Origin of the sequence: Pedobacter faecalis (assembly GCF_030182585.1) — a bacterium.
GTDB lineage: Bacteria > Bacteroidota > Bacteroidia > Sphingobacteriales > Sphingobacteriaceae > Pedobacter > Pedobacter faecalis.
Genome location: NZ_JARXOW010000001.1, coordinates 2,015,660 through 2,477,032, shown reverse-complemented (window position 1 = coordinate 2,477,032; position 461,373 = coordinate 2,015,660). Strand labels below are relative to the sequence as shown.

Genomic DNA, 461,373 nt, shown 5'->3' with positions numbered 1-461,373 from the left:
CCACGTTGTTTATGTAAGAGGCTCCGGTGTTAAAGAAATCTTTAACATTATTAGGATATGCCTTAAGTGTAACCTGCCGGCCAAGAAAATCCGTAAACTGCTGGCCTTGAACATCAGAAATTTTTGGTCCCCAACCGTTAGAGTATCTCAAGTCATAGATGTACGCGTCCTCGGTCTCATCATAAATGCCCTGTGCATATTCGTTCTGAAAATCCGGCAATATCAAAGGACTTTCAAAACGTACAGATGAATTAACACTAACCGATGTCTTAGACCCCTTTGCACCTCTCTTTGTAGTGATAATAATAGCACCGTCTTTAGCTCTAGAACCATAAAGCGCGGTAGCAGCAGCTCCCTTCAGCACGGTCATAGATTCTATGTCGTCGGAACTTAAGTCACCGATACGGTTTCCATAGTCAACATTATTGGCCGTGGTACCTCCAGTAGATGTCCCGTCAGTAACAGGTACGCCATCAATGACAAAAAGAGGATTATTTACTCCCAACGAATTGACTCCACGGATGACAATCTTTGCTGAACCTCCAAGCGTTCCGGAGGTTGAATTGATCCGCACCCCGGGAGCCTTTCCGGCAAGAGAATTCAATACGTTTGTTGAACGTGCTTCAGTGAGCTGTTCGCTTTTGATTACCGAAGCGCTATAGCCAAGCGACTTTGATTCCCTCGATATTCCCAGTGCAGTAACAACCACTTCTGAGAGAGCTTGTGAATCTGATGCCAGAGCAACATCGACAACATTGCCTGAAGGTAGTGTGACAGTTTGCGATACATAACCGAGATAAGAGAAAACAAGTTCTGTAGAGCCTGCCGGAACTGTAACCGCGTAACGGCCTTCAGAACTCGTCTGAGTACCAACTTTTGTACCCTTTACTAAAATAGAAACGCCCGGAAGCGGAAGACCATCGTCTTGTCCGGTAACTGTACCAGTAATTGTTCGGTCTTGCGCCATAGCCGTGGATGCCATGCACAAGATTATGAACAAACTTTGTAGAAGTTTTTTCATAAAATTAAAAATTTAGGTTAGTTAATAATTGCGCTAAATATAGGGATTTTAGTATGCATGCATAGTTATTTCATCGCAAAGCAGCTTTTAATGACAAAGCAATGACAGACTACAGGAATCCAAAAAACCGACTAACAAATGCGCAGGTAAAATTTTATTTTATTCAATTTGAATCAAAAGAATTTTGTTCTGTTTGGGAATTTCTCTCGTCGAACAAACAGAATGATTAACAAATTTTAACGTTTTAAGGAATTTGCCCTCCTTTCTTTCTAATACAGCCCTGTTGCTGCTAATTAACTAGAAAAACAGCGTTGGCGAAGATTTGTTTGCCGGATTCCCAGAAAGAACGAAATAAAATATTGTTTCCTAGATATATAACCGTTCCCGAGCCGATCTTTTCTACACCAAACAGCATTCCGCTATCTAGCTTTTGGCGGGCTGCTTTACTGGCTATACCGGACACGTAACTTCCTGGATGAAATGACCCCACGTTTTTTCCTTTTTCAAGAGCTTCGTAAACTTTGTCATCCGTTTTGAGCGTGAAATAACATTTTTCAATTCCCGCTGAAAGCGGGTGGGCAGCATCCATCTGAAGCTTGAAAATTGCCCCAGGCAAACTATTCTCTTTACCTGCTTCACGTATGCGGATCTGAAAGGGCTTCCAATCTGCAACCGCATCCGCTGCGCGGTCTATCAAAATCAATTTACCCCCCGCCTTAATCCAGTCCTGCAAATGTTCGCTTATTCCTGCGTCGTATAGGCCATCTGGAACAATCAATACGTTAAAATTCCGTATGTCAATCAGGTCGAGCGACTCGATATTCACAGTGGCAATATGACAGCTAAGCTCACGCTCCAGAAAATGCCAGATCTCCCCCACGTTTTGGGCTGTGCTACCTGAGCCAGCCAACAAGGCAATTTTAGGGGCTCTTAGAACCGGGTAGGCAGACGAACCCAAGTCCTTTCCTTTTTCGGCGTAACCGCTCGCTATAGGCTGCAACACAATGGTATGCTTACGCTGCAAAGCTTCAATCTTCGCGACCAAACCAGGGATGTTCTTTTCATTCTCCGCCCGGTATACCAGCAAGGCACCTACGGCAAACTGCTTCCCGGCAATGGTGAACGGCTCTTCAGCTACGCGCACTTTAATTCCCGCGGCCTGTAAATCCATCAGTAGCCGGGCATGTGTAAGCGAATTCCATTCGACCACCCAGGCGTACGACCGTACGGCGGGCGGCTCGACTGTTTTCTGCGTTGCTGTATCCGGGGATGGATAGAGTCCTTTCACAGACTCCTTTACTGCATATGCTGGTAAGCCATAAACATAAGGGAGCGACCAGGCCGTTATGTCGTACGTGTTGGAGTCGCGCACTTCTGTGCGCGGCTCAAACAGCACGTTCGCCAGCATAGCTGCAGGCTGGTGCAGGTTCACAATAAGATCGTTCCGCCCCGGCTGGAACTGCTCTGTTTTTCCGGTTTCATAGTTCAGCCCCCTCAATGCAGTGTTCTGACCATATGCATAGCTTATCCCGTTCCGGTCGAGCAGTTCGGCCAGTTTTTGGAGTCTGCCCCCATTTACCCCACGCACTACGTATGTCTTATACATCCCCGGGGGAGCGATCAAGGCCTTCTCAAAATAGCTTTTAAATTCCTGGACCAGTTTGTCGGCATGCCGCGAAACGGTTTCCAGCGTAGCCAGTCCGGTGGTGTAGTGATGTGCGATGCGATCTTTTAAGGTAAGGGTATCCCCCTGCAGGGTGATTACGGCAAGACCGGCATCTATACCTCCCTGTTCGTAGGTCATGCCCACGCCGCCATTATATAAGGCATAGGTATCGCCATACGAAGGATAGAGCAGGTCGAAACGTTCCTTGGTGAAATACTGCCAGCCATACTCATCAAAATATTTTGCATTGTTCTTTCCAGCAATGGTTTGGAACTCCCGCTGCCATGGCGTTACATCGACATGAATAGGCTCCGCGGCCGGGGCGAAATAGTAGGGTTCATTATAATTCTGTTCATGGAAGTCGACCATCACCTGAGGCATCCACTGCCTGTATAGCTTAAGGCGGTGACGCGTCTCCTGCTGCGTTTGCCAGGCCCAGTCCCGGTTCAGGTCGAAGTAATAGTGATTGCTCCTACCGCCCGGCCAGGGTTCGTTATGCTCTCTGGCCAGCGGACTAAGGTTAGGCGCAGCACCGCTCACTTCATTAAAATAGTTCAGGTAGCGTGTCCGGCCGTCGGGGTTCAGACAGGGATCTATGATGACCACTGTGTTGCTCAACCAGCGCTCAACCACATTCGTCCTGCCCCCGGTGAGCGCGTACAGGGTTTTTGCAGCCGTTTCTGACGTGCTAGCTTCGTTACCGTGAACATTATAACTCATCCACATAATGGCTGGTTGTCCCTTCAAGGCTTTACCTGCAAAACTTCCTTTACTTAGACGAAGGTTCTGCTGCCTGATCTCTTCGAGCCTGCTCATATTTTCCGTGGAGGATATTATCACAGCGATCAGTTCGCGCCCTTCATAGGAGGTGCCGTAGCTGATTAACTTTATATGCTCTTTATCGGCCGCCACTACGTGTTTGAAATAAGCGATCAGTTGGTCGTGACTTGTAAATCTGCTTCCCAACTCATAACCCAGGTAGTCGTCGGGCGTTCTTACCTGGGCTACAAGTACACCGCTGCCCAGGAGGAGGGACGCAAAAAAAAGCAGAATACTTTTGGCCATAAAATTTGTTGTACAATTACTAAAGATAAATTTTTTGTTTATTGTTCATCGTGTATTTTTATCGCGCATTAACTATCTGTTATGACCGGCACCGAATTGCTTTACCAACACTATCTGAAAAACCCACTGATCTGTACCGATACCCGCAGGATAACGCCTGGCTGTTTATTTTTCGCCCTCAGGGGAGATAAATTTGACGCGAACACCTTTGCAGAACAAGCCTTAACGATGGGAGCTGCCTATGCGGTAGTCGACAATATCAAATACAAAACGAGCGATCGCTGCATTTTGGTACCCGACGTGCTCAGCGCTTTGCAGGACCTGGCCCGGCATCATCGCAGCAAGCTCAATATACCTGTTGTGGGGCTGACCGGCACGAATGGTAAGACGACCACAAAAGAACTTATCAATGCTGCTTTGTTGCCTAAATACCGCACTTTCGCTACCCAGGGCAACCTGAACAACCATATAGGCGTGCCGCTTTCCATCCTGTCTATACCAAGCGGCACGGAAATCGCCGTCATTGAGATGGGCGCCAACCACCAGAAGGAGATTGAATTTCTTTGCGGTATTGCCGACCCGACCCACGGCATGATCACCAATGTGGGCATGGCCCATCTGGAAGGCTTTGGCGGATTCGAGGGCGTTAAAAAAGGTAAAGGTGAGTTGTACACCTACCTGGCAAACCACGGCAGGGAAGCTTTCGTTAACCAGGACAATGCCCACCTGCAGGAAATGGGCCGCATCGCCGGTCTGCAGCAGATCATCAGTTACGGCAAAGATCCGGGAAACGATGTATGGGGCGAATTGCTTACGGCCGATCCGCTGATCAGCCTCTCTTGGTCTGACACCACCGGCACCTACAACGCCAGCGTGAATTTAACCGGAGCATACAATTTTGAGAACATTCTCGCTGCCATCTGCATTGCCAGTTATTTTGGTGTAAGTGCGGGCCAGATAGCTGAGGGACTGGCGGGCTATCACCCCAACAATAACCGTTCACAGTTGACCGAAACGTCTTACAATAAAGTCATATGCGATTTTTATAATGCCAACCCCAGCAGCATGTCGGCCGCCCTGGGCAACCTAGGCCGATTGACCGCCAACCGCAAGGTGATTATTATTGGCGATATGTTTGAATTGGGTGATGAATCGGAAACTCAGCATGCTAACATTGCCGGTGAAGCTGCCGCTGTGGGCGCCGACGAGCTTTATTTTGTAGGCGAGGCATTTAGCCGGCTGCGCGACAAGCAGCCCGGCAGGTATTTCGCTACCCCGGCCGAGGCATTAGATTATTTCCAGGAGCACCCGGTCCGAAACAGCCTCGTGTTACTAAAAGGATCGCGCGGAATGGCTCTGGAGCAGTTACTGCCCCTGCTGTGATACTTTAATCCCAACATCGCTGATTTCCTTCAGAGGATTGTCGCGCATGTTTTGCTCAATCTCAATGGCATATTTACCAGGCTTGGTAAACCAGTAGTTAGTAAGCAAGGGAAAAGTATAGGTATACAGATTTCCAGATCCGGAACCCAGCCATCTGCCATCGGGCTCGGCCAGGCGGTATTCGTACCGGCGTGTATGCTTTTTAATTCCAGCACCACCCATATGCATCAGTATAAAGATGTTTGAATACCTGTAATCGGAAGTATGACGGAGCTTGAAATAAATATTATAGGCCTTGCTGATGTCCTGGATGTCGACCACCGTACGTGCCTTATTTACATAGGTCCAGTTGCGAGCGGGTACCGACACATTGGTATCTGCAATTGTGCCGGGTTCGCAGCCATAAAAAAACAGGCAAAGAAGGGCTGCAACAACAAGAAGCCCTGGTCTACTCATCTTTAGGCTTGTCCTTTTGTTTATTTCTCCGGTTGCGGTTACGGTTACGATTCCTGTTTGCCGCCGGTTGTCCTTCGCCTCCTTCAACTCCCGTTACGGCCTGTGCCTGTGGCTTTGGCTGTGCTGGTTTGGCCTGTGGCTGTCCTTGTGGCTTCGGCTGTTGTGCCTGCTTCGCTTGCGCAGCGGGCTGGCCTTGTCCGGCTTGCTTTGTCTGCCCAGCACCACCGCCCTGTTTTGCTTGTGAAGGCTTCTGCTGACGTTGATTTCTATCTTGCCGGTTGTTCCTGTCGCCGCCCTGCTTATTCTTGTTTTTGTTCCCGCGTCCTCTCGATTTATCGTCCAAGCGGGTCAGGCTATCCTGCCCCACCACATTTTCGTAATCGTGTGTTTTCTCGGCAACGACGACCGGAGCAAGGTTTATGGCTTCCTCCTTCAGATTAACCGGCTTCTGACCACGCTTGTTCATCGCCATGATTTCCTTCACGCGATCAACCTTAAGCGGAATCCAGTCCTCCGTGTTCGGGTAACTGAACCACATCACCTTTTTGAAAATATCCGTCTTCTGGTGACGGGCCACACCAATTTCGGTATGCAGACTGTCCACACGGTCGGGAATATCTTTCAATGCATCCAGATAGGTGTCCAGTTCGTAATTGAGGCAGCATTTCAGCTTGCCGCACTGTCCGGCCAATTTAAGCGTGTTAAGTGAAAGGTTCTGATACCGCGCAGCAGCGGTAGATACCGTTTTAAAATTGGTAAGCCAGGTAGAACAGCACAATTCCCGTCCGCATGAGCCTATACCGCCAAGTCGCCCGGCCTCCTGGCGCATACCGATCTGACGCATCTCTATACGCACCCTAAAGGTCTCCGCCATCTTCTTGATCAGTTCCCTGAAATCTACACGTCCCTCGGCTGTATAAAAGAAAGTCGCCTTGGTCTTATCGCCCTGATAATCCACATCACTGATTTTCATCGATAAGCGGAGATCGAGCGCAAGCGTCCGGGCCTTATGCATGGTTTCCCATTCTAGATCCTTTGCGATCTTCCATTTTTGCACATCGGCTTCCGTAGCCTTACGGTACACCTTGCGGGTTACCTGATCAGCATGCGTTTTACGCCGTTTCATCTGCATGCGTACCAGTTCGCCTGTAAGAGAAACGTGCCCGATATCATAACCCCCGGTAGCCCCTTCAACGGCTACCAGCTCACCTATTTCCAGATAAATGTTCTCTGCATTCACAAAAAACTCTTTCCTGGCCCCTTTAAATTTAACCTCTATAATGGGGAAAGGCTTATAATTGGTTGGCATATCCAGGTTGGACAGCCAGTCGTAAACATCCATTTTACCGCAGCCATTTGTAAGGCAAGAGCCATTACTTTTGCAGCCCGCGGGTGCGCAACCACCTCCTGTAGAGCAACTTCCACATCCCATATCAGTTGTATATATGTTGAGTCCCCGAAGGGAACGTTTTAAATTTGATTATTTTAACCAGCTGTAAAGATACATCTAAAAACAGAATTTTAGGATTCGCATTTCGCTCCACATGATAGTGCGCTTTCTCGAGCTCCTCTACCACCGCTTCGGCCATGGCCAGACTAAGCACGTTGGCCGACAGTTTCTTTGCGGTATCTAATGCATTCGCGGGCAGTTTAACCAGGTCTTCTGCACCGCTGAGCAGCAGACTGCACTCCCGCATAAAGCTGATGCCATATTTCAGAAAGTTCTTTTGATTTTCCCGGCCCCAGCCCGCGATCTGATCCACAAAGCCGATCAGGTCTGCCACCCTGTTGCCATAGCCCATCCTCAACCAACCGGAAAACAGGTCGGCATTCTCATTGTGCGTATTCACTATCAGCCGCTTCGCCTCAATCAGATTTCCGTCTGCCAGAAAACTGTACTCCCGCGCCTGGTTTTCGGACAGTCCAAAGCTTTCCAGCAGGTTTTCCTCAATAACCTCATCATCCAGTTTAGGTATTTTAACAATTTGCGTACGAGACAGCAAAGTGGGTAGGATTTGGTCCTGATTATGCGCTACCAATATAAATAACGTGTTCTGCGGCGGCTCTTCAATGATCTTAAGGAGACTGTTTCCTTCTTTATCGAGATACTCGGGCAGCCACATAATAAGCACCTTAGTAGGCGCCTCAAAGGCTTTGTAGCTCAACTTTTTGATGATATCGTGGCACTCGGCGATATTAATATTGGCCTGCTTGTTTTCCGCGTTCAGCCTGGAGCGCCAGGTATCCATATCGAAATAGATATCTTCCTGCAGCATATTTCTCCATTCTTCGAGCACATCTACCGCCGTTCGTATATCTTTGGAAGCAAAGAAGGGGTAAGAGAAATGCAGATCCGGATGGATGTACCGCTCATACTTTCGGCATGAAGCACAATTGCCACAGCTATCACCCTCCTGCCGGTCGCCACAGTTAAGATACTGTGCATAGGCTATGGCCAGAGGAAACGCCCCGCTACCATCGCACGACAAAAACAGCTGGGCATGACTTACCCGGTTGTCGTTTACCGACTGGATCAACTGCGCCTTCACAGCGTCCTGACCAATGATTTTCCTGAACTGCATGGCATGCAAAATAGTAAAAATAACGTAGAGAATGAACTCGGGGATACTGCCCGAGCAACAACAATATCCGAACGTGGTTACTTAATAATTGGTTATCTTTGGACCCATGCCCCGTATTATGGCCTTCGACTATGGAACAAAGCGTGTTGGTATTGCGGTTACCGACCCGATGCAGATCATTGCCACTGGTTTGGACACCGTGCATCCGAAGGATTTAGTGCAATATCTGAAAAATTATGTGGCTCGGGAAACTGTGGAGGCTTTTGTATTTGGCGACCCGAAACAAATGGATGGTACCCCTTCGGACTCCGCGCAGCATGTGAAGGGTTTTGCGCGTACCCTGAAAAAGACTTTCCCGGATATTCCACAGTATTGGGTCGACGAGCGATTCACTTCCAAACTGGCACATGAGACGGTGTTGCAGAGCGGGATCAGGAAGCAGGACCGGCAAAACAAGGAGCGTATTGATACCATTTCGGCTACGATCATTTTACAATATTTTATGGAGCAACCTCGTTTATAACAGCACAATATGAGCCTGATCAATGATGATATGCAGCAACTGCTGCTTCAATACTGTGAACCGGAAAGCGAGCTACTGAAGCACATAGACCGGCAAACCAATCTGAAGGTTTTGATGCCTCGAATGCTTTCGGGGCATTACCAGGGCCGCGTGCTGAGCATGGTGAGCAAGATGATTTCTCCAAAAAGGATACTGGAAGTAGGTACCTTTACGGGTTATGCCACACTATGCCTGGCCGAAGGTCTGCAGCATGATGGCATGCTGTATACGCTCGACATCAACGAAGAACTGGAAGACATGGTGCGTGAGAGCTTCGCGGCATCCCCTTTCAAGGATCAGATCAGGTATATTATCGGCGATGCGACAAGCACGCTTCAGGAGATTGACGAGGTGTTTGACCTGGTGTTTATTGATGCCGACAAGAAAAACAATGGGACATATTATGACATGGTGTTCGACCAGGTGCGGAGCGGAGGACTGATTATTGTGGATAATGTGCTCTGGAGCGGCAAAGTGCTGCAGGAAAAACAGGATAAGGACACAAAAAACATTACAGGTTTTAACGACAAGATCGCTGCCGATGACCGTGTAGAGAAGCTGATCCTTCCGGTTAGGGACGGTCTGTTTATCATTAGAAAAAAATAATTAACACTGAAAACGAGCGTTTTAATGAAATATAAACTGCTGGGCATTGCTGCAATTATCCTGTTTTTCTCGTCTTGTAAGACGAGACAATACAGCCGTAACAATAAAAAAATTGAAAAGGAAGCCACAAAAGCTAATCCTGAATACAAATCGCGGACAACCTTGTCTTATATAGAGGAGTTCAAGTCGGTAGCCATTGAAGAGATGAACAAGTACGGGATCCCAGCCAGTATCACGCTTGCGCAGGGCATCCTCGAGTCGGCCAGCGGCAACAGCAGTCTGGCGCGCTTTGCTAATAACCACTTCGGCATAAAATGTACGTCCGACTGGAAGGGAAAGGGGTATTATAAAGATGATGACCAGAAGGATGATTGTTTCCGGGTCTATAAGGACGCGCGTGAGTCGTACCGCGACCATTCGGAATTTTTAAAGCGCAAACGCTACAGTGCTTTATTCGAGCTCGACAAAAACGATTACCGCAATTGGGCTATGGGATTGAAAGCGGCGGGCTATGCGACCAACCCTAAATACCCGGAACTGCTGATCAACCTGATCGACAAGTATCAGTTATACCGCTACGATCAGCCTGAAACGGAAACGGAAAAATTGAAGCGGGAGGACAGGGTGTTTACAGAGATCAATGCCAACATTCCTAAAGAAGACAAGAAGTTTAAGCCCGTGGAGACGCCTCCGTCTAAACAGGTGCTTAAAGTGCCGGACACATTGAAAATCTCCGCTCCGCCGATAAACAACGACATCCCGCCTGCGCCGGTATACCGCCCATATAAGCAACGCGACAAAAAGCCTGTTGTGCTATCGCCCGCAACTCCGGAACCAACGTCCGCACCTGATCCGGCTGCTGTTCCAGCTGAAAAGAATTATGTCGTAAAACAGGGCGACACCCTCTTCAGTATCTCTAAACGTTTTAATATTTCGGTGGAGGACTTGAAAACGCTGAACGGTCTGACTGACTCCGGAATTAAAATTGGGCAGAAACTGATTGTAGTTAAATAATGTTAATATTTTACGGCTCATGATGTTATCTTGTAGCTTTGACTTTTCTAATGAAGATTTTAGGTCTGCTTATTCTTTTTTGCTCATGCGCTACAGGGGCCTTTGCTCAGACGGGCAACCTGCGGGGCTTTGTAATTGATACAGACACTAAACAACGTTTGGCAAAAGTCTATATTTATAACAGCAGTCGCGATGAGGGCATTTACAACAACACCAAGGGTGAGTTTGCCATCACCGCCGCGTCGGGCGACACGGTCTTTGCGATTCTGGAGGGATATTCGATAGATACGATAGTGTTTAACGGCCAGTCGTCGGTACTGTTTCAACTCAAATCGCGCGGAATTACGCTTAAAGAAGTGTCTATTATGGGCAGGAAGCTGACGCCTCAGGAACAATACGAGTTGACGCAGCGCGAATATAAATATGCCCTTGAAAGGGGTAAATCTAAAGACCTGCTCAATTTGGGTATGGGCGGCGTTGGATTGGGGATAGATGCAATTTATAACCTGCTAAGCCGGCAGGGAAAAAATGCGCGGCATTTGCAAAAAATCCTGGAGCGCGACTACCGGGAGTCGATCATTGATTACAGGTTCAGGCCGGAACACGTGAAGCAGGTACTGAATATCGGCGACCATGAAGCGCAGGATTTTATGCAGCAATACCGGCCTACGTACGAATTTGTGCTTAGTGCGTCTGACTATGCTTTTGTGGTGTATCTGAGGAACAGTTATGCAAGTTATAAGCGTAATCCAGCCGCTTTTCGCCTGCCTCCTTTGCCTAAGGTAAAAATGGAAGAGTTCTGATTAGAAAACTTTTATGCCCGTAATTAGTTTAGCATTAAACTTTTAATAAGTCACTTTTTTGCTTTACTTTGTATAAAATGAAGCCTTTTAAGATCTGTCTTTTTTTATTGCTCGGCGCAGTATCTCCTCTGTTTGCACAGGAGATAGATACGCTTCCTATTGAAACTAAAGGACTTGAAATTAAGTTAAAGCGGAGTCCTATCCCGGTGCGTATAACGCCCATGGTATTCAAACCTGTACAGATATTGCCGGTTGTGGTGGATGAAAAAGTAAACTACTGGAAGACGACCACGCAGATTGGCGTAGATGTAAATCAGGGCTCGTTTTCGAAGAACTGGAAAGCCGGTGGTGTAAACTCATTTGCCGTGGGTGGCATGTTGAATTACAGGACAGCCTACAGCAAGGAGGGCTACAGCTATACCAGCGAGGTAAGGCTGGAATACGGTAAGATCAAAAATAAGGACCAATTGCAGAAAAAAACGAAAGACCGTATCTTCTGGGATAACAAAGCGGGTTTGCAGCTGTCGAAGAGTTGGTTCTTCTTTGGATCGGTAACCCTTGAGACGCAGTTTGATGCGGGTTATGCCTATTACAGGGAAGAAGGGGAAGAGAAGTCGTCCTTGATTTCCAAGTTCATGTCTCCGGGATACCTTACGGAGTCTATCGGTTTTGAGTACAAACCTGTTCCTTATTTTTCAACAAGGATCGGTACGGGTACGGCAAAACAAACGTTTATGCTGGATACAACGGTAATAAACACCCGGTTTAACAACGGAAATTACGGCTTAAGAAAGCGTGAAGGTGCAAGGCCTCCTCAAACGTTCAGAAATGAGCTCGCCTTTCAGGTAACCAGCGAACTCCGCGATAAGGAAATCTTTAAGAATGTATTCCTCTATGCCCGTTATAACATGTTTATCCCTTACGACAGGCAGCTTGAGCATATTGACCACCGCTTGGATGTTACCTTGAAGTCTCAGATCAACAAGTTTATGCGGGTGCAGATCAACGGCGTAGGTCTGTTTGATAAAGATGCTGACCGCGAAATACAGGCCAGTCAAAACCTTTCCTTAGGTTTTGGGTTCACTTTCCCGAGATAAGTAAACAGGTACAAGCCTTATGTGGGGTCAAAAAATTCACTAACTTTGGAGCGAGTATAATCACCATAAATACAGGATTAAGAGATGTTTGAAAATTTACAGGATAAGCTGGACCGTGCGTTTAAAGTTTTAAAGGGTCAGGGTAGCATTACAGAGATCAACGTGGCCGAGACCATGAAGGAGATCCGTAAGGCGCTTTTGGATGCCGACGTAAATTATAAGACAGCGAAAACCTTTACGGATGAGGTGAAGCAGAAGGCGCTTGGTCAGAACGTTCTTACGTCTATCTCGCCCGGACAGTTGCTCACCAAGGTCATGAACGATGAGCTGACCTCCCTGATGGGTGGTGAGGTTACGGAGCTTGACCTTAAGAACAATCCTACGATTATCCTGATTGCGGGTTTGAACGGTGCGGGTAAAACGACCTTTACCGGTAAACTGGCAAACTTCCTTAAAGCTAAAGGTAAGAAGCCTCTTTTGGTGGCGGGCGACGTATATCGTCCTGCAGCGATTGATCAGTTGGAGGTTCTGGGCGGACAGGTCGGTGTGCCGGTGTATGTGAACCGCGACTCGAAAGACCCGGTAGGTATTGCCATGGAAGGTATTGCCGAGGGTAAAAAACAGAATAACAACGTTATTATCATAGATACAGCAGGCCGGTTGGCGGTAGATGAGCAGATGATGGATGAGATTGCCGCTGTTAAAGCCAATACTAAACCGCATGAAATCCTGTTCGTTGTTGATGCCATGACCGGACAGGATGCGGTTAACACTGCCAAGGCTTTTAACGACCGCCTTGATTTCACCGGGGTGGTTTTAACGAAACTTGATGGTGATACCCGAGGTGGTGCTGCGCTTTCTATCAAATCGGTGGTAAACAAGCCCATTAAATTTATTGGTACGGGTGAGAAAATGGAGGCGCTGGATGTATTCTATCCGGACCGTATGGCTTCCCGTATTCTGGGTATGGGTGACGTGGTTTCCCTTGTAGAGCGCGCGCAGCAGCAGTTTGACGAGAAAGAGGCTGCGGAACTTCAAAAGAAAATCCGTAAGAATAAGTTCGACTTCAACGACTTTTATAATCAGATCCAGCAAATTAAAAAGATGGGCAACATGAAGGATCTGATGGGGATGATCCCAGGCGTTGGCAAAATGATGAAGAACATCGAGATCGAAGATGATGCGTTTAAAGGTATTGAAGCGATCATCCAGTCTATGACGCCGTTTGAGAAGGAAAACCCGGATAGCATTCAGCAAAGCAGAAGGCTTAGGATCGCTAAAGGCTCGGGCCGACCTGTTGAGGAGGTTACTAAACTGATCAAGCAGTTTGAGGACATGCGTAAGGTGATGAAGCAATTCTCAAATCCGGCCGCTGCGGCAAAGATGATGAGAAACATGCCGAAAATGCCTCAGGGAAGAATGTAGTCTTCTGCCTAAAAAAATAAATTTCTTTTACGGCAACCGTCGTGGCGGTAAATCAGCTTAATTTAGACAAGGGCAACGAGCCCCTCGTAAAAGCTATGCTGGTAAAAACATATGGAGGCGCCGTATTTGGTGTCAATGCGCTTACGATAACGCTTGAGGTGAGCATTGGTGGTGGCAATAGGTATCATATCGTTGGCTTGCCCGACAATGCGATCAAGGAAAGTCTGCGCAGAGTAGAAAACGCGATCCAGTCGGCCGGCCTCAAAATGCCCAGACAGAAAATTGTGATTAACCTGGCGCCTGCCGACATCAGGAAGGAAGGTTCTGCATACGATTTACCTATTGCTATTGGCATCCTGGCAGCTTCAGGTCAGATTGAAGCGGACGACATAGGCAATTACTTTATTATGGGCGAGCTCTCGCTCGACGGGACACTCCAGCCGTTTAAAGGTGCTTTGCCAATCGCAATACAAGCAAGACAGGCTGGCTTCGGTGGCTTTATTCTGCCGGACGCAAATGCTGGGGAAGCAGCTATTGTAAGCGATATTTCGGTATATGGCATGCGCACGCTGCCCGAAGTGGTTAGCTTTTTTACCGGAGGCCAGAGACCTGAACCGGTGGAGGTAAATACCCGCGCTGACTTTTTCAGGAGTATAAACCGGTATCCTCACGACTTTGCTGATGTTAAGGGCCAGGAAAACATCAAACGCGCGATGGAGATTGCAGCTGCTGGCGGGCATAACCTGATTCTGATTGGTCCACCGGGCGCGGGAAAAACGATGCTGGCCAAGCGGTTGCCAACGATCCTTCCTCCCCTTAGTCTGCATGAAGCGCTGGAGACCACGAAAATTCATTCTGTCGCGGGTAAGTTAAGTGCCGCAAATGCCTTGATGACCGAACGCCCTTACCGCAGTCCGCATCACACAATCTCGGATATGGCATTGGTTGGCGGTGGAGCTAATCCGCAGCCTGGGGAGATCTCCCTTGCGCATAACGGCGTACTATTTCTGGATGAACTTCCGGAGTTTAAAAGAAGCGTACTGGAAGTGATGCGTCAGCCGCTGGAAGACAGGAATGTGGTGATATCAAGAGCAAAGATGTGTGTGGATTACCCCGCCAGCTTCATGCTTATCGCCTCTATGAATCCGTGCCCATGTGGTTTCTTTAACCACCCCGAGCGCGAATGTACCTGTAGTCCGGGCGAGGTTCAGCGCTATCTTGGAAAGATTTCAGGACCCTTGCTGGACCGGATTGACCTGCACGTGGAAGTAACCCCTGTTGACTTTAATGCCTTGACATCTGCTGCGGAGGCTGAGCCGAGCAGTGCGATTCGCGAAAGGGTGATCGCTGCCAGGGCAGTGCAAACGGAAAGATTCAGGCAGCAGGAATCGCTGCACTACAACGCGCAAATGAGCCCCAATATGGTCCGCGCAGTTTGTAAAATTAATCCTGACGGACAGCAGTTAATTAAGCGTGCCATGGAAAAACTTGGGCTTTCGGCCAGGGCGTATGACCGTATACTGAAGGTTTCGCGCACCATTGCGGATCTGACGGGGACACCGGAAATCCGCCTGGAGCATTTGGCGGAGGCAATCCATTACCGCAGCCTGGACAGAAGCAGCTGGAACCGGTAGATTAATCTTCGTCCTCGTCTTCGTCCAGTTCATCACCTTCTGCAGGAGGCACATAGGCAACGATTTCACGGCCGATTTGATTGATCTCTTCGTCGGCCTCAAAGTCAGGTGTACCGGTCTCAGCATCCAACTTGATCCACTGGGTATCGGTATCTCTTTGAATAAGAGCGTATTCTTTTCCGTCCTTATATATGGCGTAGGTATCATTTCCTTCAGGAAATACCGCATAGTTCACATCGCCGAGTATGATATCAAATGGTTGCTGCATGGCTACTGTTTTATTCTGGTGTAAAGATAATCAGAATTACGGAGCTGTTTCAGCACTTAGAAGTCGAATTTCAATCGGAGACCGGTACCCATGAAGCGCAGGTTTTCTTTGGAAATTTCCTTCATCGGCACCTTCATAAAGGGTTCTATGGAAATTGCCTTGTCGCCCGCTATTTTCTGCCTGAATCCAAAAGAAAAATTATAGAAGCCAAGGTAGTTCTGCTGGTTGACCTCAGACCGCGGAGCCTCCTCTCTGGCTTTCTCGGCAACAATGACGGTTTTAAAGCTGTCTTCCTCACCGGCCAGGGTCGGGGCGTTCTGCACCAGGCGCTCCTGTATATAGGTGTTGTTCTGGCGCTGATTGATGACCGCGAAAGCCGAGACGCCTACGTTTGCATATACCTTTTCGCTGAAGCGGTATTTTACTTCCAGCGGGATGTCTATTCCTACTACCCTGGCATCCACAGACTCCAGGCTTTTCGATTCGCTGGCGATGGCAGTCTTCGCAGGCGATTCCATCAGCCGGTTGTCCTCAGTACCTTTAGATGCCGCCATTTCATTATAAGAGAGCCCTGAGCTTAACGATACTTTATCGGAAAGCGCGTAGGCCATACTTAAGCCGTAACCCATATTCAATTTGCCTGCATTGCCTACAGAGGGCGCCAGCATAACGCCGACTTCCCACTTGTCGGCCGCGGACGAAGCATCTTTTTTAGGCTGAGCCTGGTTCCTCGCCGACTCGAGCGCCAGGAACGTTTCGATATCGTTCCTTCTGGCTGTCACCGGCGTAGTTGTTGTTTCTTCCTGAGGACGGGCTACTCTCTCTGAGGCCGACTGTTCCAGCTTAGGTACAACATTGGCTATGTTATATGCCGGGTTCTTAGCGATTGCCTGTACCGGACTAGCTTCAGGGTCCTGCGCAACGGCATATCCCTGCGTTTCAGTGCCCGGAGTTACCGCAGGATAAACAATGATCTGCTCCCGTTTTGAAATATGCGTTTCAGATGCCGTTGTTTCGGGGGCCTTCTGAATACCCGTATCTTCAATCTTTGTAAGTCCTGGCTGTTCCTGAGCCGGAATCAATGAATCTGGTGTTTGCGTCTGGTTAAAGAAGAACAATTTGGCTACGATGAGTCCCACTGCAGCAGCAGAGCCTATTGCGCCGAGCCATAATATAAGCGGCTTGCGTCCTGGCTGCTTCTTCGTACTAAATTCTTCCCATGCGCCCGGGCGATAAGGCTCCTCATGCCCGATCAAACCCTCCCGAATACGGGCAATCAGCTCGTCCTCTCCTGGCTCTCTATGATCAGTTGGTCGCATAAACATGACTTAAATTTTTAACATATAAATCCCTCAGCCTTGTCTTGGCTCTGGTAAGATAAACCCTGCTCGAGCTTTCAGAGATACTCAGTGCCCTGGAAATCTCATCGTGCGAGAAGCCTTCGATTTCATACATATTGAAAATAAGGCGCTGGGTTTCCGGGAGGGCATTGAGCAGGCTCATGATGTCCCGCACGTTAAGTTGAGTGATGGCGTTTAGATGGGTAACTGGCTGGTCGCCCTCTGCAATATCGTCTATTGAGGTAAACTCTTTTCTGGCTCTGAGAAAATCGATCGCAGTTCGGGATGATATTCTGGCAATCCATCCCTTGAAAGCCTTCTGAAGCTGGTCGTCCTCTTTAGGAAAACTGAATTGTGCGATGTTTTTAAATATCTTAATAAAACTGTCGTTGACAAGTTCCTCCGCGTCATCGCGGTTGTTTACATAGCGTAAAATAACCCCAATAATGTATCCGTAAAATGATTTGTAGACCATTTCTTTGCATTTGGTGTCGTTATTTAAGCAACCTTTGATTGCTTGATGCAAATGGAGCATTCCTATTTGGGAATTCGTTTTATATCAGTCAGTTGACCCGCAAATATCCTGGATATTTTTTAATTAATGAAGCCGGAACCAACATAAGTCCCGGCTGTCGGTTTGCCTGGCACAGGGCCTAGTGAGCAAAAACGTTTACGGCCAGCTTCAACTGATCATCATCAGATTCTGCAAGGCCTTTTACCCAAATGGTATAGATCTTATTTGCTTCAATCTTTACGTTGGCGACGGTAGCTACCACGGCGCCGGTTTCTTTATCCTCCGCATTGAACGTAATATTCTGTGCCGGATCTATGTTTACAAATTCCGTGTATTGCTTAAACGTTTTGTTTGTAAATAAGTCGGTGTCTTTACCCGCTATAGCCAAATTTAGGGCCGGAGCATCCGGACTCATATGCACAAACCGCACTTTCGCCTTACCACTCTGCGGGTACGACAGATCATCTTTAATCATGACATACTTCAACTGGTCAAATTTATCGGCAACAAACAAGGTATACCCTTTTTGAACCTCAAAGTCAAAGCCTTCCGAAAGCAGGTTCGCGGTTGTTCCTCTTTTCTTTACAATAATGGTCCTATTTCCAGTGATCAGATTCAAATAACCGATCTTACCTCCAAAACTGAAGGCGGTATTGTTGGGCACTAAGGTGTTTTCGACATAAACATCAAGCTTCTCTGCTGTGGGAGAGGCATGCACAACGTTTAGTCCGGCGATTTCAGGAGGCGTAAAATCGTCATCATCTTTTGAACACGCGGATAAAACGATTGCACCAAAGGCCAGTGCTGCGAAAGTTCTTGAGATGGTTTTAATATTTGTTAAAATCTTCATAGTGTTTGTCTCTTTAAATTTGTTTCAATCTTGTTATGGCCGCTAACAGTTTGATACTAAAACGGGCAAAGCTGACAAAACGCTACATCGAATTAAAAAACATAAAAAAAGCCGGCTGATTGCTCAGCCAGCTCATGATCTGTTAAGGATCGCTTAATTAAATGAGTTCTACGCTTCTGCTGACAAATGCCGTTAGTTCGGCTCCCGTTAGCATGCCTTGCGCAAGTAATGCTAAGTCCATCGCCTGCTTGGCAAGCATAGTTTTGGTCTCTTCGTCTGTTGCAGCCGCTATTTTTCCGATGAGCTTGTGGTTGCCATTTACTGCTACTTTATAACTATCAGGCATACTGCCGTAGAAACCCATGCCTCCGCCCATTGCGGCCATGTCTTTCATTCTTCGCATAAACTCGTCCATAGTGACGGTCACGGGCAGCTCTTCAGGATTGAGTCCTACGATCTCAACGGTGTAGCCCGGCTTCGAAATAGCTTTCTCGAAGATTTCTTTAACCTGCTGTGATTGCTCCTCGGTAAGTACAGATTCGATCTGCTCGTCTTTTTCGATAAGCTTGCTGGCAACGCTTGAATCGACACGCTTCAGCGAAGTTTTCTCAAGCTTTTGTTCGAGATGGCTCACGAAATGGTTGTCGATCGGAGAATTCATGACCAATACATCGTAGTCCTTTTTGCCTGCCGACTGGATAAAGCTGTCCTGCTTAGCCGGGTCATTAGCGTAAATGTAAACAACCTGGCCGTTTTTATCGGTTTGTATGTCCTTCACCTTTTCGCGATATTCCTCCAGGGTATAGTGCTCCTCTTTGGTGTTTGTAAGCAGCGCAAAGTCTTTGGCCTTTTCGTAAAATTTCTCTTCGCTTACCATACCGTATTTAACAAAAAGGCCAATATCTGTCCATTTTTCTTCAAACGCCCTACGGTCTTTATTAAACAACTCCTGAAGCTTGTCGGCTACTTTACGTGTAATATAGTTGTTGATCTTCTTAACGTTGCTGTCGGCCTGAAGGAAGCTTCGTGATACGTTTAGCGGAATGTCCGGAGAATCTATTACACCGTGTAAAAGCATTAAAAACTCTGGAACAATGTCTTTAACCTCGTCGGTAATAAATACCTGGCGGGAGAACAACTTGATTTTGTTACGCTGAAACTCGTAGTCGTTCTTCAGTTTAGGGAAATATAGTACCCCGGTCAGGTTAAATGGATAGTCTACATTAAGATGTATCCAGAAAAGCGGATCCTCGGAGAATGGATACAACTGTTTATAAAAGTCGAGATAATCCTGATCTGACAAATCTGCAGGCGCTTTGGTCCAGATCGGATTCGTGGTGTTGATGATATTATCAACTTCCACGCTTTTGTATTTTGGCTTTCCTTCTTCATCTTCTCCGTCCGGCTCCTGCTCGGTTTTGGTGCCGAACTTAATGGGAACAGGAAGAAACTTTCCATACTTGTCGAGGATTCCTTCTAACTTAAACTTGTCCAGAAACTCTTCAGACTCTGCGTTGATATGAAGAATAATGTCTGTTCCCCGAGTAGTGCGGCTACCTGCAGTAATTTCGTAGGTAGTGCTTCCGTCGCACACCCAACGAGCAGCTTCCGCTCCCTCCTGGTAAGACAGGGTCTGAATCTCGACTAAGTCGGCCACCATAAAGGCAGAATAAAATCCAAGCCCGAATTTGCCAATGATCTCGTTGGCATCTTTTGCGTCCTTGAACTTCTCTACGAATTCGCTTGCGCCCGAGAAAGCCACTTGGTTAATATATTTCTTTATCTCTTCGGCACTCATCCCCAGTCCGTTGTCGGATATGGTTATGGTCTTCTTCTCCTTATCGAGTGCCACCTCTACCAGCGGCGCTCCTAGCTCTCCGTTATACTGGCCCAGCGATGAAAGTCGTCTAATTTTCTGCACCGCATCAACGGCATTGGAAACGAGTTCTCTCAAGAAAATCTCGTTGTCGGAATAAAGAAATTTCTTGATAATAGGAAAAATGTTCTCCGTGTGGATGGATATGGTTCCTTTTTCTTCTACGCTCATATTTTTAACTTTTAAAAGTACATGTGCTGCATATCAAGGCCTATTCCAAAAATAATTTTGTTGTCAAATTGACAGTCGGCTTTAATCAAACCGCAGCAGTCAATTTACTTTGTGTACCTTTGTGCGGAATGGAATATAATGTTCACACGTTGCCTAATGGCATACGCTTGCTCCACGTCCCCTCAGCTTCTCCGATTTCACATGCCTGCATTGTTATCAATAGCGGCTCCAGAGATGAAGCCGATGATAAAAGTGGCCTTGCGCATTTTATAGAACATCTGATCTTTAAGCGCACCGAGAAGCGAACGACAAACCAGATCCTAAACAGGCTTGAGAGCGTGGGAGCCGATTTAAACGCTTATACTACAAAGGAATACACCTGTATTCATGCTTCATTTCTCAACCCCTATCTGGATCGTACCCTAGAACTCTTTAACGACATCGTTTTTCATTCTACATTTCCTGAGGATGAGATGGAGAAGGAGAAAAGTGTGATCCTGGATGAAATAGCGTCATATCTCGATCAGCCGGAAGAAGCCATATATGATGATTTTGAAGATCTGATATTTGCGGGAAATGCGCTTGGCCGAAATATACTTGGTTCCTCAGAAAGCGTTATGTCGATCACTCGAGCTGATATATTCAAGTTTCTTGCCTTTAAATACCGGACAAGCGAGATTGTGGTTGCCGTTTTGGGTAATTATAGTTTTAACAGAGCCAAGGCTGTGTTTACAAAGCACTATGCTGACATTGCTGAAAACACGCCCTCGCTAACGCGCACGCCTCCTAAAAAGGTTCGTCCGCGAGCTATTGTTGAACAGAAGCCGATTCAGCAGGTTCACGCAGTATTAGGCGCTCAGGCGTACTCGCTGCACCATGAGTATAAAACCGGTTTACTCTTGCTCAACAACTTCCTTGGGGGTAATGGGATGAGTTCCGTCTTAAACCTGCAGATCAGGGAAAAGCATGGCATTGCCTACACGATCGAGTCGAGCTACAGCCCGCTAAGCGATACTGGCCTTTTCACCATATATTTCGGAACGGACAAGGAGAAGGTTGACAAGGCATGGATGCTGATTAACAGAGAACTGAAAAAAATAAAGGACAAGCCTTTATCACCCATACAGCTTCAAAAAGCAAAGCAGAAACTTATCGGTCAGATTGCATTGGGTGAAGAGAACCGTATCGGTCTGATCATTTCGATGGCAAAGAGCCTGCTCGACTATGGGTTTGTGGATAGTTTGCAGACGGTTTTCAATAAAATAGAAGCGGTATCTTCTGACGCGCTTGCTGACATTGCTAATGAGGTGCTCGACGAAGAAAACCTGAGTTCCCTGAGCTTTTTTCCTATAAGCTAATTTACTACTTTTGCCAAATGAAGTTACCGATTGTAGCCTACGGAGATCCTGTCTTAAAAAAGGTCTGTACACCAATTGATGCATTTTATCCTGACCTGGATAAGTTGATAAGCAATATGTTTGAAACCATGTATAATGCAAGCGGTGTAGGACTTGCTGCTCCACAGGTTGGCCTGGCCATAAGGTTGTTTATTGTTGACACGAGCGGCGGGGACGACAAGGATAAGGATCGTTACAAGAAGGTTTTTATCAACGCTGAGATCATTGAAGAAAGCGGCGAACCCTGGGCTTTTAACGAAGGCTGCCTCAGTATTCCAGATATTCGTGAGGACGTGATGCGAAAGCCGAACGTGCGCATCAGATATTATGATGAGAACTGGGTGCTGCAGGAAGAGGAGGTTACAGGTATGCCTGCGCGCGTCATACAGCATGAATATGATCATATTCAGGGAACGCTCTTCACAGATAAGCTTGGCTTACTCAGAAAACGTATGTTGAAGAGCAGGCTGGACGCCATTTCAAAAGGCAACGTAAAGGCGGAATATAAAATGCGCTTCCCTAACCAATCCAAGAGGCGTTAGTTATCTGAACTTCTGCTTTTATCACCGCTGAAGATCGATTGCATGAGTTTTCCCCATGCAAATGGATTCAGCAAAGGGTTTGTCTGAACCATGTTCTTATTCAACGCCCTGTCGTGATTGAGGCGGTAGTTGATACTGGATATCTCTCCGGCATCCCGTGGTAGATTCTGGATCATCCCATTAAGGTTTTCCCGTGACAGGTTCTTATTTGCAATGACATAGTCATCATCTGCAACTTTCATCGTCATAAACTGACGCGTAAACTCTTCAACGGTAGCCCAGGGAAAGACCCGGACGGTAGGCAGGTTTATGATCTCGGCTTTCATTTTTACCATTGCCGTATATTTGGTGTCGTCGATCTTTCCGGGGATGACTAACATCTGTTCACGATACCCCACGGCAGAATAAAGTATAGTATCACCAGGATGGGCAATAAACGAAAAAAAGCCCTTGTAGTTTGCCGCGTACCTCTGGTCTTTGTTGGTAAGGTTAGTTACCGTAACATAAGGCACCGCGGTATTGCTGTCGAGGTCCGTAATGATCCCGGAAAACTGGATCAGTTTCTTGCTGACAGGAGTCTGCTGCGCAAACAGCGGGGCCGCAAGGAAGAAGGACAAGACAATTAACAAATACCTCATATATACAAAGATAGCTACTGTATAAACAACGCTTCCGTTAAATAGTGTTAAAAGATCATACGGGCTCGGTCAGGTTGATCGCTTCAACCCCGGTGATTTCTGGTACAGCTTTAATGATGGCTTGCTCTATGCCTGCTTTCATCGTCATAAAACTCATCTTGCAAGAGCCGCAATTACCCAATAATCGTAATTTAACTACTTTTTCCGGCGTAATCTCTTCAATCGCTACGTCACCCCCATCTGCCACCAGATATGGTCTGATGGTTTCTAATGCCTGCTCAACTTGTTCTGTTAAATTCATTGGATCTTTATTAAAATATAAAAATAGTAAATTTTTATGAATTAACCTTTTGCGCATTGTTTATAGCAACCTGCTGGGCTACTTTCCCTGCAATGACAGAGAATGTTTTCGCAAGCAGATCCTCGTTGTTCAGCGCTATCGGCTTTCCCTGGTCACCTGCTTCGGATACGCTTTGAAGGATAGGGATTTCACCCAGGAACGGCACACGGAAAGACTCAGCGAGTGTCTTGCCTCCGTCTTTACCGAAAAGGTAATACTTGTTTTCCGGTAGTTCGGCCGGAGTAAAATATGACATGTTTTCAATAACCCCAAGCACCGGGATATTGATTCCCTGCATCATAAACATGGCTAGTCCTTTCCGGGTATCTGCCAGAGCTACCTGCTGAGGGGTGGTGACTATTACTGCTCCAGCTATCGGGAAACTTTGTGCAATGGTGATATGGATGTCTCCGGTTCCAGGAGGCAGATCTACAACCAGGTAGTCAAGTTGGCCCCAGTCGGCCTCACTAAATAACTGCTTCACGGCATTTGAAGCCATGGGCCCGCGCCACGGAACTGGTTGATCAGGATCTGCAAAAAACCCCAGGGACAACAGTTTGATGCCATATTTTTCAACCGGGGTAATAAGCGCCTTTCCGCCGGTTGTTTCGGTGGCTCCGGGTTTAATCCCTGTAACTCCAAACATTGTCGGTATGGAGGGTCCGTATATATCCGCATCGATAAGACCTACCTTCGCTCCTGTTGCAGCAAGCGCAACTGCCAAATTGCTCGACACGGTCGACTTACCTACGCCTCCTTTGCCAGATGAGACAAGCACAATGTTTTTGATGTCTTTCAACTGCGAGCTGTCAAGAGGCCTGGTTACCCGGGAAGTGACCTCTATAGAAACCTGGGCCTGGTTGTTCACTAAATGTTTGATGGCATTTGTGCAGGCATTGGTCAGCATATCTTTCATCGGACACGCTGGCGTTGTCAATTCTAATGTGAACGAGACATGAGGACCATCTATCTTCAGATTCTTGATCATGTTCAGGGATACAAGATCTCTTTTAAGGTCGGGATCCTCGACATGACTTAGTGCTGTTAGAACTTGTTCTGGGGTAATTATCATTGCTCAAATTTAAACAAAACAGGCCTACAAATCGTTGACATTAGGGTTTTTAGTGTAATTTTAACACGAAAAAAACATTTATCCACTACATTTGATCAACTCTGTACCACAGCATGCTTCCTAAAAAATTGAACATTCCTGCGAAATATTTGAAAATGGGCGCCTGGATTATTGGGGTTATTTTGCTGTTGTTATTGGTTTTTGGCACTGTGGCCTATACGAAGCGCGAGTCATTGCTAAAAAAGGTTATGGCAAAAGCGGTAAACAAAGCGGATTCAGACTACGATCTTCTGGTTAAGATTGGTTCAGCAGATTTTAGCGGGTTGAGTACCGTGCGTATGAAAAGTGTAACCGTGGTGCCGAAAGAGCGGGACACGCTGCTGACGATTTCGGACATGACTGTTGGTGTTAAACTGTTCCCTTTGCTCTTCGGAGATGTTAAGCTTTCGGAGGTTAACCTGACTGATGGAAAAGTACAGGCCGTTTTTAGAGATTCTGTAAGCAATCTAGATTTTATTCTTAAGAGAAAAAAACGCGAAAATGCGGAATCCCAGGGGGAGCTTAATCTGGCAGATGTAGCCCATAATATCGTGAACCAACTGCTATATAAGATTCCGGATCAGATGGCCGTGAAAAATTTTGTGCTTGATGTGAATGACAACGATACCGCTAAGCTCTCCTTCAGAGTTACTGAGGCGAATATCGACGACGGAGACTTCTCCTCTACGGTGTTGGTAAACTCGGGTGAAGCGACCTGGCACCTCTCAGGTTTGCTGAAGCCTGGAAAAAAGCAGCTTGACGTTAAGCTATATGCCGAAAAAGGAAGCGTAGAACTGCCTTATTTGAACAATAAGCTACATGCACGCATTCGGTTCGACACGGTCAGAACTCAGATGACAAATGCGCACAATTCGGGTGAAGGATATAGGATCGAGGGATCATGGGCTGTTCATAACTTGCTCTTCAATCATTCCAAAATCGCCTCAAATGACATCGTGATCAGGGATGCCAAGATAGACGCGGATATGCTTGTTGGAAAAAATTACGTTGCCCTGGATAGTTCTTCCTCCATTTTCCTTCGGGATGTTGAACTTAGGCCTTACCTGAAGTATACGCTTAAACCGAACAAGATATACGAACTGAAACTGAGGATTCCTGAACAGGACGCTCAACAGCTATTTAATTCGCTGCCTGCTGGCCTGTTTGAATCGCTGGAGGGCATCAAGGTCGCCGGAAAAGTTCGTTACGACCTCTATTTTCATTTAGACAGCAGCATACCCGACAGTGTTAAATTTTCTTCGGGGCTAACACCCAATGGCTTTAAGATACTTCAATGGGGTAAAACAAATCTTCAGAAAATCAATAAAGACTTCATCTACACGCCTTATGAATATGGAAAACCCATGCGTGATATCCTGATTGGCCCGGCAAATGCTAACTTCACGCCGCTGAACGAGGTGTCCAGCAACTTCAAAAACGCCATACTCACCTCAGAAGACCCGTCGTTCTTTTCCCATAAAGGTTTCGTTCAGGAATCGATCAGGAAATCATTTGCGGTGAATTTTAAAGAGAAACGCTTCGTTCGTGGCGGAAGTACGATCTCCATGCAGCTCGTTAAAAACGTTTTTCTTAGCCGACAAAAAACATTGGCCAGAAAGGCGGAAGAGATATTGATCGTATGGCTGATTGAAAATAACCGGCTTATAAGCAAAAACAGAATGCTTGAGGTGTATTTCAACATCATTGAGATGGGACAGAACATCTATGGGATCGGCGAAGCGTCACGGCATTATTTTGGAAAGCATCCTTCGGAACTTAACATTGGCGAGGGTATATTTCTTGCGAACATTGTGCCGAGGCCGAAAATAGCTATGTATAAATTTGGCAGTGATGGCGGCCTGAAGGGGTATATGTATAATTACTTTCGTTATATCGGGAATATCATGGCCCGCAGGGGCCTGACGCCGCCCGACACCAATGGCTACGGTTTTTACACCGTCAGGCTACGAGAAGGATTGAGGCAATACCTTTTGCCAGATTCAGCGACAATTGATACGAATGCGGTAGAATTAGACGATCAGCTACCCCCTATCGAAACCCAGGACGATTCCAAGTCCCTTTTTGACCGTCTTTTCGGTGGATCAAAACGTGACACCGTATCAAAGACGGCTCCTTCGGACACCGTCGAAAAGTCGAGACGGGAATTACGGAGAGAACGCCGGGAACAAAGAAGAAGAGAGAACAACACTGAACAGCCTTAACCATCGCCATGAACACCATTCAAGTAGCGGATAAATATTTTGAAATCCTGATTGAAAACGATCAGATTAAAAAAAGAACCCGTTTAATTGGGATCCAACTGAACGTTGATTATGAGACAAGGTGTCCGATTTTCATTGGGGTGCTAAACGGTGGGTTTATGTTCATGGCAGACCTCCTCAAAGAGATCAGCGGCTCCTGTGAGGTCAGCTTCATAAAGGTCTCCTCGTATCAGGGCCAGGAAACCAGCGGAGAAATTAAAGAAATCTTTGGCCTTCCGAAGAACCTACATAACCGCGATGTTATTATTGTGGAAGATATTATTGATACGGGTTTAACGCTACGATATATTCTTGATCGCATTCAGGAGCAGAACCCTGCTTCAGTGGCCATATGTACTTTATTATCTAAGCCGGCTGCTTTGCGTACCGAGATTAACGAACAACAATATATCGGTTTTGAAATAGCCAATAACTTCGTTGTTGGCTACGGATTAGACTATGATGGGCTCGGAAGAAACCTAAAGGACATTTATAGCGCCAAATCAGTTTGATCCGGTTGCGTCGAATGCGATATTTTTTTCCGAATTTTGTGCTTAGCATTAATTAATACCATGACCATACACAAGGAAGGATACACCACGATTGCTTTGTCACTGCTTTTTATTTTTGTTTTAAATGCAGTTGTAGATTATAAATATGCTGACGTAGCAGGGTTGCGGTGGATCACCTATATCTTTTCGCTTGCTTTATTCCTTATCGTTCTGCAGTTTTTCAGAAATCCGAAAAGACTATTTACATCGGGGGAAAACCTTGTGATATGCCCGGCAGACGGAAAAGTCGTTGTTATCGAAGAAACTGAAGAAGGCGAATATTTTCAGGACAGGCGTCTTCAGGTCTCTATATTTATGTCGCCCGTAAATGTTCATATTAATCGGAACCCCATTTCGGGTATGGTAAAATACTTTAAGTATCATCCCGGAAAATATCTTGCAGCCTGGAATCCAAAATCTTCCACCGAAAATGAGCGCACAACAGTAGTAGTAGAACATAAAAATGGCAGTGCAGTGCTTTTTCGTCAAATTGCGGGTGCACTTGCCCGAAGAATTGTGTGGTATGTGAAAGAGGGAGACCAGGTGGAACAAGGCAAGGAGTTTGGCTTTATAAAATTCGGATCCCGCGTAGACGTATTTCTTCCACTTGGGACTAAAGTAGACCTCCAGCTTGGGCAAATGGTAAAGGGCGGCGTGACCGTGCTCGGAGAGCTTAAATAGCCTTTATACCGCCCTTCATTACAACAATTGCTTCAATGCGATCTCGAAAGCAGTTTTGGAAAGCCCCGTTTTAGACCTTGACTGAACAAAGATGGCCTGCATCGCTTCATATATCACGTTGGATGCATCCGTAAATATTGCATCATCGCTCATCTCTACATTGCGTTGCATCAGGTAGGCAAATACGCGTGCCATTCCGCAGTTAGATATGAAATCCGGAATCAAGGCTATGTGGTTGTCAACCTGTTCCATGATGTTACCAAAGAAAATCTCCTTATCAGCGAAGGGAACATTCGCCCCGCATGCAACCACTTCAAGGCCATTGTTAATAAGTTGATTTACCTCGCTTAACGTGACCAGCCTTGACGCTGCAGCAGGCACAAAAATCTCTGCCCCTGTTTGCCATATCTGCGCATATACATCATCAAAAGACATTAAATCCGGAGCAACCAGGGTATTATTGAGTCTATTGTTAAAAAGCTGCGCGACCTCATCGGGACCGAGCCCTTCGTTTTTAATAACCCCGCCTACCCGGTCAATAATACCAACGATTTTTACGCCGTTCTGCGATAAATAATATCCAGCAGCGGCGGCTACATTGCCCCAGCCCTGGATAATCGCCCGCTTACCTTCTAGCTGGCCTCCCCAGATATTATAATAGTGGCGTATAGACTCTGCTACCCCATAACCTGTAATCATGTCGGCAACCTTATATTTGCGCTTGATGTCGGGCGTGTACGCAGGATCCTCGAGTACTTTAGACACTCCATAGCGAAGCTGACCGATCTGATGTATGCGTTCATTTTCCCGAGCCTGGTAATGCCCGTTAATTACACCTTCCTGAGGGTGCCACAAGCCATAATCTTCCGTGATCGGGATAACTTCGTGAATCTCATCGACATTAAGATCTCCGCCGGTGCCGTAATAGCTCTTTAAAATGGGCATCACAGCTTTATACCATCTTTCTAAGACCTCCTTTTTCCTCGGATCTGCAGGATCGAAGTTAATGCCAGACTTTGCACCACCTATGGGTGGGCCGGATACCGTAAATTTAACCTCCATGGTTTTGGCGAGGGATTCTACTTCACGTTTGTCGAGCCCCTTCCGCATCCGGGTTCCTCCTCCTGCCGCACCACCCCGCAGAGAGTTTATCACTACCCATCCCTCTGCTTCCGACTCCCGGTCCTTCCATTCAAAAACAATTTCAGGCTTCTTTTCTTCGAATTTTTTTAAAAGTTCTTTCATGATGTGTCAGACAACCAAACTTTTTGGCTATCTCATAAGTTAGTTGACCGCAAACTTAGATAAAAAAAAAGCCCCCAGAAAACCTGGAGGCGATATTTTTAAGGAATATGGAACTATACTCTTTTTGACTTGATGCGGGCAGCTTTACCGGTAAGTTCACGCAAATAGAATAGTTTTGCACGACGAACTTTACCATAGCTATTCACTTCAATTTTAGCGATATTTGGTGAGTTGATCGGGAATATACGTTCAACACCCACACCATTGGACATTTTACGAACGGTGAAGGTCTCATTAGCACCTACGCTATTACGTTGTAATACAACACCCTGGTAAATCTGAACCCGTTCTTTATTACCCTCGCGAATCTTATAGTGAACGCTCACTGTATCTCCTGATTTGAATGCAGGAACCTCATTTTTTGCGACTACCTGTTCTTCAACAAATTTTACTAAATCCATGATTTTAAGCTATTAAGCCGACTTTTGTTCTCTAAAAATCGGATTGCAATATTATGAATATTATTTGATAAAAAAAAGCATAATTTATTTTTTTCCACAATGCTTTTGATTTCAACAACCATTAATCTTTTAGCAGGTCGGGACGCCTGTCTTTCGTTCGCGCCAGGGCTTGCTCGTACCGCCATTCACTGATTTTAGCTTCATGTCCGCTGAGCAGGACATCCGGCACCCTGTGCCCGTTCCAGTCAGCCGGCCTAGTGTAAACAGGGGCGTCCAGAAGATCGCCCTGAAAGCTGTCTGAAAGCGCAGAAGTTTCGTCATTGAGTACGCCGGGTATCAAGCGAACGACCGCATCAACTAATACAGCGGCAGGAAGTTCCCCTCCTGACAAAACATAGTCCCCAATGGATATTTCCCGCGTAACATACAAATCCCTGATGCGTTGGTCTATTCCTTTGTAATGCCCGCATAGTATAATCAGATTTTGGTTAACCGAAAGTTCGTTGGCTACTGACTGATTAAACGTCTTCCCATCTGGCGTCATGAAAATAACATCGTCATACATACGCTCCTGCCTTAGTGCTTCTATACATTTTGCAAAAGGCTCTATAGACATTACCATCCCGCTCCCACCTCCGTACGGGTAGTCGTCAACACTTTTCTGCTTGTTAGACGCGTAGTCCCGCAGATTGTGTACGACGATTTCCGCCAGTCCCTTCTTTTGACTGCGCTGCAAAATTGAGTGGGCAAAGGGGCTTTCCAGCAAGCCTGGCAGAACGGTTATAATATCGAAACGCATGTGCAAATCTACAATTTATAGGTAAACGTCGAGCAAGCCTTCCGGTAATTGAACAAGCAGGCGTTTTTCCTCATCGTCGACCTCCTGAATAAACTCATCTGTAAGCGGGAACATTATTTCCTTTTCCTGATACTTCACTGTGGCTACAAACTGTTGCGGATATTCATGCACCTGTATCACTTTGCCCAGTGCTCCAAGTTTTTCGTCGGTTACGAAAAACCCTACAAGGTCTTCATAATAAAACTCATCTGGCGTCCGCTCCGGCTTCTTAGAGAAAGGTAGATATATTCGCTTTTTTAATAGGATCTGCGCTTTGTCTATGTGATCCAGATCATCAAAGGTAAAGTAGCCGGTATTATTCGTATGCAATTTGTAAGATGCCGTAAAGAAGGGTACCATCTTGCCTTGAATATCAGCAAATAGCACGCTTAAATCCAGCTCTGAGGGACTGTCATATTCAAAGAAAATTTGGACTTCTCCCTTCAGTCCGCGGGTCTTTGTGATATATCCGATATAAAACGCCTCTTCCTGTGTCATGAGTATTATAAATAGAGTCAAAAAAAAAGCGAAGGATTTTTCCAGTCAGAAAATCCTTCGCCATCATTGAGTACTGAGAAAATTATGCTTGTTCTTCGCTGCTTGCCTCAGCTGCAGGAGCCTCTTCCGTGACTTCGGCAGATACTTCTTCAGTATCCACAGCCTCTTCAGCTGGCTCTTCTACAGGTGCATTTTTAGCGGCAAGTGCTTCTGCCCGCTCAGCCTTCTTTTTAGACTCTGCGGCTAATGCTGCCTGCTTCAGCTCTTCTTTAGATTTTGTAAGGCTCTCTTTCTTGCCTTCAATTTTGTTGTCTTTAGCGCTGAGCCACTCCGCAAACTTAGCTTCTGCCTGCTCTTGAGTTAACGCCCCTTTCTTTACGCCGCCTTCAAGGTGTTTTTTGTATAGCACGCCCTTGTAAGACAGGATAGCACGACAAGTATCTGTTGGCTGAGCTCCTTTGTTAACCCAATCTAAGGTCTTGTCAAAATTAAGCTCTATGGTAGCCGGATTGGTGTTTGGATTGTATGATCCCAAACGCTCAATAAATTTACCATCTCTTGGTGAACGGGAATCCGCTACCACTACGTGGAAAAAAGGCTTACCTTTCTTTCCGAATCTTTGCAATCTGATTTTAGTTGCCATTTCTTTTTGTTTATGTATTCAACATAGTTCCCGGAGCTCCGTGCTTGCGGGGTGGCAAATTTAAGTAAAATACTAATGATAAGCAACATGCAATAATTTTTAAATTCACGTACACGGTTTAAAACCAGAATACCCATATTTGGTTACAAACAACTGCGTAATGAGAATAGCTATTGACATGGACGAGGTCCTGGCAGACCCGATAAAGAAGTTTATAAAATTATATAACAGAGATTACGGGGTACCTCTCGACACGGTTCTTATCCCTGGCAACGAAATATATCAGCATGTTCCGGAGGAAGTAAAAGACAAATGGTTTGACTATATTAACGAACCTGGATTTTTCAGGGACCTGGAACCTTTGGAAGGAAGCGTTAGCGCAGTACGAGCCCTTCATGAAAAATACGAGGTGTATATCGTCTCTGCCGCAATGGAGTTCCGGAACTCACTGATCGATAAGTACGACTGGTTAAATGAACACTTCCCTTTTATAGGATGGAAGAATATTATTTTTTGTGGGAACAAGATCGTTGATGTAGACGTAATGATTGACGATAGAGCCAAAAATTTCGTAGGGTTTAGAGGCAGGAAATTACTGTTTACCTCTCCTCATAATCTGTTGCTGACCGAATATGAGCGCGTAAACAACTGGCGGGAAGTATTGGAAAAACTTTTGTAACATTTCTTTAGGATTTTAGTCGAATACAAAAAAGACCACAGTATGTTAGTTACAACAACAAATACAGTAGAAGGCAAAAAAATCGTGAAGTACATCGGGCTGGTTACTGGCGAAACCATCATCGGTGCAAATATTTTTAAAGACTTGTTTGCCGGCATCCGAGATATCGTAGGAGGCAGGTCCGGTTCGTATGAACAGGTTTTACGCGAAGGAAAAAACACCGCCATTAATGAAATGCAGCAATATGCTGCCTCAATGGGCGCTAATGCGATCATTGGTGTAGATTTAGACTACGAAACTGTAGGCAATGGAGGGAGCATGCTTATGGTTGCCGCCACGGGGACAGCCGTTATCATTGAATAATAAAGGCCCCTCCGGGGCCTTTTGTTATAAAGATAGTATTTCAACCAATTTGAGCCAGGCCGGACTAATTTCCTTTGCATCAATATGCTTAATAGCATGATCAAAAGGCGTAAAGATGACTTCCCTGTTTTTTAATCCAACCATAGCGCCCGACTGACCGCTAAGCAGGCCCTCAACAGCTGCTACACCTAACCTGCTCGCTAACACACGATCCATGCAACTTGGTTTTCCACCGCGCTGTATGTGCCCCAGCACCGATACGCGTATATCATATGCTGGAAACTTTTTCTTAAGAACTTCCCCAACATTAAAAGCTCCACCAATCTCATCGCCTTCGGCCACAATAATGATTTTTGAGGCCTTGTCTTTACGCCCGTTCTCAAGCCTTGTAACAAGACCTTCAACACCCATGTTTGCCTCAGGAATCATAATTGCCTCCGCGCCAACACCTATTCCGCTTCTTAGCGCAATTAAGCCGGAGTCCCTGCCCATCACCTCAACGATAAACAGTCTGTCATGCGACTCAGCGGTATCCCTGATTTTATCAACGGCATTAATTACCGTGTTGATTGCGGTATCATATCCTATGGTAAAATCCGTCCCTTCCAAGTCATTGTCGATAGTGCCGGGCAACCCTACCACAGGGATATCGTATTCCTGAGAAAATATGTTTGCCCCGGTGAATGTTCCGTCGCCACCAACAACGATCAATGCATCTATTTGCTTCTCCTTAATTTGCTTAAAAGCTTCAGCTCGCCCTTCCTTGGTGCGGAAAGAATCGCTCCTGGCCGTCTTCAAAATCGTTCCGCCACGCTGAATGATATTAGCTACCGATTTACGGTCCATTTCAATAAAGTCACCGTTAATCAAGCCCTCATATCCCCTGAGTACCCCGGTAACGGATAAGTCGTAGTAAATACCCGCCCGCACTACAGCCCGAATCGCTGCATTCATGCCCGGAGCATCACCCCCGGAAGTTAATACACCTATATTTTTAATCTTATTCATTTGGTTGCTCATTGAAAATATCGTTTGTTATATTTTCAATATGGCCGTGAAATTACTTAATATTTTTCATTTAGCTCCCGCATCTCTGCCTAGTCATGGTAAAAATTCTATTTCTTTAACCCGATATTCGTAATCTTTACCCTCTCGTTTTACGAACATAACGCCACGTTCATCCACCCTGGTTATCTGCCCTTCAAACGCACCCGTTTTATCTTCGTATTGCGCCGTTATACCACGGCGGTAAAGAATAGACAAATACCTTTCATGCAGATCTTGCTGTCTGCCTGCCTTCAATTTCAGATATTCGGCTTCAATGCCACCACATATCTGCCTTAAAAGATCTTGCAAATCAACATGCTGTTGTAAAATTTTACCTATTGAACCTGCCTTTGCAAGACCTGGACCATCAAAGTTCTGCTGGTTGACATTTATTCCTATTCCGACAATGCTGTAACTTATTATTCTTTCAGAGACGCCATTTTCGATGAGAACGCCGCCAACCTTTCGATCCTGGTAATACACATCGTTCGGCCATTTGACCGAAAAGCCAGAAGGAGTGAGCTTGCATAAAACCTCATTTATGCCCACGCAAACTGCCATATTCAATAAGAACTGCTTTTCGAGCGGGAGGAAACCCGGCTTTAAGAAGATACTGAACGTCAAGTTTGAGCCAGGCTCAGACTGCCACGAACTGCTGTATTGCCCTCGCCCCGCAAATTGGTTATCTGCCATAATTACAGTGCCTTCCAACAGTGGCTCGGAATTTGACAACATCATTTTCAGAAAGTCATTTGTAGAACCCACCGAAGATAATCTGATCAGATTGTGACCAACAAATAATGTTGGAAAAGTGTTATTTTGCAAGTGTTGATCGTATATTTGTTAATCAAACTTAAGTTATTTAATGGTAAAAAAGAAAATAGGAAACCTTTCTACATACCTCTCAGAAGTTGCCGTTCAAGGCATTCAGGAAAAAAAAGGAAATGATATCGTGCGTTTGGATTTGAGAAACCTTAATAGTTCCGTTTCCGATTATTTCATCATATGCAGTGCCAATTCGTCTACTCAGGTTAAAGCCATTGCCGACAGCGTAGAAGAAGAAATTTTTAAAGCCACACAAACAGATCCCTGGCGTAAAGAGGGACACGATGTTGCGGACTGGATTATCCTGGATTACCTTGACATCGTAGTACATATTTTTAAAACGGAAAAGCGCGAATTCTATGGCATTGAAGATTTGTGGGGAGATGCCCAGGCAACGTCATATAAAAGCGCCTAAACAATAATATCCAAGACAAATGAAAGAAGACCAAAATACAAAACCGAAACTTATTAAAAGGATCCCCAATATTCCAAAAAAGCCACAGAAGGGGCCTAAATTCAATATCTTCTGGGTCTATGCAGCGCTTATACTTGGGTTGATCTTTTTGAACTTCTTTTTCAATTCCGACACGGCGACGAAAATAGACTATCGTGAATTTGAGAAACAAATGCTCCTGCCTGGCGATGTGCAGAAGCTGGTTGCGTATAAACATGAAGACTTGGTAAAAGTCGAAGTCTATATCAAAAAAGATCGGCTAAGCGATCCTAAGTATAAAAAATATCAGCCGAAAGGAAATTTTAGCTCAGGCGGCCCGGCAGTATACTATACTGCTGGATCTATGGACGCGGTGGACGAGCAACTGAAGGAATCTCAGGCGTCACTTCCTCCTGATCAGCGTATTTTGGCTGAAAAGGAAACCCGGCAAAGTTCATTTAATTCCTGGTTTTTCACCGTAATTATTCCCGTGTTGCTGTTTATAGGGTTTTGGATGTTCATTATGCGCCGTATGGGTGGTGGCGCAGGGGGAGCAGGCGGACAAATCTTCAATATTGGAAAATCCAAGGCTACCCTATTTGATAAAGAAAGCCAGGTAAGCGTCACTTTCAACGATGTCGCGGGTCTGGAAGAAGCAAAGCAGGAGGTGATGGAGATCGTTGATTTTCTTAAGAACCCTAAAAAATACACAAACCTTGGTGGTAAAATTCCAAAAGGCGCATTGCTTGTAGGTTCTCCGGGCACGGGTAAAACCTTACTTGCGAAAGCCGTAGCGGGAGAAGCGCAGGTTCCATTTTTCTCTCTTTCCGGCTCAGATTTCGTCGAAATGTTTGTGGGCGTTGGAGCTTCCCGCGTGAGAGATCTGTTCAAACAGGCTAAAGATAAGGCACCGTGTATCATATTCATTGATGAGGTTGACGCTATAGGACGTGCACGTGGTAAGAACAGCATGATGGGCGGAAATGATGAGCGCGAAAACACGCTGAACCAGTTATTAGTAGAAATGGATGGTTTCGGAACCGACTCTGGGATTATTATACTTGCTGCTACGAACCGTCCGGACGTGCTGGACTCTGCCTTATTGAGGCCCGGAAGGTTTGACAGGCAAATTTCCATAGACAAGCCAGATTTGGTTGGTCGCGAGCAGATTTTCAAAGTCCATCTTAAACCGATAAAAACGGCCCCAGAGGTTGATGCAAAGAAACTGTCGGCCCAAACCCCGGGCTTTGCCGGTGCGGAAATAGCGAACGTATGTAATGAGGCTGCGCTTATTGCCGCCAGACGAAATAAGGAAACGGTAGATATGCAGGATTTTCAGGATGCGGTCGACCGGGTAATCGGCGGACTGGAGAAAAAGAACAAGATCATATCTCCTGAAGAAAAGAGGATTGTAGCATATCACGAAGCTGGCCACGCAATCGCCGGATGGTTTTTGGAACACGCAGACCCACTGGTTAAGGTCTCTATTGTTCCGCGTGGCGTTGCGGCATTAGGATATGCCCAATATCTGCCTAAAGAACAGTTTTTATATACAACCGAACAGTTAACGGACGGCATGTGTATGACCATGGGTGGCCGGGTTGCAGAAGATATCGTATTTGGTAAAATCTCTACCGGAGCACAAAATGACCTGGAGCGCATCACTAAGCTAGCCTATGCTATGGTGACTATTTATGGAATGAATGATTCGGTCGGCAATGTGTCTTTTCACGATCCTCAGAACGAATACAACTTTAGTAAACCATATTCTGAAAAAACTGCTGAATTGATTGACGGCGAAGTCCGCGGCATGATCGCTAAAGTCTACGATCGTACCAAACAATTGCTGACTGAGAAGCGCGACGGACTGGAAAAACTTGCTCAGAAACTGATCGAGAAGGAAATTCTGTTTCAAACAGATCTCGAGGAGATCTTAGGAAAGAGGCCTTTTGACAACCGGACAACTTACGACGAGTTTGTTAACGGCACAGGCGACCAAAAACCGGCAGCCGAAGGGCTTTTGCACGATGGCGTCACTGAAACGAACGATTCTCCGGTGACCGTCAATCTGCCAAACACCCCGTCGGAATAATTCCTTTGGCGATGCACGAAAACATCACACCAAAAGAACTCATGCTAAAAAGGATAAGGAAAGCCCTCCTTGAGAAGAGGGATAATCCTTATCCTAATATAGAAGATACTCCCATATACAAAGAGGCAACAGAGATTCCTGAGGTCTTATTTGCAGAGCAGCTTACTGCTGTGTCTGGTCACTTCATCTATTGCGAAAACGGGCTGGAATTCATGGAAAATATCCTTCAGCTTGCAGACCAGTTTAAATGGAGGAAAATATACTGCTGGGAGCCGGAACTTCAAGCTCTACTCACACAGTACGAATTCCCCTTTTATAAGACAGATAAGGACTTTGAATTTGCCGAGGTTGGAATAACCCTCTGTGAAGCACTTATTGCGCGAAACGGCTCTGTAATGCTTTCTAATAACAATGCTGCCGGACGGAGGCTCAGTATATTTCCGCATCATCATATCGTTGTAGCACGAACTGGCCAGCTTGTTATGGACATTAAAGACGCCTTCACTCAAATGCGCAATAAGTACGGAAATCAGTTGCCCTCAATGATCAGTACAGTAACCGGCCCTAGCCGCACCGCTGATATTGAAAAGACACTCGTACTAGGCGCCCACGGACCAAAGGAACTGTTTGTCTTTATGGTCGATGATTTTCATTAAAGTAATTTGTAACTGACTCCAGTCAATTTAAATTAACCGGTTATACTTGGGCAAATTATTTTCAACGACATATTTTTGTAGCCTAACGTTTTGATAAAAAATAAAAGGCTCACATGTATAAGTATAAAATTATCGAATTGCTGGAAAGCTTGCAACAGAAAGATCATAGAAATTTAGCTCCCATAATCCATGAATTGTTAGACGTCTCAGTTAATACTTTCATAAACTACGGTAAAATTCCTCTCACTAGCAATAAGGATATCCCTTATACGAAGGTCAGAAAACTGGAGATAATATTTGGAATTATGCCGGGAGAGCTAATCAATGCGGAGATCCAGGCCCCATTTTACAAGAATCTACCGGAACGGAAAACACAGGGCAGAGGGCGATCTAAAGGTAAAGAGTAGACTGGGTGCAATACAACTACACCAACGTGTTAATCCGGGTGAGTTGCCAATACTGGGAGTCAACGGGTACAATTACGGTCTCATAAACCCCGAAATAAACTCCACTTTCGCCACTTCGAAGAAATGTGAAAAACTCAGGTTGATAACCCTGCTCGATCAAATCAGCGATCAGGACGCGCTTTGAACCTGATGGGTTTACTTTAAGAAGGATATCTCTGTTTCTACGTAGTGCCCTCGCCACCCGCCTTCCCGCTTCTGTACTCTTGTTATCCGTCCGGTTCTTTGCGCTTCTGCATTGATCATCACAGCTTTGCTTGTCAGATCGACCCTTAAGCACGGCACCGCAATACACACACGTTTTCTTACTCATCACAAATATTTTATACAAACGTAATATAAAATCACATAACAGCCAAACTACATCAAAATAAAATCAAATTTTTCTAAAAACTATTTATTTTATCGACTATAAATTCTACAGCACAAAAAAAGCCGCCCTATCGGGCGGCCCCAATAATAATTTAAAACGCTGTTACGCCTCCTCCATCACTTCCTGAGTTAAGGCCTCGTCTACCAAAATACGACCGCAGTGTTCACATACTATGATCTTTTTGCGTTGACGTATATCTAATTGCCTTTGCGGAGGTATTTGATTGAAACAACCAGAACATGAATCCCTGTCGATTGTCACAACCGCCAAACCATTATTAGCATTTCCTCTAAGTCTATTATATGCAGTAAGCAGACGCTCTTCGATCTGAGTTGAAGCTTCCTCCGACCGCTTTGTCAGGGTATCTTCTTCCTTCTCGGTCTCTGCGGTGATTGTCTGAAGCTCTGATTTTTTCACTTCAAGATCTTTCTTCCTCAGCTCCAAATCCTCAAGTGCCTTTTCGTAAACCTCATTCTTCTGGGTGATTTCAAATCCGTATTCTCTGATTTTCTTCTCACATACCTGAATCTCAAGATTCTGAATTTCTACCTCCTTGGTTAAAGCATCGTATTCCCGGTTGTTTTTAACCTCTTTAAGTTGGGTCTCGTATTTTTTGATCAGGTTTTGTGCTTCCTTGATCATGTTCTTGCGGGTTACAATGGCATCTTCTGTATCATCCAGTTCGGCTTTGAACTTTTGAATGCGGGTCTCCAGACCAGCAACCTCATCTTCAAGATCAGCCACCTCCATAGGAAGTTCACCGCGGATCTGACGTATCTTATCAATTTTGGTGTGTAAGGTTTGTAATTCGTACAAAGCTTTTAGCTTTTGTTCTACAGTTTGTTCCATTAAACAAAATAATTTATCGGGTTTGTATTACGCTCCGTTAAGCGGACTGCAAAGTTAGGAAATTTTTCTTGAATAATGTCTATCAACAGGTCGCATGTAAATTGTTCACTTTCAAAGTGTCCGATGTCCATCAGCACTATTTTTCCGTCCGCATCAAAAAACTCATGATATTTCAAATCAGATGTAATAAAAACGTCGGCATGCTGCGCTATTGCGTCCTTGATCAGAAAACTTCCCGAACCACCGCAAACGGCAACCCGTCTTATTTTCTTTGGAAGCAATGTGGTGTGCCGGATAAGGTTTGTGTCCATTCTGTCTTTTAAGAAGTTCATAAACTGAAGGCAGTCCGTCTCCTGCTCAAGCCATCCTATCATACCCGAACCAACAGTATCCAAGCCGTTTGCGAGTGGAATAATATCGTATGCCACCTCCTCGTAAGGGTGCGACTCAAGCAGGGCGAGCAAGATCTTACGCTGGTCTTTAGCGAGGAAAACGGTCTCTATACGGAGCTCCGACTCCTCATGAAGAATATCCCGTTCCCCAACATAGGGTTCGGTTCCTTCCCCTGCTTTGAAAGTACCAAAGCCCGGACTGTTAAAGCTACACTCGGAATACTGACCAATGTGTCCCGCACCCGCCGAAAACAGCGCTTCCCTAACTTCATCCGCGTGAGCCATCGGGCAAAAAGTAACCAACTTTCTCAACAAATCGCCCTTAGGCCTAAGTACACGGGTGTTTCTGAGCCCAAGGCGCTTACAAATCATTCCATTCACACCGTGCTTCACACTATCCAGGTTGGTATGTATTGCGTAAATAGCTATATCATTTTTGAGTGCCTTTTGAACTACACGTTCCGTGTACGTAGACCCCGTAATTCGTTTCAATCCCTTAAAAATGATAGGATGATGTGTAATCACCAGGTTGCAGCTATTTGCTATGGCTTCCCCTATAATGTCTTCCGTACAATCAAGCGCCACCAAAGCGCCGAATATTTCCTGATCCGGATTACCCACAAGGAGTCCGGAATTATCGTAATCCTCCTGATATTGCAGCGGAGCAAAAGATTCAAGGTGCTTAATTAGAATACCTAACTTCATGCACTAAATATACATATCGTCAATGTATATTACCCATCTTCACCATTTGCAGGCTCTCAAATACCATACGCTGGTTATATTCAAATGCAAGGTTTTTATGATTTACCAGGTCTATGATCGTTCCAATAAAGCACAATCCAAGCGTGAAAAAATAGAGGACACCCATCCCAATTTGGTTAACAAGAAATCTCGGTAAGCCCGGAACGAAAAAACCAAGGATCGCGTACAGAACCATATCGTCAGGATTTCTTCGTTTACTGCCATATATCATCAAAAATCCCCTCAACTGCTGGTCACTGAACCCCGTAGTCGCTGTTTGTAAATAGGAATACTCTTGAGGTGTAATCCCGGGCAATGTCATAAATGGTGAATCATACATTTTTTTTTCCTCCTGATATAATATTTAAATGGTTTCCTCTAAATCCGCTAAGATCAACAATCCGGCATGCGATGACCAGTAGTGCAGGAATGGCCAGTTTGTGATGATTCCAGCTCTCCGTTATATTACCATGCAGCACTTGAGTGATTCCTCTCCCGATCCCACAACCCGGACACCAGTCCAGACCAAGCAACGCCACCGGACATAATGTCAAATGATTTGCGTCGTGGTGGGTTACCGGTTCTGCAGTCGCCAGAAGCACAATCGCCATCACCCAGAAAGTAAGCTCCAAAGGCATCTGGCTAAACCACTTCATGATGCAATTTATTACTAAGATTGATTAATAGGACCATTGTTACAGCTAAAATACTCATAAGTCTTACATTTGTAGTGTGAATATCCGCGACCTCATTAACAGATACAAGACGGACAGCAGGGTAGAGGCCCTTGCGAAGTCGTTGAATACAGGCAAGGGAACAAAGGTTCAAATGCGTGGTTTGGTCGGGTCATCAGACGTCGTTGTTGCTGTCGCCAGCTATTTCATGCTGCATAAACCCATGCTCTTTGTTTTGCCCGACAGGGAAGAGGCAGCCTACTTCCAATCTGATCTGGAGAGTATACTCGACAACGAAGTGCTGTTGTTTCCATCCTCATTTCGTAAAGCATTTGAATTCACCCAGGTTGATACGGCAAACGTGCTGGCGCGGGCAGAAGTGCTCAACGAGCTCAACCATCATTCCGAATACGGACGCATGGTGGTCACCTACCCCGAAGCATTGGCGGAAAAGGTTATAAATCGGTCAGTACTTGAAAAAAACACACTTGAGATTAGCCTTGGCGCCAAACTCGGCATAGACTTCATAAATGAATTTCTGATAGATTACGATTTTGAAAGAACCGATTTCGTCTATGAACCCGGACAATTTTCTATACGAGGAGGTATTGTAGACATATTTTCTTTCTCCCATGATCTTCCCTATCGCGTCGAATTTTTCGGCGATGAAGTGGAAAGCATAAGAACATTCGACATAGAGAGCCAATTGTCTGTGGAGGAGGTTAATCTGCTTACGATCATTCCAAACGTCCAGTCCAAATATCTTACCGAGAACAACATCAGTCTGCTGGATTATATCGATTCCGACACGCAACTGTGGTTCAAAGACGTGGAATTTACGCTCGACATCACGAAGTCCGGATACAAGAAAGCTGTAGAGCTTTGGAAAGCACTTCCCAGTAAAGAAAAACAGGAAAACGCCGACTGGATTGATCCGAAATTCGCTTTTTCAGACGAAAAGATGCTGGCTGACACGCTGCAGGATTTCACATTGATCGAGTTTGGAAAACAGTTCTTTTATAAAACTGAACACCTCCTCAACTTCGAAACAAGACCTCAACCATCTTTCAACAAAGATTTCTCACTGCTTATTCACAACCTGAAAGCAAACGAAAAAGAAGGCGTTCACAATTTCATATTCAGCGCTTCATCCAAACAAACAGAGCGATTATATGCCATTCTGGATGATATCGACAAAACAGCACGGTTTACGCCGGTAAATATCTCTTTGAGGGAGGGCTTTATCGATGCTGGTCAACATGTTGCGTTTTATACCGATCATCAGATTTTCGACCGCTTTTATAAATATAAGCTAAAGAGAGGCTACCATCGAAGTCAGGCGATCACCTTGAAAGAGCTGCGCGATCTCAAACCTGGCGACTATGTCACCCATATCGATCACGGAATAGGAAAATACGCTGGGCTGGAAAAAGTAGATGTAAACGGAAAGACACAGGAAATGATCCGGCTTGTTTATGCCGATAATGATCTTTTGTATGTGAATATCAATTCCCTCAACCGTATTGCCAAATACACCGGCAAAGACGGCACGGCTCCCAAAATGAATAAGCTTGGGACGGAAGCCTGGGACAAGCTGAAGAAAACAACAAAAAAAAAAGTTAAAGACATTGCGCGCGACCTGATCAAGCTCTATGCCATGCGCAAAGCTCAGGTCGGTACCGCTTTCGCTCCCGATGGCTTTTTGGAGACAGAGCTTGAGGCCTCGTTTATTTATGAGGATACCCCCGACCAGGTAAAGGCCACGAGCGACGTCAAAAGGGATATGGAAGCCCCGCATCCTATGGACCGGTTGGTATGTGGCGATGTAGGTTTCGGCAAAACCGAAATAGCCATTCGTGCGGCTTTCAAAGCCGTCGCAAACGGCAAGCAGGCAGCAGTACTTGTCCCCACCACAATTCTGGCACTACAGCACTTCAAAACGTTTTCAAGCCGCTTAAAAGACTTCCCTTGTAAAGTGGACTATATAAATCGCTTCAAAACCAGCAAACAGATTAAAGACACGCTGAAGGAAGTTTCAGAAGGAAAGGTTGATATTATCATTGGCACGCACCGACTATTAAGTAAGGATGTGAAATTTAAGGACCTTGGCATTATGATTATCGATGAGGAACAGAAATTCGGTGTCTCCTCAAAGGAAAAACTGAGGGCGTTACGAGTCAATGTAGACACACTTACGCTTACTGCTACGCCCATTCCCCGTACGCTTCACTTCTCCCTGATGGGCGCCAGGGATCTTTCCATTATGAGTACGCCTCCGCCAAACCGGCAGGCGGTAAATACTGAACTGCACGTATTCAATGATAAACTGATCCAGGAGGCGGTCCAGTACGAGCTTGACCGTGGTGGACAGGTATTTTTCATCCACAACCGGGTAAACGACCTGCCCCAGCTTGGCGGGTTAATACAGCGACTGGTGCCCAAGGCACGCATAGGTATTGCTCATGGTCAGCTTGATGGCGACCAGCTTGAAGATGTTATGCTCGACTTCATAAACGGAGAAAAAGATGTACTTGTAGCAACTACAATCATCGAAGCAGGCCTCGATATTCCCAACGCGAACACCATCATCATTAATCATGCACATATGTTTGGGTTAAGCGATCTGCACCAGATGCGTGGTCGTGTAGGCCGTTCCAATAAGAAAGCGTTCTGCTACCTGCTTAGTCCTCCGCTCAGCACACTAACCTCTGAAGCACGAAAACGCCTCAGCGCCATTGAAGAGTTTTCCGATCTGGGCAGTGGTTTCAATATTGCTATGCGCGATCTGGATATCCGCGGCAGCGGTAACCTCCTGGGAGCAGAACAAAGTGGTTTTATTGCCGAAATCGGATTTGAGATGTATCACAAAATACTCGACGAAGCCATACAGGAATTAAAGGACGATGAATTTAAAGACCTGTTCAAAGATCAGCCGGAAAAACCGTTTGTAACCTTCACTCAAATAGATACTGATCTGGAGTTATACATTCCGGACAACTATGTAACCAACATCACCGAGCGGTATAATCTGTATACAGAACTATCGAAGATAGAGGATAACACACAGCTGGAAGCCTTTGAAAAATCCCTGCGCGACAGATTTGGTCCGGTTCCTAAGCAGGTACAAACCATGCTTAGCGTATTACGTTTACAATGGGTGGCTAAAAAACTTGCCTTTGAAAAAATAACGTTCAAAAAAGGAATATTACGTGGTTACTTTGTGTCAGATAAGCAATCACCTTTTTTTGATTCCAATACATTCAATAAGATTCTGCACTTTGCGCAGATGCATCCCAGACTATGCAATCTTAAAGAAGTTAAAGACAGTTTGCGCATCGCTTTTGATAACTTAAACACAGTAGACGAAGCAGTGGAAATGCTCGAAATGGTATTGCATTAAAGAAACCTGAGACTCATGGCCAAAGCAAAAAAGAAGTATAACCCAGCAGAAGCCAAAGCGCAGGCCATGCGGCACAAGAAGCGTTTTATGGAGCGCATCGCCTACATGTGCGACATGCTTGCGGGTCCGGGCATATTTAAAAAATTCCCTCCCGCAGCACTTGAACAAATATATGAATCCAGATACCCGGCCCTCAAAGCCAAGGCCGCGCCGGGGTCAGATATGTCCAAGTCCCTCGTTATACAGTTTAACAAACTCATGAACAGGTTTATGGAAGACCAGTTCATCGGACTTACCAACGGGAACAAAGTACCGTTAAACCTGCTTTTCTCCGAAGGGCTGATTCTTATCAACTACGTATCGGTCATGTCCGACAATTACTTTGCACATGCCGATCAGGTCCGCGAATCGCTTAGTGACTATTTTCCCGAAACAGAAAGCCACGATTTGATCATGGATATGATGGCGACACTTATGCAGGATGTAACACTCTTTTTGAGCGATTATAACCGAAGTATCATTAAGGCAGACATCAATCAGACAGCGGCCTGCAATATGCTCAGCCAGCATAATGACATCATGATCCATGAGTTCAAAACAGAAAAGAGCAGTATGATCATCGACGGCGAAAAACGCGTCGTATACCGTCTCGGATGGGTCGACCCTGAACTTAAGCAGGTATGGTCAAAAATAAAGCCTTCTCAGCTAGGATTTCAATCGCGGGGCATTGACATGCCGCTCGATGTATACATCCAGCAGCACGCTTTAAACAGGCTTCAGGAACGAATTGACATCACCCCTGGTATCATGCATTCTATCGTATTTCTAACCTTTGAGCAAGATGATATCGAGTACCACCGGGAAAACTCCCGAAGCCTGGTACCATTTTACATATCAGATGAAAAAGTGGGTTACCTGCTGGTTACATTAGACGATAATCGATTTATTATCCGCACATTCCTGTTCCTGACGAATGACAACACCCCGGAAGGACGGAAACTGCAAAAGCTTATAGACCTCGAGAAGGAAGACAAAAAACATTTGATGATAGATAAACTGTCGACCTTCAACGCCTATCATATCCATCAGAACGAAAAGCTGAGCAAACTATTTACTGATGCCGGTTGCGGTTCACTGCTTAAGCTGAGCCACCTGCAGGAGTTTAGCCAGCACGAGATAAGCGACAAGGACCCTGAATCCATATTGAAATACCTGGCAGATGCCGAATATTTTACCGGACAGGCTGCACACCCGCATGAATCTAGTTTATAATCAGATACAGATAGGCATACACCACCGGTGCGGCGATTAATAACCCATCGAAACGATCAAGCACTCCACCATGACCGGGCAGTAAAGATCCCGAATCTTTTGCGTTCAGACTTCTCTTCAGCATCGACTCCACCAGATCGCCCAGCGTTCCAAAACAAACGATTAAAAAGGCCATACCCGCCCATACAAGTAAACTTATCTCGGTAAACCAAAGTGATATGCTATAGGAAACCAGCAGGCTCGTCAGCATTCCGCCGCCCAGTCCTTCCCAGGACTTCTTAGGAGAATGGCGCTCAAACAATCGCGTTTTGCCAAACTTAACACCAAACAGATAAGCGCCCGTGTCACTTGCCCACAGCATCAGTAAGAACGCAAGAGGCAGATGAAAACTGTAGGAATTCCCATTATACAAAAACCCGAGTGAGAAGAAGAAACAGAAGGGGATGGTTACATAAATAAAGCCAACAAAAGTGTAAGAGATATTCGCAAAAGGGATTTTGGACTTTTTATACAACTCCGTGATAAAAACTGAAAAAATCAGCGGTACCAGCAGGAAAAGGAATTTCGACTCAAATTTCAGGTAATGAAAGCCCGCTGTCATTAAGAAAATAAGTGCCGCTGCCACCAGTGCAACATTCCTGTGCGGCCTGATGCCAGACGTTTTTATCAGCTTAAAAAATTCCAGCAGTGCTGCCAGACTTAGTAACAAATAAAACACCGTAAACGTATAGCCACCCAGCAGGATAGAGCCCAGCATGACGATCGTAAAAAAAAATGCAGTAATTGCCCGTGTTTTCATTTGGCTTGTTTTTTAAAGTAGCGGAATGCAGCTATCGTCAGCACAAAGCTTACCACATATGCATACCAGGTAAATTGAGGAGTGCTCACTGAATCTTCCGATAATGGTATATTTTTTTGCTGCATATACCAGGCCGCCAGTACCGCGTAGGCATTATTCAAGCCGTGCGCAACAATGGCATACCACAAACTTCCGCTCCAGAAGTACAGATATCCAAAGGCTGCACCAAGCAACATACGTGGAACAAAACCATAAAACTGCACATGGATTGCACTAAACAATATTGCTGAAAGCCATATCGCCACATGTATATTGCTAAAAAATCTCCCGAAAATGCGCTGCACGGCGCCCCGGAACATCAACTCTTCCGCAAGGGCAGGCAGCAGGGCTATCATGAAAAGATTGATCAACAGATCCTTTACAGACGCCATTTTCAGCAAAATCAGCGTGGTACGCATGTTTTCGTCCTCCTTCATCCGTATCCAGCGTTCCAAATCCTGCAAGAAAGAGGGCAATACCATTTTCTGGTTTGCAATGGCTACCCATTCCATAAAGGGCATCGACACAAGTACAATTCCAAATACCATAGCAAACAGTCGCAGTTGAAGCGGCTCAAAATGATACAAAGCATAAGGCGACCGCTTCTCTGTAAACGACAAAAGGAGCGGAGGGAAAAGGAAAAGGCCCACAGAATTCGCGATAAGCAACAGCCGTAAACCAGGCAGGTATTCATTTTCTCCACTGGTCAGCAAAAGGGGGTTAGTCAGCATTTCCATGCCATACATCCCCACCAGCACGGCTATCGCAATTACCGACGAAACGACAAAGCCGATCAGCGCATAGGCAAGCAGCAGAACGATCTGAATATAGGGCGTATTCTCCGCTTTATCTTTTTGTATAAAATTCATTATGCATATTGAGTACCTTTGTACTCAAATTTGGCTTGAAGATAGAAAATGTCGGTAAAGATAGGAAATATAGATCTGGGTGAGTTCCCATTATTGCTCGCCCCGATGGAAGATGTGAGTGATCCGCCATTTCGTTTTGTCTGCAAACAAAACGGGGTAGATATGATGTATACCGAATTTATCTCGTCGGAGGGACTGATCCGGGATGCAGCGAAAAGTAAAGCTAAGCTGGACATATTTGAATACGAACGCCCTATCGGTATACAGATCTTCGGGAGTGAAATAGACCACATGCGCGAAGCTACCGAAATAGCTACCCTGGCCGGACCAGACCTGATGGATATAAACTATGGCTGCCCGGTTAAAAACGTTGCCTGTCGCGGAGCTGGTGCAAGCCTCCTTCAGGATATAGATAAAATGGTTAAGATGACCGACGCGGTAGTAAAGGCTACACATTTACCCGTTACCGTAAAGACCCGTTTGGGTTGGGATGACAACACCAAAAACGTTGAAGAAGTTGCGGAAAGACTTCAGGATATAGGCATCCAGGCGCTTACCATACATGGTAGAACCAGGGCCCAGCTCTACAAAGGGGAGGCAGACTGGACCCTTATAAGAAAGATAAAGCGGAATCCAAGAATCAAGATACCTATTTTTGGTAACGGAGATGTAGATAGCATCCAAAAGGCGGCAGACTGGCGCCTGGAATATGAAGTTGACGGAATCATGATCGGAAGAGCAGCTATCGGCTATCCCTGGATCTTCCGGGAAATACGCCATTTCTACGACACAGGTCAGGTTCTCCCTCCACCCACTATCGAAGAGCGTATTTCTGTATGCCGTACACACTTCGAAAAATCTATCGAATGGAAAGGACCGCGGGTTGGAATATTTGAGATGAGAAGGCATTACGCCAACTATTTCAAAGGGCTGCCCGACTTTAAACCCTATCGCATGCAACTCGTCAAAGAAGAAGACATCAGCACCATCCACAGCATTCTGGATGAAATCGCAGATAAATATCAGGAATCATGGTTACAGCAATAACACAAGGCGTTAAGATTTCCGTTGAAACAACTTTTCAGGACGAATATTCGAGTCCGGAAGGAGAGCACTTTATGTTTGCTTATCGTATCACTATCGAAAATCTTACCGACCAAACCATCCAGCTCAAACGCCGCCAATGGTTCATTTTCGACTCCAACGGGATGCAAAGAGAAGTAGAAGGCGAGGGGGTAGTAGGTTTACAACCCGTGCTTCAGCCAGGCAATAGCCACTCCTATGTTTCCGGATGCCATCTTACTACAGATATGGGAAGTATGAGAGGCAACTATCTGATGCATCGCTTCAGCGACGACACGGAGTTTATTGTTGAAATTCCCCAGTTCCAGCTGATCGTGCCTTACCGGCTCAACTAATCTCCCTAGTCCCTGTTGCGGCCGAATAAGATAGACAGATAATACAGCAGGTTGGCCATTGCGCCTAACGCCGCCACCACGTAAGTCATAGCCGCCCACCACAGTGCGTCCTTCGCCTGTACATGCTCCTGTGTAGTAGCTAAGACCCCACGATTCGATTTAAGCCAGTTTAGCGCCCGTCTGCTCGCATCAAATTCAACCGGCAGGGTAATTATGCTGAAGAGCGTAATCAGCGCCAGACCGGCCACACCAATAGCCAAAACAATAGGGTTAAAGGTAAAGGCTATTAAAAAGACCCCAATAATCAATACCCACTGAAGCAAATTCGACGTAATACTTACTATAGGGACCATACTGCTTCTCAAACTGAGCCACGCATAGCTTTTCGCATGCTGAACCGCGTGACCGCATTCATGCGCTGCTACTGCTGCCGCTGCAACACTTCGCCCGTAATAAACATCAGTACTTAAATTGACTGTTTTATTCTCAGGATTATAGTGATCAGACAACTGTCCGTCTGTGCTCATTACCTGTACATCAAAAATACCATGATCATGCAGCATCCGCTCCGCCACCTCTTTACCCGAAAACCCCGAATTCAATTGCATTTCCGCATACTGTGCAAACTTACTTTTAAATCGCCATTGCACGAACATGCTCAAAAGTAGAACCGGGATTATTAATATAAAATATGCTCCCATTGTCGTAGTGTATGTTTTTCAAAGAGTTACAAATCAAAAAGTATACCCGTTTCCCTGCCAAGCGGAAATTTCTTTTAAAACTAATTTGATACTGATCCAAAATTACATTAGTATTACTTAAATATTTAGCATACTCATGAACGTGATAATTGTATTGATCATAATATTAGTAGCAAGTATCGTCCTGGTGTGGCGATACCTAGTTCTGCTAAAGGAAAAAAATAAGCTTACCGATGAACTTGCGCAGCTGCGCCTCAGTCATTCTGAAAAGCATAACGAGCTTGTCAGGGCAGAGTATCAACTAGAACTTCAGAGAGAGAATCACATCCGCCAGGAAAGCTATATCAATGAACTTCAAAACCGTTTGAAAATGGAATTTGAGCATATAGCCAATAAGATACTCGACGATAAGGCATCCAGGTTCACCGAGCATAACAAATATCAGCTCGACCAGGTTCTGAATCCCCTAAAGCAGAACATCAAAGCTTTTGAAGAAAAAGTAGAAAAAGCCTACAAGAACGAATCAGATGAAAGAAACGTACTGAAAGGCGTCATTTCCCAGCTTATGCTGCAAAGCAGGCAGATCCAGGAAGATGCAGCAAATCTCACAAAGGCGTTAAAGGGCGACAGCAAGAAACAGGGCAACTGGGGCGAAGTGATACTGGAAAGGATACTGGAAAGCTCCGGACTCGTGAAAGACCGTGAATACCACATCCAGCACAGCCTGAAAACAGCAGAAGGTTCTCGCTTCTATCCCGATGTAGTCATAAACCTTCCTGATGAAAAACACATCATTATCGATGCAAAAGTATCCTTAGTGGCCTATGAGCGCCTGGTCAACGCAGATACGGATACGGAGCGGGAGATATATCTTAAACAACATCTAGCATCGATTAAAGCGCATATACAGGGACTATCAGCAAAGAATTATCAGGAACTTCAGCAAATCAATTCGCCGGATTTTGTCATGCTTTTTATTCCCATAGAGTCCTCATTCGGAATCGCTGTCCAAAAAGATGCAGAAATTTTTAACTATGCATGGGAACAAAAAGTAGTCATTGTAAGTCCTTCCACACTTCTCGCCACCCTTCGAACCATTTCAAGTATATGGAAACAGGAGCGTCAAACACGAAACGTGCTGGAAATAGCCCGCTTAAGCGGTACCATGTACGATAAATTCGTAGGCTTCCTTGCCGATATGGAAACCATCGGTAAAAACATCAGGCAAAGCCAGGATGCTTTTGATAAAGCGATGAATAAACTGTCTACCGGCAATGGAAACCTCTCGGGCACCTCCGAAAAAATCAGACTTCTAGGCGCCAGGGCTACCAAACAGATAGACAGTAAGTACCTGGATTAGAATGCCTTCCAGCCCTGTGCCTTTATATCATGCACCACGTTCGACTTCGAGATCAGCTTGCAGCCCGAGTTTTTATCTGTGATATGGCCAATGATACTGATATCTACATCGTGCTTAAGCTTTTCATAATCAGCCTGTTTAATAGTAAACAGGAGCTCATAGTCCTCACCTCCGCTTAGGGCACAAACCGTCGGATCAAGACCGAGCTCACGCGCCGTCTCATAAGTCAGCGGATCAATCGGAAATTTCTCCTCATATAAATTACACCCCTTGTCAGATTGCTGACAAATATGCAATATCTCCGAGGCCAGACCGTCAGACACATCAATCATTGCAGTAGGTTTGATGCCCATTTGTGCTAAAAGATCAACAATATCCCGGCGCCCTTCCGGTTTCAGTTGTCTTTCGATAATATAATCCTTGCCTTCCAGATCAGGCTGGATATTCGGATTTTCTAAAAATATGAGTTTTTCCCTTTCCAGGATCTGAAGGCCTACGTACGCACCACCAAGATCCCCGGAAACGCAAATAAGATCCCCTTCCTCCGCACCGTTTCTATACGTAACAGCCTCTTTTTCCGCGTAACCTATACTTGTAACACTAATCACAAGCCCTTGTTTGCTTGCCGACGTGTCCCCGCCGATAAGATCAATATTAAACTTGTTGCATGCCAGTTCTATACCCTTATAAATTTCCTCTACTGCTTCCAGCGGAAATTTACTCGATAAACCAATAGAAACAGTAACCTGGGTAGCCATACCGTTCATCGCATAAATATCGCTCAGGTTGACCTGTACAGCCTTATATCCCAAATGCATCAGTGGTACATATGCCAGATCAAAATGAATCCCTTCCAGCAGAAGATCCGTCGATATCAGCACCTCTTTATCTTTAAAGTTCAACACCGCTGCATCGTCTCCCACACCCTTAACACTCGTTTCATGCCTGATCTTAAAATTCTCCGTCAGGTGCCTGATCAATCCAAACTCACCCAAATTCGCTATATCCGTACGTTCCTTGTTTTCAAACATGATCTCTAAATTTCTTTACAATCCTAAACTTGCTGAAATCTCCAGCATTCTCTCTATGGGCTTTCTGGCCTGTACAATGATATCCGCCGGTACCGTTACCTCTGGTAAGCCATTTTTCATACACAAATACAGTTTCTCAAGCGTATTGCGCTTCATATACGGACAATCATTACAGGCACAGCTATTGTTTGGCGGAGCTGGTATAAAGGTTTTGCCAGGATTTGCCTTTTCCATCTGATGGATAATGCCGCTTTCCGTTGCTACAATGAATTCGTTAGTCTCGCTCGTCATCGTATACTTCAGCAAACCGGTTGTAGATCCTATAAAATCGGCCATCTGCAATACAGCTTCCTCACACTCCGGATGGGCCAGAAACTTCGCGTTCGGATGACGCTCTTTCAGACGCGTAATCTTCTCCCTCGAAAAGATCTCATGAACCATACAGGCACCGTTCCACAGGACCAGATCACGGCCGGTCTTCTTAGCCACCCATGCCCCAAGGTTACGGTCGGGTCCAAATATGATCTTGGTATCCTTTGGTAAACTTTCTACAATCTGCACCGCGTTGGTGGAAGTACACACAATATCACTCAAAGCCTTTAACTCAGCTGTACAGTTCACATAAGTGATCACCACATGGTCAGGATGCCGCTCCTTAAATTTCTTAAACAAATGCGGCGGACAGCTGTCTGCAAGAGAGCAGCCAGCCTTCAGATCAGGCAAAAGCACCTTCTTATCCGGGGATAGTATCTTCGCAGTTTCGGCCATAAAATGTACACCTGCAAAAACAATAACGTCGGCCTCTGTCTTTGCGGCTTCCTGAGAGAGCCCTAAACTATCACCAATATAATCTGCAATATCCTGTATATCAGGTTCCTGATAATAGTGTGCCAGTATGATGGCGTTCTTTTCCTTTTTTAACTTCTCAATCTCATCGAAAAGGTCGAGCGACGGATCAATAGTTTCGTCTACAAAACCCTTCCTGTTTAATTCTGCTGTAATATCCATATTCGTCAGACGGTATACATCTCGGCTTTTTTTTCTTCGTAAAGATACGGAGCTTTCAACGCTTCAATAAAATATAATGATTTAATATAAATAGATTTTTAAGGTTTATTAGGGTGTTGGTAATGTGAAAAAATACTTTTGTTTTAATATTGAATGTCGAGTTATTAGTAATTTACTAACATTTTAGTTGCATGTAACCGCATTTTCAAGACTGATTTACAAAGCTATACCATTACTCTTTAAAACTTATCAATACGTTTTTGTGAAGTTTTTAAGACACGCTGAAACGTTAGTAAACCATGCAAAGTTGATCAAAAATACCTTAAAATATTGCGCATAATTGTCATTTTAGCTTAGCTTTAAACAATCAAATTTTTTTGTTCAGATAATATATACAATCAACTAACAACTGTTTTATTGTTGTTAACATTGCACCGGATTTAAGATAATTTTTAATGAGAAAAGTCGATTTTTTAGTCATTGGATCAGGTATCGCAGGATTGAGTTTTGCACTCAAAGCAGCCAGACACGGCAAAGTTCTTATTGTAACCAAATCCAATGAAGATGAGTCGAATACCAAGTATGCACAGGGCGGTGTAGCTGTAGTTGTCGACAAAGATGATTCTTTTGAAAAGCATATTGAAGACACCCTGATCGCAGGTGATGGATTGTGTGATCCGAGGATTGTGGAGATCGTGGTCAAGGAAGGTCCGCAACGCATCAATGAGATCATAGAATACGGTATAAATTTCGACAAGGACGCCCTTGGCGTATATGATTTGGCCAAGGAAGGTGGTCATTCTGAGCACCGTGTGTTGCATTACAAAGACGTTACCGGGTACGAGATTGAAAGCGTGTTGCTAAGGCAGATTCACCAGAATGAGAATATAGAGATATTAACACATTACTTCTGTCTGGAGCTGATCACACAGCATCACCTCGGCGAACATGTGGATAAACGTACCGGAGATATTAACTGTTACGGCATATATGCTTTTAATACAGAACTTAACGATGTGGAAAAGATATTAGCAAACGTCACCGTAATGGCATCGGGAGGCGCGGGGCATATCTATTCAAGTACAACTAACCCGGTCATTGCCACTGGGGATGGAATGGCTATGGTATACAGAGCCAAGGGCAAGGTAAGGAATATGGAGTTTATACAGTTCCATCCTACAGCCTTATATAATCCCGGGGAGTATCCTGCTTTTCTGATCTCAGAAGCAGTACGGGGCTTTGGTGGTGTCTTGCGGCGTAAGAATGGTGAAGAGTTTATGTACGAGTATGATTCCAGGGGTTCGCTTGCACCCCGCGATATCGTTGCACGGGCTATCGACGCTGAGATGAAGAAATCCGGGGAAGATTTTGTATACCTGGACATCAGGCACAGGAGTCAGGCCGATATTCTTTCCCATTTCCCTAATATCTATGCGAAGTGCCTTTCTATTGGCATAGATATGACTAAGGACCTCATCCCGGTAACGCCGGCCGCGCATTATATGTGCGGAGGTATTTTGGTCGATGAATATGGGAGGTCGAGTATTAACAATCTTTATGCATGCGGGGAGTGTTCTTCGACCGGGCTTCATGGTGCCAACCGGTTGGCATCCAATTCCTTACTTGAAGCACCTGTGTTTGCGCACAGGATTTACGAGCATGCGGTGGCCAACTATAAGAACAACCATATTCCAGATCATATTCCAGAGTGGAACGATCAGGGCGTAGTGCAGTCAAATGAAGATATTCTTGTTACCCATAATCTTCGTGAAACCCAGAAGCTTATGAGCGATTATGTCGGTATAGTGCGGTCAGATTTCCGTCTCGACAGGGCGCTCCGGCGACTTTATCTGCTGCATCAGGAAACAGAGGATTTTTACAAGGCCAACAAAGTTTCTGTCAAGCTCTGTGAACTACGAAATGTTATCCAGGTTGCTTATATGGTCATTAAAGCCGCCATGTCCCGTAAGGAGAGCAGAGGGCTTCATTACACCACAGATTATCCTCAACACTCCGGCCAGCTTACCGATACGATTTTTTGATTATGACGATATTACCAGTTAAAGGGATCGCTCCTAAATGGGGTTCCGATTGTTTCATTGCCCCGAATGCTACTATAGTAGGAGAGGTCGTCATGGGAAACAGTTGTTCTGTTTGGTTCAATGCTGTGATTAGGGGCGATGTAAACAGTATTACCATCGGCAACGAAACCAATATACAGGATGGCGCCGTCATACACGCTACCTACCTTAAAGCCGCCACAACCATCGGAAATCGCGTGTCTGTCGGACATAACGCCATCGTCCATGGCTGCACCTTGCACGACAATATCCTGATAGGTATGGGCGCAATAGTGATGGATCATGCTGTGGTCGAACCATACACGATTATCGCAGCTGGGAGCGTAGTACTGGAAGGCACGCACTGCGAAGGAGGATACATTTATGCAGGGACCCCTGCAAAAAAAATAAAGCCCATTACCGAAGAGCAAAGGGCTTTATTGAATAGATTGCCGGACAACTATATCATGTACTCCAGTTGGTTTAGTTAATTATTCCTTCGGAATCGTTATCACTTCATTTCTTTCCCATAAAGGTCTGATTGAAAGTTCCTTAGGTTCATTCCATATTTTTTCCGGCTGACGCCTCTGCGGCACGTTCCCGGTATCCCATACACCATTTTTGTTGGTGTCATATACAATACGGATAAAGTATTTTCCACCCTTATAATTGGCATAACTTACCGAGGTATCTTGTCTTACTACCAGCGAATTGATTACCCTTTTACCTTCATCGACAATCTCCAGAATATATTGTTTGTCGGGCTCTGGTGTTTTGATCTGGACTTTTAAAGTCCCGTATTCATCCTTGCTGATCAACCGGAAACTCTTGTCAAATATCTTATTGTTGGTATTAAACAATCCTGTAAAAGCGCTGTCGGCGAAATTCAAGTCATATTGCCGCTTTTGCTTCCAGGGATATATAACATAATATGACAGGAAGTCGGCAGAATCTTTTTGTATGCTCAGTCCCGATACTTCTGTGGAATCTTCCAAAAGGGTGATCTTTGAGACATCAGCCTTTTCAATAGGAAGATTAAAAGACAGTTTCAAACGCTTATTGGGATTAAGCAAGCCGCCTTCCAGGTTGTCTGTTGTTACCAGTGTCCTGGTATACTTCTCGTTTTTACCTTTATTGAAAGTAGTTGTTTGCAGTAGCTTTCCCTGATCCTTGATGCTTATTTTTGTGGAATCAAAACTCATGTCCGTGAGCCAGATTTTTAAGGAATCTTTAGCATTATTAAAGCGGATTTTTTTGCTGACATCGAGCGCCGGGGGATCCAGCACAACGATTTCCGGTTGTTTCAATTTCTGATTGAAAATCATGGATATGCTGCCATCGTTATGTATGCGCTTGTCTACGATGCGAAATTGCGTAGCGTCCTCCCTGAACAGGTTAAGATCTATATCGGTTAGGTTGCCCTCTAATTTGATCGAATCCTTCAGAAACGCAATATCATCAACATTCTCCTGATAGATTTTGTCGCCGTTTTTCTCTTTAAGGGCGTAGATCCGGTACGTATCTTCCCTTAAATTGTTCAGGCTGTAGTTTCCGCTGCTGTCCGTATACGTATAAATAGAGGGCCTCCGCTTTCCAAGTAAGGTATCGCGGTTTATCGGCAGCAGGAATACCAGCGCATCTAGTTCGGGCAAGCCAGTCTGCGTACTGCTCACCTTTCCTTTAATGCTTAAAGAATCAAGTTTATCGCCCGTGGCAAAGACATAGGTAAGATTTTTTGCAGCGTTGCCTTCGTTCACGTCAGCGATGGCCTGACCGAAATTGAGTGTGTAGGTTGTATTTGCTTCGAGCGCTGAGTCGGCAAATACCACATGCAAAGATTTTTGTTTTCTTTTCAGGGTAGGGGCGACGTTCATTTCCGGCGATACTGAGAATTCCTTGAACTCATTTTGAATCTTAAAGTATTCATCAAATTCAATGATGACTTCCTTCGATTTGAAATTTACGGTCTTATCTTCGGGCAGCATCCTTACAACCTTAGGCGGCGTCTCATCTCTGGGGCCACCTTGGGGCTGCTGAATACTCGCGCAACTGTACATCAGTCCAACGCCCATGCATGTGATCATGGTTTTAAACAGAATCTCTGAATTTCGCATTTTAAGGCCTTATAATCAATTATATCTTCTTTATGATAAATATGTCTCCGATTTCTAAATAATGTCTTAAATCGCTTAAAAATCGTTCATTAAAATTAGCGCTGTTTGTATTATATCTAGTTGATAATCAATGCTATATGTTCTATTTTGTGATATGCACCATCAAAACAGATATATCTGAGGGCGAAACGCCTGAAATTCTTGAAGCCTGGCCCAAAGTACGGGGCTTAATCTTCAAAAGCTTTTCCCTGGCTTCTTTTGACAAGGATACGAGCTTTGTATAGTCAAAGTCGGGATTAATGTCTTTGTCTTCCATCTTCTGCATTTTATCGACTATTTCCTGCTCCTTCTGAAAGTAGCTTTCATATTTGATCTTGATCTCAGCCTGCTGAATGGTCTCTTCAGAATACTTTGATAAATATTCGTCTAACCCGGGATGTGCTTTCCTCAGTGCGTTAATGTCAAGTTGTGGCCGGGTTAGTAAGTTAAAGAGCTTAACGTTCTGTGTCAGGGGACTGGTATTCATCTGCTCCAGCAAAGCGTTTATCTCATTGCGCTCTACCGACTGCGCTTTAGTGAATGCGACAATGTCATCGGAGTCAGAAATCTTGGCATTCACGCGCTCCATGCGTTCATCATCAATTAGCCCCAGCTTATAGCCAATTGGCGACAAGCGAATATCAGCATTGTCCTGGCGTAAAAGCAAGCGGTGTTCTGCCCGTGACGTAAACATGCGGTAAGGTTCCTCCGTGCCTTTGGTAACCAGGTCGTCGATGAGTACACCTATGTAAGATTCAGAGCGCTTCATAATCAATTCATGCGCATCGTTAATTTTCAGATGTGCGTTTATTCCTGCAATGAAACCCTGGCTCGCTGCTTCTTCATAACCGGTGGTACCGTTAATCTGTCCTGCGAAAAACAGATTGCTGATCAATTTAGTCTCCAGTGTTAAATCCAATTGGGTAGGAGGGAAGTAGTCGTACTCAATCGCATAGCCTGGCCTAAACATCTTTGCATTTTCAAAACCCGGTATCTGGGTGAGCGCTTTGTACTGCACATCTTCAGGTAAGGATGTAGAAAAACCGTTGACATAAATTTCGCAGGTATTCCAGCCTTCCGGCTCAACGAAAATCTGGTGCCTGTCGCGCTCTGCAAAGCGGTTTATTTTATCTTCTATGGACGGGCAATAACGGGGACCTAATCCTTTAATCCGTCCGGTAAACATTGGGGATTTTTCAAAACCTTCTTTGAGTGTTTCGTGAACCCGGCTGTTTGTATAGGTGATCCAGCAACAGCGTTGCTCGGTCGATCGCGGTATATCGAGATATGAGAATTTTCCTGGATTTTCATCCCCCCACTGCTCCTCCATCACGGTGTAGTTTAGCGAGCGACCATCGATTCTTGGAGGTGTACCGGTCTTCATCCTGCCTGCTTCAAAGCCGAGCTCGGTGAGTTGTTCCGTAAGCCCGGTTGCGGCTTTTTCCCCTGTTCTTCCTCCGCCAAATTTCTTCTCCCCAATATGAATCTTTCCATTCAAAAAAGTACCATTTGTAAGCACCACTGCCTTTCCGTATATCTCACTTCCGATGGAAGTTTTTACGCCTATAACAGTATTGTTTTTAACGATTAGAGAGGATACCATATCTTGCCAGAAGTCGACATTTGGCGTGCGTTCCAGTGCAAGCCGCCACTCTTCAGCAAAGCGCTTACGGTCGTTCTGGCTCCTCGGACTCCACATTGCCGGACCCTTAGAAAGGTTGAGCATGCGAAACTGGAGCGTCGTTTTGTCGCTAATGATGCCAGAATAGCCTCCCATAGCATCAATCTCCCGCACAATCTGACCTTTGGCTACGCCCCCCATAGCCGGGTTGCAGCTCATTTGAGCAATGGTTTCCATATTCATGGTAATCAGCAATACAGACGAGCCCAAGTTTGCCGCTGCTGCCGCAGCTTCACAACCGGCGTGTCCGGCACCTACCACAATCACATCGTATTCTTTAAACATCCTTGTTTTATTAAGGTTCCACGTGGAACAGTCCTTTTTGTTTCACGTGGAACAACACAAAATTACATTAAATATCGGATAGTTCTATCCACCGTTCGGTAAGCGTGTCGAGCTCCTTTTTCAGGCGTTCGATGTCTTCCGATTTCTCTTTCAAGGCTATGTAATCGGATGCATCGATCTGAGCCAAAAGTTGCGTCAGAGATGCAATCTGTGCTTCCCTGTCGGCTATACTTTTCTCTATATCGTTGAGCTCTTTTTCCTCTTTGTAGGAACGTTTCTTTTGTGGTGTCTGCGTTTCTTCCTTTACTTCAGCTTTTTTTACCAGTTCAGGTTTAGCTGTCGCCGCTTCCAAACTGTTGCGGTAATCAGAGTAATTTCCATTGTACAATTTTACCTCCGCATTGCCTTCCAGGATAAACAGCTGATCGCTCATTTTATCCAGAAGATATCGGTCGTGCGACACCAGAATTAATACCCCTTGAAATGCTTCCAGAAATTCCTCTAACACATTCAGCGTATCAATGTCAAGATCGTTCGTCGGCTCATCCAGTATCAGGAAGTTTGGGTTTTGCATCAACACACGCATCAGGTGTAAGCGCTTTTTTTCACCACCACTCAGTTTCTCAACCATCCCATGCTGCTTCTTTGGGGGGAAGAGAAATAAGGTCAGCAGCTGCGATGCGGAGATCTGCTGACCGTTCGCCATCTGTATATATTCCGCTTCAGACTTCACCACGTCAATCACCCGGTCCTTATCGTTGAAGCTTAGTCCGCCTTGTTTGTAATAACCATAAACCGTAGTCTCGCCGATGCTAACCGTTCCCTGCTGCGGCTTCAGATCACCTGTAATGATATTAAGTAAGGTACTCTTGCCAGTCCCGTTTTTTCCGGCCAAACCAATCCGGTCGCCCTTCTTAAAGACATAAGAGAAGTCACGGAATATTTCCTTTCCTTCAAAGGCAATACCTACATGATCCAGCTCCAAAATCTTACCGCCCTGTCTGGCCATCTTGATATTGAGCGTAATACTTTGATTATCAGATCTTTGTTTAGTTTTAGATTCCAAATCGTAGAAAGCATCTATTCTCGCCTGAGATTTCGTGGCCCTTGCCTGAGGCATACGGCGCATCCATTCCAATTCCTTTTTCAGGAGGTTCTTATTCTTCTGGAAAGTCGCCTCGTCGGCAGCTTCACGCTCCGATTTTTTCTCTAAGAAATAAGCGTATTTACCGTTGTATACATACATCTTTCCACGGTCCAGCTCCACGATGGTGTTGCATACATTATCCAGGAAATACCTGTCGTGTGTCACAAGCAATACCGTCTTGTTGCCCGAGGTAAGCAATTTCTCCAGCCATTCAATCGTGTCTATATCCAGGTGGTTGGTCGGTTCGTCCAGCACATAGATATCCGGATCTTCGATAAGCAGTTTAGACAAAGCCAGCCTCTTTTTCTGTCCGCCCGAAAGCGTAGAAATCTTCTGCTGAAGCTGCGTAATGCCCATACGGCTCAGGATCGTTTTGATCTCATGCTCGTATTCCCAGGCGTTATGCTCACTCAACTCTCCGTACAGGCGGTTCAGTTCATTTTCATCGGGATGCTCCTGTTCAATCAGTTCCTCATATTCCCGGATCAACTGTTGCTGTTTGTTTTCCTGGGAAAATATAAAATCACTGATCGAATAACCGTCAGGGAAGGAGGGCTCCTGATCAAGAAAACCAATACGCACGCTTTTATTTTTAACGATCTTGCCCTCCAGGGGAAGAAAGCGTTCGGCAAGCAGTTTCAGCAAAGTACTTTTACCGGCACCGTTTATTCCGACCAGCGCAACGCGCTGTCCGGTTTGAATGCCCAGGGTGAGATTCTTAAAAAGCCATTCCTCATGATAAGCATGGCCAAGGTTTTCAGCTGCAATTAGTGTACTCAAAGTGTATGATTAACGTATGTAATAGTCAGAAAATTACTGCAAAAGTACGGATTATAAATCGCGCTTAACGCAGGAGGGTTAACATAGCCAGGTAATGATCCTCTCTCGCAGTCATCCTGGCTTTATCCGTCTTGCTTTTATCTTTATAGTCCAGCAGATGCAAGGTGCCATGCACCATCACGCGGCAAAGCTCTTTTAAAAAAGGCTCTTTGTACGTCGATGCATTTTCCCTGATCCGGTCAACGCTAATAAAAATGTCGCCCTGAATCGTTTTCGGCTCCTCAGACGAATCGAAAGTCACCACGTCAGTAAACGTGTCGTGCTGAAGAAAACGCTTGTTTATATCGAGTAAATATGCGTCGCTGCAAAAGATGACGTTCAATTCACTTAACACATAACCCTCTGCCTGTATCACATCAAGCAGCCAGGACCGGATAACGGTCTTATTTTTAAGCGTAAAATTCAGGTCCTCCGAAAAAAAGAAAATAGCGGGCTTAGGCATTTTTATCAATTAAGGCCTCAAATTTAGCATTTTATAATACTCCGCTAAGCTGTTTTTATAGTAGTGGTTCAATTCCGCCGGCATAATATCCAGCCATTGCGTCCCTGGTCGCCGCTCCTGTTCCATTTTCTCAAGCGTGCGGAGGTAGTGCGGAGGGAAATCCTTACCAGCCTTGCTCTGCCTGCTGCTGTCCTCTTCCTGTTCCTTTTCCGCCCTCTCCAGCTCCAGCATTTTCACCAGCAGATCACGCTGCCTGTTCATGGCTTCAAGCTCCAGGCGTTTATTCACCAGATCACTTTCCGTCTTCTTCATTTCTTCGATCAGCTTGTCCATATTGCCGCCGGCGCCTTTGGCCTTGCCCTCGTTGTTCAGCTTTTGCAAACCCTCCCTGATCATCTGCTGCTGCTGTGCCATCCGCCCAAACTCCTCACTCATCTGTCCCTTAGGTACCGATCCCTTTCCGCCGCCTTTCTGCAACTGTTCCCGGGCCTTTTGCATGTTCTCGTTCAACTGCTGCTGCATTTGTCTGAGTTGCTGCATGCTGTTTTTCTGGCCGCGACCGCTTTTAGCGTTGCTTTTCGACTGCTGCAACTGCTCCAGGGCCTCGTTCAGCATAAGCGTTAGGTTGTTGATCGCCGTCATGGCTTGCTGCTGATGTCTGCCCGCGTTAAAAAGATTACGGTCCGAAAGATACTCCAGACTTTTGTCTACGTTCTGATTTACCTTATGCATCTCCTCATTCACGGCATGTTCAATCTGCGGAACCCGCTTACTTAGCGAGAAGAGGCTGTCGCCCACCGTCTTCATATAGTCCTTAAGCACGCGTTGCTTTTGCGCCGCGGCACGCAGTCTCGGATCCGAAACATTCATTTCCTTAAGGTCGAGCATCAATTTTTCCTGTTCAAACGAAGTCTTCAGCAGGTTTTCCAGAAGCTGCCTCAAGTCGCGTGCATTCACGGATTCCGCTTCCTTTTCCGACTTCGCCTTTTCTTCTTCCATCTGCTTCGCCATTTCGTTCATCTCTTCGGCCGCTTTGCGCTGATTTTCGGCGGCCTCGCTGCGCGCTTTGCGGTCAAGCTGTTTATTCGCCTCCTCCTGCTTTTTCTGTACCGACTCCATTTTCTCCTCGGGAGCATTAAAAGAATTGGGCCTTTCCAGCATCTCATTCTTTTTTTCCAGTTCGGCAAGGTCCTTTTTAACCTTGTCGACCGCCTCATTAAGCTGTTGTTGCTTTTTCTTCAACGCGGCAGGATCAGATGCATTTTTACGCGTCTCTTCAGCAAGAGCCTGCTGTTCCTTGCCCAGTTCGCGAAGCTGATCGATTGCCCCTTCCAGTTTCTGCTCAAATTCCAGCTGTTTATACAACTCAAGAATGCGGTCGAGTTCGTTACGGAGTGCTTTGTTGTCCATCTGCATGTCCGACAGATCGCGCCGGGTTTGATCCTTGCTGCGCTGGTCCATCATGTCCTGCAACTTTTGCAGCAGCGATTTCGTTTTATCATCAAGCACCTGGTTAAACAGCTCATCGATCTGCTTTTGCTTTTCAAGCATCTCCTCTTTCAGGGCCTGGTTTTCTATCTTCTGCAAGGTGTTTTGCTCATTCTCAAGCTTCATCTTTTCTATGCTGCGCTCCAGTTCCTTCCGCTTGTTCAGCAAAGACTCAACCTGTTTACGCTCTTCATAACCCAGCTGCTTCTTATCCAGGAGCTCGCCCGCAAGCTTCTTGCTTTCCTTTTCAAGTTCGCCCGCTAGCTTAATGGCGCGTTCCATCTGTCCTTTCAAGGCCGAGCTTCCAGCTTCTATCCGGGCCGAAACCTCCGCCGCCGTAGGGTTCTCGAAAGTGCGTACATCCGTACGGGATTTCTTTCCGCCGTTCACGCCATCGTTATCCGTCACCTCAAAAAGATAAGACACCCGTTCCCCGGGCTTCAGCGCCAGATCATTGATGTTCCACAGCCAGGTGAAACTTTGTCCCGCCTGCCCCGGCTTCAAAGGCAGTCTTTTGCTGATCAGCCGCTTTTCGGAACCAGCGCCCCGTATTTCCGCTTTGAAGTGAAGAGCCGATAAGCCATAATCGTCGCTTACGCTGCCCACAAAGTACATGGCCTTCTGCGTAATCGAATCCAGTGTGCCTGACACGCTGATCGCCGGATACTGGTCTTTCATCACCAGGATCTGGTTCGACAACGAATCACGTGAAACAGTAGCCCTGTTCTTTGGAAAGATCCGGTACCGCGTGGTCTCACTCAGCGTTGCGCTGTAGCTGAACCCATCTTCCTGCGGACGCAGGCTATAAACCTTATTGCCCAGCGAGAACTCCAGTTCTTCCGCATGCACGGTCTGCATGTTCCACGTAACCTTAGTACCCTCCGGCACCGTCAAGTCGCCCGCATTATTTATCCTTTCCGTCTTCCTGTTCAGATAGGCCGGGAAATGCAACGCTGCGCTAACCCCCGTAAGCGCCGCACGCGGCCTAACCTCAATCAGGTAGCCCGCAGAACTAAAACCGCCTGCCGAAAAGAAAATCTGTTTGCTCTGCTGAATGTTCGGAAAGACGTGCGTAAAAGTCGTCTTGTCCGCCTTTATCAGTTTATACGTGTTTTTGCCATCTACGATATACACATCCTGGGGCAGCGTCTCGCCGGTCAGCCTTAGCGTTATCGTCACATCGTCGCCCTGCGTGTATTGGAGCGACCTGTTCATCACCACGAAATTAAACGGGGCTTTAGGCAGGATTTCACGGTTATACTGTATGAAGCCCGAGGTACCCTCTTTCAGTATGGCTGGAGAAACAGCGCCAATGAGTACAATCACGGCCAGCGGCAGCAGACAATATTTCAAATATTTCCTGTTGTCTTTAAACCGGATCGCACTGGAGAACGGCACCGGACGAAGTTCCATGATCTTCTGGTCGATACCCGCCAGAATTAAGGCATTCTGTGCCGGATTGGCATCTGCAAGCGCTTTCAACTGAAGCGTATTCAGTAACTTATCCCGCACATGAAAGAAATGATCGCCAATAAGCACGGCGGCTTCCTCCATACTCAGGTTGTCGCCCAACCTGAAATAATGAAGCGCAGGTTTGCCGATCCAGAACGCGATGGCTGTAAGGGAAACGCCCAGATAGGCAAAGAACAATACCGTTTTGACCAGAACCGTCGGATATGTAAAATAGATGAAGAGGAACAGGCATAAATACCCGCTCAGCATGAGTGCCGAGGTATAAATGCTTCCGCGCAACAGTTTATTCAGGTAAAACTTTTGAATAAACTCATTGATTTTAGATACCAGAAGATCGTAATTGCTCTTCATTAAGTTTGCACAATGTAAATAAAGATAAAAATAAACAGATCAAAACATTCGCTTAATAATAAACGGATAATTTTGATTAAATTATCACATATGAAAGCAACCATTATAGCCGTTACCCTGGCAGCGCTCAGCATGCAGATCAATCCAGGTACGCCAGCAGGCCGGTCATCCGGCAAGGGATCCTGGAATAAGAACCCCGTCATCGCCCATCGCGGTGCCTGGAAACAGAAAAACCTCCCTCAAAATTCCATCGCCTCCCTGCAGGAAGCCGTCAGGCTCGGTTGCCACGGGGCCGAATTCGATGTGCATATGACGTCCGACAGCGTACTGGTGGTAAACCATGATGATGTTTTTTACGGACTGTCCATCCCTCGTTCCACGTATAAAGACCTGCTTACCAAAAAGCATCCGAATGGCGAGAACATCCCCACGCTGGAAGAGTACCTTAAAGCAGGGAAAAAACAGAAGAAAACCAAGCTTATCCTGGAGCTTAAACCATCCAATATCAGCACAGAGCGCGATCTGCGCATGACGGATAAAGCTGTGGCCATGGTAGGCAAATTAAAAGCCGCGGCCTGGGTCGACTATATCAGTTTCAGTTATGACATCCTTAAGCACATTCGCCAGATACAGCCAAAGGCCAATGTAGCTTACCTGAAAGGTGATGTTTCCCTGGAGCAGCTCAAGGCCGATGGTTTTTACGGTGCCGATTACCACATGAATGTGTACAGGAAAGGGGAGTGGTTTGCCAAAGCCAAAGAACTGGGGCTAACCATCAATTCATGGACCGTTAACGAAGAGGCCGACATGAACTGGCTGCTCGATAATAAGGTTGAGTTCATCACTACCGATCAGCCGGAGCGCTTGCTCAATATTCTTGCGTCAAGAGATAGGAAATAATCCGCCCCCTAAAACAAAAAAGCATCGCAGTAACACTGCGATGCTGTACAATTTATGTCTTGAATAATCTAGATTACTTTAACATTAACCGCGTTCAAGCCTTTTTTACCGCTCTCTACTTCGTATTCAACTTTGTCGTTTTCACGAATTTCGTCGATAAGGCCTGTTGAATGTACAAAGATATCGCTATCGCCATTTGATGGGATAATAAAACCGAAACCTTTAGTTACATTAAAAAATTTTACTGTTCCTTCTTGCATTGTATTGTTTTTATAATTAAGTCTGCAATGTACATAATATTTTTTTAAAAATGCAAGCCCCTCATTTTTTGGTGGTTTTGCCCACGGCCACAATCTTCACCTCGCTCGGGTGAGGGATGCCCAGCGAAGTTCCCGGGCTTATTTTCAGCAGGTTATAAAAGTACACATCGATGATTGCCTGTATGGTTTTTCGCCTGCTGGCCATCTGTTCCGGGATCACATTGTCAATTTTCCCGAGGTGGATTTTTCCGTTCTCATCCACCACTACGGAAAACTCATAACCGAAGTCTTTGTACGCTTTGGAGATCTCGATCCGGTACCTCGGAAACATATAATCGTAGGCCGTTAAACCCATCACCGGATCGGTATTGTCTTTCTTTTCTACCTTGATCATATCGCTTACAGGCGTAAAAGCTACCGGACTCCTTGCCGCAAAGGCACTGTCGGCATTGCCTGGATTTCTCTGCGCTTTGGCTGTAAGCTCACGAATATAAGCCGAGTCTTTCGGAAGAGGCTTTCTTAGCTCTTCCAGCGTTGTCTTCAGCTTCTTGGTGATATATGCATCCGTATAGAAAGTCATGTGCACGTCCGACTCAATGCCCTTGGAGATCTCCTTACGCTTCAGGTGAAGGCGCTGAAACACCAGGCTGTCTTTAGACACATGCATGATCCTGAAATAGTTTTTCGCAAAATTATAGACCTGTCCGTGATCGTAGGTGATGTAAAAGGGGAACATCTTGTCTTCATCCGGACTGTACACTTCCACGGTATCATTGGATCGGAAGCGGATCTCCCAGGACGGTTCCTGCTGAAAGCCTGACTCGTTGAATATCAAACCCGAAGCAAACTTACGCTTAGCCTCGTAGAAAGTAATGTCCTTAATCGTATTGAAATCGTATCGCCCGTCGGGCATTTTGGTATCGGGATCATTTTTATCGCCCTCCCGGTTGCCGCATCCTGATAACACCAGGAAGGACCCCGAAAGCAGGGCAAGGAAAAGTCTGTTAATCATCTTAAGTCGCGCAGAATATGTAAGTACACATAAAACGCTAAAATTAGAGATTTATATTCTTTTCTTCAACTTTATCCGCTTCACCAGCAGTTCACCGCCACGGTTTACAGAAAAATAGAGTATGGTACCGTCGCCCGACCGCAGCAGCATGTTGAGCGCACTCAGGCTCAGGGCTTTTGAGCGGTTAAAGTTTACCGTAATCAGTTCATCGCCGGGCTTTAGTTCTGCCTCCTCTGCAGGCGATCCGGGTTCTATGCGGCCGATAAAGAAGCGGGAGCCTGAAGCGTCGGCAAACAGTTCCATGCCCGACATATCGTGCTCAAAGGCCTTGCGGTAGGTACTATTGGGCCGTAAATACATGGCATTGCCGGCATAGTCTATCACCATGTTAAACCTGCTCAGGATATCAGCTCCCAGGTTGCCGTGACGCGTTTCCAGGAAGCGAAGTCCCGCCCCGCGGTCATATTCAGGAAAGGAAGTCAGCACCCCGGTAAACACAAATCCACCCATCCTCATCTCTGGCATCCGCGCGATACGCCCGCTTATTGGTCCGCCCAAACCCACACCCAAATTGGCGGCGATCGACTGCCCCGGTACAGGGAAGGGCAGGCTGTCCAGACTTTCCAGCGATAGCGCGTGACTGGCCCCATTGTCGAGCACAACCCTGGCGGCGATCTTGCCCCGGCCTGGCACCATCAGTTCAACCACAGTATGCGGTTTATTGCCAATCAGTTCAATGTCAATCTTTTCGCCCCTGCGCTGCGGGGAATCCTTGCCAGAGCCGAAGCGCAGTTTACGCGCAGAATAATTCACATCAACCACAAAGCTGCTGAAGAAGTCGTACCCCATGAGCCCGGAAATCTTCATGCCTACGTAGGCCGATAGCCCGAAAGCATCATCTTCCAGTATTGCTGCAGGGATGCTGGAGGCCACAGCCCTGCCTAGCCGGACCTTCATGTGGTCGCAGGCCAGTGCGTTGAGCACAACATCTCCGCCCATACCCGCAATGGTAATGGGGCGCAGTTTATGCTGGTCGACCATACTCGCTATAGCCGAATCGGTAACGATCATGGGACCCACGCCGGTGTCCAGGATGAAATTATACGGGCCTTTGTCGTTCACATACATCTTCACGATCACCAGGTTGCGCACATGGTCGAACGCCACACGCTGCTGCTTGCGCTTGCCCTCCAGCCGGAAGGTCTGCGATATGACAGGCCATGCCTGCAGCAGCAGTATGGCCAGCAACAGCAATTTGGGGGTCAACCAGCGTTTCATCAAACTAATTTAATAAATTAGCCTGTACAGCATGTTTAAAATTAAGCTAAAGTACCGGTACCGCATTTCCGCAGCAGCCTTCGCCTTACTGGCGATGCCCGGCTGTTCTGTGCAGTACCGCGGACAAAAGGAGATAAGCGGCAGACTCGAGCGCTTTGAACAACTTACCGGTCACCACGCCGGCTTCGCCCTGTACGACAGCGGTAAGCAGAAGATGGTTGCGGCACATCAGGCTGATAAATACTTTACGCCGGCCTCTAACATGAAACTTCTGACCATGTATGCCGCACTCAAGCTGCTGCCCGATTCCCTGCCGGCACTCCGCTATCAGGAACGCGGCGATTCCCTGGTTTTCTGGGGCACGGGCGACCCTTCTTTTTTGCATGCCAGGCTGGAGGGCACTAAGGCTGCCAGTTTCCTGGTAAACAGTGGCCGGCAACTATTCTTTGCCCCAGGCCGGCATACCGGCGCTTTTTATGGCCGCGGCTGGCAATGGGACGATTATAATGACGATTACCAGGCAGAGATCAATGAATTTCCGGTGATGGGCAATGTGCTGAGCATAAGCGCACATAAGGGAAAGCTCCAAACTTTGCCGCGACTGTTCCAGGCCTATCTTGCCGCCGATTCTTCCGACCGCGATACATCCTTCCATATCACCAGGGCGTTTACACAGAACAGCTTTACTTACCCGCCCCTCAGCATTCCGCCGAACTATACACAGCAACTGCCGTATAAGCTTAGTCATACGCTTACACTTGCCCTCCTCAGCGATACACTGAAAAAGCGGGTAACGACCCTGAACCGTACACTTCCGGCAGATGCCAAAACCCTTTACAGTACACCCACCAAACTGGCCATTAAGGAAATGATGCTGCCGTCCGACAACTTCATTGCCGAGCAGTTGCTGCTGGTGTGTGCGGATCGATTGGGTGATACTTTATCCGGCGAAAAAACCATCAAAACCGTGCTTTCAAGGTATTTGTCGGACTTGCCCGACAAGCCGGTGTGGGTAGACGGATCGGGACTAACGCGGTACAACCTCATCACACCGCGCTCCCTTATCGAGGTACTCAAACGCATACGTTCGGAATTTAAAGAAGATAAGGCCCTTTACGACCTGCTTCCCGCCGGGGGCAACCGCGGTACATTGAAAGCGGCCTATCCGGCTACCGATAAGCCCTTTGTATTTGGCAAAACAGGAAGCTTCTCCAACAACTATAACCAGGCGGGCTATATCGTCACAAAAAAAGGCAACACCTATCTGTTTGCCTTTATGAACAACAATTTCGTGAAGCCCACCGCCCAGATCAGGGCCGCTATAGCCGATGTCGTGACCTACGTATACGAAAAGATGTAACTATTGATTGGATACCACGAGCAGTTCAATGTCCTTATACGGAATATTGAACATGCCTGCCAGATCCTTATTGGTCAGATGCCCCTGATAAATATACAGCGCCTCCCTGATGCCCGGCTTGGTCCATACCACGTTCATCAAGCCGCCCATATCACCAATATCCACCAAAATAGGGCTAAAGATGTTTGTTAAGGCATAAGAAGCAGTTCTGGGCACCCTCGAAGCAATGTTCGGCACGCAGTAATGGATCACATCATATTTCCGGAACACCGGATCTTTGTGGTTGGTTACCTCCGAGGTCTCGAAACAACCGCCCTGGTCTATACTCACGTCGATCACCACCGAATTAGGCTTCATGCGGCTCACGGTTTCTTCCGTTACAATACAAGGACTGCGGCCATTGGTAGCCCGTATCGCGCCGATGACCACATCGCAAGTCGTAATCGCCTTTTCAAGCACGATCGGCTGCATCACGGAAGTAAACACCCGGCTTCCCAGGTTATTCTGCAACCTTCTGAGCCGGTATATGGAGCTGTCGAACACCTTAACCTCCGCACCCAGCGAAAGCGCCGTACGTGCGGCATATTCGCCTACCGTGCCTGCACCCAGGATCACGATTTCCGTAGGCGGAACGCCGGTAAAACCACCCAGCATCAAACCCTTGCCGCCGGTTACGCTACTCAGGTATTCGGCTGCGATCAGGATAGAGGTGGCCCCGACAATTTCGCTCATGGCCCTCACTACGCTCAACACATTACCTTCATCGCGCAGATGCTCAAAGCATAAAGCATTGATCTTCTTAGCCAGCATGGCCTTCAGGTAACTTTCATTGATGCCGCCCATCTGCATGGCAGAGATCAGCGTTTGCCCCTTGTGCATCAGTTCAATCTCCTCCAGTGTCGGCGGAGCGATCTTAACCAGCACATCGGCAGCAAAAACATCCTTCTTATCGAAGGAAATCTGCGCGCCCTGCTCGCTGTAATCCTTGTCGGAAAAGTTAGCGCCCTGTCCCGCACCCGACTCAATGAGCACCTTATGCCCGTTGTTGACCAGCAGGGCTACCGACAAAGGCGTGAGCGGAACCCTGTTCTCCTGAAAAGAGATCTCCTTAGGGATACCGATAAAAAGACTGTTACTTTTCGGAGCTATTTCTGACATTGCCTCTTTAGGCTGCAACAAACCTTTTTGTGCAATAGCGGCCATTCCTTCGCGTAATCCTGTTGCCATCTTACTATTTTAGTTGCTGAAATTAAGCATAATAGCTGAAAAAAAGGTACTTATACTGTTAAATTTTTGCTAAGCTAAGCCTACGTTCCGTATCGCTAAGGACAATAATGCTGATTTCCACATAATGTTCAGGCAAAAGCGACTCAATTTTCTCCGGCCACTCCACAAAACATACATGTCCCGAGTAAAAATACTCCTCATAGCCGATGTCGTACGCCTCCCGGATGTCCTTGATCCGGTAAAAATCAAAATGGTAGACCGGCTCGCCCTGCGCATCGTATTCGTTTACAATAGAAAAAGTAGGGCTCGAAACGACCTCGGTCACCCCCAGCTCCCGTGCCAGTTCCTTGATCAGCGTGGTTTTTCCGCCACCCATCTCTGCCCGCAGGATAAATATGCGTTCGCCGGCGGCAAAGTCCAGGATCTGCGCTGCAGCGGAGGATAATTCATCCAATCCCCTGACCTCAATGTCAACCTTGTTCATAGCCTGCAAATCTAGCAAATAACGCGCTATCTATTGCAGGGTTACCGCGCCAAGGTACTGACTATTGCTTTGGTGCGTTTGATCGATCGTAACGAAAGCAAGATAAACGTGAAACACCCTGCCCACATCGGTTGGACTCAACTCAAAATCAAATGTGCCTTTGGCTCTCCATGCTGCGGCTGTGTCTATGTAAGCATGCCTGTTCTCGATATTGTACAACAAAATCATGGCTTTCTCCATGGCTACCTGTTCGCCTCCGCTCCAGTTTACCGTAATCGTATTAGGTTTCACACAGTCTGCCCCGGCCTGATCGGCCTGGCTCAAATGTCCGTAGCTCACCAACGCCTTGGCCGGATCAACCCATATCTCAGGGTATTCACCGCCTCTGGCGACCTTACTGTTGTACGATTTGGCGCCTAAAAAACCCTCGAATGTCTCGGCATAGTTTTTAAAGCCGATCCTGAGAAATGGCGTGATCGGCTGCAGCCAATGCTGGAGCACCTTAAACCAATCCCTGTTGGATTGCTCGGGATCTGACACCTTCCTTTTTTTGTTCACCCTTGGTCGGGAGCGCATAACGCCTTGTCCCTTCAATTCATACCCCACCGCAGTGCCAATTGTGCCACTGAACGGACCTAAAATACCTTTTTTTATTCTCGCCATATCGTTGATACTTGGTTTATACTAAGTTAAGGAATAGTGGCATGAAAACAAAATTTTAATAAATAGTTTATAGAGGATTAACCCGGATCTTACCCGAATTTGGCTGTGTTTGATCCGGGTTATGCCCCTGTTAAGCCCCTGTTATCCCCCTGTTATCTGGCATTCATGCACAGACGAAGTGGCATCTTGCCGATTAACTAACAGGCTAAATTAGGGAAGGGCTACGATTGCTTTTCCGACCGTTCTTCCGCTTTCCACCTGCCGGTGAGCCTCGGCCATTTGGCCGAATGAGAAAGTTTGAGAGACGTGTGCCTTAATCACACCCGTTTCAAGAAGATCAGCAATGTGCTTCATGTCTTCCCCGTTCGATTGCACGAGGAAGAAGTAGCCGTTCACACCTTTCGACTTTGCCTTGTCCGTCACCTGCTCATTAAGTCCGGATGGAATGCTGATCAGGGTGCCACCTTCTTTGGTTACTTCGAGCGAGTGATCGATGTTTGCGCCGCCAATGGTATCCAGTACAAAATCGTACTCACGCGGATGTGCACTCCAGTCGTAATTGGTATAATCAATATGCTCGTTGGCCCCAAGCGACAACACAAAGTCTTTGTTTTTTGCGGAGGAAGTTCCAGTGACTACCGCGCCCAGATGTTTGGCAATCTGCACGGCGATATGTCCGACGCCACCCGCCGCCGCATGAATCAGCACTTTTTGCCCTTGCTGAACCTGGGCATTCGTAACCAGCGCCTGCCATGCTGTAAGCGCCACCAGCGTAGCAGCTGCGGCCTCCCCGTGCGAAACATTTGCCGGCTTCAGCGCCAGTTGAGCAGCAGGAGCAGCCACATACTCAGCATAAACCTTGCCGTGGCCGGGGAAGTTGACCATCCCGAACACCTCATCGCCAGCCTTAAACAAGTCGCTCAGACTTTCTTCCACCACGCCCGAAACGTCCCAGCCTATAACCAGGGGCTGTTCAGCTTTGATGCGCCCATAAACACCTTTGCCAGCACGCGTTTTCACGTCGACAGGGTTAATGCTGATCGATTTTACCCTGATCAGGACCTCGCCCTGCACAATTGTGGGTACAGGCAGGTCGGTATATTCCAGTTGCCCGGCCTCGCCAGGTTCTTTAAATATAATGGCTTTCATCATTTGCGGAGTTGATTTGTACAAAAGTGGCGTTAATTTCAGTGTTTCAAAGCGTTGTTTTTGTCAAAATTTTCTAATTACATTAGTGGGACGAAAAACAGACGCTCAGGCTCTAATGAGAACATTACAAGTATTAACGCTGGTTCTGACAGTGCTGATTGGCACCAGCGTTTCCTCATGCAAGAAAGATAATCCGCAAAAATCCCAGCAAAGGATTAAATCGATTACGACTGTTGAGGCTGAGATATCCCGGAAAACGGAGTTTTATTTTGATGACAAAGGGCTGCTTAAACAAACCCGGCAGTATAAGAATGGTAGTATTGAAGTCTACACAGATTACGAGTATTCGGCCGGCAAGATAACCGCCGCCAAGACTTATGAGCAATCGACAGACGGCGCCGTAAGGTTATGTACCCAGGCGAACTTCAGCCACGAGGACGGCAGGCTCTCCCGTGTGGAGATTGCAGATCTTCCCACGAATCTAAAAAGGGTTGCTTACGTGTTTGATTACAGTGTAAGGGATATCCCGAGGGTGACACGGATGATTCCCAATAGTAGTTTGCCGGACTACTGGAGAGCACCAGGAAGCGAAGGGGACAATATAAGTGAATGGATAGCCCAGCCTCATCAGGTTACTGACATGAAGCAGGACTGTACATTCGATGACAAACAGAACCCGCTCCGCGGAATTCCATTCCTGTCCGTTACCATTGGGACGGGTGTTTTGAAGACTTCCTTTAATTTTGATGTCAGAGCCTTCTTCCTTCCGAATAATTTGACCAGCCAAAAAATGGAGTGGGGTGAATTAAGAACAAGTCAGTACAGTTACAATGCGGTCGGATTGCCGGTTAAGCGTGTGACGACTGGCAATGCGGCAACAGGGTCAGGATTCGAGGTGATGTTTGATTATGGGGAGTGAGCCATCTAAAAGAGATCGGGTGCGTGATAAAAGTAAAGTAGAAGAAGCAAATGGATTTTAAACTATTTTTCACTGGTATCGGGTTTTTATTGGCTGCCTATTTAATATATCGGAGTGTTAAAAATGATAAGCCTTCGTCGGAAAAAACAAATTGGGAAGGCCCAACACTTTCTAACTACGTTGGCTTATGGGGAAGCGTAATTCTGTGTACTATGGTTGGTATAGTGTTTATTTTGAAATCTTTGCCAGCTCAGATTTAACTGATCTCTCAGAAGCCATTCATAGGGTACTGGCAGATATCGGAGGGGTCAAATTCTCAAGGCAGGTAGGTTGCTGTTGGTAGCTTCAAGAAACAGCAATAAAAATAGTATTTCTTTATCTTTAACATTTAATTGGAATCATATCTAATATTTTAAGATGATAAAAATTTCTAGAGATAATCTATATCTATTAAGCAGAGCGTTACCTTTCGGGCTTATCTTGATTGATTCTCTTATACTTCTTATGTTAATACATGCTAATCTTCTTCCTCTGTACATAGTATACGTTGTGATTGTGTCCGGGCAGTTTTTTATCGCAAGAGCTTGGCGTCTTTTTTTATTAAAAGATGTTTATCTAACAAAAGAGAATAAGATTGTTTACATGGATGGGCAAATCAAAATTGAATTTGAACAATCGGAGATACGCGAATTAAGAACCACCTTTGGTATATCTGAAATTGAAGTGTCTAACTTAGATCGAAAATTATATTGTATAATAGGGAGTTCTGAAAACTTGAAGTATTTAGCCCCGATATCAGCATTGTGATAGCGCCTAATTGTTAATGGAAGTTCTGAAGAAGTAGAGAAGGTTGCGTTAATGCAGAATTTCGATCTCGCTGGTAGATTTTATTGTTTTCGTTTTTCTATTTACATTAGGGGCATCTAAATTAATGTATATGAAAAAGCGCGCAATTAATCTCGAGAATATTCCTTGCTTTATTAAACATCTTCATGCATGAGCACTACGATTATTGTATCCGAAGACATCATTATTAATAAAATATACCTGGTTCGGGGTCATAAAGTGATGTTGGACAGAGACCTTGCAGAAATGTATGGTGTGGAAACTCGTATGTTGAATCAGGCTATAAAACGGAATGAAAAGCGGTTTCCTGCCGACTTTATGTTCCGGATGACCAGTGAGGAATTGTCGGATTGGAAATCACAGAATGTGATATCCAATAGAGAGAAAATGGGCTTAAGGAAGCCACCAAATGTTTTTACTGAACAGGGTGTCGCTATGCTGTCAAGCGTGCTTAACAGCGAAACAGCCATCGAGGTAAATATACAGATTATCAGAACCTTTACTCGCATCAGGCGGATGCTGAGCGAACACACTGAACTTCGTCTCGAAGTAGAGAAAATCAAGAGGAAACTGGATAATCAGGACAAGAATATGGAATTGGTATTCCAATATTTAGATGAACTGCTAGACAAAAAAGACCAGCCTAAACCGGAACGTAAAAGCATCGGCTATAAAATCAGTTCCGGTAAAATTAAATAATGGGTGCCGTCCATTGGAATAAACGGGGCAAACGGAAGTTAGGCAAGTTAGAACAGCCGAACCGGAGATCTTAAAAACGAGTATGCTTTGACGGCCCGATAGCAAAATAGCATCATATTGTTAAACGATATTCAAAATGCACTTTCAGGTAATTAGCGACGATTATTATAATAGAATACTATCGAGAATTCAGAAGCATATTCCCGAGTTTCATTCGTTATTCAGCCCAGAAGATGGGGTATATCCAGTTCTTGGGGAATTAGGAAGCTTTATACTCGATAATTTCCATAATGAAGTGATTATAAGTCACTCTGCTAATTTTATCAATGAAGCGTTCCGAGACGGTAAGGGTGATACTGAAGATACAATCGTTGTTCAAGTTTATCAAAAAATGTACGAGCGAACAGACTTTACGAATTTTCGAATGCTTCTTTCAGAAAAAGCCGGGGTTATTTTCGATAAATATTTGGAACTTTATAATAATAAGGCCTGAAGAAAATGAATGCGAACCTGCATAAGACCGGATGTCTAGAACCTTAAGTATGGAAGATGTACTTACGTATGAAAATAGCCAAGTGCTATATAAGTTTTTAATTGAACGATATGGTTTTAAAAAGATAGAAGACCATTACGCCCCGCTTTCCTTTGGTAATTTTTATATAACGCTGCAACTGAATGATTTACTGGTAACTTATATAAACGATAGATCTTATATTACGGTGGAACTTTCAAACAACAATCATCCGGATAAAACTACGCCTTTAGCGGCTTTAATGCGACTTCTTAAAGTACCAATTGAATGTCAGGTTCATGATACAGATACAAATGCCGAACGGGTTAACAAGCTCAATTCGTTTCTGGAGACGAACCTGTCAATGATCGTACGATTGTATTCAAAATCAAATTACCTGATCACTGATGAAAAAATTAACGATCTTTTGAAAGAAGAATTTATCAAAAGGAACCCAGGCCTACTTTAAAACGTTGTTGAAGATTGTGTTTGAGCTTTTGGTGACGCATAATTAGGATTTTTATGAATGACGTGTTTTATGTTGGGGCATATTGGTCAAATCGGAAACAAAGTATTGACGAAATATTAAGGCCTTCGCTAAATGTCTTGGAGGGCTTCGCCGCTTTAGATTCCCAATTTCAATATTATTATGAAGCTGGCATGAGTAGAGAAGAAGCATTAGCTAAGAAAGTAACGTTAACTCAAGGTGAGTTGCGTCGCCTTTTTTTAGTTGGCGTCAAGAAAAACGACTTAGATTTTGAGGGCCACAGAAAAATTGGATATAGTTTGAGATTTTGGAACGGGCAAAGCGATCGTGAGTCGAGTTCTGTATCATTTAATCTGGGCAGCAATTCGCCAAGGATTAGTAACAATTGTTTAGTAAAAATTCCGGCCGAAGGAGCAGCGAAGGAGCGATTATTGGGCTTTTCTAAATCGCGTCAGGTAATTGATTTAATCATTGAAAATTTTGAACCGGAAATTTTAGTGCTGACTTCAAGAAAATTGCAAACAGACTTAGATGTGATAAATGAAATAGGCTGGGTGACGTACAAGAAGCAAATAATTTCAAAAAAAATAATGAGTACAAACATAATTCACGAACCTAATTATAAGAATGGACATCTTTTCTATTTAAACACCGATACTGGGCTGGTCTATAATTATGATATGATAGGTGACTTGGAATCATTAAAAGGTATTTAGTGAAGGCGATTATAGTCTATGAGCACACAGCCATGGTCTTGCATAGATTGAAGTCAGATAAAATGGATATATTTATTTTATGCTATCGCAAACCCTAAGACAATCTCAAAAATGGATGTGAAAAATAGTATTTTTGGTTGCTTTTTTAGGATAGGCTTTGACTTGGATTTAAACGAGCAGGACTTTAGCAACTTAGCGAATACGTTTAGAGCTTATATCTGGGGAGATAGAGGTATATGTGACGTACTGAATAGATTAAATCATGAAGATTATGGCAAAGACTTAAAACTGGCTTTATTCCAATTCTATGTGAACCCGCTCCCGATAGAGATGCAACTTCTAAAGCCGATCGAAAATTACCGAAAGCGAGAGAAATCAATCGGCATTCCGATAATCATAAATGCTGAAAATTTTTTCAGCAAGTCCGAGAAAGATAGATACCGATTTCTAAAGCAATCCATTTTACAGAAATTAGATTTACTGGCTGAAGTGGTGAAGCAGAAGAAGCTTGATACAAACATGGACCAGCTCAAGTTGGATTTACAAAGCATCCTGGATTAGAATACTGCTTATATAAGGCCCTATGGAATTTGAGAAATTATTTATAGAAGTTAAGGGTCAGCCAATAATGTATCAAGGCAAGGAATTGCGAATGGTTGATAGAATTAATTTGCCGTCAAGTAAGGTTGTCTTGAAGGTTAATTTTCTATCAACAAATAGTAAATGGAAACAGGGAATTGTATTTCAAACTAAAGGAGAGTTTGAAGTTAACGGTCAGAAGTTACCTACAAAAATTGTTCTTTGGGAAGATACAGCGCCTAAAGAATTACAGTTGTTGGTTAAGTCAAAAGACAAAGTGCTTGTTACTTACAATGTTTGGCAGACCGAATATGGAACGACCCACTATTGGCATAATGGCGGTGCTATGTACATAGAAGAAAAAGACGGTGTAAGAACTTACAACTGTAATGATGGATACGCTGATGATGATTTAAACGACCTTGTTTTCACGGTAGAATATCAATAATAACAAAGTGAAGATATTAAATAGGTTATTGTTAGGTGTATCGCTGGCCTTAGTTTGTGTCTGGAGAGGGCAAACTCAAGATTTGAGCGGTTTGAAAAAGGCCTTTGCCGATGTTCAAGTTGACGGGGCAGCCGAGACGAGAGTTCGGTTTTTTCGAGAATTCCCGTCTTCGTTCAATACGTTTCAACGTGTCTTTGGATTTGATGATGTTAAAGGCGAAGCCCCTTTATTTTCAACATCTGAAAAATATATTAGTGCATTTTTCGTCTCAGTTATTGCTGTACGACAAGATCAAGCTATCAATAAGCTAATATCGATATCAAAAAATGGGCATTGGGATGCGGATGCGGTAAATTACTTTCAGAAGGGGCTGAGAAAATTTTATTCTGAAAGGCCAGGGGAGTTCGTTTCAATTTTGCGGACGAAAAGTGTGGATGATATTTCCGGATTTTGGTATTTCTTTTTGGACGAGCCACATTTCAACAAAAAGCTCTATAATCAAACTGTTAAGTCCTTAGGGGATTTGACGCATCTTAAAAACATTTGAAAGAACGCTGCTGATAAGGTTATTAAAGACAGTGCCCACTAAGATGGGTATTCCGGAAAAAATGGAAACAAGGAGTTTTATACCTGTTGTTGGCTGGGGGGTGGCAGCAGGTATCGGAGTGGCCGATTATTTTTTTTGGGATTCTTACTATAATTTTATAGAAAATAGAATGAAGTAGAAGAAAAGTTATGTGGATTTATAATCACCTTTTTTTTAAAGGATATCAGTTGGCGGTAAGATCAAGAAACTTCGATAATATGCCAGTACTAGGAGCCATTGTATTTGTTGTGGTATGTGTGATGTTTAATATATTTACAGTGCTTTTGTTCTTAGAGGCGTTAGGTTGGGCAGATGTGTCTTTTAATAAAGAATATAAGCTTCCCTTTGCAATAGGATTAGTCTTAGTGATTCTTTTCTACTATTCATATAAAGGAAGGTATAAAAGAATTCTGGAGAAGCATGAAAAACAAGAGCGTGTTCGCGGTGCAGGATTGCACCCTGTGCTAGCATTCGTTGTGTATTATGGAATCAGCTTTGGTTTGATGCTTTTAGCGGGACTATATAAAAATGGAGATTTGATATTTGCTAAATAAACGTCGCTCATATCGATCCGAGGAAGTGTAATGCGAACTGTTGTCAGTTTAAATTAACACCTCTTCCAAACATCTGTTCTCCTGAATAATTCCCATCAATTATAAAACTTGCTACAATGCCGTCAAGTTATAGGTCGGCATTGTCAGTACTTGCTGATATTTTCTGATGACCGGGTACCTAGTTTCAAGACGACTATTAGCTATTTTTATGATGGTACTGGAAATAAACTACAGAAGAGCTATTTTGACGGCACAATTACTTTGACCACAGATTACACAAAAATATTCAATACTAAGCCGGCAGCTTAAATTTAACATAGACGCGGGGGTGGGTATAGTTGGAGTTATGACGTCAGCAGCCAGTTACTACACGGGGGCACAGATACCGTATGTTGGAGAAGCTGTAATGGTTTATGGAACAGGACGATTGCTGTGGGATGTTGCTTCTTCTCTCGGAGGAAGTTATGGACCCAGGAAATGGTTTGGAAGTGATGATTCAAAGTATTTTAAATAGCTAATAGATGTTGAAGTGAAAAATATTTATTATTTGATATGGGTTGATGCGATTCTGAGTTTTAAAAAACATAATCCACGGAATAAAAATTGGAACTGGACTGTGTTTTTTATCAATACGCATATGAATTCTCTTAATTTCTGGGTGGTATTTATGGCAATAAAATACCTTGCCGACGTTAGTCTTCCTTTGACTGAGCTTAATCTGTTTCCAGGACATTTGTTGGATGATTTTTTTAATTTCACAATAAGTTTTGCGTCTCCCTTTGTGGTTTTGAATTACTTTTTAATCTTTCATAACGATAGGTATGAAAAGCTAATAAAAAAATATGGAAAGCAAAATATCAAGTATGCCTTGATTTATTCAATGATCAGTGCTCTTAGCGCTCTAGCGGTGGCATTAGTACATGGAGTAGTTAACGGCATACTAATTTGACCGGTGTTGGCTGAGGGAAATATCAACTGTAGTTTCATTTGTGCAAACCAAGGGATTTCTAAGTTTGCCCCTATAGGTAGGGCTCATTTATGACCTATTAGTAAATTAAAATAAGTCATGGGGTTGTTTTATTACCTAAATTATTTCATATATCGCTTTTACGAACGCAGAGATGCTGATCCATTTATTTATTCGTTAAACGGAAGCGCTTTACTAGTCTTATTGAACTTTATGACCGGGTATTACGGCATAACGTATTTTGTTTTGCATAAGGAAGCAAGCCTGAACTTTAATGCTATTTTCATTTTGCTAAGTTTGATTGGCGCTAATTATTTTTTGCTTTACCGAGGGAAAAAGTATGAGCAAGTTTTTAAGCGTATACGAGATAATGACAATAGTGCTAAATAATTCATTTGCATTCTCTATATCATTTTTACATTTGCTGCATGTTTTTTTGTGATTTTGTTAATGAAGTATCAGAAATACGGCAGTCTATAGCTTTTGATCTGTAATGAACGTACTAAAGGTAATGTACTTCCATGTCTATAACGTTTATTATAAAGATGGTAGTTATAAAAGTGACATTCCTTATTTAACAGCATATTGTATAACGAGCACTTCTTTGGGGTGTTTAGTTCTTACAGCAGTTTCTCTTCTTAATTATAGCTTAACCGGAAATAGGCTATCGATAGAAGTTTGTTTTACGGTCTTTCTGGTATGTTTAGCGATGTTTTTTTACCTATTTGTTTATAATACGAGATACAAGGCCATATATGACCGCCTTAAAGGCTCTAAGTGGGACAATGTATCCATAAAAATAATGGTATGGATTATCATTATCTTTGGTTTTGCATCAGCAGGGCTATATTCTTATATATTTAATAGGTAGCTGGTAATTATGGACAACCTTTGCCTTCGGGAATCTGTGGGTGTTTCAGCAAAAATGGCCACCCTTTTCGCAGCAAAAGCATTATGTTTAACGCTAACTATGGAAGATATGGAAGAATATAAGATGACTTTAAAAAGTCATCTTGATAACGGATGGCTGATCTTTTTGGGTTTAATTATTGGGTTAAATGGCGGTTGGTTATACAAAAAATGGAGACCAAATTCTGATCCTGATGCAGGGTCTATAGGTGGAATCGGCGTGATAGTCATGTTTGTCTTGCCTACGGTAGTTGTTCATGTTAATTATTATTTAGTAAATCGCGGGGATATAGTCCGTTATTGGCCCTCCGAAGGAGTAATTGAGATTTACCACCGAAGAGTAACGACAACCTTTAAGATTGATGATATAGAAAAGATGGTAAGGTCAATGTCGTGTAACAAGTTCGCAAATAGGTCGGGTGTAGCGCCTTGGGAGGAATATAGCCATGTTGTTCTTTTCTTGAAGAACGGAAAGAGGTTTACAATTACCAGCCTGTTAATTAATGATCTGACTTTGCCTATTGAGGACGAAAAGGTTTTTACCAAACAGAATTTTTATCGGTTGGCTAAGAACTACTCATAATGATAGTATTCGATTACATATTTTACAGGGTTGCAAAGTTCTTTTATAAGAAAGATGGGATTGATGCTTTTCGAGCTGTTTGTACTGTAAGTATGATTCAAGGGCTCACATTTGGAGCATTTGTGTTTTCAATTTTGAGAATGATTTTTGGACTATCTGAAACAGCCAAACATGTTAACAGTAGCGGTGGGGTTGGTATAGCTATAGGTGTTATCTTATTAACGCTCAATTACCTTCGCTATAAAGGCAAATATTGGCGCTTCGCAGAACGCTGGAAGGATAGTGAAACGGAACAGCAAAGAAAGTTGCGCGGTGCTTTGGTCATTTTGGCGATAGTATTGCCTGTCTTTCTGGTTTTTTGGATGGGAACTTCCGGATATCGCGAATGAAAGGAAACTTAAAGTTTTTGGCCCTCTACTCTGTTTATGGAAGAATTGAATGAACAAATTCAGGATGGTCTTCCATAATGGCTTTAAAATCCTTCATGGGGAGCACCACAGATATTTTTTTACCTGCGTTGTCGGTTTTGTATTGTGGGCGTACTGTAAGCATATCTAATTTATTTTGCTGCAATGTCTTTCGCCTTTCCTTTTGGAACGGATGGACGCCAGGGACAAATTTGGTCAAATTGTCTATTAAATACAATATGGACAATGGTACTGGCGAAATGGTAAGCTGCGGTACACTTGGAACATGATAAGCGCGTTTCTTTCTGAAATTTTATTTACATTAGTGACGTATAACTCGCTCAATGAAACCATCTAAACGTCTCACGGTATGCTTGCTGCTATCTGCTTGCTGCGCTGCTTTTGGTCAAAAGGCCATAAAATCAAAATCATTTAAATTCGGGAACGTTGACCCCAAAGAATTTGCTACCACAGTTTCTGGTCAGGATTCGGCAGCATCGGCTGTTGTTTTGTTTGATGTGGGGAGTGGCTCTTTCGAGTTTAAGCCGAACGGTCGGCTGATGTACGTTTTCGACCGGCATACCCGGTTTAAGATTCTAAATAAGGAGGGGTATAGTTACGGAAACCTGGAGCTCCCGTTTTACCAGACCGGGGGTACTGGCACGTCTCTGCGAAATATGGAGGCGGCAACATATAACCTGGGCGAGGATGGTAAAATGGTGGTTTCAACAATTGATAAAGACGCGAAGTTTACAGAAAGGACAGATAAAAACTCGACGATAAGAAAGTTTGCCTTGCCTAATGTGAAAGAGGGCTCCATCATAGAATATAAGTACAGGATTGTTTCTGATTTCCTTTTTACGCTCAGACCCTGGTATTTTCAACGAACTATTCCGACGCTGTATTCGCAATACGATGTTACCATCCCAAAGGCTTACAGGTACAGGGTGAATGGTGGGGGGTATATTTATCTTAACCCTGCCCAGGAATATGTGTTGAAAAATTTTTATTTCGATGGCGGACAGGAGAATGTCGACTGTCTCCATATGCATTATCACGCCGACAGTGTGCCCGGACTTAAGACTGAGCCTTTTATCACGACCATAGAGGATCATGTAAGTAAAGTGGAGTTTGAACTGGCTTCTATTACGATTCCGGGGCGGGCTTACGAGGATTATTCGGGTTCCTGGCCAAAGGTTGTTAAAGTTTTGAAAGATGACGAGAATTTCGGCCGTTTTATCGATAGGCGCTCTTTCGCCAAGGCCCTGTTTAAAGAAGGACTGAAGATCAGCGGTAATAAGGACACTGCAATGGTGGAGGTTTTTAACTACGTTAAATCCAACATGAAGTGGAATGAGGAAACGCGGCTGTTTAGTTCTCAGACCAACCCTAAGGTGGTATTCGATAAAAAAACAGGGACTTCGGCCGATATTAATCTGTTATTGCTCGCACTTCTTAAAGAGGCTGGAATTGAGAGTTATCCCGTTTTGCTGAGCACACGCAGCAACGGAACGCATCCGGGACTGCCTATGCTTAGCGGTTTTGATAATGTGATTGTTGCCGCTCAAACCAATGGGAAACGTGTGTTTCTGGATGCCACCGACAGGAATCATGCGCCTGGATTGGTCTCTTTTGAGAACCTGAACCATCAGGGATTGAAAGTGGATCTCGACAATGAGACTTCTGAGTGGATTTCTGTAGATGACGAAAAAATGAGCAGGAGCAACATTACCTATAATCTTAAACTTGATGAAAGCGGGAAATTGCTAGGCGGTAAGCTCTACCTCTCGTCGAGTCAGTATGCGGGCTTGAGGCACCGAAACAGGTTTATTTCAGCGGGCAGTCAGGATGAATATCTGAAGGGATACCGGGCAGACAGGCCAGGCATGGGTATTGCAAACTATGAGATCACGAATCTGGACAAGCCGGGGGAGCCGCTTTTGGAAAGTATGGATGTCCGCATTGAAGACAATGTGGAGGAGGCTGGGGAAATAGCTTATTTTTTACCTCTGCTGTTTGAGCAAACAAAAGAAAACCCCTTTAAGCTGGAAGAGCGGAAGTTTCCGGTCGACTTTGCTTACCCTAATGAGGAAAATTACCGTATCATGGTGGAACTTCCTGAGGGCTATCAGATTCAAACGATGCCTAAGAATGAAAAGGTATCGCTTCCGGACGACGTTGCTTCATTTACATTTATGTGTGCTATGGAGGGTAAAGTGCTTACAATCTTGAGTAAGATAGCCATTAAAAAGCCCGTATTTACGCATGAAGAGTATCATGGGTTAAAGGAATTGTTTAAGAATATCGTCCGTAAGCAGGCGGAGCAGATTGTGTTAAAGAAAATATGAGAAAGTTGAGTTTGCTGTTTGCCCTGGCGTTGTGTCTTTGCAGGGCGGTCGGACAGGAGACGTATCCTGTAAGTAATATTGCGGTAGATATGCTTCGGGGAGCGTCGGTAGTGGTCCGGAATGAAGAGCTTCGCTACGAAGTCAAGAGTACTTCGAGCGCTACAATGACTTACAAAATGGTAGCAACCATTTTGAATAAGGGTGGTGAAGAGGCTGCGGTGATGTATGAGCATTATGATAAATTTTCCAATGTCTATAACCTTAAGGCGACAGTTTACGATGCTCAGGGTAAAAAGATACGGACGTATAAGGCATCCGACTTCTCGGACAGGAGCGCCGTGTCGGAGGGCACATTGTATCAGGACGATCGGGTAAAGTACGCGGACTTCAGTCACTCCGTTTATCCGTACACCGTGGAATACAGTTATGCTGTCGATTACAACGGGATCCGGACTTACCCCGCGTGGATTCCTGTAAACGCCTGGAATATGGCGGTCGAAAAGTCGAGCTTTGTATTTACGGTGCCGGGAAGCCTGAAGTTTCGTTATCAGCAGGGACAGGGTTTAAAGGCAGATTCTGTTACGCTGAAAGATAAGGTTCAATATACCTGGAGCTGCGGACAGGTGAAGGCGCTTGAGTATGAGCCGATGAGTGCAGGGCTCAATCATATTACGCCTTGGGTAAAGCCGGCGCCGAATTTGTTCGATTATGATAAGTCTAAAGCCAGCATTGAGAACTGGGAGCAATTGGGCTTATGGATGTACGGCCTGAGTAAGGATGCGCAAAAATTGCCGGATGTGGTGCGGGCGAATGTTTCGAACCTGACGAAGGATTGTAAGTCGGACCGGGAAAAAATAGCGGTGCTGTACAGGTACCTGCAACAAAATACGCGATATGTTGGCGTTCAGCTTGGTATTGGGGGATATCAGCCAATTTCTGCTGAAAAAGTGTCGGCTGTGAACTATGGCGACTGCAAGGGCCTTTCTAACTACATGAAGGCGATGCTGGAAGCTGTTGGAATCCGTTCACATCTGGTGGTCATAGGCCATGATTTGCCTTCTTTTGATTCATCATTTGCCAGTATAAGTCAGGGCAATCATATGATCTTGTGTGTTCCAATGGAAAAAGATTCGGTATGGCTGGAGTGTACCAGCAGATATCTGCCTCCAGGTTATATTGGGGAGGGAAACTCTGATAGGACGGTGTTGCTTGTGACAGAGAAAGGCGGTCAGTTGGCGCGTACGCCTGCATATCGCCCTGCGCAGAATTTTTTGAAGAGGCAGGTAGCGGTAAGGCTGAAAGGTGAAGGGGACGCAGACATCAGCATTAATACCAGATATGGCTGTGTGCAGTACGAAGACAATATGAGTATGCTGATCGTTGATCCGACGGATCGCCGCAAAAAGCTTCTTCAGGAGTTGAGCATTCCGAATATTCAGTTGGGCGATATCAGCTATGTACAGCCCGATTTGGGCGAGCCTGTGATGCAGGAAAAGCTAAGTATGAAGTCGTCGCAGTTGCTCACCAAGGGTGCGGATAAGTTGTTTCTGACGCTGAACCTGTTGCAGCAGCAACGCTCTGCTCCGGAGTTTTCGGAAGTGAGAAAGACGCCCTTCATTGTTAAATACAGTTATGACGACGATGAGGAGATCATATACACCTTGCCGGAAGGTTACAAGGTTGAGTTTGTACCAAAGGATGTGGTCATTGAGTCTGAGTTCGGAAAGTATACGGCCAGCGTAGTTGCAAAGGATAATGCCTTGGTGTATACGCGCCGTAAAACGATGACAAACCGTACTTACGCGGCAGAGAAATACAAAGATTATGTTGCGTTCTCCAAGAAGATATACCAGGCGGATAAGATGAAGGGTATCCTTGTAAAAGTGCAGTAACCTAGTAAATCCAAACTTAAAGTTGGGATTTACTAGGTTAATCGGTATCTTTGAATCATGATTAAGAGGAATCTTGAGGCGGAAATTAAAAAGAGAATAAGTCAATCCCCTGCTGTGGCGATCTTAGGTCCGCGACAGGTGGGTAAAACTACTTTGGCTAAAAACCTGGCTTCGGATGACCGGCAGTATGTTTATCTCGATATGGAGAACCCTGCGGATCAGGCCAGGCTGGCCGATGCGTATGCTTATCTGAGCCAGTATGAGGATTCGCTGGTAATTATCGACGAGATACAACTGATGCCATCTGTATTTTCCATACTTCGTCCGCTGATTGATGCCAATAGGAAACCTGGGAGGTTTGTTCTTTTGGGCTCTGCATCGCCGCTATTGGTGAGAGGAGTGTCGGAGTCGCTGGCGGGTCGTATATCGTACAGGGAGCTTACTCCGGTTGGCATTACAGAGCTAGAGAACGAGTTCAATTATAGAGCGCATTGGTTTAAAGGGGGATTTCCTGAAGCTTTGCTTGCAACTGATGACGAGAATAGTAAAGCGTGGCTGAATGACTTTATCCGGAGTTATGTGGAAAGGGATCTGGCGATGTTGTTTGGTGTGGCTTTGTCGCCCGTTACCCTGCGTAATTTTTGGAGTATGCTAGCGCACTCTAATGGAAACTTGTTAAATGCTGAGGTGTTTGCGCGTTCGTTGGGTGTAAGCGCAACCACGGTGATGAAGTATCTGGATTTTCTGGAAGGAGGTTATATGGTGAGGAGATTACAGCCTTGGTTTGTTAACGCAAAAAAGCGGCTGGTCAAATCTCCTAAAACATATATTCGTGATACGGGTATTTTGCACAGATTGCTAAATATTCCTTCTTTCGATGCGTTGCTGGGCCATCCGGTAGCGGGCAGCTCGTGGGAGGGCTATGTAGTGGAGCAAATCTATCAGACTAAGCCGGCTCACCTCGACCTGTTCTTTTACCGCACTCAGGCGGGAGCAGAATGTGATTTAGTTTTGGTTGACGGCATCAGACCGGTGGTGTGTATAGAAATTAAGCTGTCGAACGTTCCGTCTGTGTCAAGAGGCTTCTTAAGCTGTATTGATGACCTTCAGCCAGACCGGAGCTACATTGTCGTTCCTGAAGGGGAAAGCTATCCTACGGCGCATAACATTACTGTAATCGGATTAAGGGAGTTGTTGTCTACTTTAAAATAATATAACGACTGCAAGAGGGGCGATTCATTACCTCGTCGTATATGTTACAATAGGTATGATCATCTCTTCCAGGGAAATGCCTCCGTGCTGGAAGGTTTCGTTGTAATAGTTGACGAACTGGTTGTAATTGTTCTGGTACACGAAGTATTTGTCTTCTTTCGCAAAGATATAGTTGGAGCTGATGTTGATTTTGGGCAGGTGGGCTTCGTGCGGGTTTTTGATCAGGAAGACTTCTTTGGCGTTATAGTTCAGATTGCGGCCTTGCTTGTAGCGCAGGTTGGTGTTTGTGTTACGATCGCCGATCACCTTGCTTGGGTTTTTTACCCGGATGGTGCCGTGGTCGGTGGTGATGACAACCTTGACGTTTTTCTGCGACAGGCGTTTCAGCAGGTCGTACAGCGGGGAATGCTCAAACCATGAGAGGGTGAGGGAGCGGTATGCGGCGTCGTCGTTGGCCAGCTCACGGATCATCTGCATGTCGGTACGTGCATGGGAAAGCATGTCGACAAAGTTGTACACAATGGCGTTGAATTCGTTTTTAAGCAGGTTGTTCAGCTGGTCGTTAAGTGCCCGGCCATCGTCGTAGGTCAGGATTTTATGGTAGCTGAACTTGCAGTCTTTTCGCAAGCTGCGCTTGATCTGGTCGGCCAGAAATGCTTCTTCGTGCATGTTTTTGCCGCCTTCATCATCGTCGTTTTGCCAAAGCCCCGGGAAGCGTTTTTCCATCTCCAGCGGCATAAGCCCCGAAAAAATAGCGTTCCGAGCGTATTGCGTTGCCGTGGGCAGGATGCTGGAGTAAATGTCTTCTTCTTCCAGCCGGAAATATTCGGTTATGAGCGGGTTTATGATGCGCCACTGGTCATACCGAAGGTTGTCTATCAGGATAAAGAAGGTAGGTGTGGTACTGTTGATGAGCGGGAACACCTTTTTCTTGAGCAGCTCGTTGGACAGTAAAGGGGCCTGATCCTGACCGTTTACCCAGCCTAAGTAGTGGTCTTCTATGAACTTGGAAAACTGTGCATTGGCCTCCGATTTCTGCATGGTGAGGATTTCGTGCATCTGCGGATCGTCGAGCTTTTCGAGCTCAAGTTCCCAGAATACCAGTTTTTTGTACACATCAACCCATTCCTCGTAGGTAAGCTTGTCGTTTAAGGTCATGCCCAGTCGCCTGAAATCCTGCTGATAGGCCATCGAGGTGCGCTCGCTAACGAGGCGCTTATTGTCGATCAGCTTCTTGATGGTGAGCAATACTTGCTTGGGGTTTACCGGCTTGATCAGGTAATCATCAATTTTGGAGCCGATGGCATCTTCCATCAGGTTTTCTTCTTCGCTTTTGGTAATGAGGACTACCGGGATATCATTGTTCAGGTTCTTTATGGCCGTCAGCGTTTCCAGTCCGCTTAGTCCGGGCATGTTCTCATCGAGAAACACGAGGTCGAAATGTTCTTTGCCAAATGCTTCGAGGGCGTCGTTGCCGTTTGTAAAGGTGGTTACCTGATAGCCTTTCTCGTTTAAAAGAAGGATGTGCGGCTTTAACAGGTTAATTTCGTCATCGGCCCATAGAATCTTGGTCTCCTGCATGTATCGGATAGTTTGAGTTGTGAATAAAAATAGCAATTTTTGTACCGTATAAATTTATTTCACCTATTGAACAAAAAGAAAATTATAAATGATCCGGTTTACGGGTTCATTAATATACCTTCAGCTTTCGTCTTCGACCTGATCTCTCATCCTTATTTTCAGCGGCTTAGATATATTAAACAGTTGGGCATGACGCATCTGGTTTACCCTGGCGCATTGCACACACGGTTTCATCATGCCCTTGGCGCCATGCACCTGATGGGTTTGGCTATTGAGGTGCTGCGGAATAAAGGTCAGCACATCACCGCCGAGGAAGAAGAGGCCGCTACGGTGGCGATCTTGCTGCATGATATTGGTCACGGTCCTTTTTCGCATGCCCTGGAGCACTCGCTTGTACATGGTATCAGGCACGAGGCTATTTCGATGCTGGTGATGGAGCGACTGAACGAGGAGTTTGAGGGAAGGCTGACCGGCGCTATTCAGATTTTTAAGGGGCAGTACCACAAGCCTTTTCTTGCGCAGCTGGTTTCTGGTCAGCTGGATCTGGACCGGATGGACTACCTGAACAGGGACAGCTTTTTTACGGGCGTGAGCGAGGGTGTGATCAGTTCCGACCGGATCATCAAGATGTTTAATGTGCTTAATGATGAGCTGGTTATTGAGGAGAAGGGGATTTATTCCATTGAAAAGTTTCTGGTGGCGCGTCGACTGATGTACTGGCAGGTGTATCTGCATAAAACGGTCGTTTCGGGCGAGATGATGCTGGTGCAGATCTTAAAGCGGGCGAAATTGCTGGCTGTTTCAGGTGCAGAACTGTTTGCTACGCCTTCCCTGGCTTATTTCCTTACGCGGAACCTGAACAGTGCGGATTTTTTTAAGGATCAAAGTCATTTGAAGGAGTTTTTGAAGCTTGATGATCAGGATATTTTTGCTGCGGTGAAGGTTTGGAGCGGGCATGAAGACAAGGTGCTGTCGGCGTTATGCAGCATGATGATAAACCGCCATCTGTATAAGGTGGAGATTAGCAACAAGGCTCCCGATCCGCTGCGGGTGCTGAATATCCGTGATCAGGCCATGGAAAAGCTGGAATTGACGGCCGAAGAGGCGGAATATTTTGTGTTTACGGATGTCATTACGAACAGGGCGTACGATCCGGGAAGCGGAAGAATTAGTATATTAATGAAAAATAACCAAACTACTGATATTGCAAAAGCTTCCGACCTGTCGAATATCGAATCGCTCGATAAAACCGTTAGAAAGTATATTTTATGCTATCCTGCGTCGATTTAACGCGCCGTTAGTTTATTTGTTCATGTCAATTTAACATTTAACTTTGTAAAATGCAATTTACTGCCAAGCAGATTAGCGAATTTATCGACGGAACCATTGAGGGTGATGAAGATGCAAAAGTAAGTGAGCTTTCGAAGATTGAAGACGGTAAATCTGGCTCCCTTTGTTTCTTGTCTAATCCGCGCTATGAGAATTTTTTGTATAGCACAAGTGCTTCGGCAGTGATTGTGAGCAGGGACTTTGTGCCCTCACAACCTGTTAAGAGCACACTGATAAAAGTGGCGGATCCGTATAGTGCTTTTTCCATGCTCCTGGAGCGCTACAATGAGGCTGTAGACCAGTCGCGTTTGCAGAGTGGCATAGAGCAACCGTCTTTTATTCATCCAACAGCTAAGATCGGCGCCAATGTTTACGTGGCGGCATTCTCTTATATCGCAGAGAATGCGGAGATCGGCGACAATACCAAGATCAATTCGCAGGTGTATATCGGGCAGGGCACGAAGGTTGGTTCGGATTGTACATTATATGCGGGGGCTAAAATTTATCATAATTGTGTGGTCGGAAACCGTGTGCTGATTCATGCGAATGCGGTGATTGGCAGCGATGGTTTTGGCTTTGCCCCGCAGGCTGATGGTACTTATTCCAAGATTGCCCAGATTGGCAATGTGGTGGTGGAGGATGATGTGGAGATTGGTGCCAACACTACGATTGATCGTGCAACGATGGGCTCTACATTTATACGCCAGGGTGTAAAACTCGATAACCTGATCCAGGTGGCGCATAATGCAGATATCGGTGCGCATGGGGTGGTTGCCGCCCAGTCGGGAATATCCGGCAGTACCAAAATAGGTGAACGTGCGGTGATTGGCGGTCAGGTGGGCATAGCAGGGCATCTTTCGTTGGCTAAGGGTACGCAGATCGGTGCCCAGGCGGGGATCAATTTCAACATCGAAGAAGAAAACAAACAATGGCACGGTAGTCCGGCGCAGCCGCTGCGCGAATGGATGCGTGCTTCTGTCATATTCAGACAGCTTCCGTCTGTAGAAAAAAGGATTGCAGCGCTCGAGGCAAAAATTAAGGAGCTAACCGCATTAAAGAACACAAAATAGACCAAGAGAATAGCATGAATGTTAAGCAAAAGACGATAAAAACCGAGGTATCGGTAACGGGAGTAGGCTTGCATACAGGGGCAAACGTAACACTTACGTTTTGTCCGGCACCTGAAAACCACGGCTTTAAGTTTCAACGAATAGATTTGCCGGGAGAGCCGGTTATTGACGCGGATTGCGATAACGTAACGGATACCGCAAGGGGCACGACGATATCACAAAACGGGGCCAGCGTAAGCACAGTGGAGCACGTGATGGCTTCTTTAGTGGGTATGGACCTGGATAATGTGCTGATTAAGCTGGACGGGCCTGAAACGCCGATTATGGACGGCAGTGCCATACAGTTTATTGAAGCGCTTGAGGCGGCGGGATCTCAACTGCAGGCGGTAGATCGTGAGTATTTCCAGATTCCGCATAATATTACCTATACCGAGGCCGACAGGAAGGTGGAGATTGTAGCGATGCCGCTGGACGATTACCGCTTTACCTGCATGATCGATTATAATTCGCCGGTGCTTGGCAGTCAGCACGCGGGCATTACAAGCATTGCAGAGTTTAAAAAGGAGATCGCTTCCTGCCGGACTTTCTGTTTTTTGCATGAACTGGAGTATCAGTTGCAGAACAACTTAATTAAGGGGGGCGACCTGAACAATGCGATTGTGATTGTGGATAAGGAGGTGACTAAAGATGAGCTGGATCACCTGGCTACGATCTTTAACCGCACAGCCATGGAAGTAGCGCCGCAGGGTATCCTGAACAATATGGAACTGCGTTATCAGAATGAGCCGGCCCGTCATAAGCTGCTCGACATGATCGGCGATCTTGCGCTGGTAGGGGTTCACCTGAAGGGCCATATCATGGCGGCGCGCCCTGGTCACGCCGCAAACGTTGCCTTTGCCAAGAAGATTAAAGCAGCTATTAAAAAAGAAAAGAACAAGAAGGTACAGCACGTGTACGATCCAACGGTTAAGCCGCTTTACGACACCGTGCAGATCATGAATATTCTGCCGCACAGACAGCCCTTTTTGTTTATCGATAAGATCCTCGAACTCTCGAAAACACATGTGGTTGGGGTGAAGAATGTGACTATGAACGAGGAGTTTTTTAAAGGGCACTTCCCTGGCGCTCCGGTTTTTCCCGGGGTTATTCAGATTGAGGCTATGGCGCAGACCGGCGGGGTGCTGGTGCTGAGCACGGTACCTGATCCTGAAAACTACCTGACCTTGTTCTTAAAGATCGATAATGTACGTTTCAGGGCCCAGGTTTCTCCTGGAGATACGATCGTGTTCAGATGTGATTTGATGGAGCCTATCAGAAGGGGCATAGCCCAAATGAAGGGCGTGGGAATGGTAGCCGGTAAAGTTGTGGTAGAAGCAGAGATGATGGCACAGATCGTTAAAGTTAAAGACACTGAAGTTCCGTCATGATACAACCATTAGCGTATATACACCCGCAGGCTAAAATTGCTGACAACGTAGTTATCGAGCCTTTTGCAGTGATTCATAAGGATGTGGTGATCGGAGAGGGTACCTGGATAGGCTCTAATGTGGTGATCATGGACGGCGCGCGGATCGGAAAGAATTGCCGGGTGTTCCCGGGGTCGGTTATTTCCGGCGTTCCGCAGGACCTTAAATTTGCCGGAGAAGTAACAACGGCTGAGATAGGTGATAACACGACCATCAGGGAGTGTGTAACGATTAACCGCGGGACGAAGGATAAGTGGAAGACGGTGATTGGGAGCAATTGCCTGATCCAGGCTTACTCGCACATTGCGCATGATTGCGAAGTGGGCGACTACTGCATCTTTTCGAACAGCACAACGTTGGCGGGGCATATTACTATTGGTAACTATGTGGTTCTGGCCGGACTTGTGGCCATACATCAGTTTGTAAAAGTAGGTGCTCATGCTTTCGTTACAGGCGGTTCTTTGGTTCGTAAAGATGTTCCTCCTTACGTTAAGGCTGCGCGGGAGCCGCTTTCTTATGCCGGGATCAACTCTGTGGGCTTAAGAAGAAGGGGCTTTTCATCTGAGAAAATCAACGAGATTCAGGAGATTTACCGGGTGCTTTTTGTAAAGCATAACAATGTGACCAAGGCGCTGGATATGATAGAGGCAGAATTTGCGCCTACGGAGATCCGCGACGAGATCGTTGACTTTATCCGCAACTCGAACAGGGGGGTGATGAAGGGCTTCGGTTCGGGTAGCTAAACCGCATGGAGATCTTGCTTGACAAGGCGGGCAGAAGGTTTAACCAGGAATGGGTATTCCGTAATTTATCTTATCGCTTTGTGTCTGGCCAGTCTTATGCTGTTCTCGGTGCAAATGGCTCGGGTAAGTCTACGTTGTTAAGCGTGATTCTGGGCAGTTTATCTTTGTCGGAAGGCGAACTGAAATATGTGCATCAGCAAAAGGATTTGCGGATAGAGGATTTCTACCGGTACGTAAGTTTTGCAGCGCCTTACCTCGACCTTATTGAGGAGTTTACACTCGAAGAAACGGTCGAATTTCATTTTCGTTTTAAGGGTTATTATCCCGGCCTGGACCAGGCATCTGTGCTTGAGATACTGGAGCTTTCTAATGCGCGGCACAGGCCTCTTAAATACTTTTCTTCAGGTATGAAGCAACGTACAAGACTAGTGCTGGCCTTGTGTTCGGACACGCCTGTGCTTGTTCTGGACGAGCCGGCATCGAATTTAGACAAACAAGGACTGGCCTGGTATCAACAACTGATCGGCAGGTTCACTTCAGACAGGCTTGTCGTGGTTGGATCTAATCAGGAAGACGAATATTCCTTTTGTAATCATTTTGTTGAGATGGCGGATTTTAAGGGATAAGATTTATCTTTGAGAGGAGCTAAAAATAATTTTAAAATAGGTATTGTATAATTAAAAAATAGTCTGTACCTTTGCGGCACGAAAAAGGGCCGGTAGTATGGGCGCAATTTCAGGAAAATGGCAAAAGCATCAGATATAAAAAACGGCAACATCCTTCGCTTCAACGGAGAACTGGTACAGGTTGAGGAATTTATCCACCGTACACCAGGTAACCTGCGCGCTTTTTATCAGTCTAGAATGCGAAACGTGAAAACCGGTAAACTGGTTGAATACAGGTTTCGTGTTGACGAAGAAGTAGAAATTTGTCGTGTAGAAACCAATGACTATCAGTATTTATACGAAGATGGTGATGCATTGGTGGTGATGGACAACAACACGTTTGAGCAGTTCAATATCCCTAAGGTATTATTCGGTAAAAGTGTCCGCTTTTTGAAAGAAGGCATGAACGTGATCATCGCATTTGAAAGTGATGAGCCGATCATGGCGCAAACGCCTTCTCATGTGGAATTGGAAGTAACGTACTCTGAGCCTGCTGTAAAAGGAGATACTTCTACAAATGCATTGAAGTATGCGACCGTAGAGACAGGCGTAGAGATCAAAGTGCCTATGTTTATCAATCAGGGCGATAAGGTTAAGATTGATACTCGTACAGGTGATTACGTAGAAAGAGTAAAATAAGAATTTTCATAGTTTAGTTTTAGGTTTAGGTTGATTGAGGCTTCGGAGTGGTTCCCGAAGCCTTATTTTTTGGTGCCTATGGTTGTAAAATGATGTGCTCCTTCGAGGCTGGAATCTTTTGCCCGCTTCGCGGGACAAAATTTCCTAGGCCGCTCAGCAACACATCATTTTAATGCGAAAGGTTCAGTTAAAAAATGCGGTCTTCGGGATGAGGGGTGATGTTATTGCTGGGGTTGTTGATATCTTTGTTGAGAATAATGATGTTTTACATGAAGAAAGCGGAGATCAGAAAGGAGGCTATGAGGCAGCGTAAGGCGTTGTCGGAGCGACAGGTTGCCGAGTTGAGTTTGGGTTTGCTGGAACAGTTTAAAAGGCTTGATTTTACCGGGGTAAAGACGCTTCATGTTTTTCTGCCAATTGCAGAGAAGAACGAGCCGGATACTTTTTTGTTTATTGAATGGTTACAGGCGGAACATCCGGACGTAAAGATTATTGTGCCCCGGGCAGACTTTGATTCTGCCTTAATGACCAGCCACGTGTACGCTGGGCGCGAGGACTTGCAGAAAAATCTTTATAATATCCTGGAGCCGCAGAAGTCGGCCCTGCACACGGGCGATGTGGACATGGTACTGGTGCCTTTACTTGCCTTCGATCGCCGTGGCTACCGCGCGGGCTACGGTAAGGGGTTTTATGATCGTTTCCTAAGCGGCCTGAAGACCCTTAAAGTGGGGGTCTCCTTTTTTGGACCGGTTGAGGAAATTGAGGATGTGCATGAGAATGATGTCAGGCTGGATTGCTGCATTACCCCGGAGCGCATGTACTCGTTTGATTGAGCACCCCTGGATGATCAGAGAGGGCCATGGGTAGCCCCTTCGGCCTGGAGGTCCAGTTCTAACAGTACCGGGCAATGGTCGGAATGGACCGCGTCGGGCAAGATAGTTACCCGTTTCAATTTATTGAGCATCGGCTGGGAGGCCAGATGATAGTCGATGCGCCAGCCGAGGTTCTTTGCCCGTGAATTTGCCCGGAAACTCCACCAGGTATAGTGATGTGGATCTTTATTAAAATACCTGAAAGTATCTATAAAACCGTTGCAGAGAAAGGTTTCCATCCATTCCCGTTCTTCGGGCAGGAAGCCTGAGGAATTTGCGTTTGTTTTCGGGTTATGTATGTCGATGGCGGTATGACAGATATTATAATCGCCCGATATAATAAGATTTGGATGTGTCTTTCTTAGTTCGGCGATATAGCCGTCGAAAAAGCGCATGAATTCGTACTTCTTGATCTGACGTTCCTCTCCGCTGGATCCCGATGGCATATAAAGGCTCATCAGGGAAAAGTCATCGAAATCGGCCCGAATAACACGCCCTTCCCTGTCGATCCATTCCTCTCCGCAGCCTAGCTGCACGTGGTTTGGCGGAATACGGGTAAGTATGGCTACGCCACTATAGCCCTTCTTTTCGGCGGGAAACCAGAAGTGCTGATAGCCTAGTTGTTCAATCAAGGCAATGATTTCCGGAATCTGTGTGGGCAGTGCTTTTACTTCCTGGAGGCATACCATGTCGGCATCGGTAGCCTGAAGCCAGCCGAAAAAGTTTTTAGTAGAAGCGGAACGGATGCCGTTGATGTTGTATGATATGATTTTCACGGTCAGGATTTTGAAAGTTTACGTTCCAGACGGCGTGCTTCACGCTTGCTGAGCAGTTTCACTGCCATTCTCACATCGGTCAGCGGACGGTTGCGCTCGTCGGTGGCTACCGTCGCAATACTGTCGACCATAGCGAAGCCCTGAACGATTTCGCCGAAGACGGTATAGTTTTGGTCGAGATGCGGTGTACCCCCTGCGGTCTTATATATTTCCCGCTGCCATCCTGGTATTTTGAAACCCTGACGTTTACTTTCCAGTGCATCCAGCATTTCGTCTGTAAATATTTTTCCCTGAACAAGATAGAACTGGCATCCGCTGGAGGCTTTCTCCGGGTTATTGTCGCGCGCAGCAGCAAGCACGCCCTTTTTGTGAAACAGGCTGTCTCTGAACTCTGCAGGTACGGTGTAACCCACATCGCCATTGCCCAGTTCGCTGCCAGGCTGGGCTGTTTTAGAGTCCGGATCGCCCCCCTGGATCATAAATCCGTTGATAACGCGGTGAAACAGGGTGCCGTCTATAGTTTTCTTTTTGGCAAGCTTGACAAAATTATCGCGGTGTAAAGGCGTTTCATTATATAGCTTTATGACGCATTCGCCCATGCTGGTTTGAATGCGGACATATTTGTGCTTTGGCCTGGCCCCGAATACTGCGCTAAGGCTTAGGCATAAGAGTAGGGTAAGAAGTCTTTTCATAATCGGGCTGCAAGATAATGCTTTTGGTTTTGATCGGCTTAATTTTATATATTTGTACCTGAGTTGACTCGTCAACCTCCAGTGATTTATGAAGTTACAAAGAAAAATTGCTTTAGGCTTATGTGTCTTTTACCTGTTCAGCGTAATCGGCATTGCTGTCAGTATGCATTTCTGCAACGGCAGTTTTTCTTCTTTTAGTTTCACCAAGGCGGCTAAATGCGGGTCGTGCAAGGCAACAGGAACTGATGCGAAAAGCCATGACTGCTGCAAGACTACGGATGTGGATGCTAAGGTTGAAGACAGCCATGAGGCTTCTGGTAAGATCAGTATTCCCAAGATTGTTAGTCTGGAAATGCTCTTTGATGCGGTGTTGCCGTATTTCAAAGTGGGCGGGTTGGCCGTTGTTTTTAAGGATGCAGAAGGTAAGGCTCCCCCGCTCTCCTCGCTTGTGCGTTTGCATCTTTTCAACTGTGTTTTCAGGAATTAGGAGTTAAGATGGTTTTTTTCCGGCTTGCCAGGTATTGGTTGGCCGTGGCTTATACTATTTTTTAACTTCAAATGATTCTAACATGAAAACGATTCAATATTTCGCTTTAATTATATTCGTGCTGACCGCAGGAAAGGTTTCCGCTCAGCAAATTTCTTCTGCAGAACTTCAGGTTACGGGGCTTACCTGCTCGATGTGTTCTCAGGCTACCGAGAAGTCGCTCCGTACACTGGATTTTGTCAAAAATGTGGAACCCGACCTTAACCGCAATGTCTTTGTGCTGAGCTTTGATGCGGGCAAACGTGTTAATCTGGATAAGATCGCAGATAAGGTACAGGATGCGGGTTTTTCGGTGGGTAACCTGGCCGCTACATTTAATTTTAACCAGGTAAAGGTCGACCCTTCAGGCAAAGCCCTTGCTGGTTCTGAAGTGTATCATTTCGTGAACGCGAAAAATAAGGTGCTCAACGGAAAGGTGAAAGCCAGTGTAGTCGACAAAGGCTTTATTTCTAATGCTGAGTATAAGAAGAAAGCGGCAGAAGTAAAATCAGAGGCCTACAAATCGGGTTACGCCATGGTAAACGGTAAGCGTACACGTGTTTATCACCTGTCTATTTAAAGGATGAGGGGGTTGTTATATGCGCTGGTGCTGGTCTTTTTGGCCAGCACTGCGCAATCTCAGGAATTGTATGTGTTTACCGAGCCTGCCAGCAATATGCCTGCTAAGTCGGTGGGATTAAGGCTAACCAACGAGGGAGTGTTCAGCCCGGAGTTTGCTAACCGCAGTATCCCGGAACTGATGGTCGGTTTTAACAAGAGCTGGATGCTGCACGGACAGGCGTTTTTGTCGGATATGGATGGACGCTATGCATTTGAAGGTGGCAGCGTGTACACCAAATACAGGTTTTTATCTATAGACGATGTCCAATCGCATTTTCGGGCTGCAGCGTATGCACGGGTCAGCAGCAGCAGGCGGCCCACTTATACAGAAGACATTAACCTGGAGGGCGACAACAGCGGCGTGCAGGGGGGCGTAGTGTTTACGCAGTTGTTGCATAAGCTTGCGCTTTCGGCCAACTTGAACTACAGCAAGGCGTTTGTTAAAGCAGACAAGCAATTGCCTGACATGCCGGAACCGGACCAAATGATCGGATATAGTCTGTCGTCCGGTTACCTGCTTTTCCCTTTGGTGTACAGGAATTACAATCAGCCCAACTTAAACTTGTATTTTGAGGCCTTGGGCAAAACAAATCCCGCAAACGGACGTTCCTATGTTGACTTTGCTCCGGCGGTTCAAATGATTTTAAATAGTCGCACCCGAATCGATGTTGGTTATCGCTTCCAGGTGGCGGGTAATATTCCGGGGCGCTATACCCGCAATATGTATTTGGTTCGGGCGGAGTTTAATTTTTTTAATGCCATTAAATAGCCGGCGATTTCTTATCATAGATCAATGGCTTAGGTTTTGTGCGGATGTATCTTTGTATGAAAAATTAGAAACATGAAAAAGACATTTTTATTTTTTATCGCGCTGACATTCAGCGTAGCGTCGTTTGCACAAACCAAATGGACGGTGGACCCGATGCACTCCTTCGTGAACTTCTCCGTGAAGCACATGGGCATTTCCTTTGTAGACGGTAATTTCGGTAAGTTTAACGGCTCGGTTACTGCCGCCAAGGAGGACCTGTCTGATGCTAAGATCAGCTTTACGGTAGACGTTAACAGCATCAACACCAATGTAGAAATGCGCGACAAACACTTGAAGTCTGATGACTTCTTTAACGCGGAAAAGTACCCTAACATGACTTTTGAGAGTACTTCGTTTAAAAAGAAAAGCGGCAGCAATTATGTGCTTGCGGGCAAGCTGACCATTCGCGATGTGACTAAAGATGTACAATTTGATGTTGTTTTTGGTGGAACTGCTAAAGATCAGCAAGGGAATACCAAGGCTGGATTTATGGCTACAACTACCATTAACAGGCTGGACTACAACATAAAATATGATCCTTCAGGAATGGGTGTGGGAAAAGACGTTAAGATCACCCTGAACCTAGAGTTTGCTCAGGCAAAATAAACTTTAAAATATAGTTCTGAATGAAGAAGGGATTGCTCACCTGTTTGTTTTTGTTTTGTTTGCTCCATATAGCTTGGGGGCAGACGATAAAGACGGGTGTGCTGGTGCTAGGCGGTGGAAATAGCGCTGTCGCAGCGAGCCTGCAGTCGGCCATTTCAGGTGTTAAAACGCATTTGCTGCTACCGGGCAATGACCTTGGCCTTTCGATGGAAAAAGCCAGTTCAGGAACTGGCCTGGAGGCTACGCTTACTGCCTTGCTGGATAGTCTTGGCGAGCCGGGGATCAGGAAATGGGTAGACAGCACTAAAAACCTGTCGGTCGTAAGAAGTGTAAGCTGGCAAAAGCTGAAGCGGTCTGGGCAGGGCTGGGTTATGGAACTTGGCGATGGTCGCAAGGTTAGGGCCGAAGTGCTTGTTCGACCTGACTCGGCTAGTGCACCCGCGATTTGGCAGCCCTTTGATTATCAGAATAATAATTACAGAACCAGTATCGGGGCAAATTATGGTGTGGATGCACCTGAAGCCTCGATACTGAGTTTATATGCTTTGCTCGGGGCTTCGAACGAGAACGAGATCATCTTGCCTGCCACTCAGCATTCGCTGGCCTTCGGTCAGGCAGCAGGCGCTACTGCTGCTTATGCGGCTTTCTTCAAGAAGAAGACCAGCGAGGCGAGTCTAAAAGATATTCAGGGCGAACTGATCAAGTATAACCTGGCGCTAATCCCGTTTGAAGATGTTAAACCTGCAGATACCAACTGGAGGGCTATTCAGTTCGCCGGTCTGACCGGCGTCCTCAAAGCTTCCCTGACCAATGGTAAGGCGTATTTTAAGCCTGAGGAACCGGTATCCGTTTCTGAGGTAAAGGATGTGATCAAAGAATATTATTATAAGGCCCAGATATGGTTTGATGACCATAAGTCGGATAAACTGACTGCGGGCGATGCGTTAAGCCTTATTTGTTACGTGGGCGGCAAAGCCCCCGAAAGTACAGAAAAACAGGTAAGGAAGAACTGGAACACATCCTATGGTTTCAAAACGCCCTATAATCCCTCAAAGGTTGTTAGTCGCCGTGAGCTGGCGGCTTTGATGATGGACTATCTGAACCCTTTCAACGTAACCATCGATAAGACTGGCCGCGTTTTGAGGTAATAGATTTTGTCTATACTTCTATCGAGAATTGATATCGGTTTATCGATCGCTTTGCTTGCTTTTGGCGGTGGCTTGCCGTACCTTTGCACCAGTAAAATTTTAAACACGAAACATAAAATTATGGCACTAGTAGGTAGAAAATTTCCAAGCATCAGTGTTGATGCCATGTCTGAAATGGGCGACAATTTGAAGATCAACGTTTTTGAAGAGGCCGTTAGTAAAAACAGCAAGGTGTTGTTGTTTTGGTATCCAAAAGATTTCACTTTTGTTTGCCCAACAGAGCTTCATGCGTTCCAGGCAGCACTTCCTGAATTTGAAAAAAGAAATACCATTGTAATAGGTGCATCATGTGATACAAACGAGGTGCATTTTGCCTGGTTAAATACACCGAAAGATAACGGTGGTATTGAAGGTGTAACATATCCTATTCTTGCGGATACGCACAGGCACCTGGCGAACATTCTGGGTATCGTAGAACAGGAAGTTGAATATGATGAGGAAGGCAATGAGACTTTTTCGGGTTCGAATGTGACGTTCCGCGCCACTTATCTGATCGATGAGACTGGTAAGGTTTTCCATGAGAGTGTGAACGATATGCCGCTTGGAAGGAATGTAAAAGAGTATCTGCGTCTGATCGACGCATACAGCCACGTACAAACTCATGGCGAGGTTTGTCCGGCAAACTGGGAAGAGGGTAAAGAAGCGATGAGTGCGAACAGGACCAGTGTGGCAGAATACCTGAGCGCTAATGTAAGTGCGAACTAACAAAAACAAAGATGTTTGTAGAATTAACAGAAGATAACCTTCAGCAATATATTACCGGCAACGACAAGGTGATGGTGCAGTTTTCGGCCTCTTGGTGTGGTAACTGCCGGATCATGAAGCCGAAGTTCAAGAAGCTTGCTTCGGAGAACGAGGACGTGGCTTTCCTGATCGTAGACGCAGAGAAGTTCCCCGAGTCGCGTAAGCTAGCTAACGTGGACAATCTGCCAACCTTTGCGGCTTTTAGCGGCGGGTCCCTTGCGGGGCAGGTTCAGACCAATAAAGCTGAGTTGCTGACCGAGTTATTTGAAAAAGTAAAGTCATGAAAATTCCTGTAATCAGACAGTTGTATCAGAACAGCACGCCGGAAGACCTGGAGACTACGCTTACCGTTTTAGAGTCGTTTTGCGAGTTCAGGGGTGTGAGCGAGGCGGAGATTGATGTGGCAGGCGAACTGATCACGAATATCTGCGGAGCGCTTGAAGTACACGGCAGCGTGAGATCGGGAATGGCTGAGAAGGATGCATTAAATGCTTTTTCTCAGAAAGTCATGGGCTCGATCGATCGGGGATAGCCCGAAGTTGTAAAAGCAAAAAAGGGGATGCACGATGTATCCCCTTTTTTTTGCTTTGTTTATTTCTTATGCCAGGTTTCTTCCTGCATTAACGATACCATATACCGTTCTGATCGCCAGCTTTTCGTACCACTGACGCTCATCGGCAGATATATCGCCGCGAAGGCGTTCCAAAGCGAAATGCTGGATCAATACCAATGGAAGTACGATCTTTTCTCTCACGGCAATAGAGCGCTTCTCTGCCGGATAATTCTCCATCAGTGTTTCATGTCCCGACAGCTTAAGGAGCATTCGCTTAGATAGCTCAAATTCGTCGTACAGGCTCTTCCAGAACTGGCCATACTCTTCGTCGTTCCGAAAATGGGCGGTTATCGAGAAGTCTGACTTGCTCATGGACATCATACAGTTGTCGATGATGGTCTTAAAGTATCCCGACTCATTGTAGGTTTCCACGACCTTATCCCAGTTGCCCTGTTCTTCCTGGTCTTTAAGTGCCGTACCCATACCGTAAAAACCAGGGATATTCTGCTTTAACTGGCTCCAGGCGGTAACAAAACTGATCGCCCGCAGATCCTCCAGTTTCAATGATCCTCCGGAGCTGCGTTTTACCGGCCTGCTGCTGATGGTGATTTTAGAAAGCAGGGTAAGCGGCGAGAACTTCTCCAGATAGCTCAGGAAAAGGGGGTGCTTGCGGAGCGATACAAACGCGTTGAAGCTGGTCCTGGCCATGTTGTCGAGCAGGTTTTTATGCACCGGATCCAGCAGGATATTGTGCTTCTCCCGGATGCCGGCTGAAATCCCTGCGTTGATCAGCTGTTCGATATTGAATTCTGCGCTGTCGATAGACCCGAATTGTGAACTGATAGTTTGCCCCTGAATGGTCAGCTGAATATTTTTGTTGGCGATCTCTTTGCCCATCGAGGCATAAAAGCGGTGTGTTTTGCCTCCGCCGCGTGATGGCGGGCCGCCTCTGCCGTCAAAAAAGGCGAGTTGTATGTTATGCTTGTTGGCCGTGGATGTAAGCGCAACCTTGGCATTGAATATAGACCAGTTGGCCATTAGATAACCCCCGTCTTTGGTGCTGTCAGAAAACCCGAGCATGATATGCTGCTTGTTTCCGCGACTCGCTAAATGTTTTTTATAGAAGGGGTGCGCGTATAGTGTTTCCATGATATCGCCCGCTACTTCCAGATCGTGTACGGTTTCAAACAACGGTACGAAGTCGACGGTCAAGCTGTCTTCTTCCCATCCGTTCCAGAGAAACAGCTCGATAAGCTGAAGGATGTCGCTTGCCCGCTGGCAGTTGCTGATGATAAACCGGTGGCATGCTTCTTCTCCATTACTTTCCTGGATCTGCTTGATCTCCGAGATGGTCTGTAAGGTGTCGTCAATGAGCGGGTCGGGCGTAGCCGGATTCTGCAGTCGCGCGCTTTTGAATACAAGCGTGTTAATTTTTTCTTCTTCCCTCAGTTCATCGTAGTTTTCAGGGAACAGGGAAATAATGGGCTTGCTTTGACGGCAATATGCATGTACGTCTCTGAGTACCCTGCTGTCCTGCCTGATGTCAAGTGAGGCAAAGTGGCATTTGTAAAGTTCTATTTTGCGTATCAGATCCGACACAAGATCGGTAAAGAGCCCGTCGTGATCTGTATCCAGAGTATTCTTGATGTTGCTGAGATATCCGACAATGCTATCCGATATGTTTTCCATCTGAAGACTGGAATCGAAGGCGTTTGCATACAGGATGTCGTGTACTTTGGCGATGTCGTCTTCTACGCCACGGAAGGTGATGCGGCGCTTTAAGTTACGGAAGTCGCGGTAATAACAACGGAACAGTATCTGACGGAGCATTCGCGCAACTTGTATGGTCGCATCTGTATGTACGTTGGGATTGCCGTCCCTGTCTCCACCAGGCCAAAAGCCAAGTTCGAGGATCTTTTTTGGTTCGAGATTGAAGTCTGTAAGCGTGCGGTCAATCTCAGATTGTATGTTGGCCGCCGCGAAGTAAAAGACGTTTTCCAGGTACCAGGCAAGGCTCAGGGCTTCATCGACCGGGGTGGGCGACTTCTTATTAAAGAACGGCGTTTTGCCAAGCTGCTGCAGGAGCGAATGGATGGTCGACAAATCGTTTGTTTTAATGGCGGTTGTCAGATCCGTAATGATGGAGAGCACACTTCCCGGGTAGAATTGGGTGGGGTGCGCAGTAAGAACCAGACGGAGCGAAAAATCCTCCATAAGCTTCTCAATTTTTTCACTCAGAGGATTGTTGTCGACGCCCTTTTTCAGATAATCGAGCAATGCGCTGTGCTCATCTGAGGCATTGATCTTGGTAAAGCTCGCGTCTTCTATGGCATCGAACAAAACGACCTGGCGTTCGATGTATTGGATAAAGCGAAAGAGCAGGTCTATAACATCTTTGGTTCCCTCGGTCTGGGTGTATTTTTCAAAGAATGCACGAATAATGTCTGCAGGCGTTTTCCGGTTATTGACGCCGTCTTCGCAGGATTTGATAAAAAGAGGAAGCAGTGTTCCTGTGTCTTTGATCTTGTAAAACGGAAGGGTAAGGAAAAGGCTGTTATATAGTTCGAAACGAGATACAACTTCGTTGTTGAATACGGACTCTCGCTGGCCTTTTGCACGTTGTTTCTGCATCATAATTGGGGGGTTGTTTTTTGCGCGCTTAAGCTACCAAAAATGATTCAAATACCGACGGCTTATTTCGATTAAATTTATTTTGATATTTTTCTATAAATCATTAACTTAGTACCATAGAGGTTTAACAAATCCGTCTAGATTTATTTGCCTGCCGTTACAACGCAATGAGAAGCGGACAGGTAGTAATTGTTAATTTTTTGGGGTAGAACAGCCGGCAAGACAACTTGCCGGCTGTTTTGTTAATGTGCATCTGTGGGTACCGCCACGTTCTTCCTGAATTTTTGGAGGAAGACCAAAGGGATGGAAAACAACAGAATTAAACCGGCAACCCAATAGGCGTCGCTATAGGTGAGTAGGAGTGATTGTTTAATAACTGTTCCCTCAATAGCCTTTATCGCCTGATTTTTTGCGTCGAGATAGGTGTAACCGTGTGCCATAAAGTTCTTTATGAATCCGTTAAGGCGGTCGGTAAACGCGGGGTTGTACTCGTTAATATTTACGAGGAGGTTGCTGCGGTGGAATCCCTGCCTCACATGAATTAGTGTAGTTAGCGCGGCAATTCCAAACGACCCGCCTAATTGTCTCATCATGTTGTTCAAGCCTGAGCCCTGCCCGATTTCCGGACCTTTCAGGTCCTGTATGGCCAGCGTCGTAAGCGGAACAAACAGCAGAGCCATGCCAATACCGCGTACAATCAACGGAAGAAAGAAGTCGCCGGTGCCCGACTGTAGGGTCGACTTACTGAGCATGCTGCAGAATATAAAAAACAGGAGCATACCGATCGCTGCCATAATTTGAGCAGGAACGCCTTTTTTTAGCATTATGCCAATGAAAGGCATCAGGATGATGGTGCAAAGTCCGCCGGGAAACAGCAATTCCCCCGTTTGAAGCGGGGAGAAACCTAAGAGGTTCTGGCAAAAAACGGGGAAGACAAAGACGGAGCCGTATAATCCGAAACCTAGAATAAACGAGGTAAACATGCCGATGGAGAAACTTCTGTGGCGCATGATCTTGAAGTTGACTATCGGATGGTCAGTGGTGGTCTCCCGCCAGATGAACAGCAACAGCCCGATCACCGACAGGGCGGCAAGCGCTGTAATATAAGGTGTTGCGAACCAGTCCTCGCTTTCTCCTTTTTCCAGTACGGTTTGTAAACTGCCAACGGCAATGGCCAAAAGCAGAATGCCCCACCAGTCGACCGGCGCTCCTTTATCCTCTTTAGGTGTAGCGCGCACAAAGGTATACGTGCAATACGCCGCCAGGATTCCGACGGGAATATTAACATAAAAGATCATGGGCCATGTGCTGATTTCGAGCAGGTAGCCACCAATGGTAGGCCCTACCGTTGGCCCTACCACCGCGCCCAGACCAAAAAGAGCTGTGGCGATGCCAACGTCTTCCCTTGGCCAGGTTTCGATTAGAATGGCTTGTGCGGTCGATATCAGGCCGCCGCCGGCGAGTCCTTGCAGGATGCGGAAGATAATGAGCTCTTCGAGGTTTGTGGCATTCCCGCAAAGAAAGGAGGCTATGGTAAAGAGGATAATGGAGAACAGGAAATAGTTTTTACGGCCAAAGCGCCCGCCCAGCCAGCCGGACATAGGCAGTACGATGACGTTGGCTACGGCGTAGCCGGTAGAAAGCCAGGCGACGTCTTCCAGGGTGGCACCGAGGTTGCCCTGGATCTGGGGTATTGCTACATTCACGATGGTCGTATCAATAAGCTCCAGCAAGGATGCGGTAATGACTGTGAATGTGATGATCCACTTTTTTAAACCTTTTTCGGCCATGCTTAATCGTTTACGGAAACGGATACTTTAACGCTCATGCCCGGCCTGAGCGAAGGCAGGATCTCTTTAGGGGCTTTGGTAATCTTGATTTTAACTGGTACTCGCTGTACCACCTTAACGAAGTTTCCTGTGGCATTGTCGGGCGGCAAAAGGGAGCCTTTTGCTCCGGTTATAGGGGCGAAGTTGTAGACTTCCCCCTCGACTTCGGCGTCAGGATATGCGTCGACCTCTATTTTCACTTTAGAGCCGGGTTTGATTTCTTCGAGCTGCGTTTCCTTGAAATTAGCAGTGATATACAAACTGTTGTCATTTACAATAGAGAACAGGGACTGTCCTGCCTGGACCAGCTGCCCTTTCTGTACGTTCTTTTTGGAGACCAGGCCGCTTGCAGGGGCTTTAATTAAAGTGTATGAAAGCTGGAGTTTGGCAAAATCTACCTCTGCCTGTTGCTGAGTTACGCCAGAGTTGCTTACCGCCAACTGCGACTCGCTGGTGTTGACTTGCTTAACTAAGGCGATATACTGATCGTTTGCAGCGGCATACTCCGCCTCGGCCGACTCTCTTTCTGCCTTAGCCTGATCGAACTGCTGCTGTGTAACAGAGCCGTCTTTTATCAAATTGGCATAACGCTCGTAATTTTTTCGGGCCAGGGAAAGTTTCGCCTTAGCCGCGTCTATGTTCGCCTTGGCGGTACTGGTATTTGCAGAACTGGCAGAGATTTGCGCTTGCGATACATTAACGCCAGCGCTGGCGCCTTTCTGGCGGGCCTCGGCCTGTTCTAGTTTGACGCTGTAGTCGCTATCGTCTAGTTCAACCAATACATCGCCTTCGCTTACGTGGGTGTTTTCCTCGAACCGGATCTGCTTAACATATCCGCTTACCCTGGCCACAACCGGACTGATGTCTCCATCGATTTGCGCATCATCGGTGTCGACGTGATTGCTGTAATAGATGTATTCTTTAATGCCAAAACCGGCGCCTATGACGATTAATACGGCGAGTATGATGGGGATTATTTTGTTTTTCTTCTTTTCAGTTGTCATTTCAGTAGGATTATTTAGAAGTGTCGATTTTTCCGGTTGATTTTAACAAGGTGTACCAGGCGAGTCCTGCGTCCGCCTTTGCAATTTCCAGATTGATGCGGGCTTGATATAGCAATGTTTCAGCATCTATGCGGTCGGTAGCCGAGGCTACATTGTTCTGGTACTTTGAAGCAAGCAGCTTATCATTTTCTGTGGCCTGTACGATAGAGGCTTCAAGCACTTTGATACGGTTTACCGCCAGCAGATAGTCATGATAAGACTTGTTTATTTCTGTCTTAACCTGATCGGTAAGTACATCTTTCTGCAGAGTTATGCTTTTTTGCTGTATGCGCGCTTCTGCAACTTTGTGCCTAGTTGTCCAAAGGGAGCCGATGTTCCAGGACAGATTTGCGCCGAGCGTTATGGGGGAGATAAACTGGTTGACCGGTGGAATGAAGCGGCCGCTTGGGTTTATGTAATAAAGATTGGCGCCAACACCAACACTAGGTAGGGTTTCTGCTTTCACAGACTTTGTGTTTACTTCCGCAGCGTGATTTTGTAAGTCCAGCTGGCGGAGCTCCTGACGGTTTTCCATGGCCATTTCGGTAAAACTGCCCAGGTTTGGTGCCATTTGGAGGTGGGCTTCGGGATCTGAAATGTCGAGTATTGTGTTTTCATCCAGGCCGAGCATAATGTTCAGATTGTAATTGACGATTTTGCGGTTGTTCTCGATTTCCATCCCGGTAAGCGATACATTTGCCTCCTGTAACTGGAAACGGAGTACATCATTTTTGGTGACAATACCCTGGCTGAAGAATCGCTGAGCTTGCTTAAGCTGGCTGGCAATCGATTCAAGGTTCTGCTCAACCACCTTTTTACTCTGTATGATTTTGAAAAGATTATAGTAGGTAGAGATCACTGCGTAGGCGATTTCTTCTTTGCTTTTGTCGGCATCCAGTCTCGCAACTTCGGCCAAGAGTCGGGTCGACGCTTCGGCATACCTGAGTTTTCCTCCACCATACACGAGTTGCTCGACTGCGGCGGTTCCGACAAAGGCGTCTGCACGTTTCGGTAGGTGCAGCGGTGCGGACTCCCCTATGACCAGCGTGTTGCCCGGGATCTCGGCGTGGTTATATAAAAACGAAGCGTTTCCCGAAGGCAAAGCGTTGTCTTTAACTACAGCAAGGTGAGCAAGGGCTTCATCAATTTTATTTTGTGAGAGGCGTAGATTTTTGCTGTTTTCAATTCCCAGGTTGACCGCCTCACTAAGGTCCAGGTGCCTCACCTGCTGAGCGTAAGTGGTCCCGGAAAGCAGCAGGCCTGTAAGTATTAAATTTTTAAACAGATGTTTCATTTTTGGGGTGCTAGGTATATGGTGATCAAATCGCGCAGATGCGCAATCAGTCGATCGGTAAGTTGCTTGCGGTCTTCCGGCTTGCCAAGATCCTGGCTTGTTCCATGTGTGATCTTTCCGGGCGATATCGCTATCTTGCTAATGGTTCCGACTAGCGTGAGAATGGTTAGCCGGACATCGACCTGCCTGATGCTGCCTTCAGATATTCCTTCGTTGATGATGTTCTCGATAATCTGATAGTTTTCAGCCATCGCTTTTTTGATGTTGCCAAACATTTCAGGGCGTTGGGGGAGGGACAGCTCCCTATGTATCATTTTGTGGAAGCGATGATTGCTCAGGGTGCGAACCGCATACTCGTCAATAATCTTCATCAATTTTTCGATACCGGTTTCACTGCCCTTGCTGATTCGCTCCAGTTGTTCCTTTAGGTCGCTAATCCGTTTATTTATGATTTCCATGAATACGCCTTCTTTGGAACCGAAGTAGTAATTAATCATGGCCATGTTCGCACCTGATTCGCGCGCTATGAGCCGGGTAGACGAGCCTTCATACCCGAGTTCGGAAAACAGCCGCTCCGCAGCTTCCAGAATACGTGTTCTTTTATCTTTTATTTCCATATGTTGATTGGGTGCGCAAAACTAATCAATCGATTGATTAATATTGAGAAAATAAAAAAAGGTAATCTTGAAATTACCTGCGATTGACAAAATGCCGCGACTGAGCTATCCTGGAACTAAGCCAAACGTAATTGCAATACTGTCGACAGGACCACAGCGGGAACTGACAGTTCGTGCAAAAGGTAGCAAACAATAACTTAAATTTAGGAGGGGTTAGTATTCCCTGCCTTTCACGATGCCATTGAGAAATATAGCGCTGAATATAAAACCGACTATGCCTCCAAAGATTGCCCAGAAAAAATTATTTGTGATCGCTAAGGTGGTTACAATGCCGAAGAAGAGTCCTAATACGTAATATACCCAGTCAAAAGTGTTGTTATTTTTTCCTTGCTCAGTCATAGTGAATATCTTAACGGCTCAAAGATATCGATTATTTTAATTTGGGAGGTAATTTTTTGTTACTATGCCGGAGTGCCTGAGGTAGGCTCGTAGGTGATGCTGCTCTTTAATATGATGCGGAATGTGGTTCCCTTGCCGATTTCCGAATCTTTAATAAAGATTTGACCACTATGGTAATTTTCGACGATTCTCCTGGTCAATGAAAGGCCCAGTCCCCAGCCTCGCTTTCGTGTGGTATAGCCGGGCTGAAATACGGCGTCGAATTTAGAGCGGGAAATGCCCGATCCGGTGTCTGTAACGTCTATCAGAACTTCTTCCTTTGCGAGGTTCTCGGCGATGTTTATGCTGATCTTCCCTTCGTTATCTATAGCGTTTGCTGCATTTTTCAACAGGTTTTCAATTACCCAGTCGAACAACGGTACGTTCAGCATAGCGCGAACCTGCTCATCACCGGTAATCTCAAATCTGATCTTGTCAGATGTCCGTAGTTTAAAGTACTGGACAAAGTTATAGATCGCGGTATAGACCACGTGGTCCTCCAGGATGGGTTTTGAGCCGATCTTAGAAAAGCGGTCGGTGATTACTTCGAGGCGCTTGATGTCGTTCTCCATTTCCTCAATAAGCGGGTCGTCCTCGGCGTTAAACCTTGATTTTATCAGTTCTACCCAAGCCATCAGTGATGAGATAGGTGTGCCCAACTGATGTGCCGTCTCTTTTGCTAGGCCGACCCAAACCTGGTCCTGTTCGGCCTTTCTGGCCGAACTGAAGGCTACGTAAGCCGTGAGCAAAAACACGGCGATGACCGCCAGCTGGATGTAAGGGAAATAGCGGAGCTGTGTCAGGGTTGGGGAGTCGCGATAATATAAATACCATACTGTGCCGTCGAGACCGATTATCGGTGTGGGCGCATGCTGCTTTTTCATGCGAAACAGCTCTTTCTTGAAATATAACGGATCGTATGTAATGCCTTCTTTTTTCTCCAGGTTATAGTTGGTTTTAGTTGAATCAAGTCCTTGGAAACTGATGATTTCCCCCTGAGAGTCTGTAAGAATTACCGGAAGTTTTGTGTTGCTGCGTATGAGGTCGATCATACTGGTATAGCGATCGTCGTCGTACATTAAAAACGTCTGTTCGGTTACTTTAACGTACAACTGAAACTGGAGCTGCTCCTCGCGCTCCATTTTCTTAACGAACGAGTTACTGTAAAAAACGGAAGCGGTTCCGATAACGATGGCAAAGATCAAAAGAAAGAATTTCCAACGGCGCTTTTTTTCGTACGGATTCATAGAATATGAAAAAGGCAAATTACAAAAATATATCTTTGCGGATAGTATATGGAAAAGAAAGTTAGAGTACGGTTTGCTCCCAGCCCCACGGGTGGACTTCACTTAGGAGGCGTTCGGACAGCGCTGTTCAACTATTTGTTCGCAAAGCAAAATAACGGCTCATTTATCCTTCGTATCGAAGATACGGATCAGACGAGATTTGTGGAAGGCGCGGAGGAATATATTGCTGACTGTTTGGATTGGTGTGGGCTGGTGCCCGATGAAAGTCCGCAAAAGGGCGGTAACTATGGACCATACAGGCAGAGTGAGCGGAAGGCGTCTTACCGTGTATTTGCTGAACAGTTGATTCGTGAAGGACATGCATACTATGCTTTCGATACGCCGGAAGAGCTGGAGATAAAGCGAAAAGAAGTGCCTAATTTTACTTACGGGCAGGCTACGAGGGAGAGTATGAGAAATTCCCTGTCGTTAACTTCCGGAGAAGTGGAAGAACTGCTTAGTCGCAACGTTCCGCATGTGGTGCGCATCAAGATGCCGGAAAACGAAAGTGTATCATTCTATGATTTGATCAGAGGTCATGTAAGCTTTGACACCAATTTGGTTGATGACAAGGTGCTGCTTAAAGCAGATGGCATGCCAACGTATCATCTTGCCGTTGTTGCAGATGACAAGGCGATGGAGATCAGCCATGTATTTCGTGGAGAGGAATGGCTTCCATCAGCTCCCATCCATATCCTGCTATGGAAATATCTGGGCTGGGCCGACGCTATGCCACAATGGGCTCATTTTCCGTTGATTCTTAAACCTGACGGGAACGGAAAGCTGAGCAAGCGAGATGGCGACAGACTTGGGTTCCCGGTGTATGCTAAAAATTGGACTGACCCGCGTACCGGGGCAGAAACCAGGGGTTTTAAAGAGCTTGGTTTCTTGCCAGAAGCGTTTGTAAACCTTCTTGCCATGTTGGGCTGGAACGATGGTAGTGAGCAGGAGTTATTCTCGCTTTCTGAGCTAATAGCCAAGTTCTCGATAGACCGGATCAGTAAGGCTGGAGCCAAGTTCGATTTTGAAAAGGCGAAGTGGTTTAACCAGGAATGGATAAAGAAAAGCGAAGCGGAAGTGCTGATGCCGCTGGTTAGGTCCGTGTTGGGCGAGCAGGCCACGGACGTAATAACCGACAAGTATTTTCTAAATGTTGTGAGGCTGGTGAAAGACCGGTGTACATTGCTCAGCGATTTTAAACTTCAGGCAGGTTATTTCTTTAAGGCTCCGGAGGTTTTTGATGTGGATGCAGTGAAGCCAAAATGGACTGAGATTAAAGCCAATTTTTTCTCCGCATTTGCGGACACAATTACCGATGAACGCTCTGCATCTGACCTTGAGGAAAGATTTAAATTGCTGTCCGCCGAACACGGACTAAAAGCTGGTGAGGTGATGCTGCCCTTCAGGGTGATGCTTGTTGGTGGAAAATTTGGTCCGGGCGTCTTCGATATCGCCGCGATGCTGGGTGCACAGGAAACTATACAGCGCATCCGATCTGCGGTGAATATGTTTAGTGAATAAAATTCCTGCATAGCATATTATGCAATAAACCTGAAACCTTTGCTATTTTGGTATAATCCTTGTCGCAATACACGGATAAACCAAAACTCACTACAAATATGCAATGGTTCGGTAAAGGAAGCGGCAATGTGGACGATAGGAGAGGAATGGGCGGCGGCGCCATTGGAGGCGGTATCGGCGTCATCATTGTTGTTCTCGGGTTGCTTTTCGGAACTGATCTGAGTGGGTTAGTTAGTCAGCTCCCTTTGCAGCAGGGCGCTCAGGCCGAACGGGCTACTGGTAGCCCCGAAGATGCAGAAGGGAAGTTCGTTGACGGGGTGCTGGAATCGACCAATCAGGTTTGGGAGCAGCAGTTCCAGGAGATGGGACAACGCTATGAGGAGCCTACACTTGTTTTATTCACGGATATGGTGCAGTCGGCCTGTGGTAATGCCAGTGCCGCAGTAGGGCCGTTCTACTGTCCGGGCGACCAGCAGGTATATATTGACCTCTCGTTCTATAAAGACCTTAAAGATCGTTTTGGTGCGTCTGGCGACTTTGCGCAGGCCTATGTTATCGCACATGAAGTTGGCCACCATGTACAGAATCTGCTTGGTATTTCTGAAAAAGTGCAAAGGGCAAGGGCTCAGCTTAGTGAAAAAGAATATAACAGGCTCTCTGTGAAGCTGGAGCTTCAGGCAGATTTTCTGGCGGGGCTTTGGGCTCATCACGCACAGAATCTTAAGGACTTCAGGCTTGACCCTGGGGATCTGGAAGAGGCATTGAATGCAGCCAATGCTATTGGTGATGATAAACTTCAGCAGCAAACCAATGGGGAAGTGGTTCCTGATGCGTTTACGCATGGAACTTCGGCGCAGCGTGCGTTTTGGTTTAAAAAAGGATTTGAAACGGGTGATTTTAGTCAGGGCGATACATTCAGCTCGGAGGAACTCCCTTGATACTGAAAAGTAACATGTAAGTTATAACATGAATTTATCCCTGTGGTGTTATAACTTTATGACGGATATTTAAACATGATATTAATTGTAGATGATACGCCCGAAAACCTGATTTCTTTAAAAAGGGTTCTGGAGCGGCATAATTTTGAAGTAGATACGGCATCATCGGGAGAAGAGGCCTTGAAAAAGGTGCTCAAGCATGAGTATGTGCTTATCATTCTGGATGTGCAGATGCCAGGGATGGACGGCTTCGAAGTCGCAGAGGCCATTTCCGGTTACAGCCGGGCGAAGGAGACGGCGATCATATTTTTGTCTGCCGTTAACAAGGAACTGAAGTTTATTACACGCGGCTATTCTTCCGGCGGGCTCGACTATATCACCAAGCCGGTAGATATGGACATTTTACTTTTGAAAGTAAAGACTTTTTACCGGATTTATGAGCAAAGCCGTAAGCTGCGCGAAATTCAGAAGGCTTTGCTCGAGGAGATTGAATTCAGAAAACGCGCTGAGCGTAAAAAAGACGAGTTTATCAGTATTGCCAGTCACGAGCTAAAAACTCCGCTGACGAGCGTGAAAGGTTATGTACAATTGTTGGCCAGAAGCGTAGAAAAAGGCGATATAGATAAGGTTAAGAATCATCTTGCCAAGGCAGAAGTTCAGTTGGAGAAGCTCAACGAGCTCATTGCAGATCTTCTGGACATTTCTAAAATTGAAAGCGGTAAGCTCAAGTTTACCAAAAAGCATTTCGTTATGGACGAGTTGCTTGACAACGTGATAGAAATTATTCACCAGTCGAACCCAGGCTTTAACATTGTCCGGAAAGGCAAGGCACCAGGCCTTATATATGCTGACGAGATGCGTATTGAGCAGGTAATCGTCAACTTTCTTACGAATGCGATCAAATATTCTCCCGGCACGGATGAAATTCATGTATATCTGAATGTGAAGGATGATAAAGTATACCTTGGTGTGCGTGACTTCGGTATAGGGATTGCGAGGGAGCAGCAACAACATGTGTTTGATAAATTTTATCGCGTAGAAGAGACCGCGATCCATTTTCAGGGACTTGGCATTGGTCTCTATATCTCTGCCGAAATCATCAGACGGCACGGTGGCGAGGTAGGCGTTAAAAGCACCCTCGGCGAAGGTTCAGAATTTTACTTTATACTTCCCTCAGATACAGGGACCGAAAACGATCAATAAGGACTTATGGAGAAAACATCACTCAAAAACAATTTGCGTATTGGGCTTGGGCTGTCATTGCTGATCTTATTTGTGTCATCACTGGCGTCCTACAAGAGCATTACGAATTTGATTAAGAGCGCAGAACTGGTATCGCACAGCAATGCGGTCATGACCGATTTAGACGGGGTGCTTTCCGCCCTGAAGGATGCTGAAACCGGTCAGCGAGGTTACCTGCTCACAGGCGAGACGGAGTTTCTGACACCCTATAATGGAGCGCGTGGCAATGCCTTGGAACTGCTTAACAGGATAAGTCTGGCAACAGTAGATAACGGTCAGCAACAATACCATATTGAGCGCCTGCAGGACATCATTGAAAACCGGCTTAACGCTTTACAGAAAATCATTGACATCAAAGACAGCGGAGGTCAGATTACGGTTTCCGAATTGCGGGTGGGAAAGTCATACATGGACCGTGCACGGGCCTTGATCAAGAAAATGCAGGAGGAAGAGATGCGACTCCTGAATGAGCGGACGACCGAATTAAATAAGCAAGCCAGCTACACGCCGCTTGTAATTATTGCTGCGGCTGCGCTTGCCGTACTCATAACGCTTTTCTTTTACCTGCGTGTATCTAGAGATCACGACGAGCGCATGAGGCTGCAGGAAGAACTGAGGGCAAACAATGAGCAAACGGCGGCCAGAATAGCCGCAATTCAAACGGTTGCCGCGCAGATATCTAAAGGCGATTATGGTGCGCGACTCGACGAAACACAAAAAGACGGGTTAGGTAGTTTGTCTGGATCGCTCAATGCCATGGCTGAATCTCTCGAGTATTCTTTCTCTAAGCTTGCGGATAAGGAATGGCTTCAGTCGGGAATAGCCACGTTAAACGAAACCATGGTTGGGGAGAAGACCGTGGAAATGCTGGCCGCTAACATTTTAGAGCATGTTGCAGATTATACGGAAAGTGTTGTCGGCGCATTGTATCTTCTTGAGTCTGACAACAGTCTTTATCTTGCAGGCGGGTTTGCCCTTGAAGCCCAGGCGAGGCGTAACCGGATTAGCCTAGGTGACGGGCTTGCGGGCCAGGTAATAAAGTCGGGAAAGCAAATTCTGGTGAACGATATTCCGGAAGGTGAGATGACCGTGAGCTATGCTACCGGAAGTACCAGTCCCCGAAATGTGGTGGCGGCGCCAATCACACGTCATGGCGAAGTTGTCGGCGTTATGGAGTTTGGTTCGCTTTCAAGCTACAGCCCGCTTCAACTGGAGCTGTTAGGCAGTGTTGCGGATAGTATTGGTATGGCAATCCATGTGTCGCAAAACCGAAAGAAACTTCAGGAACTGCTGGAAGAAACGCAGGCACAAACCGAAGAGCTTCAGGCTCAGCACAGCGAACTGGAGGGGCTAAATGCGGAACTGGAGGCTCAGGCACAGAAAATACAAACTTCTGAAGAGGAGTTGCGTGTACAACAGGAAGAGTTGCTGCAAAGCAATCAGGAACTCGAAGAAAGAACAAGCCTGCTTGAAGAAAAGAACCAGCTGATACACGAGCGGAACCTGGATATTCAGCAAAAAGCAGAGCAACTCGAGCAGAGTACGAAGTACAAGTCTGAATTCCTTGCAAACATGTCTCACGAGCTGAGGACGCCGCTTAATTCTATTTTGCTGTTGTCTAAGCTTATGTCTGAGAATAAAGAGCTGGATAAGGAGTATATCGAATACGCAGAAGTAATACAAAGCTCGGGACAGGGCCTACTAGGCCTAATAGATGAAATTCTTGACCTGTCGAAGATCGAAGCAGGAAAGATGAAGCTGGAATTTGCGGACGTTAATATCTCCGAGGTGGCTACAGATATGAAGTCACTTTTTACCCCGCTTGCTAAAAACAAGGGGCTGGAGCTTGTTATAGATATAGCGGATGGCTTGCAGATTAACACGGACAAAATGCGTCTGGAACAAATCCTTAAAAACCTGCTTTCAAACGCCGTTAAATTTACGGAACGCGGCAAAGTAGCCCTGACGGTTAATAAGGACGATGCCGGCCGCATGCTTTTATTCAAGGTAACGGACACAGGTATCGGTATTCCTGAAGAAAAGCAGGGTTTAATCTTCGAAGCATTTCAACAGGCCGACGGGTCTACACGCAGAAGATTTGGCGGGACAGGCCTTGGCTTATCGATAAGCCGTGAACTTTCAAAACTTCTGGGAGGTGAAATAGAACTTACGAGTAAAGAAAATGTTGGAAGCGAGTTTTTACTCAGGCTGCCGGTTGACCGAAACGCTGTCACTGAGGAAGTAACGCAATCAGATTCATCCGAACCCGAAAAGCCGAAACAGGAAACACCAAAGCAAGCCAACGCTGAGAGATTTACTGTAAGTGTTATTCCGAAAGATATTGAAGACGACAGGGATGACATAGGAGCACAGGACAAAGTGATCCTGATCATTGAGGACGATACGGCATTCGCAAAGACCTTGTTGCAGTTTACCAGAAAGCGTGGATATAAGGGTATTGTGGCTGTGCGGGGCGATGCAGGTATAGAACTGGCAAACAGCTTCAGGCCGCTCGCAATTTTGCTGGACATCCAGCTTCCAGTGAAAGATGGGTGGCAGGTGATGGAAGAATTGAAGTCTAACCCCGCCACACGGCCAATCCCGGTGCATATCATGTCGTCGCTTGAAGTAAAGAAGGAAAGCCTGCTTAAAGGAGCGGTAGATTTTATCAACAAGCCTGTAGCGCTTGAACACATGAAACAAATTTTCCAGAAACTGGAGTATGCGCTTAGCAAGCATCCTAAAAAGGTGTTGATTGTGGAAGAGAATAAGCAGCACGCCGAAGCGCTGAGCTACTTTTTGAGCAATTATAATATCATGACCCAGGTTGCCAACAATGTTAACCAGAGTATCGATGCGTTGCAGAAAAAAGAAGTAGATTGTGTGATTCTGGATATGGGCATACCGGATAAGAATGCTTATGAAACGTTGGAGACCATCAAAAAAAGCGAAGGACTGGAAAACCTGCCGATCATTATCTTCACCGGGAAGAACCTTTCTAAAGGCGAGGAAAGCCGGATCAGGCAGTATGCCGATTCGATCGTAGTGAAGACCGCCCATTCGTACCAACGTATCCTTGATGAGGCAGGCCTGTTCCTCCATCTTGTTGAAGCAAACGAGAGTGATAAAAGAAACCGGCCCGTGGTCACGGAAAAACTTGCAGGCTTGTATGACGTCCTGAACAATAAGACTGTCCTGATCGCGGATGATGACGTAAGAAATATTTTTTCACTCACAAAAGCACTGGAACAGCATAAAATGAAGGTTCTCGCGGCTACTGACGGCAGGGAAGCCCTACAGATTTTAAAAGACAACCCAAAGGTAGATATTGTTCTTATGGATATGATGATGCCGGAAATGGATGGATATGAAAGCACACGGGAGATCAGGAAAATACCTGCTTTCAAACAATTGCCGGTGCTGGCTGTTACTGCCAAAGCTATGATGGGAGATCGGGAGAAATGCATTGCGGCCGGTGCTTCGGATTACATCTCAAAACCTGTAGATGTTGACCAACTCATTTCGTTGCTTAGGGTCTGGCTTTATGACAGGATATAATATGGCTAATAAGATTTTGATTGTTGACGACGATAATCGTAATATTTTCGCTTTAAAGGCAGTGCTCAAGTCGAAAGGATACACCTGTTTGTCGGCAACAAGCGCCGAAGAGGGGATACGAATGCTTAGTGCTGAGCCAGGGATTTCGGTTGTGCTTATGGACATGATGATGCCGGATATGGATGGTTATGAAGCCATGGCAAAGATCGCTGAAACCGAGCAGTTGAAGCATATACCGGTAATTGCGGTTACTGCTCAGGCGATGGTGGGCGACAGGGAAAGGTGCCTGGATGCGGGCGCAGCAGGCTATGTTTCGAAGCCCATCAATGTCGACGAATTAATTAAGCTGATAAGTCAATACGTTTGATGTGGAGGGAGCGGTAATTAGTGATGAACAGGTAGATTTATTGCTCGCAGATACTTTGGAGCAATATGGTTACGACTTTACCGGATATTCCAGAGCCTCGCTGAAGCGTAGAATTTTGAGACTCTTCACGCTCGATAAAGCACTTAGCTTTGCGGAATTCAGGTACCGGATAAACAATGACAGCTCGTATTTCAAACGGTTTGTTGAGCAAATCACTGTAAATGTGACGGAAATGTTTCGTGACCCAATGTTCTTCAAGACGCTCCGCGAGGAAGTGCTGCCGAAGCTTGGGACCTATCCCTTTATCAGAGTGTGGGTGGCAGGGTGTTCGACCGGAGAAGAGGCATATTCTATAGCTATTATCCTTAAGGAACTCAATTTGCTCGAAAAATCCCTGATATATGCAACCGATATAAATCCTGCTGTTCTTGATCGGGCCGCTCAGAGTATTTTTGCACTGAGCTACATGAAACAGTATTCTGAGAACTACATTTTATCTGGCGGCAATAAGGAGTTCTCCGGTTATTATACGGCTAATTATTCCCTGGCTAAATTCAATGATGATCTGAAGAAGAAAATTATTTTTTCAACGCACAACCTCGTGTCGGACCGGTCGTTCAATGAGTTTCAACTGATCTTGTGCCGCAATGTACTGATCTATTTCGACCGGGAATTGCAGCATAAGGTATTCGGACTTTTCGACGACAGTCTTGAGGAACTGGGTTATCTTGCATTAGGAACCAAGGAGACGATCAATTTTTCTCCATTCTTAAAGAAATACAAGCGACTCGGCACGGAGAAAATATGGCGTAAAATACAGAAATGAGGGCGTGTGAAGCATTTATAATCGGTGGCTCGGCTGGTAGCCTGGACGTACTGCTTAAGGTGCTTCCGATCGTTCGTATCCCTGTCCCGTTTCCGATCATTATTGTCATACACCGTAAGCATGGAAGCGACTCGCTGCTCCCGGATCTTTTAACTTCACGGACCGGGCTGACGGTGAAGGAAGTTGATGAAAAAGAGGTTGTTCAGCCCGGCGTTGTATACATTGCACCATCAGATTATCACCTCCTGATAGAGCGGGACAAAACGTTTTCGCTGGATTATTCGGAAAAAGTGAATTATTCGAGGCCATCAATAGATGTAACTTTCCATACCGCTGCAGAAGTATACAGAGAGGGTCTTGTATGCTTACTGCTCTCAGGGTCGAACGCCGACGGTGTGGCAGGGCTGAGGCAGGTGAAAAAATGGGGAGGGGTGGCTGCGATTCAGGATCCCGAAACAGCTCAGGTGTCTTACATGCCTGCTCAGGCAAAGCAAAATGTATCCGTAGATCATATTCTGACTATCCCACAAATAGCAGAGTTTATAAACACGTTATCTAAATACCATCATGAATAAACCCAAAAGAGTATTCGTCTTTGACGATAATGCCGATATACTCGACTTATGTACAATCATTCTGGAGGACGCCGGCTACGAGATCAAAACCTCGGTGACTTCGAATAACATTATTGATCAGGTAATGGCCTGTGTACCAGATATCATTTTCATGGACAACTGGTTGCCTGATGTTGGCGGAATTGAAGCCACCAAGGCGCTTAAGAGCCATCCGGAGCTGAAAAACATCCCGGTAATCTATTTTTCCGCGAACAATGATGTGAAATCTCTCGCAGAACAGGCTGGAGCCGATGATTATCTGTCTAAGCCATTCGATATTCAGGATCTGGAAGATATCATAAGCCGTTATATTTCGCCTTAATTACTTTACGCCCAGGACATCGACCCCCTGCTCAAATACAATGTCTACAGGAATACCTTTTTGAGTAAGGCGGTCCAGATCCTGCTTAAGTTCGGCGCCTATAACTGCATTTTCTTTCTGGGCCCGCTCCGCAGCAGCCCTGTCGCCGTCGCCCTGCAGCTGCAGAATAAGGCTGCTTAACGCGTTCATCGCAGTTTCGAATTTGCTGAAATCTACTTTGTAGGTACCGTTGGCATTGCGGACAAATGCGCCCTTGTCTTTAAAGAAGTTAAAGCACTGCATATTTGCTTTTCCGTGTGCGCTGGAGGCGCCGAAGCGAACAGACCTCAGGATACCGGCCATGTAAGTCGTATAATAGTCCTCAATCTTTCCTTTGAGTTCCCCCTTCTTTAAAAGACCGGTAACCATGTACAGCCCCAGGACATCCGCTTTTCCTTCTTCAAGCCAGGAGTATTGATCCTGAAGTGCTTCTTTGACGAAGCCTTTGCCGTTTACCGTTTTTTTGATGCCCAGTCCGTGGGCAACCTCGTGAAACATAACATTGGAGAAGAACGCGTCGAAGTTGATATAATTTAGCTGCGACTTATCAATCAGTTCGTTAGCAACAGGAATCAGGATCTTGTCGAACTTCGCTTTCATCGCATTTTTGAGCTGGGAACGTCTGGTACCTTTCTTCTGCTGTATTATTTCATCGTTGGGAAGATTTACCGCAATGGTCTTTGAGCCCGCATTGCAGTCGCCCGCATAATAGACAACGTCATAGGCGTTAAGCTCAGAGTCTGTTCCCGGTTTTTCCTGTTTGTACTTTTCAGGCACGGGAAGTCCGCGCTGCAGCTCGGGGAGCATAGCAACATATTTGGTAAGGCGCTCACTCCATACTTTGTCTTTTACGAGGACATATGCCTCGTAGGCGGCGCGGGCATTGAATAACTTATCTTCATAGTTCTCAATAGGCCCGATGATGATGTCCAGCGTATTGTCTTTCATATCCAGCCATGCGTAATCACTCGCCGTATACTTGTCTGTTACCAAAGCGTCCGCACGCAGGTTAAGGTATTTTTTGAACCCGGCGTTTTCCGTGAGTAAAGCCGCCTGCTTAAGTAACGAAGAGGCCTTTTGCAATTCTGCTGCGTAAAGTACATGATACGGTACGGATGTCATACGACCCAGAGTGTCCGCCCGTATCACAGAGTACAAGCCATATTTATCACTCACCGTTGATTTTTCGAGGGCCTCTTTGGTCATACCGGCAGGATAAAATGTGCCGGCGGCAGGTTTAGGACCAATTCCTGCGACGAATGGCTTATCGCCGTTCAAGCGGTCCCAAGGTCCGTAATTGATCCAGATAAAGGCTTTTGTTTTTTCGTCTTTTACTGCGTTCAACAGGCTGTCACGTTGCGGATAGGCCTGTTTCCAAAAGAGCTCGTCCATGATCTGGGCAGCCTGAATTAAGAGCGGCAGGATTTTCCGGTCATCAGGAGAAAGATCGTTCAGGTTGGTCGTCAGTTTGACCTGTTCGTAGATGCTGATGCGTTCGGCGACATACCGCTGCAGGCTGTCGTCTCCTGTCACGGTTGTACCAGCGCTGGTTCCGGTAGAATGTGTACATGAAATCAGCATGATACTGGTATAAATAAAGCAACAGGCAGCAATAAAGATATTTCTCATAATGGTCGTACTCTTAATTTAACGGTAAGTCGGGCTAGTAGCTCCGAAGAAATAGCGGCTAAAATAGCAAAAATTAGTAATTTCACAGCCCAATACCTATGCTATGAAAAACTCCCCCGTCAGCAAAAATGTTTTTGCCCTTATAAGTTTTGCCGTTCTGCTTAGCTCCTGCGGAGGCGGAAAATATGCAGCGACGAATAAAATCTATAAAAGTCAGGCCAGGGCCTATGCAAAGATAATTGAAGCAACGCCCCCTTTAAATCAGGGAAGTGAGACAATTCCCGCGAATCAACAGGCATGGGTTGGCTCTGTAAATTTCGGACTGAGAAAGCCGAATTTTGTTATTCTTCATCATACCGCGCAAAAATCGACCGAACAAACCATCAATACCTTTATCCTGGCAAGAACACAAGTGAGTGCTCACTACATAATTGGGCGCGACGGAAAAGTGATCCAGATGGTAAATGATTACCTCAGATCTCATCATGCCGGCGCGGGCAAATGGGGAAATGATACCGATCTTAATTCGTCGTCGATCGGCATTGAACTGGATAACACGGGAAGCGAACCCTATCCTGACGCTCAAATCAACAGTCTTCTCGAGGTACTAGCCGCGCTGAAAAAGAAGCACAACATTCCGGTAGCCAATTTTATAGGTCACTCCGATATGGCGCCCGGCCGAAAGCAGGATCCGAATATGTTTCCATGGAAAACACTTGCCGAGAAAGGTTTCGGATATTGGTATGACGCTATTCTAATAACGCCTTCTGATACCTTTGATACAAAAGCTGCGCTTCGGATTATCGGATATGACGTCAGTAATCTCCCGGCCGCAATTACCGCCTTTAAGCGGCATTTTATTCAAACAGATATTAGCCCTGCACTAACGCCCTACGATAAACAGGTGTTATTCAGTTTGTACCGCAAATATCTCTAGCCTATTTATTGGCTTTAGACCAGGCGTCCTTGAGAGAGACAGTACGGTTGAAAACGGGCTTTTCGGCAGTAGCGTCCCTGTCGAGGCAATAGTATCCCTTGCGGATGAACTGGTAGCGTACGTCGGATGAAGCCTGAGCCAGAAAAGGTTCAATGTATACGTCATGGAGTACCTCAACGCTGTTCGGGTTAAGGTAGTCCTTAAAATCTCCCGCTTCCGCGTCTGGCGACTCAACCGTGAACAAACGATCGTAGAGCCTCACTTCTGCCTTTTTTGCGTGAGAAGCGCTTACCCAGTGGATGGTGCCTTTTACGTTAATACCGCTTGTGTCAGACCCGCTTTTAGACTCCGGGATGTAAGAACAGTGGACTTCTGTAAGGTTGCCGTTGTCATCTTTTTTGAAATCCTCGCATTTCACAATATATGCATGCTTCAGCCGGACCATGGAGCCCGGGGCTAACCGGAACCATTTCTTTGCCGGGACTTCCATGAAGTCTTCACGCTCGATCCATAACGTATTACTGAATGGTATTTCCCGGGTCCCGCCTTTGTCTTCCGCCTCCGGATTGTTTTCGCCAATTAAAATCTCCTCTTTGTCTTCAGGGTAATTGGTAATAACAAGTTTAATTGGGTCCATCACGGCCATCACTCTGGTGGCGGTTTTGTTAAGATGTTCCCGGATACAGAATTCCAGGAGGCTTAACTCTATGATGTTTTCGCGTTTTGCGATCCCGATTCTTTCACAAAAATCGCGAATGCTCTCCGGGGTATATCCTCTGCGTCTCAGACCGCTTATCGTAGGCATGCGCGGATCGTCCCAGCCACTTACCACACCGTCATTTACAAGCTGCAGAAGCTTACGCTTGCTCATTACGGTATATGACAGGTTTAGTCGGGCAAACTCGTATTGTTTAGACGGGAAGATGTCCAATTGCTCAATCAGCCAGTCGTACAATTCACGGTGCGCAACATACTCGAGTGTGCAAATAGAATGGGTAATTGATTCAATGCTGTCACTTTGCCCGTGAGCGAAATCATACATAGGATAGATGCACCATTTGTTTCCTGTACGATGGTGATCCGCGTGTTTGATCCGGTATAAGATCGGATCGCGCATTAGCATATTCGGACTTGCCATGTCAATCTTTGCGCGAAGCGTGCATGCTCCGTCAGGGAATTCGCCTGCTTTCATCCGGCTGAAAAGATCAAGATTCTCTGCAATTGTTCGGGTCCTGTAAGGGCTGTCTCTCCCCGGTTCAGTCGGAGTGCCTTTCTGTTCAGCAATCTCGTCTGCCGTGCTATCGTCTACATAGGCCAGTCCTTTTTCGATGAGTTTTACTGCGAAAGCGTATAAAGTATCGAAATAGTCAGAGGTATAAAGTTCATTTTTCCACTGAAAGCCCAACCACTTTATATCGTTTTGCTGGCTGTCCACATATTCTGTCTTTTCCGTCACTGGGTTTGTGTCGTCAAATCTGAGATTGGTATAGCCTCCGTATTTCTGAGTAAGGCCGAAATTAAGACAAATGGCTTTTGCATGTCCGATGTGGAGATAACCGTTCGGTTCCGGAGGGAAGCGGGTTATTAAGGTTTCGTACCGGCCCCTCTTTAAATCGTTTTCAATGATCTCTTCAATAAAGTTCAATGATCTTTCCTCACTCATAAAAACTGTAATTTTTGCCTCAAAGTTAACATAAAACCGCTAAATTAATTACATTTACCGCATACTATTCACATTAATATGGATAACGCATTACAAAGACCGATACGTGTTCTTGTCGCGAAAGTGGGGCTTGACGGACATGACAGAGGCGCAAAAGTAATCGCTACTTCGCTCCGCGATGCCGGAATGGAAGTCATCTATACAGGGTTAAGGCAAACGCCGGAGATGGTGGTGAATACAGCATTGCAGGAAGATGTCGACGCTATCGGCATCTCAATTCTTTCCGGCGCGCATATGACCGTATTCCCTAAGATCATACGGTTGATGAATGAGAAGGGACTCAACGACGTGTTGCTTACCGGAGGTGGCATAATTCCGGCGGCAGATGCCTTAGCGCTCAAGAAAATGGGTGTAGGAGAGCTGTTTTCGCCGGGTACTACAATGGCATCCGTTGTCGATTATATAAAGAACTGGGTATCCGTAAACAGAACTTTTTAACTATGACCTATCAAAATCTTCTCGTCGAATTAAGAGACCGTATTCTTCATGTCACGATTAACAGAGCTCCGAAACTCAATGCGCTAAACACTCAGACGATCACCGAACTCAGTGATGTCATCGCTTCGGCGCAGGCAGATCCGAACATTGGAGGGATTATACTTACAGGTGCCGGTGAGAAGGCGTTTGTTGCAGGCGCCGATATCGCTGAATTCGCATCCTTTAATGTAGAACAGGGTAAGGCTTTAGCGGAGACAGGTCAACGCAGCGTTTTTAACGCCATCGAGACTTCCGTTAAGCCGGTTATCGCCGCTATCAACGGTTTTGCACTCGGAGGCGGGCTGGAACTGGCCTTGTCGTGTCATCTTCGCATAGCCGCAGATCACGCGCGGCTGGGTTTACCGGAGGTTACCTTGGGGCTTATACCTGGTTATGGCGGTACACAGCGGTTGACTCAGCTGATCGGCAAAGGTCGGGCACTTGAAATGATCGCAACGGCAGAGATGATCACCGCGTCGAATGCTCTTGAAATCGGAATAGTCAATCATATCGTTCCTTTAGGAGAACTCAAGGAAAAGTCAGAAGAGGTCATGAGAAAAATCATACAGCACGCGCCTTTGGCGATCGCCGCAGCTATCCGGGCCGTAAACGCGTCGACTGGAAATTCCGGCTTTCTGACGGAAATTAACGAGTTTGCCGCGTGCTTCGGTACACATGATTTCCAGGAGGGGGTGCAGGCCTTTATGGAAAAGCGCAAGCCGGTATTCAAGGGCATATAGCTCGGGAACACGCCTTATTTCCTTTTTTCTTCGAGGTTTATTGGGACTTTTTTAAATAAAACTGTGGAGAATATTTCCCAATAAAAAAAACATACCTATATTTATTTCGTAAATAAGGTGCCAAGTTAGCTATATGAGAAAAATATTAATAGTAGATGATGAGGTCAATATAGGTCTGCTTCTTTCGAAGTTTTTAACCAGGAATTCTTTCAGCGTGACTACCGCAACCAGCGGCGTTACTGCCATGGAACACCTGAGCCGCGAAAAGTACGATCTGGTGCTGTGCGACTATCGTTTGGAAGATACAGATGGAAAGGAAATGCTCATCAGAATTAAGGAAAGCTACCCTAAAACCGGAGTGATCATCATCACTGGTTATTCAGATATCAAGCTGGCTGTTGAACTTATTAAACTTGGGGCCTATGATTACATCACCAAGCCGCTCTATCCCGATGAAATTCTGAACACGATCAACAAAGCGATTGAGACGCAGATCGCACTGAATACGGACCAATCCGATATTTCCGCAGATGCTCCTAAGCAAAAGCCGGCAAAAGCAACCTATGTTAATACGGACAATTTTGTGGTAGGTCAGAGTCAATCTTCAAAAGATTTGCTCAAGCAGATACAGCTTGTAGCACCAACTTCCTACAGCGTCATCCTGATGGGGGAAAGTGGTACAGGGAAAGAGTCGGTTGCAAAGGCGATTCATCTCAACAGTCCCCGAAAAGATCAGCCCTTTGTTGCAATGGACTGTGGATCCTTAACCAAGGAACTTGCCGGCAGCGAGTTCTTTGGGCATGAAAAAGGCGCCTTCACAGGAGCCTTATATACGAAGATCGGTCACTTTGAAATGGCGAACGGAGGTACTTTGTTTCTTGATGAGGTAGGCAACCTATCTTACGATATTCAGGCGGCCTTGCTCCGCACGGTTCAGGAGCGAAAGATAAAGCGGATCGGTAGCACCAAAGAGATAGACCTTGATGTGCGCATTATTGTAGCGACTAACGAGAACCTGGCCAACGCTATTCAAAAAGGTAAATTCAGGGAAGATTTGTTTCACAGATTCAATGAATTTTCCATTGAACTTCCGCCTTTAAGTCAGCGAGGTCGGGATATCCTTACTTTCGCCAATAATTTTCTGGACTTCGCAAACAGGGAACTGGATAAAAACGTAAAAGGATTTTCCGCAGAGGTGGAGGAGTGCCTTCTGACCTATAACTGGCCGGGAAATGTAAGGGAGTTAAAAAACGTTGTGCGACGGGCTACGCTCCTCGCGGAAACCGACGAAATCCAATTGAAAGCCCTTCCACTCGAAATATCGACCTATGCCAAGGCTTCTGCGATAGAGAACTCGCTTTCCCGGTTTGATAAGCCCAGAGACTTGAAAAACGCAGCATTGGAGGCTGAATACGAAACCATTTTGAAGGTGCTGCGCGAGGTCAACTTCAATAAGACCAAGGCAGCCAAGATCCTTAATATCGATCGCAAAACTTTGTATAATAAAATGAAAGCGATCAATCTTGACACATAGCCGTGTTTTTCTCCATCGCAATCGGCCTGATATGCCTCATCTTGTTGTATATGAACATGAGGTTGAGCGGGGCAATCCGGCGATATACGCACAATGTAACGGAACTAGAACAAACTAATCGTGGGTTGGCCAGCAAAGGACAACTGCTGGAGCGGGCAGAGCAGATAGCCCATATCGGAACATGGCAGGTAGACACACGCTCGGGGGCGGTTGAATGGTCGGACGAGCTTTACCGCATTTATGGTTTTACTAAGACCGAGATAACACCTGATGCAGAACTAAACACCCGGGTCATCGTTCCCGAATACCGGGAGAAGGTCGCCAAGGCACTGGAATCCGCAGTAAACAATAATTCAAATTTCGCCGTTGAATACCAGATCATGCAGCCTTCAGGTCTTAGAAAGTATATTCTTGCGCAAGGACTTTACCTGTCAGATGAAAGCCGGCTTGTGGCGACCATCCAGGATATCACAGAACTGAAGGAGGCCGTGCTCAAGCTGAGAATTAACGAGACATTGCTAAGAGAGGCGGAAAAAGTTTCTCACAGCGGGAGTTGGGAGTGGATGGAAGGAAAACAGTACATCCTTTGGTCAGACGAAATGTACAATATTCACGGGTTGTTCCCTCATTCGGTGACAATGAATATCAATACTTACCAAAGTCTGATACATGAGGAGGATCTTAAGGAGGTCACGGCCGAATTTGAACGGGCTCAGATAAGGAAAACGCCATTTAAACTAAATTATCGTATTGTGCGCCCTTCGGGTCAGATCAGGCATGTACTTACTGCGGGCGAATATAAGCGTATTGGCATCAACGACAATTTTGCCTATATCGGAACAACTCAGGACGTTACGGAATTGCGTGAAGCGCAAGTACAGCTTGAAGAAAAGATATCCGCGCTTAACCGGTCAAATCAGGATTTGGAGCAGTTCGCCTATGTCGCTTCGCACGATTTGCAGGAACCGCTGCGAAAAATCCAGGCCTTTAGCAAGCGCCTTAAGGAGCAGCACAGTGGCAACCTTGATGAAGAGGCTCAAGATTATTTGTCCAGAATGGATCAGGCAGCTAACCGCATGCGGGTATTGATCAGCGACCTGCTTACATTTTCAAAAGCTACCCGTGATGGGAAGCGGTTTACGGTGGTCGACCTGGGTGATCTGATCACAAGGATAACGCACGACATGGATTATACGATCGAGCAGAAACAGGCGACGATCAGTGTAAGTGCATCGATAGGCGTTTATGGCGTTGAGACCCAGCTCTACCAGTTGTTTTTGAATCTGATAGGTAATGCGCTTAAATTTACCAAATCCGGACAGCCCCCCCACGTTAAGATCAGCGCACAGTCGGCCACAGACGATCAGTTGAACCTGGAAGGTATAGTCCCCCGGCAACAATACGCTTCAATCACCATTGAAGATAACGGAATAGGTTTTGATAGAAACGACGCAGGGCGGATATTTGATCTCTTTCACAGACAGCATATCCGTAGTGAATATGAGGGGACGGGTATTGGACTGGCCATATGCAAAAAGATAGTGTCGTACCATAATGGGCTGATATATGCAGACAGTGAGCCGGGACAAGGTTCCGTTTTCACTGTGCTGTTGCCTAAAAAGCATACTAACACGCTCAATTTAAAAAGTGATGGAAAAAATTAAAGTGCTGCTGATCGACGATGACGAAGACGACTATGTCTTGACCAAAGCGATATTTGGAGAGTTGGCCGATAAATATGAGCTTTCCTGGGTAAATAGTTATGAGAAGGGCATTTCCGCTATACGCAAAGCATTGTACGATGTTTATCTGGTCGACTACAGACTTGGAAAAAGTACGGGTATAGAGTTGCTTCAGGAAGCAAAAAATTCGGGATCCGAACAACCCGTTATCATGTTAACGGGAAAAGGTGACCGCTCAATTGATGAGCAGGCGATGCAGTATGGCGCCGCGGATTATCTTGTAAAAGATGAGATCGAAGCTGATATGCTTGACCGCTGCATCAGGTACTCATTAACGCAGGCGGGAATCTTGAAAGCGCTGAAGAGCAGCGAGCGTAAATACCGGACGATGTTCGAGCAGGCCAAAGATCCCATTTTTATATCTGACGATAAGGGCCGGATCCAGGATATGAATAGCGGAGGATTAAGGTTTTTCGGATATCAGCATGATCAGATTTCCGGCCTCGATGACCGGTCATTGTTTAGAAATCCCGTTGATGCCGAACAATTCCATCATCTTCTGGAAACAAAAGGACTACTAAGCGACTTTGAATGTGAGATGGTGTCGGGCACAGGCGATGTGTACCATTGCAGTTTGTCTTCATTTATTCAAACCGACATGATCAGTGTAACGGAAACTTACCATACCATTGTTCGCGACCTGAGCTATCGCAAGCAAATTGAAGATCAATCTGTGAATTTAGGTAAAATGGCCATTTCTGAACATATAGCGAGAGGCTTGGGTGACGAACTGAGGGATCCGTTGTCGACCATAAATCTCGCCCTTGAGGAATTGGCCAGCGAGGAAGGTTTCGCTTATAATGAATCCGTACAGCGCAATCTGGAGATCGTTCGTGCCAACTGCGACAGGCTAAATCAGCTGATCCATAATTTCATATCCAGTACGGAAACAAAGACGTTGAATTTGCAGCGGCATGACCTTAGCGAGGTTATTGACGAAGCGCTTGCCGGTATTCAGGATTTGATCGCCGGACATGGTATCCAGCTGAGCCGGGAAGTCAACTTATCCGGTGCGCAGGCCTTTGTGGATAGGCAGAAGATGGTGGAAGCCTTAAAAATAGTGCTGGTAAATGCCGTCGAAGCCATGGAAACATACCCAAAGCAAATTCACGTAAAAGCATCTATCAACGAGAAGAGTTTTGAAATTGTGGTGGAAGATAACGGCCCAGGTATACTTCCCGGCAACAGGTCTAAGATTTTTGAACCTTTCTTTACCACCAAGATAAGGGCGAACGGACTGGGACTTACCCATGCCCAAAGGCTGCTTACCACCCACCATGGCCACATCACGTACAAGGCACTTCCTTCAGGCAGCCAGTTTCTTATTCAGGTTCCGGTTTATAAAGACAGCACACTTTGGCTTTAGATATAATTTAATATGATGTCACTTTTCAGCTATAAGCAGCGTAACAATATCAATCTGATCATTATTATTGCGCTCGGAATACTCATTCTGTATTCGCTTCAGGGGATATTCGGATCAATCTTAAGCACCCTGGTTTTGTATACCATTCTCAGGCCCGGATTTATATTTCTCGCCGAAACCAAAAAGATGAATCAAAAGGTTGCTGCAGTGCTGTTATTATTCGTTTCCCTGATTGTCCTTGTTCTGCCTTTTTACGGATTAAGCAGCATGGTCATTGAGAAAATCGCCGAACTTCAGAACGATCCGGCGTACTTCAAGCGGATCATGTTCAAACTCACTCACTTGGTGCCTCTTGGTGGCGACGTCCAGGAGCTTATCCAGGATGGCATACAAAAGGCGGGGGCATGGGCCGCAGGATTGTTCCCTTCCTTGATCACCGGGGCGTTTAATATCGTATTCGGGCTTCTGCTGATGTATTTTCTGCTTTTTTTCATGCTGGCGGAGCGGGAAAAATTCGAAGCAGCTTTGCTCAAATATGCTCCGTTCAGGGAGCAAAACGCGCAGCGTTTCGCTGAAGAAATGCGTAATACGACTTACGCCAATGTTGTAGGGCAGGGATTTATTGCCCTGGTACAGGGCTCGCTGCTGGGCGTCGCATTCTATGTGCTCGGATATTCCGACCCGGTGTTCTGGGGCGTTATTACCACCTTTATTTCGTTCGTGCCCATCCTCGGTCCGCCAATCGTCTTTGTACCTGCGGCACTTATACAGATTGCAAACGGGAACAACATGGCGGGATGGTCTATGCTGGTTTTCGGTTTCATTGTTCTGATCAATATCGACAATGTGCTACGGTTTATGATCGCCAAAAAGGTTGGAAACATTCATCCCATCGTTACGGTTATCGGCGTTGTTATCGGTATTCCGCTATTTGGGATATTAGGACTCGTATTTGGACCCTTGCTGATATCTTATTTTGTGCTGCTTATTAAAATCTACGAAACGAGCGCACTGGCTACGGAAAGATTGGAGAGAATCAAAACAAATTCCGATGAAGAGGGGTTATTACAATAGAATTTTCAAAACAAAAACATATAAATTTTAAAGTTATGAATGATAATTCAAAAGTGTTGGTAGCATTGTTAGCAGGCTTAGCTGCGGGCGCAGCGTTGGGCTTACTGTTCGCACCTGAAAAAGGAAGTGATACCCGGGATAAACTTGGCCAGTCACTCAAAGACCTTGGCGACACCATTAAAGACCGTGCTGCCGATGAGATAAATAATCTGGCCAGCCTGAAAGAAAAGGTCGTAAGTTCCGTAAAGAGCAAGCTAGGGCAGACCGAAGAAGAATATGCTGACGATTTAGAACATGCTTAAAACCGCTTAAATTTCGTATGATGCAGGAAGAAGAAATCAAAGAAAAGCGTATTGAGGATCTTTACGAAGATGTAAAGGTTTACCTGGAGACAAAGCTGGAATACATGCACCTTATGATGGTGAAAAAGGTTGCCAAGATATTCGCAGATATCGTCACTAACACCGTGGTGCTGGTATGTTTCATTCTTGCGTTCCTTTTCGGTTCAGTTACGCTGGCCTTATATCTGTCTGATGTTTTTGGCAGCTTTACGGCCGGCTTTGGTGCTGTATCGCTGATTTATCTTCTTCTGGCACTCATTGTCTTTTTCACCAAAGACAAATACATCGAGAAAGGCATCATTAACGTTACTGTAAGGCGATATTTTACTAAACTGGATGAAGATGATGGAAACGATGAAAAGAAAATATAATATCCGGAACCTGGACGACCTTCAAGCGAGGCTGAGTAGCCTGAAGATGCAGAACGACATGCAGGCTGAGGCGATCGTTGCCGATGGCAAAGCGTACCTCAAGCAGTTTACCCCTGCATATTTATTTAAACGGCATCTGAATCCTTCAAATCTCCTTAAAGCAGACGAGGAACTGCACATCAGCAGTAGTATCATGTCGCTGATCCTGCCGTTTGTGATGAACAATACCCTGTTTAAAGGTTCTGGAATCATCACCAAGGCGGTGGTGGGCCTTGCCTCGGGAAAGATCGGAAAAACGCTGGACGCAGAAAATATAGCTAATGCTTTTGCTACGGTTAAGTCGTGGTTCACCGGCAAGAAGAAAAAAGCAGCTAAGCCAGAGGTTGCCTACGTAGATTATGGCATCCCGCCGGATAGCGAAACCTATTAAGAACAGCTTATAAAGCTGTTCTTATCTTTAATTCGGTCAGTTGTTTTTCGTCTATAGCCGAAGGGCTGTCTATCATCACATCTCTTCCTGAATTGTTTTTCGGAAAGGCGATCACATCCCTGATCGTGTCCAGTCCCGCAAAGAGCGAACACAACCGGTCAAATCCAAATGCAATACCCCCGTGTGGCGGCGCGCCATATTCAAATGCATCCATCAGAAAGCCAAATTGCTTTTGTGCCTCTTCCGGGCTAAAGCCCAAATGTTTAAACATCAGTGCCTGTAACCCACGATCGTGAATCCGGATAGATCCGCCCCCGATCTCCGTGCCATTCAGCACCATGTCGTACGCATTCGCCCTTACCTCTCCTGGCTGCGTATCAAGCAGAGGGATATCTTCGGGTTTTGGTGACGTAAAGGGGTGGTGCATGGCATGATAACGTTCGGTCTCTTCGTCCCACTCCAGTAAAGGAAAGTCAAGCACCCACAACGCGCTGAACGCATTTTTATCGCGTAGTCCAAGCCGGCTGCCCATTTCAAGCCGCAGTTCGCTAAGCTGCTTACGGACCTTGTCTTTGATGCCTGCCATGATCAGCACCAGGTCGCCCGCCTCCGTATTCATGGCTTCCGACCATTTTTTAAGCTCAGTCTCGTCATAAAACTTATCCACCGAAGACTTCAGGGAACCATCTTCATTATGGCGCATATAAATCAGACCAGTACCACCGATCTGCGGACGTTTGATGAAATCAGTCAGCTCGTCCAATTGTTTACGGGTATAAGAGGCGCACCCTTTGGCGTTGATTCCGATCACAAGTTCAGCCTGCTCAAATACAGGGAAATCTTTGCCTTTAACAAGTTCAGTAAGCTCAACGAACTTCATGTCGAAACGCGTGTCTGGCTTGTCAGATCCGTACAATCTCATCGCATCCGAGTACTGCATACGTGGCACTTCCGGCAAATCAATGCCTTTAATTTCCTTAAATAGCGTCCGGATGAGGCCTTCAAATGTGTTCAGAATATCCTCCTGCTCAATAAAAGACATTTCACAATCGATCTGCGTAAATTCCGGCTGCCTGTCTGCACGTAAGTCCTCATCCCTGAAGCACTTCACAATCTGAAAATAACGGTCGAAACCAGAAACCATCAGCAATTGCTTAAATGTTTGCGGCGATTGCGGCAAGGCATAGAATTCACCGGCATTCATGCGGCTTGGCACCACAAAGTCACGTGCGCCTTCCGGTGTCGATTTAATCAGAACCGGGGTTTCCACCTCTATAAAGTCCAGGCCGTCCAGATAACGACGTACAGATTGCGCCATTCTGTGACGCAATACCATATTATTTCTTACCGGGTTCCTTCTCAGGTCCAGGTAGCGGTATTTCATTCTCAGGTCATCACCGCCATCTGTTTCATCATCAATCATGAAAGGCGGAAGTTTAGCGGCATTCAGAATTTCCAGCGCCGAAACTTTGATCTCGATTTCGCCGGTAGGTATCTTCAGGTTCTTATTAGAACGCTCAACAACAGTACCGGTCACTTTTATCACGAATTCACGGCCAAGGTTCCGGGCCGCTTCACACAGTTCACGGTTGTCGTCCATATTGAACACCAGCTGGGTAATCCCATACCGGTCGCGAATATCGATAAAGGTCATTCCGCCCAAGTCCCTGGATTTTTGCACCCAGCCGCACAGAATCACTTCTTGACCCAGATTCTCAAGGTTTAAAGCACCGCAAGTTGTCGTTCTAAGCATGTTTTTAGTGTATTGAAGCGGCAAAAATATTGATTTTGAACTACATATTTGCCGTCTGGAACATTTAACTGAATAATTAATCGAGCGGGCGCCGCAGAAACTTCTCTGGAGCAAAACCAAAACCGCCAAATCTTGTTCATACTTTCGACGGGCTTTTTCTATCTTAGCCTAATATTTAAAAGAATATGGAATTTTTGAGCAGCCCCGAGGCCTGGATATCATTATTAACGCTGACGGTACTGGAGATCGTTCTCGGCATAGACAACATCATTTTTATTTCCATCTTATCCGGCAAGCTGCCTGTCCACCAGCAAAAGAAGGGCAGACAGGTAGGACTGGCGCTGGCCATGATCACCCGTGTGCTCCTGTTGCTATCGTTGAGCTGGGTTATGACCCTTACCGCAGAGATATTCAACCTTGGCAGCCTGATTGGGGTAAGCAGTACAGAGTGGCTGCAAAAACTCTCCATTTCGGGGCGCGACCTGATCCTGATCCTGGGTGGGCTCTTCCTGATCTATAAGAGTACCCATGAGATCCATGACAAGCTGGAAAGCGAAGAAGAAAAAGAAGTCAAGGGTAAAGTGCACAGTTTTGCCGGTGTCATCGCTCAGATCCTTATTCTGGATATCGTGTTCTCGCTCGACTCGGTGATTACCGCTGTAGGTATGGCCGACCACGTGGAGATCATGATCGCCGCAGTTGTCATTGCCGTCGTGATCATGATGGTATCCGCTGGCGCTATCAGTACTTTCGTAAATAAGCATCCCACCGTCAAAATGCTTGCCCTGTCGTTCCTTCTTCTTATAGGGGTATCTTTACTTGCAGAGGGCCTGGATCAGCATATTCCAAAAGGCTACATTTATTTTGCCATGGCATTCTCTGTACTTGTAGAGATGCTTAACCTGAAGATGAAGAAAAATGCGGAGCGACCTGTAACATTACGTAATATGCCAAATGAGGGCGATGTTAAGGAGCAGGCACAGTAATGATTTCATTTTTTGAGGCCTCCTTATCCGAACTGTCTATACACCGGATAGGAAATAAATCGCAGGACGAGTTTTACGTTTTGTCGGAGCAATCCGTTTCAATTTCAGACAATTTGCTAAGCAACCTGTTGCAGCAATACTTCCTTGGGCAGTTCGAAAAGGTCAATGAGATTTACAGGTTCTACCATCCGAACGCCGATCTGAACCTGAACGAGGTCTACCACTTCGTCGCAAGCATATTTGAAGACGGGCAGCAATTCCACAGCCACAGTCAGGAAATAGCCAAACACCTGTACGAGGTATCGGGCCACCCCAAGATCAAGTCGGGAGAACTTTATGTCGCCTATTTTGAAAACGTTCAAATAGAAGGCGGGCTTCATGATGCCATCGGGATATTTAAATCTGAGACCAAGGAAACCTACCTTAAGGTGTACCCGGAAAACAGTGGCTTCGGGCTAAGCTATGAACAGGATGCTATCAACATCAGTAAGCTCGACAAAGGCTGCCTTATTTTCAATACCGATAAGGAAGAAGGTTATCGCGTTGCCGTCATCGACCAGACCAACCGTAGCAGCGAAGCCGTGTACTGGAAAGATGAATTTCTAAAGCTTCGGGTTCGTAACGACAATTTCAACCAGACCAACAGCGTACTGGGCGTTTATAAGAGCTTTGTTACCGAAAAGCTCGATGAAGAGTTTGAGATCTCCAAGGCCGACAAGATCGACCTGCTCAATAAGTCGATGAAATACTTCAAAGAAAAGGAGAGTTTTGATTTGGATGAGTTCTCCAATGAAGTGATCGGTAATGCCGAAGGGATCGAATCTTTCAAAAGTTATAAAAAGAGCTACGAAGAAGAATTCGATACAGCCATTCCCGACAGTTTTGATATCTCGGGCGCGGCTGTGAAAAAGCAGGCGCGGGTATACAAGAGTGTACTTAAACTTGACAAAAACTTCCACATTTATATTCATGGCGACAAAGAGCTTATCGAAAAGGGCTTTGACGATGATAAGTCCATGAACTACTACAAGGTTTACTTCCGCGAAGAACAATAAATTATCCGTCGGCCACCTGCCTTAAATTCGGAATAAATTGTAGCTTTAGGTTTGCGGCAACCCGGTTGCCCCAGCCTGCTAACCAATTTTAACCAAATGAACGGCGAAAGCAAACAGAACAATATTTTTAAAGTTATCGGGGCCTCTTCACTTGGAACCCTCATTGAATGGTACGACTTCTATATTTTCGGAAGTCTGGCCACCATCATAGGCACGCAATTATTCCCTGCTGATGCGGGTGCCTCGGCGCTGATCAACACCCTGGCGATCTTTGCCGCTGGATTTATAGTCAGGCCCTTTGGAGCGCTTGTGTTTGGTCGCCTGGGCGATCTGATCGGGCGTAAGTATACTTTTCTCCTTACGCTGGTCCTCATGGGTGGGTCGACCTTCCTCATCGGTCTTATCCCATCGTATTCCAGCATTGGATATGCGGCTCCTATACTCGTTCTCATACTCCGACTGGTGCAGGGGCTTGCCCTTGGAGGAGAATACGGAGGTGCGGCTACTTATGTTGCCGAACACGCGCCCGCTAATAAAAGGGGCTTCTTCACCAGCTGGATACAGACCACGGCGACGGGTGGACTCTTTCTCTCGCTGGGTGTCATCGTGTTTACCAAAAACCTGCTGGGTGCAGAAGCGTTTTCCGACTGGGGCTGGCGTGTGCCTTTCCTGCTCTCCATCCTGCTTGTCGGTGTTTCCATCTATATCCGGATGAAGATGCACGAGTCACCCATGTTCACCAAACTCAAGACCGAAGGCAAGGTGTCCAAAAATCCGCTTAAGGAGAGCTTCAGGAACAAAGCCAATTTCAAGATGGTTCTGCTGGCTTTGTTTGGCGCTACGATGGGACAAGGTGTGATCTGGTATACCGGGCAGTTTTACGCCCAGTCCTTTCTGGAGAATACCTGCAAACTCGATTTCAACGACTCCCGTTATATCCTGCTTTGGGCCATCGCCTTTGCGACGCCATTTTTTATTGTCTTCGGGTCATGGAGCGACAGGGTAGGGCGGAAATGGATTATGCTGGCTGGCATGCTCCTGGGCGTCGTGTTATACAGGCCCATATACCAGATCTTCCTTAACGATACGGACTTCAGTAACATTCCGCAAACAGAAGTGCGTAGTCGGCTCGAAGGCGCTGTTACCAAATCGCTGGATGTGAAGACAGGCGATAGCCTTACCTTGATTCAAACGCATTATGAGCTGCATGATGGTACGGCCTTTACGAAAGAACAGCTGATCACCAAGAAGCCGGACAACTGGATGAGCACCGCAGAGCCGGTATACAAAGACAAAAAATTATCTTCCCCCGTCTTTTGGAAGTTCGTTGCACTTGTGTTTTTCCAGATCCTGCTGGTCACTATGGTTTACGGCCCAATTGCAGCATTCCTCGTAGAACTCTTCCCCACAAAGATCCGATACACCTCCATGTCGCTTCCTTATCATATAGGCAACGGGGTGTTTGGCGGACTGGTGCCCTTCGTTGCTACCTTAATCGCTAGTTTCCCTGGTTCCACGCCGCTATCAGGCTTGTGGTATCCTATAGGCATAGCCGCTTTAAGTTTTGTTATAGGCGCCGTCTATCTGTCCAATCGTAAACCCGATCACGGCGAAGCCGATCATTAATTGAGCCATATGAACGCATTAAAAAAGGCATTAGGCATATTCTGGATCCTGCTCGGACCAGCATCGATCATTTTCCTGTTTGCTCAGGCTATTGAGAAAACCGGGCTGGCCCCGGATGGTGTGGCCAGAACCAACACGGCACTTCAATGGGGAATTATCCTTTGTATATTCATCCCGATCAGCGCCGGACTGGTTGTTTTTGGCTATTATGCGCTTAAAGGCGAGTACAACAGGCTTCCCGACGAGTAGCTCTGTCACACAGCATCAGATCCGCTATAAAACGCGGAGCAGCAAGCCCTTCAGATACTCCCCCTCTGCAAATGAAGCCCGCACCGGGTGGTCTTCCGGCTGAGAAAATTGTCCGATGATCTGTACCTCCCGGCCGGCATCAAGCGCGGCCCAGGCAATGATCTGTTTGAAAGTCTCGATATCCACAGCACCAGAGCAGGAAAACGTGGCCAGCAAGCCCCCCGGCTCCAGGATAAGCATGCCCAACCGGTTCAGATCCTTATAAGCCCGTGCAGCCCGGTCGAGCGCCGACCGTGAGGGGGCATACTTGGGCGGATCGAGTACCAGCACGTCAAATTTTCTGCCTTCGTCTTTAAAAGCCCTGAGTTGTTTGTTAACATCCGCTTGGATGCTCCTTTGATGCTCCTTATCAAAACCATTCAAGCTGATATTATGCTGTAACGTTTCGATGGCTAATGCCGAGCTGTCGACACTCGTAACCTCGGCAGCACCTTGTTTAATACAATTAAGTGAAAAACCGCCGCTGTAAGAAAAGCAATCCAAAACCCTTTTACCCTTTGCGTGTGCCGCAAGGATCGCCCGGTTATCACGCTGATCGCAATAGAAGCCGGATTTTTGTCCCCCGGCAATATTGATATGGTATTTAATACCGTTCTCTTTTACCTCAAGAAACTCAGGCGGGTGTTCACCCCAAAGCAGACCCTGATCAGCCGCCAGGTTCTCGTGTTTGCGGGCACCGGCATCGCTCTTATCAAATACGCCTCTGGGCTGAAGCAGTTCAACAAGAATATCGATCAGGTCGTGTTTAACCAGCTCAATTCCAGCACTCAGGATCTGTACCGACAGGAAATCAGCGTACTTGTCGACAATCAGGCCCGGCAGGAAGTCGGCCTCACTGAATACCAGTCTGCATGTATCCGTATTTTCATCCAGCAAGGGCTTGCGGGCAGCAATTGCCTTGCTTAGTTTGTCGGAATACCAGGCTTTATCTATCACCGCGTCTTCTTTCCATTCCAGCAGTCGGAGCGCAACGCGCGACTGATCATTGTAATATGCATAGGCAAGAAACTCGTTCGCTGCCGACCTTACCGTTACAACCTCACCGTTCTCCGGTTTCCCTTTTAACCGCTCGAGCGCGCCGGAAAATATCCAGGGATGACGCAGCAATGCCGCCTTTTCTTTGCCTTTCTTTAGTATCACGTCAGTCATGCCACAAAAATAGTCTAAAAATGGCGTATGGGAGAATTTCGGGGATAGTATAATCCGGCAAATGTCGCCACCTCTTACGATATTTATCGGCCGCCATCAGCAGTAGAGGGCATGGCCTGATCCAGCATTTCTTCGGGATTAATTGGGGGTTTGTTCGCAAAAAGGGTACCTTTTGTGGACTATTCCCGAACAAAACCCAGATTAATCCCAGATTTGGTGGACACCATGTAGCATTCTTCTTCCGGTCTGGCTAAGCAGAATATCGTATCTTTGGGCCAATGACATTTTACAATTTTTCAGGAGAAACACAGCCCGAAGCGGAAGACGAACATTATATGCGGCTGGCCTTGCAGGAAGCGAAAAAGGCTTACGAGGCAGAAGAGATCCCTATCGGCGCAATTGTGGTATGCAAGAACAGGATCGTGGGGCGGGGCTACAACCTGACCGAACAGCTTAATGATGTCACTGCTCATGCCGAGATGCAGGCTTTTACTGCAGCCTCGCAAACCATTGGCGGAAAGTATTTGCGTGACTGTACACTCTATGTAACCGTAGAGCCTTGTGTGATGTGTGCGGGAGCAAGTTACTGGACACAGATCAGCCGGGTGGTGTACGGCGCTTCTGAGCCTAAATGCGGTTTTACTTCTAAAGGCGATAAGCTGCTGCATCCTAAGACACTCCTGAAGGGCGGGGTGCTTGCAGATGAGTGTGCTGCATTGATGAAGCAATTTTTCCTGAACAAAAGGGGTTAAAGTTGACAAAGTGTTGAACAATTTTTAACCTTGGTATGTTATCTTTGTTAAGCTTAGCGTTATTGCCTAAGTTTGTTCTCAAACAATTTTTACCGGCCGTGCTGAGCAGAAATTGGAAATATAATTTTAAACCTTAAATCATATATTATGGCTTTTGAACTACCTGCGTTACCATACGCAACCGACGCATTAGAACCGCATATCGATAAGCAAACCATGGAAATTCACCATGGCAAGCACCACCAGGCTTATGTAACCAACCTGAATAAAGCTTTAGAAGGTAAGCCTGAGGCCAATCAGAGCATCGAAGAGATCATCAAAAATATTTCAAAGTTCCCGGCAGCGGTTAGAAATAACGGCGGTGGCCACTATAACCACTCCCTTTTCTGGCAGGTTATTGGGCCGAACAAGGGCGGAGAGCCTACTGGCGAACTTGCTGAGGCGATCAATTCCGCCTTCGGATCGTTTGCTGATTTCAAAACTAAGTTTGCCGAAGCAGGCGCTACCCGTTTTGGATCTGGCTGGGCCTGGTTAAGCGTTGGCGCTGATAAAAAGCTGATCGTTTCGTCTACACCAAATCAAGACAACCCGCTAATGGATGTTGCTGAAGTGAAAGGCACGCCTATTTTGGGTATGGATGTATGGGAGCATGCCTATTACCTAAAGTATCAGAACAGACGTCCTGATTATATCGCAGCGTTCTGGAATGTGGTAAACTGGGATGCTGTAGCTGAGCGCTTCAAAAAAGCATAATAGCACTTTATATTTCAAAATGGTGAAGAGGATGCTTTCGGGTGATCCTCTTTTTTATTAATTTTCGTATTTTTCACGCATAAACCAATACACAAACAAATGAAAATGTTAAAGAACCCGCTAACCTTCATGATGATCGGCCTCATGGCTGTTTCACTGCAGGCTTGCAAAACGAAGAAGATTGCCGCTAAGCCAACGCCGCCGGTGGCAGAGACTAAGCCAGAACCCGTAAGACCGGTCCCGCCAGCACCTCCGGCGCCGGAGAAGCCAGCCCCAGCACCGGAAAAGCCAAATTATAATTTTAGAAATGTGCTTTTTGAGTTCGATTCGGGAGTACTTAAAACGGCTTCTTTTGAAACGCTTGATCAAATTGCCAGGGAGATGAAGAAAGATCCTTCGGTAAAGTTTATCCTGCACGGACATTCGTCTGTGGAAGGTTCTGCAGAACACAATATGTCGCTTTCAAATGATCGGGCCAATTCTGTGAAGTCATACCTGATCAATGCCGGCATCAGCGCAAACAACCTGACCATTAAAGCCCACGGGTCTACACAGCCGACTGCTTCAAACAGTACTGAAGAAGGACGTGCGAAGAACAGACGTGTGGAATTTGAAGTGCAGAAATAAGGATTTGTGGGCTATATGCCCACAATATCTTTTTTCTTTTTCTGCTTCATGGTCTTGGGCACCACATTCAGGATCTCTTCAGCGAGTGCATTCAGCATTCGCTTTTTTATGAAATTCTTATTGGTCACCAGGCTCACTTCCCGCACCGGTTGCGGCGATTTGAAATGCCGGACTTTGCTGAGTTGTTTGTTGCTTAGTTCTTCCAGCGCCAGTTCGGGCAGTAATGTGGCGCCATCGTTCATGTCTACCATGCGTATCAGGGTCTCCACGCTGCCGGTGTTATAAGTGAGCCCCTGCAGGCGGTTTTGCTTGGTGGACCGGCAGATGTTAAGCACCTGCGAGCGCATGCAGTGGCCCTCGTTAAGCAGCCAGATATTTTCTGTCTCCAGGTCTTCGGCTTCTACCGCTTTCTTCTTGTAAAGGCGACTGTTCTTGCTAATGTAGCTTACGAAATCTTCATAGTATAGCGGATATTCCTCGATTCCCGGATCGGCAAGGGGCGTGGCAAGAATACCACAATCAAGTACGCCAGTCTTCAGGTGATGCATAATATCTTCTGTCGTGTACTCCCAGATCAGCAGGCGCAGGTCGGGGTACTTCTCCATCATGGCCGCAATAACCTTTGGCAGAAGGTAGGGGGCAATTGTCGGAATAATCCCTATACGCAGCTCTCCGCTGATGTCTTTTTGCTGGGTGTTGATCAGTTCTTTGATCTTATTGCTTTCATGCAGCACCAGCCGGGCCTGATCAATAATTTGCGCCCCGATTTCGGTAGGGACAATAGGCTGTTTGCTGCGGTCGAACAGTTTTACGCCTAGTGTTTCTTCCAGTTTCTGGATTTGCATACTGAGCGTAGGTTGTGTTACAAAGCACTTTTCTGCAGCGCCCACAAAACTTCTGTAGGTATCAACCGCCACAATATATTCGAGCTGAACTAAGGTCATATAGCTAAAGCTGATTGGTCTCTAGCAAATATATTGTTTTTAACTATGCTTTTTGAGAAAATCCTGATACGCCAGCGCTATGCCTTCTTCAAGTTCGATTTTATGCTTCCAGCCCTGGGCGTGCAGCTTAGACACATCCATCAGTTTGCGCGGCGTGCCATCGGGTTTAGAGCTGTCGAATCTTAGTTCACCTTCATAGCCGACCACCTTTTTGATGAGGCCGGCCAGGTCTTTGATGCTCAGGTCTTCGCCTGTGCCGATATTTACCAGTCCGGATTCGTTATAGCTTTCCATCAGGAAATAGCAGGCCTCGGCCAGGTCATCAGCAAAGAGGAACTCCCGCATGGGTGAGCCCGAACCCCAGATAACAACCTCGGGACTGTTATTCACTTTAGCTTCGTGAAAACGACGGATCAAGGCAGGCAACACATGCGAGTTCTGCGGGTGATAGTTATCATTATATCCATAGAGGTTTGTTGGCATCACCGAAATGAAGTTGCAGCCATACTGGTCGCGATAGGCATCGGCCATCTTGATGCCTGCAATCTTCGCGATAGCATAAGGCTCATTGGTTTCCTCCAGCGGCCCAGTAAGCAAATACTCTTCCTTCAAAGGCTGAGGGGCTAGTTTGGGATAAATACAGCTTGAACCCAGAAACATCAGCTTTTTGACCCCGTTCAGATACGACTGGTGAATCACGTTGTTCTGTATGGCCAGGTTTTCATAAAGGAAATCGGCACGATATGTATTATTAGCTACGATACCGCCAACCTTAGCAGCGGCAAGAAACACATATTCGGGCCGCTCAGTTTCAAAGAAACTGGCAACAGCCTGCTGATCTCTCAAGTCCAGTTCCGCAGATGTGCGGGTGACGATATTGCTGAAACCTTCCTTGACCAGCTTGCGGTAAATGGCCGAACCCACCATCCCCCGGTGGCCGGCGATATATACTTTTGCGTTTTTTTCCACGATTAAATGCTATGATGCTGGTGCAAAAATACAAAATGGCGGCGGATAAGTGCTGGGGCAAGCGGCAAAGAATCTAAAGTTTGTATATTTTTGTATGACAATATACTATTGCATTGGGTAAAGATAAATTAAGGAAGTTCGCGGAGATCGATACTTTCGCCAACGTATACCAGCTCGACGCCGGAAAGCCGTTAAAGGGCAGGTGGGCAGCTGAACATTTCAAGAATAACAATCCGGTTGTGCTGGAGCTCGCCTGCGGCAAGGGAGAGTACTCTGTGGGTCTCGCCAAACTGTTTCCAAAAAAGAATTTTATAGGGGTAGACCTCAAAGGAAACAGGATATGGCGTGGTGCGCGGACGGGCATTGATGAGAATATCGCTAATCTGGCTTTTTTAAGAATCCAGATCGAAGACATCATGGATTATTTTGGAGAAGCAGAGGTGGATGAGATCTGGATCACCTTCCCCGATCCGCAGCCGCAGTTGAGCCGCGAGCGTAAGCGGCTTACCTTTCCCGGCTTTCTCGACAAGTATCGTACCTTCCTGAAAAAGGGCGGCAAGATCAACCTGAAGACAGACAATGACGGCTTATACGCCTATACCGCTGAGAAGGTCGCCGAACTCGGGCTGGTTTGCCATAAGCAGACCGATCACCTGTATCAGTCGGAATTTGACAATGAGGTGCTGCGCATTAAGACGCATTACGAGCGTATTTATTTGAAACACGATAAAAATATCAATTACATACAGTTCTCTTTCGAGTAAAAGTGGATGGCTATGCGGATGGAGCAAAGCTTTTATGATCAGGTGTTTGAGCTGGTGAGGCTGGTGCCCGAAGGGCGGGTCACCTCGTATGGGGCCATAGCAAAAAGTCTAGGCGCTGGAGGTTCTGCTAGAATGGTCGGTTATGCCATGGCACATGCAGGAAAAGCGCATCCTCCGGTTCCCGCGCAGCGTGTGGTTAATAGCAGTGGCCTGCTAACCGGCAAATTTCATTTCGAAACACCGGAACGGATGCAGGAGCTTCTCGAAGCAGAAGGAATTGTGGTGAAGAACAATAAGGTGCAGAACTTTAAAGCGGTGTTTTGGGATCCGCTTATAGAGTTAAATGGTTAAAAGCAAAACAATCAAATATGGCAGAGATTATCCGGTGCGACTGGTGTGGAACAGACCCGCTTTATGTGAAGTATCATGATGAAGAATGGGGTAAGCCCGTTTATGATGATAAGACCTTATTCGAATTCCTGATCCTGGAAGGCGCACAGGCAGGTCTAAGCTGGATCACGATCCTGAGGCGCCGGGAAAACTATCGGAAGGCATTTGCGGGGTTTGATGTTGAAAAGGTTGCGGCATTTGATGAGACGGACGTTGAGCGCTTGATGAACGACCCCGGAATTATCAGAAACCGCCTCAAGGTGAATGGCGCCATCACCAATGCCAGGCTGTTCATTGAAATACAAAAAGAGTTCGGCTCCTTTTCGGACTATATCTGGGGCTTTCTGCCGGGCAAAAAGCCATTGTTGAATGAGGTAAAAGGTATGAAGGATGTTCCGGCCAGGACCACTATTTCCGATGCGATTGCCAAAGACATGAAAAAGCGGGGCTTTAAATTTTTCGGTACAACGATATGTTACGCCCATATGCAGGCCACCGGAATGGTGAACGATCACCGGGTAGATTGTATCAGCAGGTAGCCTATTTTTTCATATCGTTGTAGGCAGCAACAAATGCCCGGATCAGTTTGGCATCAAAATTTTCCGTTGCTTTAATCCGCTCTGCTAGGTCCTCGTCGTTCGTTAGTTTTTGCAGCAGCGCATTTTTAATGTGCTGGTTCTTGCTTTCCGAGTTGCCGCCTTCTACCGGGATTTCAATCATAGGCCCGGTTCCCGGCTTTTCAATAAAATAGGATTCCGGCGTTTTCTGTTTCGGTTTTCCGGGCTCAGACCTGCGACCGCCACCAATGCTGATGCCCACGCCGCCGCCCAGACCGCCCACGCCGCCGCTTCCGCCTCCAATGGCGATTGAGGGACGCACTCTGGGGGCCGCTTTCGGTTGCGGCTCATCGATGCCGGCGTCCGTACCTCCAATGGCATACAGATTGGCCGCCCCATATTCCAGAAGCCTGAAAAAGCGATGCTCCATCTTCTTTTTAATGATGATCGGCTTACTTACGTAGGTTTGCCCATTCCAGATAAATTCTTTGATCTTGGTGGCCTCATACTGGCTTACTTTACCGTCCTCTGTTTTCAAAATAACAGAAGCATAGTTTGTGCCCTGAATGGTTCCCCGTACATAGTTGCCCTCGGAGATGAGGACAACGTCCTGAGCTCTTAATGCAAGAGAAGATAGAAGTGCCAAGAAAAGGATTAGATACCGGTGTTTCATATGACATTAAACGGCCCAAGATAGACAATGTTGTTCAAACTGTCTATCTCAAAGCAGCACTAAGATTACCGGTTGTAAGATCAGGATGTGCTTTCGTAATTTCCGCAAAGTTTTCCTTCATTTTCTCGAAAGCATATTTCTGTGGCTCGGGTAGGTTATGCGCGTAGGCGTAAAATTTGTTCAGAATGTATGCGCGTACAAGAAATCCTTTCAGTTCGGCATTGGCCTGCTTGTCGTCCGCTATAATCTGCAGAGCATCCCGGTCCAGAAAGCCAGCCAGAGCGAAGGTGTTGCTGATGTATTGCAATATTTTTCCAGAGGCCTCCTTTAGGATGAAGGCATCGCTCGCCGCTTCAATTGCTTTGATCTCCTCAACGTACGGCGAGATTTCTTTGCCAATTGTGGCGAGCGACAGCATGGCGAGGCCTTCAGGTATGAAATGGATATCTGTGTTTTTGTAAGGATCTACGTAGAGCCGAAGGGTATCTGAAGTTCCTGGTTTTGGAATCATGTAACAGTCCGTTATTCCCGAGCCATCCGGCTTTGTATAGCTTACCCGCTTCGAAAAATTCAGTTTACTGCCGTCAGCCCAGCGATAACTGTTCATTAGTCTGAACATCTTTTCGCGGACAGCGGTCGTATTGCTGATATCCAGAAACGCGCCTGTGCATATGGGGTCTTGTAAGGTTGTACCGTACCCTGGCTTTATTTCATTTTTAAGACCAGTGAGTGTGACCATGTCTAATAGGGCCTTTGATGGCAACTGTGCACTGGCTGTTAGACACAATGCAAGGAAGATAAGCGTTAGTTTGGTTTTCATAAATTCGCGTCAAATGCTTAAATATAAGTTATTTTTTATCTTTATGCCGATCCTAAAGGCAAATTCAGATATTACCTATGAAAAAACTCTTCCTTCTTGATGGCATGGCACTGATTTACCGCGCGCATTTTGCATTAAGCAAGACGCCGAGGTTTACCTCTACAGGCATTAACACATCGGCAGTGATGGGTTTTGCCAATACTTTGCTTGAGGTACTTAGAAAAGAAAAGCCTACACATATTGCGGTTGTGTTCGATACGGATGCGCCGACCGACAGACACACGGAGTTTGTAGGTTATAAGGCCCACAGGGAGGCGATGCCGGAAGATCTGGCCAGGGCGCTGCCTTATGTGTTCAAGCTGATAGAGGGATTTAAGATTCCGGTGATCACCAAAGACGGTTATGAGGCTGATGATATCATTGGCACACTAGCTAAGGAGGCTGAGCGTGCAGGATTTCAGGTGTTCTGCATGACGCCGGACAAGGATTTCGGACAGCTTGTTTCCGATAACATATTCATTTATAAGCCCGCCCGTATGGGTAACGATATGGAGGTGCTTGGTGTGAAGGAAATACTTGCGAAATGGGAAGTAGAACGTGTAGAGCAGGTTATCGATATTCTGGGCCTATGGGGTGACGCGGTCGACAATATTCCGGGAATACCCGGGATTGGCGAGAAGACTGCGAAGTTACTGATCAAACAATATGGTTCAGTAGAGAACATCATCGCCAACGCGCATGAATTGAAGGGTAAACAGCGGGAGAACGTGGAGATGTATGCGCAGCAGGGAATCATTTCAAAAAAGCTGGCCACGATACTGCTCGACGTGCCCGTCGAGTTCGACGAAAAGGCACTTGAGCTGGAACCACCCAGTCGCGAATTGCTGGAGCCGCTATTTGCCGAGCTTGAGTTCCGTACCATCGGCAAGCGGGTATTTGGTGAGGGCTTCAACGTAAATGAAGCCAAAGGCAGCGCTGGACAGCAGACAGACCTGTTTGGCCATGCAGCAACAGAAGCTGGCAGCCAGTCGACCACCTTCGTGGTGCCGCCCGCTATGTTTGAGCAGCCTGCTGCGAAAACCATTGAAAACACACCGCACCATTATAAACTGGTCGACACCCCGGCATTACGCAAGGAACTGATCGGATTGCTGCTCGCCCAGGAAAGCATTTCGTTTGATACAGAAACCACGGGTACGGATGCCAATGCCGCCGATCTGGTAGGTATTTCGTTTTGTATTGTTCCTGGCGAAGGCTATTACGTTCCGCTTTCGGCGGATCGGGATGAGGCTATGCTGATTATTGAGGAGTTCAAGCCCGTGTGGGAGAATGAGCGCATAGCAAAGATAGGGCAGAACATTAAATATGATATGCTTGTGCTTAAGTGGTATGGCGTTCATGTGAGGGGCGAGTTGTTTGACACGATGCTTGCGCACTATCTTATAGATCCGGATACGCGCCATAGCATGGATGTATTGTCGGAGAACTATCTCGGTTATTCACCGATATCCATCACCTCGCTCATTGGCGCAAAAGGGAAAAATCAGGGTACGATGCGTGATGTACCTGTCGACAAAGTGGTAGATTACGCTGCCGAAGATGCAGATGTCACCTTACAGCTCGCCAATGTTTTTAAGCCAATGCTTAAAGAGCTCAATGCGGAACGGCTTGCTGTAGAAGTAGAAAACCCACTGATCTATGTGCTGGCCGATATGGAGAAAGAAGGCGTACGCATTGATATGGATACGCTTGTGAACTACTCAAAGGAACTGGAACTGGAGATCAGAAAGTATGAGCAGAATGTGCACGACAAGTGCGGCGTGTGCTTCAATATTGCATCACCGAAACAATTAGGCGAGGTACTGTTTGATAAGCTGCAGCTCGACCCTAAAGCGAAGAAGACAAAAACGGGTCAGTACCAGACCGGAGAAGACGTACTGCTGGCACTGGCCACCAAGAGCGATATTGTACAGGATATTTTGGAGTTCAGGCAGCTTCAAAAGCTGAAGTCGACCTACGTGGATGCCCTGCCGCTGATGGTAAATCCTAAAACGGGCCGCGTGCATACAAGTTTTAACCAGGCGGTGGCAGCCACCGGACGTCTTAGTTCGAATAATCCCAACCTCCAGAATATTCCCATCCGCACGGAGCGGGGCCGGGAAGTCCGTCGCGCTTTTATTGCACGTGATGCGGACCATATTCTGCTTTCTGCGGATTACTCACAGATTGAACTGCGCATTATTGCGGATATCAGTAAGGAGGAGAACATGCTGGACGCATTCAACAAAGGAATCGACATCCATACGGCAACGGCAGCACGGGTGTATGGTGTTGATATTGCTGCGGTAGACGCAACGCAAAGGAGAAACGCTAAGGCGGTCAACTTTGGCATTATCTACGGACAGTCGGCCTTTGGTCTTTCACAGAATCTCGGTATTCCAAGGAAGGAAGCGGCGGAAATTATCGCACAATACTTCGAACAATACCCCGGCATTAAGAAATATATGTCAGACACCATGAACTTCGCCCGCGAGAACGGTTATGTGGAAACCATTCTGGGCCGCAGGCGTTATCTGCGGGACATTAACTCCGCCAACCAGACGGTTCGTGGTTATGCGGAACGAAATGCGATCAATGCGCCGATACAAGGTTCGGCTGCCGACATGATTAAAGTGGCGATGATCAATATCCACCGCGACATGGCTTCTCAAGGTTTGCAGTCAAAAATGACCATGCAGGTACATGACGAATTGGTGTTCGACGTCCTGCGTTCTGAGGTTGCGGTTATGAAAGAGATCATCACCCATCGAATGAAAACAGCCATTAAGACGACTGTTCCTATTGAAGTAGAGATCGGGGAAGGTGAAAACTGGCTTTTAGCGCATTAATTCCGCAGTTCAATATCTTTAAAAATAAGACATTAAACTCGAAGACTGGACCTTGTGTGCTGAAGAAGCACACAAATCCTAGGTCTTCTCCTTGAACGTCTTATTTTTGCAAAACGCAGATGCCTAGTCTCGGGATATTACCCAGTTCATCCCTGAGTTGTTACAACTCAATTGTTTCTCCGATTGACGGCAACAGCAGGGTCTTGTTTTCCCGTTTGAATTTCGCTGCAGCTTCTTCTTCGTCGATAGCGATTGGCGGAAAAGTATTATAATGCACACCGATCACCGTGTTACACTCCAGATACTTTGTTGCGATTAAGGCATCGTCTACATCCATGGTGTAATGTCCGCCGATCGGCAGGATCGCATAGCTCAGGTTGTAAAGATCAGCCAGGATCTTCATTTCCAGGGTCAGAGCCGTATCTCCGGCAAAATAAATGCTTTTTCCTTCCAGCTCCAGTACAAATCCGGCCGGGTTGCCGCCGTAGCTGCCGTCGGGATTGGCGCTGCTGTGTACGGCCCATACCGTTCTGAGCGCTCCAAAGTCGTGTTTTGACTTCCCGAAGTTGATATCCACAACGTTCTCTACGCCTTGTTTGCTGATCCATTCGGCTACCTCTACCATGGCGATCACCCGGGCATTGGTCCGCTTAGCGATCCGCGCAAGATCGGCGACGTGGTCGCCATGACCGTGGCTTACCAGGATGTAGTCGGCCTCAATGCCGTCAATATCAATATCCTTTGCCAAAGGGTTGCCGCTGATAAAGGGGTCGAACAGAAATTTCTTGCCTTCTGCTTCAAGCAGGAAGCAGGACTGGCCGTAATACGTGTATTTCATAGCTGAATGTCTTTACTTTAGCGGTTACTGACCAAACATGGCACCGAGGTTACCCAATCCGCCAAGCATATCCTTGGTCATATTCTGCATCTCTGCCGCGCTTACCTGCTCGGCCTGATCAAGCGCCTTATTAACCGCCGTAAGCAGCAGTTCTTCCAGTTCCTCTTTGTCGGCCTCCTTATGGAAGCTTTCATCTATTTCAATTGCAGTAAGCGCTTTATTCGCAGTAGCGGTTACGCGGATCTTGCCGCCTTCAACTTCACCATAAACAGAAATGGTGTCCAGTCTTTTCTTTATCTCGTCAGCTTTTTGCTGAGCGGCCATGAGTTTGTCGAACATAGTTAACGGGTTTTATGTAATACGTTACGCGTTATTAAGGAAACGAAATTAAAGCAAATTGGTTTAAAATCTGTCGGTGAAACTATCTAATTTCCATCAGCGCCTTTGTAAAATCACGGAACAGCCGGAAAAGATCGCTGTATTCGGTCAGCGGCAGCTTTGCGGCAACATCATTGATATCGTGGTAGGCTGAAGGGCCGCCTTGAGTATAGATAAAAAAAGCAGGTACATTCTTTTGAGTGAAGAAATAATGGTCACTATTTGCCGCTTCGCCCCTTGCGTTGATTTTGCTGAGGTAACGTTTACGCTCGTTATGCGCTGTCAGCCAGCCAAACTCCCGCGGATGCAACGTAGCATTTACCACGGTTATTCCGGCCTCGCCGGTTCCGACCATGTCGACATTCACTAAAAACCGGATACGCTCTAACGGCACCAGCGGATGCTCGGTGAAATATTTCGAGCCGACCAGTCCGGCTTCCTCTGCGGCAAAAAAGATAAACATGATGGTATAAGGCTGCGGATGCTTGGCATAGTACCCGGCCAGGCTAAGCAGGAAAGCCACACCGCTGGCATTATCATTGGCACCCGGGAAAAAGGTGTCGCTGCCCATTCCGCCCAGGTGGTCATAATGTGCGGTCAGCACAATGAGCGAATCGGGCCGACGGGTGCCTTTAACGAGAGCGCAGATATTGTCGGCCTTAAATTCAGGTATGAACATGTTCTCAATATCGACCGATACCTCCTTTGGATCAAGTCCGGCGGCCGACTTTTTCACTTCCAGCGCCGTATAGTCCGCCAGCTCCTGCGACACCGACCATGTCAGTTTGTCTTTCAGAACAAGTGCGATCCGGTTTTCGGGGTTTATGAACGTAAGACTGTCGGTCTGCACCAGTTTGCCCGAGGCAGTAAGTCCCCTGGAAGCGGGGTGTACAATGAAGTCGCGCCCGGGAACCAGTCGCCGCCCATCTACACTCATTTCCATCTTGCCGGGGAATGTATTGACCGGGAAAGTGCATGTTTGCCGGTAGGTGCTGTCGACCGCTTGGAGCCCATGGCGCTTTAACATCTCGGTAATGTAGTCGGCCGCGCGAGCCATGCCGCCCTTCGTATAACCACGGCCCCACATGGCTGCAGAGGAGAGTTCTGCTACGGTATGTTTGACACCATCAGGATCCTGTGCGCGGCACAAGCCAGTCAGAAGAATGAACACAATACAGGCCAGGCTTTTCATATGCGTTTAAAGGTAATAAACCCGACCTTCATCATCCCTTAAAAAGTGTAAAAAAACATAAAACCTGTTGCACAACTCAATATTTATTTAAACCTTTGCGCCTCAATACATTCAAATAACTATTTACACATAAGAAATGATCAAACACGCAGCGCATAAACCGACACTTCAAGAGGCCAGCACTATGGTCCTGAGATGTCTGTTTAATGAACGTTCCGAGCCCGTGTTTTTTGTGACTACGAACCGGCGTACCTACACGCCGCGGATCTGAGTAAAATCCTAATTCAGGTCTTTTACGAAGAGGATTGCCTCTCAAAAAACAATTAATCAGAACATTTATATTTTTTCGTTAACTCTTAATGAATATAAACGATTTTATAGTGCAGGTAGCACTTCCTGAACATCGTGTCTTCGCAGAGGAGATCTGTGAAGAAATGGCAGAATCTGCAAAAGCACGAGGAACAGGTATTGCTAAACGTTCTCCCGACTATGTAGCCGCTAAGATGGCCGACGGTAAGGCCGTGATCGCCTTCCACAAGGATGGCAGTTGGGCAGGCTTCTGTTATATTGAGACCTGGAGCCACGGACAGTTCGTGGCCAATTCGGGACTCATCGTAAGTCCCAAATACCGAAAGGCCGGCCTTGCGAACGCCATCAAGCATAAAATATTTGAACTTTCCAGACAGAAATATCCGAAGGCAAAAATCTTTGGCCTTACCACCGGGCTTGCCGTTATGAAGATCAATTCCGATCTGGGTTATGAGCCAGTCACCTACTCCGAACTTACACAGGATGAAGAGTTCTGGAAAGGCTGCCAGAGTTGTGTGAACTTCGAAATTCTTAAAATGAAGGAACGCAAGAACTGCATGTGCACGGCTATGCTCTATGATCCGGTTGTGCAAAAGCATGACGCTGCCAAGAAGTTTGCTGAAGAATTACATAAGAACCCGAGTTTGTACGAACGCTTTATGCGCATCAAACAAAAGCTGGTACTTAAAACAAAACCACAGAGCAAGGGACTGAAATCCCTGCTGCCTATGTTTACCTTTTTATTTAAATAGCTGTAATATCCAATGAAGAAGAAAGTAGTTTTAGCATTTAGCGGAGGATTAGATACCTCTTTTTGCTGCATTTACCTGGCCCAGGACCGCGGATTAGAAGTACACTCGGTCATCGTAAATACCGGTGGTTTTTCGGATGAAGAACTTCAGGAGATCGAAAAGCGGGCTTATTCGCTGGGCGTTGCTTCTCATGCGGTGGTTGATGAGACCATCAACTATTACAACAGCTGTATTAAATACCTGGTCTTTGGTAATGTGCTCAAGAACGCGACTTATCCGCTTTCTGTGAGTGCCGAGCGTGTGAGCCAGGCAACGGCAATTGCAAACTATGTGAAAAAAATCGGGGCCGACTATGTTGCCCACGGCAGCACAGGCGCAGGTAACGATCAGGTGCGTTTCGATATGATCTTTAATATTCTGATTCCTGAGGTGGAAATCATCACGCCGATCAGGGATCTGAAACTATCGCGTGAGGCAGAAATAGAATACCTGGCCAAGCATGGCGTAGAATATAGTGCCGAGAAAGCCAGATATTCCATCAATAAGGGGCTGTGGGGAACTTCAGTGGGCGGGAAAGAAACCTTGACTTCCCACGACACCCTTCCGGAAGAGGCATGGCCGACCCAGGTCACTGAAACCGAACCACGCAGACTCGAGCTGACTTTTGAGCAGGGCGAACTTACTGGTATAGACGGGGAAGCGATGAGCCCGGTTAAGGCGATTCAGAAACTTCAGGCCATTGCACAGCCTTTTGGTGTTGGCAGGGACATCCACGTTGGAGATACCATTATTGGGATAAAGGGCCGCGTAGGCTTTGAAGCTGCGGCACCGATGGTGATCATAAAAGCGCACCATACGCTGGAGAAGCATATTCTTACCAAGTGGCAGCTGTCATGGAAGGAGCAATTGGCATCGTTTTACGGCAACTGGCTGCATGAAGGGCAGTTTCACGACCCGGTTATGCGCAATATTGAAGCCTTCCTGAAAGATACACAGGTGGTGGTGAGCGGGAAAGTATTCGTGGAGCTGCTTCCATACCGCTTTAATATTATCGGTATTGAGTCGGCACACGACCTGATGAGCAACAAGTTCGGCAGCTACGGCGAGATGAACAATGCCTGGAGCGGTGAAGACGTTAAAGGCTTTTCGAAGATTTTTGGCAACCAGGTCATGATTTGGCATAAAGTGAATGGCAATGAAGATTAAAGCAGGGATAGTAGGCGGCGCAGGATACACCGGCGGCGAAATGCTTCGCTTGCTGGTCAACCACCCTTCGGTAGAGATCAGCTTTGTGCAGAGCAGCAGCAACGCAGGCAACCTGGTTTCAGATGTACATACCGACCTTTTTGGTGATACGGAGCTACGTTTTGCGGCGGGCTTGTCTGACAACATCGATGTGCTTTTCCTGTGTGTAGGCCATGGCGACGCTAAAAAGTTTCTGGATGCGAACAGAATAGCCGATACCGTAAAGATCATCGACCTCAGTCAGGATTTCAGGTTGAAAGTGAATGCGGGCGCTGATTGGGTTTACGGTTTGCCGGAACTGAACAGGGAAACCATTAGACAAGCCGGGAAAATTGCGAATCCGGGCTGCTTTGCCACCTGCATCCAGGTCGGCCTCCTGCCACTGGCAGCAAATGGACTGCTGAACGGTGAGATCCATATCAATGCCACCACGGGCTCAACCGGAGCGGGACAGAGCTTGTCGGCCACTTCACATTTCAGCTGGAGAAACAACAACCTGTCGGTCTACAAGGCTTTCGGACATCAGCACCTGAACGAGATTGGGGAGAGCCTCAAGCAGCTTGATGCTTCATTTGACGGAGAGATCAGCTTTATTCCGCAGCGTGGCGACTTTACCAGGGGTATTCTTGCAGCAATGTATCTCGACTGTTCGTTAACAGCTGAGGAGGCCGAAAAACTGTATACGGAGTATTATTCGGGTCATCCTTTTACGCATGTCAGCCCGAGAAATATCGACCTGAAGCAGGTCGTGAACACCAATAAGGCGCTGGTGCATGTCGAGAAACATGGCGGCAAGCTGTTTGTGGTCAGTATTATAGATAATTTATTGAAAGGTGCAAGCGGACAGGCCGTACAGAACATGAACCTCATGTTCGGATTGCCTGAAAGCGAAGGGCTACGGCTTAAGGCCCAGGCTTTCTAGACCGGGGCCAACAAGACCTTTCTGTATTTATTTATCCGCCTTAACCGGCATTAACGACAACAACATGAATTTATTTGACGTATACCCTTTAAACAATATTGAAATAGCCAAAGCTTCGGGCAGTACCGTATGGGATGCTGAGGGACAAGAATATCTGGATCTGTATGGCGGACATGCCGTGATCTCTATTGGTCATACACACCCGCATTATGTAGGGCGACTGACAGATCAGCTGAATAAGGTGGGTTTTTATTCCAACTCTGTTCAGATTCCCCTCCAGGTACAGCTGGCTGAAAAGCTGGGCCAGGTTTCCGGTAAAACAGACTACCAGCTTTTCTTGTGCAACTCGGGCGCAGAGGCAAACGAGAACGCGTTGAAGCTGGCCTCGTTTTACAATGGCCGCAAAAAGATTGTCGCCTTTAAAGGCGCTTTTCATGGCAGGACATCCCTCGCGGTTGCTGCCACAGATAACCCGAAGATCATTGCGCCTGTCAACGAAACCGATAACGTCGTGTTTCTGCCGCATAACGATGAAGGTGCACTGGCCAAAGCCTTCGCAGAATTCGGCAACGAGATCGCTGCTGTCATCATAGAAGGTATTCAGGGTGTTGGCGGAATCAGGGAGGCTTCGGTAAGTTTCCTGCAACAGATCCGTTCGCTTTGTGATCAGTACAATGCCGTGTATATAGCCGACAGCGTGCAATGTGGGTATGGCCGTACCGGGCTTTTTTATTCCCACGATTACGCAGGCGTAAATGCCGATATCTATACGATGGCAAAAGGTATGGGCAATGGCTTTCCAGTTGCCGGCATCTCCATAGCGCCAAAGTTTAAGCCATGGCATGGTATGCTGGGGACAACGTTTGGCGGCAACCATCTTGCCTGTGCGGCTGCGCTTGCCGTGCTCGAAGTTATTGAGCAGGACGAACTGATGAAGAACGCAGAGGACATAGGAAGTTACCTGATCGCCGAACTGCATAAGATAGAAGGCGTAAAGGAGGTGAGGGGACGCGGACTCATGATCGGGATAGAATTACCTGAATCGTTGTCAAACATAAAGAAAGACCTGCTGTTCAAGCATAAGATCTTTACCGGAGAGGCTAAGCCCAATGTGATCAGGCTGCTGCCTGCATTGAATCTTAGCAAGGCCCAGGCAGATCATTTTTTAAACGAATTTAAACTTGCTTTAAAAGGATGAACCAATTTACTTCCGTACACGATGTGCAAGACATCGGTAAGCTGCTCCGCGATGCGCTGGCTTTAAAGGAAAACCCCTATGTGCATAAAAGCCTTGGTGAGAACAAGACACTCGGACTGGTATTTTTGAACCCTAGTCTGCGTACCAGGCTTAGCACCCAGAAAGCGGCGCTGAACCTGGGCATGAGCGTTATGGTTATGAACATGGACAAAGAAGGCTGGGCTCTGGAAACCCAGGATGGCGTTGTGATGAACGGCACCACTGTAGAACATATCCGTGAGGCTGCAGCGGTAATGGGGCAATACTGTGACATCCTCGGGCTACGGTCGTTTCCGAAGCTGGCCGACCGCGAAGAGGATTACAGTGAAGATTTTTTCAACAAGTTTATTGCCTATAGCAAAGTTCCTGTAGTGAGTCTGGAAAGTGCCACGCGGCATCCTTTGCAGAGCCTGGCTGATCTGGTGACAATCAAAGAAACCTGGCAGGGCGCAGGCAAGCCGAAAGTGGTTCTTGCCTGGGCACCGCATATTAAAGCATTGCCACAGGCGGTGCCAAACTCGTTTGCGGAGTGGATGTGCAAGGCGCAGGAACTCGATATGCTCGATTTTACGATCGCCCAGCCGGAAGGATATGAGTTGAGTGAGGACTTCAGCAAAGGTGCGGCGATCAGTTACGATCTGGACGCAGCACTCAGCGGAGCCGACTATATCTATGTGAAGAACTGGTCGAGCTATAAAGATTACGGAAAGGTGCTGCCTTATCCGGAGGGCTGGATGCTGACCAATGAGAAGCTTACGGCGACCAACGATGCCAGGGTGATGCACTGTCTGCCCGTCCGACGTGATCTGGAATTGTCGGCCGAAGTGCTCGACGGGCCCAACTCGCTGGTAATCCATGAAGCCGGCAACCGCCTCTGGGCAGCGCAGGCAGTTTTAAAGCAAATGCTCGAAAAACTTTAAGGTATATGAAACAGCTCAGCGTCATTAAGATAGGTGGAAACGTTATCGACAATTCGGAAAAACTGCATGAATTTCTGACCGACTTTACCGCATTACCGGGAGATAAGATACTGGTGCATGGTGGTGGTAAGATTGCCACCGAACTGGGTCACTCCCTGGGTATCGAGGCTAAGATGGTGGATGGGCGCCGCATTACCGATATTGAGACACTGCGGATCGTGACGATGGTTTATGGAGGACTGATTAATAAGAATATCGTTGCCCAGCTACAAGCCCGGGCCTGCAATGCGATAGGAATGACTGGTGCCGACGGTAACGTCATCAAAGCGGTTAAACGTCCGGTGAAGGAGATCGACTATGGTTTTGTGGGCGATCTTGATGCAGGTTCGGTATCGGCGACTGCGTTGAGCAGCTTACTCGAGGCCGGAATGGTTCCCGTGCTTTGTGCGATCACGCATGACGGCGATTCGCAGCTGCTAAATACCAATGCCGACACGATCGCCTCGGCAGTAGCCGTTGCTATGTCGGCCCGATACGACACATCGCTGATCTATTGCTTTGAGAAGAGGGGCGTGATGCGCGACATAGGCGATGATAATTCGCTGGTATCTGAGATCAGAATGGATGAATTCGAAGGATTGAAGCAGGATGGCATTGTTTCCGGAGGAATGATTCCTAAATTGCATAACGCTTTTGAAGCCATTAAAAGCGGCGTAAGCAATGTTTATATAGGCAAGGCCGATGAACTGTCGCATTTGGCGCAGCAGGGCTTTGGAACACGGTTAACAAAATAAGAACAGATGAAAAAATTTGCAGGCAATATCGCCATTCTCGGAAGCGGAAACATCGGAATCTCACTGGCCAAAGGCCTGGTGAAAGCCAGCTATGCGCGACCGGAGCAAATCAGTCTGACCAGACGTAATATTGCTCATCTGGGCGAATTTGCGGCGCAGGGTTTTGTGGTAAGTGCAGACAATGCGGCGGCGGCCGAGGCCGCCGAGATCATTGTGCTGGCCGTACTGCCGCAGCAGTTAAACCAACTACTCGATCAGATCCAGCCGGTCATTTCCGCCAGCAGGCATGTCGTTATTTCTGTTGCCTCCGGTGTAAGCTGTGCCGATATCCGCGCCAAGCTCGGCGATGAGGTGCAGGTGATCAGAGCAATGCCGAATACGGCCATAGCCATCGGACAGTCGATGACTTGCGTAGCCAGCGATTCCGCAACTGCGTCAAATATAGCTGAGGTAACCAGTATGTTTGAAACTGTGGGCTCGGTAGTCAGGATCAATGAGGAGCTAATGACTTCTGCGACCGCGCTCTGCGCCTGTGGCATTGCCTTCTTTCTGAGAGCGATACGCGCCGCATCACAAGGTGGTGTCGAGATCGGCTTTCATGCCGATGAGGCGCTGAAGATGGCTGTTCAGACTGCAAAAGGTGCAGCCGATCTGCTCCTGCAAATGGCATCGCATCCGGAACAGGAGATCGATAAAGTGACTTCGCCAAAAGGCTGTACCATCGCGGGACTGAACGAAATGGAACATAACGGGTTCAGCTCATCCCTGATCAAAGGCATCAAGCTGTCTGCCCAGAAAGCAGGCGCCTTATACACCAAAGAATAGCATTTATGATAGAACAAATACAGGCGGAATGCCTGGAGTTGCTCAAGCAATTAATACGTATCCAGTCTTTTAGCAAAGAGGAAGATAAGACCGCCGATGTTATAGAGCAGTTCCTGCAGCAGCGCGGTGTCCGCACCCACAGGAAACTAAATAACGTATGGGCATATAACAAGCATTTCGATCCGGCCCGGCCCACATTATTACTGAACTCCCATCACGATACGGTAAAGCCCAATTCGGGCTATACGCGCGATCCTTACGATGCTGCGGTGGAAGACGGAAAATTATATGGATTGGGCAGCAATGATGCCGGAGGATGTCTCGTTTCGCTTATCGGGACATTTCTGTTTTATTATGATAGGGCAGATCTGAAGTACAACATCTGTCTGGCCACTACGGCCGAGGAGGAAATATCGGGAAACAACGGCCTGGAACTTGTGCTTCCTGATCTTGGCGAACTCGAATTCGCGGTCGTAGGAGAGCCTACGCAAATGAACCTGGCGATCGCTGAGCGCGGCCTGCTTGTCCTGGATTGCACGTCGACCGGTAAAGCCGGGCATGCTGCACGTGAGGAGGGCGATAATGCTATTTATAAAGCGCTTAAGGATATTGAATGGTTTAGAAACTACCGCTTTTCGAAGGTCTCGGAAGTATTCGGGCCGCTGAAGATGAGCGTCACGATCATCAACGCCGGGTCGCAGCACAATGTGGTGCCCGCGACCTGCACATTCACGGTTGACGTGCGTGTCACAGACGCGTACACAAACGAGGAAGTTCTTAAGATCATCCGCAACAATGTAGACTGCGATGTTAAGCCGAGATCGATCCGGCTCAAGCCTTCTTCTATCGACAAAGATCACCCTCTTGTCCGGTCCGGCATCGCATTGGGGCGGACAACCTACGGCTCCCCAACTACCTCCGATCAGGCCTTGCTCAGTATCCCCTCGGTAAAGGTGGGCCCAGGTGATTCCGGCCGTTCGCACATGGCAGATGAGTTTATTTATGTAGACGAGATCAGCGAGGGAATTGACCTGTATATCAGGATGCTCGGGCCTGTAATTCAGGCAGGAGAATGATTGGCTATAATTTATTGTATTTTTGAGGTATGAAGATCTGGCAGAAGAACGTAAACGTAAACAAGGATATTGAAACCTTCACGGTGGGTCAAGACCGTGAGCTGGACCTGCAGATGGCCGCTTTTGATGTGCTCGGTTCGCTGGCACATGTGCAGATGCTGGAAAGCATTGGCTTGATGACACCTGAGGATCTCCGGCTTGTACAAGGCGAATTGAAGCAGATATATGCCGATATCCTTGCCGGAAAATTCCAGATTGAAGACAGTGTGGAGGATGTGCATTCACAGGTGGAATGGCTGCTTACTCAACGTATCGGTGAGGCAGGCAAGAAAATTCACAGCGGACGTTCACGGAATGACCAGGTGTTGGTCGACCTCAAACTGTTCTTCAGAAGCAGTATAGAGCAGCTGGTTGGTAACACGGCGCTGCTCTTCGGTAAACTTATTGAACTGGGCAATACGCATAAAGACAAGCTGCTTCCGGGATATACGCATCTGCAGATTGCCATGCCTTCGTCCTTCGGCTTGTGGTTTGGTGCATATGCGGAGAGTTTGGTCGACGATATGGAACTGATGCTTGCCGCCTGGAAGGTCTGCAACAAAAACCCGCTTGGCTCTGCAGCAGGATACGGATCTTCCTTTCCGCTCAACCGGACGATGACCACCGCGCTGCTCGGATTTGAAACGCTGAATTACAATGTGGTCTATGCACAAATGGGCAGGGGCAAGACTGAGCGGATCCTCGCGCAGGCGATGTCTTCGGTTGCCGCAACTCTCGCCAAAATGGCCATGGACGTATGCCTGTTCATCAACCAGAACTTTAATTTCATCAGCTTCCCGGCAGAACTTACCACCGGATCGAGCATTATGCCGCATAAAAAGAATCCGGATGTATTTGAACTGATCCGTTCGCGCTGCAATAAGATACAGGCATTGCCCAATGAGATTGCTATGATGACTACGAACCTGCCCTCTGGTTACCACCGCGACCTGCAGTTGTTGAAAGAAAACCTGTTTCCAGCCATCACATCGCTCAATGAATGCCTGGAGATGACGGCCTTTATGCTGCAGCATATTTCCATCAAGGATGGCATTTTAAACGACAAAAAATACGATTACCTGTTTAGCGTAGAGGTGGTTAACGAGCTGGTTTTGAAAGGAACGCCTTTCAGGGAGGCCTACAAGATCGTTGGTGAAGCGATAGAACAGGGCAGCTTTAAACCAGATACCGATCTGCGCCATACGCACGAGGGCAGTCTGGGCAATCTCTGCAATGCGGAGATTGAAGGCATGATGGGCCAGGTACTTTCCCAGTTTGGCTTTGAGAAGGTTAATAACGCTATCCAGGAGCTGCTTGCCTAGGTGCGTGTAACTATTTGAACTCCGAGGTCTTGTGGAACTGAATATCCGGATAATCGCGCATGGTCATACTGATCATAAAGTCGTTGTCTGACAGGAACACAGGATTGCCGTCTTTGTCCTCGCCGATATGCTGCTGTTTGCGCTTCAGGAACTCTTCCAGTTTCTTTTTGTCGGTCGACGTAACCCAGGATGATCGCGTATAGCTCAGCATCCTGAAAGCAGCCTTAGCACCGTATTCATGTTCAAGACGGAATGCAATTACCTCAAACTGGAGTTCCCCTACAGCGCCAACCACCTTACGGTTGCCCGGCTGCATGATAAACAACTGCGCCACGCCTTCTTCTGTAAGCTGCTGTATGCCTTTTTCCAACTGTTTGGTCTTAAGCGGGTCTCTGTTCTCCAGCTCCTTGAATATTTCCGGAGAAAAGCTTGGGATGCCCTTAAACTGGAGTTTCTCGCCTTCGGTCAGCGTGTCGCCTATTTTAAAGTTTCCGCTGTCGTACAAGCCTACCACGTCGCCCGGCCAGGCCTCTTCCACGATGCTTTTTTCGTTCGCCATGAAATCCATCGGGTTCGAAAACTTCAGCTTTTTGTCCTGGCGCGTATGATAATAGAATTTATTGCGCTCGAACTTACCTGAGCAAATGCGGAGAAAAGCAATACGGTCGCGGTGTTTCGGATCAAGGTTGGCGTGGATTTTAAAGACAAAACCAGAGAAGTTCTTCTCCTCGACCATTACCTCCCGCTGTTCAGCCTCGCGGCTTTTCGGACTTGGTGCTATGGTAATGAAGGTGTCCAACAATTCCTTGATTCCAAAGTTATTGATGGCACTGCCGAAGAACACCGGGGCAAGCAGACCTTCTTTATACAGGTCCTGATCCAGTTCGCCATAAACGCCCTCAACAAGCTCCAGGTCGCCCTTCAGCGTATCCAGCTCCTTTTCCTTTAAAAAGTTGACCAGGTTTTTGTCGTCCAGATCACTCACCTCTATAACCGGAGCACTGATTTTCGATTTATCCGGTTCAAAAAGGTTCAGGTGTTTATTATAGATGCTGTAAACCCCTTTGAATGTATGGCCCTGGCCAATTGGCCAGGAAAGCGGGCACAGACTGATATTGAGTTTATCTTCAATTTCGTCAAGCAGATCGAATGCATCCTTACCTTCCCGGTCCATCTTGTTGATAAAAATGATCACTGGAGTATTCCGCATGCGGCAAACCGACATCAGCTTCTCTGTCTGCTCCTCCACGCCTTTAACACAGTCGACCACCAGGATAACACTGTCGACAGCCGACAAAGTCCGGTAGGTATCTTCTGCAAAGTCCTTGTGCCCGGGCGTATCCAGTATATTGATCCGTTTGCCACTGTATTCAAAGCCCATCACTGAAGTTGCCACCGAGATGCCACGCTGCTTTTCAATTTCCATGAAATCGGAGGTATTGCTCTGGTTGGCCTTGTTGCGCTTTACTGCGCCGGCGGTATTTATGGCTCCCCCAAAAAGCAGGAACTTTTCAGTAAGCGTCGTTTTACCGGCATCGGGGTGAGAGATGATGGCAAATGTTTTACGTTTTTCTATTTCCGGATGGATCATAAAGGGTTAAGCCTGTGACAAAAGGCTGCAAAGATAAAAAAAACTGGTGTCTTTTTAAGGGACACCAGTTTAATTTATCGAGCTGACTTCTATCCTCTTCCACCTCTCGAAGAGCGGGAAGATTGTTCTCTTCCGCCCCCTTGCTGGCTTCCCCGGCTTTCAGAATTCCTGGAAGGCGCAGTGCGTTCAATCCGTTGCGGCTGCGCCTGCTGCCTTGGCTCAACACGTCTTTCCTGACGTTGTGGCTGTGCCTGTGGCTGGCGTTCCTGCCGTGAGGGGCGTTCGATACGCTGCGGTGCCGGCTGGGATTCATTCGGTGTCGGCCTCATTACGCGCGGCTGCTCTGCCGGCTGTGGCCTCGATTCCTGGACTTCATTGTTCCGGTTTCTCGACACACGTCCTTCAGCGCTGCGGCCTTCAACACTCCGTCCGCTGCGGTCGTTATCGCGGGAGATAGTCTCCCTGCCCTGCGGTCTTGATGACCCCTCGCCACCCTCGATGCGTGTACTGCGGTCGGGGCGTGCTGCGGTGTATCCTTCCCCCCTTACTGAGGTTCTTGGGGCAGCTGCGGTGCGACCGTTATCGCGACTGCTTCGTGACGGTGTATAAACCTCCAGACTTCTTCCGGTGATGCCGCTTCTTCCAGGTCTGCTTGTACGGTTTACCGAATATACATCTACATCCCGGCCGGTGTATCTTCTTATCTCAGCAGCTCTGGGCCCACTGTAATACGTACGGCTATTGCGGACGTAAGTGTTATTGATGATTGTTGTGCGGTTTATGATCGTTACATTCCTTCGCGAATAGTACCTCGGGAAACTATCGTAATAAATGTTTCTGTGCGGCACAAATACCCACCATAACGAAGGAATATTTATGTTGACATTGACATGCATACCCGGCCCCAGGGGCGCCCAGCCATAGTATCCGCCACCGCTCCTCCAACTTACCCATGCGGGGCCCCAGACTGTATCCGGAATCCATATCCATTGATTATAGCGGTTGTATACCCAGCGGCCATAGTGAAACGGTGCCCAACCCCAGTCGTAGTTAGAAACCCAGGTGTTACCATACTCGGTCATCACCCAGCGTCCATTCGTATAGTATGGCCGGAAATCACCCTGATCCACATCGGGGCGCCAAACATAGCCATACTGCGGATCCTGGATCCAGGTCCCGTAAGGTGACAGCTCATCATAGAAGGATTGGAGCGAAACCTCCTCGTCCTGAGCCATAACCTGTTGTGTGCTGCCGGTCAGCAGGAGCAGTAGCCCCAGCACGATTGCCGGTAATTTGATCATGTTGTTCATTTGTGTGTGTGTTTAATTTACCTAACGCTCTTTATATGTCAATATGAGTTCCAAATGGCGACAAAGTTTAATTTGTCTGAGAAATATTACATTGACTAGTGTAGTTAAAGCATAATATTAGTTCGTTGTTCAAACTTTTTAAAATATTTAGTTTCGATGAGACGACTCAACTCGTCTTTACGTTATATCAGGATGCATTATTTGTCCTGATTCCATAAAAATTCTCAGAAAAATAGTTCAAGTACCTAAAATATAGTTCTTTTGCTACATGAATAAAACCCAGCCAGGCACACTGTTCCTGATTCCCGTACCCCTTGCCGATGCTGCAGCGCAGAAATCCTTTACCCCTTACCTGGTCGATACCATCAACGGTATTGATACTTATATTGTTGAGAACGAAAAAACGGCAAGAAAATTTCTTAAGGAGGCGGGAATTAGGCTGCCTCAGCAGCAACTTATTATACACGACTATGGAAAGCATAACCGCAATAGCCCTGTAGGTAACTTTTTTAAACAACTGTTGTCCGGTAAAGATGTAGGGCTTATGAGCGAAGCCGGCTGTCCTGGTGTGGCTGATCCCGGGGCGGACATTGTTGCTGAAGCGCATAAACGCGGCGTGCGGGTAGTTCCGCTTGTAGGGCCAAGTTCTATACTGCTTGCATTGATGGCTTCAGGCTTTAGTGGGCAAAGCTTTACTTTTCATGGCTACCTGCCGATCGATAAGGCTCAGCGTTCGAGAAAGCTCAGAGAACTTGAACAGCTCGCCGAGCGAAATAGGCAGACGCAGCTGTTTATAGAGACCCCTTTTCGAAACAATCAACTTTTCGAAGAAGTGCTGAAGACCTGTCAACCCAGCACTGCCCTTTGTGTAGCATGCGACCTTACCGCTGAAAGCGAATATATAAAAACACAGTCGGTTGCACTGTGGAGAAAGGAAAAACCGGACCTTCACAAACGTCCGGCGATTTTTCTGATTTACAGGAATACCTAACGGTACATCTGTTTTCCGTCTATAAAGTCCAGTACACTGTCGGGTACAAAGAACTGTACGTTGCGGCCCTCTTTGATTGCATTCCTGATGAAGGTAGATGAGATGTCCATTTGAGGTGTATCGGTTATCGTTACCGAGGGATGACCTTTCCACCCCGACAGGTCTGCTCCTGGCCTCGGATACACAAAAATCTGGTAATCCCTAAGCAGAAGCTCGTAATTCTTCCATTTTTTGAAAGAAGCCATGTTGTCTGCTCCCATGATCAGAACAAAGTCCTTTCCAGGGTAGCGTTCCTTTAAATATGTTAGCGTATCAATGGTGTAGGAGGGCTGGGGAAGTCCGAATTCGATATCGCTGACTTTGAGCTGCTCACTATTTTCAGTCGCCAGCCGTGCCATCTCCAGCCTGTCGTACATGTTTGCCAGATTGCTTCGCTTTTTCAGCGGATTATGAGGCGAAACGACCAGCCAGACCTCTTTCAGCCCGGTAAATCCCGCCATATAATTGGCAATAACCAAATGGCCGGTATGAATGGGGTTAAAGGAACCGAAAAATAATCCCGTTTTCATTGGTTCGCGATTAACTAAGAAAGTCGCCTACGAGTTTCTCTGCCTCAGCACAGGCGACTTTAAGGTCATAGTTTTTGAGGATGACGTCAAACTTGTCTGCATAGCCAAGTTCTTTCTCTGCCTTCTTGAACCGCTCGGCGAGCTTTTCAGCACTATCTGTGCCCCTGCCTGTAAGACGCTCTTTGAGTACCTCGAGTGAGGGGGGCTGGACAAATATGGCCAGTGCGTTATCTTCATATTTTCGCTTAAGGCGCAGCCCTCCTTCTACATCGATGTCGAAAATTACGTGTTTGCCGGAACTCCAGATGCGCTCGATCTCGCTGCGGAGTGTTCCGTAGAAAGTGCCGTTGTAGACTTCTTCGAATTCCACGAATTCATGCAGAGCGACGCGATGTAAAAAATCCTCTTTACTGATAAAATAGTAATCTTGTTTGTGCTTCTCATCCCCTCTCGGCGCACGTGTTGTGGCCGAAATGGAGAAATTCAGGGCAGGGAATGTCTCGAGGAGATGTTTGACAATAGTGGTTTTGCCGGCGCCAGATGGCGCAGAGAATATAATCAATTTGCCTTGCATCACAGTACGTTCAATAATTGCTCCTTAATCTTTTCGAGTTCCTCTTTCATTCCTACAACCAGTTGCTGAATTTGCGCATCGTTTGCCTTGGCGCCCATGGTATTAATTTCCCTGCCGATCTCCTGTGAGATAAAGCCAAGCTTTTTTCCATTAGCATCCCGGGCCTTCAGTGTTTCGATAAAATAATCACAGTGACTTTTCAGCCGGATCTTTTCTTCTGTAATGTCAAGTTTATCAATGTAATAGATCAGCTCCTGTTCAAGCCTGTTCTGGTCGACACCAGCTTTACCTACCTGTTCATCCAGATATTGCATGAGCCTCGATTTGATATTTGGGATTCTAAGCGGCTCAATCGTTTCGACCTGGCTGAACAACTGCAGAATGTTCCTTATCCGGAGTTCAAGATCTGCTTTGAGGACCTGCCCTTCTGTCTTTCTGAATTCCTGAAAGCGTTCGAGCGATTTTAGAAAGGTATCGTGTAGCATATCCCACTCTCCCTCATCAGCGTCCTCCTCGGTGTAGCTGATGACCTCCGGCATATTCAGTGCAGTCTGAAAGAGATTGCCCGAGTTTGCGCCTAGTTCGGCGTTGAGTTTCTCCAGTTGCTGATAATAGCGAGTTAGGAGAACGGTATTTATCACGGCTCCCTTAAGCGCTTCATCGCTGCGTTCGATCGTAATGGTTACACTTGATTTGCCGCGTTCGATATCTTTGCTACATAAATTGCGCAGCATCAGCTCCTTGTCTGAAAAAGCTCTCGGAAGTTTGAGGTTAAGTTCCAGGAACTTACTGTTTAGCGACTTGATTTCGACTATAAATCTTACGTTATTATAATCTGTAGTGGCCAGGCCATATCCAGTCATTGATTTTATCATGTGCAAAGATATCATTTATTGATCTTTCCATCGTATTTAACTTTTTTTAACTAAAGGATTTGGGAAACAATGGGTATGTTTACCTGATTTTTTGTGTTCACGATGAAGATGCCCTTTCGTATTTCCGGTCTGGTGAGTGTAGCCCTTTTCATGATGACGGCCGTTTCCGCGCTGGCACAGGAAGCCTTTGTGCTTAAAGGTGTTATAAAGGACCAGGAGAGCCAGGGCCGCGTTTCAGGCGCGCAGATTGTTAACCAAAGGACCCGGGCGACTGTTTCAAGCGACGCACTTGGGCTTTTCCAGATTAAGGCGGTGGCAGGCGACACCCTGCTGGTTATCAAATCAGGCTTTACGGACTTCACGGCCGCGGTTAACAGTGATAAAACGGATATGATCATTAACCTTAGTCGCAACCAGATGCTGAAGGAGGTAACTATTGTGGGGCAGTCGAGGAAAAGCGAATTGGAGGATGTAAAGCGTGACCACAAGCGCAATGGTTCTTTTTATGAGGGGAAACCGCCGGCACTCTCGTTTTTGTTTACCCCGCTTACGGCTATATATGAACTGCTGGGAAAGACGCCGAAAAATGCCCGGAGATTTGGTCGTTATTACACCAATGAAATGGAGGAAACGCATGTCGACGGACTGTTTAATGAGTCGATCATTCAGTCGAACACTACTTTGCGCGGCAAAGATCTGGAGCAGTATATGTTTTTCTACAGACCAAGTTATGAGCGCGCCAAAAGCTGGACAATGTATGATGCAATTAAGTATATTAAAGACTCAAGCAAACAATATCTTGATTCGCCTACCAAGTTAGACAGCTTGCCCCGACTCAAGCCTGATACGTCAATAAGATTAAATAGATAACAGTTCGCAGGCCTTTTCAGCGGCTAGTTTTTCGGCGTTCTTCTTATTGTAATCCCTGCCAATGCCGCAGCTTTCGCCGTCTATCACCGCCTGTACAGTAAAGAGCTTAGCACTTTCTCCTTCTTCATTCTGAATCATATCGAACGAGATATCCTTTCCATGGCGCTGACACCACTCTATAAGTTTGCTTTTGAAGTTGGTTTCAGTTAGCTCCAGCGTATGGATATCAATGTATGGCTTGACAATTCGTTTTAGTAAGAATTCTTTGGTGAAATTATATCCCCGGTCCAGATAGATAGCCCCGATCAATGCTTCGAATGCGTCACCTAGCATAGAATGATGCTTGGTTTGCATGTTTACGGTTCTTTGGTCAAATACGATCAACTGGTCGAAACCCATTTTTTTGGCAAGCCGGTTCAGATTGTTTCTGTTTACAATCTTGGACCGCATTTCAGTTAAAAAACCTTCTTCCTTGTAAGGGTAACTTTTAAAGAGGAGTTCTGCTACGACAGAGCCTAATATTGCGTCGCCTAGAAACTCCAGCCGTTCATTGCTGCTCCGGGTTCCGTTTTTGAGGACCTTAGCCACGGAACGGTGTCGGAATGCCATTTTGTATAAGACAGTATTTCGAGGCACAAACCCCAAAATATTGTTTAACTTTCTTATAAAGTCTTTATCTGATGATAGATATAACTTATATAGGTCAAATAATGGCATTAAATGCTGGAATGGCTCTTACTCTTCGTATTTTTTGAAAATCACGGATGCGTTATGACCGCCAAAACCAAAGGTATTGCTTAATGCAGCACGGATAGGTCTGTTCTGAGCCTTATTAAATGTGAAATTCAATTTAGGGTCAAAGTCCGGATCATCAGTGAAATGATTAATTGTAGGAGGAACAACATCATTTTTAACCGCCAGAATAGAGGCAATCGCTTCCACAGCGCCAGCCGCCCCAAGTAGGTGGCCTGTCATTGATTTGGTCGAACTTATGTTCAGTTTGTAAGCATTTTCACCAAAAAGATCAACAATTGCTGTGCTTTCGGATATGTCGCCTAACGGGGTGGAGGTGCCGTGTACATTGATGTAGTCAATGTCCGTTACGGAAAGACCAGCGTCTTTTAATGCATTTGACATAACCATTCTGGCGCCGAGGCCTTCAGGGTGGGGGGCTGTGATGTGATTTGCGTCCGCGCTCATGCCGCCACCGACAAGTTCAGCATAAATTTTAGCCCCGCGTTTTTTTGCATGCTCAAGCTCTTCAAGTATGATTGTGCCGGCACCTTCACCTGCTACAAAGCCATCCCGGTCTTTATCAAAAGGACGCGAAGCAGTAGTCGGATCGTCGTTTCTGGTCGAAAGCGCATGCATAGCATTGAAACCGCCGATACCAGCTTCGTTTATAATCGCTTCAGAACCACCCGAAATGATCAGGTCTGCGACACCAAGACGAATATAATTGAATGCGTCGATCATTGCATTGGTTGATGATGCACAGGCGGACACCGTGCAAAAATTTGGCCCGCGAAGGCCATATTTGATCGAGATATGCCCGGCGGCAATATCAACGATCATCTTAGGAATAAAAAACGGGTTGTAGCGTGGTGTGCCATCGCCTTTTGCAAAGTTACTTACCTCATCCAGAAAAGTTTTCAATCCGCCGATCCCAGCTCCCCAGATTACTCCTGCTCGGTTGGTGTCAACTGCCGAAAAGTCAAGGCCACTGTCTTTGACGGCCTCATCCGTAGACACAAGTGCATACTGAACAAACGGATCCAGCTTACGTGCTTCTTTTCTGTCCAGAAAATCTTCAGCCCTGAAATTTTTCAGTTCACAGGCGAATTTGGTTTTGAATTTTTCTGTATCAAAACTCGTAATAGGCGCGGCGCCGCTCACACCGTTAATCAATCCTTCCCAAAAATCAGGAACAGTATTGCCTATTGGAGTGAGCGCACCTAACCCTGTAACTACTACTCTTTTTAATTCCATTTATACGGATTATACGGAGACCGTATTTTTACTTAACGTTTTTTTCCAAGTAAGCGATTGCTTGACCAACTGTACCAATGGTCTCAGCCTGATCATCAGGGATTGCTACATTGAATTCTTTTTCAAACTCCATAATCAGTTCTACTGTATCCAAAGAATCAGCACCCAAGTCGTTTGTGAAAGAAGCTTCCGGGGTAACCTCGCTCTCATCCACACCTAATTTTTCAACGATAATAGCCTTAACTCTTGAAGCAATATCAGACATAATCTTTATAATTTAATGGTTAAATAATTCAGTGCAAAGAAAAATAAATTCTAACACATTTCAAATGTTTTTATTTCTCAACCAATGTTAATGTTTTTTATCTGAACATGAAAGTAAAAAAATAGTTTTATAATTTCGCAATCGCCTAAAGGCGACAGATTTTGAACAAAACCTACTTAAAATTATCACTTGATCTTGACTTTATCCTGGTTGCTATTACAGCACCAATGAAGGACTATATGTTTTGTCACAAACTCAATACATCCCTGTCCCTCAATTTTGAAAAGGTAGCCGATCATGAGGTTTTCTTCAACATCGACGAGCCTCCTGTGCTTTTTTCAAAATATTATCATGTAGCGGAAGAGGGAGAAACGGAATTCTATATTGTCAGCAACAGGAATTCTGAAGGCTTTCTGATTCCTGAAATGAATAAAGTAGATTTCTTCATGGTCATCCATCAGTTTATAGACCAGGAAGACCTTAATTACATCATTAGCGGACTCAATAAACTTGCTGATATTCAGGTGGCTGTACAGATCGAGCCGGCAAGATTGAAGTCTAAACAAAACCTGATTATGTAAATTTTATCTTAAAACGTGTATGAAATACACTATATTTGGTTTGCTTTAACAAACAGAATTACATTAACCAAGATAAATGAAACCCTTTCATTCTAGAACAAAGATCGTAGCCACACTAGGCCCTGCATCAGCCAAACCCGAAGTTTTATATAGTATGTTCAATGCCGGCTTAGACGTTTGCCGTCTGAACTTTTCCCATGGTTCGCAGGCCGATCACCAGGTTGTGTTGGACACGATACGGGCTATCAATGAGAAATATGATTACAACGTTGGTATACTTGCTGATTTACAGGGTCCTAAGATCAGGATTGGTATGGTTAAAGACGGGGGTATCCATCTGATAAATGGCGCCAGAACCGTCATAACAACAAGGGAATGTGTCGGTAATGAAGAACGTATATATATTACTTATGAAGCATTTCCCAAAGATGTAAAGGCGGGGGAGATCATTCTTCTGGATGACGGGAAACTGCAGATGCGTGTCGTTGAGACAAATTATGTAGATGAGGTTGTCTGCGAGGTTGTCCACGGCGGTATCCTGACTTCGCGGAAAGGCGTAAACCTGCCGAACACGAAAGTATCCATTCCTTCACTAACTCCCGAAGACCGTAAGAATCTGGATTTTGTGCTCCAGAACGATGTGGAGTGGATCGGTTTGTCTTTTGTGAGAAATGCTGAAGACATTGTGGAACTGAAAGACATTATCAAAGCACAAAATAAAAATGCAAGGGTAATTGCCAAGATCGAAAAGCCAGAGGCGATTGCAAACATCGATGCGATCATAGCGGAAGCAGATGGTGTTATGGTGGCGCGTGGCGATCTGGGTGTGGAGATGCCTATGGAAGAGGTGCCTTTGCTACAAAAGATGATTGTGCAGAAATGCCGTGCTGCTTCAAAACCGGTAATTGTTGCTACTCAGATGCTTGAAAGCATGATCACGACACCGAGGCCTACGCGCGCAGAGGTTAACGATGTCGCAAATTCGGTATTGGATGGCGCGGATGCTGTGATGCTGAGCGGCGAGACATCAGTAGGCGAATTTCCGCTGATCGTTATTGAAACAATGCAGAAAATTATACAGAACATTGAACAGAATAACTATCCTTTCCATCCTGACAAGTTCCTTAAGCCTAAAACCGAAAGCTTCCTGAGCGATGCTGTTTGTGATTCTGCCTGTACGCTGTCTAAGCAAACCGGGGCGGCGGGAATTGTTTCCATGACCGTTAGCGGATATACGGCGTTCGAGATTTCGAGCCACCGGCCAAAGGCATTTACATACATTTTTACCAGCAACCGTTCCCTCTTGAATGCGCTTAGCCTGTTATGGGGTGTCCAGGGATTCTATTATGATAAATTTGAGAGTACCGACGAAACCATTCAGGACGTTAATGACCTTTTAAAGGCGAAAAAGCTTATTAAGAAAGGCGACGTGATTATTAATACAGCCGCTATTCCATTGGAAGCCCAAGGCAGGACGAATATGCTCAAGGTATCCCTTATCGATTAATATTCGCATTTATCCAAAAAAAATCTACTTTTGCGTCGCAAAGAAGGAGAGGTGTCCGAGTGGTCGAAGGAGCACGCCTGGAAAGTGTGTATATCTCAAAAGGGTATCGAGGGTTCGAATCCCTCTCTCTCCGCAAAACAGAAAAAGAAAGCCGTCCATAAGACGGCTTTTGCCGTTTATGGTGAGTTTTTTATGTGCTGTTCTGACAGGTGATGACAAAGGGACGTCATACCGTGTCATTCCTGTGCAGCACTGATCCTTTTGCATTTTGAATGATGATTTTTGTCTCCGATAAAAGTGCTGACCAGTGCTTTTTCGGAGTTCTTTGACATAAGGGTCAACAGGTTTGTTGAATTCCAAAGAGATAATGCAAAGTTTCTACGCCTGTTACACTGGATTTTTAATAGATTTAGAACATTAACAGGAATTTCATGAAAAAAACGCTATTTCTGCTGGCATTTGCATTGTCTGCAATGCATCTATGCGCTCAGCAAACCTATCCGGTAAACGGTTCTTATGATATCAGGCCTGGGTTGTATGCCTTTACCAATGCCAATATTGTTGTAAGCGCCTCAAGGGCTATTACAAATGGCACTATGCTTATAAAAGGGCAGACAATACAAGCAGTGGGATCTGACTTAGCGGTGCCAAAGGGATATGTAGTGATTGATCTGAAAGGGAGGTTTATATATCCTTCATTAATCGATGCATTTACCGGATACGGTCTGCCCGACGCCGCGCGAAACGTTAGTGCCGGCAGGCAATCCATTTTCTTGTCGACCAAGCGGGGTGCCTACGCATGGAACGAAGCAATAAGGCCGGAAACAAATGCACATACCTTTTTTGCGGCCGATAATAGAGCGGCTGCTGACTTGCGTAAAATTGGATTTGGAACGGTACATGCGGTAAACCGTGATGGTATTGTGCGTGGGACGTCGACAGTGGTAACCCTTTCTGACGACAAGGAGAACATCACCATACTTAAGGATCGGGCAGCGGCCAATTTCTCTTTCAGTAAGGGGAGCTCCCAGAACGATTATCCTACTTCGCTGATGGGATCCATAGCACTGCTCCGACAAACCTATTACGATGGTTTGTGGTACAGTAAACAGACCTCGGAATTTAATATTTCTCTGCAGGAGTTTAATAGACAACAGGTGTTGCCTCAGGTCTTTGAAGCAGACGGTTGGCAAAATGTATTGCGGGCCCACAAAATAGCGAAAGAATTTGGCCGCAGTTACCTGATTAAAACCAGCGGCGACGAATACCAGCGGATTGACGCCGTGAAAGCTACAGGGTCAGCTTTGATCGTGCCGTTAAATTTTGTTAAGGCCTATGACGTGGATGATACCTTGGAAAGCAGACATATCACCCTCGCTCAGATGAAGGCCTGGGAGATGGCGCCGGCTAATCCTGGTATTGTGGAAAAGGCTGGGATCCAGTTCGCTATAACTGGGCACGGATTAGACGATATAAAAGATTTTTGGATGAACCTTTTACTTGCGATCGATCACGGTTTATCTAAAAAGCAGGCGCTTTTGGCGCTCACCGAGATCCCTGCAGCGATGATTGGCGTTTCAGATAAGGTGGGTACGCTGGATAAAGGAAAGCTGGCAAATTTTATCATTACTTCGGACAGTTTGTTCACGAGAGCCAATGTTATCCAGGAGAACTGGGTGCAGGGTAAGCGACACATTCTTGTGTTTGCGGATGATTCGGCTAAAAAGGATTCGGCGAGTGTGGCTCCAGCAACGCTGGCAGCCGCTATGATTCGTCCAAGGGAGCCGATGATTTATCCTTTTACAGCCTTCGGTAATACCACTGTACCAACAATGGAGCATGTGCTGCTCCGGAACGCGACAGTCTGGACAAACGAGCAGGAAGGAGTCTTACAGAATGCTGACGTGCTTATTCAGAACGGCCGGATAAGCGCGATAGGAAAAGGATTGAACGCATCAGGGGCCCGGGTTATTGATGCCACAGGTAAGCACATTACTCCGGGGCTGATCGACGAGCATTCGCATATTGCAGGGACAGGCGGAATCAACGAGGGATCCCAGGCTTCTTCTGCGGAAGTTCGCATCGCGGATATTATCAATTCCGAGGATATTAATATCTACCGGCAGCTGGCTGGCGGTGTTACAACTTCTCATATACTTCATGGTTCGGCTAATCCGGTGGGTGGACAGGCGCAGCTGATCAAACTGCGCTGGGGGAAGCTGCCGGAAGAACTAAAATACACAGACGGTGATCATTTTATCAAATTTGCCCTGGGTGAAAATGTGAAGCAAAGCAATTTTGGTACGGGTGCACGGTTTCCGGTGACGCGTATGGGAGTAGAGCAGGTTTTTGTAGATCAGTTTACGCGCGCAAAGGCGTACAAGGAGGCAATGACGAAGAAGGGCAGTAACGTACGCCGCGACCTCGAGCTTGATGCCATCGTTGAAATTCTGGACAACAAGCGCTTTATCACTTGTCATTCCTATGTTCAGTCTGAAATCAATATGCTCATGAAGGTGGCTGATAGTCTTGGTTTCCGGATCAATACTTTTACGCATATTCTGGAGGGTTACAAGGTGGCCGATAAAATGAAAGCGAGAGGAATCAATGCTTCTACATTTTCAGACTGGTGGGCGTATAAGATGGAAGTTGCCGAAGCTATCCCTTACAATGGCAAGATTATGCACAACGTCGGTATTACAACAGCGTTCAATTCAGATGATGCCGAAATGGCGCGCCGCTTAAATCAGGAGGCCGGGAAGGCGGTACTTTATGGTGGAGTCAGTGAAATCGATGCGCTGAAGTTTGTTACCCTGAATCCGGCCAGAATGCTGCACATTGATGACCGAGTGGGGAGTTTGAAACCGGGGAAAGATGCGGACCTGGTGGTATGGTCAGACCATCCTCTGTCGGTTTATGCGAAGGCAGAGATGACCTTTGTAGATGGTGCTGCGTACTGGGATATAGATCGTGATGCTCAGTTGAGGCGTCGACAGTTGGAGGAGCGGGAAAGGCTTATGGGGAAAATGAAGGAGAGTAAAAATAAGGGTAACAAGACCCAACGTCCGCAGGCGCAACGTTCGAGGTTGTTTCATTGCGAGTCGATAGGCGATGAGTTTTACGAAGAAGATTTGAAAGGGGATCACTCACATGAATAGGTATTTATATACGTTGTTATTTGCCTCGTTAAGTTCGTTATGTATGGCTCAGGCAAACATCTCACCGGCACCGCCCCAAGATAAGAAGGTGATTATTATGGGGGCGATGCTACATATAGGCAATGGTAACACTATTGACAATGGCTACCTGATCTTCGAAAGAGGAAAGATCATCGGTGTAGGTGATGCTACAGTCGTGCGGATTGACCCGACCGGAGCTACATTGATTAATGCGAACGGAAAACATATTTATCCGGGCTTCATTGCTCCGCTTACTAACCTGGGGCTGGCAGAATTTGAGTCTGTAAAAGCGACGCTTGATTTTTCTGAAATAGGAAACTTTAATCCGCATATCCGGTCGTTGGTGGCCTATAATACTGATTCGAAGGTTCCGGCGACACTGCGGAGTAACGGAGTGCTTATGGCGCAGATCACGCCGCAGGGTGGCCTTGTGACGGGTAGTTCTTCTGTTGTACAGCTTGACGCCTGGAACTGGGAGGATGCAGCGATACGCACTGATGGTGCCATGCATGTGGACTGGCCGGCGACGCCAAGGCTCCGGGGAAACAATTTGCGTGGCAACTCGGCAGCCGACGCGATAAAAGAAGTGAGCAGGAACCGGATAGCTGAACTTGAACAGCTGTTTATTGAAGCAAAGGCCTATGCAGATATGACCAAGCCCGAGGTGGTGAATACCAGGCTTGAAGCGATGAAACGGCTCTTCAGTGGTACACAACAGCTGTTCATCGCAGCAAATAGTCAAACAGATATCATGGATGCTGTAAAATTTGCCAAAAAGTTTAACATAACCCCTGTGATCACCGGTGCCGATGAAGCCTACCTGATTACTGACTTTTTGAAATCTAGCGGTGTTTCTGTAGTGATCGGTCAGCCTCATGTCTTGCCGTCCGGTTCGGATGAGGACGTAAACCTACCGTACAGAAAGGCGGGTATGCTGATGGATGCGGGTATACCCGTGGCCCTGAGCGTTGAAGGATACTGGCAGCAGCGAAACCTGCCGTTTATGGCGGGAACCGTATCGGCCTGGGGATTGAATAAAGAGCGGGCGCTTCAGACGATTACCTTAAACGCTGCACAGATACTGGGAATAGCCGACAAAACAGGAAGTCTGGAGATTGGAAAGGACGCGACGCTTTTTATATCTGCCGGAGATGCACTTGATATGCGCACCAACCGTGTGGAGCAAGCCTTCATTCAGGGCCGCGAGATCAATCTTGACAATCTCCATAAGCAATTGGACAAAAAGTTCAGTGACAAATATCGGGCAGTGCCTAAAATGAAAAAAGAGTAACCCCATCCAGGGTTACTCGATTTTAACTAACTTATTATTCATAAAAAAACTGGCTGTTGGGGAAGGATTCGAACCTCCAAGGGGTAGTTAGCTACAGTTCAAAAATTAATTTGTGGTCAACCCATAAACTGCGTTTATCCATTGATCCCCGCCACCGAGACAAGAAGGTGTGTCTGCCAATTTCACCACCCAACAGTATGTATATGTACGTATTAAGTATGTATATTTAGGTAGTTAATACAACTTAATTGCTGTAGGGGAAGGAGTCGAACCTTCATGGAGCAGTTGGTACCAAAACCAGTATTTCCTGAACTCTCCACCACCGAGACAAGGAGGTGTGTCTGCCAATTTCACCACCCTACAGTATGTTTGCAAGTCTTTAAAGAACTATTTTTAGTTGCTTGCTTGATACAAATGTAATAACAACCTTAAAGTGTTGCAAATATTATAAACATTTAATTTTATTTTTGTTATATTATTAATTAATATTGCATATCATTATCAAATATAAAAACGATGCTAAAAAAAGAAAGTCAAAATTTAGAAATTGATAACCTCGATGTTGAGATTCTGAAGCAGTTGATGGCCGATGCGACCAAACCCTATACTGAAATCGCAAAAGATCTGATCGTTTCAGGCGGGACCATTCACGTGAGAATGAAAAAGCTTCACGAAATGGGCATTATTAAAGGCTCACACCTTATCATCGATCCGCAAAAAGCAGGGTATGATATTACTGCATTCCTAGGTATTTATCTGGAAAAGGGCATTCAGTATAAAGATGCTGTGGCACAGTTGAGCAAGATCAAAGAAGTTGTGGAGTTGCATTATACAACTGGTGCGTATAGCATGTTCGCTAAAATCATTTGCCGCGACACCAGTCACCTCCGGCATGTACTGAATGAAGAGATACAGGCGGTGGCTGGCATACAGCGTACAGAGACCTTGATCTCCCTTGAAGAGAGTATCAAACGTCAGATAGAGCTGTAGGTCTTACTTCCCGAAAAGATCTTTCAATGCGGCAAGCTTTAATTGTAGGTCGCCGTCGGGAAGCTTTTCTTTTCCGCCCGATTTTCGCTGTTGCTGAGGTTTTGCCGGTGCTTTGCCAGGGCTTCTGTGAGGCCTGGTGCTGTTGCTCTGCGGCGTCTTGTTTTGATGCCTCTCAGATCTGGCTTTCGGCTTAGCCTGCGCTTCTGGCTTCATTGAAAGGGAGATCCGTTTGCGAACTACGTCTACCTCAACTACTGTCACCTCAACCTTTTGGTGCACTTTAACGACTTCGGAAGCGTTCGTGATGAACTTGTCGGAAAGCAAACTGGTGTGTACGAGACCGTCTTGGTGCACACCGATATCTATAAAAGCGCCGAAATTGGTGATGTTGGTTACAATACCGGGCAATTTCATTCCGGGCTTCAAATCCGTTATACTATTAACCCCTTCTGTAAAACTGAACGCCTCAAACTGTTCACGAGGATCCCGGCCAGGTTTGTCGAGTTCGGCTATGATATCGTTCAACGTAGGAAGGCCGGTTTCTTCAGTTACATACTGCTCAAGTTTAATTTGCCTGCGCAGGGCCTGGTCGCGGATAAGCTGTGCCACGGTACAGTTCAGGTCGCGTGCCATTTTTCCAACCAGCGCATAACGCTCGGGGTGCACGGCACTAGAGTCCAGCACATGGTCGGCATTTCTTATTCTCAGAAATCCTGCGGCCTGTTCGAAAGCTTTTTCTCCCAGGCGAGGAACTTTTTTTAGACTCTCGCGATTCTTAAAAGGGCCATGCTCATTCCGGTAATTCACGATATTTTGCGCCAGTTGCGGGCCTAGCCCGGAGACATAGGATAACAGCTGTTTGGATGAGGTATTCAATTCGACGCCTACGGCATTCACGCAGCTCATCACCGTATCATCCAGAGATTGCTGTAATTTATTCTGATCTACGTCATGCTGATATTGCCCAACTCCGATTGACTTCGGATCTATCTTGACCAGTTCGGCGAGTGGGTCCATGAGCCTTCTGCCAATTGATATCGCCCCACGCACAGTGACATCGTAATCGGGGAATTCCTGCCGGGCAACATCTGAGGCGGAGTATATTGAAGCGCCGCTTTCATTGACCATTACTATGGTAACGCCTTGCAGACCGAGCTGTCGTATGAAAGCTTCGGTTTCCCTGCCAGCAGTACCGTTACCAATTGCAATTGCCTCTATGTCATGCTCTTCACAGAGCCTTTTAATTGTACTTGCGGCCTCTGCTACGCCACGCTGCCCGTTGTGCGGAAATATAGCTGCATTTTTAAGTAATTTGCCCTGTTTGTCGAGGCAAACGACCTTGCAGCCGGTTCTAAATCCAGGATCTATTGCAAGTACGTTTCTCTGCCCCATGGGTGCGGCCAGCAAAAGCTGACGGGCATTTTCGGCAAATACATGAATGGCCTCCCGATCGGCTTTTTCCTTGGAAAAGTTTCTGACCTCGGTTTCCATGGCAGGACCCAGCAAACGCTTGAAGCTGTCATCCAAAGCCAGTTTTACTTGTCTGGAATTGGCATGATCAGACTTTATAAAAAGTCTGTTCAGGATATCGATAGCGCCCGCTTCTTCAGGCGCTATCTCCAATTTAAGCACCTCTTCGTGTTCGCCTCTCCGCATTGCCAGAATGCGATGGGAGGGCGCAGACTTCAGAGTTTCAGACCATTCAAAATAGTCTTTGTATTTAATGCCGGTATCGGCCTTATCTTTAACTACGGCCGACCTGATCACGGCGTGCTGCTGATAGTAGGCGCGCATACGGGAGCGGGCCTCGGCGTCCTCATTTATCCATTCTGCTATGATGTCGCGTGCACCGGCCAGAGCCTCCTCGGCAGCAGGTACGCCAAGGTCGACATTGATAAATCCTTCAGCTTCAGCTACAGGATCCTGTTTGCCCTGCTGAAATATCAGTGTTGCCAAGGGTTCAAGACCCTTCTTTCTTGCCTCGGAAGCACGTGTTTTGCGCTTGGGCTTATAAGGCAGGTAAATGTCTTCTATTTCTGCAATGGTTACTGCTGCATTGATCTGTTTTTCAAGTTCGGGGCTCAGCTTATCCAATGCCGTCAGTGCTTTTAAAATGGCTTCGCGGCGCTTATCAAGATCCCTCAGCTGCTGCACCCGGTCGCGGATCAACGCTATCTGAACTTCATCCAGACTACCGGTCATTTCTTTCCGATATCGGGAGATGAAGGGTACCGTTGCCCCTTCATCTAGTAACGAGGTAGTCGCTTCAATCTGCTGAACGGTCAGATTCAGTTCTGCTGCGATGATCTTGGTGTGATTGCTCATTTTTTCAATTGACATAAGATGGCGCCAAAATTAACGAAAAAATCCCGCCGGCTTGCACCAGCGGGATTATATTTTCTTTAAGTAATTGGCGTTATTTAGTGACGTACATCACTTCTTTTACAGCCTTCACTACCTTCTCTGCGTTAGGCAAACTTGCTGCGATGAGTGTAGGTGCGTATGGCAGCGGCACATCAGCGCAGGTGATGCGAAGCACCGGTGCATCCAGGTAATCGAAGGCGTTCTTTTGCACATTGAACGCGATTTCTGAAGATATTGACGCCAGCGGCCATGCTTCTTCAACAATAACCAAACGGTTGGTTTTTTTAACAGAGTTGATGATTGTCTCGTAGTCAATAGGACGTACGGTACGCAGGTCGATGACCTCAACATTAACGCCCTCTTTTGTCAGCAGCTCTACCGCTGGGTTAACCACACGGCTCAGCATTTTACCGAAAGTAACCAACGTTACATCGCTGCCTTCCTTAACGATATTGGCTTTGCCGAGGGGGAGGTAATACTCACCTTCAGGCACCTCACCTTTGTCGCCGTACATTACCTCAGATTCCATGAAGATCACCGGATCAGGATCAAGGATAGATTGCTTTAACAAGCCTTTGGCGTCATATGGTGTAGCGGGAACAACCACCTTAAGACCTGGACAGTTTGCATACCAGTTCTCAAAGTTTTGTGAGTGCTGTGCCCCCAGTTGACCGGCATTGCCAGTAGGGCCGCGGAATACGATCGGTACCGAAAACTGCCCGCCGCTCATGGAAAGCATTTTGGCTGCGCCGTTAATAATCTGGTCGATAGCAACAAGAGAGAAGTTGAATGTCATAAACTCGACAACCGGAATAAGACCATTCATTGCAGCACCAATACCAATACCTGCGAAACCAAGCTCAGCAATAGGGGTGTCGATTACGCGTTTATCGCCAAATTCGTCAAGCATACCCTGACTAACCTTATAAGCTCCATTATATTGCGCAACTTCTTCACCCATCAAAAACACGTTTTCGTTCTTACGCATTTCTTCACTAAGGGCCTCACGTAAAGCTTCTCTGAATTGAATCTCTCTCATTGTATATTCAAATGTTTATTGTGGGCAAACTTAGATAAAATTGCTTTCAAATGCAAGCTTCAAGACAGGCTTTTCGTTTGCTCAGACCTGCCTGCCAAACAGGGTTTTGTAGATCGAATACTTGTAGTTGTCTTCGATCAGACTTGCCTGGAAATAGGGGGAGCCGAACAGTTCGGAGAGTTTCTCCCTGAGGCCTTCCATGAATTGCTGTTTAACTTCTTCCAGGTATGCGCCAGTGAGGGTCTGACGGCCCGACTTGAACCAGACACCTTCCTGGCTCATCGTTTTTACGATGTACAGGTTTGGTTCGACAGCTTTCTTGCCGGAGGAGATTTCATAGATGCAGGTGTACAGCAATGTCTGCACCAGTGCCTTGTTGACGTATTTTCCGTCCGTATCAAACAGCCCGGGAATGTCTTTGTAGCTCAGTTTGTCGCTGCCCGTCTTATAGTCAACGATCCTGGTTACGCCGTCTTTATAATCAACCCGGTCGATTATTCCGCCAATTTTGATACTCGCTTCTTTGCCATGAAGGGAAAAGCTGATCTCAGCTTCTACTTTTTGTTCCAGACTCAGGATGTGAAAAGGAGCCTGGGAGGCATCCTGGTCGGCAATGATGTTGACATAAGCCTCCACAATAGCAAGAATGACTTTTTGCATCCCCTTAAACGCTACAGTTCTGCGCGGGTCATTGAAAATAACTGCGGCAAAGGCTTTTTCGGTCAGCGCCGGAATTTGCTTTCTTTTTACCTGAAGCACTTCGGCAGTTATTTCCTGGCCAAGCGCATCTTCATAGAAGTATTCCATCACCTTATGTAGAATGGAGCCTACCTCATTCGCTTCTACGACGGAGGTGACCTCTTTGGGCTCCCGGATGCCCGCGATATAGTTAAAAAAGAAATCGATTGGGTTGAGGATGTATTGGGTCAGCGCCGATGGCGAAAGCGTGCGCTGATGACTCAAATACCGCTGCAGACTAGCCTGTATGGCGGCATTACCTTGTTTTTCAATCTGTATCTCCCGCTGCGGTTCAGTCCGCACATTCAAGTCGAGCGAATAATAATTGAATTTAAACCCGCTTTCATAAGCGAGTTGTTTCAAAATCCTGCTTGGTTCGCCTGAAGCCGACTCGTCGGTTAGGCTGTTATACACGAAGTTGATGTTGCCAGCCCGTTGTATCAGCCGGTAAACCATATAAGCCGAGATCGCATCCTGATTTTCAAGGACAGGCAGCCCGTAGACTCTTCGCAGGCTATCGGGAATGAAGCTGGTCCCGGTAGACGCCTTGGGTACAATACCTTCGTTGAATCCCAGAAACACCACTTTATCGAAATTGAGGTTTCTTGTCTCCAGCAGCCCCATCACTTGTATGCCTTTCAGCGGATCACCGCTGAGCGGTACGGAAATGCTCATTAGTGCCTTACGCACCAGTGAAACAGTAAAGCTGAGCTCTTCCTCCTGCAGATACTTTGATAAGGTGTCATGTAATCTGTTTAACTCCTGAATGGTTTTGACGAAAAGTTCCGCATCTATTTTCCTTAATCTCCCTGAACTTGAAAGGCGCTGTAGCAGAAAGTTAATTATGTCTAGAAGCGGTGTAATGAGATTTACTGGTGGCATCTCTGCTGAGCTCTTTTCAGGGCCGGCAACACTTTTGAAGAAGACTTCAAAGAGCCCTTTTTGCCGAAGCAGCCTTTCCTGAGGAACTTCGATTTCTTTTTCGAGCAGGAGGGCGGTATTAATCTTATCGCGCATTGTCTGACTAAGTCCGGTAAGCGGATGAGTCATAAATGCGGACAGGTTTTTATAGGAGACCGCCCCGGATTTGTGAATTTCCAACTGGCAGCTCAACCAGAGGTCGGCCAAACCAAACACGCTTGAGGCGGCGAGCGCGAATCCCATGGTCACATTCAAGTCGATCGTTGATCCCTCAAACTCTGCCGGAACTGTCTGCAGTGATGGAATAAGCAAGGATTCATCCGCGAGTACCACAGCGGTAGAACCGACCTCGCGGTTATCGCGGTAGTCGGACTCGAGGATGGTGTTGAGTATTTTTGCCTGGGCACTTTGTCCCTGCACCCGATATACATTGACTTCGTGGAATTGCGTTTTTATCATTCCGGGGCTGTTGGCAAACTCATTTTTCAATTCAAGCTGGTGAATATTTCTGCGTAGAAACAATCCGGCCTCCTGCAGGGTGTCGTCCAGGTAATAGGGGTCTGCATCGAAATAGAAGAGCGCTTTTTCCATGTCCTGGAGGATCTTGAATATCTGCATCTCGGCACGGCTTAGCGCGTTAAATCCGGCGAAGACAATCTGTCCTTTCTGGAAATCCTGACAAAGCCTGGCGATCAGTGCAGGATCCTCTGCCAGCTGCCGGTACACCTGCCCCGTAGTAATGCTACCCTGTGCCGTAAGCGCTTCATGAAAGCGATGATACAGTATAGGCATTCTGCGCCACATTCTGATAAAAAGCTCTTGTTGCTTTTTGTGTTTGCCTTCTGAATAAGAGGTCCAGAATTGTGCCAGGAATTGGTATTGCTCCGGACTGAGGTAGTCAAATTCTTTGTTGATTACAGAGATATCTTCCATATCTCTGTAAAGTTTATTCGCATCTACCAGGTCTATATCGATCTGCGCAAAGTCGGCCAGCATGATCTTCCCAAGCGGGAAGAACTTACTGCCGCTGAGTGGTTCCATACCTTCTTCCTTCAGCAGCGCATTATAGATTCTGTGCAGGGTGAAAAACTGCATATAGAAGTCGGCCGTTTTAAGTTGGGTCGATCTGGCAAAGAATTCCTGTATTGTGAAAAATGCGGGACTAAAGAATGGCTTCCGGATGATGTCGGCCATATACTTCTGCATATAAACTGCAGGTCGCTTATTGTTGAAAATGATGGCGCAATGCTGCAACTGGTTAGGGAAACGGGCAGTAAGATCTTCTGCAACTTCCTGTAAAAATGGTTTCATGCTGTTCAAACTAAATGGGTCTTAATTGGCCGGTTACCGCATAAAATAAGTACCCGTCGACCTTTGAATAGCCCATTTGGGTAAAGAGCGACTTGTACTTCAAAACCTGCTGCAAGTGTTCTGCCGCTTCTGTCAGCGTGAATTTGTAGTCGAGAATGACCACCTGATCCCCATTGATGAGTACAAGATCTGGCCTGTGTATCTTGCCCTGCGGGTCGATGATGTTTTTCTCGGTAATACTTTCAGAAGGCCTGTTAAGTATAGCCTGGAGATCAGGATTGCTCAGCACCTTTTGCGCAGCCATTTTCAATTCTTCACTTTCCGTCTCCTGAACGATCCCATCGAGCACGAGCACTGACAGGTAATCCTCAACCTGCTGGGCGGTCGTGGCATTGGCCAGGACATCATGAAGCAGCGATCCCCGCCTGCTGGACTTATCCATATTCAGGAGATGCTTCAAGTGCCGCTCCTGCGTGTCGAGGTACAAGTTCGAAAGACGGGTCGACACCGGATAATGGTCGAGCTTGATCTTCGTCGTATCGTGCGTTTGAGTATCCCGTTCGGGAACCACATCGACGATTTCATAGACGTTGTTCTCGTCAAATTCCTGTTGAAAAATATTGTTCAGCACGTCACCTACTGTGCTTAACTTAGCCGTGTCCTTTTTAACCATGGTGCCGATAGAAAGGTAGTCCTTCGCTCTTGTAGTGGCCACGTACAGCATGTTCAACGCGTCCATATAATTATAAAGGAGTTCCTCGTAATAGGCCTGCGCAACGACCGAGTTGCTTAGGCTTTCGCTGTACCGCAACGGGATACCTCTTAGTTCGCTATAGGCCGTGTTGGTAGAAGAAACCCAGAAGATGCTGTTGGCTTTGCCCTTGATCTCCCAAGTACAGAAAGGAATAAAAACAGCACGGAACGCAAGTCCCTTCGACTTATGGATAGTGATGACCTGGACGGCGTCTGCAGTTTCCGGAGAGGGGAGTGATTTTGTGATGCCTTCCTGGCTCCACCATTCCAGAAAAGCGACAATCCCTTTTTCACCCAGCTTTCCTGCATTGCAGGTCAGATCCCGAAATGCGAGCAAATAGGGTAAATGTTCTTCCATTTCGCTCAGTCCATACGCCTCTATGAGCATCTCCACGAGCTCCGGCAGTGGCAGCTGTATCCAGCTTTGCCAGTTCGTGCAAAGTGCGGCAGGCAAAACATGATGCAAATTGCTAAGCGATATGTTATTTAAGCCCATATAATGGCTCGCATCCAGGCTCTCAGCCTTAAGGGCATGATATAATGCAATGCAGTTCGCTTTGTGCAGAGCGGTTTGTGTGTCGACGCCGGTGAACACCCTTAGCGTTTCGACTATAAGCTGAATGGCTGAATTGGCCGAAACCATCAACGCTTCACCGGAAATCACCTCAATTCCCTGGCTCATGAGCTTTTTTACGGTCAGTACAGCTTCCGTATTTGACCGCACCAGAATGGCGATGTCTTTTGCTGCATAGCCCAGATCTGTTTTTAGGTGGCTGATCTCTTTTACCAACTCATCGAGCGCAATATCCCGGAATACACTTTCAGAAAAGCGCTGACCTGCGTCGGCATCTTCTTTCCCGATTTTGCGAATGCGGATGGTGCCGCCCATAGGCGTGGATTTGGCAGTCTGCTGTACCGCGGTTGAATATATAGAGGTGATGATCTGCTCAAACCCTTTCTGCTGCCACCATTCGCAGATTGCAGACGGTCTAGTTTGTATAGTAGCGTTTAAGTCCTCCTGCAGGAGGCGCGGCACCTGCACGTACAAGAAATTATTGAATGTAATGATGTTTTCAGCACTGCGGTAGTTCTCTTCCAGGCTTTCTTCCAGTACCCTGTCGGCCCCAACGTCCAGCCGGGCCTGACTGTGCAGAATATTCCAGTCGCCATTGCGCCAGCGGTATATCGATTGTTTGGTGTCACCAACAATCAGGTGGTCGATCAGATGCTCTGTCGGCGTGGCAATCGCATTGGTGAGCAAAGAGCGAAAGCTGTTCCACTGACTGGTCGAGGTATCCTGAAATTCGTCGAATAGAAAGTTTCGGTAGCGCGTGCCCACTTTCTCCCAGATAAATGACGGATTGTCGCCGGCATCGTCGGTTATACCGGAGATCAATTTCTGTGCGTCGCTGATAAGCAGGTTATCGTTTTCTTCTCTGTACAGCTTCAGTAAAACGGCGATCTCCTGCATCAGGCGCAGGTAATATAAGTTTTTATTGAATGCCAGGGCAAGTGTGTACTGCGGCAGGTGGGTCGTATAATATGTCTGAATTTTTTTGAGTACGGGGTTCAGCGCTGCATACACTTCGTCGAGCCGCGTGTTTTTCTGGAACCATATATCCGGGTCGTCAACAAAGTTAAAAAGCGCCTCGATCTTTGAAAGGTCACCGCCAATAATCATCGGGATTTTGGCCAGCGGGCTCTGCGATTTCCTGTTGAGGTGTTCCTTTTCAACTCCGAAACGGTTGAAGATATCCTGCGCTTCTATGGCGAGGTTCGTGAGTTCCCCCTCAAAATTTTTAATGGCTTCTTTATTGACGTCAATATAGCGTTTAAACAAGGCGTCTATTTCATTGTCACCCATAGCAGACACCGCGTCTTCGAAAGACTGAAAACGTTCCTTAAATATCTCACCGATGAGATTATAGAGTTCCGTCTTATAGTTCCAGCTCTTGTTATCACTGATCCGTTCGATAGCCAGATCGATAATCCATTGGAGCAACTGCTTGTTGTGGTCCAGTGCTTCGTCAAGCTTGCTGACCAGCTCTTCCTTAACCTTTTCATAGTTCATTTCCAGGTTGTAGGATGTATCGAGACCGAGTTCAAAGGCAAATCCGCGGATCACCTTTTGCACGAAGCCATCAATCGTGCTGACAGAGAAGCGGCTATAGTCGTGCAGTATCTTGCGATAAATACGGTCGGCCCGGTCGCGCAGTTCTGCTGCGTCCAGTTTAGGGTGTGCTTTTAACACAATTTCACGGTAGCTGTCGTATCGGGGCTCTCCACGGGCAAAGCCCTCAAGTACGTCCAGTATCCGGGTTTTCATCTCCTCTGTGGCTTTGTTTGTAAAAGTTACGGCAAGTATTTCCCTGTATTTGTTTTCGCCAGAAAGCAGGAGGGTGAGATAATGTGCCGTGAGGCTGAAGGTTTTACCGGAGCCCGCAGATGCCTGAAGTATTTTTAGAGGTTTATTCGCCATCGCCTGCTTTAAAATAAGCGTTGACGGTCACCGGAAGTTTACCTGTAGGCACTAGTTTATTTTTAAACACGTCTGCCGCTGCCTGTTGCATAAAATCTTCTTTCTGATAGGCGAGCAGAAGAGCTCCTGCCTGTTCAAGCCCCGGAAGCACGGCCAAGTTATAGGGATTGGCAAACAAAGCAAACGATGCCTTCCTTGCGGCCATGTCGCGGATGAACATCTTAAGGTCGGCGCTGAGTGGAATATTGTTACCGGGCCTAACTCGAGTGTCATGAATACTAACAATGATCTGGTCCTGAGTTCCGATGTTCCTCATAACGGCCGAAATCTGGTTTGCGGAGGCATTTTTATCGAGCCGGTAGGTGGTGGATCCGCTGTAGTACGAGCGGAGCTCGCGCTGGAACAGCGTCTCGTCAGGGGTGCCGACAGCGACGATGACGGTCCGTTTGGCCGGGGAGAGGGTATTTATATAGCTTTTTCCTTTCACCATGGTCATTGCCGCGTTGGCGAGTTCCTTTCGCAGATGCATACTCTCTGCACGGTTTACGTCATCATAGACATGATGCTCGTTTATAGTATCTCTGGTGTGAAGACCGGCCCAGTACTTAGCGGTAAGGATTTTCTTCACGCTTTCATCGATCCGCTCCATGGGAATACGCTCCTGCCGAACCGCCCGGCGGACCATTCGTATGCCTCTTCTGCTGTTTTCAGAAAGTTCCAAAATGTCGTTTCCGGCTACAATGCTCATCACATCAGCCTCTCCTTCGGGGAAATGTTTCACAACGCCTTTCATTTCCATTGCATCCGTAACTACGAGGCCTTTAAATCCCAGACCGTCTTTTAGAATGCCCTGTACGATAGGCCGGGAGAGCGTGGAGGGAATATTCTTGGTGGGGTCTAGCGCAGGAATGTTCATGTGTGCGATCATAACGCCGGCCGCACCCGCCTGAATGAGTTCCCGGAATGGGTATATCTCCAAACTGTCGAGCCGTTCTCTGGAAAACGGGAGCAGCGGAAGATCATAATGTGAATCGACGTCGGTATCACCATGGCCGGGGAAGTGTTTAAGTGTAACTAGTAATCCGCCATCCTGCATACCTTTCATATAGGCGCCTGCCCGGGCGGTGACATGGTACTTGTTGTCGCCGAAAGAGCGGTAATTGATCACTGGATTGTTGATATTGTTATTTATGTCAACATCTGGCGCGAGGTTCATGTGCATACCGATACGTTTGTAATCTTTTGCGATTTCCTGACCCATTCTGTATAGCAGCTGAGGTTGCTGGATAGCGCCTAAAGCCATCTGATAAGGATAGGCGACGGTGCTGTCAAGCCGCATACCAAGTCCCCACTCGCCGTCAGACATAATCAGCAAGGGTACTTCGGCTAAAGACTGATAGGTGTTGGTGAGTACAGCTTGCCGTCCTGGCCCGCCTTGAAAGAAGACAAGCCCCCCGATACGCTCGCGTTTTATGACCTTTGCCACGGAGTCTTCATAGGCTTTTCCACGGTTCGTATGTGCCCGGACAAAGAAAAGTTGGGCAATTTTTTCTGTTTTGTTTAAGCTTTTAAAGACAGAGTCGACCCAGGGGTTGGGCGTCTCTAAAGCCTGCAGATAGCTGCTTTGAGCGCCAGCGGAAAAGAATGCAGTGATTAATGTGGAAAGGGCTATAATGTATTTGAAATCCATGTGTATGTCGATGTCGTTACGGCTAGGAATTGTCCTGATCCAAATTTATAAAAAAAGCCGCTGATCAGGCGGCTTTTGATGTTGATTGGGATTGTCTTAAAATTTAAGTCCCAGACCGATGGAAAATACCTGATTTTTGAATTCAGGTGTCTGACTGGTGCCGTCCTCATTATTTTTCTGGAAGTCAAGCGCATAACGGCCGTGGATATCCCACTGGTTGTTGATGTCGTAACGAAGTCCGATGACACCACCTAGCAGGCTTTTCTTAAAGCGATCGCTATCTTCCTCAATTTCCTGTTCTACCGAACCAAAGTCATTTTCGAACTTGTTTTTAGTAGACAAAAGGAAAGACACCTGCGGGCCAGCTACCAAGTTGAGTCCACTTCCGCCGAGATTAATTGATGCCAGGATCGGCACGTCAATAAAGTGAGTCGTTGTTCTGTACTCGCCCAAGGCATTGTCACGTTTAAAACCTTTCGTCGAGTACAACAACTCCGGAGTAAAGGCCAGACCCGTAATCAGGGGGATATCCAAGGTGATACCTGCATTAAAGCCAGTATTGATCTTGGTGTCGAAATCATTGTCGCCATCATCTTTAATTACATTGGGTAAATTCACTCCTGCTTTAACGCCTAAACGGATTCCATCTTGTGCGGTTGCGGCTGTCGCCATAAATAAGCCTATTGCTACGATAAATAACTTTTTCATAATTGTATGTTTTTGTTTCGCAGTATGCCTAGAAAGAAGTGTGCCAACCCGAAAAAAACGCGTCTGGAAGGGCGTTGGCAGACTTAAAAGCTTGTCGCATATGTATCTTTTTTGATACAACGGTCGTTGAGGGACCGAGATTTAGAGGTCGGCGCAGATTGTCGGTTCTTAACTGAGGTTGTGCCGTAATTTTAATTGACTATTTTTGAAAGAAAAAGACTTATGTACGATATTTTAAGAAGCGCACATTCAGGTTGGCGCTATGTTGTTTTGCTCCTATTAGTTCTGGCCACCATTCAGGCTGTAGCCGGGTGGCTTGGCAGTAAACCTTACACAGAGGGGAACAGGAAGCTAAATGTTTTCGCCCTGATATCTGCGCATATCCAATTACTTTTGGGCCTGGCGCTTTACTTTCTGGGGGATTGGTTTTCTGGTGAGAGCAGTGTTCCGCTTGCTCGATACTGGAAGATGGAGCATATCGGCATGATGATCTTTGCCATCATCCTGATCACTGTGGGCAATGCACGTTCAAAGCGTTTTGAGGTAGCTCAGGCAAAACATCGTGCGATATCCATTTATTTCGGTTTAGCTGTCGTTGTGATCATTGCTGCAATAATCGCGATGACCAAGGCTGATCCTACACGCTCTTTCTTTGGTGTTTCATAAATTTTTACAAATATATTTTGCTTTGCTTGATTTATTTATATTTTTGTGACACATGATTAACAATACACATACATGGCAATGGCGTCGTAACTCTGATAAGCGTTCCGTCGAAGCTTTGTGTACAATATAGTTGTCAACCTAAACCAACCACATTGAAAACCCGACGTAGAACCACACGTCGGGTTTTTGTTTTTTGTGGTTTTACGAGAAAAGATTAAAAAATAACTGATGACATACACCATCACAACAACGTATAAAAGAAGGCTTGCCGATACAACTACCCCGGTGAGCATCTACCTAAGGCTGCGCGACGTGTTTCCGAATACGATCCTGCTGGAAAGTTCCGACTATCATAGCCGCGAGAACTCCATGAGTTTTGTGTGTGCAGAGCCCGTAGCGGGGATTGTGTTGCAGAAGGGCGTGTTGTCCACGTATTTTCCCGACGGCACGAAGTTCGAGAAGGAAAAATTTAACCTTGTAGAGGAAATAGAGCGCTTTAAATCGAAATTCCAACTTGAACCGGTTCCGGCTATTAAAGATTTAACTAACGGACTGTTCGGTTATTTTACATGGAATGCTGTGCCGTATTTTGAAGACATCTCCTTCTCAGCTCCGACGCGACCAATAGAAGAAATACCCTTGATGCAGTATCATGTTTACCGCTATATTATTGCGATTGATCATTTCAGAAATGAAGTAACGTTGTTCGGGAATTCCTTTGGCGCAGAGAAATCTGATGATCTCGAAAAAATGGAATATCTGATCCAGAATAAGAACTTCCCGGAGTATAGCTTTAGGTCTTCCGGGAAGGAAGAATCTAATCTGACCGACGAAGCATTCATGGAGATGGTGGAAAAGATGAAAAAGCATATCCTAAGGGGAGATGTTTTTCAAATTGTTCCGTCCAGAGCTTTTAAGCAGGGCTTTAAGGGTGATGAATTTAACGTTTACCGTTGCCTCCGCTCTATAAATCCCTCGCCGTATCTGTTTTACTTCGATTATGGAAGCTTTAAGCTTTTCGGATCTTCGCCCGAGGCACAGATTACGATTAAGAACAACGTAGCCAATATCTTTCCGATTGCGGGAACATTTAAACGAACAGGTAATGATGAAGAGGATGCGGAACAGGCGCGTAAACTTGAACAGGATCCCAAGGAGAGCGCTGAGCACGTGATGCTGGTAGACCTGGCGAGGAATGATCTGAGCCGGCATTGCAATGGGGTGGAGGTAAAATCTTTTAAGGAAGTGCAGTACTACTCTCACCTAATTCATCTCGTGTCTAAAGTCAGCGGCAGTTTACAGGACCAGGTCTCTGCTTTTAAGGTGGTTGCCGACACATACCCAGCGGGAACGCTCAGCGGCGCCCCTAAGTACCGGGCAATGCAGCTGATCGATGACTATGAGGGACTTGGGCGTAATTTTTATGCTGGCGCCCTGGGATATATGGGCTTCAATGGTGATTTTAACCATTGTATCATGATCCGGACTTTTATGAGTAAAAATAATGAACTCCATTATAGGGCGGGAGCAGGAATTGTGGCCGATTCCATAGCGGAAAGTGAATTAAATGAAGTAAATAACAAGATAGCGGCATTGCGAAGGGCCATCGAAATGGCCGCTGGTATTTAGGGGTTGTTGCCGACAGAGATATAAATATGGAAAAGAAAGTTTTGGTAATTGATAATTATGATTCATTTACTTACAACCTGGTGCATCTGGTAAATGAACTGGGCCGTGATGTGGAGGTTTGGCGTAATGATAAGTTCGAGCTGGCTGATGTGGAGCAATATGATAAAATTATCCTTTCTCCCGGTCCGGGCATTCCTGAAGAGGCGGGTCTGCTGCTTGACGTAATTAAAAGGTATGCGCCGACGAAAAGTATTTTTGGTGTTTGTCTTGGTCAGCAGGCAATTGCTGAAGCTTTCGGCGGAACGCTTTTTAACCTTGGCAGGCCGATGCATGGGATTGCTACGCCGATAACCGTTAACGATAGGAATGAGTTACTGTTTAAAGACTGCCCAGAGGTAATCAATGTAGGACGGTACCATTCTTGGGTAGTGCAGAAAGAGGGCATGCCGGAATGCTTTACGGTGACCTCTACCGACAGCAGTGGTGAGATTATGTCGCTTAGACACAATATTTACGACCTGCGGGGCGTACAGTTTCATCCAGAGAGCGTGCTGACAGAATATGGTAGGGAAATGATGAAAGCATGGTTAGATAATTAGTATATGAATATTTTAGATCGCATTGTTCTTCGGAAACAAGCAGAAGTACAGGAGGCCAAACAATCGGTATCCAGAGCGCAACTCGAGGCGAGTGTCTATTTCAATCGCAGCCCGCATTCATTTAAGGATTACCTCCTGGCTGCAGACCGCACGGGCATCATCGCAGAGTTTAAACGCCGGTCACCCTCCAAAGGTGTCATCAACGATCAGGCCTCCGTTGTGGAGGTTACCCAGGCCTATGCAAGTGCTGGTGCATCGGCTTTGTCGGTGTTGACGGATCGGGATTTTTTCGGCGGTTCGCCTCAGGATTTGCTCCGGGCAAGGGAAAATAATGATATACCTATTCTCCGCAAGGATTTTATGATCGACGAATACCAGTTGCTTGAGGCCAAGGCGTGGGGCGCGGACATCGTTCTGCTTATCGCAGCTATATTGAGTCCGCTGCAGATCACCAAGCTTTCATCCTTTGCAAAACAGCTCGGATTGAACGTATTACTGGAGGTTCATAACCAGGAAGAGCTGGACCGCAGTTTATGCGAGGATCTGGATGCAATCGGTGTAAACAACCGGAACCTGGCGGATTTTACTGTAAACATACAGACATCATTTGGTCTTGCTGAGCGGATTCCTGCCAATTTCATGAAGGTGTCTGAGAGTGCCATCAGCGACCCCGAAACGATCGCTTTGCTGAAGAGCGCGGGTTTTAACGGTTTCCTTATCGGCGAGAACTTTATGAAGACAACGGACCCTGGCGCGGCTATGCGCAGTTTTGTCAGTCAGGTTAAGTCGGTATAACTTTTGTACATTTGATCTGTACATGGCAAGACAAAAATTTTATGATACGGCCCCAAAACAGGAGAGAGCGGTTCTGGTAGGTGTGATCAGGCCCGGTGAAAAGCCGGAGGAAACCCGGGAATACCTGGACGAACTGGCGTTTCTGGTAGACACAGCGGGTGGGCTGGTTGAGCAGGAGTTTACGCAGAAGATGCTGAAGCCAGACCGTGCCACTTTTGTTGGGACCGGTAAACTTGAGGAGATACAGGCTTACGTTAGGTCGGAAGAAATCGATATGGTGGTATTCGACGACGAATTGTCGCCCTCACAACTAAGAAACATTGAGCGCGAGCTGCAAGTAAAAATACTGGACAGGAGTAACCTGATACTGGATATATTTGCGGGAAGGGCGCAGACGGCGCAGGCAAAGACTCAGGTGGAGCTTGCACAACTGCAATACCTGCTCCCGCGGCTAACCCGGCTATGGACCCACCTTGAACGGCAGAAAGGCGGAATCGGAATGCGTGGACCGGGGGAAACACAGATAGAAAGTGACCGCCGGATGATCCTGGAAAAAATATCATTATTAAAAAGTCGCCTGAAGCAGATTGATAAGCAGAATGAAACGCAGCGAAAGAACAGGACGCAACTGATCCGGGTTGCGCTTGTCGGCTACACGAATGTAGGAAAGTCGACCATCATGAACATGCTCTCGAAATCTGAGGTATTTGCCGAGAATAAGCTCTTCGCTACCCTGGATACCACGGTTAGAAAGGTGGTTGTCGAGAATCTGCCCTTTTTACTCTCGGATACAGTTGGTTTTATCAGAAAGCTTCCCCACCACCTCGTAGAATGTTTTAAATCTACGCTTGACGAGGTTCGCGAGGCAGATATCCTTGTGCATGTTGTTGACGTTTCGCACCCGAACTTTGAGGATCAGATTCATGTAGTCAACGAAACGTTGAAAGACCTTGGCGCCAGGGACAAGGAGACGATCGTGGTATTTAATAAGATAGACGCTTATATGAGTCCCGAGCCAGATCATCAGGAGGAGGAGCGGCTGCTTCTTACACTCGAAGACTTTAAGAATAGCTGGATGGGAAACGATAACGCCCCAGCTGTTTTTATCTCTGCTACTAATAAGGAGAATGTGGAGGAGTTCAAGAAATTATTATACGACAGGATATATGCAATGCATACTTCGCGGTATCCGTACGATAAGCTGTTATATTAATTGATAAAGGAGAATTATGGAAAGTAAGCGTCAACAAAAATTTGCGGGCATTATACAGGAAGAGTTAGCAGCTATCTTTCAGCGGGAAGGCGCTTCTTATCTGCCAAATACACTTGTCACGATTACCCGTGTCCGTGTTTCGCCAGACCTAGCTATCGCGAAGGTTTATCTGAGCTTTTTAAATACCAGCAATACGACGTTGTCTGTGGCAGAAGTTAACTCGCACGCGGGTGAGATAAGGTACAAACTCGGGGCACGCATCAGGCATCAGGCCCGAGTCATCCCCACGCTAAGTTTCTTCGTTGATGATACCAATGAGTACGTTGAGCGCATGGATAAGATTTTCGATAAGCTTTCTAAAGATCGAAAAGATACTGACGATGTATGAAAGGAGTGATTCTTGCGCTGTTTGTTCTGAGTACCGCGGTGAAAGCCCAGCAACCGGTCTTTAAGGGCGGGCTCGAGAATTTTATTACCAAGAATAAGATGTATCCGATGTATTCGCTGCAGAACTGCATTGAGGGACAGGTAATCGTCGCCTTCAAGGTAGACAGGGTCGGCAATGTTTTTTACTCGGAGGTGCGGAATGGTCCGGGTATAGATTTGGACAAGGAAGCACTGAGATTGATACGCCTTACCAGCGGAAAGTGGATCGTACCGGCTGAGCATGACACCGCTACCTCTGTATTGGTTCCAATTAATTTTCAACTCTCCGGGTATGATTGTGCATCAAAAAGCCAGGAGGTTATAGCGCAGGCGATTAGGGCGTATAAAAATAACGAAAGCCTGACTGCTGCGGTGAGGAACTTTTACAGGAACAAGGCTTCCGGCACTTTTACGAAAGCAGAAGAAAGCCGTATCTTAGCACTGAAAGAGACTTTAGGATATGACGAGGCCTATCTTCAGCAGCGTTTGAGCGATGGGAGGAAGAAGCTTGAACAAAACGATAAGCAGGGTGCATGTGAGGAATTTCAGTTTGTCAAGGATATGGGCTCGGAAATCGCAGACGAACTGCTGGCCAGACATTGTAACTAAGCAACAATGCGGATTGCGTTTATGATTAGTTTGGCTTCGACGCTTCTGACTTTGCCAAGATATTCCCCGTCTACCTGGAAATGTGCAGGGTGTTTCGTCTTGATGGATAAGCTGCTGGTCTGAAACAACTCAATATTTTGAGGGTTCATGCTCATGCTGGTAAATTTCAATTTTAAAATTTCCATGACGGCGTATTTTTTTACCAGCACGACCTCGAACAGTTCATCATCGAGCCGCCCCTCGGGATTGATCTTTACACCGGTTCCATACATGGTGGCATTGGCAATGACTACCATAGCTGCTTCTGAAATAATTTTTTTTCCAGAGATTTCAAATGCCACTTCCATTTTACGGTGACTCCATAAGGCCTTCCAGGCCGCTTTAGCATACCCTAACATTCCCCGCTGGGGCAGTGTGTCAAACTTTTTTACAAGGTAGGCGTTGAATCCGATATCAGCCAGGTGGATACATAACTCGTTATTGACAGAGACTGCATGTATCATTTTAGGTGATCCGTTTACAGCGACTTCAAGCGCATCGTTGGCAGCCAGCGGTATTCCGAGCTCCTTTGCCATGCCATTGGCCGATCCCGCCGGGATAATCCCAATGGGTATTTCTGAGCGAAGCAGACTCTCGGCAACGAGTTTGATTGTTCCATCGCCGCCTACGGCCACGACACGGTCGGCCATCGACTTGTTTATAATTCCTTTGAGTGTATCTAAAGCGCAATTAGGCGGTAATTCGTAAATCTCTGCCTCGTGTTGGGTAAGGTTTATAAAGTAATCTGTTATGATGGTGTTAAAATTTACTTCATCACTTCCTGAGCCAGGATTAACTATGAACAGTAATTTCATTTCAGGTTGTAATATGGGAGTTTTCATTATCACAAACAACCGCAAGGTTGGTCTGTTTTAATTTAATGAATAATTCGGTAAGTGTTAAAGTTTATCATGGCTACGGACACAGCCAGAATATGGTGGTTTACGGACATGTGTTTCGATTTAAAGCCCATACAAGGCAAACCTTCAGCAACAATCTGCTCGTCAACATCATCCATCTGCTTAAGTTATTTATACTGAAACCTTTTCCGTTTGTTCAGGTAAGGCTCACTTTCGAGGGCCAGGAGGTTTATCAAAAAACTGAATATGATGGCTTTTTCAAGTTTGAATGGAGCGTGCCGGAAGGGATAAATGCTGGTTGGCATGGAGTGAAAGTTGAAGCGCTGGATGATGGGGGCAAGGTGATCGGGGTAGGCCAGGGACAAATATATGTACCACATATTACCCAATATGCGTTCATCTCGGATATTGATGATACGATAATGGTGTCGCATTCGGCGACAATAGGCAGGCGGCTGCGTGAGCTATTTATTAAAAATCCGCGAACTAGAAAGACTTTTAAAGATGTGTATACCCACTATAACCTGTTGGCCTTTTCACATACGCAGGCTGATCAGCCCAATCCATTTTTTTATGTTTCCAGCAGTGAGTGGAACCTGTATGATTACCTTGTGGAGATCTTTAGGTTTAATAAGTTGCCAGAAGGAACTTTTCTGCTCAACCAGATCAAACGCTGGAAAGATTTGATCAAGACCGGGAAGACGGGTCATGAAGGCAAGTTGCTGCGCGTTATGCGTATTCTCGACGCCTTTCCTAACCAGCGCTTTGTTTTTTTTGGCGATAACTCACAGAAAGATCCGCAAATTTACACCACCATTGCCAAACGATATCCGAAAAACATAGAGGCGATATATATCCGTAACATCAGAAAGAAAAGGGAGGTGGAGACACTAAACCTCCTTGAAGAGGCCAGACTGGCCGGGATCCAGACTTGTCTTTTTAACAGCAGTGCGGAGGCAATCGCTCACTCGCGCGCTGTTGGTCTAATTACCGATCTCGGCTAGAGGGCTAATTGAGGATTTCTCGGATATCATCTTTACTGAGTGACTTAAAAAAGCTCTCCTCTGTGGTAATCAAGGCGGTCGCCAGTCGTTTTTTGCGATTCTGCAAGGCGAGAATCTTTTCTTCAACGGTGTCTTTACTAATGAATTTATAAATGAAGACCTTTTTGCCTTGTCCGATCCGGTGCGAACGGTCGATAGCCTGCTGCTCCACAGCAGGATTCCACCAAGGGTCAAGGATGAAAACGTAGTCAGCCTCAGTAAGATTCAGACCAACGCCGCCTGCCTTAATAGAGATCAGAAATACCTTTAGATCGGGCTTTTTCTGAAAATCGGCCACAACCTTGCCGCGTTCTTTTGTAGAGCCGTCGAGGTAACTGAATGCGACATTTTCCCGCTCAAAATGATCTTTGAACAAGCTGAGATGTTTTACAAATTGTGAGAAAATTAAAACTTTGTGCCCACCTTTCAAGACGTTGTCGAGCGTTTCAATTACGCTTTCAAATTTGCCAGAGTTTGATGCGTAGCCATTGTCGATCATTGCTGGATGGTTGGCTAGTTGCCGCAACAGGGTTAGCCCCTGCAGTAAAATGACCTGCTTCTTTGCAAACGACCCATCGTCAAGGCTGTTGAGGAGGTCGTTACGGTAAGCGGATTTTGTCTTTTCATAATATGCAGACTGATCTTCCGTCATCTCACAATAGATTGTCTGTTCGGTTTTTGGCGGTAGCTCGGCCGCGACCTGTTCTTTGGTTCGCCTGAGAATAAAGGGTTTGATGATAGCCTGCAATTTGCGGCTCTTCTCCTCATCTTTCTTTTTTTCTATCGCCTGCACGTATTCCTCATTAAAGAAAGATTGCGTGCCAAGAAGGCCTGGATTGAGGAAGGTTAATTGTGACCAGAGGTCAGCCACAGAGTTTTCCACAGGCGTGCCGCTTAGCGCCAGTTTGTATGTCGATTTAAGCGTGCGCACGGCCTTGAAAGACTTTGATGCAGGGTTTTTGATGTTTTGACTTTCGTCGAGTATAACGTAGCTGAAATGGAAATTTGAAAGTATATTGATATCGACGCGTGTAACACCGTAAGTTGTGATGATAATATCATAATCCGCAAATGTGCTTACATCTTTAGCTCTGGATGACCCGATATGCGGATGGATCTTTAATTGGGGTGTGAACTTTGATGCCTCGTTTAACCAGTTATAGATCAAAGAGGTCGGCATCACGATCAGTGACGTGCGACCTGCCGTTTCGTCGCTTTCTTCCTTTAGCTTTTGCAGCATGGCCAATGTCTGAATAGTCTTACCTAAGCCCATATCGTCTGCCAGGCAACCGCCAAAATGATAATCCCGGAGAAAGCTGAACCAGTTATAGCCAGCTTTCTGATAGCTACGCAGATTGCCCTGAAAGCCCACAGGCATGCGTACGTCAGCAATATCTTCAAAATTGTTCAGCCGCTGCAGTTTTCTGCTTAGTGCAACGCTGGCGAGGCTGTCTTCAGCGAGCTCATTGATGAGGCCGATGTGATGTTTTTTTAATTTGAGGGAGGTTGTTCTGTCTGATAAGCTGAAAATGCTTCCATAAAGCTCAAACCACTTGTCAGGAATCACAGCGATCGTGCCGTCGGGCAAAGTAAACTCATGCTTTTTGTGAAGGATGTGCTGCCGTAATGTGATAAAGGGAATTGCGTGTTCCCCAAAAGACACGATTGCATGAATATCAAACCAGTCGTTGTCTTCCTTTATCTCGAAGCTGATCTTACTGGTGGCAATCAGAAACTTCTTGGCGCCCGTCTCGGCTATAATCTCGAAGCCCTGCTTTGTCAGTTCGTCCAAATGTTCATTGACCCAGTTAATAACGGCGTAAGAAAAGCGGTCGCCGGCTGCGGCAGGTTCCAGGTTATAGGCTAGAGAGCCGACCTTTCTAAGCCCCATGTTGATCAGCGCATCGAACTTTGCCTTTTCGAGCTGAGCATCTCTTCTAACCCGGATAAAGGTATAGTTGCCAGCCTCCCGGATCAGTTCGACAGTTACTTTCTTTTCGTTGCCGGCAGAGAATTTATGATCCCCGTATCGGAAATAGAGCGCCAGTTGCGAGATGCCGCCTTCAACGTATACGATTTGCAGGGTGGGAACGGCAACATGTTTTTCAGTCCTGATCTCGAACCCTTCTGCGTAAACGTGATATTTTTCAATTAGAGGACATACAAATTTTTGAAAATAAGTTTCCTCCGTTGACCTTGATATGGATATAAAACGCTTGTTAAGGAACGGCTGCAGTTTCTTGCCTTCGATATCTTGTTCAAAAAAGTATAGTGTATCGTTCAAAAGCAACCAGGCAGGCTGGTTGCTGACCACATGCGCATCCTTAAACATGAAATCGATACGCATTCCCTGAAATTTGATGGTTGGAAAATATCGGGTCTCTTTGTCATTTCTACGAAAATGGAACAGCACTGTAGCAGGTTCTTCGGCCAGTGCTATTTGCCGTTCAGCAGGCCAGCCGTCACTGTCCATGAGATATAATGCTCCACCGGTCGCTTTTAAAACTGTAAGTACTTCAGATAACCGCTTTTCTATGCGCGGACGCACGTGCTCATAGAACTTATCGCTGAAAGTTTTACTGAAGAATTCCACTGCACGGATTGCTTTTTTGTGGTGTTTTTTGATGATCGCATCCTGCTCCGTTTCGTCGAGAATTTTTATAAGTCTGAAGTCACGGTCGGTGAGATGTGCTGCGAATTCCCCTGCGGTATGCGAAAAAAGCCGCTGATAGGTGAGAGAAAAGTCACCCTGAGGATTTAGCTGTACGACGTGAGGTTCGATTAAGTAACCAAGATAAGCGTGTTTACATAGAGAGTAAACGATCTTGAAAGGTTTTGAGCTGTCTACGCGTAACATTGATGAAAGTAAAGCCTGTGTCTTGGTGACTAAAAAAGAGGTTAAACTTACATCAAATCCCCAGTTTTGTCAAATATCAGGGGCGAATGTTGACATAGATATTACTACTCTTTGAGGATTTAGCTGTTTATTTGTGTAATATAAGGGATCTCAATATGCGTTATTGTCAGTTGATTAGCGCCCTGGCTGTTTGTATGTTGATAATTAATTGAGGTTTACTGTAGTTTATTGTGTAAACTTATCAAGTGATTTTTCAAACAAAAGGAGTAGTTCTTTAATTGTTAGTTTATGGAAGAGGAGTTTTATTTTGATCATAATGATGATACACAGCGTTCAGTAGAACGGTATGAGGAAATGATCCGGAATCATGACCAGTATTTCTTTGACGCGCATGCTTTTGAGCACATCATAGACTATTATATTGAGAAAAATGACCCGGTAAAGGCTTTGCAGGTTACAGAATACGCGGTAAACCAGCATCCCTATGCAGCAGGATTTCTTGTAAAGCAGGCGCAGCTGTTTTATCTGACTGAACAGACTGAACTTGCCTTCCTTGCGCTGGAGAAGGCCGAAATGCTGGAGGCTTCAGAAGCCGAGATTTACATCTTAAGAGGAAATATCTACAACAATCTGGAACGTTACTCGGAAGCGTTGGATAACTTTCAGAAGGCCCTTGATTTTGCCGAGACCACCGATGAAATTCTCCTTCAGATATCTTATGTGTACCAAAACATGCTTGATTATGAAAATGCAATAACCTATATCAAGCGCAGTCTTGAACAAAACATGGAAAATAAGGATGGGCTGTATGAGCTCGCGTTTTGTTATGATATTCTGGACAAACAGGAGGAGAGCATACAGTTCTATCAGGAATACATAGATAACGATCCTTATTCTTATGCAGCCTGGTATAATCTGGCGAATTCTTATCATAAACTTGATATGTTCGAAAAGGCTATTGATGCGTACGACTATGCCATCTTAATCAAGGATAATTTCGCATCAGCTTACTATAATAAGGGAAATGCATTGGTGCAGCTCGACAGGTTCACCGAAGCGATAGGGGTTTACAAACAGACCTTTGAGTATGAAAAGCCAAATGCCGAAACCTATTGCGCAATCGGCGAATGTTATGAGAAGCTTGAAAACATGGATGAGGCACGTGCCTATTACAAGAAGTCCGTTAAGCTCGATGCTAACATGGCCGATGCCTGGTTCGGGATAGGCGTTACGCTGAATTTTGAGGGACGTTACTTTGAATCGCTACACTTTTATAAAAAGGCGCTTGAGCTTGATGGAGAAAATCCGGATTTCTGGTTTGCAATGGCCGATGCGTACTATAAGCTCGGACAGATAGACCAATCGATAGACGCCTATAACAAAGTACTTGAATACAACCCGGTTGATGTGGAAGCCTGGCTTGATTATTCGACCGTATTATATGAGCAGGGCAAGCTATTGGAGGCTTCAGAAGCTATTTCAGAGGCGGTAAAAAACAACCCGGACGCGGCCGAACTATATTACCGGATGGTAGCCTATCTGTTTGCTATGGGGGAAAAGAACGACGCCTTGCTATTTCTGGAAACCGCTCTGAAAACAGACCCTGATAAGCATCATATACTTTTTGAATACCTGCCGCAATTACAGGAGAATGGCTCGATCCTAGAAGTGATTAACCGCTATTTGAAATAAAAGCGGACAGTTTTATTGGTCATTGGCAATAAAACTGTACATTTTTTTTCACCTTTGTGATCAATATGAATTACCCGTTGAATAATTTACCTGACAGACCCGTTAAGCCCCGGAACAAAGGGATTACTATGGTCATGGATAAGGGGCTCAGCATGAGACAAACTGAAGATTTCATTGATATCGCTGGTGTACATACTGATATCGTGAAGCTCGGTTGGGCAACTTCGTTCGTTACGCCTAAACTGAAGGAAAAACTTGCGATATATAAATCTGCTGGTATTCCTACGTATTTCGGTGGTACGCTCTTCGAAGCTTTTATCATAAGGAACCAGTTCGACGACTACCGCCGGGTGCTTGATGAGTTTCAGATGGAATACGTTGAAGTGTCGGATGGGTCTATAACGATTGAACACGAGCTTAAGTGTGAGTATATTAGTAAACTGTCAGACCAGGTTACCGTGATATCTGAAGTTGGCTCAAAAGATGCCGCTAAGATTTTTGCACCCTACAAATGGATTAAGCTGATGCAGGCTGAGATAGATGCAGGATCCTGGAAAGTAATCGCTGAGGCCCGGGAAGGTGGAAATGTAGGCATTTACCGGGGCTCTGGCGAAGTGAGAGAGGGGCTGGTTGATGAGATCCTCACCCAGATACCGGAGGAAGCGATCATTTGGGAGGCGCCGCAGAAAGAGCAACAGGTTTGGTTTATCAAACTGCTTGGATCGAATGTGAACCTAGGCAATATAGCTCCGGCAGAAGTGATTCCTCTTGAAACAATCCGGTTGGGTTTAAGAGGCGATACATTTGATCACTTTCTTAATCTTTCGGAGATTTAGCGTTTGGACTCTAAATAATCTTCCTGATATGAGAAAATTTGGTTTGATCGGCTTCCCATTATCACATTCTTTCTCGAAGAAGTTTTTTACGGAGAAGTTTCAGAAAGAACAGATCGCTGGATGCAGTTACGAGTTGTATCCGATCCGGGAGATCGGAATGCTTCCCGCGTTGCTGGCTGAAAACACAACGCTTGAGGGCATCAACGTGACAATTCCCTACAAGCTGGATGTTATGCCATTTTTGACGGAAGTGGACGAAGCTGCACTTGAGATTGGCGCGGTGAATTGCATTTCTGTCGACCGCTGCGCCGACGCGCTCTTCCTGAAAGGATATAATACGGACGCGTACGGTTTCGAACAGTCACTGTTACCTTTATTGGAGCACCATCACAGGAAGGCATTGATCTTTGGTGACGGGGGCGCCGCCAAGGCGGTCAAGTATGTATTGAAGAAGCTGAAAATCCCTTTTCTGGTAGTTAGTAGAAGGCTTTCAGACAAAACAATTCCCTATGAGCAGCTCAATCCGGTACTGCTCGCTGAATACACAGTACTCATAAACACCACGCCGCTAGGGATGTCGCCCGATTATGAAACCTATCCGCTTTTTCCATACGAGGCGCTTACCCCGGAACATCTAGCTTACGACCTGGTGTATAATCCTGAGGAAACCACCTTTTTAAGAAAGGTACGTGAGCGTTCGGGGAAGACAAAGAATGGGTTGGAGATGCTCTATCTCCAAGCGGAACGGTCCTGGCATATCTGGAACCTATGATCAGGCGCATAGGCAGAACTTTGGTTGTCATTATATTGTTCGCATCCTGTTGGGGTGAAGATTATTCCCCGAAGCCGCGCGGTTACTTTAATATTGAATTTCCGAAAAAGCAGTACCGCCAGTTTGATCAGGGCTGTGCTTTTACCTTTGATTATCCGGTATACGGGTCGGTAGAGGCTGACAGCAGGGATAGGCCGTGTTGGTATAATCTGGTGTTCTCGAGGTTTAATGGACGATTGCATCTGACTTATTACGACGTGACATCAAAGGCGGAATTTGAAAGTCTCGCTGAAGACGCTCGGACGTTCGCCTTCAAGCACACGGTCAAAGCGAATGCAATCGATCAAAAGTTAATTAATTATCCCGACAAACGGGTATATGGCATATATTATGCGATAGAAGGTAATACGGCGTCGTCCATACAGTTTTTCCTGACCGACAGCGCAAAACACTATTTCAGGGGCGCCCTATATTTTAGTGAACGGCCGCAATTCGATTCGATACAACCCGTAGTGGAGTTTATAAGGGTGGATATCGACAGGTTGATCGAGACTTTTAAATGGAAATAATACTTAGCAAATGATAACAATACATAGTTTCACGTTTAATCCGGTGCAGGAAAATACGTACGTTTTGTTTGACGAGACGGGCGAATGTGTAATCATTGACCCTGGTATGTACGACTCGTCGGAGCAGAACGAGTTTGTCCGGTTTATAAAAGACAAGAGGTTGAAACCTGTCGCATTGTTAAATACACACTGTCACTACGACCATGTTTTCGGCAACCGGTTTGTGTATGATAACTGGGGGCTCAAACCGCAGTTCCACGAGGGGGAACTAGTCGTTTTGCATGCTATACCTGGCTACCTGACTCAAATGGGTCTGCAATACGACTTGTCGCCACAGCCCGAAACCTTTCTGGTAACGGGTGATCTCGTCAGCTTTGGAAGCAGTAGGTTAGAGGTAATATTTGCGCCTGGTCATTCTCCTGGTCATATTTGTTTTTATGCGTCAAAAGAAGCGTTTTTAATTGGTGGTGATGTATTGTTTTATGGTAGCATCGGTCGCACCGACCTACCTGGAGGAAATTACAGCCAACTGATTACCAGTATAAGAGAGGGCCTTTTAGTATTACCTGAGGACTGTAAGGTTTACCCTGGACATGGGCCGTCGACAACAATCGGCTTCGAGAAACAACATAATCCTTTCCTTAGATAGCATGTTTAACTGTTACTGCAATTGAATACTTCATTTTACATAGCCAGGCGCTACCTTTTTTCTAAGAAGGCAACGAATGCGATAAACGTAATCTCGGCCATCTCGATGGTTGGAGTGTTTGTCGGAAGTGCTGCACTGATTGTCATACTGTCGGTTTTCAATGGCTTTGAAGAGGTGGTACTCAAAATGTTCAACACGTTGAGCCCGCATATAATGATTTCGCCGCAACAGGGAAAGAGTTTTGATCCGAAGATGCCCTACTTTAACGCGCTGCGGGCAGACGAATCGATATACTCTTACACGGAAGTGCTTTCAGAAAATGCGCTTCTAAAATATAATGACAAGCAGTCTGTAAGTATGATCAAAGGCGTAAGTGGGGACTATCTAAAAAATGAGAGTCTTGACAGCATAACAATTGAGGGTCAGTTCGTCCTTGAAAATAGGAGCGGATACCGCGTGTTGATAGGCTCAGCCATACAGACATACCTGATGGTAAATATTTCTGATCCGTTTAACGAGTTGCAAGTGTTTTCTCCAAAAAAAGGCAGCAAAGGAAATGCTTTAAATCCAGCAGATGACTTTAATATGCTTGGCATTCCCGTGGGTGGTGTTTTCGAAGTGCAGCAGGACTTCGATAACGTAGCTATTGTACCACTTGCTTTTGCGCGGCAACTGTTCGACGAGCCTAGTAGGGTCTCGTCAATTGAAATCAACTTGGTTCCAGGAGCAGACATTGATAGCTTCAAGAAAACTATAAAAGACTCAATTGGCGACAGATTTGAGGTAAAAGACCGAATTGAACAAAACAAAGTTCTTTACAATATTCTAGGCAGCGAGAAATGGGCGGTTTATATCATTCTTACGTTTATCCTGATTATCGCTATTTTTAATATTATCGGATCTATGACTATGCTTGTCATTGATAAACTCAAAGATATAGCCATATTGAGCAGTCTGGGTGCCGGAAAAAAGCTGATCAAACGAATATTCTTCCTTGAAGGCATGATGATTACCATGACCGGATGCATCGGCGGTCTTGCGTTAGGCTTTGCATTCTGTTTCCTGCAGAAACAATTTGGGTTCTTTAAGATGTCGCAGGAAAACCTCGTGATTGCTAATGCATATCCGGTAGCGTTCAAAGCAATGGATTTTGTGCTTGTTTTCCTGACTGTTGGTGTGTTTTCTTTTGTGGCATCAGCTTTGTCAGCTAATCTAAGCGTTAAGAGGATAAATTACTTAAATAAAGATCTGTAGATATATGCAGGATCATATAAAAATTTTCATACTGTTTGCTGTCGTGTTCGGTCTGAGCGCATGTAATGGAAGTAGTACTTCCGAGCGGGCGAGCGATGCTGTTAAGATTGCTAAAGGACTTTACAGCTATGGACCTGAGATAAAATCTTTCACCGATTGCGAGGGTGGGCAAGAGTATTGGGTGGCTGATAGTGCAAAAACACTTGAGCTGGCGTACAGCAACTTCAATTTTGAGAAACCTTACGAGCCTGTTTATATCGAGGTAGAATGCCGGTTGATCAAGTCTGACAGCTTAGTCGTGTCGGCCGACTTCGACTCGACTATGGTCGTTACAAAGCTTCTTAAAATCACAAAAGAAATTCCCGAAGGCCCTTGTCGCTAGTGGTTTTACGACGTTAAGAACAGACTTTTGCTCAGGGGTTGCAATATCCCCTTCTTCTGTGCCAAATTAAACAGGGTATCGATGGCCCTTCTTCCCTCAATGCCCAAATGGGCGCTGTACTTATTCACATAAAGGTCAATGTGCTTGTACATGACTGCCTCACTCATTTCCTGCGCATGAGATTTAATGAAGGAAAGCCCCGATTTTGGGTGCTCAAACGCGAATTCGACGGACCTCCTTATAAGCCGGTTTACCTTGTGCTGAATCTTGGGGTCCACGTCACGACGTATAACAATGCCGCCAAGCGGAATTGCACAGCCGGTAAGCTCTTCCCAGTAATTCCCCAGGTCGATGATTTTGTGCAATCCCTTCTCTTGGTACGTAAACCGGTTCTCATGGATAATGAGGCCGAGGTCAATTTCTCCGCTTAGCAGTGCGGGCTCAATGCTTGAAAAAATCAATTCGCGCTTATTGCTTAAATGGGGAAAGGCAATATTCAGAAGGAAGTTTGCTGTCGTATATTTTCCGGGAATACCAATTCTCAAATCCGGGTGCAGATCGTTTAGCCGCCCCACAAGCTGCTCGTCTTTAGCAATCAGCATTGGCCCTACACCAAAACCCAACGCGCTTCCCGCGTCAAGCAGGACATAATTCTCATATACATAGGCAAACGCATGAAAACTTAATTTGGTGATATGCAGGTCTCCCTTGAATGCTTTATGATTTAAAGTTTCCACGTCGTCGAAGCTGACGTCAAACTCCAGACCTTCCGTATCTATCTTTTGATGGATAAGGGCGTCAAATATAAAGGTGTCATTCGGACACGGGGAAAAGCCTAAAGTAAGTTTCATAACCTAAAAGTACTCAGCTCGGGAAAGTTATCGGTTAGCGATTTGTCAAATAATCAATCGCCCAGGTATTCAGGTTTCGGATCGCAAGCCCGATGTCCCAATTGGAACTGTTTCGCTCCTCAACATAATTAGAAACGCTACGGATCTGGATGCATGGCAGGGAAAGTTCGTTGCAGCAATAAAACACTGCCGCACCTTCCATACTTTCTGTTACCGGACTAAGGCGATTCGTTACCTCTGCTATGCTGTCTGCCCGGCCATGTACAGAGTTGACCGTTATGCCCCTGACTTCTTTTAATGCGGCAACAAACGGCGTATCAGCAGGGACTCGGGCCGGGATTCTTGAGCGACCAAAACCAAGCTCGTCTATCGATAAAAAGCCGTCGCCATTCTCAGCGCCTAATTCAGAAAATTCATCAGCAATAATGTTCAGCACGCTGCCAAGGGGAATGGATCGGTCAAAGCATCCGGCGATGCCCAGGTTGACAACAAGGTTATAGCTGAGGTTAAGACGCTGCCCAAGTGCAAAAGCTGTCGCTGTCATACCTACGCCACTGATCAGAAGGTCGAAAGCCGGCGTTTGGACAAAGTTCGCCTCCGCTAATTTGAAGTGTTTATAAAGTGGCGCTATTTCAGCCCGCGTTGCAGCAATTATAAGCGTTTTCATCGTGATCATGACATTTTCGGGACTGCGTAACTTTCGTTAAACCTTTCTACTTTAAGCTTTCTGCGTATATTTGCAAATAATATAAGTACCATGATATATATAACGAGGAAAGCTTCCTTTAACGCGGCTCACAAATTATCCAGGCCCGACTGGACGGACGATAAAAATACGGAAGTTTTTGGAAAGTGCGCTAATCCCAACTGGCATGGACACAATTATCAGCTGTTTGTAACAGTAAAGGGGGAGGTGAATCCTGAAACTGGCTTTTTAGTCGACCTGAAGTGGCTTAAGGACGTCGTTAACGCACATGTAGTGGACAAAATCGACCACAAAAACCTAAACATGGACGTAGATTTTATGCAGGGAAAGCTTGCTTCGACTGAAAATCTCGCCATCGCTGTCTGGGATATATTGGCACCCCTAATTAATGATTCAGGCGCGCAGTTGCATGCCATCAAAATTCATGAAACCGAAAACAACTTTGTTGAGTATTTCGGCTAATCAGATCGATATGAACAGTCATACAGACCATTTTGACGAGCAAGAAGACGGGTACATTAAAATTGACCGTTATAACGAAGGCAAGATAGCTTCGGTTGCTAATCATTATAAAGATATTCTGGAACAACTCGGAGAAAACCCCGATCGGGAGGGACTTGTGAAGACGCCCGAACGAGTTGCGAAGGCACTCCAATATCTTACACACGGTTACGACCTTAATCCGGCTGAGATCCTTAGGGGAGCAATGTTCCGTGAAGATTACAGCCAGATGGTTGTCGTCAAAGACATCGAAGTTTTCTCCATGTGCGAACACCACATGCTTCCATTTTTCGGAAAAGCGCATGTGGCTTACATTCCAAACGGACACATTGTTGGCTTAAGCAAGATTCCCCGCATTGTTGACGCCTTTGCACGCCGTCTGCAAGTGCAGGAACGCCTTACCAACGAAATACGGGATTGTATACAAGAAACGCTGCTGCCGGCGGGCGTAGCCGTAGTTATTGAGTGCAAACACCTGTGTATGGCCATGCGGGGTATACAGAAGCAGAATTCCGTAACCACGACCTCCGCTTTTACCGGCGAGTTTGCCAAAGATAAAACCAGGGCGGAATTTTTAAGGCTGATTACAGCAAATTTACATTAAGAAGCATACGACATTATGAAAGCATATATTTTTCCCGGGCAGGGCGCCCAATTTTCAGGCATGGGCAAAGCGCTGTATGAGCAGCCTCAAGCGAGAGAGATGTTCGAGAGGGCAAATGACATTAGCGGCTTCCGGATTAGCGATATAATGTTCTCGGGAACAGATGAAGAATTGAAGCAGACCAAGGTCACCCAGCCGGCAATCTTTCTTCACTCTGTGATCCTCGCCAGGACTTTGGGCGAGCGTTTTAAGCCAGATATGGTGGCGGGTCACTCTCTGGGCGAATTCTCGGCATTGGTTGCTGCGTCGGCATTGTCTTTTGAGGACGGGCTTAGACTGGTCATTACCAGGGCCAACGCAATGCAGAAAGCTTGTGAACTGGAGCCATCCACAATGGCAGCCATCCTTGGGCTTGCAAATAATGTTGTTGAGCAGGTTTGTGATGAAATAGATGAAGTAGTCGTAGCGGCAAATTACAACTGTCCCGGGCAAATCGTTATTTCGGGCAGCATAGCCGGTGTAGACCTCGCATGTCAGAAACTGACCGAAGCCGGTGCAAAGCGTGCATTGAAACTGAATGTAGGAGGCGCCTTCCACTCTCCGCTGATGGAGCCTGCCAGACGCGAGCTGCAGCAGGCCATAGAGCTAGTGCCAATTTTAAAGCCAGTTTGCCCCATTTATCAGAATGTTGACCCGGTAGCCAATACCGACCCTCAAAGAATTAAAGAAAACCTGATTACGCAACTTACAGGTGCCGTAAAGTGGACTCAGACAATTGAGCAGATGATTGCAGATGGTGCGAACGAATTTATTGAAGTTGGCCCTGGAAATGTGCTGCAAGGCCTGGTTAAAAAGGTGAGCAAAGAGGTGCAAACAGCTTCGGCAACAGCCTAATTGTTCGACAGATCCTGATTCAATGACATAGCGATGAGTATAGCAGGTAACATCAGATTTCTATTATTGATACTGGGTGCCTGCTGTATTGTTACAGCTATTTCGCTTAAGCACTCTATCTCCAAGGAAGAACTATTGAAATATGAGGCATCCAAGCTTCAAAACAGCCTGAAGGAGAAAGAGGAGATCATCCACAATTTTTTGTTGAGCGCCAGACAGGTCGAAAGCGCCAAACGTTATCACCTGAACGAAGCCTATGCGCTCAATTTTATCAACAACTATCGTGATCAGGGCATTAACATCCTTACATATAAAGACGGACGGTTAAGGTTCTGGAGCTCATTTAAGGCGATTCCTCCAAACCCTGAATTCATTCGCGAAGGCTCATCCTTTGTGCAGTTGTCTAACGGCTGGTACGAGTTGATCAAAAAAACCTCCGGGGCTTATGACATCATTTTCCTGATCGAGATCAGGACAAATTACCCGGTTCAGAACGAATATCTGAGTAACCAGATATCGCCCCTGCTATCGGAAACTAATGCTCTTGAACTGGCCGTGTTCACCGACAAGCAGGTTTACGGGGTTCACAATCTGGAGGGTAAACTCTTTTTCGAAGTAAAGCTCAAGCCGAATTATTCCAAAAGCATCTATTCAACCATTGAACTGTGGCTGTGGATCATTGGCATATTTAGCTTCTGCCTGTTTGTTAATTCGTTTTGCGGTTGGCTGGTAAAAAAAGGTTATCCGGTTGGCGGAACGTTGCTGTTGATGTGTTTTTTCATGGCCGTTCGGATCAGCGACCTGGAATACGGTTGGTTTAATCGGCAGTTTGATCTGCTGATCTTCAGCCCGAACGTGTATGCGGAAAGCTTTTTTATGCCCTCACTGGGTGATTTCCTGTTAAACGTGATTGCCATAACCTGGATTGTTCTGTTTATGTACACGCATACGGAGAAATACCGAACGCCAGACTGGCTTCAAAACAACCGGAGTGTTGGTCTTATTATACACGGTTTTTTTCTTATCGCTTTTGCTGCACTCGCCTATTTGTTTGATCAGGTGTTTTTCGGACTTATCATCAACTCCAAGATCAACTTCGACATTACAAATATCATCAATTTGGGCTGGATCACCTGGGTCAGTATCGTTATTTTGTGCCTCGTGTGGTTCAATACCTACTTGGTTGCGCAAATCTTTATGCAGCAGACCTTGCAACTCAAGGTATCTAACAGAGACCGGCTTGTACTGTTCCTGACCTTATTCCTTGTTTATCTGCTCTATCGGATGTTCAGCGAATTCAGTGTCTTTTTTATTGCCTATGCCCTATTTATATTCATCATGGGCTGGAACTTCTATCAGCGCGGAGCGAAATTCTCAATAGGAATCTTTGCGGCGCTGTTTTTTTGTCTTGCGTTTATCTCCTCTGTAAAATACCTGAAGTTTACCGAAGAAAAGGAACGGACTAGCCGGATCACAATTGCGCAAAGACTGGAAGATGCGGAAGACTTCAAAACAATCAGCGCAATCAGTAGTCTTGAAAAGGCCGTGCTCGGCAACAGCTTTGTGCTGCATTACTTCAAACAGCCTGCCCTCAGCAGCGGTGCTGAACTTAGGAAGCACATCAATCGCCAATACCTCGAAACGTACCTGCCAAAGTTTGAATTCGATATTTATGCCTACAATCATGCCGGACTGCCGATGAATGGCGATCGGGTCACGAAACTTGGTTATTTTAAGAATATGGTGCAGTCCGGCTCAGTCAAGCTGCAGGAATCCGATTTCTTTTACAAAATAAATAACGCTTTCGGGTACCAGCATTATTTTGGCATCATTCCTGTCATAGAAGACGAAAGGTTCCTCGGCACCCTTGTTGTCGAGCTCAAGACGCAGCCCTATAACTTCAGGGGTCAGGTTCCGGAGATACTGCTGGACCGCAGTTCGGGCAGCGATGATGATTATGCAAATTACTCTATAGCATTCTACAAAGACGGTAAGCTGGAAAGCCAGTCGGGCAAATACACTTACAAACTTACAAATTACAATCTGATCGATAATCAGCCAGGAATTGAGTTCACCGCAGACAGCGCAAATTATTCGCACCTGATCTATTCACCCGGTGCCTCCAAGGTAGTCGTGATCAGTCGCGAGAACGTTTCTTATATCACCCGTCTTGCTACACTATCATTCTTTCTGTTGGTGTTCATTCTTTTTTCGATCACCTTATACATCCTGATCTGGCTCCTAAAGAATATCGATGAAAGCTGGACGGGCTGGTTCAACATCAACCGATCCTTAATGATCAATGCAAACAAGATCTTATATAAAACCCGAATACAGTTTTCGATTATACTTTCCGTAGTGGCTACCTTACTCATTGTCGGCTGGACAACCTACTTCTATATGCGTAAAGTTTACCGCATACAACAAGAAGACGTTATCAAAGAAAAGGTGCGCAAAGTACAGGAGTCATATGAGCGGCAGATTGTGAGTACGGGCATACCATACCCGAGCGATAAAGCGGTTAATGACTTTAATCAGTTTGCCGATATCAACGCCTCTTATCTGAATCTTTTTGATACCGATGGACAATTGATCTTCACATCCCTGCCGCGAATGTTTGACCTCGGTATTATCAACCGCCGTATGGGTTCGCGGGCCTTCATACATCTAAGTCAGTTGCAAAGGTCGGAATACATCAACCCCGCTGAGAAGGTCGGCATGTTTACTTATGCCTCCGGTTATGCACCGATCCGCGATGGACAAAACCGCACAGTCGCCTACATCAACGTACCCTACTATGCAAACGAGGCCGACTATCAGAACAAGATCGGCGTGTTCATCAACCTGCTCATCAATATTTATGCGCTTGTGTTTGTCGGCATTGGTATACTCGCCGTCTTTCTTGCGAACCAGATCACGGCTCCGCTTACCTTTATTCAGGAAAGCATCAAGCAAACCAAGCTCGGACAACGAAACCAGCCGATTGTATGGCATCGGCACGACGAAATCGGCTCGCTCATTAAAGAATACAACAAAATGATCGCCGCACTTGAGGAAAGCGCGGCTAAGCTTGCGCGATCCGAGCGTGAAAGCGCCTGGCGGGAAATGGCGAAACAGGTTGCACACGAGATAAAGAATCCGCTAACGCCTTTAAAACTGGGCGTCCAACTTCTGGAAAAATCTTGGCGGGAAAACGATCCCAACTTCGAACAGAAGTTCGAGCGCTTCAACAAATCCTTTATTGAGCAAATCGACAGTTTATCTACTATTGCGTCCGAGTTTTCGAATTTCGCTAAAATGCCCGACACCAAACTGGAACGGCTTTCGCTGCTGCCTGTGATCGGTCAGGCCAGAGATGTATTTACAAACACCTCCAACGTTGAAATACTGATCCGCAACCATGCAGGCAGGGACGTTGTGGTCATCGGCGATAAGGGCCAGTTGCTTCGAAGTTTCAACAACCTCTTTAAGAATGCAATTGAGGCTGCAAGACCAAATGAGGCATGTCGCATTCAAGTTCTGGTAAAAAGCGATCAGCAGAACGTCTACATCGAGGTCGACGATAATGGCAAGGGTATAGATACCGGGCTTCAGGATAAGATATTCGTGCCCAACTTCACCACCAAGTCGTCTGGTACCGGATTGGGGCTCGCCTTTGTAAAACAAGCTATTGAAAACGCCGGAGGAAGTATAGCCTTTAAATCTTTTGATGGTGTCGGAACGACCTTTTACCTCACTTTCCCGCTATCGTAGTTCAATTTCCGACCGGCCCATGGTATAACCGTCTGAATAGATGATCACCGTATAGGTGCCTTTCATAAAGGGGTTCGGATTAACCCAATCCATGGTGTAACTTGTATTGTCGTCGTTGTAAGATATGGAGGTCGACGTGCTGTATTGCATATCTTCTCCTTCCGCTTCAAACATGTTGTTCTCATTCGCGATAAGGTTGCCCGCCGGGTCAAACACCCGCAAGTAAATCTTGTGATAGTTTTTTTCTGCAAGGGCATTTGGAACTATGGAAAACCTCACGCTCAGCTTTTTCGCCGTGCTGGCCCGGCTCACTTCAATGTTCCGTCCGTTGCTCTTTACGCGATAAGCCGTAACCGATACGTTTGACGCCTTGAGCGCCGAACTTGCACGCACCTTTGCATTCAGTTCAGTGTTTTTTTCGGCAAGCGACTTTGCCTGCTGCTCTGCCAGGCTAGCCGTCTCTTTAAGTACGTCCACCTCATTTTTCAGCGAGGCGTTTTCCCGTTCCAAAAGAATGATGCGTTCATTGTGCTGGCGCACAAAGTCTCTGAGATTCCTAACCTCTCCCTGCACCGTCTCCAGTTCGGCCTTAGTTAACTCCGCCTTCTGAAGAGCGGCCTTCAGTTCCGCGATCTTTTCTCTGGCCTGCGATTGTTCGTTAACCAGCTTGTCACTAAGCTGAACATTAAGTTCGTTAAGCCTGTCCAGTTCCACTTCAATCTTTTCCACCTCAAGCTGCAGACGGTCTTTTTCGGTGTTTATGCTCACATACCGCTCATTCTCCTGCTTGCCCTCAAAGAAGAGGTAAGCGTTTGTGCCGAGCAGCGCGATAATGACGACTACCAGAAAATAGATTTTATTACGGTCACCTTTATTTATAGTATCGTTCTGGTTCAACATCAATCAATAATTAATACAATATCCACTAGCAATGGCTGTGCGCCGAATCAACTAAAGTAAAAAAAACGCACAATTTTGTATAAGTCTTTCGAAAAAATCGTTTACTTGCTAAGGGTTACGGATACACACAGTCCACAAAACACAACAAATGAAACTATATTCACAAGCAGAGAACCAATACAGCATGCTAAAACATATTATTTACGGGCTTGCGCTACTTTTCTCAGTCCAAATCTCTCTATTCGCGCAAACCACATCAAAAACTGCTCCAAAGCGCGAGTTCAGAGGTGTGTGGGTGGCCACGGTAGCTAATATCGACTGGCCCTCGAAGCCCGGGCTGAGCGTCGACAAACAAAAGCAGGAGCTCATAGGCATCCTGGAGCAGCATCATGCGAATGGCATGAACGCAATTGTGCTGCAGGTGCGGCCTGCGGCCGATGCATTCTACGCAAAATCCAGGGAGCCCTGGAGCCAGTGGCTCATGGGGAGACAAGGCATCGCGCCAGCACCAGGTTACGACCCACTAGAGTTTGCCATCAAGGAAGCGCACTTTCGTGGAATGGAACTGCATGCCTGGTTCAATCCTTACCGGGCGTCGATGAGTCCGGGTGCAGCTTTGCACGAGAACCACATGGCCCGCAAACGTCCTGAATGGTTCTTCACCTATGCCGGCAAAAAGCAGTTCGATCCCGGCATACCCGAGGTAAGGGAATATATCGTACAGGTGATCCTCGACGTGGTTAAAGGCTACGATGTAGACGGTATCCATTTCGATGACTATTTCTATCCTTATCCCGTCTCGGGGCAGCGGATCGACGATAGCAAAACCTTTCAGCAGTATGGAGGTGAGTTTGCAGAGATTGGCGACTGGAGGAGAAACAACGTAGATAGACTCATCAAGCAGCTGGGCGACAGTATACACCATTATAAAAAGCACGTCAAGTTCGGCATCAGTCCATTCGGCATCTGGCGCAACAGAAGCGAAGATCCTGAAGGATCGGCCACCAACGGACTGTCCAACTACGGCGCCCTGTTCGCCGATTCCAGAAAATGGGTGCGCGAAGGCTGGGTCGACTATATCAATCCGCAGATTTACTTCAGCTTTACCCGCAGTGCAGCGCCTTTTGGTACGCTGGTCGACTGGTGGAGCAACAATACCTACGGCAGACATCTCTATATCGGTCAGGCAGCCTACCTAGTAAACCAAAAGATGGAAGCTGCATGGCGGCAGCCAAACCAGATACCCAACCAGATCCGCTATCTGAGAAACAACAACCGCGTGCAGGGCAGTGTATTCTTTAGTTCTAAGTCGCTGGCAACCGTCGCTCGGGGCACGGCCGATTCTTTGAGGCAGAATTTGTACCAGTACCCGGCATTGCCGCCTCAAATGCCATGGCTCGACGATGTTGTGCCCAATCAGCCGCAAGAGCTCATTGCCGATGCCATGAACGACGGGGTACACCTCAAATGGAAGCATCCGCTTAAGGCAGAAGACGGGGAGACAGCTTCAGGATATGTTATTTACCGCTTTGAAGAGGGCGACAAAATCGACATTCTTGAAGCTAAGCACATCCTAAAGATAAGCTTTAATGACTTCACCTCGTTTATCGATACCGAGATAGAACCCGGCAAGAGGTACAACTACCTGGTTACAGCGCTCGACAGGCTAAAGAACGAGAGCGAACCGAGCGGACCGGTCGGTGTTCAGGCCAAAGGCGTAACATCTGCCAACTAAATTAAAAAAGGCCGCCTCCTGAAAAGAAGCGGCCTTTCATAAGTCTGCATAACGCTAAACGAAGCTTATTTCTGAGGCATCAATACCAGGCGGATAAAATTTTCTCCTGTCAGGTATTGCTGCGCCGCAGCCTTTGTACTTTCCGCACTTACAGCTTCGAGCGACTGCTTAAAGCCTTGCAGTTGGTCCATCGGTTCGCCGTTCTTCACGCGATTCACTATGTAATTGAGCCAAAAGTTATTGTCGCGCACGCTGAGCTCCATCTGGCGTTGCTCCTCAGATTTGAACTTACTGATGTCTTCAGATGAAGCTCCATTGGCGCGGATTTTAGCCACCTCATCCAACGAAGCATCAATCAGCTTCTCCACATTTGCCGGTGCGCAGCTAAACGAGATGCTAAAATAGTAATGCGCATTGGGCTCTTTCGACAGGCTTAAGCCCACGCTAGGCGAATAAACACCACTTTCCTTCTCTCTCAGGCGCTCCAGTACCTTAATTTCCAGAGCAGCCTTCAGTGCCTGAAGCTGCGTATTGGTCGCCTTCGCATAGTCATAATCGCCATGCAGGTACAGACGTACTTCCGCTTTATCTTCCAGGCCTTTGTAAACGGTCTTGCTCACCTTGCCTTTAGGCGGACGGATGCCGTGGTCTTTAAAATCCTGCACAGCAGGAGTTGTTGGCAAACTGGCGATATACTTTTCAATAAGGGGCTTGATGGTGTTCATGTCAAAGGCGCCAACGATCACAAATGTTTGCTCACCCAGATCAGCGAAACGGGCCTTATAAAAAGCAAAAGCTTTGTCGAGCGATATCTTCTCGAGGTCAGACAGCTCGGTTGGCATAGCCCTTTTATGGTACGACGACAGCACCGCCTGCACTGTATCGCCAAACACACTTTCCGGATCACTGTTCTTGTTGCTCAGCGTAACCTTATAGTCGCTGATAGCCTTGTTAAATATTTCCGGGTCTTTCCTTGGCGTGGTAGCGTAAGCATAGATCATCTGAAAAGCAGTTTCGATGTCCTTTGGAGAACTGCTTCCGCTGAAACCCTGATAAAGATCGCCCACATAAGCGCCGGCGCGACCCGTGTTGCCAGCTAAGAACTTACCCAGTTGCGTCGGGTTAAACGGCCCTACACCGCTTTGCGGGATCAGTCCCACCGCGCCGGCCGATTCCAGTTCGGCATCGCTGGCCAAAGATGTTCCGCCTTTACCGAAAGAATACAATAAGATCTGGTCGTTCTTAAAATCAGTACGTTTTAACAACACCTTAATGCCATTGCTCAACGTCAGCTCGGTCGCGTCAATTGCCGCGATCTTGCTTTCCCCAACCACCTTTCCGGCAGCGGGCATGTTCGCGATAAGCGGTTTGTCGACCGCATTGTCAACATAAGCCGTAACACCGGCGCCCGCATTCTTCACCGCAGCCAAAAGCTGGTTGGCCGTCGGCAATGTAGCCTTGTCCTTTTCCGGCGCCTGAACAATAACAAGCTGGTTATCGTCGGTAATCAACGTTGCAGCCAGCTTATTCACATCAGCCAGCGTGATCTGTTCCATCAGCTTTGCAGTTTGCGTGTACATGTACTCAATAGAAGGAATCGGCGCCTCTGTAAGAAAGTGATTCAGGTATTGCTGTACAAAAGCCGATGAAGAGGTCTTGTCTTTCTCCCTAAACTGTTTCTCCGAACTGGCTAGGATGTTCTTTCGGGCAACATCCAGCTCCGATTGCAGGAAGCCGAATTTGCTGGCGCGCACATTCTCTGCCAGGGCCGCTTTTACAGCCGTCTCAAGCGTAGCACCCGATGAAGAGGCTACACCAGTCTGCAGGGCCATAATGCCCGGTACCAAACCGCCCTGATATGGGCCATAGCTGGTTTGCACATCGATAAAAGGCGCATTGTCTTTCTGAAGGATCTCCTGCAAACGCGAACGCAGCATACTGTTGATCATCGAATACATCAGGCTTTTCCTATAATCGGCCAATGTCTTCATCGATCCGCCGCGCTGCTTGTAGATAACCTGGGCAACATTATACTGCTGTTCCGGATCTGTGATGATCTTAACCAGCGGCTCCTTGTTGTCGGGCAGGTCGTACTTTAGTCGCGGCCTCGGGTTTGCCGGATTGGTCAGCTCCGAGAAATTCGCCTTAATCAGCTGTTCCACCTCGTTGACATCAAAATCGCCGACAGCAATCACCGCCTGTAGGTTTGGCCTGTACCAGTCGCGGTAAAAGTTTCTGATTTTGTCATGTGTAAAGGTCTGCAGGATATCCAGTTTACCGATCGGAAGCCGGTTTGCATAACGCGAATCTTTTAGCAGCACCGGAAGCAACTGCTTGCTCATCCGTTCCTGCGCGTTTTTGCCCCGCGCACGATCCTCTTCAATGATCACGCCGCGCTCCTTATCAATCTCCTCGGCCTCCATAACGATCTTACCGGCCCAGTTGGCCAAAATCTTAACACCTGTTCTAAACAGCTCGGCACTGTCTGTCGGGATGGGCAACTGATAAACCGTCCGGTCGAAACCAGTGTACGCGTTTAAGTCGGCCCCAAAGCGCACTCCTGCCTTCTGCAGGTAGTTAATCATCTCATTTTTAGGGAAATCTTTGGTGCCGTTAAAAGCCATGTGCTCCGTAAAGTGCGCCAGGCCCTGCTGGTCGTCTTCCTCCATCAGCGAACCAATACGGTTTGCCAGGTACAATTCGGCGCGCTTATTTGGTTCCGTGTTCTTCCTGATGTAATAAGTTAGCCCGTTCGGCAGCTTTCCGATCTTCACGTTCGGATCTACCGGAATCGGCGTTCCGGTTTGCTGTCCGGCAGCTGCGGATGCCTTTTTGGTTGTGGCGACAGCTTTCTTAGGCTGCGCCGGTTTTTTTTGCCCGAATACCGGAGCGCCAAGCATTACCAGCGCGGCAAAACCCAGGTACAGGACTTTAAATCTTCTTTTCATGTATGGTAATAAAAGTTAGTCAGGCGACTAAAATAGTCTTTTATTACCACAAGTGACAAAAGGCAGTCAAAGAATTACCAATCAAGGTGATATCCGCTTATTAGAGCACCTTTCCGGCGACTATAAAAAAGGGAAACGCACAAACGCCTCCATAGCCTCATAGTCGGCCAGTCCGAGGTTGTCATAAGCCTGCGCCGTCTCGCGATTGCGATCTTCGGCGCGTTTCCAGAACTCCCGCGCATCATCGCCAGGGAAAACCGCCTTGTCTTTTTGTGACTGATGCTTAAAGATGGCAAACTTTTTCCGTTCAACTTCTTGCGGACTAAGCGGTACGGCCATTTCAATCTCGTGGGTTTCAAACTCCTGCCATGCGCCGCGGTACATCCAGAGCCAGCAATCCTTTACCCAATCTTCCGTTTCTGCCAAACGCCTCAAGGCACGCAGAATAATATTGAAACAAACGATATGCGTGCCGTGCGGATCCTCAAAATCGCCCGCCGCGAATACCTGATGCGGTTTTACCTGCTGCAGCAGCTTCATTGTAAGCTCCACGTCTAGGTCGGTAACCGGGTTTTTATGACTCTTGCCGCTTTCATAAAAAGGCAGGGCCATAAAATGAATATGATCATCGTCCAGACCGCAATACCGCGCGCCGGCGATGGCCTCACCCTTCCTGATCAGACCCTTAACCGTCTGAATTTCTGGGGTGTCGACTTGGTTCGGCCGTTTGAGTTCCATAAATGCCCGCATATCCTGATACATCTTTTTCAGCTCCGGCTGCTCATGGCCCATCTTTTCGGAGAAGTCGATGTTAAACTCCACAAAGCGAAGCACATCATCGTCCCACACCGCCGTATTGCCCGAAGTCTGATAGGCTACGTGCACATCATGACCCTGGTCGACCAACCTGATAAACGTTCCGCCCATCGAGATCACATCGTCATCCGGATGCGGCGAGAAAATAATGGAACGTTTCTTGGCCGGCATGGCCCGCTCCGGACGCTGCGAATCGTCGGCATTCGGCTTGCCGCCCGGCCAGCCAGTAATGGTATGCTGCAGTTTATTAAAAATGTCGATGTTGATGTTATACACCGGGCCGCGGTCGACCGCCAGCTGGGCCATACCGTTATTGTTATAATCATCTTCCGTAAGCTTTAAAACAGGCTTGCCTATATGATTGGCCAGCCAGATAACTGCCTTACGGGTCAGTTTCTCGTCCCAGACACAGTCTTTCACCAGCCATGGCGTATCAAAACGCGTCAGCATAGAAGCAGCATCCTGATCCAGAATAAACTCTACATGCTCCGATAGTTGCAGATAGGTCGCCGGCACTTCACTCGAGATTTCGCCCTCCACCGCCTTTTTAATGATTGGCGCTTTTTTCTTGTTCCAGGCCATCAGAATGATCTCCCGGGCCTTAAAAATGGTGCCTATCCCCATGGTTATCGCCTTGGTAGGAACAAAAGACTTGCCTCCAAAATCGCGGGCCGCATCCCGGCGCGTCAGGTCGTCGAGCGTTACCAGCCGCGTACCAGAATTGGGTGCAGAGCCCGGCTCGTTAAAACCGATATGGCCCGTACGTCCTATCCCCAGCACTTGTATGTCAAGTCCCCCAGCCTCGGTGATCTTTCGCTCGTAATCCAGACAAAAAACCGGTATATTTTCCAGGTCCAATGTGCCGTCAGGAATGTGCACGTTCTGCTTGTCGATATCAATATGGTCAAACAGTTGCTCGTTCATAAACGAAACATAGCTCTGTGCCGCATTCGGCTGCATCGGGTAGTATTCGTCCAGATTAAACGTAGTAACGTTCCTGAAGCTCAAGCCTTCCTCCTTATGCATTCTGATCAGCTCGGCATAAACGCCGACAGGCGTTGCGCCTGTCGCCAGCCCAAGCACCGCTTGTTCATTCAGCTGTTGCTTTCGCTTAATCAACCCGGCGATGCGTTTTGCAACGTGCAACGATGCAGATTGGGGAGTATCAAATACAGAAACGGGTAGTTTTTCGAAGCGCGTCTCTTCCAGGAGGTTTAATCGTGCCATTTAATTATATTAAGAAGTGTACGGAGCAGTAAATATAAGTCTATGTGGCCGCAATCGCAACATGACTCGTCCAACATTTCTTCGGGATTAGTCCGGGGCTTGTTCGCAAAAAGGGTAGCTTTTGTGGACTATTCCCGAACAAAACCCGGATTAATCCCAGATTTCGTGGACACGAGATAGCATCTTCTTACGGTCCGGGTAAGTAGAATATAGTATCTTTGGTTCAATGACAGTAACACGCTGCGCTTAAAAGAAAATACCACTGGATGAACCGCAACTGGACCAAAATTTTTGAGATTGTAAACAAGCCGGGGCGACTCATTATCGGGCTGATGTCGGGTACCTCGCTCGATGGCCTCGATATTGCGCTGTGCCGCATAATCGGATCGGGACTGTCGACCACCCTGCAGCTTGAACGGTTTACAACCATAGCGTATGCAGATGAACTGAAGGCCGAAATAAAGCAGGTTTTTTCGAAAAGGGCGGTCGACCTCCAGATGGTTGCGCTGATGAACGAAAAGATTGCAATTACACATGCCGGGATGATTCTGGATACGCTCAAGTTGTGGGGCATCGAAGCCGGTGAGGTCGATGTAATAGCCAGTCACGGTCAGACGATCTTTCATGCGCCTGCTTCGTTGCACGGGCTCGAGGAGTATCCCGACGCGACCTTGCAGATTGGCGACGGCGATCACATTGCGGTCCGCACGGGTATCATCACGATCAGTGATTTCAGGCAGAAGCATGTGGCGGCCGGTGGCGAGGGCGCACCGCTTGCGGTTTATGGCGATTATCTGCTGTTTTCAGAACCGGGTGAAGTGAGGTTTATGCTCAACATAGGCGGTATTGCCAACTTTACTTTTTTGCCAGGTGACGCAGGGAAGCCTATGTTTTCTACCGATGTAGGACCGGGCAACACGCTGATGGACCAGTTTATGCAGCAGCATTATGGTGTGGCGTTCGATCGCGACGCAGCGGTAGCTAGTCGGGGCAAGGTAAGTGAAAGTCTGCTCGGGGAACTGATGCTCACGCCGTTTTTAGCGGCCGGTTTCCCGAAAACGACGGGGCCGGAGCTGTTTAATCTGGATCTGCTCAGAGAGGCTATGGAAGGTTCAGCTACATTACAGCTAAGCAATGAGGATGTGATGGCGACTTTATCGGCCTTTACTGCGCGGGCAATCGCGGCCGCTGTGGAACGCTGTCTCTTGGAAAGTGATCTGGCAGGCGGTGAGCCCAGGCCGGCCATTTATTTGAGTGGGGGTGGTATGCACAATCCGCTTTTGGTGAGACGATTGCACGCCTTGCTGCCGGGTTGTGATTTCTTCACGACAAAGGATCTTGGTTTTGATCCGGATGCTAAGGAGGCTGCGCTGTTTGCCTTGCTGGCCAATGAGACACTGGTGGGCCAGGGGCAGGACTTTTCGGCCGCGATCGGCATACCTGCCGTATCGATGGGCAAAATAAGTTTCCCTTATTAGGATGTCGGTGCGGGTTACGATAAATTTTCTATTTTTGTGCTATGGCAGATTTTACACTTACCTCCGAGTCCTGGCAAAAGGTGAAAATAAAGTTTTTACGTAAATACCGCGAGCTGGCAAACGCTGACCTGGTTTTTGTTCCCGGACAGGAGGATCAGCTGGTCGAGCAGCTGATGGATCTTGTAAAAAGAGACCGTACGTATATTGAGTTTACGATCAGGAAAGCCTTGTCCGATCCGGACGGAAACAGATTGTAATTGCATCTTCTGCAATAAATTACTATTTTGTATTGCAATTAGGAGGTGTGATGAAGAAACAATACAAGATAGCTGCGGTTATTTCGCTGGTCGCTTTTTCAGTCGGCAGCTGGTCGTTTAAAGAGGACCTTTTCCAGGTCTCTAAAAATCTCGATGTTTTTGCTGCGCTGTACAAGGAGATCAATATCAATTATGTCGACGAAACTAATCCCTCAGATTTGATGAAAGCCGGCATAGATGCTATGCTGGAAGACCTGGACCCGTACACGGAGTATGTGCCCGAATCGGAGATTGAAGATTATAAGCTGAAATATGTGAGCACGCAGTACGGGGGCATTGGTGCCAGTACGCTTTTTATTGAGGGCAAGCTGTTTATCAATGAGGTAATGGAAGGTTATCCGGCCCATAAGCAGGGCTTGCTGCCTGGCGACCAGCTGCTGAAGATCAGCAATAGTGAGGTGAAGGGAAAGGACAGGGCTCAGGTCAGTCAGCTTTTACGTGGACCCAAAGGTGCTCCGGTCGAGCTGCTGATCATCAGAAATGGCGCTGTGTTAAACAAAACGGTGGTGCGTGATGAGATCAAACAGCCTAATGTAGCCTATGCGGGCATGACAGCCGATCACGTGGCTTATATACGGCTCGACAAGTTTCTGGAGAATTCGGCAAAGGAGGTACGGGAGGCGGCTGTGGAGCTTAGTCGCCAGCAGCCTAAGGGCATGGTGCTCGACCTGAGGTATAACGGGGGAGGTATATTGCAGGAGGCGGTCAAGATCGTCAACCTGTTTGTCGGTAAAGGCGTGCTGGTTGTGACCCAGAAAGGGCGTAATCCGCAAAAGACGTTTGCATACAATACCTTGTCTGACCCGCTTTTTGCACAGATGCCGCTGGTTGTGTTGATCGGCCCAAATTCTGCTTCTGCATCGGAGATCGTTGCCGGGGCGCTGCAGGATCTGGACCGCGCCATTATTGTAGGCCAGCGGAGCTATGGGAAGGGCCTGGTTCAGCAGACGTTTAACCTGCCTTACAACAGCCTGGTGAAGGTAACTGTGGCCAAATATTTTACGCCTTCGGGCAGGTGCATTCAGGCGGTCGACTATGCCCATAGGGATGCGGACGGATCGACGCACCGTTTTGCTGATTCGCTGTTGTCCAAATTTAACACCCGGGCTGGAAGAACGGTATATGATGGCAACGGTATCTATCCCGACGTGGTGGTGAACGCTTCTAAACTGAGTCCCATTACCACATCGATATTAAGTAAGAGCCTGTTTTTTGACTACGCGAATGCGTACAAGCTGAAGCATAAAGCGATTGCGCCCGCAGCCGAGTTTCAGCTCACCGACGCGGACTATACGGAGTTTGTGACTTCGCTTGAGGATAAGGATTATTCGTATACGTCGAAAACGGAGCGATTGTTAGGCGATCTGCGTGATGAGGCGGAAAAGGAGGATAAGCTGGCCGCCGTTAAATCGTCGCTTGATGATCTGAAAGCGAAGATGCTGGTGGCCAGGAAAACGGAGCTCATGACGCATAAGGCGGAGATCATACGGATTCTGGAAACGCAGATTGCCAGCCGCTATTACTACGAAAAGGGTAAGGTTGTTCAGGCTTTCCAGTACGATAAAGAGTTGGCCCAGGCCAACCTGCTTCTAAAAGATTCAGCAAAGATGCTCGCTATCCTTAAGGGCGACGGCGCTTATAAGAATATAGGCAGTCCCGCTAAAGCCATCGCTTCAGCGGAGCTGACGGAATAAGTTTTGAATTGCGCTATTCGGCGTGATGAAGTTTAACTACCAGTCCGTCCATAGCCGGATTGAGCTGCAATTGACAGGCTAATCTGGAGTTGGGTAAAAGATCGGGCAGGGTATCCAGCATGGCGTACTCATCGTCCGACATGTCGTTGAGTTTTTCTTCGCCTTCCAGTACGTCTACACAGCATGTTGCGCAAAGTGCCATGCCGCCGCAGGTAGCAAGGATATCGTATTCGCAGGCTTTTAAGAATTCCATCAGGCTAAGTCCCATATCTACAGGAGCTTCGAGGGCAGTGCGGCTGCCATCCGGGTTTTGAACGTGGACGGTGATGTTGTTGTCTTGCATGCTTAAAATTCTGATACGCCGTTTACTGTAGTATACTTCATGGTGTATTTAACACCCGGATTCATGTACTGGTATGCACTGTGGCTCATCAGCGCAGCTTCGTGGAAACCGCAAAGGATAAGTTTCAGCTTGTTTGTGTAGGTGTTGATGTCGCCAATGGCATAGATGCCCGGTATGTTTGTAGAGTAGTCGTCTACGTTGACCTCTATAGCGCTCTTGCTGATGTTAAGGTTCCACTGTTCGATTGGGCCAAGTTTCGGACTAAGGCCGAAAAGAGGAATGAGGTGATCTGCTTCTACAGTAGTCGTTTCGAGCGTTTTGTTGTGAATGATCTCTACGCTTTCCAGCCGCCCGCTGCCATTCACCGCATTTAGGTTACTGTTAAGGATAAGATTGATTTTTCCGCTTTCGGCAAGTGCCATGACTTTGTTTACAGAATCTGGCGCGCCCCTGAAGCTTTCGCTCCGGTGTACCAGGGTAAGCTCTTCTACCACATCGGCCAGGAAGATCGTCCAGTCGAGCGCCGAGTCACCGCCTCCTGCAATCACCATTTTTTGTCCGCGGTACTGCTCCGGATCCAGGATCATATAGTTAACGCCCCGTCCGTTTTCAAAGTGCTCCAGATTAGCTACAGCAGGTTTGCGCGGCTCGAAGCAGCCTAGTCCCCCGGCAATGACCACCACTTTCGCTTCGATGACGGTGCCCATGTTGGTTGTCAGCACGAAATCCTGTTCGCCCCGCTTTTCCAGTCCCTCTATCCGCTCGCCCAGCGTGAAGCCCGGATGGAAAGGTTTGGCCTGTTCCATCAGGTTGTCGATAAGCTCCTGAGCAAGTACTGTTGGATAGCCAGGGATGTCGTAGATGGGTTTTTTTGGATAAATTTCTGAAAGCTGGCCGCCTACCTGAGGAAGGTAGTCGATTAAATGACAACGCATTTTTAAAAGCCCTGCTTCAAATATCGCAAATAAACCTACAGGCCCGGCACCAATTATGGCTATATCAGTAGAAATCATGGTATCTTTAAATTTGTGGCGAATTTACAAACTTTTGCTATTAATAACGATTCTATTTTAGATTATCTACAAATTCCCTAGAATTTATTTTGGAACGCCGGGCTTGCAATATTAATTTATATTTGTGCATTACGCATGGACAAAAACATCTATTTCGCTTCCGATTTTCACCTGGGCTCCCCGGATTTAGCGACAAGCCGTGAACGGGAGGACAAAATTGTACGCTGGCTGGATGAGATTACGCCTTCCTGTTCGGAACTGTTCCTGATGGGCGATGTATTCGATTTCTGGTTTGAGTACCGGAAAGTTGTGCCGAAGGGTTTTGTTCGCCTGCAAGGTAAGCTGGCGTTCATGGCCGATGCTGGGATAAGGATTTACTTTTTTAAAGGGAATCATGATATGTGGGTGCGGGATTATTTTACCAGGGAAATGGGTGTGGAGATTGTGAGCGATGAGCTGGTGATTGAGCGTGGCGGCAAACGGTTCTTTTTACATCATGGTGACGGTTTGGGCCCCGGCGACGGCAAGTATAAATTCCTGAGAAAGATCTTTCGGAATCCGCTCTGCCAGTGGCTTTTCGGGCTGTTGCCGCCGAGAATCGGCATAGGTATAGCAACCGCATGGGCCAACCATAGTCGCGCCGCGAGCCGGGCTGAAGAAGTTTTTCAGGGGGTCGACAACGAATGGCTGGCCGTGTATTCAAAGGATCGGTTGACTGATTCGCATTACGATTACTTCATTTTTGGTCACCGCCACCTTCCGCTTGATATTGATCTGGGCAATGGTTCGAGGTATATTAATACCGGAGAGTGGTTGAAATCATATTCTTACGCTGTGTTTGATGGAAAGGAAGTGCGTTTGAGGTATTTTAATGGCTAGTTTTAATGAGGTTAATCTAAAAAGCCGTATTTTTGCTGCCCGAAATAATAGGTTGTCATGCTAGATAAATTAGAAGCGATAAAGTTGCGCTGGGAAGATGTGGAGGAACAGTTGAGTAATCCTGATACCATGCAGGATATGAAACGCTTTGCAGCTTTAAATAAGGAATATAAAGATCTGACCAAGGTTGTAGAGGAGTATAAGGTCTACAAGAATATCATTAGTAATATTGAAGCCAACCGGGAAATTCTGACCGCTGAGAAGGATCCTGAGATGCGCGAGATGGCCAAGGAAGAGCTGGAGCTTTTGCTGGCGCAGCAGGAGGAGATGGAAGAGCGTGTGCGGCTGATGCTGATCCCAAAGGATCCTGAAGATGCCAAGAATGCTATGTTTGAGATCAGGGGCGGTACCGGCGGTGATGAGGCGGCTTTGTTTGCTGGCGACTTATACCGTATGTATACCCGGTTCTTTGAGCAAAGGGGCTGGAAGGTTGAGACGATTGATGTTACGGAAGGTACGGCAGGAGGCTATAAGGAGGTAATCCTGAAAGTTAGTGGTGAGGATGTGTACGGACAGCTTAAGTATGAGTCTGGCGTGCACCGCGTGCAGCGTGTTCCGGATACGGAGACGCAAGGACGGGTACACACTTCTGCAGCTTCTGTTGCGGTTTTGCCGGAGGCGGAAGAGATAGATTTGTTTATTAATCCGGCCGACATTGAGCTGCAGACATCACGCTCCGGCGGTGCGGGTGGTCAGAACGTGAACAAGGTTGAGACAAAAGTACAGTTGACACACAAGCCTTCGGGTATTGTGGTGGTGTGCCAGAAAGAACGCTCGCAACTGGGCAACCGGATCATCGCGATGGAAATGTTGCGCAGTAAATTGTACGATATTGAGTTGCAGAAAAAGACCGGCGATATCGCTGCCAAGCGTAAAACGATGGTGTCTACGGGCGACCGTTCTGCTAAGATCAGAACCTATAATTATCCTCAGGGCAGGGTTACGGATCACCGTATCGGACTTACATTGTATAACCTGAGTGGTGTAATGGATGGGGGTATTCAGGAGTTGATTGATGCGCTGCAATTTGCGGAGAATGCCGAGAAGCTAAAAGAGGGTGCTGTAAATTAATGGGTTACAATTATTTTGAAATAATTGTTGCAAAGTTAAATAAACGAGCTATATTTGCATTCCCGAAACGAAAGGGAAAAAGGTCTGGTAGTTCAGCTGGTTAGAATGCCGCCCTGTCACGGCGGAGGTCGCGGGTTCGAGTCCCGTCCAGACCGCAAAAAAGCACTCAATTGAGTGCTTTTTGTGTTTAAATCGATCTTGATTAGTTGTGATCCGGATTTTTAAGGGTTTAGGACAGCAGTTCCTGCATGTCCCGGTCGGCAGTCGGAATCTTTTTCAGAAAGTCGTCAAACCCGGCATTCTCTTGTGAGCTGTACATGCCGTAAGCATCCAGAATGTATCCAACCTGCCCATCTTTATCTTCCAGGATATATAGCACAGAGTTATCTCCAGGATCTGAATCGCCCTCAAAGCGATAGGTTTTTATGATAGTCAGGTCGTCGGGGTTATAGATCTTGTTGAGGCCGACGCCTTGCATCTTACCGTGATCGGTCATCTTAATCTCGTTGTCGAGACCTTTTAGTCTTAGTTTTTCCAGTATCTGGCTAAGTGTGTTCATTTCTACAGGACGTTCCATAATAGATTGGTTTTTCTAATAAAACAACCCATATGGCAATAAGTTTTATGTGTGCTAAAACAGAAAAGGCCTTCCTTTAATGGAAAGCCTTTCTGGTGTGTATGTCGGCGACAGTTATTGCTATAAGGCGAAAGCCGATTTAACCTGATCTACAAAATCCAGTTTTTCCCAGGTGAACAGCTCTACTGTTACAGTTTTTTCTTCTCCGCTAGGGCTTCTGAAAGTTTTGGTAACAGTTTCTGGACGGCGGCCCATATGTCCGTACGCTGCCGTTTCGCTGTATATGGGATTGCGAAGCTTCAAACGCTGCTCTATAAAGTATGGACGCATGTCGAACAGGCCTTCAACGATCCGGGCGATTTCCCCATCGGTTTTATTTACCTTGGATGTGCCATAGGTATTGATATAGATACCCATTGGTTTGGCAACCCCGATAGCGTAGCTAACCTGTACGAGTACTTCTTCCGCTACTCCGGCAGCGACCAGGTTTTTGGCAATATGTCGCGTAGCATATGCTGCGCTTCTGTCTACTTTACTTGGATCTTTTCCTGAAAATGCGCCACCGCCGTGTGCGCCCTTTCCTCCGTAGGTATCGACGATGATCTTACGGCCAGTAAGGCCAGTATCACCATGCGGTCCGCCGATAACGAACTTACCGGTAGGGTTAATGTGATAGGCTATCTTGTCGTTGAAGAGGTGGGCGTACTGAGGGTACTTGGCAATGATTCTGGGTATAAGGATGCCGACCAGGTCGTTTTTTATTTTGGTAAGCATGGCCCCTTCTTCGTCGAAATCATCGTGCTGTGTGGAAATAACGATCGCATCGATGCGAACAGGCTTGTTGTTATCGTCGTATGCTAAAGTCACCTGCGATTTTGCGTCAGGGCGCAGATAGGTAATCTCTTTGTTCTCCCTCCGCAAGGCTGCTAGTTCCTGCAGCAGTTTATGAGACAGATCAAGCGCAAGCGGCATGAAATCTTCAGTCTCATTGGTTGCATAGCCGAACATCATACCCTGGTCGCCAGCTCCTTGTTCTTCTTTGCTGCTCCTGTCGACACCTTGATTGATGTCTTGAGACTGTTCGTGTATAGCGGAAAGAATGCCGCAGGAATTGGCTTCGAACATATATTCACTTTTTGTGTAACCAATTTTCCTGATTACATCGCGTGCAATCTGTTGAACGTCGAGATAAGTTTGTGATTTTACCTCTCCCGCCAAAATTACCTGGCCGGTAGTTACAAGCGTCTCACAGGCAACCTTAGACTCTGCATCGAACGCAAGGAAATTGTCGATAAGCGCGTCAGAAATCTGGTCGGCTATTTTATCGGGGTGACCTTCAGAAACTGATTCAGATGTAAATAAATAAGACATGCTAAATATTAATTTATTTTAAGTTTAACTTACTGCAAAATGGAGGGAGATCCCGGACGGGCTGTAAATGAAGTGTATGATTGATTAGCACTTTTTTTTACGTGGTTGCAATCCTGCCATATAGGCATCGCAAATCAGTCCACTTTGGACCGCTAAATTAAGACATATATTTAAATAGTCAAAAATTATCGATTATTTTGCGGGTCAATATTATAGCTTTGGAAAGGTCAGACGTACTTTTTATAATTAATCCAATTTCTGGTGGGAAAACAAAAAAAAACCTTCCTTCTATGATCGAATCGTGTCTTGACCAGAACAAGTTCAACGCTAGGTATGTGTTCACTGAATACGAAGGCCATGCTTCAGAATTGGCTGGAGGAATTGATGCTTCAGAATTCGACGTAATTGTGGCTGTTGGCGGTGATGGTACGGTCAATGAAGTGGCTAGCGAAGTAATTAAGCGGAACAAAGTTTTAGGTATTATCCCTTTTGGGTCGGGTAACGGATTGTCAAGATACCTGAAGATCCCTATGTCGTCGAGTAGGGCCGTCCAAGTTCTAAATGAACGGAATATTAAAGCAATTGATGCCGGAAAAATAGGGGACAAATATTTTTTTAATATGGCCGGGGCTGGCTTTGATGCTCACATCAGCGCCGTTTTCGCTAAGCAGAAGTTGCGGGGTCTGAGAGGCTACCTGAAACTTGGCTTTAATGAAATGATAAATTACAGGGCCGAAAAATATTGCTTTTCGGTAGACAGTAAAAACTATAGCCGAAGGGCGTTCGCGATCAGTGTCGCAAACTCTTCTCAATATGGTAATAACGCTCATATTGCTCCTGATGCCTCTGTTACGGACGGCATTTTAGACTTATGTGTTATAAAGGAATTTCCGTTATACAAGTTACCCCTTCTCGCTTACCAGATGCTTCTTCGGCAAACAGATAGGTTTGGTCTGGTGGAGATAATCCGAGGAAAAGAGATTAACATCCTTCGGGAAAGTGACGGCTTCGTTCATATTGATGGCGAGCCTTATTTAATGGGAAAGGATGTTCATATCTCTGTCCTTCCTCAAGCATTAAAAATTATCGCCTAGCATGTCAAAGAAAAAAGGACACTCAAAACTTGGTGGAATTATGTACTCTACCAATCCCGATTTTGAATTTAATCATGAGGAAGAGTTGCCGGCTAAAATACCGAACGGTCAGCAAATCCTTAAGGTTATGCTCGACAAAAAAAACCGTAGCGGAAAAGCCGTAACTCTAGTTACCGGTTTCAGAGGTTCAGGGGCGGATTTAGAATTGTTATCGAAGATGCTTAAAGTAAAGTGCGGCGTAGGGGGCGGTGTTAAGTATGGAGAAATTTTCATCCAGGGAGACTTCCGGGAGAAAGTCTTGTCGCTACTTATTAAGGAAGGTTACAACGCAAAAAAAGCGGGCGGATAAATGCTCAGATTTATTTCCGAAAACTGAAAATGAATTGAATGTATTGATGTGTGTATAAGGTACAATAAGTAAATTTTTTCCCTGGAAACGGTGGTTGTTAGCCTGGAATGTATATAACTTTGGCGAACTAACTTATTATCTTATTATGAGCAAAGAGCATATGCCTAAGCTTGATTTAAGCTATCTGCAACTGAAGACGGAGAATGCTTTGTATCAACTATGCGTCCCGAGGTTAATTGAGGAAGCAATTCTAAATGCGGAAGGATTTCTCACGGATTCGGGGGCGCTTGCGATAGATACCGGCGAGTTTACAGGGCGGTCGCCAAAGGACAGATTCATCGTTACAGACGCTGTCACGGAGAATAAAGTGTGGTGGGGAGATATTAACATCCCTTATAGTGCTGACAAGTTTAATCAACTTTTTGCCAAAATGATTGAGTATCTTAATCAGAACAGGTTCTACGTAAGAGATGCTTACGTCGGTTCCGATAGCAACCATCAAATGAGCTTGAGGGTAATAACAGAAACTGCGTATCAAAGCCTTTTCGTTAATAATCTGTTCTTAAGATCTGAATCCGAGGAAGAATTTTCTATTCCGCAGTGGACAATTATTGCTGCCCCGAGCTTTAAAGCTAACCCTCAGATTGATGGCAGCAGACAGGAGAACTTTTCAATCATTAATTTTAGCCGTAAAGTAATTTTGATTGGAGGTACAGGATATACCGGAGAGATCAAAAAGGCAGTCTTCTCGGTTTTAAACTTTACACTTCCGAGCCATAACGTTTTACCCATGCATTGTTCTGCTAACATAGGGCGAGCTGGAGACACGGCGATATTCTTCGGACTCTCAGGCACCGGTAAGACTACCCTGTCAGCCGACCCAGAACGCCGCCTCATCGGCGACGATGAACATGGATGGCATGAGAATGGGGTATTTAATTTTGAAGGCGGCTGTTATGCAAAATGTGCGGACTTAAGTGCTGAGAAGGAACCGGAGATTTTTCATGCAGTCAGGTTTGGCTCGCTCTTAGAGAACGTCAAGTGCTTTTCCAACACAAGAACAGTTAATTTTTCAGACATTTCGAAGACCGAGAATACCAGGGTCGCTTATCCAATTGATTTTATTAATAACGCGGTGATCCCCTCAGTTGGATCGGCGCCTGAGAACATATTTTTTCTGACGGCAGACGCCTTTGGGATACTTCCTCCTATCTCCAAACTTAGTTCATCCCAAGCAATGTTTCATTTTATGTCAGGTTATACGGCGAAGATTGCAGGTACAGAGGCAGGCGTTACCGAGCCGCAGGCAACTTTTTCAGCATGCTTTGGAAAGGCTTTTCTTCCTCTGCATCCGGCTGAATACGCTAACCTATTGGGTAAAAAGCTCAGCGATAGTAGCGTGAATATTTGGCTTGTAAATACCGGATGGAGTGGAGGTGCGTACGGAACAGGTAAAAGAATCAAACTTTCTTATACCAGGGCGATGATTAATGCGGCTTTATCGGGCGCATTGAATAAAGTTCTTTACGAGTTAGACCCATATTTTGGCTTAAAAATTCCTTTGCGTTGTCCCGGAGTACCAGATAGTTTGCTTAATCCGAGAAATTCCTGGCCCAACACCCAGTCTTACGATTTGAAAGCTAAAGAACTCCGAAATGCTTTCATGGAAAACTTTAAGCAATTCGAAGAGCATGCTGCATCTGATATCCTGGATGCGCTACCAAAACTGGTTGAAAATACTGTTTAAAGCTTTTTTTTAATCAAAAATTTGCATTTCATTTTTTTTTTATTTTTAATTGTGAAAGATTGTCTCAGAAACGAGGCAATCTTTTTTAATTATAGAGGATACGAGCACGTATTAAAGAGGCAGCGAAGAGACAGAACAGCTGATGATTATTTAATTTGGAATTTAAATCAAAGTTATAAATTTGTTTTTGCAACATTTATCTGTAATCACCGTTGTGAGTATACCGAAATAATAATCTAAAATTTAAAACAACAAGTACTAAAAACTAAAAACTAAAAAAATGGCAAACGCACCAAAACCAACAACAGCAAAAAAAGAAGGCTCTTCTTCAGCGTCAAATTTATTTGCAACACTAACCATTCCAATTTGTATCATTATCGGAATTTGTGTTTACAAGTTTATTTTTGGAGATAGAGGGAATTTCATAAATGGCGCAGACCCTGACTTGCATGAGACTCTTCCTTTACCAGGTAACTATATGGGTATGGCTTACAAAGGAGGGTTTATTGTACCTATTTTATTGGGAATGTTCCTGATGGTGATTGTATTTTCTATAGAGCGGATGATTGTAATTGGTAAAGCAACCGGAAAGAGTGGTCTGGACTCTTTCGTTAAAAAAATCCAAGCGCTATTGAATTCAAATAATATTGAGGCAGCGATAGCTGAATGTGATAAGCAACAAGGTTCTGTAGCGAACGTAATTAAGTCGGGTCTGAAAAAATACCGGGAAATGGAGGTTGAACCGAATATGGATACTGAGCAAAAATGTCTCGCAATCCAAAAAGATATTGAAGAAGCTACAACTTTAGAGATGCCTATGCTTGAGCAGAACCTTACGGTTATTGCAACGTTGGTTTCTGTTGGTACGTTAACAGGTCTTTTGGGTACGGTTACAGGTATGATCAAGGCCTTCGGCGGCTTGGCAAACTCTGGGGCTCCGGATCAGGCTGCGTTGGCAACTGGTATTTCTGAAGCGTTGATAAACACTGCAACTGGTATCGGAACGTCCACTTTTGCAATTATTATGTACAACATCCTGACATCAAAAATTGACAAATTAACATACGCAATTGATGAGGCGGGCTTCAGCATTATCCAAACTTACGCTAGTACGCATAAATAAGATATTTTTTTACCGGCTTTATGGAAAACCGGATGAGTTAGCATCATTAGTAAGAAAATAAGTAATTTTTAAGTTATGCCAAGAGCAAAGGTTCAAAGAAAGAGTACTTCGATAGATATGACCGCAATGTGTGATGTATCTTTCTTACTACTTACTTTCTTTATATTAACAGCAACTGCACGCCAGCCGGATCCTTTGGATATCCGAATACCGAGCTCAACCTATAAGATTAAGGTTCCTGATACAGATATTGGCATTTTGTCGATCGGTAAAGGAAAGGTGTTTTATGAGATTGTAGGTCAGGACATCAAAGTGGCTACTTTGGACAGGATGGGTAAACAATACAGTATACAGTTCACTCCTGAAGAGAGAAAGCGTTTTGCCGTATTGGGGTCTTTCGGAGTGCCAATCGAGAGTATGAAACAGTTCATTGCGATGAACGCTGAGCAGCGAGAGGAGTTTGCAAAGCAAAGTAAGGGGATACCGGCCGATTCGACGAATAACCAGCTCGCAGAATGGATTATGCAAAACCGTCACGCGGTGGCGGAACTGCACAATGAACCTCTTCGGATCAGTATAAAAGGTGACGCCGAGGAAGAATATCCCACTGTTAAGAAGATTGTCGATATTCTTCAGGATCAAAAAATTAACAAATTTAGTTTAATTACTTCGGCCGAAGGCGGAAAATAACAAATAATATGGCAGAATTAGATACCTCCAGCGGAGGTGGCAAAAAGGGCGGTAAAGTAAGGAGTAAGAAAGCCAGTACCAAAGTGGATTTAACCGCGATGGTGGATCTTGCGTTCCTTTTGATTACGTTCTTTATGTTAACCACCTCACTGTCGAAACCAATTGCGATGGATATCGCGAAGCCTGACCAAGAGGATAACGATGTAAGAAATGAGCTTCGCGCCTCTCAAACTATGACCATACTGCTTGGCGAGAAAAATAAAGTGGCTTGGTATATGGGTGAAGCAAAGGATGCGCAGCCTGTAATTGAGAGCTTTGCTGAAGTCAGATTGTCGATCCTTAAGAATAAGGAAAATGTGCTTAAAACTACCGGCCGGAAAATAGTAATTGTAGTCAAACCAACAGAAGGAGCCACATACAAGAATTTTGTTGACATCATGGACGAGTTGAATATTGCAGGAATCACGACCGCTCCAGCGATTGACGATGTAAATATCCTGGACAATGAGAAAGCATTCATGAGGCAGGGCGGGATATTAAAATAACGATAAACAAAAATATTAAGCTATGTTTGGTTCAAAAATAGATTTATTAAAGCGGGATTGGCTTGATGTTGTATTTGCAAATAAGAACAAGAGCTACGGTGCTTACGAACTTCGTCAGCAGAGCGCTTCAAATACAACAAGATCATTGCTGTTTGCATCAACTGCATTTGTGTTGGTGTTTTTATCCCCAAAGATTATTCAACTTTTTGAAGGGCCTCCTCCCGAAGAAGAAGTTGTTAAACAGGTTGAGGTTGTTGTTCAGCCGCCTCCACCGGTAAATCCGGAAACTCCACCTCCTCCACCACCGCAACCTCCTCCCCCTAAGCAGGATCAGGTGAAGTTCCCTCCTCCAATCGTTAAGCCGGATGAGTTGGTTCGGGATGAGGAGCCGGTTGAAATTGAGGACTTGAAAAAAGCCGATCCGGGGCAAAAGACAATTGCCGGAGATCCTGATGCCGATATAGTTATCGCCACGGTAGCTGGCGACGGTCCTAAGCAGGCAGCGGTAGTTGAGGATACGAAAGTTTACGATTTCGTGAGCTTGGAATCTCAACCAAGTTTCCCTGGAGGGATGGATAAGTTCTACGCTTATGTCCAGAAGGCTGTTCGTTATCCGACTATGGCCCAGGAGAATAATATCCAAGGTAAGGTTTATTTGTCTTTCGTAGTTGAGAAAGACGGTTCCTTGACAGATATTAAGGTCGAAAGAAAATTAGGTGGCGGCACGGATGAAGAGGCGATCCGCGTACTTAAAGCGAGCCCTAGATGGATACCAGGAGTACAGAACGGTAAAAAGGTGCGTGTTAAATTCAATATCCCGATTAGTTTTACATTGTCGCAATAGCATGTTTAATTTAAATGGGTTTAGACAGAAATCGCCTCAACAGCGATTTCTGTCTATTTTAGGGCTGGCCATGTTTTTAGTTTACCTTGCTTTGGGTGTTATTCTGATTGCATGGAGCGACATGCCAGTGACCATCGAAAGAAAATATCGAATTATTTTTGGCTGTCTGTTAATCGTCTACGCGGCTATCAGGTTGACCCGTGTTTTAAAGCAAGAGGAACCCGAATGAGATATCTTAATATTATACTGGCAGCTATTGTATTTGTTTCGTGCACCAACGCGGAAAAGTCTGGTTCTAATGAACAGACGAGAACATCCGGCACTGTTAAAATCCTTGTCGACGAGTCATTTTCTTCAATCATTGCGGATCAGATCGAAGTCTTTACAAGCGATTATAAAGACGCTCATTTTATTGTTAGGTCCGAGAATGAGCAAAAGATTATTCCGGCTTTTTTGAACGATACTGCACGGGTGCTTATTCTGTCTCGGATGTTGCGAACTGACGAAGAGGCGGTTTACAAGAAAAAGGGCGTAGTTCCGAAAGTGTCCAGATTTGCCATTGATGGCATCGCTTTAATCACCCAGTCGGGTGATGTTGATAGTAATATTACTGTTGAGGAAGTCATTAGGATATTTAAAGGGGCCTCGAATTCGGGAAAAAATCTGGTATTCGATAATGCTTATTCCAGTACTCTCAGATATTTCAAAGAGCTTTCTGGCGTAAATGATATTCCAAAAGAGGGTGTATATACTTTAAAGGACAACAATGACGTTATTAAATATATTGCAGATAACAAGAACTACATAGGGGTGGTTGGTGTGAACTGGCTTATTGGCAATAATCCAGAAATGTCTGATTTCATTGCGAAGGTGAAGATGATGGGTGTAAAGAACATGCAAGGGAAAGTCGGCGATGATGCTTTTTATAAGCCGATACAAACGAATTTGATTAGTGGGGTTTACCCTTTTCTTCGTAACGTCTATGTGATAGACGCGGAAGGAAAAAACGGGCTTGGCGCTGGATTCGCAAATTGGCTTGTGAGTCAGCGTGGTCAGCTTATTGTGTTGAGGGCTGGCTTGGGACCACATAAAATGGTTCCCCGAGAATTTAACTTGAAGAATACAAACTAAATTTTATATTTGAAGTATTAAGAGCGCAATCTGGTTGCTCTTTTTTAAATTGCATGAAGATACGCCGCTAAGCAGGCACATACGAACTAAAATTAAATAGGAACCAATGAAAATGAAAAAGAAAGCGATAACCTTAAGTGTGGGTTTATTAGTGATGGGTTCTGCCTCTTTTGCGCAAAGTTTAGATGACGCTAAAAAGGCGATAGATGCCGAACAGTACCAAAAGGCGACAACTATGTTGAAAGCATTGGTAGGATCACAAGGAAAGAAAGGTGAGAATTATTATTATTTAGGTGACGTTTACCTGCAGAGAGATTATATCGATTCTGCAAGGGCCGCGTTTACACAAGGAATTGCAGCTGATCCAAAAAATCCTCTGAACTATATTGGAATGGGGCATGCTGACTTAGCATCCAACAATGGGGCATCTGCAAAAACCAATTTTGATAAGGCAGTCGAAGTAGCTTCGAAGAAGGACTATACACCTTATCTTTACATAGGCAAAGCGTATTTAGATATTGACAAACCGGACTTTGAGGCTGCATTGCCCAATTTACAAAAGGCAGATGAGTTGGATGATAAGGATAAAGATCCTGAGACTTTCGTTGCGCTAGGCGATTTCTATGCTTTGCAAAGGAAGAATTCGGAAGCATTGCAGGCTTATATGCGTGCACTGAGTATCAACCCCGCTTTGTATAGATCAACCGTTCAAATCGGCAGGATGTATAAGGAGTCCCGCGCATTTTCTGATGCGGAGCTTGAGTTGAAAAACGTAATTCAGGCAGATCCTAACTATGGCCCGGCATATCGGGAGATCGCGGAGCTGTATATGCAATGGGCTAACCAGGAACCCCAGAATTTTCAGACGAGGGCAGCAGAGGCTCTAACCAATTATAAGAAATATCTTGATTTAACTGATGAATCATTTGAATCTAAATTGCGTTATGCTCAGTTTCTCTTCTATGCCAGGGATTTCAAAACCTTGGCAGATGTGTCCAATGAGTTAGCCAGCGTTAACCAGAACGACCCGAAAAGTCTTATCGTACTTAGAATGAGAGGCTATTCTGCCTACGAGAACAAAGACTATGCAAACAGTCTGCAGTATATGAATGATTTCTTTGCTAAAGTGAAAGATACATCCAGGATCATTTCTGACGACTATTTGTATTTGGGTCAATCTCAGTTGCAAAATCAGCAGGACAGTCTCGGAGTAAAAAACATCGTGAAGGCTGTACAAATGGACTCGACTAAGGTAACCGCACTGGCCGATATAGCAAAGTCTTTCTATGATGCTAAAAATTATGAGAAGGCTATTTCGACTTACGATCTAGTTAATACATTAAATCCAAATGGTCAGGGATCTCTTTACAATTATTTCTATCATGCGCTTGCGTCATATTTTCATTACGCTGCAGGATACAGAGCCAATACTAACCCATCTAAGGATATACTGGTCAAGGCCGATTCGTCGCTTTCAAAATTAGCGAAACTGTCGCCTTCAACCTATGATGCGTATCTATGGAGAGGTAGGGTTAACAATCTTCTGGATAGCGATACTGATCCTCAAGGCCTGAAATTACCATATTATCAGCAATATGTTGATTCTTTGGAAGCGCATCCTGACAAGCAGACTGATGCTGCTAAGAGACAAATGGTAGAAGCCTATAACCAAATTGCTGGGTTTGCATCTTATAAAAACGATAAGGAGAAAGCGAAGCTGTTTTGGGATAAAACATTAGCAATCGATCCGCAAAATGCGACAGCGGCTGAAGGATTAAAGTCCTTGACTGCGCCTGCTCCAAAAGCGCCGGCTAAGCGTAAATAATTATTAAAAGAAGCACAAATTGGAAAGGCAGGTTGTTATCCTGCCTTTTTTATTTATTTTTGGCAATCATTAATAAACATTATGGGAACACAAAGTACACCTGTCGACTTCCTTCCAATCATATTTCAAGTCGTTGTGGCCTTAGGCTTCGTCGTTGTAACTCTGGTCGCCACGCACTTGCTTGGACCCAAGCGTAAAACCACGGACAAACTGTCGACTTTTGAAGCCGGCGTGAAGGTGGTAGGTAATGCACGCCAGCCGTTTTCTATTAAGTATTTTCTAGTGGCCATTTTATTCGTGCTATTTGATGTCGAGGTAATATTTATGTATCCCTGGGCTGTCAACTTCAGGGCACTTGGGATGAGTGGATTAATTGAGATGTTCATCTTCATGGGTACGCTTCTGCTTGGCTTCGTATATGTTCTAAAAAAGAAGGTTTTAGACTGGAATTAAATTATTTAGATCGTTTCTAAATGATTTAGGCTAATTCATTTGCTTCCAAAAAATTGTAGATTTGTGGTTCGTTCTATGTTAGAACGAACCTTTTTTGTTTTAGCATGAGTGATATTAATATCGTAGGAGCGCCTCCTGGGATCGAAGGGTCTGGTTTTTTTGCTACGTCTTTGGATAAGGTGATTGGTCTTGCCAGATCTCATTCTTTATGGCCTCTGCCATTTGCTACGTCTTGTTGCGGAATAGAGTTTATGGCGACTATGGGATCTCATTATGATTTTGGTCGTTTCGGGTCAGAGCGGTTGAGTTTTTCGCCGCGTCAGGCTGACTTGCTTATGGTCATGGGCACAATAGCAAAGAAAATGGCTCCGGTATTAAAGCAGGTCTATCTGCAAATGGCAGAGCCGCGCTGGGTAATGGCTGTTGGTGCTTGTGCCTCAAGTGGTGGTATATTCGATACCTACTCCGTCCTGCAAGGCATAGACGAGATCATACCCGTTGATGTTTATGTCCCTGGATGCCCCCCGAGGCCTGAGGCAATTCTAGACGGCTTTGGAAAAATACAGGATTTGGTTAAAAATGAATCACTTAGGCGGAGGAATTCGGGTCAATATAAGGAAATGTTAGCATCATACGGTATAGAATAATGACAGAGATTACGAATCACGAAATCGTAGAGTTACTTGCTGGCAGATTTAAAGACGAAGTTTCCGGATTTTCTGAGCCTTACGGACTTTTGACATTTGAAACATCCCCAGAAAATATCATTAGTGTGCTTAGCTTTTTGAAGCAGAATTCTTTAGTAGATTTCTCGTTCCTTACAGACATAACGGCGGTGCATTATCCGGAAAAATCCAAAGCACTTGTCGTCGTGTATCATTTATGCAGCATGAAGAAGCGTATGCGAGTTAGGGTTAAAGTTGCTCTTGATGCAGCATGCCCGGAGATTCCATCTGCTACTGTATTATGGAATGGAGCAAATTGGATGGAGCGTGAGACTTACGATTTGTTCGGCGTCGTATTCACTGGTCATCCTGATTTGAGAAGAATTTTAAATATGGACGATCTTGGTGTCCACCCGATGTTGAAACAATACCCTTTGGAGGATCCTAACAGAGTTGATAAAAAGGACGAATATTTCGGAAGATAGGTTATGAATAATCAACCAGTATATACAGACAACGACCCGCAAAATGAGCTGGTAACACTGAATCTCGGCCCAACGCATCCGGCTACACATGGTGTATTTCAGAATGTTATTCAACTCGACGGCGAGCGTATCGTCAGCGGGGTATCGACAATTGGCTATATACATCGCGCATTTGAAAAGATAGCAGAGCACCGGCCGTTTTATCAAATCACACCCCTTACAGATAGGTTAAATTATTGTTCGTCGCCGATCAATAACATGGGTTGGCACATGACCGTAGAAAAGTTACTCAACATCAAAACCCCAAAGCGAGTTGATTATCTGCGGATCATAATTATGGAGTTAGCCCGGATTTCCGATCATATCATTTGTAATACAATCATAGCACAAGATACCGGCGCTACAACCACCTTCCTATATTTGTTTCAATTCAGAGAGCATATCTATGAGATATACGAAGAAATTTGCGGTGCGCGTCTAACAACCAATATCGGCCGTATCGGCGGGTTTGAACGTGATTTCAACGAGATAGCCTTTGCAAAGATCAATAAGTTTCTCAAAGAATTTCCTGAAGCGCTTCGTGAATTTGAAGGCCTTTTAAATCGGAATCGAATTTTTATTGATCGTACAGCAAAAGTTGCCGCGGTCACACAGGAGCAAGCGCTCGATTACAGTTGGACCGGGCCATTATTGCGTGCAACCGGTGTTGATTATGATCTGCGTGTGAGTGAGCCTTACTCGTCCTACGACGAGTTCGATTTTGAAGTGCCTGTAGGTACCTCGGGAGACATTTATGACCGTTATCTGGTACGTAATGAGGAAATGTGGCAGAGTGTTAAACTTATTCAACAAGCTATGGAAAAAATTAAGCGTGAGCCCGCGGGAATTTTTCATGCTGACGTTCCAGAGTTTTATCTTCCAGCAAAGGAAGAAGTTTATAATAATATGGAGGCTTTGATTTATCATTTCAAGATCGTTATGGGTGAAATTGACGCCCCTAAAGCCGAAGTTTATCACGCTGTAGAAGGTGGAAATGGTGAGGTAGGCTTCTATCTAATCAACGACGGGGGGAGAACACCCTATCGCTTGCATTTCAGACGACCTAGTTTTATAAATTATCAAATGTTTGCACCTATGAGCAAAGGAATGCTTTTGTCTGACGCGATAATCAACATGAGTAGTATGAATATTATTGCTGGAGAATTAGATGCTTAGAATAGACGAACAACACCCTGTAGAGTTTTCATCTGCTTTGCTCTCAAAGTTCGATGAAATTTTAAGTCGTTACCCTGAAGGCAGGCAAAAGTCAGCCTTATTGCCTATGCTTCATGAAGTACAGGCAGAACTTGGTTGGTTAAGTGTAAGCGCAATGGATAAAGTGGCAAGCCGATTATCGATCCAGCCCATTGAGGTCTATGAAGTGGCATCTTTTTATACGATGTATTTCCTTAAACCCCAGGGCAAATATATGTTAGAAGTTTGCCGAACAGGTCCATGTTGTCTTGTTGGTGCGGAGAAAATTATGAATCATCTTGAGCAGGAGCTCGGTGTTAAAGAAGGTGAGGTTACCTCTGATGGGATGTTCAGCTGGCGCGGAGTGGAATGCCTTGCTGCCTGTGGCTATGGACCGGTATTGCAAATCGGTCCTGAATATACATTTTATGAAAACCTTGATGAACAAAAGGTAAACGAATTGTTAGAAGACTTACGCAAAAGATAATGGCCCGGAAACTACTTTTAGAACATATAAACGTGCCCGGTATAAACACTTTTGATGTTTATCGTCAAAAGGGTGGTTATCGTGCGGTGGAGAAGGCTTTAAAAACGCTCACACCAGATGAGGTTGTAGAAGAGGTGAAAAAATCGGGGCTGCGAGGCCGTGGTGGTGCCGGGTTTCCTACTGGAATGAAATGGAGTTTTTTAGCCAAGCCAGAAGGTGTCCCGCGTTACTTGGTTTGCAACGCAGACGAATCAGAACCGGGGACGTTTAAAGACAGATATCTTATGACTCATATTCCTCATGCCTTAATTGAGGGAATGATAGTATCAAGTTTCGCCCTGGGTGCAAACACTTCATATATTTATGTTCGTGGTGAAATGATGCCCCAGATTAGAATATTGGAAAGAGCAATCGCAGAAGCAAAAGACGCGGGCTTTTTAGGCCAGAATATTCTGGGTTCAGGATTTAACTTGGAGTTATATGTTCAGCCAGGAGGTGGAGCGTACATATGCGGAGAGGAGACAGCCCTTCTTGAGTCATTGGAAGGCAAACGTGGAAATCCTCGGATTAAGCCGCCCTTTCCCGCTATTGCCGGGCTTTACGGATGTCCCACAGTGGTTAACAATGTTGAATCTATCGCTGCTACTGTTCCGATCATTAATGACGGTGGAGAGGAGTATGCCAAGATTGGGATTGGACGGAGTACCGGCACCAAACTTATTTCGGCATCAGGGAATCTCGTACGCCCGGGGGTTTATGAGATCGAGCTTGGTTTACCGGTCGAGGAATTTATTTATTCCGATGAATACTGTGGTGGTATTGCTAACGGGAAAAGATTGAAGGCTACAGTGGCTGGTGGGTCTTCAGTACCTATTCTTCCTGCCAATCTAACTTTGAAGCTTGCGAATGGTGAGCCAAGGCTTATGAGCTATGAGTCGCTTGCTGAGGGTGGATTCGCCACAGGAACTATGTTGGGTTCCGGAGGTTTTATTGCGTTCGACGAAGATCAATGTATTGTACGAAATACATGGAATTTTTCAAGGTTTTATCATCACGAAAGTTGCGGGCAATGTTCTCCATGCCGGGAGGGCACCGGTTGGATGGAAAAGGTATTGCACAGGCTTGAATATGGGCATGGAAAGATGAGTGACATAGACTTATTAGTAGATGTTTCAAAAAAGATAGAAGGTAATACGATATGCCCGCTTGGAGACGCAGCAGCTTGGCCTGTTGCTAGTGCGATCAGGCATTTCCGAGATGAATTCGAATGGCACGTAAAGGAACCAATTAAGTGCTTGGAAGGCAACTATGGTTTAGCAAATTATGCCGAGCCTATTGCTAAAGTAGAACTTAGTACAGGAGGGTAACGACATGAGTGATAAAGTTAAGGTAACCATAGACGGGATATCAGTAGAAGTAGCACCCGGAACAACAATTTTAAACGCTGCTCGTCAAATTGGGGGAGACATTGTCCCCCCAGCTATGTGCTACTATTCAAAACTGGAAGGGAGTGGCGGTAAATGTCGTACCTGCATCGTGAAAGTGAGCAAAGGATCAGAAAAAGATCCCAGACCAATGCCAAAGCTTGTGGCTTCGTGCCGTACTACAGTGATGGACGGCATGGAAGTACAGAATATCACCTCTCCAGAAGTACTTGAGGCACGTAGCGGAGTGGTCGAAATCCTCCTGATCAATCACCCGCTTGACTGCCCGATATGCGATCAAGCCGGCGAGTGCGATCTGCAAAATCTTGGTTATGAACACGGATTGCAAAAAACCCGCTATGAGTTTGAGCGGCGAACCTTTGAGCGGATAGACATAGGCGATAAGATACAACTGCATATGAACAGATGTATTCTTTGTTACCGATGCGTATTTACTGCTGATCAGATCACCAATAAGCGTGTTCATGGTATTTTAAACAGGGGAGACCATTCTGAAATCTCCACCTATATTCAAACCGCTGTAGACAATGATTTTTCGGGTAATGTTATCGATGTATGTCCGGTAGGTGCACTCACAGACAAAACCTTCAGATTTCGAAATCGTGTGTGGTTTACAAAGCCCGTGGATGCGCATCGTGACTGCCCCTCCTGTACTGGAAAAGTTACGCTGTGGTACAAAGGTAACGACGTCTTGCGTGTCACTGCCCGTAAAGACATTTATGGTGAAGTCGAAGAGTTTATATGCAACACGTGTCGCTTTGATAAGAAGAGCACTTCCGATTGGGTTATTGAGCATCCCACCCATATCAGTGATGCTTCGGTAATTGCATCCAATCATTACGAGACCTTGAAGCCGCTGCCTGTCATCCAGGAAAATCCTAAACTTCAGCAGTCGAATAAAGCAGAACTAGAAAAAACCACCAAATTCTGATGGAACTATCCTTTGTCATTGAGAAATTTATCCTCATAACAATCATTTTTGCCATAAGCTTACTTATCGCAATGTATTCAACCTATGCCGAGAGAAAAGTAGCAGCGTTTTTGCAGGACAGGTTAGGTCCAGATAGAGCCGGGCCATTTGGTATACTTCAACCATTAGCAGATGGAGTGAAGATGTTTATGAAAGAAGAAATTATTCCTTCCAACGCAAACAAATGGTTGTTTATGGTGGGCCCCGGCCTCGCTATGCTTACAGCATGTATAGGAACGGCTGTAATACCTTGGGGCAGTACAGTTGTCATTGGGGACCGAGTCGTACCATTGCAGGTGACAGATATTAATGTTGGGATTTTGTACATTTTCGGAGTCGTTTCACTTGGAGTATACGGAGTAATGATAGGCGGATGGGCTTCTAATAATAAGTATTCGTTACTTAGCGCCATACGAGCCGCATCTCAGAATATTAGCTACGAGATTGCAATGGGTCTGTCCATTATCGCATTGCTGCTCGTTACGAATACCATGAGTCTTAAAGAAATTGTTGAGCAGCAACATGAATGGCGCTGGAATGTCCTTTATCAACCAATGGGCTTTCTGATTTTTATGGTTTGTGCTTTTGCTGAAACCAATCGCGCACCATTTGATCTCCCGGAATGCGAGACGGAACTAATCGGCGGATATCATACAGAATACTCCTCTATGAAACTTGGATTCTACCTGTTTGCTGAATACATCAATATGTTTGTTTCGTCTGCAGTCATGGCCGCGCTTTATTTTGGAGGTTACAACTATCCTGGGATGGATTGGGTCTTAGCACAAACAGGTCCGGTTATAGGTCCCTTGATCGGGACGCTGGTCTTCTTTGCAAAAATATTTGCCTTTATATTCTTCTTTATGTGGGTAAGATGGACGATCCCGCGTTTCCGGTATGACCAGTTAATGCATTTGGGTTGGAAGGCACTAATACCACTGGCTATTGCAAACATTGTCATTACCGGTATAGTCATAGCAATAATTGAAAAGTTTTAATCACCGCAACGTCGGATAACTATAGGAGGTTTAATGGAGCCATTAACCAATAAAAAGAAAGTTCTCGCACAAAAGCCGCTTACGTTAGCAGAGCGGATGTATCTCCCTGCTATCGCTAAAGGTCTTTCAGTAACATTTAGTCATCTTTTTAAAAAAGAGGCTACCATTCGGTATCCAGAACAAGAGCGTGAATTTTCCGTCAATTTCAGGGGTATGCATTCTCTTAAGCGAGATGAAGAAGGAAGAGAGCGCTGCACCGCCTGCGGCCTTTGTGCGCTTTCTTGTCCGGCAGAAGCCATCACAATGGTAGCTGCGGAGCGCAAGCCTGAAGAGAAGAATCTTTACCGGGAAGAGAAATATGCAGCCGTTTATGAGATCAATATGCTTCGATGTATCTTTTGTGGCCTGTGTGAAGAAGCCTGTCCAAAAGAGGCAATTTATCTGGATGGTCCTATTGTGCCAGCGGATTATTTGCGAAAGGATTTCATCTATGGAAAAGATAAGTTGGTGGAACAACCCTTAAATAAGAAATAAATGGGCGCATCTGTATTTTATTTCGTAGCTACTCTTAGTGTTGTGTTTTCGCTGATGGTTATATCTTCCAGAAATCCGGTGCATAGTGTTCTCTATCTTATACTCACCTTCTTTACCCTTACGGTGCATTACATTTTGTTGAACGCACAATTTCTTGCAGTGGTCAACTTCATTGTATATATGGGTGCCATTATGGTGCTATTTCTCTTCGTGTTGATGTTGCTCAACCTGAACAAAGACAATGAGCCACTAAAATCCACACTGGTTAAAGTGACTGGCACTATTGCTGGCTGCTGCCTGGTAGTTACTCTTATAGGTTCCATGAAAGCCACTACCGTATCAAATCCAGTTTTATTAAAAGATCCGGGATTGGGCTTATTAAAAAACCTTGGCCAACAACTATTCGGGCCGTTTATGTTACCTTTTGAATTATCATCTATCTTATTGCTTTCAGCAATGGTAGGTTCAGTATTGTTAACAAAGAAAGAAAAAGTATAGTGGATCAAATTACAAATCAACTGCAGGCCGTGCCGCTAAACCACTATCTCTGGTTAAGCGCTATTATTTTCACAATAGGCGTGATCGGCGTGCTCACGCGCCGCAATGCTATTGTTATATTTATGTCTGTCGAGCTTATGCTTAATGCAGTTAATCTTTTGCTTACCGCCTTTTCAGTGCACCACAATGATGCATCCGGCCAAGTGTTTGTGTTTTTTATAATGGCGCTCGCTGCAGCAGAGGTAGCCGTAGGGCTAAGTATAATAGTGATGGTCTACCGCAACACACAATCCATAGATATTAATGTACTGAATCGCCTTAAATGGTAATAAATAGATGGAAGAAAAAATGATACTAGATTTAGTTTGGCTGGTTCCATTAATCCCGCTGATCGGCTCGTTGATCAACGGAGTTGGAAGAAATACCTTTTCAAAGAGTCTGATAGGCTTCATAGGAAGCGGCGCGATATTTCTTTCTTTTGCCCTTAGTATTGCCATCTTCACAGAACTCAGTTCGTCTGTTGGAAAGAGCCATGAAGTCTTCCTGTTTGATTGGATCTCGTCTGGTTATCTGCAGATCCCCCTGTCATTCTTAGTAGATCCGCTCAGTGCAATCATGTTGTTGATCGTCACTGGTGTCGGATTTCTGATACATGTATATTCCGCCGGCTACATGCATGACGATCCGGGGTTTGGCAAATTTTTCAGTTATCTCAATCTTTTCATCTTTTTCATGTTAGTCTTGGTTTTGGGATCTAACTATGTCGTTATGTTTATCGGCTGGGAAGGTGTAGGCCTTTGTTCCTACCTTTTGATCGGGTTTTGGTATACAAACGGCAATTATGCATCTGCAGCGAAAAAGGCATTTGTGATGAACCGAATTGGCGATTTGGGTTTCCTCCTTGCAGTATTCTTCATATTCACCACCTTTGGCAGTGTAGAGTTCTCCAAGGTATTTCCCCAGGTTCAAAACCTTTTGGCACAAGATTCGACCCTTACGCTAATTGCGCTGTTGCTGTTTATCGGAGCTTGCGGTAAATCCGCACAGTTGCCGTTGTTTACCTGGCTCCCCGATGCTATGGCCGGGCCCACCCCCGTCTCGGCATTGATACACGCGGCCACAATGGTAACTGCAGGTATATACATGATCGCGAGATCCAGCGTTATCTTCGATCTTGCACCAATGGTACAGAATATTATAGCCATCGTCGGATTGGTGACCGCAATTATGGCAGCGATCATCGCGCTCACTCAAAATGACATCAAGAAAGTGCTCGCATACTCAACTGTGTCACAGCTCGGCTATATGTTCCTTGGACTGGGAGTTGGAGCCTACACAGGAGCATTCTTTCATGTGATTACCCATGCTTTTTTTAAAGCGCTTCTATTTTTGTGTGCAGGGTCAGTTATTCATGCCCTGCATCATGAGCAAGACATGAGGCATATGGGTGGATTGCGGAAGAAGCTACCTGTAACCTTTATTACAATGTTGGTCGGCACCATAGCCATTGCAGGACTGCCGCCATTCTCAGGCTTTTTCTCCAAAGACGAAATCCTTGCCCACGTCTACGCGCATAACAAAGTATTATGGATGGTGGCTCTTTTTGGAGCATTCTTAACGGCATTCTATATGTTCCGAATGTTATTTCTAACATTTTACGGCACATATCGGGGAACCCATTATGGCGAGGAAAAGATCCACGAGTCTCCCACATCGATGACTATCCCCCTTATTATTTTAGCAATATTGTCGGCGGCCGGAGGTGTCTTAGGCGTACCTGAAGCACTTGGTGGAAGTCATTGGCTATCCCACTGGTTAAGTCCGGTGATTAAATATTCAGGCAAAACGCCAGATCACGCAACCGAGTATATATTGATGGCTGTTTCCGTCTTGGGCGTAATTGTTTCCATAGTAATTGCATATGCCAGATATATTAAAAAAGCCCACGTTCCGGTTTCCGACGAGACCGAACGTCCGATGCTGGCTAAGGTGTCCTATAATAAATTCTATCTTGACGAACTTTACGACACACTAGTCAGGAAGCCACTTGATGCAGCTTCTGGATTATTCTATAGGGTTGTCGACAAGAAGATCGTGGACGGGCTCGTTAACGGACTTGGTGCCGGAACCGCTCAGACAAGCAAAGGCCTGCGTCTTTTACAATCCGGGAATGTTGGATTTTATATCTTCATGATGGTTGCCGGTATTATATCACTGCTATTATATACATATTTATCTTTATAAAAGGTCGTTCAAAAACTGCTAATGGAACTAATACTCCTTCTGATATCCTTTCCTTTGCTCAGTGCACTGATTACCGTTTTTTCGGGCAACAGTTCGAAGTTTGTGGCTTTGGTTTCATCACTAGTCTCTTTACTTATTACTGCCGCCCTTGTTACCAAATTCACACCCGACTCCAGCGTGCAGTTTGAAGTAAATTATCCCTGGATACAACAGCTGGGTATAGATTTCCATGCTGGAATAGATGGGATCAGCATTATTCTTGTGCTTCTGACGAATGGACTCATTCCATTGATTGTTTTGTCTAGTTTTCCTCACCAATATAAGCATCCGGGAACCTTTTACGCACTCATCCTCTTCATGCAAAGTGGACTGTTACTTGTGTTTACAGCTATGGACGCCTTTTTGTTTTACATCGGTTGGGAGGCTGCACTCATACCAATTTATTTTATTTGTGCAGTATGGGGAGGCAAAGACCGGATCAGGGTAAACATGAAATTTTTTGTGTATACTATAGGCGGATCACTTTTTATGCTCTTAGGTATCATCTACCTTTTTTTACAGAATCCAGAATCAAATTTCAATCTACAGGCTTTTTATAGTCTGAATTTGGACGTTGTCCAACAGGGTTGGGTATTCTGGGCTTTCTTCATTGCCTTTGCTATAAAAATGCCTGTGTTCCCATTTCACACCTGGCAGCCGGATACTTACACAGAGGCACCTACCGCGGGTACGATGCTGTTGTCGGGTATAATGCTTAAAATGGGAATATATGGGCTCATTCGGTGGCTGTTGCCTGTCGTTCCGCTGGGAATACAGGAGTGGGGCCATCTCGCTATCATTCTTTCTGTGATTGGCATTGTGTATGCTTCTATAATAGCTTTTACACAAAAGGATAGCAAGCGGCTCGTTGCATACTCTTCCATAGCCCACGTTGGTCTTATTTCTGCCGGCGTATTTGTAATCAATACACAAGGCCTGCAAGGAGCAATGATTCAGATGTTGAGTCATGGTGTTAATGTCATCGGTTTGTTTTTTGTGCTTGATATTATAAACCGGAGAGTTAATACGACTAGGATAGCTGAATTAGGGGGTATTGCTGCCAAGGCACCGCATTTGGCAATTGCTACATTGATCATCATAATGGGCACAGTGGCGCTACCGGGAACCAGCGGCTTTATTGGGGAGTTTCTTTTGCTTATAGGCGTTTATCAGTACAGTACATGGATCGCTGTAGTCGCAGGTCTTACCATTATTTTCGGAGCAGTGTATATGTTGCGGATGTATCAGGGGATTATGCTTGGCCCGGAAAGCAACACAACTTCATCTTTCACGGACGTGCAAGGTTCCGAACGTATTGTACTGGTAATCGTATGCCTGCTCATCATTGTGCTAGGCGTTTACCCTAAACCCGTTCTCGGGCTCTCCGAAGCCGCCGTACAGCAATTAATAGAACAAGTATCCCAAAAATTAACATCGGTAAAATAAACAAATGAACATCATAATCACCATTGCTGTCACTGCCCTAGTAGTACTTTACGCCGGCTTGTTTAAAGCCCGTAAAGCGTTGCTTCCTATTAGCCTTGCTGGTCTCGCAATCTCGCTAGTATTTGTATGCACATCCTGGAATACCAGCCGTGTGTACTTCGGAATGATGCAAATGGACAATTTCGCACTTGCGTTTACCGCTATAACAGTACTTTCAACGATTTTAATCCTGCTTTTAACTGAGAACTATTTTTCGTCACAAAGTGACAATATTGCAGAATATCTGACGCTGATTTTGTTTGCCTTAGCGGGTATTGTCATCATGGTCTCCTATACCAACATGTCCATGCTATTTATAGGTTTGGAAATTATGTCGGTAAGCCTCTACATTCTTGCTGGAATCCGTAAAAGTAATTTCGCTTCGAATGAGGCCTCTTTAAAGTATTTCCTGATGGGCGCTTTTTCCACAGGCTTCCTCTTGTTCGGAATTACCCTTATCTATGGAGCGACCGGTTCCTTTAATCTGGTAGATATCAAGAATTATCTCGTCGGTAACCACGCAGAAGTGTCGTCTCTTTTCTATCCAGGTCTAATTCTCCTGCTTATTGGGCTTGCATTCAAAATAGGTGCTGCTCCGTTCCATTTTTGGACGCCAGATGTATATGAGGGTGCACCCACGTTAATTACAACATTTATGTCTACTGCAGTGAAGACCGCCGGTTTCGCTGCCCTGCTGCGTTTATTTGCAGACACGCTCGCGCCGCTACACGATTTCTGGCTCTCTCCGGTGTTAGCTTTAGTATTCCTTACGTTGCTGGTAGGCAATGTCACCGCACTATTTCAGCGTAACTTTAAGCGTATGCTCGCATATTCCAGCATATCTCATGCGGGTTATCTGCTCTTTTCACTCGTTACACTTACATCTTCGTCAGCCAGCAACGTTCTGGTCTATGCACTTGCATATAGTTTTGCCAGTATTACTGCTTTTGCTGTTTTAATCCTTGTAAAGCAGAAGACGGGAAACGACCACTTCGACAGCTTCAATGGTTTAGCTAAATTGAATCCATTTATGGCCTTCGCGCTTACCGTCTCCATGTTGTCACTCGCTGGAATTCCACTTACCGCAGGCTTTATCGGAAAATATCTGATGTTTTTGAACGTGATGAACGAATATCACATCTATTTGGTTGCTTTTGCTATCTTAAATGCGCTGGTCGGCTTCTACTACTATTTCAAAGTGATTGTTGCTATGTACTTCAAAGAAGGAAATGGGATTGCCTTAGACACCCCCTTTCAGTACCGCCTCGTTGTCTTTCTTTCGCTTGTTGTTACCATCGCAGTGGGCATTTATCCAGGGCTAATTTTAGATCTGATATAAACACATGTCTAGATAATTATTTGTAGTTTTACGAATAATTGAACTATGCAAGATCTCTGGACCGCCTTACACCAGTTTGTAGACCCCGAAAAATTACTTAGAGAAGGTGGTTTTTATGTAGTAACCTTCGTAATCTTCGCAGAGACCGGTCTTTTTTTTGGCTTCTTTCTCCCCGGAGATTACCTGCTTTTCCTTGCGGGAATGTTTGTGGCCACCGGGAAACTGGACGTGAACATTTATTTATTGATCTTTACACTCTGTATTGCAGCAATACTTGGGAACTTTACCGGCTATTGGTTTGGCCGGAAAACCGGACCGGTATTGTATCAAAGAAAGGATTCTTTCTTTTTTAAAAAGCGCTACCTCAAAGCAGCAGAAGAATATTATCATAAGCAGGGTGCCTTCGCGTTGATTATGGGACGCTTCGTGCCTATAGTCAGGACCTTTGCACCGATTTTTGCTGGTGTGGTAAAGTTAGACTTCAGGAGATTTGCATTATATAACATTACAGGTGCTATAATATGGATAGCATCATTAACTTTGCTGGGCTATTTCCTTGGAAGACGGTTTGAAAAGGAAATCAATGATTATTTATTATACATCATAATTGGATTCATTTTAATAACAACAATCCCGCTCATTATTACCTTTGTAAGAAAGCGAGTAGTAAAGGTTGCTGAGGACGAACAAACAAATTTTGAACAATAAACACGAATGAGTAAATACGACAATCACCCGTGGCACAGCGTATCCCCTGGAGACAACCTGCCAACCACAGTAAACGCAATCATCGAAATCCCGAAAGGATCGAAAGCTAAGTACGAAATTGATAAAGATTCCAACCTGATCAAGCTCGACCGGGTTCTTTTTTCTTCAGTGATGTATCCGGCCAATTACGGGTTTATTCCTCAAACCTATTGTGATGACAACGACCCTCTGGATATTCTGGTGCTTTGCTCAGTGGATGTATATCCGCTTTCTATAATCGAAGCTAAGGTCATTGGCGTCATGCACATGGTAGACAATGGCGAGCAGGATGATAAAATCATTGCAGTGGCAAAGAACGATATGTCTGTAAACTATATTAATGACTTGGCCGATCTGCCACCGCATACCATGAAGGAAATCGTCAAATTTTTTCAGGATTACAAAGCGCTTGAGGAAAAGAAGGTTACGATAGAACATTTGCTTGGAGTTCGTTATGCACATAAAGTCATACAGGAAAGTATAGACCTTTACAACCAAAAGTTTAGAAATAATCAGTCTTAATGGAAGGTTTTAAGATATTCTTAACATTCTTTTTAGTAGCACTGAACGGTTTTTTCGTAGCAGCTGAGTTTGCTATTGTCAAGGTCAGGGCATCCCAGATCGAGATTAAAGCCAAATCCGGGAGCCGTGTAGCGAACATTGCAAAACACATCACACAACACCTCGATGGATATCTGGCTGCTACTCAGCTGGGTATTACTTTGGCTTCTTTGGGTCTGGGTTGGGTTGGTGAATCTGTCATGCACACTATTGTCCATGACCTGCTGATCAACTTTAACCTGTCTGAAGTTTATATCTCTTCCATATCTACCATTATTGCTTTCCTTTTCATAACGGTGATGCACATCGTGTTTGGCGAGCTCGCACCTAAGTCGGTCGCTATCCAACGTCCCGTCGCTACTACTTTATTCGTATCTTTGCCTCTTCAGGCCTTCTATTGGGTTTTCCGACCCTTTATTTTTGTGCTCAACGGCTTAGCCAATGTCATCCTGAAGCTGTTTGGAATATCCAGTGTAGGAGGTCATGAATCGGTGCACAGCACCGAAGAACTATATTACCTGCTTGATCAGGGTAAGGAGAGCGGTGCGCTTGATACCAATGAGCACGAGCTTATCAAGAACGTGTTTGATTTTAACGAGCGTGTTGTTAAGAACATCATGGTTCCCAGAACCAAAATTTCTGGAGTGGAGCTTTCCGCTCCGCGGCAGGAGGTCATTGCCATGGTTATTAATGAAGGTTATTCCCGTATGCCGGTTTATGACGAGCAAATCGACAAGATCGTCGGTATCGTTCATGCCAAGGATATCTTACCATTATTGGCCGATAACAAAGACTGGGCATTAAAGGACATTATACGGAAGCCCTACTTTGTACCTGAGACCAAGAAAATTAACGACCTGCTCAGTGAGCTTCAGCAGAAGCGCATACAAATTGCCATTGTAATAGACGAGTTCGGTGGTACCGCGGGTATGGTAACTCTCGAAGACATTGTGGAGGAGATTGTTGGTGAAATTCAGGATGAGTATGATGAAGAAAAGCCCATCGTCGAAAGGGTATCAGACAATGAGTTCATCGTGAATGCCTATGCAACTGTTTATGATGTCAACGAGCATTTGCCGCACGATCTGCCGGAAGATGGTGACTTCGATACTGTGGGCGGACTGGTTTCCCATTCTTTCGGTAAGATCCCCGAAGTTGGCGACAGTGAAGAATGCTACGGTTATCTCTTCACAATTTTGAAGAAGACAGAGCAAAATATTGAAACCATCAAACTTGAACTCGTTATCAACAAGAACGACATGGTAGATAACCACTAAATCCGTGCTATGCATGTTTTTTATACACCAGACATCAATTCAGATCAATATGTCTTGAATGAGGAAGAAAGCAGGCATTGTATCAAAGTACTCAGGTTAGTTCGCGGTTCCGTTGTGCACCTTGTAGATGGGAGAGGTGGGCTGTATACCGCGGAGATTAGTTCTTTAGGTCAGCGGAATGTGCACCTTCATATTCTTGAATCCAAGCAAAATCATCAACAGCGGAATCATCACCTGCATATAGCTGTTGCGCCTACAAAAAACATCGATCGTCTCGAATGGTTTCTGGAGAAGGCTACTGAAATCGGTATCGACGAAATCACTCCAGTTATATGCAGCCGCTCGGAGCGGAAAGTGGTTAAGCATGATCGGCTTGTAAAGGTCATCACTTCTGCAGTTAAGCAGTCGCTCCAAGCCTATCATCCGATTTTGAATCCTCAGGCCAGTCTTACGGATTTTCTGCGGTCTGATATCAGCTCTGCTGTTGACGGTAACGTCAAACAACGCAAGCTAATCGCACACTGCGAAGAAGACAGTGAGAAGGCCTACATAAGTCAACTCTGCCGCCCGTATGAGCGATATACTATACTGATCGGTCCGGAAGGTGATTTTGCGTCCTCAGAAATTGAACTTGCCCAGAGTAAAGGTTACGCACCTGTTTCACTTGGGTCGTCACGGTTGCGTACAGAGACCGCTGCACTCGCCGCATGTTTTGAAATTAATTACTTAAACAGATGAACAAAAGGCCAGGATATATATTTGCTCTGGCCTGCCTGGCTGCAGTTCTTCTTATAGGTTTTCGGGTACCAACCTACAAGATCGGCAGGCTTAAGTATAGCGGGGGGGGCGACTGGTATGCAAATCGTACCGCTTTATCCAACATAATTGACTTTTGTAACAAGAACCTGCTCACGAACTTCGCTTCTCAGGAGGTCGTTATAGATGCGGGCAGTCCGGAGCTTGTCAACTATCCGTTCATATATCTTACAGGCCACGGAAATGTTGTTTTCAGTGAAAGCGAAGCCAGCAACCTTCGGAGATACCTTACTGCTGGCGGATTTCTGCATATTGACGATAATTATGGACTTGACCGGTTTATCCGGAAGGAAATGAAGAAAGTATTTCCGGAACTCAGTTTTACAGAGTTACCAGTCAGCCACGCTATTTACAATCAAAAATTTAAGTTTCCAAAGGGACTACCCAAAATCCATGAACACGACAATAAGCGCCCACAAGGATTAGCCCTAATCCTCAAAGGCCGGGTGATCTGCTTTTACAGCTATGAGAGTGATTTAGGCAACGGATGGGAAGACTATGGCACATATCCAGGCGACACACAGGAAAGTCGTTTGCAGGCGCTTAAAATGGGTGCCAATCTGATTCAATACGCATTAACACAATAGGTATGAAAGCAAAAGTCAACGATAAGGAGATATTTGAAATCACAGTCGGTAAAGACGCCATTCAGATAGACAATCAAGAAGTCCTTTTCGATATTGAAGAGCTTGGAGAACGAAACCTGCACGTTCTTCACCATAACAAATCGTACGAGGTAGAACTGGTTGCGCATAACAGTGAAGAAAAGACCGCTCAGGTCAAAGTCAACGGCAATATCTATCAAGTAAGTCTTACCGACCAGTTCGACGATCTTTTAAAGAAGATGGGTATAGATGCAGCTTCCGCCAGAAAAGTAAAGGAGCTGAAAGCTCCCATGCCTGGCCTTGTACTAAGCCTGCCGGTCACTGAAGGGCAGGAGGTAATCAAAGGGCAAGGTTTGGTCGTATTAGAAGCAATGAAAATGGAAAACAGCATTAAGGCACCCGCAGATGCTACAATCCAAAAGATTCTCGTAAATCAAGGCGATAAAGTAGAAAAGAACCAGGTGCTGATTCAATTTCATTAAATCCTTATCTTGACCGGAACGGTTTCGCCTGGCGCTGCTTGAATTGCGGTTTACCAGTTGATCTAATCTCCGGTGCACCAAGCATAGTCATAGCACATCTAAAGCCTATATCAGCAGTACTTTGATCCTGTTGCAAGAATCTCCGGGCAGCCGGATTTAGCCACATAGCCTGATCGTCCCATGAACCGCCCTTGTATACACGCGATTTATCGTTAATCAACGTCGTTTCACCATAAAGATCTGTAGCCGGGTCACGGTAACCTCTCTGATCCGCATATGCAGTTACCCTTGCAGAATCCGGCACCCCAGCCGCAGCTGCAGCCTGTTTTTCCGCCCAGGTTTGTTTTCTGGGCGAAGCAGCGGCAACCATCACAGGCCTGTTATACTTGTCTAGTTCAACCCTTCCAGTAGCAGGATCAGCAACCTTTTTATCGGTATAAAAGTTTCCACGGTACGGGTTAAACGCATCGGCCGCTTCAAAGGTCTTCGCCCGGTATACATCGGCTACCCACTCATTCACGTTGCCTGCCATATTGTACAAACCAAAATCGTTTGGCAAATACGAGCGCACTGCAACCGTCAGCCCCCCTTTATCGTTCAAAGAGCCCCCTACGCCCATGTAATCCCCCTTGCTACGCTTAAAGTTCGCCAAGATCATACCGCGGGTACTTTTCTTGGCAGAGCTTACGCCAAGTCCGCTCCAAGGATAAATCTTATTCTCGTAAATATTTTCATATTGGGTATTGCCAATGAGCCCTAATGCTGCGTACTCCCATTCTGCCTCAGTAGGTAAGCGATACGGCTGTTTCAGGATACCATCTTCTAACCTGACATTTCTGGTGCCTGAGTTTGCCCCGGCGTTTTGGCCTGCTGCTGCGTTTGCCGGATTCAGGTCCTTAATTGCATTTTTTCCCATGTCATCATGCTGCCCGGTAAGATAAGCACCAGTACTAAACGGCGCGGTAGATCTATTCGCGGTATTGGCATTAGCCGCCGTGCCATTTGATCCGTTCAAGTCGCGGAAACTCGTCATATAACCACGCTCACGAAGCAGAAGTTCGTTAACCCGATCTGTCCGCCACGCACAATAGCGCTCTGCCTGTTCCCAGCTCACACCTACCACCGGATAATCCTGATAGGCAGGATGCCTCAGATAGTTGTCCACATACGGCTCGTTATAAGAAAGAGGCCTGCGCCACACCAACGTGTCGGGCAATTCATTGTAATAATATTCGTAATCAGTTGGAAAGTTTGTTCTGATCCAGTTCAGATATTCCAGCCAGTTTGTATTTGAAACCTCCGTTTCATCCATGTAAAATGACGAAACTGTTGTCTCCCTTTTATGATTGTACTCACTAAGCTCCTGACCGGGAATGGCGATAGCGCTTCCGCTCATCACAAAGACACCACCCTCAATTTCCACCAGACCTGGTCCCGGGCCCCGTTTAAACTTGTTGTTCACCTGAAAGCCGCCGTATTCCTGTTTGTTATAAGCCATTCCGGTTTTGTCGGACACGGCCGACTTAGGCTTGCAGGAAAGCAGCGTCACAGCCATTAAAAAAGAACCCAAAGTGTAGATGTAAATGTTTTTCATCAGATTGGTCGCAGTTGTAACAATAACGTTTAAAAATACGAAAAAACAAGCACTCCACAAAAAACTTAAGGCATTTGTGCCCAAACATCAATACTTATTAACTTAGCCCATGAGATTTTCCTCGTCAACAGCATGCGTTTTATGGGGCGTATGCATTGCCATCTGCGCTACAAAACTTGCAGCTCAGACTTCCGTTTCTAACCATGCAGGGAAGCCGGGTGGTGCTACCTTGTTTCCAGTGTTATTGATCACGCCCGACGCTCGATCGGGCGGAATGGCTGGTGCGGGTGTAGCCGTAAGTCCAGACGCCAACACACCAAGCATTAACCCCGCTAAACTCGCATTTGCAGAAAGTGACTATGGATTAGCCGTTTCTTACTGCCCATGGATGCCAAATGCCGTAAGCGACGTCGGCCTCGCTTACGTCAGCAGCTTTTTTCGTGCAGGTCAAAATGGCTCGGTGGCTTCTTCACTCCGTTTCTTTTCGGCAGGCGAAATCAGGCTGACAGACATTGGTCAGCAAGATCTAGGTACGTTTGCCCCAGGAGAATATGCCTTTGATCTGGCCTACGCCCGTAAGTTCGGCGATCAGTTTTCGCTGGCAACGAGTTTAAGGTACATATCTTCAGCTTTTACCGATGTTCGGGCTATGGCTGTTGATGTTTCGACATTTTACAAGAGGCCAGCCCATATCATGGGCATGGAAGCTATTGTCGCTGGCGGTATTCATATCGCCAACATCGGCATGCATGTCAGTACAACAGGCGGCCTGGGAGAAGAGCAAACCCTGCCATCCGCTGTCCGTATCGGCGGGGCATCAACAATACTGTTCGGCGAGTATAATGAACTTACGCTGGCAGCCGATTACAATACCGAAGGATGGACCGCTGCGGGTATGGAATATTGGTGCCGAAACCGTTTCGCGCTCCGGACGGGTTATCACTACGGACTATGGGATAGCGGGCAGCGGTATTTTACAGTGGGCGGGGGACTAAAGCATCAGTGGCTGCAAGTCGATTTTTCTTATCTGATTGCGAATACGCAACAGAATCTTGTCGCCAATACGATTAGGTTAGGTTTATTGCTTAATTTTGGTCACCCGCAGTAAAGCGGTTTGAAATAAACAGCACCATGAAGATAAAAGTTGGATTCGGGTTTGATGTTCACCAGTTAAAAGATGGTCATCCTTTCGTTGTAGGTGGCGTAACACTGCCTCACCACAAGGGGGCTTACGGGCACTCCGATGCAGACGTTTTGCTCCATGCGATTTGCGACGCACTGCTTGGCGCCGCCAATCTCCGCGACATTGGCTTTCATTTCAAAAACACCGATCCCCGGTGGAAAGGCATAAGCAGTCTGATCCTGCTCAGAGAATCCGTGAAACTTCTTTCAGAAAAAGGATGGCTTATAGGCAATATAGATGCCATGCTATGCCTCGAAGCGCCTAAAATCAATCCGCATATTCCGTCTATGCAGCAACATATTTCCGAAGCTACGGGTATACCGGTCGAGGACATTTCCATAAAAGCCACTACCAATGAGCAAATGGGCTTCATTGGGCGCGAAGAGGGCGTGGTGGCCTACGCGGTTTGCCTTATCCAAAAGGCAGATCATTCCAGGTAGCCGAACTTACCTTCATTATAGTCGGCAATCGCCTGATCAATTTCTTCCGGTTTGTTCATGAGAAAAGGACCGTACTGTGCAATGGGTTCGTCAATAGGCTCTCCGCTCATGATGAGTACCGTAGCATTCTCTATGGCCTCAAGTTCAATCAGGGCACCAGAGTGCTCAAAATGAACAAACTGATCGGCTACGGCTATGGCTGTTTCGTCATCTGCGGATCCGTTAATCCGCACGCTTCCATCCACCACCATAAAGCCCGTGTTATAGCTAGCCGGAAGCGTAAACTCAGCTTTCCCGCCAGCATTTAAGCGCGCATTATACAAATGCAGCGGAGAAAACGTACTGGCTGGCCCCTGTAGCCCCTTGTATTCGCCAGCAATTACCTCCACAACGCCTCCGCCATTTTCGAGCGAATAACCAGCCATATTTCCACGTCTGATGTCCTGATATTTCGGATCTGTCATTTTAAACCGCGCAGGCAGGTTTACCCAAAGTTGCACCATTTGGAACGGGCCGCCCGTAAGGCTGTACTGCTGCTCATGATACTCCTTGTGCAATACCCCACGGCCCGCAGTCATCCATTGCACGTCCCCCGGGAAAATGGTGCCACTGTTGCCTGCACTGTCGTGATGCGACACGGCGCCATGATAGGCTATTGTAACTGTTTCAAAGCCACGGTGCGGATGCACACCCACGCCCCGGGGCTCCTGCCTGGGCGAAAACTCGATCCTGGCATTATAGTCGAGCAGGAAAAACGGGCTCATATTTATTTTGTATCCATTCGGAAAGAAATTGTGTACCCGGAATCCATCGCCTACCATATGTGGTGCCGGCGCGTTTAGCACGGCCGACACACTTTTTATTGCATTCATGTTAAGCTCCTTTCACAAACTGCAGCTCACCCGCAATCTTAACCTCTTCGCTTACCATCACACCTCCGGTTTCCAGTGCTGCATTCCAGGTAAGCCCGAAGTCCGTTCTGTTAATTTTGCCACTTAAGGTAAAACCAGCTTTGGTATTCCCCCATGGATCTGTCGCAATACCGCCGAATTCTGCGGTCAGTTTCACCGGCCTGGTTACATCTCTAATTGTCAAATCGCCCTGAACGGCATAATCACTACCGTCTTTTGTTATAGCAGAAGATCGGAAGCTGATAGAAGGGTACTTTTCTGCGTCGAAGAAATCGCCACTCTTTAAATGATTGTCCCTGTCCGAATTTCCAGTGTCGATCGACGCGGTCTCCGCTTCGAAACTTACCTGGGCGTTCTCAAAATCATCACCCTCGGTGGTTACCGATGCATTAAAAATCTTTAAGCTGCCGGTTACCGTAGTAATCATCAGGTGCTTTACTTTGAACTGAAGTTCACTGTGTGTAGGATCGAGTGTCCATGTTGTTGTTGCCATAATTATCGTGTTTTTAGAGTTAACAAATTACTGTCTTTCAACAACACAAAGTTAGGCATGCGGTTTTCCCCGGACGTTGACCTATGTTAAGAAATTCCTGTGCGCCAGATCTTTTCTTACCCGGCTAAGTGATTCCGGTGTAATGCCGAGATAAGAGGCGATCATCCATTGAGGAACGCGAAGCGTAAGGTTGGGATAGAGCTTAATAAAATTCAGGTATCGCTCTTCAGCGGTAGCGCTTAACAGCATATTGATGCGGCGCTGCATAAAGCGGATCGCATTATTGAGCATGGTATTGTTCAGGTCGGCCATGCAGGGTACAACCTTCGAAGATTCCATGATAAAATCCTTAGGCAGCACGATTGCTTTAGTAGCCTCTACAGCATCCAGGAAGAACTCCGACTCTTCATTAAACAGGATGCCATTCCGTTCCGATAGCCACCACTGCTCCGGTGCAAACTGAATAATGTGTGTTTTTCCCTTGCTGTCAATAGAATAACTCCTGAGCAGGCCCTCCAGTACAAAGTACACATGCGATGACACTTCGCCCTTCATCAGGATCATTTCACCCTTGTCAAAATCCTTTATCCTGAGGTGCGCGGTAATTAAACCAAACTGCTCATCTGTAATGGCAACTTTGGTTTGAAGGTACTCTTTGAAGCGCTGGAGCATTGCTGCTAGGGCTTAATGTTCGAAAAATCTACACCACATTTGCAGTTAGAGCCGCAGCCGTTTCGCTTGGGCGATACAGAACGGTATATCAGGCGACCGATATAAAACAGTGCGGCCACAAATAATAACCCTGCAAGTACAACCTGAAAATCCATAAGTCAAATATAGGCGTTAGAAATCAAAACTTGGTCTCTCCAATGTAAATCCTAACCGCAATGATCTTGTTTAACTTTTAGTTCGATTTCAACAATTATTTAACAGGGCTTTGTAAGGGGGCTAATAGGGACTTTGCCCTATGATCTCCCTGTAATGCCCCTGTTAACCCCCTGTTATCTCCCTGTTATCATGCTTCTCGTTACTTACCATTTTATAACCATAGTCGTCTACGTGCCGGGAGCAGATCCGTCATCTTAGTCTAGCATAACAAATTGATTTATAAAAATAAACCGTATCTTTGCGCCAAATTTTTACAAGGCATTTATGCAAAAAATCAGAAACATAGCTATTATAGCGCACGTTGACCATGGCAAAACCACATTGGTTGACAAGATCTTACACTCCTGTTCCATTTTTCGGGACAACGAACAAACAGGAGAGTTAATACTTGATAACAATGACCTGGAACGTGAGCGCGGTATCACTATCGTTTCTAAAAACGTTTCGGTCCAATATAAGGATGTTAAGATCAACATTATAGACACCCCTGGTCACGCCGACTTTGGTGGAGAGGTAGAACGCGTACTGAAGATGGCCGATGGCGTGCTTCTTTTGTGTGATGCCTTCGAAGGAGCCATGCCTCAAACAAGGTTTGTGACGCAGAAAGCCTTGTCACTAGGGTTGAAGCCCATTGTGGTGGTCAACAAAGTGGATAAGGAGAACTGCCGTCCGGAAGAAGTATACGAACAGATTTTTGAATTATTCTTTAACCTGGAGGCTACTGAGGAGCAACTCGACTTCCCGGTGATCTACGGATCTTCTAAGCAGGGCTGGATGAGTACCGACTGGAAAAAGCCGACGACGGATATATTCGCGTTGCTTGATGCAGTTGTTGAGAATATACCTCCTGCACCCGTCAACGAAGGTACGCTGCAAATGCAGATTACATCGCTCGATTATTCTTCATTCGTAGGTCGTATCGCTATTGGCCGCGTACACCGTGGTGTTATCAAAGAAAACCAGCCGGTTACGTTGATCAAGCGTGACGGCAAAATGGTCAAGTCGAGAGTAAAGGAACTTTATACCTTCGAAGGTCTTGGTAAGATTAAGGTTGCCGAGGTAAAATCTGGTGATATCTGTGCGGTTGTAGGGATAGAAGGTTTTGAGATTGGTGATACTATCGCCGATTTTGATGCACCAGAACAACTGCCGGTAATTAAAATTGACGAGCCTACGATGAACATGCTGTTCACGATCAATAACTCGCCGTTCTTTGGTAAAGAAGGTAAGTTTGTGACTTCACAACGCGTAAAGGAACGTCTCTATAAAGAAATGGAGAAGAACCTGGCCCTGAAAGTGGTTGAGACAGAATCGCCTGATGCATACCTGGTTTACGGAAGGGGTATTCTTCACTTGTCTGTACTTATCGAGACTATGCGTCGCGAAGGCTATGAGATCCAGGTTGGTCAGCCACAGGTTATCGTAAAAGAAATAGACGGCGTAAAATGTGAGCCGGTTGAGACCCTGATCGTTGATGTTCCCGGAGAGGTTGCCGGTAAGGTTATCGAGCTGGTTACACAGCGTAAAGGCGAACTCCACATCATGGAGCCAAAAGGAGATCTTCAGCACCTGGAATTTGAGATTCCTTCACGCGGAATTATCGGCCTCCGGAATAATGTGCTTACCGCCACAGCAGGTGAGGCTATCATGGCGCACCGCTTCAAGGCTTACGAGCCATGGAAAGGAACAATTCCTGGACGCATGAATGGCGTACTTGTATCTATGGAGAAGGGTACTACTACGGCATATTCAATTGATAAATTGCAGGATCGCGGCAGGTTCTTCGTAGAGCCTGGTGTAGACATTTACGAGGGGCAGATCCTTGGTGAGCACATCCGCGACAATGATCTTGTTATTAACGTAGTAAAAGGTAAGGCACTTACCAACATGCGTGCCTCAGGAAGTGACGACAACACCCGTATTGCACCGGCGATCAAGTTTTCGCTGGAAGAAGCTATGGAATATATCCAGGCGGATGAGTACATTGAGGTGACTCCGCAGAGCATGCGTCTGCGTAAAATATATCTCACAGAAAATGAGCGTAAGATAAACGCCAAGAAGTTCCAATAAGAGAAAGGGCCTGATTTTAATCAGGCCCTTTTTTATAAGTGAACGGTCAACTGCCATCAGGCATGCTGACCTTCATGTACGCCTTCGGCAAATTCCTCTACGATTTTGTCGTTGAAGGCCGGTAGGTCTTGCGGACCGCGACTGGTTACCAGTCCCTGGTCTACCACTACTTCCTCGTCTACCCAGTTTGCCCCGGCATTTTCAAGGTCTACCTTAACCGTTTTTACCGATGTCAGCTTTCGACCTTCCACAACCTGAGCAGAGATCAATACCTGTGGCGCGTGACAAATGGCAGCCACTGGTTTACCTGCTTCAAAGAATGCTTTAACAAAGCTGAGGGCATCCTCATTCTTTCTCAGTGAATCGGGGTTCAGTACACCGCCGGGAAGGAGCAAGCCGGTATAGTCGCCTGGGTTTGCTTCCGCTAAGGTCTTGTCCACATCTACTTCAATCGTCCAGTCGCGATCGCCTTTCATGGCCTGGATTTTTCCAGGCTCGGAAGAGATGATATGTACAGTAGCTCCTTCTTCGCGAAGGCGTTGAACCGGACTTGTCAGCTCTGATTCTTCAAAGCCGTTCTCAGATAGCACGGCTATCGTTCTGTTGCTTAATTGTCCCATAATACAAATTTTAATTGATGATCAATAGAGGCGCATGCCCTGCGCCCATCACGGAATATAGGACAGATAGGCCGGAAGATTGTTTGTCATTTTTTTATTTGACGGGCTAGTTCAGCCAGCGGATTAGTCGTTGGTACGCCGGTGCCGGATATAATAACTGAGCAAGTTCACCGCTATAAATACATGGTTAATGACGTTGGGAATCAGCCCGTAGTATTTTGAAAGGATGTGGAAGCGTTCTTTCAAACTGGCCAGGTGTTTTTTCTTGGATATGCCGCCCACAAGATATTTGGCAACATACATCCGGGTGTTAACGATGCTCGAAGCGCGCTTGGCAGCTTTGATGATCCAGTCAATATCGGCGCTATACTTATAACGGAGATCGAAAGGCGTGGTAATGCTTCGTCTGATGTAAATCGCCTGATGGCTTACCGTCATCCCATACCGGAAGCTGCGCCAGTTGAACACCTCGGGAGCGCAGTGTCGCCGTTGTCCCAGGCTCTTCCATTCGGCGTCATACATCTCTGTTTCCCCATAATAAATATCTGCCGAATCGGAACTGTCGAAAACTTCAGCCACAGTTACAGGCGCATAAATTTCATCTCCGGAGTTCATGAATAAAACATAATCGCCCGTAGCCAGCGCAAGCCCTTTGTTCATGGCATCATAAATCCCCTTGTCCGGTTCAGATATAAACCCGGCAAGCTGCGACTGGTACTTGCCGATGATTTCCCGGGTACCATCGGTCGACGCTCCGTCGATGACAATATATTCGATGTTTCTGTAGGTTTGACCTAGTACTGAAAGCATGGTGCGCTCAATATCCCTTACATTATTGTATACGATGGTGATAACACTTAGCTTGGGCAGCATGCAGTTTTTTAAAGTTAGCGCGGTTGTAAATCAATCAGTGACTGATACAATAATAAGTGTTTTTGCGCAATAACTTCTTCAGAGAATTGTGATAAAATGGTTTTTCTGGCCTCCTTTTGGATCTCGGCCGCATGTTCTTCATGATAAAGCCATTCCATCCCGGTAGCAAGGTCGGCTGCCGACTCATATTCAGCCAGGTAGCCGTTCAAAAGGTGCTTCACCATGTCGGGTATGCCCCCGGTTTTGAAAGCAACCACCGGTGTCGCGCAGGCCAGGCTTTCCATTACAGTGTTGGGAAGATTATCTTCCAGGGAGGGGGTAACAAATACATCGGCTGCCGAATAACATTTTGCCAGGTGCTCATCGTTGCTGATAGTGCCGAGAAAAGTAGTTTTAAACGGAAAATCCGGCATCTCCGTGTTCGGCTTATTTCCAAAAACGATCAGCTCAATACGCTCCTTGTCGACCCCCGGGCGGGAAGCGAGGTCGTTGAGCGCAGCAAGCAAATAAGGAGTGCCTTTGTGTTTGTCGTCGCTCGACGGCATAAAGCCGCTCATCAGCACAAATTTGTCAGGGTTTATCCTGAGTATCCTTTTGGCTTCAGTCTTCACGTAAGGCTTGAAGATCTTGGTTTCGATGGTGTTTGGAATTACGGTGACTTCCCGGAAACCCATCAGACTGCTCATTTTAACTGAGGCCGCCATCCAGTTGCTCGGCGCTATAATATGACAGTTCAGCTCAGAATAAGCCCTCTTTTTGCGCAGCCAGGTCTGGTGCGACTGATCGTTGGGTCCGCTCGACTTAAGCAGCGGGCAATGCCCGCATTCTTTATGGAAGTGCTCACAGGAATACCGCACATGGCATCCGCCGGTGAAGGCATTGCTATCGTGAAAAGTCCAGACAATCGGCTTTTCCAGCTCGTCCAGCTGTGCGATAAACTTCGGTGAAAGGAAACCATGATTAACCCAGTGCAGGTGGATGATGTCGGCTCCCTGAAGTGCCGGATGTTTGATCACCGAGCGTCCGAACCACTGGAGGGAGAAAGGTGTTTTAAGCGCTTTGGTTACAGCCTTAGAGAGGTAACGCTCCGACAGGATATTAAAAACCGCGGCGGCTTTCTGAATCATCGTGTTGCTGAAGGATCCCGTTTTACTGCTTGGCTTAAACTGGTAATAGACCATCACGCTGGAGTCTGCTCCGGACGCGTTGAGCGCATCATTCAGCCGCAGGCAGGCCCTGCCAGCTCCACCATTTCCTTCATATGTATTTAAGTGTACGACTTTCAACAGGACAAATTAATTATGGACGAAAAATACATATATTTGGTAATTTACAGAATAAAAACCACAAACAGACCCCAAATACGTATGAAAAAACTCGTTTACGGCATAGCCGCTGCGCTCATGGTTTGCAGCACTTCCGCCTATGCACAAAGTGATGCCCGCTTTACGGCTTATCCAACGCTAACGCCCGACGGGCAAACGGTTATCTTTAGTTATGAAGGCGATTTGTGGAAGGTGGCTACAGCGGGAGGCGAGGCCAGCAGGATTACGGCGATGCCGGGAAATGAGATCAGTCCGCGGGTATCGCCCGATGGAAAATGGCTGGCGTTTTCCTCCGATCAATATGGCAATTACGATGTGTATGTTATGCCTTTAGGCGGGGGAACCATCCGGCAGCTTACACATCATGATGCCGGAGATGAGGTAGACGGCTGGGGTTGGGATTCGAAGACCATTTACTTCACTTCAGGACGCTATAATATGTATGCTGGATACCGCGTGGATGTGATGGGAGGTACTGCCCGCCGGTTATTCAGCAATTATTTTAACACGGTGCATAACATTGCGGAAGCACCCAATGGGGAACTGTTTTTCAACGATACCTGGGAGAGCAGAAATTTTGCCAATCGTAAACGCTATAAGGGGGCCTATAATCCGGACGTACAGTCATATAATCCCAAGACGAAGGTTTATAAACAATACACCAACTATATCGGGAAAGATTTTTGGGCCAGTGTAGACAGAAACGGTAAGGTGTATTTTGCTTCAGACGAAGGTAACGAGGAATATAACCTCTACACCTTTGATGGGGGCAAGAAAACAGCTTTAACACGCTTTGATTCGTCTATTAAGCGCCCGTTTGTTGCTGCATCAGGAAATAAAATAGTTTTTGAAAAAGATTATCAACTTTATCTATATGATGTTGCTTCAAAGCGTTCGGAACTCCTAAATGTGGCCATTTCCCGGAACGATGTCCTTAACAAGGAGCAGGAGTACGACGTGCGTGGATCGATCTCAGCCTTTGATTTGTCGCCCGACGGCAAGAAGCTGGCCTTTATATCCAGGGGCGAATTGTTTGTGAGTGATGCCGAGGGTAAGTTTATACGGAAGATCAGCCGGCCGCTTACCAATGGCAGGTTTGCGGAGCGCGCTATGGAAGTCAAATGGCTTCCGGACAATAAGACTTTGCTGTTTAATCAGACGCATAAAGGTTACCAAAACCTTTTTACGATTGCGGCCGATGGAAAGGGCAACATAAAACAGCTAAGCTCCGATAATGCCAACAACAGGGACATCGTGTTTAATAAAGAGCGTACCCAGGCAGTATATCTGAGCGGCAGGAATGAAGTCAGGCTGCTCGATTTGAAATCAATGGGCAGTAAGACCATTGTAAAGGATGAAATCTGGGCTTTTCAGAACTCCAGACCTTCTTTTTCTCCGAATGGTGAGTATGTGCTTTTTACGGCATTCCGTAATTTTGAACAGGATGTTCTGGTGCATCACCTCAAGAATAACAAAACCATAAACCTGACCAATACAGGCGTAACTGAGGCCGCGCCAGTTTGGTCGCCCGACGGCAAATACATTTATTTTACCAGCGACCGGACAAAGCCGAATTATCCCTTTGGCATGCAAAACAGTAAGGTGTACCGCATGGCGCTCAACAATTATGATGCACCTTATAGAAGCGACAAATTCGATGAGCTTTTTGAAGAAAAAAAGGTGGAAAGCCCGGAGCCTAAGCCTGCTCAAAAGGATACCAAAGGTAAGGACAGCAAGAACAAAGACAGCAAGGGTAAATCGGTAGCCGACACGGCGAAGAAAAGCGGCAAAGATGACAAGCCTGTTAAACCAGCTAATGTTATAGTCATCAATACCGAAGACATTATGGATAGGGTGGAGTTGATCAGTCCGGGATTTGGCGGACAATACGGTATGGACGTATTTGCCAAAGGTGATAAGACCTATGTGTTCTACACGTCCAACCACGAGGGTGGCTCGCAGGCTGTATACCGTACCATTCTGGAGCCGTTTGAAGCCAACAAGACCGAAAAGGTTGCCGACGGGTATGCGGGAATTATAGAAGCTGGTGGTAAATATTATGCGCTTAGCCGGGGTGTCATCAACAAGTATAATATTGATATGAACCGGATGGACGCCTTGAATATGGGGTATAAGTTTAACCGCAGCCTGGCGGGCGAGTTCAACCAAATGTTTTATGAAACATGGGCCGGACTGGAAGAGAATTTTTACGATGAGAAGTTTCATGGGGTAGACTGGGCGAAGATGCAGCAACGTTATGCCCAATATTTACCGCATGTAACAAGTCGCGCCGATCTACGTATACTGCTCAACGACATGCTGGGCGAGTTGAATTCCTCTCACTTAGGCTTCAATAGTTTTGGAGCAGAAGAAGGCAAGCGTCTTAATTATGTGACTAACGAAAGCGGAATTGTGTTTGATGAGCAAAATCCCTTGAAAGTGAAATATGTTGTCGCGAAGAGCAACGGACAGCGGGAAGGTGTAAATATAAAAGCTGGTGATATTCTGACGGCAGTAAACGGCGTTAAAATAGACCCTGCGGCAGACCGCGACCAGTATTTTACAACGCCCTCTTTGGAACAGGAGATGACCCTTACGCTTGAGCGTGGAGGCAAGACCGTCACCGCGAAGGTACATCCACAAAGCAGCGGCGCGCTGCGAGGCAATTTTTATGATGAATGGATCAACAGTAACCGTCAGCGTGTGAAGCAACTGGGTCATAACCGCATTGCATACTCCTACATGAAAAATATGGGAACCGGAGAGTTGGAGCAATTCCTGCTTGATATGGTAGCCCAGGAAAATAACAAGGAGGCTATTATACTCGACCTGCGGTACAATACCGGCGGGAACGTGCATGATGAAGTATTGCGCTTCCTGTCGCAGCGGCCCTATCTGAAGTGGAAGTACAGGGGTGGAAACCTGTCGCCCCAGAGTAACTTTGCCCCTGCGGCAAAGCCCATCGTGCTGCTCATTAACGAACAGTCACTCAGCGATGCGGAGATGACTGCGGCTGGTTTCAAGGAGCTGAAGCTAGGCAAGATTATTGGCACGGAGACTTATCGCTGGATCATCTTTACCTCGGCAAAAGGATTGGTAGACGGGTCGTCTTACCGCCTTCCTTCCTGGGGCTGTTATACGCTGGATGGGAAAGACCTGGAGATGACCGGCGTATCGCCCGACATCTACGTGAAGAATACGTTTGAAGACAGGCTGGCCGATCGCGACCCTCAATTGGAGCGCGCCATTTCCGAAATCTTAAAAGATCTGGGCAAATAGTATGGAGAACCTGCTGACCGATAGGGCGTTTTGGGTTAAATACTGGGAAAGTAAGAATGATCTGGCTGTACCCATCCCTGATGATTATCTTTTTCACAGGGAGCTTGCCTCACTGATACAATCTCAGAACGTCCAGACGGCTATAGAGCTGGGCGGTTTCCCGGGCTATTATGCGGTATTCCTGAAGCGCTATTTTAACCTCGACGTAACCTTGCTCGATTATTTTATTCATGAGCCCGTAACCAGGGCATTGCTGGAAGCTAATGGTCTTGGCGTGCATGATATTGCCGTTATAGAGACCGATCTTTTCAGTTATAAGCCTGAAAAGCAATACGACCTGGTGCTTTCATGCGGACTGATCGAACATTTTAAGGATACTGCCGATATCATTCAAAGACATATCGACTTTGTTCGCCCTGGCGGTTCCCTGATGATCACCTTGCCTAATTTCCGGGCGTTGAACGGCTGGTTTCAAAGGCGGTTCGACAAGGAGAATTACGATAAGCATAATATAGACTGCATGGATCCACAGCTGCTCAGGCAGATCTGTGAACGTGCAGGTCTGGACGTGGTCCAATCAAGGTACTATGGCCATTTTAGCCTGTGGCTCGAGAATGAAAAGAAAAAACCCGCTGCGGTGAGGCTGCTTAAAAAAACACTCTGGCTCGCCGGAAAAGTGTTTATAAAAGTACTGCCCTTTAATTCAAGGGCGTTGTCGCCCTACATCATGCTTGAAGCAAGAAAGCCGGCTTAACCACGATTGAGGCGCTGGCCGACGTAACGTTTGATGCGTTGCCATAGCGATCCTTTCCGGTTGGACAGAAAAGCTTTGATGGCCTGATAGGCGGCTGTATCTTCTTCCAGTTTAGAAGGAAACTGCGTAATTGGCTTTGGGTTGATGACCACATTATAGATGTCATTTATACCAGAGTGTACTCCGGAGCCGTCATGGCCAATATTATTGACGAGGGAATGTGAGGGGTTAAGCGTCAGACCATTTTTCAGGAAAATGGAGGCGTACCAGCGAATAGCCCAGGAATCGTTTCTCCCCCTCTTATAGTCCGTTAGCTGCTTCCAGAAGTTCATGGTGCCATCTATGGAAAAGGCTTGCCTTTTCGGTTTGTCAAACTGCCTGAGCAGCACGTCGGCATCCGGTTCAAAGTGCTTCCATGCCCGCTTCCAGGTGGCCCAGCCCCAACTCGTTGCTGCGCGATAAAAAAAGGTTTCAGGTAGGGGTGTGTCCCTAAGCGGATACATATAGGCACCGATATGCATCACGCGTTCCTCATCCTGATAACGCTGCAAGGCTTCATTAAAGTAAGTCAGCGTATAAGGCGAAGTGATCAGGTCATCTTCAAAAACAATGACCTGCTTATAGTCGGACACCAGCCTGGAAACCCCGGCTATGATGGATTTGGCCAGGCCAAGGTTTTCTCTGCGTTCTATAATTTCGACGGATTTAAATCCCTCTATGTTCCTTATGAGTTCCCTGACTTCCTTCACCTTCCCTTCATCGGAAGCAGATTTAGGGCCGTCCGAGAAGACAAAAAGCCGGCTTTCGGAGGCCAGATCGTTTTGTTTAAGGAATTTTAGTGTGCGTTCCGTGTGATTGGGGCGGTTATATACAAAGAGTGCAATAGGGGCAAAGGTTTGCATGCTTAGAATATTTGCAGGTTTTGGTTCGACTTTTTAGTTAGAACGGTGTAAGCGTTGGCGAATTGTTCGGCCTTATGCTTGCCAAGCAATGCTCCCAGGAGTTTCTTGGTGCGGTATTCCAGTTCTATCTTGAGTGTACGACTTAGCGTTTTAGGTTTTTTCAACACCTCGAATTCGCAGAACTTTGTTGTGGCAACAGACGTCTGTGTGACCTTCTCAGATACGATGTTTAGCCCTTCGCTCTGCAGGAGGAAGCGGATCAGCGTAGGGGTGTACATATTGATGTGCCCGTAATCGAGGAAATGCTTCATGCGTTGATCCACATTGAAACGGTAATCCAGTGGCACTTCAATGAGGATGTGTTTGGCTACCCGTTTAAGCTCCCGGATCAGCATGCGCTCATGCTCTACGTGTTCCAATACATGCGAAAGGATCACCAGGTCGAATTGCTCTTCTGCATAAGGTATATTATAGCCGTCAAAACTGTGTGCTTCTCTCAGTCTGTTCAGGTTGCGGTGCTTAATAGCAGCTACGCCGCTATCGGCAATTTCGAGCGCGTAGAGTTCTTCTCCAAAGCCCCACTCATTTAGATAGTGCAGTATGCTGCCGTCGCCCGCACCTACCTCGAGTACTTTTGCAGGCTTAAATCCGCGGCATACGTCGATGATATTCTGCGCCTTTGATTTTGCACCGAGCATACGCCATTCAGCCTGACTGCCATCATAAAAATCGTTGTAGGCGTCGACGAGGTTGTCTGTTACGATAGCCATATTGCCTGTTAGAGTTTTACGCCGTCAATAATTAATGAAGAATAACCCAGGGGCTCATTAAAACGCTTGTCGAACCTGCGCGAGCGCAAAATAAAGCCGTCTTCTACATTCCAGTCCGTATAGTGAAACTGCCCCTGCTCATCGTAGTATTCAAGTAAATTGGGTTTAAAGCCCGTCTCCTCGAAAACCTTACTTAGCTTATGATAATCGTAAAGGATCTTATGGTCAAGCGCCCCTTCTCCATATCCGCCAGGTTTCACCATATTGATGTATTCCGGGTTCGGGTGAAACCCGTCGGGCACCGCTATGCGCACTACTCCACCCTTTTCAAGATAACGATTACAGTTTTTTAAGGCCACCAGCGCCTGCTCGTAAGTCAGATGCTCAAAAACATGTTCTGCAAGAAATCGGGTCGCCTTTTTATCGCCAAACAGCTCACGGAAAGATTCCGCATTGAGCAGGTTAAGGTTTTCTATATTGGTTGGGTACCAGTCCGGATAGTCGGTATTATGTGCCCCAATAATGATTTGCAGTTTACCCCGACTGTTTTTTATCACCGATTTAAGCCGGATGAGGTCCAGAGCATGCTTTGGTTTATAAACGATTGATCTGATTTTAGCTCTTAAGGGTTTCAGGAATGCCATCAGCAGTTATGGTTTAGTAAATCAAAGGTAGCAGGTTATATGAAAAAAGCTAGCGTTTAAAAACAAATGGGGTCAGACACGCCGTTTCCTCTTTACCTGCGCAGTTTTTCTGCCAGAGAAATCAGGAACAGAGATTTGAGCATCATAATACCTTGCTGCCTTGTCCTCGGAAGCAGCAATATCCAGAAGTTGTTGACAATATACGCAATAAGTGTGGCGTAGGCGGCGCCCATAATGCCATACTTTGGGATCCAGAAGATATTCAGTACTACGTTTACGACGGCGCCCAGGGCGTTCCTCACCAGCGTGAGTTTTACCAGGCCTTCGGCAATAAGGTATTGTCCGCTTGCGGTGCTCAGAAATACAAAGACGGCCGACCAGATATGGACCGATAAGATCGGTGCGCCGGGTGCAAATTCATCGTTCAGCAACAGATCGAAAATTAAGGGAGCGAATATAGAGACTGAGATTGCAGCGGAAAGCCCAACCCATACCATCAGGTCGTACAGGTCCTGCAGCCGCCTGATGTAACGAACCGGGTCGTCCCGCCTGGCGTTCATGATGGCCGGAAAAACAGAGGTTACGATGGCCACGGGTATGAAATACCAAGCTTCCGCGAGCATCACGACATTGGTATAAATACCCATGGCGCCAACGCCCAAATATCTTTCGATCATCAGTTGATCTATCCGCATGTATACGTAGATCAATATGGCAGAGAAGGCCAGCGGCCAGGATTTTGAAAGCAGGTAACCCGCAATGCGCCGGTCGAACGTCCATTTCCATACCGAGCCGCCGTGTTTCTGGTAACTGAGCAGATAGCCTGAAGCTAGTATCACCGCATCAAAAAGCAGAGCGCCGATAAACCAGGCAATATCCAAGCCGAGCAGGATGAAGGTCATTTTGGTCGCAGCCGATATCAGGTTGGCACTCACCTGAACCCGCATGATATACTTTGCCTGTGTCCTCGACTGGAAATAACTCTCTATAATGTTGAATGCCTGTATCGCTGCGGTGAGCCCTACTGTGAGCACATAACTTAGTGGCGTGGCAATAGGTTCCTGATTATTTAATAAAGTGTAAGTCAGATAGATTAGCGGAAGCACCGTAAGGCCGCCTGCCAGTTTGAGGAAAAAAGCAGTTCCCAGGAGCAGGTCTTTCTTTTCAGGCTTGCGAAGCAGTTCGCGGGTAACAAAGCCATCAAGTCCTAAAGCGGCCGCAGCTATAAAAAAGGTGCAAAATGCTGTCGGAAAGGAGTAAATACCAAGCTTTGTTTTCAGCAGATAGTTCGAGAGCTCGATGCTGACCAGGATCTTAATCCCCATGCTCGCAACCCGGGCAATCATGAGCCAGCCGGTATTCTTAAGGTATTTGTTAAAAGCAGCTTCGTCGAAGCCTTTGATTGCCGGAACCTTCATCGCTGTAAAGATGGTAATTTAAAAGTGCAGCAGCAATTCTTCCAGGTGGTTGATCTGCCAGGTCACGTCGGGCGGCGTCTCTTTGTTGGCCGGGTTAAAAAAAATGGCCTTCATGCCGAAATCCTGTGCACCTCTTATATCCGCCTCAATGCTGTCGCCTATCATGATGCTTTCCTGTTTTTGTGCTCCGGCACTATGGAGCGCAAATTCGAATATGGCCTTATCTGGCTTGTTTACGCCCGCATCTTCCGAAATAATGACGTTTTCAAAATAGGGGTTAAGCTGGCACACTTCCAGTTTTATCAGTGTAGATTCCTTGAACCCGTTGGAGATGATGTGCAGCTTATATTTCTGCCTGAGGTAGGTCAGGACTTTTTCCGTCCCGGCAAACAGGTTTGTTTTGGTGGGCGTAATGCGGACATAGTCGTCTTCAAATTGCGGCGGGATTTGATCGGGATGAATACCTAGCTGTATGAAAGTTTGCGAAAAACGCTGACTGCGAAGGGTATCCTTGCTGATTTTTCCTAGGTGGTAGTCGGCCCACAGTTTATGGTTGTTTTCTGTGTAGGTTTGGATAAAAGTTTCGCAGCATTCGACCCCGAGCGTGTGCAACTTATAGCTGGCATAGAGTTCGCTCAGGGTTTCCCGCGCATTGCGGTCAAAATCCCACAGCGTGTGATCCAGGTCGAAGAAGATATGTCTGATCATGACAGTAGGCCGAAAAATTTGTAAAGATATATGTTTATCTTTGATATCTATGAAATTCCAACTTGTTTCAGATTATAAACCCATGGGCGATCAGCCGGAGGCGATCCGGCAGCTTGTAAACGGCGTTACAGCCGGCGAGCATTATCAGACACTTCTTGGGGTGACCGGATCGGGAAAAACATTTACAGTAGCAAATGTTATTGAGCAGACCCAAAAGCCCACGCTGATACTTAGCCATAACAAGACGCTTGCCGCACAGCTTTACGGCGAGTTTAAACAGTTCTTTCCTGACAATGCGGTCAACTATTTCGTCTCCTATTACGATTATTATCAGCCAGAGGCCTTTATAGCTTCTACGAACACCTATATCGAAAAAGACCTCGCCATCAATGAGGAAATTGAGAAGCTAAGGCTAAGGACGACATCGGCGCTGATGTCGGGCCGCCGGGACGTTATTGTGGTGTCGTCCATATCCTGTATTTATGGTATGGGTAATCCGGAAGATTTCTCCAGGTCTGTTTTCAGATTCTCTGTGGGTACGCGGATTTCAAGAAATTCCTTTCTGCATAGTCTGGTAGAGATTCTGTATGCGCGGACAACCAACGACTTTAAGCGGGGGACTTTCCGGGTTAAGGGTGATACAGTTGATATATTCCCGGCATACCTGGACACGGCGTACAGGGTTTCTTTCTTCGGCGACGATATTGAGGAGCTTTCCATGATCGATCCGGTAACCGGAAAGACCCTGGAGAAGATGGAAGACATGGCGGTGTATCCGGCCAACCTGTTCGTAACACCTAAAGATCGCTTTAATGCGTCTATCTGGGGTATACAGGAGGAACTTGAAGTTCGTAAGAACCAGTTGATAGGCGACCGGCAATTGCTGGAGGCCAAGCGGCTGGAAGAGCGTGTCAATTTCGATATTGAAATGATGAAGGAACTGGGGTATTGTTCAGGCATTGAGAATTATTCGCGTTTCTTTGACGGTCGTGCGCCGGGCATGCGTCCTTTCTGTTTGCTGGACTATTTTCCGGACGACTACCTGATGGTGATCGATGAAAGCCATGTGACCGTGCCGCAGATCAGGGCGATGTATGGTGGCGACCGCTCCAGAAAGATGTCCCTGGTAGAATATGGCTTCCGGCTTCCCTCTGCGCTTGACAACCGGCCGTTGAATTTTGATGAGTTTGAGCGCCTGGCGCCGCAAACGATATATGTGAGCGCTACGCCCGGCGACTATGAATTGCAGAAGTCGGACGGCGTATATATTGAGCAGGTGATCCGGCCTACCGGTCTGCTTGACCCGCTGATTGATGTACGGCCGGCTATCAACCAGGTGGATGATCTGTTGGACGAGATCGACAAAACGATCCAGATGGGCGATCGCGTGCTGGTCACGACGCTCACCAAGCGCATGGCTGAGGAGCTGACCAAGTATATGGACAGATTGAACATCCGCTGCCGGTATATTCACTCGGAAGTGAAGACGCTGGAGCGTGTCGAAATTCTGCGGGGCCTTAGACTCGGCGAGTTTGATGTGCTGATCGGGATTAACCTGTTGCGTGAAGGGCTTGATTTGCCGGAGGTATCGCTGGTAGCCATTCTGGATGCCGACAAAGAAGGTTTCCTAAGGTCTGAAAGATCATTGATCCAGACCATTGGCCGGGCTGCGCGAAACGACCGCGGGCGGGTGATCATGTATGCAGACAGTATTACAGAATCGATGGAAAAAACCATTGAAGAAACCAATCGCAGACGTGAAAAGCAGATCACTTATAACCATGAGCATGGTATTGTGCCAAAAACGGTCGGCAAAAGCCGGGAAGCTATCCTGGAACAGACCTCCGTGCTGGAGTTTTCGGCTGGCGAAGCAAAAAGGGCTAAGGCATACGTGGAGGTAGATGAGGTGAGTATGGCCGCCGATCCGATCGTGCAGTATATGACGAAAGCGGAAATGCAAAAGTCGATTGATAAAACGCGTAAAGAAATGAGCAAGGCCGCCAAAGATATGGACTTCCTGCTGGCTGCGCGGCTCCGGGACGAGATGTTTGCCATGGAGAAATTGATGCAGGAGAAATTTGGCAAAGGATAATACTTCTATATTTGTCGCGTTAACGAATAAACATGGGTTTAATTAAATTTATACTGATCACGGTACTGATACTCTACATCATCCGGATCATCATACGCCTTATCTTTCCTATGGTATTGAAAGGGTTATTCAGTAAAATGCAGCAGCAACCGGGGCAGCAAGCCTATAACAGGCAACGCCCTGAAGGCGATATTTCTATCGACTATATGCCACCGAGCGCAAAAACGGGTAAGACCGACAAGCTGGGCGATTTTGTAGATTACGAAGAGATAAAATAAAATCTTCATGTTTTGTGAAGAGTTTTTTATCTAAGTTTGGGGTGGATTGATATTAAACAAACCTTAAATGAATAACTGGTTAAAAGCAAATGGCATCCACCTGGCCATTATCGGGTTTTTTGTTGTAATCTGCTTTGCGTACTTCAGCCCGGTGCTGCAAGGTAAGGCACCGGCGCAGCACGACGTCATACAGGCCAAGGCGATGGCCAAGGAGATTACGGAATACAGGGAAAAAGAGGGCAAGGGACCGCTGTGGACCAACCAGATGTTTGGAGGAATGCCTGCTTATCAGATATGGGTAAAACACCCGCTGAATATTACCACCTACGTAATCGATTTTATTAAAGACGTTTTCCCGGAACCGGTAGATGTGGTATTGCTTTACCTGCTGGGTGCGTACCTGCTTTTCTGTGTTTTAAGGATTCATCCCTTGCTTGCCGCCGCGGGTGCGGTGGCATTTGCGTTCACTTCATATAATTTTATCATTATCGCTGCGGGGCATAGTGGTAAGGCTTTGGCAATTGCTTTTTTTGCACCGATCATTGCGGGGGTGTTGCTTACGCTCCGGGGCAGATATTTGCTTGGCGGCAGCTTAACGGCACTGTTTATGGCGCTGCAGATTCGCGCGAGCCATATACAGATGAGCTATTACCTGATGATGGCCATGCTGATTTTTATTGGTATAGAGATTTACCATGCGGTTAAGGCCAGGCAGACCAAACCTCTTTGGCAGTCCATCGGCATATTGGCGGCCGCGGTGTTGCTGGCCTGTATGGTAAATGCCGGCAAGCTTTGGACAACCTATGAATATGGTAAAGAGTCGAACCGTGGCAGGGCAAACCTGACTTCTGTTTCGGAAAACGAGCAGAATGGTGTACCTAAGGAATATGCCTACGGCTGGAGCCAAGGCGTAGCAGAAAGTTTCACATTCCTGATCCCTGATCTTTATGGTGGGGCGAGCGGTACAGGCGCACTGGTAAAACCTGAAAGCAATACTTATAAAGCACTGCAGAGTGTGGTAGGCGGTGATCCTACCGGAGCAATACAGCAACTGGCTAGTCAGATCGGGCTGCAGCAGTACTGGGGCGAGAAACCGGGTACTTCGGGGCCGTATTATTTTGGTGCTATTGTTTGCTTCCTGTTTGTATTCGGTCTGTTTGTCGTGAAGAGCCGCTTTAAATGGTGGGTTGTGGCTACAACAGTATTGTTTATGCTGCTTTCTTTCGGTAAGAACTTTCCATTGGTGTCTGATTTGTTTTTCGATTATTTCCCGCTTTATAATAAATTCCGGGCGGTTGAATCTATACTTGCTGTCGTTGGGCTTATGGTTCCTATTCTTGCCTTTTTCGCAGTACGTGAAATACAGGAAGGCGGTTACGAAGCTAAAACACTGACAAAAAAGGCGGGAATTGCTGCCGGTATCACCGGAGGGTTTGCCTTGCTGGTAGCCATTATGCCTACCGCTTTTTTCAGTTTTACAACATCATTTCACCCGCAGATGGTCCAGGCGCTTACGCAGATGCTTGATAACAACGCAGGAATGGCTCAGTCGATCGCTGGCGCGTTGGTGTCTGACCGTGCCGACATTGCGAGGGCAGACGCACTAAGGTCGGCCATATTTATTGCGATTGGGTTTGGCCTGCTTTGGGCGCTCATTAACAAGAGAATGGCTATGCAAACTGTATTCATATTGCTTGGCCTCGCCATTCTGATTGACATGTGGCAGGTCGACAAGCGTTACCTGAACAACAGCAACTTCGTAAACAAGTCGGATCTGGACAATCATTTTCAGCCCAGGGAAGTTGATACGTTTATTTTGGCCGACAAAGATCCGGACTATAGGGTGCTCGATCTCACTATCAGTACGTTTTCGGATGCCAGTGCATCTCAGTTTCACAAGACCGTAGGCGGGTACCATGCAGTAAAATTGAAGCGTTATCAGGAATTGATCGACAAACAGTTTAGCAAAAGTATCAACCAGGACGTGCTGGATATGCTGAATACCAAATATGTGATCACTCAGGATCCACAGACGGGTGCTTCAAAGATGCAGGCGAATGCTACGGCTGCAGGACATGCATGGATCGTTCCGCGCATTCAGTTTGTTAAAAATGCGGATGAAGAGATGACCGCGATCAGCAGTTTTGATCCAAAGGCGGAAGCTATCGTGGATCAGCGCTTTAAGGGTATGATCGATGAAAAGCGTGGTATCGGGGCTGACCCGACCGCTTTTATTAAGTTGGAAAGTTATCACCCGGATCACCTGGTGTATTCATATTCCGCTCCCCGCGATATCATTGCGGTGTTTTCGGAGATTTACTATGACAAAGGCTGGAACATGTATGTTGACGGGGTTAAGAAGCCTTACTTCCGGGCAAATTATGTGTTGAGGGCCGCACAGCTTGAGGCGGGCAACCATAAAGTGGAGTTTAAGTTTGAACCGGTGTCCTACTACATGGGTGAAAATATCTCACTTGCCGGGTCAATACTTCTACTGGCTGGTTTTGGCTTCTCATTTTATACATCAAGAAAGAAGAAAAGCGCGTAGGAGAGATCGGCTGCTTTGAAAATCCTTTATGCTATACAGGGAACAGGAAACGGACATATTAGTCGCGCCCGTGAAATTGTACCGCTGCTGGAAAGGTATGGGGAGGTAGACCTGCTTGTAAGCGGCACGCAGGCTGATGTATGGCCGGTGCAGCAGGTAAAATACCAGTTGCACGGTTTCAGTTTTGTTTTTGGAAAGAAGGGTGGGGTAGATCATTACAGTACCTGGAAAACGATGGACATGCGCAGGTTTATCCGAGATGTACGGCAGCTCGCATTAAAAGAATATAACCTTATCCTGAACGACTTTGAGCCCGTCACAGCATGGGCCTGCCGGCAGCAGGGGGTGGAGAGCGTGGGCCTTAGCCATCAGGCGGCCTTCCAGTCGCCCAAAGTGCCCAGGCCAAAAAGTATCGACTGGGCTCAGCTCGTGTTAAAATACTATGCGCCGGCATCGCATTACGTTGGCTTTCATTTTGACAAATACGACGACTTTATCTATACGCCGGTGGTACGTTCTGAGATTCGTAATGCGCCGGTTTCAGACGAAGGACACTATACCGTTTACCTGCCAGCGATTGATGACCGCATACTGGTCCCTTTGCTAAAGCAAATACCTTCCGTAAGATGGGAAGTATTCTCTAAACATGCGGTAAGTAACTATGAAGAAGGTAATGTGCTTGTGAACCGGATCAATAATGAGCAGTTTAACCATAGCCTTGCGTCCTGCACAGGCCTTTTTACCGGCGGTGGTTTTGAGGGACCGGCAGAAGCGCTTTTTTTGGGGAAGAAACTTCTGGTTGCACCCATGAAGTTCCAGTATGAGCAACAATGCAATGCCTATGCGCTCAAGCAGGCGGGAATCCCTGTGATATGGGGCAGTAACAAGAACTGGTTACCCGAAATAAAGGCATGGATAGAAAGCAGGCAGGAGCACCAATTCAGTTTTCCTGACGAAACTGCAGCCGTGATTGATCAGGTTGTCAGGCAGTTTGCCAGATAATTTACTTTAATTTGCTTAAGCTTAGTGATGATTAATCAGTTCAGAACTCTAAATCCGGTAAATCTGTTGCTGTTGTTTGCATATACCTTCTTTATGCGCATGGCAATTTTTGCCGACTTGCCGGATGTATTGCAGTTTGAATTTCTTGAGCCTTATGCAAAATTTTTCGTGCAAATCCCTATCCGGAATCCTTTCTCTTCGGCAGGGAACGTTTTTATGGCGGGCCTTTTGGTTTATATCCAGGCGCTCTGGTTTAACCGTATCGTTAATAACCATGGCTTGCTGAGTAAGCCCGGATATCTGCCGGCGCTTCTTTATGTTACTTCGGCGAGTTTGTTTATGCCCTTTCTAATCCTCAGTCCGACACTCATTTGCAACTTTCTGATGATATGGGTAATGGATAAGTTTTTAAAACTGGGGAAATCGGCAGGCGCGCTGATGATCATGTTTGATACAGGGATGATTATTGCCGTGGGTACATTGATCTATTTCCCGTTCATTGTTATGCTGAGCATGCTTTGGCTTACCCTGCTCATGTACCGGTCGTTCGACTGGAGGGAGTGGATATCCGGACTGGTTGGGTTTCTGACGATATTCTTTTTGGTAGGCGTGTATTATTACTGGAACGACAGCTTGTCGATGTTCTATAAAATATGGCTTCCTCTCGGAAATAAGTTTCCGTCAGTCTTCCAAATTAATTACAACGATTATCTGGTCCTTATCCCGGTTTCGGTGATGATGGCCCTCGCTTCCCTACAGCTTCGGCAAAACTTTTTCCGGAGTTTTATCAGCACCAGAAAGGCCTTCCAGATGCTTTTTTTCATGTTCGTTGTTGCGCTGATCAGTTTTTATACGAAGCCCGATTTCAGGTTGTATCATTTTCTGTTGTGTGTGCCTCCAGGATCGGTTTTGCTGGCCTATTATTTCGCGAATGCAACCAAACGCTGGTTTTACGAGAGCCTGTTTCTGACACTGGTTTTGGCGATTCAGTACTTCCTCTTCGTTTAACTTTTTTTAACAATTTGAAACGCTGAAACTTGTCAAAGATTGATAGCTTTGTGCGGATGCATCATCTGGTTATCGATATCGGCAATACGAATAGTAAACTGGCTGTTTTTAAAGACAGGGAGCTCGTTGAATTTCAAAAGCACGGAAAGATTTTCAAAGAGCACCTCAGCAACATCATCAGCAAATGGAATGTGAGCCACTCGTCGCTATCGAGCGTAGCGGCTGAATCAGAAAATCATGATCTCATAGATGTGCTTCGTTCCCAAACGGAATATATAGCATTTTCTGCGTCCAAGACTGCCGGCGTGCAAAACTACTATGAGTCTTCCGCCACATTGGGGCTCGACCGCTGGGCAAAGGTGATTGCAGCATATCATCTTTATCCGGGAATGGATTGCCTCATTATAGACGCCGGAAGCTGTATTACTTATGACAGACTGAACGCTGCAGGTGAATATTTTGGAGGTAGTATAAGTCTGGGCTTAAGCATGAGGTTCAAGGCACTGCATCATTTTACGGGCCGGCTGCCGCTAGTTGAATGGCATGGCACAGCGATACCCGAGGGAAGAGATACGGGTTCTGCGATCCAAAACGGCGTCTTACAGGGAGCTGTTTATGAACTGACGGGCTTTATTGAGAACGGAAATAAGGTGTCGGGAAGCAGCACTAAAGTGCTGTTCACAGGAGGTGACGCAGAGTTTTTGCTTGGAGAATTAAAAAACAGCATCTTTGCGCCTCAAATTATACATGATCCATACCTGGTATTAAAGGGATTAAATGAAGTTATTCTATTTGAATATGTACAAAAAGATTAGTTATATAGCAGCGATAGTATTATTGCTGGCAGGTGTTTCAGCTGACGCACAGATTACCACCCAATCGCCGTACTCCCGGTTTGGGGTCGGTAATGTTAAAGGCTCTTTGCTGCCCCAGTTCAGGGCTATGGGCGGCATATCTACCGCAATAGGCAAGCCTACCGGTTACAGCAACATTAACATGCAGAACCCTGCCTCCTACACGGGAATTGGTCTAACTACCGTAGATATCGGCGCTTCAGGATCTATTACAACCCTAAAACGTTCCGGTGAGCAGGAGAAGAGTTTTAACTCTACTTTAAGTCACCTTGCATTGGCCTTTCCGTTGGTTCAGGAAAGATCGGTGCTGAGCTTTGGTTTGCAACCCTACTCAGAACTTGGATACGAATATATGGTTCAGGGCACGTTGGATACGAATACCGTCAATTATTTGTATTCCGGAGAGGGTGGTCTGACCAAGGCTTATATTGGTTTCGGGCAAAAGATCGGGCAAAACTTCAGTGTAGGCGCTAACCTTGAGTATTTGTTTGGAAATCTTCAGGAAAGTGCTGCTATGGAGTTCCAGTCTTTTTCGGCGATAAACAACAGAAGATTCAATAAGAACAGTGTTGGGGGTATTGCTTTCTCCTATGGCGCGCAATACAGGATTCCCACCGGTACCAGGAAAAGTTTGACCCTTGGTTATTCCGGTTCGTCTTCATCATCTGTTAATTCCCGGAAAACTTATCTGCTTACTCAGTATCTTAAGAATGCGCTGGGAGAGGACCTGGCGGCATTTGATACCTTGTCGATGATCGACAATGGTTCGGCCAAACTTAAGCTTCCGCTTGTGCACAATTTCGGAATTGCTTTTCAAAGTGATAATAAATGGTTGTTTGGGGCTGATTACCGTATGGGGAAATGGTCGGACGTCAGCATAGGCGGAGAGAACCTTGGTCTGGAGGACAGCTGGGGTTTTTCGGCGGGCGGACAGTTTGTTCCGGATGCCAAAGCGCTGAGCGGCTATTTCAATTATGTGGAGTACCGTCTGGGTGTTACTTACGACAAAACGTATATCCGCACCGGCGGGCAGGACATTAAGCAAATGGCCGTTACCTTTGGTCTCGGTTTGCCGCTGGCCTTTAGTCGGAATGCACTATATAAAGTGAACCTTAGCACCGAGATAGGGAAGCGTGGTAATATGACAAACGGTCTTATCCAGGAGAACTATGTTAATTTCCATATTGGATTTACCCTGAATGATACCTGGTTCAGGCGCTGGAAGTTTGACTAGTAATGGAAAGGCGGAGCTTTATCGGGTATAGCATTGTGCTAGGTGTGACCCTGGCACTTTCTTCCTGCGGCGACGATGATCTGAAAAAAGCTGCCAGGCTTCCGAAGGGAATAAGTCTTAACCGCGACCGGACAACGGGTGTGGAAATTATTTACAGTGACTCCGCAAAGGTGAAAGCACAGGGATTTGCCCCCATTCTTGATAAGGTTACACCGGCCGACCTGGCCAGTTACCAGGAGATGCCCAAAGGTGTGAAGATCAATTTTATTGATGACTTTGGTAAAATAAAAGGTTCCATAACCTCCGATTACGCCATTATGCGCGAACTCGAGAAAACAGCAACCTTTAAGCGGAATGTTGTGGTTGTGAACAAAAAAATGACCTTTAATACCGAAGAGCTGGTCTGGGATCAGAACAAGAAGCTTTTTCTATCGCCCAAAGGCATTGTAACCAAGCCCGACGGTACGGTGCTCAACGCTATAAACTTTAGTGCCACAGAGGATTTTAACTACATCACCTGGGCCAACGGAACGGGGGAAATGTACGTTCCGGACGACATCGCGCAGTAACAATTAATAATTTTCTGTTTTTTTACAAAAGTTGTATCTTGCGCCCTCTTAAAAAATTATAAATAAACATATTATGGGATTAATGACATTTTTGCGGAATCGCGCTGGCTATATTCTGATTGGAGCCATCGGTTTTGCAATTGTTGCATTTTTGGTTGGTGATGCAATTAGCGTGGGGAAACCTTTTTGGGCTGAATCTCAAAAAGTGGTAGGCTCAGTTGATGGCGAAGAAATTAATATAGATCAGTTTCAGCAAAAAGTAGATCAAAGCCTGGCTCAGTTTAAACAGCAGTATGGCGGTTCAGGCAATGCCCAGATGCAGGCTATGGCTGTTGAAAATGTTTGGCAGGGTGAAGTCGCTACTATACTTTTAGGTAAGGAGTTCGAACGTATTGGTCTTACGGTTTCATCTCAGGAATTATTCGACCTTATCCAGGGAGAAAATCCCAGCCCGCTTATCATGCAGTACTTCGGAGATCCGCAGAGCGGTCAGGTAGACCGTACGCAGGTGATCAAAATATTCAAAGATGGCTCAAGAGATCCTAGGATGAAAGAACAGTTGAATATGCTCGAAGCTGAAATTGAAAAGCAGGCTCTGCAGCAAAAATACGCCAATCTGATCCGTAATTCCTTATACGTAACTACGCTGGAAGCCAACGACGAATATATCAACAGGAATAAGCAGGCTAACTTTAAATATGTTGCCCTTGAATTTACCTCAGTTCCTGACGCGGAGGTTAAATTAACGGAATCTGATTATTCTGAATATTATGATGAGAATAAGAAGCGCTTTGAGAATCCGACAGAGACGAGGACTTTTGAATATGTTTCATTCAGTGTAAACCCAACTAAAGCGGATTCTGCTGCTGTGAAAAGTCAGGTGGAGAAGCTCGCAGCTGATTTTAGAACTACTTCCAACGACTCTTTATTTTCTGCAGTAAACTCGGACGTAAAAATTCCTTACACCTATCTTACGAAAGGTCGTCTGGATCCGGAAGTTGATTCAGCAGTGTTTAGCTTGCCTTCAGGTAGTTTTTATGGTCCGAAACTGTCGGGTAATTCTTATAAACTGGTAAAGGTGGTTGATACGCGTTTTTCACCAGATTCTGTAAAAGCAAGTCATATATTACTAAACCCGACCAAGCTTGGCGGGGTAGACAGGGCTAAGAAACTGGCCGACTCGCTGAAGACGTTAATCCAGAATGGCGCAAGTTTTGCAAATCTTGCGTCTACGTATAGCGAAGACGGTTCTAAAGACCAGGGCGGAGACTTAGGCACATTTGCGCGTGGTAGAATGGTTCCTGAGTTTGAGAACGCTGTATTTAACGGCAGTGTTGGCGAACTAAAGGTCGTCTCCAGTCAGTTCGGTGTTCACCTGATCAAAATAGAAAAGCAGATCGGTTCTTCTAAAGTAGCGAAGATCGCTTATATCGAGAAGTCGCTGCTGGCAAGCAATAAGACGCGTGATGCTGCCTATAAGAAAGCGAATAGTTTTTTAAATGAGGTTGACGGAGATAATTTCAGCAAGCTGGCACAAAAGAACGGTTATACTGTTGGCGTGGCTGACCGCGTAACGCCTACACAGGGATTTGCACCAGGGTTAGATAACCCTCGTCAATTGATTCGTGCTGCATACGAGGCTGAAAAAGGCGATGTGCTTGAGCAGGTGTTCCAGATGGATAATGCTTTCGTTGTCGCGCGGTTGACCGACATCAAGCCTAAGGGTGTCTTGCCTCTTGAATCGGTAAAGAAAGATATTGAACCGATGGTACGCAACGCTGTAAAAGCAAGAATCCTTGCTGAGAAGATGGATAAGGCCGTTTCGGGCGCGGGTAATCTGGATCAGGTTGCGAAAAAGCTTGGTAAGTTCACAGCTCCGGTGACAAATGTGGTATTTTCCAACCCGGTACTTCCCGCGGTTGGTCAGGAAAATAGAGTTGTTGGTACTGTGTTTGGTTTGCAGCCTGGAAAGCTTTCGAAAACCATTAAAGGCGATCAAGGCGTATATGCTATCGCTGTAGACGGATTCACCAAGCCTGCACCGCTCGCAAACACCTATAAGCAAAAAGAGTCTATGATGCAGATGGCAGGTCAGCGGTCACTGGGATTAGCCTTCCAGGTGCTTCAGGACAGAAGTGATATAAAAGACAATAGGGTGAAATTCTTCTAATGTTATTTACTTAATTTTGTAGCCGGAAGTGAAATACTTCCGGTTTTTTTTTGGCGTAATTGTCTGGTACATAAACTGGGGACTCATGGAAATACAGGAGAATATTGTTAACAAAGTTGCTGCAAGCGGGCTCGTTACTTTTAATCTGGAAGACTATCTGCATAAAGGTGAGCGAGTTCTTTACGATATTAAGGACAACCTGTTTCACGGTCTGATACTGAGGGAGAAAGATTTTCGTGAATTCGTGAAGATGCATGACTGGAGTGTTTACCTGGGGAAAAATGTGGCCATTACCTGTTCTGCTGATGCGATCGTTCCTACCTGGGCGTATATGCTTCTGGCTAATAAAATGCAGCCTTATGCCAATGAGATCATCTTCGGGAACCTGGAAACACTCGAGACGATACTCTTCAACAGGGCTCTGGCACAGGTCGACTTAAATGCTTTAGCGGGTCAGCGCGTTGTGGTAAAAGGCTGCGGCGATATCAATATTCCAGTTGCGGCATACGTGGAGATCACAAAGCTTCTAACTCCTGTAGTAAAAAGCCTCATGTATGGCGAACCCTGCTCTACGGTTCCGCTCTTCAAACGCAAGGACTAATTTTGGAGAGCTTTTTGTTTTAGCATAGATATGAGAAGATTTATTTTGTTGTTAGGTGTACTATGCTTAAGCATCAGGGGGTTAGGTCAGGAACTTCCGTTTGTAGATGAACCGGTCTTTAAAGCAGGTGAGGTTCTGAAATATAAATTGAGGTACGGTTTTATTACTGCTGCGGAAGGTACGCTACGGGTTCTCAATACCGATATGAAGTTTGACGGGAAGCCGGTGCATCATCTGAGTGTCGACGGTGAGACTTCTGGTACCTTCGACGTCTTTTATAAAATCAGGGATCATTACGATTCCTATATCGATAAGGATAACCTTAAGCCTTACTTTTACCAGGAAAATATACGGGAAGGGAGTTACCGGCGTCAGGACAAAGCCCGGTTTTATCAGGACTCCAAGAAGGTGGTGGCTACCAAAGGGACATTCAATACCCCCACGAAGCAAACGTTCGACCTGGTATCATCCTATTATTTTGCCCGCAGTCTGGATGTCTCCAGGATGAAAACAGGCGATTTTGTAAAGCTTAACTATTTTCTTGGCGACGAGATATCCCAGCTGGAGATTCAGTATCTAGGAAAAGAGGTGATCAAAACCAAACTCGGACAGATCCGATGCCTCAAGTTCAGTCCCTCGATTAAGCCCGGGAGGATATTCAGGAAGGATAGCAGGCTTTACCTATGGGTATCTGATGACGGGAACAGGGTGCCATTGAAAGCCCAGGTGGAAATTCTCGTAGGTTCCGTTGTAATGGAAATAAAATCGGCCGATGGATTAAAATATCCTCTGGCCATCGTTAAAAAATAAAAATGATTGAAGTTCAGCAAACATTGGTGCATGAAGACCTGATCCGGGAGAGCTTTGTATGTAACCTGAATAAGTGTAAGGGTATTTGTTGTGTAGAAGGAGATGCGGGCGCTCCATTGGATATGGCTGAAACGGCTATTCTGGCGGAGATTTATCCCAAGATTCAGCATCTGCTCGAGCCTAGGGGCGTCGCAGCCATTGAGCAGCAAGGCACGCATGTTATTGATTCGGACGGCGATTTCACCACACCCTGCGTTGATGGTAACAAAGAATGCGCTTATGTAACGTTCGAGAATGGGATTACCAAATGTGGCATAGAAAAGGCCTACGAACAGGGGATAATTGACTGGCAAAAACCAATTTCCTGTCATCTCTACCCTATTCGAGTTACGCAGTATCCGGAGTTTGAGGTCTTGAATTACGACCGGTGGCACATATGCCATGATGCATGCACGTTTGGCCGCGAACTTAAGGTTCCTGTGTACAAGTTCCTGAAAGGCCCGCTGATCCGTAAGTATGGCGAAGACTGGTATCAGGAACTGGAAGATCAATGCCAAAAATACTGACACTTTTGTAAATTGCGGAAAACATCGGTTGCACCAATCTCACGTTATTTGAGGGGGGAAAGTGTAGTGCCCGATATATATCAAGCAATGTCAGAAGCGATAAACCGCAGTTTTTTACAGATCAATGCCAGCGATAACGTGCTGGTTGCCCTTCAGGACCTGCCGCAAGGCATGCTGGTTAAATGGCAGGGGAGAAATCTAGTTCTGCAGGAGAGCATTCCTGCAAAGCATAAGTTTTTTATTGATTCACTCGCCCCTGGAGCCGAGGTTATTATGTATGGTGTGCTGGTTGGAAAGACCACAATGCCGATTCGGGCAGGCGCATTGATGACAACGGAAAACGTTCAGCATGCGTCACAGGATTATGCTTACCGGCATGTAAATTTTGAGTGGACTCCCCCGGATACGAGCGCGCTATCGCACAGGACATTTAACGGTTATCACCGATCAGACGGGCGGGTAGGTACTGCCAACTACTGGCTATTCATCCCGACGGTCTTTTGTGAAAACCGAAATCTTGATGTGATCAGGGAAGCGCTTCATAATACGCTTGGATATAGCGTTACAGATAAATATAAGGCCTTTACAGCACAGCTTCTCGACGCGTACCAGAGCGGGGTGTCTCTGACCGATTTCCGGGAGGATGAATTGGGCGTAACCACAACCGGCAGGCGAGTCTTCGAAAATGTGGACGGGATCAAATTTCTAAACCACCAGGGTGGTTGTGGCGGTACCCGTCAGGATGCCTCGTTGCTAAGCAGATTACTGGCCGCATACGCGGATCATCCGAACGTAGCCGGGATTACCATATTGAGCCTGGGTTGTCAGCACCTGCAAAGCGCGGAGCTGCTGAACGATATCAAATCCAGGAATCCCGCTTTCGATAAGCATATCTTGCTCTTTGAACAGCAGCAAAGCCAAAGTGAAGAGCAACTTATTAAACGCGCCATCCGAGATACGTTTGAGGGGCTCATTGCTGTAAACAGGCAGCAAAGGAAGCCTGCGCCGCTGAGCAGTTTATGCGTCGGGGTAAAATGCGGCGGAAGTGATGGCTTCAGCGGCATATCTGCAAATCCGGCTGTAGGCTATACCTCAGATCTGCTGGTCGCGCTGGGCGCGAAAGTGTTGCTTGCAGAATTTCCCGAGTTGTGCGGAGCTGAACAGAACATTGTAGACCGTTGCACCGATGAACAAACCGCAAACAGGTTTATGCGCCTGATGCGTGAGTATGATCAGCAAGCTCATGCGGTTGGGTCAGGTTTTCATATGAACCCTTCACCAGGCAATATTAAGGACGGTTTGATCACCGACGCTATAAAAAGTGCTGGCGCTGCAAGAAAGGGAGGTACTTCGCCGGTGGTCGACGTGCTTGATTATACCGAGCCGGCGTTAAAGCCCGGGCTGAACCTGGTATGCACACCAGGTAATGATGTGGAGGCTACAACAGGCAAGGCAGCGAGCGGGGCTACGCTGATCCTGTTTACCACAGGACTTGGTACCCCAACGGGTAATCCCGTTTGCCCGGTCATCAAGATCGCCACAAACACGGCGCTGGCAAACCGGATGTCTGATATTATTGATATAGATACAGGCGCCATTATTCGTGGTGAGAAGACTATCGAAGAAATGGGCGTTGAGATTCTGGAGTACTGTATTAAAGCAGCGAGCGGCGAAATACTGCCTAAGGCCGTTGCTTTAAATCAGGATGATTTTATTCCCTGGAAAAAGGGCGTTTCTTTATAAGCATGTTTAGTTTAGAAAAAAAGACAGCAGTTATCACCGGAGCCGGAAGCGGAATTGGGCAGTCAATCGCTTTGCTATTCGCCCGCCGGGGCGCCATGGTGTACATCGTGGATGTAGATGAGGACGGCGCTTCAGGCACGCTGGATCTGATCCGGGAAAGTGGGGGTAACGCGACGTTTAGCCGATGTGATGTTACAGATCAGAAGGCGGTGGTCGACCTGTTTACGCAGTTAGGCAGGATAGATATTTTGGTCAACAATGCTGGCATCGCACATATCGGAAAGGCAGATACCACCAGCGAGGAAGATTTTGAAAAAGTGTTCAAAGTGAATGTGAAAGGTACGTACAATTGCCTTTTCGCAGCCTTGCCTGTTATGAAAAGCGTGGGAGGCGGGGTTATACTGAATATGGCTTCAATCGCGGCGGTAACGGGACTTAGCGACAGGTTTGCCTATTCTATGAGCAAAGGAGCGGTGTCGGCCATGACCTTGTCGGTAGCCCGCGACTATATTCACGACAACATCAGGTGCAACAGTATTTCCCCGGCAAGGGTGCATACCCCATTTGTGGATGGCTTTATTGCCAAAAACTATCCGGGCCGGGAAAATGAAATTTTTGCAAAGCTATCTGCAAGTCAGCCTATAGGCCGCATGGGGAAACCAGAAGAAGTAGCTGCCCTGGCGTTGTACCTATGCTCTGAAGAGGCGGCATTTGTCACCGGCAGTGATTATGCTGTTGACGGGGGATTTATTAAGCTTAATACTTAAATCGATGAAATTAATTAGATGGGGCGATGCCGGTAAAGAAAAGCCCGGTGTTATAGTAGACAACAATTGGTTTGATACCTCCGCCTTCGCGGAGGATTATGATGAACTTTTTTTCGCAGATGAGGGTCTAATGAGGCTTGAGAGCTTTGTAAAAGAGAACTTATCGCAGTTACCAGAAGTGCCAGACGGATGCCGCTTGGGCGCGCCCATAGCGCGGCCTTCTAAGATTGTCTGCATCGGGCTCAACTACGCAGATCATGCTAAAGAGACGAACGCGCCGATGCCTCCTGAGCCGGTTATCTTTATGAAATCGACCACAGCTATGGTGGGTCCGTGGGATAATATCATTATTCCAAAGAATTCCCTTAAAACAGACTGGGAAGTTGAGCTGGCTGTAGTCATCGGGAAGAAGGCCAGTTACGTAGAGGAAGCCGACGCTATGGCTTATGTAGCAGGGTATGTGCTGCACAATGATGTTTCAGAGCGGGAGTTTCAGATGGAAAGAAATGGCACTTGGGATAAAGGTAAGGGTTGTGACACCTTTGCACCTATGGGCCCTTTTTTGGCGACTCAAGACGAAATTCCGGATGTACACAATATACGCCTGTGGCTTAAAGTGAACGGACAGATGATGCAGGATGGCAACACGTCAAATTTTATTTTTAATGTGCCCTTTGTGGTCTCTTATGTGAGCCAGTTTATGACCTTGTTGCCAGGGGATGTCATCTCCACAGGAACGCCCGCGGGAGTGGGTCTGGGCTTTTCGCCGCCAATATATCTTAAGCCTGGCGACGTGGTGGAGCTCGGCGCAGACGGGCTAGGCAGTTCGGTGCAACGGGTTAAAGCCTATGGTGAAGATTGATGCACACCAGCATTTCTGGATTTACGACAATGAGCAGCACAGCTGGATAGGCGATGACATGGCTGTTCTGAAGCGGGATTTTCTGCCAGAGCAGCTCGCGCCAGTTCTTAAAGCATGTGATATAGCTGGTTGTGTTGCCGTTCAGGCCGATCAAACCGCGGAGGAGACCGACTTTTTGCTTAAGCTTGCTGATCAACATTCATTTATCAAGGGCGTTGTGGGCTGGGTGGACCTGCAGGCAGATGATATCGCTGACCAACTGCCGGAATTGAAACTGCATCCAAAACTAAAAGGCTTCCGGCATATCCTTCAATCCGAAACCGATAGGGCATTCATGCTGAGGCCGGCATTTGCTACTGGCATCGCTGCTCTTGGTAAACATGATTTCACTTTTGACATACTTATCTATGCAGACCAGCTAGGCTATGCTGCAGAACTTGTCAGAAAGTTTCCCGGGCAACGCTTCGTGCTTAATCATATTGGGAAGCCCTCCATCAAGGATGCGGGGATACGTGTTTGGGAGAAAGACCTGCGGCAACTGGCCCTTTGCGAAAATGTATACTGCAAGGTGTCAGGATTAATAACGGAAGCAGAATGGTCGGACTGGACGTTTTCCGATCTTGTGCCGTATCTGGACGTGGTGTTTAATGCTTTTGGTGCGCAGAGATTGATGTTTGGATCTGACTGGCCCGTAAGTTTGCTTGCCGGAAATTACGGGCAAGTAGTGGATGTGCTGGAAACATACCTGCGAGATTTCTCAACGCTGGAACGCGAATCAGTCTGGGCTGCTAACGCAACGAGGTTTTACAATTTAAGCTTATAACAATGGATTTACGGTTGAAAGACAAGGTAATTGTGGTAACAGGCGGGGCCAAAGGCATCGGCGAGGGCATTGTACGGCTTTTGGCTGCCGAAAATGCCTGTCCGGTAATTGTAGGGCGCAACGAAGCAGACAACCTTAGGTTGGTCAGCGACTTAAAAAGTCAGCGTTTGCGGGTCGGCCAGGTGGTCGCAGAACTCACGAAGCCGGAAGACAATGCCTTGGCCGTAACCCAGGTTTTGAAGCAGTTTGGGCGCATTGACGGACTGGTAAACAATGCGGGCGTGAATGATGGCGTGAGCCTTGAAAATGGCAGTTATGATATGTTTCTGGCTAGTTTGCATAAAAACCTGATCCATTATTACCTTATGGCACATCATTGTCTGCCCGCGCTTAAAGAATCCAAGGGTTCAATTGTTAACATCGGATCTAAAGTGGCGGACACCGGTCAGGGCGGAACCTCAGCCTATGCCGCGTCTAACGGTGCCAGAAATGCCCTGACCCGAGAATGGGCGGTAGAATTGCTGCCCTACGGAATCCGGGTAAATGCCGTTATTGTTGCGGAGTGCTACACACCTCTTTATGAAGCCTGGCTACAAACATTGCCAGATCCAGAAGAAAAACTCAGATCCATCGTATCAAAAATCCCGCTCGGTCGGCGCATGACAACGGCCGAGGAAATTGCCAGCGCTGTGGCATTTCTATTATCGGATGTGTCGAGCCATACCACCGGACAACTTACGTATGTTGACGGGGGCTATACCCATCTCGACCGATCGCTTTAGTCTCGTCTTTCAGCCAGGTAACCTCGTCCTCGTTCAGGAATGGGCTCAACCGCTCAAACACCATTGCGTTATAGCTGTTTAACCATTCGATCTGCGCCGGCGACATTATCTCTTTTCTTACAATCCGCGTACTTATGGGCGCTAAAGTCAGGCATTCAAAAGCATAGAAATCACCAAACTCATTGCTCACGTCAGTCACCGTGTTTACCAGGTTTTCAATTCTGATCCCGTGTTTACCCGGGCGGTAAATACCAGGTTCTATCGATGTGATCATGCCCGGTTCTATGGCAATAGCCGTAGCCGTAGCATTAAACACGTGCGGACCTTCATGGACATTTAAAAAGTAACCTACCCCGTGGCCGGTCCCGTGTCCGTAGTTGATGGCATGGTCCCAAAGCGGCTTTCTGGCAATGGCATCGATCTGGTAACCGAAGGTCCCTTTCGGGAAGCGCACCTTACATCCATCGATCATTCCCTTAAGCACAAGTGTATAGTCGGTACGCTCTTCTTCTGTGTTATTCCCCATGGGGAGGGTGCGGGTAACATCCGTGGTGCCGTAGCGGTACTGACCTCCTGAATCAACAAGGAATAAACCCTCTGGCCTTACCTCTACATCACTTTCCGGTGTCGGGCCATAATGAGGTAAGGCGCCGTGTGCACGGTATGCGCTAATGGTATTAAAGCTGTCGCCCAAAAAACCAGGCTGCTCAGTGCGAAAGCTATGTAGTTTAGCAGCGGCAGACAGTTCCGTAACCCGTTCTTTGCCTACCGTTTCAGATAACCATTTAAAAAATTTGGTCAGCGCCACACCATCCTTTAACATGGCCGACCGGGTATTGATTAATTCTGTTTCGTTCTTTACTGCTTTAAGATAGGTAGACGGGTTGGTGTCTTTGATAATTCTCGCTGTGACAGGCAAAAGTTTGGTAAGCGCCAGGCAACTGCGCTTCGGATCGATGAGCACCAGGCTGTGCTCCGGAATGTGTTTAATAGCTTCCCAAACTTCTTCATAGCCGAATACTTCCACGCCGGATGTCAGTAATGATTTCTTGTCAACCTCAGAAAGTTTACCTTCGCCGATGAAGAGTTTCGCGTGGTCCTGATTGATCAGCGCAAAACCCATTACCACAGGGTTGTAGCTAACGTCGTTACCACGTATGTTGAATGTCCATGCCAGGTCGTCCAGCGACGAAATCAGATGCTGGTCGGCACCCAGCCTGGCAATCGCTTCGCGAATAGCAGTCAGTTTAGAAGCAACTGTTTGACCGATATAAGCATCGTCAACCAAATAGGCCGTGCCTTCAGGCAACCCGGGTCTATTGCCCCACACAGCACTTATGTAATCATGGTGCTGAAGCTCGAGACCCTTTCGGGAAAGCTGCTGACTAAGTAAATCGCCAAGAAGCACAGACAGCAGATTTTCATCACAAGCCACGATATCGCCCTTTTGCAGTGTATCGCACAGCCACTGGATATATTCTGGCGCATGCTGCACCTTTTGTTTCACCAGTTCAAAACCACTTCCGGCCAATTGTTCTTCCGCCTGTTCAAAATACCGGAAGTCCGTCCACAGCCCTGCGAAGTCGTGCGTAACAACCAGAGTACCCGCCGAGCCGGAAAAGCCCGAGATATACGGAATAGACTTGTAGTGATCGGGCAAATATTCACTCATATGCGGGTCTGCCGAAGGAATAATATAGGCCTTTACGCCATCTGCACTCATTTGTTCACGTAGTTGTCTTAGTCTTTCCATAGCATCGGATATTTTAGGTGTGTGAGCAAATTTATGTAAAAAGATCACTATAATCGGGTATTTTGAGGTTAAAAGTAGCTGACTTTTACTGCGCGTTTAAGATTTAGCATCATATTTGCTTGACTAGGCCAACTAAACGTAAACGAGCTAATTTTCTTAATGGGTTATCAGGATCACAAGTGCAGGAAATGCCAAACGGTGTTTCACTACCAAGTTCCGCGTGGATTTGTACTTAAACACATTTTAGGCTTTCTGCCTATCCGTATATATTGGTGTCCTAAATGTACAACAAACCGGTATGTATGGATCGGAAAAAAAAGTAACGAATAGTGAGATTTTTCACAATCGAATAATTCCGTATGTTTGAGCCTGATATTGTAAACAGAATATGAAAGTTGCCTTAATCACTGGAGTAACCGGACAAGACGGTGCTTACCTTGCAGAATTCTTACTAAAAAAAGGATATTTTGTTCACGGCCTTAAACGCCGGTCTTCCTTGTTTAATACCGACCGGGTAGACCACCTGTATCACGACCAGCACGAAGCAGGGGTAAACTTTAAACTACATTTTGGCGATCTTACCGATTCTACCAACCTGATCCGGATTATCCAGGAAACACAGCCTGACGAGATATATAACCTTGCCGCAATGAGCCACGTTCACGTGAGCTTTGAAATGCCGGAATATACCGCCAATGCTGACGGTATCGGAACGTTGCGCCTTTTAGAAGCCATCCGCATTTTGGGTATGGAAAAAAAGACAAAGATCTACCAGGCGTCTACGTCAGAACTTTACGGCCTGGTTCAAGCCGTTCCTCAGAGCGAAACAACACCCTTTTATCCTAGGTCGCCATACGCCGTAGCCAAAATGTATGCATACTGGATTACGGTCAACTATAGGGAGGCCTATAATATGTATGCTTGTAACGGAATCCTTTTCAATCACGAAAGCCCGCTTCGCGGAGAAACCTTTGTAACCCGGAAAATCACCCGTGCTGCAGCAAAGATTGCTTTAGGCCTGCAAAACTGCTTATATCTGGGTAACCTCTCAGCACAGCGCGACTGGGGTCATGCTAAAGATTATATCGAGGCCATGTGGCTGATCCTTCAGCAGGAAAGCCCTGAAGACTATGTTATTGCCACAGGAATCACTACTACTGTGCGTGACTTCGTCAAAATGGCCTTTGCTGAACTTGGTATAGAAATCGAGTTCAGTGGAAAAGACGCGCACGAAAGAGGCGTGATCATAGATGTTGATCAGGAGTTGGTTAAGTCACTCGGTCTTAACGATACCAACCTCAAACCGGGAACGGTGGTTGTGCAGGTGGATGAGCGATATTACAGGCCTACAGAGGTAGACTTGCTACTGGGCGACCCGACCAAGGCGAACACCAAGTTGGGATGGAAACCAAAATACGACCTGCCAGCACTTGTGAAAGACATGGTCAGTGCAGATCTGCAACTGATGAAGAAAGACGAGCATCTAAAACTAGGTGGTTTCCGCACGCTAAATTATTTTGAGTAAGGCGGAAGCGCATGGCTGAGGTGAACATTGCTGTCATTGGCCTGGGCTATGTAGGTTTACCATTGGCTGTGGCCTTTGCGAAGAAATATCCTGTAGTCGGTTTTGATATTGACCAGTCGCGGGTAACGGAACTGCTGGAAGGTCGTGACAGAACCTGCGAGGCGGATATAGGCGAACTTTCCGAGTTGCTTTCCGCTAAGGGCGATGAGCATGGCCTAACACTAAGCGCAGAGCTTTCCGATCTGCAGGGATCAAACTTTTACATAGTTACGGTCCCTACACCCGTAGATGAATTTAAGGCGCCTGATCTTGGTCCGCTTCTCAACGCTACGGAGATGTTGGGCAAGGTAATAGCCAAAGGCGATATCGTCGTTTACGAATCAACCGTTTACCCCGGCTGTACCGAAGAAGAATGTGTGCCGGTATTGGCTACCGTCTCCGGACTTACTTATAATACAGATTTCTTTTGCGGATACTCCCCTGAACGGATTAACCCGGGAGATAAAGTCAACACACTTACAAAAATTATAAAAGTAACCTCAGGATCTACCGCAGAAATAGCAGATCGTATTGACGAAATCTATGCAAGCGTTATTGAGGCCGGTACACATAAAGCGCCAAGTATCAAAGTTGCAGAAGCCTCAAAAGCCGTTGAAAATGCCCAGCGCGATTTGAATATATCATTTGTCAATGAACTGGCGCTTATTTTCGACCGCCTGGGCATAGACACCTCCGATGTGCTCGATGCTGCGGCGACTAAGTGGAATTTCCTGAAATACCGGCCTGGCCTGGTAGGCGGGCATTGCATTGGCGTAGATCCCTACTATCTTGTGCACAAGTCAAAAGCCCTTGGTTACGAGCCGGAAGTGATCCTCTCAGGCAGGCGGGTAAATGAAAACATGGGACTATTCGTGGCATCAAAAGTCGTCAAGATGATAACAGCGCGTGGTTACATTCCCGGGCAGGAGCGGGCGCTGATTCTCGGATTCGCTTTCAAAGAAAACTGTCCGGATATCCGGAATACACGGGTTATTGATATATATACTGAATTGAAACAGTACGGTACGGAAGTAGATGTATACGATCCATGGGCAGATTAAGATGAAGTATTTAAAGAGTACAGCATAAAATTACTTGATCGTGCAACCCTTGGAAATTATCGTGCAATCATCGTTGCAGTAGCCCACGAAGAGTTTAAGACGCTCGATTATGAAGTTTGGCATAAAGGCGGCGCAATTATCTTTGACACGAAATCCTGCATCGACAGAAAGTTTGTCGACGCCCGCCTATAGTTGGCATCATTCATGCTAAGGATGGGCGATCATAAAATTTCAATTATTTATGATTAGCTTTAACTACATTAATAATTGGGGTGTATGAAAAAAACTTTACTTCTTCTATTATTAACGCTCTCCGTCTATTCAGTCTCTGCCCAGATGAACGACGAATTCAATTACACCATCGCTGTTAAGGCTTTTAGCGTTAGGCAAATGCCTAAAATCCTAAGCCAAAAGAACGCCGAGCGTTTCAGTAATTCCTGGTTTAAAGGAGGGATCCTTAAATTTAACGACAATCAGTTCAGCTACCGTATTAACGGAAATTATATAAAAACCGGCATCCGGTTAATTAATGACTGTGCGGATTGCGAAGAGGCCAACGGAACGGTAACAGACTACGTCTTTAAACTCGGTTTCGAAAAGAACCTCAGCTTTTCCCGTTTTCAGCCTTATTTTGGTTTCGATATGGGATACCGGCTGAACAAGTTCGATGGGCAACTGATGTCTACCAATCCGCTTATAGATGCGCAGGCGAGGGAAGTTTCTGCCGATGCGGTTGAAGCCACAAAATCGGGTTTGTTGCTCTCACCGCTGTTAGGCTTCAAGATCAATCCTGTAAGTATGGTGTCGGTCTTTGCAGAATCGAATATCGACTTCTTTATCTTTCATGAGAAGCAGGAAACTGTTAGCCGCGACGTTAACAATACCAAGACCGTCAACAACTATAGAAAGTCTGAATTCCTGCTTAATCCGGTCACTATCGGTATCCAGATTCATTTAGGGAATAATAGATAACTTTAATATATTTGCAGCCAATCTCTAAAACTGACCATCGACTCTCCAAATAAATATGAACCTTAGAAAGATTATCTCTGTTTTCTTGTTTCTATTTACCGTGCTCACAACGCCGTTGCTGTATGCTCAGACAGATTACTCAACCGTGAGGGTTGACGAACTGTCGGACGCACAGATCAGGCAAATGATCCAGCGTGCAGAATCCGTGGGCTACAACGATGCCCAACTGGAGCAGATGGCGCAGGCTCAGGGTATGAAAGCCGAAGAAATCCAAAAACTTCGCGTGCGTGTGGCTCGTATTCGTGCCGGTTCATCCAGCTTAACCGATACAACAAGATCAGGAAACAGCCAGGGCCGGCAAATCAACGACAACAACCTTTCCAGAAGAGACTCTGTTTCCAGGGTGAATGTACTGGAAGATTTGAAGCCTAAAATATTTGGTTCACAACTGTTTGCAAACAGCAACATCTCGTTTGAGCCCAACCTTCGTATGGCAACGCCGCGCAATTATGTGATTGGCCCGGATGATGAGCTCCTCCTTGACCTTAGCGGAGATAATGAAGCAAGCTATAAACTGCGCGTTAGTCCGGAAGGCGTAATTAGGGTACAATATGTGGGAAACGTAACCGTAGGCGGTTTAAGCATAGAGCAGGCAAGTTCAAAGATCAGGTCTGCCATGGCTGGTACCTACCCTTCTTTAAGAAACGGTCGCACTACACTGGCTATAAACCTTGGTAACATCAGGAGTATCAAGATAACCCTGTTGGGCGAGGTAGTAAAGCCAGGTACTTATACCTTATCTTCCCTTTCCACCGTCTTCAATGCCTTAAACGCGTCAGGCGGTCCAAATTCTAACGGATCCTTCAGGAAGATACAGGTGATACGGGGAAACAGGGTTGTTTCTACTATTGATGTCTACGATTTTCTGCTGAACGGTGTGCAGCGCGGAAATATTCGTCTGCAAGACCAGGATGTCATCAACATCCCGGTATATGAAAGTCGGGTGGAAATGGCAGGCGAAGTGAAGCGCCCGGCATTATTTGAAGTTTTATCGACCGAGACGTTATCTGACCTCCTCCGCTTCGCTGGTGGTTTTTCCGATATTGCTTACACGGCTAAGATCAAAGTATTGCAAAATACGAGCAAAGAGCGGAAAATCGCTGACGTAGATGCCGATCAGTTCAATACATATACTCCTGCAAACGGAGATAAGTTCGTGGTGGAACGCATCCTCGATCGCTTCGCTAACCGCGTTGCTATAGAAGGGGCGGTTTTCAGACCGGGACAATTTGAGCTTGATGCCGGACTTACCCTTAAGGGACTGATCGAAAAAGCCGAAGGGCTTACTGAGGACGCCTTCTTAAACAGAGGCTATATCAGCAGATTAAATCCGGATAATACACAAAGCTTAATTTCTTTCGACGTAGCCAAAGTGTTGGCCGGTACTGAAGCCGATATCAAACTTCAGCGGGAAGACCGGGTAACCATATCTTCGCTCTTCGATCTGCGTGACGAATATAAGGTAAGCATACAAGGTGAGGTGAGAGCACCTGGTACCTTCGATTATGCCGATAACATGAGTTTGGAAGCACTGATCCAAATGGCAGGCGGCTTTAGTGAAGGAGCTACACCTAACCGCATTGAAATTTCAAGACGTGTTCGTAACAGCGATGCCACATCTACTTCAGCCCGTACCGCCGAGGTGTTCACCGTAAACGTAGATAAGGATCTGAAACTTCAGGGTGACAAGTTTATCTTACAGCCCTTCGATGTAGTAGCCATACGAAGCTCTACCGGATATCAGGTGCAGCGTCAGGTTAAGCTGGAAGGAGAGGTTCTGTATCCTGGTGTGTATACAGTGACTAATAAGAACGAACGCATTTCCGACATGATTAAGCGTGCAGGTGGTTTAACGCCTAACGCTTATATAGAAGGGGCTTCACTGAAAAGGCCAGGAGCAGAGAAAGTAAATCCGGGGGACAAGAACGCCATAAATAACCAGGAAGAGGAGAATAAAAAATATTTAAACTTAAAGCGTGCTCAAGAAGCGGGTGTTAAGGATACATTGGATCGGGATGTCGAGCTTAAGCTGATACAGTCAGATTTAGTCGGCATTGATTTGGAGCGTATAATTAAGAAGCCGCAGTCGAGATTCGACCTTATAGTTGAAGATGGTGACGTCATTCGGGTTCCGAGACAATTGCAGACTGTAAAAGTGACAGGTGAGGTGCTTAATCCGAACAGTATAGTATATTCGCCTAATAAGAGTTTTAAGGCTTATGTGAACGGGGCAGGAGGTTTTACAACTAGTGCTCTTAGGCGAGGAGCATATATTAAGTATGCAAATGGGTCGGTTGAAGCAGCAAGCAAGTTTTTGTTTTTTAATAACTATCCTAAAGTTAAGCCGGGGGCTGAGATATTGGTGCCGAAAAAGGCTGAACGGGAAAGGATGAATGCGCAAGCTTGGGTAGGTTTGGCTACTGCTGTGGCTTCAATGGGCGCTATAATAGTTAGTTTGCTAAGATAGATTGGAAATATGACCAAGACCCAAAATATCGATAAGGATGAGATTTCTCTTCGTACGTTAATTGAGCAACTGAAAGAATGGCTATGTTTTCTCGGCAATAAGTGGACAATAATATTAGCGGCGGGATTGTTGGGAATCAGCATAGGTATTTTAACAGCAAAGGTCACTATGCCGGTGTACACAGCGACAACAACCTTTGTTTTGGAATCCGGGGAATCCTCGAGTGGTGGCCTTGGTCAATATGCAGGTGTGGCTTCGCTAGTTGGTATTGATATTGGGCAGGCTGGGGGAGGAATATTTCAGGGAGATAATATACTTGAACTGTACAAGTCAAGAACTATGATTCAAAAGACTCTAATGTCGATTGATTCAGTGAGCAAGAAACCTTTGATAATTGATTATCTTGAGATCTATCATGCTGACGACATTCTTGATTTGGCTGTCTTCAAAAGTCAAAATGTGGATCGTCTTAAATTTGAAGATCGTTTACGAGATAGCATATTGGGTGTAGTGACTCATGAAATCAACACTAAACATTTATCGGTTGCCAAACCTGATAAGAAACTTAGTATTATCAAAGTTATGTTTAAAAGTCGTGAGGAGCGATTTGCGAAGCTTTTCAACGATCGTCTGGTACAGAATGTTAACGATTTTTATATTCAGACAAAAACCAAGAAGTCATTAGACAATGTTTTAATCCTTCAGGCCAAGGCAGATTCAGTGAGGGCAGTGATGGAGGGTGCAATTTACTCAGCTGTCAAAGTCACGGACCTCACGCCAAACCTAAATCCCACAAGGCAAGTTCAGAGGTCTGCGCCGCTTCAACGAGCACAATTTTCCGCAGAAACTAGCAAAGCGATATTATCCGAGCTCGTAAAAAACCTGGAGATGTCTAAGCTGGCTTTACTTAAGGAGAAGCCATTAATTCAGATCGTAGATAGTCCCATTTTACCTCTTCCGCAAGAAAAAATCGGGCTGTTGACCGGAGGAGTCTTTGGATTTATGTTAGGTTTTATAATTTTAGTTGTCTATTTATCCGTAATCTTTATTTATAAAAATATACCTCAAAGTGAAGAATAGTATCGCAGTAATTGGATTAGGCTATGTGGGGCTACCTTTAGCCATCGAATTTGCAAAAAAACACAAAGTCGTTGGATTTGATATCAACACAGATCGTGTTAAGGAGCTGTCAGAAGGATTTGATAGAACCAGGGAGACAAACCCTGAAGAGTTTAAAAATGTTTTAAGTGATTCAAACATTCTATTCTCTTCTGATCTCAAGGACCTGCATCAATGCAATATTTATATAGTCACTGTTCCTACACCAATAGACCAGTTCAAGGCGCCTAATTTAGGGCCATTAATGATAGCATCTGAGATGTTAGGTAAGATTATTAAGAAACGGGACATAATTATTTATGAATCTACTGTGTATCCTGGGTGTACAGAAGAAGATTGCGTTCCTGTACTTGAAAAGCATTCTGGTCTTTCTTACAATAAGGATTTCTTCTGTGGCTACTCTCCAGAGCGTATAAATCCGGGGGACAAGGTCAATACGCTGACAAAAATAAAGAAGGTTACATCAGGTTCTACGCCTGAGGTAGCGGATTTTATAGATGAACTTTATTCTTCAATAATTGAAGCAGGGACCCATAAGGCTCCAAGCATTAAGGTAGCAGAGGCTTCGAAAGCGATAGAAAATGCACAAAGAGATATAAATATTTCTTTCGTCAACGAACTCGCATTAATATTCGATCGATTGGGAATTGACACAAGCGATGTAATAGAAGCAGCTGGAACTAAATGGAATTTTTTAAAGTATAAACCTGGACTCGTAGGTGGACACTGTATAGGTGTAGATCCATATTATCTCGCTCATAAGGCTGAGTCCGTAGGCTACCATCCCCAGGTTATTTTGTCAGGAAGGCGGGTGAACGATAATATGGGGATGTTTGTAGCAAGTAAGGTCATCAAGCTTATGATCCATAAGGGGCATAAAATCCATGGTGCGAAGGCGCTTATTTTGGGTATGACCTTTAAAGAAGACTGTCCAGACATCCGTAATTCAAGAGTAATCGATATTTATTCTGAATTGGGACAGTTTGGACTGGATGTAGAAGTCTATGATCCTCATGCTGATCCGCGTGAGGTACATAGCGAATATAGTATTCACCTTATAGATCATTTAAACAGCCAGTATGATGCAATAGTTCTTGCCGTGTGTCACAAGGAGTTTCTAGGTCTTGATCTTGATAATTTAAAAAATGGAGGCAACGCTGTGATATTTGATACGAAGTCTTGTTTGGATAGGAACCTAATCGATGCGAGATTATGATAAAGACAATTCAGATGGTCGATTTGAAAGGTCAATATCTTAAAATCAAAGACGAAATTGATACTTCGATATTTGACGCGGTTATGGAAACGGCTTACATAAACGGTCCGCAGGTTAAACAATTTGCTGATCAGCTTAGCAAATTCAATAACGTGGATTTTGCTGTGACTTGTGCGAACGGTACAGACGCACTTCAAATAGCTATGATGGGACTGGGTTTCAAACCCGGAGATGAGGTCATAGTTCCCGCATTTACCTACATAGCTACAGTTGAAGTTATCGCACTTCTGGGCTTAGTACCTAAGTTTGCAGAGGTTAGGGAGGATACTTTTGAAATTGATGTCCGCTATCTGGATGGACTTATAACTGAAAGAACTGTTGGAATTGTCCCGGTTCATCTATTTGGGCAATGTTCAAATATGGAACTACTGATGGCCTTTGCCGAAAAATATTCGATTTCCGTAATAGAGGATACGGCGCAGGCTATGGGGGCAGAGTATATTTTCAAAAGTGGAGATAGGCGTTTTGCTGGAACGATCGGCCATGTCGGTACTACCTCGTTCTTTCCTTCAAAAAATTTAGGATGCTTTGGCGACGGCGGTGCAATTTTAACCGATAATGCGGAACTTGGACAAAGATTGCATATGATCGCAAATCACGGCCAAAGAAGGAAATATCATCATGAGGTAATTGGAATAAATTCAAGACTTGATACATTGCAGGCTGCCGTGCTTAATGTCAAAATTAAATATTTAAACGATTATGCGCGTGCTAGAGGGAAAGTCGCATCATATTATGATCAGCAACTTGGAAGTATAAGCGAGTTGGTGATTCCTAAAAGAGCTAGTTATTCCACGCATGTTTTCAATCAATACACCTGTCGCGTGCTAAACGGTAGGCGTGATCAGTTAAAGGAATATCTTAATGAAAAGGGCATCCCAACAATGATTTATTATCCAATTCCCGTCCACTTGCAGGAAGCATATCTCTCTTATGGGTATAAGAAAGGTGATTTGCCCGTATCTGAACGATTATGTGAGGAGGTTATCTCTTTACCGATACATACCGAAATGAAGGATGAGGTGTTGAAATATATTGTGGAGCATATTAAAATTTTTTTCAAAGATGGAAAATAGGTTCTATGTCCATGAGTCTGCGATTATCGATGAAGGCGCTTCAATAGGCGAAAATGTAAAAATTTGGCATTTTAGTCATATCATGGGTGGTTGTCATATTGGTGACCGCTGCAATATCGGGCAGAATGTTGTCGTTTCGCCTGGAGTAAGACTTGGGAAAAATGTTAAGGTTCAGAATAATGTCTCTATTTATGAGGGTGTAATTTGTGATGATGATGTATTCCTTGGGCCTTCTATGGTATTTACTAATGTGATTAATCCAAGAAGCGCTATAAACCGTAGAGGCCAATTTTTGAAAACCCACGTTGGAAAAGGAGCCTCAATAGGAGCCAATGCAACGATTGTCTGTGGACATGATATTGGAGAATTTGCTTTGATCGGTGCTGGAACTGTAGTTACGAAGAACGTAGCTAGCTATGCTTTGGTGGTTGGGAATCCGGGCCGCCAAATCGGATGGGTTAGCGAGTATGGCCACAGGCTGAATTTCAATGAAACGGGATTGGCTATTTGTCCGGAAAGTGGCGAAGAATATTTAATCAGTAATAATTGCGTTTCGAAAATCAAGTAATGACAAAGGAAAAAATACGGTTTGCTGTAGTCGGATGCGGGCATATAGGCAAAAGACATGCTGAAATGATAACACGCAACAAGGAATGTGAATTAGTGGCGTTGATCGATGTTAAAGAGAAGGCAGTTCTTGAGATTGAGCGATATGATGTGCCTTTCTACAGTAGCCTCGAACAGTTCTTAAAATCGGGTATCGATGTTGACGTTATCAATATTGCATCTCCTAATGGTTTTCATGCCCAGCAGGCACTTCAGTGTCTTGATGCAAAAAAGCACATCGTTGTAGAAAAGCCCATGGCGTTAACCAAGGCGGACGCAGAAAAGGTTATATTTAAAGCCTTGCACGTACATCGTCAGGTTTTCGCTGTAATGCAAAATCGTTATTCACCTCCATCAATATGGATCAAAGATTTGGTGGAGTCAGGCAAACTTGGTAAGGTTTACATGGTTCAGCTGAATTGTTACTGGAATCGCGATGAGAGATATTACAAGGCTGAAAGCTGGCACGGGAAAAAGCATTTAGATGGTGGCACCTTGTTTACGCAATTTTCTCATTTTATCGACATTATGTACTGGTTATTCGGAGATATTGAAAATATCCATGCAAGACTTAATGACTTCAACCACAGTCATCTTACGGACTTTGAAGATAGTGGTTTTGTGAGTTTTGATTTTGTGAGCGGAGGAATAGGAGCTATCAATTTTTCCACGGCTATATGGAATCAAAATTTGGAAAGCTCGATGACTATTATTGCAGAAAACGGGTCGGTTAAAATTGGAGGTCAATACATGAATGAAGTCGAAGTCTGTACAATTAAAGATTACCAAATGCCAACGTTAGCTCCGACTAATCCTGGTAATGACTACGGCGCTTACAAGGGGTCTGCAGCGAATCATCATTATGTTATTAATAATGTGGTAGATGTATTGAAGAATAGGTCTGCAATTACCACGAACGCTCTTGAAGGCCTAAAGGTAGTTGATATTATTGAGAGAATCTATAAAACGTCCTAATAGATGCCCTTAAAGATTGCTGAATATGATAGAAATATTTTAAAGTTGTTTTCCGGGACTGCAATCGCCCAGGGAGTTTCTTTCTGCACAATTCCTATTGTTGCAAAACTTTATGGCCCATCAGAATATGGAACGTACGGCGGGTTTTTTGCTGCTGTAATGATTTTGAGTGTTCTCGCTACTGCTCGTTATGAGTTAGCAATAATGACGCCCGAGGACGACGACGAGGTAGCAATCATTATGAAGTTAACTTCCTGGATAACTTTAATAGTATGTTTCGGTGCCTTTGTAATCATAGCTTTTATCCCACTATCGCTATTAAATGCATTGTTAGATGTCAAAAGTGGAAGTCGGATAGCCTTTATCTTAATACCTGTCGGCGCATACCTTTTGGCTCAGTTTCAAATATATAATAATTGGCTTGTTCGGAAAAAGCAATATTTGCAGCTATCGGTAAATAAGCTGTTACGTAGTTTTTTATTTGCACTAACGTCGATTGCTATAGGTTTAATCGCCCCTAAAGCTGTTTTGTTGGCCGTGTCTCTCATTGTGAGCCATATTGCCTCTAATATATTTCTGAGAGTCAAGAACATTGAGCTTCGACTCGATCTAATCTTGTTTCCCAGTAAAGCGCTTAGATTTAGTATGCTGAAGGCCGCTAATGCCTATAGGCAATATCCTGCTTACATTCTTCCTGCCGAACTGATGAATGTAATCTGTACACAGCTTCCCGTTTTTGTCTTCCTCTGGTGTTTTAATTCGTCCGAATCAGGTTATTTTTCATTTATCATATCGTTATTGAACATTCCTATTTCCCTATTAGCTAATGCTATACTAGATGTTTTCAAAGAAAAAGCGAGTTCCGATTATAGAAGGGAAGGGAGTTGCCAAGCAGTATACTTAAGTACATTAAAAAAGATGGTTGTGGTGGCAATATTGCCATTCATCGTTTTGTATTTTTTTGGAAGTAATCTCATAACGTTGTTTTTTGGTGAAGAGTGGAGCCAGGCTGGTAAATTCCTTGATGTCTTGCTGCCAATGTTTTTTTTTAAGTTCATTTCTAGCCCTTTAAGCTTCGTCTTCTATATTGTAAATCGGCAAAAGGAGGATTTTTTGTGGCATATGTATATTATGGCAACAAACTTAATTGCATTGTATATCGGAGCGGGTATATATAGAGATATTTTATTAGCGGTGAGGTTATATTCTATAAACTTCACGATAATTTATATAATTTATCTAATCAGGTCTTTTCAACTATCTAGGCATAAAATTTTTTCATGAGTTTTATTAAAAAATTGATCAAGTATGTTTACTGGAACGTTATTAGGTGCAATCCTTTGACTCGATGCATTTACGAGACTAGGGGGACACAGACCCCAATAACATTCAGATATTTGTTTTTCCAGAAAATTTTAGGAATAAACAGATCGGCATATTGGCAGGTACATTTTACAAGCATAGTCACATATCCAAAGAATATTACCGTTGGTATAGAAACATCGCCTGGAATGATGCCTGGATGCTACATACAAGGCATGGGGGAGATAGTAATCGGTGATTATACTCAAATAGCGGCAAATGTTGGTATTATTAGCAGCAATCATGACTTGTATGATACGTCCAAGCATGTGGAAGGAAAGGTGAATATTGGTAGATACTGCTGGATAGGAATGAACTCAGTGGTTCTTCCGGGCATCACTTTGGGTGACTTCACCATCGTTGGGGCAGGATCAATAGTAACTAAATCGTTTCCAGAAGGACACTGCGTGATTGCAGGTAATCCGGCAAAAATTATCAAGGTGTTAGAACGGGAAAAGTGCGAAGGGTACACTAGTCGTTATGAGTATAATGGCTATATACCAAAAGAAAAATTTGAAAAGTTCAAGTCTAAACTGAAATCCTGAATAACTTATGAAAATATTCACTATCATTGGTGCTAGACCACAGTTTATCAAAGCCGCCGTCGTCTCTAGAGCGATTCGCAGTATTTCCGGAGTAACCGAAGTATTAATTCATACGGGCCAGCATTTTGACGCAAACATGTCCGACGTTTTCTTTAAAGAGCTAGATATAAGGCATCCCGACTATAATTTAAAAATTGGTGGAGGGACACACGGTCAGAACACTGGAAGAATGCTTGAAGCTGTAGAGTCAATTCTTATGGAGAACAAGCCAGATTGTGTTTTGGTATATGGAGACACTGACTCTACTTTAGCGGGAGCCCTGGCTGCAGTTAAGCTTCACATTCCACTCGCTCATGTTGAAGCTGGCCTGAGATCGTTTAATAGACGTATGCCAGAAGAGATTAATCGTGTACTAACAGATCATTCATCGGATCTGTTGTTCACCCCGACAGAGACTGCTGTAAATAATCTTACTAATGAAGGGGTGGACGCAAATAAAGTTCATCTCGTGGGGGATGTTATGCTAGATGCAACACTTTACTACAAGAACAAGGCAAAGAGACCTATAAGATTCCCTGTTACGCATGGGGACTTTGTATTGTGTACCATTCATCGTGCTGAAAATACGGATGACTTAGGTCGTTTGCGAAACATAATCGAAGCCTTGAATGAAATTTCTTGCCAGGTCAACATTATTCTGCCAATACATCCCAGAACTGCAAATGTGATAAGCAAATTTCAAGATATTAAATTGAATGACCGGATATTTACTATTGAGCCAGTAGGTTACTTAGAAATGAATTGGTTACTACAGCATTGTTCATTGGTAATGACTGATAGTGGTGGCGTCCAAAAGGAGGCTTTTTTTCACGGGAAGCCTTGCGTGACGCTCAGAGATGAAACAGAATGGGTCGAACTGGTGAACTTTGGGGTCAACAAACTAGCGCCTCCAAATGGCGGAGGGATAATTGATGCTTTTCAGGCTTTCTATGGAAAAGAAATTGACAACAACCTTGATCTTTATGGGAAAGGTACTGCTGGGGTCGATTTATTAAATGTGATTAAAGACAAATTGTAAGTAGCTTTGCAAAGGAATGAACAATAGCAAGATATATATTCCTAATCTCTCACTTGGTAATACCAAATCTGTGGTCAATATGGTGCGTAAAGCAGGAGGTTTAGTACAAATAGCTGGCAGTCCTTCGGAGTTATTAGACGCCGAAAAAATCATTTTGCCGGGCGTTGGATCCTATGACGCAGGTATGACTGAATTACATGATGGAGGTTGGGTAGAAGCACTCAATGATTTGGTATTAGTTCGTAAAAGGCCAATACTTGGGATATGCTTAGGAATGCAGTTTTTTTTCGATGGAAGTGAGGAAGGTGTTTGCCCAGGACTGGGCTGGATTCCGGGAACTCTCGTAAGATTCTGTTCCACGCCTGAAAATCCCATAAAAGTCCCACATATGGGGTGGAATACCTTGAAAGTGAAGCGGACAGATAGTTTATTTGATTCATCTGATGAGGAAGTCCGGTTCTATTTTGTTCATTCTTATCATGCGGTCTGTAAAGACGAGTACGACTTAGTCGCCACAGCGCACCACGGATCGGATGTGACAGCTGCTGTTCAGAGAGGTAATATTTATGGAGTTCAGTTTCATCCCGAAAAGAGCCACAAATTCGGCCTGTCGCTTTTTAATAATTTTTTATCAGTATAAATGTTAAAGCATAGGGTTATACCAGCTCTTTTGTTGCAGAATGGGGGGCTAGTCAAAACGACGAAATTTTCAAACCCCAAATATGTTGGGGATCCGATTAACGCGATCAGAATTTTTAACACTAAAGAGGTCGACGAATTAATGGTTCTGGATATTGATGCAAGTAAATCGCATAAAGAGCCCAATTATTCTTTGATTGAGCAGTTTGCTGGGGAGTGCTTTATGCCGCTAAGTTATGGAGGTGGAATCCGCACTGTGGAGCAGGCGGCAAGAATATTTAAACTTGGAGTTGAAAAGGTATGTCTTCAAACGGCAGTGTTATATGATTTGAAACTAATCAATGATCTTGCAGACCGATTTGGTAGCCAGAGCATCGTAGTATCAGTCGATATAAAGAAAGATTGGTTAAATCGGAATAAGATCTATACGAGCCATACAGGTGAACTCGGAAGTGTGAACTGGCTAGACCATGTCAAAAACGCTGTAGAAGCTGGGGCTGGGGAAATACTATTAAATGCTGTCGACCGCGATGGTACGATGCAGGGGCCTGACCTAACACTTATTTCAGCTGCAAGTCATGGAATATCTGCTCCATTGATTTCATTGGGCGGGATCGGGAGCCTCTCCGATATAAAAGCTGCTATTGAAGCTGGAGCAAGTGCAGTGGCTGCCGGCGCCTTTTTTGTATTCCACGGAAAACATAAAGCAGTTCTGATTACTTATCCAGAATATGAGCAGTTAACCACTTTATTTTCTAATTGAAATATGAAAAAAACCTACCAGATATGTAAGAGGTGTGTCATGGACACAACGGATCCTACCATTGAGTTCGATAAAAATGGTATTTGCAACCATTGCCATACTCACGAGAACGAAGTCAGGAACAAGGTAGTTTCAGGACCGCAAGGTGCAAGAGAACTCCAAATAATTGTCGACAGGATAAAAGAAGAGAACAAAAGGAATCAATACGATTGTGTTATAGGAGTAAGTGGGGGGGTGGACAGTACGTTCGTCGCTTACAAAGTTAAGGAGCTGGGATTACGGCCATTGGCTGTGCATCTGGACAACGGGTGGGATTCAGAGCTAGCGATCAAGAATGTGGAAAACATCTGTCGCAAACTTGAAATCGATCTTCATACGGTAGTACTTAATTGGAATGAATTTCGTGATCTTCAACTGTCTTTTTTAAAGGCTTCAACTCCTGATTCAGAAATACCCAGCGATCATGCCATCGTCGTTTCGATGCTACAGACAGCTAAGATGGTGGGTGTCAAGAATATTTTGACCGGTTACAACGTTAGAACAGAAACGCATTTACCGGCAGAATGGTCTCAGGGTCATTTTGATTGGGGATATATAAAGAATGTGCATAGTAGGTTTGGAAAGGTCAAGCTTAAGACTTTCCCTCACCTAACACTGTTCAACTTTCTATTTCCTCCATATGGTAAGAAATTCATCAATATTCTCAATTACATCGATTACTCTAAAAAGGAGGCTATGCCAATACTTGAGAGAGAAATTGGATGGCGTTACTATGGCGGCAAGCACTACGAGTCCATATATACAAGATGGTTTCAAGGTTACTGGTTGCCCGCCAAATTTGGTTATGATAAGAGGAAATCCCATCTTTCGAGTTTGATCTGCGCAGGAGAAATAACACGCAATGAGGCTTTAGAAGAATTGAAGAAGTCGACATACCCACCAGAACTGCAAAAGGAGGATACCGAGTACGTACTTAAAAAGTTTGATATTACACAGGAGGAACTCGACGAATTATTACACGCGCCTAAAAGATCGTATTGGGATTATTCACCTTATGGACGTATTTACCGCACTCCCCTCTATAAGGGACTTCGAAGCATATACCGTACATTAAAAAAATAATATGAAGAAAGTTGTTGTGATTGCCACTTATTTCCCGCCTGCCGGGGGAATTGCCACTTTCCGGATTACCAAGTTTGTAAAGTTTTTACCGAGGTTTGATTGGCAGCCTATCGTCCTGACTGTAAAGGAGGATGCATACAAGGAATGCGGGTTCCTGATCGACAATACACTTTCAAAAGATCTAGCGAACGACCTGACAATTTATAGAACTGATATAGGTGCTGAACCCTCGGTTATGAAAGGACTAAGAAAGGGATTGCCAACCCGTTGGCTTAAGCCGCTATTTGCTATTATTGGTTCTTTAATAAAGAACGAAAGACCGGATCTATTATTTGCAACGGGCGATCCGTTCTTCCCCTTACTTGTAGCTCCATTCGCAAAAGTCCGGTACGGGTTGAATTATGTCATAGACCTCCGGGATCCCTGGAAACTAGCCATAAAAGACAATCCTATACCTGGGTTAAAAGGTAAAATATTTACGCCGCTGAACAATTTCCTTGAGCCTTTAGTGCTAAATAGAGCATCAAAAGTCATTGTTGTTTCTGAGAAAATGGCCGAGGATTACCGAGCTGCATATCCCAAGAGACCAGCGAACGATTTCATTGTCATACCAAATGGATATGATCCCAATGATTATGACTGTATTCCTGCGGTAGCCTTGCATGGATTTACTGTCACTTATGCCGGCAAGTTTCTGTCTGGTAAGTCTTTTCGGAATCCTGAACCCTTTTTCAAGGCGTTAAACATTTTGAAAGAATCTGGCGTAATTATAAATTTCCGATATATTGGCGAGCCTAATCCACAAATCGATAATCTAGCGGAACAACACCAGCTTTCAGATAGATATCAACCGGTTGGTTATCTTAGTTACAGTGAAACTATCGCCAATATGAAGGGCTCCGATGTTTTGTTGCTTATTGGCAGCGGACAAGAAACGGAGCAGACTGGAAAAATCTTCGATTATCTAGGATGCAAGAGACCAATCCTTGCTTTGGCGTCTCAAAGGGGCGGGATTGCCGATGTTGTGGCCGGAATCGAGCAAGTTGCGCTGACAAGTAATGATAGTCCCGAAACAATTGCGCAATTGTTGCTAGAATTTTATCAAGGAAGAAGCGAGCAGCCAATTGAAAGAGATGGTATCTCCGGATATTTAAGAGAACATCTTACTGAGAGATTGGCTGATGTATTCAACGAAATAAGTTCATAGCATGAAGGCGTTCCTAATACGGGCATATGACTTGGTAATTTTAATATTGGGTTTGCCTTTTGTCCTTCTCTTTGTCGTTATGGGGAGGCTTTCGATAAGAATGGGAGCCTACAGCGATTTGTCTGTCTTAGTTTCAAAGATCCCGTTTCGTTATGGTGAGCTTATAAGATATTACTACTATAAGTTTACGCTAGAAAAATTAGGCACTGATGTAACTTTCAGATATGGAAGTTTTTGCCAGTATCCTTCAGCACGAATAGGCAACCGGGTTCTGTTTGGATATTATGTGGCGATAGGTGAGGTTGAGATCGGTGATGATGTCGTTGTAGGTGGCTTTGTAAATTTCCTGAGTGGTACAAATCAGCATAGTTTTGATGATCCTTTTCAACCCATTAGTACACAAAAGGCTGCAGGGCGGTCCAGGATAAATATTGGATCAGATGTGTGGATTGGCAGCAACGCGATAATAGCGGCAAACGTGGGGAATCGATGTGTAGTTGGTACAGGAAGTGTACTGATTAAACCTGCTGAAAACAATACGGTATCTGGGGGAAATCCGGCTAGGATAATCAAACAAATCTGACTATGCTTTTTCGATTTATTCTTGTAAATCTGTTTTCCTTCATAAAGAGATTTTTTGCTTTTAATGCGACGATTTACAACGCTATAGTCGTAGTACCATTACTCACTGTACTAACCCCAAGGTTATCTAAAAATTCACTTTGGTTTGTACTATTCTTTTCAATATTTCTGATAGTTTCAGGAAACGCTGTTTCGTACGGCAAGTTTATTGTGTATTTTCTATTGCTAATCAGTATCCCGATGTTCCGGAGGACAAACTTCGATGAACTGATGCAGAGCACCATTGTATTTTTCTTATTGGTATCTATGTACGGCTTATATCAAAAATTTTTTGGGTATACCTCTATAGAAGTCAATTGGATCCAATCAGGACTGAGTTTCGCAGATGAAAGGGAATTTATTACGGATGATATCCGGCCGTTTTCGACTTTTGCTAGTATGCCTGAATTTACAATGTTCATTGCATTGTATGTATTTTATTTCACCACGCAGAAAAAGTGGATATGGCTGCTGTTCTCGTTTTTTATGCTATACGTTGCAGGTTCAAGGGGTGTGTTTGTAGCTGTACTGATAGCTTATTTTTTTTCTTTTATTATAGGAAGGTATAGCAGACTTTATTTGTTTTTATCGTTCTTAAGTTCATTACTAATCTTTCTGTTATTGATCTTCGTTTTTCCCTTAGTATTTGGTTCAGTCGATACAGAATCTCGGATGCTTGCATACGGAACCTTCAACGGCCGAGTAGAGTTACTATCCAAAGTCCTTAATGATAGTTCCTTTAGTTATCTATTTACCGGACTAAACATAGAGGACATGGGGCTTGTTAGTACATTTGATAACATATATTTTATGCTCGTTGCACATTTCGGGCTCTTCGGGTGCATTATATTTTTAGTGTTTTTTTTGAAAGAACGGATTGATAAAAAGAACTTTTATTTTTTTTCAGTCTTCCTGGGATATGGTTTTTATGCAGATATGATATTTAGTTATTACCTTATGTTTCTTTTTTTCTTCGCAATATACTCTAGCATATCAGAGGAACGGCTGGACGTATTAAGCCGCGACAAAGCAGAGCGATTGTCATTAAACTAGTCTCACCATGAAAACCAAAAAACATAAAATACTGGTACTTGGTCAAACTCCCCCGCCTTACGGAGGTCAGGCACTAATGCTCCAGGCGTTGTTAGATGGAAAATATAGGAACGCCGAACTAGTTCATGTGAGATTAGAGTTTTCAAAAGATTTCAACGACATGGGAAGTTTCAGGCTCTACAAATTCTGGGGCTTGTTTAAGGCAATTTTGCTTACTGCTATTTACCGTTTCACACAAGGAGCAGATATATTATACTACGGCCCTGCTGGGCCAAACAAATTGGGAATGTGGCGGGATGTAATATTACTTGCCCCAATACGGTTCTTGTTTAAGAAAACAATCATACATACACATGCTGGTGGCACCTCAAGATTGTACCAAAAATTACATCCAGTGGGTAAATTTCTTTATAGAGTGGCTTTTTTTAATCCCGATATTCTTATTACCCTCACGGAATATAGTCACGGCGACGAGACGGTTTTACGTGCGAAAAAGCTTTTTGTTGTTCCAAACGGTATTGAGGACAAGTTCCTTTATAATCGTCAGAGTAACGATTCTCCGACTCGGGTTGACCAACCCTACAACCTACTTTACATTGGAGCTATGTATGCCGAACGGGGAATGGTAGAGCTTATAGAAGCTGCCCGGATCCTAAAGGATAAGCGATACAAGTTCTGTTTACGGCTTGTAGGAATTTTTATCGACTCATCATTCTCAAAATACATTTCTGAGCTTGTTATAAAGCATAATTTGAGTGATTATGTTGAGTTTTTAGGAACGAAAACCGGAAGGGATAAATGGGAAATACTTCGAAATACAGATGTTTTTGTATTTCCGACATATGTTCCGTCAGAGACATTTGGAGTAGTGTTGGTTGAAGCTATGCAATTCAAAGTGCCCATAGTTGCCAGTCGCTGGAACGGCATTCCTTTTGTCGTGGGCGAGAATGAAGACGCGTTACTGGTTAATCCAAAGGACAGTGAAGATCTCGCAAGCAAGATACAGTTGCTGCTCGACAATGAAGAACTAAGACTGACAATGGGTATGAATGGCAGGAGCCATTACTTAAGTAAATATTCTATACAGTCTTTTATCAAGAACATGGACGATGTCTTTAGTGAATTATAGGTTATGAAAATATTAATTACAGGTGGATCAGGGTTCATAGGAACCAATTTTATTGAATTGCTTGAATCAAAAGGTCTAAAAGATATTTTAAACATAGATAAGGCCAGACCTTTGAATTCTGAACAAGACAAATATTGGGCAGAATGCAACATCATGTCCAGGGATGAACTATTAAAGGTGTTTCAGCAATATGAACCTACACATGTGGTTCACCTCGCTGCCAAGACAGATACAGCAAGTGAAAATCTTGAAGACTATTTCGAAAATACAAATGGTACTGCAAACGTATTGTATGCAATAGAGCGTACACAATCGGTTAAACATACGGTTATTACTTCTACACAGTATGTTTACAAATCTAATAGCAAACCCCTCCCCGATAACGACGAGGACTTTAAACCACATACAGCTTACGGCATTAGTAAAAAGATTACTGAGGAATTGACCCGTAAATCTCAAATGAAATGCAGGTGGACCATTATCCGTCCGACCAATGTATGGGGGCCGTGGAATATGCGGTATCCAAATGAGTTGCTTAAAGTTATTGACCGGGGTCTCTATTTTCATCCCGGCAAAGTTAATCCTGTGAAATCATATGCATATGTTAAGAATGTCGCTCATCAGATCATGGGGATTTTGACAGCGCCAGAAGACATAACACATCGTCAGGTCTATTATGTTGGTGACTATCCTATGAGCTCACTTTCGTGGCTTAATAGTTTTTCAAGGGAGTTAAAGGGAGGCGAGGTTAAGTCATTTCCTTTGTCTTTTTTAAGGCTCTTATCTTATGCTGGTGATATCTTAAAAAAAATGGGAATCCCTTTTCCGCTCCATTCATTGAGATTTAAAAATATGATTGATGGTTATCTTACACCAATGGATAAAACTATTAGCTCTTTCGGACTTTCGCACCCGGACCAGCAGAAGAATGTTCACGAAACGATTACCTGGGCTAGAACTGCCAATAGCCCTATGCTCAATTACTGGAAGAATAAGTGATATGGACCACTGTATGCAGCAATTTTTCAATGTATGTTTAGAATTCGATCATCAGTTACTCCGGCAGAAAATCGAAAGGAGTATCGATGGACATCGAAAGGGTTATGTCTGCGTTGTCGACGCTAACGTTCTCACGATTGCTCAAAAGGATCTCCATTTTCGTGAAGTTCTAAATAAGTCGTTAACTAATACATGCGATGGAAGTTCAATTGCGACGTTAGCGGGGATGATACATAAAAAGCCGTTCCGGGCTTTAAATGGCCCTGACTTATTCGCCCACTACATTAAAAAACCATATCGGCAACTCTTGCTTGGTTGCAATAAAGATGTCGGTACAGCGATCAAAGACAAGCTTAGTGAGCAATCGTTAGGCAACAGTCACATCCATGTGATGCCTTTACCCTTTAGCAGTGTCGAGGAGTTTGCTTACCAAGGTATCGCCAATGCTATTAACGAACTGAATCCTGATATCATTTGGGTTTCTTTGGGTGCTCCAAAGCAGGAACTTTTTATGGCTCGTCTTTTACCTTTCTTAAAGAAAGGTGTAATGTTTGGGATTGGCGCCGCTTTTAATTTTTATCTAGGAAAGATAGCGTTGCCAGTTGTAGGAATCGGAGGGTTGAAATTTATTTGGGTAAGCCGTATCTTTAGTGAACCTTCAAAGCAGATCCGTAGGGTATTGCCATATTTAGGTATTCTTCCAAAACTTTATTTTCACGAGTGGCGCAAATACAGGAGGGACAACTACTTATAGTGAATTATATATGGTGACGGTACATCTTACTGGTGCAAATGGTTTTGTTGGCACGAACCTAAAAAGGTTTCTTAATCAAAGTATTAAGTACGAGACGTATACGATTGGGCGACAACAGCTTTATGAAAGCCCATTTGTTTTTGGTGAAGACTGTGAAACGATTGTTCACCTGGCGGGAAAGGCCCACGATCTCAAAGATACGTCCGATGCGGAAGAATATGAGCAAGTAAATTATGAATTGACAAAAATGCTTTTTGACTCTTTCCTTAATTCAAACGCACGTAAATTCATCTTTGTCAGCTCGGTAAAGGCTGTTTCTGATGCTCCAGATTCAGTGCTGTCAGAAACAGATCTACCCAATCCCAAAACTCCGTATGGAAAATCCAAGTTACTTGCCGAGCAATATATTCAATCATGCTCTTTACCTTCTGATAAGCAATTTTTTATTCTTCGTCCCTGCATGATTCACGGGCCAGGGAATAAAGGCAACCTTACTCAGTTGTACCAGGTTGTAAAAAGAGGAATACCTTATCCATTGGCGGCGTACAATAATCAACGTTCATTCCTTAGCATTGAAAATTTCTGTTTCATTATTCAAGAACTGATCGATCGCGGTGACATTCCATCAGGTATTTATAATATTGCTGACGATTCACCTCTCTCCACGGTCGAAGTTATTGAAATCTTGGGAGAAGCAACTGCAAAAAGATCCAGACTATTGCACATCTCTCCCAAGTTAATCCAGGGCCTAGCCATGATTGGGGATGTTTTAAAACTGCCCTTAACCACTGAGCGTTTGGCGAAGTTAACTGAAAGTTATATTGTGAGTAACGAGAAGATAAAGCGTGCGATTGGTAAAGAGTTACCAGTCACCGCCAGAGAGGGTCTGTTAAGGACAGCAAAGTCCTTTAGTAGTTGTTCTTTATAGGATACCTTGACTATCTTCGCGGGAACTCTTTCAATTATGGACATACTTCAAGGTATAACAATTCTGATCTTCCTCTTTTTAATTGAGCTTTTATACTTTCGCATTGCCGACCGGTTTAACATCATTGATAAACCCAACCATCGCAGCTCACACAATAAAGTTACCATCAGAGGAGGCGGTATAATCTTCACAATCGCTGCCCAACTGTTTTTCGTTCTGTATGGATTTCCTTATCCGTATTTTATGTTGGGACTTTTTCTCATTACCACGATCAGTTTTCTAGATGATATACTCACACTGAGCAACAAAGTCAGACTTGCAGTGCACCTCATATCAGTTGTGCTCATGTTTGTGGAGTGGCAACTGTTTGATATGCCATGGTACTGGACCGCCGCTGCATTGGTTTTTGTGATCGGGACGATAAATGCCTATAACTTCATGGATGGGATCAATGGGATCACCGGGGCCTATAGCCTGGTCACGACTGTTACGCTTTACTATATTAATACTAGTGTTGTAGAGTACACTTCTTCCGGTATGCTCATGTTTACCGCATTAGCGCTTCTGGTGTTTAACTACTTTAACTTCAGGTTTAATGCCCGGTGTTTTGCGGGCGACGTGGGCAGCGTGAGTATCGCCTTTATTTTGCTCTTTCATATAGGCCAGTTGGTTATTAAAACCGAGAATCCTGCCTGGATATTATTGTTACTTATTTACGGGCTTGATGCAGTGATAACCATTGTTTTCCGACTGATAAGGAGGGAGAATATCTTCGAAGCGCATCGTACGCATTTTTACCAGTACTTGGTAAATGAAGCAAAAGGCAAGCATATATATGTGGCGACTGGCTATGCCATCACACAGCTTATTGTTAATCTCTTTTTGATAAGGCTGTCCGAGCAAAGCATCACCACTATGATTTTCGCTACCGGGCTAACTACAGCGCTTTTCATACTTTTGCGACTCTACATAGAAGGCAAGGATCGTTTACTAAAACGGACAAAAATTCAAGTTTAAAATACATATAACTTTTTAAAGAAGAGACTGGTTGCGGTCGTTTGAAACTACGATTTGCGCTGTAAATCAGGTTGTAGCGAATAGCTATTCAACTGCGTTTACATAATAGCACAAAAATTGTTTATATATTTACAAAAATTAAAGCCCTTGTTTAGTCAACTAAATATTGTACCCCGCTGGATCATATTGTCACTAGACCTGATCTTTTGCTGTCTGGGTTTCACGATGGCTTATGCAATCAGGCACAACTTTGATCTTAGCGATATCAACTACACGGAGTTCAGTCGCAATGTCCTGATCACTACACTGGCAAATATCATTGTATTTTTTAACGTAAAAACCTACACCGGTATTATCCGCTATACCAGTGCGCAGGACAGTATTAGAATTCTTTTCGCGATAATCATCAGCAACGGACTGTTTTTCTTTGTAAACATGGCAGCAGTAGCTTTTGGTCATGCGCCATACATATCTAACAGTATGCTGGTTATCAATGGCCTGTTTTGTTATTTGCTGCTTATCACATACAGGGTTCTGGTCAAGTACTTTTTCATGTATATCAAAAACCTCAAGTTAGATACGGTGAGGGTAATGATCTACGGAGCAGGAGAAGCCGGGGTAGCAACCAAGCGAACCTTTGATCACGATAATAAAGTTAATAAGAATATTGTTGCCTACGTTGATGACGATGAGCGAAAGGTAGGCAAATCCATTGATGGGGTAAAGATATTAAGTGCAAGAAATCTCACCCATCTTATTGCTGAACACGAGTTAGACGAAATTATCTTTGCTTCATATACAATCCCGATCGAACGCAAAAATCAGATTGTTGACTTGTGCCTGGCACAAGGAATCAAAGTACTTAACATTCCTCCTCCGGACGTATGGATTAATGGCACATTGCAAACAGCGCAAATCCAGAACATCAATATTGAAGATCTCCTGAATCGCAAGTCAATTAACATTGATATAGACGGGATTGGGAAACAACTTAAGAAGCAACGTATTCTCATTACCGGTGCCGCCGGCTCTATAGGCAGTGAGATCGTCCGACAGCTGATGAACTTTGAAGTGGGGCTGGTTATCCTGAACGACCAGAATGAATCTGCGTTGCATGAGCTGTATCTCGAACTGCAGGAGACCTACAAAGGGCAAAACTTCCACTGCTTTATCGGCGATGTGCGCGATGAAAAACGCATGGACAAACTCTTTGCGGAGTATAAGCCACATTACGTATATCATGCTGCCGCATATAAGCATGTGCCTATGATGGAAGACAACCCTTGCGAGGCCATCAAAGTGAATGTCTACGGGACGAAAACCATAGCCGATAAGTCTGTTAAATACGGGGTGAAGAAATTTGTGATGATCTCTACGGATAAGGCGGTCAACCCAACAAACGTTATGGGTGCATCCAAACGTATTGCAGAGATCTATGTGCAGTCGCTCAATAACTCCCTCAATTCCGAACAGTATATCTTTTCAAACGGACTGAGCTACATCAACGATCTGGACGTAAAGCCAATCACTAAGTTCATTACCACCAGGTTTGGAAATGTCTTGGGCTCTAACGGCTCCGTTATACCGCGCTTCAAGCAGCAGATTGAAAAAGGCGGACCAATTACCGTTACACACCCTGAGATCACCCGTTATTTCATGACGATACCCGAAGCATGCCGCCTGGTTCTCGAAGCCGGATGTATGGGAAAAGGTGGTGAGATCTTTGTGTTTGATATGGGTAAATCGGTTAAGATCATTGATCTGGCCGAAAAGATGGTACGTTTGGCCGGGCTTACGCCGCATGAAGATATTAAAATAGAATTCTCCGGACTCAGGCCAGGTGAAAAACTGTTCGAAGAACTGCTCAACGACAATGAGAATACCCTTCCTACCCATCATGAAAAGATTATGATCGGGCGGGTTCGCGAATACGACTTTAAGGATGTACAAGTAGCCATTGGCTCATTGATAGAGTCGGCCAGAGCAGGCGACGACCACAAAGTAGTGTCCAAGATGAAAAGCCTTGTACAGGAGTACAAGAGCCAGAATTCCAAATTTGAAGAATTAGACTATAAACTGTCAGAAGCACAGTCTTAGCCCATTACCGAATGAAGCGAATACTTATTGTTATCCCTTTTCTGCTGTCGCAAGCCCTATCGTCATTTGCGCAGGAACCGGCTACCCCTAACCAGATCATCCCGTATAACTTTCAGTTCTATCAAAAGCTCAACAAACAGGTTTACGATACGGAGTCTCGATTGCATAGTTCCATAAAGGGCTTCTATGCCGACGAACCACTATTAAGAGCGCGCTATGAACAGCTCATGAAAATGGGTACCGATAGCATGAACCAGCGTTCCTGGCTTTGGAGGAAACTTGCGGAAGAACACCTCATTCAGGTAAGGGATACAGACTATACTTTTTATGCAGATTTCCTGGCCGACTTTCAAATCGGCCGAGAGTTTAACGAAAGCGAAACGGTCTGGAAAAACACCAGGGGTGTGCAAATAGGCGGGACCGTAGGCAGTAAATTTTCCTTCTATTCTAATGTTTTTGAAAATCAGGGTGTTTTTGCAAATTATCTGAAGGATTTTATCAATGCTAACCAAGTTGTCCCTAGCGAGATGACCGGGAAATTCTGGGGAGAAGTTGAAGATTGGTCATATGCGACTGCCTTGTTGTCTTTCACACCTAATAAATACTTAAGCCTTTCGTTGGGATACGACAAGAACTTTATTGGCGACGGCTACCGGTCACTACTGCTTTCAGATGTAGCGGCAAACTACTCCTTCCTGAGAGTACGGGCCACACTAAGCAATGTTCAATACCAAACCATTCTGGGCTACATGTTAGATCCAGGAGCTCCCCTTTTAACAAACGATAGGAGACTTGGATACCGCGGGAAATGGGCCGCGATTCATTATTTAGACTGGAATATAAGTAATAGGCTTTCATTTGGTTTTTTTCAAGCAGTGACCTGGGCTGATGCTGAACCGGAAGGAAAGCGTGGTTTCGACTTTAATTATGCGCACCCGTTCGTATTTCTCAGAGCTGTAGAGGGTGCAAACGCACCATCACCCGACAAAATGCGTCTGGGTTTCAACGCCAAATACGAAGTCACACCCAAAACCGCCGTGTACGGACAGTTCATGTTCGACGAATTCACCGCCAGCGAATTCTTTAGCAACAAAGGATATTGGGCCAATAAATGGGCCGCACAGATCGGATTCAGGGGCTCAGATCTGTTCAACGTAGAAAATCTCAACTACCTGGCAGAATTCAACACCGTGAGGCCTTATACCTATGCGCACTTTAACCGGCTGTCAAATTACTCGGCATACAATCAGCCATTGGCTCACCCGCTGGGGGCCAATTTCAGAGAGGTTCTGGGTATCATGAACTACAGTTATCGGCGATTTGATCTCCAGGGCCAGCTCATGTACGCACGTTACGGATTAGATCGCGAGGGACAAAACTTCGGACAGGACATCTTTAAAAGCTATGAAACCAGATCGCTGGACTACGGCAGCAGGGTAGGTCAGGGCTTAAAGACCAACCTGTACTTTGCTGAAGTAAAAGCCTCCTACCTGCTCAATCCAAAGTATAATCTTCGCTTCGAACTTGGTGGTGTATACAGAAGGGAAAGCACCGATGTTATCGGTACGCAGAACACGCAGCTCATTACTTTTGGTTTAAGAAGCACATTTAGAAATCTGTATCAGGATTTCTAATCCAACCTCACCACAACCGCCTCGTCGCCCGCCAAACTCAAACTGCCCGACACCCTTGTGCCTTCCAGTTCCGTATTGGTCGACACCACAACAACGCCCGAATACTGACGCTCAACTGGCCGGAAATACGCAGGCCTGTGACTCAGATTAAGCGCCACCAAAAATGAGGCACTGCCGTCATAGCTGCGCAAATAAACAATCATCTGCTGATCAGCAAAAACCGGCGTATAAACACCCAGTACAAGCGAAGGCTCACGCTGCCTTAGCGCAATCAGCTTTCGGTATAAGGAAAGAAGGGAGTCAGGATCATTCCGCTGCAATTCTACGTTATTCCGCACATAGCGCGAATCTATACGCAGCCAGGGCTTGCCGGAGCTAAAGCCAGCGTTGTTGGAGTCATCCCACTGCATAGGTGTGCGGCAAGGGTCGCGACTCAAATTCTTCTCGGGCATGTTCAGCCCCTGCGGGTCCTGCACTTCATCAAAAGGGATCGGGATATCCCGCATGCCAATTTCATCACCGTAATACATCGTCGGCGTACCACGCAAAGTCAGCAGCAACATCGCCGCAACACGCGCCTGGTCTGTACCTATCCGGCTTACTATGCGCGGACGGTCATGATTGCCCAGCACCCAGTTTGGCCAGCCATCAGCAGGCAAAGCCCCCTCATATTCATCAATAGCGGCTGCGATCACCATCGCATCCCAGGGTAGGGAAATCAACTGGAAATTAAAGGGCAGATGGGCACCCTTGTTGTCCACACCATAGTAGGTCATCAGACGGTGTACAGGCAGATAAACCTCCCCAACCATCATTCGTTCCTCATAGCTATCCATTAGTTCACGCATCTCGCGGATCACTTCATGCACCTCCGGCTGATCCGTACTGTAAACCGGAAGCAGTCGGTCGTACGTCGGCATATACTCGTTATAATCCGGATTCACCGGGTTATCGCGCAACTGAGCATCCTTAATCATATACCAGATCACATCCACCCTGAAGCCATCCACGCCGCGGTCGAGCCAGAAGCGAAGCGTATTCAGCATAGCCTCGCGCACCTCCGGGTTACGCCAGTTCAGGTCGGGCTGCTCCTTTAAAAAACCATGATAATAGTACTGACCTGTCACCTCGTCCCATTCCCAGGCGCTGCCACCAAACACACCCAGCCAATTGTTCGGAACCCCACCATCGGCCGCTGCATCCTGCCAGATATACCAGTCGCGCTTCGGATTATCTCGTGAAGAACGCGACTCCAGAAACCAGGGGTGCTGGTCCGAAGTATGGTTAGGTACAAAATCCAGGATCAGCTTCATGCCACGGCTATGCACCGCCTCCAGCAATTCATCAAAATCAGCCAGAGAACCGAACAGCGGATCGATGTCCTGGTAATCAGAAATATCATAGCCAAAATCGGCCATCGGCGAAGGATAGATCGGCGAAAGCCAAACTGCCTCAACGCCCAGCCATTGCACATAGTCCATCCGCTCAATAATCCCCTTTAAATCACCAACCCCGTCGCCATTGCTGTCCTGGTACGATCGCGGATAGATCTGGTAAATCACGCTTGTCTTCCACCAAAGTTCTTTTTTCATATCCGAATAACAAACCTTAGTATTTTATTGTGTTAACTTATTAACTTCGTGATATGAAAGCGCTGGCCGTCATCATGACCATCCTTGTATTCCTTTCGGGGTTCGACCTCTGTGAGGAAGAAACTCGTGCGGACGTCACTGATGAAACCGTCTTCAGCCTCGCTCAGGGAACAGACAATGGGCATCAGGATACAAGCGATACCTGCAATTCCTTCTGTCACTGCGGGCACCACCCTTTTTCAGTACTCCTGCCCCGATGCCTGGAGCCCATCGCCAGCCCTCAACCTCTAAAGCAGGCCCACACCCTTACCGATACCGGTTACCCGGTGCGTATCAGCGGTGCCGTTTGGCAGCCTCCGCGGATGGTTTAAGAACCACAGTTAATAAAGCATTTCTTAAACCGTCGTCAGACACAATTTACATCAATGAAAAGATACATCCTGCTGTTTCTTGCAGCGGCATTTGCTATGCATGCCTCCGCACAGAACAGTATAACCATACAATTAAAGGACGCAGAGACGAAGCTGGCCCTGCCCGGCGCCACTGCAAGTCTGCCTCAACTTAAACTGCAAGCTGCGGCCAATGCGGAAGGTACCCTAACCTTCGCTGCTCTCCCCGTAGGAATACATCAGATTCGCTATAGCCTGATCGGCTATGAAACGAAAACCGACACGCTTAGCATAGCCCCGGGCGGCAATGCCACACAGGTCATTTTCTTACAGCCCGCCGAAGGGGAAGAACTCGACGCCGTGGTCGTGTCAAGCACCAGGAGCAGTCGCACCATAGCCAATATCCCCACACGCATCGAAGTCATCGCCGGTGAAGAACTCGATGAAAAATCGAACATGAAGCCCGGCGACATCCGGGTGCTCCTGAGCGAAAGTACCGGCATACAAACCCAGCAAACCTCGGCCACAAGTGCCAACGCATCCATACGCATCCAGGGGCTAGATGGCCGGTATACCCAGATCCTGAAAGACGGCTTCCCACTTTATTCCGGGGCAGCCAGCGGACTAGGTTTGCTCCAGATTCCGCCCCTCGATCTTCGGCAGGTCGAAGTTATTAAGGGCTCTTCCTCCACTTTGTATGGTGGAGGGGCCATAGCCGGTCTGGTCAACCTCATCAGCAAGACACCTGGCGAGGAACGCGAGCTGAATTTCCATCTGAATGGAACATCTGCCGGGGGAATCGATGTGAATGGATTCTTTTCACAAAAGTTCGGAAAAGCCGGTCTTACGGTTTTTGCGGCGCGAAACAGTAATAAGCCTTACGATCCGGCCAATATCGACCTCACCGCTATTCCCGAATTTGCCCGGTACACTTTTAACCCCAAACTGTTCCTGTACCTGTCCAACCGTACATCTCTGAACTTTGGCATCAACAGCAGTTTCGAAACACGCAGCGGCGGCGATGTCCATTACGTTAAAGGCAAGGGCGATGATACGCACAGCTTTTTCGAACGGAACAAATCCGACCGGGCATCTACGCAGTTCAATCTTGACCATCAGATAGGGGAGCAGTCACACCTCAACGTTAAAAACAGCTTCAGCTACTTCAATCGCAAAATCACGGTTCCCGGTTATGAATTCGATGGCAGTCAGTACGGCACCTTTACCGAAGCCAGCTATACGTCCTCCGGCGATAAACTGGAGTGGGTGGCAGGAGTCAACCTGTTGACCGACCATTTTAACGAAAACAGGCCTACTGCGGTCGACCTCCGGAATTACCGGCAAACCACCGCAGGGGCTTTTATACAGCAGAATCTGAAAGCTTCAGGCTGGCTTGATCTCGAAGCAGGTCTGCGTGGCGATTACGTGGTCGACTACGGCTTTGTTGTGTTGCCCCGGCTCTCTGCCTTGTTTAAGATCAGCGACCGGCTGAATTCCCGGCTTGGAGGCGGACTTGGATACAAGACGCCCACTATATTCACAGAAGAGAGTGAGCGCATCCAATACCAGCATGTCTTGCCTATTTCCACCGATGTCAATAAGCTGGAGAGAAGCTACGGTGCAAACTGGGACATCAATTATCGCACAGCCCTGTTTGGCGACCAGGTAGCCTTCAGTATCAACCACATGCTGTTCTACACCTTTCTGAATCACCCGCTCCTCATGCAGCAGGAAATTGGGGGCAACTACCGCTTCATCAATGCTGCGGGGCATATCGATACCCGGGGGATGGAAACGAACGTTAAGCTCAGCTATCAAGATTTTAAACTGTTCCTTGGCTATAGTCTCACCGATGCCAAGATCCATGAAGGCGATGAACTCCGCCCTAATCCGCTCACGGCCAAACACAGGCTCAACAATATACTCATGTACGAAGCCCATGAAAAGTGGAAGCTGGGTGCAGAAGCCTATTACTTCAGCAGGCAAAACCTGAACGATGGCGCCACGGGCAAACCCTACTGGATTTTCGGATTTATGGCCGAGCGGCTATGGGAGCGCTTCTCGCTGTACATCAACTTTGAGAACTTTACGGACACCAGGCAAACACGGTTCGACAGCATTTATACCGGCAGCGTTTCCAACCCCGTATTCCGGGACATTTATGCGCCGCTGGATGGATTCGTGGTCAACGGCGGACTAAAAATAAGGTTGTAGACTAACGTGCCAGGGGTAGGTCAAACGAAAAGGCCGAGCCCTGGCCTAATGTGCTTTCGGCCCGGATGTGGCCGTCATGCCTTTCAATAATCTCCGCACAGAGGTACAAGCCAATGCCAAAGCCAGAGGCGCCGAACTTGTTGGTATCTTCCACACGGAAATAGCGTTCAAAAATTCGTGGTAAGTCCTCCGGCTTAATGCCAAAGCCCTCATCCTTCACCCTAACCGTAGCTTTGCCGCCGCTTACCCTGCAGGTCACTTCCACCCGGGTGCCGGTTAAGGAATATTTCACCGCGTTCGTCAAGAAATTACTGATCACCTGGCCAATCTTATCCCTGTCGGCCAGCACCATGGCCGATGGGCCCGGATCGAATATGAACTGGTGACTGTCGAACATGGTATTCGCTTCATCCTCCAGCTCAGACACCAAGGCACTCAAATCGAACTCCTGCGGATCCAGGTGCAGTTTGCCCGCTTCCAGTCGCGATATGTTCAAAAAACTGTTGATCATCCTGGTCATCTTTTTCAGCTGCAGGCCAGATTTCTCCAGCAACCCTTCCGCATAGGCATCTTCCGTTTTCCGTGCGCTCCGTTGTAAAAGCTGCAGGTATGCATTTAAAGAAGTAAGTGGTGTTTTCAGCTCATGGCTTACCATCCCGATAAAATCATCCTTGCGCTGCTCGTCCTTTTTCCTTTCCGTAATATCCTGCAAGGTACCGTTAAGGCTCAGCGGATTACCGTTCTCATCAAAAAGGGTTTTGCCCTTTGCGCGCACCATCCGCGGTACGCCTGTCAGTTGATGGATAATGGTATATTCAATTTCATAGTTGCCTCCCGACTGCGGGGTCAGTGCACGTCGTATAGCAGCATCAACACGGTCACGGTCCTCGTCTGCAATGGCAGCTGTAGCTGTTTCCAGCGCCAGGTGTTCAGCATGGCCCAGCCCAAACCAGGATTTTAGCAGATCATTGCCCGAAAGCCGGTTATTGGCCGGGTCGTAATAGAAGGCGCCAAGCTCGCCCGACTCCATGGCCAGGTTAAGCATCTCCTTTACCTTCGTGGCCTCCTGCCTGGCCTTAATCATATCGGTGATTTCGTCCAGGATAACCAGTACACCAGTGGTATTTCCCGAAGCATCCTTAAGCGGCTGATAAGCAGAGTTTACATAGGCCTCCCGCAAACCCCCATTGTCATACAGCATTACCCTGAACTCACTGTTAACCCGTTTTACGCCTGTCCGGAGCACCTCGTCCAGCCAATCATATACGGGCTGTCCTTTCAGTTCCGGGCGGGCTATACGGTGCGGCTTCCCCAACACCTCTTTAGCCGTACGCCCCCATATCTTCAAGATCATTTCATTGGCCTGCTCTATGATATGATCAGGCCCAGTCAATACAGAAATGCCAACGGGCGACCGCTCAAAAATAGATTGCAGCCGGGCCTCACTCTCCGCAAGTTTATCGTTATAATGTTTAATATGTTCAGGAATTTCCGCAGCAGCATTGAAAGTCAGCACCAGGAAAGACGTCCGTCCCAGGCTGTCGGGAAAAGGTATAGCAGAAAGACCAGCCTCATTTAAAGGAAGCCCCGTGTCCCATGCATCCTGTAGCCTCAACAAAAGTTCCGGGCTTACCTGACCGGAAACAGCCTCCGCCAGCTTTTGTCCTACGAGGCTTCGCTGATGGTTCCACCTGGCCAGCATGGCATCATTTACATATAGGATATTCAAGTCGCGGCTGTTAAAAACAACCGTTTCGTTGGCCGACTGGTTAAACAGTTGCAGCAGCAGGTCTTCGCCGGAAAACATATCTGAGGTGATCATTGGGGGCGGCCAAAGATAGCAAATTCCCGGTACATCCTTCTTGATCGACTAAATCGGCTTAATTCCGTTGGTCTTCAATTCCCCAACAATATGCTCGCCAATAGCCCGGCCTACGTTCACACCATTTATAATGCCGTCCATAAAATGGATGCCGCCCCAGTACCGACTCATGGCAGCTTCTTTCGCGGCAGCGTTAAAGGAAGTAAAACGTCTTGGCTTCAAGCCATAAGGCTCCTCCACATCATCCGTATAGCTGTAGTTGTCGCCAAAGTAATAAGTCAGGATCGCAGCCGTGGTTGCCGAAATATGCGAGTGCCCGCTCATGTACTCCGGAAAGGGAGGCGTTTGCAGCATAGGCTTCCACTTCTTGTCTATCAGTCGCCTGATGGCCGTTTCCGGACGTATCCTGTTGCTGCGGTACTTCTCATCCCAGCAGCTGATAAAGCTATCCGTTAAACCAGCGGCCACGATCGTATAGATCTCCATCGTCTTCGCGAAGCTGAGTTTCTCCTTCTGGCAGGCTATACCCGTTATGCCTACCCAGTGTGCTCCCGGCGAAATTTTCTTCAAGCCCACCATCAGGTGACCCTCATTCTTCAGCGCAAAAGGATTGCAATCCCAGAAAGCCGCAATCTCGCGGTTTTCCTGGGTTAATCCCGAGCCCCCATCAATATAGTTGGCCATAAGCAATTTATAGAACTCCGAATTTTTATCCGACGAATAAGGCACCGGGGGTACCGATTTAAAAGCCTCTGCCGAATCGATCAGGAAAGGTCTCACCGTATTAAAGTAGGGCTCAACCGGCGCAAAATAAGCAGGTGGGGTAGGGTGCCAGCTGCCTTCATCGGTTGTCGGCGTATACCTCGGATAATTGCTGATCCGGTTATACCGGTCCTTCTTTGCATAGCCCATGATCTGCTTTACCACCTGGGTGGCGTACGACTGCGAGCGGGTTATCACGTCCTCCGGGAAGCCCAGTCTGCGACACGAATCCAGGAAACGTTGTTCAAATACATCAAATTTCTTTCCCGATGGCTGCATCCGCTTAGCCGTTCCCGTCATTGCCAATATTGCACTAAGCTGGGTTGAGTAAGCACCGGAGTCGGGCGGACTGCTGATCTCGGGAAATTCATTGAATACTCCTTTCAGCGACACCACCGAAGAGTCATTTAAACTTAGCACGGTATAGCCCGAAATACACGAGTATGCATAGAAACGCGCAGCAAGCGGCGGGTTGGATACATCGTGGATCATCAGCTGGGTCATTTGCTCCAGCACACCTGCAATATCTTTGTTGGTGAGTTCAGGATACTTGCCCTCCCTCTTGCAACTGCCCAGGCAAAGCAGCAGCGCTGCGCATAGTAAAAAGTGTTTCATGGTTATGTTTGGTTACTGCTAAGTTATATATTTAGGCGTGAATACCGAACAAAAAATCTTCTACCCGCAATTGGGTTTCCTCAAATCAGTAGAGCCGCCCCAATCCCCGATAATCGGCAAGGATTTTGCATTGGAGCAGTCAATCAACTGACCGATCTTCAAGATGCCGACCAAACTGGAACTTTATGAACGCGTAACGCCACTCGCCGGCCTGGGGATATGGGAGCGAAACCTGGTGACCGGAGAAGCCTACTGGAACCAGATCATCCGGGAAATATTCGAAATTGAAGCCGCAGAGACGCCTGCAATGGACGAGGTGATCATGTTTTATAAAGACCCGGCCCGGATCCGCGCCATCCTCGACGAGGCCATGCGATCGGGCCAGCCACATACCGGCACCTTTGAGATCAGCACAGCAAGTAATGAGCAGAAATGGATAAGGCTGCGCGTGCAGAGCCAGATCGCAGGCGGTGCATGCGAACGTATTTACGGAACCATCGAAGATATCACCGACAACGTCAGGCTGCTCAACGAGCTCCAGGAGAAGGAAAAGCGGTTTTCTGAAGCTTTCGATCACGCGCCTATAGGCATGGCACTGGTATCGCCCGAGGGCCACTGGATCAAAGTAAACGAGAGTTTGTGCCAGCTGCTGGGGTATAACGAGCAGGAGTTCATGAACCATACCTTCCAGGAGTTTACCTATCCGAAAGATCTCGACTCCGACCTTCGGCAAATGACCCTGCTGCTCAACGGCAAGATACAGCGGTACAGCATGGAAAAGCGCTACTACCGCGCCAATGGCGTCCTTATCTGGGCCCTGCTTAGTGTATCGCTTGTGCGCGATGCGGCCGGTAACCCCCTGTATTTCGTATCGCAGGTTAAAGACATTACCCAGCGGAAACGCAACATGGAAACCATCCGCGATCAGAACGCCCGGCTGTTGAATTTTGCGCATATAATTTCCCATAATCTACGTTCTCACACGGGCAACATCCGGATGATGACGAGCATGATCTCCGAAGAACAAGATGAAGAGGAAAGAATTAAACTTGTGGAGATGCTCGACATTAATGCCAACAATCTCCTTGAAACGCTCAACCATCTTAATGAGGTCGTTAAAATTCACGACAAAGGTCAGGCCGATGTTGCCGAACTACACCTCCGGCAGCAGGTAGAGCGCGTCATGGAAATACTCGGCCCCTCGTTCCGCGCCGCCAGGGCAAAAGTAGACCTGCAGATAGATCCTGCGCTGGTCATTAATTACAGTCCGGCCTACCTCGAAAGCATCCTCATCAACCTGCTTACCAATTGTTTAAAATATAAGCACCCAGAACGCAAGCCCGAAATATCCATATGCGCGGAACTAGCCGATTCCTTCATCCAACTCAGCATAAGCGACAACGGCCTGGGCATCGACCTCGAGCTGCACGGGCATAAACTGTTCGGAATGTACAAGACCTTCCATAAACACGAAGACGCGCGCGGCATGGGGCTCTTTCTCGTCAAAAACCATGTCGAAGCCATGGGCGGAAGGATCCATGCGGAGAGCAAGCCCGGAGAAGGAACCAAATTTACCATGGAAATCAACACCCACACATACACACACGAATGAGCAAAATTGATATTGCATGCCTGATCGACGACGACAGGATGTTTACCTATTTGTTGAGTAAACAAATGAAGCTGATGGATTTTTGTGAAGGCGTACTTGTTTTCAACGATGGTCTCGATGCACTCAAATACCTCAAACCCATAATTGAATCGCCCGAATCTTTGCCCTCGGTTATCCTTTTAGACCTGAATATGCCGGTGCTCGACGGATGGCAGTTTCTCGACGAGTTCACCAAATTCAAGCCCAATAAGAAAATAACCATCTACATTGTTAGTTCCTCTATTGATCAGCAAGACCACCTTCGGGCCGCGCAGTACCGTGAGGTGTCGCGTTTCTATGTCAAACCCATATCCAAAGAACACCTGGTAGAGATGCTGGAAACCCTGAACAATAACGACATCAACTCTTAGTAAGCTTTGCGCGGTTCGACAAGTACGCCGCTACCAGGATAATGGCGATGCCCAGGACCTGGCTTACAGAGATATGTTCATTGGCCACCAATACGCCCAGCAGCACCGCAATAATAGGGTTTACATAAGCATAGGTGCCCACTACCGCTGGTGGCCGTACAGACAGCAGGTAGTACGAGGCGGTGAAAGCGACAACCGAACCCGCAACGGCCAGATAGCTGATGGCAGCCCAGGTGCGCAGGGATACCTGGCTGAAGCTAAACGAGGCCAGCGGATCGGCAAACAGACTCACCAGCAGGCAGGCCACCGCGCCGCCCAGCAACTGCCAGCTCACATCCGGGAAAAGGCGGCCAGCCTGCGCATGGTTCTTATAATAAATTGAGCCCACCGCCCAGCTTAAGCAAGAGCCCAGCACAGTAAGCGAGGCGATCAGCTTCATCGTCCCGTCTTCCGAGCCGCCCGAAAGCTGATCCTTAAATAGTAACAATATGCCCGCGAGTCCCAGCGCAATGCCGGCAAAAGTAAGCCAACTGTTGAAATAGCCCTTCCAGTTTTTGCGGTCAACCACAATATACCAGATAGGTAGTGTAGACACCAGCACCGCGGTAAGTCCGGACGACAAATACAACTCGGCCCAGAACAGCACACCCTGACCCAGCGTAAGCATCACCGCCCCCAGCAGGATATTCCTCCACACTGTATTATCAATAAGTTGCTGTCGCCGCACCACACAAATAACCGCCAGCAGCAAGCCGGCAACCACGTACCTAAAGCCCGCCATCAGAAAAGGGGGGAAATCTTCCAGACCGATCTTAATCGCCAGGTAGGTCGTCCCCCAGATAATATATACAGCCGCAAAGGCTAAAATAACCTTAAGATCAAGGGATCGGAACCAGTTGTTCATTGCGCCGGGTCAAATACTGCCACGGCAACACGCGAATCAGCACAGCCATAATACAGGAACCATTTCTTCTTAAAGTACACCAGGCCTTCAATAAAAACGGTGCCTGCGGGGTACTGACCGCTCTTCTCGTAGGCTTCCCTCGGGACCAGGAAAGGCTCGTCGAGCCTGTTCAGCACTTTTGTAAAATCTTTGGAATCGAACAGGATCTGCCCGGCAGCATAAGTATTCGCTGTGTAGCGCTTGTCGCGGGTCTCGCCCCCCGAATTTTTGCCGTTGTATAAAAGAAGAATGCCCTTGTCGGTCATCACAGCAGGCGGACCGCATTCCGTCAGATCGCTGTCGAAATAACCTTTTCTGGGTTTAGCGATATGGAGCAGGTTGCCCGATTCATTTAGCAAGGGTTCCCAGTTGATCAGGTCGGTCGATACAGCCGGGTTAATAAAACGTTCGCCCCAGTACATCAGATACTTGCCATTCACCTTGGTAATCACCTGCTTGTTGCCTTTCAAGCGCGTAACCACCGAGCCCGATTTGCTGGCCATGTCGGCAAACCGTCCGTTATGCGCACGCTTAAATGCCGGCCCGTGCTTTTTCCAGGTTCGCAAATCCTTTGATGTAGCTACCGCAAGTCGGGGCACTTTCCTGTTCCACTGCGTGTATAACATCACAAAAGTGCCATCCTCAGTCCGCGCTACCCTGGGGTCTTCACAGCCTCCCGGCCATTCCATTTCCTTCTGGTCGTCATTGGCCGGATAAAGCACCGGTTTGCTGTCTCTCCTCATGCTGATGCCATCGGCGCTCGAAGCGATCCCAAGCCTGGAAGTACGCTTGCCTATCCCGATGCCCGACATATCTTCCGCGCGGTACAGCACGTAGATGCTATCGCCCATTACGGCCGCAGCCGGATTAAAGGTGTCGCTGGCCTCCCAATGTACCGGCTTTCCCGACATCGGATCAGGAAATACGGTAGTCGTGTCGGGTAAGATAACCGGCGCGCTGCCGCCGCGGACAAACGGCGTCATGGTCCAGTTGCCGCTTTGCTGCGTGAGTTTTTGAGTAGTACATCCCGCACTTGCTACGGTAAGGAGCAGCGCGAGCACAGGTTTAAAAATTATATTCAGGTTCATCCCGTCAAGATATCATCTTAAAACGAATTACCCAAGCTTCCGTTGTCGTTAATTTTTCCCATCATGGTGTGAATTTTCCCATCAAGTTCCCCGGCAGCCGTACCAAGCATATCTATATATTCCGAGAGTTCATGATGAGGTAAGGTTTTGATCACATTAACAAGGCCGAGGATAGAGGCAACCGGCCGGCGTATCTCGTGCGACTGGATCCTGGCGATTTCCGTCAGCGCTTCGTTCTGCTGGGTGATCTTAAGTTCGTGCGCCTTTCGGGCAGAAATATCCGTTGCATTATAAGACACCCCGATAATACGTCCGTCTGTAGCATACACCGGATCATAATCTATTTGCCACCAGATATCCTCCTGCGCATAACTTAGCCTAACATCATTGCTGACGCTCTCGCCCTTCATTGCCCGCTCGAAGTTTGCTTTGAAGACATCCAGGTGCTGCGGATGCACATAATCCGTGATCTTGTCGCCAATGTTGATCCTCATAACTGAGTTGCGTTTCACAAAATCGACAACAGCCTTATTGTAATGCAATACTTTATAGTCGGGCCCCAGAAACAGGTGGCAGGCCGCTGAGCTTTCAAAAAAGGCCCTGATTTTCGATTCCGAGCGCTTTGCGCGCTCAAATTGTTCCTTAAGGATGTCCACACTCAACTCAAAGTCGAGCAGCATCATAGCCTGGTCCCTCAGAACACCGAGCATCAGCCGCTGCTCCTCGTTCAAGTCGTTCGGTTTCATGTCAATCACGCACAAGCTCCCCAGCAACGCCCCGTCGGCAGCCCTCAGCCGCGCACCCGCGTAGAACCGGATATTCGGATGGCCTGTAACCAGGTTATTCTCCGCAAACCGGCTGTCCTTCTCGGCGTCCGGAACAACCATGATCTCCTCCTGAAGTATAGTGTGATTGCAAAAAGCGTCCCTACGTTCGGTATGCGTTAAGCTGGTTCCCGATCTCACTTTGAAATGCTGGATATCCTCATCCAGAAAAGTAATGAGACCAATTTCGCAATGGCATATCCTCGCTGCCAGGTCAACAATACGCTGAAGCTCGGCCTCCCGCGTTATTTCAAGATTTAAGAAGCGTCGGAGAGACTTGAGGCGTTCGAGTTCTGATAAGGGCATGCGTTAGTGTTTGTTTGAACATAAGCAATATCCAGACCATAAAATTGTTTAAAACCAGAGCCTAAAGCTTTTCGATTTCTTCTATAGTGAGGCCAGTAGCTTCTGAGATGATCTTGATGTCGATGCCTTTGCTTTTCAAATGCTTTGCTATCTCCACCTTTTCTCTTTCAGCACCACGAGCTTCCCCTCTCCGATAAAAGATATCGTTTTCTTCTTTAAAAAATGTACTTACTGACTGCATAATTTCTTCAAGTTGATGTACAAGATTGGATCGCAACTGTACAAATATACGTAATTGATAATGCTGTACTCTGCCATCCTGTACACCATCTCTACTTCGTTGGCTACCTGAAACTCCAGATGTAAAACATAAATATCTCCTGCGCTGTCGGTCACTTTCTTAAGCGCATCAGGTTTACGTTCTTTTGTATGCTGGATATCGTCTGGCAGCTCCTCACTGGCTACGATGTCGAGATGAAGCAAGTCCTTCATAATCGCTGGCAGGGTAGCTTCCAGGTTTTCCTTAATGATCTTGTCGTACTGGCTCGTCTGTCCTGAATTCTTTCGCATCTGTATTTTTCAGCAGCAAACTTAATCAGGAATAACCATCCGCTGGTAGTCACACAACAAATTTATTTACAGTTGGTTACGAAATATTTTGAGGTGATAATCAAGGATTTGAACAATAGCTCAACATCACGAGATTTCACCTCAAAATAATTTAAATGATTTTAGCAAATAAAATCGCAGACAACCGTATACCTTACGTGAACAACCTTATATCATACGTGAACGTCGGTATAAGCCACGTAAAATTCTCCATCTTCCACCTCCCTTTCCATTTCGCGGAGCAGCTATCCAATCGGCATAGCAATGCACCGTGCGCACATGCCGGAGGCGGCGATACACCCCATCGCCCTCCCTGCCGCCCGAAGCGTTCGTGTTGCCTTCCACCGTACCAATCCAGGACTCGCGGCGGTCGGTAACCAAACCGCAATGCGCCACACGCTTCAACGCTGGGAAATAGATCCCAAACACATTGCCCGGTGCCGCTGCCTTGGCTAGTCGCGCGGCAGGAAAGAGGGCGGGCGACCAGCCCGTTCGGGGCTGGGCATGCCCTGCTTGTTTAAACACCCAGGAAACAAAAGCCGCGCACCAGGGCTGTCCCTTCTTCAGGCCCGCCGAAGCCAGATAGCCCTCTACACGCGGTCCGTCATTTTTGCCCGAAGCCTCCCGCACCCAAAGCTCCCCGCAGGCTATCTCCACCACACGCTTGCGTTGTTGCGCGTCGGCAACATGCGGCTTGCTCAAAGGCGTAAAACTGCCATAAAAACGCTCGCCCAGCCAGTAGCCCGCCCTTGTATGCGGCGCGGCGACTTCAAAAGAGCCTTTGCCTAGCATACTACCGCCAGGCATCCCAGGCCTGCCAGCAAGAGCAAAGCAAAAGAAAGCCAGAAGAAACTTAGCTGTTGCCATAATTCCAGCGTATTAAAGCGTGAAACCATCTCGCCCCGGTCGGGCAAACCCAATACAAACCAAAAATGGTTCAGCAGCCACCAGGCGATGCCTACGATCAGCCCGAAGCAGGCCAAACCAATCATCACCAGCAGCCAGATGCTGCCATCAATAAAGCCGCGCGTCGGGTCGGCAGAAAATACAAAGCCCTGTAACAGCGGCCACAGCCAACATATTGCAGTAAGCAGCGCGCCGATCTTAAACGCCTTTATCAGCACAGGCGTTCCCCATCCCGGGTGGGCCTGCATATTGAAATCAAGAATATTCATTTTGAAAAAAATAAGATGCAAAAAAAGAGGGCGCCATCACAGCGCCCTCAACTTAACATTAGACAATGACCAGTTCGCCAAGGTATTGCGACCGGCTCACGAGGCGGCCGTCGACAGCCTTGGCCAGGATATACACCTGAACCTCATCGCCGCTGAAGTCGAGCGGCAAACTCATGTCGTACGCCACCGCGCTGCGGGCCACCACATCCTGCGCAATCACAAACCTGTCTTTGGCCGGATTAAACACGATGACAGACACCCGGTCGGTCGCATCCCTGTCGGGAAGCCCCGGCAAATCCGCCGCCCAGCTAAAGTTCAGCTCCGCCTCATTGTCGGCCGCCACCTGCACGGCGCTCAGCTGACCAAGCTTGCCCTCGCTAAAGCGGATCTGCGCAAAGTCGATCGTGTAGTTCGGAGAAACCCCCGCAACTGCGACCTCCAGATTGTAGGCCACGCAAGCGTTCATTGCGCTTTGGTTAGGCTTGCGCACCAGGTCGAAACCCGGTTTGATAATCGTTTTCGCCCAGCTCAGGAAGCCCGAAACCAATTTCATTTTCAATTGCACTTCGATCTGCTTCACCGTTGGCGGCCGGTTCGATTTGCGCGGCATCGCCTTAATCAGATCCATTAATCTCCAGAAGCAGCCATATGCCGTTCCTAATTGTCCCTGGAATCCACCCAGGAATCCTCTTGATAATTTTCCCATTTTAGTAGGTTTTTAAAGTTTAAAAAATTTGTTTATTCACGTTGTCCTTGCAAGTCAACACGACAAACATATAGCAGCTTTCAAACAAAACCTACTGGCTCACAGTAATTTGCCGAACTTTTCCGGTGATTTTCCGGAGTTCCGGAAAATTTCAGGGCAGTTCAGGGCGCCAATTCACCCAGCCAAACACTGTTCGAGATCTGCTGCCGGTTGTCGCTCACAAAGCCGATGTACACCTGCAGCGCATGCCCGCTAAACTCGCGCGGGATCTCCAGCAAGTCGGCACTTTTATACCTCGGCGCACCACCAATCTGGAAGGCCGAACGGTTCAGCGCCTGGCAGTACACCAGCAGCATCGTTTGCGAACGCTTTAGTACATTCTCTGCGTTCGGGTCGGGCCACCAATAAAACGCCACACCCTGCAGCGTACGTTCGGCCCCAAGTCCAGACGGCATAGGCAGCGAACCCTGGGTAAGCCGCACCTTCGGGTAATCTATCCTTAAGTCCGGATAAACGCCCGTTACCGCATGCAGCAACTGGTACGACTTCGCCGCATTGTTGGCCGAAAACGGCTCTCCCCGGGCCGTGAGCTCGAAGCCCACCCTTACAAAATCCGTCATCGTGTCTACAAACCGGTTTACCACCGACATTGCACCGCGTGTCGCCCTAACCGGTTCAGTAGCCGGCTTCTTCGTTTTCCGTCGCTTAGCGCGCAAATACGGAATCCCGTTCCTGATGTAACACTCATAATCGCCCGCCACCCCTGTGGCGCCGCCGAAAACTCCCTGAGTTAATCTAGCCATAGTTTCTAATTCGAATATTAAACCAATATTTACAGGTTGCTACCCGCTCCAGTCCGTACAACATCCGGGTAGCAACCGGGCAGTATCCGGGTAGTATCCGGGCAGCAACGCCTCTCTAAACCAAAGCTAAGCCGTGTAAGGAACACGTAGTTGTGACGGTTTTGCTTTTTTAGTCTGTGAAGGTTTGTAACATTCAGATTAACAAGGAGAAGAATATAATTTCATTCAATTTTTTGTGAAATCCTATCCATTTTTTTGCAGTTAATATGTTTCAAAGCGGTCGTTCCAGGCAAAAGCAAACGTAAAAAACACTGTGTAAGTAATGCCTTTCCTGCCGGAAAACCGCAACAAGCTAAATTCGTTAACCAAACATCAACAAACCCGCTCTATGAACGAGAATGAACACCACAGATGGATCGTACCCACGCTCATGAAGAACCGGTACGCTCAGCAAATTGAAGACCTTATTGTTACCCGGATCACCAGGGGCATCCTGCAACCAGGCGAATCACTCCCCTCATGCCAAAAACTGGCCCACATCAACGGCATACACCGCAACACGGTATCCAAGGTGTACCAAAGCCTCAGTGCCTGCGGCTGGCTGCACATAGGCCGCGGCGGCAAAACCCTCGTGGCGGAACACCCGCCCATACCCAGGGGAAGCCAAAGCGGGGTGCCCGATCGGGTGCCGGCCAATATGCGGCCCCGGCAGGAAGTGCTTGCTGTGCCTGCGCCGCAAAACAAGCGCGACTATGTGATGATCGGGCCCCAGCAGCTCAACGAAACCTATTTGTCCTATAAGCTCATCGATAAACACAGTCGCTCGCATATCCGCTCCCGCATCAACGCTGCGCAGATAGAACTGCTGCGGGCCGACCGTGCAGAGCCCCTTGCAAACCCGGTATGTGGCTATCTTAATCAACGCGGATTTTCCATCGGGCTGCAAAACCTGCAACTCATCCGCGGTAAGGGCGCCGCCGTAGCCCGGCTGCTGCAACTGCTCCTGCCTCCGCAAAGCACCATCATCAATACCGTGCTAGGCTGTCAGTTTACCGAGTACATGATGCAGCAGAGTGGGCATACCATTATAGAGTTCGATATTACCCGATACGATGCACTGAGCCAGCTCGACGCGCTGCTCAACAAACAGCCCATCAAAGCCATGTATATCAGGCCGGGCTGCAGCTTCCTTAAAGCACATACTGTCGACGAAGCCACTTGTCTGGCCCTCATAGCCCTTTCGCGAAAACACAGGTTTTACCTCATCGAAGATGACGACGATCATGAGTTCTGGTACAAAGCCGAGCCCTTCCGATCGCTGATAAACTACGAAAACGACGGGCAGGTGGTGTACTGCGGCGCGCTGAGCAGATTGCATCCATATCTGCAAAACCTCCGTACCATCGTTGCTCCGGCCGAGATCATTGCCATGCTGAAAAACATGCCGGGCAGTCCGCATGAGTACCGCGACCATGTGATGGAGGTTTCCATAGAATATATGCTGAGGAGTGGTGAACTTCAAAAACTGGTGCGGCAAACCCGGCAGCAAAAGCAGCGCGACCTGATGAACATGCACGAGATACTTAAAACCCAGTTGCACGAATTTATACGATACAAACTGCCCGATCATGGCACGAGCGTCTGGATCCGCTTCCTGCCGCAGGTTAACCTCAAGTTGATGCTCGACATGCTGGAGCGCAAAGGCGTGCAGGTACCCTACTTTCCGGAAAAGCAACTGCTCCAGCAGCATGTACACCATATGCGGCTCGATTTCAGTCAGTACATTGAGGAAGAATGTTACCAGGCCGCCATAAACCTACGACAGATTTTACACCACAGGATTCGTTAGCCATGAAACACTTGCTCGAAAAAATTATTCAGCTGCTCGAAACACACTTTGAAGAATTGCGGCAGGAAAGGCAAGAGGCGCTGCTTGCGCGCAACAAAGACGTTTGGCTCGACTCAGATACCGTCCAACGGATGCTCCGGGTAACGGACCGCACACTTTTCAACTACATTAAACAAGGTAAGCTCGTTTCCGTTAAACGCGGTCACGTAAGGTACTTTCAGGAAGCCTCGGTGCTGGCGCTTATGGAAAAGGGGAGGTGAGTGTAAAGGTTAAAGCTTTTCGATTTCTTCAACAGAAAGACCAGTAGCTTCCGAAATGATCCGGATGTCGATGCCTTTGCTTTTAAAGTTCTTTGCAATGTCGCGTTTTTCCTGAGCAGCCTTCGCTTCGATCTTCGCACGTTCCTCTTGAGCCTTTGCACGCTCCTTTTCAGCGCCTCTAGCTTCACCCTTTGCGATGCCCTGTTTCTCAGCCCTGTCCAATAATAGTTCTTCTAAGCCCATGGTTTTACTCCTTTCAGTTATCTTATCAAACTCTTGTTCAAATTTACGGTAATTTTCCGGGTTTGAAAAACGTACGTAGTAGCGCAGAAAGTTTAACAGTACCCTGATCTTTGTTTTGCCTATTTTTTTGGTTAACAGATCTTTGGCCAATTTTAGTTTGATATCCAGCAGAAAGCCGTCGAGATCATTCACACTGGTTCCTTTTCTTGATAGCGCTGCTTTAGCCGTAAGCACCGCCAAGGCAAAAGGGTTGTCGCTTGCCGCCAGTTTAGCCTCATCCTGAAGGGATATCTGATAGGTGTTGTATCGATAAGTCATCTCCGTACCCAGGCAAGACAGTTTAAAGCAGTTGTCCCTGATGCGGGTGACACCATCCGTCAGTATTGCAAAGGCGGTTACGGGTTTCTGATACCTGTCAAAGATCCGGTAAAAGTAGGTAAACATGCGCTTGGCGAAGTCTTTTCTGTAGGCTGACTGAAACTCGATATGGATCAGCACCCACTCTTCCTGGCCGTTTTTACGGAACACCTTGACGAGTTTGTCCACTACCTTCGGCGCATACAGATCTTTATCAGGAGGAAACAATTGCTCCAACTCCTGGTTCAGGAACACGAAACCTTTAGAAAAATCAAAGATCTCCGATGCCTCCGGAAAAAAGAATAGCAAAAAGTCGTCAAATATATCTTCCAAAAGTCCCTTCCAAAGCAGGTCATCTTTTCGGGGACCTCTTTCCCTTACCTCAGCCGGTATCAGTTCCTCGTCTTGTTGCATCAACTAAATGTTCAGCGGCAAACTTAATCAGGAAACACTATTGACTGGTAATATCGCAATAAATTAATTTACAGGTAGTTATAAAAAATTTTGAGGCGATAGCCAAGAAATTGAACAAGAGCTCAACGATCGAAATCAAAGCACATTTTCTAGCGTGCTGATTTTGATCACCTTCTCACCTTTACAGTAGGGGAATTGGCAAAGGGACAGCTTGTTGCAACTGCCGTTCCAGATATAGTCGACTTCTCCCGACACCAGTACGCCTATAACCTGATGGGTTTTCATATCAAATACCGGTGAACCGGAGTTGCCTTGGAAGGCATCAAGGGAGGAATAGAAGTACTGCGGATGCTTGTTTTCCTGCACGTCTGCGTTGAGCGCAATTTTTTGAGGTATTCCTGAGGGGTGGCCAACCATATAAATTTCCGTCTTCAAGGCCGGATCACTTTTTAGCGCCAGTTGGAGCGGCTGCCTGCTGATTCTCTCCCTCACCTCGAATACCGTCAGGTCTACGTCCGTATCTTTATGCACAACCTTAATGGGGTGATAAATGTTCCGGTTTGAAATTAGCGCATTGTATTTGCCCTTTGCTGATTGCATAACGAATCCGAAAACCACTACATAATTCTCCACAGGCTCTGAGAAAACATGTGCGGCAGTCGCCATCTTGTTCTCAGCAACAATAAATGCAGTGCCAACGCCAGCCACCGGTTGCTCAGCAAATGGTTCACCGGGACATAATTTGTATCTGGTGCCGAGCGTAATGCCGATGTCCAGTTGAAAGGTCGAATCGGTAACCGCATGTAGCTTATCCTTTTCTACCACAATGCCCACAGAACTGGCGTTGTCGCCGATCTTTTTTTGCCAGGGGGTTTTCAAATCGAGCACATGAGGCTCCACACGGCTGTCAAACTGCGAGGGGCCACTTAAAAGGGGCTTTTTCAGCTCCAGCTCGCTTTTCGAAATAGTCAGCGATTTTGCCGCGCTTTCAGCCGCACGTTGTATCCTACGAAGTTGTTGCCGTTGCCGCATTTGCTGTTGCCGCATTTGCTGTTGCCGGTGTGCCTGACTCGTCTGCCTGACCAGCTGCTGGCTGACCTGATTTTGCTGCGTCTCCATGGCGGCCGTTTTCAATTCAGCCATTTCGTGACTGATGTTGTCGCTGACCATTTCACTGACAGTTTCGCTTATTCTTTCCTGATACAGATCCTTCAACTGCGGAAAGGCCTCGAATGCTATGTGTACTGTGTCTAAGCTGGCAGGACGCCTGGCGCGTTCCGGCAATCTTCCCGCTGTACGTACCATACACGAGCCAAGCAGCAGAACCCCAGTTAGCAAAACCGTGTGCAAGAAACAAACCCGCTTCATCTTTTACAGCCGAGATTTTGTACTCAGGTTGAGCAGGGGAATGTCCAGCACGAGTCCGACGCCAAGCCTTACCGACTGATAGCTTTGGGAAACCTCGGTATTATCTGCGTTTCTCGAAACCTCCCTCATATCAGGGCCGTACTGGCCGCCCAGATAAAAGGTAAGAGGGCTTTTCCGGAAGCCTCGAACATAATATATGCCCGGTGAGAAGATGTTGCCAAACTTAAATTCAGGTAGCGTTTGAGTGTCGTTATTGTTGTCGAGCCTAAACCGCGTTAATGCCCCAATATCTATAACAGGCAAAAAGAAACCATTCGTGCTTTCTGTTTTCTCCCGTCCCCAGGTAAAACTTAAACCCACCGGTGCCGTAAATCCTACGGAAGGCGCACCATAGGCTACCTTGTTTTTCCAGGTAATCTCGAGTGCGGGTAGCACACCGGGGTAGGCGCCGAGCGACATATTAAACCTCGATTTTCGTTTAATGGAATAGCTGCCCGCCGGCAATGCGAAGGCTTCAATGGCTTTCTGTACCCCCTCCGCATCCTTAGCCGTGGCCATGCCATTCACAAAGTTGATCATCGAGATCGCCCTCGGATGAATGCCTAGGTCGGTCCGCTCCCCGGTTTTTTGCATTATGTCGGAAACAAATTGAAGCAATTCCTGCCTGCGCGCAAGGGCAGCAGCGGTGCGTTCTTCTTTATTCGCTTCCATAACAAAGTTATCGTACAAGGCTAAACTGTAGTCGTCAATCAGCTTTGTAAGCCTTGCAGCATCAGCCTTGTCGAACACTTGAACACCACTGATGGTAAAGCCAACGATCCTGTTACCCAGTTCTTCCGCCGCTTTGTCGACCGCTATATCTGCATAATAAGACACGAGCAACTTCTGGAAGACAGGGTTTTTCAGAAAGCTTTTCGCCTCGTTGATCCCGGAGATATCAAGTGTTTCAATTTTGAGCAGCATCTCTCTCAGCACACGTAACCGGGTAGCGTTCAATGCTAAGTCGGGATCACCTTTATAATTTACCAGATAAAAGTAATTCATATCCCGTACTTCCTGTGCAAGCACAAGCGCTCCCTCTTTTATCTTAGCTTTCAAATCCTCAACCGTGTTATACCGGTTATTGATCAACGTTTGAGCGAGTGTGTGCCATTGCCGGATATTCTCATTCGGTTTAATCAGCGTTAATCGCGTCAATGCTGCAGAAATGGTTGAAATGTCTTTAGAAGGTGCAAATTCTGAGGCTGCCTGCAATGATTTGGTCAGCGCGGTAGCATAACGCTTCTTTTGCAGATCGTAAATAATGTCGTTTGCAGATCTTGCCATGCTTAGATAGGGCATGATATCTTTTAATGGCGATAAAGAAGCTGTGTTGATTTTCAGGGAGTCGGCCATCAGGTTCATGGCTAAATTGTTGCCAGATGTGAGCACTTCGTCAGACATGTCGATCACGCTGTTTACAAAGTTATAGACCGTATCTGCACCAATTTTTCTTCCCGTCTTTTTAGACTGCCTGATCTCGAGCGCGGTTGTATACACTTTTTCTCCTTTAGTCGCGATCGCCGACATCATCGATTGGATATTGTCGCGATATTTATCGACGTAAGCGGGGACTTTACTTGTGGTAACCTTACCCAGAACGGTCCCGAATGAGAATGCAGGCTGCGCGTTAGCTGCTGTTTTAAAGGAGATCTGATAGTACTTTTTGTCCTGCTGATACAAAAATCCGGTATATAATTCGAAGAAAGCCCTTTCACCTGCATAATTTTCCAGAAAACTGGTGCCGGCAAACTTCGGTTCTTCGTTATCGATTACAATCATGCTATAAGCAATCATGTTCGACAGCTCAATAGCGTTGATCAGATTGTGCTGCCAATATATACCACTTCCTTTCCATTTTTTTAAAGTTTCACTGTTCTCCAGCAGCTTAAAATAATCAATCGGATATTTGATGCTCGCCAGTTCCGGAACAATCCTCAGCGCGTCGAAAGCAAATTCCAGGTTGGGGTGTTCAGCTAACAATCTCCTTGTCCGGGGCGTATATTTTAGCTCAGCGGCATTAGTCAAAATGTTGTTCAGATCATTCTCGATATGTTGTTTAACCTCATTCGGAAAGCTCGTCAGCCGGTCGGCGCTAAAGCTTTTAATAAACATTGTGGTTCCCGGGAGGATCACCTTGAATTCCGCCAGCGGATCGTTGGCCGCAGGATTTTCCAGCCAGGTCTTAATGTTTTCAATAGCGTAAGTGGTTAATTCATCTTTAATCCGTTGCGCCATAAAACGCGCCAGTCCGTCAATGTAAGTCTCGAAGCCCATGCTTCCGCCCAGAAAAGGGATGCTCTTTTGCAGGGAAGAGTTAAAATTGGCCGCCGCGTAAGGATCCGGCAGTCCGTCAACAACATTGTTATATTTTTTGATGAACTTTTCGATGTTGTTGCTGATAAAAACGTTTGTACCCTGGTAATTGCGTTTAAGACGTCTCATTTCTATGGAATCGGCTGCATTTTGAAATTCATAATATTTCGCTAATCCACTGTCAATATCCTCAGAAAGCTTGCTGACCGGTCTGGGCTGAGTTTCACCGTCTACTTCGACTTTTAATTCGTTTGCAGCCATATAGGAAGTTAGTTGCTTCTTTAGACCCGTCACCGATTGCTGCCTTCGCATAGCGCTGTCTTTAGCCTTTTTATATTCCGCAGCCAGAGTGGCATCCATAGTTGAATCTCTCTGATCATCCGTTAAATAAGATTTGAATATGGATATCACCAAAGCCCGGTCGCGCGCAATTTCTTCCTGCCGGGTTTCCGGATCCAGGGAATTATAGTTCTTTTTTAAAAGATCAATTAGCGTTGCAGCATTTCCTGATACAGGCAGGTTTTTCTGGGCAAGGGCAGGCAATGCCAACATGACCAGGGAGAGGAAAATAAGACGTTTCATACAGTTTGTTTGTTCGGTATTGCGCTAAAAGTAAGCACTTTATGCCGAAACAACACATACCTGTTTACGGGTATTTGAATAGATTAAGATCGAGCCGCTTGGATTTCGTGGAATTACAGTTTTTCGATTTCGTCAACTGAAAGACCAGTAGCTTCCGAAATGATCTTGACCTCGATGCCTTTGTTTTTCAAGTGCTTTGCAATCTCTGCCTTTTCTTTTTCAGCGCCTCTAGCTTCACCCTTTGCGATGCCCTGTTTCTCAGCCCTGTCCAATAATAGTTCTTCTAAGCCCATGGTTTTACTCCTTTCAGTTATCTTATCAAACTCTTGTTCAAATTTACGGTAATTTTCCGGGTTTGAAAAACGTACGTAGTAGCGCAGAAAGTTTAACAGTACCCTGATCTTTGTTTTGCCTATTTTTTTGGTTAACAGATCTTTGGCCAATTTTAGTTTGATATCCAGCAGAAAGCCGTCGAGATCATTCACACTGGTTCCTTTTCTTGATAGCGCTGCTTTAGCCGTAAGCACCGCCAAGGCAAAAGGGTTGTCGCTTGCCGCCAGTTTAGCCTCATCCTGAAGGGATATCTGATAGGTGTTGTATCGATAAGTCATCTCCGTACCCAGGCAAGACAGTTTAAAGCAGTTGTCCCTGATGCGGGTGACACCATCCGTCAGTATTGCAAAGGCGGTTACGGGTTTCTGATACCTGTCAAAGATCCGGTAAAAGTAGGTAAACATGCGCTTGGCGAAGTCTTTTCTGTAGGCTGACTGAAACTCGATATGGATCAGCACCCACTCTTCCTGGCCGTTTTTACGGAACACCTTGACGAGTTTGTCCACTACCTTCGGCGCATATAGATCTTTATCAGGAGGAAACAATTGCTCTAATTCCTGATTTAAGAACACAAATCCTTTCGAAAAATCAAACATTTCCGTTGCCTGAGGAAAAAAGAAAAGCAAAAAATCGTCAAATATATCTTCCAAAAGTCCCTTCCAAAGCAGGTCATCTTTTCGGGGAATCTTTTCATTCACTACATCGGCCTGTATCAGTTCCTGGTTTTGTTGCATCAACTAAATGTTCAGCGGCAAACTTAATCAGGAATTATAGTACGGTGGTAATGATATAAGAAATTTATTTACAGCTAGTTAAGAAATATTTTGAGGTGATAATCAAGGAATTGAACAGGTATTGCAGAATACGTGAAAGCTATTCCAGGACTAGACAAGGACTAGACAAGGACTAGACACAAACCCGACTCAACCTTACGTCGTTCGGGATTTGTTCGGGACTGATTGGGGGTTTCTTCGCAAAACAGGGTACCTTTTGCGAACAAATGGTGGACCAGGGCCGGATTAAGGCCGAATCAGCCGAAGCGGATATTTCTGGTAGATAGCCAGAAAAACGAGGTTACACACCTATAAGTTGTGTAAAATGCTATTTTTGCGGCATAGGGTAAGTTTTATGGATTTTAATGAACGGGAGGTCTCCGAGGGCAAAGACGACTTTGATCTGGAAGCTTTCGTGAATATTTCTTTGGATTGGATTTGCGTAGCAGGTTTCGACGGATATTTCAGAAAGGTTAACGACGCGGTGTGCCGTACACTTGGCTACACGCGGGAGGAGCTTTTTGCTAAGCCAATAAGTTCGTTTATGCACCCGGACGATAGGGAACTGACTGCGAAAAGGCGTGAGAAACTGCTTGGGGGTGAGCCGCTACACAATTATGAAAACCGTTACATCACCAAAAGCGGGAATACCGTGTGGCTTACCTGGACTTCCGTAGCGATGCCGGAAAAACAACTGGTATTTGCCGTTGCCAAGAATATTACAGAAAAGAAACTCGATTCTTACCGCAGACTAAAGTCGATAGAGAAACAGTTTAACGCTGACCCCATTGGTCTGGCAGGTGTAGGGCTTTCTGAAGCAGACAAGCTGTGGCTGCAAGAACTGGAGGCTAAAGTCGCATCGGCCATTAAAAACACCAATATTAAGGTGAGTACGATAAGTGATGCAATGGCTATGAGCGAGCGGCAACTATACCGACGGCTTGACGATCTGCTGCAGGCTACACCCAATAATTACATCAGGGGAATACGCTTAAAAGTAGCCAGGGAAGCTATAGAAAGCGGCAAGTGCCGCACCATTGCTGAGGTGGCCTTTGCCGCTGGTTTCAAAACCCCGTCCTATTTCCGTAAAGTCTTTGCCGAACACTTCGGCTATGATGTAAATAATCTGTTTTTTTAATTAGCTAAAACGATACTGTTTGCTTACACAGTTGTAGCAGATATAACGCTTCAGCGGAAGCCAGCCTAAAAATATCTTTACAGCCTTGGGCCTTGGAATTCTTTCCAGCTGTGTTGATTTGCAGTACATACAAGTCTTTCTGTCTTCTGTTTCATAGCTTTTCGAAATATCTACCCTTTTGCCTTCCATTGTTCAATACTTTAGTTATGATTGGTTTGTTGTGTGTGGTGTAATAGGGAAGGATTGTGACAAATGTACCCCCTCTCAGGTTAACAAAACTGACATTGATGTCAACAAAACTGCCATTCCGAATGCCTAAAGTGTACGTTTTACACTATCTGAAGTAATATTTTGTTCATTTATAGCGTTTTAGCGCTAAATACACAGAATATTTATGAAAAATTAATATGAATAGTTGTATAACATTTCCTTATATTTGTTCGAATCCTTAAGTATTATTTAGTATTGCAGTGAAAAATCAGGTCCATTTTTAAAGTTTTCAGTCAAAATCAAGGGAATGTTTTCATTTTTTAAGAAAAAAACACGTGTAGATAATATAGAATGGCTCGGAATTGATGTTCATTCGCATTTATTACCCGGAATTGACGACGGATCACCCGATGTTACGCAATCTGTAGCCTTGATTAAGCAACTAAATGAGCTCGGTTTCCGTAAATTCCTTTGCACGCCGCATATTTTTAAAGAATTGTACCCAAACACCTGCGATACCATTAACCCGGCACTGGCCCAAACCAGGGAAGCCCTCACCAAAGCTAAAATCAATGTAGAGCTTGGTGCGGCGGCTGAGTACATGATTGATGAAAACTTTGAGATCAGCGACGACCTGATGTGCCTGCCAGAGAAGTACCTGTTGATAGAAATGTCGTACCTGAATGAAAGCCCTAATATAGAAAAGACAATTTTCGACCTGCAGATTAAAGGCTATAACATTATTCTGGCCCACCCGGAGCGCTATGTGTTTTATCACAAAAGCTTAACCAAGCTGGAACGCTATAAAGACATGGGCGTAATGCTTCAAATGAACCTTCTTTCTCCGACAGGATACTATGGCAAAGAAGTGAAACGCGCTGCCGATTATCTGCTCGAACGCAGGTACTATGACCTGACCGGAACAGACCTGCACCACGATAAACATTTGCAGGCCCTAACAGATGCCGTTAAAAGCGGTTATTTATACGAAAAACTAGGGGAGTACCCTTTTAAAAATAAGGAAGTGTTTTCGTGAACGTAATACCCAAAAATAGTGATGCCCGATTAAGCAAGAAAAAAGCTAAATTTGCAACTCTTTTTTACTTAAAAATGAGAATTAACCTTCATCACAACCTATGATTTTAATTAGACATCGAAAAAACATTAGCTCCTTATTAATCCTCTCAGTTTTGTTTCTAGGCTCTTGTACGAGTACTAAGAACGTCCCTTATTTCCAGGATATCAGTACAGAAGCGCAGTCAGAACTAGCAAATACCGCCAAGTTTACCGAGCCTGTTATTCAGACAGATGATATTTTGTCAATTTCAATCTTCACCATAGATCCTAATACGAATATGGTAGTCAATCAAGCCGCAAGTCAGGCTATTAGCACTAATACCGGACCTGTATCCACACTTGGTGCAACCCCCCCCACTGCTGGTTTTCTGGTTGATAAGAACGGGGAAATAGATCTCTCAGTGGTCGGGAAGATTAAAGTAGCCGGGTTTACTACCTACGAAGCAAGAGATCTTATTAAGGAGAGTGCCTCCAAGGTATATCAAAATCCAAATGTTCAAGTAAGATTCGCAAATTTCAAGGTAACAATACTTGGAGAGGTAGCGAGGCCAGCTTCCTATGTCATCCCGAATGAAAAAGTTACAGTGCTTGATGCGTTAGGGCTAGCCGGAGACTTAACCATCTTCGGTAAAAGAGAAAATGTCACTCTGATAAGAGACAATAATGGGAAAAAAGAGTTTGCGCGGCTAAATCTGAATTCTAAAGAAATTTTCAACAGTCCATACTTCTATTTAAAGCAAAATGATGTGTTGTATGTCGAACCTAATAAGGGTAAGGCAGCCTCATTGAACCAAGCTCGGACGCAAACATTCGCTATAATTGGTACAGCGCTATCTGTATTAATAGTTTTATTAACAAGATTATAATAAAATGGATACTTTTTCAGAAGATAATACGCAGGAAGATTCGGGGATAGATTTCAAGAAGCTATTCGGTAAACTCATTGCCAACTGGCTTTGGATTTTATTGTCGCTTACCATTTCCTTGTCCTTGGCATATTTTTATTATAAATATAAAACACCAACATATACAATATCCGCACGGATATTGGTTAACGATGAAAAAAAAGGTGCAGGAATGCTTGGTGGGGGTGACTTACTGGGTGACTTAGGAGGGCTTCTCGGATCTAAAAGTACAGTAGATAACGAAGCTGAAGTTCTCAAAACTAGGTTTTTATTGGAGCAGGTTGTTGAGGATATGAAATTAAATGTAACCTATTACTCCAAAACTCCTTTGAAAAACGTGCAACTTTATAAGTCCCCGCTCATATTAAATATTCTCAAAGAGCAAGATACTATACGAAGTACAGATGTTGATCTTAAAATCTCGAAAGGTAAAACCTTGTCTGTTGTTACTGATGAGTTAGATACAACTGTAGAGTTGGGTTCTCCCTTTAAAATCCCTGGTGTCGGCGTCGTCCAGATTTCTAAAAACGACAGTATCCCATTGCACGAGGACGACTTTATGATAAATGTGAAATCTGTTGATTCTAAGGTCGCTGAGCTAAAAGAGAATCTGAAGGTAGAGGTTACAAATAAACTCGTAACAGTCATTGATCTTTCTCTTAATCATGCTATCCCCAGAAAAGGTGAGGATATAATGAATAAGCTTATTGAAAAGTACGTCGAAGCTAATGTCAAAGATAAAAATGAGGTTGCAGACAGTACCGTTAAATTTATCCAAAGCCGTTTAGGGTTTATCGGAAGAGAGTTGGGCGACTTAGAGGGAAATATTCAAGGTTTCAAGCAATCGAACAATCTTGCTGATATGACTGAACAGTCAAAACTTTTGGTACAGACCACTAGCCAATATTTGGATGAATTATCAAAGGTAGAGACACAGATTAGTATCCTAAAAAGCTTGCAGGATTATCTTAAGGACGAGAATACAAATAAGCGGGTGTTACCTAGTTCGGTAATTCCAACTGATATGGTTTTTAGTGGAGCCGTGGAGCGTTACAACGAACTGACTATGGAACGTGCCAGGCAGTTAATTGGTGTCACAGAGTCTAACCCTAGCATTGTATTAATTGATAAGGAGATCGCTAATGCCAGGGCAGATATCCAATCCAATCTCTCTAACACATTAAGAGGTTTCGAGATCACCAGAAATAAGATCTCGGCACAGATGAGGAAGGCCGAAGCACAGGTAAAGGATGTCCCTCAGATCGAGCGGCAGTACTTAAACTTAGCAAGGCAGCAGCAGATAAAGCAAGAGTTATATATCTTTTTGATGCAAAAGTCTGAGGAGACTGCTATTTCTAAGACTTCCAATATTGCAAATTCTAAGACGATTGACCCGCCTAAGTCTGAATTTAAACCAATCAGCCCTAAAAAAAGTATGGTGCTGATGCTGGGATTTATTGTCGGTTTAGCGGTTCCCGTCGGGTTAATATATATACTAGAAGTTTTAAACAATAAGATTCAGACTAAAGATGACATCATTAAGGGCACTAGCACGCCTATAGTCGGGGAGATTAGTCATAATCAGGAAAATGACAACTTAGTTGTTTCTAACAGTTCTCGTTCCGCAGTTGCTGAACAATTCAGAGCATTAAGAACGAATTTGTCTTTTATGACGAACACTGTTGATGAAAAGGTCATCTTATTGACGTCCAGCATGTCAGGGGAGGGGAAATCTTTCGTCGCGATAAACCTTGGTAATATCCTTGCTCTATCCAACAAAAGAGTTATTTTGATGGAACTTGATCTTAGGAAACCCGGGCTTTCCGCAAAGGTCAATATCCCAAATACTAAGGGTTTTACCAATTTTATTATTGACTCTTCCTTAACTTCGAAGGATATTATTCAACCTCTAAAGCTTCACAAAAGTCTTTTCATAGTCCCTTCGGGTCCCATACCGCCAAATCCTGCAGAGTTGCTGCTTAATGGCAGGACCGGCGAATTAATAGAGGAGTTAAAAAAAGATTTCGATTACATTATAGTTGACGCTCCGCCTATTGGGGTAGTAACCGATGCGCAGCTGATAGCACCTCATGCTGATACCTGTTTATACTTAGTACGGCAAAATTATACATACAAAGCTCAGTTAAATATTGTGGAGGATTTGAGGAAAAATAGAAAAATAAAGTCTATCGGAGTTGTTGTTAATGATATTCAAGTTTCTGAGGGCTATGGTTATGGCTATGGTTATGGCTATGGTTATGGCTACGGTTATGGATACGGTTATGGTAACTACGGTTCCAACGAATCCAAAAAGACACCAATTTGGAAACGTTTAATAAGAAAATAAAATTCTATTCGAATGGCATATAAGATACTTATCACGGGAACTGCTGGTTTTGTCGGGTTCCATTTAGCAGAATCACTTCTTAAGGAAGGTTATGAGATAGTTGGCTTGGATAACATAAATGATTACTATGACGTTAATCTGAAATTCGCTCGTCTCGCGCAAAGTGGCATCGACCAAAGTGAAATTAATTGGTTCCAGATAGTTCAGAGCTCTGTGCACAAGAATTATCGGTTCGTGAGAATGAATTTGGAGGATAAGTCTGAGTTGATGGAACTATGTGCTAGTGAAAACGTTGATGTCATTATTAATCTTGCTGCGCAGGCGGGTGTAAGATATTCAATTGAAAACCCAGACGCGTATGTTCAGTCAAACGTTGTCGGTTTTCTAAACATATTGGAAGTATCTAGGCGTTTTAAGGTTAAACATTTGCTATATGCCAGTTCATCCAGTGTTTATGGACTTAACAAGACAATGCCTTTTTCTGTGCAGGATAGAGTAGACCAACCGGTTTCATTGTATGCAGCTACAAAAAGGTCGAACGAGCTGATGGCTCACACCTATAGTCATTTATATAAGATACCAACCACTGGGCTTCGTTTTTTCACGGTGTACGGTCCTTGGGGCCGGCCTGATATGGCTTACTTTTTATTTGCAGACGCAATCAAAGAGGGAAAAGCGATAAAGGTATTCAATCATGGCAAGCTGAAGCGTGACTTTACATACATCGACGATATTGTGAACGGTATAAAGAATATGGTCGAAAAGTATTTAAATGGAGTTCCACCAAGCGATGAGGATACTTTATATAATATATATAATATAGGAAACAATACGCCGGTAGAGCTCATGGAGTTTATAACAATAGTCGGTGATTCTATGGGTATGAAGCCGGAAATGCAAATGCTAGATATGCAACAGGGGGATGTATATGCGACATGGGCTGACGTCACTGAATTAATTGAAAACTTTAATTACCGTCCTGACACACCACTGCAAATAGGGATAAGTAAGTTTGCAGATTGGTATAAGAATTACTACAAATTATAAATACACGTTCATGGCCAAGATAGCCATTAGTAAAAAGTCGGATCAATGATAAAATATATTTACAGAATTTTAGCTGAACTAAAACGTAGAAAATTGAAGTCTAAGTGCACGTTGAAGGGCAGTGTATATTTTTCAGATAGTTCTGATATTCGACTGTATTATGGTTCGGACAAAGGTGATGTCGTGATTGGGAATCACGTAAAAATGTATGGAAAACTTACAACCCAAAATCACGCCAAGATAATTTGTAAGGATAATGTGACGATCGGGTCCAATACTATCGTTCACGCAGTAAGCGGTGTCACTTTTGAAACGGGGGCCACAATTTCATATAACGTTACTATTAGCGATAACAACAACCATCCTGTTCATCCTGAAGACAGAAAATTGATTTATTCTAACCCATCGCCAAAATACCTTTATAGAAGTGTGTGGGAAATATCAGATAACGCACCCGTAGTAGTAGGAGAAAATGCTTGGATAGGGGCCCATGCTATTATTCTTAAAGGTGTCACTATAGGTGAGAATAGTATTGTTGCGATGGCATCAGTTGTGACTAAGGACGTTCCTGCAAATTCCATTGTTGCCGGTAATCCCGCTAAAGTGGTAAGGACAGACATACATCTTTTGCCACGGAAACTTGTTATGAAAGATGGAGATATAAGCATACTATAAATATATTCCTTATCTAGTAAAGACTTCATGCAATCTTCATTAAGAGTATTCATTAACACTGGGACATTATACATAAATCTCATAATAACTACCGTAGTCAGCTTATTTTTGACAAGTGTTGTGCTTCGTGAATTAGGCATCGACAATTTCGGTATCTATAACTTGATTGGCGGAATTATTAATCTTTTAGCCTTCTTTAGTGGCACATTAATGATTGCCACACAAAGATATATGTCCATTTCTATCGGAAAAAAGGATATTAGTCTTTTGCGTAAAGTCTTCTCAATAAGTTTAAAGCTACATTGGATATTCGCTGTTTTCGTCCTATTATTTCTTGAAGTACTTACGGCGATACTCTTTGACGGTATGCTTAATATACCGGCAGATAAAGTCGGAGCTGCAAAGGTCGTCTATCAAATTATGGTGGTATCGGTGTTGTTTACTATTATGTCAACTCCTTACAATGCTGCGCTTAATGCGCACGAACATTTGTGGTTTTTTGCGATCGTCGAGATTATTACTAGCATATTAAAGCTGTCCTTAGTTTTTTTATTGAAAGAGGCATCTGATCCACTCATTTTCTATTCGGCCTGGATGTTGTTTACCACCGTCATAAATATGGTGATAAAAGTAGTATGGTGCAAAATTAAATATAGTGAAGCTAAGAACGTTGTAAGTGCTAAGTTCGCTGATAACAAAGATTTAGTTAGAGAGATGGCGGGTTATCTTGGATGGAATTCACTAAGTAGTTTTGCTGTTATAGGCCGGACTCAAGGTACTGCTATCATACTGAATGTTTTCTTTTCTACCGCTATAAATGCTGTGGTGGGCATTGCAAATCAAGTTCGCAGCCTTCTCTCTTATTTTTCACAAATGCTAACAAACTCAATCACACCGCAGATTATGAAGAGTAAGGGTGAAGGTGATATGGATAAATTTTTGTATCTATCCGTGTTTTCATGCAAGCTAGCTTTTGGGTTATCTGCATTGATAGCGTTGCCTATTCTCACTAATTTACCATTAATTCTTTCTTTATGGCTTAGGCTCGTGCCTGAAAATACGGTAATCTATTGTCGGTTGACTTTAAGCGCTTTTCTTGTCATGCAGCTATACCCTGGATTGGTTAGAGCTATTCTTGCCGACAGGAATATCAAATATTATCAAATTTTTACATCAATTATACTTCTTTTACCATTAGCCATATCACCTGTCTTTTTCCGACTGGGATTTATTCATTATACGATCTTTTATATAATATTTGTCGCCGAAATATGCTCGTTAGTCATTACGGCGTTATTTACGTATAGATTATACCGACTGGATATTGTAATGTACGCGAAGTATGTAATGATATCTTCATCCCTCTTCATAATATTATATTTTATCTTCATCAACCTTAATCAGTATTTGAGTATGGGAATTTTCGTTTCATTGGTTATAGGCGGGTTGTCAGCACTGACATTCGTTCTATTCTATTATAACTTGGTATTTAGTAGAAGAGAAAAGGAATCCGTAATGAATCTGTTAAGTAATATTAGAGGTAGAATTCGCAGATAGATTATGTTAGAAAATATTAGATTGATTCGCTTTATTTTCCATTTGCTTGTTTTTATTTCTTCGAATAAAACTGTGAAAGATCTTATAACTTCAGACGTAGAGATGGTAATCAAGAAGCGAAGGTGGACAGATATTTCCCTTTATAAAGCGTTACTTGTTACTCTCAAGAATGACAAGTACTATAGAACAATCTTTTATCTTAGAATTGGACGGAAATCGAGGTTCCTGAGATTACTTTCCCCTGGCTCTAACAGTTTCTTTCTTAATACGAACCAAATTGGTGGAGGGATTTATCTGGCACATCCATTCGCAACATTCATCAATGCAGAGCGGATTGGACGAGATTTTTCATGCCGGCAATGTACTACTATAGGAAATAAGACAGATGGGAGAAATGACCTTAGACCTACAATTGGAAATAACGTGCAGGTAGGTGCGAATGTGGTTATTATCGGACATGTTAATATAGGTGATAACGTAATAATTGGTGCAGGCTCAGTAATTGTCAAAGATATAGAAAGCAACTCTATCGTAGCTGGCAATCCCGCTCGAGTTATACGAAAGATATCTTAGTATGGTGACAAAGAGAAATCACTTTCATTTTAAGATTGCTACAAATACGTTAGTGATAATGCTATTGTTCCCAATTTTAAGTTTGTTGATTAATGTTCCTGGCGGGACAAAAGTCCCTGTGTTCGTAGGCTTGTTTTCATTATTATATCTTTCACGAGACTTCTCTTTTAAAAAGGCGTTTTTTTCGCGACCGCTTAAGATATATGCCGTATTAATGACATATCATTTTTTAAATGCTGTGTTCTTAAATGTGCCGGGTACCGATATGGACGTCCTTTTTACATGTGTATTAACTCCAGTATTGGCTATGGGATTGACAGTTTTTATGGGAAGATCAAATATGAACAAGACAATTGCAGTTCTCTTTTACACATATTTAGTTTATACCGCACTTGTAATTTTGGTTTTTAGAACCTCGGGTATAGCGAATGATGAAGGGCGAATTCAAACAGCTACACTTCACCCTAATATTATTGGCCAATACGCGGGTTTTGCTGGGGTCTTGCTTTCCATCTTTTGTGTCTATAGAAATAAATCGATTTTCTTTTACGCAAGTGTGGCTGCACTACCATTAGGAGTTATACTATTGACTCAATCACGTAACTCGATTTCTATTTTCGCATTATCGATACTAATTTATACAATTGGTCGATTTGTAAAATCGAAAGCGAAATCTCACGGAATTATAATCTTGGTTGCTATTGCTATGCTTGTTGTCCCGGTTGGACAATATATTTTGGACAACACAGATGCCGGAAAGCGTTTTGTTGAAGCTAGTAAAGGTGAGAGCATGCAGGTAAAAGACGCTTATGCAACAGGTACCGTTTTTGATGGCTTCCTAGGCGAGCGTATAGTATATTACATTATAGGATTTGATAACTTTCTTGACCATCCAGTCAACGGTATAGGGTTATGGAATTATAGCGGTTATAATCGGTCGGAGTATCCTCTTCATACGGAGTACATGGTTCACCTGGCAGAAGGCGGCTTAATAGGCGCAATACTTTATCTCTTTTTTATATATTCAGTAATTTCCTCGTTTATCAAATCCAAAGCGAAGTCTAACTTTCTCTATTGGCAGTTACTCCTCTCCTTACTTGTGATACTATTTGTTGGGATTACGGCAAGGCAATTTCCGTACGTGCAGTTCTTTCCTATATGGGGATTGATAATTGCTTTTTTAATGTATAACGAGCCCGGATATTCGAATAAAAAACAAACTCAATACAGTCTGAATTATGAAGATAGCATTTCAAATAGATCGACTCGTTTACGGAGGCGGTGAGCGTGTAATGAGGACTTTAATGTCAGAATTTAAAAAAAGAGGGCACGAAATTGTTTGCTTCTCATGGAATCAGAACTTGCGAAATCAGCCATTCGAATTTGATATCTCCATCTTTGAGCCTGTGGAAAATCTTAATAAAGTCCACAAATATCTCAAGAGGTATAATAGTCTCTCGAAGTTCTTTGAAGAAAAGCGACCAGACTGGCTCATTAGTTTTTCTCCAGATGTATTGTTATTTCACGCTGCGAAAAGTCATCAAGTAAAATCTTTGTACTCTTTGAGGGTAGACCCTCGTCAAATAGGCTCTGGTCTATTCACCCGATATCTCAGTCGTTTATTGTTAAGTCTAGCTACTGCTATCGTTTTTCAGACCGACAAACTAAGAATGCGATATAGAAAGCACATATCTAAATCTGTTGTTATCTCCAACCCTATCATGGACGAGCTAGACGACTTCAGTGTGCATAGGAGGAAAAGGATTGTTGGAGTTGGCCGTCTCTCAGAGGAGAAAGGTTTTGATCTTTTAATACGGGCGTTTTCTCAGTTGGAAAATAGACACCATTATAGTTTAGAAATCTATGGTGATGGCCCCCAAAGATCAGTACTTGAGAGCCTTATTAATTCACTTGGAATGAGTGAGCTAGTAGAACTGAAGGGAAGGGTTGATCGTGTGGTCGATCACATAGCTGATGCTGAAATATTTGTGTTAAGTTCATACTTAGAGGGGATGCCAAATGCATTAATTGAGGCAATGTCCATGGGGTTGGCTTGTATTTCTACGGATTTTCCGTCAGGAGGAGCTCATGTCTTAATTAAAAATAATATCAATGGCATTATTATTCCGACTGGGAGCGTTGAACACATGACGGCAAGTATGAATCGAATCATTGAAAATCAAGAATTTAGAATGATGCTACAAGAAAATGCTGCTAAGATCAGGGAAGATCTAGATAAAGCAAAAATTGCAGACTTGTGGATCGCACATATGAATAGATTCTGAGTTCGCAGACTTAGGTAAGTTAAAAGTATTTCATTTATTTGAGCACAAAAACAGCATATGAAACCTTTAAATGTGATTTTTACCGGTAGATTGTCTTTTCCAAACGGAATAGCTAGCGTAAAAAGACGGAAATATATTATCGACTACCTGAATGCTACTGCTGTCAAATGTAGGGTCGTTTGTCTAAGGCAAAGCAAAAAAGATTTGGAAAAATTTAATAATCCTGATCATGGATATTATGGTGCTACAGAGTTTATCAATTTTTCTTCTGTCTTTTATCACGGGTTAACCGGAAAAGTGAGCTATTACAAACAAGTGTCAGCGTTTCTCAAAAAGTGTTACGATGAAAATTCGACGAACGTCTTAATTTTTCATACCAGTTTAGGTATTGACGACCTGCCATTTCTGCTATATGGTAAACACCTGGGGTATAAGATTATTTTTGATCAGGTGGAGACTAGTTATGTAGCTAAAGGAGTTAATATCTCATTGAAGTCGAAAATCTATGCTACTATAAATGATGTAATTACCAAGTGGGGCTATAGACAGGCTGATGCTTTTTTCGTGATATCTACTGCACTTCAGAAGTGGAATAGGGAGCGCTACAACCAGCCAATATGTTTGTTGCCCAACTCTACTCCAATAATAAGGTCAGTAAAAAAAGAGGCCTTCTCCAACCCGGTAAAAATACTTTACGTGGGCACATTTACACCGAAAGACGGGGTGGATTATTTAGTGAAAGCGTTTAAACAGCTCGTCTCTTATCGTAGTGATGTTAGGTTAATACTTATAGGGAAGGGTATAAAACGGGATATGGATGTGATAATGAGCCTTATTGAGAACGAAAAAAATATTGAATACAGAGGTTATGTAGATGATGATGAATTGTATACTGTACTAAGAGAAAGCGACATTCTTACTATGACCCGCTCGAACTCCGTTTTCGCTAATTTTGGTTTTCCGTTTAAACTGTCGGAATATCTAGCGACAGGTAACCCGGTAATAGCAACTAACGTAAGTGATGTGTGTTTATACCTGGAGGACAAAAAGAATGCCTGCATAGCTGTTCCCGAAGACGTTGAAAGTATTTTCGAAAGCTTGAAGTATCTAGTAGAAAATGAAGAAAAAGCTTTAGAGATGGGAGATAACGGTTTGATGGTGGTCAAGAAACATTTTGATGTCGATAAAAATGGGAAAAAGTTCGTTGAATTCTTAAAGCAACTTTAACATATGAATAAATTGATACTACTCTTTGCTAAGCTCGGTAATTCTACTGTTAAAAGAGTCATTTACACAAAATATCTTGGGGTCCGGATAGGCGATAACGTCAGGTTTACTGGTTCACCCGATTTCGGTTCAGAACCTTATTTAATATCGATTGGTAGCAACGTTACCATAACACAAAATGTTACATTTCATACCCATGATGGCGGTCTATCGGTTTTGCGGAAGAAATATCCGCGTATAAATAAATATGGGAGAATAACAATTGGTGATAACGTTTTTATCGGTTCAGGTGTAATGATTATGCCGAATGTAGATATAGGAGATAATGTAATTATTGCAGCAGGGAGCATCGTTACGAAAAGTGTGTCTTCAGATTCAGTGGTCGGCGGGGTTCCCGCCAAGTTGTTGAAGACTATACAACAATACGAGAGGGATGTTATTAGTCGTAACGATCACATAATTATGCCTGAGGGATTAGAAGGTAAAGCGAAAGAGAAGTTTATAATTGATAGCCTTAAAAAATGATAAAGTCCAGGGCGGAATATAAGTACTACCTAAGTCAAGATAAAGTTGCATTAGGGATTGATCGATGGTCATTTAAACGAAGAATTCTGGAGATTTTTGTGCCACACTACACGTGGCGTTTTCAACGAAGATTAAGAAAGGTTGAATACTATGGAAATTGTAAGAGGGGTCTTTTTAATAAATTAATATATTATATTCTCAAAAGGAATTGTAGAGATTACGGAATCAAGATTGGAGGAGTTTCAATTCCGGAAAATGTTTTCGGCCCGGGTTTAGCAATTGTTCATGCTGGAACAATAATCGTCAATCCGCAAGCAAGAATAGGTCGAAATTGTCGAATCCAAGCCTGCACTAACATCGGTGCTTCAGGTGGACTCCCAGACGCACCGATAATTGGTGACAATGTTTATATTGGGCCAGGCGCGAAGATCTACGGAAAAATCTCTATACCGAATAACTGCGCTATCGCGGCGAATGCGGCAGTCGGAAAATCTTTTTATAATGAGAATATGATGATTGGTGGAGTACCTGCAAAGGAGATAAAGCCCATCGACATATCAACGATCATAAAGCATCTCGATCACAGTGGTCATCAGGTGTAGTAGTGCTTACTTAGATTACAAATGTGTTTAAAATGAAAAATGTTTCAATTTTTGTCAAAAACCTCACGAGTGGTGGTGCTGAGAAACAATCGGTCCTTTTAGCAAAAGCACTTTGTGAAACCTGCAACGTTCATTATATTATCTTGAATTCTAAATATCAAGAGGCAAAGTACATGAGGCTTTTGGCGGATACCCCGAAGATAACTGTAGTCACTTTTAAAGGCAGTTTGCTGAGAAGGTTTATAAATTTCACAAAGTACCTGCGAGATAAGAAAATCGAATATATATTTAGTTACCTGACCGCAGCAAATTTCTATGCAGTGGTCGCCTCTAGAATCGTCGGGGTTAAGAATGTATACACAGGCATCAGAAACGCCTACCTTCCGCCAACCAAGGCACTAATAGATCGGCTTTTATGCAACCATTACTCCAAGGGAGCCATTTTGAATTGTTACGCCGGCGAAAGATACTTTCTTACTCAAGGTTTTGTGAAGGATAAACTTACAGTTATTCCAAACTGCTTCGAGAACATAAAAGAATACCAGCAAAAAGAATCAAATCCTGAAATACTAAATATAATAAGCGTTGGAAGATTTGTTGAACAGAAGGACTATTTTACAGCGCTAACAGTCGTCGACAATCTTCGAAAAGCTAACCTGAACCTTTGTTATCAAATCGTAGGATATGGCGAGCTAGAGACGGAGATTAGACAAAGGGTACTGGAACTCAATTTAGAGAACCATGTTAAAATAGCTATCAATCCGGATAATATACCAGAGCTATTAGATCAGGCGGATGTTTATTTATCAACATCGCTCTTCGAAGGCACAAGCAATTCTATTATGGAAGCGATGAATGCAAATTTACCAATTGTAGCAACTGATGTAGGGGACAACTATATGTTGATCAAGCACGGACAGAATGGATTTATTGCTGGTGTTAAAGATGTAAAGCAGATAGAGTCCCACATAAAAATGTTGCTGGAAGACGAACAACTTAGGATTGAGATGGGGAGAAAAAGCAAGGCTCTGCTACTTGAAAATTATTCCATCGAAAAATTTCGAGAAAGGTACGAGAAGTTAATAGACTAATTATGAAAATATTTGTAACCGGGACTAGGGGAATACCCAATATTCTAGGAGGTGTTGAGACGCATTGCGAAGAGCTTTATCCGCTTATAGCGGAGGAATTTAATTGTGAAATCACCGTTATCCTAAGGTCTAGTTACATAGTGAAGACAGAGCTAAGAACTTACCGGGGAGTAAAACTAAAATCAATTTATGCTCCAAGGAGTAAGATGTTTGAAGCGATAATTCATTCTTTCCTCGCTGTTTTATGGGCAGCAATTTGTAGACCTGATGTATTACATATTCATGCCGTCGGACCTAATTTAATGGCACCGCTTGCTAGAATATTTGGACTGAAGGTCGTAATGACTCATCATGGGCCTGACTATGAAAGAGCAAAATGGAGTAAGGCTGCTAAACTATTTTTGAAGCTAGGGGAATGGGCAGGAGTTAAGTTTGCCAATAGAGTGATTGTCATCTCGGAAGAAATCAAAAAATCTTTAGTAGACAAGTATGGTCGTGCAGATTCTATCCTTATACCAAATGGTGTTTCGATCACAGGAAAACCCGTGGTAAGATATGAAATCCTAAAAAAGTTCGATCTAGAGAAACGCAGTTACATATTTACATTGGGTCGATTTGTTCCTGAAAAGGGCTTTGATTATTTAATACGAGCCTACAAAAAGACAGGCCTTTCAAGAAAATATAAACTCGTCATCGCGGGTGATGCAGATCATGAGACGTCTTATTCTCAGGAGTTAAAAAAGCAGGGGGAGGTTGCCGGAGTAGTATTTGTAGGTTTTCGGAAAGGAGAAGAGTTAGCGCAACTTTTTTCAAATTGCAGGTTGTTTGTTCTCCCGTCTTTTTATGAAGGGCTACCAATTTCGCTATTGGAGGCGATGGCCTACGGTCTGCAGATATTAGCATCTGACATTCCAGCTAACTTGCAAGTTAATATGCCTAGTGAAAACTACTATCCGGTGGGAGATGAAACTGTACTAGCTCAGAAATTGGTTGAAATTCTAGAAAACAGTGTGGTTGAGGATAAAACTTATGATTTGCGGCCATACGATTGGCGGGTAATTGCCAAATCAACTTTCGAAGTGTTCAAAACGCTTAAATGAGATATGCACTGATTAAATATGCGGCGGTTTGCTTCCTGTTACTTATCTCTATCCGCTTTGCTTTAGCTCAGCAAAGAGTGGTTGATTACCGTAATTTTTATGGTGTATGTTGGCGAGGTGGCATTGAAGAGAACTTAGCCTATGCTAGGCAGATGGGATATACACATGTATTTTATCAGAAAGGTATGGAAGATAATCCCTTGTCCAAGGGATTGTATTTCTATATAGAGAGTCCAGAGTATACAGTTTATCAGAGGATTATAGATAAAACCAGACGTTATAGCAAGGAGGACAGGGATTTCTACGAGAATTATTGCAGAATTAAATTTAGCCGCAAACCGTTCCCGAATAACTTAGCAACTGGATGGTTCTTCGACTCAAACCGCTTCTCTGCCGAACTTGACTTCCAAAAGCAATCTGTCGTAAATTGGGCGGTAACACGGATTTTGCAAGAGGTCAAAGATATACAATCTAAAAATCCTGAGTTCCGTTTTGCTGGATTTGCATGGGATGTACCCCAGTTAAGTGGTGATTTTTGGAGTGGGCCTCGTTCAAACAGTGGGCAGCAGCTTAAAAATTCGGATGTTATATTTGGGAATAGTTCAGATGCTAAGAACCGCTTCATAAACTATGAATCGGGTCGATTTTACTTTTATGAGTTGTTGTTTTCGAAAGCTAGGTCGACATTTCCCGGAGCGCGTTTTATTATGGAGCCGTATCGAATTTATGAGGATTGGTTAAAGCCGATAATATCTCATCCCAGAGTTAAAGAAATTATGCCAGATGTATTGTGTCAGGAGGCCAAGGGACTGGACTTTATTGATGATATACGTATTTATGATAATGGCCTTATAAGTAGAGAACGTGTAATGAGCACTACTCCCAACGTATACGACGAGAGGGACAATAGATTATTAGCTGCAAAAGCGGCTATAAATGGAGCTTGGTTTTCCTGGTACGGTCGTTTTGGTGGCACTGGCGATATGCCTAATTACAAAAGTATCAGGGAGGTGCCGGCAAGGTTGAAACTTATCAGACTATTGACCGCATGGGAAAATTTAAATCATGTTAAATTGAAAGACAGATATTGGGATGGATATAAATACTACAGTACCCATGCAATTGTCAGTGAAGACCTAATCGCAATTGCTCAGCCAAATTCAAAAAAGATTTTTGTAGTTTTTCTGACCATGAAAGGACAGTATAGTGTCCAAAGTAAAAATCGAGTAACTGTTTTCTCGACTTCTGACCTTTTTATAGAGGAAAGGGTTGTACCTGATCTTAAACCTCATAATGGGGTCTTAAAACCACGTCTCAACTTGTTAGGTAAAGGCTTGATTTTGCAAGTTAACTAGTTAAATGACTTTTTCAACTTCACTACAGCGCCAAATGAGTTATCCAGTAGTCTTCCGTGGTCAAAACCAATTCCAGTACCTAATGCCAACCTTTTGCCGATATTTCTTTCGCTCTCGATGTACGCGGAAAACTGGTTAACCCGTCTAAAGATACCATACTCTGGCGGAAACCTCTCGTATCCTAGTGAGTGCCCGATGGTACTGGTGCCATATGTGCCGAAGTTTTTTGAAAACGATAATTTTGCAAACATCCGCCATGCATTTACATCTGCATGTAACCCCAAGTTGAATGCTACAACTCTGTTATTAATAAAATAGTCTCTCGGATCGGAAGCCTGACCACTCTTAACCGTTGTGTGCGTACTAATAAACGGAGTGCCTAAACCTATACCTCGATATGTCCAGCCCTCGGTATAGAAGTAGTTATTATAATAATCCTCATCGCCGGATTTGGTATATTTAGCATTCAGTTCGCCAGCCTGATGCTTGGTATATAAGAATTCAAATAATATACTTCTCCATGTTATTCTCCGATCCTGTTGACTTGTATTTGAAATTGAAATCCCATTTAACCCGTCAGCAATGTTAGCGAGTTTGCTAAGAGCGCCAATATCATAGAAGTGTTGCCGATAAATCGTTAGACGGAGGGCGTCAAAATTATATTCTGCACCGATATCAATGGATCCGAGTTGATTGCCGATTTTTGAATTTGGAACTTCATAGGAGTTTCCATATGCTTTTCCCGTGGCCACGTAAAAAAAGGTCTCAAGAGGAGTTAGGGTGTAGAATTCCTGATATACATCCTTTTCTCCTCCCCAGAAAACTTGGTGATTGAACCCTCCATATAATTTGAAGCGCCAGTCTTTTTTACCAAGTCTTCCGTAAAAAGATTTTTGATGGAGGTATGTGCCCACCCGATCAACGGGCGATATAACTGCATCTGAGATATGCCTTTTTACTGTCTTACTTCCTGACCATCCATGTGCAAAATTGCCTTTAATAGAAATAAGGCCGTTAAAAACAGGTATAGTCCAGTATTCCGGAATTGAAATCTCAATCTTAGGAATTCCTAATGAATTGCCAGAAACTGAGAAATTCCCGGAACTAAGACTTGTGTCACCATTAAGTCCCATAACATCTCTGGTCCGGCCAGCAGTAAGCTGGAATTTCCAAACTTTTAACTTTCCATATGCCTCTATTAAAGAAAAGTTCGATCCATCTCCGCCGTTTGCACGACCCTCAAAGCCGTAACCCCAGTCGATGGTTTTTTCTCGCCCATACAATTTGTCGCTTGGGCTTAGAGTCTCATAGTCTCTCGAAATTCTGCCGATAGCACTTGTGGAGGCGCCTGCTAGTGGTACAGACCCATATTGATTAGACCGCATCCAAAATGGAACAACTCCATTTGTTGTCCCAATTGCTTGAAGCTCCACTTCTGCCTTTACATTCTGATCTAATTGAGCTTTCCCTTGTAGAACTAAAAAGCAAAGAAGAATTAACAGTACTTTTCTCATGAGCTCGAAGTTATGTTTAACTACGCAAATATACTTCCGTAAGTTGAACTTAACTCCTTAACTACTTCTTTTATCTCTTGCTCCTGAGTTTTTGGGTAAATCAATAGTGCATTACCCTCATCAACTACAATAAAGTTATCCAGTCCTTTAATAACGGCCAATTTGTCTTTATTGATATGTATGATGCTATTAGTCGTATCAGCAGTGTACACCTGGTTTCCAGAAATCACGTTGTTTTCTTCATCTTTTGGTGCTGCCTCGTACAGAGAAGCCCAGGTTCCCAGGTCAGACCATCCAAATTCCGCCGGTATAGTATAAACGTTATCCGCCTGTTCCATAATAGCATAATCTATGGAAATGTTTGGGGATGTTGGGTAGCGCTCATCAATAAAGCTTCGCTCACCTTCGGTATTGTAAATCTCCGCCCCGTTATTGAAGAGATCGTAAATCTCTTTGGAATGGGTGTTAAGCGCGCGTAAGATAGATTCTGCTTTCCAAATGAATATTCCTGCGTTCCAAACATAATTTCCTTCTGCAAGGAATGCTTTGGCTTTCTCTAGGTCAGGTTTTTCTCTGAAGTGAAGTACTTTATGAACGCTGTTAGCTGCTTCACTTGCGTATTGAATATAGCCGTAACCTGTATCCGGCCGGGTTGGTGTTATGCCCAATGTAACCAGGGCGTCGTTTGCGGCGGTGAAGTCTAGTGCTTGTTTGATTTTCTCTATGAAGATGTCTTCATACAAAATGAAGTGATCAGATGGCGCAACTACGATGTTTGCGTCTGGGTTTAAGGCATTGATTTTGAACGAGGCGTAAGCTATGCAGGGTGCAGTATTGTTCCTGCTAGGTTCACAGATGATTTGATCGGCGTTTATTCCTGTTAACTGCTCTTGGATGATAGGCGCGTACTGGCCATTAGTAACGATGTAAATATTCTCCTGCGGGCAAAGCTTCAGGAAGCGCTCATAGGTAAGCTGCAGTAGGGATTTTCCTACGCCCAGAATATCAATGAATTGTTTAGGGAAGTTGTTTCGGCTTTTTGGCCAGAAGCGGCTGCCAACGCCTCCGGCCATAATAAATACATAGTTGTTAGACATTAATTCCAATTCAAATTTTTAACATCATTGAATACGCGGGTAATCCCTTCTTCCAGCGATACTTGCGCTTTCCAGCCTTGTGCGTGTAATTTGCTTACATCCATCAGCTTTCTTGGTGTGCCGTCTGGCTTTGACGGGTCTGTTTTTATTTCACCTTCAAATCCTACTACTTTGGCAATAAGCTGGGCAAGTTCCAGTATGGTAACATCTTCACCTACGCCGATATTTACCAAGCCGGGCTCATTGTAAGTTTGCATTAAATAGAAACATGCATCTGCAAGATCGTCTACGTAAAGGAACTCACGTTTTGGCGTACCGGTTCCCCAAATGGTTACCGATGACACGCCATTGTTTTTAGCGGTGATCACTTTGCGGATCAAGGCTGGCAAAACATGAGAGTTGTTCAGGTCGTAATTGTCATTTGGTCCGTAAAGGTTGGTAGGCATTACAGAAATGTAATTGCAACCATACTGTGAGCGGTAGGCATCGCAAAGCTTGATGCCTGCAATCTTAGCAATAGCGTACGGCTCATTTGTAGGCTCAAGCTCACCGGTTAATAAGTATTCCTCCTTTAGGGGCTGTGGAGCCAGTTTAGGATAAATACATGATGAACCCAAGAACATCAATTTCTTAACCTCGTTAAGATAGGACTGATGAATCACATTGTTTTGGATCATCAGGTTTTCGTACAAGAACTCACCTCTGTAGATGTTATTGGCCATGATGCCGCCTACTTTGGCTGCGGCCAGAAAAACATACTCAGGTTTTTCTGTTTCAAAAAAGTTTTTTACCGACGGGCTGTCGGTAAGATCCAGTTCTTTTGAAGATCGGGTTATGATGTTTTCATAACCTTCGCTCTTCAGTTTTCTTACTATAGCAGAGCCTACCATTCCATTGTGGCCGGCTACGTATATTTTTGCATTTTTTTCCATTCTTATTCGTATTGGTTTTTAACTGCATAACCAGCATCTTTCAACATTTTTTCTTTTTGGAAATGCTGAACATCTGAAGTCATCATGTCGTTAACCAATCCGGCGAGGTCGTACTTAGGCATCCAGTTTAGTTTTTCTTTGCACTTGGTTGGATCGCCGATAAGCAAATCTACTTCAGTAGGCCTGAAGTAACGCGGATCAACTGCCACTACTTCTTTACCTACTTCAATCTGGAATTCAGGCTTGCTGCAGGATACTACGTATCCTTTTTCGTCAACGCCTTCACCTTTAAACTCTAATGTAATGCCCACTTCGCTGAAAGCCATTTTAATAAAGTCGCGCACTGTGGTAGTTACACCAGTAGCAATAACAAAGTCTTCTGGTTTTTCTTGCTGAAGGATTAACCACATGGCCTCAACGTAATCTTTAGCGTGGCCCCAGTCGCGTTGTGCATTTAGGTTACCCAGGTACAATTTATCTTGCAGACCTAAAGCAATTTTAGCGGTGCCGCGGGTGATCTTACGAGTAACGAAAGTTTCGCCCCGTAGCGGACTCTCGTGGTTAAACAAGATACCGTTGCAAGCGTACATGCCGTAAGCTTCCCTGTAGTTTACGGTAATCCAGTAAGCGTACATTTTAGCTACTGCGTAAGGAGAACGCGGATAGAATGGTGTGGTTTCTGATTGAGGCACTGCCTGCACCAAACCATACAGTTCTGATGTAGAAGCCTGGTAAACCTTCGTTTTGTTTACTAAACCTAAAATCCGGATAGCTTCTAAAATTCTTAAGGTACCGATACCATCTGCATTTGCTGTGTATTCAGGAGTTTCAAAACTTACGTGTACGTGGCTCATTGCGCCGAGATTATAAATTTCGTCTGGCTGAACCTGCTGAATAATGCGGATAAGGTTGGTTGAATCACTTAAATCACCATAGTGCAAAACAAATTTCACATTACTTTCGTGCGGGTCCTGATAAAGATGATCGATACGATCTGTATTAAACAAAGAGCTACGGCGTTTGATACCGTGAACTTCATATCCTTTTTTTAACAAAAAGTCGGCTAGATAGGAGCCGTCCTGACCCGTGATCCCTGTGATTAGTGCTTTTTTCATCGATTTGAGGAGTTTTTAGCGTGATTTATTAATAATGGGTTAACAAAAACTTAAGAATTATAGAGAATTTATACAAATATAAGTGATTTATAGTTATTTGCTTACTTTTGTGTACTTTTTACACTAAGTTTGTAGCTAATAATATTTCATTCTTATTGTGGCTAGTTTAATAGTTTTTTTGCAGTTTTAACGTCGGAAATATTTGTATCCTAATATGAAAAAAATCACATCAATTTGCTGCATCGGTGCAGGGTATGTTGGAGGCCCTACAATGGCTGTTATCGCTAAGCAGTGTCCTGAAATTAAAGTTACTGTAGTCGATTTAAATGAGGCTAGAATTGCTGCCTGGAATGATCCTGACACGGAGAACATCCCTGTGTATGAACCTGGTTTGAGTGATGTTGTTGCTGAGGCGCGTGGTCGTAACCTGTTTTTTTCTACCGATGTAGATAAAGCTATTGATGAAGCGGAGATGGTTTTTATTTCTGTAAACACGCCTACTAAAACTTATGGTGCTGGTAAAGGTCAGGGTGCAGATTTGAAATGGATTGAGCTTTGTGCGCGTCAAATTGCACGTGTTTCTAAATCGGATAAGATTATTGTAGAGAAATCTACTTTGCCTGTGCGTACTGCTGAGGCGGTTCGTGATATTTTGGATAATACGGGTAATGGGGTAAACTTCCAGGTGTTGTCTAACCCTGAGTTTTTGGCTGAGGGTACTGCTGTGGAGGATTTGCTGATGCCTGATCGTGTGTTGATTGGTGGTGATCAGACGCCTGAGGGTAAAGAGGCCATTCAGGCTTTGGTTGATATTTATGCGCACTGGATTCCTCGTGAGCGTATCTTAACCACTAATGTTTGGTCTTCTGAGCTTTCTAAGCTGGTGGCGAATGCTTATCTCGCTCAGCGGATATCATCGATAAATTCTATATCAGAACTTTGCGAGAAGACTGAAGCTGATGTAAATGAGGTGGCCCGTGCTATTGGTACGGATAGTCGTATTGGCCCTAAGTTCTTGAAAGCTTCTGTGGGTTTTGGTGGTTCTTGCTTCCAGAAGGATATTCTTAACCTGGTGTATATTTCGCGCACTTTCGGCTTGAGAGAGGTGGCGGACTACTGGGAGCAGGTGATTATTATGAACGATCACCAGAAGAAGCGTTTTGCGCATGGTATTGTTAAGGATTTGTACAATACGGTTTCTGGCAAAAAGATCGCTTTCCTGGGATGGGCTTTTAAGAAGGATACCAACGATACACGTGAGTCGGCCGCTATTTATGTTGCTGATGAGCTTTTAAATGAACAAGCTAAGGTTCGTGTGTACGATCCTAAGGTTCAGGAGCACCAGATTTTGGGCGACCTGGATTACCTGAATACGCGCAAGCCTGAGGAGAACCGCGAACAGGTGAAGGTATTTGAGGATCCGTATCGTGCTTGTGAGAATGCGCATGCCATTGCTATTCTTACGGAATGGGATGAGTTTAAGGACTATGACTGGCAGCGTATTTACGACAATATGAAAAAACCTGCTAAGATTTTTGACGGTCGTAACATCTTGGATGCTGAGAAATTGCGCGCAATTGGCTTTAAGGTTAAAGCTATTGGTGTAAATTAATTTTTAACGTATATTTTTTTGTCCCGTTATGCTTTGGTGTAACGGGATTTTTTTTGCGCTCCTCGTTTTGTTCCTCAAGATGACGGAGAAACCTCCTAAAAGCACTATTGATTGGTTTTTTCTTTCTGGATAAATAAAGTATATTTGAGTATGGTAAGAACAATTGTGGTTCCGGAAAATGATCAAATTAAACTCGATATTCCTAAAGAGTATGTCGGTAAGAAGATTGAGGTCACTTTCTTGTCGCTAGAAGAACTAGAACATAGTGTTACTCATCAGGTCACTATGGGGGACTTTTGGGGTATTCTTTCCGACAAGACTGCGAGTGATTTGCAAAGCAATGTTCAGCGAAGCCGTTCAGAATGGGAAAGAGATATCTGATCGATTCCAACGCGGTAATTGACTTTTTTAATGGCAAGATGCCGCCTGAGGGTAGGGCTCTGATGACGGGCATTGAACCAATAATATCTGTGATCACTCAAATTGAGTTGTTTTCAGGAAATAGTACTCCGGAAGCGGAAATAAGGGCATTGCAAAAGTTTGTTGACGTAGCAACGATTTATCCGCTTAGTGAAGTTGTTGCTTTGGAAACCATATCCCTTCGGAAAGCTTATCGAATTAAGTTGCCTGATGCTGTGATAGCTGCTACAGCAATGGCGTATGGCTTTGTTTTGATCACACGTAATACCGCTGACTTTAAGCATCTCAAAAACCTCGATGTAATAAATCCTTACGAGTTATAATCTTTAGATAGTTTCGTCCGGTTTACCGTGAAAATCTGAAATGCCATTTCAATATTTCACGGTAGCCTCGTCGCTTCGCTCCTTGAGATGACGATAAGCTTAAAACTTTGGTAGCTTTTTTGCATTTTTGGAGAATTAATGGTTTATAAATGAACAAGAAAATCCTCATTACCGGTGGTGCCGGTTTCATTGGTTCGCACGTGGTGCGCAGGTTTGTGAATACTTATCCTGATTATCAGATTGTAAATCTTGATAAGCTTACTTATGCTGGAAACCTGGCTAACCTGAGGGATATTGAAGATAAGCCGAATTATAAGTTTGTGCGTTTGGATATTACGGATGCAGCGGAGATCAATGAGTTGTTTGAAACGGAGAACTTTGATGCGGTGATTCATTTGGCTGCGGAGTCGCACGTGGACCGCTCTATTACGGATCCTACGGCTTTTGTAATGACGAACGTGATTGGTACGGTGAATTTGCTGAACGCGGCGCGTGAATATTGGAAGGGTGACTATGATAAGAAGCGTTTTTATCATGTGTCTACCGATGAGGTGTATGGTGCGCTGGGTGAGTCGGGCATGTTTACGGAGTCTACGGCTTATGATCCGCATAGTCCGTATTCGGCTTCTAAGGCTTCGTCTGATCATTTTGTTCGTGCTTATCATGATACGTATGGTTTGGATGTGGTGATTTCGAATTGTTCGAACAATTATGGTTCGCATCATTTTCCGGAAAAGCTGATTCCGCTGGCGATTAATAATATTCAGAAGAACAGGCCTGTGCCGGTATATGGCAAGGGTGAGAATGTGCGTGACTGGCTTTGGGTAGAGGATCATGCGCGTGCGATTGATGTGATTTTCCATAAGGCTGCTACGGGGCAGACGTATAATATTGGTGGGCATAATGAGTGGAAGAATATTGATTTGATTCATTTGCTTTGCCGCATTATGGACGAGAAGTTGGGTCGCGAGCCGGGTGAGTCGGCCAAACTGATCACTTTTGTGACGGATAGGGCGGGTCATGATCTGCGTTATGCGATCGATTCGACGAAGCTGCAGCAGGAGCTGGGCTGGGTGCCTAGCCTGCAGTTTGAGGAGGGTTTGGCTAAAACTGTCGACTGGTATCTTGAAAATGAGGAATGGCTGAGTAATGTAACTTCGGGTGCTTACCAGTCTTATTATGATACGCAATACGCCCAGAGATAGATGAAGGTTACGGAGACTAAGCTTAAGGGTTGTTTTGTTATTGAGCCTACGGTGTTTAAGGACAGTCGCGGTTATTTTTTTGAAAGCTTTAATGAGCCTAAGTTTGAGGAGCTGACGGGACAGAATGGCCATTTTGTGCAGGACAATCAGAGTGCTTCGACTTACGGGGTGATCAGGGGCTTGCATTTCCAGAAGGGTGAGCATGCGCAGGCTAAGCTGGTGCGGGTGATTGAGGGTGCGGTGCTTGATGTGGCTGTGGACCTTCGTGAGGGGTCTGAGACTTTTGGTGAGTGGGTTGCTGTGGAGCTTACAGCGGAGAATAATCTGCAGCTGTATGTGCCGCGTGGTTTCGCTCATGGTTTTTCGGTACTGAGCGAAACGGCGGTGTTTGCGTATAAGTGTGACAATACGTACAACAAGGCTTCGGAAGGCGGTATTCGCTATGATGATCCTACTTTGGGTATCGACTGGCGCATTCCGGCCGATAAGCGCAGTTTAAGTGATAAGGATGTAATTCTTCCGTATTTTAACGTATAATTTCGAACATGAAAGGTATAATATTAGCCGGTGGTAGCGGCACTCGTTTACATCCGTTAACGCTTGCGATGAGCAAGCAGATGATGCCGGTTTATGATAAGCCGATGATTTATTATCCGTTGTCGACTTTGATGCTGGCGGGGATTAACGAGATCCTGATTATTTCTACGCCGCATGATTTGCCGAATTTTGAGAAGCTGCTGGGCGATGGTTCTAAACTGGGCTGTAAGTTTTCGTATGCGGTGCAGGAGTTGCCGAACGGACTGGCCCAGGCTTTTGTGATCGGGGCTGATTTTATTGGTAATGATAAGGTGGCGCTGGTGCTGGGTGATAATATTTTCTATGGTGAAGGTATGAGCAAGTTGCTGCAGTCGAGCAGTGATCCGGAAGGGGGTGTGGTGTTTGCTTACCAGGTGTCTGATCCGGAGCGTTATGGTGTGGTAGAGTTCGACGCGAACAATGTGGCGATTTCTATTGAGGAGAAGCCGCTGCAGCCTAAGTCGGATTATGCGGTTCCGGGCTTGTATTTTTATGATAATTCGGTGGTGGAGATTGCGAAGAATATTAAGCCTTCGCCCCGCGGTGAGTATGAGATTACGGATGTGAACAAGGTGTACCTGGAGCAGGGTAAGCTGAAGGTGGGTGTGCTGAGCCGGGGTACGGCATGGCTTGATACGGGTACGTTTAATTCGCTGATGCAGGCGGGCCAGTTTGTGCAGGTGATTGAGGAGCGCCAGGGCTTGAAGATCGGGGCTATTGAGGAGGTGGCTTATCGGATGGGCTTTATTGACGCGGAGCAGTTGCGCGCGGTAGCGGAGCCTTTGGTGAAGAGTGGTTATGGTCAGTATCTGCTTAAATTGATAAAACAATGAGGGTTTTGGTGCTTGGTGCTTCTGGTCAGCTGGGGCAGTGCCTGAGGGTGGTTGCTGAAAGGCGCGGTTTGGATTCCCTGGTTTTCCCGGAGGAGTCTTCGGCGAATATTCTGGACGTCGACGCGCTTTCGGCTTTGTTTGCCGAGGTGAAGCCTTCTTTTGTTATAAATTGTGCGGCGTATACGGCGGTCGATAAGGCGGAGTCGGATGTGGATGTTTGTCGCGCCGTAAACCGCGATGGTGCTTTGAATATTGCACGTTTGTGTGCGGAGCATGGTGCCGCAATGGTGCATATTTCTACGGATTTCGTGTTTGAGGGTGATGTGGTGGAGCTGCTTCGCGAGGAGGATATGGCCGAGCCGATCAGTGTGTATGGCTTAACGAAGCTTGAGGGCGAACTGGCCATCGCTGAGGTGTTGCCTGAGCATTTTATTCTGCGCACGAGCTGGCTGTATTCGGAGTTTGGCAATAACTTCGTTAAAACGATGCTTAAGCTTGGGGCCGACCGCGACGAGTTGAATATCATCGCCGACCAGATCGGTTCTCCTACTTATGCCATTGACCTGGCTGGTGCTATATTGGATATTATTGCTGCGTCCGGGCCGGGCGCCCGTTACGGCCTGTATCATTACAGCAACGAAGGGGCGGTTTCCTGGTACGATTTCGCTCAGGCGATCTTTGAGCTGAGCGCTACGCAGGTGAAGGTAAACCCGATTCCTTCTTCCGATTATCCAACAGCGGCCAAACGCCCGAAGTTCTCTGTTATGGATAAATCCAAAATCAAATCGGCCTTTGGCCTGGAGGTTCCCTACTGGCGCGACAGCCTGATAAAGTGCATTGAGGCGTTATCTTGAGGCTATTCCCTGAAAAAGCCTATATTTAGGGATTATATTCCCTGAAAAAGCCTATATTTGGGGAATACACAGTCTGAGTATGATTAATCGGGTGCTAAAAGCTACTTTAGAGCGTAAAATCGATTTCAAGAAGGCCATCGTCATTCTGGGACCTAGGCAGGTGGGAAAGACAACTTTAATTACCACCATCGCTTCGGCTTTGGATAAAGACTTTTTATATATCAACGGTGATGATCCTGCGGTAAGGACACTTTGGAGCAATCCTAGCCAAGCTTTTATTAATAACTATATTGGTAATAATAAAGTGGTCGTATTTGATGAAGCGCAGCGACTTGAGAATATCGGATTAAGTGCAAAGATGATCATAGATTCCAGGAAGGATATTCAATTGTTTATCTCGGGGTCATCTGCATTGGAAATTGCGAGTAAGATCAATGAGCCGCTTACTGGACGAAAATGGGAGTATAGGCTGTATCCTTTGGCCTGGAGGGAACTGAAGGAGCAATTTTCTTTTGGAAAGGTGCAACCGCGATTGGAGGAATTTCTAATTACGGGTATGTACCCTGATGTAATTAATAATCCGGCCTCTGGCATTGAAACGTTGAATAACTTAGCCGGAAGCTATCTATATAAGGATATCCTGGAGTCGGGCGGCATACGTAGGCCAGATGCGCTGATGAAGTTGTTGCAGGCACTGGCCTGGCAGGTGGGAAATGAGGTTTCGTATAATGAGCTGGCGGTTACGGTGGGGCTTGACAAGGCTACAGTAGGTAATTATATAGATTTGCTGGAAAAATGTTTTGTTGTATTTCGATTAAACCCGCTGGCCCGAAATCTGCGCAATGAGATAAGTACGTCTAGAAAGATCTATTTTTATGATAACGGAATCCGGAACAGTGTGATTAACAATTTTGCTCCTTTGGTACAACGGAATGATATTGGCGCACTTTGGGAGAACTTTATTATAAGTGAGCGTAAAAAGAATCTGGCTTACTCGGGCTTTTACGGCAACACTTATTTCTGGAGAACGGTAGGCAAAGCTGAGATAGACTATATTGAGGAGCAGGACAATTCTTTCGAGGCTTTTGAATTAAAATGGAATCCGAAGGTACGGGTGAAGTTTACGCCATCGTTTTTAGAAAGCTACAACCCGAAAGCAGTAGGGGTCATCAACAGTGATAATTATTGGGAATATCTTTCTTAGTTTTCCCGGACGTCATTTCGAGCACAGCAGATATTTAAAGATTTCCGCCCCAGACGAAGTCGGAAAAGCCGCTTTCTGACGGATATCGGCCTATCAGAAGATTTTGTTTGAGTTCGATGGCATCGGCTCTTTGTTCTAGTGTTTGTTTGTCTTTCTGAATGGGGGTTTCTTTCACTTCCAGGGCGATTTTGCCGTCGAAGATGAAGTCGATTTCCTGACCGGTTTTCTTTTGATAGTATTGTAATGAGCCTTGCGTTTTCAATTGAGCGGCAATGGTATTTTCAAATAGTTGTCCGCTTGAAAGCTGATCGGTACCCAATATGTTTAATATCCCGGTGTCCGCAAAGTATAGCTTGGTTTGCTGGGATATTTCTTTGTCGACGTTTTTGGTAAATGGTGATACCTGATAAACGAAGTAGGTGTATTCCAAAAGTTGAATATAGGTGGCTATCTTTTGTCTGTTGATGCCTGTTACGCTGGCGATCTTTGTATAGTCTACCTTATTCCCTGCCCGGGCAGCCAGGATCTTGACAAGTTTATACAAGTCTTCGCTCACTGAATAGTCGGAGAGAAGTTTTACGTCGAGTTCGATGTACGAGTTTACGATGTCTTTAAGAAGTTCAGTTTTGTCGTCTTTATCTGTTTCAAGGACAACCTCTGGAAATCCTCCGAACTTTATGTATTCGGCATAGAGTTCATTGTATCTGTTGTACCAGCTAATATTCAGGGGCTGCCATTTGTGTTTTTCATAGTTTCCTACGGGTATGTCTTTAAAGACCAGGTATTCCTGGAAGGACAGTGGATACATTTCAAAGATGCGTTTTCTGCCTGCAAGGCTCTCTGAAAAGTGGTTCTTCATGTAATAGGAACTGGAGCCTGTGACGATGAATTTAATATTGTAGGTGTCGTATAGATATTTAATGACACTTGGGAGGTTTTCTACAAGCTGGATTTCGTCTAAAGCGATCAGGGCCGGGCTTGAAAAGTCAACACCCATAATTTCGAGCTCGGCTTTAATGCCCTCGTAGTTCTGTCCGTTGAACAGTAGCCTCACCTCCACCCGTTCACAGTCGAGGTAAATGTAATTGTTGTGTCCGATGTTTTGGAGTACATATTTTACCGCGGTGCTTTTCCCTACCCGTCGCATTCCGGTAATGACCGTGATTTGCTTTTTTTGACTATGAGCCAGCAAATCTTCGTATATATGTCTGTACTTCATGATGTAAAATTAATCAAAAAGTATTACTTAATGACAAGAAATCAATCACAAAGTATTACTTTATGACGAAAAACTAATCAAAAAGTAATGCTATGTGATGAAAGTTCAATCAAAAAGTTGCCAGTACCGTCATCTCGAAGGTGCGTAAATAATATATATTTGCTGACGGACTATGGTTGTATACGACAAACTTACCGATCAGGAGCTTACGGAATTATTGGGGGGCGGCGACTCGGCTGCTTTCGGGGAGATCTATAACCGGTACAGCAATTTGCTTTATGTGTATGCCTTTAAACTGACGGCCGATGCTGCGACGGCGCAGGATATTGTGCAGGAACTTTTCATTTCACTTTGGGATAAAAGGGGGCAGACGGTGTTTTCGGCGTCCTTACGTGCTTATCTTTACAGCAGCGTGCGTTATAAGTTCTTGAAGCTGGTGGCGCACGATCGTGTGCGTGATGGGTATGCGGCGCAGTTCCTGCAGGGGATGGAAGAGGGCCTGAATTCGACCGAGGACTATATGGACGAGAAGGAGCTGATTGCTGCGGTGGAGCGGTTGGTGCTTGATCTTCCGCCGAAGATGGCGCGGGCTTTCATCATGAGCCGGCTCGAGTTTTATTCGAACACGGAAATTGCGGCGGAACTGAATGTTTCGGAGAAGACGGTGCAGAACTTGCTCAGTATGGCGGTGAAGCGGATAAGGCCGAATGTGGGCAATGGTTTTTTATCTCTTTTTTTGTTTTGCTGAGGGCTGATCTGATTTTTTTAAATTTTTTTCGGGATTTTTCGGGTGCTGGGCGGACGTGTTATTAGGGGGCGGTATTGCCCGGGGTAACAAATGGATAAGCTACAAGCACAGGAATTGATTCAAAGGTATGTGGAAAACAGGGCTACGGCTGCTGAAAGGCAGGTGGTGGAACGATATTTCCTGACTTATCTTAAGGAGCGCAGCGCACTGCCCGATGAGGAGATCATTGCCGCAGCTAACCGCGAGATGCGTAAAAATTTGCATAAACATATTGCACTGACTGCAAAACCTGCTCCGCGTATGCGCCGCTTGTGGCCGGCAGTTGCCGCTGCTGCTTCGGTACTGCTGGTTATGGCAGCTTTGTTTTTTGGTCTGCCTTACTGGAAAGCTTCGCAGGAGCGGGTGCAGATTGTGGGTAAGCTACGGGTGTCGCCCGGCAAGAACACGGCCACACTGCGTATAGACAATGGCGAGGTTGTGCAGTTGAGCGAAACGATGCATGGGGTGATAATCGACGCTGCGTCGGTTACTTACAACGATGGTTCGCGGGTGGTCAATGCTGCACCGCTGGGCAGGATGCTGACCGCGGAAACGCCAAGGGGTGGGATGTATGAGTTTACACTGAGCGATGGTACGCGGGTATGGCTTAATGCGGCTTCTTCTCTCCGGTTCCCTTCGGTTTTTGAAAAAGGGGAGCGACGTGTAGAACTTTCAGGCGAAGCTTATTTTGAGGTATCTAAACTGGCTGATCCCACGCCTTTCCTGGTGGTATCTGCCGGTCAGCTGGTAGAGGTTCTGGGTACGCATTTCAATATTGAAGGCTATGGCAAGGGCGGTACGAAAACAACCTTGCTGGAAGGTTCGGTTAGGGTATCGCCGCTTAGTGTGGAGGGTCGGGTTAGCGGAAGTAGTGTTTTACTGCAGCCGGACCATCAGTCGCGCCTCAACAATGACGAACTCCAGGTTGTCCGCATAAACGCGGAGGAGGCAATAGCATGGAAGAACGGTTATTTTGACTTTAATGAGGAACCGCTGGAAAGCATCATGGAGCGTATTGCACGCTGGTATGATGTAAAGGTGGTGTACGAAAATCCGGCCTTGCGCAAACAGCGTTTTACGGGGAATATTTCGCGGGCCAATGAGGTATCGGATGTGCTGAACAAACTGGCGCTTACCAGGGTGCTGCGTTTTAAGATAGACGGGCGGAGGGTGATTGTAACAGATTAACACTTGAATCAACTAGAATTTATATAAACCAACAAACCTAAACTCACATGACAAATCAGTACAAAACAGATTCTTAACCACCACAGACCTCAGCGGATTTTTAGAGAAATAAAAAACGGGAGTGCGCTAACACCCCCGATTTATGTACACCGGTGAAGTGCTTTACCTTGCAAGACGGGCACGACACCAATAACAGACTAATGTATGAATTTTTATAAACTATTGATGGTTATGAGATTGATCATCTTTTTATTGACCGCTTCTCTGATGCAGGCGAGCGCCACGGGCTTTGCGCAGCAGCTGACGTTGACACAAAAGAATGTTACGCTCAAGGAGGTTTTTAACGAAATCAGAAAGCAAACAGGCTATAATGTGGTCTGGCCGCAGGAGTCGGTACGGTCGAGCACCAGGATTGATGCTAACTTCAGGAGGGCTAGCCTGAAGACCGTACTCGACGCCTGTTTTGCCGGAAAGCCACTGGAATATACGATTGAAGACCGTACGATTGTGGTACGCGAGCGTGAGGATGGCTTACTTCAACGCTTTCTGAATGCCATGAATGCGATTGATGTGCGTGGTCGTGTGGTAGATGAGAAGGGTGCACCGCTTGCCGGCGCTTCAGTAGTAATTGACGGCAGGCAACGTGCGGTAACTGGTAGTGATGGTACTTACCTGATCAAGGGCGTGGAGCCAGGAACGAAAATGACCGTATCGTACATTGGCTATAAGTCAAAGGAAGTTACGGCCAGTACCTCCAATCTGGTAGTTTTACTTGAATTGAGCGATTCCAAATTGGATGAGGTGCAGGTTATGGCGTATGGAACTACATCAAGAAGGCTGGGAACGGGAAATATTGAAACCGTGGATGGGGAAACTATCGCCAATACCCCAGTAAACAATCCGCTTGCTGCGCTGGAAGGCCGGCTTGCGGGAGTTCTTGTGTCACAGGATAGTGGGGTGCCCGGATCGGCCGTTAACGTGCAGATTCGTGGAAGGACGCGGGTGGATCCGACTTTTGGGGCTGCGGAGTCTCCGTTATTTATTATCGATGGTGTACCAATTGCCAGTGGCAATGAAAACCTGAATCTCCTGGGTTCGGCGATTTCGGGAAGTTCTATCTCCGGACTGAGCCCTTTCAGCACGATAAGCCCAGGAGATATTGAAAGTATAGATGTACTGAAGGATGCGGATGCGACAGCTATTTACGGTAGTCGAGGTGCAAGTGGTGTTGTGTTAATCACCACAAAGAAGGGTGTTGCCGGCGAGCCGGTTATATCCGCCCGGTTTGGTTCAGGCTTTAGTAAAGCCAATATCCCGCAGATGCTGAATACAAAACAATACCTGGAAATGCGTAAGGAGGCTTTCAGAAATGACGGTAAAACAATGACTGTGGCGAATGCACCTGACGTAATGCTGTGGGATACGACCCGTACAACGAACCTTGCAGAAGAGCTGTTGGGTGGAACGGCTAGTTTTACCAATGCCGAGGCAAGTGTTTCGGGCGGCTCTCAGCAAACGCAGTATGTGGTGAGAAGCACTTATGCGAGGGAAACTAATGTGTATCCAACGCCTATGCCGAATACCCGGGGAACAGTGTATGCTAACTTGAGCACGAAAGCTTTAAAGGATAAGCTGAATTTAAATTTTGTGGGTAGCTATGCTTCTAGTACGAATAAGAATGCAGGCACAGATCCGTCTATGAAGCTGATCTTGCCTCCGCATTTTAAGTTGTATAACGACGATGGAAGTATCGCCTGGAATGAAGGAGGTGTATATGTAGGCGGCGGTATTATGGATAATCCCTTAGCTTATCTTTTAGAAACATATACTGCAAAGACGGGAAACCTGACCGGCAATCTCGTACTCGGCTATAAGATTTTGCCTGAACTAACAGTTAGAACAAGTTTAGGATACAACAAAATCCGTACGGATGAGTTAAGGAACAGCCCCAAAACGGCTAAAAACCCTATGTCAGCCAATATCACGAATACCTCTCAGTTTGGTAACAGCATCTTTGAAAGTATGATTATTGAGCCGCAGATAGAATATAAGAAAGCCGTTGGTCCGGGCAACCTTAACGTACTGGCTGGGGGGACGCTGCAGTCACAAACGCGCGATGGCTACAACTTTACCTTGCGCGATTACTCCAGTGATGCATTGCTGGGTACGATGTTCGGTATTAACAGCAGTAGTTTCGTTAATCCCAACAGTCTGGCTAATGAATACAAATATGCCGCGATTTTTGGTCGGGCTACCTATAACTACGACGATACGTATATCCTGAACCTCTCGGGTCGTCGAGATGGTTCGAGCCGTTTTGGCCCGAACTATAAGTATTCGAGTTTTTGGGCTTTGGGTGGTGCATGGATATTTAGTAACCTCGACGTGCTGAAGGATAGCAAAGTGCTGAGTTTCGGCAAACTGAGGGCAAGCTATGGTATTACTGGTAACGACCAGATTGGCGACTATCGCTACATGGCTTTGTATGCTTCAAATGCCTTTTCGCCCACATACAAGGACTCCCTGGCCATCAGTCCCGAATCGTTCTTTAAGCCGGACTTACATTGGGAGATGAACAAGAAATTGGAGTTTGCGACCGAGCTGGGCTTCCTGAAGGACAGGATTATTGTGAGTACGGCTTGGTACCGAAATAATTCCAACGACCCATTGGTGCAGTATCCTTTGCCTACTGCGACTGGTTTCTCTACAGTAACCGCCAACCTGAATAATGTGGTGGTACAAAATCGGGGATGGGAATTTACCCTAAACTCTAAAAATATTAAAAGTGCCGATTTTAACTGGAACACAAATTTTAACCTGACACTGCCAAATAACCGCCTACTGAAGTATCCTGACTTGGAGCAGTCGAGTTATGCTAGCAGATACATTGTAGGGCGATCTCTAGACCTGGTGTATATCGGGGAATATCTGGGTGTTGATCCCACAACAGGACTGTCGCAGGTGCGGGATGTAAATAATTCGGGAAAATTCGAGGTTACAAATACAGGTGACCTGACCCCAAGGTTCGACACGGAGCCGGCCTATTACGGTGGTTTACAGAATGATTTTCAGTACAAGAACTTTGGGTTTAGCGTATTTTTGAATTTTAATAAGCAGTGGACCAGAAACTGGATGATGGCCCTGGATCCGAGAGGTACCGGAGCACCGATGGGCGATATGTACAACGTTCCTGAAAACGCATTGAAGCGCTGGCAATACGAAGGACAAATTACGGATGTTCAAAAGTATACTACGATAATTCCTGCGTCTAACGCACTTGTTGGTCAGCGTGCAGCCCGCTCCACGGATGCGATTTATAACAATGTGTTCTATATGCGGGTGCGAACGGTTAATCTGAGTTATAATTTGTCGCCAGCCTTTGCAAAGTCAATTGGCCTAAAATCAGCCGGCATTTACTTGCAAGGCCAGAACCTGTTCACTTTTTCACCGTTCAGCAGCGTAGACCCACAAACTGTTTTCATCAGCCGCTTGTCGCCCTTGCGAACTTATTTGGCTGGATTGCAGGTTAGTCTTTAACATCTCAAAATTAATCACATGAAAAAAATAAACTTTATATATCCGTTTATCCTGTTGCTCGGCGCAAGTGGTTGTGAAAAGGCAGTGGAAGTAGATATACCGATGGGAAAATTTACCAACAACGCAGTTTACAATACGGATGACCTCGCTCAGGCGGGGGTGCGCGGCGTCTACGCCAGCATGGTGGCAATCTTTAGCAATACACCCTTCCAGGGAGGGCTAAGCGGTAACCTGGGTCTGCTTTCCGACGAGTTGGTGCGGGGAAGTTATAGTGACGATCAGCGGGTACTGCTAGAAAATAACCTTTCTCCAACACTTGGTATTGTTTCTGGCTTGTGGGCTACGTATTACAATTATGTACTTCAGGCAAACATGGTTTATGAAAACGCGGAGGCTTCGACCGGCTTGAGTCCGCTTGTCCGGCAGAGTATTATGGGAGAAGCGAGACTGTTAAGGGCCTTGGCATTTTTCTATCTGACCAATATTTACGGCGATGTGCCGCTTACACTAACCTCTGATTATACAAAAAATGCCTTGCTACGCGTGTCTTCTCCGGAAGAAGTTCTCAAGCAGGTTGAGGCCGACCTTCTTTATGCACAGCAAAATCTTGTGGGAAACAGTACTGCTCCAGGATTTCGGTATCGACCGACGAAGTGGTCTGCCACTGCGCTGCTTGCCCGGGTCTATTTGTATCAGCGAAACTGGGCTGCGGCAGAAGAAGCTGCGACCACCGTAATTTCACAAAATGGTATTTTTACTCTGGAGGCTCTCGACAACGTATTTTTAGCTACTTCTAAAGAGGCGGTTTGGGCGTTGAATAATGCAGGTTCGAACATTTACACCACAGAAGCTGGTACGGTGCAGGGGCAGGCAACTTCGAACGCTCAGTTCCATTTGTCGCCTTATATGTTATCGAAATTTGAGGCGACCGATCAGCGCCGGGTGAAATGGACAAAGACCTTTGGCGCACCCGCAACTGTGGCTCCGTATAAGTTCAAAACGTACTCCAATACGCAGACTGGTGCGAAGGCGGAATCAGTGATGTTTATTCGCCTTGCAGAGCTTTATTTGATCCGGGCCGAGGCACGTTCTATGAGAGATAATTTGCCAGGTGCTATTGCGGATGTAGACGCTGTTAGGGTTAGGGCAGGCGCTGTAGCTAATAATGATGGTGCCAACGCATCGAATCCTTTTAAAACGATCGGCTTTTCAAACCCGACCATTGATAAAGAGGCCCTGGTTGAACTGATTTATGACGAGCGGCTGCGTGAGCTTTTTGCCGAGTTTGGGCACCGCTGGTTTGACGCCAAGCGTTCAGCCGCCGGTATTGTTGCGTTTTTTGGAGAGCGCAAACCGGGTATATCCGCAACTGACGCATATTTCCCTGTTCCGGAACGTGAGAGACAATTCAATCCTAATATTGATCAAAGAGATGGTTATTAACGTTCGGGCGCGCCATTTGGCGCGCCTTTTTAAATGCTCAGTTATGGTGATTACAAAGATTATGTTCGTCGTGGTGATTGCGCTGCCATTTTGCTTACACGCGCAAACTGACGCAGGTAAATTGACACCGGAGCAGCAGGCTTCTAAGTTAAAGCGTAATTACGAGGTCATAGATAGCGTGCAGGCGCGGATAAGTGCGGAAAAAGACGTCAGGAAAAAAGATGTGCTTTTTTGTGACTTTTTTAATAGTGCAGCGGGACAGGAGAAATTCTTTGCGGTGTACCGTGACGGGATACTTAAAGATCTGGCTGTGGGGTATGCGGCAAATAATGATACGACTGCCTCAGATGCACGCATCGGAATGATCCGCAACGATCGGACAAGGGAAGAGGCGGTGAGGCTTTCGGCTGCTGCTTATGCGACAGCAGGTAATGTTGAGCGCGGGTTGCGAATGCTGCGGCCAAAGCTGGATGCTTTCTTTTTACCGGATGGGACTTTGAAGACGGAGAATTTTTTTAATTATGACTACGCGGTGAAAGTTCTTGTAAGCATTCTGCCTGAGGGCTCAGAAGTAGAAGTGATCCACTATCTGAGGCCTTATTATCAGTTTAGCGGCGGCTTCTTCCCTTCTGATGTGTGGGAAAGACTTGCAAAGCCTGATTTAGAGCCTCGCAAGCAATTGTTTTATCGATATGCGGAAGCTCTGCGTAAGGAGTCGCCCAAGGAAATTGCTGCTGTAGTGGCGAAGGCTTTTGAGATTGGGGCGGTGCCAAAGCCCATGCGCCCTGCGGTGATAAAGGATTTTTCTGATGTGTCTGGTTTTGAACGGCAATTTGACGCAGTAAGTGCTGCGGGTAGAGCTGGTTTCAATAGAAATGTGAGTGCGCTGCTTTCGAAGCCAGATATGAATGGTAAAGTATGGGGCGCACAAGGCTTGAAAGAAAAATATATGTTAATCGATTTTTGGGGCAGTTGGTGTTTGCCTTGCCGTTTTGGCCATCCTCACCTAAAGGAACTGTACGCTAAATACAAAGACAGGGGTTTTGAAATTGTTGGCATCGCGAAGGAAGCTCCTGCGGCACCTGAGGTGATTCAGCAGAAGTGGCGCAAAGCTGTTGCTGAAGACAAGATTGAGTGGATTCATTTGTTGAACAATGAGAACGAAAGCACGTTTGATGCGGTTAAGGCTTTCGGCATAGGGTCGTTTCCGACTAAGATACTGCTCGATAAGAACGGAAATGAGATAGGGCGGTATGGAGGCAAGCCCGATGAGCTCGACGCTAAATTGAAAGAAATATTTGGTTTCTGATTCGTCAGATGGCGCAGACGTTTCCGATAACGATGATGGCGGGATAGTGCAAGCCGGCGCTTTGGGCTGCCGACTCAATGTCTTTTACTTCGCAGGTCACTTTTTTCTGCTGTGGCAGGGTGGCATGTTGTATGATCGCCGCTGGTGTGTTGCCCGCATCGGCGGCGATATACGTTTGCGCGATTTCCGCCAGTTTTTTCATGCCCATATAGATAACGACCGTGGCGCGACTGTGAATGGCGCAGGTGAGGTCTTTCGACAAGCTTCCGTCTTTCTTGGTTCCGGTAATGGCCCAGATACTCTCGCTTACACCGCGATGCGTTAGCGGAATGCCGCTGAAGCCTGTGGCCTGCATGGTACTAATGCCCGGTATATAGTGTGCCGGGATGCCGTTAGCTTCTGCGAAAAGCAATTCTTCGAACCCGCGACCGAAAATAAACGGATCGCCGCCCTTTAATCGCACGACTACACTGTGGTTTTGGGTATAATGTTTAATTAACTCGTGGATTTCTTCCTGAGATGTGCATTTTTCGTAAGGTTTTTTGCCTACATATACAATTTTGCATAGCGGATTTGCGATTTCCAGTAGTTTTTTATTGATTAGGTTGTCGTAAAGTATGACTTCTGCACGCTGGAGCACCTTAAATGCTTTAATTGTCAACAAATCCGGGTCTCCAGGACCTCCTCCTACTATAAATAATCCAAAATCCTCTATTTTTTTCATGATATTCTTATAAATAACTGATGTGCTGTTCAAAATTGCAATAAAATTCTTGTGTTTTTAAACAATTAAATAATTAAAATCATAAAAATTTGGATTTTTGTGATGTAATATGCTAGATTTGGATGATGTAAATCATGTTTATTTAGAAAACATTAAAAAATATCCGTTATGTGCTCGAAAAAACTCGTAATAATTGGAAATGGGATGGTCGGACATAAGTTTTGTGAGAAAATTACTGACCGATCTGACGAATTTTCCATAACTGTGTTCGGAGAAGAGCCTAAAATCGCCTATGATAGGGTGCATTTGAGTGAATACTTTAGTGGAAAGGGTGCGGATGACCTCGCACTTGCTTCATATGACTGGTATAGGGAGCGCGAAATTACTTTGCACCTGGGTGATCCGGTCAAGGAAATCAATACCCGGGAGAAAACGGTGCATTCGCATCGGGGCCTTAGGGTAGAATATGATTACCTGGTTATGGCGACGGGTTCTGCGGCTTTTGTGCCGGATATACCGGGGGTGGAGAAGCAAGGGGTATTTGTCTATCGCACCATAGAGGATCTGGACATGATCAGGGATTATGCCGTTGGCGCCAAAAGTGCGATGGTGCTGGGAGGTGGTTTGCTGGGTTTGGAGGCTGCGAAAGCATTGATGGATCTGGGTGTTCCGCAAACGGGTATTGTGGAATTTGCGTCCAGGCTGATGCCGAGGCAGATCGATCAGCAGGGCAGTGCGATCCTACAGGCTAAACTGGAAAGCCTTGGGCTGGATATTTATTTGAATAAGAATACTTCGCTTATTGAAGGTGGCGACCACATCTCTGCTTTGCGTTTTACTGACGATAGTGTGCTGGAGACGGATATGCTGGTGATCTCGGCAGGCATAAGGCCGCGGGATGAACTGGCCAGGCTGTGCGGACTTGAGGTGAGCAGTCGCGGTGGTATTGTGGTAGATGACAGGCTTCAAACCAGCGATCCGTCGATTTTTGCGATTGGTGAGTGTGCTTTGCATGCACAGATGATTTACGGTCTGGTAGCGCCGGGTTATGAGATGGCTGAGGTGGTGGCTGCCAATTTATGCGGCGCGCAGAAGCGCTTTAGCGGGTTTGACATGAGTACTAAGCTGAAGCTTATTGGTGTGGATGTGGCAAGTTTTGGTGATAACCTGGTATCGGAACCGCATTGCCGGACGATTGTTTTTGAGAATAGGCACAAGGGTGTTTATAAAAGGATTAATATCAGTAATGACGGGCAATACCTCCTTGGCGGTATTTTGATCGGTGATGCGGCAGCGTATAATATGCTGCTGCAAACGGTCAATAACAGGATTGTTTTGCCGCCTGATCCGGAGGATCTGGTGCTGGGCGCCCGTGGCGGACAGGAAGCTGCCGGGGCTGGTTTGGCCGGTTTGCCCGACAGTGCCGTAATCTGCAGTTGTGAGGGGGTAACCAAGGGGCAGATATGCGGAGCTGTTTCCGAGGGTGGTTGTGAAACGGTGGATGCTTTAAAATCGTGTACGAAGGCGGGTACTGGCTGCGGTGGCTGTGTGCCTATGATGAAAGATTTGATGCTGCATACGCTTAAGTTGAACGGTAAGTACATCAGAAATGTGATTTGTGAGCACTTCGCCTATAGCAGACAGGAGTTATTCGACCTGATCCATATTCATGAGCTAAAGAGTTTTAATGAGGTGCTTGATGCGCTGGGTAAGGGCGATGGCTGCGAGGTGTGCAAGCCGCTGGTAGTATCGCTGCTGGCGAGTTTGTGGAACGAGATGATCCTGAAGAAGGGTAACGACGTGGCGCAGGACAGTAACGACCGTTTTCTGGCAAACATTCAGAAGGGTGGTTCGTATTCGGTGGTGCCACGGATTCCGGGGGGTGAAATTACGCCGGATAAGCTGATGGTGATTGCCGGTGTGGCCAAGAAATATAATCTGTATACAAAGATTACGGGCGGGCAGCGTATTGATATGTTTGGCGCTTATCTGAACGATCTGCCGCTGATCTGGTCGGAATTGATTGCTGCGGGGTTTGAAAGCGGACATGCTTATGGTAAGGGCCTGCGCACGGTGAAAAGCTGTGTGGGAAGTACCTGGTGCCGCTTTGGTTTGCACGATAGTGTGAGCTTTGCGATCCGGATAGAGGAGCGTTACCGGGGTATTCGTGCGCCGCACAAGTTTAAGTCGGCCGTAAGCGGCTGCATCCGCGAGTGCGCTGAGGCGCAAAGCAAGGATTTTGGAATTATAGCTACCGAAAAGGGCTGGAACTTGTATGTGTGCGGCAATGGTGGCAGCAAGCCTCAGCATGCCTTATTGCTGGCGAGCGATCTGGATAGTGAGACCTGTATCCGGTATATCGACCGTTTTCTGATGTTTTACATTCGCACGGCTGATCCGCTGACGCGGACGGCAACCTGGCTGAACAAGATGGAGGGTGGTATCGATTACCTGCGCAATGTGATCGTAAATGATAGCCTGGGTATGGCCGGACAATGGGAAGGGGAAATGGACGCTTTGATAAAAAATTATACCTGTGAATGGAAGGAGGCCATCGAGAATCCGGAGATCAGGAAGCGCTTCCGCTATTTTGTGAACGACCCGGTGGCTAAAGATCCATCGATAAGATTTGAGGAAATGCGCGGGCAGAAGAAGGCCGCGGAATGGATAAAGCAATAAACTTTTAAACCCAATGAATATGGAACTAAACACAAACTGGCTGGCAGCCTGCCGTATTGAGGATGCCGCTGAAGATGGAGGTGTGTGTGTGAAGCATGAGGAGGAGCAAATCGCCTTGTTTTATTTTAAACGCAGAAATGAGTGGTATGCCACGCAGAATGAATGTCCGCACCGCCGGCAGATGGCCTTGAGCCGGGGGATGATTGGTACGGCTACCGACGAACCTAAGGTGGCCTGTCCCTTTCATAAGAAGACTTTTTCGCTGAGTACGGGTGAATGCTTAAGTGCGGAGTCGTGCGGAAGCTTGAAGACTTATCCTGTTAAGGTGGAGGATGGTACGGTATATATTGGTTTAACCGCTAGCAATTAAGACGATGGATTATGTATCTCCTAAAGAAGTGGCCGGAACGATGATGAGTTCGGCACTTGCTAAATCTGCGTTAACGGTTAAGGATCTCCTGATCCGCGGTGCGATGTCGGGCGCCTTGCTGGGCATCTCTGTAACGTTGGCTTACCTGGCTGCCTCGCAAACGAAATTGAGTATGGCAGGGGCCCTGGTTTTTCCGGTGGGCTTTGTGATTATTGTGCTGCTCGGACTTGAGCTGGTAACGGGTAGTTTTTCGCTGGTGCCACTGGCCTGGCTGGAGAAGAAGATATCGGCTACTGTGATGATCATGAATTTGTTCTGGGTGTTCATCGGTAACCTGATCGGTAGTTTACTCTTCGCTTTTCTGTTTTGGAGTGCTTCTTCTGAAATGGGTACGGCGACGCTGCTGGGCAATATTGAACTGATGCTGGTGACGGCCGCTGAGAAAAAGACCATTGGCTATGCGGCGCATGGTGGTGCGGGTCTCTTCGGGGCTTTTGTGAAGGCTATTTTATGCAACTGGATGGTGTGTATGGGTGTGGTGATGGCGATGACTTCTAAATCGACCGTAGGTAAAATCCTCGCTGCGGGTATTCCGATCTTTATCTTTTTTGCACTCGGGTATGAGCATGCGGTAGTCAATATGTTCGTGATCCCCGTGGGCATGATGTTTGGCGCTAAGGTTACGGTGGGCGACTGGTGGTTGTATAATCAACTGATTGTGACGGCTGGAAATATCGTAGGCGGACTGCTGTTCACCGGTGCTGCGATTTATTATACTTACGGAAAGAGCAAGGAACAGGTGCTTACCAATTCTATTTAATGTTTATGTGGAGAGTTACTTTTTTAGTTGCTGTAATTGGCGGCCTGGTTGTTTGCATGTCTTGTTTTTCCCTGAAAGCACAAAGCACAACGGTGCGGGCGAGCCTGTTTGAGGGTGTAGTGGCGGTGGGTTATATCGACCGTGGTGCCACGGTTAATTTTACTGGTCCGGCCATTAAGGTTACGCATAGGCCTTTTAGCTTTTTAGCCGGAATGCTGCCCAGCCTAAAAATCAAAAAGGACAATGCCCCGGCAAATGCAACACGAAATGCAAGTGTGATACCTTCTCTTGGCTTCGGGGCTACGCTGATATATAAGCATATTGCCCTGCAGGTTCCCTTCTTATATAATCCAAAGACAGCCACTGCCAATGGTAAATGGAACGCCGGGATTGGTTTGGGATATAAGTTTTAAGAAGTGATTAGCGCAGTCAGCGTTGCTTCGGAAGAGATCGCAATGCGTTTGCCTGAAAGGCTGATGAGGTTTTCCTGGATCATTTCGTTCATGGTGCGGAATACGGTCTCATAAGTTGCCCCTGCGAAGGCCGCGAGATCCTGTCTGCTCATATCTACCGCAATGCACTGGTTTTCATCGAGCCCGAATTGTTCTTTAAGCTGGAGCAAAGCGACGGCAAGCCTGCCTTTTACGGGCATAAGTGCCAGGTTCCGCATTTTCTTTTCCGATTCTTCTAATTCGGCGGCATAGAACATCATCAGCTTGAACGCGAAATCGTGATTGACTTTTAACGTACTGATGAAGAACTCGGCCGGGATAAAGCAGAGTTTGGTTTCTTCGAGTGCAGTGGCCGATATAGGGTAAGTGGCATCGGCAGTGCCCAGACCGCGGTGACCCAGGATTTTCCCGTTGTTGGCAAAACGGATGATAAGTTCTTTGTCGCCCCAATGCTTATGCACTTTTACATTGCCCGTATAAACAAAGTAAATGCCGGTCACCGGATCGCCTTCTCGGAAGATAACTTCGTTCTTTTTGACCACGAAGTTTTTCTTGTGTGCCGCGATAGCGGGTTGCCATTCCTTCATCGTACATTGGCACATAAAGCAGCGCTGCAGATCGCAACATTGGGTCTTTTTCATTTATATGAGATCAAAAGCCCGGGCATACATGGTAAGCTCGTAACTGGATTGTGCGTTTAGTTTTTTGCGGATGTTTTTCCGGTGTGTTTCCACGGTTTGTTTAGAAATAAAAAGGGAATCGGCAGTTTGGATGGCGGAGTAGCCCCGTGCCATGTATTGCAGGATTTCCTTTTCTCGTTCGCTAAGGGTAGCAAAGGTCTTGTAGTTGCTGCGCAGGAAGTTGTTTTCTTCCATCAGGCGCTCGGCTTTTGTGGCCATGTGATGCATGGAATCCATAGGGAAGGCCATGGTGATGGTGAGCAATGGTTTTCCCTGATCGTTACGGAGCAATACCATGGTGCTGGCCATGTGCCATGTAAAATCCGGTTCGCCAGCAAGGCGAACCTGTTGAAAATAGGCGCAGGTTTGGTCTGTTATATTGCTTTCCATGAGCGCGGATATTTTAGGAACATAGTCGCTCGAGTCCTCCGGATTGAAATATCGCTGATGATATTGTTCTGAGCTGAGTGCGGTTATTTCCTCGAGTGACGCGCCAAGCTCCTTCAGCCCGCGCTCTGATACCCATGCTACACTCCAGTCGGCCAGATCGTGAATGACGACAACGCCGGGCAGCTTGTGTGCGATAGCTGCTATCTCTGCTATACTGTTTCGGATAAGGTGCTGTTCGGTTTGGGTATGAAGTACTTTCAATAGTCAAGAGCTTTGTTTATGTGTAGCGAATTTAGGTAATTTTCCAGCACTTTAATGAATACATGTAGATGATATTGTGATCGTTCAGCAAAAATGTCTTGCTAAAACTATTTTGTTTCCTGCATAATACCCGTTTACAGGGATTTTGCGCTCAAAAGGCATGTTTTCTTTGGTTTTTGATGCATTTTCAGGATTTTTGCGGAAAAAAATATCAAATTATGAAAAGACGCTTACTCTCGTTCCTTGTTTTGTGCATGAGTGTTGTTGCAGTTTGGGCTCAGGACGCGCCTGCCGATTCTGCTAAATCTGCTTCTGGCTTTAAGTTCTCATTGGAAAACGCTGCCGTACAGGCCCACGCTGGTACACAGGGATTCGGCGTAGCAGCCCGTTACGCTTTCTTGCCTAACCTTTCTGCCCGCCTGGGTGCTTCTTTCGGATCAGTAAAAATTGAAAAAGGTATCAGCTTTGACAATTTATCTTCTGATAACACCTTGAAAGCAGAGGCTTCCAACATGCATTTGTGGGCAGAATTCAGTCCGATTAGCTGGCTGCGGATCAACGCAGGTGCCGGCTACTTCTTTAAGGCGGAGGCGACGATGGAAACGATACCTAATGAGTCTGTGACCCAGGATGGTATTACGCTTGAACCTGAGGAAATAGGCAAATTAACGACTACGGCGACTTATAAAGAATTTGCGCCTTACTTCGGACTAGGCTTCGGCAGAGGTATTCCTCAAGGTCGGTTCAACGTGAACGTTGATTTGGGAACTTATTATCTTTCTGCTCCAAGCGTGACCATGGTGGGCACGGAGTACCTTGCAGATAATGGCCACAACGGACCGATATTGGAACGCAACATGAAAGACTACAGGTGGCTTCCGGTACTGCAACTTAATCTGACCTTTAAATTCTCAAAATAACCTGCTATGAAAACTAAAGATATTCTTCTGATACTGTTCGCATTGCTGTCGGCTGGCGTAGTGCTGTATGCTTGTAAAAACCCTGGTGAGGGTGTAACCATTAACATAAATACCAATGTACTTAAGGCTCCCACGGCTGTTCAGTTTGTGAACGCTGTAGATGGTGCGGCAAACCAGCCTAACAATTTTCCGGTAACCATTGGTGGCCCGGATGCTGATAAGGTAGTAACCTCCGATAATAAAACGACTTTTAATGCTTCGGAAGGTCGTATTTTCCTGGCCTTGAAGAAAGGTGTAATGCCTTCTGAGTCGGATCCTATCGTCTTTACCGTAGCCGCGGAAGTTCCTGGATTTACGCCGGCAACGCATACTTTCCGTATTACTGCAGATGAACCGCAGTCGGTGGTTGTTCCGGTGATTGAATATGCCAACCCTGTTCCTGGAACTACTGCGCTAGTGGAAGAATTTCCGTTGCAGGGAGGTGTTCCAACTGCTCCTATTACCATTGAGACACCTGCTAATGCGGGTATGAGCGAACAGGCATCTATTGTGATACCTGCCGGAACGGAATTTCTTGATGCTCAGGGAAACAAGATAGTAGCCGCTCAGTTGGAGACTCGCATTGTACAATACGGGACCGAATCAACGGAATCTCTAACCGCATTTCCAGGCGGATTTAATGTAACGAACATCACGGGTGAGAACGGTCAGCCAATACCTGGCGGTGTTGCATTTATTACGGCGGGTTTTATTGCGATGGATATGTATGCGGGCGGAGTAGAGGTGAAAAACTTCTCGAAGCCCCTTGAGATTAAGATGGATGTGAGTAATAATGTGACCAATCCTGAGACAGGGCAGCCTGTTAAGGCAGGCGACAAGCTACCTGTTTGGAGCCTTGACGATAAAACCGGGCAGTGGAAATTCGAGTCATCCGCAACGATTGCGGATGACGGGAGAGGTAATTTATCCGCATCGTTTACGGCAAGTCACCTTTCTTTTTGGAACTTTGACTGGACTTCGTCATTCTGTGATAAACCGTTCCAAATAACAGTCAATGCACCTGGAAGAGTAGGTGCAAATTATGTGGTGTATATCGAGTCGGAACGTGGCTATACTACCGGTTCATACGCATATGTTTCCGGCTCCAATCAATGGACCGTCCGTATCCCTAACGAGAACGTTAGGTTTCAGATCTTTGACGAGACGCTTCGGACTCGTTACCTCGTAACACCTTTCATGCCTTCCTGTGCTACCGGTTCGATTGTATTAGATATTCCGCCGGCGACCAACATCGATTTGGTCAACGTGAAGATGGTACTTCAGGGTACTTGTCCGAATAAACCGGTTAACGAAAACGTTAGCTCCTGGGCGAGAATCAGGGAGAAAGGTTCAACACAAAGCTCGGTAGTGTATGTTGTTAATGGAAAACTTGATCTGATACTCAAAAACAACACCGAATATGTGGTAGAGGCGCAATACGGTAACAACTGGAAAACCGCTGAGATTATGTTCAGAAAGGAAAACTTTACCTTTCCGGGTACAGTAAGCGGTACCGCAACCTATGTTCAATCCACAAACACTGTTAACGTTTTAGCACAATTTAAGTTACCAAATTGTAACTAGTAGGACGGTGTAGTTAATAATGATATATTTGGCTTTGGAGCGTAATCTCTAAGGCCATTTTTTTTAATCCTCGGTGGTGACAGCTTTTTTCATTTGAAACCATAGCCATAGCCAGACCAGGACGTAAAGAAACGCTAATGTGCAGATGATTATTTCGACGTTCATAATATTTGGTTAAGTTGATTATAACAATAACATTGTTTTGCTGTTATTGTTTAGGTATCCCTAATTGATCGTGAATTTTGATATTTGATTTGATAAATGCAAATAATTTTAAATAATAATTTACAACTATGTCTGAAATGAAACCTGCTCTTGTAATTCTGGCGGCCGGTATGGCCAGCCGTTATGGTGGTAACAAACAAACAGAATCATTTGGCCCTTCGGGCGAAACGATTATGGAGTACTCTATTTATGATGCGATTAAAGCAGGGTTTGGTAAGGTGATCTTTATTATTCGTGAAGAATTTGCCGAGGCTTTCAAGGCCGCTATTGAGCCGAAGCTGTCTGGTAAAATTGAATTGGACTATGTGTATCAGTCGCCCGATAAATTTAGCGGCGGTAGAACTATTCCCGCTGAGCGGGTGAAGCCTTTCGGCACACAGCATGCGCTGCTATGCACAAAGGATGTGGTAGATGGTCCTTTTGCGGTAATCAACGCGGATGATTTTTACGGGTATGAGTCCTTCAAGTTGGCTTATGATTTCCTTACTAGCCAGGCGACAGACGGCAAGTACGCCAGCATGGGATATTTATTAAAGAATACTTTGAGCGACAATGGATCAGTTACCCGCGGAGAGATCAGCGTGAATGCTGAAGGTAATGTAAGCGGAATTATTGAGCGTAAGGAGATCTACAAGGTAGATGGCAAGGCTATTACGAAAGAAGGCGACTCAGAAAAGGAATTGCCGCTGGATACGAAGGTAAGCATGAATTTCTTTTGTTTTACGCCAGAATTTGTAAACTGGAGTGAGGGCGAATACAGCAAGTTCCTGGATAAGCATCTCGAAACTGATTTGAAAGCGGAATTTTTAATTCCGGAAGTTGCCGACCTGTGTATCAAGGCGGGGAAAGCTGAACTTAAAATGATTCCTACACCGGCCAAATGGTTTGGTGTGACTTTTAAGGAAGATGCCGCGGTGGTGCGCGGGGAACTGCAAAAGCTGGTCAACGACGGCGTATATCCGGAGAACCTCTGGGCTTAATGCAAGATTCTCAGCCCGCTTTGATGCGGGCTTTTTTATGCCCTTACATATATTTTTGCGCCACAGTTGTTGCACTTGTAGCGTTTAAAGCTATGGCCGAGCAGACGCTTAACTAAAAATCCACGGGGAATTCTGGTGTCGAGGTCTCCGGTTTTGCATCTTGGGCATTTGGCGTATACCCTGGCCTCACTCAGCCATGTTGGTTCTGGATGCTTTTCCATGTTCAGTAGGGTTATATTAAAGATTGTTTGGTAAAATTTGTTCGAACAGGGAGGAAAAATCACATCTTTCGATGATCTGGTTGTAAAATTACATTAAATACAAATAAAACGTATTAGCAAAATTAAAATTAACGATTTTTTCATGAAAAATATAGCATATCATAATATTGCGACTAGAAAATAATTCTGAAAATGCCGGTATAAATTTGTAATTTTGTTGTGAACCAGAAAAAAATAAATGAGATAAGCTATTTTATTTAATTTTTTATTCGCTACATGCAGACACGGTATCTTTATCTTCTACGTTACATCCTCGCGGTCACTGATTTATTAATGCTCAACCTGGTGTATTTCGTCGCTTATTATGTGACAAATTTGCTGGGAAAGGACGTCTGGATTGAGCTTTTGAAGCATTATGTGGTTGTCTGCAATTTGATCTGGCTTTTCAATGCGACGCTTTTTGGACTCTACACCGAATATGGCGCCCGTAAACTGGAAAGGATATACCGGGGTACCTGGCGCAGTGTACTGATGCACTTTATCTTGTTTTCGTTATACCTGATGTTCCAGAAAGACGCGGAATTTTCCCGGACTTTTATCGTGGTATTTTATATCCTGCTCGGACTTTCCTTCATACTTAACCGCTTTATAGGCACGGCACTGCAGTTCTTGCTGATTAACAAGTATAAGGTCACGAAAAAAGTTGCGGTAATGGGTTTGAATCCCACAGGCCAGCGTTTGGCGGAATATCTCAAAGCAAGAAAGAACTTTGATTTTTACGGATTTGTGGGCAATACGAGCAGTGGATTTAACTATAAAACGGGAATGCTCTCTGAGGATGTGGTTAGCGAGATGGAACAGGCTGCGGCAAATGGCGTGCAGGATCTTTATGTTGCAGTGCCGCCCGACCGGATGTCGCATATTCATAATCTGGTGCGCGAGGCTGATAAGCAATGTCTGCGTTTAAAGTTTATCCCCGACATTGCAGGTACCCTAGCCGCCCCCTATACGATCAATTATATGGGTGGTGAGTTCCCTGTGATTACCTTGCGCAACGAGCCGCTGGAAATTATGGGCAACCGTTTTAAGAAGCGGGCTTTTGATGTTATTTTTAGCGGACTCGTTATTGTGTTTATCATGAGCTGGCTTTATCCGATTATCGCAATACTGATTAAACTGCAGAGTCCAGGCCCGGTGCTCTTTAAGCAATTGCGCAGTGGCCGGAACGATGAACCGTTCTGGTGTTACAAGTTTCGGAGCATGAAGGTAAATAAAGACAGCGACAAGAAGCAGGCTACGAAAGACGATGATCGGATCACTCCAATTGGACGTTTCCTGCGCAAAACAAGCCTGGATGAATTGCCTCAGTTTTTCAATGTGTTTTATGGAAGTATGAGTGTAGTTGGTCCACGCCCGCATATGCTGAGCCATACAGAAGCGTACAAAGCAATTATAGGCCAATTCATGGTCCGCCATTTTACTAAACCTGGCATCACAGGCTGGGCGCAGGTAAACGGGTACCGCGGTGAAACGAAGGAAGATGACGCCATGCGTAAACGCGTGGAGTTTGATATCTGGTACCTGGAAAACTGGACAGGTATGCTCGACGTGAAGATTGTTTTTATGACGGTGATTAATATGCTCAAGGGAGAGGAGAACGCATATTAACACTTCCGGAAGTTTTGTTTATCGGATTAATTTGGTTAAGTTTGCCATCTTAAACATTTGATAACGAATAAAGTAGTTTTTTATTGTGAGCTCTTCTTCTTATACCTGGTCTTCCGCAGCTTCGCTGGTACTATCACCACCGGCAAGTAAGATAGATCATCTAAGTTTTAGCTCGTCTATAGCAGATAAGTATACCTTTATTTATAAGATCATCGGTGTGTTTCTGGACCTTGTCCTGCTTAATGCGTCTGCTTACCTGGTTTATTTTCTTCTTGATCTGGACGCACTTAAGCCGCTGAACACGATGCATATGGTGGTGATAAACCTATTATGGATGTATCTGACCCGGGTAACGGGACTATACAGGCATGCGGTGTCTAAAGAGGCGATTCCAACCATTAAGCAGACGATAATTACCCTGTTTCTCTTTGGTTTGGGCGTAAGTTGCCTGTCTTTTTACGTGAAGGAGTTTGATCTTGACCGGAAAGAGATTGTTTATGCAGCATTGATCTTTGCACCGGCCCTGGTGATGGGGAAGATCGCTTTTCTTCTTTTCCGGAAGGCGCATCGCGATACGCTGGTAGAAAACACTAAGGTAATTATTGTAGGAGCGGGACCCGTTGGGGTGGAACTGGAGAAGGTTATGGAAAGCCGGAAAAACCTTGGACTAAGGGTGATGGGTTTTTTTGATGATAAACCGAACCTCCAGGCAGGCGACGTTAGGGTGCTGGGCGGGGTTAACGACTGCATAGCCTACGCCAAAGAAAATGGTATTAAGGAGATCTACTGTGCCTTGCCAGATCGGGCCCAGAGTAAGATAAAAGCACTGATGCTTGCGGCAGACAGGGAGATGATCCGGTTCAGGCTTGTGCCCGACGTTAAGGATCATTTTCACAAGAACGTTAATGTGCGTATGCTGGGCCATTTTCCTGTGATAAGCCCAAGGCAGGAGCCACTTGAATTAATGCAAAACAAAATGGCTAAGCGCGTGTTTGATATCGTGTTTTCATCCTTAGTTATTGTGTTTATACTTAGTTGGGCTGTTCCTTTGCTGGCTTTATTGATTAAACTTGATTCGAAAGGGCCTGTTTTTTTTAAACAGCTGCGTTCAGGAAAAGACAATCTGCCGTTCTTCTGTTTGAAATTCAGGAGTATGCGGGTAAATGAAGACAGCGACAAGCGTCAGGCGGTGAAAGGTGATCACAGGATAACCCGCTTGGGAGCTTTTATGCGAAGGACGAGCTTAGATGAACTGCCACAGTTTTTCAATGTGTTTGTCGGACATATGTCTGTGGTTGGACCCCGGCCGCACATGCTGCAGCATACGGATGCTTACTCGGAAATGATAGACCGATTTATGGTCAGGCATTTTATTATGCCGGGGATTACGGGCTGGGCTCAAGTTACCGGATTCAGGGGTGAAACGTCTGAAGAAGGCTCTATGGAAGCCAGGGTGTCGGCCGATATATGGTATTTGGAGAACTGGTCTATGCTTTTGGATTTGAAAATTGCGTTTTTAACCGTCTGGCAGGTTTTTGCAGGACATAAAAATGCTTATTGATGCGTTTGAGGCGGATATGTAGATAAATTTAACAGAATTTGGAAAAAAGTTAACATTAAACTCAACACAATGCAGTGATTATGACTATATTAGCGCGGAGTTTATGTATTAGTGTGAATTATACAATAAGTAACCTTTAAAATTAACAAGATACCCCTATTAAAAATTAGCTTATGAAAGAAAAACTTACATCATTATGTTTAGGCTTGCTATTACTGACAGGATTCGGTGTGCAGGCACAGGAAAGCAGCGAACAGGATATGCGTACGCCGGTTGACAGCGCTGCACGGAGCAAATATTACATCAGCGCACACATCGCCACTCAGGGTGTTGGTCTGGAATTGAAATACGCACCTACGCCAGCTTTTGCCGTACGTGGTGGCGCGAGTATTTTGCCTGTTAAGGGAGATTTTGTTTATAGTGTTGGTACACAGCCTACGAATGTTGACTTTGATGTTGATTTCGGCAATGCCCACGTCATGTTTGACTGGCATCCTTTCCTTGCTGAAACAAGCCTTTCACGCAAAATCGTGGTTACGGCAGGTGCCGGGTATTTCTGGAAAGCTGAAGGTGATGCGGTAGTGAGCTATAAAGGTACCTACAAGTATGGTGATATCCTGATCCCGAGCGATGATCTTGGTCAGCTGACAGGAACTGTAAAATGGAACAATGTTGCCCCTTACCTGGGATTCGGTTTTGACCATGTTTTCCCAAGAAACAAGTTTAACGTGGGTTTTGCCATAGGTACCTATTACCTGGGTAAGCCTGACGTAACACTTACAGGAAGCAAGATGCTTGCTTATAACAGCGAGAACGAAGCGCAGTTCCGTGAGAACATGTCGCACTACAGATTTATGCCGGTGCTTCAGATCAATTTTAATTTTGCCCTTTAATACATTTACAATATGAAAAACTTGACGAAAATTTTTACCTTTCTGCTTGCCGCAGTTTGCCTCTTTAACAGTTGCAAGAACCCGGCAAGCGAGATGAACATTATATTTGATGCCGATGTGATCAAATATAAAGCTACGCTTATCCTGAAAAGCTCAACGGGTGAGGAATTACCGAGCAATATCAACGTAACAGTTGAAGGACAGGATGCAGCAAGTATCTATGATTTCTCTGGTACTAAGAAAATTTATGCGCCTGCTGGTATTGTTACTATCGGGGTAACTCCTAAAGATGTACCTACAGCAAACAAGGATTTGGCTTTCGATGTGTTAATTACTGCACCTGGATACGAGCCTAAGCGTATACCGATGACTATTTTGTTCAACCAGTTCCAGCAGATCGTTAACGTTACTATGCTGAAAACAGTTGCACCAAGTCCGGCTTCGACTGTAGTGATTGCTGACGCGCCGCTTACTAATGGTACACCAGCTGCTCCACTTACCTTCACTACGCCTACCTCGGCTACAGTTGAAGAAACTACTACAGTAACCATCCCTGCCGGTACTCAGTTTAAGGCAGCTAACGGCACAACGTTGACAGGATCTACGCTTACTGCACAGATCATCAATATCAACCCTGACGAGCCTGCTGCATTAACATTGTTCCCTGGTGGGAAATTAAGTGCTGACGATGTAGTATTGCCTGGAGGTAATACAGGAGATGCTTTCTTCCTTCCTGCTGGTTTCACCGACATCAGGATGTTTATAGGTGGTGTGGAGATCAAGCAATTCAGTACGCCGATCACTGTCTCTATCCAGGTAGATCCTGAATTTATGCCTCAGAGTACCGGCACTCCGGTAAAAGCTGGTGATCAGCTTTCTATTTTCAGTTATCAGACAGAAACAGGACGTTTTACTTACGAAGGAGTAGGCACTGTAGCGATGGTTAACGGTAAACCTACTGTAAATTTCCAGACAAACCACTTAACCGTATTTTTCATTGGTGACTATATTGAGAGACCAGCTACCTGCGGTATTCCTCAAGCAACTTTTGTAGCACCATGGATGAACATGGGTACTGAGCCGATGACTGTAGAGATCTGGAATGATACGCAAACCGACCGTCTTGCTGTTGAGACCATCATTATCAGCAATGGCAAGGTCGAGCCGTTAGACGGACTTCCAGCTGGAATACCTTTGAAATACCGCGTGATCAATTCAACAGGGCAAGTACTGGCTCAGGGTGGAATTGCAGATGCTTGTTCTATGGGTGATTTCGAGATCGTACTGGGCGCACCGACAGGTCCTCCGGTTGAGAACATCTCATTATTGTTGAACGTAAACTGTCCTGGAAAAGGTCAGATCATTGTGCCTAACTTTGACCTGTTCTACAGGCCAGCTGAATCCAATGGTGCATTTGAGTTATTAGGTACTGCAGAAGCGGGTACGCTTAAAACTACTTTGTTAAAAGTTGGCTCAAGCTATGATTTCCGTGCTACCTGGAAAAACCAGGTTAAGGTGATAGACAACCGTACAATCACTGATCTTGATCAGTCGACTACAGTTGGAGAGAACGACTTCCTTGGAACTAAGAGTCCTCAATACAACAAAATGCTATTGATCGAAGCTTGTAAAGACTTCTAAGCTTTCGCAGAGATAATAAATAGAAAAGGTGCTTCCCGCGGGAAGCACCTTTTTTTATGTCCACTCCGAGAGCGGATGATTAGACAACTAAAGCTTATTACAAACCTTGCTGCTCCAGCGCTGCGAGTCTGGCAAGCATTTCCAGACATGCCCCCTGGAACAAGATCTCCCAGCTGGTCTGCGTAGTGCCGCCTCTGAAGTCATCATTAATCATATTGGTACCGCGGTTGCGGGCATTTGATCGCCATGCATTTTCCATCGTCTTCTCATAGGCAGAAACGTATGTCCGGTTTTTATCGATTTTGTACAGCTCGATAAAGCCCCTGAACATGATGGCCTGAAACCACACATGGTCGGGCGCAAGAATGCGGAACGACTGACCGATCGTATAAGAGTTGAACGGAATGAACCAACGCTTATAGGCCGATTTTGCAATATTCTGCGCATCCGTGAGGTATTGCTGTTCGTTCGTAATGTTGTACAGTAATGCAGCTGCCTGCATGGGCTGACCAGAATTGTAACTGAACTTGCTTTTGTCTACCAATAGCGTTGAATTCGGGTTGTTTTTGTCCGATAGCTTCACGTTATCCCAGTAGAGATAGTCTGAAGGATCTTGCAGATGTTGCTTTACCCAGGAATACAAGGACTTTGCGCTGTTCAGGTATGCCGGTTTCTTGGTTGCTTCGTATAGTTTGGCCGCCAATACAGCCGCTGGTGCTGTGGAGCAGGTGTTCTTGCTGTCGCCATATTCTTTCCAGTACACCCCGCCGCCCATGGCATTGTCGGTACCCTCAAGCACGAAAGTCCACACCATCTCTGCCCGATCCAGGTACTTCTGGTTTTTTGTCAGCATATACAGATCCGCCATGTCGATACCTATCCAGATGTTGTCATCGTAAAAGCGCTCATCGCCATCGCCAGGCCATACCGCATAAGCCTCGGCCTTGCCATTCTTTCTGTTGCGCAGCTTATCAATGCTGGTCAGCAAGCGGTTATCATACAAATTCTGAATTTTGGTTTTATATTCAGTCTTTCCTTCAGCGGCTTCCTTAAATGCTGCATAGCCAGAAAACGCAGCGCCATGCCCCCAAGCCATCGCAGCATTCTGCCAAAAGTCACCGGCTTTATAAGGGTAGTTATTCGTCCACATGTCCATAGACTTACCCTCCAGGAAGTGAGCCACCAATGAAGTCATTAATGTATCCGTGCGCTTTAAAAACCGGTTTGCCAGATCCTCAGGCTCCGGCTCCACCACTGTGCCGGGCTTAAACGGCGTTGCGTCTACGGTGGCGGGCACCGATCTTACACCGGCGCGGTTGATGGTTACCGCCCTGATTGTATATTTTGCATGTACAGGGAGCTTTATTTTGAGTGTAGCCTGTGCGCCCGATGCGGCGTCGACCAGTACCGGGTTAGGCGAAGCTGCCGTCGGTGTAGCGGTCGGACTATAACTGATCTCTACTTTCATCAGGTGTTCATCTTCCGGATTTGTCCAGCTCAAGGCCAGCTCATTTTCTTCGGTGGTCGCCTGTGCTTTCAATTGCGCTACAGGGCTGATCGTAGTCCCGATGTTATCTTCAGGAAGCGGGGCAACCCCGCCTTTTTTACAGGATAGGATGGTAGCCGAGAGTACAAGGGCTACCCATAGTATATATATATGTTTCATGTTTCGAGGTTATTGGTTTGGACATCCTTTACTTACAAATGCGCTGGCAGGTGCCTTAACCTGCGTGTAGCTGCCGTTTGCTTTGGCATTGGCTATAATCAGGTTGGTTTCATACTTGCCGCTGTTGCTGTCGAGGATGAATCCTGTTTCCAGTCCCGACGAAAACTTCCATCGAGCAAGCAAGCCGGCTGGTGTCGTAACACCTACGTCGCACATGTTGGCCCTTATCTCGGCACCGCTGCGTGCCACCGTCCACACCCGCGCTTCAGCTACCGTGCCGCGCATCGCTCTGAAATCCTGACCAAATGCCCGGCCTATCTGGAATCTTTTGCCGTCTCCGCTGCTGGTCAGGTCTAGCGCCGTATGCGTTTCGGTCTGGTTCACCACTACCAATTCGTCTTCCACCCCATTAATGTAAAGCTTGTATTTATTCTTTACATCGGCCTGGTCGCAATCCACCACCAAAGCAATGTGCATCCACTCATTCAGATTGAAACTCCTTTTACTTTCCAGCATGATCTTGTCGCCCAGCCCCGCAATCTGTATAGGATGGGTGGGCAGGTGACTGTCGTGCTTACCGCGGATGATCAGGTTGCCCTCCAGCCCCATGAAAGTTTGCAGTCCCCGATAGCTATCGATTTTACAGGTCATCTCGAACGTAGCTTTTTTGAGGGATTTCACCGACTGGTCCACCACCGCGATATCGGAGAAATTGGCATAAGCAAAGTAGTCTGTACCCAGGTTCATTGCATTTTCGGATGCCGACACCGTTACGTTCACTACGGTCTTCTGTCCCTTCTTATCTTCAATGTTCAGGGCAGTGGTACCGGCGCTTTTAGCCATAATGGAAAGCTTAGTGCCATTCAGCGCCACGCGGGCGATGGCCGGGTTGGCCACAGAAATTTTATAGCCCCCGTTTCCGTTGGTGATGTTGACCTCCGTTTTTGCCTGGATCTGCTCGAAGGTTACACTGGCTTTGTCGACCGTTACCTGGTTTGGCGCAGTGATCGTGAAGGTCAGCGTCTTTTCCTTACCTTTGGCATCGCTCAGCTTAAGTTTTGCCGTTCCGGCGGCCAGGGCTTTCACCACAAGCTTACCGTGTGATTCGAGCTTCGACTTATCTATCTGGATAAGTTGCTCCGCGTTTTCAATAAAAGTAGTCTCATAGCCATAATTCCCGCTGTTCACGCTCAGCGTAATCTGGTCCTTACCTGCCACGCCCACTTCAAGCGCGGCCTCCGATTTGTCGAGCGTCAGCTCAAACAACTTCGCTACTTCCACGTCGATACTCTTGCGCTTAAACATTTTGTCTGTTACCACAATAACAGCATTGGCGCGGTCGGCCGTAGTCGTCGCAGTAACGGTAATGGTGTTTCCCGATACGGTCGCCTTAGCGACATCAGGGCTTGATGATACGGCGGTGTATTCGCCATTTCCGGACTCGATTTTTACTTCTGCGCTTTGATTGGGAAGAAGGGCCAGCTTCGCTTTGTCGAGATTTAGGTCTACAACCGGAAGCTCCTCCTGTTTTTTTGAACAGCCTGCCGCTCCGGCAAGCATGAGCAATAGGAAAAATAGATGATTTTTTCTAAGCATAGTTTTTGGTTTGATATATTGGTTAATTGAATAGCGCAGGATAGTGCGTGCTTAGCAGACGCAGAAATAGCATGAGAAGAACAATATCGGGTATGGTTCATCAGGTAGTTAGGAGGCTAAATTTGGTTATAGCAACCTGTTTGGGACAGGCTGCGTGATAAATATACAAAAAAAGAGTAAAAAAAAATCGCCCCACTGGGGGCGATTACATATGCTTAGATCTTAAATGTCCCGATCAGGCATGTTCCAGCTGCGCACCACTGTCAATAAGCAGTTGCGCTATATCTGCATGCCCTCTTAAAGCGACACCCATCAAAATTGTTTGTCCGGCGCCGTCAACCACATTAACGTCTGCTCCGGAATCAATAAGCAGTTTTGCTGCCGCATACTTGTTATGATAACAGGCATTGATCAGCGGGGTAAGGCCCCGTTCATCACGCGCATTTACGTTTGTTGCCATGCGTATCAACTCGCTAAGCAAGTCCAGGTTGCCCTGTCTTGCCGCGTGGATAATCACTTGAGATGTGTTTGTCATACGCCCATTTTCATTTGCGTATTCATATTCCGGGCTTTCTCCATCCATTCAGGCGCCTTTTCTTTGATATTGTCTGCGATGGATCTGCCATTCTCATCTTTCTTGGTTACATATTTAATAGCGCCATATACCGCGGCGCCAATTAAGGCTGTTTTTAATAGTCCCATAGTTTTAAGGTTTTGATTACCGTATAAACCTTAAAGCCGCAGATTTTGTTTTGGATTTTCAAATTTATTTACCGTAAGGACAGCTACTTAGCAATTGGTACTGCAATTGCATACTATAAGATAACTAAACGGGTAAAACGACGTTCTAAGCGCTTGCATCGGCCATATGCTGCCTTCTGCCTGGCATGGTCGGGGCATTTTTATGAACAAGATGGGGAAAACGCTATCCAAATAACCTCAGGGATGAGTAATGTAAAGAGAATTCTGGTCATCGGGATCAACAGTTTACCAGAGCCTACAGGAATAGGGAAATACACCGGGGAGATGCTCTCCTGGCTGGCCGAAAAGGGTTATGAGGTCACGATGGTTACCGCCTATCCATACTACCCCCAATGGAAACTGCAGCAGCCCACTTCAGGGCTCAGCTACCGGAAGGAGAGGCCGTCCAAAGGCATCACCCTGTATCGCTGCCCCATGTACATCCCCTCCAGGCCAACTGCCTTTAAGCGTGCGCTGCACGAACTGACCTTCTTTCTTTCTGCATTTCTGATGATTTGTCGGCTGCTGTTCAAGAAGCGCTACGATATGACCTTTGTGATAGCGCCGCCTTTTCATCTTGGCTACCTGGGCTTGTTTTACCGGATGGTGAGAGGTACGCCGGTAACCTACCACATCCAGGACCTTCAGATTGAGTCGGCCCAGCGCCTGGGTATGATACGCTCCAGGCGGTTGCTGTCCTGGCTGCTAAAAGCTGAGCGGCATATGCTCAACGCTATGGACCATATCAGCACGGTGGCCGAAGGAATGAGGAAGAAGGTGGAACAGAAGACAAGCAAAACCGTGTCGCTGTTTCCAAACTGGGTAGATACGATAAGTTACTATCCGGTTGTAAATGCCGACAACCTGAAGCGCAGATGGGGGTTCTCTTCTGCCGATGAACTCGTCGTGTATTCGGGGAGCATCGGTGAAAAGCAGGGGCTCGACGGCCTGTTAAGGGTGGCCCAGCGGCTGCGCGACCAGCCACATATCAAGTTCATCATCTGCGGCACCGGCCCGTTCAAGGAGCGGCTGGTCAGGATGGCCGCCGAACTGGACCTGAACAACGTATCTTTTCTGCCGGTACAATCAAACCGGGTGTTCAATAACTTTCTCAATATCGGGACGGTCCATCTCGTATTGCACAAGGAAGACCAGGCTGATATGGTGATGCCATCTAAGCTCAATACCATTTTGTCGGTAGGCGGACTTGCCATCGTAACCACACATCCCGGTACTTCGCTGTATAAGGTGATCAAAGAAAATAAGATGGGCCTGGTGGTTCCGCCACAAGACGATGAAGCACTGGCTAAAGCAATACTAAGATGCTGTAGCTCAGATTTCAGCAAGATCAGAAGGAATGCACGCGACTATGCGGAGCAAAATCTGAGCAGGGAGGTTATCCTTCAAAAGATTAACGCACTCCTGTAAGGCAGGGCCGCGCGAAAATAAATAATTATTTTTTTTGCAATTGAAATAAACATGTTATATTTGTTATAACAATAGGGATGATTATAAGGGGAGGAGATTAATTTCAACTCCCTTTATTATTTCAGATCACTCAGGTCAATCGCAACTCCACGTAATTTTCGTAAACTTTTCTGTGATGTACACTGTTCTTTTTGCAGTCTACCTATCAGAATATGAAAACATTAAATCAATTTGCCCTGGTTACGGGCGCTACAAGCGGCATCGGTTATGAATTGGCAAAGTTGTTTGCTGCCGATGGCTACAACCTCGTCATCGTATCACGCGATCAGCAGGAGCTCGACCGCAAAGCCGAAGAGTTCCGTGCGCAGGGGGTGCAGGTGCACGCCATTGCGGCAGATTTGTTTAACCGCGACGAATCCTTTGCCGTACACGAAAAGGTTAAATCCATGGGGATACACATAGATGTACTGGTAAACGATGCCGGTCAGGGTGTGTATGGGCTGTTTCAGGACAACGAGTTAGCGCGGGAGCTTGATATCATAGAGCTCAACGTTTCCTCCCTGGTTATACTCACCAAACTGTTCCTCAAAGACATGCTGCAAAAGGATGCCGGCAAGATCCTGAACGTCGCTTCTATAGCCAGTAAGGTTCCAGGACCATGGCAGGCCGTTTACCATGGTACCAAGGCTTTCGTGCTCTCTTTCTCGGAAGGCATCAGGGAGGAGCTGAAAGAGACAGGCATCACGGTTACCGCACTACTTCCAGGCGTTACAGATACCGACTTTTTCAATAAGGCCGATATGCAAAGCAGCACGATAGTTCAGGATAAAGACGCCATGTCTGATCCGGCAGATGTGGCGAAGGACGGCTATGAAGCACTAATGAGTGGGAAAGACAAGGTAACATCGGGCCTGAAGAATAAAATACAGGTGGCCATGAGCAATGTACTGTCCGATAGTGCGGCTGCACACAATATGCACCAGCAGCAAAAGCCGGTAGACCCGGAGAAAAGCTGACAAAGTGCTGTAAAGTACGCACCAAGGCGGAAAACTACGTTAATCACGCGGGCTGGTAAACAAAAACTTTTGTGCTGCGTTAATACAACTCACAACTGATTTCTATGAAAGCGCAACAACTTAAAAGTAACACGACCGAGGTTCTTGATAAGGCCGGAGTTCCCCTGCTTACCGTACATAAAGGCACGGGGCAAGTAAACGTCCCGGTTAAAAAGTTAATCAAACGTAAACGTCCGGATTATCTTCTCAGACTTTTGTAAGGTTTATGAGCAGCAAGACTAAAAGAGCGTACCCCGGACAACCCTATCCGCTTGGTGCCACCTGGGATGGGAAAGGCGTAAACTTTGCGCTGTTTGCCGGCAATGCCAAGGGCGTAGAACTCTGTCTTTTTGATACGCCCGGCGATGAGGCTGCACAATGCATCCCCCTTACTGAACAAAGCAGGCAGGTATGGCATGTGTACGTTCCCGGCCTGGGGCCCGGACAGTGTTACGGCTACCGTGTCGACGGCCCCTATGAGCCCGAAAACGGTCACCGTTACAACCGCAATAAACTGCTGATAGATCCTTACGCCAAGGCCATTTCGGGTCGCATAGACTGGCACGATTCGCTGTTCGGTTACGAGCCGGGCAAAGATGACCTGAGCTTCAATGCATCCGACAGTGCCAGGTTTATCCCGAAATCGGTGGTGGTCGACCAAAATTACGACTGGGAAGGCGTTGCCGGGCCAAGGATTCCGTATCATCAGACCATCATTTACGAGGCACACGTTAAAGGGCTTACCCAGTTACACCCCGACATTCCGGAGGAGATCCGGGGTTCTTACTCAGCCATAGGGCACCCGGTCATGATCAAATATCTGCAGTCGATAGGCATCACCGCCATCGAACTGATGCCGGTACACCAGTTTATCAACGACAGGCACCTCATAGAACAGGGCCTGAGCAATTACTGGGGGTACAATACCATAGGTTTCTTTGCGCCCGACACAAGGTATTCTTCATCGGGTACGCTGGGCGGACAGGTAAAGGAGTTTAAAGATATGGTGAAGTCGCTGCATAAGGCGGGCATAGAGGTTATTCTAGACGTGGTGTACAACCATACCGCCGAGGGCAACCATATGGGGCCTACACTTTCTTTCAAGGGTATCGACAATTCGGAGTATTACCGGCTGGCCGACGATAAGCGCTACTATATGGATTATACAGGCACGGGAAACACCCTGAATGCGCATTTTCCGAGCGTGCTGCGTTTAATGATGGACAGTCTGCGTTACTGGGTATCTGAAATGCATGTAGACGGCTTCCGGTTCGACCTCGCTTCTACGCTTGCGCGGGGCTTAAATGAAGTGAATATGCTCGGATCATTCTTCAGTGTTATTCACCAGGATCCCGTCATCTCGCAGGTGAAACTGATTGCCGAACCCTGGGATATAGGTGAGGGGGGGTATCAGGTGGGCAACTTCCCGCAGGGATGGGCCGAATGGAACGGCAAATACCGCGATTGCATACGCGACTACTGGCGCGGCGAGGAGAGTATGCTTGGCGAGTTTGCCTCGCGCTTTACCGGTAGTCCCGATTTGTATCAGGACAACGACCGCAGTCCGACAGCAAGTGTTAATTTTATTACGGCGCACGATGGCTTTACGCTGCACGACCTGGTTAGCTACAACGAAAAACACAACGAAGCCAATGGCGAAGAAAATAGGGACGGTGAAGACCATAACCGCTCCTGCAATTATGGGGTAGAGGGAGAGACCGACGATGAACGGATCAACGATCTGCGAATTCAGCAGAAGCGAAATTTCCTGGCCACCTTGTTCCTCTCGCAGGGCGTGCCCATGCTGGTGGCGGGCGACGAGTTTGGTCGCACGCAAGGCGGCAACAACAACGCCTACTGCCAGGATAACGAGATTTCCTGGCTCGACTGGAAGGGGGCAGATCAGGACCTTCTGCAATACACCCGAACCTTGATCCAGATGCGCAAATCGCACCCTGTTTTTTGTCGCCGTAAATGGTTCCAGGGGCAAGCCATCAAAGGCTCCGGTGTGGAAGACATCGCCTGGTTCCTTCCCGAGGGCGATGAAATGCAGGAGCATAACTGGAAAGAAGACTTCGCCAAGTCGCTCGCCGTGTTTCTGAACGGCAAGGGCATCAGGAGCGTGGATACAGAAGGAAAGCGGATTACCGACGACAGTTTTTACGTCATTTTTAACGCACACCACGAAGGCCTGCAGTACAAACTGCCTGTATCGCATTATGGCGCCGAATGGCAAATTGTACTGGATACCAGTGAGCCAGGCAAGAGCGACCGGCATTACAAGGCCTCCGATATGGTAGAGGTTGGGGGCAGGACCGTCATGGTATTGAAAGCAAAAGGTAAATGAAACAGATAGATGTATTACGAAGAGGCCTGGGTGTTCATTTTAATGCTGAAGGACTGGCCGAGGTATGCCTGTGGGCACCTAAATTAAAAGAGATTTCGCTCGTAACCGGCGATAAAACACTGCCGCTCACGCCGCAGTCGTATGGCTATTGGCATCTGAGTACCGACGCGCTCAGGCCGGGAGATACTTATTGGTTCCTGGCCGACGGGCAGCATCGTCTGGCCGATCCGGCCTCGGTTTGTCAGCCCGAAGGCGTGCACGGTCCATCGCTGGCTGTGAACCTGGAGGATAGGCAGGAGGGGGGCGAATGGAAGAACCCTCCGCTTGCGGAGTATATCATCTATGAACTGCATACGGGTACTTTCAGCCCGCGCGGCGATTTTGAAGGTATTGCCGAACGCCTGGACCATTTGAAGGAACTGGGCATTACGGCTATCGAGCTTATGCCGGTCGCCGCTTTTCCGGGCAACAGGAACTGGGGCTACGATGGGGTGTTTCCTTTTGCGGCGCATTCCGCCTATGGCGGTGCCGAAGGACTCCGGGAGCTGGTCGCCCGCTGCCATGAAAAAGGCATAGCTGTGGTACTCGACGTGGTGTACAACCATTTGGGACCGGAAGGCAATTACCTCGATCAGTTTGGCCCCTTCTTTACTGACAAATACCATACGCCCTGGGGCAATGCGATCAACTTCGACGATTCGGGCTGCGATGGTGTGCGGCATTATTTCATTGAGAACGTGCTCATGTGGTTCCGCGACTTCCACATCGACGCCCTCCGGCTGGATGCCGTGCACGCCACTAAAGATTTTGGCGCTGTGCACATCCTGCAGGAGATACGCAGGTATACCGACGAGCTGATGGCGCAGACCGGCCGAAAGCATTATCTTATTGTGGAGTCCGACCTGAACGACCCGCGTTACATCAGTCCGCTCAGTGAAAACGGCCTGGGCATGGACGCCCAGTGGGTCGACGAGTTTCACCATACCCTGCGGGTTGCCGCCGGCGAACCTAAGCAGGGCTACTACTGTGATTTCAACGGTGCGGAGCACCTGGCCAAATCGTACCGCGATGCCTACGTATACACCGGCATGTTTTCTGAGGAACGCTGCAAAACCTTTGGAAGGGAAGCAACTGGCCGTGATGGCAGCCAGTTTATCGTGTTCTCTCAAAACCACGATCAGGTGGGCAACCGCATGCTGGGCGAGCGTTCGTCGGAGCTTTACAGCTTCGAGATGCAAAAGCTGCTCGCTGCCGCGGTGATGTGTTCACCTTTCCTGCCTATGCTCTTTATGGGCGAGGAGTGGGGCGAAAAGAATCCTTTTCTGTATTTCGTAAGCCACACCGATCCGGACCTTGTGGAGCTCGTCCGTAAAGGCCGTAAGGAAGAGTTTGCCGCCATGCACAACGGAGGCGAGGCGCCCGATCCGCAGGCGGAGGAGACCTTTGAGCGTTCGCGCCTCAATTGGGACGCCCTCAGGGAGCAGGGGCAGGCCGAAATGTTCCGTTTTTATAAGGAGCTGATCGCCCTGCGCAAAAGTCACCCTCTGCTGCGCAATACCGACCGCCTGGCCGTTGATGCCGAAGTGCTCCCGGGCGGTTCCTGCCTGCGCCTTACCCGCAAGGCACAGGGGAGCAACGATGTGCTGATCTGCCTGATGAACTTTTCGGGTGAGGTACAGCATGTAACGCTGCCAGACACCGGGGCTCAACTGCATAAACTTATCGACTCAGCCGATCCGCAATGGCTTGGCCCTGCGGCAGCACTGGAACAAACTGAGGATGCTGCTGCGGTCGACCTCCAACCACAATCTTTTATCGCTTATTCTACCATCCATGTATAATCCCGTCTCCACCTACCGCATACAGTTCAATCAGGAGTTCAGCCTCAGTCATTTCGAGGAGATCATTCCTTATCTCGACCGGCTGGGTGTAAAAACCATATACGCCTCGCCCATCTTTAAGGCCGTACCGGGCAGCATGCATGGTTATGATGGCATCAATCCGGAAGAGATCAATCCGGAGATCGGCACGCTTGAAGAGCTGGTCCGCATCTCGGGTAAACTGAAAGCCCGGGAAATGGGTTGGATCCAGGACATCGTGCCCAATCACATGGGCTTTCATCAGGATAATACCTGGCTTATGGATGTACTCAGAAACGGCGAGTCATCAACTTACCGGCATTATTTTGATATTATCTCGGGCGACTTGTCGAAAGAGCCGCTTATGGTGCCTTTCCTGGGCGGTACCCTGGAGGAGGTCATCGAAAGAAATGAACTCTCCGTAGAAGAACGCGGGGATGAGTGGTTCTTTAAGTATTTCGACAGCTACTGGCCGTTGCGCCCGGATACGGATACCTCCGCGCCATTGGAAGATATTGCTGCGGAGCAGCACTACCGGCTCTGCAGCTATAAGGAAAGCAACGAGCAGATGAACTACCGGCGCTTTTTTACGGTCAACAGCCTCATATGCCTTAATATACAGCGTGAAGAAGTGTTCGAAGCCTATCACAGGTTTACAAAGGAGCTGGTCGACCAGGGCATTTTCCAGGGTGTGCGTATCGACCATGTTGATGGTCTCTACGACCCTGAACAGTACCTGCTGCGTTTAAGAGCGCTGCTCGGACCTGATACCTATATTGTGGTCGAGAAGATCCTTGAGCCCGGTGAACTCCTGCCTGTCTCCTGGCCTATCCAGGGCACTACGGGCTACGACTACCTGGGTACATTAAATCAGCTCTTTACCAACCGCAAGGCAGAGAAGAAATTCAATCGTTTTTATCGGGGACTGGAGCGGCACGACAGTTCCATACAATCGCAGATCCATACCAAGAAACGCGAGTTTCTGCAGGCCTATATGCAGGGCGAGCTGAATAACCTTACGCGGTTGGTTTCGGCTCATCTGGAGCAGGGGGAGCAAGATCCGGCATTGCCCGCGTACAGGGAAATCCTATCAGAAATCCTCGTCAGGTGCCCGGTGTACAGGTATTACAGCAATCAGTATCCCCTTACGGAGGAGGAGACTGAGGTGTTTGGCGACCTGTTCAAAGAACTCGATCATGGAGATAATCACGAGCAAATCAAAACGCTTAAAGAGATCCTGTTCCGTAAAGACATTGCGCTGTATCAGCGCCTCATGCAGTTTACCGGTCCGCTAATGGCCAAGGGCGTGGAAGACACGCTGATGTATACCTACAACCGCTTTATCGGCAACAATGAGGTGGGCGATTCGCCTGAACAGTTCGGCATCACCACGGAAGAGTTTCATGACACCATTGCCCAGCGTTACTCCGACTGGCCCCTGGCCATGAATGCCACGGCCACGCACGATACCAAGCGGGGCGAGGATGCCCGGGCGCGGCTCAATGTGCTCACCGATCTGGGTTCGGAATGGCTCGATGAGGTACGCAACTGGCGCGAGCTGAATGCGGAGCTGAAGCAGAACGGCGCACCGGATGCCAACGACGAGTATTTCATTTACCAGACCCTGGTGGCCACCTGCCCCGTATCCGGGCCTGAGGCGGAAGACTATCAGCGGCGTCTGCTCGAATATATAGAAAAGGCACTTAGGGAATCCAAACGGAATTCGGAATGGGATGAGCCCGATAGGGTGTATGAAGAAGGTACGCGCGACTTTATCCTGGCCCTGCTCGATACCAAAGGTGTGTTCTGGCCGGTCTTTGCCGCATTTCTCCATAAAGTAGCTGAGTTCGGACAGGCCGATTCGCTGGCGGCGCTGATCATTAAGATGTGCAGTCCCGGGATCCCCGACACCTATCAGGGTACAGAATTCTGGGACCTCAGTATGGTAGACCCGGACAACCGCAGGGCGGTCGACTATACCCTGCGCTCCGCTTACCTGCAGGAATTTGAGACGGGCGATGTGGCCTTGACCTCGCTTTGGAGCGAGGCGCATACCGGTAAGGTTAAGCTCCTGTTGCTGCATAAACTCCTGCAGCTCCGGCTCAAATACCCGGCGCTGTTTAGCGAGGGCGACTACCTGCCGGTGGAAGTGAAGGGTAAGTATGCCTCTTCGGTGGTGTCCTTTGCAAGGCGGTACGACCAGGAGTGGGTCATCTGCATCGTTCCGGTTAGCCTCGTGTCTATCACAGCCACAGGGGCTGTGGAGTTGTTTGAGGTCGACTGGGCCGACACGCGCCTGGTATTACCAAAAGCTTTTCCCGGCGAGTATCAGCAGTTGCTGCAGTCGGCCAAGGGCAAGGCCTCACGTGAGCTGCCGCTGAGTGAGATCTTTGCCGATATGCCTTTTTCCCTGATTTATGCCAAAACCCCACCCTCTGAGCGTGGCGCGGGAATCCTGATGCACATCTCTTCGCTGCCTTCAGCGTTTGGAATAGGCGATTTTGGCCCGGCTGCTGCCGACTTCCTGCAGTTTCTGGCCAGAGCGGGACAAAAATACTGGCAGGTGCTGCCCATGAACCCGCTTACCGAAGACCAGGCCTATTCGCCTTATAGCGCCACCTCTGTGATGGCCGGGAATACGCTGCTCATTAGTCCCGAACTGCTGCACCAGGAAGGGCTGCTCGACGACGAGGATATCCGTAAGAACTGGTCGCGCGCTAAAAAGAAGATCAGTTACCAGCCGGTAGAACAGCTTAAAAAGAAACTGCTTGCTAAGGCCTATCGTAAATACAAAGAGAAACTGGACGGTGCAGAAGACCAGGCCTTCGAGGAATTTTGTCAGCAGGAATCACCCTGGCTGTCCGACTACGCCCTGTACGAGGGCATTAAGTCGGCCCACCAGGGCAGGGCATGGTTCGACTGGCCTGCGCCTTTGCGCAACCGCGACGAAAAAGCGCTCGCCGCTTTCGAAGGTGAACACCAGGACATGCTCCGCGAGATCAGGTGGCAACAGTATGTGTTCTTTAAGCAGTGGCACGAGCTGCGTCAGACTGCCCGGGTACTTGGCATACAGCTTATTGGCGACCTGCCTTTTTATACCGCTTATGATTCGGCCGATGTATGGGCGAACAGGGCATACTTTTCGGTGAGTCCGCAAGGCAAGCTAAAGGGTGTGGCCGGGGTGCCGCCCGACTACTTCAACGCCGACGGACAGCTCTGGGGTATGCCGGTATACAACTGGAAGGCGATGGCTAAGGACAAATACCGCTGGTGGGTCGACCGTATCGCCAAGAACCTGGAATTATACGACATCATCCGGCTCGATCACTTCCGGGCATTTGCGGCCTACTGGGAAGTGCCGGCACAAGCTTCGACGGCCAAAGAGGGTAGCTGGGTGCAGGGACCGGGGCAAGCACTGTTCGACGCCTTCGTAAAGCGCTTCGGGCAATTGCCTTTTATCGCGGAAGACCTGGGTGAGATCACGGAAGACGTTTACCAGCTGCGCGATCAGTATGCGCTTCCTGGTATGAAGGTATTGCAGTTCGGTTTTGGCGAAGACATGCCGGAGTCGATACATACCCCGCACAACTATCCCGACAGCAACTGTATCGTATATACTGGAACGCACGACAACAACACCATGCAGGGCTGGTACGAGCAGGAGGCCGATGGAGCTACCGGCAAGCGGCTGGAGCAGTATGCAGGGCATAAGGTAACGGGCTATAATGTGGTGGAAACGATGATGCGGCTGGCTTATGCCTCAGTAGCTAAAATAGCTATTGTGCCCGTGCAGGACGTTCTGGCCAAACGGGCAAAAGCGAGGATGAACACTCCTGCCACCATTAAGGGCAATTGGGCCTGGCGCTTAAAGCATAAGGAACTTGATGCGAAACTCGAAAACCGTTTGTTCCGCCTGGCGAGACTGTACAGGCGGTAACGGCGCTAGGAAGCCATGGTCTTTGTGGTCCGACCCACAGCAAGTTTCTTCACTTCGGCCATAATTGCCGCTGTGTCGTACTTGCATATGGCCCACAGTTCAGGCTGCTCGCCATGTTCAATGAAGTCATCAGGTATGCCCAGGCGTATAACATGGTTGGTGTATTGATGGTCGGCCATAAACTCCAGTACCGCACTTCCCATTCCACCCTGCAGGCAGCCATCTTCTACTGTAATAATGTGCTTGTAACGGGCGCACACACCGTGCAGCAGTTCCTCATCTATAGGCTTGGCAAAACGCATGTCGTAGTGTGCCGGGTGTATGCCCTCACTGTTCAGTTCGCGGCAGGCTTCCACAGCAAAATTACCCACATGGCCAATGGTGAGTATGGCTACATCTTCGCCATCGCTGATCTTCCGGCCTTTTCCAACTTCAATGGCTTTGAAAGGCCGCTTCCAGTCGGTAAGCACACCACTGCCCCTCGGGTATCGGATCACAAACGTACCCATATCTTCCTGCTGGGCAGTATACATCAGGTTACGCAGTTCCTCCTCATTCATCGGCGAAGATACCACGATCTTAGGAATGCAGCGCATAAAAGCAATGTCATATGCACCATGGTGCGTAGCGCCATCGGCACCGGCAAGCCCGGCACGGTCAAGGCAAAACACCACGTTGAGGTTTTGTAGGGCCACATCATGGATCACCTGATCGTAGGCGCGTTGCATAAAGCTTGAGTAAATATTACAGAAGGGTACGAGGCCCTGTGTAGCCAGCCCGGCCGAAAAGGTTACCGCATGCTGCTCGGCAATACCCACGTCGAAAGCCCGCTTGGGCATCGCCTTCATCATGATGTTCATGGAAGAGCCTGAAGGCATAGCCGGGGTAATACCCACAATTTTGCTGTTCGCTTCTGCCAGTTCCACAAGCGTATGTCCAAACACGTCCTGGTATTTAGGCGGCTGCGGTTTCTCCGACACCGGCTTCTTGATTTCCCCGGTGATTTTATCAAACAAACCAGGTGCATGCCACTTGGTCTGGTCTTTCTCTGCCAGGGCAAAGCCCTTACCCTTTACGGTTACACAATGCAGCAGTTTAGGTCCGGGTATATCTTTAAGGTCTTTGATGATCTGCGTAAGTCGCACCACATCGTGGCCATCTACCGGGCCGAAATATCTGAAATTCAAGGCTTCAAACAGGTTGCTCTGCTTTAGCAAAGTGCCTTTGATGCTCTTTTCAATCTTTTTAACAAACTTATGGGCATTCGGACCGAGCTCTGATAATTTGATCAGGACGTTCGAGATATCGTCCCTGAAACGGTTGTACGACTTGGATGTCGTAATATTGGTCAGGTATTCCTTCAGTGCGCCCACATTGGGATCTATCGACATACAGTTGTCGTTCAGGATCACCAGCAGGTTAGAGTTTTCAATGCCCGCATGGTTTAAGCCCTCAAAGGCAAGGCCTGCAGTCATGGCCCCGTCGCCTATCACCGCTACATGCTGACGGTCGGTCTCGCCCTTCAACTGCGAGGCCACGGCCATACCCAGTGCGGCAGAAATGGAGGTAGAAGAGTGGCCGACACCAAAAGTGTCGTATTCACTCTCGCTGATCTTCGGAAATCCGCTGATGCCGTTCAGGATCCTATTCGTATGGAAAACAGATTTGCGACCGGTGAGTATCTTATGGCCATAGGCCTGATGCCCAACGTCCCAAACCAGTTTATCGTAGGGGGTGTTCAGCGAATAGTGCAGGGCAACAGTCAGTTCCACCACGCCCAGGCTGGCACCAAAATGACCGCCGTTTACACTTACTACGTCGATGATATACTGGCGGAGTTCCCTGCAGATTTGCTCCAGGTCTTGTTCCTTGTACTGCTTAAGATCAGCAGGGTAGTTGATGGCAGGCAGTAATAAAGGACCGTTGTTGTCTTCCATGCAGTAATTATAGAATAGAAACTACAAAGTAAGGTATTTTGTTGTCAAACTAAGAAGGAAAATCTTAATTTTACAAAATAATACTTCTATAAATGACAAGAGATAACGTAATTTTTGATCTGATTGACAGGGAATTGGACCGTCAGGAAAACGGCCTTGAACTGATCGCGTCAGAGAACTTTGTAAGCAGGCAGGTAATGGAAGCTGCGGGCTCCTGCCTGACCAATAAATACGCCGAAGGCCTTCCGGGCAAGCGGTACTATGGCGGATGCCAGGTGGTAGATGAGGTGGAGAGCATTGCCATTGAGCGTGCAAAGAAACTATTTAACGCCGAGTGGGTAAACGTACAGCCGCACTCAGGCGCACAGGCCAACGCAGCGGTGATGCTTGCTGTGGTTCAGCCTGGTGATAAGATCCTGGGTTTCGACCTTTCGCACGGCGGACACCTTACCCATGGTTCTCCGGTCAACTTTTCGGGAAAGCTCTATCAGCCCTTGTTTTATGGAGTAAAAAAAGAAACCGGCCTTATTGATTACGAAAAGCTTAAAGAAGTGGCTTTGGCAGAACGTCCGAAACTGATCATATGCGGTGCTTCTGCGTATTCGCGTGACTGGGATTATGCCTTTATCCGCAGTGTGGCCGACGAGATCGGTGCGCTGGTACTGGCAGATATTTCCCACCCGGCCGGGATGATCGCCCGCGGACTGCTTAGCAATCCGCTGCCGCATTGCCATATTGTTACCACCACCACGCACAAAACCCTGAGAGGTCCACGTGGCGGTATGATCATGATGGGCAAAGACTTTGAAAATCCATTCGGATTGAAGACACCTAAAGGGGAGACCCGAATGATGTCTTCTGTACTTGATATGGCGGTATTCCCCGGAACACAGGGCGGTCCGCTTGAGCACATCATTGCGGCCAAAGCTATCGCTTTCGGTGAGGCATTGAGCGACGAGTATCTTGCTTATATCAAGCAGGTGAAGGCAAATGCACAGGCCATGGCCAAAGCTTTTGTCGCAAAAGGCTACGGTATTATCTCTGGGGGTACCGATAACCACCTGATGCTGATTGACCTTCGCAATAAGAACATCACCGGAAAGCTTGCAGAGCACGCTCTGGAGATGGCCGATATTACGGTAAACAAAAACATGGTTCCTTTTGACGACCGCTCACCGTTTGTAACTTCCGGTATCCGGGTTGGAACGGCGGCGATCAGCAGCAGGGGCTTAAAGGAATCTGAGATGGAAACCATCGTGGATCTGATCGATCAGGTGATCAGTAATCCGGAAGATGAGTCAAATCTGTCTGCAGTACGGGCCCGTGTACGCGAGCTTTCTGCCAGTTTCCCACTTTATAAGTAGCCTATGCCCGAAAGTACCGGTCCTTCAGCCAGTGAAATTGAGCGACTGAAAGCCCTGCGTAATCTCAACATCATCGATACGCCCGGGGAACAGGAGTTTGATAACATCAGTAAAGTCGCCGCCCTGATCTGTCAGGCTCCGATGGCTGTTATTTCGCTGGTAGACGAGGAACGTGTTTTTTATAAATCTATTCAGGGCACAACCGAAATAGAGGTCCCCCGGGAGGTATCCTTCAGCGGGCATACCATTAAAAGCAATGACATCCTGGAAGTCCCGGATGCTACAAAAGATCCGCGTTTTAAGGATCACCCGGGCGTATCGGGTGATCCTCATGTGCGGTTTTACGCCGGAGCGCCTTTAACAGACGACAATGGCCATATGCTGGGCGTACTTGGTGTATTTGATACCAGGCCCAGGGAACTTACGCCCGAACAGCGGGAGGGGCTTAAAACCCTCGCCAATGAAATCATCACCCACATTACGCTGAGGCAGAGAAGTACCGAACTGATGCGCCTTTCGTTCGTGGCCAGCAAAATCAATAACGGCGTTGTCATCAGCGATGCCAACAGTAAGGTAGCGTGGGTAAACGCGGCTTTCACGAATATTACCGGTTATACCATTGAAGATCTGAGAGGCAAGCGCCTGGGCGATCTGCTCTCTGGCCCTGATACCGACTACGCTGCCATGGAGCGGGCAAGGGCGATGACCCGGGAAAACAAGTCGTTCACAGTAGATCTCCTGGCCTACAGGAAAGACAATGTGCCGATATGGCTCTCCATACATAACACCCTGGTGCTCGACCCGCAGGGCAAACTGGAGAGCGAGGTAGAGATCCTCATTGATATTACCGAAAAGAAGCGTGTAGAAAAGGATATTATTGAATCGAGAGAGCAGGCTGTAAAACTTAGCGAGGCCAAGGAGATGTTTCTATCAGTGATGAGCCACGAAATACGTACACCCCTCAATGCGGTGATCGGCATGACCAATCTTCTCATAGACAACGACCCGAAACCCTCGCAGATCGAAGACCTTAATGTGCTCAAGTTTTCGGCCGAGAATCTTCTTAACATCATTAATGATATCCTCGACCTGACTAAGATTGAGACGGGCAATATGCAGCTCGAATCGATACCATTCAGTATCCGCACGCTGATCAGCGATATTTCCAATTCGCTCCGGGTAAGTGCCATGGAAAAGGGCAACAAGCTGGAAGTAAACATAGACGACCAGATTCCCCAGCGTATTCTTGGCGATAAGACCCGGCTGTACCAGATCCTGATGAACCTGCTGGGTAATGCGGTTAAGTTTACCAGTCGCGGTACCATACACATCAGCGCCCGGCTGGTTGCTGAACGGGCGGATTCCGTAGATGTTTTGTTTGAAGTGCGCGATAATGGTATTGGTATCCCGGCCGACAAGCTGGAGTATATCTTTGAGTCATTTACCCAGGCGGGCTCAGATGTGTCCAGAAAGTACGGAGGAACCGGACTGGGTCTGGCTATTACGCGCCGACTGCTTCAACTGCATGGCTCAGATATAGAGGTGCAGAGCAGGGAACACGAGGGCACGGCCTTTTCCTTTAGCATCAGCTATAAAAAGGTTGACCATGACGACCAGAGTGCCCCTGCTGCCGAGCAGGCAGGCTCCTATGCCGGATGCAAGATACTGGTGGTGGACGACAATGACGTCAATATACTTATTGCCAACCGTATCCTGAACAAATGGGGGCCGGAGGTCGACTCTGCATCTAACGGTAAAGAGGCTATTGAAAAGATCATTGCTAAAGCATATGATCTGATCTTTATGGATATCAATATGCCCGGACTGGACGGTTTCGATACAACCTCTATTATCCGTGACATGGAGGGCGAACAATTCAAAACAGTTCCCATCATTGCGCTTACCGCCTCAACCCTGGAACACGAGTATGGCCGTTTCAAAGCCTCAGGAATGAACGGACATCTGCTGAAGCCATTCCGCCCCGCGGATATGAAAGCTATTTTAGATAGCTATCTAAGAAAATAAGCCCAAAGAGCAAAGCCATTCGGTAACTCGATCGATTTAGAAAATACTTGCTTAGCGTTATTTAAGGGGCAATCTTTTTAAAATAAAGGGCCGACAATCAACTGGCGTTGAAGCGTCGACCCTTAAATTAACGCTCTCACCACAAAGATGCAACTTTTACCGGTATTAGCAAAATAAATCTTACTTATTTGTTTAGTTGCCTGGCCTTCAAAAGGAAAAAAGCTATAAAAGTAAAGAGCCGGTACTTCACGAAGAAAATACCGACTCTTACCATCTAAATTAACGCTCTCGGGTATAATAACGCGGCAGCGTACAAAAGGTTTTGATTTTTTTATTTTTTTTAAAAACTAGTCGGCACTGGCCAGAGCGGCTATGCTTACACGCTTTGGACGGTACGGCTGCAGGGCCAGACAGCAGGCTTCCAACGTAGCGCCTGTGGTTATGACGTCATCGACCAGCAGGATGTGCTTGCCCGCTACCGCCCCCGGCTTTTTCAATTGAAAAGCATTCCGCAGATTTTCCGTCCGGTCGTAGCGGTTTCTGGTGGTCTGACTTGAACCGGCACGTGTCCTAAGCAGCGCTGTTGTGCTCACAGGGATGCACAGATATTCGGCTATCCCGACCGCCAGAAAATAACTCTGGTTAAAACCTCTCATGCGCTGTTTGGTTTTGTGCAGCGGTACCGGGATAATCAGGTCGATGTTTGGGAACCCACCACGGCCTTCATGCTGTTGCGCTGCCTCTTCCAGCTTCTTGCCTATCATTCTGCCCAGCATAATACCTGCAGATCTCCGGCCCTTATATTTCAGGCGATGTACCAGACCTTGGGTCAAGTTCCCTTTTTTAAAAGCGAGGAGCGACATGGCATGTGCGACCTCCGCTCTTCCCCATAATTTACGCGCCACGCGGTTGTCGCGATACAGGTGATGATCGGTAAAAGGCAGCTGAAACAAACACATCGTGCAGAGCTCAGACTCGCCACGGTTCAGGTGACGATTGCAGGCGCAGCAGCGTACGGGGAAGAGCAGCGCCGTCAGATCGGCCACTGCATTAAAGATAAATTTCACGGGCTAAACTAATGAATTCCCGCTATTCCGCGGTAGGCGGCAGCCGTATTTACTGACCTTCTTTCACAGCGAGCTGACCGCATGCCGCATCAATATCCTTACCGCGACTTCTTCTGATGTTGGTGGTAATGCCCTGGCTTTTCAGGTAATTTGAGAAAGCATCTATTTTGTCCCCCTCCGCGTTCACAAAATCGGCAAACTGGATGGGGTTATATTCAATCAGGTTAACTTTGCAGGGGATATGCTTACAGAATTTTGCAAGCTCTTTCGCATCTTCCAATTCGTCGTTGAAATGATTGAATACAATATATTCGTAGGTGACGGGGTTCTTGGTCTTTGCGAAATAATATTTCAGCGCTTCTTCCAGCGACTTCAACGAATTTGCCTCATTGATCGGCATGATCTCGTTTCGCTTTTTGTCGTTCGCTGCGTGGAGCGACAAAGCAAGGTTAAACTTTACACCGTCGTCGCCCAGTTTTTTAATCATCTTGGCAATACCGGCTGTAGACACCGTGATGCGCTTGTACGACATATTCAGGCCGTCAGGAGCCGTGATGCGCTCAATCGATTTCAATACGTTGGCATAGTTCAGCAGGGGTTCGCCCATGCCCATATAAACAATATTGGTCAGCGGCGCATTGTAGTTCTGCTTCGCTTGCTGATCAATGAGCACTACCTGGTCATAGATTTCGTCGGCATTCAGGTTGCGTTTGCGGTCCATATAGCCTGTGGCGCAAAACTTACAGGTCAGGCTGCAGCCCACCTGTGAACTCACGCAGGCGGTCATGCGTTCATCCATAGGAATCAGGACGCCTTCCACCAGGTTGCCGTCGTGCAGCCGGAAGGTACTCTTAATGGTATGGTCACTGCTGATTTTGGCGTTGTTCACTTCCACCGTGTTGATCGAGTAATGCTCATCCAGTTTTCGTCGCAGGTCTTTAGAGAGGTTGCTCATCTCCTCGAAGCTGCGGGCAGACTTTTCCCAAAGCCATTGGTAAACCTGTTTGGCCCGGAAGGCTGGCTCTTTCATTTCAGCAAGATGTTGCTGTAACTGAGTAAGATCGAGTGCGCGGATATCTGTTTTTTTCGTAGGAAGCATTGCGGGTGCAAAGATACCAAAAAAAATTAACGTCTTTTTGCTGCACGTTTAGGCGGCCCGCCCGTCCGGTTCCAGTCGCCCGCCGCAGCCGCCGGTTTCTTGCCAGAGCGGCGGTCGGCATTCCTGCCTGTAGCCGGAGCCGCTTTAGACGCCTTTTCCGGCCTGCCTTTGGCTTTCTCCTTCGCAGGCTTTTCGCGCTGCGGTTTAGACGAGGCCTTTGCCGTTTGCGATTTAGAAGCCTGCTCCAGTGAACTCGATTTCTCCAGCAACTTATACAGTTCCTGCTGTTCTTCCGGGCTCAGTTCACGCCATTCGCCCAGGGGAATGCCTTTCAGACTGATGTTCATGATCCGCACACGCTCCAGCTTGGTTACTTCATATCCAAAATGCTCGCACATGCGCCTGATCTGCCGGTTGAGCCCCTGTATAAGCGTAATGCGGAATACGTTGGCCGACTCCTTTACCACCTTGCATTTTTTGGTCATAACGCCAAGCACAGGTACGCCTTTAGCCATATTGGCCACAAAGGCATCCGTTACCGGCTTGTTCACCGTCACGACATATTCCTTCTCATGATTGTTTCCTGCGCGCAGGATCTTATTCACCAGGTCGCCGTTGTTGGTCAGGAAGATCAGTCCCTGCGAATCCTTGTCGAGACGCCCGATAGGGAACACCCGCTCGCTGTAATTCACATGATCTACAATATTGCCTTTAACCCCGGCTTCGGTAGTACTTGTAATACCCACAGGTTTGTTATACGCGATCAGCACCGTGTTTTCTGCCTGCGACGGTTCAATGGTCTGGCCGTTTACTGTAACCACATCACCAAAGAAGACCTTGTCGCCCACCTTAGCGCGTTTCCCGTTAATGAATACATTTCCCTGCTCAATGTACCTGTCGGCCGCCCTCCTCGAACAAAGGCCGCTTTCGCTGATGTACTTATTTAAACGAATTGTTGGGTCTTGCATGTGCCGGGTGTAAGGGTTTTAAAAAATGCGATTCAGAAATATTTTACAAAGGAATCATTTTATAATCATATATGCTATCAAAATATCAATTCTAACGTCGCCTGGGGCTGGGAGGCAGTTCGCTGGGCATTTGCCGGGCTACGCATGCTTTGAGCCCAGTCATGCCCAGGAGATGCCCAACCATCAGGCGGAGGAATTTTGCGGAAGTCAAAATTTCCTCCTTTGTTAAAACCGGGAGAATTGAGTAAATTCGTTTAAGGAATATGTAATATTCAATGACGGATTTGGGCACATATGGCGATCAGGACCTGCTTCAAATGCTCCGCGAGGGCAACCGCGATGCGTTTACCGAAATTTATAACCGCTATATGGAGCTGCTTTACCTGCATGCACGGAAACGACTTAAGGATGAAGACGAGGCGGAAGACCTCATTCACGATCTTTTTATAACCATTTGGGAAAAACGCTCGGAACTCAATTTTGGCGGCGCGCTATCCGCCTACCTGTACCGGGCGGTGAAGAATAAAGTGATCAATGCCCTTGCACACCGGCACATCAAAACCAATTACCTCGATTCCCTGCAGCAATATATAGACGCCGGCGACTTCAACACGGACGAAGCCATGCGTGCCAAAGAGCTTGCGGAACAAATCGAGAAAGAGGTGAGCCGTATGCCCAGGAAAATGCAGGAAATTTTTCTTCTCAGCCGCAACGCAAATCTAAGCCATAAGGAAATCGCCGAGCAGTTAGGCATCTCCGACAAAACGGTAAAGAAGCAGGTCGGAAATGCGATTAAGATCCTGAAAGACAACATCAATTTTACGGTGTTGTGGTGATGCCGCAAGGATACAAACTTACCAGCCCTTGCGCAGCAGTTCAATAGCCCGGTCGAGCAACTCATCTTTGCCTTGCTGTATGCCTTTAATGGTCGGTTTCATCGGGTAGTCGATTTTAACGCCAACCCTTTGGGTACGGGTGCCGTCAGGATAGAAAATACCTATTCCAGAGATCATGGTAGACAAGCCCCCGGGTAAAACGATGCGGGAGACATTGCCGTCGGCACCGGCAGTTGTGCTGCCGAGTACTCTTACGTTTGCTGCGCTTTGGAATGCCATAGTCGTATATTCCGCATTACTCTGGCTGCTTGCATCAACTATGACGATGACATTTCCGCTGAATTGTCCACCACCTCCATTCTTTAAAGGCTGGTCCGCGAAGCTAAACTCACCCGGGCGCTGAAGATCTGCTCTGGTGAAATTCACAAAAGGGGAATGCTTTTTTTTGATGTAATTGCCAAAAGTGAATGGCATGAAGTCGGAGGGATAACACCGCATATCAACGACAATCGACTGCGCGTTAGCAAACAGCTTCTTTATGGCGGGAAGGTCGGTATTCTTATATTTTGCCGGATACACATAGCCTATATTACCATCAATAAGTTCATACCCGCCGGGTCTGGTATAGTCAATGTTTGTGAACCTGAAACCCTGTGTAAGCATATTTAGCATCACCTCTCTGTTGCCTTTGTCGCCTCTAACGGTAAGTTTCATGCTGGGTTCATGGCCGCGAAGTAAAAAGTTAAAAGGCAGATCCCTTAATTGTGTGTCGTAGTTGGATGCTGCTACCATAGGGAGATATGCTTTGACAAGCTCGGGTACAGTCCTGCCATTGATGGCCACGATCTCTTCCCCAATCTTCATTTTGCTTTTTAGTCCGAGAGTATCGGTATAGAAGCCCGTAACGATCAGTTTATTTTCAATGAATTTAGCCTGAACCGGGGTAAGATAGTCGCCTTTTAAAAGGTTCACCGCACGGCGGCTGCCCCAGAGATTGGCATGGGTATCGCTTATTTTTGCGATAAGTTTGGTTGTTGCCACCACGTAAGCCCGTTCGTCATTTGCCTGCACAAAGGCTGGTATAAAATCTTTGAGCACCTCGTTCCAGTCCTGATCAATCTGGTCTTTGTAAGGGAAGAAGTAGTTGATCATGGCCCAGTATCTGTACAAACTAAGCAGCCTGTAACCAGCATCAGGGTAGGACATATCAGCATAGTCATTTTCGTTCCTGAAATCGGGGTTGCCAACGCTGGCATAGGCGATATAATATCCCGCACCGAGGTGTCTGTTGTCTCTGATGTAGTTCAGTTTTTCGGTTAGGGATGCATTGGCAATTTTGCCATTGAAAAGTTCGCCGTAATCGGGGTTAAGTGCGATCCGTTTTTTGGATTTTGTGCCGCAGTCGGGGCATGATGCGGGTTTGGGCAGGCCTTCCAGGTAAGCTTCCAGCGACTTACTCAGTTCCTCGTTGTTTTTTGCAGCAATCGCCCCAGGCAGCATACGGAACAGCTCAAAATCCCAGTTGTAAGCCCCCTTCGCCACCGATGGGTGATGATATTTCAGGAAGCCCCAAAACTGTCCGAGAAAAGCGAGGTTGGAAACCTGCTGCGGGCTTAGGCTGGCGAGTTTGATGTTTGAACCTTTAGCAAAGGTCGTATCGGTTCGGGTAGATTGCCGGGCATCGCAGCTAAAAATAGTTACTACGAGCAAGAAGGCGGTGAGAAGTCCTTTCATAGAAGCATCAAAATTTTTCATACCGTATTGCAATACACCCGCTGGGGAGTGTTTGCGCGCTTACCAGTTTCAACTCCATAGTTTCGGTCAGGTGCATTTCGCTGAAGAGGCGACGCCCCTGACCGCAGAGGAAGGGGTGGACGACCATATGAAATTCATCGATAAGACCCAGTTCGATCAGTTCAGCGGGTAACGCAACGCCTCCGGTGGAGATAGCTTTTCCCGCTTGCTGCTTAAGTTTCAAAACCTCTTCTTTCAGGTTCTCGCGAATGATCGTTGTACGCTCATCTGCATTGTCGAGCGTTCTGGAGACCACTACGCGTTCAAGCCGGTCAAATGCTTTGGCAAAGGCGTTAGAGGATTCGTCCAGGGACTGCGACCGGGCAATATCCGGCCAGAACGGAACCATCAGTTCATACGTTTTCCGCCCATACAGCAGCGTGCCGGAATCTTCCAGCAATTCGCGGAAGTATTGGTGAACATCATCTCCAACGTGCGGGATACTGGTGTGTTCGCAGCAGCCGTCCATTGTGAGGTTAATTCCATAAATAAGCTTTCTCATTTGATCTTGGTTAGGGTGTGCTATCCAAGTCAATATAACTCAAAATCTGCATAACTAGACAAAAATTCCCGATTTGAATTTCGCGAAGAAACATTACCATAGCCAGCAAAACCTTGCAATTTGAAAGTTTAACTTTCAAATTGCAAGGTTTTAGTGTATATTTGATGTATAATTGAAAGCTTAACTTTCAAATTGCAGAAAAATGATTAGGCGTAATTTAACTGAAAAGCTGATTGCGGGGCTACAGAATGTACCAGTCGTGGCACTATTAGGGCCAAGGCAGGCTGGTAAAACTACACTGGCATTGCAGATAGCCGAGCAGCTTTCCAAAACTTCTGAATACCTCGACTTAGAGTTGGATTCAGATATGAATAAACTGGACGATCCGGAAGCTTACCTGAGGAAGTTCTCGGGTCAGCTTTTAATCATCGATGAAGTACAGCGTAAACCCGATCTGTTCCGTGTATTAAGAGGTTTGGTAGACATGAGAAAGCGCAACGGAGAAAAAGCAGGACACTTTCTGTTGCTCGGCTCAGCTTCCCGCGATTTGCTGCAGCAATCTTCCGAAACGCTTGCAGGCAGAATCAGGTATATTGAGTTAACGCCCTTTAATGCACTTGAAATCATAAACCATGACCCGCTCGGATTTAATCCCGATAAACTGTGGTTCAGAGGGGGCTTTCCTGATAGTTACCTGGCTTCTAGCGATGAGCAGAGCTGGGAATGGCGTAACGACTTTATTTCCACTTATGTGGAACGTGATATCCCGCTCATGGGGCCGCAAATTCAGCCAAACAGGATGAAGAAGTTTTGGTCTATGCTAGCACATTATCACGGTCAGCAGGCAGTATATTCAGAACTGGGCAAAAGCTTAGAAGTGAGCCATACAACCATCAAGTCATATCTGGATATCCTGGTAGATTTTTACATGGTCAGGCAGATTCAGCCCTGGTCTGGAAACACAAAGAAAAGGCTTGTCAAGTCACCGAAGATATATATCCGTGACAGTGGTTTACTGCACAAGCTACTCAATATACCGGGTTTCGACGATCTCATGGGAAATCCTGTTCTCGGCGCAAGCTGGGAAGGCTTTGTCATAGAAAACATCATCGTGCAATTGCCGGGTACATGGCAATACAGCTATTATAGAACAACAACCCAGACCGAAGTCGACCTTGTATTGGAAGGGCCGAACAATCAGGTATGGGCATTGGAAGTTAAGCGGTCATCCGCTCCGCGGCCTGGCCGGGGCTTTTACGCCGCATGTGAGGATATCGGGGCGACGCAGAAATTCGTCATTTACGGCGGCAAAGAGCGATATCCCCTACAAGAAAACACGGAAGCAATTGGACTGGCGGAGTTTTTACAGTTGGTAAAATGATCAATAAGTCCTTATATTTGGTATATGAGGATGACCGTAATGTTATAATATAAAACAGACGGCTTTATCCGTCTGGACAACGCTTTTTCTGCCGATCTTGCTGCACAGGCGAGAGAAATTCTCTGGAAAGATATTCCTGCGAAACCCGATGACCCATCTACCTGGACGAAACCCGTGGTATGGCTCGGCATGTATACACAGGAACCGTTTGTTAAAGCCGCTAACAGCCCGGCCCTGCACAATGCGTTCGACCAGCTGGTTGGCCAGGGCAAGTGGATTCCTTGCATGAGCATGGGCGCCTTCCCGGTTCGGTTAGACCGGCGCAGGATGGTGATGTGATTGAGGACTTGTTGCAGCATGATCATGCCTGCAGCCGGGGCTGATCATGCTGATCAACATAAGGAAGGTGCCGAATAACAGTTTATGGATTTTCATGGTGGTCGATATTGTGGGTACATACCCGGTTAAGTTTCCAGTTGATGTAATGTGCAGCGGCGATGGTGATGCCGCCCAAAGGGATAAGCAGGGCTTCCGCCTCATGCCACAGGAAGTGTCCGGATGCGATGAGGGCAAATCCGCAAAGGAGGGCGAGCAGCGGCGTCGTGTTCCGGTGCCTCTTGTAGGTTGTGGATAGCGAAGTTACGCCAATGATCACCGAGAGGACGATCATGCTGGTTTCTACCCAGGGGCTGGCCAGGAACTCCATGCCGATTAGCGGCAGGGAAGTGACCATCAGGGGAAGCGCGGCGCAGTGAATGGCGCATCCCACAGAGGCTGTTATGCCGAGCTGGTCAAGTCTTTCTGATTTCAGTAGTGATTTCATGTTGCAAATATAAATGCAATTATGTTGCAAACAAGAAAAATGCACAAATTTTGAGTCAAGGCTTTGGCGCCTGCAGTCATCAAAGACTACTGAGGATTGCTTAAAGTCCTGAAAAGATCTGCGATGGCGATGAGCAGCCTGTTCTCCATGCTGATTTCAGAAAGTCTGCTGCTGACCACATTGTTTTCCCGGGAATTTATGACGAAAAGGGAACTCTCACCGAAAGAAAACAGGCGTTCTTCTGAAGTGAGCATAGTGGAATAGTCTTTCACAAGTTCTGATGCGGTGACTTTCTGATTTTCAAGGGCATCGATCTCGGCTTGCTGGGCCAATATCTTGTTTCTCAATGCCACACGGGCCAGGTCGAGGTCAAGTTGTCCGTCCTGTATTTTAAGTTTTGCAAGTCTTAAACCACCGCGTTCTTTTCTGAGAAATACCGGCAGACTGAAATTGACGCCAAGTTTGTAATCCTGAAAGCGGTATCTGTCCACATACCTCGGTTCAGCTAGGAAATTATAGCTTAAATCGACCTTAGGCAGCAGCAGGTTCGCCTTGTACCGGCGTTCTATCTCCAAAAGCTCAAGTTTGCCCTGTAATGCCTGTACCTTAGGATGCTCACCGAGTTGCAGCATTGCTGCTGCATCGGTTAGGTTCAGGATAGAAGCCGCATGTTCGGCGGGGTTTTCTTCAGGGACGATATTTTCGGCCAGTTCTACAGGCACGTTTTCAAGCCAGAGATAATTGGATAATTCCAGTCGTGCTTTAGTCAGCTTGAGCTGCGCATCGGCCAGACTTAGCCTGCGCGACTTCACGATCACTCCCGCTTCAATACTGTCGATCGCCGGCTTGTCCCCTGCCTGTATGAGTTTGGTGATACCCGTATATCTGACCCTTGCAAAATCAAGATAGGTTTGATAAAGCTTTACCTCGTCGAACGCACGTTTCCAGCTGAAATAGGCGAGCGACGCGGCGTAAACGGCTTCAGTAACCTGCAACTTTTGCTCGGCCGCGCTCAGTCGCAGCTGCACCTTGGCCGAGCGCAGGTCTGCCATCCTTCTGTTGACCAGTAATCCCTGTGCCAGCGGGATGGTGATTCCGGCAGAGGTGAGTCCGCCTTCCGGGGTAATGTTTTGTGGATTGACGTACTTTCCGGTACTGTTGTCAAAGGCAGCTTTAATTTCAATGCCATACCATGTGGGTATTTTAAAACTGCTGTTCAGGAGCGAATAGTATCCCGTTCCTTTGAACTCTTTCTTATCGTAGTCGACCTCCAGCTTTGGGTCGAAGCCGCCGCGCGCAGCCATAAGTTCTGCTTCGGCACGGCTGAGCGTAAGATTGGCCTGCCGGGTCAGCGGATGATATTTTTTAACGTAGCCCAGGTATTCCGCAAAGCTCAGTTGCCCGGCCAAGCGTTCCTGAGCCACTGCATGAAGCGTGCAGAGCACACATAACAGGATATAGATAACTGCTCTCATTTATCTTTCGCCGTTTCATTTGCCGCCGCAGGCTGGTAGTAGTTGGGCGGGAAACCATTTAACGTACGCCACACTTCAAACCAGACCGGGACGGTTTCCAATAGGGCAATCGTTTGTGCCCCCGCGCCTATGCTCAGCTGCTTTGGCCATGCCGCGTCGCGCTTATCGGGGGCGATAAGCACCCTGTACTTGCCATTGGGACTTATGAAATTCTCAATAGCCACGATCCGGCCGCCAAAAGTGCCGTATGACATTCCGGGCCATCCGGAAAATACGATGGTTGGCCATCCGTCGAACCATACCCTTACTTCGTCACCCTTTTTCAGCAGTGGCAGATCGATCGGCCTTACATAGGTTTCTACCGCGATCTCATACCCTGCAGGCATAATGCTGACTATTGGCGTTCCTTCCTTGAGTATTTCGCCGATGCCCGACTGCAGCGCCCGGTTTACATAGCCGCTTTGAGGCGCTTTGATGTAGTACATGCCGTTTCTGATGGAGTAATTCACATATTGGTTTTCCAGCTTGTTGACCTGGGCCTCTGTATCGAACTGGCTGCTCAATGCGGTAAACTTATCACTGCTCGACTTTGCCAGTTTTTCATTGTATTCAGCGGTTATTCGTCCGATCTCCACCTGAGCATTGATCAGGTCATTCTGCGCGGCGAGCAGTTTGTTTTCCTGCGTGATGATTTTCGCCTGGGCATCCTGCAGCTTCAGCCTTTTCTCCTCTACATCAGTAAGCGGTTTCAGGCCTTCTTTATTAAGCTGAACTGCCCGGTCAAACTGTGTGGTGGCGATCTTTAGCTGTGTTTTTACGGCTTCCAGGTCGATACTGTCGCTCTTCACCTTCAGAAGGGCCTGACGTATTTTGTTGTTGGCCTGCTGAATTTTCAGACGTTGTTCATTCGCCAGCGCAGCCATCTGTGATTCCAGCGACTGTACTTTACTATCATAAGACTTTAATGCGTTTTTTTTGGCGTCTACCTGTTGTTTGGTGTTGTTTACCAGGTTGGGATCAAAGTAATCCTCCTTTGTTTCGGAAATAAATAATATGGTGTCACCCTTTTCCACGTAATCGCCTTCCCGTACATACCACTTTTCGATACGTCCTGCAATCGCGGTATGTATGGTCTGAGGCCGCTGGTCAGGTTTCAGGGTAGTAACCGCGCCTGTGCCCGAGATGTTCTGTGTCCATGGCAGAAACAGGATCAGCAATGCCAGCAGGCAGAGGCCAAGGATTATCCTGTTTAATATCTTATAGTGCGGCCTGTTGGATAGCTGCCGTACAGTGCTGAAATGCTGTAAGGTTTCAAGCCGGGCCTTTTTGTTGGTCGAAATATTTAGCATGGCTTAATGTTTTGTATCATGGATTATTTTTCCGTTTTCCATAGTGATCTGCCGGGTGGCCTGCGCTTCCCAATGCACATTTGCGGAGGATACGATCACGGTCCAGGAGTTTTCCGGGGAAAATATAAAGTCGATCAGTGCTGCCGCTGCATCTTTGTCCATACGGTCGGTCGGGTCTTCAAAGAAGAGCACAGCAGGCTTATGCACGATACTGCGTGCGAGAAGTATCTTCTGAGCATTTGATGAGGATAGTTGTTTGCCTTCGGGGAAGATCTTGGTGTTCAGGCCCTCAGGCAGTGATTTGATCACCTGGCTGAGTTGAACGGCGTCGAGCGCCCATTTCAGATCTTCAGGTGATATTGCGGGGTCGCTGAAGGTGATATTTTCCAGTATTGTACCTTCAAACGGGGTTTCGCCCTGGATGATCCGGCCGATTTTTGCCCTGTACGCAGCACCCTCAATCTTGACGAAGGTGTCGTCGTTTACAGACAGTGTACCGGAGCTGGGTTGGAGCAGCCCGGACAGTATACGGATCAGGGTGGTTTTTCCTGCACCGTTGTTGCCTTTCAGCAGAATCTTTTCGCCGGGCGCTATAGTCAGCGAAATATTTTTCAGCGTGTCTTTTGCGGCACCGGGATAACGGAATCTTAACGCATCAGTTTTGATCGTTATGGCTTTTTCACTGGTGATTTCCGCAGCGTCGGGTTGATCCTCTATATCCAGATCCGTAACCTCGCCGATTTTCTCTACAGCGGTGAGCACATCGTAGAAACTCTCCAGTCCAAGTATAATTTTCTCCACGGAATTGATCACCAGGAGAATGATGATTTCGGCAGCGACAAACTGCCCGATATTCATCTGCTGGTTTAATACCAGCAGGCCGCCTATAAGCAACAGGCCGGCAGTGATGATGATCTTAAATACGATGAGCTGGATAAACTGGCGCCTGATAATCCCGAAATGCTTTTCCCGGTAGGTGAGGTAGCCGCCAACGATATCGTCTGTTTTAGACAAGGCAAAATTGAAATTCAGCTTGGCTCTGAAAGACGAATTATTGCGGGCTATTTCCTGAAGCCAGTCGGCCGCCCGGTACTTGTACTTGGATTCGTTGAGACTGGTTTCAAGTCCCGGGGCGTAAGAGAATTTAAAGATCAGGTAAAGCAAGCCCACCAGCAAGAGGCCGAACACAATAAAAAACGGGTGGTAAAATGACAACAGTATAATTCCGAAGCCGATCTGAAGCAGCGCGGCTGAGAAATCGATCAGCAGCTTCGAGACCCCCTTTTGTATGGTCAGGGTGTCAAAAAAGCGGTTGGCCAGCTCGGGCGGATAGAAGTTATTGTACAGTTCATCAAAGCGTATTTTGGGCAGGCGGTACGCGAATTCAAACGAGGAACGAACAAATATTTTCTGCTGAAGATTTTCGGTAATTCGCAGTTGCATCAAAGATAGTATACCTACCAATGCCACTCCCCCAACCACGATGACAACCAGCACGATCCATGAAACGCTTACCCTGCCGCTTTGTATAAAATTGATAATGGCCTGTATACCGAGGGGAAGGGACAAGCTGATCAAACCCGCGAACAACGCGTAGAAAAAAATCTGTGTGACATCTTTCCTGTCGAGCCTCAGCAGGCTAAAAAATCGTTTGGCCGGTGTCATAAGCTATTTGTATTGCGGTTCACCAAAAGCAATCTACCTGCCAAAAATATTATTATTTCGCTTATCTTGCCTGCATGGAAAAAACGACGATTGAGAGAATCATGGCGCCGGTTAGCCGTTTTGTACATCTGGAATATACGAGCGGACTTGTGCTCATGGCCGCCGTGGTGGCGGCAATCACCTGGGCAAATTCTGCTTACCACGATTTTTATGAACACCTCTGGCACATCAATTTTTCGATAGGCTTTGATAAATTTCTGCTTAGCCACCCGCTGCATGTCTGGATCAATGATGGATTGATGGCGCTTTTCTTCTTTGTGATCGGCCTTGAACTTAAGCGGGAGTTTATGGAAGGCGAGCTATCCTCGGTAAGCAAAGCCGCACTGCCGATGGCTGCAGCACTGGGCGGGATGATCGTCCCGGCTTTGATCTATACCGCTTTTAACGCGGGCACCGAGGCCGCACACGGCTGGGGCATCCCGATGGCTACCGATATCGCATTCGCTTTGGCTTTGCTGTCCATGGCCGGCAAAGGCATCCCAACATCGGTTAAAGTGTTCCTTTCTGCACTAGCCGTAGCAGATGATCTGGGCGCTGTTCTCGTCATCGCGTTCTTCTATACAGCTGAGATTAATTTCCTCGCGCTGGGCGTCGGAGCCGCATTTCTTGGCGTATTGATATTAGGCAATATTATAGGTATCCGGGCTAGCATGTTCTATTTGATCATTGGTATCGGTGTCTGGATCGGGTTTCTGCTCTCCGGCGTCCATGCTACGATTGCGGGCGTACTGGTTGCCTTTACCATCCCCGCAGTTACCAGGATCAATGAGGAAGTTTATGCGGGTAACCTCCGTAAGCTGTCGTATGATTTTGAGTCTGACATCCCGGAGCGCGGCAAACTGATTACACCCAAGCAAAATAAGACAATACAGAATGTCAAGCGGCTGAGTATGGCCGCTGAAACACCACTGCAGACGATAGAACATGCCCTGCATCCCTGGGTGGCCTTCGGCATTATGCCGCTCTTTGCGCTGGCAAATGCCGGTATTGTGATCGGTTCCGATTTCCTGAGTTCTGTATCCAACCCGGTTTCGTTTGGTGTTGCTGCCGGATTGATCATCGGAAAATTTATCGGCGTCATGGGTTTTTGCTGGATCATGATAAAATCCAGACTTGCCGGACTTCCGGAAGGCGCAGGCTGGAACCACCTGGCAGGCGTTTCCCTGCTTGCAGGTATAGGTTTCACCATGTCGCTTTTCATCAGCGGACTGGCCTTTAAGCATCCGGTTTTTATTGATCAGGCGAAATACGGTATCCTGATTGCCTCTGTTGTGGCCGGTATCGCTGGTACAATAGTGCTAAAGCGGGTGACGAGGTAAGGTCTAATCGGAAACTACTAGGGTAAGGGAGTCGGCTTTAATTCTTGATCTTAACCAGTCTCTTAAGCGTACAAGCTCCGCCGGTGCCGGATCGGTTCGGAAGCTTACCAGGGCAAGCGTTACCGTATCCTGCCTAAGGGTATCCATGCGTTGTCGGACTACATTTTCAATGCTGTAGCTGCTCAGTGCTGGATATAATGCTGCGAGTTCAGCACGGACATCTGGTATGGGCATGTCTAACCTGGCTGAGGAACTCTTTCGTGTGGAGTCGTTTTGATAGACGGCCTCCAGGATGCTGGCTTTGATCTGGCTGAAATCCAATTCATTCTTGGCGTTCAGTCCCTGCCGGATGCGGAGCTCGGTATTGTTTAACTTATAAGCAGGCAGCCTGGATTTCAGCGTATCAATCTGTTGGCCACTTAACTCGTCACCGAGCAGCAAAAGGTCAATTTCATTTCCCATGCTACTGCTGTACTTAAAATTTTTGGTGATGACCTGTGTGCTTGCGAAGTTCATCTCTTTCTGAATAAAGGCATTGGCGTTGGTCTCGAAGATACTCTTATCCACAATCCGGTAGGCCAGGTAAACGCTGGGGGCGGCTGTGACCAGCACCAGGATCCAGATGTACTGGCGTACTTTTCTTTCATAGGCCTTATCTTCAAATTCCTTTTTATGAAATTTCAGGTAGCGGACAATTAAATAAGTGGCCACGCAGATAAAGACGCTGTTAATAAAATACAGGTACATGGCACCAAGAAAGAAGTACAGGTTGCCCGAAGCAAGTCCGAACCCGGCGGTACAAAGCGGAGGCATGAGTGCCGTGGCGATCGCCACGCCGGGTATGGCATTGCCTTTTTCCTTGCGCGTGGCAGCAACGATCCCGGCAAGTCCGCCAAATGTGGCGATGAACACATCCCAGATCGAGGGAGATGTTCTGGACAATAGCTCCGAGGAGGCATCATGCAAAGGTGTTATCAAAAAGTATAAGGTTGAGGTGATCACACTGATCACCGTGGCAATAGCCAGGTTGCGCGCCGCCTTTTTAACGAGCTCAAAATCATTGATGCCAATGCCAAGTCCGACGCCCATGATCGGCCCCATAAGCGGTGAAATCAGCATAGCCCCGATGATTACAGCTGTTGAATTGACATTGAGACCGATGGAGGCCACGAATATCGCGAAAATGAGCGTCCATAAGTTGGCCCCTTTAAACTCTACATTCCGCCTCAGAGCTTCCACCGTATCCTGTTCGTCGGCATTGTCTTCATGCAAACTGAAGCGGTAGGAAATGAAGTTTCTGATCGCAAGGAAAATTTCTCTCATGCCCTGCTACATTCAAAAATCAAACCACTATGCATTAAGCTTTAGAGTTGCAGAACAGCTGCTTTTCCTTGCTGTCTGATTTGGCTTGAGCTCAAAGCCCGCTTTATTCTCGGGCGGTTATAGCGCTGAAGGAATATCGGGTACAGATTTAGCAGGATATTTAGTATCAGCAGTGAAAGGGATTTAGAAAAACCGAATATTAACGCTACGTACACATTGAATCCAAGCACGATCATGAATATGACTGCATGGTCGCGTTCGGATATTTTTGTCTGGCGATAGAGCCTCGTAAGCGCTTCCGTGTTGTTTTCGATCGGGAGCGTTTTTCTGGTCAGCTTTTCCCAGCCTACCCAAACGAGTAGTTTTCTATAGAAGTTTATGCCAATGTATTCGTATATCCTGCCTTTCTGTTCCCATGCTTTTTGCTCGTAATAGGTGGAAGTCAGTTTGTTTTGCCTGGCCTGAGACGCGAATGTCATACAGATCATAAGCAGGAAGTTAAGTAACCAGGCGAATTGAAAGGTGTTGATCTTAACTGTATAGATCAGGGCCAAGAGGGCGGCAATTGATAGTACGTAGGTGACAATAAAGGTGATTTGTTTTTTCATACAAGAGGGTTGGTAGCGCAATATCAGCTGTATTTTTTGAATACACAAATGAATTTTCAGGGCTTTGCTTACAAGCTTCGGGGGTTTGCATACATGGACGCTACATGCCTTGGCGATCTTTGCTTTATGGAAAAGGAAATAAAACAAATGGCATTGGGCAGCCAGGGCTTGGCTGTGCCGATGATTGGCCTGGGCTGTATGGGCATGACAGGCTTTGAGGAGGGCCATATGTATGGTCCCGCAGATGAGCAGGAGGCTATTGCGACGATTCACCGTTCGCTGGAGCTGGGCGGTAATTTTCTGGATACGGCGGATCTGTATGGGCCGTTTAAGAATGAACAGCTCATTGCGAAGGCCATGAGCGGGAAGCGGGACCAGTATATTCTGGCAACCAAATTTGGCTGGGAGATCGACGACAACAACAAAGTCACCTCGGCCATTAACGGTAAAAAGGATTATGTCAGGAAAGCTTTAGAACGTTCTCTGAAAAATCTCAATACAGATTATATCGATCTGTATTACCTGCACCGGCTGGATAAGAATACCCGGATCGAAGAAACGGTTGAAGCCATGGCCGAACTTGTCAGGGAAGGAAAAGTAGGTTATATCGGGCTGTCGGAAGTATCCTCTGAAACTGTTGAGCGGGCGCATGCTGTACATCCCATCACTGCCGTGCAAAGTGAATATTCGCTATTTGAAAGAACAGTGGAGGAGCGTGGGGTGCTGGCTAAATTACATGAACTCGGCATCGGCTTTGTTGCTTATTCACCATTGGGCAGGGGCTTTTTATCAGGACAGATCAAAAGCATCGACGACCTTCCGGAGAACGATTTCAGAAGGGCGATCCCACGTTTCCAGGGCGAGATGTTTGTTAAGAATATCGAACTGGTAAGCGCCATTGAAGCGATGGCGGAAGCCAAGGGTGTTACATCATCGCAGCTGGCCCTGGCCTGGATCATGAGTAAGGGCATACTGCCAATTCCGGGAACCAAACGCAGGAAGTATGTGGAGCAGAACCTCGCGGCGACGCGCATTGAGCTGACCGCTGCCGATCTTTCGGAACTGGAAAACATTGTGCCCTTAGGAACGGATACCGGCGCGCCTTATGATGAGTTCAGTATGGGTTTAATTGATTAAATTCGTATTATGAACGCCATTAACTCCATATCAGAATTTCACCGGTTGTTGTCGCTGCCCGAACCACGGCACCCGCTGGTGAGTGTGATTAACCTGGAGGAAAGCATTTTCCTGGAAGATGAGATCTGGAAGGGCTTTGTGAACCGTTTTTACTGCGTGGCGCTAAAGCGTGAAGCCAAGGGTAAGATCAGGTACGGGCAGCAGCATTACGATTATGATAAGGGCGTACTGAGTTTTACGGCGCCGAACCAGGTGCAGCAACTGGACCTGCAGAATATGGAATGCGGGTCCGGTTACCTGCTCATCTTTCATCCCGACTTTCTCTTACAGCACCCTCTGGCGAGCAACATCCACCGCTACGGTTTCTTTGACTATGCCGTGAATGAAGCCCTGCACCTTTCGGCTGAGGAAGAAGGGGATCTGATTGCCATATTGGAAAAGATTGACAGGGAGTGCAGGCATATCGACAAGCATACCCAGGAGATTATCCTAACGCAGATTGAAAGTCTGCTGAAATACTCAAACCGTTTTTATGAGCGGCAGTTTCTGACCAGAAAAAGCCATAACCATGCGCTGCTGAGCAAGTTTGAGCAGTTGGTCGACAACTATTTCGATAAGGACGTTCAGGCCTTGCTTACGGTACAGCATATTGCCTCGCAGATGAACCTTTCGCCCAATTACCTGAGTGACTTGCTGCGTGTGCATACCGGGCAGAACACGCAGCAGCATATTCACGAAAAACTGATCGCAAAAGCCAAGGAAAAACTTTCCACGACCGATCTCTCCGTTAGTGAAATTGCGTATGCTTTGGGCTTTGAGCACGCGCAGTCCTTCAGCACCCTTTTTAAAAGGAAGACGAATTTATCTCCTATGGAATTCCGTCAGGGTTTTTTATAGACCAGGCATCCGATCTTATTAGGATGATCTTGTATAAAGCTCTGTTTGGATTCGTTTCGCAGCATTAAGATAATCAATAGGTCCCCGCCAGCGGCCAGCGTAAAGAAAAGTCCGAAAGCCAGCCATGAAATGCTGCCGGTAAGTATGGCGATCAGTGTAGGGATTATTCCAAGAATGATTCCGGGCGCAGCCGCCCCAATCTGGTAATGCCTGAGCCGTAACGGCTCCGTACAGTGGCAATAGGGCGTCAAAGATTTCCATAGTATCCCAAACCTGATGGTCCGGAAGCCTGAACTGGCGAAAAGCGCCCAGGTAAGGCCATGGATCAGTTCATGCACAACAATGCCTGCTAGCATGATGCCTACCAGCCAAACTAAACCCTGGACACCCGGAGGTAAAATTTCTTTATAATGAGCGAGGGAAAGCTGGTTAGGCCAGAGCAAATAAAAAACCAACACGAATACGAATGCAAAGGGTAAAAAATAGGCGATCGATTTGAGTTGTGCCTGACCGGCACTGATCGTAAGTTCCCGCGCTTGATCTTGATCTGCTGTTTTCATGCCCAAAAATACATAACTGGCAGCTCATGCCCAAAAATTCCATTCATCCGCAGAGGCCCCAATCACATTTAATAAGAAGTATTATAGATTAGTATTTACATGGCTGTTATTCGCGGCAATAACCGATCTTCACTTTTCAAAGATTTGGATATGTGCAAAATAACCGCTTCGCGGCTGGATGGGATTATATTAGCGCTTACAGAATTCAGCCGGGGTAACTTCGCTGTCCGGCTCGATGTTTCGGATGACGGGGATCCGCTGAATACGGTGACTGCGGGATTGAACAGGCTTGGTGAAGAACTTGAAAAAACCAATCAGCTGGTGACGCGGTTGATCACCTCATCGGACCAGGTTTTTTATATTGTTTCGATAGACCAGACAGACCCTTTTAAAAATACCTTCACTTATCTTAGTCCGCATGTAGAAGGCGTTATCGGGTTCTCGGTGGATGATGTACGCAACGAGCCGCTGCTTTGGTTGAACTCCATACATCCGGAGGATCTGGAAGGGGTGAAAGCAACTACAAAAGAGATGTTTACGTCTAAAAGTCCGAGAACCCGGGTGTACCGTATGAAGCATAAACGTACAGGAAAGTACGTTTGGCTGGAAGATTATGTTGTCCCTATCCTGGATGAAACCGGGCGCATTCAGGAGTTTTACGCATCGGCGCGTGATTTTACAGCACGTAAAGAAGCAGAACTTGAACGGGAGCGACTGATTGCGGAGCTCAACCGGAGACATGACGAGCTGATGCAGTTCAGCCATATTGTATCACACAATCTGCGGTCGCCCGTCGCGAATATCCTTGGCCTGGCACAGCTTCTCCATGAAGATGTTCCTTCAGCATCACTGGCTGAGACCACGGGGTACATCCTCAAAGCCGCCCAGTCGATGGATCATGTATTGCGTGACCTGAACACAGTGTTGTCTGTACGGTCCAGCCTGGAGGAAAAAATGCAGACGTTTTTGCTAAGTGAGATCATCTCGCTGGTGTGTATCAACCTTAAAAAAGAAATAGATGAGAGTGCTGCACGCATTCATGTAACCGTGGATCCTCTGGCAGATGAACTGACCAGCATCAAAAGCTATGTCCAGAGTGCATTGTTCAATCTGATCAGTAATGCGATGAAGTATCGTTCGCCAGAGAGACCGCCCGTCATCGACATAAACGTTTACAAAGAGGGAACTCATACGGTGATTTCTATCCAGGACAATGGCCTGGGAATAGACCTGGATTTGCATCAGCACCGGATCTTTGCACTGTACGGCAGACTGCATTCAGATCGCGACGGAAAAGGACTCGGCTTGTATATGACCAAGACACAGGTCGAGTCTTTAAAGGGAACGATTGCGGTGGAGAGCGAAGTGGGGCGGGGTACAACCTTTACGATAAGGCTTTAGTTGGCCCTGGCCGCTACTGTCCTAACGGTGCCAATAAGCTCTTCCGCTTCGGTATCTTTTAAGACGAATGCTTTGGCGCCTGCTTCCATGGCTTTTTCTGCAAAGCCTTCCTTGGCATGCATGGTAAGCAGGATGACGCTGATCTCCGGGAATTCGGCTGTCAGGGTCTTCGTAAGTTCAATGCCGTCAATTTCCGGCATGTTAAGGTCGGTAAGCACTACCTGACAAGGGACGCCGCCGCGTATCAGGCTCAGGGCCACGGCACCATTTTCTGCCTTTCCGCTGACAACGATATCGGGTTCGTAAGCAAAAAGTTGTATCAAGCCGGCGCGGACAATGGGATGGTCATCTACGATTAAAAGCTGAATCATAAGAATATAGCACCATTATCGGGAAAAGGTTTTGCCGGCGTGAATTTCAGGTATTAGCCGTTGCGGTTGCGATAAAGACGTGAGGGTGCGGCCGCGCTACCTTTTATTAAAAGAAAACCGTCTTGATATACTGAAGCCCCAGCGGTACTGGCCTTTTGTCCAGGAGCTGGTGGTCTGCGGAATAAACTGCATTTCCTGAATGGCGGTGGCATTGGTGAAGTTGAAGTGGAATACGTGGCCGCCGGTTTCCATCTCCAGTCCGGCGCCCAGCACGTTGTAAAACCTGGTCTGGTTGAGTGTTTCCAGATATTGCTTTTCCTCCTTGTTGCGGAAAGGAACGGTATAATCTACCACGAGTGACATCCGTTTGCTTAGTTTTAACCTGCCTCCCGCACCCAGTGCGAAGAGGTCGTTCTGATCATTGAACTGGGTGTAGTTGCGGTGAATATAGCTCGGGATGAGTATAAGCGATAGGCCCGGACTGAATTTGCGGGCGAGGATCAGCTGACTGACATAGTTCATCCGGTCGGTAAAACTGCTGTAAGAGGTTGCCGCAGTTGGGTCGTCCTTGTTGGCCTTTACTGCAGCGATGGTGTTGCTGACAAAAGCGGTGGCCGACAGCGGCATCCGGTCGTCGCTTGTTTGCTGAAGCAGGCGAAATTTCAGGCTGAGTTCAATGAGCTGCTGAACGGCCGTAGCACCCTTGGCACGTGCAAGCCCGGCAGTGAGGCGGTCACTTACCCCATAGTCGAAGCCAATTCGGATATCCGTAGAGTTGTCGAGCCCGAAAAACTGACTGATGCCACCGTTATCACCTGCAATATCACCAAAGCGGTGGTCGACCTTAAAGTCGAGCTCATTGCGGTGGATGGTTTCATTGGTATGCAGGTTGATCAGTTTACCCGACTTAAACGTGGCGGTCACTTTCTCGCGTTCCTGGGGTATGGTCTCCAGTTCCTTTTCAAGATCCTGCTGCGCCATTCCCGAAAGGGCAAGGCACAACAAGACCAGAACAAACATGATTTTTTGATTCGTTTGGTTAAATTCTATGTTCATATAGCTGTTATTTTTTCTGGAGATACAGGGCCTGAACCCTCACCTCTACAAATTCTGCGATGTTTTTAAATACCAGCGAAGGGATCTTAATGCCATGGTCGGCTATCCTGACTTTAAAGGTCGCGCGTGCCATTATGCCATCCTTGTTCACGGTGAGGTTAGCCGGAACCGTATACGCTTTTGTAACCCCATGTACATTCAGGTTGCCGCTTACGGTGACCGGGTAATTGCCCTCTTTCTGCGGATCGAAGGCACCCGTGATCTTACCCTTAAACTCTGAATGGGGAAACTTGTCCGATTCCATATAGTTTTCATTGAAGTGCTCCTGCATCAGCTTCTTCTGGAACCTGAAGGAGGTGTTGCTCACGCGGAACACGATTTCCCCGCTGCCGGTGTTTATCGCAGAACCTGCCGTATTACTTTTGGCTTCAATGTCTTCGACCACCGTGCTTGAGAAAAAGGATATCGCTGCGTTTCTGCTGATCAGCACCTGCTGGGCATGCACCTGCACCAACGAAAACAGCAGCACAAATAGGGTTGAGATCTGTTTCATAGATTGGGCTATTGCGGTAAACCTTTGTCGAACCAGGTTTGCAGCGAACTCAGCTCAGCTGCGGAAAGGCTGCCTGTTTTGGGCATGGTTTTGTTGACCAGTACGGCCTGGCGGATCCTGTTCGAATTGGCCACAACGGAAGCATGTCCGTTGAAAGTCCACACGCCCGAGGCAGTCCCTCCCGGAGCGTGGCAAGCGCTGCATTTGTTCTGGAATAAAGCCTGTGCGAAGTTGGCGTAGGTGATCTCCTCTGCCGGCGGATCGGGCGGGCCGTCATCTGGTTTCAGTTCAGCGGCCTGTTTCTTGGAACAGCTTACCATCATCAGGTAAAAGCATGTCAAAATAGCGAAGGTTGAAAGTTTGCTCATATCTGCATTACGGGGCAAAAATCCGAATGGTTGTCGCCGCCCCCTAAAAAATTTATTTTTGTGATAAGGCAACCTTTCAGGTTGGCCGGCCGTATGCGCGGTATATATGAATGAAATAAACAGCTAGTGCAGTCCATCATCAGAGGTTGTATCAATAGGGAGCGATCCAGTCAGCATTTACTGTATAAGGAATACTATAGCTATTGCATGGCCATTTGCCGGAGGTATGCCATCAATGATTTTGAGGCCGCCGACGTTTTAAACGAGGGATTTCTGAAAGTGTTTACCCATATCGAAAAGTACGACAGCGCCAAGCCCTTCAAGGCATGGATTGGAAGGATCATGACCAATACCGCGATAGATCATTACCGCGCCAATCTCCGCTTCAGCGGGCACGACGACCTGTTGGACCATCACGATATCGGCAGTTATGCGAATGTCTATGCAGACCTCGCGTACAAAGACCTGCTGCTGCTGGTGCAGCGCCTTCCGCCCGCGTACCGCATGGTGTTTAACCTCTTTGCGATCGACGGTTACACGCATGAAGAGATCAGCGGGATGCTGAACATTTCCGTGGGCACATCGAAATCAAATCTGTTTAAAGCCCGGCAAAAGCTGCAGGATATGCTTAGTGAAACCGGGGCCGGGCCGAAAACAGATGCTCCGGAAACAACCATTAAATACGGCTCGTGATGAGTCCGAAATACCATACGGCAAATGAAAACTGAAAATAATATAGACGAGTATTTTAAAAAGGGCTTAGCCGAGCCCGACATCCCCTTCGATGAGGCGCATTGGGAGAAGATGTCGGCCATGCTCGACAACCATAAACCCCGGCGCGTACTTCCACTATGGCTCATCGCCGGAGGCAGCATCGCCGCTGCTTTGCTGATCGCGCTTTTTGTGATGCTTAACCAGCGTACCGTCAGTCCGGCTAAACAACAAAGCCTGACGCAGCAATCGAAGCAAAGAACAGCGGAAGTGCCGGCGCAGGAGAAGGTGCAAACGCCAGTGCAAATACCAGCGCCCCCGCAGGCTCCGGCAGAACGGTCTGGGCAGCCGGTTCAGTTTGCCGGCATTCCTGCAAGAGGGAAAGCCGTCGCTGCGCTTCAGACGCCAGTAGCTCCTGATACAACAGGCAAAACCGATGTCGGCCCGCAAGGGTCACCGACCGAAGCTATTGCTGCGGTAGCGGAACCTGTAGCGGAACCCGCAACGCAACTACCACCGCCCAGCGAAGCCAAACCCCTTCGTGCGGGAGGCAAGCCCTTTGTGCTGAGCATTATCGCTGCCCCCGACATCTCTACCAGTCCCTCAAACCTTTCCACTAAAATCAGCACCAACATTGGTGTGCTGGGTACTTACGCCTTGTCGGACAGGCTCAGCGTTACAACGGGACTGGTGTATGCCGTGAAACGGTACGGCTATGGGGGTACTACCATCAGCGCCTACGGTGCCACATCCAGGTCGCCCGACGTGTTTGCTGACTGCAGGGTACTTGATATTCCGCTGAACCTGAACTATAAAGTATTTGAGAAAGGCCGAAATTCCCTGTCCCTGAACACCGGGATATCCAGTTATTTCATGCTCAATGAAAAGTATGAATATCGTATAGCAGAGGTGGGGTCACCTGCGCAGGTATCTCAGCGTGAGATCGTAAACAAGAACCAGCACCTCTTCGGCGTGGCCAATGTTTCCCTCAGCCTCAACCGCCAGCTAAGCAATAAGGTAAATGTTGGTCTGCAGCCCTTCCTGAAACTGCCGCTTACAGGCATCGGTGAATACAACACCCGCCTGCGTTCTATGGGTGTGGCTGTTTCGCTCAATATGAACCTGTCGCAGCCTTGATGGCCTTATTCCTCTTCGCCGGTATTCTTCAGTTTCATCAACAGGGAATATGCACCTTTGGTAACCAGGGTTTTGTTGGCTAAGTCCGTCATAACAGCGGTTTTACCCTCCGAAGTTTCGCCGGTCTTTACCTCCTGCATGATAAACTTCCGGGTAGCTGTCTGTATAAATACATAGTCTTTGCCTTCGAAATTAACCACCGCACCTTCGGGCACAAACTGCGCCTTTTGATTTTCCAGTTCAAGTTCGGCATTCATATACATTCCCGGCAGAAGGCGCTTGTCATAGCGGTCAAAATGACAATGGATCTCAGCGATGCCGCCCTCTGTGATGGTATGCCCAACCAATATGACCTTCGTCTCAAACCGCTCCTCAGGGCGGGCATTGGTAAATGCCCATACACGCTGGCCCCGGCTGATTTTGCTAAGATCTCTTTCGAAGACGGTGAGGTTTAGATGGATATCAGCGGGGTCGACCAGCTCGAGTATGACATCTGAGGGTGTTACATACTTGCCCGTATTTGCGCTTACTTTGCTGACGTAACCTGTAATAGGGGAGTAAATGTTGACCGTGTTGGAAATCTTGCGGGCATTGAGCTGCGGCAGGCTTACATTGATCAGTTTCAGCTTTTCGATTTGCGCGGCCTGCTCTACCTGAAGATTATTGTATTCCGTTTCTGCCAGTTGATACGTTTTGTCACTGTTGGCCTTGCTGGAGTTGAGCTCCCTTTGCCGGGCAAGTTCTTTGCTCGCATAGTTGAGCCTGTTTTTCGTGTTCAGATAGTCCTGCTGCAAGCTGATGTATTGCGGATCTTCCATGACAGCGATGATCTGCCCCTTGCGCACAGGCATACCCGGCAGCATGCGGATGGATTTTACATAGCCGCCCAGAGGGATGCTGACCGACACCAGGTTCTGTGGCGGCACATCAATCTTACCCTGAAATTTCAGTCGCTGGTTGATTTTTCCAAAGCCGGACCTTCCGGTTTCCAGGCCAATGTTTTTTGCCTGTGCGGGCGTGAGGCTAACTTCGCTTTCATTGGCGACCGCTTCGTCCTGCTGCGTGGCAGTATCATGGCTGTTGCTGCAGGATAGCATGAGCATCATGACAGACAGGGTGCCGATATAGGTATAGTGCTTCATTTTATTGTGCTAATAGGTAATTAAGTTCAGTAATGGTTTTATTCAGTTCGCGTAAGGTATTGAAGTAGCTTTCCCGGATTGCTACCGTCTGATTATTCAGCATAGTCCACTCGATATAATTAATTTCACCATGCTGCAGTTGCTTGTCTAATGCAGCGGTGATTTCCCCCGCGGTCTTTAGCCCCGTGGTCTCAAAGTTTTTAATCAGCGCAAGCTGTTGCTGGTATCGGGCATAGGCCGACTTCAGTCCGGCGCTGAGCTGTTTTCCCGCGTTTTCGGTTTCCGATTTCCGGTACTGTTCAAGAATCCTTGCGGCCTGCACTTTCTGCTTTTGCGAACCACCCAGCAGTGGGATGCTTAATCCGAACTGGAACGACTGGAAGCGGTCGGCCGACTGATGGCTGATGCCGTCGCGCAGCGTAGTGCTGTTATAGCCTATGGTAAACTCCGGCAAGCGCTTTGCCTGTTCGGCTTTTGTTGCTGCCTCGGCCACACGTTCTTCCTGTCTTTGCCATTGAAGCACCGGATGAGCGCTCCAGGACAGGGTGTCCGTTAATTCGGGGCGTGCGGTAAGTGTCTGTGCCACCGGACGTAGCGAAGCATCGGTATTGAGCAGGGAAGCAAGTTGTTGCCGGAGCTCGTTGTGCTCCATCTGAATCTGCGCAAGTTTGGTTCTTATCCCGAGCAACTGATTCTCCGCACTGGCCTTTTCCAGAACACTGCTTTCCCCGCCCTTAAACCGGAGTTCCGCCAGGTCACGAAGTCGCCCATACGAAGAGTCGGCCCCGAGATACAACTTTTGCAGGGCCTCAACGATGATCAGGTCGTAAAACACCTGTGTGGTGATCCGGGTAAGCCCGGCCTTGTTCAAGTCTTTCTCGAGCAATGCGGACTTCCATTCTTCTATGAGCCTGTCTTTTTGTCGCGAGTAAACCCCTGGCAGACTAAAGCTCTGGCTAAGGCTCAACCTGTTGTCCGTTAAGTCGCCGTTGAACTTACCATATTCCCCGCTGATGCTGATCGGGGAAATTGTAGTCGCGGTTTCCGTGAGCTGCCTGCGGTAGCCGGCGTTCAGCGTACTGCTTTTCAGACTGATGTTGTTCTTGTATAAACTGTCGAGCGCCTCCTGAAGCGTAATGGGCTGCTGCGCATTGGCTGCCGGGCCTGCAAACAGGATGACGATGATCATTGCGATCTTTGGCGCCTTAACTCTTTTCTTCAGCCCCTTTTCGAAGGCGACATAAAGGATAGGAAGCACAAATAGTGTCAGCAGCGTAGCGATCATTAGTCCCCCAATAACCACCGTAGCCAGCGGACGCTGCACAGCGGCACCCGCACCGTTGCTGATCGCCATGGGCAGGAAGCCCAGGGAAGCCACGAATGCGGTCATCAATACCGGTCTGAGCCGGGTTTTAGTTCCTGTAAGTACAACCTTTTTCATATCCGTTTCTCCCGATTTTTTGACATTGTTAAACTCCGCGACCAGCACGATGCCGTTCAGTACGGCAATACCGAATAAAGCGATAAAACCTACACCAGCACTGATGCTAAAAGGCAATCCCCGCAGCGCAAGCAGAAATATTCCGCCAATGGCAGACAAAGGAATGGCGCTATAGATCAGCAGCCCCTGTTTAATAGAACCGAAAGCAAAATACAGCAGCAGGAAAATGAGGACCAGGGAAACAGGAACCGCAATCATTAGCCTGGATTTAGCTTCATTCAGGTTTTCGAAGGAGCCACCGTACGTAATGCTGTAGCCCGCGGGCAATTTTATTTCACTGCTGATCTTTTCCTGCAGCTCTTTCACAATGCTTTCCACATCGCGGCCGTCGACATTAAAGCCCACAAGAATCCTGCGTCTGGTATCTTCGCGCTGGATCTGACTCGGACTGTTCACCAGGGAGACGCTGGCCAGCTGGTTCAGCGGGATCTGCTGTCCGGCAGGTGTTGGAATCAGCAAGTCCTGCACATCCTGCAGGCTCCGTCTTTTGTCATTCTGAAGCCGGACGACCAGATCGAACCGCTTTTCCCCTTCAAAGACCAGACCCGTACTTTGTCCGGCGAAAGCGGTATTTACGTTTCTGTTGATCTCAGAAATGTTAAGCCCGTACTGCGCAATGGCCGCCCGGTTATACGCGATCACAATCTGAGGTGTTCCCGAGATCTGCTCGACATAAAGTTCCGTAGCACCCTCCACCTTTCTGACCAGGTTGCCCAGCTTTTTGGAGTAATGCGCCAGCGTATCAAAATCTTCACCGAACAGTTTGATCACCACATCCTGTCTCGCCCCCGTCATAAGTTCATTAAAGCGCATCTGAACCGGGAACTGGAAGCTGGTCGTAACACCCGGCACCTCGCTTGCCGCCTCGCCCATCTTTTCAGACAGCTCATCGAAACTGCGCGCTGATGTCCACTCATCTTTAGGCTTAAGGTTAATGATCATATCGCCCATATCCATAGGCAAAGGCTCGGTGGGCACTTCACTGCTCCCGATTTTCGTGACGATGCTGTTCACTTCCGGGAAGCGTTCTTTCAGTATGCCCGCGACCATCTGCACATTTTCGATCGTCGTGTTCAGATTACTGCCCGGCAGTACGCGCGTCTCCACAGCATAATCGCCCTCCTCTATGGATGGTATAAACTCGCCGCCCAGGTTGGAAAGCACAAAAAGCGCCGCAACAAAAAGCGCCAATACCGTTGCGATCACCGTCTTAGGAATGCCCAGCACACCTTTTAGCAGTCTGGAATAGCCGGTTTCAACTTTGCCGATCAGCCGGTCTGACAAGTTTGATTCTGCTTTGATCTTCTTGCTTAGGAACAAACTGGATATCATAGGGATATAGGTGAGCGAAAGAATGAAAGCCCCGAGTAGCGCAAAAGCAACCGTTTGCGCCATCGGCTTGAACATTTTGCCCTCAATGCCTTGTAAAGTAAAGATGGGAAGATAAACGATGAGGATGATGATCTGACCGAAGACCGCGCTGTTCATCATTTTAGAAGACGCACTTTTCACCTGTTTATCCATTTCTTCCTGCTTCAGCACATATAAGCCGCCGGGACTCTTGTTGCGGCTCAACTGGTGCATGACCGCTTCTACGATGATCACCGCACCATCCACGATCAATCCAAAGTCGAGCGCCCCCAGGCTCATCAGGTTGCCGCTCACCCCGAAAATATTCATCATGATGATCGCAAATAACATAGACAGCGGGATCACCGACGCCACAATGAAGCCCGCGCGGAGATTGCCCAGGAAAAGGACCAGCACAAACACCACAATCAGGGCGCCCTCCAGCAGGTTCGTTTCTACTGTTTTAATGGCATTATTAACCATACTCGTGCGGTCGAGGAAAGGTACGATCTCGACCCCCTCCGGTAAGGTCTGCTCTATCTGCTTAATTCTTGCTTTGATGTCTTCGATGACCACATTGCTGTTTGCCCCCTTCAGCATCATCACAATGGCGCCGGACACCTCGCCCTCGTTATTAAATGTTAAAGCCCCGTACCTCGTAGCAAAGCCGGTTTCAACATTGGCCACATCCCGGATAAGCAGGGGCGTAGCGCCCTCGTTGCTGCGGACGACGACGTTTTCAATATCCTCTTTGCTTCCGATAAGACCCTCGCTGCGGATATAAAGGACGGTCGACTGCTTTTCAATATAAGCCCCGCCCGTGTTCTGGTTGTTGCGTTCAAGCGCATCAAAAATATCGCTGATGGTTACTTTATGCGCCACCAGTTTGTTCGGATCAATGGTTACCTGGTACTGTTTAAGCTTGCCCCCGAAACTGCTCACTTCCGCTACCCCCCTGACGCCAAGCAGTTGCCTGCGGATAATCCAGTCCTGGATGGTGCGCAGCTCCGTAATGTCGTACCGCTTTTCATAGCCTTTTTTCGCTTTTACCGCATATTGATAGATCTCCCCAAGTCCCGTGGAAATTGGACCCATCTCCGGTTTACCGATACCCTGAGGAATTTGTTCCTGTACAATAAGGAGGCGCTCTGCCACCTGCTGGCGGGCCCAGTATACGTCAATATCGTCGTTAAAAACCAGTGTGACCAGCGACAGGCCAAACCGGCTGTAGCTCCGGATCTCTTTGATCCCAGCAATATTACTATTGGCCTGTTCCACCGGAAAAGTGACCAGGCGTTCTATGTCGGTAGCACCATAAGAAGGTGCTGTGGTGATGATCTGTACCTGATTGTTGGTGATGTCGGGCACAGCATCAATAGGCAGTTTGGTTAGCTCAAAACTGCCATAAATAACAAGGGCCACAGTAAACAGCCCGATAATGAGTTTATTCTTGATAGAAAACTCAATGATTCTATTTAACATGAAAATGGGAATAATCGTTTCTAATCAGACACCACGCAATGATGGCGTCAACAAAAAATTAAGAAAGGATTAGCCCTTTTGGAGGTTGCCAGATCTTTCCGGCGTAGGAAGAATGCGGAATGTGATCGTTCGAGAGCCTTTTGGCCTGATCTAAGACGATATGGTCGACCCTCAGCAAATGGCTGTTGCTGGGCGGTGGTGTAGAAGTGAGCACCTTTCCGGAAAACATATCCGGGGTTTTAAACGGGAGCTGATTATCCCTTTCCTCATCATCATCCGTATGCGGAACACAGCCATAATGATGTTCGAGATAGCTCAGAAACGATATGCTGTTATCTAAGCTTTTATGTTCGAAATAATGCTGAAACAACACAGGAAGCTTGGTGAGTTCCCGCAGCTCTGTACAGAAAAACACATAAAACGTTAGCAGCAGTATGTTCAACAGCTTTTTCAATCTTCCAAAATTAGCCAATTGAGACAGAAAAGCAAGAATCAATGAGGGATGAGTTTTAACATCAGCAGACCTACTATAACTTTTCGATCTCTTCGACTGAAAAGCCTGTCGCTTTAGCAATGATGTCAATGGAGACCGATTCCTTCTTCAGGGATTTAGCTACTTCAAGTCTTCCCTTCTTCTCGCCTTTTGCGATACCTCTGGCTTCGCCCCGCGCTTCGCCGGTTTCTTCAGCCTGAGCGAGTACAGCGGCATTGTCCCATTTGCGTTTTAAGTCCTGATCGTACATTTTCTGTTCCTCCTTAGTTAGCTTAGCGTATTCGGCCACCTTATAGAGCTTTTCAAAGATGGTTTTTCTCAAGTGGGGCGGGAGATGATCCATTTCCTCCAGGTGTTTGAGATTGAATAACCATTTGTCGAGCTCTCCTTTACATTCGGCTTCGGTCTTTATACTTGGTGCGACTCTCCATGATTGTTTTCTTGAAATGCAAGTTTAATTGCTTTTCAAGAAAACACACAAATTATAACCGGTTAAGTTTAGTGCAATGACGTGTTAGTCTATCGAGACTACGAAGGCTTTCAGTGTGTAGGGAGCACTGTGTTAAAGAGTGTTAATTAAAGCGGAGATTTTCTTTTGTTCGCTACCTTTAATCTGTGGCTACCCATGTGATACTTAAATTCATATAAATCATATTAAAAGTTCTCTAAACCGTTAAAAATGACCAGTATCTTAAAGACATCCGTACTAATCGTTTGTGTTTTTTTACAAATGAACGTGTTACAAGCACAGCAAACCTTCAAAATAAGAGGTAATGTCAACCGTATATCGGGTAGCAAGACGATCCAAATGGGGAGATTAAGTGCTCCGATACAAGAGGACGGATCTTTCGAACTGGCCGGTGAGGTAACGGAGCCGAAACTAGAAGCGTTACACCTCGACAGCTCAAGTTTAAGCTTGTTATGGCTCGAGCCAGGCGATTATCTTCTTAGCTGCCGGGAAGAAAAACACCAAGGGCATACGTCCACTCAATTGAAGATCGTAGTGAAGAACGGTCCGGCTGATGCCAGTGTTTTTGGTCGCTTTAACGAAACGGCCGGTAAAAACTTTCTCATCGACGCATCAATTAAAGGGCCTGAGGCCCAGCGGAAAATAGCAGAGGCCTACGCTGACAGCCTGTTTAAAAACTATCCCAATGCCAAATTCCTTCCCGCAGTTGTTTTTAGCTCCCGCAGTTTTGTTGGTTTGGACGCTACCAAAAAATATATTGCTCTCCTGAGTCCTGAACTGCAAAAAGACCGGCTTATTCAGAATATACAAAGTGATATCAAACGGGCAGAGCGCCTGGCAATCGGTGCGACCTTTGATGACTTTGCACTTAAGACAACAGACGGCAAGGATTTTAAACTTTCCTCTTTAAAGGGCAAAAAGATTATTGTTTTGGATTTCTGGGCGAAATGGTGCGCACCGTGCCGTGCCGGCCACCCTAAACTGGTTGAACTTTACAAAAAATATGCAGACAAAGGCCTGGAGATTGTGAGCGTATCTTTGGATAATAACACTGAAGACTGGCTTAGCGCCATTAAAGAAGATCAGATAGGGAGCTGGATCAATGTTTCTGACTTAAAAGCTTGGCAGACTGAGCCGGTAAAAAATAATTATATCAATTATATTCCATTTTCGCTTATGTTGGACGGAGATCGCAAGATATTGGGTGTTTACAACTTTAGTAAACCCACGGAAAAAGATATTTTAGACAATTTATAAAACTCTATAAATAAAACACACAAATCATAACCGGTTAAGTGCAGCAGTTCTTTTGATATCTTCGAGCACCCAGTCTAGTTCGAGGTCTTTGCCTGCCAGGTGGTCTTCGATCTGGTAGGTGATGGTAACATCGGGCATAACGCCTCTTCCATCGATACTGCTGAGGTCGCCGAAAAAAGAGGGGACGTTTCCGTACCGAAGCAATAATTGCGTTGTTGGTAGTGTGAGGGTGTTATTTACGCCGGCTGTAATGATGTTTTTACTGCCGCCGGTCTCTTCGCCAACGAGCGTCACGTTTTTCAGGCTTTTTAGGTTCGCTGCAAGTATACTGCTGGCAGAGAAAGAGCCTCCGTCAATCAACACATATATTTTGCCTTTGAATGTGAAGGTGTAAGGCTGGACTTTCTGGTAGTCTAACTTTGATAATTTGATCAGCCAGCTCCGGATTCTCTCATTTCCGTACAGCATTTTCTGCTGTTTGATCTCTTCCGGCAGCCTGCAGAAGTACCTGGGGGAATCTAAGAGATGGCTGAAAATTCTTGCTGCCCAAATCAATTCTCCGCCTAAGTTTCCTCTTAAATCGAGAATCAGTGTCTTTAACTTTCGTCTTTCGATGTCATGAAAGATGCCCTCATAGCCCGGATAATTGTCCCCGTTCATGAAAGTGCGTACTTTGAAATAGGCGATATTGCTATCCGCAGTCAGTAATCTATACTCTGCATTAGGCGGTGGTGTGCCGCCAACACTGTCATAGCCCTTCTCCAGACGTGGTTCTAATTTGATTGTTCTGGACTTTCCTGATGATTTGATCAACATGTTCAGCGGAGCTTTTTGTGGAAACAGAAACCGGTAACGCTCCGCAAATACACCATTATTCATGGAGATCCTTTTGTAGGTTGTATTGTAACCATCCGCGGTGATATAGCCATTCAAGCTGTCAATCAGCTTTGCCGCAGGCATATTGTTGATGCTCATGATTTCCGTGCCACTGGTGATGCTGGAATCAGGAGATAAATTCTTCGTGATAAATAGCCTTTTTCCTGTTACCCAATAGCGGAACTGGTAAATCGGGTGTTGCAACGTTGGTTGTTTCAGATAGGCAATGTCTTGCGGCGTTAGTTTTGAATAATCTATTTCCAGCCTGAGGTGGCCGTCGCCTATACTGCTGATCACCTGCTGTAATTTTATATACAGCGTGATGGAAGTGATCGGTGTGTCTATGGTTCTTCTTAAACTGTCGAATTTGTGGTTGAGCGCTTTTTTACTGATGTACAGATATAGGTTAGGATGTTCCCTTTCCAAAGTAGTTTGTACAAGATAAATATCCTTCTTGAGATCGGATGGCTGATGCAACTGCTTAGAGATCTGATCCAGATACTGCGCATTCACACCGAATGCTGTACCAAAGAACAATACGATAAATAAGAGCGCTGAAAGTTTCATATGGCAAGATATTAAAACCAGGCTATTGGCCAAACTATATCACTGTATAGTTACTGTCCGGTAAGTAGTTTGATGTCCTGGAGCTTCTTTCCGAATTGATCATCGGCTGCAAGCTTGTAGAAATCGCCTTGGAGGTTCATTGCTCTGAGCACATTGAAATACGCTCCCATGGATACATTTGGGCTGCCTTTTTCTAGCAAGCTTGATGTTCTCGCCCAATACTTCAAGTATCTTTTTGTGCTTTGGGAATAAGATCGGTTTCTTACTTATCATGCTTAATATTTTAGGCGTTTTATACAAAAATGCTAATAATATTAAGCATTGTTAAGTAGTGTCATTTCCTTAAATCCTGTACCAATTGCAATGGAGGTTTTCCGTAGACTTTTTTGAATGCCCGTGAAAAGTTTACCTACTATAACTTTTCGATCTCCTGAATTGAAAGGCCGGTCCCTTCAGCGATCAAATCCAGCGCAATACCTTTTTTCTTGAATACTCTGGCCAGTTCAAGTTTCTCCTCACGCTTTCCCTCTAACTTTCCCTTTGCGATACCTCTTGCTTCGCCTCGCGCTTCGCCGGTTTCTTCAGCCTGAGCTAGTACAGCGGCATTGTCCCATTTGCGTTTTAAGTCCTGATCGTACATTTTCTGTTCCTCCTTAGTTAGCTTAGCGTATTCGGCCACCTTATAGAGCTTTTCAAAGATGGTTTTCCTCAGGTGGGGCGGGAGATGATCCATTTCCTCCAGGTGTTTGAGATTGAATAACCATTTGTCGAGCTCTCCGTTACATTCGGCTTCGGTCTTTACAAAATTACTGAAATCAATATAAGTATACCCAAGGTGTTCGTAAAATATTTCGCCGGTTTCCCTGTAACACAAGCAAATATCATGCAGATAGCGGGAGTCGTTCAAAATCTTGTCGGGAGTGCTTTTCGGTTCTGCCGCATCTATGATAGCGATGAAATAGACTTCGCTGATGTTATATTTCCATTGACGCATTTCGCCTTTAGGTGCCTGTTCGCTGATCAGCCTCGAGGTATAATATATACTTCGTTTTTTAAAGTTAACCGGACTGCTGTGCTGCACTTCGATCAGGAATTTTTCGCCATTCTCGCCGGTGCAAAGCAGGTCGAAGAGTGTCTTAGCTTCCTCGGTGTTGTCGCCAAGGTATTCCGTTTTACTGTACATCAGATCTACGATGGTCTTACGGCCGTTGAAGATTGCGTTAAGGAACTCAATCAGCAGGTCTTTGTTGGGCTCAGTTCCGAAGATACGTTTGAAAGCAAAGTCGACGAATGGATTAATGTATTTGGTGTGTTTCTCCATGATTGTTTAATTGAACGGCAAGTTTAATTGCTTTTCAAGAAAACAGACAAATTATAACCGGTTATTGATGACTGCGATTTCATTTTATCAGGAGCATCGTAAAGCGCTGACCATCCATGACACCATCGAGATGTAGTCGCTCGCCCTGCTGCCTGATATTGCCTTTGAACGCGCCTGTTGCGCTTGCAGGATATTGCCATTTCATGGTAATGCGATTGCCATCCAACGCATAGTGCCCTATGCGCTGCCTGCGGTAATCGTTCCATTTGAACACGACCTCGTTGTCCAGGTCCAGGTAAACATGCGTTAATACACTGTCGGTAGAGCTTTTGGCCTGGTAAGCTATTCCGTTTATTGTGAGGTGTTCTACCCTGTATTTGCCGGTGAGTTCGGGATGCCTGTTGGGGTGACGAAGGCGGATGGTGCAGAACAGCAACACCAGGATGAACAATACCGGCCATAGCCACTTTAGCGGAGTTACGGAATGACGAGACCTGTTCAGGAGCAACGGCCATAGATGGGTAGCATCCGTGCAAATAAAATAAACGACTGCTGTTAAGAATACGGCGCCGTGTAAGAGTACGCCTGCCGGCATAGCATAAAACAAATCCACGAGCGTGATGAATACCAAAAGAGGTAAAGCGATCAGACACCCTAACAACCGGGTTCTCCCAAATAGGATCAGCGCAGCTGAAGCAATCTGCAAGATCGCGACCACCGATGTGAAGGGATAGGAATAACGGAAGAATGCCCAAACCAGGTCATAGCCTGAAAAGCTGGAGAATGGCTCGTCTAATTTTCCCAGCGGCACAATCATCTGAAGTTTCTGAAGCTTCTGAAGGCCGAACATTGCCAGATCAACCCCCAGGCTAAATGCCATCACCTGTCTGAACCATAATTCATATCTCGGCTTTAGACCTTTGTTTTCACGGGTTTGCCAGATAAACACTATGATGAGCGCGGTAAGCAGCGGCAGGTAAGCCAGGATATGAATGATGTGAAGCGGGATGATATCGCTGATATATTTCGAGGCCAGACGGCGATAAGTCAGTGCTACTAAGAATGCCGACAGCAGGCCAAGCAATAGTT

At 46.3% G+C, this 461,373-nt stretch carries 421 protein-coding genes and 4 tRNA genes (2 of these 425 only partly in view); 267 read left to right on the top strand and 158 right to left on the bottom strand.

The features are described from left to right. A protein-coding gene (locus QEP07_RS11240; RefSeq protein ID WP_285010191.1) for a SusC/RagA family TonB-linked outer membrane protein crosses the window boundary here: on the bottom strand, positions 1-1,021 show its start. The gene continues 2,123 nt to the left of window position 1, outside the view; 1,021 of the gene's 3,144 nt are visible here — the first part of the coding sequence; its start codon is at positions 1,019-1,021; its stop codon lies beyond the left edge, outside the window. A 289-nt stretch (positions 1,022-1,310) separates the two neighbouring features. Further along, complete coding sequence (locus tag QEP07_RS11235) at positions 1,311-3,752, bottom strand: M14 metallopeptidase family protein (protein WP_285010189.1); 2,442 nt, start codon at positions 3,750-3,752, stop codon at positions 1,311-1,313. Positions 3,753-3,833: 81 nt separating this feature from the next. Here QEP07_RS11235 and QEP07_RS11230 point away from each other — a divergent pair, with 81 nt between their 5' ends. Continuing rightward, on the top strand, positions 3,834-5,135 hold the full coding sequence (locus QEP07_RS11230; protein ID WP_285010188.1) for a UDP-N-acetylmuramoyl-tripeptide--D-alanyl-D-alanine ligase: 1,302 nt from the start codon (positions 3,834-3,836) through the stop codon (positions 5,133-5,135). Here QEP07_RS11230 and QEP07_RS11225 read toward each other — a convergent pair. From QEP07_RS11225 to QEP07_RS11215, 3 genes are read right to left on the bottom strand one after another with little or no spacing between them, the layout of a single operon-like run. Then, positions 5,118-5,591: a gliding motility lipoprotein GldH gene (locus QEP07_RS11225; RefSeq protein ID WP_285010187.1), complete on the bottom strand. Its 474-nt coding sequence runs from the start codon at positions 5,589-5,591 to the stop codon at positions 5,118-5,120. The two genes, QEP07_RS11230 and QEP07_RS11225, sit on opposite strands and share 18 nt — an antisense overlap. After that, positions 5,584-7,023, bottom strand: a complete 1,440-nt coding sequence (locus tag QEP07_RS11220; protein ID WP_285010185.1) for a PSP1 domain-containing protein — start codon at positions 7,021-7,023, stop codon at positions 5,584-5,586. The genes QEP07_RS11225 and QEP07_RS11220 overlap by 8 nt, the downstream gene beginning before the upstream one ends. A 1-nt stretch (position 7,024) precedes the next feature. Then, positions 7,025-8,173, bottom strand: coding sequence for a DNA polymerase III subunit (locus QEP07_RS11215; RefSeq protein WP_285010183.1), 1,149 nt, complete (start codon positions 8,171-8,173; stop codon positions 7,025-7,027). A 106-nt stretch (positions 8,174-8,279) separates the two neighbouring features. On the opposite strand from QEP07_RS11215, the gene ruvX reads away from it, so the two are divergent. The 7 genes from ruvX to QEP07_RS11180 all read left to right on the top strand — a co-directional run bounded on the left by ruvX (position 8,280) and on the right by QEP07_RS11180 (position 15,314). Continuing rightward, complete coding sequence (ruvX, locus tag QEP07_RS11210) at positions 8,280-8,696, top strand: Holliday junction resolvase RuvX (RefSeq protein WP_285010182.1); 417 nt, start codon at positions 8,280-8,282, stop codon at positions 8,694-8,696. A 9-nt stretch (positions 8,697-8,705) separates the two neighbouring features. Next, positions 8,706-9,341: an O-methyltransferase gene (locus tag QEP07_RS11205; RefSeq protein WP_256002625.1), complete on the top strand. Its 636-nt coding sequence runs from the start codon at positions 8,706-8,708 to the stop codon at positions 9,339-9,341. Positions 9,342-9,365: 24 nt separating this feature from the next. After that, entirely contained in the window at positions 9,366-10,355 is a 990-nt protein-coding gene (locus QEP07_RS11200) for a glucosaminidase domain-containing protein (protein ID WP_285010181.1), read from the top strand. 50 nt (positions 10,356-10,405) lie between these two features. Then, on the top strand, positions 10,406-11,158 hold the full coding sequence (locus QEP07_RS11195; protein WP_285010180.1) for a hypothetical protein: 753 nt from the start codon (positions 10,406-10,408) through the stop codon (positions 11,156-11,158). Between the two features lie 77 nt (positions 11,159-11,235). Beyond that, positions 11,236-12,255, top strand: a complete 1,020-nt coding sequence (locus tag QEP07_RS11190; RefSeq protein WP_256002632.1) for a DUF3078 domain-containing protein — start codon at positions 11,236-11,238, stop codon at positions 12,253-12,255. Positions 12,256-12,339: 84 nt separating this feature from the next. Further along, a complete protein-coding gene (gene ffh, locus QEP07_RS11185) occupies positions 12,340-13,680 on the top strand; it encodes a signal recognition particle protein (protein ID WP_285010178.1) in 1,341 nt (446 codons plus the stop codon). A gap of 95 nt (positions 13,681-13,775) precedes the next feature. Beyond that, on the top strand, positions 13,776-15,314 hold the full coding sequence (locus QEP07_RS11180) for a YifB family Mg chelatase-like AAA ATPase (RefSeq protein WP_285010746.1): 1,539 nt from the start codon (positions 13,776-13,778) through the stop codon (positions 15,312-15,314). A 1-nt stretch (position 15,315) separates the two neighbouring features. Here QEP07_RS11180 and QEP07_RS11175 read toward each other — a convergent pair whose 3' ends face one another. The 5 genes from QEP07_RS11175 to htpG all read right to left on the bottom strand — a co-directional run bounded on the left by QEP07_RS11175 (position 15,316) and on the right by htpG (position 20,333). Then, positions 15,316-15,582 carry a hypothetical protein gene (locus tag QEP07_RS11175; RefSeq protein ID WP_285010176.1) on the bottom strand — a complete coding sequence of 89 codons (267 nt, stop codon included), beginning with the start codon at positions 15,580-15,582 and terminating at the stop codon, positions 15,316-15,318. A 56-nt stretch (positions 15,583-15,638) separates the two neighbouring features. Then, entirely contained in the window at positions 15,639-16,907 is a 1,269-nt protein-coding gene (locus QEP07_RS11170; protein ID WP_285010174.1) for a porin family protein, read from the bottom strand. Beyond that, entirely contained in the window at positions 16,888-17,397 is a 510-nt protein-coding gene (locus QEP07_RS11165; RefSeq protein WP_285010173.1) for an RNA polymerase sigma factor, read from the bottom strand. The genes QEP07_RS11170 and QEP07_RS11165 overlap by 20 nt, the downstream gene beginning before the upstream one ends. 178 nt (positions 17,398-17,575) lie before the next feature. After that, the gene (locus QEP07_RS11160; protein WP_285010172.1) at positions 17,576-18,286 is read right to left on the bottom strand and encodes a DUF4397 domain-containing protein; all 711 of its coding nucleotides are present in this window, start codon (positions 18,284-18,286) and stop codon (positions 17,576-17,578) included. A 157-nt stretch (positions 18,287-18,443) separates the two neighbouring features. After that, entirely contained in the window at positions 18,444-20,333 is a 1,890-nt protein-coding gene (gene htpG / locus QEP07_RS11155; RefSeq protein WP_285010171.1) for a molecular chaperone HtpG, read from the bottom strand. A 128-nt stretch (positions 20,334-20,461) separates the two neighbouring features. Between htpG and QEP07_RS11150 the strand changes: the two genes are divergently transcribed. Further along, positions 20,462-21,691, top strand: coding sequence for a M16 family metallopeptidase (locus QEP07_RS11150; RefSeq protein ID WP_285010169.1), 1,230 nt, complete (start codon positions 20,462-20,464; stop codon positions 21,689-21,691). Positions 21,692-21,708: 17 nt separating this feature from the next. Beyond that, a complete protein-coding gene (gene def / locus QEP07_RS11145; protein ID WP_285010168.1) occupies positions 21,709-22,272 on the top strand; it encodes a peptide deformylase in 564 nt (187 codons plus the stop codon). Here the strand turns inward: def and QEP07_RS11140 are convergent. The 3 genes from QEP07_RS11140 to QEP07_RS11130 are packed head-to-tail and all read right to left on the bottom strand — an operon-like array spanning position 22,269 to position 24,322. Continuing rightward, positions 22,269-22,910, bottom strand: a complete 642-nt coding sequence (locus QEP07_RS11140) for a peptidase associated/transthyretin-like domain-containing protein (RefSeq protein WP_256002654.1) — start codon at positions 22,908-22,910, stop codon at positions 22,269-22,271. The two genes, def and QEP07_RS11140, sit on opposite strands and share 4 nt — an antisense overlap. Positions 22,911-22,965: 55 nt before the next feature. Continuing rightward, the gene (locus QEP07_RS11135) at positions 22,966-23,211 is read right to left on the bottom strand and encodes a NifU family protein (protein WP_256002656.1); all 246 of its coding nucleotides are present in this window, start codon (positions 23,209-23,211) and stop codon (positions 22,966-22,968) included. 34 nt (positions 23,212-23,245) lie between these two features. Continuing rightward, positions 23,246-24,322: an Mrp/NBP35 family ATP-binding protein gene (locus QEP07_RS11130; RefSeq protein ID WP_285010166.1), complete on the bottom strand. Its 1,077-nt coding sequence runs from the start codon at positions 24,320-24,322 to the stop codon at positions 23,246-23,248. 113 nt (positions 24,323-24,435) lie between these two features. Here QEP07_RS11130 and QEP07_RS11125 point away from each other — a divergent pair, with 113 nt between their 5' ends. Genes QEP07_RS11125 through QEP07_RS11115 form a run of 3 tightly spaced genes read left to right on the top strand, consistent with a single transcriptional unit; the run spans position 24,436 to position 27,854 of the window. Next, positions 24,436-26,583, top strand: a complete 2,148-nt coding sequence (locus QEP07_RS11125; protein ID WP_285010165.1) for a transglycosylase domain-containing protein — start codon at positions 24,436-24,438, stop codon at positions 26,581-26,583. 8 nt (positions 26,584-26,591) lie between these two features. After that, complete coding sequence (gene hpt / locus QEP07_RS11120; protein ID WP_256002659.1) at positions 26,592-27,134, top strand: hypoxanthine phosphoribosyltransferase; 543 nt, start codon at positions 26,592-26,594, stop codon at positions 27,132-27,134. Positions 27,135-27,194: 60 nt separating this feature from the next. Continuing rightward, a complete protein-coding gene (locus QEP07_RS11115; RefSeq protein WP_285010163.1) occupies positions 27,195-27,854 on the top strand; it encodes a phosphatidylserine decarboxylase family protein in 660 nt (219 codons plus the stop codon). Positions 27,855-27,872: 18 nt separating this feature from the next. Here the strand turns inward: QEP07_RS11115 and QEP07_RS11110 are convergent, their stop codons facing one another. The 5 genes from QEP07_RS11110 to QEP07_RS11090 all read right to left on the bottom strand — a co-directional run bounded on the left by QEP07_RS11110 (position 27,873) and on the right by QEP07_RS11090 (position 31,539). Continuing rightward, complete coding sequence (locus QEP07_RS11110) at positions 27,873-29,099, bottom strand: Glu/Leu/Phe/Val dehydrogenase dimerization domain-containing protein (RefSeq protein WP_256002664.1); 1,227 nt, start codon at positions 29,097-29,099, stop codon at positions 27,873-27,875. 113 nt (positions 29,100-29,212) lie between these two features. Then, positions 29,213-29,560, bottom strand: coding sequence for a 50S ribosomal protein L19 (gene rplS / locus QEP07_RS11105; protein ID WP_256002666.1), 348 nt, complete (start codon positions 29,558-29,560; stop codon positions 29,213-29,215). A 121-nt stretch (positions 29,561-29,681) separates the two neighbouring features. Then, positions 29,682-30,359 (bottom strand): tRNA (guanosine(37)-N1)-methyltransferase TrmD, encoded by a 678-nt coding sequence (trmD, locus tag QEP07_RS11100; protein WP_285010162.1) that lies wholly within the window; start codon positions 30,357-30,359, stop codon positions 29,682-29,684. A gap of 15 nt (positions 30,360-30,374) precedes the next feature. Then, positions 30,375-30,896 (bottom strand): ribosome maturation factor RimM, encoded by a 522-nt coding sequence (rimM, locus tag QEP07_RS11095; RefSeq protein ID WP_285010161.1) that lies wholly within the window; start codon positions 30,894-30,896, stop codon positions 30,375-30,377. An 82-nt stretch (positions 30,897-30,978) separates the two neighbouring features. Continuing rightward, on the bottom strand, positions 30,979-31,539 hold the full coding sequence (locus QEP07_RS11090) for a 30S ribosomal protein S16 (RefSeq protein ID WP_285010160.1): 561 nt from the start codon (positions 31,537-31,539) through the stop codon (positions 30,979-30,981). A gap of 160 nt (positions 31,540-31,699) precedes the next feature. Here QEP07_RS11090 and QEP07_RS11085 point away from each other — a divergent pair, with 160 nt between their 5' ends. Further along, entirely contained in the window at positions 31,700-32,218 is a 519-nt protein-coding gene (locus QEP07_RS11085) for a 5' nucleotidase, NT5C type (RefSeq protein ID WP_285010158.1), read from the top strand. Positions 32,219-32,260: 42 nt separating this feature from the next. Beyond that, a complete protein-coding gene (locus QEP07_RS11080; RefSeq protein ID WP_256002678.1) occupies positions 32,261-32,581 on the top strand; it encodes a heavy metal-binding domain-containing protein in 321 nt (106 codons plus the stop codon). 24 nt (positions 32,582-32,605) lie between these two features. Here QEP07_RS11080 and pfkA read toward each other — a convergent pair whose 3' ends face one another. Next, a complete protein-coding gene (gene pfkA, locus QEP07_RS11075) occupies positions 32,606-33,589 on the bottom strand; it encodes a 6-phosphofructokinase (protein ID WP_256002681.1) in 984 nt (327 codons plus the stop codon). Between the two features lie 93 nt (positions 33,590-33,682). Further along, positions 33,683-34,453, bottom strand: a complete 771-nt coding sequence (locus QEP07_RS11070) for a biotin--[acetyl-CoA-carboxylase] ligase (protein ID WP_285010157.1) — start codon at positions 34,451-34,453, stop codon at positions 33,683-33,685. A gap of 40 nt (positions 34,454-34,493) precedes the next feature. Between QEP07_RS11070 and rsfS the strand changes: the two genes are divergently transcribed. The 3 genes from rsfS to QEP07_RS11055 are packed head-to-tail and all read left to right on the top strand — an operon-like array spanning position 34,494 to position 37,634. Next, a complete protein-coding gene (rsfS, locus tag QEP07_RS11065) occupies positions 34,494-34,868 on the top strand; it encodes a ribosome silencing factor (protein WP_256002685.1) in 375 nt (124 codons plus the stop codon). 19 nt (positions 34,869-34,887) lie between these two features. Then, positions 34,888-36,978: an ATP-dependent zinc metalloprotease FtsH gene (gene ftsH / locus QEP07_RS11060; protein ID WP_256002688.1), complete on the top strand. Its 2,091-nt coding sequence runs from the start codon at positions 34,888-34,890 to the stop codon at positions 36,976-36,978. Positions 36,979-36,989: 11 nt separating this feature from the next. Next, entirely contained in the window at positions 36,990-37,634 is a 645-nt protein-coding gene (locus tag QEP07_RS11055; RefSeq protein ID WP_285010156.1) for a LutC/YkgG family protein, read from the top strand. Between the two features lie 423 nt (positions 37,635-38,057). On the opposite strand, the gene QEP07_RS11050 is transcribed toward QEP07_RS11055, so the two are convergent. The 5 genes from QEP07_RS11050 to QEP07_RS11030 form a co-directional block, all read right to left on the bottom strand. Beyond that, positions 38,058-38,411: a hypothetical protein gene (locus tag QEP07_RS11050; RefSeq protein WP_285010155.1), complete on the bottom strand. Its 354-nt coding sequence runs from the start codon at positions 38,409-38,411 to the stop codon at positions 38,058-38,060. Between the two features lie 162 nt (positions 38,412-38,573). Beyond that, entirely contained in the window at positions 38,574-39,320 is a 747-nt protein-coding gene (locus QEP07_RS11045) for a zinc ribbon domain-containing protein (RefSeq protein WP_256002696.1), read from the bottom strand. Continuing rightward, positions 39,320-40,417, bottom strand: coding sequence for a Nif3-like dinuclear metal center hexameric protein (locus tag QEP07_RS11040; RefSeq protein WP_285010153.1), 1,098 nt, complete (start codon positions 40,415-40,417; stop codon positions 39,320-39,322). The genes QEP07_RS11045 and QEP07_RS11040 overlap by 1 nt, the downstream gene beginning before the upstream one ends. A 19-nt stretch (positions 40,418-40,436) precedes the next feature. Continuing rightward, on the bottom strand, positions 40,437-40,796 hold the full coding sequence (locus tag QEP07_RS11035) for a TM2 domain-containing protein (protein ID WP_256002702.1): 360 nt from the start codon (positions 40,794-40,796) through the stop codon (positions 40,437-40,439). Beyond that, a complete protein-coding gene (locus tag QEP07_RS11030; protein ID WP_285010152.1) occupies positions 40,789-41,112 on the bottom strand; it encodes a DUF2752 domain-containing protein in 324 nt (107 codons plus the stop codon). The genes QEP07_RS11035 and QEP07_RS11030 overlap by 8 nt, the downstream gene beginning before the upstream one ends. A 76-nt stretch (positions 41,113-41,188) precedes the next feature. Between QEP07_RS11030 and mfd the strand changes: the two genes are divergently transcribed. After that, a complete protein-coding gene (gene mfd, locus QEP07_RS11025) occupies positions 41,189-44,530 on the top strand; it encodes a transcription-repair coupling factor (protein ID WP_285010151.1) in 3,342 nt (1,113 codons plus the stop codon). Between the two features lie 15 nt (positions 44,531-44,545). Further along, positions 44,546-45,802, top strand: coding sequence for a hypothetical protein (locus QEP07_RS11020; RefSeq protein ID WP_285010149.1), 1,257 nt, complete (start codon positions 44,546-44,548; stop codon positions 45,800-45,802). On the opposite strand, the gene QEP07_RS11015 is transcribed toward QEP07_RS11020, so the two are convergent. Both QEP07_RS11015 and QEP07_RS11010 read right to left on the bottom strand, forming a co-directional pair. Further along, the gene (locus QEP07_RS11015) at positions 45,792-46,601 is read right to left on the bottom strand and encodes a phosphatidate cytidylyltransferase (RefSeq protein WP_285010148.1); all 810 of its coding nucleotides are present in this window, start codon (positions 46,599-46,601) and stop codon (positions 45,792-45,794) included. The two genes, QEP07_RS11020 and QEP07_RS11015, sit on opposite strands and share 11 nt — an antisense overlap. Then, complete coding sequence (locus QEP07_RS11010; RefSeq protein ID WP_285010146.1) at positions 46,598-47,509, bottom strand: CPBP family intramembrane glutamic endopeptidase; 912 nt, start codon at positions 47,507-47,509, stop codon at positions 46,598-46,600. Before QEP07_RS11010 ends, QEP07_RS11015 begins: the two co-directional genes overlap by 4 nt. Positions 47,510-47,557: 48 nt before the next feature. Here QEP07_RS11010 and dusB point away from each other — a divergent pair, with 48 nt between their 5' ends. Both dusB and apaG read left to right on the top strand, forming a co-directional pair. Then, complete coding sequence (dusB, locus tag QEP07_RS11005) at positions 47,558-48,556, top strand: tRNA dihydrouridine synthase DusB (RefSeq protein ID WP_285010145.1); 999 nt, start codon at positions 47,558-47,560, stop codon at positions 48,554-48,556. Beyond that, the gene (apaG, locus tag QEP07_RS11000) at positions 48,541-48,927 is read left to right on the top strand and encodes a Co2+/Mg2+ efflux facilitator ApaG/CorD (protein ID WP_256002717.1); all 387 of its coding nucleotides are present in this window, start codon (positions 48,541-48,543) and stop codon (positions 48,925-48,927) included. Before dusB ends, apaG begins: the two co-directional genes overlap by 16 nt. A 5-nt stretch (positions 48,928-48,932) precedes the next feature. Here apaG and QEP07_RS10995 read toward each other — a convergent pair whose 3' ends face one another. Continuing rightward, positions 48,933-49,628, bottom strand: coding sequence for a zinc metallopeptidase (locus tag QEP07_RS10995; protein WP_256002719.1), 696 nt, complete (start codon positions 49,626-49,628; stop codon positions 48,933-48,935). 136 nt (positions 49,629-49,764) lie between these two features. Here QEP07_RS10995 and QEP07_RS10990 point away from each other — a divergent pair, with 136 nt between their 5' ends. After that, on the top strand, positions 49,765-50,988 hold the full coding sequence (locus tag QEP07_RS10990; RefSeq protein WP_285010143.1) for a DNA recombination protein RmuC: 1,224 nt from the start codon (positions 49,765-49,767) through the stop codon (positions 50,986-50,988). Here the strand turns inward: QEP07_RS10990 and thiL are convergent. Together thiL and nadA are read right to left on the bottom strand one after the other, a co-directional pair. Further along, positions 50,985-52,019 (bottom strand): thiamine-phosphate kinase, encoded by a 1,035-nt coding sequence (gene thiL / locus QEP07_RS10985; RefSeq protein WP_256002723.1) that lies wholly within the window; start codon positions 52,017-52,019, stop codon positions 50,985-50,987. The two genes, QEP07_RS10990 and thiL, sit on opposite strands and share 4 nt — an antisense overlap. A gap of 15 nt (positions 52,020-52,034) precedes the next feature. After that, positions 52,035-53,027, bottom strand: coding sequence for a quinolinate synthase NadA (gene nadA / locus QEP07_RS10980; RefSeq protein WP_285010142.1), 993 nt, complete (start codon positions 53,025-53,027; stop codon positions 52,035-52,037). Positions 53,028-53,482: 455 nt separating this feature from the next. On the opposite strand from nadA, the gene nadB reads away from it, so the two are divergent. After that, the gene (nadB, locus tag QEP07_RS10975) at positions 53,483-55,069 is read left to right on the top strand and encodes an L-aspartate oxidase (protein WP_256002727.1); all 1,587 of its coding nucleotides are present in this window, start codon (positions 53,483-53,485) and stop codon (positions 55,067-55,069) included. After that, positions 55,069-55,578 (top strand): gamma carbonic anhydrase family protein, encoded by a 510-nt coding sequence (locus tag QEP07_RS10970; RefSeq protein WP_285010745.1) that lies wholly within the window; start codon positions 55,069-55,071, stop codon positions 55,576-55,578. The genes nadB and QEP07_RS10970 overlap by 1 nt, the downstream gene beginning before the upstream one ends. Here the strand turns inward: QEP07_RS10970 and QEP07_RS10965 are convergent, their stop codons facing one another. The 5 genes from QEP07_RS10965 to QEP07_RS10945 all read right to left on the bottom strand — a co-directional run bounded on the left by QEP07_RS10965 (position 55,579) and on the right by QEP07_RS10945 (position 64,947). Beyond that, complete coding sequence (locus tag QEP07_RS10965) at positions 55,579-57,201, bottom strand: Ig-like domain-containing domain (protein ID WP_285010141.1); 1,623 nt, start codon at positions 57,199-57,201, stop codon at positions 55,579-55,581. It lies immediately after the preceding gene. 142 nt (positions 57,202-57,343) lie between these two features. Further along, the gene (gene mnmG / locus QEP07_RS10960) at positions 57,344-59,206 is read right to left on the bottom strand and encodes a tRNA uridine-5-carboxymethylaminomethyl(34) synthesis enzyme MnmG (RefSeq protein ID WP_285010140.1); all 1,863 of its coding nucleotides are present in this window, start codon (positions 59,204-59,206) and stop codon (positions 57,344-57,346) included. A 67-nt stretch (positions 59,207-59,273) separates the two neighbouring features. Continuing rightward, complete coding sequence (locus QEP07_RS10955; RefSeq protein WP_285010138.1) at positions 59,274-61,133, bottom strand: ABC-F family ATP-binding cassette domain-containing protein; 1,860 nt, start codon at positions 61,131-61,133, stop codon at positions 59,274-59,276. 64 nt (positions 61,134-61,197) lie between these two features. Beyond that, positions 61,198-61,635: an rRNA maturation RNase YbeY gene (gene ybeY / locus QEP07_RS10950; protein WP_285010136.1), complete on the bottom strand. Its 438-nt coding sequence runs from the start codon at positions 61,633-61,635 to the stop codon at positions 61,198-61,200. Positions 61,636-61,644: 9 nt separating this feature from the next. Continuing rightward, the gene (locus QEP07_RS10945) at positions 61,645-64,947 is read right to left on the bottom strand and encodes a DUF4175 family protein (RefSeq protein WP_285010134.1); all 3,303 of its coding nucleotides are present in this window, start codon (positions 64,945-64,947) and stop codon (positions 61,645-61,647) included. A gap of 90 nt (positions 64,948-65,037) precedes the next feature. Between QEP07_RS10945 and QEP07_RS10940 the strand changes: the two genes are divergently transcribed. Next, complete coding sequence (locus QEP07_RS10940) at positions 65,038-65,847, top strand: glycerophosphodiester phosphodiesterase (protein ID WP_285010132.1); 810 nt, start codon at positions 65,038-65,040, stop codon at positions 65,845-65,847. 68 nt (positions 65,848-65,915) lie between these two features. Here QEP07_RS10940 and QEP07_RS10935 read toward each other — a convergent pair whose 3' ends face one another. From QEP07_RS10935 to QEP07_RS10925, 3 genes are all read right to left on the bottom strand, one after another. Beyond that, on the bottom strand, positions 65,916-66,107 hold the full coding sequence (locus QEP07_RS10935) for a cold-shock protein (RefSeq protein WP_256002741.1): 192 nt from the start codon (positions 66,105-66,107) through the stop codon (positions 65,916-65,918). Positions 66,108-66,168: 61 nt separating this feature from the next. Next, positions 66,169-67,119 carry a hypothetical protein gene (locus QEP07_RS10930; protein ID WP_285010131.1) on the bottom strand — a complete coding sequence of 317 codons (951 nt, stop codon included), beginning with the start codon at positions 67,117-67,119 and terminating at the stop codon, positions 66,169-66,171. 51 nt (positions 67,120-67,170) lie between these two features. Further along, positions 67,171-68,397 carry an aspartyl protease family protein gene (locus QEP07_RS10925; RefSeq protein ID WP_285010130.1) on the bottom strand — a complete coding sequence of 409 codons (1,227 nt, stop codon included), beginning with the start codon at positions 68,395-68,397 and terminating at the stop codon, positions 67,171-67,173. 31 nt (positions 68,398-68,428) lie between these two features. Here QEP07_RS10925 and QEP07_RS10920 point away from each other — a divergent pair, with 31 nt between their 5' ends. After that, positions 68,429-69,757, top strand: a complete 1,329-nt coding sequence (locus QEP07_RS10920) for a D-alanyl-D-alanine carboxypeptidase (RefSeq protein WP_285010129.1) — start codon at positions 68,429-68,431, stop codon at positions 69,755-69,757. On the opposite strand, the gene QEP07_RS10915 is transcribed toward QEP07_RS10920, so the two are convergent. The 4 genes from QEP07_RS10915 to QEP07_RS10900 all read right to left on the bottom strand — a co-directional run bounded on the left by QEP07_RS10915 (position 69,758) and on the right by QEP07_RS10900 (position 73,283). After that, entirely contained in the window at positions 69,758-70,984 is a 1,227-nt protein-coding gene (locus QEP07_RS10915; protein WP_256002749.1) for an alanine dehydrogenase, read from the bottom strand. It lies immediately after the preceding gene. Positions 70,985-71,042: 58 nt separating this feature from the next. Continuing rightward, the gene (gene tsaE, locus QEP07_RS10910) at positions 71,043-71,468 is read right to left on the bottom strand and encodes a tRNA (adenosine(37)-N6)-threonylcarbamoyltransferase complex ATPase subunit type 1 TsaE (RefSeq protein ID WP_285010128.1); all 426 of its coding nucleotides are present in this window, start codon (positions 71,466-71,468) and stop codon (positions 71,043-71,045) included. 30 nt (positions 71,469-71,498) lie between these two features. After that, positions 71,499-72,131 (bottom strand): DUF6266 family protein, encoded by a 633-nt coding sequence (locus tag QEP07_RS10905; protein WP_285010126.1) that lies wholly within the window; start codon positions 72,129-72,131, stop codon positions 71,499-71,501. A 210-nt stretch (positions 72,132-72,341) separates the two neighbouring features. Then, positions 72,342-73,283 (bottom strand): NADP-dependent oxidoreductase, encoded by a 942-nt coding sequence (locus QEP07_RS10900; protein WP_285010124.1) that lies wholly within the window; start codon positions 73,281-73,283, stop codon positions 72,342-72,344. Positions 73,284-73,395: 112 nt separating this feature from the next. Here QEP07_RS10900 and QEP07_RS10895 point away from each other — a divergent pair, with 112 nt between their 5' ends. From QEP07_RS10895 to QEP07_RS10840, 12 genes are all read left to right on the top strand, one after another. Then, the gene (locus QEP07_RS10895; protein ID WP_285010122.1) at positions 73,396-74,199 is read left to right on the top strand and encodes a hypothetical protein; all 804 of its coding nucleotides are present in this window, start codon (positions 73,396-73,398) and stop codon (positions 74,197-74,199) included. A gap of 996 nt (positions 74,200-75,195) precedes the next feature. Beyond that, positions 75,196-75,744, top strand: a complete 549-nt coding sequence (locus tag QEP07_RS10890) for an ORF6N domain-containing protein (protein ID WP_285010121.1) — start codon at positions 75,196-75,198, stop codon at positions 75,742-75,744. 136 nt (positions 75,745-75,880) lie between these two features. Then, complete coding sequence (locus tag QEP07_RS10885) at positions 75,881-76,237, top strand: hypothetical protein (RefSeq protein WP_285010120.1); 357 nt, start codon at positions 75,881-75,883, stop codon at positions 76,235-76,237. 49 nt (positions 76,238-76,286) lie between these two features. Continuing rightward, entirely contained in the window at positions 76,287-76,724 is a 438-nt protein-coding gene (locus QEP07_RS10880; protein WP_285010119.1) for a hypothetical protein, read from the top strand. 53 nt (positions 76,725-76,777) lie between these two features. Then, positions 76,778-77,458: an Imm52 family immunity protein gene (locus QEP07_RS10875; RefSeq protein WP_285010118.1), complete on the top strand. Its 681-nt coding sequence runs from the start codon at positions 76,778-76,780 to the stop codon at positions 77,456-77,458. 111 nt (positions 77,459-77,569) lie between these two features. Next, complete coding sequence (locus QEP07_RS10870; protein ID WP_285010117.1) at positions 77,570-78,019, top strand: Imm44 family immunity protein; 450 nt, start codon at positions 77,570-77,572, stop codon at positions 78,017-78,019. A 22-nt stretch (positions 78,020-78,041) separates the two neighbouring features. Continuing rightward, positions 78,042-78,485, top strand: a complete 444-nt coding sequence (locus QEP07_RS10865) for a hypothetical protein (protein WP_285010115.1) — start codon at positions 78,042-78,044, stop codon at positions 78,483-78,485. Positions 78,486-78,492: 7 nt separating this feature from the next. After that, on the top strand, positions 78,493-79,032 hold the full coding sequence (locus tag QEP07_RS10860; protein WP_285010113.1) for a hypothetical protein: 540 nt from the start codon (positions 78,493-78,495) through the stop codon (positions 79,030-79,032). A 188-nt stretch (positions 79,033-79,220) separates the two neighbouring features. Beyond that, the gene (bfi1, locus tag QEP07_RS10855; RefSeq protein WP_496196562.1) at positions 79,221-79,625 is read left to right on the top strand and encodes a Bfi1 family immunity protein; all 405 of its coding nucleotides are present in this window, start codon (positions 79,221-79,223) and stop codon (positions 79,623-79,625) included. A 529-nt stretch (positions 79,626-80,154) separates the two neighbouring features. Next, positions 80,155-80,574 carry a hypothetical protein gene (locus tag QEP07_RS10850; protein WP_285010110.1) on the top strand — a complete coding sequence of 140 codons (420 nt, stop codon included), beginning with the start codon at positions 80,155-80,157 and terminating at the stop codon, positions 80,572-80,574. Positions 80,575-81,571: 997 nt separating this feature from the next. Next, the gene (locus QEP07_RS10845) at positions 81,572-82,084 is read left to right on the top strand and encodes a PH domain-containing protein (protein WP_285010109.1); all 513 of its coding nucleotides are present in this window, start codon (positions 81,572-81,574) and stop codon (positions 82,082-82,084) included. Then, on the top strand, positions 82,084-82,473 hold the full coding sequence (locus tag QEP07_RS10840; protein WP_285010107.1) for a hypothetical protein: 390 nt from the start codon (positions 82,084-82,086) through the stop codon (positions 82,471-82,473). The genes QEP07_RS10845 and QEP07_RS10840 overlap by 1 nt, the downstream gene beginning before the upstream one ends. 34 nt (positions 82,474-82,507) lie before the next feature. Here QEP07_RS10840 and QEP07_RS10835 read toward each other — a convergent pair whose 3' ends face one another. After that, complete coding sequence (locus QEP07_RS10835; RefSeq protein ID WP_285010105.1) at positions 82,508-82,636, bottom strand: hypothetical protein; 129 nt, start codon at positions 82,634-82,636, stop codon at positions 82,508-82,510. Between the two features lie 199 nt (positions 82,637-82,835). Here QEP07_RS10835 and QEP07_RS10830 point away from each other — a divergent pair, with 199 nt between their 5' ends. From QEP07_RS10830 to QEP07_RS10820, 3 genes are read left to right on the top strand one after another with little or no spacing between them, the layout of a single operon-like run. Next, positions 82,836-84,839 carry a DUF3858 domain-containing protein gene (locus tag QEP07_RS10830; RefSeq protein WP_285010104.1) on the top strand — a complete coding sequence of 668 codons (2,004 nt, stop codon included), beginning with the start codon at positions 82,836-82,838 and terminating at the stop codon, positions 84,837-84,839. After that, complete coding sequence (locus QEP07_RS10825; RefSeq protein ID WP_285010103.1) at positions 84,836-86,731, top strand: DUF3857 domain-containing protein; 1,896 nt, start codon at positions 84,836-84,838, stop codon at positions 86,729-86,731. Before QEP07_RS10830 ends, QEP07_RS10825 begins: the two co-directional genes overlap by 4 nt. A gap of 57 nt (positions 86,732-86,788) precedes the next feature. Continuing rightward, complete coding sequence (locus QEP07_RS10820) at positions 86,789-87,943, top strand: ATP-binding protein (RefSeq protein WP_285010102.1); 1,155 nt, start codon at positions 86,789-86,791, stop codon at positions 87,941-87,943. Positions 87,944-87,970: 27 nt separating this feature from the next. Here the strand turns inward: QEP07_RS10820 and porX are convergent, their stop codons facing one another. Further along, the gene (porX, locus tag QEP07_RS10815; RefSeq protein WP_256002793.1) at positions 87,971-89,524 is read right to left on the bottom strand and encodes a T9SS response regulator signal transducer PorX; all 1,554 of its coding nucleotides are present in this window, start codon (positions 89,522-89,524) and stop codon (positions 87,971-87,973) included. Positions 89,525-89,590: 66 nt separating this feature from the next. On the opposite strand from porX, the gene QEP07_RS10810 reads away from it, so the two are divergent. The 7 genes from QEP07_RS10810 to QEP07_RS10780 all read left to right on the top strand — a co-directional run bounded on the left by QEP07_RS10810 (position 89,591) and on the right by QEP07_RS10780 (position 96,269). Further along, positions 89,591-90,814 (top strand): HD domain-containing protein, encoded by a 1,224-nt coding sequence (locus QEP07_RS10810; RefSeq protein WP_285010100.1) that lies wholly within the window; start codon positions 89,591-89,593, stop codon positions 90,812-90,814. 50 nt (positions 90,815-90,864) lie between these two features. Next, the gene (gene lpxD / locus QEP07_RS10805) at positions 90,865-91,923 is read left to right on the top strand and encodes a UDP-3-O-(3-hydroxymyristoyl)glucosamine N-acyltransferase (protein ID WP_285010098.1); all 1,059 of its coding nucleotides are present in this window, start codon (positions 90,865-90,867) and stop codon (positions 91,921-91,923) included. Between the two features lie 14 nt (positions 91,924-91,937). Beyond that, a complete protein-coding gene (locus QEP07_RS10800) occupies positions 91,938-93,350 on the top strand; it encodes a bifunctional UDP-3-O-[3-hydroxymyristoyl] N-acetylglucosamine deacetylase/3-hydroxyacyl-ACP dehydratase (RefSeq protein ID WP_256002816.1) in 1,413 nt (470 codons plus the stop codon). Further along, on the top strand, positions 93,347-94,132 hold the full coding sequence (lpxA, locus tag QEP07_RS10795; RefSeq protein WP_256002819.1) for an acyl-ACP--UDP-N-acetylglucosamine O-acyltransferase: 786 nt from the start codon (positions 93,347-93,349) through the stop codon (positions 94,130-94,132). The genes QEP07_RS10800 and lpxA overlap by 4 nt, the downstream gene beginning before the upstream one ends. Positions 94,133-94,137: 5 nt before the next feature. Then, a complete protein-coding gene (locus QEP07_RS10790; protein WP_285010097.1) occupies positions 94,138-94,758 on the top strand; it encodes an ABC transporter ATP-binding protein in 621 nt (206 codons plus the stop codon). Between the two features lie 117 nt (positions 94,759-94,875). After that, entirely contained in the window at positions 94,876-95,436 is a 561-nt protein-coding gene (efp, locus tag QEP07_RS10785) for an elongation factor P (protein ID WP_256002824.1), read from the top strand. A gap of 269 nt (positions 95,437-95,705) precedes the next feature. Next, on the top strand, positions 95,706-96,269 hold the full coding sequence (locus QEP07_RS10780) for a 5-formyltetrahydrofolate cyclo-ligase (RefSeq protein WP_285010096.1): 564 nt from the start codon (positions 95,706-95,708) through the stop codon (positions 96,267-96,269). A 14-nt stretch (positions 96,270-96,283) separates the two neighbouring features. Here QEP07_RS10780 and QEP07_RS10775 read toward each other — a convergent pair whose 3' ends face one another. Then, complete coding sequence (locus tag QEP07_RS10775) at positions 96,284-97,084, bottom strand: exodeoxyribonuclease III (protein ID WP_285010095.1); 801 nt, start codon at positions 97,082-97,084, stop codon at positions 96,284-96,286. Positions 97,085-97,086: 2 nt separating this feature from the next. Continuing rightward, complete coding sequence (locus tag QEP07_RS10770) at positions 97,087-97,776, bottom strand: peptidylprolyl isomerase (RefSeq protein ID WP_285010093.1); 690 nt, start codon at positions 97,774-97,776, stop codon at positions 97,087-97,089. Positions 97,777-97,864: 88 nt separating this feature from the next. Between QEP07_RS10770 and QEP07_RS10765 the strand changes: the two genes are divergently transcribed. From QEP07_RS10765 to QEP07_RS10730, 8 genes are all read left to right on the top strand, one after another. After that, positions 97,865-98,263 carry an HYC_CC_PP family protein gene (locus tag QEP07_RS10765; protein ID WP_256002834.1) on the top strand — a complete coding sequence of 133 codons (399 nt, stop codon included), beginning with the start codon at positions 97,865-97,867 and terminating at the stop codon, positions 98,261-98,263. An 82-nt stretch (positions 98,264-98,345) separates the two neighbouring features. Further along, complete coding sequence (locus QEP07_RS10760; RefSeq protein WP_285010092.1) at positions 98,346-98,882, top strand: heavy-metal-associated domain-containing protein; 537 nt, start codon at positions 98,346-98,348, stop codon at positions 98,880-98,882. 3 nt (positions 98,883-98,885) lie between these two features. Next, positions 98,886-99,692 carry a hypothetical protein gene (locus QEP07_RS10755; RefSeq protein ID WP_256002840.1) on the top strand — a complete coding sequence of 269 codons (807 nt, stop codon included), beginning with the start codon at positions 98,886-98,888 and terminating at the stop codon, positions 99,690-99,692. Between the two features lie 72 nt (positions 99,693-99,764). Continuing rightward, entirely contained in the window at positions 99,765-100,337 is a 573-nt protein-coding gene (locus QEP07_RS10750; protein ID WP_285010090.1) for a YceI family protein, read from the top strand. A 20-nt stretch (positions 100,338-100,357) separates the two neighbouring features. Next, positions 100,358-101,485, top strand: a complete 1,128-nt coding sequence (locus tag QEP07_RS10745) for a hypothetical protein (RefSeq protein WP_285010089.1) — start codon at positions 100,358-100,360, stop codon at positions 101,483-101,485. 120 nt (positions 101,486-101,605) lie between these two features. Next, positions 101,606-102,250 (top strand): peroxiredoxin, encoded by a 645-nt coding sequence (locus QEP07_RS10740; RefSeq protein WP_256002848.1) that lies wholly within the window; start codon positions 101,606-101,608, stop codon positions 102,248-102,250. An 11-nt stretch (positions 102,251-102,261) separates the two neighbouring features. Continuing rightward, a complete protein-coding gene (locus tag QEP07_RS10735) occupies positions 102,262-102,573 on the top strand; it encodes a thioredoxin family protein (protein ID WP_285010087.1) in 312 nt (103 codons plus the stop codon). Then, a complete protein-coding gene (locus QEP07_RS10730) occupies positions 102,570-102,821 on the top strand; it encodes a DUF6952 family protein (RefSeq protein ID WP_256002854.1) in 252 nt (83 codons plus the stop codon). The genes QEP07_RS10735 and QEP07_RS10730 overlap by 4 nt, the downstream gene beginning before the upstream one ends. 66 nt (positions 102,822-102,887) lie before the next feature. Here QEP07_RS10730 and QEP07_RS10725 read toward each other — a convergent pair whose 3' ends face one another. The 7 genes from QEP07_RS10725 to QEP07_RS10695 form a co-directional block, all read right to left on the bottom strand. After that, on the bottom strand, positions 102,888-105,476 hold the full coding sequence (locus tag QEP07_RS10725) for a phosphoenolpyruvate carboxylase (RefSeq protein ID WP_285010086.1): 2,589 nt from the start codon (positions 105,474-105,476) through the stop codon (positions 102,888-102,890). A 239-nt stretch (positions 105,477-105,715) separates the two neighbouring features. After that, the gene (locus tag QEP07_RS10720; protein ID WP_285010084.1) at positions 105,716-107,263 is read right to left on the bottom strand and encodes a DHA2 family efflux MFS transporter permease subunit; all 1,548 of its coding nucleotides are present in this window, start codon (positions 107,261-107,263) and stop codon (positions 105,716-105,718) included. A gap of 2 nt (positions 107,264-107,265) precedes the next feature. After that, the gene (locus tag QEP07_RS10715) at positions 107,266-108,306 is read right to left on the bottom strand and encodes an HlyD family secretion protein (protein WP_285010082.1); all 1,041 of its coding nucleotides are present in this window, start codon (positions 108,304-108,306) and stop codon (positions 107,266-107,268) included. A 10-nt stretch (positions 108,307-108,316) separates the two neighbouring features. Then, positions 108,317-109,639, bottom strand: coding sequence for a TolC family protein (locus tag QEP07_RS10710; protein WP_285010080.1), 1,323 nt, complete (start codon positions 109,637-109,639; stop codon positions 108,317-108,319). Next, positions 109,636-110,256 (bottom strand): TetR/AcrR family transcriptional regulator, encoded by a 621-nt coding sequence (locus QEP07_RS10705; protein ID WP_256002862.1) that lies wholly within the window; start codon positions 110,254-110,256, stop codon positions 109,636-109,638. Before QEP07_RS10705 ends, QEP07_RS10710 begins: the two co-directional genes overlap by 4 nt. A gap of 213 nt (positions 110,257-110,469) precedes the next feature. Beyond that, positions 110,470-110,655: a hypothetical protein gene (locus QEP07_RS10700; protein WP_256002863.1), complete on the bottom strand. Its 186-nt coding sequence runs from the start codon at positions 110,653-110,655 to the stop codon at positions 110,470-110,472. Between the two features lie 62 nt (positions 110,656-110,717). Then, on the bottom strand, positions 110,718-111,941 hold the full coding sequence (locus QEP07_RS10695; RefSeq protein WP_285010079.1) for a sensor histidine kinase: 1,224 nt from the start codon (positions 111,939-111,941) through the stop codon (positions 110,718-110,720). A 48-nt stretch (positions 111,942-111,989) separates the two neighbouring features. Here QEP07_RS10695 and gltX point away from each other — a divergent pair, with 48 nt between their 5' ends. The 8 genes from gltX (at position 111,990) to QEP07_RS10655 (ending at position 121,368) form a co-directional block, all read left to right on the top strand. After that, complete coding sequence (gltX, locus tag QEP07_RS10690) at positions 111,990-113,501, top strand: glutamate--tRNA ligase (RefSeq protein ID WP_285010077.1); 1,512 nt, start codon at positions 111,990-111,992, stop codon at positions 113,499-113,501. A gap of 98 nt (positions 113,502-113,599) precedes the next feature. Then, complete coding sequence (ypfJ, locus tag QEP07_RS10685) at positions 113,600-114,439, top strand: KPN_02809 family neutral zinc metallopeptidase (protein ID WP_285010076.1); 840 nt, start codon at positions 113,600-113,602, stop codon at positions 114,437-114,439. 75 nt (positions 114,440-114,514) lie between these two features. Continuing rightward, positions 114,515-115,642 carry a hybrid sensor histidine kinase/response regulator gene (locus QEP07_RS10680; RefSeq protein ID WP_285010074.1) on the top strand — a complete coding sequence of 376 codons (1,128 nt, stop codon included), beginning with the start codon at positions 114,515-114,517 and terminating at the stop codon, positions 115,640-115,642. Between the two features lie 6 nt (positions 115,643-115,648). Then, the gene (locus QEP07_RS10675; protein ID WP_285010072.1) at positions 115,649-119,239 is read left to right on the top strand and encodes a response regulator; all 3,591 of its coding nucleotides are present in this window, start codon (positions 115,649-115,651) and stop codon (positions 119,237-119,239) included. A gap of 1 nt (position 119,240) precedes the next feature. Then, a complete protein-coding gene (locus QEP07_RS10670) occupies positions 119,241-119,606 on the top strand; it encodes a response regulator (RefSeq protein WP_285010070.1) in 366 nt (121 codons plus the stop codon). 1 nt (position 119,607) lies between these two features. Beyond that, positions 119,608-120,432 carry a CheR family methyltransferase gene (locus QEP07_RS10665; protein ID WP_285010069.1) on the top strand — a complete coding sequence of 275 codons (825 nt, stop codon included), beginning with the start codon at positions 119,608-119,610 and terminating at the stop codon, positions 120,430-120,432. Beyond that, positions 120,429-121,007 carry a chemotaxis protein CheB gene (locus QEP07_RS10660; protein ID WP_285010068.1) on the top strand — a complete coding sequence of 193 codons (579 nt, stop codon included), beginning with the start codon at positions 120,429-120,431 and terminating at the stop codon, positions 121,005-121,007. The genes QEP07_RS10665 and QEP07_RS10660 overlap by 4 nt, the downstream gene beginning before the upstream one ends. Further along, positions 121,000-121,368, top strand: a complete 369-nt coding sequence (locus QEP07_RS10655) for a response regulator (RefSeq protein ID WP_285010066.1) — start codon at positions 121,000-121,002, stop codon at positions 121,366-121,368. Before QEP07_RS10660 ends, QEP07_RS10655 begins: the two co-directional genes overlap by 8 nt. Here QEP07_RS10655 and QEP07_RS10650 read toward each other — a convergent pair whose 3' ends face one another. After that, complete coding sequence (locus QEP07_RS10650; protein ID WP_285010064.1) at positions 121,369-123,036, bottom strand: DUF8614 domain-containing protein; 1,668 nt, start codon at positions 123,034-123,036, stop codon at positions 121,369-121,371. A 103-nt stretch (positions 123,037-123,139) separates the two neighbouring features. Between QEP07_RS10650 and QEP07_RS10645 the strand changes: the two genes are divergently transcribed. Next, complete coding sequence (locus QEP07_RS10645) at positions 123,140-123,973, top strand: N-acetylmuramoyl-L-alanine amidase (RefSeq protein WP_285010063.1); 834 nt, start codon at positions 123,140-123,142, stop codon at positions 123,971-123,973. A 1-nt stretch (position 123,974) separates the two neighbouring features. On the opposite strand, the gene QEP07_RS10640 is transcribed toward QEP07_RS10645, so the two are convergent. Beyond that, positions 123,975-125,636, bottom strand: a complete 1,662-nt coding sequence (locus QEP07_RS10640; protein WP_285010062.1) for a glutamine--tRNA ligase/YqeY domain fusion protein — start codon at positions 125,634-125,636, stop codon at positions 123,975-123,977. A gap of 78 nt (positions 125,637-125,714) precedes the next feature. Between QEP07_RS10640 and QEP07_RS10635 the strand changes: the two genes are divergently transcribed. The 9 genes from QEP07_RS10635 (at position 125,715) to QEP07_RS10595 (ending at position 133,771) form a co-directional block, all read left to right on the top strand. Further along, positions 125,715-126,134, top strand: coding sequence for a cobalamin B12-binding domain-containing protein (locus QEP07_RS10635; protein ID WP_256002894.1), 420 nt, complete (start codon positions 125,715-125,717; stop codon positions 126,132-126,134). A gap of 2 nt (positions 126,135-126,136) precedes the next feature. Beyond that, positions 126,137-126,913 carry an enoyl-CoA hydratase/isomerase family protein gene (locus QEP07_RS10630; RefSeq protein WP_285010061.1) on the top strand — a complete coding sequence of 259 codons (777 nt, stop codon included), beginning with the start codon at positions 126,137-126,139 and terminating at the stop codon, positions 126,911-126,913. Positions 126,914-127,046: 133 nt separating this feature from the next. Then, on the top strand, positions 127,047-128,447 hold the full coding sequence (locus tag QEP07_RS10625) for a sigma-54-dependent transcriptional regulator (protein ID WP_256002898.1): 1,401 nt from the start codon (positions 127,047-127,049) through the stop codon (positions 128,445-128,447). Between the two features lie 50 nt (positions 128,448-128,497). Further along, on the top strand, positions 128,498-130,111 hold the full coding sequence (locus tag QEP07_RS10620) for a sensor histidine kinase (RefSeq protein ID WP_285010060.1): 1,614 nt from the start codon (positions 128,498-128,500) through the stop codon (positions 130,109-130,111). Further along, positions 130,098-131,555: a hybrid sensor histidine kinase/response regulator gene (locus QEP07_RS10615; protein WP_285010058.1), complete on the top strand. Its 1,458-nt coding sequence runs from the start codon at positions 130,098-130,100 to the stop codon at positions 131,553-131,555. The genes QEP07_RS10620 and QEP07_RS10615 overlap by 14 nt, the downstream gene beginning before the upstream one ends. A gap of 12 nt (positions 131,556-131,567) precedes the next feature. Next, a complete protein-coding gene (locus QEP07_RS10610) occupies positions 131,568-132,629 on the top strand; it encodes an AI-2E family transporter (RefSeq protein ID WP_285010056.1) in 1,062 nt (353 codons plus the stop codon). A 35-nt stretch (positions 132,630-132,664) separates the two neighbouring features. Then, entirely contained in the window at positions 132,665-132,931 is a 267-nt protein-coding gene (locus tag QEP07_RS10605; protein ID WP_256002907.1) for a YtxH domain-containing protein, read from the top strand. 17 nt (positions 132,932-132,948) lie between these two features. Continuing rightward, positions 132,949-133,341, top strand: coding sequence for a phage holin family protein (locus QEP07_RS10600; protein ID WP_256002909.1), 393 nt, complete (start codon positions 132,949-132,951; stop codon positions 133,339-133,341). Then, entirely contained in the window at positions 133,313-133,771 is a 459-nt protein-coding gene (locus QEP07_RS10595; RefSeq protein ID WP_256002912.1) for a hypothetical protein, read from the top strand. The genes QEP07_RS10600 and QEP07_RS10595 overlap by 29 nt, the downstream gene beginning before the upstream one ends. Positions 133,772-133,778: 7 nt before the next feature. Here the strand turns inward: QEP07_RS10595 and aspS are convergent, their stop codons facing one another. Continuing rightward, positions 133,779-135,524, bottom strand: a complete 1,746-nt coding sequence (gene aspS, locus QEP07_RS10590; RefSeq protein ID WP_285010054.1) for an aspartate--tRNA ligase — start codon at positions 135,522-135,524, stop codon at positions 133,779-133,781. A gap of 185 nt (positions 135,525-135,709) precedes the next feature. Between aspS and QEP07_RS10585 the strand changes: the two genes are divergently transcribed. From QEP07_RS10585 to QEP07_RS10570, 4 genes are all read left to right on the top strand, one after another. Then, positions 135,710-136,510, top strand: coding sequence for a TerC family protein (locus QEP07_RS10585; protein ID WP_256002917.1), 801 nt, complete (start codon positions 135,710-135,712; stop codon positions 136,508-136,510). Continuing rightward, positions 136,510-137,565, top strand: a complete 1,056-nt coding sequence (locus QEP07_RS10580) for a nucleoid-associated protein (protein WP_285010053.1) — start codon at positions 136,510-136,512, stop codon at positions 137,563-137,565. Before QEP07_RS10585 ends, QEP07_RS10580 begins: the two co-directional genes overlap by 1 nt. A gap of 96 nt (positions 137,566-137,661) precedes the next feature. After that, the gene (locus QEP07_RS10575; RefSeq protein WP_285010052.1) at positions 137,662-139,191 is read left to right on the top strand and encodes an MFS transporter; all 1,530 of its coding nucleotides are present in this window, start codon (positions 137,662-137,664) and stop codon (positions 139,189-139,191) included. Positions 139,192-139,200: 9 nt separating this feature from the next. Further along, entirely contained in the window at positions 139,201-139,440 is a 240-nt protein-coding gene (locus QEP07_RS10570) for a DUF6814 family protein (RefSeq protein ID WP_256002924.1), read from the top strand. 24 nt (positions 139,441-139,464) lie between these two features. Here QEP07_RS10570 and QEP07_RS10565 read toward each other — a convergent pair whose 3' ends face one another. After that, complete coding sequence (locus QEP07_RS10565) at positions 139,465-140,649, bottom strand: class I SAM-dependent rRNA methyltransferase (RefSeq protein WP_285010051.1); 1,185 nt, start codon at positions 140,647-140,649, stop codon at positions 139,465-139,467. A gap of 278 nt (positions 140,650-140,927) precedes the next feature. Here QEP07_RS10565 and QEP07_RS10560 point away from each other — a divergent pair, with 278 nt between their 5' ends. From QEP07_RS10560 to QEP07_RS10550, 3 genes are all read left to right on the top strand, one after another. Next, positions 140,928-141,401, top strand: a complete 474-nt coding sequence (locus tag QEP07_RS10560; protein WP_285010050.1) for a nucleoside deaminase — start codon at positions 140,928-140,930, stop codon at positions 141,399-141,401. Between the two features lie 147 nt (positions 141,402-141,548). Beyond that, positions 141,549-142,154, top strand: coding sequence for a superoxide dismutase (locus QEP07_RS10555; protein WP_256002932.1), 606 nt, complete (start codon positions 141,549-141,551; stop codon positions 142,152-142,154). Positions 142,155-142,253: 99 nt separating this feature from the next. Beyond that, a complete protein-coding gene (locus QEP07_RS10550; protein ID WP_256002933.1) occupies positions 142,254-142,781 on the top strand; it encodes an OmpA family protein in 528 nt (175 codons plus the stop codon). Between the two features lie 11 nt (positions 142,782-142,792). Here the strand turns inward: QEP07_RS10550 and QEP07_RS10545 are convergent, their stop codons facing one another. Next, positions 142,793-143,725 carry a hydrogen peroxide-inducible genes activator gene (locus QEP07_RS10545; RefSeq protein WP_256002934.1) on the bottom strand — a complete coding sequence of 311 codons (933 nt, stop codon included), beginning with the start codon at positions 143,723-143,725 and terminating at the stop codon, positions 142,793-142,795. 39 nt (positions 143,726-143,764) lie between these two features. Beyond that, a complete protein-coding gene (gene fcl, locus QEP07_RS10540) occupies positions 143,765-144,694 on the bottom strand; it encodes a GDP-L-fucose synthase (RefSeq protein WP_285010048.1) in 930 nt (309 codons plus the stop codon). A gap of 113 nt (positions 144,695-144,807) precedes the next feature. Here fcl and trmB point away from each other — a divergent pair, with 113 nt between their 5' ends. Genes trmB through QEP07_RS10525 form a run of 3 tightly spaced genes read left to right on the top strand, consistent with a single transcriptional unit; the run spans position 144,808 to position 146,387 of the window. Beyond that, positions 144,808-145,458 (top strand): tRNA (guanosine(46)-N7)-methyltransferase TrmB, encoded by a 651-nt coding sequence (gene trmB / locus QEP07_RS10535; protein ID WP_256002936.1) that lies wholly within the window; start codon positions 144,808-144,810, stop codon positions 145,456-145,458. A gap of 18 nt (positions 145,459-145,476) precedes the next feature. After that, entirely contained in the window at positions 145,477-145,809 is a 333-nt protein-coding gene (locus tag QEP07_RS10530; protein ID WP_285010744.1) for an MGMT family protein, read from the top strand. Between the two features lie 17 nt (positions 145,810-145,826). Next, positions 145,827-146,387 (top strand): DNA-3-methyladenine glycosylase I, encoded by a 561-nt coding sequence (locus QEP07_RS10525; RefSeq protein WP_285010046.1) that lies wholly within the window; start codon positions 145,827-145,829, stop codon positions 146,385-146,387. 1 nt (position 146,388) lies between these two features. Here the strand turns inward: QEP07_RS10525 and QEP07_RS10520 are convergent, their stop codons facing one another. Together QEP07_RS10520 and QEP07_RS10515 are read right to left on the bottom strand one after the other, a co-directional pair. Further along, on the bottom strand, positions 146,389-147,078 hold the full coding sequence (locus QEP07_RS10520; protein WP_285010044.1) for a hypothetical protein: 690 nt from the start codon (positions 147,076-147,078) through the stop codon (positions 146,389-146,391). 43 nt (positions 147,079-147,121) lie between these two features. Next, complete coding sequence (locus QEP07_RS10515) at positions 147,122-147,898, bottom strand: hypothetical protein (protein ID WP_285010043.1); 777 nt, start codon at positions 147,896-147,898, stop codon at positions 147,122-147,124. Between the two features lie 77 nt (positions 147,899-147,975). Between QEP07_RS10515 and polA the strand changes: the two genes are divergently transcribed. Continuing rightward, complete coding sequence (gene polA / locus QEP07_RS10510) at positions 147,976-150,786, top strand: DNA polymerase I (protein ID WP_285010042.1); 2,811 nt, start codon at positions 147,976-147,978, stop codon at positions 150,784-150,786. A gap of 160 nt (positions 150,787-150,946) precedes the next feature. Here the strand turns inward: polA and QEP07_RS10505 are convergent, their stop codons facing one another. The 3 genes from QEP07_RS10505 to QEP07_RS10495 all read right to left on the bottom strand — a co-directional run bounded on the left by QEP07_RS10505 (position 150,947) and on the right by QEP07_RS10495 (position 153,194). Continuing rightward, positions 150,947-151,624, bottom strand: coding sequence for a metal-dependent hydrolase (locus QEP07_RS10505; protein WP_285010041.1), 678 nt, complete (start codon positions 151,622-151,624; stop codon positions 150,947-150,949). A 24-nt stretch (positions 151,625-151,648) separates the two neighbouring features. Then, positions 151,649-151,963: a YbaB/EbfC family nucleoid-associated protein gene (locus QEP07_RS10500; protein ID WP_285010040.1), complete on the bottom strand. Its 315-nt coding sequence runs from the start codon at positions 151,961-151,963 to the stop codon at positions 151,649-151,651. An 82-nt stretch (positions 151,964-152,045) separates the two neighbouring features. Beyond that, positions 152,046-153,194, bottom strand: a complete 1,149-nt coding sequence (locus tag QEP07_RS10495; protein ID WP_285010039.1) for a M28 family metallopeptidase — start codon at positions 153,192-153,194, stop codon at positions 152,046-152,048. A gap of 359 nt (positions 153,195-153,553) precedes the next feature. On the opposite strand from QEP07_RS10495, the gene QEP07_RS10490 reads away from it, so the two are divergent. The 9 genes from QEP07_RS10490 to argH all read left to right on the top strand — a co-directional run bounded on the left by QEP07_RS10490 (position 153,554) and on the right by argH (position 162,635). Beyond that, positions 153,554-154,255, top strand: a complete 702-nt coding sequence (locus QEP07_RS10490) for a GNAT family N-acetyltransferase (RefSeq protein ID WP_285010038.1) — start codon at positions 153,554-153,556, stop codon at positions 154,253-154,255. Positions 154,256-154,267: 12 nt separating this feature from the next. Further along, a complete protein-coding gene (locus tag QEP07_RS10485; RefSeq protein WP_285010037.1) occupies positions 154,268-155,461 on the top strand; it encodes an argininosuccinate synthase in 1,194 nt (397 codons plus the stop codon). Continuing rightward, positions 155,451-156,422, top strand: a complete 972-nt coding sequence (gene argC, locus QEP07_RS10480; RefSeq protein ID WP_285010036.1) for an N-acetyl-gamma-glutamyl-phosphate reductase — start codon at positions 155,451-155,453, stop codon at positions 156,420-156,422. Before QEP07_RS10485 ends, argC begins: the two co-directional genes overlap by 11 nt. 64 nt (positions 156,423-156,486) lie before the next feature. Continuing rightward, positions 156,487-157,620 (top strand): aspartate aminotransferase family protein, encoded by a 1,134-nt coding sequence (locus QEP07_RS10475; protein WP_285010035.1) that lies wholly within the window; start codon positions 156,487-156,489, stop codon positions 157,618-157,620. Next, entirely contained in the window at positions 157,617-158,579 is a 963-nt protein-coding gene (locus QEP07_RS10470) for a Rossmann-fold NAD(P)-binding domain-containing protein (protein WP_285010034.1), read from the top strand. The genes QEP07_RS10475 and QEP07_RS10470 overlap by 4 nt, the downstream gene beginning before the upstream one ends. A 5-nt stretch (positions 158,580-158,584) precedes the next feature. Next, positions 158,585-159,373, top strand: a complete 789-nt coding sequence (gene argB / locus QEP07_RS10465; RefSeq protein WP_285010033.1) for an acetylglutamate kinase — start codon at positions 158,585-158,587, stop codon at positions 159,371-159,373. A 6-nt stretch (positions 159,374-159,379) separates the two neighbouring features. Further along, complete coding sequence (gene proC / locus QEP07_RS10460; protein ID WP_285010032.1) at positions 159,380-160,198, top strand: pyrroline-5-carboxylate reductase; 819 nt, start codon at positions 159,380-159,382, stop codon at positions 160,196-160,198. A gap of 5 nt (positions 160,199-160,203) precedes the next feature. After that, positions 160,204-161,274: a M20 family metallo-hydrolase gene (locus QEP07_RS10455; RefSeq protein WP_285010030.1), complete on the top strand. Its 1,071-nt coding sequence runs from the start codon at positions 160,204-160,206 to the stop codon at positions 161,272-161,274. A 29-nt stretch (positions 161,275-161,303) separates the two neighbouring features. Further along, positions 161,304-162,635 carry an argininosuccinate lyase gene (gene argH, locus QEP07_RS10450; RefSeq protein ID WP_285010029.1) on the top strand — a complete coding sequence of 444 codons (1,332 nt, stop codon included), beginning with the start codon at positions 161,304-161,306 and terminating at the stop codon, positions 162,633-162,635. 10 nt (positions 162,636-162,645) lie between these two features. Here the strand turns inward: argH and QEP07_RS10445 are convergent, their stop codons facing one another. Continuing rightward, the gene (locus tag QEP07_RS10445; RefSeq protein WP_285010026.1) at positions 162,646-164,226 is read right to left on the bottom strand and encodes a peptide chain release factor 3; all 1,581 of its coding nucleotides are present in this window, start codon (positions 164,224-164,226) and stop codon (positions 162,646-162,648) included. 89 nt (positions 164,227-164,315) lie between these two features. Continuing rightward, positions 164,316-165,536, bottom strand: coding sequence for a DUF6600 domain-containing protein (locus tag QEP07_RS10440; protein ID WP_285010025.1), 1,221 nt, complete (start codon positions 165,534-165,536; stop codon positions 164,316-164,318). 268 nt (positions 165,537-165,804) lie between these two features. Between QEP07_RS10440 and QEP07_RS10435 the strand changes: the two genes are divergently transcribed. Beyond that, positions 165,805-166,527 carry an SAM-dependent methyltransferase gene (locus QEP07_RS10435; RefSeq protein WP_285010024.1) on the top strand — a complete coding sequence of 241 codons (723 nt, stop codon included), beginning with the start codon at positions 165,805-165,807 and terminating at the stop codon, positions 166,525-166,527. On the opposite strand, the gene nadD is transcribed toward QEP07_RS10435, so the two are convergent. The 3 genes from nadD to QEP07_RS10420 are packed head-to-tail and all read right to left on the bottom strand — an operon-like array spanning position 166,524 to position 168,533. Beyond that, positions 166,524-167,096: a nicotinate (nicotinamide) nucleotide adenylyltransferase gene (gene nadD, locus QEP07_RS10430; RefSeq protein ID WP_285010022.1), complete on the bottom strand. Its 573-nt coding sequence runs from the start codon at positions 167,094-167,096 to the stop codon at positions 166,524-166,526. The genes QEP07_RS10435 and nadD overlap by 4 nt on opposite strands. Positions 167,097-167,106: 10 nt before the next feature. After that, the gene (gene gmk / locus QEP07_RS10425; protein WP_285010021.1) at positions 167,107-167,670 is read right to left on the bottom strand and encodes a guanylate kinase; all 564 of its coding nucleotides are present in this window, start codon (positions 167,668-167,670) and stop codon (positions 167,107-167,109) included. Further along, complete coding sequence (locus QEP07_RS10420) at positions 167,670-168,533, bottom strand: YicC/YloC family endoribonuclease (RefSeq protein ID WP_256007048.1); 864 nt, start codon at positions 168,531-168,533, stop codon at positions 167,670-167,672. The genes gmk and QEP07_RS10420 overlap by 1 nt, the downstream gene beginning before the upstream one ends. Positions 168,534-168,647: 114 nt before the next feature. Here QEP07_RS10420 and QEP07_RS10415 point away from each other — a divergent pair, with 114 nt between their 5' ends. Continuing rightward, positions 168,648-169,415 (top strand): hypothetical protein, encoded by a 768-nt coding sequence (locus QEP07_RS10415; protein WP_285010020.1) that lies wholly within the window; start codon positions 168,648-168,650, stop codon positions 169,413-169,415. Here the strand turns inward: QEP07_RS10415 and rnc are convergent. Genes rnc through QEP07_RS10400 form a run of 3 tightly spaced genes read right to left on the bottom strand, consistent with a single transcriptional unit; the run spans position 169,404 to position 171,669 of the window. Beyond that, positions 169,404-170,132, bottom strand: coding sequence for a ribonuclease III (gene rnc / locus QEP07_RS10410; protein ID WP_256002980.1), 729 nt, complete (start codon positions 170,130-170,132; stop codon positions 169,404-169,406). The genes QEP07_RS10415 and rnc overlap by 12 nt on opposite strands. A gap of 18 nt (positions 170,133-170,150) precedes the next feature. Further along, positions 170,151-171,404: a beta-ketoacyl-ACP synthase II gene (gene fabF / locus QEP07_RS10405; RefSeq protein ID WP_256002981.1), complete on the bottom strand. Its 1,254-nt coding sequence runs from the start codon at positions 171,402-171,404 to the stop codon at positions 170,151-170,153. 28 nt (positions 171,405-171,432) lie between these two features. Further along, positions 171,433-171,669: an acyl carrier protein gene (locus tag QEP07_RS10400; protein WP_008508386.1), complete on the bottom strand. Its 237-nt coding sequence runs from the start codon at positions 171,667-171,669 to the stop codon at positions 171,433-171,435. A 161-nt stretch (positions 171,670-171,830) separates the two neighbouring features. Here QEP07_RS10400 and QEP07_RS10395 point away from each other — a divergent pair, with 161 nt between their 5' ends. The 5 genes from QEP07_RS10395 (at position 171,831) to QEP07_RS10375 (ending at position 178,227) form a co-directional block, all read left to right on the top strand. After that, the gene (locus QEP07_RS10395; RefSeq protein ID WP_256002982.1) at positions 171,831-172,250 is read left to right on the top strand and encodes an IPExxxVDY family protein; all 420 of its coding nucleotides are present in this window, start codon (positions 171,831-171,833) and stop codon (positions 172,248-172,250) included. A 76-nt stretch (positions 172,251-172,326) separates the two neighbouring features. Then, positions 172,327-173,757, top strand: coding sequence for a pyruvate kinase (gene pyk, locus QEP07_RS10390; RefSeq protein WP_285010019.1), 1,431 nt, complete (start codon positions 172,327-172,329; stop codon positions 173,755-173,757). Between the two features lie 45 nt (positions 173,758-173,802). Beyond that, a tRNA-Ser gene (locus QEP07_RS10385) sits at positions 173,803-173,890 on the top strand. A 298-nt stretch (positions 173,891-174,188) separates the two neighbouring features. Then, positions 174,189-176,915: an amidohydrolase family protein gene (locus QEP07_RS10380; protein WP_285010018.1), complete on the top strand. Its 2,727-nt coding sequence runs from the start codon at positions 174,189-174,191 to the stop codon at positions 176,913-176,915. Between the two features lie 43 nt (positions 176,916-176,958). Next, a complete protein-coding gene (locus tag QEP07_RS10375) occupies positions 176,959-178,227 on the top strand; it encodes an amidohydrolase family protein (RefSeq protein ID WP_285010017.1) in 1,269 nt (422 codons plus the stop codon). Positions 178,228-178,277: 50 nt separating this feature from the next. Here the strand turns inward: QEP07_RS10375 and QEP07_RS10370 are convergent. Both QEP07_RS10370 and QEP07_RS10365 read right to left on the bottom strand, forming a co-directional pair. Beyond that, positions 178,278-178,422, bottom strand: a tRNA-Asp gene (locus QEP07_RS10370). A gap of 56 nt (positions 178,423-178,478) precedes the next feature. Beyond that, positions 178,479-178,590: transfer RNA gene (locus QEP07_RS10365), tRNA-Asp, on the bottom strand. A 153-nt stretch (positions 178,591-178,743) separates the two neighbouring features. On the opposite strand from QEP07_RS10365, the gene QEP07_RS10360 reads away from it, so the two are divergent. Next, a complete protein-coding gene (locus QEP07_RS10360) occupies positions 178,744-179,217 on the top strand; it encodes an Lrp/AsnC ligand binding domain-containing protein (RefSeq protein WP_256002986.1) in 474 nt (157 codons plus the stop codon). A gap of 3 nt (positions 179,218-179,220) precedes the next feature. Here the strand turns inward: QEP07_RS10360 and QEP07_RS10355 are convergent, their stop codons facing one another. The 6 genes from QEP07_RS10355 to QEP07_RS10330 form a co-directional block, all read right to left on the bottom strand. Next, complete coding sequence (locus QEP07_RS10355) at positions 179,221-181,542, bottom strand: Tex family protein (RefSeq protein ID WP_285010743.1); 2,322 nt, start codon at positions 181,540-181,542, stop codon at positions 179,221-179,223. A 91-nt stretch (positions 181,543-181,633) separates the two neighbouring features. Further along, complete coding sequence (locus QEP07_RS10350; protein WP_256002987.1) at positions 181,634-182,620, bottom strand: pyruvate dehydrogenase complex E1 component subunit beta; 987 nt, start codon at positions 182,618-182,620, stop codon at positions 181,634-181,636. Positions 182,621-182,701: 81 nt separating this feature from the next. After that, complete coding sequence (locus QEP07_RS10345; RefSeq protein ID WP_285010015.1) at positions 182,702-185,590, bottom strand: PD-(D/E)XK nuclease family protein; 2,889 nt, start codon at positions 185,588-185,590, stop codon at positions 182,702-182,704. 10 nt (positions 185,591-185,600) lie between these two features. Next, the gene (locus tag QEP07_RS10340; protein WP_285010014.1) at positions 185,601-188,822 is read right to left on the bottom strand and encodes a UvrD-helicase domain-containing protein; all 3,222 of its coding nucleotides are present in this window, start codon (positions 188,820-188,822) and stop codon (positions 185,601-185,603) included. Then, on the bottom strand, positions 188,812-190,512 hold the full coding sequence (locus QEP07_RS10335; protein ID WP_285010013.1) for a glycoside hydrolase family 3 protein: 1,701 nt from the start codon (positions 190,510-190,512) through the stop codon (positions 188,812-188,814). Before QEP07_RS10335 ends, QEP07_RS10340 begins: the two co-directional genes overlap by 11 nt. Before the next feature lie 96 nt (positions 190,513-190,608). Next, the gene (locus QEP07_RS10330) at positions 190,609-191,220 is read right to left on the bottom strand and encodes a porin family protein (protein WP_285010011.1); all 612 of its coding nucleotides are present in this window, start codon (positions 191,218-191,220) and stop codon (positions 190,609-190,611) included. A 222-nt stretch (positions 191,221-191,442) separates the two neighbouring features. Here QEP07_RS10330 and QEP07_RS10325 point away from each other — a divergent pair, with 222 nt between their 5' ends. The 7 genes from QEP07_RS10325 to QEP07_RS10295 all read left to right on the top strand — a co-directional run bounded on the left by QEP07_RS10325 (position 191,443) and on the right by QEP07_RS10295 (position 197,157). Further along, positions 191,443-191,886, top strand: coding sequence for a cytochrome B (locus tag QEP07_RS10325; RefSeq protein WP_285010010.1), 444 nt, complete (start codon positions 191,443-191,445; stop codon positions 191,884-191,886). 228 nt (positions 191,887-192,114) lie between these two features. After that, positions 192,115-193,515: an anthranilate synthase component I family protein gene (locus QEP07_RS10320; protein WP_285010008.1), complete on the top strand. Its 1,401-nt coding sequence runs from the start codon at positions 192,115-192,117 to the stop codon at positions 193,513-193,515. Positions 193,516-193,541: 26 nt separating this feature from the next. After that, positions 193,542-194,114 (top strand): anthranilate synthase component II, encoded by a 573-nt coding sequence (locus tag QEP07_RS10315; protein WP_256003000.1) that lies wholly within the window; start codon positions 193,542-193,544, stop codon positions 194,112-194,114. Between the two features lie 3 nt (positions 194,115-194,117). Next, positions 194,118-194,909 carry an indole-3-glycerol phosphate synthase TrpC gene (trpC, locus tag QEP07_RS10310; RefSeq protein ID WP_285010007.1) on the top strand — a complete coding sequence of 264 codons (792 nt, stop codon included), beginning with the start codon at positions 194,118-194,120 and terminating at the stop codon, positions 194,907-194,909. Between the two features lie 22 nt (positions 194,910-194,931). After that, entirely contained in the window at positions 194,932-196,122 is a 1,191-nt protein-coding gene (gene hflX, locus QEP07_RS10305; RefSeq protein ID WP_285010006.1) for a GTPase HflX, read from the top strand. A 16-nt stretch (positions 196,123-196,138) separates the two neighbouring features. Next, entirely contained in the window at positions 196,139-196,510 is a 372-nt protein-coding gene (gene rbfA, locus QEP07_RS10300) for a 30S ribosome-binding factor RbfA (protein WP_285010005.1), read from the top strand. Next, entirely contained in the window at positions 196,507-197,157 is a 651-nt protein-coding gene (locus tag QEP07_RS10295) for a TonB family protein (protein ID WP_285010004.1), read from the top strand. The genes rbfA and QEP07_RS10295 overlap by 4 nt, the downstream gene beginning before the upstream one ends. Here QEP07_RS10295 and QEP07_RS10290 read toward each other — a convergent pair. Continuing rightward, a complete protein-coding gene (locus QEP07_RS10290; protein WP_285010003.1) occupies positions 197,154-198,011 on the bottom strand; it encodes a diacylglycerol/lipid kinase family protein in 858 nt (285 codons plus the stop codon). The genes QEP07_RS10295 and QEP07_RS10290 overlap by 4 nt on opposite strands. A gap of 65 nt (positions 198,012-198,076) precedes the next feature. On the opposite strand from QEP07_RS10290, the gene QEP07_RS10285 reads away from it, so the two are divergent. Then, positions 198,077-199,060, top strand: coding sequence for an App1 family protein phosphatidate phosphatase (locus QEP07_RS10285; RefSeq protein ID WP_285010002.1), 984 nt, complete (start codon positions 198,077-198,079; stop codon positions 199,058-199,060). A 4-nt stretch (positions 199,061-199,064) separates the two neighbouring features. Here the strand turns inward: QEP07_RS10285 and QEP07_RS10280 are convergent, their stop codons facing one another. Then, the gene (locus QEP07_RS10280; RefSeq protein WP_285010001.1) at positions 199,065-201,956 is read right to left on the bottom strand and encodes a DEAD/DEAH box helicase; all 2,892 of its coding nucleotides are present in this window, start codon (positions 201,954-201,956) and stop codon (positions 199,065-199,067) included. A gap of 288 nt (positions 201,957-202,244) precedes the next feature. On the opposite strand from QEP07_RS10280, the gene QEP07_RS10275 reads away from it, so the two are divergent. The 7 genes from QEP07_RS10275 to QEP07_RS10245 all read left to right on the top strand — a co-directional run bounded on the left by QEP07_RS10275 (position 202,245) and on the right by QEP07_RS10245 (position 208,110). Continuing rightward, on the top strand, positions 202,245-203,648 hold the full coding sequence (locus QEP07_RS10275; RefSeq protein WP_285010000.1) for a tetratricopeptide repeat protein: 1,404 nt from the start codon (positions 202,245-202,247) through the stop codon (positions 203,646-203,648). 65 nt (positions 203,649-203,713) lie between these two features. Then, positions 203,714-204,484 (top strand): phosphosulfolactate synthase, encoded by a 771-nt coding sequence (locus QEP07_RS10270; RefSeq protein WP_256003015.1) that lies wholly within the window; start codon positions 203,714-203,716, stop codon positions 204,482-204,484. A gap of 28 nt (positions 204,485-204,512) precedes the next feature. Then, positions 204,513-205,256 (top strand): shikimate dehydrogenase family protein, encoded by a 744-nt coding sequence (locus QEP07_RS10265; RefSeq protein WP_285009998.1) that lies wholly within the window; start codon positions 204,513-204,515, stop codon positions 205,254-205,256. After that, a complete protein-coding gene (gldD, locus tag QEP07_RS10260; RefSeq protein WP_285009997.1) occupies positions 205,253-205,825 on the top strand; it encodes a gliding motility lipoprotein GldD in 573 nt (190 codons plus the stop codon). Before QEP07_RS10265 ends, gldD begins: the two co-directional genes overlap by 4 nt. A gap of 10 nt (positions 205,826-205,835) precedes the next feature. Then, positions 205,836-206,474: an MBL fold metallo-hydrolase gene (locus QEP07_RS10255; RefSeq protein ID WP_285009995.1), complete on the top strand. Its 639-nt coding sequence runs from the start codon at positions 205,836-205,838 to the stop codon at positions 206,472-206,474. A gap of 21 nt (positions 206,475-206,495) precedes the next feature. After that, entirely contained in the window at positions 206,496-207,728 is a 1,233-nt protein-coding gene (locus QEP07_RS10250; protein ID WP_285009994.1) for an ABC transporter permease, read from the top strand. 4 nt (positions 207,729-207,732) lie between these two features. Beyond that, entirely contained in the window at positions 207,733-208,110 is a 378-nt protein-coding gene (locus QEP07_RS10245) for a hypothetical protein (protein WP_285009992.1), read from the top strand. A 5-nt stretch (positions 208,111-208,115) separates the two neighbouring features. Here the strand turns inward: QEP07_RS10245 and QEP07_RS10240 are convergent, their stop codons facing one another. Further along, a complete protein-coding gene (locus QEP07_RS10240) occupies positions 208,116-208,961 on the bottom strand; it encodes a menaquinone biosynthesis family protein (RefSeq protein ID WP_285009990.1) in 846 nt (281 codons plus the stop codon). 34 nt (positions 208,962-208,995) lie between these two features. After that, positions 208,996-209,628 carry a futalosine hydrolase gene (mqnB, locus tag QEP07_RS10235; protein ID WP_256003032.1) on the bottom strand — a complete coding sequence of 211 codons (633 nt, stop codon included), beginning with the start codon at positions 209,626-209,628 and terminating at the stop codon, positions 208,996-208,998. Between the two features lie 90 nt (positions 209,629-209,718). Here mqnB and QEP07_RS10230 point away from each other — a divergent pair, with 90 nt between their 5' ends. From QEP07_RS10230 to QEP07_RS10215, 4 genes are read left to right on the top strand one after another with little or no spacing between them, the layout of a single operon-like run. Then, positions 209,719-210,129, top strand: a complete 411-nt coding sequence (locus QEP07_RS10230; RefSeq protein WP_256003034.1) for a 6-pyruvoyl trahydropterin synthase family protein — start codon at positions 209,719-209,721, stop codon at positions 210,127-210,129. Between the two features lie 10 nt (positions 210,130-210,139). After that, positions 210,140-210,772 carry a GTP cyclohydrolase I FolE gene (gene folE, locus QEP07_RS10225; protein WP_256003037.1) on the top strand — a complete coding sequence of 211 codons (633 nt, stop codon included), beginning with the start codon at positions 210,140-210,142 and terminating at the stop codon, positions 210,770-210,772. 15 nt (positions 210,773-210,787) lie between these two features. Next, positions 210,788-211,666 carry an ACP S-malonyltransferase gene (gene fabD, locus QEP07_RS10220; RefSeq protein ID WP_285009989.1) on the top strand — a complete coding sequence of 293 codons (879 nt, stop codon included), beginning with the start codon at positions 210,788-210,790 and terminating at the stop codon, positions 211,664-211,666. A gap of 33 nt (positions 211,667-211,699) precedes the next feature. Beyond that, a complete protein-coding gene (locus tag QEP07_RS10215; RefSeq protein ID WP_285009987.1) occupies positions 211,700-215,419 on the top strand; it encodes a sensor histidine kinase in 3,720 nt (1,239 codons plus the stop codon). Here QEP07_RS10215 and QEP07_RS10210 read toward each other — a convergent pair. After that, complete coding sequence (locus QEP07_RS10210) at positions 215,411-216,319, bottom strand: coiled-coil domain-containing protein (protein ID WP_285009986.1); 909 nt, start codon at positions 216,317-216,319, stop codon at positions 215,411-215,413. The genes QEP07_RS10215 and QEP07_RS10210 overlap by 9 nt on opposite strands. Before the next feature lie 148 nt (positions 216,320-216,467). Between QEP07_RS10210 and QEP07_RS10205 the strand changes: the two genes are divergently transcribed. Continuing rightward, positions 216,468-218,054 carry a glycoside hydrolase family 10-like protein gene (locus QEP07_RS10205; RefSeq protein ID WP_285009985.1) on the top strand — a complete coding sequence of 529 codons (1,587 nt, stop codon included), beginning with the start codon at positions 216,468-216,470 and terminating at the stop codon, positions 218,052-218,054. A gap of 65 nt (positions 218,055-218,119) precedes the next feature. Here the strand turns inward: QEP07_RS10205 and QEP07_RS10200 are convergent, their stop codons facing one another. Together QEP07_RS10200 and nagB are read right to left on the bottom strand one after the other, a co-directional pair. After that, positions 218,120-221,002, bottom strand: coding sequence for a M16 family metallopeptidase (locus tag QEP07_RS10200; protein WP_285009983.1), 2,883 nt, complete (start codon positions 221,000-221,002; stop codon positions 218,120-218,122). A gap of 120 nt (positions 221,003-221,122) precedes the next feature. Beyond that, positions 221,123-223,045: a glucosamine-6-phosphate deaminase gene (nagB, locus tag QEP07_RS10195; RefSeq protein ID WP_285009982.1), complete on the bottom strand. Its 1,923-nt coding sequence runs from the start codon at positions 223,043-223,045 to the stop codon at positions 221,123-221,125. 266 nt (positions 223,046-223,311) lie between these two features. On the opposite strand from nagB, the gene QEP07_RS10190 reads away from it, so the two are divergent. Genes QEP07_RS10190 through QEP07_RS10180 form a run of 3 tightly spaced genes read left to right on the top strand, consistent with a single transcriptional unit; the run spans position 223,312 to position 226,534 of the window. Then, positions 223,312-224,523, top strand: a complete 1,212-nt coding sequence (locus tag QEP07_RS10190; protein WP_285009981.1) for an anhydro-N-acetylmuramic acid kinase — start codon at positions 223,312-223,314, stop codon at positions 224,521-224,523. Positions 224,524-224,564: 41 nt separating this feature from the next. After that, positions 224,565-224,780 carry a hypothetical protein gene (locus QEP07_RS10185; RefSeq protein WP_256003048.1) on the top strand — a complete coding sequence of 72 codons (216 nt, stop codon included), beginning with the start codon at positions 224,565-224,567 and terminating at the stop codon, positions 224,778-224,780. Positions 224,781-224,830: 50 nt separating this feature from the next. Further along, positions 224,831-226,534, top strand: coding sequence for a S41 family peptidase (locus QEP07_RS10180; protein ID WP_285009980.1), 1,704 nt, complete (start codon positions 224,831-224,833; stop codon positions 226,532-226,534). A 13-nt stretch (positions 226,535-226,547) separates the two neighbouring features. Here the strand turns inward: QEP07_RS10180 and QEP07_RS10175 are convergent, their stop codons facing one another. Both QEP07_RS10175 and QEP07_RS10170 read right to left on the bottom strand, forming a co-directional pair. Then, complete coding sequence (locus tag QEP07_RS10175) at positions 226,548-226,877, bottom strand: 2Fe-2S iron-sulfur cluster-binding protein (RefSeq protein WP_256003053.1); 330 nt, start codon at positions 226,875-226,877, stop codon at positions 226,548-226,550. Positions 226,878-226,879: 2 nt separating this feature from the next. Then, complete coding sequence (locus QEP07_RS10170; RefSeq protein WP_285009978.1) at positions 226,880-227,890, bottom strand: NAD(P)/FAD-dependent oxidoreductase; 1,011 nt, start codon at positions 227,888-227,890, stop codon at positions 226,880-226,882. Positions 227,891-228,025: 135 nt separating this feature from the next. Between QEP07_RS10170 and QEP07_RS10165 the strand changes: the two genes are divergently transcribed. From QEP07_RS10165 to QEP07_RS10155, 3 genes are all read left to right on the top strand, one after another. After that, entirely contained in the window at positions 228,026-228,769 is a 744-nt protein-coding gene (locus QEP07_RS10165) for a UDP-2,3-diacylglucosamine diphosphatase (protein WP_285009976.1), read from the top strand. Between the two features lie 57 nt (positions 228,770-228,826). Continuing rightward, positions 228,827-229,900 carry a peptide chain release factor 1 gene (gene prfA / locus QEP07_RS10160; RefSeq protein ID WP_285009975.1) on the top strand — a complete coding sequence of 358 codons (1,074 nt, stop codon included), beginning with the start codon at positions 228,827-228,829 and terminating at the stop codon, positions 229,898-229,900. Between the two features lie 81 nt (positions 229,901-229,981). Then, positions 229,982-230,055, top strand: a tRNA-Asp gene (locus QEP07_RS10155). Between the two features lie 74 nt (positions 230,056-230,129). Here QEP07_RS10155 and QEP07_RS10150 read toward each other — a convergent pair. Then, positions 230,130-230,477, bottom strand: a complete 348-nt coding sequence (locus QEP07_RS10150; protein WP_256003063.1) for a hypothetical protein — start codon at positions 230,475-230,477, stop codon at positions 230,130-230,132. Between the two features lie 120 nt (positions 230,478-230,597). Continuing rightward, positions 230,598-231,848: a methionine adenosyltransferase gene (gene metK, locus QEP07_RS10145; protein ID WP_285009973.1), complete on the bottom strand. Its 1,251-nt coding sequence runs from the start codon at positions 231,846-231,848 to the stop codon at positions 230,598-230,600. 197 nt (positions 231,849-232,045) lie between these two features. On the opposite strand from metK, the gene QEP07_RS10140 reads away from it, so the two are divergent. From QEP07_RS10140 to QEP07_RS10000, 29 genes are all read left to right on the top strand, one after another. Continuing rightward, positions 232,046-232,942 carry a diacylglycerol/lipid kinase family protein gene (locus tag QEP07_RS10140; protein WP_350223370.1) on the top strand — a complete coding sequence of 299 codons (897 nt, stop codon included), beginning with the start codon at positions 232,046-232,048 and terminating at the stop codon, positions 232,940-232,942. 1 nt (position 232,943) lies between these two features. Beyond that, positions 232,944-233,291: a translation initiation factor gene (locus QEP07_RS10135; protein WP_285009970.1), complete on the top strand. Its 348-nt coding sequence runs from the start codon at positions 232,944-232,946 to the stop codon at positions 233,289-233,291. 145 nt (positions 233,292-233,436) lie between these two features. After that, positions 233,437-235,038, top strand: coding sequence for a phosphoenolpyruvate carboxykinase (ATP) (gene pckA, locus QEP07_RS10130; protein WP_285009968.1), 1,602 nt, complete (start codon positions 233,437-233,439; stop codon positions 235,036-235,038). Positions 235,039-235,318: 280 nt separating this feature from the next. Beyond that, complete coding sequence (locus QEP07_RS10125; RefSeq protein ID WP_256003073.1) at positions 235,319-236,161, top strand: MotA/TolQ/ExbB proton channel family protein; 843 nt, start codon at positions 235,319-235,321, stop codon at positions 236,159-236,161. A gap of 75 nt (positions 236,162-236,236) precedes the next feature. Further along, the gene (locus tag QEP07_RS10120) at positions 236,237-236,851 is read left to right on the top strand and encodes an ExbD/TolR family protein (protein ID WP_256003076.1); all 615 of its coding nucleotides are present in this window, start codon (positions 236,237-236,239) and stop codon (positions 236,849-236,851) included. An 8-nt stretch (positions 236,852-236,859) separates the two neighbouring features. Continuing rightward, positions 236,860-237,396, top strand: coding sequence for an ExbD/TolR family protein (locus tag QEP07_RS10115; protein WP_285009966.1), 537 nt, complete (start codon positions 236,860-236,862; stop codon positions 237,394-237,396). A 22-nt stretch (positions 237,397-237,418) separates the two neighbouring features. Next, positions 237,419-238,240 carry an energy transducer TonB gene (locus tag QEP07_RS10110; RefSeq protein WP_285009964.1) on the top strand — a complete coding sequence of 274 codons (822 nt, stop codon included), beginning with the start codon at positions 237,419-237,421 and terminating at the stop codon, positions 238,238-238,240. 225 nt (positions 238,241-238,465) lie between these two features. Continuing rightward, the gene (locus tag QEP07_RS10105; protein ID WP_285009963.1) at positions 238,466-239,371 is read left to right on the top strand and encodes a substrate-binding domain-containing protein; all 906 of its coding nucleotides are present in this window, start codon (positions 238,466-238,468) and stop codon (positions 239,369-239,371) included. 106 nt (positions 239,372-239,477) lie between these two features. Then, positions 239,478-241,196: a tetratricopeptide repeat protein gene (locus tag QEP07_RS10100; RefSeq protein WP_285009962.1), complete on the top strand. Its 1,719-nt coding sequence runs from the start codon at positions 239,478-239,480 to the stop codon at positions 241,194-241,196. 81 nt (positions 241,197-241,277) lie between these two features. Further along, positions 241,278-241,649, top strand: coding sequence for an NADH-quinone oxidoreductase subunit A (locus tag QEP07_RS10095; protein WP_285009960.1), 372 nt, complete (start codon positions 241,278-241,280; stop codon positions 241,647-241,649). Between the two features lie 104 nt (positions 241,650-241,753). Continuing rightward, the gene (locus QEP07_RS10090) at positions 241,754-242,296 is read left to right on the top strand and encodes an NADH-quinone oxidoreductase subunit B (protein ID WP_256003084.1); all 543 of its coding nucleotides are present in this window, start codon (positions 241,754-241,756) and stop codon (positions 242,294-242,296) included. Further along, a complete protein-coding gene (locus QEP07_RS10085) occupies positions 242,296-242,799 on the top strand; it encodes an NADH-quinone oxidoreductase subunit C (RefSeq protein WP_285009958.1) in 504 nt (167 codons plus the stop codon). Before QEP07_RS10090 ends, QEP07_RS10085 begins: the two co-directional genes overlap by 1 nt. A gap of 3 nt (positions 242,800-242,802) precedes the next feature. Beyond that, positions 242,803-244,014: an NADH-quinone oxidoreductase subunit D gene (locus tag QEP07_RS10080; protein WP_285009957.1), complete on the top strand. Its 1,212-nt coding sequence runs from the start codon at positions 242,803-242,805 to the stop codon at positions 244,012-244,014. Then, positions 244,007-244,519 carry an NADH-quinone oxidoreductase subunit NuoE family protein gene (locus QEP07_RS10075; protein ID WP_256003090.1) on the top strand — a complete coding sequence of 171 codons (513 nt, stop codon included), beginning with the start codon at positions 244,007-244,009 and terminating at the stop codon, positions 244,517-244,519. Before QEP07_RS10080 ends, QEP07_RS10075 begins: the two co-directional genes overlap by 8 nt. After that, the gene (gene nuoF, locus QEP07_RS10070) at positions 244,519-245,886 is read left to right on the top strand and encodes an NADH-quinone oxidoreductase subunit NuoF (RefSeq protein ID WP_256003093.1); all 1,368 of its coding nucleotides are present in this window, start codon (positions 244,519-244,521) and stop codon (positions 245,884-245,886) included. Before QEP07_RS10075 ends, nuoF begins: the two co-directional genes overlap by 1 nt. Before the next feature lie 4 nt (positions 245,887-245,890). Then, a complete protein-coding gene (locus QEP07_RS10065) occupies positions 245,891-246,895 on the top strand; it encodes an NADH-quinone oxidoreductase subunit G (protein WP_285009955.1) in 1,005 nt (334 codons plus the stop codon). Beyond that, positions 246,895-247,932 carry an NADH-quinone oxidoreductase subunit NuoH gene (gene nuoH / locus QEP07_RS10060; RefSeq protein WP_285009954.1) on the top strand — a complete coding sequence of 346 codons (1,038 nt, stop codon included), beginning with the start codon at positions 246,895-246,897 and terminating at the stop codon, positions 247,930-247,932. Before QEP07_RS10065 ends, nuoH begins: the two co-directional genes overlap by 1 nt. A gap of 33 nt (positions 247,933-247,965) precedes the next feature. Further along, entirely contained in the window at positions 247,966-248,466 is a 501-nt protein-coding gene (locus QEP07_RS10055) for a NuoI/complex I 23 kDa subunit family protein (protein ID WP_256003096.1), read from the top strand. Beyond that, on the top strand, positions 248,467-248,964 hold the full coding sequence (locus QEP07_RS10050; protein ID WP_256003097.1) for an NADH-quinone oxidoreductase subunit J family protein: 498 nt from the start codon (positions 248,467-248,469) through the stop codon (positions 248,962-248,964). Next, positions 248,964-249,293: an NADH-quinone oxidoreductase subunit NuoK gene (gene nuoK / locus QEP07_RS10045; protein WP_256003098.1), complete on the top strand. Its 330-nt coding sequence runs from the start codon at positions 248,964-248,966 to the stop codon at positions 249,291-249,293. Before QEP07_RS10050 ends, nuoK begins: the two co-directional genes overlap by 1 nt. A 22-nt stretch (positions 249,294-249,315) precedes the next feature. Further along, a complete protein-coding gene (nuoL, locus tag QEP07_RS10040; RefSeq protein WP_285010742.1) occupies positions 249,316-251,208 on the top strand; it encodes an NADH-quinone oxidoreductase subunit L in 1,893 nt (630 codons plus the stop codon). A 21-nt stretch (positions 251,209-251,229) separates the two neighbouring features. Next, the gene (locus QEP07_RS10035; RefSeq protein WP_285009953.1) at positions 251,230-252,693 is read left to right on the top strand and encodes a complex I subunit 4 family protein; all 1,464 of its coding nucleotides are present in this window, start codon (positions 251,230-251,232) and stop codon (positions 252,691-252,693) included. Between the two features lie 4 nt (positions 252,694-252,697). Then, positions 252,698-254,071, top strand: a complete 1,374-nt coding sequence (locus QEP07_RS10030) for an NADH-quinone oxidoreductase subunit N (RefSeq protein WP_285009952.1) — start codon at positions 252,698-252,700, stop codon at positions 254,069-254,071. Positions 254,072-254,116: 45 nt separating this feature from the next. Beyond that, positions 254,117-254,779: a DedA family protein gene (locus tag QEP07_RS10025; protein ID WP_285009951.1), complete on the top strand. Its 663-nt coding sequence runs from the start codon at positions 254,117-254,119 to the stop codon at positions 254,777-254,779. A 6-nt stretch (positions 254,780-254,785) separates the two neighbouring features. Next, on the top strand, positions 254,786-255,340 hold the full coding sequence (locus QEP07_RS10020) for an inorganic diphosphatase (RefSeq protein WP_256003103.1): 555 nt from the start codon (positions 254,786-254,788) through the stop codon (positions 255,338-255,340). After that, positions 255,340-256,656, top strand: coding sequence for a hemolysin family protein (locus tag QEP07_RS10015; RefSeq protein ID WP_285009950.1), 1,317 nt, complete (start codon positions 255,340-255,342; stop codon positions 256,654-256,656). Before QEP07_RS10020 ends, QEP07_RS10015 begins: the two co-directional genes overlap by 1 nt. Before the next feature lie 9 nt (positions 256,657-256,665). Next, on the top strand, positions 256,666-257,394 hold the full coding sequence (locus QEP07_RS10010) for a 16S rRNA (uracil(1498)-N(3))-methyltransferase (protein WP_285009949.1): 729 nt from the start codon (positions 256,666-256,668) through the stop codon (positions 257,392-257,394). Continuing rightward, positions 257,391-258,059: a DUF4159 domain-containing protein gene (locus QEP07_RS10005; protein ID WP_285009947.1), complete on the top strand. Its 669-nt coding sequence runs from the start codon at positions 257,391-257,393 to the stop codon at positions 258,057-258,059. The genes QEP07_RS10010 and QEP07_RS10005 overlap by 4 nt, the downstream gene beginning before the upstream one ends. Before the next feature lie 2 nt (positions 258,060-258,061). Continuing rightward, positions 258,062-258,559, top strand: a complete 498-nt coding sequence (locus QEP07_RS10000) for an acyl-CoA carboxylase biotin carboxyl carrier protein subunit (RefSeq protein WP_285009946.1) — start codon at positions 258,062-258,064, stop codon at positions 258,557-258,559. Between the two features lie 4 nt (positions 258,560-258,563). On the opposite strand, the gene QEP07_RS09995 is transcribed toward QEP07_RS10000, so the two are convergent. Then, the gene (locus QEP07_RS09995) at positions 258,564-260,153 is read right to left on the bottom strand and encodes an SUMF1/EgtB/PvdO family nonheme iron enzyme (protein WP_285009944.1); all 1,590 of its coding nucleotides are present in this window, start codon (positions 260,151-260,153) and stop codon (positions 258,564-258,566) included. Positions 260,154-260,262: 109 nt separating this feature from the next. Between QEP07_RS09995 and QEP07_RS09990 the strand changes: the two genes are divergently transcribed. Together QEP07_RS09990 and ispF are read left to right on the top strand one after the other, a co-directional pair. Further along, positions 260,263-261,261, top strand: a complete 999-nt coding sequence (locus QEP07_RS09990; RefSeq protein ID WP_285009942.1) for a PorV/PorQ family protein — start codon at positions 260,263-260,265, stop codon at positions 261,259-261,261. Positions 261,262-261,284: 23 nt separating this feature from the next. After that, on the top strand, positions 261,285-261,776 hold the full coding sequence (ispF, locus tag QEP07_RS09985; RefSeq protein WP_285009940.1) for a 2-C-methyl-D-erythritol 2,4-cyclodiphosphate synthase: 492 nt from the start codon (positions 261,285-261,287) through the stop codon (positions 261,774-261,776). Here the strand turns inward: ispF and QEP07_RS09980 are convergent. From QEP07_RS09980 to QEP07_RS09965, 4 genes are all read right to left on the bottom strand, one after another. Then, positions 261,764-262,648, bottom strand: a complete 885-nt coding sequence (locus QEP07_RS09980; protein WP_285009939.1) for a pirin family protein — start codon at positions 262,646-262,648, stop codon at positions 261,764-261,766. The two genes, ispF and QEP07_RS09980, sit on opposite strands and share 13 nt — an antisense overlap. A 1-nt stretch (position 262,649) precedes the next feature. Beyond that, entirely contained in the window at positions 262,650-263,180 is a 531-nt protein-coding gene (locus tag QEP07_RS09975) for a YceI family protein (RefSeq protein ID WP_256003116.1), read from the bottom strand. An 81-nt stretch (positions 263,181-263,261) separates the two neighbouring features. Next, positions 263,262-263,852: a Crp/Fnr family transcriptional regulator gene (locus QEP07_RS09970; RefSeq protein WP_285009938.1), complete on the bottom strand. Its 591-nt coding sequence runs from the start codon at positions 263,850-263,852 to the stop codon at positions 263,262-263,264. A 5-nt stretch (positions 263,853-263,857) separates the two neighbouring features. Then, positions 263,858-264,007: a FeoB-associated Cys-rich membrane protein gene (locus tag QEP07_RS09965; protein WP_285009936.1), complete on the bottom strand. Its 150-nt coding sequence runs from the start codon at positions 264,005-264,007 to the stop codon at positions 263,858-263,860. Between the two features lie 325 nt (positions 264,008-264,332). On the opposite strand from QEP07_RS09965, the gene typA reads away from it, so the two are divergent. Next, positions 264,333-266,138: a translational GTPase TypA gene (typA, locus tag QEP07_RS09960; protein ID WP_256003120.1), complete on the top strand. Its 1,806-nt coding sequence runs from the start codon at positions 264,333-264,335 to the stop codon at positions 266,136-266,138. A gap of 56 nt (positions 266,139-266,194) precedes the next feature. Here the strand turns inward: typA and QEP07_RS09955 are convergent, their stop codons facing one another. From QEP07_RS09955 to QEP07_RS09945, 3 genes are all read right to left on the bottom strand, one after another. Then, the gene (locus QEP07_RS09955; protein WP_285009935.1) at positions 266,195-266,758 is read right to left on the bottom strand and encodes a type 1 glutamine amidotransferase domain-containing protein; all 564 of its coding nucleotides are present in this window, start codon (positions 266,756-266,758) and stop codon (positions 266,195-266,197) included. A 123-nt stretch (positions 266,759-266,881) separates the two neighbouring features. Further along, complete coding sequence (locus QEP07_RS09950) at positions 266,882-267,631, bottom strand: glycosyltransferase family 2 protein (RefSeq protein ID WP_285009934.1); 750 nt, start codon at positions 267,629-267,631, stop codon at positions 266,882-266,884. Between the two features lie 14 nt (positions 267,632-267,645). Further along, positions 267,646-268,917 (bottom strand): glycosyltransferase, encoded by a 1,272-nt coding sequence (locus QEP07_RS09945; protein ID WP_285009933.1) that lies wholly within the window; start codon positions 268,915-268,917, stop codon positions 267,646-267,648. Between the two features lie 81 nt (positions 268,918-268,998). Between QEP07_RS09945 and QEP07_RS09940 the strand changes: the two genes are divergently transcribed. Both QEP07_RS09940 and QEP07_RS09935 read left to right on the top strand, forming a co-directional pair. After that, complete coding sequence (locus QEP07_RS09940; RefSeq protein WP_285009932.1) at positions 268,999-272,235, top strand: S41 family peptidase; 3,237 nt, start codon at positions 268,999-269,001, stop codon at positions 272,233-272,235. Position 272,236: 1 nt separating this feature from the next. After that, a complete protein-coding gene (locus tag QEP07_RS09935; protein WP_285009931.1) occupies positions 272,237-272,989 on the top strand; it encodes a class I SAM-dependent methyltransferase in 753 nt (250 codons plus the stop codon). Here QEP07_RS09935 and QEP07_RS09930 read toward each other — a convergent pair. From QEP07_RS09930 to QEP07_RS09910, 5 genes are all read right to left on the bottom strand, one after another. Next, positions 272,986-273,891 (bottom strand): glycosyltransferase, encoded by a 906-nt coding sequence (locus QEP07_RS09930; protein ID WP_285009930.1) that lies wholly within the window; start codon positions 273,889-273,891, stop codon positions 272,986-272,988. The two genes, QEP07_RS09935 and QEP07_RS09930, sit on opposite strands and share 4 nt — an antisense overlap. Before the next feature lie 2 nt (positions 273,892-273,893). Further along, positions 273,894-274,661 (bottom strand): class I SAM-dependent methyltransferase, encoded by a 768-nt coding sequence (locus QEP07_RS09925; RefSeq protein WP_285009929.1) that lies wholly within the window; start codon positions 274,659-274,661, stop codon positions 273,894-273,896. 8 nt (positions 274,662-274,669) lie between these two features. Beyond that, positions 274,670-275,305, bottom strand: a complete 636-nt coding sequence (locus QEP07_RS09920; protein WP_285009928.1) for a class I SAM-dependent methyltransferase — start codon at positions 275,303-275,305, stop codon at positions 274,670-274,672. Between the two features lie 92 nt (positions 275,306-275,397). Next, entirely contained in the window at positions 275,398-276,723 is a 1,326-nt protein-coding gene (locus QEP07_RS09915) for a flippase (protein WP_285009926.1), read from the bottom strand. Positions 276,724-276,741: 18 nt separating this feature from the next. Continuing rightward, on the bottom strand, positions 276,742-277,431 hold the full coding sequence (locus tag QEP07_RS09910) for a YjjG family noncanonical pyrimidine nucleotidase (RefSeq protein WP_285009924.1): 690 nt from the start codon (positions 277,429-277,431) through the stop codon (positions 276,742-276,744). Between the two features lie 49 nt (positions 277,432-277,480). Here QEP07_RS09910 and uvrB point away from each other — a divergent pair, with 49 nt between their 5' ends. From uvrB to QEP07_RS09825, 17 genes are all read left to right on the top strand, one after another. Further along, positions 277,481-279,523, top strand: a complete 2,043-nt coding sequence (gene uvrB / locus QEP07_RS09905; RefSeq protein ID WP_285009923.1) for an excinuclease ABC subunit UvrB — start codon at positions 277,481-277,483, stop codon at positions 279,521-279,523. Positions 279,524-279,555: 32 nt separating this feature from the next. Continuing rightward, on the top strand, positions 279,556-279,801 hold the full coding sequence (locus tag QEP07_RS09900; RefSeq protein ID WP_256003142.1) for a DUF4834 family protein: 246 nt from the start codon (positions 279,556-279,558) through the stop codon (positions 279,799-279,801). 67 nt (positions 279,802-279,868) lie between these two features. Further along, a complete protein-coding gene (locus QEP07_RS09895; RefSeq protein ID WP_285009922.1) occupies positions 279,869-282,349 on the top strand; it encodes a YfhO family protein in 2,481 nt (826 codons plus the stop codon). A 15-nt stretch (positions 282,350-282,364) separates the two neighbouring features. Then, complete coding sequence (locus QEP07_RS09890) at positions 282,365-283,351, top strand: glycosyltransferase family protein (RefSeq protein ID WP_285009920.1); 987 nt, start codon at positions 282,365-282,367, stop codon at positions 283,349-283,351. A 27-nt stretch (positions 283,352-283,378) separates the two neighbouring features. Then, entirely contained in the window at positions 283,379-284,359 is a 981-nt protein-coding gene (locus tag QEP07_RS09885; RefSeq protein WP_285009919.1) for a DUF6427 family protein, read from the top strand. Positions 284,360-284,388: 29 nt separating this feature from the next. Further along, positions 284,389-285,174, top strand: coding sequence for a type III pantothenate kinase (locus tag QEP07_RS09880; RefSeq protein ID WP_285009918.1), 786 nt, complete (start codon positions 284,389-284,391; stop codon positions 285,172-285,174). Then, complete coding sequence (gene bamG, locus QEP07_RS09875; RefSeq protein WP_285009917.1) at positions 285,158-286,447, top strand: BamG family beta-barrel-assembly machinery protein; 1,290 nt, start codon at positions 285,158-285,160, stop codon at positions 286,445-286,447. The genes QEP07_RS09880 and bamG overlap by 17 nt, the downstream gene beginning before the upstream one ends. 2 nt (positions 286,448-286,449) lie before the next feature. Beyond that, the gene (locus QEP07_RS09870) at positions 286,450-287,016 is read left to right on the top strand and encodes an LptA/OstA family protein (RefSeq protein WP_285009916.1); all 567 of its coding nucleotides are present in this window, start codon (positions 286,450-286,452) and stop codon (positions 287,014-287,016) included. A 73-nt stretch (positions 287,017-287,089) separates the two neighbouring features. Further along, on the top strand, positions 287,090-289,186 hold the full coding sequence (locus QEP07_RS09865; RefSeq protein WP_285009915.1) for a peptidylprolyl isomerase: 2,097 nt from the start codon (positions 287,090-287,092) through the stop codon (positions 289,184-289,186). 85 nt (positions 289,187-289,271) lie between these two features. Continuing rightward, positions 289,272-289,787, top strand: coding sequence for a DUF2480 family protein (locus tag QEP07_RS09860; protein WP_285009914.1), 516 nt, complete (start codon positions 289,272-289,274; stop codon positions 289,785-289,787). Between the two features lie 30 nt (positions 289,788-289,817). Next, a complete protein-coding gene (locus QEP07_RS09855) occupies positions 289,818-290,597 on the top strand; it encodes a DUF3108 domain-containing protein (protein WP_285009913.1) in 780 nt (259 codons plus the stop codon). A 2-nt stretch (positions 290,598-290,599) separates the two neighbouring features. After that, complete coding sequence (locus QEP07_RS09850) at positions 290,600-291,163, top strand: DUF3109 family protein (protein WP_285009911.1); 564 nt, start codon at positions 290,600-290,602, stop codon at positions 291,161-291,163. A gap of 87 nt (positions 291,164-291,250) precedes the next feature. Continuing rightward, positions 291,251-292,906 (top strand): UxaA family hydrolase, encoded by a 1,656-nt coding sequence (locus tag QEP07_RS09845; RefSeq protein WP_285009909.1) that lies wholly within the window; start codon positions 291,251-291,253, stop codon positions 292,904-292,906. A gap of 2 nt (positions 292,907-292,908) precedes the next feature. Continuing rightward, entirely contained in the window at positions 292,909-293,673 is a 765-nt protein-coding gene (locus tag QEP07_RS09840) for an SDR family NAD(P)-dependent oxidoreductase (protein ID WP_285009908.1), read from the top strand. Positions 293,674-293,677: 4 nt separating this feature from the next. Then, positions 293,678-294,535 (top strand): fumarylacetoacetate hydrolase family protein, encoded by an 858-nt coding sequence (locus tag QEP07_RS09835; RefSeq protein ID WP_285009907.1) that lies wholly within the window; start codon positions 293,678-293,680, stop codon positions 294,533-294,535. Next, positions 294,522-295,358: an amidohydrolase family protein gene (locus tag QEP07_RS09830; RefSeq protein ID WP_285009906.1), complete on the top strand. Its 837-nt coding sequence runs from the start codon at positions 294,522-294,524 to the stop codon at positions 295,356-295,358. Before QEP07_RS09835 ends, QEP07_RS09830 begins: the two co-directional genes overlap by 14 nt. Positions 295,359-295,360: 2 nt before the next feature. Next, the gene (locus tag QEP07_RS09825; protein ID WP_285009905.1) at positions 295,361-296,140 is read left to right on the top strand and encodes an L-fucose dehydrogenase; all 780 of its coding nucleotides are present in this window, start codon (positions 295,361-295,363) and stop codon (positions 296,138-296,140) included. On the opposite strand, the gene QEP07_RS09820 is transcribed toward QEP07_RS09825, so the two are convergent. Beyond that, positions 296,094-297,893, bottom strand: a complete 1,800-nt coding sequence (locus QEP07_RS09820) for an aminopeptidase P family protein (RefSeq protein ID WP_285009903.1) — start codon at positions 297,891-297,893, stop codon at positions 296,094-296,096. The genes QEP07_RS09825 and QEP07_RS09820 overlap by 47 nt on opposite strands. Positions 297,894-298,281: 388 nt before the next feature. On the opposite strand from QEP07_RS09820, the gene gmd (QEP07_RS09815) reads away from it, so the two are divergent. The 24 genes from gmd (QEP07_RS09815) to QEP07_RS09700 all read left to right on the top strand — a co-directional run bounded on the left by gmd (QEP07_RS09815) (position 298,282) and on the right by QEP07_RS09700 (position 326,017). Beyond that, on the top strand, positions 298,282-299,418 hold the full coding sequence (gene gmd, locus QEP07_RS09815) for a GDP-mannose 4,6-dehydratase (RefSeq protein ID WP_285009901.1): 1,137 nt from the start codon (positions 298,282-298,284) through the stop codon (positions 299,416-299,418). Positions 299,419-299,429: 11 nt separating this feature from the next. Further along, positions 299,430-300,518 (top strand): nucleotide sugar dehydrogenase, encoded by a 1,089-nt coding sequence (locus QEP07_RS09810; RefSeq protein ID WP_350223369.1) that lies wholly within the window; start codon positions 299,430-299,432, stop codon positions 300,516-300,518. 276 nt (positions 300,519-300,794) lie between these two features. Next, a complete protein-coding gene (locus QEP07_RS09805; protein WP_285009900.1) occupies positions 300,795-301,490 on the top strand; it encodes a hypothetical protein in 696 nt (231 codons plus the stop codon). 55 nt (positions 301,491-301,545) lie between these two features. Beyond that, positions 301,546-304,017: an SLBB domain-containing protein gene (locus tag QEP07_RS09800; protein WP_285009899.1), complete on the top strand. Its 2,472-nt coding sequence runs from the start codon at positions 301,546-301,548 to the stop codon at positions 304,015-304,017. A gap of 9 nt (positions 304,018-304,026) precedes the next feature. Next, positions 304,027-305,097 carry a lipopolysaccharide biosynthesis protein gene (locus QEP07_RS09795; protein ID WP_285009898.1) on the top strand — a complete coding sequence of 357 codons (1,071 nt, stop codon included), beginning with the start codon at positions 304,027-304,029 and terminating at the stop codon, positions 305,095-305,097. After that, complete coding sequence (locus tag QEP07_RS09790) at positions 305,087-306,352, top strand: nucleotide sugar dehydrogenase (RefSeq protein WP_285009896.1); 1,266 nt, start codon at positions 305,087-305,089, stop codon at positions 306,350-306,352. Before QEP07_RS09795 ends, QEP07_RS09790 begins: the two co-directional genes overlap by 11 nt. Continuing rightward, positions 306,349-307,488, top strand: coding sequence for a DegT/DnrJ/EryC1/StrS family aminotransferase (locus tag QEP07_RS09785; RefSeq protein WP_285009895.1), 1,140 nt, complete (start codon positions 306,349-306,351; stop codon positions 307,486-307,488). Before QEP07_RS09790 ends, QEP07_RS09785 begins: the two co-directional genes overlap by 4 nt. Further along, positions 307,478-308,056, top strand: coding sequence for an acyltransferase (locus QEP07_RS09780; RefSeq protein WP_285009893.1), 579 nt, complete (start codon positions 307,478-307,480; stop codon positions 308,054-308,056). Before QEP07_RS09785 ends, QEP07_RS09780 begins: the two co-directional genes overlap by 11 nt. Continuing rightward, positions 308,056-309,069 (top strand): Gfo/Idh/MocA family protein, encoded by a 1,014-nt coding sequence (locus tag QEP07_RS09775; protein ID WP_285009892.1) that lies wholly within the window; start codon positions 308,056-308,058, stop codon positions 309,067-309,069. Before QEP07_RS09780 ends, QEP07_RS09775 begins: the two co-directional genes overlap by 1 nt. A gap of 3 nt (positions 309,070-309,072) precedes the next feature. Further along, positions 309,073-310,353: a lipopolysaccharide biosynthesis protein gene (locus QEP07_RS09770; RefSeq protein WP_285009891.1), complete on the top strand. Its 1,281-nt coding sequence runs from the start codon at positions 309,073-309,075 to the stop codon at positions 310,351-310,353. Beyond that, positions 310,350-310,976 (top strand): acyltransferase, encoded by a 627-nt coding sequence (locus QEP07_RS09765; RefSeq protein ID WP_285009890.1) that lies wholly within the window; start codon positions 310,350-310,352, stop codon positions 310,974-310,976. Before QEP07_RS09770 ends, QEP07_RS09765 begins: the two co-directional genes overlap by 4 nt. 7 nt (positions 310,977-310,983) lie before the next feature. Continuing rightward, positions 310,984-312,054 carry a non-hydrolyzing UDP-N-acetylglucosamine 2-epimerase gene (gene wecB / locus QEP07_RS09760; protein WP_285009889.1) on the top strand — a complete coding sequence of 357 codons (1,071 nt, stop codon included), beginning with the start codon at positions 310,984-310,986 and terminating at the stop codon, positions 312,052-312,054. Positions 312,055-312,070: 16 nt separating this feature from the next. After that, on the top strand, positions 312,071-312,694 hold the full coding sequence (hisH, locus tag QEP07_RS09755) for an imidazole glycerol phosphate synthase subunit HisH (protein WP_285009888.1): 624 nt from the start codon (positions 312,071-312,073) through the stop codon (positions 312,692-312,694). Beyond that, complete coding sequence (locus QEP07_RS09750; protein ID WP_285009887.1) at positions 312,695-313,456, top strand: AglZ/HisF2 family acetamidino modification protein; 762 nt, start codon at positions 312,695-312,697, stop codon at positions 313,454-313,456. A 3-nt stretch (positions 313,457-313,459) separates the two neighbouring features. Beyond that, a complete protein-coding gene (locus QEP07_RS09745) occupies positions 313,460-314,578 on the top strand; it encodes an N-acetyl sugar amidotransferase (RefSeq protein WP_285009885.1) in 1,119 nt (372 codons plus the stop codon). Position 314,579: 1 nt separating this feature from the next. Then, positions 314,580-315,785, top strand: coding sequence for a glycosyltransferase (locus QEP07_RS09740; RefSeq protein ID WP_285009883.1), 1,206 nt, complete (start codon positions 314,580-314,582; stop codon positions 315,783-315,785). A 1-nt stretch (position 315,786) separates the two neighbouring features. Further along, the gene (locus QEP07_RS09735; RefSeq protein ID WP_285009881.1) at positions 315,787-316,368 is read left to right on the top strand and encodes an acyltransferase; all 582 of its coding nucleotides are present in this window, start codon (positions 315,787-315,789) and stop codon (positions 316,366-316,368) included. 1,098 nt (positions 316,369-317,466) lie between these two features. Then, positions 317,467-318,588, top strand: coding sequence for a glycosyltransferase family 4 protein (locus tag QEP07_RS09730; protein WP_285009879.1), 1,122 nt, complete (start codon positions 317,467-317,469; stop codon positions 318,586-318,588). Between the two features lie 3 nt (positions 318,589-318,591). Further along, positions 318,592-319,587 (top strand): NAD-dependent epimerase/dehydratase family protein, encoded by a 996-nt coding sequence (locus tag QEP07_RS09725; RefSeq protein ID WP_285009878.1) that lies wholly within the window; start codon positions 318,592-318,594, stop codon positions 319,585-319,587. Positions 319,588-319,600: 13 nt separating this feature from the next. After that, on the top strand, positions 319,601-320,341 hold the full coding sequence (locus QEP07_RS09720; protein ID WP_285009876.1) for a WecB/TagA/CpsF family glycosyltransferase: 741 nt from the start codon (positions 319,601-319,603) through the stop codon (positions 320,339-320,341). Positions 320,342-320,351: 10 nt separating this feature from the next. Continuing rightward, positions 320,352-321,269, top strand: a complete 918-nt coding sequence (locus QEP07_RS09715) for an NAD-dependent epimerase/dehydratase family protein (RefSeq protein WP_285009875.1) — start codon at positions 320,352-320,354, stop codon at positions 321,267-321,269. A gap of 36 nt (positions 321,270-321,305) precedes the next feature. Beyond that, positions 321,306-322,286, top strand: a complete 981-nt coding sequence (locus QEP07_RS09710) for an MraY family glycosyltransferase (RefSeq protein ID WP_285009873.1) — start codon at positions 321,306-321,308, stop codon at positions 322,284-322,286. Between the two features lie 147 nt (positions 322,287-322,433). Beyond that, positions 322,434-324,383, top strand: a complete 1,950-nt coding sequence (locus QEP07_RS09705) for a polysaccharide biosynthesis protein (RefSeq protein WP_285009872.1) — start codon at positions 322,434-322,436, stop codon at positions 324,381-324,383. A gap of 11 nt (positions 324,384-324,394) precedes the next feature. Next, positions 324,395-326,017 (top strand): gliding motility protein RemB, encoded by a 1,623-nt coding sequence (locus QEP07_RS09700; protein WP_285009871.1) that lies wholly within the window; start codon positions 324,395-324,397, stop codon positions 326,015-326,017. On the opposite strand, the gene QEP07_RS09695 is transcribed toward QEP07_RS09700, so the two are convergent. Both QEP07_RS09695 and QEP07_RS09690 read right to left on the bottom strand, forming a co-directional pair. Next, positions 326,014-327,609: an alpha-amylase family glycosyl hydrolase gene (locus QEP07_RS09695; RefSeq protein WP_285009869.1), complete on the bottom strand. Its 1,596-nt coding sequence runs from the start codon at positions 327,607-327,609 to the stop codon at positions 326,014-326,016. The two genes, QEP07_RS09700 and QEP07_RS09695, sit on opposite strands and share 4 nt — an antisense overlap. A gap of 32 nt (positions 327,610-327,641) precedes the next feature. Continuing rightward, the gene (locus tag QEP07_RS09690; RefSeq protein ID WP_285009868.1) at positions 327,642-327,830 is read right to left on the bottom strand and encodes a hypothetical protein; all 189 of its coding nucleotides are present in this window, start codon (positions 327,828-327,830) and stop codon (positions 327,642-327,644) included. 204 nt (positions 327,831-328,034) lie between these two features. Between QEP07_RS09690 and QEP07_RS09685 the strand changes: the two genes are divergently transcribed. Beyond that, positions 328,035-330,212, top strand: coding sequence for a TonB-dependent receptor (locus tag QEP07_RS09685; protein WP_285009867.1), 2,178 nt, complete (start codon positions 328,035-328,037; stop codon positions 330,210-330,212). Position 330,213: 1 nt separating this feature from the next. On the opposite strand, the gene QEP07_RS09680 is transcribed toward QEP07_RS09685, so the two are convergent. Both QEP07_RS09680 and QEP07_RS09675 read right to left on the bottom strand, forming a co-directional pair. Further along, positions 330,214-332,034 carry a PAS domain-containing sensor histidine kinase gene (locus QEP07_RS09680; protein WP_285009865.1) on the bottom strand — a complete coding sequence of 607 codons (1,821 nt, stop codon included), beginning with the start codon at positions 332,032-332,034 and terminating at the stop codon, positions 330,214-330,216. A gap of 48 nt (positions 332,035-332,082) precedes the next feature. Beyond that, on the bottom strand, positions 332,083-333,411 hold the full coding sequence (locus QEP07_RS09675; protein WP_285009864.1) for a vanadium-dependent haloperoxidase: 1,329 nt from the start codon (positions 333,409-333,411) through the stop codon (positions 332,083-332,085). Between the two features lie 163 nt (positions 333,412-333,574). Between QEP07_RS09675 and QEP07_RS09670 the strand changes: the two genes are divergently transcribed. After that, positions 333,575-335,023: a sensor histidine kinase gene (locus tag QEP07_RS09670; protein WP_285009863.1), complete on the top strand. Its 1,449-nt coding sequence runs from the start codon at positions 333,575-333,577 to the stop codon at positions 335,021-335,023. Further along, complete coding sequence (locus QEP07_RS09665; protein WP_285009860.1) at positions 335,020-335,433, top strand: response regulator; 414 nt, start codon at positions 335,020-335,022, stop codon at positions 335,431-335,433. The genes QEP07_RS09670 and QEP07_RS09665 overlap by 4 nt, the downstream gene beginning before the upstream one ends. Here the strand turns inward: QEP07_RS09665 and QEP07_RS09660 are convergent. The 9 genes from QEP07_RS09660 to QEP07_RS09620 all read right to left on the bottom strand — a co-directional run bounded on the left by QEP07_RS09660 (position 335,423) and on the right by QEP07_RS09620 (position 341,887). Then, positions 335,423-336,337, bottom strand: a complete 915-nt coding sequence (locus tag QEP07_RS09660; RefSeq protein WP_285009857.1) for an EamA family transporter — start codon at positions 336,335-336,337, stop codon at positions 335,423-335,425. The two genes, QEP07_RS09665 and QEP07_RS09660, sit on opposite strands and share 11 nt — an antisense overlap. Then, positions 336,334-337,464: a beta-1,2-mannosidase gene (locus QEP07_RS09655; protein WP_285009855.1), complete on the bottom strand. Its 1,131-nt coding sequence runs from the start codon at positions 337,462-337,464 to the stop codon at positions 336,334-336,336. The genes QEP07_RS09660 and QEP07_RS09655 overlap by 4 nt, the downstream gene beginning before the upstream one ends. Before the next feature lie 17 nt (positions 337,465-337,481). Beyond that, positions 337,482-338,594, bottom strand: coding sequence for a sensor histidine kinase (locus tag QEP07_RS09650; protein ID WP_285009854.1), 1,113 nt, complete (start codon positions 338,592-338,594; stop codon positions 337,482-337,484). A gap of 61 nt (positions 338,595-338,655) precedes the next feature. Continuing rightward, positions 338,656-338,835 carry a hypothetical protein gene (locus QEP07_RS09645; RefSeq protein ID WP_285009852.1) on the bottom strand — a complete coding sequence of 60 codons (180 nt, stop codon included), beginning with the start codon at positions 338,833-338,835 and terminating at the stop codon, positions 338,656-338,658. Beyond that, positions 338,823-339,164, bottom strand: coding sequence for a hypothetical protein (locus QEP07_RS09640; protein ID WP_285009850.1), 342 nt, complete (start codon positions 339,162-339,164; stop codon positions 338,823-338,825). The genes QEP07_RS09645 and QEP07_RS09640 overlap by 13 nt, the downstream gene beginning before the upstream one ends. Before the next feature lie 207 nt (positions 339,165-339,371). Continuing rightward, entirely contained in the window at positions 339,372-340,070 is a 699-nt protein-coding gene (locus QEP07_RS09635) for a C40 family peptidase (RefSeq protein ID WP_285009848.1), read from the bottom strand. Beyond that, positions 339,989-340,378, bottom strand: a complete 390-nt coding sequence (locus QEP07_RS09630) for a hypothetical protein (RefSeq protein WP_285009846.1) — start codon at positions 340,376-340,378, stop codon at positions 339,989-339,991. The genes QEP07_RS09635 and QEP07_RS09630 overlap by 82 nt, the downstream gene beginning before the upstream one ends. 58 nt (positions 340,379-340,436) lie before the next feature. Continuing rightward, positions 340,437-341,084, bottom strand: a complete 648-nt coding sequence (locus QEP07_RS09625) for a DUF6266 family protein (protein ID WP_285009843.1) — start codon at positions 341,082-341,084, stop codon at positions 340,437-340,439. Between the two features lie 161 nt (positions 341,085-341,245). Beyond that, positions 341,246-341,887, bottom strand: a complete 642-nt coding sequence (locus QEP07_RS09620; protein WP_285009842.1) for a DUF6266 family protein — start codon at positions 341,885-341,887, stop codon at positions 341,246-341,248. Positions 341,888-342,275: 388 nt separating this feature from the next. Between QEP07_RS09620 and QEP07_RS09615 the strand changes: the two genes are divergently transcribed. Beyond that, positions 342,276-343,736 (top strand): GntR family transcriptional regulator, encoded by a 1,461-nt coding sequence (locus QEP07_RS09615; RefSeq protein WP_285009839.1) that lies wholly within the window; start codon positions 342,276-342,278, stop codon positions 343,734-343,736. A 2-nt stretch (positions 343,737-343,738) separates the two neighbouring features. Beyond that, the gene (locus QEP07_RS09610) at positions 343,739-343,996 is read left to right on the top strand and encodes a helix-turn-helix domain-containing protein (protein ID WP_285009837.1); all 258 of its coding nucleotides are present in this window, start codon (positions 343,739-343,741) and stop codon (positions 343,994-343,996) included. Between the two features lie 9 nt (positions 343,997-344,005). Here the strand turns inward: QEP07_RS09610 and QEP07_RS09605 are convergent, their stop codons facing one another. The 4 genes from QEP07_RS09605 to QEP07_RS09590 all read right to left on the bottom strand — a co-directional run bounded on the left by QEP07_RS09605 (position 344,006) and on the right by QEP07_RS09590 (position 350,382). Next, positions 344,006-345,010 (bottom strand): RpnC/YadD family protein, encoded by a 1,005-nt coding sequence (locus QEP07_RS09605; RefSeq protein ID WP_285009835.1) that lies wholly within the window; start codon positions 345,008-345,010, stop codon positions 344,006-344,008. Positions 345,011-345,145: 135 nt separating this feature from the next. Further along, on the bottom strand, positions 345,146-346,315 hold the full coding sequence (locus QEP07_RS09600) for a trypsin-like serine peptidase (protein ID WP_285009833.1): 1,170 nt from the start codon (positions 346,313-346,315) through the stop codon (positions 345,146-345,148). A 66-nt stretch (positions 346,316-346,381) separates the two neighbouring features. Next, positions 346,382-349,315: a hypothetical protein gene (locus QEP07_RS09595; RefSeq protein ID WP_285009831.1), complete on the bottom strand. Its 2,934-nt coding sequence runs from the start codon at positions 349,313-349,315 to the stop codon at positions 346,382-346,384. A gap of 113 nt (positions 349,316-349,428) precedes the next feature. After that, the gene (locus tag QEP07_RS09590) at positions 349,429-350,382 is read right to left on the bottom strand and encodes an Rpn family recombination-promoting nuclease/putative transposase (protein ID WP_285009830.1); all 954 of its coding nucleotides are present in this window, start codon (positions 350,380-350,382) and stop codon (positions 349,429-349,431) included. A gap of 394 nt (positions 350,383-350,776) precedes the next feature. Here QEP07_RS09590 and QEP07_RS09585 point away from each other — a divergent pair, with 394 nt between their 5' ends. From QEP07_RS09585 to QEP07_RS09515, 16 genes are all read left to right on the top strand, one after another. Next, complete coding sequence (locus QEP07_RS09585; protein WP_285009828.1) at positions 350,777-351,559, top strand: PAS domain S-box protein; 783 nt, start codon at positions 350,777-350,779, stop codon at positions 351,557-351,559. Positions 351,560-352,076: 517 nt separating this feature from the next. Beyond that, the gene (locus QEP07_RS09580; protein WP_285009826.1) at positions 352,077-352,805 is read left to right on the top strand and encodes a tyrosine-protein phosphatase; all 729 of its coding nucleotides are present in this window, start codon (positions 352,077-352,079) and stop codon (positions 352,803-352,805) included. Between the two features lie 100 nt (positions 352,806-352,905). Next, positions 352,906-353,712, top strand: coding sequence for a polysaccharide biosynthesis/export family protein (locus tag QEP07_RS09575; RefSeq protein ID WP_285009823.1), 807 nt, complete (start codon positions 352,906-352,908; stop codon positions 353,710-353,712). Between the two features lie 4 nt (positions 353,713-353,716). Beyond that, positions 353,717-356,098: a GumC family protein gene (locus QEP07_RS09570; RefSeq protein ID WP_285009821.1), complete on the top strand. Its 2,382-nt coding sequence runs from the start codon at positions 353,717-353,719 to the stop codon at positions 356,096-356,098. Positions 356,099-356,110: 12 nt separating this feature from the next. Next, positions 356,111-357,145 (top strand): NAD-dependent epimerase/dehydratase family protein, encoded by a 1,035-nt coding sequence (locus QEP07_RS09565; RefSeq protein WP_285009818.1) that lies wholly within the window; start codon positions 356,111-356,113, stop codon positions 357,143-357,145. Positions 357,146-357,190: 45 nt separating this feature from the next. Further along, positions 357,191-357,820 (top strand): acyltransferase, encoded by a 630-nt coding sequence (locus tag QEP07_RS09560; protein WP_285009815.1) that lies wholly within the window; start codon positions 357,191-357,193, stop codon positions 357,818-357,820. A gap of 27 nt (positions 357,821-357,847) precedes the next feature. After that, positions 357,848-359,377, top strand: coding sequence for an MATE family efflux transporter (locus QEP07_RS09555; RefSeq protein WP_285009813.1), 1,530 nt, complete (start codon positions 357,848-357,850; stop codon positions 359,375-359,377). Positions 359,378-359,380: 3 nt separating this feature from the next. Further along, positions 359,381-359,950, top strand: coding sequence for a serine acetyltransferase (locus tag QEP07_RS16550; protein WP_350223368.1), 570 nt, complete (start codon positions 359,381-359,383; stop codon positions 359,948-359,950). A 1-nt stretch (position 359,951) separates the two neighbouring features. Then, positions 359,952-361,235 (top strand): O-antigen ligase family protein, encoded by a 1,284-nt coding sequence (locus QEP07_RS09550; protein ID WP_285009810.1) that lies wholly within the window; start codon positions 359,952-359,954, stop codon positions 361,233-361,235. Then, complete coding sequence (locus tag QEP07_RS09545) at positions 361,189-362,235, top strand: glycosyltransferase (protein WP_285009807.1); 1,047 nt, start codon at positions 361,189-361,191, stop codon at positions 362,233-362,235. Before QEP07_RS09550 ends, QEP07_RS09545 begins: the two co-directional genes overlap by 47 nt. A gap of 57 nt (positions 362,236-362,292) precedes the next feature. Beyond that, positions 362,293-363,462, top strand: a complete 1,170-nt coding sequence (locus QEP07_RS09540) for a glycosyltransferase family 4 protein (protein ID WP_285009805.1) — start codon at positions 362,293-362,295, stop codon at positions 363,460-363,462. Between the two features lie 3 nt (positions 363,463-363,465). Then, positions 363,466-363,987 (top strand): acyltransferase, encoded by a 522-nt coding sequence (locus QEP07_RS09535; protein ID WP_285009804.1) that lies wholly within the window; start codon positions 363,466-363,468, stop codon positions 363,985-363,987. Continuing rightward, the gene (locus tag QEP07_RS09530; protein ID WP_285009802.1) at positions 363,984-364,589 is read left to right on the top strand and encodes an LbetaH domain-containing protein; all 606 of its coding nucleotides are present in this window, start codon (positions 363,984-363,986) and stop codon (positions 364,587-364,589) included. The genes QEP07_RS09535 and QEP07_RS09530 overlap by 4 nt, the downstream gene beginning before the upstream one ends. A 32-nt stretch (positions 364,590-364,621) precedes the next feature. Beyond that, a complete protein-coding gene (locus QEP07_RS09525; protein WP_285009801.1) occupies positions 364,622-365,680 on the top strand; it encodes a glycosyltransferase family 4 protein in 1,059 nt (352 codons plus the stop codon). Between the two features lie 2 nt (positions 365,681-365,682). After that, positions 365,683-366,780, top strand: coding sequence for a glycosyltransferase family 4 protein (locus QEP07_RS09520; protein WP_285009799.1), 1,098 nt, complete (start codon positions 365,683-365,685; stop codon positions 366,778-366,780). Further along, complete coding sequence (locus QEP07_RS09515) at positions 366,777-368,135, top strand: hypothetical protein (protein ID WP_285009797.1); 1,359 nt, start codon at positions 366,777-366,779, stop codon at positions 368,133-368,135. The genes QEP07_RS09520 and QEP07_RS09515 overlap by 4 nt, the downstream gene beginning before the upstream one ends. On the opposite strand, the gene QEP07_RS09510 is transcribed toward QEP07_RS09515, so the two are convergent. The 4 genes from QEP07_RS09510 to gmd (QEP07_RS09495) are packed head-to-tail and all read right to left on the bottom strand — an operon-like array spanning position 368,132 to position 372,793. Further along, on the bottom strand, positions 368,132-369,649 hold the full coding sequence (locus tag QEP07_RS09510; protein ID WP_285009794.1) for a capsule assembly Wzi family protein: 1,518 nt from the start codon (positions 369,647-369,649) through the stop codon (positions 368,132-368,134). The genes QEP07_RS09515 and QEP07_RS09510 overlap by 4 nt on opposite strands. A 20-nt stretch (positions 369,650-369,669) precedes the next feature. Next, positions 369,670-370,746 (bottom strand): mannose-1-phosphate guanylyltransferase, encoded by a 1,077-nt coding sequence (locus tag QEP07_RS09505; RefSeq protein ID WP_285009791.1) that lies wholly within the window; start codon positions 370,744-370,746, stop codon positions 369,670-369,672. Beyond that, on the bottom strand, positions 370,746-371,678 hold the full coding sequence (locus QEP07_RS09500) for a GDP-L-fucose synthase family protein (protein ID WP_285009788.1): 933 nt from the start codon (positions 371,676-371,678) through the stop codon (positions 370,746-370,748). The genes QEP07_RS09505 and QEP07_RS09500 overlap by 1 nt, the downstream gene beginning before the upstream one ends. A 2-nt stretch (positions 371,679-371,680) precedes the next feature. Continuing rightward, positions 371,681-372,793 carry a GDP-mannose 4,6-dehydratase gene (gene gmd, locus QEP07_RS09495; protein WP_285009785.1) on the bottom strand — a complete coding sequence of 371 codons (1,113 nt, stop codon included), beginning with the start codon at positions 372,791-372,793 and terminating at the stop codon, positions 371,681-371,683. A gap of 214 nt (positions 372,794-373,007) precedes the next feature. Here gmd (QEP07_RS09495) and QEP07_RS09490 point away from each other — a divergent pair, with 214 nt between their 5' ends. From QEP07_RS09490 to QEP07_RS09455, 8 genes are all read left to right on the top strand, one after another. Beyond that, entirely contained in the window at positions 373,008-374,405 is a 1,398-nt protein-coding gene (locus QEP07_RS09490) for a UDP-glucose 6-dehydrogenase (RefSeq protein WP_285009783.1), read from the top strand. Positions 374,406-374,555: 150 nt separating this feature from the next. Then, positions 374,556-374,786 (top strand): hypothetical protein, encoded by a 231-nt coding sequence (locus QEP07_RS09485; protein WP_285009780.1) that lies wholly within the window; start codon positions 374,556-374,558, stop codon positions 374,784-374,786. Continuing rightward, on the top strand, positions 374,768-375,148 hold the full coding sequence (locus QEP07_RS09480) for a type II toxin-antitoxin system VapC family toxin (protein ID WP_285009777.1): 381 nt from the start codon (positions 374,768-374,770) through the stop codon (positions 375,146-375,148). The genes QEP07_RS09485 and QEP07_RS09480 overlap by 19 nt, the downstream gene beginning before the upstream one ends. Positions 375,149-375,297: 149 nt before the next feature. After that, positions 375,298-376,353 carry a dTDP-glucose 4,6-dehydratase gene (gene rfbB, locus QEP07_RS09475; protein ID WP_285009775.1) on the top strand — a complete coding sequence of 352 codons (1,056 nt, stop codon included), beginning with the start codon at positions 375,298-375,300 and terminating at the stop codon, positions 376,351-376,353. Further along, on the top strand, positions 376,354-376,890 hold the full coding sequence (gene rfbC / locus QEP07_RS09470; RefSeq protein WP_285009772.1) for a dTDP-4-dehydrorhamnose 3,5-epimerase: 537 nt from the start codon (positions 376,354-376,356) through the stop codon (positions 376,888-376,890). 8 nt (positions 376,891-376,898) lie between these two features. Then, positions 376,899-377,762, top strand: a complete 864-nt coding sequence (gene rfbA, locus QEP07_RS09465; protein ID WP_285009770.1) for a glucose-1-phosphate thymidylyltransferase RfbA — start codon at positions 376,899-376,901, stop codon at positions 377,760-377,762. Next, positions 377,759-378,616 (top strand): dTDP-4-dehydrorhamnose reductase, encoded by an 858-nt coding sequence (gene rfbD, locus QEP07_RS09460; protein ID WP_285009768.1) that lies wholly within the window; start codon positions 377,759-377,761, stop codon positions 378,614-378,616. The genes rfbA and rfbD overlap by 4 nt, the downstream gene beginning before the upstream one ends. Positions 378,617-378,695: 79 nt before the next feature. Next, entirely contained in the window at positions 378,696-379,820 is a 1,125-nt protein-coding gene (locus QEP07_RS09455; RefSeq protein ID WP_285009766.1) for an ATP-binding protein, read from the top strand. Positions 379,821-379,854: 34 nt separating this feature from the next. Here the strand turns inward: QEP07_RS09455 and QEP07_RS09450 are convergent, their stop codons facing one another. Continuing rightward, on the bottom strand, positions 379,855-381,039 hold the full coding sequence (locus QEP07_RS09450) for an ATP-binding protein (RefSeq protein ID WP_285009764.1): 1,185 nt from the start codon (positions 381,037-381,039) through the stop codon (positions 379,855-379,857). Between the two features lie 172 nt (positions 381,040-381,211). On the opposite strand from QEP07_RS09450, the gene QEP07_RS09445 reads away from it, so the two are divergent. The 5 genes from QEP07_RS09445 (at position 381,212) to QEP07_RS09425 (ending at position 389,303) form a co-directional block, all read left to right on the top strand. Continuing rightward, positions 381,212-381,787: an RNA polymerase sigma factor gene (locus QEP07_RS09445; protein WP_285009762.1), complete on the top strand. Its 576-nt coding sequence runs from the start codon at positions 381,212-381,214 to the stop codon at positions 381,785-381,787. 90 nt (positions 381,788-381,877) lie between these two features. After that, complete coding sequence (locus tag QEP07_RS09440) at positions 381,878-383,014, top strand: FecR family protein (protein ID WP_285009759.1); 1,137 nt, start codon at positions 381,878-381,880, stop codon at positions 383,012-383,014. Positions 383,015-383,245: 231 nt separating this feature from the next. Further along, positions 383,246-386,551, top strand: a complete 3,306-nt coding sequence (locus tag QEP07_RS09435) for a SusC/RagA family TonB-linked outer membrane protein (protein WP_285009757.1) — start codon at positions 383,246-383,248, stop codon at positions 386,549-386,551. Between the two features lie 18 nt (positions 386,552-386,569). Then, positions 386,570-387,994 carry a RagB/SusD family nutrient uptake outer membrane protein gene (locus QEP07_RS09430; RefSeq protein ID WP_285009755.1) on the top strand — a complete coding sequence of 475 codons (1,425 nt, stop codon included), beginning with the start codon at positions 386,570-386,572 and terminating at the stop codon, positions 387,992-387,994. Between the two features lie 43 nt (positions 387,995-388,037). Then, entirely contained in the window at positions 388,038-389,303 is a 1,266-nt protein-coding gene (locus tag QEP07_RS09425; RefSeq protein ID WP_285009754.1) for a TlpA family protein disulfide reductase, read from the top strand. Between the two features lie 4 nt (positions 389,304-389,307). Here the strand turns inward: QEP07_RS09425 and cobA are convergent, their stop codons facing one another. Continuing rightward, positions 389,308-390,027 carry a uroporphyrinogen-III C-methyltransferase gene (cobA, locus tag QEP07_RS09420; RefSeq protein ID WP_285009753.1) on the bottom strand — a complete coding sequence of 240 codons (720 nt, stop codon included), beginning with the start codon at positions 390,025-390,027 and terminating at the stop codon, positions 389,308-389,310. Between the two features lie 168 nt (positions 390,028-390,195). On the opposite strand from cobA, the gene nirB reads away from it, so the two are divergent. Genes nirB through QEP07_RS09400 form a run of 4 tightly spaced genes read left to right on the top strand, consistent with a single transcriptional unit; the run spans position 390,196 to position 394,309 of the window. Next, the gene (nirB, locus tag QEP07_RS09415) at positions 390,196-392,706 is read left to right on the top strand and encodes a nitrite reductase large subunit NirB (RefSeq protein WP_285009752.1); all 2,511 of its coding nucleotides are present in this window, start codon (positions 390,196-390,198) and stop codon (positions 392,704-392,706) included. Between the two features lie 19 nt (positions 392,707-392,725). After that, positions 392,726-393,076 carry a nitrite reductase small subunit NirD gene (nirD, locus tag QEP07_RS09410; RefSeq protein ID WP_256003358.1) on the top strand — a complete coding sequence of 117 codons (351 nt, stop codon included), beginning with the start codon at positions 392,726-392,728 and terminating at the stop codon, positions 393,074-393,076. A 4-nt stretch (positions 393,077-393,080) separates the two neighbouring features. Then, complete coding sequence (locus QEP07_RS09405; protein ID WP_256003360.1) at positions 393,081-393,896, top strand: formate/nitrite transporter family protein; 816 nt, start codon at positions 393,081-393,083, stop codon at positions 393,894-393,896. Positions 393,897-393,901: 5 nt separating this feature from the next. Continuing rightward, positions 393,902-394,309, top strand: coding sequence for a hypothetical protein (locus QEP07_RS09400; RefSeq protein ID WP_285009750.1), 408 nt, complete (start codon positions 393,902-393,904; stop codon positions 394,307-394,309). Here the strand turns inward: QEP07_RS09400 and QEP07_RS09395 are convergent. Then, a complete protein-coding gene (locus tag QEP07_RS09395; RefSeq protein WP_285009747.1) occupies positions 394,306-394,989 on the bottom strand; it encodes a Crp/Fnr family transcriptional regulator in 684 nt (227 codons plus the stop codon). The genes QEP07_RS09400 and QEP07_RS09395 overlap by 4 nt on opposite strands. Continuing rightward, positions 394,990-395,679 carry a helix-turn-helix transcriptional regulator gene (locus tag QEP07_RS09390; protein ID WP_285009744.1) on the bottom strand — a complete coding sequence of 230 codons (690 nt, stop codon included), beginning with the start codon at positions 395,677-395,679 and terminating at the stop codon, positions 394,990-394,992. A 218-nt stretch (positions 395,680-395,897) separates the two neighbouring features. Here QEP07_RS09390 and QEP07_RS09385 point away from each other — a divergent pair, with 218 nt between their 5' ends. From QEP07_RS09385 to QEP07_RS09355, 7 genes are all read left to right on the top strand, one after another. Continuing rightward, a complete protein-coding gene (locus QEP07_RS09385) occupies positions 395,898-396,599 on the top strand; it encodes a hypothetical protein (RefSeq protein ID WP_285009743.1) in 702 nt (233 codons plus the stop codon). 6 nt (positions 396,600-396,605) lie between these two features. Further along, complete coding sequence (locus tag QEP07_RS09380; RefSeq protein ID WP_285009742.1) at positions 396,606-398,222, top strand: hypothetical protein; 1,617 nt, start codon at positions 396,606-396,608, stop codon at positions 398,220-398,222. A gap of 302 nt (positions 398,223-398,524) precedes the next feature. Beyond that, positions 398,525-399,427, top strand: a complete 903-nt coding sequence (locus tag QEP07_RS09375; RefSeq protein WP_285009740.1) for a nucleotidyltransferase family protein — start codon at positions 398,525-398,527, stop codon at positions 399,425-399,427. Positions 399,428-399,924: 497 nt separating this feature from the next. Then, complete coding sequence (locus QEP07_RS09370) at positions 399,925-401,316, top strand: undecaprenyl-phosphate glucose phosphotransferase (RefSeq protein WP_285009739.1); 1,392 nt, start codon at positions 399,925-399,927, stop codon at positions 401,314-401,316. A gap of 85 nt (positions 401,317-401,401) precedes the next feature. Beyond that, entirely contained in the window at positions 401,402-402,877 is a 1,476-nt protein-coding gene (locus QEP07_RS09365) for an undecaprenyl-phosphate glucose phosphotransferase (RefSeq protein WP_285009736.1), read from the top strand. 173 nt (positions 402,878-403,050) lie between these two features. Further along, entirely contained in the window at positions 403,051-403,770 is a 720-nt protein-coding gene (locus tag QEP07_RS09360) for a hypothetical protein (RefSeq protein WP_285009734.1), read from the top strand. Positions 403,771-403,782: 12 nt separating this feature from the next. Next, complete coding sequence (locus QEP07_RS09355) at positions 403,783-405,411, top strand: hypothetical protein (RefSeq protein ID WP_285009732.1); 1,629 nt, start codon at positions 403,783-403,785, stop codon at positions 405,409-405,411. 97 nt (positions 405,412-405,508) lie between these two features. Here the strand turns inward: QEP07_RS09355 and QEP07_RS09350 are convergent, their stop codons facing one another. The 4 genes from QEP07_RS09350 to QEP07_RS09335 all read right to left on the bottom strand — a co-directional run bounded on the left by QEP07_RS09350 (position 405,509) and on the right by QEP07_RS09335 (position 409,375). Next, positions 405,509-407,077 carry a glycoside hydrolase family 76 protein gene (locus QEP07_RS09350; protein ID WP_285009730.1) on the bottom strand — a complete coding sequence of 523 codons (1,569 nt, stop codon included), beginning with the start codon at positions 407,075-407,077 and terminating at the stop codon, positions 405,509-405,511. Between the two features lie 9 nt (positions 407,078-407,086). Continuing rightward, on the bottom strand, positions 407,087-408,673 hold the full coding sequence (locus QEP07_RS09345) for a LamG-like jellyroll fold domain-containing protein (RefSeq protein WP_285009728.1): 1,587 nt from the start codon (positions 408,671-408,673) through the stop codon (positions 407,087-407,089). Positions 408,674-408,908: 235 nt separating this feature from the next. After that, positions 408,909-409,208, bottom strand: a complete 300-nt coding sequence (locus tag QEP07_RS09340; RefSeq protein WP_256003381.1) for an ankyrin repeat domain-containing protein — start codon at positions 409,206-409,208, stop codon at positions 408,909-408,911. Beyond that, positions 409,205-409,375 (bottom strand): YtxH domain-containing protein, encoded by a 171-nt coding sequence (locus QEP07_RS09335; RefSeq protein ID WP_285009726.1) that lies wholly within the window; start codon positions 409,373-409,375, stop codon positions 409,205-409,207. Before QEP07_RS09335 ends, QEP07_RS09340 begins: the two co-directional genes overlap by 4 nt. A 243-nt stretch (positions 409,376-409,618) precedes the next feature. Between QEP07_RS09335 and QEP07_RS09330 the strand changes: the two genes are divergently transcribed. From QEP07_RS09330 to treY, 6 genes are all read left to right on the top strand, one after another. Beyond that, positions 409,619-410,842: a WcaI family glycosyltransferase gene (locus QEP07_RS09330; RefSeq protein ID WP_285009724.1), complete on the top strand. Its 1,224-nt coding sequence runs from the start codon at positions 409,619-409,621 to the stop codon at positions 410,840-410,842. A 212-nt stretch (positions 410,843-411,054) separates the two neighbouring features. Beyond that, on the top strand, positions 411,055-411,858 hold the full coding sequence (locus QEP07_RS09325; RefSeq protein ID WP_285009723.1) for an SDR family NAD(P)-dependent oxidoreductase: 804 nt from the start codon (positions 411,055-411,057) through the stop codon (positions 411,856-411,858). Between the two features lie 104 nt (positions 411,859-411,962). Beyond that, a complete protein-coding gene (locus QEP07_RS09320; RefSeq protein WP_285009721.1) occupies positions 411,963-412,118 on the top strand; it encodes a hypothetical protein in 156 nt (51 codons plus the stop codon). Positions 412,119-412,123: 5 nt separating this feature from the next. Beyond that, on the top strand, positions 412,124-414,244 hold the full coding sequence (gene glgX / locus QEP07_RS09315; protein WP_285009718.1) for a glycogen debranching protein GlgX: 2,121 nt from the start codon (positions 412,124-412,126) through the stop codon (positions 414,242-414,244). Further along, positions 414,241-416,085: a malto-oligosyltrehalose trehalohydrolase gene (gene treZ, locus QEP07_RS09310; RefSeq protein WP_285009716.1), complete on the top strand. Its 1,845-nt coding sequence runs from the start codon at positions 414,241-414,243 to the stop codon at positions 416,083-416,085. Before glgX ends, treZ begins: the two co-directional genes overlap by 4 nt. Further along, positions 415,991-420,040, top strand: coding sequence for a malto-oligosyltrehalose synthase (gene treY, locus QEP07_RS09305; protein ID WP_285009714.1), 4,050 nt, complete (start codon positions 415,991-415,993; stop codon positions 420,038-420,040). The genes treZ and treY overlap by 95 nt, the downstream gene beginning before the upstream one ends. Positions 420,041-420,045: 5 nt before the next feature. On the opposite strand, the gene dxs is transcribed toward treY, so the two are convergent. Beyond that, positions 420,046-421,977, bottom strand: a complete 1,932-nt coding sequence (gene dxs / locus QEP07_RS09300; protein WP_285009712.1) for a 1-deoxy-D-xylulose-5-phosphate synthase — start codon at positions 421,975-421,977, stop codon at positions 420,046-420,048. Between the two features lie 92 nt (positions 421,978-422,069). On the opposite strand from dxs, the gene glyA reads away from it, so the two are divergent. Continuing rightward, entirely contained in the window at positions 422,070-423,341 is a 1,272-nt protein-coding gene (glyA, locus tag QEP07_RS09295; protein WP_256003393.1) for a serine hydroxymethyltransferase, read from the top strand. A 3-nt stretch (positions 423,342-423,344) separates the two neighbouring features. After that, positions 423,345-425,366, top strand: a complete 2,022-nt coding sequence (locus QEP07_RS09290; protein ID WP_285009710.1) for an ATP-binding protein — start codon at positions 423,345-423,347, stop codon at positions 425,364-425,366. Between the two features lie 347 nt (positions 425,367-425,713). Here the strand turns inward: QEP07_RS09290 and QEP07_RS09285 are convergent, their stop codons facing one another. The 3 genes from QEP07_RS09285 to rluF are packed head-to-tail and all read right to left on the bottom strand — an operon-like array spanning position 425,714 to position 428,500. Beyond that, the gene (locus QEP07_RS09285; RefSeq protein ID WP_285009708.1) at positions 425,714-426,433 is read right to left on the bottom strand and encodes a ComF family protein; all 720 of its coding nucleotides are present in this window, start codon (positions 426,431-426,433) and stop codon (positions 425,714-425,716) included. Between the two features lie 49 nt (positions 426,434-426,482). Then, positions 426,483-427,532, bottom strand: a complete 1,050-nt coding sequence (gene rlmN / locus QEP07_RS09280) for a dual-specificity RNA methyltransferase RlmN (RefSeq protein ID WP_285009705.1) — start codon at positions 427,530-427,532, stop codon at positions 426,483-426,485. A gap of 26 nt (positions 427,533-427,558) precedes the next feature. Next, complete coding sequence (rluF, locus tag QEP07_RS09275; protein ID WP_285009703.1) at positions 427,559-428,500, bottom strand: 23S rRNA pseudouridine(2604) synthase RluF; 942 nt, start codon at positions 428,498-428,500, stop codon at positions 427,559-427,561. Between the two features lie 275 nt (positions 428,501-428,775). Here rluF and QEP07_RS09270 point away from each other — a divergent pair, with 275 nt between their 5' ends. Beyond that, positions 428,776-429,336, top strand: a complete 561-nt coding sequence (locus tag QEP07_RS09270; RefSeq protein ID WP_256003399.1) for an RNA polymerase sigma factor — start codon at positions 428,776-428,778, stop codon at positions 429,334-429,336. Positions 429,337-429,354: 18 nt separating this feature from the next. On the opposite strand, the gene QEP07_RS09265 is transcribed toward QEP07_RS09270, so the two are convergent. Continuing rightward, the gene (locus tag QEP07_RS09265) at positions 429,355-431,091 is read right to left on the bottom strand and encodes a S41 family peptidase (protein ID WP_285009702.1); all 1,737 of its coding nucleotides are present in this window, start codon (positions 431,089-431,091) and stop codon (positions 429,355-429,357) included. Beyond that, on the bottom strand, positions 431,078-431,632 hold the full coding sequence (locus tag QEP07_RS09260; RefSeq protein WP_285009700.1) for a dihydrofolate reductase family protein: 555 nt from the start codon (positions 431,630-431,632) through the stop codon (positions 431,078-431,080). Before QEP07_RS09260 ends, QEP07_RS09265 begins: the two co-directional genes overlap by 14 nt. Before the next feature lie 202 nt (positions 431,633-431,834). Here QEP07_RS09260 and QEP07_RS09255 point away from each other — a divergent pair, with 202 nt between their 5' ends. Both QEP07_RS09255 and QEP07_RS09250 read left to right on the top strand, forming a co-directional pair. Next, entirely contained in the window at positions 431,835-433,013 is a 1,179-nt protein-coding gene (locus tag QEP07_RS09255) for an ATP-binding protein (RefSeq protein WP_256003409.1), read from the top strand. Positions 433,014-433,202: 189 nt separating this feature from the next. After that, positions 433,203-433,352, top strand: coding sequence for a hypothetical protein (locus tag QEP07_RS09250; RefSeq protein ID WP_285009698.1), 150 nt, complete (start codon positions 433,203-433,205; stop codon positions 433,350-433,352). 82 nt (positions 433,353-433,434) lie between these two features. Here QEP07_RS09250 and QEP07_RS09245 read toward each other — a convergent pair whose 3' ends face one another. From QEP07_RS09245 to QEP07_RS16585, 4 genes are all read right to left on the bottom strand, one after another. Then, a complete protein-coding gene (locus QEP07_RS09245) occupies positions 433,435-433,836 on the bottom strand; it encodes a MerC domain-containing protein (RefSeq protein WP_285009696.1) in 402 nt (133 codons plus the stop codon). Positions 433,837-433,922: 86 nt separating this feature from the next. After that, a complete protein-coding gene (locus QEP07_RS09240) occupies positions 433,923-435,311 on the bottom strand; it encodes a TolC family protein (protein WP_285009695.1) in 1,389 nt (462 codons plus the stop codon). Continuing rightward, complete coding sequence (locus QEP07_RS09235) at positions 435,308-436,660, bottom strand: HlyD family secretion protein (RefSeq protein ID WP_285009694.1); 1,353 nt, start codon at positions 436,658-436,660, stop codon at positions 435,308-435,310. Before QEP07_RS09235 ends, QEP07_RS09240 begins: the two co-directional genes overlap by 4 nt. A gap of 3 nt (positions 436,661-436,663) precedes the next feature. Continuing rightward, the gene (locus QEP07_RS16585; RefSeq protein ID WP_437126693.1) at positions 436,664-437,518 is read right to left on the bottom strand and encodes an ATP-binding cassette domain-containing protein; all 855 of its coding nucleotides are present in this window, start codon (positions 437,516-437,518) and stop codon (positions 436,664-436,666) included. Between the two features lie 881 nt (positions 437,519-438,399). Between QEP07_RS16585 and nhaA the strand changes: the two genes are divergently transcribed. Further along, positions 438,400-439,704 carry a Na+/H+ antiporter NhaA gene (gene nhaA, locus QEP07_RS09225; protein WP_285009690.1) on the top strand — a complete coding sequence of 435 codons (1,305 nt, stop codon included), beginning with the start codon at positions 438,400-438,402 and terminating at the stop codon, positions 439,702-439,704. Between the two features lie 3 nt (positions 439,705-439,707). Here nhaA and QEP07_RS09220 read toward each other — a convergent pair whose 3' ends face one another. Then, the gene (locus tag QEP07_RS09220; RefSeq protein WP_285009687.1) at positions 439,708-441,027 is read right to left on the bottom strand and encodes a TIGR00341 family protein; all 1,320 of its coding nucleotides are present in this window, start codon (positions 441,025-441,027) and stop codon (positions 439,708-439,710) included. A gap of 41 nt (positions 441,028-441,068) precedes the next feature. Continuing rightward, positions 441,069-441,635: a glycosyl-4,4'-diaponeurosporenoate acyltransferase CrtO family protein gene (locus QEP07_RS09215; RefSeq protein WP_285009686.1), complete on the bottom strand. Its 567-nt coding sequence runs from the start codon at positions 441,633-441,635 to the stop codon at positions 441,069-441,071. A gap of 48 nt (positions 441,636-441,683) precedes the next feature. On the opposite strand from QEP07_RS09215, the gene QEP07_RS09210 reads away from it, so the two are divergent. Together QEP07_RS09210 and QEP07_RS09205 are read left to right on the top strand one after the other, a co-directional pair. Further along, complete coding sequence (locus QEP07_RS09210; RefSeq protein ID WP_285009683.1) at positions 441,684-442,772, top strand: aldo/keto reductase; 1,089 nt, start codon at positions 441,684-441,686, stop codon at positions 442,770-442,772. Between the two features lie 9 nt (positions 442,773-442,781). Then, complete coding sequence (locus QEP07_RS09205) at positions 442,782-443,669, top strand: helix-turn-helix domain-containing protein (protein ID WP_285009680.1); 888 nt, start codon at positions 442,782-442,784, stop codon at positions 443,667-443,669. Here the strand turns inward: QEP07_RS09205 and QEP07_RS09200 are convergent. Further along, the gene (locus QEP07_RS09200) at positions 443,654-444,229 is read right to left on the bottom strand and encodes a DUF3267 domain-containing protein (protein ID WP_285009677.1); all 576 of its coding nucleotides are present in this window, start codon (positions 444,227-444,229) and stop codon (positions 443,654-443,656) included. The genes QEP07_RS09205 and QEP07_RS09200 overlap by 16 nt on opposite strands. 150 nt (positions 444,230-444,379) lie before the next feature. Between QEP07_RS09200 and QEP07_RS09195 the strand changes: the two genes are divergently transcribed. Further along, on the top strand, positions 444,380-445,630 hold the full coding sequence (locus QEP07_RS09195; RefSeq protein WP_285009674.1) for a sensor histidine kinase: 1,251 nt from the start codon (positions 444,380-444,382) through the stop codon (positions 445,628-445,630). Here QEP07_RS09195 and QEP07_RS09190 read toward each other — a convergent pair. From QEP07_RS09190 to QEP07_RS09175, 4 genes are all read right to left on the bottom strand, one after another. Beyond that, a complete protein-coding gene (locus QEP07_RS09190) occupies positions 445,627-446,001 on the bottom strand; it encodes a response regulator (protein ID WP_285009671.1) in 375 nt (124 codons plus the stop codon). The genes QEP07_RS09195 and QEP07_RS09190 overlap by 4 nt on opposite strands. 96 nt (positions 446,002-446,097) lie before the next feature. Beyond that, positions 446,098-447,057 carry a DUF5777 family beta-barrel protein gene (locus QEP07_RS09185; RefSeq protein WP_285009669.1) on the bottom strand — a complete coding sequence of 320 codons (960 nt, stop codon included), beginning with the start codon at positions 447,055-447,057 and terminating at the stop codon, positions 446,098-446,100. Positions 447,058-447,064: 7 nt separating this feature from the next. Further along, entirely contained in the window at positions 447,065-447,610 is a 546-nt protein-coding gene (locus QEP07_RS09180; protein WP_285009667.1) for a YceI family protein, read from the bottom strand. An 8-nt stretch (positions 447,611-447,618) separates the two neighbouring features. Further along, a complete protein-coding gene (locus QEP07_RS09175; protein WP_285009665.1) occupies positions 447,619-447,978 on the bottom strand; it encodes a cytochrome c family protein in 360 nt (119 codons plus the stop codon). A gap of 126 nt (positions 447,979-448,104) precedes the next feature. Here QEP07_RS09175 and QEP07_RS09170 point away from each other — a divergent pair, with 126 nt between their 5' ends. Further along, positions 448,105-448,671 carry an RNA polymerase sigma factor gene (locus tag QEP07_RS09170; protein ID WP_285009662.1) on the top strand — a complete coding sequence of 189 codons (567 nt, stop codon included), beginning with the start codon at positions 448,105-448,107 and terminating at the stop codon, positions 448,669-448,671. Between the two features lie 24 nt (positions 448,672-448,695). After that, the gene (locus QEP07_RS09165; RefSeq protein WP_285009660.1) at positions 448,696-449,826 is read left to right on the top strand and encodes a hypothetical protein; all 1,131 of its coding nucleotides are present in this window, start codon (positions 448,696-448,698) and stop codon (positions 449,824-449,826) included. A gap of 5 nt (positions 449,827-449,831) precedes the next feature. Here the strand turns inward: QEP07_RS09165 and QEP07_RS09160 are convergent, their stop codons facing one another. From QEP07_RS09160 to QEP07_RS09145, 4 genes are all read right to left on the bottom strand, one after another. Next, on the bottom strand, positions 449,832-450,968 hold the full coding sequence (locus QEP07_RS09160) for an efflux RND transporter periplasmic adaptor subunit (RefSeq protein WP_285009657.1): 1,137 nt from the start codon (positions 450,966-450,968) through the stop codon (positions 449,832-449,834). A gap of 1 nt (position 450,969) precedes the next feature. Then, the gene (locus tag QEP07_RS09155) at positions 450,970-455,301 is read right to left on the bottom strand and encodes a CusA/CzcA family heavy metal efflux RND transporter (RefSeq protein WP_285009656.1); all 4,332 of its coding nucleotides are present in this window, start codon (positions 455,299-455,301) and stop codon (positions 450,970-450,972) included. A gap of 58 nt (positions 455,302-455,359) precedes the next feature. Beyond that, a complete protein-coding gene (locus tag QEP07_RS09150; RefSeq protein ID WP_285009655.1) occupies positions 455,360-455,755 on the bottom strand; it encodes a hypothetical protein in 396 nt (131 codons plus the stop codon). A gap of 73 nt (positions 455,756-455,828) precedes the next feature. After that, positions 455,829-456,206: a PD-(D/E)XK nuclease family transposase gene (locus QEP07_RS09145; protein ID WP_285010741.1), complete on the bottom strand. Its 378-nt coding sequence runs from the start codon at positions 456,204-456,206 to the stop codon at positions 455,829-455,831. 318 nt (positions 456,207-456,524) lie between these two features. Here QEP07_RS09145 and QEP07_RS09140 point away from each other — a divergent pair, with 318 nt between their 5' ends. Continuing rightward, the gene (locus QEP07_RS09140; protein ID WP_285009653.1) at positions 456,525-457,520 is read left to right on the top strand and encodes a TlpA family protein disulfide reductase; all 996 of its coding nucleotides are present in this window, start codon (positions 456,525-456,527) and stop codon (positions 457,518-457,520) included. Between the two features lie 24 nt (positions 457,521-457,544). On the opposite strand, the gene QEP07_RS09135 is transcribed toward QEP07_RS09140, so the two are convergent. From QEP07_RS09135 to QEP07_RS09125, 3 genes are all read right to left on the bottom strand, one after another. Continuing rightward, a complete protein-coding gene (locus tag QEP07_RS09135) occupies positions 457,545-458,963 on the bottom strand; it encodes a S41 family peptidase (protein WP_285009651.1) in 1,419 nt (472 codons plus the stop codon). 412 nt (positions 458,964-459,375) lie between these two features. Next, entirely contained in the window at positions 459,376-460,284 is a 909-nt protein-coding gene (locus tag QEP07_RS09130) for an Rpn family recombination-promoting nuclease/putative transposase (RefSeq protein WP_285009650.1), read from the bottom strand. Between the two features lie 79 nt (positions 460,285-460,363). Continuing rightward, positions 460,364-461,373 carry the 3' portion of a hypothetical protein gene (locus QEP07_RS09125; protein WP_285009649.1) on the bottom strand. The gene runs 16 nt beyond the window's last position, so the window shows 1,010 of its 1,026 coding nt (coding positions 17-1,026); its start codon lies off the right edge, out of view; its stop codon occupies positions 460,364-460,366.

Bases quoted from the DNA above. Each gene is read 5' to 3' on its own strand.
- QEP07_RS10905 (WP_285010126.1), bottom strand. From the start codon at position 72,131: ATGGCGAGAATAAAAAAAGGTATTTTAGGTCCGTTCAGTGGCACAATT.
- QEP07_RS09195 (WP_285009674.1), top strand. From the start codon at position 444,380: ATGTGCAAAATAACCGCTTCGCGGCTGGATGGGATTATATTAGCGCTT.
- pckA (WP_285009968.1), top strand. From the start codon at position 233,437: ATGAGCAAAGAGCATATGCCTAAGCTTGATTTAAGCTATCTGCAACTG.
- proC (WP_285010032.1), top strand. From the start codon at position 159,380: ATGAAAAAATTTGCAGGCAATATCGCCATTCTCGGAAGCGGAAACATC.
- QEP07_RS10725 (WP_285010086.1), bottom strand. From the start codon at position 105,476: ATGATGCAGAAACAACGTGCAAAAGGCCAGCGAGAGTCCGTATTCAAC.
- rfbD (WP_285009768.1), top strand. From the start codon at position 377,759: ATGAGGGTTTTGGTGCTTGGTGCTTCTGGTCAGCTGGGGCAGTGCCTG.
- QEP07_RS09635 (WP_285009848.1), bottom strand. From the start codon at position 340,070: ATGGCAACAGCTAAGTTTCTTCTGGCTTTCTTTTGCTTTGCTCTTGCT.
- QEP07_RS10455 (WP_285010030.1), top strand. From the start codon at position 160,204: ATGATAGAACAAATACAGGCGGAATGCCTGGAGTTGCTCAAGCAATTA.
- bfi1 (WP_496196562.1), top strand. From the start codon at position 79,221: ATGTGGATTTATAATCACCTTTTTTTTAAAGGATATCAGTTGGCGGTA.
- QEP07_RS09665 (WP_285009860.1), top strand. From the start codon at position 335,020: ATGAGCAAAATTGATATTGCATGCCTGATCGACGACGACAGGATGTTT.
- QEP07_RS10345 (WP_285010015.1), bottom strand. From the start codon at position 185,590: ATGAAACCATTTTTACAGGAAGTTGCAGAAGATCTTACTGCCCGTTTC.
- QEP07_RS09605 (WP_285009835.1), bottom strand. From the start codon at position 345,010: ATGCAACAAGACGAGGAACTGATACCGGCTGAGGTAAGGGAAAGAGGT.
- pfkA (WP_256002681.1), bottom strand. From the start codon at position 33,589: ATGAATAAGATTAAAAATATAGGTGTATTAACTTCCGGGGGTGATGCT.
- QEP07_RS11200 (WP_285010181.1), top strand. From the start codon at position 9,366: ATGAAATATAAACTGCTGGGCATTGCTGCAATTATCCTGTTTTTCTCG.
- QEP07_RS09335 (WP_285009726.1), bottom strand. From the start codon at position 409,375: ATGGGACTATTAAAAACAGCCTTAATTGGCGCCGCGGTATATGGCGCT.
- ybeY (WP_285010136.1), bottom strand. From the start codon at position 61,635: ATGCCTAAGCCCGCTATTTTCTTTTTTTCGGAGGACCTGAATTTTACG.
- QEP07_RS10440 (WP_285010025.1), bottom strand. From the start codon at position 165,536: ATGAACAACATGATCAAATTACCGGCAATCGTGCTGGGGCTACTGCTC.
- QEP07_RS10700 (WP_256002863.1), bottom strand. From the start codon at position 110,655: ATGACTGAGCAAGGAAAAAATAACAACACTTTTGACTGGGTATATTAC.
- QEP07_RS10635 (WP_256002894.1), top strand. From the start codon at position 125,715: ATGGATAACGCATTACAAAGACCGATACGTGTTCTTGTCGCGAAAGTG.
- QEP07_RS10240 (WP_285009990.1), bottom strand. From the start codon at position 208,961: ATGAAACTTACTTTAGGCTTTTCCCCGTGTCCGAATGACACCTTTATA.
- QEP07_RS11115 (WP_285010163.1), top strand. From the start codon at position 27,195: ATGACCATACACAAGGAAGGATACACCACGATTGCTTTGTCACTGCTT.
- uvrB (WP_285009923.1), top strand. From the start codon at position 277,481: ATGAAATTCCAACTTGTTTCAGATTATAAACCCATGGGCGATCAGCCG.
- QEP07_RS09165 (WP_285009660.1), top strand. From the start codon at position 448,696: ATGAAAACTGAAAATAATATAGACGAGTATTTTAAAAAGGGCTTAGCC.
- QEP07_RS09530 (WP_285009802.1), top strand. From the start codon at position 363,984: ATGATAAAGTCCAGGGCGGAATATAAGTACTACCTAAGTCAAGATAAA.
- QEP07_RS09450 (WP_285009764.1), bottom strand. From the start codon at position 381,039: ATGAAGTACAGACATATATACGAAGATTTGCTGGCTCATAGTCAAAAA.
- QEP07_RS10875 (WP_285010118.1), top strand. From the start codon at position 76,778: ATGAATGACGTGTTTTATGTTGGGGCATATTGGTCAAATCGGAAACAA.
- dusB (WP_285010145.1), top strand. From the start codon at position 47,558: ATGTCGGTAAAGATAGGAAATATAGATCTGGGTGAGTTCCCATTATTG.
- QEP07_RS09255 (WP_256003409.1), top strand. From the start codon at position 431,835: ATGATTAGGCGTAATTTAACTGAAAAGCTGATTGCGGGGCTACAGAAT.
- QEP07_RS10770 (WP_285010093.1), bottom strand. From the start codon at position 97,776: ATGAAAAGACTTCTTACCCTACTCTTATGCCTAAGCCTTAGCGCAGTA.
- QEP07_RS11090 (WP_285010160.1), bottom strand. From the start codon at position 31,539: ATGGCAACTAAAATCAGATTGCAAAGATTCGGAAAGAAAGGTAAGCCT.
- QEP07_RS10695 (WP_285010079.1), bottom strand. From the start codon at position 111,941: ATGAATCCGTACGAAAAAAAGCGCCGTTGGAAATTCTTTCTTTTGATC.
- QEP07_RS11195 (WP_285010180.1), top strand. From the start codon at position 10,406: ATGAAGATTTTAGGTCTGCTTATTCTTTTTTGCTCATGCGCTACAGGG.
- QEP07_RS10495 (WP_285010039.1), bottom strand. From the start codon at position 153,194: ATGAAAAGCCTGGCCTGTATTGTGTTCATTCTTCTGACTGGCTTGTGC.
- QEP07_RS09830 (WP_285009906.1), top strand. From the start codon at position 294,522: ATGGTGAAGATTGATGCACACCAGCATTTCTGGATTTACGACAATGAG.
- QEP07_RS10350 (WP_256002987.1), bottom strand. From the start codon at position 182,620: ATGAGAGAGATTCAATTCAGAGAAGCTTTACGTGAGGCCCTTAGTGAA.
- QEP07_RS09375 (WP_285009740.1), top strand. From the start codon at position 398,525: ATGAAACCTGCTCTTGTAATTCTGGCGGCCGGTATGGCCAGCCGTTAT.
- QEP07_RS11010 (WP_285010146.1), bottom strand. From the start codon at position 47,509: ATGAATTTTATACAAAAAGATAAAGCGGAGAATACGCCCTATATTCAG.
- QEP07_RS11235 (WP_285010189.1), bottom strand. From the start codon at position 3,752: ATGGCCAAAAGTATTCTGCTTTTTTTTGCGTCCCTCCTCCTGGGCAGC.
- gltX (WP_285010077.1), top strand. From the start codon at position 111,990: ATGGAAAAGAAAGTTAGAGTACGGTTTGCTCCCAGCCCCACGGGTGGA.
- trpC (WP_285010007.1), top strand. From the start codon at position 194,118: ATGAATATTTTAGATCGCATTGTTCTTCGGAAACAAGCAGAAGTACAG.
- QEP07_RS09380 (WP_285009742.1), top strand. From the start codon at position 396,606: ATGAAAACTAAAGATATTCTTCTGATACTGTTCGCATTGCTGTCGGCT.
- QEP07_RS10245 (WP_285009992.1), top strand. From the start codon at position 207,733: ATGCAGGATCATATAAAAATTTTCATACTGTTTGCTGTCGTGTTCGGT.
- QEP07_RS09235 (WP_285009694.1), bottom strand. From the start codon at position 436,660: ATGCTAAATATTTCGACCAACAAAAAGGCCCGGCTTGAAACCTTACAG.
- QEP07_RS10080 (WP_285009957.1), top strand. From the start codon at position 242,803: ATGAATAATCAACCAGTATATACAGACAACGACCCGCAAAATGAGCTG.
- QEP07_RS10660 (WP_285010068.1), top strand. From the start codon at position 120,429: ATGAGGGCGTGTGAAGCATTTATAATCGGTGGCTCGGCTGGTAGCCTG.
- QEP07_RS10895 (WP_285010122.1), top strand. From the start codon at position 73,396: ATGAGAACATTACAAGTATTAACGCTGGTTCTGACAGTGCTGATTGGC.
- QEP07_RS10490 (WP_285010038.1), top strand. From the start codon at position 153,554: ATGAATATAAACGATTTTATAGTGCAGGTAGCACTTCCTGAACATCGT.
- QEP07_RS09700 (WP_285009871.1), top strand. From the start codon at position 324,395: ATGAAGCGAATACTTATTGTTATCCCTTTTCTGCTGTCGCAAGCCCTA.
- QEP07_RS09325 (WP_285009723.1), top strand. From the start codon at position 411,055: ATGAAAACATTAAATCAATTTGCCCTGGTTACGGGCGCTACAAGCGGC.
- QEP07_RS09550 (WP_285009810.1), top strand. From the start codon at position 359,952: ATGGTGACAAAGAGAAATCACTTTCATTTTAAGATTGCTACAAATACG.
- QEP07_RS11160 (WP_285010172.1), bottom strand. From the start codon at position 18,286: ATGAAGATTTTAACAAATATTAAAACCATCTCAAGAACTTTCGCAGCA.
- QEP07_RS11020 (WP_285010149.1), top strand. From the start codon at position 44,546: ATGGCCAAAGCAAAAAAGAAGTATAACCCAGCAGAAGCCAAAGCGCAG.
- QEP07_RS10755 (WP_256002840.1), top strand. From the start codon at position 98,886: ATGAGGGGGTTGTTATATGCGCTGGTGCTGGTCTTTTTGGCCAGCACT.
- QEP07_RS10125 (WP_256003073.1), top strand. From the start codon at position 235,319: ATGGCAAACGCACCAAAACCAACAACAGCAAAAAAAGAAGGCTCTTCT.
- nagB (WP_285009982.1), bottom strand. From the start codon at position 223,045: ATGGCACGATTAAACCTCCTGGAAGAGACGCGCTTCGAAAAACTACCC.
- QEP07_RS10780 (WP_285010096.1), top strand. From the start codon at position 95,706: ATGAAGAAAGCGGAGATCAGAAAGGAGGCTATGAGGCAGCGTAAGGCG.
- pyk (WP_285010019.1), top strand. From the start codon at position 172,327: ATGAAACCCTTTCATTCTAGAACAAAGATCGTAGCCACACTAGGCCCT.
- QEP07_RS09645 (WP_285009852.1), bottom strand. From the start codon at position 338,835: ATGCAGTCAGTAAGTACATTTTTTAAAGAAGAAAACGATATCTTTTAT.
- rnc (WP_256002980.1), bottom strand. From the start codon at position 170,132: ATGCCATTATTTGACCTATATAAGTTATATCTATCATCAGATAAAGAC.
- QEP07_RS10920 (WP_285010129.1), top strand. From the start codon at position 68,429: ATGTTTAAAATTAAGCTAAAGTACCGGTACCGCATTTCCGCAGCAGCC.
- typA (WP_256003120.1), top strand. From the start codon at position 264,333: ATGCAAAAAATCAGAAACATAGCTATTATAGCGCACGTTGACCATGGC.
- rimM (WP_285010161.1), bottom strand. From the start codon at position 30,896: ATGACACAGGAAGAGGCGTTTTATATCGGATATATCACAAAGACCCGC.
- QEP07_RS10265 (WP_285009998.1), top strand. From the start codon at position 204,513: ATGAGAAAATTTGGTTTGATCGGCTTCCCATTATCACATTCTTTCTCG.
- QEP07_RS10435 (WP_285010024.1), top strand. From the start codon at position 165,805: ATGAATAAAACCCAGCCAGGCACACTGTTCCTGATTCCCGTACCCCTT.
- QEP07_RS11215 (WP_285010183.1), bottom strand. From the start codon at position 8,173: ATGCAGTTCAGGAAAATCATTGGTCAGGACGCTGTGAAGGCGCAGTTG.
- QEP07_RS10545 (WP_256002934.1), bottom strand. From the start codon at position 143,725: ATGACCTTAGTTCAGCTCGAATATATTGTGGCGGTTGATACCTACAGA.
- QEP07_RS09200 (WP_285009677.1), bottom strand. From the start codon at position 444,229: ATGAAAACAGCAGATCAAGATCAAGCGCGGGAACTTACGATCAGTGCC.
- QEP07_RS09995 (WP_285009944.1), bottom strand. From the start codon at position 260,153: ATGAAAAACATTTACATCTACACTTTGGGTTCTTTTTTAATGGCTGTG.
- QEP07_RS09940 (WP_285009932.1), top strand. From the start codon at position 268,999: ATGAAAAAACTCGTTTACGGCATAGCCGCTGCGCTCATGGTTTGCAGC.
- QEP07_RS09845 (WP_285009909.1), top strand. From the start codon at position 291,251: ATGTCAGAAGCGATAAACCGCAGTTTTTTACAGATCAATGCCAGCGAT.
- rluF (WP_285009703.1), bottom strand. From the start codon at position 428,500: ATGCAAGACCCAACAATTCGTTTAAATAAGTACATCAGCGAAAGCGGC.
- QEP07_RS09545 (WP_285009807.1), top strand. From the start codon at position 361,189: ATGAAGATAGCATTTCAAATAGATCGACTCGTTTACGGAGGCGGTGAG.
- lpxA (WP_256002819.1), top strand. From the start codon at position 93,347: ATGATACAACCATTAGCGTATATACACCCGCAGGCTAAAATTGCTGAC.
- rsfS (WP_256002685.1), top strand. From the start codon at position 34,494: ATGGTAAAAAAGAAAATAGGAAACCTTTCTACATACCTCTCAGAAGTT.
- fabD (WP_285009989.1), top strand. From the start codon at position 210,788: ATGAAAGCATATATTTTTCCCGGGCAGGGCGCCCAATTTTCAGGCATG.
- QEP07_RS10650 (WP_285010064.1), bottom strand. From the start codon at position 123,036: ATGAGAAATATCTTTATTGCTGCCTGTTGCTTTATTTATACCAGTATC.
- QEP07_RS09870 (WP_285009916.1), top strand. From the start codon at position 286,450: ATGGAAAGGCGGAGCTTTATCGGGTATAGCATTGTGCTAGGTGTGACC.
- QEP07_RS09625 (WP_285009843.1), bottom strand. From the start codon at position 341,084: ATGGGAAAATTATCAAGAGGATTCCTGGGTGGATTCCAGGGACAATTA.
- QEP07_RS10560 (WP_285010050.1), top strand. From the start codon at position 140,928: ATGACATTTTACAATTTTTCAGGAGAAACACAGCCCGAAGCGGAAGAC.
- QEP07_RS10445 (WP_285010026.1), bottom strand. From the start codon at position 164,226: ATGATCCATCCGGAAATAGAAAAACGTAAAACATTTGCCATCATCTCT.
- QEP07_RS10205 (WP_285009985.1), top strand. From the start codon at position 216,468: ATGAAACTATATTCACAAGCAGAGAACCAATACAGCATGCTAAAACAT.
- bamG (WP_285009917.1), top strand. From the start codon at position 285,158: ATGTACAAAAAGATTAGTTATATAGCAGCGATAGTATTATTGCTGGCA.
- QEP07_RS11035 (WP_256002702.1), bottom strand. From the start codon at position 40,796: ATGTATGATTCACCATTTATGACATTGCCCGGGATTACACCTCAAGAG.
- QEP07_RS10730 (WP_256002854.1), top strand. From the start codon at position 102,570: ATGAAAATTCCTGTAATCAGACAGTTGTATCAGAACAGCACGCCGGAA.
- QEP07_RS09865 (WP_285009915.1), top strand. From the start codon at position 287,090: ATGGGATTAATGACATTTTTGCGGAATCGCGCTGGCTATATTCTGATT.
- QEP07_RS09140 (WP_285009653.1), top strand. From the start codon at position 456,525: ATGAACGTGTTACAAGCACAGCAAACCTTCAAAATAAGAGGTAATGTC.
- aspS (WP_285010054.1), bottom strand. From the start codon at position 135,524: ATGCTTAGAACGACAACTTGCGGTGCTTTAAACCTTGAGAATCTGGGT.
- QEP07_RS10600 (WP_256002909.1), top strand. From the start codon at position 132,949: ATGATGCAGGAAGAAGAAATCAAAGAAAAGCGTATTGAGGATCTTTAC.
- QEP07_RS09265 (WP_285009702.1), bottom strand. From the start codon at position 431,091: ATGAAAAATTTTGATGCTTCTATGAAAGGACTTCTCACCGCCTTCTTG.
- tsaE (WP_285010128.1), bottom strand. From the start codon at position 71,468: ATGAACAAGGTTGACATTGAGGTCAGGGGATTGGATGAATTATCCTCC.
- QEP07_RS09185 (WP_285009669.1), bottom strand. From the start codon at position 447,057: ATGAACATAGAATTTAACCAAACGAATCAAAAAATCATGTTTGTTCTG.
- QEP07_RS10400 (WP_008508386.1), bottom strand. From the start codon at position 171,669: ATGTCTGATATTGCTTCAAGAGTTAAGGCTATTATCGTTGAAAAATTA.
- QEP07_RS10065 (WP_285009955.1), top strand. From the start codon at position 245,891: ATGAGTGATAAAGTTAAGGTAACCATAGACGGGATATCAGTAGAAGTA.
- QEP07_RS10575 (WP_285010052.1), top strand. From the start codon at position 137,662: ATGAACGGCGAAAGCAAACAGAACAATATTTTTAAAGTTATCGGGGCC.
- QEP07_RS10790 (WP_285010097.1), top strand. From the start codon at position 94,138: ATGGAGATCTTGCTTGACAAGGCGGGCAGAAGGTTTAACCAGGAATGG.
- QEP07_RS10645 (WP_285010063.1), top strand. From the start codon at position 123,140: ATGAAAAACTCCCCCGTCAGCAAAAATGTTTTTGCCCTTATAAGTTTT.
- QEP07_RS09925 (WP_285009929.1), bottom strand. From the start codon at position 274,661: ATGGCTATCGTAACAGACAACCTCGTCGACGCCTACAACGATTTTTAT.
- QEP07_RS09990 (WP_285009942.1), top strand. From the start codon at position 260,263: ATGAGATTTTCCTCGTCAACAGCATGCGTTTTATGGGGCGTATGCATT.
- QEP07_RS09370 (WP_285009739.1), top strand. From the start codon at position 399,925: ATGCAGACACGGTATCTTTATCTTCTACGTTACATCCTCGCGGTCACT.
- QEP07_RS09680 (WP_285009865.1), bottom strand. From the start codon at position 332,034: ATGATCACCTCAGATATGTTTTCCGGCGAAGACCTGCTGCTGCAACTG.
- QEP07_RS10520 (WP_285010044.1), bottom strand. From the start codon at position 147,078: ATGAAACACCGGTATCTAATCCTTTTCTTGGCACTTCTATCTTCTCTT.
- QEP07_RS10835 (WP_285010105.1), bottom strand. From the start codon at position 82,636: ATGCTTACAGTACGCCCACAATACAAAACCGACAACGCAGGTAAAAAA.
- QEP07_RS10360 (WP_256002986.1), top strand. From the start codon at position 178,744: ATGCTAAAAAAAGAAAGTCAAAATTTAGAAATTGATAACCTCGATGTT.
- QEP07_RS09970 (WP_285009938.1), bottom strand. From the start codon at position 263,852: ATGCTCCAGCGCTTCAAAGAGTACCTTCAAACCAAAGTTGCCATTACA.
- QEP07_RS09190 (WP_285009671.1), bottom strand. From the start codon at position 446,001: ATGATTCAGCTTTTAATCGTAGATGACCATCCCATTGTCCGCGCCGGC.
- QEP07_RS09885 (WP_285009919.1), top strand. From the start codon at position 283,379: ATGATTAATCAGTTCAGAACTCTAAATCCGGTAAATCTGTTGCTGTTG.
- QEP07_RS10580 (WP_285010053.1), top strand. From the start codon at position 136,510: ATGATTTCATTTTTTGAGGCCTCCTTATCCGAACTGTCTATACACCGG.
- QEP07_RS09180 (WP_285009667.1), bottom strand. From the start codon at position 447,610: ATGAAACAGATCTCAACCCTATTTGTGCTGCTGTTTTCGTTGGTGCAG.
- QEP07_RS10515 (WP_285010043.1), bottom strand. From the start codon at position 147,898: ATGAAAACCAAACTAACGCTTATCTTCCTTGCATTGTGTCTAACAGCC.
- nhaA (WP_285009690.1), top strand. From the start codon at position 438,400: ATGGAAAAAACGACGATTGAGAGAATCATGGCGCCGGTTAGCCGTTTT.
- QEP07_RS10625 (WP_256002898.1), top strand. From the start codon at position 127,047: ATGAGAAAAATATTAATAGTAGATGATGAGGTCAATATAGGTCTGCTT.
- QEP07_RS09620 (WP_285009842.1), bottom strand. From the start codon at position 341,887: ATGGCTAGATTAACTCAGGGAGTTTTCGGCGGCGCCACAGGGGTGGCG.
- QEP07_RS09355 (WP_285009732.1), top strand. From the start codon at position 403,783: ATGAAAAACTTGACGAAAATTTTTACCTTTCTGCTTGCCGCAGTTTGC.
- QEP07_RS10505 (WP_285010041.1), bottom strand. From the start codon at position 151,624: ATGAAATACACGTATTACGGCCAGTCCTGCTTCCTGCTTGAAGCAGAA.
- trmD (WP_285010162.1), bottom strand. From the start codon at position 30,359: ATGCGTTTCGATATTATAACCGTTCTGCCAGGCTTGCTGGAAAGCCCC.
- QEP07_RS10880 (WP_285010119.1), top strand. From the start codon at position 76,287: ATGGAAGATGTACTTACGTATGAAAATAGCCAAGTGCTATATAAGTTT.
- QEP07_RS09825 (WP_285009905.1), top strand. From the start codon at position 295,361: ATGGATTTACGGTTGAAAGACAAGGTAATTGTGGTAACAGGCGGGGCC.
- QEP07_RS09425 (WP_285009754.1), top strand. From the start codon at position 388,038: ATGGTGATTACAAAGATTATGTTCGTCGTGGTGATTGCGCTGCCATTT.
- nirD (WP_256003358.1), top strand. From the start codon at position 392,726: ATGGAACTAAACACAAACTGGCTGGCAGCCTGCCGTATTGAGGATGCC.
- QEP07_RS10710 (WP_285010080.1), bottom strand. From the start codon at position 109,639: ATGAAACATCTGTTTAAAAATTTAATACTTACAGGCCTGCTGCTTTCC.
- rplS (WP_256002666.1), bottom strand. From the start codon at position 29,560: ATGGATTTAGTAAAATTTGTTGAAGAACAGGTAGTCGCAAAAAATGAG.
- htpG (WP_285010171.1), bottom strand. From the start codon at position 20,333: ATGAGCGTAGAAGAAAAAGGAACCATATCCATCCACACGGAGAACATT.
- QEP07_RS11205 (WP_256002625.1), top strand. From the start codon at position 8,706: ATGAGCCTGATCAATGATGATATGCAGCAACTGCTGCTTCAATACTGT.
- argC (WP_285010036.1), top strand. From the start codon at position 155,451: ATGAAGATTAAAGCAGGGATAGTAGGCGGCGCAGGATACACCGGCGGC.
- QEP07_RS09610 (WP_285009837.1), top strand. From the start codon at position 343,739: ATGAAACACTTGCTCGAAAAAATTATTCAGCTGCTCGAAACACACTTT.
- QEP07_RS10105 (WP_285009963.1), top strand. From the start codon at position 238,466: ATGAGATATCTTAATATTATACTGGCAGCTATTGTATTTGTTTCGTGC.
- QEP07_RS09595 (WP_285009831.1), bottom strand. From the start codon at position 349,315: ATGAAACGTCTTATTTTCCTCTCCCTGGTCATGTTGGCATTGCCTGCC.
- QEP07_RS10925 (WP_285010130.1), bottom strand. From the start codon at position 68,397: ATGAAACGCTGGTTGACCCCCAAATTGCTGTTGCTGGCCATACTGCTG.
- QEP07_RS09740 (WP_285009883.1), top strand. From the start codon at position 314,580: ATGAAGAAAGTTGTTGTGATTGCCACTTATTTCCCGCCTGCCGGGGGA.
- QEP07_RS10005 (WP_285009947.1), top strand. From the start codon at position 257,391: ATGAACAAAAGGCCAGGATATATATTTGCTCTGGCCTGCCTGGCTGCA.
- QEP07_RS09505 (WP_285009791.1), bottom strand. From the start codon at position 370,746: ATGTCTAACAACTATGTATTTATTATGGCCGGAGGCGTTGGCAGCCGC.
- QEP07_RS11125 (WP_285010165.1), top strand. From the start codon at position 24,436: ATGCTTCCTAAAAAATTGAACATTCCTGCGAAATATTTGAAAATGGGC.
- QEP07_RS09395 (WP_285009747.1), bottom strand. From the start codon at position 394,989: ATGAAAAAGACCCAATGTTGCGATCTGCAGCGCTGCTTTATGTGCCAA.
- QEP07_RS10555 (WP_256002932.1), top strand. From the start codon at position 141,549: ATGGCTTTTGAACTACCTGCGTTACCATACGCAACCGACGCATTAGAA.
- QEP07_RS09510 (WP_285009794.1), bottom strand. From the start codon at position 369,649: ATGAGAAAAGTACTGTTAATTCTTCTTTGCTTTTTAGTTCTACAAGGG.
- QEP07_RS10745 (WP_285010089.1), top strand. From the start codon at position 100,358: ATGAAGAAGGGATTGCTCACCTGTTTGTTTTTGTTTTGTTTGCTCCAT.
- QEP07_RS09975 (WP_256003116.1), bottom strand. From the start codon at position 263,180: ATGGCAACAACAACATGGACACTCGATCCTACACACAGTGAACTTCAG.
- QEP07_RS10620 (WP_285010060.1), top strand. From the start codon at position 128,498: ATGAACATGAGGTTGAGCGGGGCAATCCGGCGATATACGCACAATGTA.
- QEP07_RS10275 (WP_285010000.1), top strand. From the start codon at position 202,245: ATGGAAGAGGAGTTTTATTTTGATCATAATGATGATACACAGCGTTCA.
- QEP07_RS09210 (WP_285009683.1), top strand. From the start codon at position 441,684: ATGAATTTTCAGGGCTTTGCTTACAAGCTTCGGGGGTTTGCATACATG.
- QEP07_RS09950 (WP_285009934.1), bottom strand. From the start codon at position 267,631: ATGCTGCCCAAGCTAAGTGTTATCACCATCGTATACAATAATGTAAGG.
- QEP07_RS10530 (WP_285010744.1), top strand. From the start codon at position 145,477: ATGGAGCAAAGCTTTTATGATCAGGTGTTTGAGCTGGTGAGGCTGGTG.
- QEP07_RS11225 (WP_285010187.1), bottom strand. From the start codon at position 5,591: ATGAGTAGACCAGGGCTTCTTGTTGTTGCAGCCCTTCTTTGCCTGTTT.
- QEP07_RS09820 (WP_285009903.1), bottom strand. From the start codon at position 297,893: ATGGAAAGACTAAGACAACTACGTGAACAAATGAGTGCAGATGGCGTA.
- QEP07_RS10295 (WP_285010004.1), top strand. From the start codon at position 196,507: ATGAAAGGAGTGATTCTTGCGCTGTTTGTTCTGAGTACCGCGGTGAAA.
- QEP07_RS10115 (WP_285009966.1), top strand. From the start codon at position 236,860: ATGGCAGAATTAGATACCTCCAGCGGAGGTGGCAAAAAGGGCGGTAAA.
- nadB (WP_256002727.1), top strand. From the start codon at position 53,483: ATGAGAAAAGTCGATTTTTTAGTCATTGGATCAGGTATCGCAGGATTG.
- QEP07_RS10640 (WP_285010062.1), bottom strand. From the start codon at position 125,636: ATGAGTGAGGAAAGATCATTGAACTTTATTGAAGAGATCATTGAAAAC.
- nuoF (WP_256003093.1), top strand. From the start codon at position 244,519: ATGGCCCGGAAACTACTTTTAGAACATATAAACGTGCCCGGTATAAAC.
- QEP07_RS10135 (WP_285009970.1), top strand. From the start codon at position 232,944: ATGTCAAAGAAAAAAGGACACTCAAAACTTGGTGGAATTATGTACTCT.
- QEP07_RS10150 (WP_256003063.1), bottom strand. From the start codon at position 230,477: ATGGAACGTCCTGTAGAAATGAACACACTTAGCCAGATACTGGAAAAA.
- QEP07_RS09590 (WP_285009830.1), bottom strand. From the start codon at position 350,382: ATGCAACAAAACCAGGAACTGATACAGGCCGATGTAGTGAATGAAAAG.
- QEP07_RS09920 (WP_285009928.1), bottom strand. From the start codon at position 275,305: ATGGCATTCCTGAAACCCTTAAGAGCTAAAATCAGATCAATCGTTTAT.
- QEP07_RS09745 (WP_285009885.1), top strand. From the start codon at position 313,460: ATGAAAAAAACCTACCAGATATGTAAGAGGTGTGTCATGGACACAACG.
- QEP07_RS11175 (WP_285010176.1), bottom strand. From the start codon at position 15,582: ATGCAGCAACCATTTGATATCATACTCGGCGATGTGAACTATGCGGTA.
- QEP07_RS10570 (WP_256002924.1), top strand. From the start codon at position 139,201: ATGAACGCATTAAAAAAGGCATTAGGCATATTCTGGATCCTGCTCGGA.
- QEP07_RS10595 (WP_256002912.1), top strand. From the start codon at position 133,313: ATGATGGAAACGATGAAAAGAAAATATAATATCCGGAACCTGGACGAC.
- QEP07_RS11040 (WP_285010153.1), bottom strand. From the start codon at position 40,417: ATGAAGTTAGGTATTCTAATTAAGCACCTTGAATCTTTTGCTCCGCTG.
- QEP07_RS10380 (WP_285010018.1), top strand. From the start codon at position 174,189: ATGAAAAAAACGCTATTTCTGCTGGCATTTGCATTGTCTGCAATGCAT.
- QEP07_RS10375 (WP_285010017.1), top strand. From the start codon at position 176,959: ATGGCTCAGGCAAACATCTCACCGGCACCGCCCCAAGATAAGAAGGTG.
- QEP07_RS09320 (WP_285009721.1), top strand. From the start codon at position 411,963: ATGAAAGCGCAACAACTTAAAAGTAACACGACCGAGGTTCTTGATAAG.
- QEP07_RS09640 (WP_285009850.1), bottom strand. From the start codon at position 339,164: ATGCGAAAGAATTCAGGACAGACGAGCCAGTACGACAAGATCATTAAG.
- gmd (WP_285009785.1), bottom strand. From the start codon at position 372,793: ATGAAAAAAGCACTAATCACAGGGATCACGGGTCAGGACGGCTCCTAT.
- QEP07_RS09385 (WP_285009743.1), top strand. From the start codon at position 395,898: ATGAAAAGACGCTTACTCTCGTTCCTTGTTTTGTGCATGAGTGTTGTT.
- QEP07_RS09500 (WP_285009788.1), bottom strand. From the start codon at position 371,678: ATGGAAAAAAATGCAAAAATATACGTAGCCGGCCACAATGGAATGGTA.
- ruvX (WP_285010182.1), top strand. From the start codon at position 8,280: ATGCCCCGTATTATGGCCTTCGACTATGGAACAAAGCGTGTTGGTATT.
- QEP07_RS09725 (WP_285009878.1), top strand. From the start codon at position 318,592: ATGAAAATATTAATTACAGGTGGATCAGGGTTCATAGGAACCAATTTT.
- mqnB (WP_256003032.1), bottom strand. From the start codon at position 209,628: ATGAAAACGCTTATAATTGCTGCAACGCGGGCTGAAATAGCGCCACTT.
- QEP07_RS10200 (WP_285009983.1), bottom strand. From the start codon at position 221,002: ATGAAAAGAAGATTTAAAGTCCTGTACCTGGGTTTTGCCGCGCTGGTA.
- QEP07_RS11085 (WP_285010158.1), top strand. From the start codon at position 31,700: ATGAGAATAGCTATTGACATGGACGAGGTCCTGGCAGACCCGATAAAG.
- QEP07_RS09565 (WP_285009818.1), top strand. From the start codon at position 356,111: ATGGCATATAAGATACTTATCACGGGAACTGCTGGTTTTGTCGGGTTC.
- QEP07_RS09780 (WP_285009893.1), top strand. From the start codon at position 307,478: ATGGAAAATAGGTTCTATGTCCATGAGTCTGCGATTATCGATGAAGGC.
- nadD (WP_285010022.1), bottom strand. From the start codon at position 167,096: ATGAAAACGGGATTATTTTTCGGTTCCTTTAACCCCATTCATACCGGC.
- QEP07_RS09240 (WP_285009695.1), bottom strand. From the start codon at position 435,311: ATGAGAGCAGTTATCTATATCCTGTTATGTGTGCTCTGCACGCTTCAT.
- QEP07_RS10050 (WP_256003097.1), top strand. From the start codon at position 248,467: ATGGGCGCATCTGTATTTTATTTCGTAGCTACTCTTAGTGTTGTGTTT.
- QEP07_RS09795 (WP_285009898.1), top strand. From the start codon at position 304,027: ATGACCAAGACCCAAAATATCGATAAGGATGAGATTTCTCTTCGTACG.
- QEP07_RS10420 (WP_256007048.1), bottom strand. From the start codon at position 168,533: ATGACTGGATATGGCCTGGCCACTACAGATTATAATAACGTAAGATTT.
- QEP07_RS09155 (WP_285009656.1), bottom strand. From the start codon at position 455,301: ATGTTAAATAGAATCATTGAGTTTTCTATCAAGAATAAACTCATTATC.
- QEP07_RS10280 (WP_285010001.1), bottom strand. From the start codon at position 201,956: ATGTTACGCGTAGACAGCTCAAAACCTTTCAAGATCGTTTACTCTCTA.
- rfbC (WP_285009772.1), top strand. From the start codon at position 376,354: ATGAAGGTTACGGAGACTAAGCTTAAGGGTTGTTTTGTTATTGAGCCT.
- QEP07_RS11220 (WP_285010185.1), bottom strand. From the start codon at position 7,023: ATGGGATGTGGAAGTTGCTCTACAGGAGGTGGTTGCGCACCCGCGGGC.
- QEP07_RS10035 (WP_285009953.1), top strand. From the start codon at position 251,230: ATGGAACTAATACTCCTTCTGATATCCTTTCCTTTGCTCAGTGCACTG.
- QEP07_RS10020 (WP_256003103.1), top strand. From the start codon at position 254,786: ATGAGTAAATACGACAATCACCCGTGGCACAGCGTATCCCCTGGAGAC.
- QEP07_RS09135 (WP_285009651.1), bottom strand. From the start codon at position 458,963: ATGAAACTTTCAGCGCTCTTATTTATCGTATTGTTCTTTGGTACAGCA.
- QEP07_RS10930 (WP_285010131.1), bottom strand. From the start codon at position 67,119: ATGATTAACAGACTTTTCCTTGCCCTGCTTTCGGGGTCCTTCCTGGTG.
- QEP07_RS09860 (WP_285009914.1), top strand. From the start codon at position 289,272: ATGGAAATACAGGAGAATATTGTTAACAAAGTTGCTGCAAGCGGGCTC.
- QEP07_RS09660 (WP_285009857.1), bottom strand. From the start codon at position 336,337: ATGAACAACTGGTTCCGATCCCTTGATCTTAAGGTTATTTTAGCCTTT.
- QEP07_RS09270 (WP_256003399.1), top strand. From the start codon at position 428,776: ATGACGGATTTGGGCACATATGGCGATCAGGACCTGCTTCAAATGCTC.
- QEP07_RS09910 (WP_285009924.1), bottom strand. From the start codon at position 277,431: ATGATCAGACATATCTTCTTCGACCTGGATCACACGCTGTGGGATTTT.
- lpxD (WP_285010098.1), top strand. From the start codon at position 90,865: ATGCAATTTACTGCCAAGCAGATTAGCGAATTTATCGACGGAACCATT.
- QEP07_RS10720 (WP_285010084.1), bottom strand. From the start codon at position 107,263: ATGGCCGAAAAAGGTTTAAAAAAGTGGATCATCACATTCACAGTCATT.
- QEP07_RS10760 (WP_285010092.1), top strand. From the start codon at position 98,346: ATGAAAACGATTCAATATTTCGCTTTAATTATATTCGTGCTGACCGCA.
- QEP07_RS10055 (WP_256003096.1), top strand. From the start codon at position 247,966: ATGGAGCCATTAACCAATAAAAAGAAAGTTCTCGCACAAAAGCCGCTT.
- QEP07_RS09750 (WP_285009887.1), top strand. From the start codon at position 312,695: ATGTTAAAGCATAGGGTTATACCAGCTCTTTTGTTGCAGAATGGGGGG.
- QEP07_RS09205 (WP_285009680.1), top strand. From the start codon at position 442,782: ATGAACGCCATTAACTCCATATCAGAATTTCACCGGTTGTTGTCGCTG.
- QEP07_RS10075 (WP_256003090.1), top strand. From the start codon at position 244,007: ATGCTTAGAATAGACGAACAACACCCTGTAGAGTTTTCATCTGCTTTG.
- QEP07_RS09895 (WP_285009922.1), top strand. From the start codon at position 279,869: ATGAATAACTGGTTAAAAGCAAATGGCATCCACCTGGCCATTATCGGG.
- QEP07_RS09720 (WP_285009876.1), top strand. From the start codon at position 319,601: ATGCAGCAATTTTTCAATGTATGTTTAGAATTCGATCATCAGTTACTC.
- QEP07_RS11015 (WP_285010148.1), bottom strand. From the start codon at position 46,601: ATGAAAACACGGGCAATTACTGCATTTTTTTTTACGATCGTCATGCTG.
- QEP07_RS10605 (WP_256002907.1), top strand. From the start codon at position 132,665: ATGAATGATAATTCAAAAGTGTTGGTAGCATTGTTAGCAGGCTTAGCT.
- QEP07_RS09775 (WP_285009892.1), top strand. From the start codon at position 308,056: ATGACAAAGGAAAAAATACGGTTTGCTGTAGTCGGATGCGGGCATATA.
- argH (WP_285010029.1), top strand. From the start codon at position 161,304: ATGAAGATCTGGCAGAAGAACGTAAACGTAAACAAGGATATTGAAACC.
- QEP07_RS09955 (WP_285009935.1), bottom strand. From the start codon at position 266,758: ATGGGACAATTAAGCAACAGAACGATAGCCGTGCTATCTGAGAACGGC.
- QEP07_RS10095 (WP_285009960.1), top strand. From the start codon at position 241,278: ATGGGAACACAAAGTACACCTGTCGACTTCCTTCCAATCATATTTCAA.
- QEP07_RS10485 (WP_285010037.1), top strand. From the start codon at position 154,268: ATGAAGAAGAAAGTAGTTTTAGCATTTAGCGGAGGATTAGATACCTCT.
- QEP07_RS10630 (WP_285010061.1), top strand. From the start codon at position 126,137: ATGACCTATCAAAATCTTCTCGTCGAATTAAGAGACCGTATTCTTCAT.
- QEP07_RS09655 (WP_285009855.1), bottom strand. From the start codon at position 337,464: ATGAACCTGAATATAATTTTTAAACCTGTGCTCGCGCTGCTCCTTACC.
- QEP07_RS10010 (WP_285009949.1), top strand. From the start codon at position 256,666: ATGCATGTTTTTTATACACCAGACATCAATTCAGATCAATATGTCTTG.
- QEP07_RS09485 (WP_285009780.1), top strand. From the start codon at position 374,556: ATGGTAAGAACAATTGTGGTTCCGGAAAATGATCAAATTAAACTCGAT.
- QEP07_RS09525 (WP_285009801.1), top strand. From the start codon at position 364,622: ATGAAAAATGTTTCAATTTTTGTCAAAAACCTCACGAGTGGTGGTGCT.
- QEP07_RS10715 (WP_285010082.1), bottom strand. From the start codon at position 108,306: ATGACAACTGAAAAGAAGAAAAACAAAATAATCCCCATCATACTCGCC.
- QEP07_RS10845 (WP_285010109.1), top strand. From the start codon at position 81,572: ATGGAAGAATATAAGATGACTTTAAAAAGTCATCTTGATAACGGATGG.
- QEP07_RS09715 (WP_285009875.1), top strand. From the start codon at position 320,352: ATGGTGACGGTACATCTTACTGGTGCAAATGGTTTTGTTGGCACGAAC.
- QEP07_RS10885 (WP_285010120.1), top strand. From the start codon at position 75,881: ATGCACTTTCAGGTAATTAGCGACGATTATTATAATAGAATACTATCG.
- QEP07_RS09480 (WP_285009777.1), top strand. From the start codon at position 374,768: ATGGGAAAGAGATATCTGATCGATTCCAACGCGGTAATTGACTTTTTT.
- QEP07_RS09490 (WP_285009783.1), top strand. From the start codon at position 373,008: ATGAAAAAAATCACATCAATTTGCTGCATCGGTGCAGGGTATGTTGGA.
- QEP07_RS10740 (WP_256002848.1), top strand. From the start codon at position 101,606: ATGGCACTAGTAGGTAGAAAATTTCCAAGCATCAGTGTTGATGCCATG.
- QEP07_RS09290 (WP_285009710.1), top strand. From the start codon at position 423,345: ATGCCCGAAAGTACCGGTCCTTCAGCCAGTGAAATTGAGCGACTGAAA.
- QEP07_RS09250 (WP_285009698.1), top strand. From the start codon at position 433,203: ATGTATACACAGGAACCGTTTGTTAAAGCCGCTAACAGCCCGGCCCTG.
- QEP07_RS11190 (WP_256002632.1), top strand. From the start codon at position 11,236: ATGAAGCCTTTTAAGATCTGTCTTTTTTTATTGCTCGGCGCAGTATCT.
- glgX (WP_285009718.1), top strand. From the start codon at position 412,124: ATGAGCAGCAAGACTAAAAGAGCGTACCCCGGACAACCCTATCCGCTT.
- QEP07_RS10750 (WP_285010090.1), top strand. From the start codon at position 99,765: ATGAAAAAGACATTTTTATTTTTTATCGCGCTGACATTCAGCGTAGCG.
- argB (WP_285010033.1), top strand. From the start codon at position 158,585: ATGAAACAGCTCAGCGTCATTAAGATAGGTGGAAACGTTATCGACAAT.
- QEP07_RS09220 (WP_285009687.1), bottom strand. From the start codon at position 441,027: ATGAGAGAAATTTTCCTTGCGATCAGAAACTTCATTTCCTACCGCTTC.
- QEP07_RS11150 (WP_285010169.1), top strand. From the start codon at position 20,462: ATGGAATATAATGTTCACACGTTGCCTAATGGCATACGCTTGCTCCAC.
- QEP07_RS10255 (WP_285009995.1), top strand. From the start codon at position 205,836: ATGATAACAATACATAGTTTCACGTTTAATCCGGTGCAGGAAAATACG.
- QEP07_RS10940 (WP_285010132.1), top strand. From the start codon at position 65,038: ATGAAAGCAACCATTATAGCCGTTACCCTGGCAGCGCTCAGCATGCAG.
- QEP07_RS10610 (WP_285010056.1), top strand. From the start codon at position 131,568: ATGATGTCACTTTTCAGCTATAAGCAGCGTAACAATATCAATCTGATC.
- QEP07_RS10015 (WP_285009950.1), top strand. From the start codon at position 255,340: ATGGAAGGTTTTAAGATATTCTTAACATTCTTTTTAGTAGCACTGAAC.
- QEP07_RS09260 (WP_285009700.1), bottom strand. From the start codon at position 431,632: ATGAGAAAGCTTATTTATGGAATTAACCTCACAATGGACGGCTGCTGC.
- QEP07_RS10100 (WP_285009962.1), top strand. From the start codon at position 239,478: ATGAAAATGAAAAAGAAAGCGATAACCTTAAGTGTGGGTTTATTAGTG.
- metK (WP_285009973.1), bottom strand. From the start codon at position 231,848: ATGTCTTATTTATTTACATCTGAATCAGTTTCTGAAGGTCACCCCGAT.
- def (WP_285010168.1), top strand. From the start codon at position 21,709: ATGAAGTTACCGATTGTAGCCTACGGAGATCCTGTCTTAAAAAAGGTC.
- QEP07_RS10475 (WP_285010035.1), top strand. From the start codon at position 156,487: ATGAATTTATTTGACGTATACCCTTTAAACAATATTGAAATAGCCAAA.
- QEP07_RS10290 (WP_285010003.1), bottom strand. From the start codon at position 198,011: ATGAAATTACTGTTCATAGTTAATCCTGGCTCAGGAAGTGATGAAGTA.
- rbfA (WP_285010005.1), top strand. From the start codon at position 196,139: ATGGAAAGTAAGCGTCAACAAAAATTTGCGGGCATTATACAGGAAGAG.
- QEP07_RS10900 (WP_285010124.1), bottom strand. From the start codon at position 73,283: ATGATGAAAGCCATTATATTTAAAGAACCTGGCGAGGCCGGGCAACTG.
- QEP07_RS09730 (WP_285009879.1), top strand. From the start codon at position 317,467: ATGAAAACCAAAAAACATAAAATACTGGTACTTGGTCAAACTCCCCCG.
- QEP07_RS09330 (WP_285009724.1), top strand. From the start codon at position 409,619: ATGAGTAATGTAAAGAGAATTCTGGTCATCGGGATCAACAGTTTACCA.
- QEP07_RS10680 (WP_285010074.1), top strand. From the start codon at position 114,515: ATGATATTAATTGTAGATGATACGCCCGAAAACCTGATTTCTTTAAAA.
- QEP07_RS10865 (WP_285010115.1), top strand. From the start codon at position 78,042: ATGGAATTTGAGAAATTATTTATAGAAGTTAAGGGTCAGCCAATAATG.
- QEP07_RS09805 (WP_285009900.1), top strand. From the start codon at position 300,795: ATGAAAAAAACTTTACTTCTTCTATTATTAACGCTCTCCGTCTATTCA.
- QEP07_RS10615 (WP_285010058.1), top strand. From the start codon at position 130,098: ATGGAAAAAATTAAAGTGCTGCTGATCGACGATGACGAAGACGACTAT.
- QEP07_RS10670 (WP_285010070.1), top strand. From the start codon at position 119,241: ATGGCTAATAAGATTTTGATTGTTGACGACGATAATCGTAATATTTTC.
- QEP07_RS11130 (WP_285010166.1), bottom strand. From the start codon at position 24,322: ATGATAATTACCCCAGAACAAGTTCTAACAGCACTAAGTCATGTCGAG.
- QEP07_RS10185 (WP_256003048.1), top strand. From the start codon at position 224,565: ATGGCAGATTTTACACTTACCTCCGAGTCCTGGCAAAAGGTGAAAATA.
- QEP07_RS16585 (WP_437126693.1), bottom strand. From the start codon at position 437,518: ATGAATATCGGGCAGTTTGTCGCTGCCGAAATCATCATTCTCCTGGTG.
- QEP07_RS09570 (WP_285009821.1), top strand. From the start codon at position 353,717: ATGGATACTTTTTCAGAAGATAATACGCAGGAAGATTCGGGGATAGAT.
- nadA (WP_285010142.1), bottom strand. From the start codon at position 53,027: ATGGATATTACAGCAGAATTAAACAGGAAGGGTTTTGTAGACGAAACT.
- prfA (WP_285009975.1), top strand. From the start codon at position 228,827: ATGCTAGATAAATTAGAAGCGATAAAGTTGCGCTGGGAAGATGTGGAG.
- QEP07_RS10000 (WP_285009946.1), top strand. From the start codon at position 258,062: ATGAAAGCAAAAGTCAACGATAAGGAGATATTTGAAATCACAGTCGGT.
- QEP07_RS09685 (WP_285009867.1), top strand. From the start codon at position 328,035: ATGAAAAGATACATCCTGCTGTTTCTTGCAGCGGCATTTGCTATGCAT.
- QEP07_RS09440 (WP_285009759.1), top strand. From the start codon at position 381,878: ATGGATAAGCTACAAGCACAGGAATTGATTCAAAGGTATGTGGAAAAC.
- QEP07_RS10270 (WP_256003015.1), top strand. From the start codon at position 203,714: ATGAATTACCCGTTGAATAATTTACCTGACAGACCCGTTAAGCCCCGG.
- QEP07_RS09810 (WP_350223369.1), top strand. From the start codon at position 299,430: ATGGCTGAGGTGAACATTGCTGTCATTGGCCTGGGCTATGTAGGTTTA.
- QEP07_RS09445 (WP_285009762.1), top strand. From the start codon at position 381,212: ATGGTTGTATACGACAAACTTACCGATCAGGAGCTTACGGAATTATTG.
- QEP07_RS10945 (WP_285010134.1), bottom strand. From the start codon at position 64,947: ATGAAGAGCAATTACGATCTTCTGGTATCTAAAATCAATGAGTTTATT.
- hpt (WP_256002659.1), top strand. From the start codon at position 26,592: ATGAACACCATTCAAGTAGCGGATAAATATTTTGAAATCCTGATTGAA.
- QEP07_RS10550 (WP_256002933.1), top strand. From the start codon at position 142,254: ATGAAAATGTTAAAGAACCCGCTAACCTTCATGATGATCGGCCTCATG.
- QEP07_RS09930 (WP_285009930.1), bottom strand. From the start codon at position 273,891: ATGCAAACCTTTGCCCCTATTGCACTCTTTGTATATAACCGCCCCAAT.
- QEP07_RS10320 (WP_285010008.1), top strand. From the start codon at position 192,115: ATGACATACACCATCACAACAACGTATAAAAGAAGGCTTGCCGATACA.
- QEP07_RS09585 (WP_285009828.1), top strand. From the start codon at position 350,777: ATGGATTTTAATGAACGGGAGGTCTCCGAGGGCAAAGACGACTTTGAT.
- QEP07_RS09840 (WP_285009908.1), top strand. From the start codon at position 292,909: ATGTTTAGTTTAGAAAAAAAGACAGCAGTTATCACCGGAGCCGGAAGC.
- QEP07_RS09160 (WP_285009657.1), bottom strand. From the start codon at position 450,968: ATGAAGCACTATACCTATATCGGCACCCTGTCTGTCATGATGCTCATG.
- QEP07_RS09560 (WP_285009815.1), top strand. From the start codon at position 357,191: ATGATAAAATATATTTACAGAATTTTAGCTGAACTAAAACGTAGAAAA.
- cobA (WP_285009753.1), bottom strand. From the start codon at position 390,027: ATGAAAAAAATAGAGGATTTTGGATTATTTATAGTAGGAGGAGGTCCT.
- QEP07_RS09695 (WP_285009869.1), bottom strand. From the start codon at position 327,609: ATGAAAAAAGAACTTTGGTGGAAGACAAGCGTGATTTACCAGATCTAT.
- QEP07_RS10705 (WP_256002862.1), bottom strand. From the start codon at position 110,256: ATGGAAATAAAAGATAAAAGAACACGTATTCTGGAAGCTGCGGAGCGG.
- QEP07_RS10675 (WP_285010072.1), top strand. From the start codon at position 115,649: ATGGAGAAAACATCACTCAAAAACAATTTGCGTATTGGGCTTGGGCTG.
- QEP07_RS10830 (WP_285010104.1), top strand. From the start codon at position 82,836: ATGAAACCATCTAAACGTCTCACGGTATGCTTGCTGCTATCTGCTTGC.
- QEP07_RS10120 (WP_256003076.1), top strand. From the start codon at position 236,237: ATGCCAAGAGCAAAGGTTCAAAGAAAGAGTACTTCGATAGATATGACC.
- QEP07_RS10355 (WP_285010743.1), bottom strand. From the start codon at position 181,542: ATGAGCAATCACACCAAGATCATCGCAGCAGAACTGAATCTGACCGTT.
- apaG (WP_256002717.1), top strand. From the start codon at position 48,541: ATGGTTACAGCAATAACACAAGGCGTTAAGATTTCCGTTGAAACAACT.
- QEP07_RS11140 (WP_256002654.1), bottom strand. From the start codon at position 22,910: ATGAGGTATTTGTTAATTGTCTTGTCCTTCTTCCTTGCGGCCCCGCTG.
- gmk (WP_285010021.1), bottom strand. From the start codon at position 167,670: ATGCAAGGCAAATTGATTATATTCTCTGCGCCATCTGGCGCCGGCAAA.
- ftsH (WP_256002688.1), top strand. From the start codon at position 34,888: ATGAAAGAAGACCAAAATACAAAACCGAAACTTATTAAAAGGATCCCC.
- ffh (WP_285010178.1), top strand. From the start codon at position 12,340: ATGTTTGAAAATTTACAGGATAAGCTGGACCGTGCGTTTAAAGTTTTA.
- QEP07_RS11055 (WP_285010156.1), top strand. From the start codon at position 36,990: ATGCACGAAAACATCACACCAAAAGAACTCATGCTAAAAAGGATAAGG.
- QEP07_RS09455 (WP_285009766.1), top strand. From the start codon at position 378,696: ATGATTAATCGGGTGCTAAAAGCTACTTTAGAGCGTAAAATCGATTTC.
- gldD (WP_285009997.1), top strand. From the start codon at position 205,253: ATGATCAGGCGCATAGGCAGAACTTTGGTTGTCATTATATTGTTCGCA.
- QEP07_RS09215 (WP_285009686.1), bottom strand. From the start codon at position 441,635: ATGAAAAAACAAATCACCTTTATTGTCACCTACGTACTATCAATTGCC.
- QEP07_RS10565 (WP_285010051.1), bottom strand. From the start codon at position 140,649: ATGACTGACGTGATACTAAAGAAAGGCAAAGAAAAGGCGGCATTGCTG.
- QEP07_RS10585 (WP_256002917.1), top strand. From the start codon at position 135,710: ATGGAATTTTTGAGCAGCCCCGAGGCCTGGATATCATTATTAACGCTG.
- QEP07_RS11110 (WP_256002664.1), bottom strand. From the start codon at position 29,099: ATGAAAGAACTTTTAAAAAAATTCGAAGAAAAGAAGCCTGAAATTGTT.
- QEP07_RS10025 (WP_285009951.1), top strand. From the start codon at position 254,117: ATGCAAGATCTCTGGACCGCCTTACACCAGTTTGTAGACCCCGAAAAA.
- hflX (WP_285010006.1), top strand. From the start codon at position 194,932: ATGGCAAGACAAAAATTTTATGATACGGCCCCAAAACAGGAGAGAGCG.
- QEP07_RS09675 (WP_285009864.1), bottom strand. From the start codon at position 333,411: ATGAAACACTTTTTACTATGCGCAGCGCTGCTGCTTTGCCTGGGCAGT.
- QEP07_RS09245 (WP_285009696.1), bottom strand. From the start codon at position 433,836: ATGAAATCACTACTGAAATCAGAAAGACTTGACCAGCTCGGCATAACA.
- QEP07_RS09350 (WP_285009730.1), bottom strand. From the start codon at position 407,077: ATGAAACATATATATATACTATGGGTAGCCCTTGTACTCTCGGCTACC.
- QEP07_RS11080 (WP_256002678.1), top strand. From the start codon at position 32,261: ATGTTAGTTACAACAACAAATACAGTAGAAGGCAAAAAAATCGTGAAG.
- QEP07_RS09405 (WP_256003360.1), top strand. From the start codon at position 393,081: ATGGATTATGTATCTCCTAAAGAAGTGGCCGGAACGATGATGAGTTCG.
- QEP07_RS11050 (WP_285010155.1), bottom strand. From the start codon at position 38,411: ATGAGTAAGAAAACGTGTGTGTATTGCGGTGCCGTGCTTAAGGGTCGA.
- ispF (WP_285009940.1), top strand. From the start codon at position 261,285: ATGAAGATAAAAGTTGGATTCGGGTTTGATGTTCACCAGTTAAAAGAT.
- QEP07_RS09435 (WP_285009757.1), top strand. From the start codon at position 383,246: ATGAGATTGATCATCTTTTTATTGACCGCTTCTCTGATGCAGGCGAGC.
- QEP07_RS11180 (WP_285010746.1), top strand. From the start codon at position 13,776: ATGCTGGTAAAAACATATGGAGGCGCCGTATTTGGTGTCAATGCGCTT.
- QEP07_RS09650 (WP_285009854.1), bottom strand. From the start codon at position 338,594: ATGCCCTTATCAGAACTCGAACGCCTCAAGTCTCTCCGACGCTTCTTA.
- QEP07_RS09600 (WP_285009833.1), bottom strand. From the start codon at position 346,315: ATGGTACGTACAGCGGGAAGATTGCCGGAACGCGCCAGGCGTCCTGCC.
- treZ (WP_285009716.1), top strand. From the start codon at position 414,241: ATGAAACAGATAGATGTATTACGAAGAGGCCTGGGTGTTCATTTTAAT.
- QEP07_RS09900 (WP_256003142.1), top strand. From the start codon at position 279,556: ATGGGTTTAATTAAATTTATACTGATCACGGTACTGATACTCTACATC.
- QEP07_RS10800 (WP_256002816.1), top strand. From the start codon at position 91,938: ATGAATGTTAAGCAAAAGACGATAAAAACCGAGGTATCGGTAACGGGA.
- QEP07_RS09345 (WP_285009728.1), bottom strand. From the start codon at position 408,673: ATGCTTAGAAAAAATCATCTATTTTTCCTATTGCTCATGCTTGCCGGA.
- gmd (WP_285009901.1), top strand. From the start codon at position 298,282: ATGAAAGTTGCCTTAATCACTGGAGTAACCGGACAAGACGGTGCTTAC.
- QEP07_RS09850 (WP_285009911.1), top strand. From the start codon at position 290,600: ATGATTGAAGTTCAGCAAACATTGGTGCATGAAGACCTGATCCGGGAG.
- QEP07_RS10215 (WP_285009987.1), top strand. From the start codon at position 211,700: ATGAGTATAGCAGGTAACATCAGATTTCTATTATTGATACTGGGTGCC.
- thiL (WP_256002723.1), bottom strand. From the start codon at position 52,019: ATGTTTGAAAACAAGGAACGTACGGATATAGCGAATTTGGGTGAGTTT.
- QEP07_RS09980 (WP_285009939.1), bottom strand. From the start codon at position 262,648: ATGAATGCAATAAAAAGTGTGTCGGCCGTGCTAAACGCGCCGGCACCA.
- QEP07_RS11170 (WP_285010174.1), bottom strand. From the start codon at position 16,907: ATGTTTATGCGACCAACTGATCATAGAGAGCCAGGAGAGGACGAGCTG.
- QEP07_RS10935 (WP_256002741.1), bottom strand. From the start codon at position 66,107: ATGCAAGAAGGAACAGTAAAATTTTTTAATGTAACTAAAGGTTTCGGT.
- QEP07_RS11045 (WP_256002696.1), bottom strand. From the start codon at position 39,320: ATGGAACAAACTGTAGAACAAAAGCTAAAAGCTTTGTACGAATTACAA.
- QEP07_RS09340 (WP_256003381.1), bottom strand. From the start codon at position 409,208: ATGACAAACACATCTCAAGTGATTATCCACGCGGCAAGACAGGGCAAC.
- QEP07_RS11135 (WP_256002656.1), bottom strand. From the start codon at position 23,211: ATGAATTTAACAGAACAAGTTGAGCAGGCATTAGAAACCATCAGACCA.
- QEP07_RS10735 (WP_285010087.1), top strand. From the start codon at position 102,262: ATGTTTGTAGAATTAACAGAAGATAACCTTCAGCAATATATTACCGGC.
- QEP07_RS10210 (WP_285009986.1), bottom strand. From the start codon at position 216,319: ATGTTGAACCAGAACGATACTATAAATAAAGGTGACCGTAATAAAATC.
- folE (WP_256003037.1), top strand. From the start codon at position 210,140: ATGAACAGTCATACAGACCATTTTGACGAGCAAGAAGACGGGTACATT.
- QEP07_RS10230 (WP_256003034.1), top strand. From the start codon at position 209,719: ATGATATATATAACGAGGAAAGCTTCCTTTAACGCGGCTCACAAATTA.
- QEP07_RS10030 (WP_285009952.1), top strand. From the start codon at position 252,698: ATGAACATCATAATCACCATTGCTGTCACTGCCCTAGTAGTACTTTAC.
- QEP07_RS10170 (WP_285009978.1), bottom strand. From the start codon at position 227,890: ATGATTTCTACTGATATAGCCATAATTGGTGCCGGGCCTGTAGGTTTA.
- QEP07_RS10085 (WP_285009958.1), top strand. From the start codon at position 242,296: ATGACAGAGATTACGAATCACGAAATCGTAGAGTTACTTGCTGGCAGA.
- glyA (WP_256003393.1), top strand. From the start codon at position 422,070: ATGACAAGAGATAACGTAATTTTTGATCTGATTGACAGGGAATTGGAC.
- QEP07_RS10415 (WP_285010020.1), top strand. From the start codon at position 168,648: ATGAAGATGCCCTTTCGTATTTCCGGTCTGGTGAGTGTAGCCCTTTTC.
- QEP07_RS10175 (WP_256003053.1), bottom strand. From the start codon at position 226,877: ATGCAAGACAACAACATCACCGTCCACGTTCAAAACCCGGATGGCAGC.
- QEP07_RS10840 (WP_285010107.1), top strand. From the start codon at position 82,084: ATGATAGTATTCGATTACATATTTTACAGGGTTGCAAAGTTCTTTTAT.
- QEP07_RS09670 (WP_285009863.1), top strand. From the start codon at position 333,575: ATGCCGACCAAACTGGAACTTTATGAACGCGTAACGCCACTCGCCGGC.
- QEP07_RS10340 (WP_285010014.1), bottom strand. From the start codon at position 188,822: ATGGCGAATAAACCTCTAAAAATACTTCAGGCATCTGCGGGCTCCGGT.
- QEP07_RS09515 (WP_285009797.1), top strand. From the start codon at position 366,777: ATGAGATATGCACTGATTAAATATGCGGCGGTTTGCTTCCTGTTACTT.
- QEP07_RS10825 (WP_285010103.1), top strand. From the start codon at position 84,836: ATGAGAAAGTTGAGTTTGCTGTTTGCCCTGGCGTTGTGTCTTTGCAGG.
- QEP07_RS09360 (WP_285009734.1), top strand. From the start codon at position 403,051: ATGAAAGAAAAACTTACATCATTATGTTTAGGCTTGCTATTACTGACA.
- QEP07_RS09770 (WP_285009891.1), top strand. From the start codon at position 309,073: ATGCCCTTAAAGATTGCTGAATATGATAGAAATATTTTAAAGTTGTTT.
- QEP07_RS10655 (WP_285010066.1), top strand. From the start codon at position 121,000: ATGAATAAACCCAAAAGAGTATTCGTCTTTGACGATAATGCCGATATA.
- QEP07_RS11230 (WP_285010188.1), top strand. From the start codon at position 3,834: ATGACCGGCACCGAATTGCTTTACCAACACTATCTGAAAAACCCACTG.
- ypfJ (WP_285010076.1), top strand. From the start codon at position 113,600: ATGCAATGGTTCGGTAAAGGAAGCGGCAATGTGGACGATAGGAGAGGA.
- QEP07_RS10110 (WP_285009964.1), top strand. From the start codon at position 237,419: ATGTTTGGTTCAAAAATAGATTTATTAAAGCGGGATTGGCTTGATGTT.
- QEP07_RS10190 (WP_285009981.1), top strand. From the start codon at position 223,312: ATGAACCGCAACTGGACCAAAATTTTTGAGATTGTAAACAAGCCGGGG.
- dxs (WP_285009712.1), bottom strand. From the start codon at position 421,977: ATGGAAGACAACAACGGTCCTTTATTACTGCCTGCCATCAACTACCCT.
- QEP07_RS10165 (WP_285009976.1), top strand. From the start codon at position 228,026: ATGGACAAAAACATCTATTTCGCTTCCGATTTTCACCTGGGCTCCCCG.
- QEP07_RS10915 (WP_256002749.1), bottom strand. From the start codon at position 70,984: ATGGCAACAGGATTACGCGAAGGAATGGCCGCTATTGCACAAAAAGGT.
- QEP07_RS11165 (WP_285010173.1), bottom strand. From the start codon at position 17,397: ATGGTCTACAAATCATTTTACGGATACATTATTGGGGTTATTTTACGC.
- QEP07_RS10470 (WP_285010034.1), top strand. From the start codon at position 157,617: ATGAACCAATTTACTTCCGTACACGATGTGCAAGACATCGGTAAGCTG.
- QEP07_RS09130 (WP_285009650.1), bottom strand. From the start codon at position 460,284: ATGGAGAAACACACCAAATACATTAATCCATTCGTCGACTTTGCTTTC.
- wecB (WP_285009889.1), top strand. From the start codon at position 310,984: ATGAAAATATTCACTATCATTGGTGCTAGACCACAGTTTATCAAAGCC.
- fabF (WP_256002981.1), bottom strand. From the start codon at position 171,404: ATGGAATTAAAAAGAGTAGTAGTTACAGGGTTAGGTGCGCTCACTCCA.
- QEP07_RS10990 (WP_285010143.1), top strand. From the start codon at position 49,765: ATGAACGTGATAATTGTATTGATCATAATATTAGTAGCAAGTATCGTC.
- nuoH (WP_285009954.1), top strand. From the start codon at position 246,895: ATGGAACTATCCTTTGTCATTGAGAAATTTATCCTCATAACAATCATT.
- efp (WP_256002824.1), top strand. From the start codon at position 94,876: ATGGCAAAAGCATCAGATATAAAAAACGGCAACATCCTTCGCTTCAAC.
- QEP07_RS09575 (WP_285009823.1), top strand. From the start codon at position 352,906: ATGATTTTAATTAGACATCGAAAAAACATTAGCTCCTTATTAATCCTC.
- QEP07_RS09735 (WP_285009881.1), top strand. From the start codon at position 315,787: ATGAAGGCGTTCCTAATACGGGCATATGACTTGGTAATTTTAATATTG.
- QEP07_RS09765 (WP_285009890.1), top strand. From the start codon at position 310,350: ATGAGTTTTATTAAAAAATTGATCAAGTATGTTTACTGGAACGTTATT.
- rfbB (WP_285009775.1), top strand. From the start codon at position 375,298: ATGAACAAGAAAATCCTCATTACCGGTGGTGCCGGTTTCATTGGTTCG.
- nirB (WP_285009752.1), top strand. From the start codon at position 390,196: ATGTGCTCGAAAAAACTCGTAATAATTGGAAATGGGATGGTCGGACAT.
- QEP07_RS10180 (WP_285009980.1), top strand. From the start codon at position 224,831: ATGAAGAAACAATACAAGATAGCTGCGGTTATTTCGCTGGTCGCTTTT.
- polA (WP_285010042.1), top strand. From the start codon at position 147,976: ATGAAAAAACTCTTCCTTCTTGATGGCATGGCACTGATTTACCGCGCG.
- mnmG (WP_285010140.1), bottom strand. From the start codon at position 59,206: ATGTTTAAAGAATACGATGTGATTGTGGTAGGTGCCGGACACGCCGGT.
- QEP07_RS11030 (WP_285010152.1), bottom strand. From the start codon at position 41,112: ATGAAGTGGTTTAGCCAGATGCCTTTGGAGCTTACTTTCTGGGTGATG.
- QEP07_RS10870 (WP_285010117.1), top strand. From the start codon at position 77,570: ATGGATGTGAAAAATAGTATTTTTGGTTGCTTTTTTAGGATAGGCTTT.
- QEP07_RS09535 (WP_285009804.1), top strand. From the start codon at position 363,466: ATGAATAAATTGATACTACTCTTTGCTAAGCTCGGTAATTCTACTGTT.
- QEP07_RS10500 (WP_285010040.1), bottom strand. From the start codon at position 151,963: ATGTTCGACAAACTCATGGCCGCTCAGCAAAAAGCTGACGAGATAAAG.
- QEP07_RS10315 (WP_256003000.1), top strand. From the start codon at position 193,542: ATGGAAAAGAAAGTTTTGGTAATTGATAATTATGATTCATTTACTTAC.
- QEP07_RS10890 (WP_285010121.1), top strand. From the start codon at position 75,196: ATGAGCACTACGATTATTGTATCCGAAGACATCATTATTAATAAAATA.
- QEP07_RS09935 (WP_285009931.1), top strand. From the start codon at position 272,237: ATGGAGAACCTGCTGACCGATAGGGCGTTTTGGGTTAAATACTGGGAA.
- rlmN (WP_285009705.1), bottom strand. From the start codon at position 427,532: ATGCTTCCTACGAAAAAAACAGATATCCGCGCACTCGATCTTACTCAG.
- QEP07_RS09855 (WP_285009913.1), top strand. From the start codon at position 289,818: ATGAGAAGATTTATTTTGTTGTTAGGTGTACTATGCTTAAGCATCAGG.
- QEP07_RS09785 (WP_285009895.1), top strand. From the start codon at position 306,349: ATGATAAAGACAATTCAGATGGTCGATTTGAAAGGTCAATATCTTAAA.
- QEP07_RS09175 (WP_285009665.1), bottom strand. From the start codon at position 447,978: ATGAGCAAACTTTCAACCTTCGCTATTTTGACATGCTTTTACCTGATG.
- QEP07_RS10335 (WP_285010013.1), bottom strand. From the start codon at position 190,512: ATGGATTTCAAATACATTATAGCCCTTTCCACATTAATCACTGCATTC.
- QEP07_RS09965 (WP_285009936.1), bottom strand. From the start codon at position 264,007: ATGGATTTTCAGGTTGTACTTGCAGGGTTATTATTTGTGGCCGCACTG.
- QEP07_RS09540 (WP_285009805.1), top strand. From the start codon at position 362,293: ATGAAACCTTTAAATGTGATTTTTACCGGTAGATTGTCTTTTCCAAAC.
- QEP07_RS10765 (WP_256002834.1), top strand. From the start codon at position 97,865: ATGAAGTTACAAAGAAAAATTGCTTTAGGCTTATGTGTCTTTTACCTG.
- hisH (WP_285009888.1), top strand. From the start codon at position 312,071: ATGAACAATAGCAAGATATATATTCCTAATCTCTCACTTGGTAATACC.
- QEP07_RS09580 (WP_285009826.1), top strand. From the start codon at position 352,077: ATGTTTTCATTTTTTAAGAAAAAAACACGTGTAGATAATATAGAATGG.
- QEP07_RS09800 (WP_285009899.1), top strand. From the start codon at position 301,546: ATGAACCTTAGAAAGATTATCTCTGTTTTCTTGTTTCTATTTACCGTG.
- QEP07_RS09915 (WP_285009926.1), bottom strand. From the start codon at position 276,723: ATGAAGGTTCCGGCAATCAAAGGCTTCGACGAAGCTGCTTTTAACAAA.
- QEP07_RS09835 (WP_285009907.1), top strand. From the start codon at position 293,678: ATGAAATTAATTAGATGGGGCGATGCCGGTAAAGAAAAGCCCGGTGTT.
- QEP07_RS10995 (WP_256002719.1), bottom strand. From the start codon at position 49,628: ATGGGAGCATATTTTATATTAATAATCCCGGTTCTACTTTTGAGCATG.
- QEP07_RS10325 (WP_285010010.1), top strand. From the start codon at position 191,443: ATGTACGATATTTTAAGAAGCGCACATTCAGGTTGGCGCTATGTTGTT.
- QEP07_RS09710 (WP_285009873.1), top strand. From the start codon at position 321,306: ATGGACATACTTCAAGGTATAACAATTCTGATCTTCCTCTTTTTAATT.
- QEP07_RS09615 (WP_285009839.1), top strand. From the start codon at position 342,276: ATGAACGAGAATGAACACCACAGATGGATCGTACCCACGCTCATGAAG.
- porX (WP_256002793.1), bottom strand. From the start codon at position 89,524: ATGCAGGAGACCAAGATTCTATGGGCCGATGACGAAATTAACCTGTTA.
- QEP07_RS16550 (WP_350223368.1), top strand. From the start codon at position 359,381: ATGTTAGAAAATATTAGATTGATTCGCTTTATTTTCCATTTGCTTGTT.
- QEP07_RS10525 (WP_285010046.1), top strand. From the start codon at position 145,827: ATGGCAGAGATTATCCGGTGCGACTGGTGTGGAACAGACCCGCTTTAT.
- QEP07_RS09630 (WP_285009846.1), bottom strand. From the start codon at position 340,378: ATGAATATTCTTGATTTCAATATGCAGGCCCACCCGGGATGGGGAACG.
- QEP07_RS09555 (WP_285009813.1), top strand. From the start codon at position 357,848: ATGCAATCTTCATTAAGAGTATTCATTAACACTGGGACATTATACATA.
- QEP07_RS09400 (WP_285009750.1), top strand. From the start codon at position 393,902: ATGTGGAGAGTTACTTTTTTAGTTGCTGTAATTGGCGGCCTGGTTGTT.
- QEP07_RS10090 (WP_256003084.1), top strand. From the start codon at position 241,754: ATGAGTGATATTAATATCGTAGGAGCGCCTCCTGGGATCGAAGGGTCT.
- rfbA (WP_285009770.1), top strand. From the start codon at position 376,899: ATGAAAGGTATAATATTAGCCGGTGGTAGCGGCACTCGTTTACATCCG.
- QEP07_RS10285 (WP_285010002.1), top strand. From the start codon at position 198,077: ATGAATAATTCGGTAAGTGTTAAAGTTTATCATGGCTACGGACACAGC.
- QEP07_RS10330 (WP_285010011.1), bottom strand. From the start codon at position 191,220: ATGAAAAAGTTATTTATCGTAGCAATAGGCTTATTTATGGCGACAGCC.
- QEP07_RS10820 (WP_285010102.1), top strand. From the start codon at position 86,789: ATGATTAAGAGGAATCTTGAGGCGGAAATTAAAAAGAGAATAAGTCAA.
- QEP07_RS09520 (WP_285009799.1), top strand. From the start codon at position 365,683: ATGAAAATATTTGTAACCGGGACTAGGGGAATACCCAATATTCTAGGA.
- QEP07_RS10965 (WP_285010141.1), bottom strand. From the start codon at position 57,201: ATGCGAAATTCAGAGATTCTGTTTAAAACCATGATCACATGCATGGGC.
- QEP07_RS09430 (WP_285009755.1), top strand. From the start codon at position 386,570: ATGAAAAAAATAAACTTTATATATCCGTTTATCCTGTTGCTCGGCGCA.